The following is a 453,969-nucleotide window of genomic DNA, read 5'->3' on the forward strand; positions in this document are numbered from 1 at the left end:
ACGCCAGCGGGTCGTGAATCAGGGTGGTCATGCGAATCTCCGGTGTCAGGTTGAGTGCGTCAGAGCGCCCGACTAGAATATGACGAACCATTCACGTTTTACTATTCGCATTGGCAGACCCGTCATGACCGACCGCCGCAACGCCCCGATCGCCTCGCGCAGACTGCCTCGGCAAGCCCGCTCGACCCGGCTCGTCGACGACGTGCTCGAGGCCGCTATTCAGGTTCTGGCGACCGAAGGCGCGCAGCGCTTCACGATGGCGCGCGTCGCCGAGCGCGCCGGCGTGAGCGTCGGTTCGCTGTATCAGTACTTCCCGAACAAGGCGGCCGTGCTGTTCCGGCTGCAGCACGACGAGTGGCGGCAGACGTCCGCGATGCTGCGCGGGATGCTGGAAGATCCGGGCAAGACGCCGCCCGAGCGGCTGCGCGCCGCCGTCCACGCGTTCATCCGCTCGGAATGCGACGAGGCGCGGATGCGCATCGCGCTCGACGACGCCGCGCCGCTCTATCGCGATACACCCGAGGCACAGGAAGTGAAGGCGGCCGGCAACCGCATCTTCAGCGCATTCATGCGCGACGCGCTGCCCGACGTGGCGGATGCCACGCGCGCGCTCGCGTGCGAGCTGATCACGAGCACGCTCATGCATGCCGGCAAGGCGTTTTCGGAAACCGAACGCACGGCGGCGGAAATCGACGCGTATTCGGCCGCGATGGCCGACATGTTCTGCGCGTATCTCGCGCAGCTCGCACGCCGGTGATGCCGCGACGGCGACGGCGACGGCTACGGCGACGACGCACGGCTGCGCGGCGGCGTTCATGCGCCTGCGCCGCCTTGCTGAAAGAAATTCGTAATACCCGATGCGGCACCCGCTGCCGCCCGGCCCGCCGATCCTGCGTTCAAATAATCGCCTTAACGGATTCGAACTAGGCGTATACACGCGTTCCGCGACGACGAAGCCCGGTTGCACGCCGATATAAGCGCTGCGACATGCGCTGCATGCTCTTCCTCCAATGGGACGTGATGAGCCGTTCGCCTAACCTTCGCTACGGCAAAGCACACGTGACGGGGTCGACCGCACCACGCGTCGTACGACGCGACACTCGCGCGCCCTTCGACACGCGGACGACGACACGAATCGCGCGCGATGCGTCCCCACGACGCTGCCGATAATTTCAACCAGATACGAGACACCCTGACGACGGCCTGCCACGGGCCGTTTCAGCATGCTGATAAAGGAGCAAGCTCATGAGTGATACCCCGGTGCAGCCGACGGTCGGCGTCGGCGCGGAAGAAACGGACTTCGGCACCAAGGGAGTCATCGACCGGTACTTCGGCATTTCGTCGCGCGGCAGCACGCAGCGTCGCGAAATCGTCGCGGGCGTGACCACTTTCCTCGCGATGGTCTATTCGGTGTTCGTCGTGCCCGGCATGTTCGGCAAGGCCGGCTTCGACACGAGCGCGGTATTCGTCGCGGTCTGTCTCACCACCGCGTTCGGCTCGCTGCTGATGGGCCTGTGGGCGAAGCTGCCGATCGCGATCGGCTGCGCGATCTCGCTGACCGCGTTCACCGCGTTCGGCCTCGTGCTCGGCAAGGGTCTGCATCCGAGCGTCGCGCTCGGCGCCGTATTCCTGATGGGCCTCGTGTTCACGGGCATCTCGGTCACCGGCGTGCGTTCGTGGATCCTGCGCAATCTGCCCGCGGGCGTCGCGCACGGCACCGGGATCGGCATCGGCCTGTTCCTGCTGCTGATCGCGTCGAACGACGTCGGCCTGGTGATCAAGAATCCGGGCGCCGGCCTGCCGGTCTCGCTCGGCCAGATCACCGCGTTCCCCGTCATCATGTCGGTCGTCGGCCTCGCCGCGATCTTCGGGCTCGAGAAGCGTCGCGTGCCCGGCGGCATCCTGCTCGTCGTGGTCGCGATCTCGCTGATCGGCCTCGCGTTCGATCCGGCGGTGAAGTATCGCGGCATCTTCGCGCTGCCGTCGCTGAGCGCACCGGGCCACGCATCGCTGATCGGCGCGATGGACATCAAGGGCGCGCTGTCGATGGCCGTGCTGCCGAGCGTGCTCGCGCTCGTGATGACCGCCGTGTTCGACGCGACGGGCACGATCCGCGCGGTCGCGGGCCAGGCGGGCCAGCTCGATGAAAACGGCCGCATCATCAACGGCGGCCGCGCGCTGACCGCCGATTCGGTCAGCTCGATCTTCTCCGGCTTCCTCGGCGGCGCGCCGGCGGCGGCCTACATCGAATCGAGCGTCGGCGTGGCGGCCGGCGCGAAGACGGGCCTCGCGGCGGCGGTGGTCGGCGTGCTGTTCCTGGTCGTGATGTTCTTCTCGCCGCTCGCCGGCCTCGTGCCGTCGTACGCAACGGCCCCCGCGCTGATGTACGTCGGCCTGCTGATGCTCGGCAGCGTGAGCAAGCTGCACATGGACGACATGGTCGATGCGATGTCGGGCCTCGTGTGCGCGGTGTTCATCGTGCTGACCGCGAACATCGTGACCGGCATCATGCTCGGCTTCTCGACGCTCGTGATCGGCCGCATCGCCAGCGGCGAATTCCGCAAGCTCAACGTCGGCACCGTGCTCATCGCCGCCGTGCTCGTCACGTTCTATCTCGGCGGCTGGGCGATCTGACCGCGCATCATGCGCGACGTCGCCTGCAGAAGGGCGGCGCGCATCGGGACGACATCCGTCTCCTCCACCATCGTCGTCGATGGCTTCCCGGCCTGGAAACGCATGTTTCCGGGCCTTTTTTGCCGGTGCTGGCGGCGTTGCGGCGCGCACGCACGCGCGATGGCCAGGTGCGGCGCATCGCTGTTGCGCATGCAGTGCTACGATCGTGCTTTGTCCTCCGGAGCGCGCATGAATCCGTTCGGCATCGTCTCTGAATCAGACACGCGGACCGCGGCGCACAAGCCGCCGTTCATCCCGTCATTCGGCTTCGTCGAAGTTCATGAGTCGCAGCCGATCGATGCGCCGCCGTCGCGCATCATCGACGCCGTGGCCGCGCTCGACATGCGCGCCGATCCGGTCATCGACGCGCTGCTCACCATGCGTGAAGCACCGGCGGCCATCGCACGCGTGCTGGGCAATCGCGAAGCCGAAGGCGCGCGCGAACGCTTCGGCTTCCATACGTTCACGCTGCTGCATCGCGACGACACGTCGCTGTCGCTCGGCCTCATCGGACGCTTCTGGCGCCCGACGCCCGACGTGCGGACGATCGCCGACGCCGCGGCCTTCGTCCGGCACGACGATCCGCGCGACGCGAAACTGGTGCTGCGCTTCGAGGTCGTCGGACTGTCGTCGGGCACGCGGCTGCTGCGCACCGAAACCTTCGTGCACTGTCCCGACACGCGCACGCGGCTGCTGTTTCTGCCGTACTGGCTCGCGATCCGGCTCGCGAGCGGCTGGATCCGCCGCCGCACGCTCGCGGCCGTCGAACTGGCGCTTGCCTGACACGCCCGGCGCATTGCGATGCGGTACGTCGTAGCGCCGCGCACACCGTCATCTGCAATCCCGATCGGCCCTCCCTCGGTCGCGGCGAAAGAATGCCGTCCCGCGCCGCGCGGTTTTCGTTCCATCCGGCGTTCGCCGTCGCGGCGCGCTACCCTATCGATCTTCGCGCCGGCGCCCCGGCTCGCCGCCAGATCCGAACCGATCGATGACCCGCATCCGAACCCACCTGAACATCGCGCAGCTCCAGGCATTCGTCTCCGCCGCGCATCACAAGAGCCTGCGCGCCGCCGCGCGCGAGCTCGGCGTCACGCAACCGGCGATCACGCATACGATCCGCGAACTCGAGACGGCACTGAACGCCGAACTGCTCGCGCGCAGCGTGCGCGGCGTCGAGCTGACCGCGTGCGGCCATGCGCTGCTGCCGCGCGCCGAGCAACTGCTCGGCGACGTGCGCCGCACCGTCGAGGCCGTCGAGCAGGTGAAAGGGGAAATGTCGGGGCGCGTCGCGGTCGGCACGATGCCGTCGATCGCGCTGACCGCGCTGCCGCACGCGGTCACCGCCTTCCGCCAGTCGATGCCGAACGTCAGCCTGCATCTGGAGGAAGTGACGGTGCCCGACGCGCTCGCGCAACTGCGCAACGGCACGCTCGACATCGCTGCGATGCACCATGTGCCGGCCCTCGATCGCGATTTCACGCAGGTGCCGCTGCTGTCGACCGAGTTCACCGTCGTGATGCGCGAAGGCCACCCGCTGGCGCACGCGCGGCGGTTAGAGGAATTGCTCGATGCCGAGTGGATCGTCACGGTCGGTGCCGAGCAATTCCCGCACAGCGTGATGGTCGGCATGTTCGAGGCACGCGGGCTGCCGCTGCCGAAGCGCCTGCTGCGCTCGCCGATGTCGTTCGCGGTGACGCTCGGGCTCGTCGCGCGCTCCGACGTGATCGGCTGCTTCACGCGCCCGCTGGCCGCGATGGTGGCGCCGCTCGGGATTCGCACGGCCGGGCTCGACGAAAGCATGCCGCGCTTCGACCTGTCGATCATCGCGCGCCGCGACCTGCTGCCGACGCCGGCCGTCTCGCAATTCGTCACCTGCCTGCAGCGCGCGGTCAACGAAACGCTCGGCTGAATCGTTCCTTCGTCTGAAACGGTCGCGCGCCGCGCGCACGGCCGTCGGGTCCGGTATCGGGGCATGTCCTAGGCGCCCTCCCGGTATTTTGTCTTGATAATCTTGCGCACGTCGCGCGCCCGCATCGGGCAGCGAAACGGACAGTCCGACGCGAAGCCGCGCCGGGCCGAAGGCTTACGGCGCGGCACAACCGCGCACCCATCGAACAAAACGAGGAGTCACCGAGTGAAAAAGATTCTTGCGGCTGTGACCGTAGCCCTGCTCGCCGTATCGGCCGGCACTGCATACGCGAAGGACTGGACGACCGTGCGCTTCGGCGTCGACGCAAGCTACCCGCCTTTCGAATCGAAAGGCGCCGACGGCAAGGTGGTCGGGTTCGACGTCGATCTCGGCAACGAAATCTGCCGCCGCATGAACGCGAAGTGCGTGTGGATCGAAAACGACTTCGACGGGATGATCCCGGCGCTGAAGGCACGCAAGTTCGACGGCGTCCTGTCGTCGATGTCGATGACGCCGGCGCGTCAGGAACAGATCGCGTTCTCGTCGAAGCTGTTCAACACGCCGACGCGCCTCGTCGCGAAGAAGGGTGCCGGCCTGATGCCGACGGCCGAATCGCTGAAGGGCAAGTCGGTCGGCGTCGAGCAGGGCACGATCCAGGAAACCTACGCGAAGACGTACTGGGCGCCGAAGGGCGTGAACGTCGTGCCTTACCAGAACCAGGACCAGGTCTATGCCGACCTGATTTCCGGCCGTCTGGACGGCGCGCTGCAGGACGCGGTGCAGGCTGAAATCGGCTTCCTGAAGACGCCGCGCGGCGCGAACTTCGATTTCGCCGGCAAGGACATCGACGATCCGAAGACGCTCGGCAACGGCGCCGGCATCGGCCTGCGCAAGGAAGACACCGACCTGAAGGCGAAGATCGACAGCGCGATCGCCGGCATGCGCAAGGACGGCACGTACGACAAGATCGCGAAGAAGTACTTCGATTTCGACGTGTACGGCAAGTAACACCGCGCAACGGCGCGCTTCGCATCCGCGCAGACGGGCTCCGCAAGGAGCCCGTTTTTTTTGCGCCGCGCGCGCCGGACGCCTGCGCGACACGTCTGAACGCAGGGCCGCGGCAACGTTATTTTTTATGCAACAACTCGATGATTCGTAAAGGAAATCGGCTTGCCCGGCGCGTGGTTTGATAGGTTCGCGCAAGGCAACGTACAATCGATCTTCCACGCATACCGGATCACTCGCGGCTGCGCCGCCCTCCCCTCATCATGCAAACGCAGACCCATCCGCTGATTTCCCCCGCCGTCGGTACCGAACGTCAGATCACGAGCTTCCACTACGGCCCGCGCGGCGGGAAGAAGGTCTACATCCAGTCGTCGCTGCACGCGGACGAACTGCCCGGCATGCTGGTCGCCGCGCTGCTGCGCCGCAAGATCGCCGCGCTCGAGACGGCCGGCAAGCTGCGCGGCGAGATCGTCATCGTGCCCGTGCCGAACCCGATCGGCCTGTCGCAGCATGTGTTCGGCGATCACCTCGGCCGCTTCGAGCTCGGCTCGATGCAGAACTTCAACCGCAATTTCCACGATCTCGCCGCGCTCGTGCTGCCGCGCATCGAAGGCCGGCTGACGAACGACGCGCAACGCAACCTCGTGGCGGTACGCACCGCGATGCGCGAGGCGCTCGACGAGCAGAAGCCGCGCACCGAACTCGAATCGCAGCGCCTCGCGCTGCAGAAGCTGTCGTTCGACGCCGACATCGTGCTCGACCTGCATTGCGACAACGACGCTGTGATGCATCTGTATACGAACCCCGATCTGTGGGAAGACGTCGAGCCGCTGGCGCGCTATCTGGACTCGCAGGCGTCGCTGCTCGCGCTGAATTCGGTCGGCAATCCGTTCGACGAGATCCACAGCTTCTGCTGGTCGGATCTGCGCGGCCGTTTCGGCGAGCGCTTCCCGATCCCGAACGGCGCGATTTCCGTCACGGTCGAACTGCGCAGCGAGCGCGACGTGTCCTATGAACTCGCGGAAAAGGATTCCCAGGCGATCGTCGAATACCTGACCGAACGCGGCGTGATCGACGGCACGCCCGCGCCGCTGCCGCCGCTCGCGTATCCGGCCACGCCGCTCGCGGGCACCGATCCGCTCGTCGCGCCTGTGTCGGGCGTGATCGTGTTCCGCACGCCGGTCGGCGCGTGGATCGAGGCCGGCCAGGAAGTGGCCGACATCGTCGATCCGCTGACCGATCGCGTGATCACGCTGAAGAGCAGCGTGTCGGGTGTGCTGTACGCGCGTCAGGTCGTGCGCTTCGCGACTGCCGGCATGGAAGTCGCGCGCATCGCCGGCGCGACGCCGATCCGCACCGGATCGCTGCTGTCGGCGTGAGCGTCTGAACGCTCCTCGGCCGCCCGAGCGGCCGACCCGTGCGCCGTATCACGGCGCGCCAACGAAATCGCCCGCTTGCGCGGGCGATTTGCTTTTCGGTCGCGTGCAACGCCGCGCGACGCGGCCGGGCAACGGCCGACGTTCAGAACGCCGGCACGATCGCACCGCCGAATTTCTGGTCGATGAACTTGCGCACGTCGTCCGATTCATAGGCCGCGACGAGCTTCTTCACCCACGGCTTGTCCTTGTCCTGCGCGCGCACCGCGATCAGGTTCGCGTACGGGCCGCGCAGATCCTCGATCGCGATCGCATCCTTCACCGGCGTGAGCCCGGCCTTCACCGCATAGTCGGTGTTGATCGATGCGGCGTCGAGGTCGGGCAGCGCGCGCGGCAGTTGCGCGGCGTCGAGCTCGACGATCCGGATCTTCTTCGGATTCTCGGCGACGTCGAGCGGCGTCGCGTTCACGCCGTTGGTGCCCACGCCCGGCTTCAGCTTGATCACGCCGTATTTCTGCAGCAGCAGCAGCGCGCGATTGCCGTTCGACGGATCGTTCTGGATCCCGACCTTCGCGCCGGCCGGCAAGTCCTTCAGCGACTTGAGCTTCTTCGAATAGAAACCCATCGGCGCCGTGTAGGTCAGCCCGACGTTGACGATCCGGTAGCCGCGCTGCTTGATCTGGCTGTCGAGAAACGGCTGGTGCTGGAAACCGTTCGCATCGAGGTCGCCCGCGTCGAGTGCCGCGTTCGGCTGCACGTAGTCGTTGAATTCGATGACCTTGATCGCGAGGCCTTCGCGTGCGGCGACTTTCGTCACCTCGGTCCAGATCTGCGCGTCGGGGCCGCTCATCGTGCCGATCTTCAGCGTCTGGGAGTCGGCGTGCGCGCCGGGCGCGGCAAAGGCCAGCGCCGCGGCAAGCGCGCCGAGGCCGGTCAGGATCGAACGTCGCATGGTGTCCTCTTGTCCCGTGTGGTTGTCGAAGCGCGCATCGTGGCACGGGGCCGGAACGGCACCAACCAAGCTTATTTCATGTGCATATTCCCGATCTCGATCGAACCTCAGGCGGAATCGGTATAACTCCCCGCTGTTCAACCGGGCAAAATCCAGTGTCGCTTCGGCACCACAGATTCGTCATATGACAAAGCCTGTCACATTCATTACGTGGCCCGCCGATAAAGTTGCGACCGGTCCGTGAAAGCGCCCAGAGAGAGCGCCGGAACCGCAACTGGACACGCCATTTATTCGCTCGGAGAATCCTTTGAACAAGAAACTGTTGACCATCGCCATCCTCGCAGCAACGGCCGGCGCGGCACACGCACAAAGCAGCGTGACCCTGTATGGCGTCATCGATGCCGGTATCAGCTACGTGAACCACAGCAAGACCGCGAACGGCGGCAGCGGCAAGCTGTTCAAGTACGACGACGGCGTGGCCCAAGGCAGCCGTTGGGGCCTGCGCGGCACCGAAGACCTCGGTGGCGGCCTGAAGGCGATCTTCGTGCTCGAAAACGGCTTCAACAGCGGCAACGGCACGATCGGCCAGGGCGGCGCGATCTTCGGCCGTCAAGCCTACGTCGGCCTGAGCCAGTCGCAATACGGCACGGTCACGTTCGGCCGCCAGTACTCGTTCTCGACCGACATCCTCGGTTCGAACTACTCGACCGGCGGCAACACGGTCGCGGGTAACTACGCGTACCACGTGAACGACATCGACCAGCTCACGTCGAGCCGCATCAACAACTCGGTGAAGTTCCAGAGCGCGAACTACGCCGGCTTCACGTTCGGCGCGTTGTACGGCTTCTCGAACTCGACCGACTTCGCAGGCGCACCGGCGACGACGACGGGCACCACGACGACGGCCGGTTCGTCGCGCGCATACAGCTTCGGCCTGAACTACGCGAACGGCCCGTTCGCACTCGGCGCCGCATACACGGACATCCGCTTCCCGAGCCAGTCGACGCCGGCATTCTCGACGTCGATCGCGAACATCGCGCTGACGAACATCCGCGACCTGCGCACGTACGGCGTCGGCGGCCGCTACATCTTCGGCCCGGCAACGGCATGGCTGCTCTGGACGCGCACGCAGTTCACCCCGATCGCGGCTGGCGCATCGGGCACGTTCTACAACGCATATGAAGCAGGCGTGAAGTATGCGATCACCCCGGCGCTGTCGGCAGCAGCGGGCTACACGTACACGAACGCAACGCAAAGCGGCAACTCGGCGCACTGGAACCAGGGCGACCTGGGCCTCGACTACGCGCTGAGCAAGCGTACGGACGTGTACGGCCTGGTCGTCTACCAGAAGGCATCGGGCAACGGCGTGCAAGCGCAGATCGGCTCGAGCACGAGCTACTTCAGCACGTCGGGCAACGGTTCGTCGAACCAGCTGGCCGCTCGTGTCGGTATCCGCCACAAGTTCTAAAGCATCCGCTTAACTCGTCCGCGCATTTCGCGGATGACGGCGGCAAGAAGCGCCCCGCTCCCCGCGGGGCGCTTTTTTATGGGCTTTTAAGTTTCGCTTAATTCTGGGCTGAGAGGATGCTCTCACCCCCCCTGTTGGCCGCCTGAGCATCGGCGGCTTTTTTTTTGAGACCCACTACGGCACCGCCATCAACTGCCCACAAGACAGGATCGGAGCCCAAGATGATCGAAGATACCGTTTTCAGCCATCTGCACGCGATTCTGACGCGCCAGCATTCGCTGCCGGTCCAAAGCTGTCGCGTGTCGGTCGAAATGCAGCGCCCGTGGGGGCGCCCTTACCGGCTCGTCGAATGGACGATGCATCTCGACGCGCCCGCGCGGCGCCAGATCGTGCCGGCCGAATCGACCGACGAAGAGATCGCCGAGGTCGTCGCGTCGCATGTGCCGGGCCGCCTGTACGGCGACGGCCGGCTGCAGTTCTGACGCCCTTCGTTACCCGCCGCTGTCCGCAGCACCACCAGCCCGCACGCATCGTGCGGCACTCGGTCTCGTTTGACGCGGCAACGAAGTCTGCTACGCTGCGCGTTTTCGTCCACGCAACACACGATGGAAAACGCATTCAACGAACGCGGCGTGATGGTCACGCGCAACGGCCTGTCGGCCGCCGGGCAGCTCTTCCCGCTGCGTGACATCCGCAACGTCGACGTCGTCAAGATCCCGAAGAATCGCCTCGTGCCGTCGCTGATCTCGCTGATCGGCGTGGCCGCCGCCATTGCCGGCGGCATCGGCGCATCGAGCGCCGCGCTGGTCGTCGGCGTGATGCTCGCCGTCGTCGGCTATCTCGCGTGGACCACGCAGGACGTCACGTACCGCCTGATGGTCGAGATGCCCGACGGCAAGCGCGAAGCGCTGTCGAGCGTCGACGCCGAATTCGTCGAGCGCGTCGCGCAGGTCGTGCGCGATGCACGCACGGCCACGGCCGCCGGCTGATTTCCGCTGCGCGTGCCGACCACCTACTATTGAATGAGCGGCACGCCGCCGCATCGTTCGAGGAGGTCGGCATGAACGCCCAATCGCTGTCCGGCATGCTGCGCGCGCAGGAGCTGCTGCTCGTCTCCACGATCCGCACGCTGCCGCCCGACACACGCCGCGCACTCGTCGATCTCTACGCCGAACAGCTCGCGTTCGCCGAACAGGCCGGTTTCGAAGCCTACGGCGATCGCGCGACGCACGACGCGTTCATCGCGCATGCGCGCAACCTGCTGATTCGTATCGAGTCGCTGGCCTAGGGCCTGCTTGCCTCACCTTCGCCCCCGCGCGGTTCGCCCGATCCGCGCTGGCGGCGCACGTCCACATGCGCCGCTTTTCGTCCTTGTATCGCGAATAATTCTCATTTACACTGGCGAAATTATCAATTCCCTTTCAATTCGCCGTTCGCCGCCACCCGCGCGCGAACGGGCCAGCCAGGTGAACGCGTCACCCAGCCAGCCTTCGGGCTAGTCATCGTCAATGGGAGACCACCTGTGCATTGCTATCCACTGGCGCGGCGGCCGATCTGTGCCGCGCTGTTCGGTGCGTTCGGCCTGTCCGCCACGCCGGCTCATGCCGATTCACCGCCGCAAGGCGCCAACCCGCCACCTGCCGCCCTGACCGCCGCCGCATCTACGCGCGGCGATGCGGCGCTGCTCGACGCCGTCACCGTCACGGCCACCCGTACCGCTACCGCCGCGAGTCGCACGGCCGCGTCCGTGTCGGTGATCACCGACGACGATCTCGAAGAGCAGCAAGCCGCCAACATCAAGGACGCGCTGCGCTACGAGCCGGGCGTCACGGTGCGCCGCACCGCGTACCGCCCCGGCAGCGCCGCGCTCGGCGGCGGCCGCGACGGCGATTCGAGCATCAACATCCGCGGCCTCGAAGGCAATCGCGTGCTGCTGATGGAAGACGGCATCCGCCTGCCGAACGCGTTCTCGTTCGGGCCGCTCGAAGCCGGCCGCGGCGACTACACGGACCTCGACACGCTCAAGCGCATCGAGATCCTGCGCGGTCCGGCGTCGGCGCTGTACGGCAGCGACGGGCTGACCGGCGCGGTGAACTTCATCACGAAGGATCCGCGCGACCTGCTGTCGATCTACGGCAAACCCGCTTACTTCTCGTTCAGGCCGAGCTACGATTCGGCCGACCGCAGCATCGGCGCGACCGTATCGGCCGCGGGCGGCAACGACCGCGTTCAGGGGATGATCATCGCCGACGGCCGGCGCGGCCACGAGATCGACACGCGCGGCGCCGACAACTCGGCGAGCACGCTGCGCACGACGTCGAATCCGCAGGACGTCTATTCGGAGTCTCTGCTCGGCAAGCTCGTGCTGACGCCGACCGCGCGCGACACGATCCGGTTCACCGCCGAAACCGTGCAGCGCCGCGTGAGCACCGACGTGCTGTCCGCGATCAACCCGCCGGCCACGCTCGGCCTCACGACCCGCGACCGTCTCGAACGCAACCGCTTCAGCGTCGACTACGACTTTCGCGACGATGCATTTCGCTGGTTCCAGACCGCACACGTGCAGCTCTACTACCAGGATGCGAAGCAGGACCAGTACGCGTTCGAGACGCGCGGCCGGCAGCCTTCGCGTTCGCGCGACAACCAGTACCAGGAGCGCACGTTCGGCGGCGCCGCGTTCGCCGAAAGCGGCTTCGCGACGGGCCCGCTCGCGCACAAGCTGCTGTACGGCGTCGACGGCAGCCTGTCACGCGTGACGAACCTGCGCGACGGCACGGTGCCGGGCGTCGGCGAGGCGTTCCCGAACAAGGCGTTTCCCGATACCGACTACACGCTGTTCGGCGCGTTCGTGCAGGACCGGATCGGTTATGGCCGCCTGCTCGTCACGCCGGGGCTGCGCTTCGACACGTACCGGCTGAGCCCGACGCGCAACGATCCGCTGTTTACCGGCACCGCGGTGTCGACGAGCGCGAACGAAGTGTCGCCGCGCGTCGCGGTGCTCTACGAGATCACGCCGGCACTCGTTCCGTATGCGCAGTACGCACACGGCTTCCGCGCGCCCACGCCCGACCAGGTCAACAGCAGCTTCTCGAACCCCGTGTACGGCTACACGTCGATCGGCAATCCGAACCTCAAGCCCGAGACGAGCGACACGTTCGAAGCCGGCCTGCGCGGCAAGGCCGGCACCGGCTACGGCGTCGTGCGCTACAGCGCGGCCGCGTTCACGGGCCGCTACCGCAACTTCATCTCGCGCACGACGATCGCCGGCAGCGGCCGGCCGGCCGACCCGTTCGTGTTCCAGTACGTGAACTTTGCCGACGCGCGCATCCACGGCCTCGAAGGCCGCGCCGAATGGGCGATGCCGAACGGCTTCACGCTGAAGACGGCGATGGCGTTCACCCGTGGCTCGACGCAGAACGACGGCGCGGCGAGCCAGCCGCTGAACACGGTCAATCCGTTCTCGGCGGTGTTCGGCGTGCGCTACGAGCCCGGCGAACGCTGGTTCGTGCAGACGGACCTGCTGTTCCAGGCCGCGAAACGCGACAAGGACATCGACAAGTCCGACTGTTCGAACAAGACGTGCTTCTCGCCGCCTTCGTCGTTCGTCGTCGACCTGCGCGGCGGCTACCGCTTCAACAAGCACGTGAGCGCGACGATCGGCATCCGCAACCTGTTCGACCGCAAGTACTGGAACTGGTCGGACGTGCGCGGCATCGCGGCCGATTCGCAGGTGCTCGATGCCTATACGTCGTCCGGACGCACGGTCGCCGTCAGCATGAAAGTGGATTTCTGATACGCGCAGCCGCGCGTTTCCTGCCCAACTCTTACTCGAAGGAGTCCGACATGATGCATTCCGCCTTTCCCGGTCAGCCCGCCGCGCCGGCCCGCGCGCCCGCCGCGTTGCGCGACGCGTTCGTCAAGCTCAAGACCGAGCGCCAGCTGCGCAACCGCGATGTCGCGCAGGTGCTCGGTGTCAGCGAAGGCGAGGCGCTCGCCGCGTTCGTCGGCGAGCACGTGGTGCGGCTCGATGCGCGCTTTCCGGCGATGTTCGAGGAAATGCCGCGCCTCGGCCGCGTGATGGCGCTCACGCGCAACGACACGGCCGTCCACGAGAAGGACGGCGCATATGCGCAGATGAGCCACGACGGCCCGGTCGGCCTCGCGCTCGGCGACATCGACCTGCGCATCTTCTATCGCCACTGGGCGTCCGCGTTCGCGGTGCGCGACGAAACCGCGCATGGTCCGCTCGAGAGCCTGCAGTTCTTCGACGCGCAAGGTCATGCGATCCACAAGGTCTACCTGCGCGCGCACAGCGACCGCGCGGCGTACGGCGCGTTCGTCGAACGCTGGCGCGCGGCGTCGCAGGAGCCGGGGCTCGCCGTCGCGCCCGCCGTGCCGAAGGCGCCCGAACGCGCGGACACGGAGATCGACGTCGCGGGCTTTCGCGCCGCGTGGGACGCGATGACCGACACGCATCAGTTCTTCGGCATCACGCAGCGCTTCGGCGTGAGCCGCATGCAGGCGCTGCGCCTCGCCGATCCGCGATACGCGTACCCGGTCGAAGCGGCGCGCGCGCTGCGTCACGTGCTCGAACGGGCCGCCGCCAGCGGCCAGCCGATCATGGTATTCGTCGGCAATGCGGGGATGATCCAGATCCACACGGGCCCCGTCGCGAACGTGCGCGAGGTCGGCGCATGGATCAACGTGCTCGACCCGGGCTTCAATCTGCACGTGCGCGAGGACCTGATCGCCGCCGCGTGGGTCGTGAAGAAGCCGACGAGCGACGGCATCGTCACGTCGCTCGAGTTGTTCGACCGGCAGGGCGACCACGTCGCGCTGCTGTTCGGCGAACGCAAGCCGGGGCAGGCCGAACGCGACGACTGGCGCGCGCTCGTCGCGACGCTGCCGTCTGCGGTGTGCGGAGACATGCGGTGAGCGCGCGATCGTTCCAGCCGCGACGCCGCGCCGTGCTCGCCAGCGCGGTCGCCGGCGCGCTTGCGTGTGCGCTGCCCGGCCGGGCGCTTGCGCAGGCCACGCACAAGCGCGTCGTCGTGATCGGCGGCGCGCTCGCGGAAACCGTGTTCGCGCTCGGCGGCGCGGACGCGCGCGGTTACCGGCTCGTCGGCACCGACACGACCTGCACGTACCCGGACGCCGCGAAGCGCCTGCCGAAGATCGGCTACCAGCGCGCGCTGTCGGCCGAAGGGCTGCTGTCGCTGCGACCCGATCTCGTGCTCGCGTCGGCGGAGGCCGGCCCGCCCGCCGCGATCGCGCAGGTGAAAAGCGCGGGTGTCGCGGTGACGACGTTCAGCGAGCGGCACGACGTCGACTCGGTGCGCGCGAAGATCACGGGCGTGGCGCGTGCGCTCGACGTGCGCGACGCGGGCGACGCGCTGCTGCAGCGCTTCGATCGCGACTGGCAGGCCGCCCGCGACGCGGTCGCCGCGCGCGTGCCGGGCGGTGCGCAACCGCCGCGCGTGTTGTTCGTGCTGAACCATACCGGCAACCAGGCGCTCGTCGCCGGCCAGCGCACGGCCGCCGACGCGATGCTGCGCTACGCGGGCGCGCGCAACGCGATGCACGGCTTCGATCACTACAAGCCGCTGACGATCGAGGCGCTGGCCGTCGCCGCGCCCGACGTCGTGCTGATCTCCGATGAAGGACTTGCGGCAGTCGGCGGCCGCGACGCGCTGCTCGCCGCACCCGGCTTCGGCGCGACGCCGGCCGGCCGCGCGCGGCGTGTCGTGTCGCTCGATGCGCTGTTCCTGCTCGGCTTCGGCCCGCGCCTGCCGCTCGCCGTCACGACCCTGCACCGGCGCTTGTCGGATGCGCTCGCATGATTCCGGATCGTCCGATGCCTGCTCATGTGTCGCCTTGTCCCGCGCAGTCGCGCGTAGCGCATGCCGGCGCCGCGCGCGTCGGTGCGTCACGTCGCTTCGCGCCGTTCGCGCTGGCCGCCCTCGTGTGTGCGATGTCCGTCGTCGCGCTGTGCGCGGGCGCATATCGCATTCCGTTCGCTCAAGTCTGGGCCGCACTGAGCGGCGACCCGGCCGCGCAACAAGCACGCGCGGTGCTGCTCGACATCCGCGCGCCGCGCGTCGCGCTCGCACTGCTGGTCGGCGGCGGCTTCGGCGCGGCCGGCGCCGCGATGCAGGCGCTGTTCCGCAATCCGCTCGCCGATCCGGGGCTCGTCGGCGTGTCGAGCGGCGCGGCGCTCGGTGCGACGACGACGATCGTGCTCGGCCCCGCGCTGTTCGCCGCGCATGCAAGCGCGGCCGCACTGCCCGTCGCCGCGTTCGCGGGTGCGCTCGCGATCGCGACGCTCGTCTACCGGCTCGCCGCGTCGCGCGGCCGGCTCGCGCTTCCGCTGCTGCTGCTCGCGGGCATCGCGATCAACGCGCTGGCGGGGGCGGCCATCGGATTGCTCACGTTCGTCGCCGACGATGCGCAACTGCGCTCGCTGACCTTCTGGAGCCTCGGCAGCCTCGGCGGCGCGCAATGGCCCGCGCTGGCGGCCGTCGCGCCGTGCGTCGCGATCGGCTGCGTGCTGCTCGCGCGCGATCGTGACGCGCTCAACGCACTGCAGCTCGGCGAGACCGAAGCACTGCACCTCGGCGTGCCCGTACAGCGGCTCAAGCGGCGCGTGCTCGTCGCGGTCGCGCTCGCGGTCGGCGCGCTCGTATCGTGCGCGGGCATCATCGGTTTCATCGGTCTCGTCGCGCCGCACTGCGTGCGCCTCGCGTGCGGCCCCGACCAGCGCGTCGTGCTACCCGGCGCCGCATTGCTCGGCGCACTGCTGACGCTCGCCGCCGATCTCGCCGCGCGCACCGTCGCCGCGCCCGCCGAAATTCCGCTCGGCGTGCTCACCGCGCTGCTCGGCGCACCGTTCTTTCTCGCGCTGCTGTGGAAAAGCCGCGGCGCGCTCGGCGGCTGATCCTTCATTTGCTCATCATGCTGACCACCCATCATCTCGGCGTCGCCCGCCGGCACCGCACCGTTTTGCGCGACCTGACGCTGTCGATCGAACCCGGCCGCGTGACCGCGCTGCTCGGCCGCAACGGCGCAGGCAAGAGCACGCTGCTGAAAGCCCTGGCGGGCGAACTCACTGGCAGCGTCGCGCCGAACGGCGTGCGCGTGACCGGCGGCGTCACGCTGAACGGCGAATCGCTCGCACGCATCGACGCGGCGCGGCTCGCGTGCCTGCGCGCGGTGCTGCCGCAGTCCGCGCAGCCCGCGTTTCCATTCAGCGTCGACGAAATCGTGCTGCTCGGCCGCTATCCGCATGCACGACGCCGCGGCTCGCGGCACGCGATCGCACAACGCGATCGCGACATTGCATGGCAGGCGCTGGAGCGCGCGGGCGCCGAGACGCTCTTCGGCCGCGACGTGACGACGCTGTCCGGCGGCGAGCTCGCACGCGTGCAGTTCGCGCGCGTGCTCGCGCAGCTGTGGCCGGACGACGACTCATCGGAGCGAGGCTCGCGCTATCTGCTGCTCGATGAACCGACCGCCGCGCTCGACCTCGCGCATCAGCACCGGCTGCTCGATACCGTGCGTACCGTCGCGCGCGAATGGCAGCTCGGCGTGCTGGCGATCGTCCACGATCCGAATCTCGCGGCGCGGCACGCGGATACGATCGCGATGCTCGCGGACGGCACGATCGTCGCGCACGGTGCGCCGCGCGACGTGATGACGCCTGCCCATGTCGCGCAGTGCTACGGATTCTCGGTGAAGATGGTGGAAACGGGTGAAGGGTCGCCGCCGGTCATCGTGCCGGCGTAACACGCGCGTGCCGCCGCATCCGGCGGCAACGTCGCTCAACGCTCGATGTCCGCGACACCGAACGTGCGCATCTTCCATCCGAGCCGCACCGCAAGCATGCGCATCGTGAAGCCCGCCGCCAGCGCGATCACTGTCGCCAGCCCGGCATCGATGCCGAGATGCTGGCTCCCGACGTACAGCGTCCCCGTGAAGAACGCGACGCTCGCATACAGTTCCTCGCGCAGGATCAGCGGCATCTCGTTGCACAGCAGGTCGCGCAGCATCCCGCCGCATACGCCGGTGATCGCACCGGCCAGCACGACGATGATCGGCGCGGCATCCGTCGACGCGCCGATGTCGCAGCCGATGATCGTGAACGCCGCGAGACCGATCGCGTCGACGGTGACGAACAGCGTCTTCATCCGCGCGACGTGCCGCGCGGCCCACGACGCGACGGTGGCCGCGACGAGCGTGATCACGAGGTATTCGGGATGCGCGATCCAGCCGAGCGGATAGTGGCCGAGCAGCACGTCGCGCACCGTGCCGCCGCCGAGCGCCGTCACCGCGCCGACCAGCGCGAGCCCGAAGCGGTCCATCCCGCGCCGCATGCCCATCAGCGCGCCCGACATCGCCTCCGCGACGATCGCGATCAGATAAAGCGTATGCATCGCGCGCCTCAGTCGTCGGTACGGAACAGGTCGAGCACGCGCTCGCGCTCGGCCGCATCGACCGCTGCGGGCATCGGCCCGTCGGCGTTGCGCTGCTCGCGCGATGCATCCGGCGCGTCGGACGCCGGCGCGCCGCCGCACGCGAAGCGGCTGCGGATGTATGGCGGCACGTCGGCCGTGCACGCGCCGCGCGTGTATTCGGCGTACACGAAGTCGCCGTCGACGAGCGCGACGTCCTGCGGCGGCGTCGCATCGACTGGCGTGCGTCCGTCGACGGCCGTCTTCATGTAGTCGAGCCAGACCGGCAGCGCGAGCGTCGCGCCGGTCGCGCGTTCCATCGGGCGCGGCGTGTCGTAGCCGAGCCACGCGACCGCGACGATGCCCGACGAATAGCCCGCGAACCAGACATCCTTCGACCCGTTCGACGTACCCGTCTTGCCGGCCGCGTCGTCGCGGCGCAGCGCGAGCGCGCCGCGCGCGGTGCCGGCCCTCACGACGTCGCGCAGCATGCTGTCCATCACGAACGCATTGCGCGCCGACACGACGCGCGCGCCTTCGGGCATCGTCGCCTCGTACATCGCGCCGCCGTGACGCTGCTTCACCGACAGGATCAGGCGCGGCTCCATTCGCGTCCCGCCGTTCGCGAACACGCTGTATGCGCTCGCGAGCTCGAGCGGTGTCACCGCGCCCGCGCCGAGCGCGAGCGGCAACGACGCCGGATTGCGCAGCGCGTCGAAACCGAAACGCACCGCGTGCTGCTGCACGTAACGCGCGTCGGCGGCCTGCATCAGGCTGACCGCGACCAGGTTCTTCGAGCGCACGAGCCCGCGCCGCACCGGAATGAAGCCCTCGTAGCGGTTGCCGAAATTGCGCGGGCGCCACGGCCGCGCACCGGTTTCCTCATGGGTCAGCGTGCGCTGCGTATCGTCGACCAGCACACCCGGAAAGTAGCCCTTTTCGAGCGCCGCCGAATAGACGAACGGCTTGAAGCTCGAACCCGGCTGGCGATACGCCTGCAGCGCATGGTCGAATACGTTGCGATTGAAATCTGCGCCGCCCACGAGCGCGAGCATGTCGCCCGTCGCCGCATCCAGCGACACGAGCGCGCCCTCGAGCCCGCCGCGCGCATCGCGCTTCGCGCGCGGCTGCCGGTTCAGCGTGCGCTGGAGCGCGGCTTCGGCCGCGCGCTGGTCGCGCATCGAGATCGTCGTGGTCACGTCGAGCCCGAGCGTGTAGGCGTCGTCGTGAAAGCGCTCGACCATCATCCGGCGCGCACGCTCCGCGACATACGGCGCCGCGACGATGCCGGGCGGCGGTGTGGTCGCCAGCGCGATCGGCATGTCGACCGCCGCGCGATAAGCCGCGTCGTCGAGCTCGCCGAGCGCATGCATGCGGCCGAGCACGTAGTTGCGCCGCGCGGTCGCGCGTGCCGGATTGACGACCGGATTGAACGCGGACGGTGCCTTCGGCAGCCCCGCGAGCACGGCCGCCTCGCCCGCGCTCAGCGCGTCGAGCGGCTTGCCGAAATACACGTTCGCGGCCGCCGCGAAACCATACGCGCGCTCGCCGAGATAGATCTGGTTCATGTAAAGCTCGAGCAGCTTGTCCTTGCCGTACTCGCGCTCGAGCTTGATGGCCATCAGGATTTCGGCGAGCTTGCGGCTCAGCACCTTGTCGCGCGTCAGATAGAAGTTTCGCGCGACCTGCATCGTGATCGTGCTGCCGCCCTGCCCCGGCTGCCCCGTCACGACGTTCGCGAACGTCGCGCGGGCGAGGCCGCCGATATCGATCGCGCCATGCTGATAGAACTTCGCGTCCTCGGCGGCGAGCAGCGCATGCCGCATGAGCAGCGGAATCCGTTCGAGCGGCACGAATTCGCGACGCTCGACGCCGTACTCGGCCAGCAACTCGCCGTCGCGCGAGAAAATCCGCAGCGGCAGCGCGGGTCGATAGGCAGCGAGGTGTTCGACGGACGGCAGCTGCGTCCAGATGCGATGGATCGTCCATGCGCCGATGCCCGCGCACGCGAGCGTCAGGCCGAGCAGCGCGCCCGCGAGCATGCGCCACGCGCGGCGCGGCGATGCGGGAGGCGGCGCCGGTGGCGGCGGAGGGTTGGCGGTGTGGTCGGTCATGCAGGCTCCTTCTTCGATGCGGCGAACGCAGGCGCGCAACAGGCGCCCGTCGATCGCGGAAGGCGCGCATTGTCGGAGGGATGCCGGGATACCGGAACATTCTTTAGCCCAAGTTTGGCTGGCTAAATTTTATTTAGGAATGGCCGCGCGGGCGGCTGTGCAGGCGGTGCGGACGAACCGCGCGGCGCACGCGCACGTTCGCCTGTACCATCGTCTGCATGTTCGACACGTACCTGCGCCTGTGGGACCTCGTCCCCGACGGCGGCCCGATCCTGACCGCGAGCGGCGGCGTGCTGCCCGTCGTCTGGCACACACGGCCCGCGATGCTGAAGGTCGCGACCTGCGACGAAGAGCGCCGCGGCAATGCGCTGATGACCTGGTGGAACGGGAATGGCGCCGCGCGCGTGTGGCTGCACGACAGCGACGCGGTGCTGCTCGAACGCGCGCAACCGGCGCCGACGCTCACCGGCCTGTCCGCCGCGGGCCACGACGACGATACGATCCGCATCGCGTGCCGCGTGGTCGAGCGGCTGCATGCGCATCGCGCACCCGAGCCGCCCGAGGCCGTGCCGCTCGCCGACTGGTTCCATGCGCTGCTGTCGCACGACGCGGGCGACGACGTGCTGCGGCGTTCGGCCGCGACGGCACACCGGCTGCTGGCCGCGCCGCCTGTCGACGACGTCGTGCTGCACGGCGACATCCATCACGGCAACGTGCTGCACTTCGGCGATCGCGGCTGGCTCGCGATCGACCCGAAAGGTTTGCGTGGCGACCGCGCGTTCGATTACGCGAACCTGTTCTGCAATCCCGCGCACGACATCGCCGTCGATCCGGCGCGCTTCGCGCGGCGCGTCGCGCTCGTCACCGAAGCCGCGCAACTCGACCGGCGCCGGCTGCTGCAATGGATCCTCGCCTGGGCGGGCTTGTCGGCAGTGTGGTTGATGGAAGACGACCTGCCACCGGATACGCGTCTGCAGGTCGCGAGGCTGGCTGCCGCAGCGCTCGACGCGTAGCGTGCGGCGACGCCCGCCGCGTCGGCTGCATCGCATGCCGGCGCCGATAAAAAAACCCGCCGGCATGCACCAGCGGGTTTTCGTGTCCGACGTGCGCGACGCTCAGCGCGCCGGATTCAGCGTCAGGTTCATGTGACGGTTCACATCCTTGTACAGCAGATAACGGAAGCGGCCGGGGCCGCCCGAATAGCATGCCTGCGGGCAGAACGCACGCAGCCACATGAAGTCGCCCGCTTCCACCTCGACCCAGTCCTGGTTCAGGCGATACACGGCCTTGCCTTCGAGCACGTACAGGCCGTGCTCCATCACGTGCGTCTCGGCGAACGGAATCACGCCGCCCGGCTCGAACGTCACGATGTTCACGTGCATGTCGTGACGCATGTCGCTCATGTCGACGAAGCGCGTCGTCACCCATGCGCCGTTGGTGCCCGGCATCGGGATCGGCTCGACGTCCTGCTCGTTGGTCACGAACGCTTCCGGCAGCGCGATGCCGTCGACGGCCTGGTAATGCTTGCGGATCCAGTGGAAACGCACGGCGGCATCGCTGACGTTGTGCAGCGTCCAGTCCGCGCCCGGCGGAATGAATGCGTAACCGCCCGGCTTCAGCGTGTGCTGCTTGCCCTGCAACGTCAGTTCGGCCTCGCCTTCGACGACGAACAGCACGGCTTCGGCGTTCTTGTCCTGCTCGGGCTTGTCGCTACCGCCGCCCGGGTTCACTTCGACGATGTACTGCGAGAAGGTTTCGGCGAAACCCGACAGCGGACGCGCGATCACCCACAGGCGCGTGTTGCTCCAGAACGGCAGCCAGCTCGTGACGATGTCGCGCATCACGCCCTTCGGAATGACGGCGTATGCCTCGGTGAACATCGCGCGATCCGTCAGCAGATCGGTCTGCGGCGGGTGGCCGCCATGCGGCGCGTAATACGTTGTCTTAGACATAAAGCATCCAGGCAATGGGTTGGTCCGGCCCCGGGTCGCAACGCAGGCGCGGCACGCGCGTGGGGCACGCATGCCGCGGCGGGACATCGTTGCCGGGGTGGCTTGAAAGCGCGGGCGCCTTCGTCCGGTCGGCCAGGCTTCGCGACGGGCCCGTCCGCTTCGGCGGGCGAGGCGACCATGCTTGCGGGGTCTGGCGGCCGGGCCGCGGATGCTCGGCATCACGCGGCGGAGCACGGTTCGATTCCGTACACGGGCAGCGTTGACGATAGCGAAGTCGATCCCGATCGACCAATTAAATGTTGCGATGCCATCCATTCGATTTCGCACTACCCGCCGTTGCGCGCGGCGGCCCGTGCATGCGTGACGCGCGCGCGTCGATGCATCGGGGAAATCCTGAGCGCCGAACGGCGACGCGTCGATCGGCAATGGCGAAACGGGAATGGCCGAGCCCGCGCGGCTGCATGTCGATGCAACGGGCGATGAGATCTACGACGGGAAGCGATGAAGCGGGAGAGAGAGCCAACCCGTCGAGCGGGGCCGGGCGTGAACTGCGTAAAGCGATAAAGGTGCCGGTCTTGCCGGCGATGGCGGCCCGGCTAAGGCCGCCGGGCCGGCTGTCGGATCGGGAGCCGACGCGTCGGGCGCGCCGGTGCGCAAGTCGCGCACCGTGCCGCGCCCGCGGCGATCAGTCCCAGTCGCGGTGGTGGCGATGCTTGCGATGACGATAGCCGCGATCGCCGTCGTACGAGTTGCGCGACAGGTTGCCGCCGAGCGCTGCGCCAGCGCCGCCACCGACAGCCGCGCCCAGCAGGCCGCCCGTGCGGCCGCCCATCGCGTTGCCGGCCGCGGTACCCGCGCCGCCGCCGAGTGCGCCGCCGATGATCGCGCCGGTCCGCTCGCGGCGGTTCGACGTCACGGCGCCACCCGCGCCGCCGCCGATCGCGCCGCCGATCACGGAGCCCGTGCTGCCGCCGACCGCGCCACCGACCGCTGCGCCGGCAACCCCGCCGAGCGCGCCGCCGAGCGCGTTGTTCAAGTCACCACCGGCCAATGCCGGCACTGCGGTCGCGCCGGTCAGCACGGCGACGACGAGAGCGGGGGCGATTTTCTTCCACATTCCCGTATTCTTCCTTGTTCGCAATCTGGTTATCGAAGGTCCGCTCGATACGACGATCTGAATCGATCGACGTCGATGCCGGCATTGTGCCGAATCCCGGACCAATTCATTTCAATGAGCTTGCGGCGAAGAATAGCACCGCTCGAGCCTGCGTGCCGTCGACATTCTGGTAACAAGTTGTTTACCGAAAGAGAGACCGGAAAAGGTTGCCGAAAACTGGCGGGAAGGCCCGTCGGCCGGGGCTGTGGCCATGGTAGATCCCCGTTTTTCAGCATGGCGGAACCTGCCTTTCGCGCGGGTTCGGACACACGTGGCAACACATCGGATGCGCGCCGCGCGCCGGCGGGAATCGCCCGCGTCGCTCGAGCCGAACGAGGGTCAGTACACGCCCGGAAGCAGCCGCCAAGTGTGCGCGCAGTACGCGTCGTATTCGGCGCCGAACCGGGCGCGCAGCAGCGCTTCCTCGGAACGAATGCGGGCGACGAGCGGGATCATCATCGACGCGACGAGCAGCAGCCCGATGCCCGAGCGGAACGCCAGCGCCCAGCCGATCGCATTGACGAGCAGGCCGAGGTAGCTCGGGTTGCGGATCCTGCGGTAGATGCCGTCCGTCACCAGCGTGTGGCCGGGCTGGATCGCGACGAGCCCGCTGAAGCGCTTGCCGAGCACGAACACGGGCCAGAGGCGCAGCATGCCGCCCGCGACGTACAGCACGACGCCGCTCCAGCGCACGGTGTCGCCGCCGAAGGTCCACACGTCGAGCCGGTCGGTCAGTGCCGGCAAATAGGCGAGCAGGAACCCGGTGACCGCGAAGGCCGCGAGCACCCAGCGGTTGTCGCGGTTCTCGCGTTCGCCGGCGCTCAGGTTGCCTTCGGTGAACAGCGCGACGACGGCAAGCACGAGCGTCGCGACGGCGACGACGGTCAGTTGCGGATGCGAGAAGAAGGCGGCGAACCCGCCGATGCCGAGCACGGCGAGCCCGAGATAGACGAGCGTGGAGATGCTCGCAGCGATTGCGAACTTGCGCGTAACGGCCATGGCTGCCTCGCCGGAGTGGGCTTTCCTGCGAAGTATAGGAACCCGGGCGGGCGATGCGCACGCGCGCCGTCATGCGGCGCGCGAATCGTTGCGGAAAGAAGCGGCGGCGGAGCGTCGAACGACATGGCCGACCGACGTGCGGGCTGCGCCCGCGCCCGCCGCGCGGTCAGCGAATGCGGAAGTTGCCGCCGATCCCGACACTGACGGGCGGTGCGTAATACGCCGGCGCATAACCGTAGTAGACCGGCGCGGGTGCGTAGCCGTAAGGCGGCGCGACATAGCAGCCGGACAGGCCGCCGATCAGCGCTAACGTGATGAGAACTTTGTACATGGCTCGATTCCCGGCGAAGAAGACACGTCGCATCGTGCGAAAGCCGCGCCGTCGTCACCCATGGGACGGCCGGCACGAACAGGCAACGCCCTTTCCTTTCGCTCGATGCGGCAATGCGCGGAGTCTAGCGCCGCAGCCGCCGGGCCGAGTTTCGCGAGCCGTTACACGTGTTACGTGGTGTGACCGCTGAAACAGGTGCGCACGGCGGCGCCGCACGCGGCCGCTGGCGCCGCCCGAATCGCGAGCCGTGCATGCGTTACACGAAACGCGCGCGGATACGCTCGGCGAGCGATTCGAGCGTGGCCGCGTCGGCGACGTCGCGCGCGTGCATCCGCAGATCGACGCCTTCCCAGCGCGGAATCACGTGGAAATGCACGTGCGGGACCGTCTGGCCCGCCGCCGCGCCGTTGAACTGGCCGATGAACACGCCGTCCGGCTCGAGCGCCGCACGCACGGCCGCCGCGACGCGCTGCGTCATGCGGATGCCGGCCGCGGCGGCGTCGCCGGACAGCTCGAAAATCTGCGCGGCCGGCTCCTTCGGGATCACGAGCACGTGACCGTCGGCCTGCGGCATGAGATCCATGATCGCGAGCGTTGCGTCGTCTTCGGCGACCTTCACGCACGGCAGTTCGCCGCGCAGGATCCGGGCGAACGGGTTGTTGTTGTCGTAGGACATGGCGTTTTCCGATTGATCGATTGCGATGTGACTGGGAACGATGCCGGACGATTATCGGCCGACGGCGGCTCGGATTTCAACTTGTCGGCCCATGTCGCAATCGTTCGAACCTGCGCGATCGACACATGCGATTCGCACACGCCTTGCACCATGCCGCCTGATCGACGCCGCCCGGCGTCTCCCTCCCCCGCGATTGCCACCGCTTGCCCGAACCTGCGACACTGCCGGATCGTTGCCGGCCGGCACGCCACAGAGGATGTTCGCGCATGACGATCCCCTTCAAATCGCTGATCCTGCGCGGCGTCGCCGTCGCGCTCGTCGTCGCGGCCGGCTATACCGGTTACATGCTGTCGCGGCTCGCCCCGATCGCGACAGGCTATGCCGCGAAGGCGCTGTGCTCCGGCGTGTTCGTGTCGGGCCGGCCGGCCGCGTCGGTGATCGACGTCGACATCATGGCCGGCGTGCACCCGTTGCTGAAACTGGTGCGTCCGTCGATCGATCCCGAGCATCATCGCGCCGTCGCGACGTTCGCCGGGTTCGCGCAACGCGAGGCGGACTTCCGGCCCGGCCTTGGCTGCACGCTCGCGCTCGGGCCGTCGCCCGGCGTGCTGCCGGCCGCGCTCCCGCCCATCCCCGATCCGCCGCCCGCGCAGACACCGGTGCCGTCCGCACCGCCCGCCGGCATCGACGCACGCAAGCTGCAGGCTGCGCTCGACCGCGCGTTCGATGAACCCGATCCGGCGCGGCCGCGGCGCACCCGCGCGGTCGTCGTGATGTGGCGTGGCCGGATCGTCGCCGAACGCTACGCGCCCGGCTTCACCGCCGATACGCCGTTACCCGGCTGGTCGATGACGAAGACCGTGACGGCGGCGCTGGCCGGCATGCTCGTCGCGCAGCACAAGCTGTCGCCGAACGCGTCGGCGCTGCTGCCGGAATGGCGCGGCGGCGGCGACCCGCGCGCGGCGATCACGCTCGACGAGCTACTGCGGATGACGAGCGGCCTGCAATTCAACGAGGACTACGACGACCCGCTGTCCGACGTCGCCGTGATGCTGTTCACGCAGCCCGACACCGCGCGCTTCGCGTCGGCCAAGCCGCTCGCCGCGCAGCCCGGCACGCAGTGGGACTACTCGAGCGGCACGAGCGCGATCGTCGCGCGTGTGATGCGCGAGGCGATGGGCGGCAGCGACGCCGACTACCTCGCGTTTCCGCGCCGTGCGCTGTTCGCGCCGCTCGGGATGCGCAGCGCCGTGTTCGAGCCCGATGCGGCCGGCACGCTCGGCAGCGCGTCGTTCATGTATGCGAGCGCGCACGACTGGGCACGCTTCGGGGAGTTTCTGCTGCAGGACGGCGTGTGGGATGGGCAGCGGCTGCTGCCGGAAGGCTGGGTGCGCTACCTGACGCGCGCGACGCCGCTGTCGACGCGCGGAGAATTCGGCGCCCATCTGTGGGTCAAGGTGCCGGAGCCGTTCAACGATCGCGATCCGCACGCGCGCCCGCTGCCTGTCGACGCGTTTCATGCGGTCGGCCATGAAGGCCAGTTCGTGAGCGTCGTGCCGAGCCGCGAGCTGGTGGTCGTGCGGCTCGGATTGTCGCGGCCGGAATCCGCGTGGAATCACGAGGCGTTTCTCGCGCGCGTGCTCGAGGCCGTCCCGGCATCCGGCACGTGACGCACCCTGGGGAAGCCGCGTTGCGGCGGCCGTCGCGCCGCCACAACGCGTTGGACGGCCAATGCGTTACGGGTTCGCGCTACCTGCATACAGCTTGAACCCGTCGCGCGTCGCCAGGCGTTCGACGTAGCGCTTCACCGCCGGGAAATCCGGATGCTCGAACGGCGTGCCGAACCAGCGGTTCACCGACAGGCCGATCGGAATGTCGGCGAGCGTGAAATGGTCGCCGGCCACGAATGCGCCGGTCGCTTCGAGCTGCGCGCTCAGTATCTGCATGTGCTTCGTCCAGCCCGCGATCGACTGCGCGATCGCCGCCGGGTCCTGATGATCGGGCGACTTGCGCACGAGGCCGAGGAACGCGCCGACCCACGAACGGTTCAGGTCCGTGCCCTGCCAGTCGATCCACTGGTCGACCCGCGCGCGCGCCTGCGGCTCGGCCGGATAGAGCGCGTCGCCGCCATAGCGGTTCGCGAGATAGCGGATGATCGTGTTCGACTCCCAGAGCACGAAGTCGTCGTCCTTGATGACCGGCACGAGGCCGTTCGGATTCAGCGCCAGGTAGGTCGGATCGTTGGTCGTGCGAAAGCCCGCGCCCCAGTCTTCCTGTTCGAACGGCAGATTGAGCTCGGTGCACAGCCACAGCACCTTGCGGACGTTGATGGACGGGATCTTGCCGAGGACGTGCAGCATGCAGGCTCCTTGTGAGGTCGAATGCGAAGCGTTCGGAAGCCGCGATACGGGCCGAACGCGCTTCCGTCGAAGTTTATACACGAGCTCGCGGGAACCGACACGGTGTCAGGCAAAATCGCCGGTCGCGTCCGCCGCTGCTTCGTTTACATCGGCTTGACCACCATCAGGAAATACACGCTCAGCATCGCCAGGAACGCCGGATAGCCAAGCAGCTCCCAGCGCTTCGCATAACGCCAGTAGCGCGCGGGCAGCTCTGCATCGCCATTCGCATGCGCGAGCTTCGCCATCGCGGCCAGCTCGATCTGCAGCCACACCACCGGCAGCCAGCACGCGCCCGCGACCGCATACAGCACGATCGACGCGACGAGCCACGGCGTCGTCCACGGCCAGCCGGCCGTGTGCGCGAGCCACAGCCCGGACGCGGGCTGGAACAGCACGGCCGGTGTCGTGAACCACCAGTCCGCGCGCACCACGAGACGCGACACGGCGGCGATCGCCGGCACCGAGCGCGTGCGATTCGCGAAGAACAGGTAGAACGCGGTGCCGAAGCCCGTACCGACCATCAGCACCGAGGACAGGATATGCAGCGTCTTGATCACGAGATAGGTATTCATGCGTGTTCTTCTTCTGAAAAGAGGGTCAACAGGATCGCGAGGATCGGCACGTTCTTCAGCACGGGTCCGAACGGCTCGGCGAGCAGTGCGGGCATCGTGACCGCGATGACGGCCGAATACGCGACGATCAGCGCGCCTTGCGCGGCCCACAGACGGCGCGACGGCGCGGCAACGGTCGCCACGCCGAACGCGAAGTCCAGCGCGCATGCCCCGTACAGCGCGATCAGCGCGGGCAGCCCGGTCAGATGCGCGCGAGCCAGCATCGCGAGGCTGTCGTGCCGCGGATGGACGAACGCGCTGACGATGGCCGTCCAGATCCAGACGATCGCGAGCGCACCGAGCAGCAGCGGCCGCCGCCACATCGCGAGCGCGTCGCAGCGCAGCGCACGCGTGTCCGCATCCGCGCCGATGAAGTCCCTCAGCCCGCGCGGCGGCCGGCCAAGCACGGCCGTGAGCGCGGCGGGGTCGCCGGTATTGCCGCCTCGCAGCATCGTCCAGGTGTCGCGGGTCAGCATCGCGCCCGGTATCGTGCCGAGCAGCGCGGCCGCCGCGCCGACCAGCGGGCCCGGCAGCGCCACGCGCGTCGCCGGCGGGAAGCCGAGAGCGGCGCGATAGACGCTCAGCATCTCGCGATACTCGACTTCGTCGCCGCCGACCGCATCGATGACCGGCCGGCCCGCCGCCGGTGCATCGACGAGCCGCGCGACGAGTTCGGCGAGATCGTCGATGTGCACGGGGCGCAGCGGCTGATGGCCGCCCGCCGGCAATGCGTGCACGGGCAGGCTCGCGAGCATCCGGAAGAACCGCGCGGACGTGCCGGCGGTCCCGTACACGAGCGCCGGGCGCACGATCCGGTAATCGAGCGGCAGCGTCCGCAGGAAGGTGTCGGCTGCATGCTTGCTCGCGAAATACGGCGTGTCGCCGCGCTCGGCGCCGAGCGCCGAGATCTGGATCACGCGTCGCACGCGGGCACGGCAGCACGCGGTGAAGAGCGCGCACGGCGCCGCGCGGTGCACGGTGTCGAACGTCTCGTCGCGCCGGTCGGCGAGGATCCCGACCGCATTGATCACCACATCGACGCCGTCGAGCCGCGCGAGCCAGGCGTCGGGATCGACGTCCTTCGCGAAGTCGATCGCGACGTCGTGCGGGCCGATCGCACGCCGCGCGCCGCGCAGCACGCGGTGACCGGCGGCCTCGAGCCGCGCGCCCAGCGCCCGCCCGATGAAGCCGTTCGCGCCGCAAACGAGGATGTTCATGTCGCGCTCCGCGATGCGCGATGCCGGCGGGCCGACTGCATGATCTCGTTCATTGTTTCATCCTCTATATACAGTTATTTCTGTAAAGACAGAAATATCGACTTCAAAAAAAGCGGGCTGCTTGCCCGCGCGTCCGGTGCCGCCTACTTCGACGACTTGCGCCGGACCGTCTGACTGATCTTCGCGCCGATCCCGAGCGCCTTCATGAGCGTGTCGGGCTTGAGCCGCAGCATTTCGTCCGACCAGGTCGTAAGCGTCTCGACGAACTGCAGCGTGTCGCGAATGCGCTGCTCGGTTTCCCGGCTCTCGTCGGCGATCTCGGGGCTCGTCAGGCAATCGCGCAGCACCGTGAGCGTCGGTTCGATCTCGCGTTGCCGCCGCCCTTCGACGATCAGCTTGAACAGTTCCCAGATGTCGGTCGACGTCTCGAAGTGGTCGCGGCGATCGCCCAGCACGTGCACGACCTTCGCGAGCCGCCACGCCTGCAACTCCTTCAGGCTCGTGCTGACGTTGGAGCGCGCGACGTTGAGCGTCTCGGCGATTTCGTCGGCCGCGACCGGCCTGCCGGCCAGGTACAGCAGCGCATGAATCTGCGAGACGGTGCGGTTGACGCCCCACCGCGAGCCCATTTCGCCCCAGTGGAGAATGAATCGTTCGGCAATCGGTGTGAGTTTCATGTCGAGGAATTTAGTTTTTTCAGTTATTTCTGTCAAGAGAGAAATAACGGATAGCGACGCCGGGCACCGCGCCGACGACCCGCGCCCCGGCAGCCGAGACGGCCGCCTTTCCCGCCCTGCCGGCCGGCTTCCATTACAATGCGCGGGATTTTTCCGATTTCAGGCCGTCCGCGCCTTTCTGACTAGAGGTTTCCATGATCATCAAACCGCGCGTGCGTGGCTTCATCTGCGTGACGACTCATCCGGTCGGCTGCGAAGCCAACGTCAAGGAACAGATCGACTACGTGACTTCGCACGGCCCGATCGCCAACGGCCCGAAGAAGGTGCTCGTGATCGGCGCGTCGACCGGTTACGGTCTCGCCGCCCGGATCTCGGCCGCATTCGGCTCGGGCGCGGACACGCTCGGCGTGTTCTTCGAGCGCGCCGGCAGCGAAACGAAGCCGGGCACCGCCGGCTGGTACAACAGCGCCGCGTTCGAGAAATTCGCCGCGGAAAAGGGGCTCTATGCGCGCAGCATCAACGGCGACGCATTCTCCGACAAGGTCAAGCAGATCACGATCGACACCATCAAGCAGGATCTCGGCAAGGTCGACCTGGTCGTCTACAGCCTCGCGGCACCGCGCCGCACGCATCCGAAGACGGGCGAAACGATCAGCTCGACGCTGAAACCGGTCGGCAAGTCGGTCACGTTCCGCGGCCTCGACACCGACAAGGAAGTGATCCGCGAAGTCTCGCTCGAGCCGGCGACGCAGGAAGAGATCGACGGCACCGTCGCCGTGATGGGCGGCGAGGACTGGCAGATGTGGATCGACGCGCTCGCTGAAGCCGGCGTGCTGGCCGACGGCGCGAAGACCACCGCGTTCACGTACCTCGGCGAACAGATCACGCACGACATCTACTGGAACGGCTCGATCGGCGAAGCGAAGAAGGATCTCGACAAGAAGGTGCTGTCGATTCGCGACAAGCTGGCCGCGCACGGCGGCGATGCGCGCGTGTCGGTGCTGAAGGCCGTCGTCACGCAGGCGAGCTCGGCGATCCCGATGATGCCGCTCTACCTGTCGCTGCTGTTCAAGGTGATGAAGGAAAAGGGCACGCACGAAGGTTGCATCGAGCAGGTCTACGGGCTTCTGAAGGACAGCATGTACGGCCCGACGCCGCACATCGACGACGAAGGCCGCCTGCGCGCGGACTACAAGGAGCTCGATCCGCAAGTGCAGGCCAAGGTCGTCGCGATGTGGGACAAGGTGACGAACGAGAACCTGTACGAGATGACCGACTTCGCCGGCTACAAGACCGAGTTCCTGCGCCTGTTCGGCTTCGAGATCGCCGGCGTCGACTACGACGCGGACGTGAACCCGGACGTGAAGATCCCGGGCATCATCGACACCACGGTCTGACGACCGGGCCCGCCGCGCACCGCGCGTGGCGGCGGGCCGACTCTCCGAAGCGAAGCCCGCACGGCGTCGCGCCGTGCGGCCCATCCGCGGACAGCGCGGTTCGCCGTTGCCCGGGGAGCGCGTCGGCGGCGCCGTCCGCGTATCGGGCGAGCGCGTCCCGCGCTATTCCACCGCCCTTGCGGCATCCCACAGCAGTTGTCCGCCCAGCGCCGCATGCCATGCGCCGAACCGCGCGCGCCACGACTCGAACGGCTCCTTCAGCGGATGACGCGGATCGTCGCTGAGCGCATGCGCCATCCCCTCGATCAGCCAGCGCGGCTTGGTCACGACCGCGACGTTGCCGAGCACTTCGGCCTGGCGATGATGAATCAGCTCGTGCGCGAGAAAGTAGGTCTGCCAGCCGCGCGGCGCGACGATCACGCCGAAATTCCCGAGCGTCAGTGCCGCGCGTTCGCCGAGACCGAATTGGTCCGCACACGCGCGCGTCGAGCAGAACACGACGCGCGGTGCGTCACGAAACGGACCCACGGCCGCCGCCGCGCGCGCATAACCGTCGCGATAGAGCTGCTGCGCGGCGCCGAACTTCGCGGGATCGTCCGTGCAGATGTCCGCGCTGGGGCACGACACGCCCGGAAGCAGCGCGGGCGCGACGACGCGCAACGGCTTGACGAGCGCGTACGCGGCAATCGGCACAACGACGAGCAGGCCCGTGAGGGCGAAAGCGAGGTGAGAGCGTTTCATCGAGGCGGCGATTCCGTGGGCAGTGCGATGGCGTGTTCCCGCACGAATATATCCGAACGACGCCGTCGTGGACCGCTTTCCCTTTCGGTCCGGCGTGCGGCCCACGGCTGCGCTCGGCCGTGCGGCGCGCCCGTCCCGCGCCGTGACTGCATCGAGCGCGGTTACGCGAGCTGCTTGTGAAAATACGTCGTCGAGCACAATGCGCCGTCGGGCATCAGCGCGAAGTTCGGCACGACGCCGACGCGCTGCCAGCCGGCCCGCTCGTACAGGCGCTCGGCATCGCCGCCCGTCACGGTGTCGAGCACGAGCACGGTCTTGCCGGCATCGCGCGCGGCGTCATCGGCGGCCGCCATCAGCCGCGCCGCGATTCCCTGCCGGCGTGCATGACGCGACACGAGCATCTTCGCGATGTCCGCGCGATGCGGCTGGTTCTCCGGCTGCGCGGTCACGACCTGGACGGTGCCGACGATCCGGCCGGCGGCGTCCTCGGCCACCAGCAGGATGCGCTCGCCGCTCGCGACGCCGTCGGCGATGCGCGTCCAGAACGCAACGGCGGTCGCGCGTGCGATCGGCAACATGAAGCTCACGGACGCGCCCCCTTCGACGCAATCGATCAGCACGTCGGCCAGCGCGTCGATGCATGCATGCGCTTCGCTTGCATCGACGCGGCGCACGGTCACGGGTTCGGTCATACGCTCTCCGGTATATCGGGCGAGGCACGCGTTCGGTCGCGTGCGCCCGGATCGAATGGCATGCCGGCATGCGGTCGCTGCATGCGCAACGGCCGCCGGTGCCGGGCAACACGGCGCCCGGTTCGATCGGCGCGCGTTACCGCCCCATCATGCTACGCGATGAAAAATCCCGCTGCATCGCCTATGCTTAGCCGTATGGCTAACTTTCAACCCGGTATCAGCGACGTATTCCACGCACTCGCCGATCCGACCCGCTGCGCGATCGTCGGCGCGCTCGGCGACGGCGGACGGACCGTTTCGGAACTGGCCGCGCCGTTCGGCATGGCGCTGCCTTCGTTCATGAAGCATCTCGCGGTGCTCGAGCGCAGCGGCCTCGTCACGACCCGGAAAACCGGCCGCAAGCGCACCTGCGAGCTGGTCGGCAGCCGGCTGGCGGAAGCCGAGCAATGGCTCGCGGCGCAGCGCGCGCAGTGGGAAGCGCGTGCCGACCGTCTCGTGGAATTCATCGAAAGCCGTCACCAGGAGGAGCAAACGCATGTCAGCCAGCCACGTCGCCCCCGCAGAAGCCCATGACCTCGTGATCACGCGCACGCTGCGCGCGCCGCGCCAGGCGCTCTGGCGCGCGTGGACCGATCCGGAATTGCTGAAGGAATGGTGGTGCCCGAAACCGTGGACCACCGAAGTGCGCGCGTTCGACCTGCGCCCGGGCGGCGCCTTCCACACGTTCATGCGCGGCCCCGACGGCGGCACGAGCGACAACCCCGGCTGCTTCCTCGAAATCGTGCCGGAAGCGCGGATCGCCTTCACGTCGATGCTCACCGGCGGCTGGCGGCCGCAGGTGCCGTGGCTGGGCTTCACGGCCGTCATCACGATGACCGACGACCCGGCAGGCTGCCGCTATGAAGCGCGCGTGATGCATCCCGACGCCGCGACGCGCGAGCGCCACGAAGCGCTCGGCTTTTTTGAGGGCTGGAACATCTGCATCACGCAGCTCGACGAATTCGCGGCGGCATTGCGCTGAAAGCGGCCGCATGCGCTGGCCATTGCATGCGGCCGCGCGCGCGCCTAGGATTCCTGAAGGAAGCACGACGACACGCCGGCATCCGGCGTGCACCGTCGTGCGCGTTCCGCGGGAGGCAACATGCTGCACATGCACACGCATTCGACCCGGGTCAGCCGGCACCTGAACGCGCCGCGCGGGCGCGTCTACCGCGCGCTGCTCGATCCGCACGCCGTCGAACAATGGAAGGTGCCCGACGGCATGACGTGCCGCGTGCACGCATACGACGCGCGCGAAGGCGGCGCGCTGCGCGTATCGCTGAGCTACGACGAACCGTCGGACGGCACGGGCAAGACCACCGCGCACACCGACACCTATCACGGCCGCTTCGTGACGCTCGTGCCGGACGAGCGGATCGTCGAAATCGACGTGTTCGAAACCGACGATCCGATGCTGCGCGGCGCGATGACGGTCACGATCACGCTGTCCGACGAAGCAGGCGGCACGCGCGTCGACGCGGTACACGACGGTGTGCCGCCCGGCGTGCCGGCCGCCGACAACGAGGCCGGCTGGCAAATGGCGCTCGCGCGACTGGCGGCCTTGGTCGAGTCGGGCTAGGCGACGGGCGCGGTACGCGTCAGCCGAGCCGGTACGCGCGGGTGACGGTCCCGCGGAACAGCGCATCGCGCTCGCCCGGGCTCGCGTGCGCGGTCAGCCGCTTGAACGCGTTCCAGCCGTTCACGAACGAATACGAGCCCTTGTCGACCGGGAAATTGCTCTCGAACATGCAGCGCTCGGCGCCGAACGTCTCGATGCACGTCAGCATCCATGGCTTCCACGCGTCGGCGAGCTGTTCGGACGACGGCGGCCGCGCGCCCTTCTCGAAATCGAAGCCGTTGATCCGCATGCCGAGGCCGCCGACCTTCACGAACACGTTCGGCAGTTGCGCCAGTTCGCGCATCGACGCCCGCCACCGCTCGAAGACTTCCGGCCGCCGGTCCGCATAGCTCGCGATCCGCACGACGCCGCCGCAGTGATTGACGACGATCCGCGTGTCGGGATTCGCCTTCGCGAGATCGAACAGCTCGGGCAGTTGAGGAAAGAACAGCCACGCGTCGTAACACAACCCGAGCGGCGCGAGTTGCGCGACGCCCGCCCGGTATGCAGGATCGAGCAACAGCCCGCGCGGCACCGCCGACAACGGGTTGGCGAGCGACGGATCGGCATCCCAGGTCGTCAGGTGTCGAACGCCGCGAAAGCGCCCCTGACCGGCGTCGACGTGCGCTTCGAGTACGTCGCGCACGCGCTCGCCGAGCCGCAGGTCCGCATGCCCGACGATGCCTTTCGCGACGGCTGGAGCGCTCCGTTGCAGCGGCTCGGTCACCCCGGCGACGTAGGCCGTCTCGCCGACCGGCTTGAGTTCGGCCGGGCCCGCGTCACGATAGCGCGTCAGCGCCTGCATGTAGACGGATCCCTGGATGTTGTGGCCGGATCGCGCATCCTGCAGATAGTCGTCAAGCATGTAGATCCAGCCCGGCCGCTCGTAGAAGTGATGGTGCGCATCGACGATCGGCAGATCCGGGTCGAGCGCGGGTTCGAGCGCAGAGGCAAGCCAGTCGTTTCGTACCGGAAGATAGTTGCTCTGGGTCGTCATGGGAGAAGCTCCGTTTTCGGCCGGCGTGCGCGTAGCGGCCAATGCGGGAAGTGCGAGCGTTGCGGCGGCCGCGCCGAGCAACCGGCGACGTTTGATCGAAAGGGTCATGTCATTCGCTCCGGTCGAACGCGTACAGCGACAACGTCAGCAGCGTCGTGATCGCGAGGACGATCGCGAGGCCGAGCATCCCGGCCGTGAAGGTGCCGAAGCTGTCCTTCAGATAGCCGACGAGATAAGGGCCTGCGAAACCGCCCAGCGCGCCGATCGAATTGATCAGCGCGAGCCCTCCGGCCGCTGCCTGGCCGGACAGGAAGCGCGATGGCAGCGTGTAGAAGATCGTGCGGCCGGCGATCGTGCCGATCAACGCGAGCGTGATGCCGACGAGCGCGGGTCCGAGCGTCAGGAAATGGGTCGACACGCCGAGCGCCGCCGCGCCGATGAACAATCCAATCGCCAGGTTCGCGACAGGGCCGCCGCGCCGGTCCACCCGCTTCGCCCACCACAGCAACGCGACGGTCGCGAAAAAGTAAGGCACCGCGGACAGCCAGCCCGTCTGCATCGTCGACATTCCGTGCGCCTTCAGCATTTGCGGCAACCAGATGCCGATGCCGTACGAACCCATCGTGAAGCCGAACGAAATCAGTGCGAGCACGTACACGCGCACGTCGCGCAGTGCGACGCCGAAGCGCTTCTTGCGGCCGGCGGCGGCGCCGTCGCGCTCGAACGCGTGCTGCAGCGCGGCGCGCTCATCGTTCGACAGCCACGTCGCATGCTCCGGCGAATCCGACAACAGCCTCAGTACGAGGAAACCGAGCGCGCATGCCGGCAGCCCTTCGACGATGAACATCCATTTCCAGCCGGCGAGCCCGAGCGCCCCGTCGAGCTGCAGCAGCCACGTCGACAGCGGTCCGCCGATCAGCGACGACAGCGGTGTCGACACGGTGAACCACGCGAGCACACGCGTGCGATAACTCGCCGGAAACCACACCGCGAGGAAAAAGATCACGCCGGGAAAGAATCCGGCTTCGCCGATGCCGAGCAGCAGCCGGATCGCATAGAAACTGGTCGGTCCCGTCGCAAGCGCGGTCGCCGCGGCCATCAAACCCCACGTGATCATGATGCGCGCGAGCCAGCGCCGCGCGCCGAAGCGATACAGCGCGAGATTGCTCGGCACTTCGAACGCGCAATAGCCCGCGAACATGATTCCCGCGCCCCAGCCGAACTGCGTCGCGGTCAGCCCGAGATCACGGTTCATCGTCAGCGCCGCGAACCCGACGCTCGTTCGGTCGAGATAGTTGAAGAAGTACGCAAGCGCAAGCAGCGGAATGAAGCGCCATGCGGCCTTGCGCACCGCACGTTGCTCGATCGACGCGTCGGTCTCTCGATCGGCGGTCATCGCCGAGGAAGCGGATGTCATGGTTGTCTCCGTGGATGCGGCAGTCCGCACCCGCGCGATCGCGGGCGGGATGCCTTGGTCGTTCGATGGGTCCTGGCCGCGCTACGCGCTCGCCACTTCGTTGGGCGACGGCGTGTCGACCGGCGCGCCCGGCGGCTGGCCGTCCGCACCTTGTCCGTGCCGCCCGGCGACGACCCCGGCTTCGATCAGCGCCCGTGCTTCGTCCGGCGTGTAACCAAGCTCGCCGAGCAGCACGCACGTGTCCTGACCGAGCGCGGGCGGCGCCGCGCGCAGCCGCAAGCGCTCGCCCCCGAGCGTGAGCGGCAGCAGCGCGGTGTGCGTATCGACCGGCCGGCCGGCGCTGCTCGCGTCGGCCGGCAGCGTCACGGCTTCGAGGCCGCCCGTCGCGAGCAGATGAGGATCGTCGAACAGATCCTGCGGCTTCGTGATCGGCGCATACGGCAGGCCGATCGACTCGAAGATCGCGCCGATCTCCTCGGCCGAATGCACGGCGAGCCGCGCGCGCAGGTCGGGCAACAGCCACTCGCGCGCCTGCACGCGCAGGTTGTTGGTCGCGAGGCGCGCATCGTCCTTCAGTGCGGCAAAACCGAACGCGTCGCAGAACAGCGCCCACTGCGTGTCGGACACCACGGCGAGAAAAATCTGTTCGTTGTCCTTGACGGAGAACACGTCGTAGACGGCCCATGCCGAAATGCGGCTCGGCATCGGCGATGCGGGCTGCCCCGTCACGGCGAACTGCATCATGTGCTGCGCAACGAGCAACACGTTGTTCTCGAACAGCGCGCTCTGCACCTGCTGGCCGCGGCCGGTGCGTTCGCGCTGCGCGAGTGCGGCCATCGCGCCGATCGCGCCGAACATTCCGCCCATGATGTCGTTCACGCTCGAGCCCGCGCGCAAGGGCCTGCCTTCGGGGCCCGTCATGTAGGCGAGACCGCCCATCATCTGCACCACTTCATCGAGCGCGGTGCGATGTTCGTACGGCCCCGGCAGGAAACCCTTGTGCGACACGTACACCAAGCGCGGATTCAGCGAGGACAGCGCCTGGTAACCGAGACCGAGCCGATCCATGGTGCCGCTCTTGAAGTTCTCGTTGAAGACGTCCGCCGTCGCAACGAGCCGCCGCACGATCTCCAGACCGCGCGGATCCTTCACGTCGACCGCGAGACTCTTCTTGTTGCGGTTGAACATCCCGAAGAAGCCCGCGCCGGAACCGCGCAGCGCACGCGTGCTGTCGCCGGCGATCGGCTCGATCTTGATGACTTCCGCGCCGAGATCGGCGAGCAGCATGCCGCAGGTCGGGCCCATCACCATGTGCGTCATCTCGATCACGCGCACGCCTTCGTACGGCAACGGCGAAGCCGGTTGGCGATCGTTCATTGCGCGACTCCCGTCAGGCAGCCTTCCGGCTGGGCCGCGGTCGGCGCGCGGCCGTCCGCGTAGCGGAACCCCTTCGGCAGCCCCGCATCCGGCACATGGCCATACAGCGGCTCGGCAGGCAGCGTCGCGTGCAGGATCGCGCGCGCGGCGAGCAGGGCATCGGCGTCGACGCCCGTGTCGTATCCCATCGACTCCAGCAGGAACACGAGATCCTCGGTGACGATGTTGCCGGTCGCGCCCGGCGCATACGGGCAGCCGCCAAGACCGCCCTGGCTCGCGTCGATCGTCGTCACGCCCGCGTCGAGCGCCGCGACGACGTTGGCGAGCCCCTGCCCGCGCGTGTTGTGGAAGTGCGCGCCGCCGGCCTTGTCGCCGACCTCGCGCCGCAGGCGCATGAACAGTCGGCGCACCTGCGCCGGATTCGCGTAGCCGCTCGTATCGGACAGACCAATCTCGTCGACCCCGCATTCGGCCATCGCGGCCGCCATCGCGATCGTTTCGTCGTCGGAGACCGCGCCGGCGATCGTGCAACCGAACGCGACCGACACGCCGGCCTCGATCTGCACCGACGGAAACCGCGCATCGCGCAGCGCGACGATCGCGCGCACCTCGTCGATCATCTGCGCGGGCGTCTTGCGGATGTTCGCCAGCGAGTGCGCTTCGGTCACCGACACCGGCAGCGTCAACTTGTGGATCCCGGATTCGAACGCGCTTTCGGCGCCACGCAGGTTTGGCGCGAGCGCGGCGACATGCAGCCCGGGAATCGTCAATGCATGCGCGACGACCGCCCGCACGTCGGCCATCTGCGGCAACAGCCGCGCCGGCACGAATGACCCGACCTCGATCTCGCGCAGGCCGGCCGCGGCGAGCGCGGTGATCCAGCGCAACTTGTCGGCCGTCTGCATCACGGCCTTGATGCTCTGCAGGCCGTCTCGCGGCCCGACCTCGCTGACCAGCACCCTTGGATTCCCGGAAACGCTCATTCGACACCTCATAGTTCTATTCAAAAGAACATCGTTCTGTTTGACAGAACTTTAGTGACGCGCCGAATCGGCTGTAAGCGGGGTATACCCGCGAAATCGCGATTTTTTGGAACTTGAGTTCTATCAGACAGAACGATATAGTCGATCGACCGTCACTCAAAGGAACAACGAGCCGTGCCCCCGACCTCGACTCCCGCAGATCCCACCGACGAAATGCCCGACTCGTCAGCCGAAGCGTCCAGCAGCGGCGTCGCCGTCCTCGATCGCGCGTTTGCGATCCTCCGTGCTTTCGGGCAAACCGATGACCGGCTGACGCTCGCGGAACTGTCGCGCCGCACCGGGCTGTACAAGAGCACGATCCTGCGCCTGCTCGCCGCGCTGGAGCACGGCGGCTTCGTGCGCAAGCTCGACGACGGCCAGTACGCGGTCGGACACGAGCCGCTGCGGCTTGCCGCGCTGTATCAGCGCTCGTTCCGGGTCGGCCCGGTCGTCGAGCCGCTGCTCGAGACGCTGAGCCGCGAACTTGGCGAGACCGCATCGTTCTACGTGCGCCATGGCGACATGCGCTCGGTGCTCTTTCGCGTCGAACCTGCACGCACGGTGCGCGTGTCGATCCGCGTCGGCGAGGAGTTTCCGGTTCACCAGGGGGCATCCGGCAAGGTGCTGCTCGCGTTCACCGAGCCGCACGATGCGCGCTGGAACGACGTACGCGAGCAGTTGTGGGCCGCGTCGTACGGCGAGCGCGACCCGGAAACCGCGTCGGCGTCGGTGCCGGTGTTCGGCGCGGCCGGCGACTGCGTCGGTGCGCTGACGGTGTCGGGTCCGATATCGCGGCTTGCCGCCGCGCCGGCCATGGCGGCGGCGCTCGCGATGCTGCTGCCGCTCGCGCAGAAGGCGACGGTCGCGCTGGGTGGCGCGGGCGCGCGCTACGATGCGCAAGCCGTGCGCGACAGTCTCGCGCGATTCGCGATACCGGGCGCGCCCGCCCAGCCATAGCCGGCCACGCGCATCCGGCCGTGGGGCAGCGCAAAACGCGGCCTCATGCGACACTGCCCATCGACGCATGCACCGCGCCGTCCAACGGTGCGGCGCATGCAACTGTCGTCCGGACACGCAAGGAAACCCCACGATGAACACCGCGCGCACCGCCACCTGGTATTTCGATTTCGTTTCCCCGTTCGCGTATCTGCAGCAGGAACGGTTCGACCAATTGCCGCCTGTCGCCGCATACGAGCCGAAACCGATCGTGCTCGGCGCGCTGCTCACCCACTGGGGCCAGAAAGCGCCGGCCGAGATCGCCGCGAAGCGCATCTTCACCTATCGCCACGCGCAATACCGCGCGGACAAGCTCGGCATTCCATTCCGGATGCCGCCCGCGCATCCGTTCAATCCGATCCGGCCGCTGCGTCTCGCGATCGCGATGGGCAACTCGCCCGACGCGATCCGGCGGATCTTCCGGTACATCTGGCGCGACGGCCACGACGTATCGACGCCGGACGGCTTCGCCGCGCTGTGCGACGCGGTCGGCTTTCCGGAAGGCGTGACGGCCGTCGATGCCCAACCGGTGAAGGATGCGCTGCGCGCGAACACCGATCAGGCGATCGCGCACGGCATATTCGGCGTGCCGACCTTCGAGCTCGACGGCGATCTGTTCTGGGGCGACGACGCGACCGACATGTTCGTCGACTGCGCGACGTCGCGCGCGTGGCTCGACTCGCCCGAAGTGCGCCGCATCAGCGCGTTGCCCGAAGGCATCCGGCGCGGTTGACGGCACGCGACGACATGCACGAGCAGCGCCTGGCGCGGGCGCTGCCTGCACATGCGGAGCGGACAGGCCCGCACGGCGCGTGCACACATTTTCTTTTGATTTTCGTTCGTTGCTGCGCGGCCCGGCTCAGCACGCCAGATCAGCGCGAGACGCGACACGCGACGCCGATACGATCATCCGATGCAAGGTCCGTCGTGGCTCGCCGGATTATCCAGTTCAACCGATTATTTTCACGCGATGCGCGATGAATGCGCGCGCAACCGTCAGACGATATCGCCCGAGCGCGCCGCACGGCCGTTTCCAATCCGGCCCTATCGGAAAATCGCGTTTTCTCAGGGGAATCCCGGTATTTTTTTCCATTTTCTTCGAAATTACCGGTGACATACTTGGCCCCCATTGCGCTCCTGTGTAAGCGCGCTTCCTGATGCCTGCCGGTCGCGTCTCATGTGCTGCGTGTCCGTCAGGGTCGCAGAACATGAACAATTTCGACACCACGATCCAGGTCTTTCTCACCCACATCAGTTTCGGACCGCTGATGAATCACGCGATCCGCGTGATCGCCGGCCTCTATACGTTCAAGGGCTTCATCCTCATCCCCGTGCTGTGCTGGCTGTGGTTCCAGCCGGGACCGCGACGCGAACGGCAACGCGAGCTCGTCATCGCGACGGTCGCGAGCGGGCTCGTCGCGCTCGCGTTCGGCCGCCTGCTCGCGAAACTCCTGACGTTCCGCGTGCGACCGATCTACAACCCGGACCTCCACCTGCACTTCCCGTCCGAGGAGCTGCGCGCGGCCACGCTGCAGGCGTGGAGTTCGTTTCCGAGCGATCACGCGATGCTGTGGATGGCGATCGCGACGGGCATCTTCATCATCTCGCGCCGCGCCGGGGTGGCCGCGCTGCTGTATGCGGTCGTGTTCATCTGCGTGCCGCGCGCGTATCTCGGCTATCACTATCCGACCGACCTGATCGCCGGTGCCGCGATCGGCATCGCGATCGCGTGGCTGCTGACGCGCGATGCGATCCGTTCGCGCTTCGCGCCGCAGGTGCTGGAGGCGATCCGGCGCTTCCCCGCGCCGGCCTATACGCTCGCGTTCCTGCTGTGCTTCGAGCTGATCACGCAGTTCGACGAACTGCTGACGCTCGCGCAGTCGGTCAAGCACACGACGATGTAACGGGACGGCACCGCGATGCATCCACTGCTGTCGTCACGGCGCCCGGGCACGCGCTGCCGGCCGTGCGCGGCGACATCGCGCGCGGCGCGCGCCACCCGTCAGATTGCCGCCGCGTCGGCAACCGCGACCGCACGCATCAGTCGCGATCGGGCGCGCCCAGCGGGAAGAACGCACGATACGGCCGCGCCTCGTCGACCGCACGCGCGAACGACGGCCGCGCCAGCAGCCGCTTGCGATACGCGATCACGTTCGCGAACGACGGATCGATCCGGTGTGTCCAGTCCGCGTAGAACAGGAACGGCGCCGCGCCGCAGTCGGCGAGGCTGAAGCGGTCGCCGGCCGCCCATTCGCGATCGGCCATCGTTCGGTCCAGCCATGCGTACGACGTTTCGAGCATCGCGCGCGCATCGGCGACGCCGCGCGCATCGCGCTCGTGCACCGGCCGCAGCGCATCGAACACGACCTTCTGCTGCGGCGTCGCGACATAGTTGTCGAAGAAGCGATCCATCGTCCGCACTTCCAGCGCCGCGCGCCGGTCGTCGGGCACCAGCCGCACCGGGCCCGGATGGTAGAGATCGAGATACTCGACGATGATCGTCGCCTCGATCACCGTGCGGCCCGCGTCGACGAGCACCGGGAAGCGCTTCAGCGGCCACAGCGCGGCCAGCTCCTGCATCGGCTTCGGATCGTCGTGCGCAAGCACGCGATACGCGAACGGCGTGCCGTTCTCGTACAGCGCGGTCAGCACCTTCTGGCAATAGGAGGAAAAGGGATGGGCGTATAGCGTGGGCGTCATCGCGTAGTCTCTCGGGGTTTCGGCGCCGCGTCATGCTGCGCCACGTGATCGGATACCTTGACGACGAACGGCACCCGGCCAATTCGACATCGGTCCGAACATTTTTTCTGCGTCGTGCGTTACCGCGCCGCTACGACCGGCCATCCATCACGACGCGGCCCTCGCCGCGCCAGCGCAGCATCCCGCCGCCGAGGTTCGCGACGGCATCGAAACCCGCCTTCCGCAGGATCACGGTCGCCTGCGCGGAGCGGCCGCCCGCACGGCACACGGTCACGATCGGCCGGTCGCCAGCGAGCTCGCCGGTGCGCGCGGCCAGCTCGCCGAGCGGAATCGGCGTCGCGCCGGGCAGGTGGCCGAGCGGGCCGGTGAATTCGTCCGCCTCGCGCACGTCGACCACCTGTACTTCCGGCAGGTGATCCTCGAGCCACTGCGGATCGATTTCCCAGAACCCGGCGAACGTGTAGACGAGCGGTGCCCAGTCGGGCGCCGCCTGCACGTCGGGCGCGTTCGCGGCAACGCCGCACTGCAGGTTCGCGGGCACCGCGACGTCGATCTGGCGTGGATGCGCGAGCCCGAGGTTGCGCATGTAGCCCGCGAAATCGTCCTCGCTGAGATCGCCGCCCAGGCGCGGATTGAAGCGCCGCTCCTCGCCGACGCTCGTCACCGTCAATCCGCGATAGTCGTGCGCCGGGTACAGCAGGCAGGCGGCCGGCAGCGTGAAGAGCCGGCCGTGGACCGCGCGATACAGCGCGCGCGGGTCGCCCTGCTGGAAATCGGTGCGGCCGGTGCCGCGAATCAGCAGGCAGTCGCCGGTAAACGCCATCGATTCGTCGTCGAGCACGAGGCTGATGCAGCCGCTCGTGTGGCCCGGCGTCGCGCGCACGGTCAGGTAGCGCGTGCCGAACGTGCAGCGATCGCCGTCGTTCAGGTAACGGTCGGCACCCTGCGCGCCGCTCGCGGCCGAAATCGCGATCGCGCTGCCGGTGCGCTGCTTCAGCAGCCACGCGCCCGTCACGTGATCGGCGTGCACGTGCGTATCGATGGTCGCGACGAGCCGCAGCCCGAGTTCATCCAGAAGCGCCGCATCGCGGCGAACCTGCTCGAACACCGGGTCGATCAGCACCGCGTCGCGCGATGCGTGGTCGGCGAGCAGATACGTGTAGGTCGACGATTGCGGGTCGAAGAGTTGCCGGAAGATCATCGCGAAGTCGCTCCGTCGGCTGGGCGTGTCGGTCGAATGGTGAGTGCGGGCGTACGCCCCGCACCGCGTGTATCGCCGGCGCGCGGGGGCGCACGTTCATACAGCGTAGCGCAAAACGCGCGCATCGCCGGCATGGCCGTACGCGGCGGGACGCCATGTCGCGCCCCGAGCGCCGGATGCGCTGCCTTACACTACCGCCTGTTCTCGTCTTACGTTCACAGGAATTGCGTCGACATGTCGATGACGATCGATCCGAAGCAAGCCGCCGCGCTGCTGGCCGTCGCCGACACCGGCAGCTTCGAGCAGGCCGCCGTGCGCCTGCACGTGACCGCGTCCGCCGTCACGCAGCGGGTGCGCGCGCTGGAGGCGAGCCTCGGCACGCCGCTCGTGCTGCGCACGCGGCCGTGCCGGCCGACGGTGGCCGGACAGCGCGTGCTGCAGCATCTGCGCCGCGTCGCGTTGCTGCAGGCCGACCTGCAGAGCACGCTCGCGGCCGAACGCGAATCGCCGATCTCGGTCACGATCGCGCTGAACTCCGACAGCCTCGGCACCTGGTTCCTGCCCGCGCTGACCTCGGTGCTCGCGGGCGAGCGCATCCTGTTCGAGCTGATCGTCGAAGATCAGGATCATACGTTCGCGTTGCTCGAAAGCGGGATGGCCGTCGGTTGCGTAACGACCGAGCCGAAACCGATGCGCGGCTGCGTCGCGACGCCGCTCGGCACGATGCGCTACCGATTGCTCGCGGCCGCCGCGTTCGTGGTGCGCTGGTTTCCGCGCGGCCTGAACCGCACGAGCGCGCGCCATGCACCCGTCATCGCGTATTCGCGGCGCGACACGCTGCAGTCGACATTCCTCAAGGAGAAGTTCGGGTTGCCGGAAGGCGCGTACCCGTGCCACTACGTGCCCGGCACGCACGCGCATTTCGCGGCGGTGCGGCACGGGCTCGGCTACGCGATGGTGCCGGAGCCGCTGATCGGCGGTGCGCCGCTCGACGCGCAAGGGCTCGTCGATCTCGCGCCGATGCATCCGACCGACATCGCGCTGTACTGGCACGCATGGACCGTGCAATCGCCGACGATGGCGTCGCTGTCCGCGCGGGTAGTCGAAGCGGCGCGCCGGCTGCTCGCACCGCTGCCGTGACGGGCGGGCGCTGACGTCGTTGACGTCGCCAGCACGGCACACCGTGCGGTACGCGTAACGTCGAGCAACACCGCCGCGCCGCCTATACTTTTTTCATCGGCCCCGCGAACGCGCCGCGCGGCCGATCAAACCAGTCCGGCCGTTCCCTTTCCCGTGAGGAGAACATCATGTCCCGCCGCTATATCGATTGCCGCGAGTTTCCCAGCGCGATGCATTGCTCGGTCGCGATTTCCGCCGACTCCGACAACGAACTCCTGGAGGCCGCCGTGCAACATGCGGTCTCGGTGCACCAGCACACCGACAGCGCCGAACTTCGTACGCAATTGAAAGCACTCTTCCACGACGGCACGCCGCCCGCCGACATGCCTCGGCAAGCGTAGTCCGCCGGCACGCCCGACATCGACGGACGGGCTGCAGCACCGCCGCGCCGCCTCCCCGCTTCCGCTTCACGCCGTGCCGGCACCTCCGCCGGCCGGCGCATCCCGCCTTACGCGCGCCGTTGCGCGAAATACGCGCCGACCGCGTCGACGAAGGTATCGATATCCGCGCGCGACACGTCGCAATGCGTGACGAAGCGCGACGCATAGAGCATCTGCGTGAGGATTCCGCGCGCCTTGAGCCACGCCTCGAGCGGCGCGCAATCGGCTTCGGGGAATCGCGCGAAGACCATGTTCGTCGCGTGCGACAGCACCTTCACCGGCTCGATGCGTGCGAGGCCCGCGGCGAGATGCGCGGCGTTCGCGTGATCGTCGGCCAGCCGCTCGACGTTGTGGTCGAGTGCATACAGGCAGGCCGCCGCGAGAATGCCGGACTGGCGCATCCCGCCGCCCAGCACCTTGCGCCAGCGCTGCGCACGCTCGATCAGCGCGCGATTGCCGACCAGCACCGAACCGACCGGCGCGCCGAGCCCTTTCGAAAAGCAGATCGACACGGTATCGAACGGTGCGCACAGTTCCGCGATCGGACGGCCGGACGCCACGGCCGCATTGCATACGCGCGCGCCGTCGAGGTGCGTGGCCAGCCCGCGGCTACGCGCGAGCGCAACGGCTTCCTGCACATAGCCTTCGGGCAACACCTGACCGCCGATCGTGTTTTCGAGCGCGAGCAGGCGCGTGCGGGCGAAGTGATTGTCGATCGGCTTGATCGCCGCCGCGACTTTCGCGAGCGGCAGCGTGCCGTCGGGCGCGTTCTCGATCGGCTGCGGCTGGATGCTGCCGAGCACGGCCGCGCCGCCGCCTTCGTACTTGTAGGTGTGCGCGAGCTGCCCGACGATGTATTCGTCGCCGCGTTCGCAGTGGGCCATCAGCGCGGCCAGGTTGCTCTGCGTGCCGCTCGGGAAGAACAGGCCGGCTTCCTTGCCGGCCCGCTCGGCCGCGACCGCCTGCAGGCGCAGCACGGTCGGGTCGTCGCCCCAAACGTCGTCGCCGACTTCGGCGGCAGTCATCGCGGCCAGCATCGCCTGGCTCGGACGTGTCACGGTATCGCTGCGTAAATCGATCATCTTCGTGCCCTGAGTGAACGCGGACCGGAACCGATGCGCCCGGCCCTGCCGAAACGAGACTCAGAGTGTACGCAATTCGCGCGGCGCCTGCCGATGCACCGCGCCGCGCGATCCGGGTGCGAGCTGCGCGGTGCGATCCACTTCGCGCCGGTGCCGTTCCGATGATGCGACGCGCCATATTGCCGCACATGCGTCAGACCGCCGCGCCGCGGCCATCGCTGCGCGCGCCACGATCTTGATACGAATCAACGATTTATCCCGAAACCGCCCGCGCGGGGCTGGACATCTGCGACGAGTTGGCGCATTTCGCGGCGCAACATCGCGGCACATACTCCAGCCAACCCCGATGCCCATCGGCCGGGGTCCGCCGGCACCCGCCGGCGGGTATCGTCAGCTTCGGTCAACTGGTATGGACACCGCTCTTTCGGCCCTCGATCTGGCCCGCCTGCAATTCGCGTTCACCGTCTCCTTTCACATCGTCTTCCCGGCGCTGAGCATCGGCCTCGCCAGCTTCATCGCCGTGCTCGAATATCGCTGGCTGAAGACCGGCAAGCAGTACTACAAAACCCTCTGCCTGTTCTGGTCGAAGATCTTCGCGGTCGCGTTCGGCATGGGCGTCGTCTCCGGCGTGGTGATGAGCTATCAGTTCGGCACGAACTGGTCGGGCTTCTCGAGCTTCGCCGGCGCCGTCACCGGGCCGCTGCTGATGTACGAGGTGATGACCGCGTTCTTCCTCGAAGCCGGCTTCCTCGGCATCATGCTGTTCGGCTGGAATCGCGTCAGCCCGCGCGCGCACTTCGGCGCGACGCTGATGGTTGCGATCGGCACGCTGATCTCGACGTTCTGGATCCTCGCGTCGAACAGCTGGATGCAGACGCCGCAGGGTTTCGAAATCGTCGACGGCCGCGTCGTGCCGACCGACTGGTTCGCGATCATCTTCAACCCGTCGTTCCCGTACCGCCTGTTCCACATGGCGATCGCCGCCTTCATCGTCGCCGCGCTGGTCGTGGCCGCGACGGGTGCATGGCATCTGCTGAAGGGCCGTCGCGACAAGGGCGTGAAGAAGATGTTCTCGATGGCGCTGTGGCTGCTGCTGGTGCTCGCGCCGCTGCAGGCCGTGATCGGCGACCAGCACGGCATCAACACGCTGAGGCACCAGCCGGCGAAGATCGCGGCGATCGAAGGGCTGTGGGAGACCGAAAAGGGCGGCACGGCGCTCAACCTGTTCGGCATTCCGGACATGCAGGCCGAGACGACGCGCTACGCGGTGAAGGTGCCGCACCTCGGCAGCCTGATCCTCACGCACAGCTGGGACGGCGAGATCCGCGGGCTCAAGGACTTCCCGCCCGAGGACCGCCCGAATTCGACGGTCGTGTTCTGGAGCTTCCGGATCATGGTCGGCCTCGGCTTCGCGATGATCGGCCTCGCCGTGCTCGCGTGGCTGCTGCGCCGACGCGGCAGCCTGTACGAATCGAAGTGGTTCCAGCGCTTCGCGCTCGTGATGGGCCCGACCGGCTTCGTGTCGCTGCTCGCGGGCTGGGTGACGACCGAAGCGGGCCGCCAGCCGTGGGTCGTCTATGGCGTGATGCGCACCGCGCAGGCCGTGTCGCCGCTGTCGGTGCAGCAGGTCAGCCTGTCGATGATGACGTTCGTGATCGTGTACTTCCTCGTGTTCGGCACCGGCGTGTACTACATGCTGAAGCTGATGAAGGCCGGCCCCGCGCTCCCCGACGTCGAGCGCGACGCGCAACGCGGCGAGCCCGACACGCGCCCCGATCACACCGCGCGCCGCCCGATGTCGGCCGTCGACGAGTTGATCGAAACCGTCTGAGCCCACCTACTTTCGCAAACGAGAAAACCATGGACGTCACCGTAATCTGGGCCGCGATCATCGCATTGGGGCTCTTCATGTACGTCGTGCTCGACGGCTTCGACCTCGGCATCGGCATCGTCTTCCCGTTCTTCCCCGACGAGAAGGAGCGCGACCTGATGATGAACACCGTCGCGCCCGTGTGGGACGGCAACGAGACATGGCTCGTGCTCGGCGGCGCCGGGCTGTTCGCCGTGTTCCCGATCGTCTACTCGACGGTGCTGTCGGCGCTGTACCTGCCGCTGATCTTCATGCTGGTGTGCCTGATCTTCCGCGGCGTGTCGTTCGAGATACGCGCGAAGGCGCGTCGCACGAAGCAGCTGTGGGATCTCGCGTTCATCGGCGGCTCGGCCGGTGCGACGCTGTTCCAGGGCATCGCGCTCGGCGCGTTCCTGCAGGGCATCAACGTGAAGGATGGCGTGTTCGCGGGCGATGCATTCGACTGGCTCACGCCGTTCAGCCTGCTGACGGGCCTCGGCCTGATCGTCACGTACGCGCTGCTCGGCTGCTGCTGGCTCGTCGCGAAAACGGAAGGCGACCTGCAGCGGCGCCTCCATCGCGTCGTGTGGCCGCTGACGGTCGTGCTGCTCGGCTTCATCGCGGTCGTCAGCCTGTGGACGCCGCTGCAGGATCCTGCCATCGCGCAACGCTGGTTCGATTCGGGGCTGTTCTGGCGGCTGCTTCCGGTGCCGTTCCTGGTCGCAGGGTGCGCGGTGTGGATGCGTCGCGCGGTGCGCGAGCGGCACGACATGACGCCGTTCGTGCTCGCGCTGGCACTCGTGCTGCTCGGCTACGTCGGCCTGCTCGTCACGATGTTCCCTTATGCGATTCCGCAGACGATGACGATCTGGGAAGCCGCGGCACCGCGTTCGAGCCAGACCTTCACGCTGGTCGGCGCAGCGGTTATCCTCCCGATCATCATCGCCTACACGACGATGGGTTACTGGGTATTCCGAGGCAAGGTGCGCCATGAAGACCAGCATTACTACCACCACTGATTCCGCCGCGCGCGAGCCCGGCGCGCGGCGGCCGCGGATGCGCGGCTGGATGTGGTTCGTCGTCCTGTGGGCCGGCGGCGTGCTCGGCGCCGTCACGCTCGGTTATGCGTTCAAGATCTTCATGAATCTGACGCTGTTCGCGGTGAAGTGAAGTCTGGCGGCCGGGTGGCCGATCTTGCCGCGCCGCCCGCCGAGTACGTCATTGCGGCGGCCGCCGCACGACGCCGAGCTTCAGTCCAAGCATGCCGAATATGCGGTTCATCGTCTGGACCGTCCCGTCGCTACGGCCTTGCTCGATATCCTGAATCGTCTTAGTCGACACGCCGGCGAGCTTCGCCATCTCGGCGCTCGTGAGCCGCATCGTCTGCTTCAGATGACGCACTGATTCGCGCAGCGACCACTCGGGATGAGCAAGAACGTCCTCGATCGCTTGCCGACGCAACGCGAGCTGATCGGGAAGCGACATCGCGTTGTAGCGTTTGTCCATCGTGCCGCCTCCGCCTGGCGCAGCGCATCCAGTTCGCGGGCAAGCCGCTCGATGCCTGGTTTCAGGAAAGCGTGCACATCGGGTTCCAGCCCGAGATCGACGCCCTGATCCGCGATCTCCCGCAAGCTCGGCGCCATTGCCTGCAACCGCACTCGCAATGCGTCGCGATCGAGCGCGGCATGCGCGTCCCCCGCCTTCGCCTAGCTCGCCCGCACGCCTTGCGGCAGCAAATCAATCAGGAAAGCAGGCCAGTGGGGCGTCACCAACGGCTCGAGATCGACCGGGAAACCGCATGCCATCGCGTGCGCATCGCGGGCGAATTGATGCCGGACAACCCATTCGACGTCGTACCCCGTGTAGGCACGACTGCGCCAGCCCTCCTCAGACTCGCCGAAGAGCGTCACGACACCGACGTCGTGCCAAATACCGTCGGCATGCAGCTGGATTGTGCAGGAGGCGCTCATTTCGGCAGAAGTCTATATAAATCATGGAGTCGATTACAGGTGAGTTATATAAATTTCTGCCGAAATAGAAAGCGAGTCCTTCAACTCTCCATCCAGTGGCGGACTGAAACGCCGTCGCTTACCGCCGCTCGCGCAACGCCGCCTCGATCTTGCGATCGGTCTTGTACTGGCTCAGCGCATATACCGACCAGATCGCGGCAGGCAGCCAGCCGATGATCGTGAGCTGCAGGATCAGGCAGATGACACCGGCAATCGGGCGGCCGATCGTGAAGAACTGGAACCACGGCAGCAAGAGGGCAAGCAGCAGACGCATCGGATTTCCTTTTTCTTTTTGCATCGTTGAAGAACAGCGCACGCGGTCAATATGGCGCGTCTCCCGACCATTTCAAGCCGAGGTGCACGAAGCACGCAGCAGCCGCTGCGCGCTGAACGCCCGCGCCGCTCCCGCCTCCTTCACCCGCCGGTCGCAAAGAACGGCCCTCGCATCGCGCGGGGGCCGTATGGAAATTGCTGGAGAAGCGCCCGCGCCGCGCCAAGAACGCATGCCGATCCCCACCAGCATCGGCGTGTTCCCTGCGGGCGCGATACCGGCCTATGCCGAACCGGACAACCACCGCGCGACGCGCGCGACGAGCGGGTCTGCTTCGTCGAAATGCTCGACGCCCGCCACCTGAGGCGCGTTGCAGATCCCGAACACCGGCTTGCCCCATTGCAGCCCCAGCGCGATTTCCGACAGCGTGCCGAGGCCGCCGCCGACCGCGATCAGGCACAACGACGCGCGCGCGATCAGCGCGTTGCGCGTAATGCCGAGCCCGGTCGGCAGCGCGACGCTCAGATACGGATTCGCGTCCCGCGCATCGTCCTCGGGCAGCAGTCCGATCGCGCATCCGCCCGCACCGCGTGCGCCGCGCGCGGCAGCCTCCATCACGCCCTGCTTGCCGCCTCCGACGATTGCGATGCCCGTCGCCGCGATTCCGTGCGCGATCCGCTCGGCGACGGCAAGCTGCGCTTGCGTCGCGTCGCGTGGCCCGATCACGCCGACCGGCATCCGGTGCCGTTGCGCGCCGCACTGCCGCTGCGCGAGTTGCGCCAGCGCGTCGCGCGCGTCGTTCGACCATTCAATGACGTCGTTGCCGTGCAAGTCCTTCCCCCAGTGCAAGAACGCAGGTGCAAAGCGCCGTCAGCACGATCGACAGCACGGCGGCCTGCGAGAAATCGGTCTGTCCGTCGGACAGCTTCAGGTACATCAGCAGCGGCAGGATGTTGACCTGCGTGCCGGCCAGCGCGAGCGCCGTGCCGTACGTGCCGAGCGCGATCGCCCCCACGAGGCACCATGCGGACGCGATCGACGGCCAGAGCTCGCGCCACGCGACATCGACCCACGCGCGCCACGGCCGCGCGCCGAGCGTCAGCGCCGCCTCGAGCGGCCGCCGGTCGAGATTCGCGAGCGCCGGGTAAAGCATCAGCGCGACGCGCGGGATCAGGTAGTACGCATACGCGAACGCGAGCCCCGGCATCGAGTAGATCGCGCCGCCGACCACGGTCGGATCCGCGCCGAGCGATGCCAGCAGCATCGTCACGAAACCGGCGCGGCCGAACACGAGGATGAAGCCGTACGCGATCACGAGACCGGAAAAGGCGAGCGGCACGCCGAGCAGCACGAGCGACCAGCGGCGGCGCGCCGGCGACTGCCCGGCCAGCACGAACGCGACCGGCACGCCGACGGCGACGGACAACGTGCCGGCGCCGATCGCAAGCGCCAGCGAACGCACGATCGCGTCGGCGACGAGCGGATCGCCGAACACGGCGGCGAACGCGCGGCCGCCGCCTTCGAACGCGGCGCCGACGAGCGCGCCGAGCGGCAGCACGAAGCACAGCGCGAGCAGCACGGCCGCCGGCATCGCGCCGTAGCGGCGCAGGACGCCGCGCTGCATGGAGGAGCCCCGCATCGCGCGCCCCTTACTTGCCGAGCGTGGCCTGCGACCAGAGCTGGTCGACTTCGGCCTTGTGCGTCGCGGCCTTCGCGACATCGAGCGGGCGCACCTGCGGCGCGTTCGGCAGCTTCGCGGCGACGTCCTGCGCCACCGGCGTGCCGGGCACGGCCGGCCGCACGAAGCCCTGCGCGAACAGCGCCTGTCCGACGTCGCTCATCACGAGGTTGAGCCACAACTGCGCGGCGGCCGGATTCGGGCCGTTCTTCACGAGACTCATCGCGTACGGCGCCGACACGCTGCCGTCCTGCGGGATCACGACTTCGGCCGCGTCGCCCATGCCGTCCACGTACTTGGCCTTGAGCCCGTCGTTCTCGTAGCCGATCAGGATCGGAATCTCGCCCTTGACGAATTTCGCGTACGGCGTCGTCCCCTCGACGCGCAGCACGTTGCCCGCCTGCTTCAGCTTGCCGAAGAACTCCGCGCCCGGCTTCGGGTTGTCGATGCTGCCGCCATTCGCATAGGCGGCGGCGAACACGGCGACCTGCCCCTGCCCGGTCGAGCGCGGATCGAGATACACGACCGCATTGCGATATTCCGGCTTCAGCAGGTCGGACCAGCGCTGCGGCACGTTCTTCACGAGCTTCTTGTTCACGAGCAACGCGATGTTCAGCGAATGCACCGCGAACCAGCGGCCGTCGGCCGCGCGGAACACCGCGGGCAGCCTGTCGAAATTGACCGGCTTGAACGGCGCGACGACGTCCCGGGCCGTCGCATCGAGCGCCGATGCCGCGAAGTAATACGCGGTGTCGGCCTGCGGGCGGCGGCGCGACTTGTCGAGCGCGACGACGGTGGCCGCCGAGCCGATGTCGTTGTACGTGATCTCGACCTTCGGGTAACGCTTGCGGAATTCGGCGAACAGCGACTTCCAGTTCGCCCACTCCGGGCCCGTGTCGAACGACACGACGAGCCCTTCGTCGGCGGCCTTCTCGTACAGCGCGTCCTCGCCCGGATAGAGCGGCGCGGCATGGGCAAGCGCGGGCGCCAGGGTCGCGAACGCGCAGAGCGCCAGCAGGCGGCGGCGCGTCGCATGAAGAAAGTGACGGCGTGCGGACATCGGGATTCTCCGTTGAATGGATAGGGTCTGTTTACATATGGAACGTGCATGCGTTGCCACGAGAACGGCCGCTCGCGAGGCGCGCGACGCCGCGAATACTGACGTATTCGCAAGGAGCGCAACGCGGCGAGCGGCCGTTCTCGTGGCAACCCCAAATTTGAAATTCATTCCACGGGAATGCCCGAAATCGCCCGTACGGCGGCGTCGCTCGTCGCTTGTTTGGCGCGGCCAAACGGCGCTCCTCACTTCTTGCCCTACGAGCGATTTCGGGCATTCGCATGCACGTTCCATATGTAAACAGACCCTAGGTCACCCGCGCTCACGCGGCGGGCAGCACGAGCAGATGGCGCGGCTCGATCGACACCGAACGCGCGGGCAGTTCGCGCCCTTCGCCGAGCAGCGCGTCGGTCGCGCCGGCCGGCACGAAGTCGAAGCGCTGGGTCGCGCCGAAGTAGCGCACCTCGCCGACCCGGCCAGCGATGCGGTTCGCGACGTCCGCGGGCGGATCGGGCTGCAGGTGTTCCGGCCGGATCAGCACCTCGACCGAATCGCCCGGCCGGTGCGCGCCCGTATCCGCGTGCAGCGTCGCGAATCGCACGTCGACCGCGCCCTGCGCGAGCACACGGCCGCGCAGCAGTGTCGAATGGCCGACGAAGCGTGCGACCTGCGCGGTCGCCGGACGCTCGTACAGGTCGCGCGGGGTGCCGGCCTGGAGCATGCGTCCGCCGTCGACGATCGCCACGCGATCGGCCATGCTGAGCGCTTCGTCCTGATCGTGCGTGACGAGCAGCGTCGTCGCGCCGCATGCGCGCTGCAGCGCGCGGATCTCGTCGCGCAACTGGTGGCGGATGCCGGCATCGAGCGCCGCGAGCGGCTCGTCGAGCAGCAGCAGCTTCGGTTCGATCACGAGCGCGCGGGCCAGCGCGACGCGCTGCTGCTGCCCGCCGGACAGCAGCGCCGTGCTGCGCCCCGCCTGCGCCGCGAGGCCGACGCGTTCGAGCATCTCGAGCGCGCGGCGGCGGCGCGGCGCCGCGGCCATGCCGCGCATCTTCAGGCCATAGGCGACGTTGTCGACGACCGACAGGTTCGGAAACAGCGCGTAGTGCTGGAACACCATCCCGACCTCGCGCTGCCACACCGGCACGCCGGCCATGTCGCGGCCGCCGATCGCGATACGACCGCGATAGCCGTCGAGCAGGCCGGCGGCGAGGCGCAGCAGCGTCGATTTGCCGGAACCGCTGCGGCCCATCACGGCGAGCAGTTCGCCCTGCGCCGCGGACAGCGTGACCGCGTCGACGCCGTGACGGGCGCCCGGATACTGGAAGCTGACGTGTTCGAAATCGAGACTCATGACGGTTTCACTTCAGGCGTTGCACGGTGAAGACGGAGGCGAGCGTCGCGAGCACGGCGAGGACGAGCAGCACGACGGTCGCCGCGCAGGCCATCCCGGACGCGCCGTAGAACGCCTGCAGCAGCACGATCGGATAGTTGCGGTAACGGAAGCCCGCGATGAGATTCGAGATCTGGAATTCGCCGATCGACAGCGCGGCGACCATCACAAGCCCGGAGAACAGGCTGTGCCGCAGGTTCGGCAGCACGATCGTCAGAAACTGGCGCAGCGGCGTCGCGCCGAGCGTCGCCGCACATGCCTCGAGATGCGCGATGCCCAGGTGGCGCAGGTCGCTCGACAACGTCTGCAGCAGGTACGGCAGCGTCAGCACGGCGTGCGCGGCGATCATCAGCGGCAGCGTGCCGAGCCACGGCAGCACATCGCCGCTGAAGATCGCGATGTAGCCGAACCCGAGCGTGAGCGCCGGCACCGCGATCGGCATCAGCATCACGATGCGCGCGGCGAAGCCGCGGCCGGCCAGTGCGCGGTGATGCAGCGCATACGCGAGCGGCAGCGCCAGCACGGCATTGATCGCGCAGCAGGCGAGCGCGACCACGAGGCTCGTGCCGAATGCGCGGGTGAAGCTGCGATTCGCGGCCAGATCGACGAACCAGTGCGACGTGATGCCGGTCGGCAGCAGCGTGTTCGTCCACGACTGGCCGACCGAGCCGACCAGCAGCAGCACGATCGGCAGCGCGAGATACAGCCCGAACACCGCGACGAGCGCGTTCAGCAGCAGGCGTCCCGCCATCGCGCGCGGCCGTTTGTTACGACGAATCGGAATAGCTTCGGCAAGGGCCGAAGCGGATGGCGGATGCATGGCGAATCTCGCTGGCGAACACGGAACGGGTCATGCAACGCCCGCCGGGCCGGGCCGGCACGCGTTGTCATGACGGACGCAGTGTGCGGATCCGACATGGCATCGTCATGAAAAAAACGTACAACGCCCGCATCGATCTGTGCGCGCAAGGAATAGTTCGCCGTGAAGCACCTGTTTCCCAACGTTGCGGAGCTGCAAGCGTTCGCGAGTTCCGTGAAGTACCTGAACTTCTCGTATGCGGCGCGCGAGCTCGGCCTGACGCCGAGCGCGGTCAGCCGCCAGATCGCGAATCTCGAATCGATGTTCGGCGTGAAGTTGTTCGTGCGCGAGGGGCGCACGCTTGCACTCACGCGGGCCGGGCAGGTTTATCACGCACGCGTGATCGGCCCGCTGCGCGAAATCGGCAACGCATCGATCGAATTGCTGAGCGCGCGCGAGGACAGCGACCTGCTGACCATCGCCAGCGTGCCGACCTTCACGACGAAATGGCTGGTGCCGCGCCTCGCGCGCTTTCTGGCCGGCGCGCCGGAGGTCACGCTGAGTTTTCGCCGCCATCTCGCGCACGGCGACGTGTTTCCGTTCGGACTCGATGCGGCCATCCGCTATGGCGACGGCGCATGGGAAGGCGTCCGGTGCGATTACCTGGACGGCCGCACGTTCGTGCCGGTCTGTTCCGGCGAATTCGCGGCACGCCATGCGCTGCGCACGCCCGCCGACGCGGCTGCCGCGCCGCGGCTCGTACACGAGCAGGCGGAGATCGCGTGGTCCCTGTGGGCGCAGCGCCATCGCGTCGCCGGGATGAACGCGCTGGCAGGGCCGCGCTTCGAACAATATTCGGTGCTGATCCAGGCCGCGCAAGCCGGGCTCGGACTCGCGCTCGTGCCGCGCTTCCTGATCGTCGACACGCTCGCGAGCGGCGCGCTCGTCGAGCCGTTCGATGCGCCGGTCGACGTCGACGCGCAGGGGCACTACCTGTGCTGTGCGCCGGAGCGTCTCGAGACGAGCGCCGCGTTGCGGCGCTTCAGGGAATGGATGCTCGACGAATGCGCGCACCGCTGAGCGTGCCCGACATCGCCGGGCACGGCTGAGCGGCGAACGGCACGGCGGCGCCCGTGGGCGTCGCCATGCCGCCCGTTACGTCACGTCGCGTCAGCGATCGATGCCGAGCCCCGGCAGCACGTGCGTGTTCTCGGCCACGACCGCGTGCAGCAGCTTCGGATCGGCGCCGAGCAGGCCGAGGATCGTCGGCGCGACCTGCTTCGTGCCGACGAGATCGGTCACCGTGCGCGCGCGGTGCAGGCCCGGATACGACACGAGCAGGCCGAGGTGGCTGTCGTCCGGCGCGTTGCCGCCGTGTTCCTCGTCCTTCTTCGTGCTCGACGTGTAGATCACGCCCGGATTCGGCTGGACGACGATGTCCGGCGTGCGGCCGTTGGCCGGATCGCCGAACCGGTCGGCCAGCGCCGCGCCGTACAGGATGTACGCCTGCGGGCCGTCCGCGCAGATCCCCGGCGCGTTGCAGCCGAGGTTCGCCTTCAGCGTCTGCACCACCGCCGTGCGCTGGCTGCGGTCGCGCAGCCAGATCAGGCCGACGTCGTCGGTCTGCACGAAGCCCGTGCCGACCAGGCCCGAACCGTCGTTCAGGTTGCCCGTCGTCGTGTTGTTCTGGCCGAAGTTGCCGTTCGGATCGAGATAGTCGTTCGCTTCGAGCAGCTTCGTCAGCGTGTCGCCGTTCTTCACGAGCTTCGTGTGATCGGTCGGCGACTGGCCATGCTTCGCCGTGACGATCACCGCCGTCGACGTGTACAGGTTGCGCTGCTTCAGCTCGTTGACGATGCGGCCGATCGAGTTGTCGACGTACGTGATCGCGTTCGCAACCTGGCCGTTCGGCGTGAAGTTCGCATCGAGATAGCCGCCGCCTTTCGCGACCGGCGCCTTCTGCGCGACGCTGAGCGTCTGGAAATTGGCGCCGAACAGCGTCGGCACCGGCGCGTTCTTCGTGCCGGTCGAGTCGCGGCCGTCGATCTGGTTGACCAGCGCCTGCACGTGCAGATTGTCGAAGCGCGCGGTGTGCGAATAGACGTCGGTGTAGTTGGTGTTCGTCGCCGGGTCGATCGAGTTGATCTCGGTACGCATCAGGTCGTCCACGCCGGTGCCGGACGGGCCGTTCAGCCAGTCGTAACCCCACGCGTGCTTGTCGGCCCACGCGGTGTATGCGTTCGGCACGCCGGCCTTCACGGCCTCGAACACCGTATTGGTCTTCACGTAGTTGTGCGGATAGACCGGCACGCACTGCCCGTTGACCTTCGCATGCGGAATCGCCTGCGGATTGAACGCGCCGCCGCCGTCGAGGTGCACGAGCGCGCCGCCGTTCATTGCGTCGATGCCGGTCGTCTCGTCGAACACGACGTTCCAGCCCTGCTTGCCCGAGCACGTCGTGTCGCTCGGCGCGTACAGGTTGCGGTCGTACGACACGTCGTAGAACAGGCCGGCCGTCTTCGGCGAGCCGCCCGTCACGAGCGCGGCGAGCCCCGGGAACGAGTCCGACAGGCCCGGCGTATAGGCATTCGTATACGTGACGCCGTTTTGTGCGAGCACCGCGATGTTCGGGCACGTGTTCGCGCCGATGCAGCGCGCGAGATCCTGCTCGTGCAGGCCGTCGACGCTGATCAGCAACACGTGCTTAACGACGCGCCGGCCGTGGCCGGCGTCGTTGCCCTGCCCGTTGCCGTCCTGCTGCGCCGCGTAGGCGCTGGCGCCCGTGAATGCCAGCGCGCCCGCCATCATTGCCGCCAACTTCCGCTGCTTACCAAGGAAAGACATCATCACCCCACCTCATCGATTGACGTTGAACTGCGTGACCTGCCATCAGGCGCGCAAAATATGGCCGGATCGTGCGGCGCTCCGATGAAGCGGGGCTTTCTGTTTTCTATCAAACGTAACCAATCGCAAGTGACATGACGCGGTCGCACAACACGGTGGCGCGGCGCACTCGGCAACCAGCGCGCCGAATTCCGCACCGCGCCGGTGCATACCGCGCGCCACCGCCGGCGACACGATTTTTTTTCGCGCTTGGCGCATGACTATTGGCGTGTGATAAAGGGTTTTCCCTGACCCGGAGCACGAGTATGTCGACCCTGGAAGCTCTCCGGTTCGTGCTGGACGATGCACGCACCCCCGAAATCATTCGCCATCACGTCGTCGACGCGCTGCAGTACGCGCTGCGCAACTACGGCCAGGTGTTCACCGCGAAGGAAGTCGAGTGGCTGACGCAGTGGGACGACGCGCGTCTGCCGCTGGCCGCGAGGAAGGAACTGGACAAGCGCGAACCGGCGATCGCCGAACGCTGAAAGGAACGCGCCGCCGCGCCCGATTGCCGGTCGGGCGCGGCGGCGGATGATGACGTGACGCGGCTTACTGCAGGCCGAAGTCGACGCGCGTCGTCGCGCCCTTGTCCTCGATGCCCTTCGCATCGAGCTTCGGCGCCACGACGAACATGCGGCTCGAATCGATCTTGCCGTCGAGGTATTGGCGCACGGCCTGCGCGCGCTGCTGCGCGAGCGCGCGCAGCGCGTTGTCGTCGGCCGGCGCGTGATCGGCAAGCGCCTTCTTCATGTCCGCATCGGGCAGCGTCTTCTGCAGGCCGATCAGGTTGCGCGGCTTCTTGAAGTCGGCGGCCTTGTATGCACGCGTCAGGTACTTGGTGTACTCGGCCGGTTCGACCTTCACCGACATCGGATCGATGCTCTCGCCCTGGCCGACCACGTCCTTCAGCTTCTGCTGGCGCACCAGCCGCTCGACGTACGCGTCGCGCAGCCCCGGCGTGTCCTTCTCCGGATCGACGCGGCCGATCAGGTCCAGCCGGATCGACGGCTTCTCGGTCAGCATCTTCACGACGGTGTCGAGCTTCTTCTGCTGCGCGTCGGTGAGCGCGTACGAGCCCGGCGCGAACTCGACGTAGCCGAGATCCTCGCCGCCGCTGCCGCCGAACGCGTTCGCGAGCAGCGTGAACGGCGACGTGACCGCCTTCGCGATCAGGTTCAGCACCGCGCGCCAGATCAGCCCGCCGACGCTGAACTCCGGATTCGACAGCGAGCCCGACACCGGCAGGTTCACGTCGATCTCGCCGCGCGTGTTCTTCAGCAGCGAAATCGCGAGCTTCACGGGCAGCTTCGTCGCCGTGTCGTTGTCGACGTGATCGCCGAACGTGAGCTGGTCGATGAAGATGTGGTTGTTCGCCTGCAGCTGGTCGTTCGCGAGCTGGTAATGCAGGTCGACGTTGAGCTTGCCCTTCGTGATCGGGTAGCCGGCGTACTTCGCCGAATACGGCGTCAGGTTGGTCAGCTCGATGTCGTGCGCGGTCGCGGTGAGATCCAGCGCCGGCTTGTCGATCAGCGGGTTCACCGATCCCTTGATCGAGATCGGCCCGTTGCCCGCGAGATTCGCGGCGACGTCGACCGGCGCGGACGTCGTCGAGTCCGTGCCGAACGCGCCGACCGTGCCCTTGATCGCGACCAGGTTCGCCGTGTAATTCGGCTTGATGAAGTTGTCGGTGTAGGTCACGCGGCCGTTCTGCAGCACGAGCTGGCCGAAATGCATGCGCACCGGATTCTGCGGCTGCGGCGCGGCCTTCACGACGACCGTCGCCGATGCGGCGGCCGGCGCGGATGCCTGCTGCGCGGCCGCGGCCGACGCCGCCTGCGCGGCGGCCGGCGGCGTCACGCCCGGCGACAGCGGCACCGGTTCGGTCTTGCTCGCGTCGCGCGTCAGCGATTGCGCGGGGCCCGTCTCCTTCGCGACGACGTCCTTCAGGTTCAGCCGCCCCTGCGCATCGAGCAGCACGCGGCCGTAGAAGTTCGAGAAGGTTACGCGCGCGGCGTCGACGTCGGTGCCCTTCTCGTCGTAGTTCACCTTCAGGTTCGACAGCGCGAGCGAGCGCCAGCCCGCGAACGGGTCGGAGGTCGCCTTGTCGAGCATCCGCACGTCGACCAGCGCGACGTCGCCGCGATAGGTCGCGCGCGGCGTGTCCTTCACCTGCGCGAACGTCAGGTTGCCCTGCGCGTTGAGCAGCGCGCTTGCGATGGTCGCGTTCAGCGCGCTGCCGAAGTACGGCTCGAACGCGGCCGCATCGAGCCGGTTGCCGTCGATCTTCAGGCCGAGCTTCAGCGGCTGCGCGGTCACGTCGCCCGACACGCTCACCGAGCCCTTGCGGTTCAGCGTCGCCTTCAACTGCACCGGCAGCGGCTTCGTCATGTCGTCGCTGATCTTCTGCACCGACAGGTCGAGCGGCTTGATCGCGAGCTTCACCGGGCGCGGCGTCGACAGGTCCGTGAAGTTCGCGGACGATTCCTTCACGTTCAGCGCGTCGATCCGGTAGTGCCACGACGGCGCGGCCGCCGCGGCCTTGCGCGCGACCGTGCGCTTGGGCACCGCCGCCTGCGCGGGTTCGCCCAGCGCGGCCAGATCGATCTTGCCGTCCTTCAGGCGCTTCACGTCCAGCGCGAGCCCAGTCGCGTCGACGCTCGCGATTTCCGCGATGCGCGCGGCGACGTCGACCTTCGCGATCTTCGCGCTCGCGTCGGGCAGCACGATCGCCGGCGCCTTCGTGTCCGGCGTCGCGAGCTTGAGCGACTTCACGCTCACCGTGCTGTCGGCGACCTGCGCGTCGAGCGGCGTCTTGCCCCAGTCGGCCTTCGCGTTGACGCTCGCGCCGAGCGTGCCGTCGAGCACGCGCGCACGGGTCGCCTCGCCCAGATACGGCTGCAGCGCCGGCAGCGCGAGCGCGTCGACGGTCAGTTTCGTGTCGGCCTGCTTCGCCGCCAGGCTGAACGCGCCCTCGGCCTTCACGTCACCGCCGCGCGACAGCGACGTCGACAGCGTGTATTTCGCGGGCGTCTTGCCCTGCAGCGTGAAGCCGTCGAGTGTCGCGGCGAGCTTCGTCAGCGACATCGCGGTCGGCGTCGCGGGCACGCGGTCGTCGACGTTGATCGTGCCGCCGTCGATCGCGACATGACGGATCGTCAGATCGAGCGGCGGCGCTTCCTTCGCGGCGGCTTCGACCTTCGCGCCGCTCGCGGCGCTGGCAGCAGCGACCGTCGACGCGGCGGCGCCCGACGCGGCCGGCTTGCCCGCGTCGGCCTTCGGCGCGGCGGCCGGCGGGCCGGCGAGCTTCTCGACGTTCAGCACGCCCTGCTTGTCGCGCGCCAGATCGACGACCGGCTGGTCGAGCCGGATCTCGTCGAAATGCAGCACGTTGCGAAGCGGCTCGAGGCCGGCGGCCGCGACGTGCACGCCGCGCGCGGCGAACAGCGGCGCGGACGCGCGGTCGGTCACCTTCGCGTCGCCGAGATCCACGGTGCCCGACACACGCAGCGACGGCGTGTCGCCGCTCATCACGAAATTGAGCGTGAGATCGCTGCTCAGCAGGCCGCTCGTGACGATCACCGGCAGCTTCGCCGGCGCGTATGAAATCAGCTTCGGCACGTCGAGCCGGTCGAACTTCAGCGCGACTTCCGACTCACGCGACAGCGCGAACGGCTTCGTCCTGCCGTCGATCGCGATCGGGCTGCCGTCGAATCGCGCACGCAGTTTCGGCTGCACGAAGATGTCGGTCTTCGACGGCAGCGTCGCGATGAACGGAATGCCGAGCGTCCAGTTGTCGACCACGTGCTTTTCGTTCAGCAGGCGGTCGTCGAAGTCGATCCGGCCGTCGTTGACCTGGATGTTCGACACCGAGAAATGCGTCGGCTTGCTCTCGGGCTTGGACGGCGTCGAGAACTTCTCGATCAGGTCGGTGAAGTTGAAGCGTTGCGCGTCGTAGCGGATGACGTGAAAGCGCGGCGAGTCGACGCGCACTTCGTTGACGATCGGCGCACCGCGGAACAGCGACGACCACGACGGCCGCACGACGAGCTTGCCGATGTCGATGAAGTCGCCCTGGCCGCCGCGCTCGCCGACGTGCACGCCGTCGGCTTCGAGGTTCAGCGTGTAAGGGTTCAGCGCGATGCGCTGGATGGTGGACGGCCGGCCGAGCTGCTGGCTCAGCTGCTGTTCGGCAATGTGGCGGATCAGCGGCGGCGCCGCGAAGAATCCGAGCAGTCCGAATAAAACCAGGAAGATCAGCACGCCGAGCCCGATACGCCGGGTCCGGCGCGAGCGTGCAACGCCGCCGAGGGCATGGAGGGTGGATGGTACGGTTTCTTTGTCTGCGCTTGACATGCTTGGATGCCTCGGGAATGGATGCCGGGCCGCGCCGGAAGACCGGCACGGCCGCGCACGCTATCCCGAAAGTATAGGCTCAGGTGGTGACGGAACGACGTTTGGGCGAGCCCGCCGCGCCCGCGGATCGGACAGCGGTGGTGCCCGTCGGTTCATTTTCGGACGACGACGGGCGGCATCCATGAGCCGTCGCTCGCCTGCGGCTTCGGCGCGTAGAGTCGCAGCGCAAGCGCGAAATCGGTACGCGGCGCCGGCAGCCAGTTGGCCGCATGCGTGCCGCCCGGCGACGCCGACACGACCACGTCGATCGAGCCGTCGTGGTTGCGGCGCAGCCGGTCGCGGTCGCCGAGCGAGCGGCGCGCCGAGCCGACATCGGGCAATGCGCCGTTGGTCGCGTACGGCGTGAGCGTCCAGAACCCGCGCACCGGCGGCAGCGCGCCCGGCGCGAAGTGCAGCAGGTAGCGGTTCGCGCCGTTCAGCGGGTGACCGTCGCTGTCGACGCGCACGAGCGCGAGCGTCTCGTCGTCGCGCGTCGCGGTGCCGAACTGCGTGTACGCCGCGTACGCGCGCAGCGCGTAGTCCTGGCCGTACTTGCCCGCCGTGTCGCCGATCCAGCTCCAGCCGTTCGCGCTCAGCAGGTTCGACGGCGGCGTCGCGAGCCGCGCGCGCGCCTCGGCGACGCCGGCCGTCGCGGCGCTCAGGCGATCGCCCGTCCACAGCACCGGGTAGCCGGCCCGCACGCCGATGTCGGCGAGCAATTCGTTCGCGTGCGCGTCGTCGGCCGGTGCCGGGTTGTCCTGCAGCGCCTGCGCGAAGCGCGTGAAGAATGCCTTCGGGTCGAGCGCGGCCACCTGCTCGGCCGGCGTGCCGCCGCTCGCCGCTTCCGACGGCGCGCTGCCCGCATGGACCGCGACCGACGCGCCGCGTGTGCTGCCCGTATAGACGGACAGCGGCACCACGCGGATCGCCCGCTGCAGTTTCTTCACGTTCGTGAGGTCGCGGCCGCCGCTCGTCTGCAGCCGCACTTCGAGCCATGCGTTGGCCGACGGCACGTCGACACGCAATGCGCCCTTCGGCAATGTGCCCTGCCAGTCCTTCGCGGCGAAGGCAATCGTTTGCGATCGCGCGGCGCCGCGAGCGCCCCGCGCCGCGACGCTCGACGACGACCACAGCACGTTCGTCCACATGTCGAGCGCGCGGGCATCCCAGTAGCGGCCGCGGGTATCGGGCAGCGTCACGATCACCGGCTCGGCGCCGACGTCGAGCCAGCCGGTCGAGTCGAGCGTGTCGACCCCCGGCAGCGGCGGGTTGAGCGCGCCGACGGGCGGCAGCGCCTGCGCGTGACGCAACGTGTTGAGCGGCGCCTGGCCCGGCTGCGCGCCGTCGCCGCCCGTCGCGGCTTCCTTCGCGACGTCCATCAGCACGAGCGGATAGGCGTATACATAGGAGTCGGCCACTTCGGCACGCATCCAGCCGGTTTTCCGCTGGATCGCGTCCGGTTGCGACGCGCATCCCGTCAGCAGTGCCGCCAGAGCCAGCGACGCGCCTGCCGCGCGCCGCAGGAAAATTGATTCTCGCAGGTTTTCAATCATCGAGTACTGGCCGAATATCGTTCTTGTCAGTCAACGCCTTGTTCGACTCACGATCGGCGAAAGCAAGGCACCCCAGCGTGCCCGATTGCCGCTTCGCGGGGCGGGCGCTGATGTCAGGCCGGTATCATAGCGCCTAAGGGCATCCCCCAATATGCCGAATATCGGACGCGGCGGTAGCCGGGCCGCGGCCGGCCAGGACTTCCATCGATCCGGCCCCTGGCCCGAGCCGCTCGCCGCCTGCACGACGCGGCACGGCGGGCGAAAATGGGGCGGCCGTCGGCACGATCCGGTATTGCATCGCCCCTTGACCTTCCCACCATGGGAATGTTGATACTGGCTTCATTCGCGGCATGAACCGCGCTCCTGGGGAATCCGACATGACCGAACCACACGCGTGCACCGACATGCAAACGATCGAACTCGCCATCGAGGGCATGCATTGCGGCGGCTGCACGGGCCGCGTGCAGCGTGCGCTCGCCGCCGTGCCGGGTGTCGTCGAGGCCGCGGTCGACCTCGACGCGCATGCGGCGACGGTCACCGCGCAGGACACGGTCGAGCCGGCGCAGCTCGTCGCCGCGGTCGACGCCGCCGGCTATCGCGCGGCCGTGCGCGAAGCGGCGGTCGAAGCCGTTGCGGCCGAGCACGCCGTTGCGGCCGAGCACGCCGAGCACGCCGAGCACGCCGAGCATGCCGAGCATGCGAATGCGAGCCCCGCGCGAGCTGCGACGGCGCCGCCCGCGCCCGCCGCCAGCATCGAACTCGACATCGACGGCATGACCTGCGCGTCCTGCGTGTCGCGCGTCGAAAAGGCGCTGACGAAGGTGCCCGGCGTCACGCACGCGTCCGTCAACCTCGCCACCGAGCGCGCGACCATCGACGCGGCACCGGACGTTTCCGCGTCGCAGCTGGCCGACGCCGTGCGGCAAGCCGGCTACGATGCGACACCCGTCGCCGCGCCGCCGCCGGCCGCTTCCCACGATTTCGAATTCGACATCGGCGGCATGACCTGCGCATCGTGCGTCGGACGCGTCGAAAAGGCGCTGGCAGCCGTGTCCGGCGTCACGCATGCGTCGGTCAATCTCGCGACCGAACGCGCATCGGTACACGGCACCGGCGCGCTCGATGCCGCCACGCTGATCGCGGCGGTCACGACGGCCGGTTATCGGGCGTCGCTCGCCGCTGCGCCGGACACGGGCGCGTCGACCGACGCCGCGGCCCACGCCGGCGAACCCGCGCAAGCCCCCGACGCGCGCAAGCGCCGCGAAGCGATCCGCGAACGCAATCTCGTGATCGGCTCGGCCGTGCTGAGCGCGCCGCTCGTCTTGCCGATGCTCGTCGGACCGTTCGGCATCGACGCGATGCTGCCCGGCTGGCTGCAGCTCGTGCTCGCGTCGATCGTGCAGTTCGGCTTCGGCGCGCGCTTCTACCGCGCCGCCTGGCACGCGGTGAAGGCACGCACCGGCAACATGGACCTGCTCGTCGCGCTCGGCACGTCGGCCGCGTTCGGCCTGAGCCTGTGGATGATGCTGCGCGACCCCGCGCACGCCGGCCATCTGTATTTCGAAGCATCGGCCGTCATCATCACGCTGGTGCGCTTCGGCAAATGGCTCGAAGCGCGCGCGAAACGCCAGACGACCGAGGCGATCCGCGCGCTCAATGCGCTGCGCCCCGATCGCGCGCGCGTCGTCGAGCACGGCATCGAACGCGACGTGCCGCTGGCGCAGGTGCGTGTCGGCACGACCGTCAGCATCCGTCCCGGCGAGCGGGTGCCGGTCGACGGCCGGATCGTGTCCGGCCGCTCGCACGTCGACGAATCGCTGATCACCGGCGAAAGCCTGCCGGTGCCGAAGGACGACGGCGACCCGGTCACGGCCGGCTCGATCAACGGCGAGGGCGCGCTCGTCGTGGAAACCACCGCGATCGGTGCGGAGACGACGCTCGCGCGCATCATCCGCCTCGTCGAATCCGCGCAGGCGGAAAAGGCGCCGATCCAGCGGCTTGTCGATCGCGTCAGCGAAGTGTTCGTGCCGGCGATCCTCGGCATCGCCGTGCTGACGCTGGTCGGCTGGCTGATCGCCGGCGCCGGCACCGAAACGGCGATTCTCAACGCGGTCGCGGTGCTCGTCATCGCGTGCCCGTGCGCGCTCGGCCTCGCGACGCCCGCCGCGATCATGGCGGGCACCGGTGTCGCGGCCCGCCATGGCGTGCTGATCAAGGACGCCCAGGCGCTCGAACTCGCACAGCGCGCCACGGTGATCGCATTCGACAAGACCGGCACGCTGACCGAAGGCAAACCGTCCGTGACGGCATTCGACGCCGTCGGCATCCCGCGTGAGCAAGCGCTCGCTCTCGCGGCTGCGGTCCAGCGCCAAAGCGATCACCCGCTCGCGCGCGCCGTGGTCGCCGCGCACGATGCGGACGTCGTGGCGCGCGGTGGCGTCACGGCTTCGACCGAGGCCGTCGCGACCGATGCACGCGCGGTGGCCGGACGCGGTGTCGAGGCGCGCGTGGGCGGCCAGCTTCTGGCGCTCGGCAGCACCCGGTGGCGCGACGAACTCGGCATCGTCGTGCCGCCCGAACTCGACGCGCGCGCCGCGGAACTCGAACGGGCGGGCAACACGATTTCATGGTTGATGCGCGCCGACGCACCGCGCGCGCCGCTCGCGCTGATCGCGTTCGGCGACACCGTGAAGCCCGGCGCGCGCGACGCGGTCGCGGCATTGTCGGCGCGAGGCGTCGCGAGCGTGCTCGTCACGGGCGACAACCGCGGCAGCGCGGCGGCCGTCGCGGCGACGCTCGGGATCGGCGAAGTGCACGCGCAGGTGCTGCCCGATGACAAGGCGCGCGTGGTGGCCGAACTGAAACGCACGCACGGCGGAATCGTCGCCATGGTCGGCGACGGGATCAACGACGCGCCCGCGCTCGCCGCGGCCGACGTCGGCATCGCGATGGCGACCGGCACCGACGTCGCGATGCATACGGCCGGCATCACGCTGATGCGCGGCGATCCGGCGCTCGTCGCCGACGCGATCGACATCTCGAAGCGCACGTATCGGAAGATCCAGCAGAACCTGTTCTGGGCGTTCGTCTACAACTTGATCGGCGTGCCGCTCGCGGCGCTCGGCTGGCTGAATCCGGTGATCGCGGGGGCGGCGATGGCGTTCTCCAGCGTCAGCGTCGTCACGAACGCGTTGCTGTTGCGGAGATGGAAAGGCCGCGCACGGTGATCCGGCCGCGTCGTCCGACGGACGTCAGGCGCTTGCAGTATCGGGAATGGCTTGCCGACCGGGCGCAAGTCGAATGCGCTGCGTCCGCACGGATCATCGGAAGGAGGCAGGGGAAACGGCGACGCGCGTCACCCGCGCACGCACATGCGTGCGTCAGCCCGGGACGACCGGTTTGATCAGCGTCGTGGTGATCGGCACGAAGCCGCACGCCCGGTACAGCGCGCGGGCCGCCGTGTTGTGATTGAAGACCGACAGCCCGATCTCGGTGACGCCATGACGGCGCGCCTCGGCTTCCAGTGCATCGAGCGCGCGGGTGGCCCAGCCCTCGCGACGCCGGGTCGGGATGATGTCGAGGTCGTAGATGAACAACGTACGGTTCGGCCCTTCGGGCACGATCGCGTACCAGAGGTCGCCGACCGTGTCGCCGCTGGCGGCGTCGATCAGCTGGACGAGTGTCTGGCCGGCGGTGAGCAGGCCGTCGGGCAGCAACGTATCGAAACAGGCCCGGGCGCGGCTTGCTGCGTCATCGGCGGCGTTCTGCCCGGATGACACGAGATCGCGCGCGTAGCCGTCGATGGCGCGCGTGCGGTATGCGTGGAATTCACCGGCCGTCATCGGCCGCATCTGCAGCATGGCCCGGATGTCGCGAGGGAAGTCGGACTTCCAGTGTAGCGGGACGGTCGCACCGGCGCGCGATGCGGCGGCGGAAAGCGGGCAGGCAGGGGCGCCGAGCGCCGCGCCGAATCAGCGAATCAGCGAATCAGCGAATCAGCGAATCAGCGAATCAGCGAATCAGCGACGGTACAGGACGATCGGCACGAGGTTCGCACGACGCACGCGTTCGGCTTCGGCGTGACGCGCAGCGTACGAGTAGTCCGCGTCGAGCGGCAGGTGCGGGGAGACGAACAGGTCGTCGATCTTTTGCAGCAGGGCAAGAATGAAGCTCATGTGAGACTCCTGACAGATAGCGCTAGGGTTTTCCCTTAGATGGATGTCATTCTAAGGGTTTTCCCTGAACTCTGCCAGCTCACCGCATCCGTTTGCCGCAACCGCGCCGCCGCTGACCGACGATCAGGCGCGGCGCCCGTTGTCACACCAAGGTTTGCAGGTAGGGTCGGATGATTTAACGCGTGCGACGCGTGCGCTTCGCGGCCGCTGCCTCGCGGTTTGCATTGCGCTGCAGCCGGTCGACTTGCGACAGCATCGCCTCGTGGTGCTCCGCGAGCGTCATCAACGTTGCCTGTTGCGTCGACAGGTCGGCAGCCAGCCGGTCGATCCGCTGCTGCCGGGCGTCGACTTCCTGTTTCAGGTGCGCGATCTGCCGCGTTTGCAGCACCAGCGCGACGAGCCCCGCGAATACGACGATGGCCAGCGCCAGCAGCAGCCGGTTGACGCGCCGCATCTCGCGATCGGCCGCCTGCTTCATGCCGGCCGTTTCGGCCTGCAGCGCGGCGAGCCGATCCGACAGCGGGCGCAGTTGCGTGTCGGGATCGAAGGCCGACGCGCTCGACGCGGCCGGTTGCGCGCGATCCGCCGACGGCTTCGTCACGAACGACGCCGCCGAGGCAACAGGCTGCACGAGCGGCGAGGCCGGCGCTGCGGCTGGTCGCGCGTCGTCACGGGCAATCGCTGCAACGGCGGGCGCAGACTGTTCAATGGATGGCGCGGGAGGCTGCGCCGGGAGCGATTCCGGCACCGCGTCGACGGCTGCCGCTTCCGGCGCGCTGCGCGCCGCTGGTGCTGAGCGCGCGCCTGCGGCCACACGGCGCTTGCCGCCGGAACCTGAGGATGTGCGACGACCCTTCGTGGTGGTCTCGCCGGATGTCCGCACTGCTTCGTCGTACGTGACCGGCGCGGCGGCGCCTTCGGGCTGACCGGCCGGTTTCGCGAGTCCGCCGCCGATAACCGCATCGAGCGCACCTTCCGCCGCCCCGGCATTCGCCGTCGAACGATCGGCGTGCGCGCCGGCCGCGTCGCCGGTTTTTGCCACGCTACCCGCGCTCGCCCGGCCGCCATCGGCAGCCAGTGCACCGGCCGTAGTCATGGCAACACCGTCGGACGGCAGTGCCTCGCCGCGCGTCGTTGCGTCGACAGCGGACGCACGCACGACATCGGCATCGCTATCGGCCAGATCGCCATTTCCGGGCGTCGACGCAGACACCGCCGTTTTAGCGAAATCAAGCGCCGGCTCGACCGCATCGCCAACGGCACCCGGCGTGCCGAACCCGTCCAGCATCGCTTGCCGCCCGGCGTCGTCCTCGCTGTCCGCGACGGTGGCCGCCGTGCCGGCATCCATCGCCTCGTCATCGCGCGAAACCACCGGCCCACGCACGGCCGGCTCGAGCACCGGATCGCCGAACAGGTCGAGCGTGCGTTCGTCGCGTGGCGCATCGCCGCCCGTCGCATTGCCGGGCCGCGCGGTTGCCCTCGCGGCATTGTCTGCCGCGGCCGCGACGGCACGCGGACGCGGACGCGAACGGGCCGACGAGCGGTCGGCGCGGGAACGGGAGCGAGACAGGGAAACGGATTCGGTCATGGAGTCGGATGACGGGCCCGCGAACGCGGAACCGGATGTCGAACGGAATCAGTGACCGGCCATTGTCGCATGACCGATCGCCGATCCGGCCGATCGGATGCCGTCTATTCTTCGCCCGACAACCCGCCGCCCTCGTCGAATCGCGTCACGCACGGCAGCGCGCGCAGCTTGTCGCAGATCGCGCGGTATTCGAGATCCGACACGCGCGCGAGCGCGATGCGCACCTCATCGTGCTCGCCCGCGTCGTCGGCGCGCTGCACGATGAATTGCTTCACGCGCGCGCTGTCCGGGCCGAGGGCCGCGTGGAGCGAATCGAACGTCAGCGCGCCGCTCACCACCGTCAGCGCGAGCTGACGCCGCTGCCGCACCGTGAAGTAGCGCCGCTCGAGCGGCTTGATGCCGGCCAGGATGATCAGGATGATGATCGTCGCGGAGACGGACGCGACGTACAGGCCGCCGCCCACCGCGAGGCCGATCGCGGCGACCGACCACAGGCTCGCGGCCGTCGTCAGCCCGCGCACGATCTCGCCGCGCAGCAGGATCGAGCCGGCGCCGAGGAAACCGATGCCCGACACCACCTGTGCGGCGATCCGCGACGGATCGAGCACGATGTGGTCGCTGCTGCCCAGCACGTCGGCGAAACCGAACGCCGACACGATCATGATGAGCGTGGAGCCGACACAAACGAGCATGTGCGTGCGCAGGCCGGCTGCCCACGAAAGGCGCTCCCGCTCGAAGCCGATGACACTGCCGAGCGCCGCCGCGAGAACCAGCCGCATCACGAGTTCCAGGTTGCCAAGCATTCGATTTCCCTCCTGTTTTGGGGACGGCCGCGCGGAATGGTTTATCCTTGGCCCCGGCCGCGTCGCTCCGCGCCGACTCAATTCGATCCAAGCGCTCAACCCCGCCATGTCCGTTCCCGATTCCGCTTCCGCCCAGGCCGCCCGATTGCGCGACCATTTTGCGCACGTCATCCTGCCGATCTGGCAGGGTTCAGGGTTCGACCAGACACTGCGGCTGCCGTTCGAGGCCGTCGATCCGGCCACCCATGCACCGCTGCCCGTCACCCGTTATCGCGCAATGGCATGCGCGCGACAACTGTTCGTGTTCGCGCAGGCCGGCAACACCGCGCACGCGGCCACGCTGTTCGACTCGCTGTGCAGCCGCTTCCGCGACCCGCGCCACGGCGGCTGGTTCTACAGCGTCGACGCGCAAGGCGCACCGCTCGACACGACCAAGGATCTCTATACGCACGCGTTCGTCGTGTTCGCGTGCGCGGCATGGCATGCGGCGTCGGGCGATGCCGCGGCGCGCACGGTCGCCGAGGACACCGCCGCGCTGATCCACGACCGCTTCGCGCCGCAGCCGGGCGATGCGCTGCTCGACGCCGCGCGTCACGCCGACTTCTCGTCATCGGGCAGCGGCGCGCTGCAGAACCCGCTGATGCATCTGACCGAAGCATGGCTCGCGGCCGCCGATGCGTTCGGCGACGCCGCGTTCGACGATGCGCTCGTACGCACCGCGCAGGCCGTCGAGCGCACGTTCGTCGATACGGCGACCGGCTGCGTCGCCGAGCTGCCGCTCGGGGCGGCCGACAACCGTTTCGAGCCCGGCCATCAGTTCGAATGGTTCTATCTGGTCGATGCGGCCGGCGCGCGCCTCGCGCAAACCGGGCTCCCCGACGCCCTCGCGCGCGCGTTCGCGTTCGCCGAGCAGCACGGGATCGATCCGCTCACGGGCGCCGTGTGCGCGGCGGTCGATGCACAAGGCGCATGCATCGACGGCACGCAGCGAATCTGGGCGCAGACCGAATACCTGCGCGCGCTCGCCACGCACGGCGGCACGCCGGCCTCCGCGCCGCTCGCGCTGCAGATCGAGCGCTTCGCCGCGCGCTTCCTGCATCCGCGCGGCTGGTTCGAGTGCAAGGCGGCCGACGGACAGGTGTCGCGCGCTGACATGCCGTCGACGACGCCCTACCACCTCGCGACCGCTTACGCGGCGCTGCCCGCCGTCTCGTAACCCGCGTCAGCAAACGACGACGACGACGCGCGCTCGCCGCGAACATCGCGAGCCGCGCGCGCGTCGCCCAGCTCGAACACCGCCACCGCCTGCATCAGGTGCGCGGTCTGGTCATTCAGCGACGCGGCCGCCGCCGCGACCTGCTCGACCAGCGCCGCGTTCTGCTGCGTCAGCTGGTCCATCTGCGTGACGGCCTGGTTGACCTGCTCGATGCCGACGCTCTGCTCGACCGACGCGGCCGTAATTTCCGACATCGTCTGCACGACCCGCGTGATCGACGCCGATACCGTCCGCATCGCGTCGCCGGCCCGTTCGACGAGTTCCGAGCCGCCGTCGATCTGCGCGACCGACTCCTCGATCAGCGTCTTGATCTCCTTCGCCGATTGCGCGCTGCGCTGCGCGAGCGAGCGCACTTCGCCCGCGACCACCGCGAAGCCGCGACCCTGCTCGCCCGCCCGCGCGGCCTCGACCGCCGCGTTCAGCGCGAGAATGTTGGTCTGGAAGGCGATGCCGTCGATCACCGAGATGATCTCCGCGATGCGTCCTGAGCTTTGCGCGATGCCGCGCATCCGGTCGATCACGCTGTCGACCACGCCACCGCCCTGGCGCGTGGCGTCGAGCGCCGCGTCGGCCAATGCGCTGGCCGCGCGCGCGCTGTCGGTGTTCTGACGGACCGTGGCGGTCAATTGCTCCATGCTCGCGGCGGTTTCCTCGAGCGACGCGGCCTGCGTGCCCGTACGCGCGGACAGGTCCGCGTTGCCGCCGGCGATCTCGCCCGCGCCGAGGTGGATCGCGTCGGACGCGTGACGCACGGTGCGCACGGTATCCGCGATGCTCGCCTGCATCGCGGCCAGGCCGCGCAACATCCGGTCGATCTCGAACACGCCGCCCGCCCGCACGGTTTCGTCGAGTCGGCCCTGCGCGATGCGCTCGAAATGGCGGCCGGCTTCGTCCAGCGGCGCGACCACCGCGCGCCGCGCGCCGGCGTAGATCGCCGCGCTGGCCGCGAGCATCGCCGCCAGCAGCACGATGCCGACCCACTTGAACCATTGCATCCCGCTGTCGATCGTGGCGAGCGCATCGCGGCTCGACGCGGCGCCGTAGTCGGCGAAGCGGTGCAGTTCGGCGAGGTACGCGTCCTGGAAGCCCTGCGTCGGCTGGTCGAGGAACGCCTGGATATTGCCGGCGTCGAGGAACTGCACGAGTTCGCCCAGTGCGCCGCGCAGCGCGCGATAGCGCTCGACGAGCGCCGCCACGTGCGCGCGGTTCGTCGCGTCGACGGCCTGCGCGGCCGTCAGCGCGGCAAACGCCTTGTCCGCTTCGGCAAGCGAAGCGCTGGCATGGCGGATGATCTCGTCGGGCTTCGGGCCGCCGCGCACCATTCGCGTGCCGGCGCGCGACAGGTTCACGCGTGCGTCGAGCAGGTGCTCGGTCGCCTGGCTGGCCGCGTCGACCTGCGCGATCGCGACGTTCGACAGATCGTCGACGCCGCTGCGTGTCGATGCGAGCGCCCAGAAGCCGAGCGCCTCGATCGCGAACAGAAAGACGCAAAACACGGTCAACACGCCGAGCAGACCCGACGCGAGCTTGATTTTTCCGAACATGGGGAAGATTCCTGGAGAGGCGACGATGGAGCAATGCCCCGGCATTAGCGGCATTTCTTCGTCGGACTTTAGGAACGTGGACAGAGGCACGCGGGCGAGCACCCGTCATTCCCGCGCAATCGCCGGCAAACGAGGACAACGCACACGTTCGACGCAATAATCGCGTCGCATCGCACCGGCCTTTGCACGAAATGCGGACGAATTTCCTTGCTTATCCGCAGCCCCCTTCCTAGAGTTCAGCGCAAGCGGACACGCATTGCGAGGGAAGTCGATGACGGACATCACGGACCACGCGCGCGGCGCATTGCGCGCGCAACCGTTCAGCATGCTGCTGGGCACGGAGCTGATGCATATCGGCGACAACGAAGTGTCGCTGTGCCTGCCCGTGCGGGAGGAGTTGCGGCAGCAGCACGGTTTCGTGCATGGCGGCGTGATCGGCTACCTCGCGGACAACGCGCTGACCTTCGCCGGCGCGCTCGTACTCGGCCCGCGCGTGATCACCGCCGAATACAAGATCAACTACCTGAGGCCGGCCGTGAACGGCACGCTCGTTGCGCGCGCGAAGGTCGTTTACGCGGGCCGGCACCAGGCGACCTGCCAGTGTCATGTGTTCGTCATCGACGGCGATCACGAGCGGCTCGTCGCGATCGCGCAAGGCACGATCAATCGCGTCGGCGACGGCAAGATGCCGGATGCGCGGGAGGAGACGGCGTAACGGGCGCCGCCGGCCGGTTCGACGGGACAAGCCGCAAAGCGCAGGAGCCTCAGCGCGTGTCGCGCGAGCGTCTCATCGCGGCGAGATAGACGGCATCGCGCTCGCGACGCCCCACAGCGACCACCAGCACGACAACCTCCGACTCGCGCACTTCGTACACGAGGCGATAGCCGACACTGCGCAGCTTGATCTTGTATCGGTCCGGATGACCATGCAGTTTCGCCGAAGGAATGCGCGGATTTTCGAGACGCTCGGCGAGTCTCGCCTTGAACTGATCTCGAACGGTGCGATCAAGCTTCTTCCATTCCTTCAACGCAGGTTCGAGAAAGGCGAGCTCAAAGGTCATTCAGTTTGACCTTGACGACTTTCTCCTTCGCGCGTGAATCGGCAAGCGCGTTGTCTTCAATATCTTCGAGACGTTCGACCATCGCCTCCCATGTCTTCGCCGGGATGCAATAGAACGCGGGTTCGTTGTGGTTCAGGATCGCGACCGGAAAACCCTCGCCCGCCGCAACGGTTCCCATCGGGTTCCGCTTCAGCTCCGAAACGCTCGCCGTCACGCTGGCCAGAATGGTGTGGGGCATGTTCGCTCCTGGTTCGATCGAATTTTTATTGTATCTTATTTAGCACCAAATTTAGCTCCATTTTGAGTGCCCTATGAGCAATGCCGGGTTTGCTCCCGAACCGTGAAGTTCAAGGCGCTACTCGGCTCCCTCATCCGCCAGCGGCATAAAACGCGGCGCCACCCGCGCCCGCACGTTCCCGTTCTCGTCGGTTCGATAGATCCCGCGTGCAACGTTGTGCGGATGCTCGACTGCGTCGGCAACGCTCAGCACCGGCGCAAAGCACGCGTCGGTGCCTTCGAGCAGCGCGCGCCAGTGCGCGGACGGCTGCTGCGCGAACACCTCGGCAAAGCGTGCCTTCAGCGCCGGCCAGCGCGCGCGGTCGTACTGCGATGCCGGATCGACGTCGGTCAACCCGAGCCGCTCGACCAGCAGCGCGTAGAACGGCGGCTCCAGCGCACCGATCGTCACGCATTCGCCGTCCGCGCAGCGATACACGTCGTAGAACGGCGCTTCGTGGAAGAGGCTCGGCTGCGCGCCGTCGAGCTGGCCGTTCGCGCGCGCCCAAAGCGCGAGCGAGCCGAGCATCGATGCGATGTCGACGATCGCGCCGTCGACCACGCGCCCCGGGCCGCCGCGGCGCACGTCGAACAATGCGCAGACGATGCCGAACGCGAGCCCGAGTGCGCCCCCGGCATCGCCGACGACGGTCGGCGGCATGCCGGGCCGTCCGTCGCGCGGCGCGGACAGCGACAGCAGCCCCGTCAGCGCGACGTAGTTCAGGTCGTGCCCGGCCGCCGACGCCAGCGGGCCGTCCTGGCCCCAGCCCGTCATCCGTCCGTAGACGAGCTTCGAATTGTGGTGCGCGCAATCGTCCGGACCGAGACCGAGGCGCTCCATCACGCCCGGTCGCAGCCCCTCGATCAGCGCATCGGCCTGCGCGATCAGCGCGAGCGCCGCGTCGCGGCCGGCCGGCGTCTTCAGATCGAGTTCGACGATCGTCTTGCCTTCGCGCAGTAGATCGCCGTCGCGGCCTTGCAGCGCGTCCGGCGCGCTGGTGCGGCCCGCCGGACGCGCGATCAGCGTGACCCGCGCGCCCATCCCGGCGAGCATCCAGCCTGCGAGCGGGCCGGGGCCGAGGCCCTCGAATTCGACGATGTGGAGGCCGGAAAGCGGAACACCAAGCGACATACGATTCTCCTGTCGACCCGCGTTAGCGCTTCAGCGCTTACGCGGGTCCCATGCTTCGCGGTCGACCCGCGTTAGCGCTTCAGCGCTTACGCGGGTCCCATGCTTCGCGACCGACCCGCGTTGGCGCCTCAGCACTTACGCAGGTCCCATACTTCGCGATCGATTCGCGACGACTCGAGCCAGCGCGAATCCCGTTCATCATGACCGGAATGCGCTTCCGCACACCAGTACGGCCCCGCCTGCGACGCATTGCATGGCGAATTGCCTTCGTCACGCGTGCGCCAAACGAAAAATCCCTGCGCAGCGGGTCCGCTTCGCAGGGATCGGTCAAGTCCAGCACTGCAGGATTACACGCGCGAACCGACGCACGCTCAGAACGCATCCCCCGGCACCCGCACCCAGCCTTCCATCAGCACACGCGCGCTGCGGCTCATGATCGCCTTCGTGACGGTCCATTCGCCATTCTCGAGCCGCGCTTCCGCGCCGACGCGCAGCGTGCCCGACGGATGACCGAAGCGCACCGCGTTGCGTTCGCCGCCGCCCGCCGCGAGGTTGACGAGCGTGCCGGGGATCGCCGCGGCCGTGCCGATCGCGACCGCCGCCGTGCCCATCATCGCGTGATGCAGCTTGCCCATCGACATCGCCCGCACCAGCAGGTCGACGTCGCCCGCACTCACGCGCTTGCCGCTCGACGCGACATAGTCGGCCGGCTTCGCGACGAATGCGATCTTCGGCGTGTGCTGCCGCGTCGCGATCTCGTCGAGCGTATCGATCAGGCCCATGCGCAGCGCGCCATGTGCGCGGATCGTCTCGAACTTCTCGAGTGCCTTCGCATCGCCGTTGATCGCGTCCTGCAGCTCCGTGCCGGTATAGCCGATCGCTTCCGCCTCGACGAAGATGGTCGGAATCCCCGCGTTGATCATCGTCGCCTTCAGCGTGCCGATGCCCGGCACGGCAAGATCGTCGACGAGGTTGCCGGTCGGGAACATCGCGCCGCCCGAGCCTTCTTCCTCGGCGGCCGGGTCCATGAACTCGAGCTGCACTTCGGCAGCCGGAAACGTGACGCCGTCCAGCTCGAAATCGCCCGTCTCCTGCACCGCGCCGTTCGTGATCGGCACGTGCGCCACGATCGTCTTGCCGATGTTCGCCTGCCAGATACGCACGGTGGCGATGCCGTCGCGCGGCACACGCGACGCATCGACGAGACCGCCGCTGATCGCGAATGGGCCGACCGCCGCCGACAGGTTGCCGCAGTTGCCGGTCCAGTCGACGAATGCCTTGTCGATCGCGACCTGCCCGAACAGGTAGTCGACGTCGTGGCCGGGCCGCGTGCTCTTCGACACGATCACCGTCTTGCTCGTCGACGACGTCGCGCCGCCCATGCCGTCGATCTGCTTGCCGTACGGATCGGGGCTGCCGATCACGCGCAGCAGCAGCGCGTCGCGCGCGGCGCCCGGCGCCTGCGCGGCCTCCGGCAGGTCCTGCAGCCGGAAGAACACGCCCTTGCTGGTGCCGCCGCGGATATACGTCGCCGGAATCCTGATTTGAGGAATGTGAGCCATGTTTGCGTTGTCCCTGTGTGACCCGGTCAAGCGGCCTGCGACGATTCGAGGAAGTCCTGCGCGAAGCGCTGCAGCACGCCGCCCGCGTCGTAGATCGACACTTCCTCGGCCGTGTCGAGCCGGCACGTCACCGGCACCTCGACCCGCTCGCCGTTCCTGCGATGAATCACGAGCGTGAGATCGGCGCGCGGCGTACGCTCGCCGATCACGTCGAACGTCTCGGTGCCGTCGATGCCGAGCGTCGTGCGGTTCGTGCCCGGCTTGAACTCGAGCGGCAGCACGCCCATCCCGATCAGGTTCGTGCGGTGGATCCGCTCGAAGCCTTCCGCGACGATCGCCTCGACGCCCGCGAGCCGCACGCCCTTCGCCGCCCAGTCGCGCGACGATCCCTGGCCGTAGTCGGCGCCGGCGACAACGATCAGCGGTTGCTTGCGATTCATGTACGTCTCAATCGCTTCCCACATCCGCATGACCTTGCCTTCCGGCTCGACGCGCGCGAGCGAGCCCTTCTTCACCGCACCGTCGACGACCGCCATCTCGTTGACGAGCGTCGGGTTCGCGAACGTCGCGCGCTGCGCGGTCAGGTGGTCTCCCCGGTGCGTCGCGTACGAGTTGAAGTCTTCTTCCGGCAGGCCCATCTTCGCGAGGTACTCGCCGGCCGCGCTGTTCGGGAGGATCGCGTTCGACGGCGACAGGTGGTCGGTCGTGATGTTGTCCCCGAGCACCGCGAGCGGACGCATGCCCTTGAGCGTACGTTCGCCGGCCAGCGCACCTTCCCAGTACGGCGGACGGCGAATGTACGTGCTTTGCGGACGCCAGTCGTACAACGGTGCCGCCCGCTCGCCCGCATCGGCCGTGCGCGCGAACATCGGTTCGTACACCTTGCGGAACTGCTCGGGCTTCACGCTCGATGCGACGATCGCGTCGATTTCCTCGTCGGTCGGCCAGATGTCCTTCAGCGTGACGGGCTTGCCGTCCTGATCGTGGCCGAGCGCGTCCTTCTCGATGTCGAAGCGGATCGTGCCGGCGATCGCATACGCGACGACGAGCGGCGGCGACGCGAGGAACGCCTGCTTCGCATACGGATGGATCCGGCCGTCGAAATTGCGGTTGCCGGACAGCACGGCGGTCGCGTACAGGTCGCGATCGACGATCTCCTGCTGGATCTTCGGATCGAGCGCGCCCGACATCCCGTTGCAGGTCGTGCACGCGAACGCGACGATGCCGAAGCCGAGCTTTTCCAGCTCCGGCAACAGGTTCGCTTCTTCCAGATACAGCTCGACCGCCTTCGAGCCCGGCGCGAGCGAACTCTTCACCCACGGCTTGCGCGTGAGGCCCTTCGCGTTCGCATTGCGCGCGAGCAACGCAGCTGCGATCACGTTGCGCGGGTTGCTGGTGTTCGTGCAGCTCGTGATCGCGGCGATGATGACCGCGCCGTCGGGCATCTCGCCCGCCTTCTCTTCCCACTGGCCGGCGATGCCGCGCGCGGCGAGGTCGGACGTCGGCAGCCGCTTGTGCGGGTTCGACGGACCGGCCATGTTGCGCACGACGCTCGACAGGTCGAACGTCAGCGTGCGCTCGTACTGCGCACGATCCAGCGTATCGGCCCACAGGCCGGCCGCCTTCGCGTAGGTCTCGACGAGCTTCACCTGCTCGTCGCTGCGGCCGGTGAGGCGCAGGTAGTCGGTCGTCTGGCCGTCGATGAAGAACATCGCGGCCGTCGCGCCATATTCGGGCGCCATGTTCGAAATCGTCGCGCGGTCACCGAGCGTGAGGCTCGCCGCGCCTTCGCCACGGAATTCCAGATACGCGCCGACCACCTTTTCCTTGCGCAGGAATTCGGTGAGCGCGAGCACGATGTCGGTCGCGGTGATGCCGGGCTGGCGCTTGCCCGTCAGCTCGACGCCGACGATGTCGGGCAGGCGCATCCACGATGCGCGGCCGAGCATCACGTTCTCCGCTTCCAGCCCGCCCACGCCGATCGCGATCACGCCGAGCGCGTCGACGTGCGGCGTGTGGCTGTCGGTGCCGACGCAAGTGTCCGGATACGCGACGCCATCCTGCACCTGGATCACCGGCGACATCTTCTCCAGATTGATCTGGTGCATGATGCCGTTGCCCGGCGGGATCACGTCGACGTTCTCGAACGACTGCTTGGTCCATTCGATGAAGTGAAAGCGATCCTCGTTGCGGCGATCCTCGATCGCGCGGTTCTTCGCGAACGCGTCCGGATCGAAACCGCCGCACTCGACGGCGAGCGAGTGATCGACGATCAGTTGCACGGGTACGACGGGGTTCACCTTCGCCGGGTCGCCGCCGCGCTCGGCGATCGCGTCGCGCAGGCCCGCGAGATCGACGAGCGCCGTCTGGCCGAGAATGTCGTGGCACACCACGCGCGCCGGGAACCACGGGAAGTCGCGTTCGCGCTTGCGCTCGATGATCTGCGTCAGCGAATCGCCGAGGATCGCCGGATCGCAGCGGCGCACGAGGTTTTCGGCGAGCACGCGCGACGTGTACGGCAGCGTGTCGTACGCGCCGGGGGCGATCGCGTCGACCGCGGCACGCGCGTCGAAGAAGTCCAGCGACGTGCCGGGCAGGGGTTTGCGGTAGGCGGTATTCATGATGTGGGGCGGGAATCGGGGTAAGACGTTCCGCGCGCGCCGGCAACCCGCATCACGGGTGCCGGCGCGCGCAGCGGGCGATCAGCGCTTCTCGATCGGCACGAACTGCAGGTCTTCCGGACCGGTGTAGTTCGCGCTCGGGCGGATGATCTTGTTGTCGATGCGCTGCTCGATGATGTGCGCGCTCCAGCCGGACGTGCGCGAGATCACGAACAGCGGCGTGAACATCGCGGTCGGCACGCCCATCATGTGATACGACACGGCGCTGAACCAGTCGAGGTTCGGGAACATCTTCTTCGCGTCCCACATCACCGATTCGAGGCGCTCGGCGATGCTGTACAGCTTCAGGTCGCCCGCTTCCTTCGACAGCTTGTGCGCGACGCCCTTGATCACCTTGTTGCGCGGATCGGAAATCGTGTAGACCGGATGGCCGAAGCCGATCACGACTTCCTTGTTCTCGACGCGGCGGCGGATGTCGGCCTCGGCGTCGTCCGGCGAGCTGTAGCGGCTCTGGATTTCATACGCGACTTCGTTCGCGCCGCCGTGCTTCGGCCCGCGCAGCGCGCCGATCGCGCCGGTGATCGCCGAATAGATGTCCGAGCCCGTGCCCGCGATCACGCGACCGGTGAACGTCGATGCGTTGAACTCGTGCTCCGCGTACAGGATCAGCGACGTATGCATCGCGTCGACCCACGACTTCGACGGCGTCTTGCCGTGCAGCAGATGCAGGAAGTGGCCGCCGATCGAGTCGTCGTCGGTTTCCGTCTCGATGCGCTTGCCGTTGTGCGAGAAGTGATACCAGTACAGCAGCATCGAGCCGAGCGACGCCATCAGGCGGTCGGCGATGTCGCGCGCGCCCGGCAGGTTGTGATCGTCCTTCTCCGGCAGCACGGTGCCGAGCACCGACACGCCGGTACGCATCACGTCCATCGGGTGAGCCGATGCCGGGATCTGCTCGAGCGCGGCCTTCAGTGCGTTCGGCAGGCCGCGCAGCGCGCGCAGCTTGGTCTTGTACGCAGCCAGTTCGGTCAGGTTCGGCAGCGTGCCGTGCACGAGCAGGTGCGCGATTTCCTCGAATTCGCACGATTCCGCGACGTCGAGGATGTCGTACCCGCGATAGTGCAGGTCGTTGCCGGTCTTGCCGACCGTGCACAGCGCCGTGTTGCCGGCCGTCACGCCCGACAGCGCCACCGACTTCTTCGGCTTGAATGCGCCTGCGGCGGCCGGTGCTGCGTCTTTCGTCTCGCTCATGTTTCCGTTCTCCAATGGGTATCGGGGGTGTCATGTCGGCCGGGCGCGCCGCGGATGCGCGCGGCCCGGTTTCATGCAAAGCATTCCGGGAGCCGTGCCCCGGCGCGCGGGGCGCGTTACTTCTTGCCCTGCGCGAACAGTTCGTCGAGCTTCTGCTCGTATGCGTGATAGCCGAGGAAGTCGTACAGCTCGGCGCGCGTCTGCATGGTCGGCACCGCGGCCTTCTGCGTGCCGTCGCGGCGGAGCGTCTCGTAGAAATTCAGCGCGGCCTTGTTCATCGCGCGATACGCGCCGCAGCAGTACAGCGCGATGTCGACGTTCGCCTCGCGCAGCTCGTCGAGCGTGAACAGCGGCGTCGAGCCGAACTCGGTCAGGTTCGCGAGGATCGGCACCTTCACGGCGGCCTTGAAGCGGCGATAGTCGTCGAGCGTCTTCATCGCTTCGGGGAAGATCATGTCCGCGCCGGCTTCCACGTACGCGATCGCGCGCTCGATCGCCGCATCGATTCCTTCGGCGGCGGCCGCGTCGGTGCGGGCCATGATCACGAACTGGTCGTCGGTGCGCGCATCGACCGCGGCCTTCACGCGATCGACCATTTCGTCGGTCGGCACGACTTCCTTGCCCGGACGGTGCCCGCAGCGCTTCTGGCCGACCTGGTCCTCCAGGTGGACGGCCGCGACACCGGCCTTGATGAACGAGCGAACGGTGCGCGCGATGTTGAATGCGCCGCCCCAGCCGGTATCGATGTCGACGAGCAGCGGCAGGTCGGTCGCGTTGGTGATCCGGTTCGCGTCGATCAGCACGTCTTCCATCGTGCTGATGCCGAGATCGGGGATCCCGAGCGAATTCGCGGCGACGCCGCCGCCCGACAGGTAGACGGCCTTGAAGCCGACGGCCTGCGCCATCTTGGCCGCGTACGCGGTGATCGCGCCGACCACCTGCAGCGGCTGCTCGGCCGCGACTGCCGCGCGGAATTTCGCGCCGGCGCTCTGAAGATGCGTGTTGCTCATGAACGGCCTCCTGAAGGAATGCCCATCAACAGCAAGGACCGGGCCAGCTCGCGAATTGCCGCTAACCCACTGATTCTTAAGCAACCGGCGCGAGCAACCCATCATCCGACGATTTCATTTCGGCAATTTCATGTTTCAAAAATGAAATCGCACGCGCATAATCGATCGTCATGGACCTCTCTTCGACCAAGCCCGTCGGCCCGGCCGACCGAGCCGTTCGCCCGCGCATCTGGGCGATGGGCATCAGCCGCCTGCGCGACCTGTTTCGCGAGATCGCCGGCGAATTCGACGAACGCGCCGACGTGCGCATCGTCACGCGTGCATACGAAGACGCGCTGAGCGCGATCGCGGAAGCCGGCACCTCGCGGCCCGACGTGATCGTCGCGGCCGGCTCGAACGGCGGCTTCCTGAAAACGCGGGCGCAAGTGCCGGTCGTCGTCGTATCGCCGACCGGTTTCGACGTGATGCAGGCGCTAGCCCGGGCACGGCGCGACGCATCGCGCATCGCGCTCGTCAGCGCCGGCGAGACGCCGCCCGAAGTGCGCCGCTTCGTCGCCGCTTACGGCCTCGACGTGCAGTTTGCGTCATATCAGTCCGCGCAGGAAGCCGAAGCGTGCGTGCACGACCTGCACGATCGCGGCATCGAGACGATCGTCGGCCCCGGCCTCGTCACCGATCTCGCGGCGAGTGCGGGCATGGGCGCGGTGTTCCTTTATTCGCACGCGTCGGTGCGCAAGGCGGTCGAGACGGCGCTCGAGGTCGCGTACGCGACGCACGCCGAGGCGTTTCGCCGCCAGCGGCTCGACAACCTGTTGCAGCATCTGCGCGACGGCGTGGTGGCGCTCGATGCGCGCGGTCGCGTCGAAGCCATCAACGAGCGGCTCGCGTCGGCGCTCGGCGTCGAACCGGCGGCGGCCGTCGGCCGCGCGCTCGTCGATTTGCGGCCGGAATTGCGCACGCTGCGCGGCGAAGACGGCGACGCGCTCGCGACCGTGCGCGGCGTGCGCTACGTCGTGCATCGCGGGCCGCTGGTCGATCGCGGCGTGACGTCCGGCAGCGTGCTGACGTTCCAGGAGTCGCGTGCCGTCGAGCGGCTCGATCGCGCATTGCGTTCGCAGGCGAACACGCAGCAGTTCGCGGCGCGCTACACGCTCGACGATGTGGTCGGCGCGTCCGCGCCGATGGCGCGCGTGCGCGATCTCGTGCGCCGCTACGCGAAATCCGACGCGACCGTGCTCGTACTGGGCGAAAGCGGCACCGGCAAAGAGATGATCGCGCAGAGCCTGCACGCGCTGTCCTCGCGGCGCAACTATCCGTTCGTCGCGATCAACTGCGGCGCGTTTCCGGAGGCGCTGCTCGAGAGCGAGCTGTTCGGTTACGAGGAAGGCGCGTTCACCGGCGCGCGGCGCGGCGGCAAGACCGGGCTGTTCGAGGCCGCGCACCGCGGCACGCTGTTTCTGGACGAGATCGGTGAGATGCCGCCGTCGCTGCAAAGCCGGCTGCTGCGCGTGCTGCAGGAGCGCGAGGTGATCCGTCTCGGCTCGACCGAGCCGATCCGCATCGACGTGCGCGTGATCGCCGCGACGCACCGCCCGCTGCTCGCGGCCGTCGAGGACGGCACGTTCCGTGCGGACCTGTATTACCGGCTCAACATCCTGAACATTGGCCTGCCGCCGCTGCGCGAGCGCGCCGCCGACATTCCCGCGCTCGCCGCCACGCTGCTCGTTCAGGCTGCGCGGCGCGAACCGCGGCTGGCCGAACGCGTGCGCGAGATCGACGATGCAATGCGCGCGCTCGACGCGACGCGCGCGACGCTCGCGCGCTATCGATGGCCCGGCAACGTGCGGGAACTGCAGAACGTGGTCGAGCGGATCGCGGTGGAACTGGCCGAGGAAGTCGACGAGCGCGATCCGGGTGCCGCGTGCGCGGCGCTCACGCCCGATGCGCTGCAGGCGATCGCGCCCGAACTGTTCGCCGTGCCGCCCGACGCGCCCGACGCCGACGACGCGCAGACACTCCACGCGCGCCGCCGTCGCGCCGAAGCCGACGAGATCCGCGCGGTGCTCGATGCATGCGGCGGCGATCGCGATCGCGCGTGCGCGATGCTCGGCATCAGCAAGACGACGCTATGGCGGAAGCTGTCTGCGAAATAGGTGCGGGCGGGATGGCCAGGGTACGCATGACGCGCGCCGCCTTCAATCGGCCTTGTGATAGTGGCGGTAAGCCTTCGCGCGATTCCCGCACGACGACATCGAGCACCAGCGGCGGCTGCCGTTCTTGCTGTCGTCGATGAACAGCCATTGGCACGCATCGTTCGCGCAGCGCTTGACCTTCGCGAGTCGCGCGCTGCCCAGCAGGTCCATTGCCGACCATAGCACCGGGCTCAGCAGCGTGGAGAGCGTCGCGTCCGCACCGCGGATCCGCCACGCATAGCCGCCGTCGATCTGCGCGAGCGCGACGCGCGGCGCCGCTTCCGCCAGAAAACCGCCCAGCAGCGCGAGATCGTCCGCTTGCGGCTCGCGCCGCTCGGCTTGCGCATGAAAGAGCCGATACAGCGCCTCGCGCAACGCGAGCGCGAGCGCCAGCATCGCCGGCTCGCCCTCTTTCTTCTTCACGTGTGTACGACACGCGTCGGCCAGGCCGGCCGGCACGCCCGCGTGCTCGCGGCACCAGGTGAACAGGTCGTCCAGCGTGCCGAAGGTTTCGGTCGGCGTATCGGCGCCGCGCCAGTACAGCGTATTCGCGAAGTCGATGCTCAGCGTGTCGGACAGCGCCGGAATCAGGCAGTCCGCCGTGACGGAAGGTTGCGTTTTGCTCATGCCGCGATCGTATCTAACGACCATGCCGGTTGACAAGCGCGCGGACGCTTTCTAACATAACCGGCATGGTGGTTAAAAAGGTTTGCTGCACTGACGTCCCCCCTTCAGTTCAAGGAGCCACAGATGATCGATCACCTTTCGTTCGGCGTTGCCCAGATCGACCGCAGCCGCGCGTTCTACGACAACACGCTCGGCGCGCTCGGCTACAAGCGGCTGTACAGCGACGACGGATCCCTCGGCTACGGCACCAGCGAACCGGTGCTGTGGTTGCAGCACGCGGCGCGTCCGGTCGTCGCCGATCCCGATTCAGGATTGCACGTGTCGTTTCGCGCATCGTCGCCCGTGGAAGTCGATGCGTTCTATCGCGCCGCGCTCCAGCACGGCGGAAAGGACAATGGCGGGCCGGGCAAACGCGAGCACTACGGCCCCGGCTACTACGCCGCATTCGTCGTCGATCCCGACGGGTATCGGCTCGAAGCCCACTGCGAACTGGACAACGTCGTCTGATTCGGTTCGTACCGACACCGGTAAGCGACCAGGGCCCGATTCCGCGTGATGAGGAATCGGGCCCTGGTCTTTGGTACATGGCTACCGCAGGCAATTACGGCAACGACGCGGCGGATGGTCGGATGGCGCGGCCTGGTCCCGGTCGATTACGCGCGCGATCCGGCCCGTGCCGCGAATTGCCTACTGCGCGTTGCGCGTGCGCTGCAGTTGCTCGCCCAATCCTTCGATCCCGAGGCGCACCGTCTGCCCTGCCTTCAGGAACACAGGCGACGGCTTGATGCCCATCCCGACGCCCGGCGGCGTGCCGGTCGTGATCACGTCGCCCGGTTGCAGCGTCATGCAGGCCGACAGGTAAGCGATCAGTTGCGCGACGGTGAACACCATCGTGCGCGTGTTGCCGTTCTGGTAGCGGTGTCCGTCGATCTCGAGCCACAGGTCGAGGCACTGCGGATCGGGCACCTCGTCGCGCGTCACGAGCCACGGGCCGATCGGGCCGAACGTGTCGAAGCCCTTGCCCTTGTCCCACTGGCCGCCGCGCTCGATCTGCCACTCGCGCTCGGAGACATCGTTGACGACGCAATAGCCGGCGACGTAATCCAGCGCGCGCGCCTCGCCGACGTCCTTGCACGTCGCACCGATCACGACGCCGAGCTCGACTTCCCAATCCGTCTTCACCGAACCCTTCGGGATGTCGATACCGTCGTTCGGGCCGCAGATCGAACTCGTCCATTTGCCGAATACCACCGGCTCCTTCGGCACCGGCATGCCGGCCTCGGCCGCGTGATCGGCATAGTTCAGACCAATGCCGATGAACTTGCCGACGCGGCCGACGCACGCGCCGATGCGCGGCTCGCCGGGCACGAGCGGCAGCGTGGCCGGATCGATCGCGCGCACGCGCGCGAGCGCGGCGTCGGACAGCGCGTCGCCGGCCAGATCCGGCACGTGCGCGGACAGGTCGCGGATGCGGCCATCCGCATCGAGGATGCCGGGCTTTTCCTGGCCGGACGGGCCATAGCGAAGCAGTTTCATCGTGCTCAACCTCTGTTGTCGAATGTGACAGGATACCGGCCGACGCGACCGCTGACGGCCACGCGCCGGACTGAATGTCGATCGTCGATGACGCGCGTCGGCGCCGCATCCGGCAGGCCAAACGACACGCGAGGCTCGCGCAGGCGCAGCGATCGCGGCGCCGCACCGAAGTGCGACGCGCATCGAGCAGGCGGCCGCCGGTCTGCGCATCGGCGACGACGACGCAGCATCCGCGACATGTGGCGGCCTGTGGCGGCCGGCATCACGCGCGGCAGCGCCGTCGCTGGCCCGCCGCTCTTTGTACCACCGGCGGGCCGCCGTGAAATGGCGCGCGACGGATACCGACTATTGGTGCGCCTGCGGAGATTGCGCCGCAGCATCGGCGCTCGCCGCACATTCGGCTTTTACGCCGAATGCCGCCGTCATTCGATCCGAGGAATGGATTGCGAATATTTCTTGTGACCCTGTCATCGGGAACGCTACGTGATCCGTTCTTGCTGGGTAACGATCGGTAAAAAGACGCTGCATTGCACACTGAATGTTTGTTGTTAAGCTCGCGCGGATGGCAGTCGCATCCGCATGCGGCTTCACGGATTCCGCGTGCAAATCAGGCCAGCGTGCGTCGCCACCGATTGGCAACCCCGGACTTCCTACCCCATGATGCAAACGACCAATAACCTGCTCCCCGGCAGCGACGCACGGGAGTCGATGGGCACAGCCGACCGCTATCGCGCACCCGCGCTCGACAAGGGTCTCGACATTCTCGAACTCTTGTCTGAACAAAAGGAAGGACTCACCCGCACCGAAATCACGAAGGAACTCGGCCGCAACGCGAGCGAGATCTACCGGATGCTCGAACGTCTCGTCGCACGCCGCTACGTGATGCGCTCGAGCGGCGGCGACCGTTACACGCTCAGCCTCAAACTGTTCGCGCTTGCGCATCGGCATCCACCGATGAACCGGCTGATCGCCGAGGCGTTGCCGCTGATGCAGCGCTTCGCCGACGCGGCCGAACAGTCGTGCCATCTGACCGTCTACGACCGCGGCAACCTGCTCGTGATCGCGCAGGTCGACGGCCCCGGCCCATGGGGCGTATCGGTGCGGCTGGGCTCGCGCGTCGGGCTCGCCGATACGGCGTCGGGGCGCGTGATGCTGTCGTTCCAGGGTTCCGAGCAGCGTGCGCACATGCTGGCCGAGCATCGCAAGGTCAAGGGCGAAACGCCGATGAACGAGCAGGAACTCGCGCACGCGTGCCAGTCCATTCGGCAGTCCGGTTACATACGCCAGGACAGCCGACAGGCGTACGGCGTGACCGACCTGAGCGCGCCGATCCTCGGCCCGGCCGGCCATGCGATCGCGGTGCTGACCTGCCCGTACATGCGCCGGATCGATGCGCATATGGCGCCGTCGATCGAGGTGGTCGTCGCACGATTGCGAGATGCGGCAGGCCAGTTGTCGATGTGCCGCGCGCAAACGTGCTGAACATCGCCTGATCGTCGATCACGCTCGCCGCGCTCGACCTTCGGGTGCGGCAGTCGTTCGGCCACACGGCGAGCGGGTCGGGCAGGCGCGCGCGCCGATGCCTGCGGTGTGCGATCCGCACGCCGCGCTACGCTAGAATAGCGGCCCTCTCAAAAACTACGGCGGCCGGCTGTCGCGGCCGCCGTGTCCGATGGATGTCATGGCCAAACTTCTGAACGATCAAGAATTCCAGCGTTTCTCCGAACTTCAGCAGAAGCAGGCGAGCTTCACGATCACGCCCGAGGAAGCGGACGAGCTGCGCGACATCGTCGCGCGCGCGCAGAAGAAGCGCGACGACCGTGCCGAAGCGATGCGGGCGATCGAGAACTACATCGAGCAGTTCGACATCACGCCCGACGAACTCTTCTCGCCCGAGCAGATCGGCGAGGCCGCGCGCACTTACGGCCTCATCACGGCCACCAAGAAAGAGCGCACGCTGCCGCCGTCGATCACGTTCAACGGCAAGCCGTATCAATGGACCAAGACGCTTCCGGACGACGTGCGCGCCGCGCTGTTCGATGCATTTACGTCCGGCGAATCGGTCAAGCGCTTCATCGCGATGCCGAAGGACACCGCGCGTTGCGCGCTGACGATCGCCCGCCTCGAGCGCGAAACCGGCGGCGTCTATGCCGACGCGCACCTCGCGGAACTCGCGATTTCGCGTGACCAGGTGAACGACGCAGCGTCGAAACTCGCCGCGTAATCGCCATCGCGGGCACGGTTCATGCGTGCCCGCACCGGCGCGGACGCAGGCAAAAGCTGCGCCGCGCCAGCCGGAGCACTGCGGGCACGCACTCCCGAAAAGTCTCACCGAAGCCTCCCGCAAGCGCTCACCGCAGCATCCCGTAAAAGCTCACCTCAGTTCCCGAAAACCCTCACCGGGCGCTCCCGAACGTCCTCACCAACGCATCCCGCAAACGCTCACCGCCCCTTTCCCGGAAAGGCTCACCGGGGCTTCCCGCAAGGGCTCACCGGCAGCTCCCGCGAAGGCTCACCGGATGCTCCCGAATCGGCTCACCTTACCGCTCCCGGAAAGTCTCACCTTTGTTCCGTTTCGGATGGAGCAGGTGGGCAATGCGCGCGTTTGTGCGCCGGAACATGGCGCCGGGACCGGCGATATGCGGAGGTCAACGCGCATGCCATCGCCTGCTACGAACGCCGCAAGTCGAGGCGCTCACTCCTTCCAGCAGGTCGCGAAGCGAGCGTCGTACCGATCCGCATATCGAAAGGCAAAGAGTGGAACGATCTGCACTCCCAATTACACCCGATTCGCCCAATCGCGACCGTGCATCACCGACATCGCGCGTTCCGCGGCGACTGCGCACGATACCGTCGGAGGTTCGAGCACGCTCGTCGTCGCGATTACGGTTGCAGCTTCATCCTGAACCCCACCACACCAGGTTCCTCGGTCGTCGACACCTCGAAACCGCACGATTTCGCCAGCGAGATCATCGCGGTGTTCTCGCGCAGCGCCTCACCTACCATCCATGCGGTGCCACGCGATCGCGTGTAGTCGATGATGCGGGTCATCATCAGTCGCCCAAGCCCCTTGCCCTTCTGGTCGGGCCGCACGGCGATCGCGAACTCTGCCGTCTCGTTGTCGGGATCGGTAACCGCGCGGGCCACCGCGAGTGTGTGCGACCGGCCCGACACATCGGTAAGCGACACGATGAAGGCCATCTCGCGGTCGTAGTCGATCTGCGTCATCCGTGCGACTTGCGAATGATCGAAGCTGCGCACCGCACCGAAGAAACGCATCCGCAGATCGTCGGGCGTCATCGCGCCAAGCAGCTCGTTGTGCGCTTCCTCGTCTTCCGGACGGATCGGCCTGATCGTCACGGTCTCACCGCGCCACTCGAGCGTCTGCTCGAGATGGCGCGGATACGGCATGATCGCGAGCCGGCTGCGCCCGGCCGCCAGCGTGATGCGCGGCGCGACCACGTATGCACGGTCGGACAGCACGCGCAGCGTGACCGACATCGCGACGACCTCGCGTACGTCGCAAACGACTTGCGACAGCGCCGTCAGCGCGTCGAGCGCGGGTTCGACGGGCGCGCGGCGCGCATATGGCGAACGCTCCATCACCGCGCGGGCGAGCACCGTGTTCAGCGGTGGCAACCCGTATACGACGAACGGCGCCGATACGCCGTCGGCCGGCGGCACGGCATAACGAAACACCGGGCCGAAATTCGAATCGTCGTACATGTCGACCGTGACGTCGACGATTCTGGCGGCCGCCGGCGCATCGGCCGGCTCGCCATGCGCGCCGAAGTGGGACAGCCAGCGCAACGCCGCTTCGCCGGTCAGTTCATGCTCGCCGGCCTCCACCATCCGTCGGGCCTCGGCCTGCGCGGATGCAATGCACTCGGCCGGCTGCAGCGGCGTGCCCTCGGGCGTCTGCATCAGCAACTGCCGCCCGAGGTTGTAGTCGACGAGCCGCGCATATGCGCGCGCAAGCCGCTGCGGGGTGGTGTGCACGGGAATGCCGTTCGCGTGCAGTGCGTCGCGCGTCGCGGCGTCGACCGCACCGAAGAAACACGCGAGGATGCCGCGGTACGCGTACTGCCGTGACTCGATCAGCGTGCGCGCGACCGCCTCGGCCGGCGCACTATGGGACGTCGAATGCACGACGAACAGCGTGCCCGTTTGCGGAAACGGTGCGAGCGCCTTGATGGCGGCGCCGAAATGCTCGGGGCGCGCATTGTCGCCGAGCGTCAGCGGATTGCGTGGGCCCGCCAAATGCGGCAGCGCGGCCGCAACCGCCGACGTTGCCTCGGCCGGCCAGTCGGCCAGCACATCGCGCACCTCCGCGACCGCATCGACCGCGAGTTTCGCGACGCCTGCGTCGCTGGTCACGAGCGTCGCCGCGCCGCGCGCCGTGACGCGCCCGACACCGAGCGTCTCGATCTCGTCGAGCAGATCGTCGAGCGCATCGACCCGCACCATCCCCGCACGCTGGAACGCCGCCGTGTAAAGCGCATCGCCGGGATCGGCGCGCCCGGTGCGCAGCGCGAGCACCGGCTTGTTGCGCGCCGCCGCACGCGCGGCCGACATGAACTTGCGCGCCGCACATACGGTATCGAGCTCGAGCAGGATCGCGCGCGTGCCGGGATCGCTCGCGAGGTAGTCGAGCACGTCGCCCGCATCGACGTCGGCCTCGCTACCCAGCGCGACAACATGTGAGAAACCGAGGCCTCGTGCATCGGCCCAGCCGAGTACCGCATTCGTCAGCGCATTGGATTGCGACACCCATGCGACACCGCCCGCTCGCGCCGTATACGCCGGCGCGCCGAAATGCGCATGCCGCGCGGGCGACAGCACGCCGAGACTGCCCGGCCCGACGATACGGAGCACGAACGGCTTGGCCGCCTTGAGCGTGCGATCGAGTGCGGAGCGATCGGCGTCGGTGCGCGCCTCGCCGACGATCACCGCGACGCGCGTACCGATCTCGCCGAGCTTGCGTACGATGCCGGCCCACGTGGCCGGCGGCGTGCAGATCACCGCGACGGATGGCGGCGCGGGCAGCCGGTCGACATCCGACACGACAACGTGCCCGTTCAGCTCGCGATACTTCGGGTTGACGGGCCACACGGGCCCCTCGAACGCACCGTCGAGCACGCGCGCCCACACCATTGCACCAATACTTCCCGCGCGCGACGATGCACCGACGACCGCAACGGACCTGGGCTGGAACAGCGCATCGAGATGGCGAACGGTCACATCGGCTCCATACGGTAACGAAAGACGACCCGACCGACGCACGAGCCGGATGGCCGTGCGCCGGGCGACGCGAATTCCAAGCATAGGCGAACCCGATGCGGCTGCCTATATGCCGAACGGCCGACTGTGCGACGCGCGTCAATGCCCGCAACATGGGCCGGTCGCCGACGCCTTCGCACGATGCAACGGGCGAAAACGGCACGAGGCGGTCATCCGGTCGCCACTTCAAAGGTGAGGATTTACGGGAGGCATGGTGAGCATGTTCGGGAGTTGCGCGACTCGCAGCGCGAATACGCGAGAGGTGATCGCAATCGGCGGTATGCGGGCACCGTTCAGATCGAGAATGCCAACGCACGCATGCGGCGTAAATGCGGGTTTGTTTACGGGAATTCGCGGCGATATCCGGTCGAATCGCGGCAATTTCGCAATAGACGGCATGCATCAATCGTGCGGCATTGCCGGCCCATTCACGATTTCGACTCGCGCTCCGGCGGCCCAAAACAAAACGGTGCGACGACCGCATGGTCGTTCGCACCGTCAGTCAGCGCACGAAAGGTGAGGATTTTCGGGAGTCAGTCCTTGATCAGAAAACGCGCGCGGTTCTTGCCGAGCCACGCCGGCGCCCGTCCGCGGCCGCTCCACGTTTCGCCGGTCTTCGGATTCAGGTACTTCGGCGGCAACGGACGCTTCGGTTTCGAAGCACCGGCGGCACCGATCGGTCGAAAGCCGAGTTCTTCCGCGGTAATGTCGTATTCCTCGATTTTGGCCCGAATGGTAGCAATTGCCTCGGCAATCGCCTTTTCGCGTTCCTTGTCGATCTTTTGCTGAAGTCTTTCGAGTTGCGCTGTCAGTTGCCTGTAGGTCGCCATATGGATGGGACTCCGTGAGTGTTATTCATGAAAAATAGCCGACTCCAAGCGAATAGAAAAGCGCTTCACCCGATTACCTGTCCTTATCCGGTCATGTCGGGATCAATAACCGCTTTTCTTCTTGCATGCGAAGAGAAGATTTCGCACGGCATCATCGGTCGATTGCTGGAGAACGTCGAATTCCCCATTGCAAATGGCCCGGGCGTTGTCCGTGCAATTGCTCCAGTCGCTCCCGGTGCACTGCACCTGCGTAGTCGGGCGCCCGTCCGAAGTAAACAGTGGCGCCCCGCCGCCGCACCCGCCGAGCCCCGCAACCAGGGCCAACAATCCGGCCCGACGCCAATGCATTCGAGGCCACCGACAGACCGACGCAAGCATGTGTTTCATTGTTCTTTCCGTCAACCGATTTTTTAATGCCGCGAGTATGCCATGCACTGCCGTCCTCTGTTCAGTCAGGCGTCCGATCCGGCCGCCCGCGCGTCTTGTACGGCACGGCCCGGTGCGGATCGTCGGTGATGCGAACGAATACCTGCTCGACGTCGGGAAGTGCGCCGAGTTCGCGCGCCAGCGCCTGCCGATCGAATGCCGGATCGGCACACCCTTCGACATAGATGAAGCGCCGCTGCACGGTGATCCACAGGCTCGTGCCCTGCAAACGGTCGGAGCCCGCGAAATGCGCTTTCGCTGCGTCGGCGATCGGTGCGTCGTACATGTAGGAATTCGGCTTCGTGCAGCGATGAGCAAGCCAGCAGGTGGTCCCGCGCTCGACGCGGTAATGCGCGTCGTCTTCCATCTCGGCGCGCGTCATCCACGGGCCGAGCGGCAGCGGGCATTCGGCGAAACCGTGGGACAGCGCGACGAACGGATCGTTGTACCAGTTGCGCCGTACCTCGGGCGCGTCCGCGTCACCCGCGTGCGCGAGCGAGGGCGTCGCCGCCAGTATGGCCAGCCATCCGGCAATTGCGATTCGCTTCATGGTCGTCTCCCGTCGGGCACTTCAGTGCCGCTCGTCATGTCCGGACGCATCCACCGCTGCCGGCTACCGACCGATTCCGAGCGCCGTCAGTTTCTTGTACAGCGTCGCCCGGCCGATACCGATGCGCGCGGCCGCTTCCACTACCTTCCCGTCGCAGGCTGCAAGCGCGTCGATCAGGAACTGGCGCTCCCACGCGGCCAATGCATCGGCATACGAAACGACCGCCGCACCGGGTGCCCTCGCTGCATCGCCCGCATCCCGGCCGACCGGCGACGGAGCACCCCGCGTGCCTGCCGGCAAGCCATCCGGCACCGCACGCACCGGCCCAAGGAACGGCGCGAGCGCCCCCGCATCGATCACCGAGCGATCCGACAGCATCAGCGCACGCTCGAGCGTGTTGCGCAGCTCCCGTACATTGCCGGGCCACGGGTACGCACACAGCATCCGCAGCGCATCGTCGGTCAGCTCGCAGTGCGCGGCGCGACCGTGCTGCGCGGCCAGCTCCTCGAGCGTCGCGTAGACGAGCGCCGCGATGTCGGACGCGCGCTCGCGCAACGGCGGCGCATGGATCGTCAACACGTTGAGCCGGTAATAGAGATCCGCGCGAAAACGGCCGGCCTCGACCAGCGCGGGCAGGTCGGCCGAGGTCGCGGCGATGATCCGCACGTCGGCGCGCACGATCCGGTTCGAGCCGACCGGCTCGAACTCCTTGTCCTGCAATACGCGCAGCAGCTTGCCCTGCAGCGGCAGCGGCATGTCGCCGATCTCGTCGAGAAACAGCGTGCCGCGGTCGGCCAGCTCGAACTTGCCGACGCGCCCCTTGCGATCGGCTCCGGTATAGGCGCCCGGCGCCGCGCCGAAGAATTCGGTTTCGAGCAGCGTGTCGGGAATCGCGGCCACGTTGACGGTGACGAGCGGCTGGAGCGCGCGCGCCGATGCCGCGTGAATCGCATGCGCGAGCAGTTCCTTGCCGGTGCCCGTCTCGCCGAGCAGCAGCACCGGCGAATCGACCTGTGCGGCGCGCCGCGCCTGCCGCTTCGTTTCGAGGCTGGCGGCGCTCGTGCCGACGAAACTCGCGAACGTGTATTTCGCGCGGCGTGCCTGCGCGAGCGAACGCTGGGTCGCGATCAGTTGCTGCTGAAGCTGCGCGTAGCGGGAAAAGATCGGCGTGAGCGTCTTCAACTGGTCGAACAGCGCGAAGCCGATCGCGCCGACGGTCTCGCCCGCCTCGTTCTTCAACGGCAGGCGCGTGACGACGAGCGGCTCGCGGCCCGTCTCCATGATGTCGAGCAGGATCGGCTGGCCGGTCGACACGACCTCGCGCATCAGGCTGTTCGGAATCACCGCCTCGCAGTCGAGGCCGACCGCCTGCTGCGGATCGGCGAACCCGAAGCGCGCCGCATAACGCTCGTTCATCCACACGACCCGCGCGTCGCGGTCGACGACCACCGTGCCCGCACTCGAATCCTCGAAGGTCCGGAACAGCGACTCGGCGGCACGCCGCAGCACGTCGCCGTAGTTGACGGGCAGGCGGATCAGGTCGTTCATCATCGTGTCGTCGTCTCCGCGTATGCTTGGCTGGATGTCTCCAGAAAGAGACGCAGTATCTCACTTTGGAGACATCGTGGAAGGCCTTGTCCGGGAAAGCCCTGCCTGACTCGGGAGGCAGTCCTGGCAGCCGAATCGTCTCCGGTTCGAGACGATTTATGTAGAATCCTCAGACATTGGCCGGCGCGGGCCCGCCGAGCTGCGCCGGATCCACGTCCGGCGGCGCAATCCGGCCGATGGCACGAAACCTGCACGAACCCGGGCCGGTTCGCGGCGCGTCCCGCGATCGAACAACAACCAAAGCCATTCCAAGCTATTAGGAGACTCCCTTGTCTTTCGTGATCGTCCTCGCCGCGCTGGCGTTCCTGATGTTCGCCGCGTATCGCGGCTACAGCGTGATCCTGTTCGCGCCGATCGCCGCGCTCGGCGCCGTCCTGCTGATCGAGCCCGCCGCCGTCGCACCGGTCTTCTCCGGTATCTTCATGGAGAAGATGGTCGGCTTCGTCAAACTGTATTTCCCGGTCTTCATGCTCGGCGCCGTGTTCGGCAAGGTGATCGAACTGTCCGGGTTCTCCGAGTCGATCGTCCATGCTGCGATCCGCTACATCGGCCGCTCGCGTGCGAATGCGGTGATCGTCGCCGTATGCGCACTGCTCACCTATGGCGGCGTGTCGTTGTTCGTCGTGGTGTTCGCCGTGTATCCGTTCGCGGCCGAACTCTATCGCCAGAGCAACATTCCGAAGCGGCTGATGCCCGGTGCGATCGCGCTCGGCGCGTTCTCGTTCACGATGGATTCGCTGCCCGGCACGCCGCAGATCCAGAACATCATCCCGACCACGTTCTTCAAGACGACCGCGTGGGCCGCGCCCGCGCTCGGCACGATCGGCTCGCTGTTCATCATCGTCGTCGGCCTCTCGTATCTGGAATGGCGCCGCCGTTCGGCGATGGCGAAGGGCGAAGGCTACGGCACGTCGCTCGTCAACGAGCCGGAGCGCGTCGAAGCAGCGGCACTGCCGCATCCCGCGCTGGCGATCCTGCCGCTGATCCTCGTCGGCGTGTCGAACTTCACGTTCACGAAGCTCATCCCGCAGTGGTACGGCACTGCGTCGTACACGGTCGCGCCGGACGTGCTGCCGGGCGTACACGCGCCCGTCACGACGTCGATCAAGACCGTCGTCGCGATCTGGTCGGTCGAGGCCGCGTTGCTGCTCGGCATCGTGCTGGTCGTCCTGACCGCATTCAAGCGCGTCAGCGACCGCTTCGCGGCCGGTTCGAAGGCCGCCGTCGGCGGCGCGCTGCTCGCCGCGATGAACACGGCATCGGAATACGGTTTCGGCGGCGTGATCGCCGCGCTGCCGGGCTTCCTCGTCGTCAGCGACGCGCTGAAGAGCATTCCGAACCCGCTCGTGAACGCGGCCGTGTCGGTCAGCTCGCTCGCCGGTATCACCGGTTCGGCGTCGGGCGGCATGAGCATCGCGCTCGCCGCGATGTCGGACCTGTTCATCAAGGGCGCGCAGGCGGCCAACATTCCGATGGACGTGCTGCACCGGGTCGTCGCAATGGCCAGCGGCGGCATGGACACGCTGCCGCACAACGGCGCGGTCATCACGCTGCTGGCGGTCACGGGCCTCACGCACCGCGAGTCGTATCGCGACATCTTCGCGGTCACCATGATCAAGACGCTCGCGGTGTTTTTCGTGATCGCCGTGTACTACACGACGGGCCTCGTCTGAATCTCCGTATCGGGCGGCGTTTCGAACGCCGCCCGAGGGCCTGTTCCTGCGCGCCGCAGCCGGGCAATCGCCCCGGCATCGCCAATGCAGTCAGCGCAGCGCAATGCCGGTCGCGACGCGTCGTACCTTCCCGCCAGCTCGGCACGCAAGCCGGCGCGGATCGGCGGCGGTCGCATCCTCCGGTTCGTACCCTGCCGGTCGGCGCGCCTCGGCGCGACATCGCCGCGCAGCCCGGACGGCCCGATGCTCGCCATGCACCGCTGTCCGGCACCGTGCGCGCCCGTCATCCATTGTTACCGGCAGCAGAACACTGCGTTGGGCGCGATCGCATTTTTCCCAAAGGTGGCCACGCCTACACTGCTTTCAACCACCGCCGCTTCGTCGAACGAAAGCGGGCGGCCAGTTGGAAACATGGAGGTCACGATCATGAAGCGCCTGATTCACGCAGTTGCCGTTGCCCTGGCCGTATCCGCCCCGCTCGCTGCGCAAGCGCAGTCGAACCCGCCGCTCACGCGCGCGCAGGTCCACGCCGAAGTGAAAGCGCTCAAGCAGGCGGGCTTCCAGCCGAGCGACTGGTTCTACCCGGCCAGCATCGTCTCCGCCGAAGCGAAGATCGCCCAGCAGGAGCGCGCAGGCTATGGCAGCGACCGCAGCGCCTCGTCGGAGTCGAGCCACTGATCGCCATCAAGACGCGGCAGCTCCATCCGATCGCTGCGTCGCACGCCATCACGCCTTGACCGGCTCGATCAGTTTCGCGCATGCCGCTGCCTGCGGGTCGCCCGCAGGCAACTTCGCGCACACCCCGTCGAACTGCTTCACCACCGACCTGACCGACGCGTCGTGCGCGCCGCCGCCGCGCCAGCGATTCAGTTGCGTGACGACCTTGGTCAGCGCACGCAGGTTCGCCCCGTAAAACGCATCCTTGGTCTTGCCGGCCTGCGCGAGCACGCTCGCGGCAATCGCCTCGATTCGCGCCGAATCGTCCGGCGCCAGCGCGACCGCATTCGCGAAATAGGTCGCGCCCCAGCGCAGCTTCGTCGCCGGGCCGCTCGCCGCGTCGTACGCCTTCCGGTACCAGTCGAGCGCCGCGGCCTTGTCGCCGCGCGCCTTCGCATTCGCGGCCAATCCCGACATGAAGTAGTACGGCGTCGCCGAACGCGGCAACTCGGCCTTCAGCAAGACGTCGGATTCGTCGTACAGGCCGGCATCGGTCAGCGTGTCCGCCGCCTCGCTGACGAGCGCCTGCCGTTCGTACGCATTCGCGGCGCCCTGCACCGATGCCGCAATCTGCTTGCGCGCGGTATCGAGCAGCGCCGGCGCGGCGAGCGGCGCGCCGTCGTGCGCGTCGCCGCGCGCAAGCAGCACGCGGCCGTGCAGCGCCATCAGACGATCGATCGACGACAACGTCGTATCGGTCGACAGGCGCGCGAGCGCCGTGTCGTACGCATCGCGCAGCTTCGCGCGCTGCGCGGCGTCGCCGCCAAGGTAGGCGACCACTCGCGCGGGCGCCGCGACGAGCACGTCGGAATCGGCACGCGCGAGCGCGGGGTCGCGCAGCACCGCGCGCAGCGCATCGGCGAGCGCCGGCTTGTCGAGTGCGCCCGCCGGTACCGGATCATCCGATGCCGCCACCACCGCCGACTTCAGCGCGAACCGCGCGGCGTCCGCCTTCGCGCCGGCCGCGCGCGCACGTTGCGACAAGGTCTGCAACGTCACCGCGACGCGCTCCGCCGGCACCGGCAGCGCGCCATCGGTGTCCCAGGAATAGTCGGCGAGCAGATGCCATTCGGCCGGCGTCAGGGCCGCGCCGTCGTTCAGCGCCGTCGCAAGCGTCTGCCGCACCGGATGCGCGGCCGTCATCCCGAGCGACAGTGCCTGCATGTAGCGCTCGAGGTCAGCCTCGCCCGGCAGCCGCGTCACTTCGGTGCCGTCCGGGCGGAACAGGATCATCGTCGGATAGCCGTGCACCTTGAAGCGCTCGCCGAGCTTCTGCGCGCTTTCGGTATCGCCGTCGAGATACACGGGCACGAAGAACGACGAGCGGGTCTTGAATGCCTGCTGGCTGAAGATCGTCGACTTCACCTGGTTGCACGACGGGCACCACACGGCGCCCCAGTACAGCAACAGCGGCTTGCCGGTGCGCTTCGCGAGCGCGAACGCGGCGTCGACGTCGCCCTGTTGCCACGCGATGCCGGGCGGCAGATGCGCGCCGTCGCCCGACGGGCTGGATACGGCGGCGCCCTGCGGTGCGGCGGTGGCGAATGCCGCACCCGCGGCGGCGAACAGGCAGGCGGCAGTCACGTTACGGAGAACGGTTTTCATCGAGGCGGGTTCCGTTGAAAGAGACGGTTGCGGGAAGCGGCGTCGCACGACGGTCGGCCCATGCGCGCGACGCGGCAAAACCAAAAATACGATGAAGCGACGAAACAGCGAAGTGCATCGGCAGACGGCACCACGCATGCCGGAATCGGCCGCGCGCGTCATGCAGGCATCGGTGTAAAAGCCAAGACTGGCCGCTGCATGCGCACACCGCACAGCCAGCCGTGCCGACCACCACGACCGGCAAATCGCTCGACGATACGATTCGTACGGCCAATTGAAAACGAACGAATTCTCGAATGGATATGACGCACGCTCCATCGACAGCCCGCCGCCATGCCGCCCATTCCGCTGCACGCACGCATGCATGCATGCAGGACCGTCGACGATACGCGCCCATCCCGCGACCGAAGCGATGACATGACACCTCGCACGCTGCGTGATGATAGCGGCGGCACGGTACGCTTCACGGTGAAGCCGACCAACACCCAAGACGCACTGTCCGGCCACGGCACGCACGACGATCACGGGCACGGCAACGACCCGGACACGACATGGTTCGTCGCGGTGCGCGCCGTCGCGCAATCCGGGTTGCACCGGAAGCTCGACTGGACCGGCACGTGGTGCGACTGCGGCGTCACCGCCGCCAGCGACGCGAGCCTCTCGCGCCACGTGGCCGGCCGCGTCGAAACGATTCGCTACTCAGTCGACGACCCGGTAATCGGCGTCCCCAACCGCTTCCGACAGCACCTGCGCCCGCCCGGCCCGGGCACCGGCCGGAGCGTCGGGCGCGACGCGGTCGAATCCGGCTGAAACGCCCGCCCGGTGCGGCTCAAACATCAGAAGGATAGGTGGTGCAGCCCTCATTTCAAGCCCACGAAAATGCTCCGTGTTGCGGCCCGTTCGCGTTAAACTCCATCAGGCTGCATTCAACAACGACATCTTCGCCAATCTGGCACACACGACACGAGGATAGGTTCGATGCGCACTACCGGCTCATCCGGGGCAATGACCCTGCTCACCGAACACGACCCGGCCGACGGCCGCGAACTGCGCTCGCTCAGGCTCGAAGCGACCGGCGACGGCAAGAGCGTGCTGCTGATCGAGATCGACGAACGCAAGCCCGGCATTCACCGCGAGGTTCGCTACGAGATCACGCCGGCCGAGCTGATCGCGGCGATCCGCTCGCACGGCGCCGAGCTGCCCGGCGAAAACCACGGCGCGGCCTCGCTCGCCCGCAGCCCTTCCTGATGTCGAACGGTGAGCCGCGCGCAACGCACCGGCTCACCGATCTGTTCGCTTGTCCCTGCCGCCGTCAGGCGCTTTCCGTCATTCCCCTCCGCCCGGTTGAAAATGGCCGATAATCGGCCCATCTGCGTATCCTCCTCACGCGCTTCCTTTTCGGCCAGCCGTCATGCTCCGTGACCTCGTCGCCCAATACGGGCCGCTCCTCGTGTTCGCCAATGTACTGGCGGCGGCCATCGGCCTGCCCGTGCCGGCGATGCCGACGCTCGTGCTGTTCGGCGCGATGGCAGCGATGCACCCGGCGATGGTCGGCTCGCAGCTCCTGACGGTGCTGGCGCTGTCGGTCCTCGGCGCGCTGATCGGCGACACCGTGTGGTACGTCGCCGGCCGGCGCTACGGCGGCACGACGCTGAAGACGATCTGCCGGCTGTCGCTGTCGCGCGATACCTGCGTGAAGAAAACCGAACGCTTCTTCGGCCGCTACGGCGTGCGCGTGCTCGCGGTCGCCCGCTTCATTCCGGGGCTGTCGCTCGTGTCGGTGCCGATGGCCGGCGCGCTCGGCACGCGCTATCGCACATTCGCCGGCTACGACGCGCTCGGCGCCGCGCTGTGGACGACCGTCGGCCTCGTCGCGGGGCTCGTGTTCTATCGGCAGATCGACTGGCTGTTCGCCGGCGCGAGCCGGCTCGGCCGCGCGGTGCTGCTGGTGATCGTCGCACTGCTGGCCGTCTATGCGGCCGTGCGCTGGATGCGCCGCCGTGCGCTGATCCGCCAGCTCGCGAGCGCGCGGATCGGTGTCGACGAGCTCGACGTACTGCTGCGCGATGCGGCCGCGCCGGTGGTGCTCGATGTGCGCTCGCCCGAGCACCGCAAGCTCGACCCGTACACGATTCCCGGCGCGCAGTTCGCGGACGAGCGGCACATCGAGGACATCGTCGCGCGCTATCCGTTCTCGCAGAAGTTCGTCGTGTATTGCTCGTGCCCGAACGAGGTGACGGCCGCGCTGATGGCCAAGCGCCTGCTCGACGCGGGCTTCACCGATGCGTTGCCGCTGCGCGGCGGACTCGACGCGTGGCGCGACACGGGCCGCCAGCTCACGTCGCTGGTCGAAGACATCCCCGCCGCGAACGATCCGGTGGCGGGGTTGCACAAACCGGCCTGATCGAACCATCGGCAGGCCGGCCGCGCGAGACGGGAAATGCCGAAAAGGGGGCGCTGCCCCCTTTCGATCAGAACGCGTGCAGCGGCACGTTCACGACCAGGCGATATTCCTTGTTGGTCGCGTCCGAGTAGTGCGCGGAACCGTTGTGCCACATCGCGATGAACGTGACCTTCGTGTCCTTCAGCTTGCCGCTCTGGAACGTGTACGACGGGATGAAGCCGAACTCGTGGTGACGGCCCTGCACCGGCGCGCCGTTGCTCCAGTAGATGCTCGACTTGCTCGGATCGGCCGCCGCGCCCGCGCTCGCATCCGCGCCCCAGCCCGTCACGCCCCAGACCATCGCCTTGAAGCCCGGCAGGCCCGCTTCCTTGCCGTAGAACGTGTAACGCAGCTGCAGCGACTTTTCGTGCGGCGCGTTGTAGTCGACGTCCATCGAGTTGGTCAGGAAGATGCCGTTGGTTTCATTCAGGTAGTCGAAGAACTGGTCGCCGAGCACTTGCTGATAACCGAGCAGCAGCTCGTGCGGGCCGTGTTGCGCGGCCAGCGACAGGCTGTACGCGTTGTTGTTGATCTTGCCCTGCAGCGCGTCGCCCGTGTCGTGCGTCGAGTAAACGTTACCGAAGCCGGTCCATTTGATCGACTTCGTATCGCCGATGCTGTGCTTCACCGACGCGTAGTACTGGTGCCACACGTCGTCGGCCTGGTTCGCGTACAGCGCGACTTCGCCGTCCGGCGAATAGTCCCACGTGCCGCCGACGTAGGTCAGTCGGTTGACGCGCGTGCCGCCGTACTGCGTCGTGAGATTGGTGAGCGTCGTATGGCCGCGCGCATTGGTCTTCGTGAAGCTGCCGGCCTCGAGCATCACGTTCTTGAATTCGTTGCTGACGATCGTCGCGCCGAGGAACGTCGGCGGCAACGCGCGGTTGTCGTGCTGCTCCATGAACGGGTTGTCGACGGCCTGCAGACCGTACTTGACCACCGTGTTCGAGATGCGCGCCTTCACGTCGTAGATGCCCGGATAGGCCCAGGCGAGCTGGTTCGAGCCGCCGCCGCCCTTCGCGATGTGCACCATGCTGCCGGCGCCGGCGCCGCCGTCGAGCTTCAGCGCCGCATACAGCGATGCGTCGAAGCCGATGCCGATCAGGCCGGTCGTGTAGCCCGACTCGAAGTTCGCCATCGCGCCCTGGACCCACGCGTGACGATGCGGCCCGCCCTTGTTGTCGAGCGTGTCCGAATAGTTGCGGAACAGGAAGTTCAGGTGGCTGTCGGCAATGAAGCCGTTCGACTTCGACTGCGCCGACGGCTCGTCGGGCGGCGTAACGGCCTGGTTCGCTTCGGCGTTGATGATGGCGTTCGGGGTCGTTGCCTGCGCAACCGACGCGCTTGCGCCGGCGGACGGCGCGGCCTGCGCGACCGTCAGCGGTGCGGGGGCCGCGTCGTCGGCATGCGCGACGCCGCTCATCGATACGCCGGCAAGCGCCGGCAGGCCCCATGCAAGCAGCATCTTCGATGCCGTCCCGATCGTCTTTTGCTTTTTCATCGTCATTCTCGTCTTGTGTTGATGTCGTCCACGCCGGTTGCGATCCGCTTCCAGCCCCCCGGCGAGCCCGGTTAAGGACGCGCCTTTACCCGCGACGCGAAGATCATTCGCGCCGCACCCTACCCCTGTTGACCTGCCTGGTTATGTTTGCTGCGTCACTTCACGCCGCCACGCCCGCCCGGATACACGCGACGCGCGCCGCCGAACCGTCCCGCACTTCGGGCAGCGGCACGTCCTGCGCACACGCGTCGATCGCGACCGGACAGCGCGTGCGAAACGCGCAGCCGGACGGCGGGTTGAGCGGCGACGGCATCTCGCCCGCCAGCAGCATCGGACGGCGAGCACGCTCGCGCGCCGGCTCCGGCGTCGGCGCCGCATCGAGCAGCGCCTTCGTGTACGGATGCTGAGGCACGCCGTACACGTCATGCCGCGTGCCGAACTCCATCACGCGGCCGAGATACATCACGAGCACGCGCTGGCTGATGGCCTTCACCACCGCCAGGTCGTGCGCGACGAACAGATAGGACAACGACAGTTCGCGCTGCAGATCGCGCAGCAGGTTCACGATCTGCGCCTGGATCGACACATCGAGTGCCGATACGGGCTCGTCGCAGATGACGAGCTTCGGCTCGCCGATCAGCGCGCGCGCGATGCCGACACGCTGGCACTGTCCGCCCGAGAATTCGTGCGGGTAACGCAGCAGGTGATGTGCGTTCAGGCCGACGCGCTCGAGCATCGTGACCACGCGGCGCCGCACTTCGGCGCGGCCGAGGCCGGCGTGGTGCGTGACGAGCGGCTCCGCGACGATCTGCTCGATCGTCATGCGCGGATCGAGCGACGCGAGCGGATCCTGGAAGATCATCTGCACTTCGCGGCGCATCGCGGTGCCGCGCAGGTGATCGGGCGCGACGGCTTCGCCGCGCCAGCGCACCGTGCCTGCCGTCATCGGCACGAGGCCGATCAGCGCGCGCGCGAGCGTCGACTTCCCGCAGCCCGACTCGCCGACGAGCCCGACCGTCTCACCGCGCTTCACGTCGAACGACACGCCGTCGACCGCGCGCAGCGTGCCCTTCGGCGACCACGGATAGCCGCCGAGCGGCACGCGAAAATGCACCTTCAGATCCTCGACGGACAGCAGCGTATCGTTCGCCGCGCCGTCATTGCGGCGTTCATCGACGCTCATCGCAGACCTCCCGTCAGATCGGCCAGCGGCCGGTGGCACGCGCGCACCGCGCCCGCTGCGCCATAGGTTTCGAGTGCGGGGCGCGCGGCACCGCAGCGCTCCTGCGCATACGTGCAGCGTTTCGCGAACGCGCAGCCGGCCGGCGCGGTGCCGGGCATCGGCGGATTGCCGGGAATCGCGACGAGCGGCGCATCGTCGGCATCGGTCAGGCGCGGCAGCGCGTTGAGCAAGCCGATCGTGTACGGATGCGACGGCGCCGCGAAGATCGAATCGGCCGGCGCGTATTCGACCGTGCGTCCCGCGTACATGACCATCACGTCGTCCGCGAGGCCGGCGACCACGCCCATGTCGTGCGTGATCAGCACGATCGCGGTGCCGCGCTCGCGGTTCAGCTCGCGCAGCAGGTCGATGATCTGTGCCTGCACGGTCACGTCGAGCGCGGTGGTCGGCTCGTCGGCGATCAGGATTTCCGGCTCGGACAGCAGCGCCATTGCGATCATCACGCGCTGGCGCATGCCGCCGGAGAATTCGTGCGGATACATGCGGATGCGGCGCGCCGCATCCGGAATGCGTACCGACTCGAGCGCCTCGATCGCGCGCGTCGTCGCCTCCTTGCGCGACAGCTTGCGATGCAGCTGCAGCGTCTCGGTCATCTGCCGCTCGATCGTGAGGAACGGATTGAGCGACGTCATCGGATCCTGGAAGATCATCGCGATCCGGTCGCCGCGCACCGCGTTCAATGCGCGCGTATCCATCTCGAGCAGGTTGTCGCCGCGATAGCGGGCGGTACCCGTCGTCGTGCCGTTGCCGGCCAGCAGGCCGAGCAGCGCCATCACGGTCTGACTCTTGCCCGAGCCCGATTCGCCGACGATGCCGAGCGTCTTGCCGGCTTCGAGCGAGAACGACACGCCGCTCACGGCGTCGATCGGCGGCGCGTCCTTGCGCGAGAAACGCACGCCGAGGTTTTCCACTTCCAGCAATGCAGCCATTTCAGCGATCCTTCGGGTCGAGCGCGTCACGCAGGCCGTCGCCAACGAAGTTCACGCAATAGAGCGTCACGCACAGCATGACGGCCGGCGCCAGCAGCAGCCACGGCATCGATTCCAGTTTCTGCGCGCCGTCCTGGATCAGCACGCCCCAGCTCGTCATCGGTTCCTGCACGCCGAGGCCGAGGAACGACAGCACCGATTCGGTCAGCACGATGTTCGGCACCGACACGGTTGCGTACACAACGACCACGCCGAGCAGGTTCGGCACGACGTGACGAACGACGATCGACGTCGGCGACACGCCGATTGCGCGAGCCGCATCGACGAACTCGCGATTGCGCAGCGACAGCGTCTGGCCGCGCACGACACGCGCCATGTCGATCCACGAGAACGCGCTGATCGTCAGCACGACCAGCATGAACGAGCGGCCGAACAGGGTCATCATCAGGATCGCGATCAGCAGGTACGGGATCGCGTACATCATGTCGACGACGCGCATCATCGCGGAGTCGACACGGCCGCCCGCGAAGCCGGCGGTCGCGCCCCAGGCGACGCCGAACAGGCCGGACACCAGCGTGCCGAGCAGGCCGACCTCGATCGACACGCGGCCGCCGATCAGCGTGCGCACGAGCAGGTCGCGGCCGAGTTCGTCGGTGCCGAACCAGTGCTGGTTCGCGAGCGTCGGCGGCAGGCTGATCGAAGCCCAGTCGCTCGCCGCGGGATCGGCCGCGAGCAGCCACGGGCCGACGAAGCAGGCGAGCGTGATCAGCGCGAGCAGCACGAGGCTGAACACGGCTGCGCGGTTGTGAAGGAAACGCGCGAATGCGAGCGCGAGCGGCGAGCGCGAACGCGGCGGCGAGTCGGTCTGCACGGGCAGGCCGACGACGGGAGTAGTCGGAGTCATCGCAGTGCCTCGCTCAATAACGGATGCGCGGGTCGAGCCACGCGTATGCGAGGTCGACCAGCAGGTTGAACAGCACCGCACAGACGGTCGTCAGCACGACGAGGCCAAGCACCAGCGTGTAATCGCGGTTGATCGCGCCGTTCACGACGAGCTGCCCGAGCCCCGGCAGCGCGAACACCGATTCGGTGACGACGGCCGCCGTGATCGACGTGATGCACACCGTGCCGAACAGCGACACGACCGGCATCAGAGCGGGCTTGAGCGCATGGCGCAGCACGATCGTCGAGCCCGGCAGGCCCTTCGCCCGCGCGGTACGGATGTAGTTGCTCGACAGCGTCTCGATCATCGAGCCGCGCATCACGCGCGCGAGCAGCGACACGTTGATGAAGGTCAGCAGCACGATCGGCAGCAGCCGGTACTGCCAGCCGCCGTCGCCCCAGCCGCCGGCCGGCAGCCAGCCGTTGCCGGTCGAAGTCTTCAGCAGGATCGCGAAGATCCACACGAGCACCGGGCCGAGCACGAACGGAGGCACGACGTTGCCGAAGTTACCGATCAGCATCACGAAGCGATCGATCACGCTGTCGCGGCGCACGGCCGCGACGGTGCCGAGCAGCACGCCGAACACGATCGAGATCGGGATCGACACACCGCCCACGCCGAGACTCACGGGCAGCGCCTTCTTCACGAGATCGTTCACCGACCAGTCGACGTAACGGAACGACGGGCCGAGATCGCCTTGCAGCAGCGAACCGAGATACAGCAGGTACTGCTTCCACAGCGGCTCGTCGAGGTGGTATTTCGCGTTCAGGTTCGCGAGCGTCGCCGCGGACAGCTGCTTCTCCGTATCGAACGGACCGCCGGGCGTGAAGTGCAGCAGCAGGTAGCAGACGGTGATGACGGCAAGAATCGTCGGCACCGCCCACAACGTGCGTCTCAATGCGTAGGCCAGCATGATCGCTCCGCTCAGTGCTTGATCAGGTACATGTCCTGCGAAGCACGCATGTCGATCACGTTCTTCAGCGAGTAGCCGCCCACGTACGGCTTCACGAGACGGTCGGCCGAATACTGGAACAGCGGCACCATCGGCGTGTCGTTCATCGCCATGTCGTGCGCCTGCGTGAGCAGCGCGGCGCGCGCCTTGTCGTCGAGCTTCTGGTTGCCGTCGTCGACGAGCGTGTCGACCTGCTTGTTGCAGTAGCCGACGGTGTTCTGCGAGCTGCCGCAGCGGATCAGGTCGAAGAAGGTCATCGCGTCGTTGTAGTCGGCGAACCAGCCGTCGCGCGCGATCTGCACCTTGCCGTCATGCCGCTCCTTCATCAGCACCTTGAACTCGACGTTCTCGAGCTTCGTGTTGATGCCGAGCTTCGTGCGCCATTCCGATGCGGCGAACAGCGCGACCTTCTTGTGAAGATCGTTGGTGTTGTACGTGAGCGTGAACGACAGCGGCTTCGCATCCGAGTAGCCGGCCTGCTTCAGCAGATCCTTCGCGGTCGAGATGCGCTTGGCCATCGGCCACGACGCCCATTCCGGCGTGAACGGCTGCACGCCCTTCGTGCCGTTCGGCATCAGGCCGTACATCGGCTTCTCGCCGGCCTGCGTGAGCTTCGACGTCAGCACGTCGCGGTCGATCACCATCGACAGCGCCTGGCGCACGCGCTTGTCCTTGAGCGCCGCGTCGCTGTTGTTCAGGTAGTAGTAGTAGGTCGCGAGCTGCAGGCCCGGGCGCAGTTCGCCGCCGAACTGCTTGCTGACCTGCTGGAAGATGCCCGACGGGATCGAGTAGCTGTAGTCGATCTGGCCCGCCTGATACATGCGCATCGCCGTTTCGTCGCTTTCGATCGGCAGGTACGTGACCTTGTTGATCACGACCTTCGGCGCGTTCCAGTACTTCGCGTCCTTCGAGATCACGATGCGGTTGTTCGGCTGCCAGTCGACGAGCTGGTACGCGCCGTTGCTGACGATGTTGCCCGGGCGCGTCCATGCGTCGCCGAACTTCGCGACCACGTCCTTGTTCACCGGTGCGAGCGGAGCCATCGCGGTCAGCTCGGGGAAGAACGCGACCGGCACGTCGGTCGTCACTTCGAGCGTGTACGGATCGAGCGCGCGCACGCCGAGCGTCGTCGGCGCGGCCTTGCCGGCGATGATGTCCTTCGAGTTCTTGATGAATTCGACGAGGATCGTGTACTTCGAGCCCGTCTTCGGATCGGCGACGCGCTGCCACGAATACACGAAATCGGCGGCCGTCACCGGCTGGCCGTTGCTCCACTTCGCGTCATGGCGAAGCTTGAAGATCCACGTCTGCGGCGTCTTGCGTTCCCACGAGAGCGCAACGCCCGGCACGACCTGGCCGGCCGCATCGATGCGGGCGAGCCCTTCGAACAGGTCGAGGCCGATCGTGTTGCCGGTCCACGACTCGATGTGCGCCGGGTCGAGCGACTCGACTTCGGCGGGCACCTGGCGCGTCAGGTCCTGTTGAGGAGCGAGCGCGACGTTCGACGGAACGGTCACGGCGTGAGCGGCGGGCGTCGTCAGGGCGAGCGCGGCCAGCACGGCCGACATGGCATGCAAGGATTTCATCGTGGCGGTCTTGAGAAGGTTGTTCGGTGAGCGATGCGCGGCGAATGCCGCGGTTACGCGTGAGACGCTGACGGGTGCAGCGATTGAGGAGGCCCGTGATTCTCGTATTGCATCTTAGTATTCCTTACGTTTCTTTCGACAGGCATTCCGTCTTGGAAACGAAGGAATACCTGTGCGTTAGAACAGCCGCGGCGTACCGACCCAGACCACCACCGACTCGATCTTCGCGGTGTTGACCCAGCTGTGCGGGACCGTCGACTGATAGTGCGAACTGTCACCGGCCTGCAGGACGAACGTCTTGCCTTCCAGCGTCAGCGACACTTCCCCTTCAATCACATACAGGAACTCCTCTCCCGCATGTGTCGTCACCTCAGACCGCTTCTGCCCCGGCGGCATCCGCACGAGGATCGCCTCGAGCTGACGCCCTTCGGTCACGTTGGTCAGTCTCGCGAACAGGTTCGCCGAATCGGCGAATCCGAAGAAGCGCAACTGATCGCCTCTGCAGACCGAGCGTTCTTCGCTCGGCGTATCCACGAAGTACTGCACCGTCACGCCGAGCGCCTGTGCGATACCGGCCAGCGACGTCAGCGACGGCGACGCGAGCCCGCGTTCGACTTGAGACAGAAACGGCTTCGAAATCCCCGCGGCGGTAGCGGTGTCGTCGAGCGTGCGCTTGAGTCGTTGGCGCAACGCGCGGATCTTGCTGCCCAGTGCTGCGGCAGCGTCTGCCGACTGCGAGTTTTCAGTGGGGGGAACCATAGCAGGCCGAAAAGTGGTCGTCAAAAAATGTTTGATGGAAAGTAACTAAGTTAGATCGATTTGGCTTAGTCTTCGGGTTCGCACACGTCTTCGGTGTTGAGCCCGGTGCACTAAACAGGGCACGAAGCGAGCGAAACGACGCGCTATCTTGCCAGACTCGCCCGCTTCACAGGCAAGCTGCAAGCGGCTCTCCGGGAATTTGCGGAGAACGGGCGCAAAGCTTACAAGTAAATGATGAGACGAATATTCCTGAAAGCTGCTGCCATATCGGGAGTTTCCCTGAGTGGCGCGGACCTGACGCACCGGACCGGCAAACGTTACCATTCGCGCGCCGGTCGGGGCCTTGCACCGCCTTTGCCGGCGGCGTCAGACCCCGGCCCGGGCTAACCGCCCGACTGCTCCATCGCCGACGCAAAGCCTACCCGGCCACAGTGCTCCGGCGCCAGTTCGACCCAAAGGCGACGCGCGATCCGCGCCGTCCGTTTCAAACGAGATTGATGATGCACGCACCTGTTTCACAGACCCGATCGTTCACGACGGTCTTCCTCATCGAAATGTGGGAGCGCTTCGGCTACTACGGCATGGCCGCGCTCCTGGTCCTCTTCATGGTCGACCGGCTCGGTTTCACCGACAGCCATGCGAACCTGACCTGGGGCGCGTTCACCGCGCTCGTCTACGCGTCGCCGTCGATCGGCGGCTGGATCGGCGACAAGGTGCTCGGCGCCCGTCGCACGATGATCATCGGCGCGGCCGTGCTGTGCGCCGGCTACCTGATGCTGGCGGTGCCGAACGACGCGCTGGCCTACATGTATGCGTCGCTCGGCGTGATCGTCGTCGGCAACGGCCTGTTCAAGGCCAACGCGGCGAACCTCGTGCGCCGCATCTACGAAGGCGACGATGCGCGCATCGACAGCGCATTCACGATCTACTACATGGCGGTCAACATCGGCTCGACCGTGTCGATGCTCGCGACGCCGTGGATCAAGGATCACTGGGGCTGGCACACCGCATTCGCGGTCTGCTGCGCCGGCATGCTGCTCGCGATCCTGAACTTCATGCTGATGCACCGCACGCTCGCGCACATCGGCTCGCAGCCCGACGACGAACCGATCCGCTGGAAGCGCCTCGGCGGCGTGGCGGCAGGCGGCGCCGCGCTCGCGCTGGTCACGCTGTACGTGCTGCAACACAAGCAGCTCGCCGTCGCGAGCGTGTGGACGGCCGCATTCGCGATTCTCGCGATCTTCGCGTACATGATCGCGAAGTCGGAGCGCTCCGAGCGCGCGGGCCTGATCGCGGCGCTCGTGCTGATCGGCCAGGTGATCCTGTTCTTCATCTTCTACGTGCAGATGTCGACGTCGCTGACGCTGTTCGCGCTGCGCAACGTCGATCCGCGCTTCATGCTGTTCGGCACGACGCTGTTCACGTGGAGCGCCGCGCAGTTCCAGGCGCTGAACCCGATCTGGATCATGATGCTGAGCCCGGTGCTCGTGTGGATCTACAACGCGGTTTCGAAGAGCGGCCGTGACCTGCCGGTCGCGGCGAAGTATGCGCTCGGCTTCGGCGCGGTGGCTGCGGGCTACCTGGTGTTCACGATCAGCGGCCGCTACGCGGTGGACGGTCGCGTGTCGTCGTGGTTCATGGTGTGGGGCTACGGCCTCTACTCGCTCGGCGAATTGCTGGTGAGCGGTCTCGGCCTCGCAATGATCGCCCGCTACGTGCCGGCGCGCATGAGCGGCTTCATGATGGGCGCGTATTTCGTCGCGACGGGTGTGTCTCAGTATCTGGGCAGCGTCGTCGCGAACTTCGCGCAGATGCCGTCGCACGACCTGCCTGCCACCGAATCGCTGCCGCTCTACCTGTCGCTGTTCGAGAAGCTCGGCTGGCTCGCCGCGATCGGCATGCTGCTCGCGCTCCTGCTGCTGCCGATGATGAACCGACTGTCGCGCCAGCATCAGCGCTGCGCGGAAGAGCGCCGCGAGGAAGAAGCGGTTCAGGCGCAGGCGATGGCCTCGGCGCAGTAAGTACTATCCCTCGGCGTGCGGCGTGCACGCCACATTCTCCTGCCAGCGCGGCCAGCACGTCCTACACTGGTTGCAACGGCGCATCCGCTCCGTCGTGATGCGCACTGGCGGGAGAAGATCATGAAAAGCAAAACGACTCGGCTGTTGAGGATTCTGTCCGACATCCGGCACGCGCAGCGCTGCACCGCAGTGCGCGCCGCCCGGGCCGCGGCCGAAGCCGACGCGGTGCTCGCGGAGCAGGACGACCCGAAGTCCGACGAACGCGACGACGCCGAATCCGACGACGCAAACGCCGCCGCCCGCTCCCGCATCGGCTCACCTCACTGACCGCACCGACGCCGTGCGGCACCGCGCGTGCCGCTTCCGCGTTTCCGCATCGCTCTCGTGCTTCCGGGTTGTCCGTGTTGTCGCGGTGCCTCGTTGCCCGCGCTGTCGCGTCGCCCGCGCTATCGCGTTGCCCGCGCTATCGCGTTGCCCGTGCTGCCGCGTTGCCCGTGCTGGCGCGTTGCCCGTGCTGTCGCGTTACCCGCGTTTCGAGCTACCCGTTCTTCCGCGCCGCTCACGCGGCCGCGCCGCGCCAGCGCGCGAACCACGTTCCCGAACCCGCCACCGCCATCATCAGCGCGACCGCGCATGCGTCGGCCGCAAGGCCCACGCCGATATGCCGCAACTCGGCGCCGTTCGCGACCGGATGCAGCAGCGAATCGATGACGAGCGAGATCGCCGCGCCCGCGACGAAGCAGATCAGGCCGCGTTGTCCGACCGCGACGACGGGCTGCACGGCCTGCGCAATGCGCGCGATCCAGCCGCGGCGCACGCAATCCGCCATCAGCCACGCGATCGCCGCGAAGCTCACGATACGCGGCAGCGCGAGATCGCGCTTGAGCACGCCTTCCGGCACCGGCAGCCCCGAAAACAGCTTGTAGCTCGCGCAGCCGAGCACGATCGCGCACGCGACACCGGTCGCCGCGGCGCTCCAGCGTCCGAGCGCAACGTGCCGGTAGAACGGCTGGCAGCGTGCGAGCACGCCGGCAACGAACATCAGTTGCCACGCAAACGGGTTGAAGCTCCAGCGGAACGAGTCGGTGTCGAGCAGTTCGGGGCCGAGCCACCCGGCCGCGAGCCACGATGCCGCGCTGAACGCGACGAGTAGCCAAGGATGGCGGCGCGCAAACGGCACGATCACCGGCGACGCGAGCGCGAACAGCACGTACATCGGCAGCACCGACGCGAGATACGGCTGGCGCTGGAACGTGAGCAGTTCGGCCGCGCCCGTGAGCGGCGACGCAAGCATCACGCTGACGTCGTCGAGCGCGAGGTTCGGCGCGTCGATCCCGTAATGGTCGAGCACGGCGGACACGACGAGCATCAGCGTCGACGTCGCGAGAAACGCGCGATAGATCTGCATCGCGCGGCGTACGAACCGCCGCTGCGCGGCGCGCGCGCCATGCCGGTCGGCAATCGCGCCGTACGCGCTCGCGGTCGCGAAGCCGCCGAGGAACACGAATACCTCGGCCGCGTCGCACAGCGCGAACGAGTGGAGCGTCACGCGCGACAGCACGCTCGCGCCGATGTGATCGACGACGATCATCAGCAACACGATGCCGCGGAAGAAATCGACTTCGATCAGGCGGCCGCCGCGCGCCGGCGGGGCGGACATGGCGGGCGGCATGCTCATCGACATGGCCGCACCTGCGCGACGGCGGCGCGGCACGCACCGGTGGAGAATTCGGAAGGGAAAAGGCGAACGCGGTCAGCGGCGATGCGCGTATGCTCGCATCGCGCCAACCCGTCCTGCCTGGCACGGAGATGACCGATCATGGAAAAGCCGCATACGAAAAAGAAGACGGTCAGGTCAGTCTAGCGGCCGATCGGGGGATACCCTAAGTAACAAAGTGCAACGGAATCTTCTGTTCGATTACGCCGATAACAACGGCGATACAGAATTGGCAGGCTGGCCAGACCGGCGTCAGCGCGATGCCAGTTCGACGCCAGCATCGCGGGATTCGACGCAACGAACGCGCGACGCGCGGCACGTTCGTGCCGCCGTCACGCCGCTCGCGGCGACGCTCAGGCGCGCACGGGCAAGCGCCGCATCAGCATCGCGCTGTGCCACGCGGTCAACGCGACGGCGGCCCAGATCGGCCCGTACGTCGCGAGCTGCGCGACGCTCAGCGTTTCGCCGAGCAGCAGCAACGACACCGCGACGAGCAGCACCGGCTCGACGTAGCCGAGGATCCCGAACAGCGCCATCGGCAGCATCCGGCTCGCCTTCAGGTAGCTCGCGAGCGCGAGCGTGCTGAGCACGCCGAGCCCCGGCAGCAGCATGGCCCACAGCATCGGATGGCTGGCGACGGGCGTCGTGCTTGACGCCACCATCGCGAGCGCGACCGGGCACAGCAACGCGATCTCCAGCGCGAACGCGGCAAGCGAATCCGCGTTGATCCGGCGACGCAGCACGAAATACGGCGGATAGCCGAGCGCGACGACGAGCGTCGGCCACGCGAACGCGCGCGTCGCCCACACCTCGTGCGCGACCCCGAGCGCCGCGCACGCGACCGCCGCCCATTGCAGCGGATCGAGCCGTTCGTGATAGTAGAAGCGGCCGACGATCACCATCGTCAGCGGCAGCAGGAAATAGCCGAGCGACACCTCGAGCATGCGCCCGTGCAGCGGCGCCCACAGGAACAGCCACAGCTGCAGGCCGAGCAGTGCCGCACTCGCCGGCAGCGCGAGCAGCAGGCGCCAGTCGCGCACGCTGCGCCGAACGAGTTCGACGAGCGCCGGCCAGCGGCCGCGCAGCGCGATCAGCGCGAGCGCGCCAGGCGCGGTCCACAGAATCCGCCACGCGAAGATGTCGAGCCCGGTGAGCGGCGCGAGCAGCTTCGCGTAGGCGGACATCAGCGCGAACAGCGTCGACGCCATCACCGACAGCGCGATGCCGCGACCGGCCTCCGGATACCCCGTCATGTCGTTTTCGCCTTACTGCTGCTGGAAGCGCTCGAAGCGCTTTTCGATCTGGCGCTCCTCGAACGTCACCTCCGTCACGCGCGCGGACGGCGGCCCGTGACGCAGCCACGCGAGCATCCGGTCGATCTGCGCGCCGGGGCCCTGGATCATCGCCTCGACACTGCCGTCCTCGAGATTCGCGACCCAGCCGCGCAGCTTCAGCGCGTGCGCCTCGCGCACCGTCGCGTGACGGAAACCGACGCCCTGCACGACGCCGCGCACCCGCACGTAGTAGGTCTCGATCCGTTCGTCCAGTTCATTGCGGCTCATCGCGTCGCCCTCCCGTTGCATTCAAGCCCGGCATTGTAGTCGCGTCGGCCGCTTCTCACACGTGCTGGGCCAGGCCACCGCGCGCCGCGGCCCCGCCGGCTCGGCCGCCGTGCGGCGCTCGCGTCGCCGGGCGCGCCGAGCACGTACAATCTCGCCGACGCACAACCGCCGCGCCGCCCGCGCGCGGCCCTGAAGGAAACGCATGACTGATACCTCCCGCGATCTCGTTCTCGTCACCGGCGCGTCCGGTTTCGTCGGCTCGGCCGTCGCACGCATCGCGCAGCAGAAAGGCTACGCGGTGCGCGTGCTGGTGCGCCCGACCAGCCCGCGCACGAACGTCGCGGATCTCGACGCCGAGATCGTCACCGGCGACATGCGCGACGAAACGTCGATGCGCGCCGCGCTGCGCGGCGTGCGCTACCTGTTGCACGTGGCGGCCGATTACCGGCTGTGGGCGCCGGATCCGCAGGAGATCGAGCGCGCGAACCTCGAAGGCGCGGTCGCGACGATGCGCGCCGCGCGTGCCGAAGGCGTCGAGCGGATCGTCTACACGAGCAGCGTCGCGACGCTGAAGGTCACGAGCGCGGGCGACCCGTCCGACGAGAACCGGCCGCTGACAGCCGAGCAGGCGATCGGCGTGTACAAGCGCAGCAAGGTGCTGGCCGAGCGCGCGGTCGAGCGGATGATCGCCAACGAAGGGCTGCCGGCCGTGATCGTCAACCCGTCGACGCCGATCGGCCCGCGCGACGTGAAACCGACGCCGACCGGCCGCATCATCGTCGAAGCCGCGCTCGGCAAGATTCCGGCGTTCGTCGATACCGGCCTGAACCTCGTGCATGTGGACGACGTCGCGCACGGCCACTTCCTCGCGCTGGAGCGCGGCCGGATCGGCGAGCGCTACATCCTCGGCGGCGAGAACCTGCCGCTGCAGCAGATGCTGGCCGACATCGCACAGATGACCAACCGCAAGGCGCCGACGATCGCGCTGCCGCGCTGGCCGCTCTATCCGCTCGCGGTCGGTGCGGAGGCCGTCGCGAAGTTCACGAAGAAGGAGCCGTTCGTGACCGTCGACGGCTTGCGGATGTCGAAGAACAAGATGTATTTCACGTCCGCGAAGGCCGAGCGCGAGCTCGGCTACCGCGCGCGTCCGTACCGCGAAGGATTGCGCGATGCGCTCGACTGGTTCGGCTCGGCGGGCTACCTGAAGTAACACAAAGCGGCGTGCGTCACGCCGCTTTGCGCACTTTGTTACACGTCGCCGACGAACCGGCACCGGCGCAGCGGTTAAAATCGCGGGTCTTACGCAGAGAAGACACGCATGAACCTGAACGAACAGATCGATTCGCTCAACGCGGGCGTCGATCGGCTCCTCCACGATCACCACGCCGCGCAGCAGGCGGCACGCAGCGCGGAAGCGTTCGCGCGCGCCGCCGCGGCCGAAGCCCAGGCTGCCGCCGCCCGTCACGCCGCCGCCGAGTCGGAAGCCCAGGCCGCCGCGCAGCGCCACACGGCCGCAGCCGCCGATGCCGAAGCCGCGCAGCAGCGCCACATCGATGCAACCGCCGCGGCCGAAGCCGCCGCGCAACGCCACACCGAAGCGGCCGCACAGGCTGAAGCAGCGATCCAGCGGCACGCCGAGGCGACCGCGCTGACCGAAGCGCTCGCGCAACGTCACGCGGATGCCGAAGCCGCGTCGCAGCGTCATGCGGCCGCGATCGCCGAAGCCGAGGCTGCCGCGCAGCGTCATCACGCCGCCGCGACCGAAGCGGACGCAGCCGCGCAGCGCCATGCCGCCGCGACCGCCGAGGCGGAAGCCGCCGCGAAGCGTCACGCGCAAGCGATCGCCGAAGCGGAGGCCGCGACGCAGCGCCACGCAGCCGCGATCGCCGAAGCCGAGGCACTCGCGCAGCGGCACACGCAGGCGATCGCCGAAGCGGAAGCCGCCGCGCAGCGCCATGCCGACGCAGCGGCCGCAGCCGAAGCGATCACGCGACGTCACAACGAGGCGATCGCGCAAGCCGAAGCCGCGGCGCAACGCCACGCACTCGCAACCGCCGAAGCCGAGGCCGTCGCGCAACGCCATGCCGAAGCCATCGCGCAGGCCGAGGCGGCTGCGGCGCGTCACGCGAAGGCGATCGCCGACGCGGAAGCATTGGTCGAAGCCGTCGTGAAGGACGCCGCGACGAGCGCGGCAGGTTCGGCAACCGCGGCAACCGAGCCGGTCGTCGCGGACGGCGCCGCCGAAGCGGCGGCCGAACCCGTGGTTGAACCCGTGACGGATGTCGCCGCACCGGCGGCCGCTGAAGCCGCCCCGGCGCCGGCCGACGAGATCACCGACGTCGTTGCAACGACCGTCGCCGACACGGCGATCGAACTCGCGCCCGCAGCGACGGCTGACGCGCCGGCGGACAAGGCGACGCTGCACGTCGCCCGCCCGTCGCAGAACGAACTGACGCTGACCGTCAACGGCCAGTCGATCACGCTGCACCCGGAGCAGCTCGGCCAGCTGATCGAGGAACTGGCGCACGCGCGCGCGTCGATGCAGCCGGAACCGCCGCCGGGCATCCCGGCCGGCTGGCGCTTCGTGACGACGAAGAACCCGATGATGGCCGTGCAGAAGCAGGCGAACGGCGACCGCCTGCTGGTCGCGCGCCACACCGGCTACGGCTGGGTGCCGTTCACGTTCTCGCCGGACGTCGTGATCCAGATGTACATGATGCTGACGCAGCGGTAAGCGCGCGCGGCAACGCCGTAAAACGACAAAGCCCGATCGATTCGCACAATCGATCGGGCTTTTTGCTTTCCGCAACCCGGAGCAACGGCCGGCATCCGCCGGCCTCCCCGGGGCGTGCGTCAGCGCTCCACCGGCGCCTGCACGCGTGCCTTCCACTGGCCGCCCTTGCCGCGCCAGTAGCGCCACGCGGACGCGAACGTCGCGCCGACGTAGAACAGCGCGACCAGCGGCAGCGCCGGCGCCCACAGCGGCGAGCGGCGGTAGTAGCTCAGCATCGGCGCATACGCGGTGCACATCGACGCCCACGCGAGCCACGCCGGCCACGCGCGCGCGCCGTACGCCAGCGCGGCCACGGGCGGCACGAGGTAGATGATCGTCATCCCGAGGAGCGTGCCGGCGAGCAGCAGCGGCGAGTAATGAAGCTGCGTGAACGCGGTGCGCGCGATCATGTTCCAGATGTCGCGCCAGCTGTCGTACGGACGCAGCGACACGCTGCGATCGGCCAGGTCGAGCCGGATCGGATGCCGGCCGCTGCCGCGATGCTTGATCTGCGCGGCGAGGCTGCAGTCGTCGATCAGCGCGCCGCGAATCGATTCGATGCCGCCTGCCTCCTCGAGCGCGCTGCGCTTGACCAGCATGCAGCCGCCGGCGGCACCGGCCGTCCGGTTGCGCGGATTGTTGATCCACGAAAACGGATAGAGCTTCGCGAAGAAGAACACGAACGCCGGAATCAGCGCCTTTTCCCAGAACGAATCGCAGCGCAGCCGCACCATCAGCGACACCAGATCGCGCTGTTCGGCCTGCGCGCGCGTGACGAGCTGGGCGACCGCGTCCGGCGGATGGCCGATGTCGGCATCGGTCAGCAGCAGGTAGTCGGCCGGCAGCCCGAGCGTGCGCACCGCGGCGATGCCCTGCGACTGCGCCCACACCTTGCCCGACCAGCCGGCCGGCAGCGGTTTCGCCGACAGCACCGTCAGGCGGTCGGCGCGATTGATCGCGAGCGCGGCCGCGCGGGCCGCATCGGCGGTGCCGTCGTCGCTGTGGTCGTCGACGATGATCAGATGGAAGTCGCCCGGATAATCCTGCTCGAGCAGCGACGTGGCCGCGCGGGCGATTACGTCCGCCTCGTTGCGTGCCGGCACGACCGCGACGACGGCCGGCCAGCCGGCCTCGGCCGCGGCACCGCGTGCCTCGGGCGGCAGCGGCTGCGCGGGGCGCGCGCGCCAGAACCCACCGCGCGCGACGAGCAGCACGATCCAGATCAGCAGCGACAGGCCGGACACCAGGAAAGTGATCGCCAGCATCATCGGCCCGCCTCCTGCCGGATGCCGGCGCGAGCGGCACCGGATCGTCCGGTCTCAATAAGGGTCGGAGTTGAAAAGCCCATGACCGCACCGGCGGCAGGGCAATACGCGTAAGAATCGACGGTCATCGAATGGCCTTGAAATGAGCGCGACGCCGGGCAGCCGGACAGGCCGCCCGCGAAACCGCGCAGTTTACCGGGTTCCGCGCGCGCCAGCGCCGACGCGGCACTGCGGCGGATGCAACACGCCAATACGGCACCAGAGCAAGGACGGCGCGATAGGGTTAAAATGCGCGATTAATTCGGGGTTCCGGGGCCTGGCCTGGCCGGTTCGTTTCCTGCCTTCATAACATCAAGCCGGGGCGAGCGAGCCGTGCCAGCTCCTCGAACCCCGGCGTCTGTCGTCGGAGTTCGCTCACCTATGCGAGTCATCCTTGCCCAGCCCCGCGGCTTTTGTGCGGGGGTTGTCCGCGCGATCGAAATCGTCGATCGCGCGCTGCAACAGCACGGCGCGCCGGTCTATGTGCGTCACGAGATCGTGCACAACCGGCATGTCGTCGAAAATCTGCGTAATAAAGGGGCACGATTCGTTGAGGAGCTCGACGAGGTGCCGCATGGCGCCGTGGCGATCTTCAGCGCGCACGGTGTCGCCCAGACGGTCGAGCGTGACGCCGAAACGCGCGGGCTCGACGTGCTGGACGCCACCTGCCCGCTCGTCACGAAAGTGCACGTGCAGGGCCGCCAGTATGTCGCGGCGGGCCGCCGGCTGATCCTGATCGGCCATGCGGGCCATCCGGAAGTGGAAGGCACGATCGGCCAGATTCCGGCCGAGGTGATCCTCGTGCAGAGCGAGGCGGAAGTCGATACGCTGACGCTGCCGGTCGACACGCCGGTCGCGTACGTCACTCAGACGACGCTGTCGGTCGACGACACGCGCGGCATCATCGAAGCGCTGCAGCGCCGGTTCACCGACATCGTCGGCCCGGACACGCGCGACATCTGCTACGCGACGCAGAACCGCCAGGCCGCCGTGCGCGAGCTGAGCAGCCAGGTCGACGTGCTGCTGGTCGTCGGTGCGACGAACAGCTCGAACTCGAACCGCCTGCGCGAGATCGGCACCGAAAGCGGCGTGCCGAGCTATCTCGTCGCCGACGGCTCGGAAGTGAAGCCCGAATGGTTCGCGGGCGTGCAGACGGTCGGCCTGACCGCCGGCGCGTCGGCACCCGAGGAAATGGTTGAGGATGTAATCGGCGCGCTGCGCGCGCTGGGGCCCGTCGATGTCACGACGATGGCGGGCCGTGAGGAAAAAGTCGAATTCAAGTTGCCGGCGAAGCTTACGCAAGCTGTCGCCCGCGAAGTTTAAGGAGGACATCTCTTGTCTATTCCGCTGCTCCAGCAAGTCCGCGTCGGCGCATACATCATGCGCCAACACCTGTCCGGCAACAAACGCTATCCGCTCGCGCTGATGCTCGAGCCGCTGTTCCGCTGCAACCTCGCCTGTAACGGCTGCGGCAAGATCGACTATCCGGACCCGATCCTGAACCAGCGTCTTTCCGTCGAGGAATGCCTGGAAGCCGTCGACGAGTGCGGCGCGCCCATCGTGTCGATCGCCGGTGGAGAGCCGCTGCTCCACAAGGACATGCCGGAGATCGTCAAGGGCATCATGAAGCGCAAGAAGTTCGTGTACCTGTGCACGAACGCGCTCCTGATGGAAAAGAAGATGGACGACTACCAGCCGAATCCGTACTTCGTCTGGTCGGTCCACCTCGACGGCGACAAGGAGATGCACGACCATTCCGTGTCGCAGGAAGGCGTGTACGACAAGGCGGTCGCGGCCATCAAGGAAGCGAAGCGCCGCGGCTTCCGCGTGAACATCAACTGCACGCTGTTCAACGACGCGATCCCCGAGCGCGTCGCGAAGTTCTTCGATACGCTGGGGCCGATCGGCGTCGACGGCATCACCGTGTCGCCGGGCTACGCGTACGAGCGCGCACCGGATCAGCAGCACTTCCTGAACCGCGACAAGACGAAGAACCTGTTCCGCGAGATCCTGAAGCGCGGCGAAGGCGGCAAGCGCTGGTCGTTCAGCCAGTCGTCGCTGTTCCTCGACTTCCTGGCCGGCAACCAGACGTACAAGTGCACGCCGTGGGGCAACCCGGCGCGTACCGTGTTCGGCTGGCAGAAGCCGTGCTATCTGGTCGGCGAAGGTTACGTGAAGACCTTCAAGGAACTGATGGAAGACACGAACTGGGACAACTACGGCGTCGGCAACTACGAGAAGTGCGCGGACTGCATGGTCCACTGCGGCTTCGAAGCCACCGCCGTGATGGACACGATCGCGCATCCGCTGAAGGCGTTCGCGGTCAGCCGCAAGGGCATCAAGACCGAAGGCCCGTTCGCGCCGGACATCTCGATCGCGAAGCAGCGCCCGGCCGAGTACGTGTTCTCGCGCCACGTCGAGATCAAGCTCGAGGAAATCCAGCGCGCCGGCAAGGGCAAGCTGCAAAAGTCGTCGAAGCCGGCAACGGCAGCTTAAACGCGTACCGCCACGCAGAGGTTCGCGCCTTCGCGTCGGCCGGCATCGAAAAAGCGCCACGGAGTTCGCTCCGTGGCGCTTTTGTTTTGTCGGGCGTCGTCGCAAGTCCGCGTGCATTCGCGCACGCATGAGCACGCGAACGCCCGTACGCCTAGTGCCTCGATTCGGCCGCCGCGATCAGTTGCCATGCGGTCGGCCCGCGATCGAGCAGCGGGTCGGACGGCGGATCGAGATCGTGACGATGTTCGTCATCGGACGGCAGCGCCTGCGCCTTCGCGATGCCGATCTCGTCGCCGCATATGGTGCATCGATAGATGCCCGCAACCGTTGCCTCGCTGCCCGGCGGCAGGTTCTCGCGGAATGCGCGGCCGCTTCCGCACGTGAAGTAGCCACCGATCCTGTATAGCGCCATCGCCACCTCCTGACTGAAACGATGCGTTCGCACCGGACCGTGCGATCGTCGCGAACGCGAGGATGGATCATCATCGACCGGGCCCGATCGGCTCCTGTCGTGACATCGGTCGGCGAGCATCAGCCCCGGAACGGAACGCGCATGAAACGCGGCCAGCGAGCCGCCCGCGTTGCCGCCGCTCAATGCAGAACGGCCGAAGCCCGCATCCGTGCCGCCGCCTGCGCGACCAGCCCGGGCTGCTCGCTGGACGCGAACGCGCTCACGTGGCGCCACAGCTCGGCGAGCCGGTGTCGCGTGAGCGTCGCGACGCACGCGTCGTTCGCCGCGAGCACACGCTCGAGCGCCGCACACTCGTCGTCGTGCAGCGTCCATGCGCCGCTTTGAGCGGCGCGCGCCACGCTCGCGTCGAGCGCGCGCTCCGCGTCGACGCACAAGTCGATGCTCGCATCCGGGGAAACCGCGTCGTCGAGCGCGAGGAACACCAGGTAGACGCTCGTGCGCAACCGCATCAGCAACGTTTCGCTGCCGTGCTCGCCGCGCAGCGCGACGAGCGCCATGTGGCATTTCAGCGAAATGTCGCGCACATGCGCGGGCGGCAGCGGCAGCAGCCATTCGCGCGTCAACGGAACGTGGCGACGGCCTTTTCTGGCGGCCTTCATGATCGGCCCTCGCCCGGCGCGACGTCGTCCGCATCGAGTGCCGACCACGCGATACGGCACGCAACGGTGCCGCGGCTCACGTCGCGACGGCCGTTCGCGCGGCGCGGCGCGCCGCCGTTCATGTCGTCCCGCGAGCGCGTCGCGCGCGCCTCGCGTCGCCGGCGAACCACCGATGCGCGCAACACGTCGGGGAATCGATCAGCGCATGCCATGCTCGCCTCCCCCATCAAAACGTGTTCTCGCCCTTCAGGTAGTACGCCGTCTTCACGAAGAACGCCTTCACCGGATGGCCGCTGCGCGCGGCGCTTGCCGCGCGTGCTTCCATCGCGGCCTTCTCCTCTCGCGAGCGGTCGGGCACCGGGTACCTCACGCGCTCGAGCGCGCGCTGCATCGCGAGCGGATAGTTCTGATTGCCGGCTGTCGTCGCGCGATAGCCGACGCGCGTCATCTGCCTCAGTTGCACGTCGGTTTCGGCACGCGCCGCCGACCAGGACAACGGCGCCGCGTTCGACTGCCACTCGGTATCGACGGACTGCGCGAAGCTTGCGGCAGGCAGCACGGCAAGCGCGCCGGACAGGACAGCAAGGGAAACAACGGATCGCATCATGGCCTCCAGATGGTTGTTTCCGCATCGGTCGTCATCGCCGATGCGGTGCAATCATCGTATGTCGCGTGGCCATGCGCTTGAATAGCCGATTCCGCAATTGATTTTTTCTGCACCGGGGGCCGGCCCTGATTCAAGCGATTCGCCAATGCTGCCCGAGCGGAAATTCTTTATTTCATTCAATTACCTGATTGCATTTTGGCTGATGAATCGAAACACCACGCGAATCGCCTTTGCAGTTTTTGAAATGACGTATTGCCGATGCGAATTCGGCCCGGGCCGTAGCCGTCGCGGCTTTCGACACGATGCCGCACACGCCGGCACAAGTGCGAAATGACTCAACGAACACACTGGATTTCCTGACACACGACAAATCCACCGCGCCGATCTCCCGCTTTGCAACGAGACGTGTCCCGCCAGGACGCGAGATAATTGCGCATCGGCCGTCACGGCTCATGTCCTTCCCTGTTCTTCTTTCGAGTTCCGCCATGGCTGCCATCGACACCACCGCCATCGCCAGTTGGCACGCACACGTCTACTTCGACGCCGAGAGCCGCGACGCAGCCTGGGCGTTCCGCCTCGTCGTCGAAGAACGATTCGGCGCGATCATCGAGCTCGGCCGCTTTCACGAGCGTCTCGTCGGCCCGCATCCGGCCTGGTCCTATCAGATCGCGTTCGATGCCGCGCATTTCGACGCCATCGTGCCGTGGCTCGTGCTGAATCACGGCGCGCTCGACGTCTTCCTGCATCCGAATACCGGCGACGACATGCGCGACCATCGCGACAGCGCGGTGTGGATCGGCAAGTCGCATGAACTGAATCTCGGCGCACTCGCGGGCTGACGGGCGGCACGCCGTCGCGGACGGCATGCGCGACGTCCACGTTTCGGCCTGGGATGAAACGTCCGGCGGCACGGCATCGCTACAGTGGTTTCGTTATCCACGTATTCCGGAGCCCGCCATGACACGAGCCGACACCGATGCGCAACGCATTCATCAAGAGTGGCACGCCGCCGTCGTCGCGCGCGACCTCGACGCCCTGATGTCGCTGTACGCGGACGACGCGGTACTCGAAACACCGCTGATCGTCGACGCACTGCCCGACCACGGTTCCGGCGTGCTGCACGGCAAGGCCGCGATCGGCGCATTCTTCGCGGCGGGCCTGCGCAATCCGGAAAACAAGCTTGGACGCTGGTATCGAACCGGGCTGTTCTTCTCGAACGGCCGGCGGCTCATTTGGGAATATCCGCGCGAAACGCCGGAAGGCGATCAGGTCGATCTCGTCGAGGTGATGGATCTGCGCGACGGGCTGATCGCGCATCACCGCGTCTACTGGGGGTGGGTCGGGTTCATGGCGCTGCGCGATGCGACACGGGCAGCCGGGCATGCATGACGCGGAGCGTGCCGCTCACGCTCACGCCACATACATCGCGACGCTGACGAACTGGCACAGGCTGCCGGCCAGCACGAAAAGATGCCAGATACCGTGCCCGTGGCGGATGCGCTCGTCGTTGATGAAGAAGTAGATCCCCGCGCTGTAGATGACGCCGCCGGCCACGAGCCATGCGGCACCCACCGGCGGCAGCGCATGAATCAGCGGACGGATCGCTACGAGCGCGAGCCAGCCCATCAGCACGTACAGCACCATCGACACGATGCGCGTGCGCCGGCCGAGCGTGAGTTCCTGCGCGATCCCGAAGGCGGCGAGCCCCCAGCTGACGCCGAACAGTGACCAGCCCCAGGGGCCGCGCAGCGTGACGAGCGTAAACGGCGTGTAGCTTCCCGCAATCAGCAGATAAATGGCCGAATGATCGCACTTCTGCAGAATCGCCTTGAGGCGCGGGTTGCGCACGCTGTGATACGCCGTCGAGATCCCGTAGAGCAGGATCAGCATCGCACCGTACACGCTGAAGCTCACGATCTTGTACGGATCGCGATCAAGCGCGCCCATCGTCACCAGCGCGACCAGCCCTGCCACCGACAACACCGCGCCGACGAGATGGGAAATGCTGTTGAAACGCTCACCGACATGCACGACGGGCTCTCCTGCGCGGATTCTTGGTGGAAAAATGATGCCATACATGATACCGGCGCCCGGACTTTGCCGCGCTGAACGAAGTCAATCGCCGCAGCGACGGGCGCGTCGCGCACCGCATCGGCCGCCAAAGAAAAAAGCGCCGCGAATGCCTTCGCGGCGCTTTCCGGTCCTTCAACGAACCGCCTCACCGGCCATCGGTGCACGGCCGGCTCAGCAACACTTCCCCGCCCCCGACCCGTACCGCGCATTCTGACGCTCGCGGAAGAATTCCTCGTACGTCATCGGTTCGCGGTCCGGATGGGTTTCGCGCATGTGCGCGACGTAGGTGTCGTAGTCGGGCAGGCCGACCATCAGCCGCAACGCCTGCCCGAGGTAACGGCCCGCACTGCGCAGGTCGCTGCCGAGATCGGTGAACATCGCGGCCTCCCGTTATCGTCCGCTGCCGAGCGCCTGCGCGGCCGGCATCGCTTCGTACGGCGTCTCGCGCACGGTCGGCTTCGACTCGCGACGCGCGCGCAGCACGGCGAGCAGGCCGTACACCGCGATCGCCACGACGACGAAGATGAACAGGCCGGCCAGCGCCGCATCGATGTAGTCGTTGAAGATGATTCGCTTCATCTGCGCGATCGACTTCGCCGGCGCGAGCACCTTGCCTTCGTCCACCGCCGCCTGCAGCTTCGCCGCGTGCGCGAGGAAGCTGACCTTCGGGTTCGCGTCGAAGATCTTCTGCCAGCCGGCCGTCAGCGTGCAGATCAGCAGCCATGCGGTCGGCACGATCGTCACCCATGCGTAGCGCTCGCGCTTCATCTTGAACAGCACGACGGTGCCGAGCACCAGCGCGATCGCGGCGAGCATCTGGTTCGAGATGCCGAACAGCGGCCACAGCGTGTTGATGCCGCCGAGCGGATCGACCACGCCCTGATACAGGAAGTAGCCCCACGCCGCGACGCACAGCGCGGTGGCGACCAGGTTCGCGGGCAGCGACTCGGTGCGCTTGAGCGCCGGATGGAACGTGCCGAGCAGGTCCTGCAGCATGAAGCGGCCCGCGCGCGTGCCGGCGTCGACCGCCGTCAGGATGAACAGCGCCTCGAACAAAATCGCGAAGTGATACCAGAACGCCATCATCGCTTCGCCGCCGATCACTTGATGCAGGATGTGCGCCATGCCGACGGCCAGCGTCGGTGCGCCGCCCGCGCGCGCGATGATCGTCGTTTCGCCGACGGCCTTCGCGGTCTGCGTCAGCATGTCGGGCGTCAGTACGAAGCCCCATTGCGTGACCGTGTTCGCGACGGCTTCGGGCGTCGAGCCAAGCACGGCGGCCGGCGCGTTCATCGCGAAGTAGATTCCCGGCTCGATCACGCACGCGGCGACCAGCGCCATGATCGCGACGAACGATTCCATCAGCATCGCGCCGTAACCGATGAAGCGTGCGTTGGTTTCATTGTCGATCAGCTTGGGCGTCGTGCCCGACGAGATCAGCGCGTGGAAGCCCGACACCGCGCCGCATGCGATCGTGATGAACAGGAACGGGAACAGGTTGCCCGACCACACCGGGCCCGTGCCGTCGACGAACTTCGTCAGCGCGGGCATCTTCAGTTCCGGCGCGACGACCAGGATGCCGATCGCGAGGCCGAGGATCGTGCCGATCTTCAGGAACGTCGACAGGTAGTCGCGCGGCGCGAGCAGCAGCCACACCGGCAGCACCGATGCGACGAAGCCGTAGCCGATCAGGATCCATGTGAGCTGCGTGCCGCTGAACGTGAACCATGCGGCAAGCGTCGGCGAATCGTGCACGGTCTGGCCGAATGCGATCGACGCCATCAGCAGCACGAAGCCGATGATCGACACTTCGCCGATGCGGCCCGGACGTATGTAGCGCGTATAGACGCCCATGAACAGCGCGATCGGAATCGTCGCGGCGACGGTGAACGTGCCCCACGGCGAATTCGTTAGCGCCTTCACGACGATCAGCGCGAGCACCGCGAGGATGATCACCATGATCAGGAACGCGCCGAACAGCGCGATCACGCCGGGCACCGTGCCGAGCTCCATCTTGACGAGGTCGCCGAGCGAGCGTCCGTCGCGGCGCGTCGAGATAAACAGGACGATGAAGTCCTGCACCGCGCCGGCGAACACGACGCCGGCCAGGATCCACAGCATGCCGGGCGTATAGCCCATCTGCGCGGCAAGCACCGGCCCGACGAGCGGCCCGGCGCCGGCGATCGCGGCGAAGTGATGGCCGAACAGCACGTACTTGTTGGTCGGCACGTAGTCGAGGCCGTCGTTGTACTTGACCGCCGGCGTCATCCGCAGCCCGTCAAGCTGCATGACCTTGCTGGCGATGAAACGGCTGTAGAAGCGATATGCGATCAGATATACGCAGACCGCGGCGATCACGATCCATAGCGCGCTGACGCGTTCGCCGTGCGCGAGTGCGATCGTCCCGAACGCGAATGCGCCGAGTAGCGCGACCGCGATCCAGAGCAGGGTACTGGAAGCCCGATTCATGGCGTCTCCTGGTCTCCAATGTGTTTTTTGAGTGGATCCGGCGTGGCGCCGAACCCGCGTGACGTCGATGCGTCATGCCGCATCTTGCGGAAGACACGGCCGTGGGCCGTAGTATTCCGTGCGACGGGGGAGGCTTACAAGCGCACAACTACGTATGCGAGGCTACGTAGAATTACGTAGAAAGGGGGCAAGGCCGGGAAACGCGTCCGTGGCAAATCCATGCCCGGCCGGACACTTGCCGCGATTAACCGCGCCCGGCGCATGGTGCGCCGGGCCATATGGATCAGTGCTTGTCGTCGAGCTTCTTCGGCTTCGGCGGCGTCGGCACCTTCGCGTACTGGAACGCCGGCGTCGCCTTCAGCGCGTCCTTCGTCGCGCCCGGCAGATAGATATTGCCGTTGCGCACGTCGAGCGACGCGATCGGCACCGCGACGTCGTGTGCCGCGACACCCAGGAAGCCGCCGGCCGACACGATCGCGGCCGACACCGAGCCGTCAGGCGCGACGATCAGGTCGCGCACCGTGCCGACTTTCTGATTCTGGTCGTTGTACACGGCCTTGCCGAGTACGCTCTTCTTCACGCTCCAGCCCTCGAGCAGCGCCTGCGATTGCTCGACGGTGACGCTGAGCGGCTGGGCGCCCGCGATCTGCGCATGCGCGCTGATGCTCGAAACGAGAGCGGCGGCTGCGACGATTGTCTTGGTGAAAGCCATGCTGATTGAACTCCGGTTAGGTTGTTGTTGGTGCCGGGAGCGAAGCGGCGCGTGTGCAGCGGAGAATCGGTGAGCACCCCGCGCTTCGTCGATGCAGCAGCAGCCGGCCGCGCCGCCGCTGCGTGTGTGCGCAACGAGCCCGGACGGGACGCGTCGGACAGCGCAACACGGATGTCATGGTAGCGCCAGTCGAGAAGTGCTGCCTTCAGGCTGCATCGCGCGACGGCGTACGCCATTGAACGAAGATCAATGTCGGCGCAGATAATGCCGAGGGAGGTCCGGAATCAGACGGTGCTCAGTGTTTCTCCAGCAGCTTGCGGGACGAGAACAATTCGGCATCGCTACGGATGCCGAGCTTGCGATACGCCGATTGCTTTTGCGTGCTGATGGTCTTGCGACTGCGGGAAAACTTCAATGCGATATCGGATACCGACATGCCCGCGAGATAGCAGCGCAGCACCTCGTGCTCGCGCGGGCTCAGGCGCGGGTCGAAGGCAAATTCCGATTCGGCCGTCGTTGCGTCGCCGCCGGGCGCGGGTTTCGGCACCGCGAGGCTCTGCACGGACGTCGCACTTGCCGTCACCCTGTCGGCCAGTTCGGCACTGATGTACGACCGTCCCTTTGCAACCACTCGAATCGCATGCACCAGTTCGCGCAGATTTTCGCTTTTGCCGAAGAATCCGAGCGCGCCGGCGCGCATGGTCATGCTGACGGTCGCGGGCGTGTCGCTGCTCGAGGTCATCAGGATCCTGCACTCCGGAAAGCGCGTACTCAGCAGCTTGACGAGATTGAGGCCGTCGATTTCGTCGGGGCCGAGCGTATAGTCGAGCAGCACGACGTCCGCACGATTCGACTCGAGCCAGCTGATCAGGTCGCGCGATCTTGCAAAGCTCGCCGCAACTTCGATGCCGGTCTTCTCCGTCAGATAACTGGCGATCCCGTGCTGGACGACGGCATGGTCGTCCACGATCACGACGCGGATCGGCTGGAGCTCTGGTCTCATTGCTACCCCTTTTTTCTCTCTGGCGATACGGCTCTCAACGGTCGGCCTTTCTTGTTGTCGTGGCCAACCGGAACGGATGATCTGAATTAGCTTACCGGCTTTCTGGATAATTTTTAACCCCGCCAGCTAAACAGCCGATGGGCGCGCAGCAGTGGCACAATCCGGAGCGGCGTTCGTGATGGCTCAACATGGGGAATTCGCACGAGCGTGGTGTCATCGCGGGCCGATGATCTTGCTGAGAACCGTGCTCGGCTGGGGATGGACACGCAGCAGGTCACAATGCCAGCGATCGCCCGCGCGTCTGGCCGTACGCACCTTCGCTGACGTGCATTGGCGTCGGCTTGAATTTCGCGAAAGCGGAAAGCACGTCAGGGCCGTGCCTTCGTTTCTCGATGCGATGCGTCAAATCGGCAGCCGCGCTACTGATAAGTCGATGACGTATCGTCGACCTACTCACACAACGCGTTGATGCCGGGAAGATCGAGTGGGCGCCGACCGGACGGACGAGCACCGATATATCTCAGTTTCGCGACGGCATCCTTGTCGACAAACCAGGCCATGCCGTCTGGCCCGTGATGGATGTCAGCGATACCGGCGTCGGCATCCCCGATTATGATGCGTCGCATATTCGAGTCGTGACAGCGCGTCGGGCAATCGCCGTATGAGCTGCTGTGGACGAGGTCTGTCGACCTGCGTCGTTCAACACCCGGTCCGGCATACGTACGCGGAAACCATATTCGGCTACCTTTTCTCCTGATCCACGTCGTGCAGTTCGAGAAGGCGCGATTCGACATTCGACGCGACGTTGGCGATATCGCTCAGTCTGGCCAGATGCGACGCACCCGTGATGCGGTGCGCGGCACGCGCTGCTCCCGAGAAATCACGCGACAGCAAGCCGTTGACGAGCGCATCGAGATCCTTCGCCACCTCGCGATCATAGACCGCGCCGAGATCGACGGCCTTGGCAGCAGTTGGCGGCGGCGGCGCCACGTCTTTATACGTCGGACACCACATTGCGATCAGCTGCCGCAACGTTTCGAGCCGCAGCGGCTTGCCCAGCACGCCGTCCATACCGCTGTCGAGGCAGCGCTCGCGATGCGCGTCCCCGGACGCAGCGGAAATTGCGATGATGGGAACGTGTCGGGCTTCGCGTGCCGACTCGTCCTGACGGATCATCTTCGCGAGTGCATGGCCGTCGATGTCCGGCAGCTCGCCATCGAGCAATACGAGATCGACACGGCCTTGCGTCAGGCGCAGCATCGCGGCCTCGCCCGTACCGGCGACGATGCCGACGCAACCGAGCTCCTCGCATTGCTGCTGCAGCGCGAACTGGACGGCCTCGTGATCGTCGACGATGAGGATGCGCGGCAAGTCAGGATGTACGTCTTCAGGATGCGGGTCGACCAGCACGGGCGTCGATGTGGCAGGCTGCGCCGGCAACGGCTCGTCCACGATCGCGACAGGCAATCGAACCGTCATCGTCGTTTCGACGTGCGGCTCGCTTTGGACGGTGATCGTCCCATGCATCAACGCGACGAGTTCACGGCAGATCGCAAGGCCAAGCCCGCTGCCTTTGACTTCGTGTTGAAGCGAGCCGGGCACTTGCCAGTATGCGTCGAAGATGTGTGCGAGCCGTTCGGGCGCAATGCCGATGCCGGTATCGCGCACTTCGAGGATCAGCGTGCCACTTTGCCCGCGATGGCCGGGCACATGCTCCACACGCAACGTCACCGAGCCCGCGGATGTGAATTTGATTGCGTTGACGAGAAGATTCAGCACGATCTGGCGAACACGGACCGGATCGATTACAACACGCGTTGCCGCCGGACAATCAAAGTCGAGCACCAGCGCGAGCCTCTTCTCCTCGGCACGCCAGCGCACCATGTCGACCGTATGTCGAGCCCACGACTCGAGCTCGACCGCCTGGGTGGCAAGCCCGACGTTGCGCGATTCGAGACGAGAATATTCGAGGATATCGTCCAGCAGCGTCAGAAGTGTCTCGGATGCCGAGATCGCGGCATCCGCCCGATTCGCCTGTTGCCCGGTCAAGTGCGAGCGCTGCAGCAATTCCAGCGACGACAGGATCGTATGCATCGGCGTGCGGATTTCGTGACTGACGAACGCGAGAAACTTCGCCTTGTCGCGCTCGCTGCGGATCGCGGCCATGCGTGACTTCCACGACAGGCAGGCGAGCGCCGCCAACGCCAGCAGCGCGACGGCGATCGCCAGCACCTGCGGCGCCCGGTAATGCAGGATCGAACGGATCGTCGGCTTGCCGTAGTCCGCCATTTCGACCCAGTCGCGGGTGATCTCCGCCGTCTCGCTCACGGGAATGGCCGCGAGCGACTTGTCGATGATCGATGCAAGGATCGGGAGGTCGGCCCGCGTGAGCATCGCCAGCGATACGGGGCGGTCCGCAAGCATCCCCGACATGTATAACTGGCCGGGAAACTGCCGCTGCACGATCGGCAGAATCGTGACGTCGACGCCAAGCGCGGCATCGGCTTCGCCGTTGGCGACCGCCGCGAGCGCGAGCTCCTCGGTATCGAAGGTGAGCACGTCGAGCATCACGCCGCTGTTGCGGGTGAAATACTCGACTGCGCCGCGCCCCTTGATCGCGACACGCTTGCCCTCGAGCCGCTTCAGATTGAAGATCATCGCGGAGTTGTTGCGCGTGACGGCAGTCAGGCGCCCCACCAGATAGGGCGCGCTGACGAGCGCACCGGCGCCGACGCGGTCCGGCACCAGTTCGCGCCACACGCCCGGCAGCAGATCGACCTTACCCGAAGCAAGCGCATCGTACGCGTGGCCCCATTCCGTGCCAGGCACTGTCTCGAACGTCAGCCCCGTCATTTTCGAGATTGCGTTCAGGTACCCCGCGACGAGGCCGGCATGGTTGCCGTTGCGCATGTATTCGATCGGACGCCAGTTTGCCTCGACCGCGATATGAACCACAGGGTGCGCGCGCATCCACCGAAGCTCGTCGTCGGTGAAGGTTGGCTTCCAGCAGGCCGTCGCGCCGCTAGCGGGGAGCGACGACGCGAGGAGCCAAACAAATATTGCGCGCCAAAGCAGGCGCGGCGCGTTGCAGAACGCGACGGGACGTCCTTCCATGTACGGTACGGCGGCCGGAGCATGTGCATCGGTGACCGTGCATGCGTGCGCCGTCGGTGGCTGATTGCAGATGCATCGACTCTATCCGACGATACGGAAATCGCCCGTTCATCCGTTCCAATTTCAGACAGATGCTCTAGGAATTGTCCTAATTTTTCCAGCCGAGCAATTGGATTCGGACCTGCGAAATCGTGCGCCGGACGGTGACGCGCGGTGCGGGAGCTCGAGCACAGCCGCTCATTGACGCGCTAATAGATGTCCGGCAGCACGCGTTGTGACGTGTACACGACCTGATATAGCTCGGCGTCCCGCTCGACACCGAGCTTTTGCATGGCCGTGGATTTCTGCAAGCTGATGGTCTGCTTGGTGCGATTCAATCGCGCAGCGATTTCACCGACCGACATTCCCGATATATAAAGCCGCAAAACTTCGAGTTCGTTCCTGGTCAGATCCCGAGGTTTGCGCCCGTCGTTCGCCTCGTTCAGCAAGCGGCGCACGGTCGGCGAGCAATAGGTCTCGCCGCGATGGACGGCCCGGATGGCGGCAACCAGATGCCTCGTGTCGTCGCCCTTGCCGACAACTGCCTTGACGCCTGCGCCAATCAGTTTCTCCGTCAGATTCCTGCCGCTCAGCGCGGTGAACACGATGATCGGAAGATCCGGAAAGTGCGACCGCAGGTAAGTCAACATGGTGAAGCCGTCGTTGTACTTGCCGTCCGGCATATCGAAATCGGTCACCAGAACATCGCACGCATTCCGGGAAAGCAACTCGACGATCCCGGTGGAGTCGCTGGCCTCTCCGACGATGCGAAAGTCTCTCAGGTTCTGCAACGCCGCTCTTATGCCGGCAAGAATTGACGGATGATCGTCGGCAATGAGTATGTTGATACGTGTATCGGGAGGCATGGAGGCTCCCCTCCAAATCAGTTCACCAAGTCTGATCGAATCTGGAGGATATGAACGATGTCGAATACGGGAATCGTCCTAAGTTGTAGTGTTCATATCACATTCCCGCGAGGTACACCGCGGTGACGTTGAAGGAATCCGGTCGGCTGTTCGAGCAGATTCATTCACGCTCGCGATTGTCGACATGATGTCCTTGACCGCGTCGGCTAAACATAGGAACCGTCCTAAAAATTCCCGCGTCGAACCATTCGGGCACGACTGCCTCCATTTTTTTGAACTGGCAGGAGCGAAACAGTGTTCGCATTCCAAACCTCAGGCGCAAGCGCCGGTAGATCATGATATCCGGTCGGGATTAACTGCATGGGCACGGACTACCGCATCAGCGTATCGTCCGCCTTCGCCTTGGCAATTGCTGCCTCAACCGATAGTCGTATCTCGATCCGACGCTCGATCTACCGCGTCGTCACGATTCGCACGAGTGCGGCTGCGGCGGCAATACTCAAAAGCACCGCGCAAAACCTGACTTGTCAGATGGAAATATGACGTCCACGTCTGCATACTGGTTTTCGTCGCACCACAATTTATCGAGAACACTGGTCGATCGTCCTGCAGCTTTCCCAGCGGGAGCAATGCCGGAGATGCGTTTTTCTGTAACCGGACGCACCTCCAGGTGCAACACATTCATGTTCCGCACTCCGGCTCGCAAGCCGGAAATGGAGTGAAATCACTAACAATGTTGATGACATCCGTCATTCTTCGCATTGCGGCCGACATAGCGCTCGCATTCACGATCGCTCGTCTTTCTGCTGCAATCACACAAGACTCCGGAGCGCGGCTCTGCGGCCCTTTGGTCGCCGCTCCACCAGTTGATGCCGCCCAACACGCATTGCTCGGCCTGTCGCCGCACACCGCCCCGTTTCTCACATTTCACGTCGCGTACAGCGACGACCGAAGCCCCCTCGCCGTTTTCATCGCACCGCACATCTCCTCACGCTGCATACCGCCGTCTGACTCGTTGCGATTCCTGCCGACATGAAATCCGGGAAGAGGCGTTTTGCAGAAGCCGCGATTTCGACCATATCGCTTAACGACTCAGCGTTTTTGGGAATCGATGGATATCCATATGATTGATCTGTTAATCCGTGTCATCGTCGCCGACAACCACCCGGTTTCCATCAGAGGAATCAAGAATATTCTCCGCACCGCCCCGTCGATCAGGGTGGTGGCCACATGCAAGACCGCGACCCAGCTGGTCGACACGCTGAGCAAAACCAGGTGTGACGTCGTGGTGTGCGACATGCTGGCGCCATGTCACGACACACCGGGCGGCATCGAGCTCTTCAGGCACATCACCGCCAAATTTCCAACCGTCAAGATCGTCGCACTGACGCTCGGCGGGGGAAGCGTGCAACTGCACAAACTGGCGGCGCTGCGAGTCTCTTCGATATTGACGAAATCAGATCCGATCGAGCACGTCGTTCCCGCGATATATTCGAGCGTGCTTTGCAGCGGGGGAAGCTACAGGTCGCCCAGAGTCGCAGAGACGATTCAGAATGCCGACTCGTATTCGAGAAGGCTGACGCCGCGGGAGAGCGAGGTTGTCCGATTGTTTGCGAGCGGCTTGCCGGTGAAGGATATTGCAGTGCAGCTCGGGCGAAGCATCAAGACAATAAGCTCGCAAAAGCGCAGCGCCATGAAGAAAATGGGCGCCGCGAGCGATGCTGAATTGATACGGGCCGCCCTCGATGGCGTGGGAGGCGATTCGTCGCATGTCTTGTAGATTCATCCGGCGATGTGTTCGCCACGCACGTCGTCGGAACGGTCGGGCGTGCCGTCTGATCGGACGGCCTCTCTCCCCTCCACGAGTCGCGCCGGACCAACGCGCTGATCGAACGCCGGCGGCGACTCCACAACGAGTACCGCCCCATGGCGCACGTCGTTATCAACGTCCCGCCACGGTCCGTCGAACCTGGCTGGATTCCGAGCATCTCACGCCGGGAATACGCGTCAAGGATTCCGCAAGCGCTAGAGACTTGCCGACGAAGGCGTGAACGTGATCGTCAACTTGTTGCTGTACTTTCCGGGGCGCTTCCACGCCGACTGGAATTCAGGTGTCTCCAGCGTCAGCGGCGTAGGCGTGCAGACGACCGGAACCGCGATGCCGGGCAACGATACCGTCCGCCCCGCGCTGTTGTTCACACCTTGGAGCCGGACGGTCTCGTTGTTCGGCAGCGCGATTTTCTTGCCGGCATACGTGAGGCTCACGTTGTAGTCGACGCGGGACGCATACGCGCCGCTCTTGTCCGATTCGAGGAGCACGGAATAGCTGCCCTGGTCGCGCCGATCGATCGTGAGGCCGTCGCTCGCGGTGACGTCGAACCACGTGCTCTGCGAGTTGTAGCCGTCGTACAGGCACATGTCGACATTCGACGTGCCGCTCAGCCGGCTGCCGTTCGGCAGCGTGCGCAGCTTGAGGTCGACGACGGGCGTCGCATTCGTGAACTCGGGCAGATAGATCTGGATGTTGTTCTTGTCGGTAACGTTCAACTTGATCGCCGCCTTGAATACCGCGATTTTCGGATGCTTGCCGCCCCATTGCCTCAGGTTCAAGAGAAGGTTTCCCTTCCAGATTCCACCGGTTGGAATCTTCTTGAGTTCGTCGGTGGGAATCGTGACGTCGAGCGCCTTCCCGTCATTGGTGACCTTGCGACCGGACTCGCAGAAGCGGGGTCCGAAGATTGCCGTTTGGATGGGGAATGAGTGCTCACTACGGACTTCGGAAACAACATTGCCGTCGCAATCCAAGTGGCCAGTGAGCACGTATGCTCCATCAAGATTAAGTACGGCGGTGGCGCCGGTCTTTTCCTCCGTGAACTTCAACTTGATCGCGGTAGAGTTCCCCGACGTACTCCACACCGGGTCAGTCGGGCAAGCGCCGGTAGCCGAATCGGTGGTGGACGCGCATGTCCATGAATTTCGCCCCCATTTTGGTGCGTCGCTCGTATCGTAGCCCCCTGACGCCTTGTCGAAGATCTTTACCTCCGCCTGAGTCGTTCCTCGATCCATCGTGGCTTCCACGGTGTCGTTGCGATTGGCAGGTGCCTGAAGCGCCGCCGACGCATCGACTGAAATCGCCCCCAGCGCAGCGGCGAGCACGATGGCCCGCCAGTGAGATTTGTTCGCTCGTGTCATTTGAATCGCTGTGTCCTTGTGTTCCGGGCGTCGTGAGCACCTACTGCGCGACCGACATCTCGATCTCTCGATCATCAAACGGATCAAAGTAAGGCATGACGCACGCGGATCAGCCCGCCCGCGCCGATCCGGTCATGTCCCACCACTTACCGCGACGCGTCATCCGCGCCCGCCGTCCGCGCCCGCACCGACGACATCACATAGCGCTGCTGCAACAGCTTCTGCACGCGCGCCTGCTTGCGCAGCGCATCGGGCAACGCATTCGGCCCGGCCACTTCGCATCGCACCTTGCCGACCATCATCAGCACGTCCTGTCGACGCTTGACGTGCAACGGGCAACGCATCAGCGTCGGCCCGTCCACGACGAACAGTTCGTCTTCCTTGTGGTCGAGTTCGGCAATGAAACCGCCCTCGCCATCGAGCGGCGGCATCGAGCCGTTGAGAATCACGCTGTCCGACAGCGGCATGCCGCCCGCCGAGAACGCCTGGCCGACGTACGTGTACGTCACCTTCGCCTTGACGTCGCGCAGCGCGAGTTGCCCCGGGACCATGAACAGCGTGCGCTTGCCGAGACCTTCGGTCACGCTCGTGGCGCCCGCGGCCGATTGCGCGCCGGCGTCGTTCACTTCCGTCGTCACCGGCGTGAAGGCGGAGACCGGCAACAGCGCGCGCTGCCCGAAGCCGACCTTGATCTTGCGGCTGCTGTCGCTGCCTACCTCGGCCGCCATCCCGTGCGCATCGTCGCGGCTGCCAACCTTGACTGCAAAACCCGCGAGCGGATCCGATTGCGACGCCGATGCACCGAGAAACACACCCTGCCGGGCGACCGCGAACGACGACGAGTAGCTCGCCGTCACCGACGGATTGTTGCCGCCGCTTTCGCGGCTGTAGCTGTTCGCGACCGACGCGGCAACGTCGCCATAGCGGCCGTTCCAGCGGCCCTGGACCGTCCCCGTCAGGCTGTCGGTGCCATAGCCGGACACGCCAAGTGCGACCTCGCGATACGTGTCGCCCTGCCAGTTCCAGTTGCGGTCGAGCGTGTAGTTCGTCGTCGTGTTGCTGCGATCCGTGCGCACGTCGACGCCCGCCGCCGTATAGGCGGACGCGCGGCCCGGCTGCGTCGCGTGCTGTGCCATCGACAGCGTCACGCCGACATAGCCGCCATACTCGTTGTTCGCGCCTGCGCTGCGGTTCGCGTATGCGCCCACCCGCAGGTTCGCGTTGATCTTGCGCCACGTCACCGATCGCGACAGCGCCAACTGAAGCGCGCGCGACACACGGTCGTCCTGCGCGGAAACAGGCCGCGACCACGGGCGTTCCGACCCGTCGATCATCCATTCCTGAGGGCGGCCCACGCTCTTGTTGTACGTGTAACCGAGCATCGCCGACCAGCTTCCGATCGGGAACGAGACGGTCGCATTCAGTGTGTCGTAGCAGCCCACGTCGCGATACGACACCGACGGTCCGTTGCACGACGGGCCGCGCATCTGGTAGCGATACACGCTCCACGACACGCCGTCGGCGAACGAAATCTGCTGCGTATTGCCGCGTGCGCCGTCGTTCCCGACGAACACCGCGCCACCGGCGGAGAGGACGCCCAACGGAAATGCATGACGCCACTCGAGCGCCGTTTCGTTGTAGATCTGCCCGCCGACGGTCGCGACGCCGCTCGTCAACGTCACGTCGCCCGGCAGCGGAATGCGCACGCCTGCGGCGGCGGCCACGCCGTTCGGCGCGTCGCGGTCGGCCGCACGTCCTGCCTGCGCGAACCATTGCCGCGTGCGCGAGTTGATGCCACCGCCCGTCTTCGTAAACGGCGTCGTTTGCGTGCGCACCTGCACGCCGTTCTCGAAGATGCGCAGCGTGAGCGGATACGTGCCTTCCGGAAAGCGCGAGGTATCGAGCGCATTGACGCCGGCCTTCATGTAGACCGTGCCGAGCAGTTCGTTGCCGCGATAGGCGTCGATACGCGAATCGCGCGGCAGCAGCAGCGTGACCGGCGTGCCTTGCTCCGCGACTTCCGGATTCGTATACGCGAGCGTCGTGCCGACGCGCACGCCGTCGAGTGTGCCGACCGGCAACATCGTGAAACCGAAGTTGCCGCCAAGCGTGCTCGCGAGGTTGCGGTTGTCCATCCGCCCGGCTTGCGCATAGTGTTGCGAGCCGATGTCGTGGCGGTAGTAAATGTCCTGCAGATCGACGCGACTGTCCGAATTCGCCGCGTAGCTCGAATGGGTGAAGGCCCAGTTGCCGCCGATGAAGCTGTTCGGCGTAAGGCCGAGCGCGCCCGTGCCCGACACGGACAAACTCTTGTAGCCGCGCCCGCCGGAGAGGTTGATCGTCTGCTGATGGATCAGCGCGTTCTCCGTCATCGGCGACGGCTCGCGGAAACGGCGGTCGCGCTCTTCGGTGGTCAGCCAGGCGCGTGAGAGAAACAGCTCGATGCTGCCGTTGCTGTCGTCATAAATCACGGCCGCGCTGTCGGTCTCGACATACCCGCAACCGTTCACGCCGGTCTGCCCGCCGCACGCGAGATTGCCGTTGCGCGCCATCGGCTTCGACAGCGCATCGCCGATCTCCGACACGCTCTTCGTCGGATCGAGACGCTTGCCGAGTGCTTGCAGCAAACGATCTGTCTCCTCGAAGCGAATCGTTCCCGGTGTCACGAACACGCGAAACAAACCGAGCGATTCGCCCAGAAAATTCACGTCGATGCGCTCCTCGCTTCCTGTCACGATATCTTCGAAGCCAGCCGGCACGGCCGAAGCGGCGTATGCGGACGACACGAAGTCACCCACACACAGCGCGCTGAGGCATGCAACGACGGTCTTCTTGAGATCGAATGGGATCATGAATAGCGAGCAGGCGTAGGAAATGATGAAAAAGGAAGAGAAAAAGAAACGGGCGCGCCCGTCAGGCGCGCCCGCCGGCGAATCGGAGGTCTTAGCCGCCCGATGCCGCGCTTTGCGTGACGATCACGCTGACGAGGCCCTGGTAGTTACCGGAAGCCGTGACCGGCTCGACGGTCTTCTGACCGATCGACAACGGCAGCACGTTCGAGCCTTGTGCCAGTTCACCCGGGAACAGCTCGGCAGTCTTCAGCGTCGCTGCCGTGGTGGTCAGCTCGGTTTCGCCCAGCTTGACCGACAGCGGGATCTCGTCAGCGCCCGGGTTCGTCTGGTTCTTCATCGACGGAGCAGCCGCGAGGCGGATCTGCAGGTCCTTTGCCTTGTCGTTCGTGAAGATCTTCGTGTTGACCACGGCCGGCTGAAGACCGGAGCCCGGCAGATACTGCATCTGCATGGTCGTCGGCAGCGCCGAACCGTCCGCCGACAGCATCTCGAGCGTCGTGTCGATGTTCGCGGTCACGGTGATGTCCTTCTGCACGGCGTGAGCCGACATCGACATGAGCGCAGCGGCAGCGATCGGAACGAATTTCAGCATGGGTTAATCTCCCTGGTTGGTTGAAACAATGGTTCGACCCGGTTGGGTCTCGGTATTCGCGCCCAAAGCGCTCGTCGTGTTGCCGGAATGCGCGGGCACGACCTTCTGCTGTACGCCCGGCTTTCCCTCAACCCGATACTTGATCCGCACGTAAGGTGCGGGGTGCAGCCCGTCCAGCTTGAATTGCTGGTCGGGGTAGACGCTGCGTTCGAACTTCGTCCACTCGCACGACGATTCGTCGCGCTCGGACCGGCATGCGCCGGCTTCGAGCAAGCCGAGCCGGACGTTGCCGGTGTTGAGCAGCGAGCCGTGCGACAGCTTGAAGTTGGCCACCGCCGTTTTCGGCAACACGCGAATGAGCGGCGCCCAAACGAGGCTGAAGTTCACCTCGCCGGACACGTTGCCCGTCGCGTCGGATTCGTCGTCGGACGGCGCCGCAACGGGCTGCAGATAGACGCGATACAGCACCTCCTTCTGCGGCACGCCCAACGGAATCACGCGAACGAGCCGCGTTCCGCCAGCCGGCAATGCGAACTTCGCTGGAGAGATCACGATCGCGTCATCGCCGGAACTCATGCTGCTCACCTCGCGCTCGTGAGGTGTCGCCGGATCGATCACGCGTTTCGCAATTGCCTTCACGTACTGCGTCGTCTCGGATTTCGAGTAGACGCGCAATTGCGCTGCGGACCCGCCGCCGGCTCCGATGGATGCGGCCATCGGATAGACGGTCATGTTCGCGCTGGCGACGGACGAAGCAAGCGATATCGCGATTGCGGCGAGCCACACTCCTCTTTGACGGATTTTTCTCATCGTGACCATTCGGATAACTTAATAACTACAAATTGATCTCACATTTGGACAACCTGCCAGACGTGGTTCAAGACATTTCAGAAAACTGCGAACAGATGCGCCGTTTCTCGTGCAGCCCGCGCCGTTTCAGACGCCTCGGCTCCCGCAACGCATCGCATGACTAGAATTTTGCTGAACCAAGCGGGGCCTGAATATAAGAATTGTCCTAAAGATGGCTAGATCTACGCCGATTGCACGCGATAACAACGACAAAATCCGAAATACGCGCAGACGACTCGCAAGCTGTGCGCATGGCGCGGCAAGCACGATCAGCAGACATCCCGGACTGCGGCAAATCGTCGAGTCATACGACACGACTGCCGGCAAACGAGGAGCGATGCACACGGGCAGGACGCCCGCGCGCACGGCGAGAGACTGGCCGAACGCAAGCGCGCGTTCGGCATACAGGGGGGTTTGATCGTTCGCGCGACCGATCGCCGTCGGCGCATCGAACGGGACGGCGGCGGGCGTGGCTCGCCGCCGTTACATCACGCGTTACGCGAATACACCCGGCGATGCCTGACCGCCTCGGCGAGCACGTCGAGCACCGGCTCCGTCTGCGTCCAGCTCAGGCACGCATCGGTGATCGACACGCCATACTTCAACGGCACGCCCGGCTTCAGATCCTGCCGCCCCGCCTCGAGATGGCTCTCCACCATCACGCCGACGATCCGGTGCTCGCCCTGCCCCAGCTGCCGCGCGAGATCTTGCGCGACGTCGATCTGCCGCTCGTGCGACTTGTTCGAGTTCGCGTGCGAGCAATCGACCATCACCTGCTCGCGCAGGCCTGCCTTGCGCAGCACCGCGCAGCTCGCCTCGACGTGCTCGGCATCGTAGTTCGGCCCGCTCTTGCCGCCGCGCAGGATCACGTGCGCGTCGTCGTTGCCGCGCGTCTCGAAGATCGCGGCCATGCCCATCTTCGTCATCCCCATGAACGCATGGCTCGCGCGCGCGGCGACGATCGCGTCCGACGCGACTTGCACGCCGCCGTCGGTGCCGTTCTTGAAGCCGATCGGGCAGCTCAGCCCCGATGCGAGCTGGCGATGGCTCTGGCTCTCGGTCGTGCGCGCACCGATCGCGCCCCACGCGATCAGGTCCGCGATGTACTGCGGGCTCAGCAGGTCGAGGAATTCGGTCGACGCCGGCAGGCCGAGCGCGTTGATGTCGAGCAGCAACTGCCGCGCCGCGCGCAAGCCTTCGTTGATGCGGAAGCTGCCGTCCAGGCGCGGATCGTTGATGTAGCCCTTCCAGCCGACCGTCGTGCGCGGCTTCTCGAAGTACACGCGCATCGTGATCAGCAGGTCGTCCTTTAACGCATCGGCGGCGGCCTTCAGGCGGCGTGCGTAGTCGAGCGCCTGATCGTGGTCGTGGATCGAGCACGGGCCGACGACGAGCAGCAGCCGGTCGTCGCGGCCGTGCAGGATGTCGCCGATCGCTCGGCGCGTATCCTCGACGAGCGTCTGCGTGGCCGCGGGCACCGGCAGCTCGTCCTGCAGCAGCGCCGGCGAAATCAGCGGACGCACGGCGCCGATGCGCACGTCGTCGATGCGCGTGGTGTCCTGCGTCGCGTCGGCAACGCCTACCTCGCGATCGTGGGAAGGATTGTCGAGGTTCTGCATGGTGATTCTCCGGGAGACGTCTGGAATGATGTGCAGGCTCGATTATGGCACTCGCGCGAGGCGGCAGCGACGCACGGCGGGGGAATGCGATCGACGTCAAGACGACAGACGAAAACGGGCGATCCGCGATGGATCGCCCGGCGATTCGCGTCGATGCGAATGGCGCCTAATGCAGCGTTTCAGGGGCGAGCGAATTGCTCGGCAGCAGAGCCGTCAGCGCGCAATTGCTCGGCGCGGCTTTCCCGGCGAAGCGGTCGTAGAGCCATGGCAGCATTCCGGCGACCCACGGCGCGATCGCGCCCGCATGTTCGAGCGGATATTCGGTGTACACGACCGGCACGCCGCTCGCGCAGAACTTCTGCGCCAACGCACAGACATCGTATGCAAGCATCACGCCGTCGCCGACCTGGCTGCTGAAAGTGCCGTCGAGCACGCCGGCCGTGCCCTGGCCGATGAACATCGGAATCGTCGGCGACGCAGCCAGCCCGGCGTTCACCTTGTTCGCGTACGTCACATATGCCGGAATGCTGTTGATGTCGCTCGCGTACTGCGGCTTGAACAGCGTCGCCCAGCGCAGCCCTGTGTATTTGGGCAGGATATAGGCAAGCGACTGGTTCTGGATGTCGTTGAACACGGCGACGCCCTTGTCGCTCAGATACGGCGTCAGATCGAAGCCGAAGCCGCGCGACAGCCCGGCGAGCGCGGCCGCCGCAACGCCGCCCCAGACGATGCTGCCGTCGACGTAGCGCAGGTTGTGCGCGGGATCGACCAGCACGCCGCCTTCCGCGGCGCCGACGAGCTGCCTGTTGACGTCAGGCGCGTAGGTGGGCGCGAGTTGTGCGGCCCAGTTCGTCGCGATCGCGCCGCCGGAGTAGCCGATCATGGCGACCTTGCTGGAAGGCGCGAGGCCCGTCGACGGCGTGTTGAGCGCCGCGCGGATCGAATCGAGCGTCGTCATCCCGTATTCGGGGCCGGCCGCGAAGTCCGCCTTCTGGCCCTCCGTGTCGGGCACGATCACGTTGTAGCCGAGCAGCAGCAGCGTCGACAGCGGAATCGATTCCGCGCTGTAAAGCAAGGTGCCGACGTTGATGACCTTCGTGACGTCGCGGTCTCCGGCGATCACCTGCGACGGCTCGTCGTAAGGGTTCAGCGAATCGTAGGCCGACTGGTACGAGATTGCCTGGCCGTTGCTGGCCGGGCTCCGAATCACCGACGTCACGTTGACGACCGGTTGGTTCTGCGCATTGCTGGTGCGATACAGCAATTGCTGAGCGGTCAGCGCGGTCGGAATGCCGGCCAGGTGATAGGTGACGGTTCGCGATTTGAGCACCGTGCCGGGTGGAATCGATTTCAACGGCGTGGCGTCGGTGTACGCGTAGAACGGATCGGTGACGGTCGCGGCGTCGGCATGGGCGGACGACGCGGTGACGGCCAGCACGGCGGCCGCGATCGCCATCAAACGTTTCGAGGACATTGGATTTTCCCCCTGGGGATAACCTGCATTTCATCGAGGAAGTTCGCTGTGGCGCGACTTGTCTGGATTGCGGCGTCAAGGCGGGGGCCGGGCCATCGGCTGTCTCCTTTGAGTGAATCGTCCTGTCTGTTTTCGATATGTAATTTAGTAGGACTACAAACCGGATGAATTGAATCACAGTGCGAGCGGAGGCGATGCGGATTTCGCGTTGTTTGAAGGTAAACGCCTAAACCGCGTCGCGGCGATCGCGCGCCGCGAGGCGTTCCGGCCGCATGGCATGCCCGACCGTCGCGCGTCGCCGATGTACCGTGCGATCATGATGGTCCGCCACCGATCGAGCATCGCGTTCCGCGATCCACGACTCACACGCACACATGAAAAGGACCCTTGCCGCGTTGCTGCTGTGCATTGCATTGCCTGCGTCTGCCGAAGTCAGCACCGAGGTGCTGTGCTTCAGGACGACCGGCGACAAACCCGTGCGCTTCGAGTTGCGCACGTATTACGACGACGTGGCGAAGTGGCAAGGTGGCGTCGTCCGCTATGCGAAATCGAAGACGGCGATTCCGCTGCTGGTCAAACACGTGGATCAGGAAGAACTGGCCGAAGGCCGCCCGTACCAGTTCACGACGACGTGGTGGGAGATGGTCGACGGCAAGATCAACGGCGAATACGAAATGGTGAGCCAGGGTGCGATCGTCTATTCGATGACGTACACCAATGCGCGCACCGGCAAGAAGACCGATTTCGCGTGGGCGCAGGACGTCGATGCGTCCGGGAAGGCGGGGTGCCGCTGGTAGCGCGGATTCGAGCAGGCTCGGCAATGGCGTGCCACCCCGTGCGCCCTCGTCCGCGCCGGTGTCGAGTCGGCCCGGGCGGCCAATCAGCCCGCTTCGCCCGGCGTATCGACGTCGATCCCCAGCTCGCTCGCCATGCGCTGAACCAGCGCGTTCAGCCGCGCGACTTCATCCGCAAGCCGTTTCTGCTCGGCCTTCAGCGCCTCGAACTCCGACGGCGGGACAGAATCCGCGCCGCCGCCGGCATCCGGGCCGGCGAATTCGGCGGCGCTCACTTCGCCGCACATCAGGTGCATCCAGCGATTCTCGCGTGCACCGGGCGCACGCGGCAGCCGGACGACGAGCGGCTGCGCCCGCGCCGCGAGTTCGTCGAGGAATGCCTCGACCGACGAGATGTCCGCGAAGCCGTGCAGGCGTGCGCTGTTCAGGCGCAGTTCGGCGGCCGTCTGCGGGCCGCGCAGCAGCAGGATCGTCAGCAGCGCGATCGCCTGGCTCGGAATTCCGAGCACGCGGTTCATGTTGTGCTCGAAACGCGGCACGCGGCTGCTGCTCCCTTCCATCACGAGGCTCAGGTGCTTGAGCCCGTCGAGCGCGGTCGTGACTTCGTCCTCGCTGACGTTCATCACCGGCGAGCGCGCGGTTTTCTGGTTGCAGCCCGAGGTCAGCGCATTCAGCGACAGCGGATAGGTGTCCGGCACCGTGTGCTGCTTCTCGACGAGCACCCCGAGAATGCGGGCCTCGAGGGGCGTGAGTTCGCGCAGGGCGCGTGGCGTGGGCATGTCCGGCGTGGTGTTCATGGATGCGTCGCAGCGTGCGGCAAGTGAGAGGAAACGGTCGCGGCCCGTTCGGCATCGCGAACGGGCGAGCCATATGATAGCTCGCGACGCGGGGCCCTGCGCCACTCGCCGTCATCGCGTGCGCACTTGCCGCAGGCCGCTTTCGTCCAATGTATCGGACGCGCGGCTGCACATGCGTTCGACGTCGCGCATGCGAATTCACGCACCGCGCCCGCGCGCGGCGGCGCCGCGCGTTTGCGCGTCGCGCGGGCCGGCGCTACGATACGCTTTCACCTGGAGATGCGGCACCGCTCGCGGCGGACCTCGCATGCCATGCGAGCACCGCGCATCGCCCGTCCCGCACGCCGTGCTGCCGCCCGCCGATGCGCGCCACACGTCGACACGGTTCATCCGCTCACTCGTTCACCGCCATGACTGCATCCACTTCAGCGCCGCACGTGCGCGCCATCGTCACCGGACACACGCGCGGCCTCGGCGCGTCGCTCGCCGAACAACTTCTGCAGGAAGGCATCGCCGTGCTGGGCGTGTCGCGCAGCCGCCATCCGTCGCTCGCCGCACAGGCCGGCAATCGCTTCGCCGAAACCGAACTCGACCTGTCGGACACATCGGCCGTCGCGGCGTGGGCGGCCGGCGACACGCTGCGGCGCTTCGTCGACGGCGCATCGATCGTGCTGCTCTTCAACAACGCGGGCATCGTCGATCCGATCGGCCCGCTCGACGCGCAGGACCCGGCGCTCGTCGCGCGCGCGGTCGGCCTGAACGTCGCGGCGCCGCTGATGCTGTCGGTCGCGCTCGCGCAGGCGGCCTCGGCGCCGACCGAATGCCGGATCCTGCACGTGTCGAGCGGCGCCGCGCGCAACGCATACGCGGGCTGGAGCGTGTACTGCGCGACCAAGGCAGCGCTCGATCATCACGCGCGTGCCGTCGCGCTCGACGCGAGCCGCGCGTTGCGGATCTGCAGCGTCGCGCCGGGTGTCGTCGATACGGGCATGCAGGCGACGATTCGCGCGACCAGCGAAGCCAACTTCCCGATGCGCGAGAAATTCGACCAGTTGAAGGCGAGCGGCGCGCTGTCGACACCCGAAGCAGCCGCGCGGCAATTGATCGGCTATGCGCTGAGCGATGCATTCGGGTCCGTGCCGACGGCCGACGTTCGCGAACTGTCCGCGACCTGATCCGGGATAGAATTTCGCGGTCGCCCTTCCCCGAGGATCCACCGATGGTCACGAAGACCACCGCACCGTTCCAGCAGATCAAGACGCTCGTTCGCCAGAACGTCGATGCGGGCGATTGGCGCCCGGGGGATCGGATTCCGTCCGAGCTCGATCTCGCCGCGCAATTCGGCGTCGCGCGCATGACGGTCAACCGCGCGCTGCGCGAGCTGACCGAGGAAGGCGTGCTGAAGCGCATCGCGGGCGTCGGCACTTTCGTCGCGGAAGCAAAGCCGCAGTCGAACCTGCTGATGATCGCGCACATCCGCGACGAGATCCGCGCGCGCGGCCACGAGTATCGCTGCCGTGTGCTGAGCCAGTCGCGCGAGCCCGCGTCGTTCGACGTCGCGGCCGCGTTCGGGCTGACGGTCAATACGCCGGTCTTTCACGTGGTGTGCGTGCATGAGGAAAACGGCCGCCCGATCCAGCTCGAGGATCGCTACGTGAATCCGGCCGCGGCACCCGAATTCATCGACCAGGATTTCGAAGTCGAGCCGCCATCCGAATACCTGTTCAACAACGTGTCGCACTACGAACTGGAAATCGAGCACGTGGTCGACGCGTCGCTGCCGACCGGCGAACAGGCGCGCCTGCTCGACATGCGTGCCGACGAGCCGTGCCTCACGCTCACGCGCCGCACCTGGACGAACGGGCTGCCGGTCACCTTCGTGCACTTCCTGCATCCGGGCAACCGCTATCGGCTCGGCTCGCGCTTCAAGCCCGGCGCCGGGCGGCACCAGACCTGACGCTTTACCGACGCTCGACAACGATCGCACGCGGCGGCCGCTTCATCGCGAAACGGCCGCCGCGCGCGTGATCGGGCGCGGCGTCGTCGATCCTCGCCGTTCAGATCGCTCCGACCTGTCCCGCGCCGCGCGACCACACGACCGGAAACAGCGGATGCTCGAGCGGTGCGCCGTCCGGCAATTCGTCGGCGAGCCCCGGGAAATCGGGCGACGTCTTCCAGCGGCGCGGCGCGTGACGGATATCGTCGCCGACGAAGCGGATCGAGAACGCGCGCCGGCGGTTCTGCGTCCCGCCCGACGCGTGCAGCGTCAGCATCCGGAAGCACACCATGTCGCCCGGCTCGAGCGCCCAGTGGCGGATCGGGAACGCCGAACGGTCGGCTTCGATGTCGGGCAGGTCGGCGAGGCTGCCTTCGGGGAACCACTTCGCCTCCTTGTCCATGAACGTGCGCGGCATCAGCCACGGCCCCCGGTGCGAACCCGCGACGAATTCCAGCGTCGATTCGAGCGGCACCGGATCGACGGGAATCCACATGCTGACGTTGTCGTCGCCTTCGATGTTGTAGTAAGGCTGATCCTGATGCCACGGCGTGCGCTGCCGCGTGCCGGGCTCCTTCACGAGCAGGTGATCGTGATGCAGCCGCACCGTCCGCGTGCCCATCAGCGCGGCGGCTACCGACGGCGCGGGCGAGCGCACGATGAAGTCGCGGTACGCGTCGTTGTGCTGCCAGTTGCAGAAGTCCTCGAAGAACCAGCCCGGGTCGTCGGGCCGGCTCGCGACCTTTGCGCGCTCGCTGGGCTGCGCGAGGTTCGCGTCGATGCCGGCGCGCAGCGCGGCCACTTCGTCGGGCGAGAAGATGCCCTTGATGCATACCGCGCCTTCTTCGCGGAACGCGGCGATCAGTTCGGGCGTCACGGCTGTCGCGACGCGGTCCTGGATACTCGTCATGGCTTGCCTGTCGATTGAATGAGTCACGGGGTCACGGTGCGGTGCTCAACTGCTGCTTCGCGCCGTAGATGTCGAAGTCGAAATATTTCGCGGCGATCTTCTGATACGTGCCGTTCGCGCGGATTGCGGCAATCGCGTCGTTGAGCCGCTTTTTCATCTCGGCGTCGCCCTTGCGCACGCCCATCGCGACGCCGTAGCCGGTGATCCGCACGTCGGTCACGTCGGGGCCCGCGAATGCGTAACCCTTGCCGCGCGGCGTCTTCAGGAACGAATAGCCGGCCTGCGTCTTGTCCTGGAAGGTCGCGTCGAGACGACCGTTCACCAGATCCTGATACACCTGGTCCTGGTTCTGGTACGACACGATCGTCACGCCCTTGGTCGCCCATTCGGCCTTCGCGTACGTCTCCTGCGTCGTGCCCTGGTCGATCCCGACACGCTTGCCGGCGAGCGATGCGGCGGTCGGCAGCAGCTTCGAGCCGGCCGGCGCGACGAGTGCGCCCGGCGACGCGTACAGCTTGTTCGAGAAGTCGATTTGCTTGAGGCGCTCGTCGGTGGCCGTCATCGCGGACATGATCACGTCGAACTTGCGCGCGCGCAGCGCCGGAATCATCCCGTCGAAGCTCTGCTCGACCCATACGCATTTCGCGCGCAACTGCTCGCAGATTGCGTTGCGCAGGTCGATGTCGAAGCCGGCGAGCGAGCCGTCGGGCTGCTTCGCCTCGAACGGCGGATAGGTGGGATCGATGCCCCAGCGGATCGTCGCCGTGTCCTGCGCGAACGAGACGAGCGGCGCGAACGCCATCATGGAAGCGACGAGCTTTGCGGTTCGATTCATGACCTGTCCTTTGTGATCTCTACGTGGCGGGCAAGCGCCGGACGTCCGGTGGGGAGCGTTGCGCCGGCATGCCCGGCGCGGTGCGCGAACGACGGGGACTTCGATGAAACTGCGATGCAGTCTAGACCGCTCAATTTTTGAGCGCAAGAGGGGCAATGACGGGGAGCGGATTAGGCAGAGTCGGGCGACGAGATGGCGACAAAGAAACGCACTGTTGATGAAAAATTGACAATTTATACGTTATTTTTCGCACATATCGAGTGACTTTGCGGCGTAAGACTCGTCTCCAACCGCACAAGTTTTCGTCGATATTCGCATGGTTGAAAAGTCCACGCAGTAGGCTCGTCACAACCTTTTCCCGACGTTCTTTCGCATGGACAGGCGACGCATCCTATACCGCGACAGTGCCCAGAGTGACAATGCTCATCACCGAGATGTAAGATATAGCTTACATTTGTGCGTATCGAACGTGCGCCCGGAGGTCAACATGCAACTCTATGAAATCGGTCAGGCCGTTGCAAAACGGAGAGCGGAACTTGATCTCACACAGGCTCAGCTTGCAAAGCTCGCCGGATTGTCTCGCCTGACGGTGAATCAGCTCGAAACCGGCAAGGTCAAGGATCTTGGAATCAACAAGCTGATTCCGTTACTCAGCGTGCTTGGCATCGAACTCCTGGCGCAGCCACGTCCCGCTCAAAGCGGTCTCTACAAGGCCGTAGTGAGTTCGAACGTCAGCTACAAGGGTGAATTGACCGAGAGACTGCTGGCCGACGCTTTGACCTCGGGACGGATTCCGGCCGGGTACGAATCGCAGATATCCGTCATCCTCGACGAGGTGCCGTTGCCAGTAGTGGTGAAGGCTGCCGAGGAAGCGGCCGAACGCTCCGGCACGCCGCTGCGCGCCATCTGGAAAAACCTGGCCGCATGGTCGAAAGATCTTCATCTGTACCGGGAGGTATGGGCATGATCGCGCCAGCCGAGTTGCCCGATGGCCCGTGGCAGGATCTTTTCCGCCAGGCGCTGACGCTTATCGACGAGATACGGAAGTACGGCACGTCCCGTCCGTTCTGGACATTCGGCGGCGGCACCGTCCTCATGCTGCGTCACGGACATCGTGTCAGCAAGGACATCGACATCTTCGTACCCGACCCGCAGTATCTCGGGTACGTGAACCCTCGCATCAGCGACGCCGCATCCGAGATCACGACCGAGTACGAGGAACATGCAGGTTTCGTGAAACTGGTGTTGCCCGGCGGCGAAATCGACTTCGTGGTCTCTCGAAACCTGATGTCCCCCGGTTACGACGAATGGACGCTGATGGACCACGTCGTCAAGGTCGAGACTTCAGCGGAAATCGTAGCCAAGAAAATGTGGCACCGCGGAGATCGCCCCACCGCGCGAGACCTGTTCGACCTCTGCCTGGTCATCGAGCGGGAACCGGAGAGCTTGCTGGAGGCAAGCGCATTTCTCGTTCGCCATCGCGACACTTTCCTGAGTCTGCTCAACGAGCGTCGTGCGTTCGTGCAGTCGCGCTTCGACGATATCCGGACACTCGGCTATACGCCGTCGTTCGACTACTGCGTGAAGCTGGCCGACGCGTTCCTCCGGCAGCTTCCCGATGTCAGCCCGTCGAAATCGCCTCCCCGCTGAGCCGCCGACCTCCCGCCGCCAGAATCCGCTCGATCTGCGCATACCGGCGGCCGCGCGCATGCAGCAGCGGCATCTCGCCGTTCGAATCGGCCAGCTTCGCGTTCGCCGCTGCATCCTTCGCGTTGACGGCCGCGCCAGCGCCGATCGGAACGCGCGCCGCCTACACGTGATTGCCGTGCGTCGCGAGCAGCAGCGCCGTGCGGCCCTGCCGGTCGCGCGAATCGATGCGCACGCGACGCCCCGGGAGCGCGCGGACCTCGCCCGCATCGCCGCGATCGGCCGCACCGCGTCCGGCGAAACCGCGATTGCCCACCGCCGCACGCCATGTTAAAAGTCGTCGCGCATATTTGAAAACGAAATGTCCGAAGCCGGAAAAGTGCGGAAATGAATAGACCTTTGTTCGACCTCGACTTGCTGCGCGCACTCGTGATGGTCGCCGACTGCGGCAGCTTCACGACCGCGTCCGCGCGCCTGCACTCGACGCAGTCGACGGTCAGCCAGAAGGTTCGGCGGCTGGAGGAAATCGCCGGGCATCGCCTGCTCGACCGCGGCACGCGCGACGTGCGGCCGACGGACGCCGGCGTGACGGTGCTCAGCTATGCGCGGCGCATGATCGCGCTGAACGACGAGATGCTGGAGGCGCTGTCGGGCACGACCGTCGCGCTGACGATCCGGCTCGGCGTACCCGACGATTTCGCGGCGGGCCGCACGACCCACGCGCTTGCCGCGTTCAAGCGCGATCATCCGCAGGTGAAGCTCGAGGTGACGTGCGGGCTGAGCCGCGACATCTGCGCGGCCTACGATCGCGGCGAGCTCGACCTGGCGCTGATCAAGCAGCGGCGCGACAGTCGCGAGGCGGTGGTGCGCTGGCCGGAGAAACTGCGCTGGATCGACAGCGCGCAACATCCGACGATCGAGCTGGACCCCGTGCCGCTCGTCGTGTTTCCGCCGCGCGGGCTCTATCGCGACGACATGATCAAGGCGATCGAGGAACGCGGCCGCCGCTGGCGGATCAGCTTCACGACGTCGAGCCTGAGCGGCATCCAGGCGGCCGTCGCGGACGGGCTCGGCATCAGCGTGCTGCCCGCGCGCGCGGTGACCGACGACCACGTGATGCTGACCGAGGAACACGGCGGCTTCGCGCCGATCGAGAACATGGACATCGCGATCCTGCATCGGCCGACGGCCGATCCGATGGTCAGCGAACTGACGAAGGCGCTCGCGGCGATGCTGGAGCACGAGGACGAGTGAGCACGGCGGCGCGGGCCGGCATCGACCGGGCCAACGCGCCCTCGCGATGCAGCGCTCGGCTCAGACGAGCGCGCCGTTGCGCGCGACGATCTTCCCCGACGACACGACGAGCCGCCGCGTCGGCCGCGCGACGACGGCCTCGGCGAACGTCAGCGCATCGACGAGCACGACGTCCGCACGCTTGCCCGCCTCCAGACCGTAGTCGGCGAAGCCGCACCCGCGTGCCGCGCCATGCGTCACGCACTCGAGCGCGACTTCGAGCGCATCGTCGCGGCGAAAATTGTTGCGCATGCCGATCAGCATCGCGCGTTCGAGCATGTCGGGCGAACCGTACGGCGTCCACGTGTCGCGCACGCCGTCGTTGCCGCCGATGACGGTCACGCCGGCCGCGCGGCATGCGTCGAGCGGCGGCACCGGCACGTCGGCCGGCGCGGTCGTGACGATCGCGACGCCGAGTTCGGCCATCCGCGCGAGCAGCGCGTCGCGTTCGCGCTCGGCAATGTCGCCGAGGCAAAAGCCATGGCTGATCGTGACCTTGCCCTGCATGCCGAGCGCGGCGGTGCGCTGCAGGATCAGATCGAGCGAGTACGCGCCCATCGACCCGCGCTCGTGCAGGTGCAGGTCGAGCCCGCGGCCGTGACGCTCGGCGATGCCGAACAGCACGTCCACCGCCTCGACCGGATCGCCTTCGATCGCGCACGGGTCGAGCCCGCCGAGCAGGTCGGCGCCCGCAGCCAGCGCATCGGACAGCAGCGCGGCGGTGCCGGGCCGCTTCAGCACGCCCGACTGCGGAAACGCGACGATCTGGAACTCCACCTGGCCGCGCAGCGTCTCGCGCGTCGCGAGCACGCCGTGCAGATGCCGCAGGCCGGCCTCGGTGTCGACGTCCACGTGCGTGCGGATGCGTGTCGTGCCGGCCGCGAGGAACGCGCGCGACAGCGCGAGCGACGCGGCGCCCGCATCATGGCCGCTCGTCGCGCGGTAGTGGCGCTCGTTCTCGATGCGGTCGACGAGGCGCGGCCCCACCGCATTGCGGTACCACGGCATCCCCCAGTGCGTCTTGTCGAGATGCGTGTGGCCTTCGACGAGGCCGGGCAGCGCGAGCGCGTGCGCACCGTCCTCGATTGCGCAGCCGGCGGGCGCGTCGAGCGACGGGCCGACGCGCGCGATGCGCTCGCCTTCGATCAGGATGTCGAGCGCTTCGTCGGCATGCGTGCGGACGTTGCGGATCAGCAGGTTCGTCATGTCGGTTCCGGTGTGGTCGGTCGGTACAGGCGCGTCACGATGCATGCAACGCGACGGCGCCCAGGTCGTCATCGCGCGAAGCGCAGTGCCGGCGCGAACGGTGCATCGGTATCGCTCTCGCCGCGGCGAAACACCCAGCGTTCGGCCGGCACGCCGGCGACGGCGGCCGCCGCATTCGGTGCGGGCACCGCGACGAAGCTCGCGTCGCAGCCGACCGCGATGCCGTAGTCGGTCTTGCCGATCGCGCGCGCGCCGGCATGCGTCGCCATGTCGAGCGCGATGCCGAGCGCTTCGTCGGTGTAGAAACCCGAGCGGTAGCCGACCATCATCGCGCGTTGCAGCATGTCACCGTTGCCGTACGGCCACCACGCATCGCGAGTGTTGTCGTTGCCGGCGAACACGTGCACGCCCGCATCGCGCAACTGCCGCACGGGCGGGAATGCGCAGTCGCCCGGCGCGTTGGTCAGGATCGACACGCCGGCGTCGGCGAGCGCGGCGGCCGCACGCGCGACGTCGCGATGATCGACTTGACCGAGTGCATATGCGTGGCTCACGTTCACGCGGCCGCCGAGGCCTGCGGCGCGCGTGCGGGCCGCGATCCGCAGCAGTTGCGCGATGCCGGTTTCGCCCGGTTCGTGCAGATGGATGTCGATTTTCGCGCCGCGCTTCTCGGCGATGCCGAACACGATGTCGAGCTGGCCGTCCGCGTCGCCGTCGAGCGTCGTCGGATCGATCCCGCCGACCACGTCCGCGCCTTCGCGCACGGCCGCATCGAGGATCGCGGCGGTGCCGGGGCACGTCACCACGCCGGCCTGCGGAAATGCGACCAGTTCGATGTCGACGATTCCGCGCCATTGTTCGCGCGCGGCCATTACGGCCTGGAGGTTCGACAGGCCCGTCGTCGCGTCGACGTCGACGTGGCTGCGCATCGCAATCGTGCCGAACGCGGCGGCCTGCGCGATCAGTGCATTCGCGCGCTCGACGATCGGCGGCGCGGCCGCGAGCTGGCGCTTCTCGATCGCGAGCCGCTCGCGCAGCGAGCCGGCCGGTTCGTGCGGCACCCAGCGCTCGCCGACGAAGCTCTTGTCCAGGTGAATGTGGCCGTCGACGAAGCCGGGCAATACGACGCGCCCGCCGAGGTCGATCGTTTCCATGCCGGGCGCGGCGGTGCAATCGGCCCCGATCGCGACGAAGCGGCCATCATGGACGACGAGGTTGACGGGGCGGCCGTCGGCATCGACGGCGTTGGTGAAGAAGCGATCGGTCATGGCTCGAAACGTGAGTGGGCCGTCGTTATGCAACGCCGACGTGAATGAGAGGGGGAGCGGCAGTCGGCGCGACACTGTGCGTGCCGTCGGCTCGGAATGCAGCCACGATATCGGACCATGCGGCGAGTGGCCAATTAAATGTCGCGATGCCGCGCATTCGATTTCGCAATATGCGGCGCGAGCAGCCGGCCGTGCACGGGTGACGGCGGGGTCCGAACGCAGCGACGACGGCACGCGTCGCGCCGATAGCTGTCCGTCCAACAAGCGGCCGCGAAACGACGCGTCGACCAGCCGCGTGTGCTGCGATTTACGCGGCAACAGACTTTACACGTTGTTACCCGGCCGCAACGGACGCGCATTCGGCCATTCCTTATACTCACGCCGAGTTCGCCATCCTCACGGAATCCGCCGGCGAACACGTTGCCGATGCAGGAATCATCATGATGCGCATGCCTTCCACGAAGACCGTTCTGTTCGCCTCGCTCGTCGCCGTGGCGGCGCTTCCGCTGACCGCCTGCGTCGCGCCCGGCTACTACGGCGCGCAGCCGGGTTATCCGCAGCAGCAATACGCGACGCCCGGCTATGCGCAGCCCGCGTACTCGCAGCCGGGCTACGTGCAGCAGCAGCAACCGTACTACGACCAGTACGGCAACTCGTCGCAATACGGATCGCAGCCATATGGCCAGTACGGCAATCAGCAGCAATACGGCAACGGCTACGGCACGCAGTACGGCACGGTCGCCAACATCCAGCCGGTCAATGGCTCGGTCGGGCCGTCGGGCGTTGCCGGCACCGTCGTCGGCGCGCTGATCGGCGGCGTGCTCGGCAACCAGGTCGGTCGCGGTCACGGCCGCGATGCGGCCACCGTGATCGGCGCGCTCGGCGGTGCGGTGGCAGGCAACCAGATCGGCCAGCAAATGGGCGCCGCGCAAGGCCCGAGCAGCTATCGCATCGACGTGCAGGTCAGCGACGGATCGATGCGCTCGTTCGACGTACAGTCGCCGGGCAACCTGCGGCCGGGCGACCGCGTGCAGATCAACGGCAATCAGCTGTCGCGGTATTGATGCCGCGCGGGCGTGCGGCGTTTGCGTAACGGCAAGCGCGGCACGTTCCGCAACGCGCGACGCAATCGCATCGCGCGCATTTCGTTCGACTTCCCCGTCGCTTCGACGCGCGTCGTCGCGCCGCCCGCATGCTTTGATCGATGCACGCGTGCGATACATCGCCGCTTCTCGGACACATCGTCCGGACATTTCGTCATTGCCGATCGCGTCCTCTGCCATACGACGGATTGCCACCGTTCGCGCGGCCATCGGCGTTCAATCCGCAGACAAATTCATGAATTTGGGAACACGCCGGGCACCCGGAGTTGATCGCGCGCATCCGTCTTCCCTTGCTGCGTAAGCGTCGTGCCCGGCGACGAAGCCAGCCGCCACACCAGGCCGCAAATGCGCTGCCTGAATCTCATGCCCAATTTTAGGAATTGTCTTATACCCGCGACGGGCTCGCTCGCGCATACTGCGATCTGCTGTTTTCGAGTACGGCGCGATGCGCCGCCAGGTTGCGTTGCAGCCAGCAATATCCCCCACTTGCCGAACCCTTGCCGAACCCTTGCCGAAGGCGCCGCGCGCGCAGCCGGCGGTTGCGCGTGACGGGCACATGCCCGCGTCCTTTGACCGTGTGACCGGCATTCGAGCAATGCCGGCCATATGTCGCTCCGTCCGGGGGGCCGTCGAATCAAGCCTCACGCTCTCGGTCGCTTTCCACGGCAAGGCCACTCGATTCGCGATCGCCGTATCTCGACCCGGCGCCGCTCGCAGCCGTGCCGGTGCAATCGCCGGCGCGAAGCCGGATGGCGACGTACGCGTCGGCACGGCGTCGTGCCACGCAAGGCTTGCAAAACGCACGATTTGGTCGGCGATGCGCCAGCGCCGAGAAACCTGATGCAGCGCGCCTGATTTCGCGGGCGCCACCGTGCATCTTCACGACAACACTCATGGCTCGAGCGGAGTTCGCGACGAGACGGCCACTCAATCAACAGACCGGGAATGGAATGATATGCATACCTTAATGAGTAACCTGATGCGATCACGCACGATGAAAGGCATGACCGCCTCGCTGCTCCCGGTCTTGCTGGTTGCATGCGGCGGCGGCGGCGATGGCGGCAATCCGGGCAATTCGACGGTCGAGACGCACGATCCCGCGATTCACGAGCCGGCCCCGCCTGAAGGCGGTTCGAGCGAGCATGCCGACGACAGCACCTGGCATGAACAGTGTCACGCCGACGACACGTCGATGGTGGCGGCGGAAGGGCCAGCCTTGAACATGTCCACGAATCAGTTGATCGTGAAGTTGCGCCCGCATGTGTCGGCCAGTGATTCCGGATACGGTCGCGGATCGCGCAACGCGTCGGTCGACGTCGACGCGCTCACGCGTGTCGTCGATCGGATCAATGCACGCGCCAACGCAAGCGCGAACGCGTCGCGCGGGCTCCCGGTGCGAATCGCAGTCAAGCGGGTGATGTCGGGCGGAAGCGCGGTCCTGTCCACCACGGGCGCTGATCCATCCGTGGCCGCCCTTGCCGACGAGCTCATGCGTGAACCGGAAGTCGAATACGCCGAACCGGATGTCCGCGTGCACGCCAGTGCGCAACCGCTCGATCCTCATTTCCGCGACATGTGGCATCTCCACGACAGCGATGTTGCCATCCGCATGCCCGGCGCGTGGGACGTGACACAAGGCAACCGGGAAATCGTCACCGCGGTGCTCGACTCCGGCATCACGCCTCATCCGGAGCTTGCAGCGAACGTGCTGCCCGGATACAGCTTCGTCAGCAACGCGCTCGCAGCCAATGGCGTGCCGCGCGGGCCGCGCGCCGACGATCCGGGCGACTGGCTCAGCGAGGAAGAAACGTCGGCCGGCGGAGCATTCCACGGACTGCCCGCACAACCCAGCAGCTGGCACGGGACACGCGTCGCGGGCATTATCGGCGCCACCGCGAACAACGGAATCGGCATCGCCGGGGTCAACTGGTACGGCGCGGTGCTGCCGGTTCGTGTGCTCGGCAAGGGTGGCGGATCGACGAGCGACGTCGTCGACGGCATGCGCTGGTCCGCCGGCATCCCCGTCGCCGGCGCGCCCGCGAATCCGCATCCCGCGCGGGTCGTGAATCTGAGCCTCGGGTCGATCGGCGCGTGCAGCCGTACGTTTCAGGAGGCAGTCGACGAACTCAATGCGAAGGGCGTAACCGTCGTGGCCGCCGCCGGCAACGGCGGCAACAATACGATCGACATGCCCGCGAACTGCCGTGGCGTGATCTCGGTCGGAGCGAGCGACACTACCGGCCGGCGCGCATTCGACAGCAATACGCATCCGCGTGTGACGCTCAGCGCGCCGGGCACGGGAATCCTTTCGCTTGCCAACGACGGCACGCGTGCGCCGGGCGCCGCCGATTACGGCATCACGAGCGGCACCAGTTTCGCGGCGCCGCAAGTGTCCGGCGTGGTGTCGCTGATGCTTGCGGTCAATCCGCGTTTGTCGCCGCGCGAAATCGCGGACATTCTGAAGCGCACGGCCCGATTCCCCGCAGTGACGCAGACAACGCGCTCGTGCCGCGTGATCCCTCCCGGGCGAGGCATCCTCGACGCGCGGGCCGCGATCAACGCGGCAGCGGGCACGCGAAGCGGCAGCCGCTCATGAGCCGATCGAACCACGGGCTCGATCGCACCGTCGTCGCGCGCCGCCTCCGGTGCGCGCGACGCCGTACACCCGATCGCGCTGCCGCAGGATTCCGATTAGCATAGGCGCGACACCTCGCGCGCCCGATCCCGGCGCGCGTCGCCTCGCACTGCGCTGCTCCGGAACTCTCCCGATGACGATCACGACCCGCCTGCTCGACGCGGCCGATGCCGCCCGTTTCCAGACCGTTCGCCTGCGCGCGGTCGACACCGCGCCCACTTCGTTCCTGCCGACACTCGCCGAGGAAGCCGCCGTACCGATCGACGAGTTCGCGACGCGCATCACGCCGACACACGAACGGGCCGTATTCGGCGCGTTCGACGGCGATACGCTCGTCGGCATCACGGGCGTGCGCCGCGACGCGCGCGCGAAGATCGCGCACAAGGCAACGATCTGGGGCGTGTTCGTCGATCCCGCGTATCGCGGGCGCGGCATCGCGCAATCGCTGCTCGACAACGCGACCGCGCATGCCGCGCAGGCATGGCAGTGCAAGCAATTGATGCTCTGCGTGAACGCGGTCAATGGCGCGGCGGAACGGCTGTATGCGTCACAAGGGTTCGTGCGCTTCGGCACGGAGCCACGGTCGCTATTGGTCGACGGGCAGTTTTACGACGAGCACTACATGGTGAAGACGTTGGTGTAGCGTGCGGCCGCCACGTACGGGAAGCCGCGCTTACGTAAGTGAGCACTGACCCAGCAGCGCAATGCGCTTGGAAGCGCCCCGCCATCCGCAGCCACGCCGCCGGCCAGCGCCCTACGCGGGCGCCGAACGACGCGATCGGGATGTGAGCACACACCAACTTTCCATACAACACGACCCTGTCGACCGGCCAGCGCCGGTTTATGCGCAAAAACTCCAATAGCAGCCACTCGGCCGCTGACACCGGCCGGTCGACTCCTCATCTGCCGGCAGTCGCGCCCACACCGCCCGGCGCCCTGTCCTCTCCCGCCGAAGCGACCGGTTCGAACATGAGCATCAGGTCGCCCCGATAGCTTCCGTTGACCTCGGCCGCACCGTGCGCGGCCGGCGCAGTGGCGCTGACCGTCAGGCTGCGCGTTTCGTCGTAGCCGTTGATACCCGGCTTGGCCAGTGTGAGCGTGCGAGCGCCGTCGCCCACGAGTTCCGCGCGACCTGTGTCGTTTGCCAGCATGACTTTCGTATCGGTCATGTCGTAGCGGCCGTTCGACAACGTCAGCGGCTGCAGCAGCGCGACGTGGATATCGGGGTTCGTCGTGTAAATGCGGACCGGCAGCGTCGCGCCGAACGCCTGCCGGGCGCCGCCCGTCGGCTTCAGTTCGACCACACCATATCCGGCTGCCGTGTCCGGCTTCGACACGAACAGGCTGTCGTCGATGCGCGCCGTCAGCCGGATCGTCTTGACGACCGCTTGCGGCGACGTCGGGCCTGCGTGGACGATGCCGGTGAATGCGATGCATCCGGCCGCCGCGATGATGCATTTGCCGATCTTCATTTTATATTCCGTATTCAGGCCGTCTTTTTTAAAATCCGAACACCGTTCATTACCCGCTCGGTTCGAACTCGGCATTCCGTCCATTCCATTCGTCCGCGACATTTCGTTATCTCGGAATTCGAATGCAATATCCCCGTGGAATACGCTGTTCGCCATCGCGTGCGAGATCGATAATGCGTTCGCCTTGCTTGCTCCCGGTTGAGTTCGCCATTCGCAAGGCAGAATTCACTGCATCCGAAGATGCCGTCATACGGCGACATGCTCGAACGATAGGCCGTGAAAAGCCGGAAAAAAATACAGGGAAACCTTCATGCGGATTTGCGGTTTTTATTCACCTGTGCCATCGCTCGATCAAATAGAGGCAAGCAATGCATGACACGGATAATCCGCTGTCACGCACGGCAAGTGGCGCGGCATTCCCTCGCGTCTGCCAGCTCCTGCACGCGCCTCGGTAATTTCGCCTCTATTCAGCCACCCGCGCTCCGCGCTATCGTCTTCGTCATCTTCACAACCGAGGAGCCGCACTTGTCTTCCCGCCACGGAGTCGACCTCATCCGCGCCCGCGCACTGTTCGATCGCGAGCGCCGTGCATTCACCGAAGCCATGCCGATCTCCCGCGCGTTGTCCGCGGAAGCGTCGGAGCATTTGCTGTTCGGCGTGCCGTTGCACTGGATGCAGGACTGGTCGACGCCGTTCTCGCTGGTCGTGAAGGAAGCGCGCGGTGCGACGTTCACCGACGTCGACGGCCATCGTTACGCGGACTTCTGCCTCGGCGACACCGGCGCGATGTTCGGCCATGCACCCGAGCCGGTCGCCCGCGCACTTGCGGAGCAGGCGACGCGCGGCTATACGACGATGCTGCCGAGCGAGGATGCCGCATGGGTGGCGCGCGAACTCGCGCGGCGCTTCAAGCTGCCCGTCTGGCAATTCGCGCTGAGCGCGAGCGACGCGAACCGCTTCGTGCTGCGCTGGGCGCGCGCGGCCACCGGCCGCAATACGATCGTCGTGTTCAACGGCTGCTATCACGGCACGGTCGACGACGTATTCGTCGATCTCGTCGACGGCCGCCCGGTGCAGCGCGACAGCCTGCTCGGACAGTCCTACGACCTGCTCGCGAACACACGCGTCGTCGAGTTCAACGATCTCGACGCGCTCGAAGCAGCGCTGAAGGATGGCGACGTCGCATGCGTGCTCGCCGAGCCGGCGATGACGAACATCGGGATGGTGCTGCCCGATCCGGGCTTCTGGGAAGCGGCACGCGAGCTGACGCGCCGCTACGGCACGCTGCTCGTGATCGACGAAACGCACACGATCAGCAGCGGCCCGGGCGGCTACGCGGCCGCGCACGGTCTCGAACCGGACGCGCTGGTGGTCGGCAAGCCGATCGCGGGCGGCGTGCCGTGCGCGGTGTACGGCTTCAGCGCCGAATTCGCGGCGCGCGCGAAGCAGGCAAAGCTGAATGCGCCGCCCGGCCATTCCGGGATCGGCACGACGCTCACCGCGAACATGCTGGCGATGCGCGCGGTGCGGGCGACGCTCGCCGACGTGGCGACCGATGCCGCGTATGCGCACATGTTCGAACTGGCCGCGCGGCTTGCGACCGGGCTCGAACGGGCGATCGCGAAACGCGGGCTGCCATGGTGCGTGACGCGCATCGGTGCGCGCACCGAGTTCCAGTTCACGCCCGTGCCGCCGCGCAACGGCACGATCGCGGGCGAACAGCTCGACAGCGAGCTCGAACACATCGTGCATCTGTACCTGCTGAATCGCGGCGTGCTGATCACGCCGTTCCACAACATGATGCTCGTGTGTCCGCAGACGACGACCGACGACGTCGATATGCTCGTCGCGCAGTTCGACGCATGCCTGGGCGAGCTCGTCGAATGATTGAATGCCGGCGGCGGAGAAACCCGCGGATCGATTGACGCTCCCTCCGCCCGAAGCGGAGGACGCCCGCCGTCGGCGATGCACGTTCGCATCGGCACGTGTTCGATGGGGCATTGACATCACGATCGTGCACGACACGCGGGATGACGCGGAAAGTCCTGGCGATCCTCCGTCGCACGCGCCCCGCCGGCGCGCCGGGCAAGCGGGCGGCGCAAGCGTGAAGCCGCGCGCAGGCCGCGCTGCTCCGCCGGCCTGACGCCCGTTACACCGCCTTCAGCGCGCGCCGCGCCACTTCCGCGAAATAGCGCGCACCCACCGGCAGGATCTCGTCGTTGAAATCGTACGTCGCGTTGTGCAGCGGCACGCCGCCGCGCGCGGCCGCATCACCGTTGCCGATGAACACGAAGTTGCCCGGAACGGCCTGCAGGAACGCGCCGAAGTCTTCGGAGATCATCATCGGCTGCACGTCGGCGTTCACCGCGTCGGCGCCCGCGACCTGCGCGGCGGCCTGCACGGCCGTGTCGACCCATTCCGGAGAATTCACCGTCGGCGCGAACTCGTGCGTGTACTCGAACGTGCAGGTCGCGCCGTGCGCGCGGCAAATGCCTTCGCTGATCTCGCGCATCCGCGTTTCCAGCAGCGTCTGCACGTCGCGCGAATAGCTGCGCGTGTCGCCCTTGATCGTCACCGTCGACGGCAGCACGTTGCGCAGCCCGTCGGTGATGAATTCCGCGCATGAGATCACGGCCTGCTCGCCCGGATCGAGATTGCGCGACACGATCGTCTGGAGCGCGAGCACGATCTGCGAACCGATCACGATCGGATCGATGCCCATGTGCGGGCGTGCCGCATGCGTGCCTCGTCCATCGATTCGGATCACGAAGTTGTCCTCGCTCGCCATGATGCCGCCCGCGCGCGTCGCGAACGTGCCGGCGCGCATGCCCGGCATGTTGTGCGCGCCGAAGATCGCGTCGACCGGGAAGCGCTCGAACAGGCCGTCGGCCATCATCGCCTTCGCGCCACGGCCATGCTCCTCGGCCGGCTGGAAGATAAAGCGCACCGTGCCGTCGAAGTCCTTGCGCTCGGCCAGCAGTTGCGCCGCGCCGAGCACCATCGACATGTGGCCGTCGTGCCCGCACGCGTGCATCTTGCCCGGCGTGCGCGACGCATGTTCGCGGCCCGGCGCGTGTTCGGCGATGTTCAGCGCATCCATGTCCGCGCGGATGCCGATCGCGCGCGTGCCGGTGCCGGCCGTCAGGTTCGCGACGAGCCCGGTGCCGCCGATTCCGCGATGCACGTCGAGCCCGAGCGTCGTCAGAATCCGCGCCACGTAGTCCGATGTGTTCACTTCCTCGAAACCCGTCTCCGGGTGCTGGTGCAGATGCCGGCGCCAGGTTTTCAGTTGTCGCTGCAGCGTGCTTTCTTCCGTTGCGTCCATCGTGCTTGCCTCGTCGGTCGTCATGTCGTTTGGTTCGCTCAGGCCATCGCCGCTGCCCGGTTCAGCCAGTCGCGCTGGCGTGCGAGCACCGCGTCGGCCGTGTCGCCGACGCACTGCCGGTAGACCGACGGCGCGGTCGCGCCTTCCGTGTTGATCGCGAGCACGCGCGCGTTCGCGTCGAGCCCGATCTGCCGCGCCAGCGCCGGGTCGCGCATCAGCACGGTCAGCCCCGCGATGCCCGCCGCGCCCGACTCGCCGGACACGAACGGCACGTCGCGTTCGCTGCCGGCGGCAAGCCCGCGCATCGCCTGCACCGCGTCGTCGTCGTCGATCAGCATGAAGTGGTCGATGCACGGCTCGAGGAAGTCCCACGCGAGCGGCGACGCCTCGCCGCACGCGAGCCCGGCCATCACCGAATCGACGCTGCCGGTCGCCTTCGTCGCGCGCCCGGCGAGCGCGCTCTGGTACAGGCAATCGGCCTGACGCGGCTCGACGACGATGAAATGCGGCCGCCGTGCGCCTGCGTGCTCCCACAGATAACTCGCGACACCGGCCGCGAGGCCGCCCACGCCGCCTTGCAGGAACACGTGCGTAAACGGCCGGCCGTCTTCGCCGGCGGGCTGCTGCGCGAGCGCCTCGGCCGCGATCACGCCGTAGCCCTGCATCACGTCGCGCGGTATCGCCTCGTAGCCGTCGTATGACGTATCCGACACGACGTGCCGGCCATTCGCGTCCGCGAGCCGCGCGGCGTGCACGACGGATTCGTCGTAGTTGCCGGCGATCCGCACGATCCGCGCGCCGTGCGCGGCGATCGCATGCTCGCGCTCCGCGTCGACGCGCGCATGCAGCACGATCACGCAGCGGCAGCCGATCGCGCGCGCGGCGGCGGCCAGCGCACGGCCGTGATTGCCGTCTGTCGCGCTGATCACCGTGAGCCCGGCCAGCGACGCCGCGTAGCGCCCGGTGACGAGCCCGCACGGATCGAGCGCCTCGTTGCGCCGCAGCCGCTTCACGAGCCGCATCAGCGCGATCGGCGCGCCGAGCGCCTTGAAGCTGCCGAGCGGCGAACGGCATGCTTCGTCCTTCACGCCGACGCTCGCGACGCCGAGCCGCGCGGCCAGGTCGGGCAATATGCGCAACGGCGTGCGCGCCGCGCCGACGAGCGGCCAGTGCGACAGCCACGCGCCGCTCTCGTCGGCCGCGGCGATGTTCATGATGCGGCGCAGCGCGTCGGGATAATCGGCGCGCTGCGCGCGGGGATTGGCGATGAGCATGGCGGAAAGGGCTCCGGAAAAAGGGCGGCGCAGGCGGCCCGTCGGTGGATGCGGTACGCGCGCATACGGGTTGCGCTCGCCGTCGGTCCGAAAATAATATTGCGCAAGCCGGTCAACAAAATCGCCAAATCAGCGAGCCGGACGCAAAAATTTCTCATTTTTCGAGGCTACCGCGCCATCATGTCCATTCCACTCGATACGTTCGATCGCAAGCTGCTGATGGAAGTCCAGCGTGACGCGCACACGCCTCAGAACGAGCTCGGCGCCCGCGTGAACCTGTCGACCGCCGCCGTGAACCGTCGCTTGCGGCGGCTCGCGGAAAGCGGCGTGATCGAGCGCTATACGGCCGTCGTCGCGCCGGAGAAGGTCGATCATCCGCTGACGATCGTCGTGAACGTCGAAGTCGAGAGCGAGCAGATCGACCAGCTCGACGCGATGAAGCGCACCTTCGAGCGCTGCCCGCAGATCCAGCAGTGCTACTACGTGACCGGGGAATGGGATTTCGTGCTGATCCTGGCCGTGCGCAACATGGATCAGTACAACGCGCTCACGCGCGAGCTGTTCTTCGCGAACAACAACGTGAAGCGCTTCAAGACGCTGGTGAGCATGAGCCGCGTGAAGGTCGGGCTCGAGGTGCCGGTCGAGGCCGGCGAATGAAGGGTGACGGGTGACGACCGACGTCAGCGCCGGTCGGCCGCCAGCGCGCCGAAAAACGTCGCGACCTTGGCCTTGCTCGTCGTCTGCAACCGCGACATGAGCCCGTGGTCGACTTGCCGCAGCCCGTACGTCTCGCCGATGTCGCGCTGCATCCGGCACCAGAGGTGGGTCGCGATCTCCGCATCGACCATCGCGCGGTGCGCGCGGCCCGCCTTCGGCAGCCGCAGCATGTCGGCGAGGCTCGACAGCCGGTGACTTTGCGCGTGCGGATAGATGCGCCGCGCGACGAGCATCGTGCACGCGAACGCATGGTCGGCCGCCATGCCGAGCATGCCGAGCTCGGCTTGCCAGAACCGCTTGTCGAAGCCGGCGTTGTGCGCGACGACGGGGTGGCTTCCGACGAATGCCGCCGCTTCCTTCATGACCTTCGACACCGGCGGCGCCGACGCGATCATCTCGTTCGTGATTCCGGTGAGCGCGACGACGTCGGACGGAATGCGGCGCCCCGCGTTCATCAGGCTCTGGTAGCGATCGACGATCTCGCCGTCGCGCAGCAGGATCACGGCGATCTCGGTCGCCCTGTCTCCCATGTTCGGGGAAAGCCCGGTTGTTTCGAAGTCGAGTACCGCTACGGTTTGCATGGTCGAATCAGGGGAAGGATGCCTGGCGAGCCACGTCGATCAAGACGCGTCGCGCCGACGCAAAAGCGCAATAGTATCCCCGGATGCGGTGTCCGACGGCAAACGCCGTCGTCGTGCGGCACTTTCGCTGCAAGACGACGGCGAACGTACCGATGCATCCGCGCATCGATACGTTCACATGCCGGCTACATCAGCGACAACTGAAGCTCGCTGCCGAATTCACGTCGCCCGAGCCGTTGTAGCGGGCAACCTGCGGATACGGACACAGCGGACGCGTGCGTCCCGCTCCCCACGACGCCGGCACGTCGGCGTTCGGCACCGCGTTCGTCGTGTCGCGCGCCGTGGCGACGATCGCCGTGGGCGCCTGCCCCTGCTCGACCCACGCGACGAGCGGCGTCAGCATGTCGAACTGGTCGGCCGCCGGCCCGCCCGAGCAATGGTTCATGCCCGGCACCGGATAGAAGCGCGCGAAGCTCGACGCGTCGCCGCCGTTCGCCTGCGCGAGCTGCCTGTACCAGTCGCTCGTGTCGTTGTACGAGAACACCGGATCGCCGGTGCCGTGATAGACCAGCAGCTTCGCGCCGCGCGACTTCAGCGCGGACAGGTTCGTCTCGTCGGGCGGCGTCATGAACGACCACGCGGACTGCGTGTACACGCCGTTCGTCGCGAAGATCGCGGGCGCGTCGTTGTCCATGTCGAAGCCGAGCGCGAAGCCGGCGAGGTTCGCGAGCGTCGCGGCGGTTTTCGGCGGCGTCATGAACGTGAACGCCATCGCGGCCGGATCGAGCGTGATCGAGTTCGACTGCTTCCACGCCGCCCAGCCGCCGGCCGCGACGCCCGGATCGTACGGAAAGCTCGCATAGAGCGCCGTGCCCGCGCTGTTGCGTGCGCCCGCGAACACGTTCTCGAGCGCACTCTTCTGCGCGGTCGTCAGGCAGGCGCCGGTGCGCGTGCCGTTCGCGCAGGTCGGGATGTCGGCCTCGACGCTGAAATGCGCCTGGCAGGCGGCGACGTCCTGCACCATCCCGTCGGTCACGCCGTCGAGCGCATCGCACTTGTCGAGAATCGCCGCACCGACGAACTTGCGTTCCGCATCGGTGAACCCGCTGCGAATGTCAGGCAGCCCGTTCGAGCCCGTCGCCGACGCGATCTTCGCGAACTGCTGCGCGCCGTACATCTCGCCGATCGCCGCCTTGGGCAGATGCAAGCCCGGGTCGCCCGCAATGATCCCGTCGTAGTCGCCCGCGTTGCGCACCGCCGTGACCATCGCGTGACGGCCGCCGTTCGAGCAGCCGCCGAAATAGCTGCGGTCGGGCGCCTTCCCGTATGCGAGCCGGATCACCTGCTTGGCCATCGGCGTGAGCGCGTCGACGGCGCCGTAGCCGTAGTCGAGCCGCGCCTGCGGATCGAGGCCGAACAGCGGGTTCTGCGCGGCGCTGTGTCCGGAATCCGAACTGATCACCGCGAAGCCCTGATTCAGCGCGTCGGTCAGCGGGCCGCCGCCGCCAATCTCGCCGGTCGCGGTCAGGACGTTGCCGTCGAGCCCGCCGTTCGCCTGGTAGAAGAAGCGGCCGTTCCACGCTTTCGGCAGACGCATTTCGAAGCCGATCGCGTAGGTCTGGCCGTCCACCGCGCTCACGCGCTCGTTCATCTTCCCGGCGATCACGCAGTGTTCGGCGATCGGCTTGCCGGCCACCGTCAGCGCGCCGGCGGCCGCGGTGGTCACCGACGTGAACGACGTGTTCGCGTACGACAGCTTCGCCGCGAGCGCGTCGCAGGTTTGCGTCATCGCGGCCGGCGTCGCGGCGCTCAGGTGCGTCGGCGTGGCGCTGACGGAATCGTCGCCACCGCAGCCGGCGAGCATGGCTGCCGCCGACAGCGGTGCGATGCAGAAGAATGCAGATTTCCTGTTCAAGATGTCTCCCCGTCGTCAGGCTGCCGGATCAGAACATGTGCCGCACGCCGACCATCGCGCCGAGCTGCCCCATCCCGGCGCCGGGCGTCGTGCCGGGCCCGCCGCCGCTGACCGCGTAGCGTGCATGCGCGCTATTCCACAGATACGAAGATTGCGCATAGACGGCCGTGCGCTTGGTCAGCAGATAGGTCGCGCGCAGCGTGGCCATCGTCGCCCGCGTGTCGTGCGCGCTGTTGACGATCCGGTAACCCTCGCCGTCGACGATGAAATCGGGCTTCACCGCATACGACGCACCGAGGAAGAACAGGTCCGAATGCGCGCCCGGCGCGGCCGGCGAGCCGGTCGACACGCGCCGCCCGATCCAGCCCGCGCCGATCCGCGCACCGGCGCCCTGCGCATACGCGCTCACGTGCGTGCGCGCGTCCTTGCCGCCGCTGCTGGTGAAGGGCACCGGCGCGATGCCGTCGAAGAAGTTCGCGGCCGCGCCGGTGCCGCCGCGCTGCTCCTCGTACGATGCCGCCGCACCGAAATACGCGCTGTCGTACTTGAGCATCACCGACCAGTTGCGGCACTGGACGGCATCGCCCGGCACCTGCCCCGCGCACGTGCCCTGGCCCGGCGAGTTGCCGGTGCCCGCGCCGTCGCGGCCGAACGAATACGCGGCGCCGAGCGTCACGCCGCGATACGTGCCGACGTAGGTCACCGCGTTGTCGGCGCGGCCGTTCGGCACGTATGCGTCGAACGAGCCGAGCCCGTAGATGTCCGGGCCAATGATGTCCGCGCCCTGCAGCGCGAGGTAGGTCATCGTGTACTGGCGGCCGAACGCGAGCGTGCCGAAGCCGCTCTTCAATCCGACGAATGCCTGCCGCCCGAACAGCCGGCCGCCCTGGCCGAGATCGCCGCCGCGCACGTTGAAACCGCTTTCGAGCGTGAATACCGCCTGATAGCCGCCGCCGAGATCTTCCGTGCCGCGCAGGCCCCAGCGCGACGGCAGCTCGCCGGTCACGCCCGGCATGCGCACGACGTGGTCGCCGGCCGCGTTCGCGTGCGACACGAACTCGACGCCCGTATCGATGATGCCGTACAGCGTCACGCTCGACTGCGCGTGCGCACCCGGCGCGGCAAGCGCGCAGCACGCGCCGGCGGCCAGCAGGCCGTTCCTTGTCTTCGTCTTCATTTCGTTGCGTCTCCAGACCGTGATGAGTTGCGCGCTCTGACGGCGCGCATTGAAAAAACGAAGCGTTTCAGTCGCCGGTTTGCGGGCGGCGAATCAGCACGAAGGCAGCGAAGGCCGCGACGAGCGTGACGGGAATGCTCGCGCCGATCACGACCGGCGCACTGCGGCCCGCGGCCAGCAGCGTCGCGGCCGCGAGCGGCCCGACGACGGAGCCGAGCCGGCCGACGGCCACCGCCGCGCCGACGCCGGTGCCGCGCATCGCGGTCGGGTAGTAGATCGCCGCGAGCGCATACAGCACCGACTGACCGCCGACCACGAACATCCCGGCGGCAAATGCGGCCGCCGCGAGCGACGCGAAGCCGGGTGCCGCCGCGAGTGCGGCGAGCGACAGCACGATCCCGGCATACATGCCGCCGACCACGCGCGACGCGCGCATCCGGTCGAGCGCCGCGCCGATGCCGAGCGCACCGAGGCCCGCGCCGACGTTGAACGCGATCTGCACGAGGCCGACATGCGCGCGATCGAGCCCGCGCGAGGCCATCAGCGACGGCAGCCAGTTCAGCAGGAAGTAGAGGACGATCAGCGTGCAGAAGTAGCTGACCCACAGCGCGACGGTCGACGTCGTGCGGCCGTCGCCGAACAGCGTGCGCGCGACGCTCGTGCGCGCGGCCGGTGTGCCGGCGACATCGAGGTACGCGCGCGATTCCGGCAGGAACCACGCGAGCAGCGGCACGAGCAGCAGCGGGCCCAGGCCGCCGACGTAGAAGATGTGCCGCCATTCGGTGTCGCCGGCGAGCAGCACGCCGATCACCGACGCGATCACGCCGCCGAACGGGATACCGCAATACATCGTGGCCACCGCGCTGCTGCGCGAGCGCGGCTCGACCGCTTCGGACGACAGCGCGATCAGGTTCGGCATCGCGCCGCCAAGGCCGATGCCGGTCAGCACGCGCACGACGACGAGCATCGCGAAGGTCGACACCTGCGCGGTGGCGAGCGACAGCAGCCCGAACAGCACGGCCGACGCGATCAGCACGCGCTTGCGACCGATCCGGTCGGCGAGCCGCCCGCCGATCATCGCGCCCGGCAGCAGCCCGAAGGTGCCCGCGCTGAACGCGATGCCCATCTGCGACACGGAAAGCCCGAATTCGCGTGCCATGCGCGGCGCGGCGACGCCGACCGACTGCAGGTCGAGCCCTTCGAGAAGGGCGATCGCGAAACACAGCGCGAGCGTGGTCGCGACCGTGGGTTTTGCGGCAACGTAAGTGTTCATCGTGTCTCCATTCCCATGTCTCGTATGTCTTGTAGTCGTCGGCCTTGCAAAGGCCGCCGCGCGCCGCCGCCGGCCAGTGGCGGATCGGCGCGCAAGGTGTCGTCCGAACGGTCGCCTTTATCAGGCAACCTGATTCTCTGGCCGCAAGCATGCCTGCCGGTGTCGTGGCCGGCCGGTCGTTGTTCCTGCTCGCGTCCCCGGCAGCCGCCTACGCGTAAATCACGTCGGGATCGCGCCGTGCCGGGTCGTACAGTGCATCGATGGTCGCCGCGCGATGCTTCTGCACGGCGGCCTGGTTCAGCGAGCCCTTGTCGGTCACTTCGCCGAGATCGAGCGACGGCGGTGTGTCGATCAGACGGATGCGCGCGACGAACGTCGATCCGCCGCTTGCTTGCCGGTTCAGCACGGCAAGCCACGACGCGAACGCCGCGCGCACGGCCGGCGCGCGCAGCACGTCGGTCACCGACGCATCGGCGGGCAGCCCCGCCAATGCGCGGCACGCGTCGACACGCGGAAACACCAGCAGCCCGATATCGTCGCGATTGATCCCGGTGACGACCACGTCCTGCACGTACGGCGCGCCGCTCGACACCGCGTGCGCGCGCAACGGCCCGACGCTGACGAACGTGCCGCTGCTCAGCTTGAAGTCCTCGGTCAGACGCCCATCGAACAGCAGCCCGAGTTCCGGCCGCGCCGGATCGGCGAAGACGCCCGCGTCGCCGCTGCGGTAATAACCTTCGTCGTCGAACACGTCGTGCGGATCGACGTCCGCGTGCCAGTAACCGCGCATCACGTTCGGCCCCTTGAAGCGCAGTTCGTGCTTGCCGCCGCACGGCACGAGCTTCGCATCGCAGCCCGGCGCCGGCAGGCCGATGTAGCCGGCGCGCATCAGCGGCCCGGTCGTGAACAGGCACGACGGCGACGCCTCCGTCATCCCGAGGCCGGCCATGATCCGGATGCGCTCGCCGCAATGCGCTTCGGTCACGCGGTCGAGCCGATCCCACGCGGCCTGCGACAGCCCCGCGCCGCCGAAGAAATACAGCTTCACGCGCGAGAAGAACGTGTCGCGCAGCACGGCATCGCGCTCGAGTGCGGCCGTCAGTTCTTCCCAGCCCTTCGGCACGTTGAAGTAGATCGTCGGCGCGATCTCGCGCAGGTTGCGCACGGTTTCGTCGAAGCGGCCCGGCACCGGGCGGCCGTCGTCGATGTACAGCGTGCCGCCGTTGTACAGCGCGATGCCGAGGTTGTGACTGCCGCCGAACGTGTGATTCCACGGCAGCCAGTCGACCAGCACCGGCGGTTCGCGCGTCAGCTCGGGCATCGTCTGGCGCAGCATCTGCTGGTTGCTGCACAGCATGCGATGCGTGGTCGGCACGGCCTTCGGCAGTTTCGTCGAGCCCGACGTGAAAAGGATCTTCGCGAGATGGTCGGGGCCGATCGCTTCGTGGATCGCGTCGATCGTGCGCGGAACGGTCGCGAGCAGGCGCGACAACGGCACGACGCGGCCGGCTGCGCCGCCGTCGGCTTGCGCATCCGCATCGTTCGCGACGATCAACGCCGCATCGGCCGACAGCGCCGCGTCGAGCGCTCGCGCGAACGGCGCGCGCTCGGCGACGAACACCGCGCCCGGCCGCAGCACGCCGAGCGTGTGACGCAGCTTGCCGTAATCGGTCGACACCAGCGAATACGCGGGCGAGATCGGCGCATACGGCACGCCGGCCAGCATCGCCGCGAACATCAGCTGCAGATGCTCGAGATCGTTGCCGGACAGCACCGCGAGCGGCCGCTCGGCCGACAGCCCGAGATCGACGAGGCCCTGGCCGAGCGCGCGCGCGCGTTCGAGCATCCGCGCATACGTGATCTCGATCCAGCGGCCGTCGGCGCCGCGTCGCGCGGCGAGCACGCGGTCGGGATGCGCGTGCGCGCCGCGCACGAGGCAGTCGGTCAGGCGCGTCGGGTAATCGCCGAGCGGTTCGCGCGAGCGCAGGTACCACGTGCCGTTTTCCGCGCGGCGAATCTCGGCCGAGCCGACCGCGACGGCTGCCGCGCGATAGCGCACGCCATCCGTGCCATCCGTGCCGTTCACCGGGCCGCTCGCGGGCGTCGCAACATTCATCGTCGGCTCGCTCATATCGGATAGTGACGCGGTGTGGTCTGCACGGTGATCCAGCGCAGCTCGGTGAATTCGGCGATCGACGCGCGGCTGCCGAAGCGGCCGTAGCCGCTCGCCTTCGTGCCGCCGAACGGCATCTGCGCCTCGTCGTGCACGGTCGGTCCGTTGACGTGGCAGATCCCCGATTCGATCCGGCGCGCGAGCGCCATCGCGCGAGCGATATCGCGGCTGAACACGCTCGCCGACAGCCCGAACTCGCTGTCGTTCGCGAGCGCGACCGCTTCGTCGTCGTTGTCCGCACGCAGGATCGCGACCACCGGCGCGAACGATTCCTCGCGATAAAGCCGCATGTCGCGCGTGACGCCGTCGACGATCGCGGGCTGCATCGTCGCGCCCTCGATCCGGCAGCCGAGCGGCAGGCGCGCGCCGTGCGAACGCGCGTCCTCGACCAGCGACGCGGCACGCGCGGCCGCGGCCGCATCGACCATCGTGCCGAGCGCATGGCCCGCCAGCGGATCGCCGGCGACCAGCGTGCGCGCCTTGTCGGTCAGCCGTTCGACAAGCGCATCGGCGATCGGCCGCGCGGCGATCACGCGCTCGGTCGACATGCAGATCTGCCCTTGATTGAAGAACGCGCCGAACGCGATCGCATCGACGGCCGCATCGAGATCGGCGTCGTCGAGCACGAGCACCGGCGCCTTGCCGCCGAGTTCGAGCAGCACCGGCTTCAGGTGCGCGGCCGCGTGGCGCGCGATGATGCGCCCGACGTGCGTGGAGCCGGTGAAGTTGATCCGCTTCACGTGCGGATGCGCGATCAGGCGCTCGACGAGTTCCGGCGCATCGGCCGCCGCGTGCGTGATCACGTTGACGACGCCCGCGCCGAGCCCGGCTTCGTCCAGCACCGCGCCGATCAGCGCGTGCACGCCCGGGCATGCTTCGGATGCCTTCAGCACGACCGTGTTGCCGCACGCGAGCGGCATCGCCAGCGCGCGCGTGCCGAGGATCACCGGCGCGTTCCACGGTGCGATGCCGAGCACGACGCCGCACGGCACACGCATCGCGAGCGCGAGATTGCCGGGCACGTCGGACGGGATCACGTCGCCGTCGATCTGCGTCGTCATCGACGCGGCTTCGCGCAGCATGTTCGCCGCGAGCGTCACGTTGAAGCCGAGCCAACCGGGCGTCGCGCCCGTCTCGGCGACGCCGGCCGCGATGAACGCGTCGATGCGCGCGTCCATCAGATCGGCCGCCTTCAGCAACCGGCGGCGCCGTTCGGTCGGCGCGAGCGCCGCCCACGCGGGGAACGCGCGCTGCGCGGCTTCGACCGCCGCGTCGGCGTCGGCCGGGCCGGCCGCCGGCGCGCGCGACGCGAGCGCGCCCGTCGCGGGGTTGAATCGGTCGAAGGTTCGGCCGTCGCGGGCGGTGCACCACTCGCCGGCAATCAGCATCCGTCTGTCGGTCATGTCGTCTCCTGCCTTGCCTGTCTCTGTCGATTGCGTCGGCGCCTGTATCGGCGCTCGTGCTTGTATCAGCGCTTGTATGCCTGCAGGCCAGGCTTGATCGTCTTGTCGTCGAGGAACTGCTTCAGCCCCTGCTCGCGGCCACGCTCCGGATCGCGCAGTTGCGCCTGGTCGAGCTTCGCATACAGGTAATCCTCGCACTGCTCCCACGTGAGCTCGCGCGAACGCTTGAAGCCGTGCTTCGCCGCGCGCAGCACGACCGGGTTCTTGTCCATCAGCCGCGCGGCGAGCGCGATCGTCGCGTCGCGCAGGCCGGCCAGCGGCACGCTGCTGTTCACGAGGCCCATTTCGGCGGCCTCCACGCCGGTGAACGTGTCGCCGGTCATGATGTAGTGCAGCGCGCGGCGATGCCCGACCGTGTCGGCCATCGCCTTGCTGACGAGGTTGCCCGGCGGGATGCCCCAGTTGATTTCCGACAGCCCGAACACCGCTTCGTCCGCCGCGATCGCGAGGTCGCACGCGACGAGCGGCGAGAATCCGCCGCCGAAGCACCAGCCGTTCACCATCGCGATGGTCGGCTTGTTGTACATCCGCAGGCGGCGCCATTGCCATTCCGATGCGTCGCGCCGCACCTTTTCCTGCAGCGCGTCGGAGCCGCCGTCGATTTCGCGGAAATATTCCTTCAGGTCCATGCCGGCCGTCCACGCCGCGCCCGCGCCGGTCAGCACCAGCACCTTCGCTTCGTCGTCGAACTCGACCGCGTCGAGGACCTCGAGCATCTCGCGGTTCAGCGTCGGGCTCATTGCGTTGCGCTTCTCGGGGCGGTTCAGCGTGACCCACGCGATGCCGGCCTCCACCTTCACTTCAACGGTCTGCCAGCGGTTGTCGTACTTGCTCATGTTCGTTCCTGTCGTTCGTTCCTGTGCCAATCAGTGCATTTCGGTGCGCAGCATGCGTGCTGCGAACGACTTCATTTAATATCAGGCTACCTGATATTGCAAGCGACATGAGCGCCGGTGTAAACCCGGAGCGCAACGCGGCGGCAACGACGCAATCGGGGAACGGTCAGGCGACCGGCGGGCGGCGACCGGGCGGGAAAGCGAACGCGGGCCGCACGGGCCCGCGCCGCGACGTTTCGGGAAGGGATCAGCCGCGCAGGTTGCGCGAGAACAGTTCGAGCGCGCGCTGCACGTGCGCGGCGTCGTCGGCGGAGATGTCGCCGAGCATTCGCGCCTCGAGCGGGCGCAGCACGGCTTCGCATTCGCGCAGCATCGCCGCGCCTTCGTCGGTCAGCCTCAGCAGGATGATGCGGCCGTGCGACGGGTCGGCTTCGCGCGTGACGAAGCCGCGGGCGGCCATCACGCTCATCACCTCGTTCGCCGATTGCGGCGTGATCCACGAGCGCTCGGCCAATTGCGCGTTCGACGACGCGCCGCGCGCCTCGAGCACCGACAACGCCGTGTATTGCGCGAGCGTGATGCCGAGCGGTGCCAGCGCGTCGGTCATATGCCGGCGCAGCAGCCGGTCGAGACCGCCGATCACGTAGGTCAGGCGCTGCTGCACGCGCGCCTTCGGCTTGTCGCCCGTCGCACGGGCGGCGTTTTTCACGGCGTTTTTCGGATTCGCGGGCTTGGTCGGTGCGGAACTCATGATGCGGGCGAGATGGAATTGCGGGCCATCTTACCAGCACGTCGGGGAGCGAACGGCGTGTTCAGGCAGGCGGGAACGTTCGCCGTGCGCGCATGCATGCGCGGCCGAGCCCCCGGCTCGCCGCGTCGCACGCATCCCATGAACGGCCTCCGATGCGCGGTCAGCCGCGCGGCGCCCCCGAGAAGCGCGCGGTCGGCAATCCGGCGTGGCGCGTTCGCGCGACGAATACGCCGCCGGCATGCGCATCGCTCGCGAGCGCGGCGTCGCTCAACCCGGCGCGCGCGCTCGTCACGTACAACCGCCCTTCGCCGTCGAGCGTCACGCAGCTCGGCTGTGCGGTCGGCACGGTCACGCGATCGGTCTCGACGCCGTCCGGCCCGTAGCGCACCACACGCCCACCGCCCCACTGCGCGTTCCACAGCCCGCCGTCGCGATCCATCGTCGAGCCGTCAGGGTCGCCGTTTGCATCGGACAGCCGCGCGAACGGCCGCACGTTGGCCACGTCGCCGCCCGTGCGGTAATCGCAGACGAGAATCTCGCGCACCATCGAATCGCAGAAGGTCATCGTCGTGCCGTCCGGCGAGAACGCGATGCTGTTGGCGATCGCCGCCGCCGGCAATGCAAGCCGTTCGAGCGTGAGGTCCGGATTGAGCCGGTAGAAGCCGCCGATTGCGCGCGGCGGATCGCCGCCTTCGTCCTTCATCCCGAACACGAACGCGCCGAACGGATCGCAGCGGCCGTCGTTCAGCCGCGTCGGCAGGTCGGGTTCGACGTCGACGATCCGCGTGAATTCGCCGCTGCGCAGATCGAAGAATGCGAGATGCGTCGCGAGCCCGACGAGCAGCACATTCGGTTCGTGCGTCAGCGCGAAGCACGCGAGCCGTTCCGGCGTCGGCCATTGCGCGAGGTCCGAGCCGTCCGCGCGGCAACGCCACAGCCGCGCACCTTCGATGTCCGTCCAGTACAGCGCGTGCGTCGCGTCGCACCACGTCGCGCCTTCGCCGAGCGTATTGCGGCTGTCGACGAGCAGCGCCGCCGCGCCCGGTTGAATCTGTTGCATGCCGTCTCCCGATATCTGTCTTCGCGGGCGGCCGCGCGTTCGTCAGGGTCAGATCTTCATCGCGCGCCGCTGGTTGCGACGATACTGGTCGAACAGCACCGCGAGCAACAGAATTCCGCCGCGTATCAGATATTGGTAAAAGGTCGGCACGTTCAGCAGGCTCATCGCGTCCTGCACGGAGCCCATGATCAGCACGCCGACCAGCACGCCGGAAATCGTCGCGACGCCGCCCGTCAGCGACACGCCGCCGAGCACGCATGCGGAAATCACGCCGAGCTCGAGGCCGACGGACGTCTTCGGATCGCCGAGGCTCATCCGCGATGCGAGCATCACGCCGGCGAAGCCGGTCACGAGGCCCTGCAGCACGAACACCGCGATCTTGATGCGCATCACCGGCAGCCCCGCGAGCAGCGCGGCCTCGCCGTTGCCGCCGACGGCCAGCACGTTCTTGCCGAACACCGTCTTGCGCAACAGGAAGCCGAACACGACGAAGCCGACGATGTTGCTCCAGATCGGATACGAAATGCCGAGGAACGACCCGCCGCCGAGATCGAAGAAGCGCTCCTCGGAGATCATCACCGCGTCGCCGTTCGACGTGATGAACGCGAGCCCGCGCACGACTTCCATCATCGCAAGTGTGACGATCAGCGAGTTGATTCGCCAGCGCGCGATCAGCACGCCGTTGACGAGCCCGACCGCGCCGCCCGCGAGCACGCCGGCCGCGATGCCGAGCACGACGCTGTGCGTCGCGGTGATCAGCGTCGACGCGACGACGCCCGAGAACGCGACGATCGACGCGACCGACAGGTCGACTTCGCCGAGCGCGAGCACGAACATCATCGTCACCGCGATCGAGCCGATCAGCGTGACCGACAGCAGCAGGCCCTGGATGTTGCGCGGCGTGAGGAAGTCCGGCACGGTCAGCGACAGCGTCGCGAACAGCACGAGAAACACCATCACGATGCCGGAGCGGTTGATCAGTTGCCACATGCCGCCACGCGCGCGCGCGGGCGCGGCTGCGCCCGCTGCATCCGGGGACGGGGAAGTACGTTGGGGTTGCATTGCCTGGCTCATATCGGTTGCTTTCCGTTTGACTGCGTGCCGCTAGCGCGGCAGCGCGAGCTTGATCAGCGCGTCGGGCGTCGCCTGCGCCTTCGCGACCTCGCCCGCGATCCGCCCTTCCTTCATCACGATGATGCGATCCGACACGCCGATCACCTCGGCCAGGTCGCTCGACACGATGATCACCGTGCGGCCCGCTTCCGCGAGCTCGTAGAACAGGTTGTAGATTTCCGCGCGCGCGCCGACGTCGATGCCGCGCGTCGGCTCGTCCATCAGGAACACGTCGATGCGCTCGGCCAGCCAGCGCGCGAGCACGACCTTCTGCTGGTTGCCGCCCGACAGCGCGCCGATCGGCGTCTCGCCGTCGCGGGTCTTGATCGCCAGCCGCTCGATGTAGCGTTGCGCGAGCTCGCGTTCGCGCCGCGCGTCGAGCAGCACGCGCGCCGGGCTGAAATGGCGGCGCGCGCTGATGTTCAGGTTGTCGGCAACCGACGCGATCGCGACGATGCCTTCCTGCTTGCGGTCCTCCGGGCACAGCGCGATGCCGGCACGCACCGCGTCGCGCGGGCTCGCGAAGGCCACGCGCTTGCCGCCCAGCTCGACGTGCCCGCTGCTCGGGCGCGCCGCGCCGTACAGCAGCTTCATCAGCTCCGAACGCCCCGCGCCGACCAATCCGAAGAAGCCGACGATCTCGCCGCGCCGCGCGGCGAACGACACCGGCTCCGACAAGCCCGGCCCCAGCAGCGCCTTCGCCTCGATCAGCACGTCGCCGGCCGCGCGCGGCCGGTAGCCGTAGACGTCCTCGATGGAGCGGCCGACCATGCAGCCGATCAGCCGGTCGCGATCGAGATCGGCGACCGATTCGAACGTCTCGATGCGGCGGCCGTCGCGGAATACCGTCACGCGGTCGCACAGCGCATCGACTTCCTCCATCCGGTGCGTGACGTAGATGATCGCGCGGCCTTCCGCGCGCAACGAACGGATGATGCGGAACAGCTGCGTCGTCTCGCGCGCGGACAGCGAACTCGTCGGTTCGTCGAACGCGATCACGCGCGCATCGCGCATCAGCGCCTTGCCGATCTCGATCATCTGGCGCTGGCCGATCGACAGATACTTCACCGGAATGTCCGGATCGATGTGCTCGCCCAGACGCTCCAGCGCATCGAGCGCGCGCGCCGCGAGCGCGCGCTCGTCCACCACGCCGAGCCGGCTCGGCAGCTGGCCGAGCATCAGGTTCTCCGCGACCGTCAGCTCGGGCACCAGATGCAGCTCCTGGTAGATGATCGCGATACCGGCCTCGAGCGCGGCGCGCGTCGACGCGAAGCGCTGCACCGTGCCGTTCAGCGTCAGCGTGCCGGCCTGCGGCTGGTTCACGCCGGACAGCACCTTCAGCAACGTCGACTTGCCCGCGCCGTTCTCGCCCATCAACCCGTGCACTTCGCCCGCGCGCACCGACAGCGACACGCCGTCGAGCGCGCGCACGCCCGGGAACGTCACGGTGATGCCGTCGAGCGCGAGCAGCGCGCCGCCGGGCGGCGGCGCATCGGCGCCGGGCAGGGCCGCACCGTCGTTGCCGGACACGGCCGTCATCGTCTGCATCGTCATCGCGTCGTCGCCCCGCACGCTCAGATGCCGAGCTCGGCGCGCACGGCCTGCCAGTTCGCGCGCGTCATCAGCTTGCCGCTCGTCTGCGTGTCGGCGGGCGGCGTCTTGCCGTTGCGGATCCAGTCGACGAGGTTCTGCGTGCTCTCCTTGCCGTGGTTCGTCGAGCTGACGGCGATCGTCCCGTAGAAGCCGGTCGGCTCCTTCTTCTGGAATTCGGCGAACGCCTCGCCCGCGCCGTTGATGCCGACGCCGATCACGTCGGCCGCCGGAATGTGCAGCTGCTCCGTCGCGCGCACCGCGCCGAGCACGGTTTCCTCGTTCAGCGCATACACCACCCACTTCTTCACGTTCGGATGGCGCGCGAGCACGGGCGCGGCCGCGCTGAAGCCGCCTTCGTCGTCGGTCGTCTTCTGCGGCGCGTCGAAGATGTTCTCCTTGCGGAAGCCGTTCGCGAGCAGCGCCTGCGTCGCGCCGTCGGTGCGCAGCTTCGCGGTCGGCAGCTCGTAGTTCGTGATGCGCAGCGCGCCGACTTCCTCCGGCTTCCAGCCGCGCCGCTTCATCTCGTCGGCGATCGCCTGGCCGACCTGGTTGCCGATCTTGGTCGCCGACATCCCGAGGTGCGGCACGTTCGCGAGCGGCTTGCCGGTCGAGTCGACGAGCTGATCGTCGACCGTCACGAACTTCATGTTGTAGCGCTTCGCGCGCGCGGCGATCGCCGGGCCAAGACGCACGTCGGGTGCGCAGATCACGAAGCCCTGCGCGCCTTGCGAGCCGAGGTTGTCGATCGCGGCCAGCACCTTCTCGCCGTCCGGCGTGCCGATCTTCACGACCGAGAAGTTCTCCTTCTGGCCCAGCGCCGACGCCGCGTTCTGCTCGTTGATGAACCACGCCTGCTCGGGCATCTTCACCAGGAAGCCGATCTTCAGCGGCGCGTCGGCGTGCGCGGCGCCCTGCATCCCGAGCGGCGCGATGCAAAGCGCGGCCAGCAGCGCGCGCAGGGTGTGTCGGCGAATCGTGCGGTTCATGCGGTGTCTCCTTGTATTGGCTTGGGTCTTCAACTACCGTCGTGCGCGGACGCGCTCGCGATCGAGCGCGACCGCATGGTGTCAGCGGCCGAACGCGTCGGTCCCGACGCGCCGCCCGAACAGGAACGCATCGGCGACGAGCCGCAACGGCCGCACGTCGACGTCGCTTTCGCCGCGCGCGATCAGCGCGCGGAACTGCGCATACAGCGCCGGATACTCGCGCTGCGGCCCGATCTCGACCGGCTCGCCGGCGATCGACAATTGCGCGCCGCCGCGGCTGATCGCGAGCACGCCGTCCGACGTGTCGACCGCGATCTCCCACTGCTCGACGGGGCCGTGCCGCCAGTCGAATTCCGCGCGCACGGGCACGCCGTTCGTATCGGCGCAATCGAGTTCGGCCGCGATCGGCATCTGTGCGTCGCTCGGCACGTACAGCGTCGCCTCGCGCAGCACGAGCTCGCGCGGCAGGATCCGCGTGACGATCGACAGCGCGTTGATGCCCGGATCGAACACGCCGAGGCCGCCCGGCTCCCAGATCCACTGCTGGCCGGGATGCCAGCGCCGCACGTCTTCCTTCCAGCGCACCTGCACCGCGCGAATCGTGCGTGTCGCAAGCCATGCGCGCGCCGGCTCCACCGCGCTCGCGCAGCGCGAATGCCAGGTCGCGAACAGCGTGAGGCCGCGTTCGCGCGCGAGCGCGTCGAGCGCGGCCACTTCGCCGAGCGTCGCGCCCGGCGGCTTCTCGAGCATCACGTGCTTGCCGGCTTCGAGCGCGGCGCGCGCCTGCGCGTAGCGCACCTGCGGCGGCGCGCACAGCGACACCGCGTCGAGGTCGCGCTCGGCGGCCAGCAGCGCGCCCAGATCCTGATAGTTGCGCACGCCGTTGACTTCCGCGTGACGGCTCGCGCACGCGGTCAACACGAATCCCGGTTCGGCGGCGATCGCCGGCAGGTGCTGGTCACGCGCGATCTTGCCGATTCCGATCACGCCCAGCGAAATCACGTCGCTCATCTGCGTTCCTCCTTCGCCACTTGCTCAGCGCGCCCAGCGCAACACGAGCGGATCGAGCCGGCGCGCGATCGCGAGCAACTCCGTGCGCGTGTCCGGATGCAGTTCCGGCATCGGATGCCGCGGCCGCTCGCACGCGATCACGCCGCCTTCGCGCATCAGCGCCTTCGCGGTGAGGATCCCGGACTGGCGGTTCTCGTGATTGATCAGCGGCAGCCATGCCTGGTAGCGCGCGAACGCATCGTCGTGCCGCCCTTCGCGGAAGGCTTCGAGAATCGGCCGGATGCCGTCCGGAAACCCGCCGCCCGTCATCGCGCCGGTCGCGCCGGCGTGCAGGTCGGCGAGCAGCGTAATCGCCTCCTCGCCGTCCCACGGCCCCTCGATCGCATCGCCGCCGAGCCGGATCAGCTCGCGCAGCTTGTTCGCGGCGCCGGGCGTCTCGATCTTGAAGTACGCAACCTGCTCGATCTCGCGCGCCATCCGCGCAAGGAACGGCGCCGACAGCGCGGTGCCGCTCGCCGGTGCGTCCTGGATCATGATCGGAATGTCGATCGCGTCCGACACACGCGCGAAGAAGTCGAAGATTTGCGCTTCGGGCACGCGGAACGTCGCGCCGTGATACGGCGGCATCGCCATCACCATCGCCGCGCCGAGCTGCTGCGCGCGCAGGCTGCGCGCCGCGCACACCTGCGTGCTGTAGTGCGACGTCGTGACGATCACCGGCACGCGGCCGGCCACGTGTTCGAGGATCGTGCGCGTGAGCACGTCGCGTTCGTCGTCGGTGATCGCAAATTGCTCGGAGAAGTTCGCGAGGATGCACAGCCCGTCCGAGCCGGCGTCGATCATGAAGTCGACCGCGCGCTTCTGGCTCGCGAGGTCCAGCTCGCCGGTGTCGGAAAACGTCGTCGGGACGACGGGGAAGATGCCGCGATAGCGCGGCGTGCTGCTCGATGTCATGGTCGGGTCCTGCGTCGGCCTCGAGGCGAGGCCATCAAGCGTTCACGATTTCACTCACCAGTTCGCGTTGCGCGAGCCGATGCCCGCGCCCCGCCTGCCGCTCAATGCGAATGACTCGGCACGTCGGCGCCGCGCATGCCGACCAGGAAGTCGAGGTCGCACCCCTCGTCGGCCTGCAGCACGTGATCGATGTAGAGCCGCGCGTAGCCGCCCTTGCCGAGCTGTCCGGCCACGCCGGGCGCCGCGGTGGGATCGACGTCCGACAGGCGGCGCTGCAGTTCGTCATCCGTAATGTCCAGGTGCAGCGTGCCGGCCTCGCAGTCGAGTTCGATCCAGTCGCCGTTGCGCACCGCGGCCAGCGGCCCGCCCGCGGCGGCTTCCGGCGCGACGTGCAGCACGACCGTGCCGTAGGCCGTGCCGCTCATCCGCGCATCCGAGATCCGCACCATGTCCTTCACGCCCTGGCGCAGCAGCTTCGGCGGCAGGCCCATGTTGCCGACCTCCGCCATCCCCGGATACCCGCGCGGCCCGCAATTCTTCAGCACGAGCACCGAACTTGCGTCGACGTCGAGCGCTTCGTCGTTGATCGTCGCCTTGTAGTGGTCGAAATTCTCGAACACCACCGCGCGGCCGCGATGCTTCAGAAGCTCGGGGCTCGCCGCCGACGGCTTCAGTACCGCACCGCGCGGCGCGAGATTGCCGCGCAGGATGCGGATGCCGCCGTCCGCGATCAGCGGCCGGTCGAGCGGGCGGATCACTTCGTCGTCGTAGTTCGGCGCTTCGCGCACGTTGTCCCACAGCGACTTGCCGTTGACCGTCAGTGCATCCGGATGCGGCAGCAGCCCGCCTTCGCCGAGCCGGCGCAGCACCGCCGGCAGCCCGCCCGCGTAATAGAACTCCTCCATCAGGAAGCGCCCGGACGGCATCAGGTCGACGATCGTCGGCGTGTCGCGGCCGATGCGCATCCAGTCCTCCAGCTCGAGCGGCACGCCGATGCGGCCCGCGATCGCCTTCAGGTGGATCACCGCATTGGTCGAGCCGCCGATCGCCGCATTCGCGCGGATCGCATTCTCGAACGCGGCGCGCGTCAGGATCTTCGACAGCACGAGCCCTTCGAGCGCCATCTCGACGATGCGGATGCCGGACATGTGCGCGAGCACGTAGCGACGCGAATCGACGGCCGGGATCGCCGCGTTGTGCGGCAGCGCGACGCCGAGCGCCTCGGCCATGCAGGCCATCGTCGACGCGGTGCCCATCGTGTTGCAGGTGCCGGCCGAACGCGACATGCCGGCTTCCGCCGACAGGAAGTGGTGCAGGTCGATCTCGCCCGCCTTCAGCGATTCATGCAACTGCCACACGGCCGTGCCCGAGCCGATGTTCTTGCCCTCGAGCTTGCCGTTCAGCATCGGGCCGCCCGACACGACGATCGCCGGCACGTCGCAGCTCGCCGCGCCCATCAGCAGCGCCGGGGTCGTCTTGTCGCAGCCGGCGAGCAGCACGACCGCGTCGATCGGGTTGCCGCGAATCGCTTCCTCGACGTCCATCGACGCCAGGTTGCGCGTGAGCATCGCCGACGGCCGCAGGTTCGATTCACCGTTCGAGAACACCGGGAACTCGACCGGGAAGCCGCCCGCTTCGAAGATCCCGCGCTTCACGTGCTCCGCGAGCTTGCGGAAGTGCGCGTTGCACGGCGTCAGTTCGGACCAGGTGTTGCAGATGCCGATGATCGGCCGGCCGTCGAACTCGTGATCGGGAATCCCCTGGTTCTTCATCCAGCTCCGGTACATGAAGCCGTTCTTGTCGTTCGTGCCGAACCATTCGGTGGAGCGCAGCCTGGGTTTTGTTGCCGACATCGTCAGTCCTGTGGTGACGGGATACCGGCGCAGTCTAGGCAGAATTTTGATAACTCGCTAATGACGTTTTAGGCGATTACGATATCGATTCCGATATCGATATAAACCCGTACGATGCAAGAAGCCAGCCCGTGGGGAAACCGCAGCCGCCTGAAGACCCGCCAGCTCCTGCTGGTCGTCGCGCTCGCGGACGAAGGCAGCATTCACCGCGCGGCGGCCGCGCTGAACATGACGCAGCCGGCCGCGTCGAAGCTGTTGCGCGAGCTCGAGGAATCGATCGGCGCGGTGCTGTTCGAGCGGCTGCCGCGCGGGATGCGCCCGACGCTGTACGGCGACGCGCTGATCCGTCACGCGCGCGCGGCGCTCGGCAGCCTCGACCAGGCGCGCGAGGAACTCGCCGCGCTGAAGGCCGGCCACCTCGGGCACGTGGCGGTGGGCGCGATCACGTCACCGGGGCTGCGGCTCGTGCCGCCGGCCGTCGCCGCAGTGAAGGGGACGCATGCGAACGTGCGCGTGTCGGTGTCGATCGACACGAGCAACGCGCTGCTCGAACACCTCGCGCAGGACAAGCTCGACATCGTGCTCGGCCGGCTGTCCGCCGAACACGACAAGTTGCACCTGCGTTACGAGCCGCTGACCGGCGAGCCGGTGGCCGCGGTCGTGCGGCCCGGCCATCCGCTGCTCGCACAGGCGCCGCTGTCGCTCGCCGACGTGCAGCGCGCCGCGTGGGTCATGCCGCCGGCCGGCAGCGTGCTGCGCCATCGCTTCGAGCTCGTGTTCCAGCGCGCGAGCCTCGCGCCGCCCGCGAATGTGGTTGAAACGGCCGCGCTGCTGTTCATCACGCAGCTGATCGAGCAGAGCGACATGATCGCGGTGCTCGCGGAGGACGTCGCGCTGTACTACGCGCGACACGGGATCGTGTCGGTGCTGCCGCTGGAGATGGACTGCCGGATGGACGATTTCGGGATCATCACGCGCACCGACCGGCTGCATTCGCCGGCTGTCGAGGTGATGGCGGACGCGATTCGGGCGGCGGCGCGGGAGGTGTATGGGGTCGTGTTGTGAAGGGGGGCGGCGGGTGCGGTGATGCCGCGGCGGAGCCCTGCTCGCTCGTCGATCGGAACAGTTCCGTCGTGCGGTGCGCAGGGCTCGTGCCTAACATTCACGCCATCAAAACTGTGCCGTAACCTGGAAACCAACCGTGACGCGTGCCGTCGGGAATCCGGACGGCTTGTAGATCGGCGTGCCGGCGAACAGGTCGTAGCCGTAGGCGCCGAAGCGGGTTGCTATGCTGCCCTTGACACCGATCACCGCACCCGCCAGTTGCGTCCCGGCCAATGCCACCGGCTGCGGCCCCCATACGCGACCGTAGTCGATGCCGGCGTAGACTGCTTGCCCGGTCTGCCCAATCGGCGCTTGCAGTTCGTTGCGCCAGTAAAAGCCGCGCGCCGCCGCGAGCATCGTCTCGCCGTCGAAACCGCGCACGGCGTAGCGGCTGCCGATCGTCAGGTCATCGATGTAGTACAGCGTGTTGCCCGTGTACTGGCCATGGAATGTCGTCACGTAGCGCAACGGTTGCTGAGCGATTACGAACGGAATCGAGAGGTTCGCATCGAGCACCGCCATCTTGAATCGATAGGTCGGCCCGCCATCCGCCGACAACGTATCTTCCTGAGCCCCCAATCCACCAACACCTTGCCTATATGCAAGCGAGCCATCGAACTGCGCGCCACCGAAGTAATGACGATCGGTCAAGCCGAGCTCGATCATCGTGTTATTGCGGCGCTGCTGCGAAATCTCGGTGTCTTCGATAAAGCTTTGTCCGAAACGACGCGACAGGCGAGCGTACGCACCGAACACATCATTCTGGCCACGGGCAAGCACTCTCGCCAGCTTGAAATCGACCGTCTTCGAATTGCCGCTCGCCACGAATGTTTGGTTGACGCCCGCGATTTGCTGGTAGTACGTGTTCGTGTATGCAGAAAGGGTCGCTGTCCAGTATCCCCAGGGAATCGAATAAAAACCGTTCCAGCCGTGCGAGCCGAGGCGCTTGTCGCCGAATTCAAGGTCTTGGCTCACGCCGATGTTGAAAATGTCGTTCAGCCCGAGCGGATTGTCGATGCCAAGCGACAGGTTGCCTTGCAGCTTGCCGGTCGCGCGGGTACCCGAGTTGTCGATCGATGCTACAACCGTCCAGGGCTTGCCGCGCTTCACGTCGAGCACGACGTCGCTTTCGCCTGGTACGTCGGCCGGCACGATCTGCATCGACACGTCCTGGCTCGTCACGCGCTTCATTTGCTCGAGACCTTGTTCGAGGTCGCGCAGGTTCAGGAGTTCGCCGTCGCGGGTCGGGAAGGCTGTTTTCCAGGTACCGCGGAGCTTTTCGTCGGCGAAGCGCACATGGCGAATCACGCCGGGGATCAACGAAAACTTGAGGGTGCCGGTCGATAGATCCTGTTCAGGCAGCAGCACGCGCGTCGTCACGTAGCCTAGCGCCAGGATGACTTGCGATAGACCTTTGACCAGCACATCGATACCTTCCTTGCCGACGCACTGGCCGGCATAGTGCTCCAACCATTCGCGGGCGAAGGAAAATCGATCCATCGGCAGGGCGGACGCGCCCTGAACCTTCGCTACATCGGGCAATGAACTCGGCACATCGAGTGCAAAGCGGTCGATACGAAAACACGGCGTTACGATGGGAAGCGCCGGATACGCTTCAATGCGCGGCACTTCGGAGCGTACGGAAGGTGCGCGCACGGTCACGTCGCGCTGCTGTGCTTCACGTTGTTGCTGCGCCTGCCGGTCTTGTTCCGCGTTCGCGCGTGCAGCGGCGGCTTGGTCGACAGGCGTGGGGGTCTGCTGCGCCTGCGCCCCGAGCGCTACCAAGACTGTGATCGGCAAAGCCGCCAGCCGCTTCGAAATTTTCATTATTTTATATTTTCCTGATTCTGCCCGTGCTGCGACAAATCGATTATTGAATGGAATGTCGAATTACTTGGGCCGCCACGAATTAACAAGCGCTCGCGCCTCCCGGAGCTGATCGAACGACATAGTCGCAGCCAGATCGTTCGCGACTTTATCGTTTTCGACATTTTTCCAGGCAGACAGCTTCAACCATTTATACGCCTGAACACTGGATTTCGTAACACCCCGACCGGTCAAATACATCATTCCCAATTCCGATTGGGCATCTGCATATCCGTGCTCGGCAGAAGGAACTAACCATCTCAAGGTCGCACCATATTCGACATTACTTGGCCCCCTCGCCATCCCATCAATCGTCGCCATAGTCCATTGCGCGGATGCGCTACCCAACTCCGCCGCTTTCCTGCAAGCGGCGAGCGTTGTATCGTTTTCCCGGGTTGAGTCACGCGGACCAACCAGCAAACCATCACGATCTACGCGGATAGCGCAAAACACCGCCAAGGCTTCCGCGCAACTCGCCCTGTCACAAAACAGTATTCCGCTCGGCTGGTCAGTGTCTGCATGCGCGGCGACAGCTTGGTCAGCTAACGTGATGGCCGGCTCCGCCCGCACGCCGAGTGAGGTCAAGGCTATAATCACCAAACCGATCAGCCATTTCGAAATTTTCATTACTCGTCCCATTCCATCTTTGACACAACTTACATCCGGCATTTCTAAGCTTTATAAAAAATGGACAACACCATGAGAGCCGATGACCCCAACTTGCGCCCGACGTCATCACTTGGTTCATTGCGATACCTTCTATTGGAATTCAGGTTCGCCCAAACAACCGAGCGAACAAGCCACGCTTCTCGACATTGGCTGACGGAGGCGGTTGCCGCACGCCCCCTAGATCCGGCATTTCCTCACGGCGGAGCCGCGCAAGCGGAGCCTCCAGCACCGGATCTGTATAGAACGGAATCGCGGCCTGGAGGCGTGCGTAAGTCGGTTGCATCAGCGGATGAGCGATGAGAGGCTTCTCAAGCCCTCGAATCTCGCGCAGTCGCTGCCAGGCCAATATCACCGCCGGGAAACGTGTCAGAAGATGGCTGTTGCTGAATTCGTACCATTGCTTGCCTCTAGTTCGATGCGTGTAGAAGTCACACAACCACTGGATATGCTCTTGCATCGGCGAGAGATCGGCTCCGCGCCAGTGAACGAACAGTTCGTTTAGTACCGGCTGGTTCAGAGAATGAGGCGTGTCTTCGTCAGGATCGCTCCAGGCATCGAACGGAATATCCCAGTGGTCAAAGCAGATCCGCAGCAACCAGTGATAAAGCGGGTAATGCCCCGTGTCAAAGTACCGCAGACTACCGAGCACGGAACTGGACGCCGCACCCAACGTACCCGCACCACGGCTCTGACTGCTGGCGGCCGCGCCGGCGCATCCGACAATCGCGTGCAGCGCAGCACGCGCCTCCTCGCTGCCGAGGCTGTCGGCAATCTGCTTCACCTGATCTTCTATTGAAGTAGTGATCCCGAAAATACCAACATAGCCTTAAAACCACCCTCTACGGCAAGGCACTCCACCGCCATTTACCCCACCTATTATCCTATTCATTCCCATCAAAAGGATTTTCCTCTATATATCTCTTAATATCAATTTCTGAAATTCCAGGCGCACCCGCGCTTAACCACTTATCAAACTCCTCAGGATATGATCTATACACTCGCCCACCCGACGATTGAACCGATACATCGTCCCCAAATTCCGCCAAAAAACGCAGGTGATGTACCACCATAATCCAAATTCGCTTGAGTTCAGGATCTTGTGGAGCGCCGTCAGACGCCTCCGAAAGATAACGCGACTCGCCCTCAACGAAATCCAACATATCCTTCGCCCTTCCAGCACGCAGCATTAACCTTATAATTTCAACCTTCCCCATGATCGTCTACCGAAAGAATTTAACGTTATACCCATTGACCTCAACACCTTTAAATCCGAAAGAGTTCATCGACTTTCCTAGTGGAGTAGCCCAAACTGCTTGAATCGGCGAAAGCCCAGAAGATGTCGCGGAATTGTAAGCATCACGGTTTGCATTGCCTAGCTGAGCAGACACAGTTTTCACTTTGTCGGCCCCGACGGCTTCTATCGCCTTGGAAATCATATCTGTTCCCACACCTCGCCCAGACACCGTAGTCCCGTACCAGTCTATGTGAAAATTCCCATCTGGAGAGTAACGACCAATCAGATCGCTTTGCGCAAACTTGCTGTCAACAACAGAACCATTTTTATCAAACTTCTGTCTGGAGGATAGCTCGACGTCTACATACCCGCCATCCTTGGCTTCAACTTTCGTGTCGAAATTCAGTCCTTCCTTATTCGATGACGATGGTCCATTCGAATGAAGGATATAGTCAACGAGCTCCTTCGCCTGATCCGGAATGATTTCCGTGATCCAGTCACTGATCTTCTTGGCATCAGGCAACGGTGAAATCAAGGAACCCGGTTTGATACTCGGATCGAGCTCCGTGGCTGGATCAACAATCACGCCGTCACCCTTGCCCGCCGTCTCGCCCTTGTACCCCGGTAGCTTGAACCCGGCAAGCCAACCGGGAGCCGGCGCCATCGGCGAGACCTGATTGTTCTCGACCTCAATCTTCCCCGCCCCAGCCGCGGTCGCCACATCCTGCCCCGACACCGCTGCAACACCGGCAACCAGGCTGGTCACCAGATTGTCGCGCGCTTCGCGCTCCGATGCCGACAGATTCGTCGACGGCGCCAGCAGACTACCGAGCACGGAACTGGACGCCGCACCCAACGCACCCGCACCACAGCTCTGACTGCTGGCGGCCGCGCCGGCGCATCCGACAATCGCGTGCAGCGCCGCACGCGCCTCCTCGCTGCCGACGCTGTCGGCAATCTGCTTCACCTGATTCGCGCCGAGTTGCTGCAGATAAGCCACTGTCGCACTCTGCGCGAATTGGCCGAGCCCGCCCGTCACATTGCCGCCCGCCGCGACCGACAGCGCCGTAAGCACCTGCCGATAGGCTCCGCTCGGTCCCCAGTTGGCGTTCAGTTCATCGGCGCGCTGCTGGGCCGCCGCGCGTTGTTCCGGCGTCAGAGTCGGGTCCTTCGCCGCGGCCTTCGCGGCGTCGGCTTCCGCCGCGCGAATGGCGACGAATGTCCCCGCCTGATTGATGAACTGACTCGTGATGTCGAAGCCGGCCTGAATCTTGTCTTTGTCGAAAATAGGCGCGAGTGCACCACCCGTGTTCGACGTATCGCGATTGATGCTCGCGACCGACTCCGCTGCCGTCTGCCCGGTCAGTTGTTGGTGCTTCGCGCCGTCGGTGATCGTGACGACGCCCCCGCTAATACCGCTCTTCGTCGTCGAATTCGCATCGCCTGACGCACTGAGCGCTACCGGCGGCGCGACCTGCAGCCCGCCATCTCCCTTCGGTAGCGACGTTCCCGGCACCGGATTAACGTTATCCGCCGTGCCTCTCTGATCCTTGCCGATGGTGCCGCCATAGCCACCCGACAGTCCGACCGACGATGCGTCGTACGACGCATGGTTCTCGATGTCGCTATGGGTCAGCGTCGCGGTGCTCAGCTTGTTCAGATTGTCCTGAACCGCCTTGTCGCTGCTCGCGATCACGCCGCCCTTGAGATCGGTATTACCCTTCACGTCGACCTGGAAGCCGCCATCGCCCGCCTTGATTCCCGATTGTTCGATCACGCTGGCGTAATCGCTGTTCATCTTCGTCTGGCCGACGCTGCCCGCCACGCTCGACTTCCCGGCACAAAGCGGCGGCACACACACGCTCACTGAAACGCCCGCGTTTTGCTGCTTCGAATCGTAGTGATCCTTGTCCTGCAGGCTCTCGATGTTCAGGTCACCGCCTACGTCGGCAATCACCTGTTTGCCGGACGCGACCGCGCCCTTCAGAGTCGTATCGCCGCCAGACTGAATCGCAAGTTGGTTGCCCGCGGTCACATGCGTATTTGTCCACGTCGATGAATCGCCATCCGCGTGGCCGCGATTGCCGGCAACGCCCGCGGTGAACGCTATCCCGGTCTTGTCGCCGACGGTGATCGACACGCCCACCGACGCACTCGATCCGCTGTTCGTACTGTGCTGGCTACTGGTATTTTCTGCCGCCTTCAGGTTCACATTGCCCTCGGCGGCCAGCTTCGCGTTGTTACCTGCAGAAACGGTGCTGCCGATCACGTCAAAATTGCTGTCCTTGCCGGCACCAGCGGCAGCGATCGTCACGTTGTGCCCCGCCGATACCGTGCTACCCACAGCGGTGCTCGACTGCGCCTGCATCTGGCTGTCACTCTTGCTCGCGCCGAGCGATACGTTGATCCCGACGCTCGTGGCCGCCTTAGTCGGGTCGCCGCCCATCTGCTTGAGCGAGTCATAGGTGTTCTTCGCTGCAAGGCCCGTCGTGGCGGCAGCCAGCGCGATCAGGCGAGGATCCCCGCCGACGCTTTGCGCTGCGTTCGCCATCTGCCGTCCCGTCTGCACCGCCGCCAGCACCGGATTCGTCACCCCCACCGTCAGGCCCGACTGGCGGAACTGCTGCTGCTCGGCGAAATTGGTCGTATCGGTCGCCGCATCGATCTTCACTGTCTTGCCGGAAAGATCGACGTCATTGCCGGCATGCAGGACGCTGCCGGTCGCATGAAGATCGTTGCCCGCGCTCACGCTCAGATTGCCGTTCAGCGCGCCGATCGCACTGCCGTTGTTCGTGACCGATGAAGACTGCTGCTTGTCCGAATTCGAACGAGAGCCGACCGACACCGAGAGGCCCCCATTCGACATCAGGCCGGTTTCCTTCTTGTCGTAATAGGTCGACGATTGAATCGTGTCCTGCGAGGTCTTGATGTTCACGTCCCGTGCGGCCGACAGTGACACATCGTTTGTCCCGACGATGTTGCTGCCCGTCACGTTGATGTTGCGACCGCTCCTGACCGTTACGCCATCTGCGGAAATCGTGCTGCTCTGGTTGTACGTGGCCGTCTGATCGATTCCGCTCGCAATCTTCGCGCCGCTCACCACATTGCTACGGCTGTGCGTCTCGTGCGAGTTCAACTCGTGCGTCTCGGTTGCCGCGCCGACATTCACGTCACCGGCCGCGAGCAGGTTCGCGTTGCCTTTGTCTACACTGACCGCACTGCCGGAGAGCGTAATGTCTTTGCCCGACACGATGTTGACCGTATCACCGCCCTTGAGCGTAGTTCCTGTGAGTGCCTGATCCGACGTATGCAGCGTTTCCGCATAGCTGCCGTGGCTGTCGCTGCCCGAGCTGTTGCTGTTCACCGTCGATGTCGCGCTCGCCGCGCCGAGCGTCACGTTACCCTTGGCGGCGATCGTGCCGCCTTGACCGAGGTCGATCTGCGCGCCCTTGGCTGTCAGGTCACCACCGACGCCGATGCTCGACTGCCCACCCACCGTCACCGAACTACCCGTGACCTTGTTGATGTCGGTATTCGACACGCCGTTCGCCCGCTGCACGATCTTGTGCTCGCCGGTCTGCACCGCACCGAGATCCCAGTTTCCGCCGACGTTCATCCCGAGGTTGCCGCCAACCGACAGGTTGCCCGTGTTCTGCTGGAAGTTACCGCCCGTCGTAATGGATGCATCGCCCGCGACATCCAGCTTCGCGGTCGGTCCGAGCGTCGTCACCACGCTCGTCGCACCATCGCGACTCACGCGCGTATTCGTCTTCGTCGCGGTATCGAGAACGAGGTCCTTGCCCGCATCCAGTAGCAGACTGCCGGCCTTCACGTTCGCCGACGTCAGGTCGATGTTGTTCTCGGTCTTCAGCGACATCAGCCCACCGCTTTGCAGCGCGCCGAACGCGTTGTCGATGTGCTTGCCCTGGATGGCCAGCGTGTTGTCCGCCTTGATCGTCCCGCTGTTCGTGAACGACTGCGCGTTCTGGAAGTCGATGTTCGTCGCGCTGATCAACGGCCCGTCGATATTCTGCTGGCTGGCCTTCGCGAGATACACGACCGGCACGAGTACCGACTGACCGTCGACCACCCGCGTTTCCATCATGATCACGTTGCTGGCCAGCTTCGATACCTGGTCGGCCGACAAACTCGCGCCGATCGGCAGATCGAGCGACTTCGACAGATCCGCCCCTGCCGTCATCAGCGATTGATACATCGACTGCAAGTCCGCGTAAGGCCCCAGCACGGCCTTGCCGGTCAGCGACGTGATTTCGTTGCGCACGAGCTGCTGCTCGTAGAAGCCGTCGCCGAGGCGCTTCGGGACGTGCGTGAGGTCGACGCCAAGCTGACCGAAGAAGTAATCGCTCGAGATGAAATTCTTCCGGTTCGTGAATGCCGGGTTCGTTTCGATCACGTAGTTCGCGTTGGGTGCGGCAGTCGGCCGGTACAGCCCGCCCTGCGGAATCGTGAGGTTGTCGAGCACGTTCAGTGCGGTCGCACTTGCGATGACCGGATCGACCGGCGCCTGCGGACCGCCATGCACCGACGACGCCCCCGACTTCACTCCGCTCGCGTTACCGCTCAAGTTGCTCGGTGTGAGACCGGGCACCGACTGCCCCGGCAGCAAGCCGAGCGACGGAATCGATGCGTTGCCCGCCGTGTTATTGACGCTGACACCCGTGCCGGAAATCGTGCCGTTCGAGCTCAGTGTCGAGCTGTAGCCAGGCAGCTTGTAGTCCTTGATCGAGGCGGGCGCCGCCTGCGTGTAGCCACCCGGGCGCCCGGTCACGAAAGGCGCATTGCCGAACGGCAACTGCCAGTTGTATTCGCTGTTGTCGTAGTTGTTGTAGTGATACTGCCCCGAGTAGGAAACCGTCACACCCGGCAGGTTCTGACCAGACGCCGCCCAGCCGTCGGCATCATAGCGGGCCGGCATCTTGATGTCGCCGACCGCCGCGATGTTGCTCCAGTAGTTTTGCAGCGTGCCGACCGACGACGCGTCGATCTTGCCGCCCGACACGATTTGCGCGGCCGGGCTGAGGTCCGTCACGGTCGTCGCCGTCGCGCTGTCCGCATAGTAGGTCGTGTACTGGTACGTGCTGTTCCACTGGCCGCCATGAGGCGGCTCGGTATAGACGCCGCCGATGCTGTCCGGATCCTTCACGCCAACCTGGCCCGTACGGCCGCTGATCGGGATACCGAACTGGCCGAGCAACGATGGATCGATCGAGCCGGTCGAGGTCTTCATCACGCGCCGCGCGCTCGTCACCTTGTCCGCGTGCAGTTCCATGTCTGCGCCGGACTGGATCAGCGCCGACGCGTTGTTGACCAGCGCCGCATTCGTGTAATTGCCGCTCGCGTCCTTGCCGCCCGCCAGGACCACCTTGCCCATGCCGAAGATGGCGGTTGTCGCCATCGAGTCGGTCGCGGTCGTGTCGTCGCGGTTCTCGATATCGTGCGCGAGGATTTCGAGCGTGCCGTTGCTGTCCGACCCGCCAATCACCGCGGTCGGACCGAGGTTCGAGATCGTGCCCGTTGCGTTGAGCGACGCGCTGGCGCCGACGAGCGCGCCCGTGTTGATCAAATTGCCCGATTGCGTGCGCAGCAAGCCGCCGGCCGTCAGGGCGCCCACGTTGACGATGTTGCCCGCATTGACGCTCAGATTGTTGACCGACTGCAGGTTCGCGTTGTTCGTGAAGGTGCCGGGCAACGTGAAGCCGAGGTCGTGGCCTACATTGAACTGCGTGTCGGCCGTCGCCATATAGTCGCCTTGAAGGCTCACGTTGGCGTCGTGCGTCGAGCTGTAGGTGCCGCCGCCTTGCAGCGTGGCCGCCGCGATCGACAGGTCGTGCGTCGAGCTGATCTGGCCGTTGGTGTTCGTGATCGCGCCGGTCGTCGTGACATTCACGTCGCCGTTCGAATTCGTGACGTTGCCGATCGTGCCGCCGCTGTTGTCCAAGGTGCCGCCTTGAACATGCAGCGACGCGCCGCTGAGTTGACCGCCCTGCGTATTGATGATCGACGCCGCGCCGACCGTCACGTCGCCGTTGCCGGTGATGGCACCCATGCCCGCGACGCCGCCGGCGTGGCTGTTGGCAATCTGGCTGCCGCCTTGCACCGTCATCTTGCCCGCGCCCAGGTCGACAATGGCGCCGTCCGCGTTGTCGATCGACGCCGCTTGAATGTCGAGCGTGCTGGTGTCGCCCGCAACGGATTGCCCCGCCTGGATGTGGCCGCTTCGGTTCGACAGCGCGCCGCCATTCTTCAACGACAGCGACGCATCCGATCGCAGCAAGCCCTGCGCGTTGTTGACGTCGCCGGCGATCGTCGCATCGATGCCGCGTTGGGCGGCGAGGATGCCGCTCGCGTTGTTCCAGGCAGCCGCGTTGACGATGGCTTGTCCCTTCGTCACGATGGTGCCCGACGCGTTGTTCAGCGCGCTCGCGCCGTTGCCCGGTTCGATCGTCAGCGTGCCGGTGCCGGCGTGCGTGATGGTGCCGCCCGCGTTGTTCAACTCGGCCGGCTCGAGCGTCAGGTCCGTGGCGTTGGTCTGCAGCGTACCGCCGTTCGAGTTGTCGAGCGTGCCGCTGACATTGATACCCATCGACGACGCGCCGTATTGCGTAATCGTGCCGCCATGATTGACGAGGTTGGTAGCCGCGAGCGCCAGCTGATTGGCCTCGATCTTGCCGCCACTGTTGTCGAGCGTCGAATCGGCGGTGACCGACAGGTTCGGTGCAACGATCGATCCGCCCTGGTTCGTCGTTGAACCGGTGCGGATGGTCGCGTTCGTGCTCGCGCCGATCTGGCCGCCGTCGTTCGTCAGCGTGCCGGTGGAGACGCTCACGTCCGTGTTCGACAACAGCTTGCCGCTCGCGTTGTTCAACGTGCCGGCGACGGTTGCCGTCAGTCCGTTCTGCGCGATGATCGATCCCGCCGTGTTGTTCAGTGCGCCGGTTTGCGCGACGACGCGCCCGTTGCTCGCGATCGAACCGCCTGCGTTCGATACGGAGCCCGCCCCGCCGCCGAGCGTCAGTGTGCCGTGGCCGGCATGCGTGATCGTGCCGCCGTCATTGATGAGGGCGGACGGGGTGAGCGTCAGATCGGTGCTGTTGGTTTGCAGCGTACCGCCGTTCGAGTTGTCGAGCGTGCGCGACACATTGACAGCCATCTGGCCAGCACCGGTCTGCGTAATCGATCCGCCGTGGTTCACGAGGTCGGTCGCATTCAACGACACCTGTTCCGCCTGCACGGTGCCGGCGCTGTTGTCGAGCGTCGCCGCGCCAATCGTGGTCGTATTGCCGACGATCGATCCGCCGTTGTTCAACAGGTGCGCGCCGGCATCCACCGCGACGTTCTGCGCAGCCTGCAGCGTGCCGCCGCCGTTGTCGACCGACTGGCCCGAAACGCGGAGATTCGTGTTGGAAGTCATCGCGCCGCGGTTGACAACGTTTGCGCCGCGGACCGAAACATCGCCGTTGCCGCCGATGACACCGCCTTGCGCGCCGTTCGCCGTCGTGCCTGCGACGTTGGTCAGTTGGCCGCTGGCGGTCACCGACAAGCCGTCGCCATTCAACGACGTAATTCGTCCTGCCGTGTTGTCCAGCGACGCACCGGCCACCGTCATGCCGGCCGCGCTCTGGATGGTGCCCTGGTCGTTCTCGATGGCGCCACCGTGTATGTCCGCCGTGCTTTCGGAGATCAGTTCGCCGGACTGGTTGGCGATCGGGCCGGCCACGTTGACCGACAACGGGCCGTCCGCCGAGACCTTGCCGCTCTGGTTCGACAGGCTACCGCCGGTCAACATCACGGTGCCGCCACTCGACAGACTGCCGCGATCGTTGATCACCGTGCCGGAAGCATTCGCCTGAATTGCGCGTTGCGCGCTCGTCGTCGCGTTCGACAGGTTCACGTCGCCGGCCGTCGCGTTCAGTGAGAGCGTGCCGTTCGCCGCGGTCTGGCTGCCTGCGAGGTTCAGGGCGGCGCCGCTCAACGACGCGTTGCCGCCGGCAGCGTTCTGGCCGGTTGCGCTCAGTTGGCCCGAGGCTGTCAAATTCAGATCGCCACCATGGCCGACGGAGCCGTCGCTGTTTACGCCTGCGCCGAGCGTGCCGGTCGATTTGATGCTGCCGGCATTCATCGCCGCATTCTGCAGTGCCGCGAGCGTTCCGGTGTTCGTGAGATCGGCATTCGTGCTCGCCGACAGAGATTGCTGCGCGTATGTCGTGCCGTCGTTCTGGATGCCGCCTGCGGCCGACAATGCGAGATTGCCGCTCGCGGTCGTCTTGCCCGTGAGGACGAGCCGGCCGTTAGACTGAAGCGTCAAATCGCCCGCCTGCGCCGCGATCGTACCGGCATTGGCTACCCCGACGCCGTTCTCGTTCGACGCAAGGAAGATCCGATCGCTGTACATGCCACCCAGCTGGCTTACATCGATAGCGATCGACGGAGCGGGACCGTCGCCTGCGATCGGCGTCGCGGCAAGCGTGTCGCGGTTGACCTGAGCCGCGCCGGCAATCACGTTCAGGTTCTTCGCGTACACCGCGGCATTCACCTGCACCGCACGCGCGATCAGATCGACCTGGTCAATATTGGCTGCATTCAGGCCTGCGCCTGCGACAGTCACCAGACCGCGATTGACGTTGTAGCCGGCAAGCGACCCATCGGCGCCATAGAACGGCACGCCGGTTGTGAGGGTCGCCCGACTGGTATTGAGGAAGCCGCCGCCGTCGACGAAAATCCCGGACGGGTTAGCGATGACGAGCTCTGCCCGGGCGCCCGCGATCTCGACCGTGCCGCGGATCTGGGACGGGTTCGGGCTATTGACCTGGTTGACGATGATCCGCGCGGCCTGTCCGGCGCCGTAATTCGGATTGCCGTTGATCCAGCCCGCCTGCTGCGTCTGAACCATCGTGGCCGAGTTGTTCAGGATCGCGCCATTCTTCTGAACGTCGAACTGGTTGTAGGTGTTGACCGATACGCCTGCGCCGGAAGGCTTGGCCACGTTGACCTGAGGCAATCCATTTGGCGTCTGGATGACCTGTGTGCTGGTACCGGGCGTCGGAACGATCTGCGCACCGGACAGGGCGGGTAGCATGCCGAGTGCAACGATGCCCGCCATCACAACGCGAGCGCCGAACGCCGACGACCGCCGCTGCGCGCGCGCCTCGCCCGTTGCCGATTTTCCCTCAGCCGTCGCGGTCTCTTCGACGGCCACCACCATACCCCGGAGCCTGGAGAACACCAGACGATACGTATTCTTGTTCATTCTCGCTGGCGCGGCCTGCGCCCAATCGTTCGTTATCGAATGCGAGATTACCGAATCACCAGGAAATCACTGTCAACAATTGCTGATCCGTTGAATACGCACGACAAAATCTGAATTTCGGATACGTCTGATTGACGTGCATCAGGAGATATTCCATTTCGCTCTCGGACCATACGAGCGCAACTGAACCCGATTTACTCCGCGTGCCTTCGCGTCTTCTCCAAGGCCCGCATCACACCGCAGCAACTTCGATCACCGGCTCGCACCGGACCGGGAAATTCACCGAATTCGCCACATAGCACTTCGCATGCGCGTCATGATGCAGCCGCTCGGCCAGCGCGCGGTCATCGCCCGCGCGAATCGTCACGCGCGGATGCAGCACGATTTCGGTGAAGCGCCCCGGCTCGGGATTGTCGAGCATCGTCCCCTCTGCGTCGTCGGCATACGCGAGCACGCGCACGCCCGCATCCGCACACAGATGCAGGTACCAGAGCTTGTGGCACGCCGATACCGAAGCCAGCAGCAGGTCTTCCGGATTCCACCGCGCCGCGTCGCCGCGAAACGCCGCATCGGACGAGCCGGGAATGTCCGGCTTCGAACCCGCCCGGATCACATGATCGCGGCCGTATTCGCGATACCCCGACGTGCCGGTGCCCCGGTTGCCGGTCCACTCCACTGTCACGCGGTACTTGTGTTCACCATGCGCCATCTCGCTCTCCTTCGATATCGGAACGTGAGGCCGTCATTGTGGCACCGGAATGTCGTTTGGTATACCATTATTCCAAAATGAGGAACGTGAAGGCATGGAAGCCAGACTCGATTCCACGGCGGACGCCGTGGCCGCATCGTTGCGGGAGATGATCATCAACGGCGAGCTGCAGGCAGGCGAGCGGCTCGTCGAGCGCGATCTCGCCGAGCGCTTCGGGATCAGCCGGATTCCGATGCGCGAGGCGATCCAGCGGCTGGAGCGCGAAGGACTACTGGACATCTTCCGCAATCGCGGCGCGGTCGTGCGGATGCTGAGCGCGTCCGACGTGCAGGAAATCTACGACATGCGCGCGCTGCTCGAAGGCGATGCGATCTACCGCAGCGTGAAGCGGCTCGACGACGAGACGCTCGCCCGCGCCGAACTCGTGCATCGGCTGCTCGGCGAATCGAACGTGTCGCGCCGGCAAGGCGAACTGAATCGCGAATTCCACGCACTGTTGTACTCGTGTTGCGGCAACGAGCGTCAATTGAAGGCGATCGCGGAGTTGCGCAGCCAGGTCGAGCGCTACGAGCGCCTGCAGGCCACGTTGCTGGCCGATACGCCGTCGTTCCAGGTCGAGCACGAAGCCATCCTGCAAGCGTGCCGCGAGCGCAATGCACGTGGCGCCCGCGCGATGACGGTCGCGCATCTCGATTCGGCCCGGCGCATCGTGATGCGGCTCGTCGAAGGCGAATGATGCAGACGGACGACGCGGCCCGCCTCGTCATGTCACCCATCGGCCGGCGATCCATCCTCCGTTTGCAGCTTCCGGGCCCCGCCCGAGCGCTTGCGAGACGCGCGGCACGCATCGCGACCGCACGCGACGTCTACGCCGTCGTTCGCCGCGCCGGCGCCACCCCCGTGGTACCGCGCACCACCAGCCGCGGCACCGACGCCGTCCGCACGCGCGACGCATCGTCGATGTGCCCGCCCGCCTCGCGCAACGCATTGAGCAATTCGACCGCGAGCCCAGCGGCCTCGCCGGTCGGAATCGCGACGGTCGTCAGCGTCGGGCGCGTATCGCTCGCCAGATGAATATCGGTGATGCCGACGATCGACAGATCGTCGGGCACGCGCCTGCCGCGATCGGCTGCTGCGTGCAGCGCGCCGATCGCGGGCAGGTCATTCGTCGCGACGAGCGCGGTCAGCGCCGGATGCGCGTCGAGCAGCCGGCCGGCCGCGCGCACGCCGCCTTCGATCGAATCGGGTTCGGCCGCGACGATCGACGCGTCGAGCCCGGCTTCGCGCATTGCGTCGACGAAGCCGTCGTAGCGCGCCGCCTGCACGCCGCTCGCCGAGCCGCCGACGATCACGCCGATCGTCCGGTGCCCGAGTTCGAGCAGATGGCGCGTCGCAATCCGCCCTGCTTCGCGGAAATCCACCGCCACGCACGGCAACCCTTCGGGCGGCGCATCGGGCCGCTCCCACAGGCACAGCACGACCGGCACGCCGCGCCGCGCAACGTCGACCAGATCCGGCAGGTGCAGGTTCGCGTTGGTCACGAGAATGCCTTCGGAGATCGTGCCGGCGATCTGGTCGAGATATGCGCGCCCCTGCAACGGATCTTCATTCGTATTGCAGACGATCAGGAACTGCCCGTTGCGGCGCACCGCGCGCTCGACCGCGAGCGCGAACTCCGGGTAGAACGGATTCGCGATGCTCGACACCATCAGCGCGACCGTCGGCGCGCGCCCTTCCGCCAGCGCCCGAGCAGCCAGATGCGGCCGATAGCCGAGCGCCTGCACCGCTTCGAGCACCCGCGCGCGCGTGGCTTCGCCAACCCGGCCACGATTGCGCAGCACGTTCGACACCGTCGCCGCCGTCACGCCGGCGCGGCGGGCCACTTCATCGAGTGTCGCCATTCGTTGCTCACTATATGAGACGTTGATCCAATATTTGCTTCGCTTCGCGAAGCGGCGCACTATCGCCGCACACCCTGCCGCCCGACCAACGGGCGCGACTCGGCCGCGATCGGTCTCGGCGTTTTTTTGATCGCGATGATTAAGCGCTTAAGCACCGTCGAAAGCGCATTAGAACATGGAGCGGAGACAATGGCGAGCATCTCGATGCGACGCGTGCAGAAAGCCTATGGCGAGCACGCGCCGGTCATTCGCGACGTCGATCTGGAGATCGGCGCGCACGAGTTCTGCGTGTTCCTCGGTCCGTCGGGCTGCGGCAAGTCGACGCTGCTGCGGATGATCGCGGGCCTCGAGGACCTGACCGACGGCGAACTGTCGATCGACGGCCGTCGCGTCGACGACGTGCCGGCCGCCGAGCGCGGCGTCGCGATGGTGTTCCAGAGCTACGCGCTGTTTCCGCACATGACGGTCTACGAGAACATGGCGTTCGGGCTGAAACTCGCGCGCGTGCCGAAGGCCGAGATCGACCGGAAGGTGCGCGATGCCGCGCGGATCCTGCAGCTCGACACGCTGCTCGAGCGCAAGCCGAAGGCGCTGTCTGGCGGCCAGCGGCAGCGCGTCGCGATCGGCCGCGCGATCGTGCGCGAGCCCGGCGTGTTCCTGTTCGACGAGCCGTTGTCGAACCTCGACGCAGCCTTGCGCGGCCAGACGCGCATCGAGATCGCGAAGCTGCACCGGCAGTTCGAACGGGCGAGCGTCGTCTACGTGACGCACGACCAGACCGAGGCGATGACGCTCGCCGACAAGATCGTGCTGCTGCACGCCGGCGCGGACACCGCGCGGCACGGCAGCATCGCGCAAGTCGGCGCGCCGCTCGATCTCTATCACCATCCGGCGAGCCGTTTCGTCGCCGGCTTCATCGGCTCGCCCCGGATGAACTTCCTGGCGGCCGTCGTCGCCGCTTGCGACGCGCAGCGCACGACCGTCACCGTCTTGCCGTCCGGCGAAACCTTCACGCTGCCGCGCGACGGCTCGACGCTCGCGCCGGGCGCGGCGGTAACGCTCGGCATCCGTCCCGAACACCTGACCCTCGGCGCCGCGCCCGACGCGACCACGCTCGCGCGCGACGTCGTGCTCGTCGAACGCCTCGGCGAGCAGACCTACGTGCACCTCGACCAGCCCGGCGGCACGCCGCTGATCGCGAAGGTCCCCGGCGATGCGCCGCTGCGTCGCGGCGAACGCGTGCACGCGCATGCGCCGGCCGCGGCCTGTCACCTCTTCACCGAAGACGGCCGCGCGGTGCCCGCGTGCGCCGACGTTCCCGTCCACCACTACGCATAAGGACCGGCATGCGCCTCGGAGTCTGTTACTACCCGGAACACTGGCCGGAATCGATGTGGGCCGACGACGCCCGCCGGATGAAGGCACTCGGCATCGCGCAGGTGCGGATCGCCGAATTCGCATGGAGCCGCATCGAGCCGTCGCCGGGCGAATACGACTGGGGCTGGCTCGACCGCGCGGTCGACGTGCTCGGCGCGGCCGGCCTCGAGATCGTGATGTGCACGCCCACCGCCACGCCGCCGAAGTGGCTCGTCGACCGTCACCCCGACATCCTCGCGATCGGTGCGGACGGCCGGCCGCGCGCGTTCGGTTCGCGCCGCCACTACGACTTCTCGTCGCCGACCTATCTCGAGGCGTCGCGCCGCATCTGCACGGCGGTGGCCGAACGCTACGGCCGCCACCCGGCCGTGCGCTACTGGCAGACCGACAACGAGCTCGGCTGCCATCAGACGGTCGTCAGTTACTCGCCCGCCGCGCTCGTGCGCTTTCGCGACTGGCTGAGAGCGCGCTACGGCACGATCGACGCGCTCAACCGCGCGTGGGGCACCGTGTTCTGGAGCATGGAGTACCGCAATTTCGATGAAGTGGACGCGCCGGTCGGCACCGTGACCGAAGCGCATCCGTCGCACCGCCTCGACTATCGGCGCTTCGCGTCGGACGAGCTCGCGCGCTATCACCGGATGCAGGTCGACGTGATCCGCGCGCATTCGCCGGGCCGCCCCGTCGCGCACAACTTCATGCAGCTCTTCACCGAGTTCGATCATTACGAAGTCGCGCGCGACCTCGACGTTGCGACGTGGGACAGCTATCCGCTCGGCGCGCTCGAGGAGCAATGGTTCGCGCCCGACGTGAAGGCGCGCTGGCTGCACACCGGCCATCCGGATTTCGCGTCGTTCAATCACGACCTCTATCGCGGCATGTCGAAGCTGCCGTTCTGGGTGATGGAGCAGCAGCCGGGGCCCGTGAACTGGGCGCATTGGAACCCCGCGCCGCTGCCGGGCATGGTGCGTCTGTGGAGCTGGGAAGCGTTCGCGCACGGCGCCGGCTGCGTGTCGTACTTCCGCTGGCGGCAGGCGCCGTTCGCGCAGGAGCAGATGCATGCGGGCCTCCACACGCCCGATGATCGGCTCGACGAGGGCGGCCGCGAAGCGCAGCGCGTCGCCCGCGAGATCGCGGCCGTGCTCGACGCCGGCGCCGATGCCGACGCAAACGGCGCGGTGCGCGCGCCCGTCGCGCTCGTGTTCGACTACGAAGCGAAATGGCTGCTCGAAGTGCAACCGCAAGGCGCCGATTTCCACTACCCGCGCTTCGCGTTCGAATACTACTCGGCGCTGCGTTCGCTCGGGCTCGACGTCGATATCGTTTCCGCGCACGCGCCGCTCGACGGCTACCGGCTCGTCGTCGTGCCGCCGCTGCCGATCGTGCCGGACGATTTCGCGGCGCGGCTCGCCGCGTCGGGCGCGCATGCGGTGTTCGGCCCGCGCACCGGCTCGAAGACCGTCGACCTGCAGATTCCGCCGGCGCTGCCGCCCGGCCCGCTCGCGTCGATCCTGCCCGTGCGCGTGTGGCGTGTCGAATCGCTGCGGCCGAACGTGACCGAGCGCATCGACGGCACGTTGCACGACGGCGCGCCGCTCGCCGGCGACGCGCGTCACTGGCGCGATCTCGTCGAGCTGAACGGCGACGGCGCGCACAGCGTCGTGCGCGCGCGCTTCGCCGACGGTCATCCGGCCTGGGTGTCGCATGGCACGCTGCACTACTGGGCCTCGCTCTTCGACGATGCCACCACCGCGCGCCTGTTTGCCGACGTCGCGGCCGCAGCCGGCCTGACACCGTCGCCGCTCGGCGACGGCGTGCGCGTGAGCCGGCGCGGCGGCCTGACCTACGTCTTCAACTACGGCAGCACGCCGCACACGATCGATGCGGTGCCGCCGTCCGCGTTCGTGATCGGCGCCGCGCAGGTCGAACCGCAAGGCGTCGCCGTGTACCGGAGCCGTTCGTAGCAACCGCCCCCGGCGCGGCGACGCGCCGGTCAAGCACAACGACACACAGGAATGGAGACACACATGACACATCGCCCCCTTCGCGTCGCCGCCCGGCTTGCGACCGCCGCCGCCATCGCGTTCGCTTCGTTCGGCGCCGCGGCGCCCGCCGGCGCGGGCACGCTCACGATCAACATCGCGTTCAAGGGCGCCAGCCAGCGCGCGGTCTGGCAGTCGACGCTCGAAGCGTTCCACAAGGCGCATCCCGACATCGACGTGAAACCGACCTTCGTCGACGAGGAAGCGTACAAGGTGCAGCTTCCCGCGTGGCTCACGACCGTCGCGCCCGACGTCGTGAACTGGCATGCGGGCGAGCGCATGGCGTACTACGCGAAGCGCGGGTTGTTCGAGGACCTGAGCGGCGACTGGAAGAAGAACGGCTGGGACGCGATGTACGCGTCGACGCGCGACGCATCGTCGTACAACGGCAAGCAGTACGCGGCGCCGACCGTCTATTACTCGTGGGGGCTGTTCTACCGCAAGGACCTGTTCCGCAAGGTCGGCATCGCCGACGAGCCGAAGACCTGGGAGCAGTTCCTCGATGCATGCAAGAAGCTGAAGGCGGCCGGCATCACGCCGGTCGCGGTCGGCGGCCGCGATGCGTGGACGCTCGCCGGCTGGTTCGATTATCTCGACCTGCGCCTGAACGGCAACGCGTTCCACCAGCAGCTGATGGCCGGCGACGTGCCGTACACCGATCCGCGCGTGAAGAAGGTCTACACGACGTGGAAATCGCTGATCGATTCCGGCTACTTCATCGACAATGCGCTGTCCTACGATCTCGACGGCGCGCAGCCGTTCCTGTTCCAGGGCAAGGCCGCGATGATGCTGATGGGCACCTTCATCGCGGCGGGCTTTCCGCCGAACGTGAAGCAGGAAATGGGCTACTACCGCTTCCCGATCATCGACCCGAAGGTGCCGACCGCCGAGGACGGCCCGGTCGAATCGCTGCACATCCCGACCAAGGCGAAGAACAAGGCCGACGCGCACACGTTCCTCGCGTTCGTCGAAACGCCCGAGATGGGCGCGAAGCTGGCGGAAGGGCTCGGCTCGCTGTCGGCCAACAGCAAGTCGCCGGAGCCGGCCGATCCGATCTCGCGGATCGGCTTCCGGATCCTCGCCGATACACGCGGCGGCGTCGCTCAGTTCTACGACCGCGACATGACGAAGGAAATGGCCGACGAAGGGATGAAGGGAATGCAGCAATTCCTCGCGAATCCCGCGCAGCTCGACACCGTGCTCGCGCAACTCGAGCAGACCCGCAAGCGGATCTACAAGAAGTAACCGCACGACCCCGGCGGCGGCCCCGTGCCGCCGCGTCCGCCCAGGAGGCTTGCCGTGTCCAGTCCGATCACGTCCAGACCCGTCGAATCATCTGCCGCCGCCGCACCGGCCGGCAGGTCGCCCGCCGCGCTGCGCGCGCGCCGCCCGTCGCCGGCCGTGCGGCGGCAACGGCGCGCCGCGTGGCTCTTTCTCGCGCCCGCGTGCGCCATGGTTGCCGTCTATGTGATCTGGCCGATCCTGTCGACGCTGTGGCTCAGCCTTTGCAACTGGGACGGGATGACCGAGCGCACGTTCGTCGGTCTCGCCAACTACGCCGAACTGCTGCACGCGCCGACGTTCTACACCGCGCTACGCAACAACGTGATCTGGCTCGCGCTGTTCATGCTCGCGCCGCCGCTCGGTCTCGCGCTCGCGCTGTACCTGAACCAGGCGGTGGCCGGCATCCGGCTCGTGAAGTCGCTGTTCTTCGCGCCGTTCGTGTTGTCGGGCGTGGTCGTCGGCCTGATCTTTTCGTGGTTCTACGATCCGACCTTCGGGCTGCTCGCCCTGATCGCCGGCCACGGCATCCCGGTGCTCGGCGATGCGCGCTACGCGACGTTCGGCATCGTGTTCGCCGCGCTGTGGCCGCAAACCGCGTACTGCATGATCCTGTACCTCACCGGCCTCACGTCGGTGAACCCGGAACAGATCGAAGCGGCGCGGATGGAAGGCGCGCGCGGCTTCGCGCTGCTGTGGCACGTCGTGCTGCCGCAGTTGCGGCCCACCACGTTCATGGCGATCGTCGTCACGGTGATCGGCGCGTTGCGCAGCTTCGACCTGATCTCCGTGATGACGGGCGGCGGCCCGTTCGAGAGCTCCACCGTGCTCGCGTATTACATGTACGACCAGGCGATCAAGTATTACCGGCTCGGCTATTCCGCGGCGATCGCGGTCGTGCTGTTCGCGATCATGCTCGTCTACATCGTGTTCCAGTTGCGCCGCATGCTGCGCAACGAGCAGTGACCTGACCTTCCGGGGATGCCTTCATCATGTTTCCGACACCCGTTGCCCACTGGAAGCCGGTCTCGCGCCGGCTGTACAAGCTGTCGCTGCCCGTCGCGCTGGTGATCTGGCTGCTGCCGATGATCGCCGTGTTCGTCACGTCGGTGCGCTCGACCGAGGAACTGGTCGAAGGCCACTACTGGGGCTGGCCGCGACACTTCTCGATGATCGAGAACTATCGCGACGCGCTGACCACGTCGCCGATGCTGCATTACTTCTGGAACAGCGTGCAGATCACGGTGCCGTCGGTGCTCGGGTCGATCGCGCTGGCCGCGATGGCCGGGTTCGCGCTCGCGACTTACCGGTTTCGCGGGAATGCCGCGTTGTTTGGCACGTTCGTCGCGGGCAACTTCGTGCCCGTGCAGGTGCTGATGATTCCCGTGCGGGATCTGTCGCTGAGGCTTGGGGTATTCAATACGGTCGAGGCGTTGATTCTCTTTCACGTCGCGTTTCAGACGGGGTTCTGTACGCTGTTTCTGCGCAATTTCATCAAGCAGTTGCCGTTCGAGCTGATCGAGGCGGCGCGGATCGAGGGCGCGGGAGAGTGGACGGTGTTCTGGCGAATCGTGTTGCCGCTGATCCGGCCGGCGTTGGCCGCGCTCGCGATTCTCGTGTTCACGTTCGTGTGGAACGATTACTTCTGGGCGCTGTGTCTCACGCAAGGTGACGAGGCTGCGCCGATCACTGCGGGTGTGGCGGCGCTGAAAGGGCAATGGACGACGTCGTGGAACCTCGTCTCGGCCGGGTCGATTCTTGCTGCGTTGCCGTCGGTCGCGATGTTCTTCGCGATGCAGAAGCATTTCGTGGCCGGGCTCACGTTCGGGGCGACGAAAGGTTGAAGGCGCGCTGATCGGCGATCGTCGATCGCGAATTCGGATCTCCCCCTCTTCATCGAGAGGATTGCCCGCTTCGGCGGGCTTTTTTTCGTGCCGCGCAGCGTGCCGTGACGCGCGGCGCCCGTTCCCGGCACGCCTGGCGAAAGATGCCGAAACGGATCTGTTACGCGTCGCCCGGCCGTTTCCTGCAACCTCGCCTCCACGGCCCCGATGTTCCTCTCGTGCGGGACCAGCGTCACCGACAACGCGTGGTGGCCCGCGATCGAGGCCGGCGCGGAAGCGATCGTGCCGACGGCGAGCGGCTGCGGCGGGTTCGTGAAGGAAATCGGCGACCTGTTGCGCTCCGACCCCGTCTATGCAGACAAGGCGCGACGCGTCAGCGCGCTTGCGCGCGACCTCGCGGAAATGATCGCGGCCGAGCGGCTCGACGCGCTGGCCGATGCAACGCAACGCCGCATCGCGGGTCACGGCCCGTGCACATTGCAGCACGCGCACCGGCTCGACGGCTCGACGGCGCGGCGGCGCGGCGGCGTGGCGGCGCGGCGGCGCGCATGCTGACGCCGCCCGGCTTCGATCTGACGAATATCGCCGACGGCCATCCGTGCCGCCGCTCGGCCGGCACCAGTTCGCTAACGCAGCCCGAACTCGCCGCCAGACTGCACGATGACAAGCTCGACACACTCGAAGCCGCACGGCCGGACCTGATTGTCACGGCCCGCTTCGGCTGCCAGACTCATCGGAACGGCGCGGGCCGCACGTGCGTGCGTCACTGGATCGAGCTCGCCGACAACCGGCTCGTCAACTGACCGCTGATTCCGGAGGAAAGCCATGAAAACGAAGCCCGAACTCGAACTCGCCGACGTCGAACGCATGCTCGCCGCCGCGCGCATGGAAGCCGAGCGTCACGGCTGGGCCGTGTCGATCGCCGTCGTAGACGACGGCGGACACCTGCTCGCATTCGCACGCCTCGACGGCGCGTCGGCGGCCAGCGCTTGCATCGCGCAGGACAAGGCGCGCGCGGCGGCGCTCGGCCGTCGCGAGACGAAGGCGTATGAGGATATGATCAACGGTGGCCGCACGGCGTTTCTGAGCGTGCCGCTGACGGGGTTGCTCGAAGGCGGCGTGCCGGTGACGGTGGATGGCCGCATTGCGGGCGCGATCGGCGTGTCTGGCGTAAAGTCCGAACAGGATGCGCAGATCGCCCGCGCCGGCACACAAAGCGTCGTGGCATAGCCAGCCAACGCGCGCGCGTTTTTCATTCCCCGGGAGGAATCACGATGATCGACCAAGCAGGACTGCAAGTCGCGCCAGCGCTGAGCCAGTTCATTGAAAACGAAGCACTGCCGGGCACCGGCATCGACAAGGCCGCATTCTGGAGCGGCTTCTCGGCCCTGGTGCACGACCTTGCGCCGCGCAACCGCGAACTGCTCGCGGAACGCGACCGCCTGCAGCAGGAACTCGACGCGTGGCATCGCGCGCACCCGGGCCCGGTACGCGACCATGCCGCGTATCGCGCGTTCCTCGAACGAATCGGCTACCTCGTGCCGGTCCCGTCGAACGTCGCGGCAGCCACCGCGAACGTCGACAGCGAGATCGCGACGCAGGCCGGCCCGCAGCTCGTCGTGCCGCTCTCGAACGCGCGTTATGCGCTGAACGCCGCGAACGCACGGTGGGGCAGCCTGTACGACGCGCTGTACGGCACCGACGCGCTGCCGGAGGACGGCGGCGCAGAACGCACGACGGCCTACAACCCGACGCGCGGCCAGCGCGTGATCGACTACGCGCGCGACGTACTCGACAACGCGGCGCCGCTCGCGAGCGGCTCGCACCGCGACGCACTGCGCTATCGCGTGGAAGACGGCCAGCTCGCCGTCGAAACCGGCAAGGGCGTCGTGCATCTCGCGGAGCCGGCGCAATTCGTCGGCTATCAGGGCGCGGCAGGCGCACCGTCCGCGATTCTGCTGAAGCACAACGGCCTGCACCTCGAGATCCAGATCGACGCATCGACGCCAATCGGCCGCGCCGATCTCGCGAACGTGAAGGACGTCGTGCTCGAAGCCGCGGTCAGCACGATCATCGACTGCGAGGATTCGGTCGCGGCGGTCGACGCCGACGACAAGGTCCAACTCTATCGCAACTGGCTCGGCCTGATGCAGGGCACGCTGGTCGAGGAAGTCGCGAAGGGCGGCAAGACCTTCACGCGCCGCCTGAACGCCGATCGCGAATACACGACGCCGGCCGGCGGCACGCTGACGCTGCACGGCCGCTCGCTGCTGTTCGTGCGCAACGTCGGGCACCTGATGACCAACGGCGCGGTGCTCGACCGCGACGGCAACGAGATCCCCGAAGGGATTCTCGACGGCGTCGTCACGGTGCTGTGCTCGCTGCACGACCTGAAGGCGAAGCGCAACTCGCGCACGGGCTCGATCTACATCGTGAAGCCGAAGATGCACGGCCCGGCCGAAGTCGCGTTCGCCGACACGCTGTTCGCGCGCATCGAGGATCTGTACAACCTGCCGCGCAACACGCTGAAGATGGGCATCATGGACGAGGAGCGCCGCACCAGCGTGAACCTCGCCGCGTGTATCGCCGCGGCCGCCGCGCGCGTCGCGTTCATCAACACCGGCTTCCTCGACCGCACCGGCGACGAGATGCACACCGCGATGGAAGCGGGCCCGATGATCCGCAAGGGCGACATGAAGACGTCGGCGTGGATCCAGGCGTACGAGCGCAACAACGTGCTCGCCGGGCTGTCGGCCGGCCTGCGCGGCCGCGCGCAGATCGGCAAGGGCATGTGGGCGATGCCGGACCTGATGCACGCGATGCTCGAGCAGAAGATCGCGCATCCGCGCGCCGGCGCGAACACCGCATGGGTGCCGTCGCCGACCGCCGCGACGCTGCACGCGCTGCATTACCACCTCGTCGACGTGCAGGCCGTCCAGCAGGAACTCGAGAAGACGCCGTATGCGAGCGAACGCGACGCGCTGCTCGAAGGCCTGCTGACCGTGCCGGTCGTCGAACGCGCCGAGTGGAGCGAGGCCGAGATCCTGAGCGAAGTCGAGAACAACGCGCAGGGCATCCTCGGCTACGTCGTGCGCTGGGTCGAGCAGGGCGTCGGTTGCTCGAAGGTACCGGACATCCACGACGTCGGCCTGATGGAAGACCGCGCGACGCTGCGCATCTCGAGTCAGCACATCGCGAACTGGCTGCGCCACGGCGTGATCACCGAGGCGTTCGTGCTCGACGTGTTCAAGCGGATGGCGCGCGTCGTCGATCAGCAGAATGCGGGCGATCCGAACTATCGCCCGATGGCGCCGGGGTACGACCAGTCGACGGCATTCAAGGCCGCATGCGCGCTCGCGCTGCAGGGCACGTCGCAGCCGAGCGGTTATACCGAGCCGCTGCTGCATCGGTTCCGGCTCGCATACAAGGCGCAGCAGCGCGGCGCCTGAACCCCGGGCATGCGGGCTTTCCCGCATGCGGTTTCGCGAAACGGGCGGCCATCATGGCCGCCCGTTTTTCTTTCGGCAATTTACGCGGACGCTGAAATCGATAATCGGCCGCTCTCGCGTGACTTCAAGTTTCCGCTTCTTCGGCCGTTAAAACAGTAAAGCCGGCGACCGTGAATTCGCGCCCCTTTCGCCCCCGGCGCAAAGCCTTGCACGGCAACGCTCCGCGCGCGATTGGCAAGTAGCGGCCACGACAATAAATTGATCCGGATCAACGGCCCGCGACATTCTCCGCGCAGACAAATACGCGCGTTATACTCGGATCAATCCGCGCCGCCGAATTCGTCGGATCGTCGAATCGCGGCCAATCGTCCGGTGAATGGCGTGATTCCTGCGGTTTATCCGGCCGCAATCATCGATGATCGGCTCCGGTTCCTCCGGTGGATCGGACGGGATGCGCATTGGAGACCGCATACCCGATCGCCGCCGACAAATCATACGAACAATCGCATCGGCCCGCCGCCCGGCGGCGATGCACATCGATCCACGGACCATGGCAGAAACCGACTACGCAATGCCCAGCGAATCCGGCCTCACGGGCCGTATCGCCGCGCAATTTCGCCGGTTTCTGCTGCCGCACCTGATCTTCTATTCAGGGCTGCTGATCGCGCTGCTCCTGTTGCTGCTGTGCGCGATCGTGCTGTACGAAGGCCGCATCGACGCACGCGATCGCGCGCGCACCACCCAGCAGAACATCGCGCTGATGGCGTCGTGGGACATCGAGCGCAACATCGAGATCTATTCGCTGTCGCTGCAGGCGGTCGTCGACGGCTCGAACGATCCCGCTGTCGCCGCGCTGCCGATGTCGCTGCGCCGCCAGGTGCTGTTCGACCGCGCGACGACGGCCAAATACCTCGGCGGCATCTACGTGCTCGATGCGAACGGCGATATCGCGGTCGACGGCGTGAGCGACGTGCCGCGCAAGGCCAACTTCGGCAACGAACCGTATTTCACGGTGCATCGCGACAACCCGAACGTCGGCCTGTACGTCAGCGATCCGTATCGTTCGCGGCTGCGCGGCGGCTCGCCGAGCATCGCGCTCAGCCGGCGGATCACGCGCCCCGACGGATCGTTCGGCGGCGTTGCCGTGATGTCGATCCGCCTCGAATATTTCCAGAACCTGTTCTCGCGCCTGGCGCTCGGCGATCGCGGCTCCGTCGCGCTGATCAACACCGACGGCCGGATGGTCGCGCGCAAGCCGTACGATCCGGCGATCGTCGGCCGCGACATCAGCAAGGCCAGCACGTTCCGGCACTTCATGACCGCGAACGAAGGCAGCTTCGCCGACACCGCGTCGATCGACGGCGTGCGGCGCCTGTACGTGTTCCGGCATCTCGACAACCTGCCGCTGATCATCATGGTCGCGCGCTCGGAAGCCGACACCTATGCCGCGTGGTACGACCGCGCGATTCCGATCGGCTCGGCGATGGTCATGCTCGCGCTCGGCTTCGTCGGCTTGTCGCTGCTGCTCGACGTGCAGCTGCGCAAGCGTCACCGCGCGGAAGCGGAACTGCAGGCGCTCGCGCGCACCGACGGCCTCACCGGCCTCGACAACCGCCGCATGCTCGACGTCACGCTCGAGCGCGAATGGCGCCGCGCGGCACGCTCGCAGCACGCGCTGTCGCTGCTGTTCGTCGACGTCGATCACTTCAAGCGCTACAACGACACGCAAGGCCACCAGGCCGGCGACGACGCGCTCGCGGCGGTCGGCCGCTGCATCGCCGGCTGCCTGCGGCGCCCGGCCGACTATGCGGCCCGCTACGGCGGCGAGGAGTTCGTCGTCGTGCTGCCCGACGTCGACACGCCCGGCGCCGTCGCGATCGCCGAAGCGATCCGCACCGGCATCCTCGATCTCGGCATCCGGCACGCCACGGGTTCGTCCGACCGCCTGACCGCAAGCGTCGGCGTGGCGACCTGCTATCCGGAACGCGGCGACAGCATCCAGGCCGCGCTGAAGCTCGCCGACGACGCGCTGTACCGCGCGAAGGAGCGCGGGCGCAACCGCGTCGTCGTGCAGACGGCCGCGTGCGTCGAGCGCACGCCGCGGCGCGCCTGAGCCACGACGGGGCGGCGGCAGGCCGCCGCGCCGCCTGCGGGCGAAATCGCCGACAATGTCGGCTCGCCGCGCCGCCGCGCCACACGGGCGCCGGCCCGCCCGCGCCCGCTTCACACCACCATGAGACTCAAGGCAAAGATTTTCCTTCTGGCCATCGTGCCGTTCCTGCTCGCGATCACCGGCATCGGCTTCGGCGTGCGGCAGCAAGCGACGTCGCTCGCGCGCACGCAGCATGCGACGATCCAGGCCGCCTACCTGTCGAGCAAGGAAGTCGAGCTCAAGCATTACGTCGAACTCGCGACGAGCGCGATCATGCCGCTGTACGACGCGAGCGGCCGCAACGCGCGCGACGACGCGTTGCTGCGCACGCAGGCGCTCGCGATGCTGCAGAAGATGGATTTCGGCCCCGACGGCTACTTCTTCGTGTACGACCTGCACGGCAATGCGCTGATGCATCCGCGCGAGCCCGAGCGCGTCGGCCACAACTACTGGTCGATGCGCGACCCGCAGGGTGCGCTGACGATCCAGCAACTGATCGGCGCCGCGTCGCACGGCGGCGGCTACGTGCGCTACACGTGGCAACGGCCGTCGACCGGCAAGGCCGCGCCGAAGCTCGGCTACGTCGTCGCGCTCGAACGCTGGGGCTGGATGGTCGGCACCGGCATCTATCTGGACGACGTCGACACCGCGCTGCAACGCATCGACGCGCGCGCGTCCGCGAACATCGAGCGGACGATGAGCTGGCTCACCGCGATCGCGCTGACCGGCGCGGCGGTGATCGCCGTCTGCGCGCTGGTGCTGAACGTCAGCGAGTCGCGCAGCGCCGACGCGAAGCTCAAGCAGCTCGCGCAGCGTGTCGTCGAATCGCAGGAGCAGGAGCGCGAGCGGCTGTCGCGCGAACTGCATGACGGGATCAGCCAGATGATGGTGTCCGCGAAGCTGATGCTCGAATCCGCGCTCGCGCGCTTCGAGCGCGGCGCGGCGCGGATGCCGGAAGCCGAGCAGGCGCTTGCGTCGGGCATCGGACGGCTCGGCGACACGCTGCGCGAAGTGCGTCGCATCTCGCATGCGCTGCGCCCGGCGATGCTCGACGATCTCGGCCTCGCGGCCGCGCTCGAACAGCTCGTGCGCGAGCTCGGCGCCGAAAGCGGCATCGACATCGGCTATACGCAGGTGGCGCACAGCGGCGCGCGGCCGTTGCCCGCGCCCGTCAACACGGCGCTGTTCCGGATCGCGCAGGAAGCACTCAGCAACATCGTGCATCATGCGCAGGCGTCGCGGGCGGCCGTCACGCTCGACGTCGGCGCGCATTCGGCCACGCTGACCATCGCCGACAACGGCTGCGGTTTCGATGCCGAGCGGTCACAGACCGATGCGCGCCGCGGCATCGGCCTGCGCAACATGCGCGAGCGCCTCGACGCGCTCGGCGGCACATTGACGATCACGTCGCAGGTCGGCCACACCGTCGTGGCCGCGCGCGTGCCGCTGCGCGTCGCCTGAGCACGCGCCCATCACCGGAGACATTTGCCCATGAGCGCCCCCGACATCACCCGGCCCGCCGCCCGACTGCTGCTCGTCGACGATCACCCGCTGGTGCGCGACGGCCTGCGGATGCGGCTCGAGGCGGCCGACCTGTCCGTGGTCGGCGAAGCCGGCAACGCGGACGAGGCGCTCGCGCTCGCCGCGTCGCTCGAACCCGATCTCGCGCTGATGGATGTCGGCATGAACGGGATGAACGGCATCACGCTGGCCGGCGTCTTCCACGAGCGCTTTCCCGGGATTCGCGTGCTGATGCTGTCGATGCACGACAACGTCGAATACGTGACGCAGGCGGTGCGCGCCGGCGCGAGCGGCTATCTGCTGAAGGACTCGCCCGCAAGCGAGATCGTGCGCGCGATCGGCGCGGTGCTCGCCGGGCAGACGTTCTTCAGCGAAGGGCTCGCCGCGCGGATGATCCAGGCGAGCGCGGCCGCGTCGCCGCTCGACCGCCTGACGCCGCGCGAACGCGACATTCTCGATGCATTGGCGCAAGGGCTGTCGAGCAAGCAGATCGCGCAGCAGACGGGGCTGTCGGTGCGCACGGTGGAAACGCACCGGCTCAATCTGAAGCGCAAGCTCGAGATCGAAGGGCAGGCGGAGCTGATCAAGTTCGCGGTCGAGCATCGGCGGCGGTAGCGCCTCCGACACCGGCGTTGCGCCGTTCCGAACCTGTCGCCGCCGGCCCGCGCCCGCAACGAAAAGGGCGCCCGAAGGCGCCCTTGATGCATGCCGACCGGCCGAGCAGCCGGCCGGCTGACGGCGATCAGTTCGTCCGCGAGTTGTGCTTCTGCAGATACGCGATCAGGCCGTCGATGCCGCCCGATGCAAGCTGGCTCTTGAACTGGCCCTGGTAGACCTGGATCAGCCACGCGCCCGACATGTCGATGTCGTAGATTTTCCAGTCGTTGCCGACCTTGCCGAGGCGATAGCCGACCGACTGGCTGTCGCCCGGCGTCGTGACCGTCGACTGCACCAGCGCATCGGCACCCGACGCGCCGCCGGCCTTGAACGAGAACTTCGCGTCCTGGCCGCCGAGCTGCGCGAGCGACGCGGCATAGGTGCGCGTCATCAGCAGCTTGAATTGCTTGTACAGCTCCTGTTGCTGTTGCGGGCTCGCCTGCTTCCAGGCATCGCCGACCGCGATGCGGGTCGTGCGCTCGAAGTTCGTCGCGGGCAGGAAGCGCTGTTCGACGACTTGCGTGACTTTCGCCATGTCGCCGCCACGCGCGGCCGGATCGGCCTTCATCGCGTTGACGGTGCCTTCGACCGCATTGCGGACGATGTCGACGGGTGCGCTCTGCGCAAAAGCGGAAACCGACACGGCGGCGGCGGCGACGAAAGCAAACAGATGACGTTTCATACGGATATCGCACTCGATGAGAAAAAACGGCCGGCGGATTGCATCGATGGCATCGGCCGGTGGGTCGAAGTATAGCGGCCCGGCGGCCGGCCTGCCGCGCGGTGACCGACTGTTACCTTTGAACCCCTTTTGTCACAGGCCCCGCCGTGGCGCCATTCCGGCCGGTTATGTAAGTATCCCCATACAAATCGGCGGGCACCGCGCGCCGATTCCTGCGCTGCGGAGCAAATATCCTTCCCGCCCCTTTACGCTTCAACGTCGCGACCCACGCCACGCTGCGCCGGTATACTCGTTGCTTTGTCCTTGCCAGCCCCTTCCCACCGCCACATGGTGACATCTCTCATCGTCCGACTCGTTGCATGGTCGGTACGCCGCCCCGTCTGGGTCGTCGTGCTGTCGCTCGTCGTCGCCGCCTTCAGCGGCGTCTACGTCGCGCAGCACTTCAAGATCAATACGGACATCAGCAAGCTCGTCGACGCGGAACCGCAGTGGGCCGCGCTCAGCCGGGCCGTCGACAAGGCCTTCCCGCAACGCAACGGCACGATCCTCGCGGTGGTCGAGGCCCCGGCACCCGAATTTGCGACCGCCGCCGCGCATGCGCTCACCGACGCCCTGCGCAAGCAGGCCGACGCCGGCCGCATCGGCCAGGTCGCCGAACCCGGCGGCGGCCCGTTCTTCGAGCACAACGGGCTGCTGTTCCTGTCGCCGCAGGAAGTGTCGGACACGACGACGCAGCTCGCGAGCGCGCGGCCGCTCGTCAACGAGCTCGCGAAGAACCCGAGCCTGACCGGGCTCGCGACCACGCTGTCCACCACGCTCGGCCAGCCGCTGCTGACCGGCCAGGTGAAGCTGCCCGCGATGGCGAAGCTGCTCGCGCGCAGCGCCGCGACGGTCGACGACGTGCTGGCCGGCAAGCCCGCCGCGTTCTCGTGGCGCGGGCTGGTCGACAGCGATGCCGCCCGCCAGCCGGCCCGCGCGTTCGTCACGGTGCAGCCGGTCGTCAACTATGGCGCGCTGAAGGCCGGTGCCGCAACGACCGAAGTGATCCGCGACACGGCGAAGGCGCTCGGCCTCGAGCAACGCTACGGCGCGGTCGTGCGCATGACCGGCGAACAACCGCTCGCCGACGACGAATTCGCATCGGTGGAAGACGGCGCCGCGCTCAACGGCGCGCTCACGCTCCTCGCCGTGCTCGTGATCCTGTGGCTCGCGCTGCGCTCGAAGCGGATGATCGGCTCGGTGCTCGTCACGCTGTTCGTCGGCCTCGTCGTGACCGCGGCGCTCGGCCTCGCGATGGTCGGTTCGCTGAACATGATCTCGGTCGCGTTCATGGTGCTGTTCGTCGGCCTCGGCGTCGACTTCTCGATCCAGTACGGCGTGAAATACCGGGAGGAACGCTTCCGCGATCCGCGCATCGATCACGCGCTGATCGGCGCCGCGCACTCGATGGGCATGCCGCTCGCACTGGCCACCACGGCGGTTGCGGCGAGCTTCTTCTCGTTCATCCCGACGGCCTATCGCGGCGTGTCCGAGCTCGGCCTGATCGCGGGCGTCGGGATGTTCGTCGCGCTGCTGACCACGCTCACGCTGCTGCCCGCGTTGCTGCGCCTGTTCGCGCCGCCGGGCGAATCGAAGACGCCGGGCTTTCCGTGGCTCGCGCCGGTCGACGACTTCCTCGATCGCCATCGCAAGCCGATCCTGATCGGCACGCTCGCGGTCGTGATCGGCGCGCTGCCGCTGCTCGCATTCCTGCACTTCGACTTCAATCCGCTGCACCTGAAGGATCCGAACAGCGAATCGATGGCGACGCTGCTCGCATTGAAGGATTCGCCCGAAGCGGCCGTCAACGACGTCACGCTGCTCGCGCCGTCGCTCGCCGAGGCCGACGCCGCCGCGAAGCGCCTCGACGCGCTGCCGGAAGTCGGCCGCACGACGACGCTGTCGACCTTCGTGCCGGCCGACCAGCCGGCCAAGCGCGCGGCGATCGCCGCGGCCGCGAACGAGCTGCTGCCCGCGCTCACGCAGCCGGCCGCGCCGGCCGCGACCGACGCGCAGCGCGTCGCCGCGCTCAAGCGCGTGTCGGACCTGCTGAGCTACGCGGCGGAAGACCACCCGGGGCCCGGTGCGGCCGCCGCGCAACATCTGTCCGCATCGATCGCGAAGCTCGCCGCCGCCGACAGCGCGACGCGCGATCGCGCCGAGCGCGCATTCTCCGACACGCTGCGCATCGCGCTCGATCAGCTCGCGACGCTGCTGCAGCCGCAGGACGTCACGCGCGAATCGCTGCCGCCGCAGCTCGTGCGCGACTGGATCGCGCCGGACGGCCACGCGCTCGTGCAGATTTCGCCGAAGGTGCCCAAGGGCGTCGACCCGAACGACGACACGATGCTGCGCCGCTTCGCGAAGGCCGTGAAGGCCGCCGAACCAAGCGCGATCGGCGGCCCGATCTCGATCCTGCATTCGGCCGACACGATCATCAACGCGTTCCTGCACGCTGCGCTGTGGTCGATCCTCTCGATCACGATCCTGCTGTGGATCACGCTGCGCCGCTTCGGCGACGTGCTGCGCACGCTGGTGCCGCTGCTCGTGTCGGGGCTCGTCACGCTCGAGATGTGCGTCGTGCTCGGCATGTCGCTGAACTTCGCGAACATCATCGCGCTGCCGCTGATGCTCGGTGTCGGCGTCGCGTTCAAGGTGTACTTCGTGATGGCGTGGCGCGCGGGCCAGACGGGCCTGCTGCACTCGAGCCTCACGCACGCGGTGCTGTTCAGCGCTGCGACGACGGCAACCGCCTTCGGCAGCCTGTGGCTGTCGCATCATCCGGGCACGTCGAGCATGGGCAAGCTGCTTGCGCTGGCGTTGACCTGCACCCTGATCGGCGCCGTGGTGTTTCAGCCCGTCCTGATGGGCAAACCGCGCGTCAAACGCGCCAAAGAACCAATTCCAAGGAACCAATGAACAAGGTGCGAATCATTGCGGCGACCGTCGCTGCCAGCGCGGTGCTGAGCGGCTGCGCGACGGGCCCGAACCGCAATCCCAACGACCCGCTCGAGCCGATGAACCGGGCGATGTACAAGTTCAACGACACGGTCGACACGAACATCGCCGTGCCGATCGCGAAGGGCTACCAGAAGATCACGCCGACGCCGATGCGCACCGCGATCAGCAACTTCTTCTCGAACCTCGGCGATCTCGGCAACATGGCCAACAACCTGTTGCAGCTGCGCATCACCGATGCGACGCAGGATCTGATGCGCGTGGCGATGAACTCCGTGTTCGGCGTCGCCGGCCTGATCGACATCGCGACACCGGCCGGGCTGCCGAAGCATCATCAGGATTTCGGGCTGACGATGGCGCGCTGGGGCGTGCCGTCCGGCCCGTACCTCGTGCTGCCCGTGTTCGGGCCGAGCACGATCCGCGACGGCGTCGGCCGCGCGGTGGACGTCCGCTTCAACCTGCTCAACTACATCGAGCCGGCCGCCCGCAATCCGATGTACATCGCGCAGTTCATCAGCGCGCGTTCGGACCTGCTCGGCGCGACGGATCTGCTGAAGCAGGCGGCGCTCGATCCATATTCGTTCGTCCGCGATGCGTATCTGCAGCAGCGCAAGTCGCTGACGTATCGCGGCCAGTCGGCTTCGGCCGCGCCGCCGAACTACATCGAGCCGGGCGGATCGGGCGCGGTGCCGGCGGGCACGCCGACCGTGCCGGGTCTGCCGAACTACGAGGATCCGGGCGACGCGGGCGGCGCATCGGGCACGGCGCCGAACAATGCGCCGGCGGCGCCGGGGCTGCCGCAGTACGACGATCCGGGTGCCGACGGTGCGACGCCTGCGAGTGCGCCTGCAGCGGCGCCGGCCGCTGCGTCGGCCGGAGCGACGACAGCGCCCGCAGCAAACGGCGCACCGATCGCGCCGGCAATGCCGACGGTGCCCGCGAGCGGGCCGGCCGCGCAGTAACGCGACATCCACCCGCAAGCCGAAGAGCGCTGCATGATGCAGCGCTCTTTTTTTGCGCGTCCGCGGAACGAAAAAGAGGAGGGGAGAAGAGCAGCGGGAAAGCGGCGAGCGCCGCTCAGGCGATCCGCATCGCGCCCGCACGCTCGAATGCGTGCCGCGCCTGGATCAGCGTCGTGCGTGCCGCGCGCGCGTCGCCTGCGACCTGCAGCAGCGGGCCGAGCTGCGACGGCTGCTTCAGCAGCTCGCGCAGGATCGGCAGGATCGCGGTGCTGCCGTCGTCGCGCAAGCCGGCCGTCGCCGCGCGCGGCAGCGTGCGCCACGCAGGGTCGACGATCGCGCGGCACACCGCGAACGGCACGCCGCGCGACGCCGCGAAGGCCGCGGCGATATGCGACTCCATGTCGACGGCGAGCGCGCCCTTCGTGCGATGCAGCGACGTCTTTTCCTGCTCGCTGACCACCGGTGCGCCGACCGCGGCCATCGTGCCGCGCGTCACGCGTGCCCACACCGGCGTGTCGTGCAGCGCGGCGACGAGCCGCGCGCTCCAGCCCGGATCGGTCTTCACTAGGCCGAACGGCCCGTCGATCGCGTCCGCGATCACGAGCGCGCCGGGCGCGAGATCGGGCGAGAGCCCGCCCGCCGTACCGAAACTCACGATGCCCGCGCAACCGCGCGCGGTCGCATCCGCCAGCGCGCGTTCGAGCCGGTCGGCCCGCGCCGCGAACACGGCCTCGACGCCGTGACCGCGCGCGATGCGTGCCTCGAAAGCCATCCCCGTAACGGCGATGACGGGCAACGTGCCGTTGTGCTGCACCGTCGTCACGCGTTACATCCCGACCGTCACGCGCGTCGCGTTGGCGCGCTTCAGGTTGCGATAGCGCGCGAGCGCCCACAGCGGGAAGAACTTGCGATAACCGTGATAGCGCAGGTAGAACACGCGCGGGAAGCCGGTCGCCGTGAAGCGCGTCTCGTCCCACAGGCCTTCTTCGTTCTGCTGGGCGATCAGGTATTCGACGCCGCGTGCGACGGCCGGATTGTTCACCTCGCCGGCCGCCATCAGGCCGAGCAGCGCCCAGGCCGTCTGCGACGCGGTGCTCGGCGCCTGCTCGAAACCGCGATAGTTGAGCTTGTAGCTGTCGCCGTCCTCGCCCCAGCCGCCGTCCTTGTTCTGGATCGACAGCAGCCACTGCGCGCCGCGCTTCACACGCGGATCGTCCGGCGTCAGGCCGGCCGCGTTCAGCGAGCAGAGGGCCGTCCACGTGCCGTACACGTAGTTCATCCCCCAGCGGCCGTACCAGCTGCCGTCCGGCTCCTGCTCCTTGAGCATGTAGTCGAGCGCGCGACGGGCCGGCTCGCTGTTCAGCGCACTCTCGCCGAGTTGCGACAGCATCGACAGGCAGCGGCCCGAGACGTCCGCGGTCGGCGGATCGAGCAGCGCGCCGTGATCCGAGAACGGAATGTTGTTCAGGTAGTACTGCGTGTTTTCCGGTTCGAACGCGCCCCAGCCGCCGTCGCTGCTCTGCATGCCCACGACCCATTCGCGCGCGCGCGCCATCGATTCGCGATACGTATCCGTCTGCTTGAGCTTTTGCGCACGGTCCATCGCCATCACGACCACGGCCGTGTCGTCGACGTCCGGATAGTGCGCGTTTGCATACTGGAACGCCCAGCCGCCCGGCCGCACGTTCGGGCGGCGCGAGATCCAGTCGCCGCGCACGTCGAGGATCTGCAGCGGGCGCAACCAGTCGAGCCCGCGCAGCGCGGCTTCCTCGGCACGCGCGTCACCGGTTTCGAGCAGCGCGTGCGCGACCAGCGACGTGTCCCACACCGGCGACAGGCACGGCTGGCAATACGCTTCGTCCTCGTGCACGACGAGCAGCTTCTCGATCGACTTGCGCGCGATCGCGCGATTCGGATGATCTTCCGCGTAGCCGAGCGCGTCGTACATCATCACCGCGTTGGCCATCGCCGGATAGATCGCGCCAAGGCCGTCCTCGCCGTTCAGGCGCTCGTCGACGAACGACACGGCCTGACGGATCGCGCGTTCGCGCGTGTAGCTCGGGAACAGGCCGTCGACCGCGCGCAGCGCGTGGTCGACCACGCGGAAGAACGCGAACCAGCCGGGGCTCTGGTGGCCCTGGCGCGGCAGCAGGCCGGCGTTGACGGGCGGGTCGATGAACAGTTCGTCGATGCGCACGCCGCGCGGGTTCTTCGCGATCGGGCGCTTCGCGTTCAGCACGAGGAGCGGCACGATCACGGTGCGCGCCCAGTACGACACCTTCGACAGGTGGAACGGGAACCACTGCGGCAGCAGCATGATCTCGACCGGCATCATCGGCACCGCGCGCCACGGAATCGCTCCGTACAGCGCGAGCTGGATCCGCGTGAATACGTTCGACATCTCGGCGCCGCCCATCGCGTGGATCGCGCGCCGCGCACGCTGCATGTGCTCGGCATTCTCGTCGTCGCCGATCACCTTCAGCGCGAAATACGCCTTCACGCTCGCGCTGATGTTCGGCGCGCCGTCGGTAAACAGCGGCCAGCCGCCGTCGGCCTGCTGGATGCGACGCAGATAGCGGCCGATCTTCTCTTCGAGCTCGAGGTTCGGCGTCTCGCCGAGATAGTGGACGAGCAGCACGTATTCGGCGGGAATCGTCGAATCGGCTTCGAGTTCGTAGACCCAGTGTCCGTCCGCGTTCTGCGCGGCCAGCAGCGCGTCGGTCGCGCTGGCGACGGCCGCGTCGAGCCCGGCCGGCACGGTGCCGGCGGTCAGGGTAGCCATATCGGTGAGATCGTTCATCGGTCCCTCTCTTATTGTGTCTGGAGCACGTCCGCGGCCAGCTGGCCGGAACGGATCGCGCCCTCGATCGTGGCGGGCAAGCCGGTGGCAATCCAGTCGCCCGCCAGCACGAGATTGGTCCAGCGCGTACGCACGGCCGGACGTTTCATTTCCTGCGACGGCACCGCCGCAAACCCCGCGCGCGGCTCGACGACGAGCTGCCACGCGGGAAGGGTTTCCGGGTTCGCGCCGGTCACGCGCGCGACGTCTTCCCAGATGCGCCGCGCGAGCACATCGCGGGGCATGTCGAGCCAGCGGCCCGCGTCGCGGATCGTTGCCGCGAGCGAACCGCCGCCGGTGCGGACCGCATCGACGACGCCGTTGACGACGGTCGTCTGCAGCGGGCTGCCGGCCGGTGTGTCGACCGCGAAATACGCGGTCACGATCGCGCTGAACGTGTCGGGCGCGGCGAGATCCGGGACGAGCGGTTGCGCAACCTCCGGCGGCACGGCCAGCACGACCGCGTCGCCCGGCGCGAGATCGACGCGCTCGCCGCCGATCGCGACCGCGTCGATCGCGTTGCCGTGCGCGCCGAATTCGAACGCATCGAGCCGCGAGTTCAGGCGGATCTGCGCGCCGCCGTGCTGCAGCATCCGCAGCGCCGGTTCGACGAATGCGCTGCCGAGCCCATGGCGCGCGACGAGCGGGCGCCACCCGGGGCTGCCCGCGGCGAACGCGCTGCCCAGCACGGTGCGCACGAGCTCGGCGCTCGCGTGGCGCGGTTCGACGTTCAGCACCCCGAGGCAATGCGGTCGCAGCCAACGATCCCACAGCACGCCGTCGCATCGCATCGTCTGTGCGAGCGAGCGGCCGGTGCGCGCGAACGCGAGCGGCGCCAGCGCGAGATAGTCGAGCGGCGTGGTACCCGGCGCACGCGACGCGGCATCGAACGGCCACGACGGCCAGCGCCCGTTGCCGAAGCGCAGCGTCCAGCGCTGCTGCGACGCGACGTCGACCATCGGATATTCAGGCAGCGCGGGCCCCGCGAGCTGGTCGGCCGCGCCGATCGCACGCAGATAGCGCTGCGTTGCGGACTGCCCGGCGAACACCTGATGCAGCCCGCTGTCGAGCGTCGTGTTCAGCGTCCCGTCGAACCACGAGCGGCAGCGGCCGCCCGCATGCGCATGCGCGTCGTGCAGCACGATGCGCCGCCCGCGGCGTTGCAGCTCGACGGCAGCCGACAGGCCCGCGAGTCCTGCACCGATCACGTGGACGGTTCTGGGCATCGGCTCAGAACAGCGCGTAGCGCGCGGCGATCATCAGCATGCGCGCCTTCGGCTTGCGCAGCGGCGCACGCGGGGCGGCGAAGCCGCGCGCGATCGCGGCGTCCAGAATGCAGCGGTATGCGCCCGACATGATGCGCGGCGCCTTCACCTGCGCACGCGTGCACGTGTCCATCACCGCGTCCGCCGCGCGGAAGTGCTCGAGCGCGCGTTCGACGAGCGTCGCGCACACGCGCGGCAGCGCCGGGTCGCGCACGATCGTCGCCGGATCGGTGATCGCGATGCCTTCGCGCGCGAGCAGCTCGCGCGGCAGGTAGCAGCGATTGATCGCCGCGTCGTCGTCGATGTCGCGCAGGATGTTGGTCAGTTGCAGCGCGCGGCCGAGGTGGTGCGACAGCGCGATGCCCTCCGCCTCCGGGATCCCGAAAATCCTCACCGACAGCCGGCCGGCCGCGCTCGCCACGCGATCGCAAAACAGGTCGAGCGTCGGTTCGTCCGGCGCGCAGATGTCCTCGGCGGCGTCCATCGCCATGCCGTCGATCATCGCGTGGAAGTCCTCGCGCTTCAGGTCGAATGCGCGGATCTCGCGCTCGAGGGCGACCAGATGGCGCGGCGGCTGGCCGGCGAAGCACGCGTCGATGTCGGCGCGCCAGCGATCGAGGCCCGCGTTGCGCTCGGCGCGCGGCAGGTCGCTGTCCGCGATGTCGTCGACTGCGCGGCAAAACGCATAGACCTGGAACATCGCGTCGCGCTGCACCGCCGGCAGGATGCGCATCGCCAGATAGAAAGAACTGCCCGATGTGACGGCAGCGGCGTCGGTTTCTTGTTCGTCCACGACGAGATTGGAAACGGCCAAGACGAGCTCCACGGAGACACCCACGCGGGGCGATTGAAGAAGCCATGCCCGGCTGGGTTGGTCAGGGCGTCAAATGCGTGCGAGATATGCGAACGATCGACGCAGACAGGCACAAATTACCGGCCGGAAGCCGGAATTGGGCGAAAGTATAGCAATCTTTGAAGTTCGATGGCGGACACGCGCCGTGCCAGGCGGGCCGCCCCGAGGCTGGCGGGCCGGCGTGGACGGCCGCGGCGGGGTCGGCGTCGCGCCGCCCGTCAGCCGTAGACGATGTCGCGCTGCAGATCGAGCGCGATGAGTCCCATTTCGCGGGTCAGCTGGAGCATCGAACGGCGCTCCAGGCGCGAACCCATGAAGCTCGTCACGCGCCCGTCGGGCTCCGCCGTGAACTGGAACGACGGGCCGCCGGTGCCGAACCACGCGCCCGGCACGTCGGGCGACTCGTGCCAGTCGATCTGCTCGAACACGCGCGCGATTCCCGCGCGCACCATGTCGCTCGCGCCGATCGGCGGCGCGGTCTCGCCGAGGTCGTCGAGCGAATAGGGGCCGGGCTTGTCCGGCCGCCGGTAGAAGAGATAGTCGACGTTCATGGGACGCAGTCGGTAGCAAAGCGCCAACTTAGCGCGCTTCGGCACAAATTCAAATCAGATCGAGACGAAATGTGGCCTGAACGAGACAAAAGGGCCGCATCGCGACAACCGGCATGCGCCTGCGCACGGTCGGGCCGCGCGTGCATGCTTGGACGCGCGCAGCTTCGTCTAAGATGAACATCCTTCTCGAAAAAAACACGGACACCATGGAGACGAACGTAACCGCCGCCGCCCCCTCCGACCATCCCGTTTTCGTGCTGGTGCACGGCGCGTGGCACGGTGCGTGGTGCTATGCGCACGTCGCGGCCGCGCTGGCCGCGCGCGGCTACCTGTCGATCGCGCGCGACCTGCCCGCACACGGCATCAATGCCCGCTTTCCCGCGTCCTATCTCGAACGGCCGCTCGACGCGGACGCCTTCGGCGCCGAGCCGTCGCCGGTCGCGAATACGACGCTCGACGATTACGCGACGCAGGTGATGCAGGCCGTCGACGACGCCTATGCGCTCGGCCGCGGCAAGGTGGTGCTCGTCGGTCACAGCATGGGCGGCCTCGCGATCACGGCCGCGGCGGAGCGCGCGCCGGAGAAGATCGCGAAGATCGTTTATCTCGCGGCGTTCATGCCCGCGTCCGGCGTGCCGGGCCTCGACTACGTGCGTGCGCCCGAGAACAAGGGTGAAATGCTGGGTCCGCTGATGCTCGCGAGCCCGCGTGTCGCGGGCGCGCTGCGCATCGATCCGCGCAGTGGCGATCCCGCGTATCGCGCGCTCGCGAAGCGCGCGCTGTACGACGACGCGCCGCAGGCCGACTTCGAGGCAGTGGCGAACCTGATGACCTGCGACGTGCCCGCCGCGCCGTTCGCGACGGCGATCCCGACGACCGCCGCGCGCTGGGGCGCGATCGATCGCCACTACATCAAGTGCCTCGCGGATCGCGTGATCCTGCCCGCGCTGCAGCAGCGCTTCATCGACGAAGCCGACGCGTTCGTGCCCGGCAACCCGACGCACGTGCATCAGCTCGACAGCAGCCATTCGCCGTTCGTGTCGCAACCGGCCGTGCTGGCGGGCGTGCTCGCGGATATCGCGAAGAGCTGAACGGCGCGCACCGCACGCATCGCGCGGCGAGGGGCGACGAGCGAGCGGTGCTGCGTCAGTTATCCGTAGGCGACCGACCGATCGCGCCCGAGCCGCTTCGCGCGATAAAGCGCGGTGTCGGCCTCGTTGACGAGCGCGTCGAACGCCGCAGCGCCCGCCGTCGCGCAGGCGCCGCCGACGCTCGCCGTCACCGGCACGCTGACGCCTTCCGCATCGACCGGCGTGCTGCTGATCGCATCGCGCACCTTGTCGGCCACTCGCATCGCCTCATCGAGATTCGTGCACGGCAGCAGCAGCGCGAACTCCTCGCCGCCGAAGCGGCCGAACGTATCCTGCGCGCGCACGATCGACGCGACGCGGCGCGCCGTCTCGCGCAATACCGCATCGCCGACCGCATGCCCGAACCGGTCGTTGATCGTCTTGAAGTGATCGAGGTCGAACAGCAGCATCGACAGGTCGCCGCCGTAGCGCTGCCAGCGCGCGAACTCGTCGCTGAGCCGCGCTTCGAAGAAGCGCCGGTTCGCGATGCCGGTCAGGCCATCGCGGTTCGCATGCTCGCGCAGCTTCGCGACCGCCTCCTCGCGCTCGCGCTGCATCACGCTCACGTGGGTGACGTCCGAGATCGTCACGCACACGGCCTCGACTTCGCGGCCGCGCGTGAGCGGCATGAACGTGCAGTCCTGCTGCATGTAATCGACGCCGCCGGTGATCGGGCGGTCGTGCTCGAAGCGAAACAGGTAAGGCCGTTGCTCCCATGAGCTGAACGCGAAACTGCCGAGCTGAAACACGCTCTCGAGCTTGCGTTCGAGCCACGCGCGCGGCAGTTCCGGAAAGCGGTCGAACAGGTTGCGGCCGATCACGTCGGCAGCGGGAATACCGCTGTGGTCCTGCATGAAGCGATTCCACATCAGCACGTTCATCGCGCGATCGAGCACGAACAGGCCGAAGCCCACCCGTTCGATCACGAGGTCGCTGAGCGACGGGGCGGCGGTGGTCGTCGCGTTCATAGCGCGGACAGCAACGCGTCGAGCGCGTCGCCCATCAGCCGGATCGAATCCTCGGCCATCAGCATCACGAAATGTGCGCGGAATGCATGATCCTCGAGGCCGAAGTTCACTTCGAGCAGCAGCGCGACGCTCCACGCGAGCGCATTCGGCTGGAACACGTCTTCGAACGACACGTTCGCACCGAGCAGCCCCGGCGGAAAAAACACGGGCTTGCGGCCGAGTTCGTCGAGGATCGACGAGACGCACGCGCTCATCAGCACGTTCGAGACATCGAACACGAGTTCGTCCTGCGTGGCCATGCCGGCGTACACGCCGTCGCCGAACGTGCGGTCCATCAACGACATGAGCCGCGCGACGCCCGCGCTGCGGCACAGCACGATCGCCTCGCCCTTGATGTCGGAACGGAATCCCTGGCGCACGGCCGTCACGTTCTCGTGAATGCCGGTCATCTCGCGCAGCGCATCGCCCGCATCGGCGGCCTTCACGACGCGCACGCGCGGTACCGACAGCTCGATGAAATGCCCGAGCAGCAGCGCGAGCCGTGCGGCGGCGCGGCCCATCGCGAGGTTGGCGATCTCCTGCAACGCGTCGCGTTGCTCCGCCGTGAACACCGATTCAGGCATACAACCCATACTCCTTGAGAATGGGCAGCAACGCCTCCGACGTCACGGGCTTGGCAACGAATGCGATCGCGCCCAGTTCGCGCACGCGTGCTTGCGCCTGCGGCTGAATATCGGCGGATACCACGATCACGAACGTGTTCAGATCTTCGTGGCGCAGTGTCTCGAGCACCTGATAGCCGTTCATGTCGGGCATCGTCAGGTCCAGAAACATCACGGAAGCTTTGCCGTCACGATAGAGCGCCAGCGCCTCGCGACCATTCGCCGCATACGCGACGTCGACGTCCCAGTCTCCCGGCAGTGCCTTTGTCAGAAGTTTGCGAGCGAGCAAGGAGTCGTCGGCGATCACGATCGGCAAAGGCATGGCGGCGAAGCGGTATACGGAATGGTCTCTCTCGCGTTAACGACCGCGCGGCGCCCTTCTTGAGGCGCCATGCAATCAAGCGCGGGCACCACCGTGCGGCCGCATGCGGGCGTCGCGGCGCGAGGCACGCGACACACCGCGCCGCGAACGCCGGCGGGCGCATATATCTGTCATAGGGAAAGCAAGGCGCGATTCTCTGAGTAAACCGAAGGTAGTGCAACTCGCCATTTTCACCATTTCGAACAAAATCGATTCGATCTCCCCGCATTCCGAAAACAGCCCAGACCATTTTCGAGATAAGCACGCAAAATTTTTCCTTGTGTACGTTTGCGCTGCCGGATTCATAGCGTTTTCAAACTTTCATTTGCCCCTGTCGGAATCATCAGGTTGTCCGTCCATGCGCCGGCACGGCGAGCAGGCGCAACTCGTTTATGATTGAACATCTCTGCCTGGCCCGCCTCCCTCGATGACGTCCGAACGTCCTGCCGACACCAGCCCGCCCGCCTCACCACCCGCCGACGACTGGCAGGACGACGGCAACTATGCGTCCGGCGCTCCCGAGCACGATTTCGCGGTCAGGCGCGTGACGTTGATCGTGTTGCTGGTCGCGGCGATCGTGCTGCCGTGCATCTATGTGTCGGTCATGGCGTACAACGATCTGCAGGCGCGCGAGGCCGCTGCGAGCGACGTGACGATGCGCACCGTGCGCGTCGCCGAGGAGCATGCGCTCAAGGTGTTCGACCTGAGCGAGACGCTCGATGCGCGCATCGTCGACCTCGTGCAGGACATGGACGACGCCACCGTGCGCCGCCAGGAATCCGACATCCACGAAGCGCTGAACACGATCGGCGGCGGCTATCCGCAGGTGGCCGCGGTGTCGATCTTCGGCGCGAGCGGGATGCTGCTCGCGAACAGCCTTTACTATCCGGCGCCGTATGCGTCGATCGCGTATCGCGACGACTTCGCCGGCATCCGCGACGGCAAGGTGATCGAACACATCTCGAAGCTGATGATGGGCCCACTCAAGCTCGAGAACATCCCCGTGTTCAACACGGGCGTCGCGCGACGCCACAGCGACGGTTCATTCGCCGGGATGGTATCGATCGCACTGAAGTCGTCGTATTTCAATGCGTTCTACCGCGACCTGCTCGGCGGCGCGGCCACGCCGATGACGATGGCGCTCGCGCGCTCCGACGGCGCGGTGATCGCGTCGTATCCGCCGCCGCCGTCGCTCGCGCACACCGATCTCACGGCCACGTTCGGCAACGCGCGCAACGATCCGCGCGCGGGCGTCGTGCGCGTGCGCCACGACGGCGCCAGCGAGATCGTCGCGTATCGCCAGGTCGGCAGCTATCCCGTATACGTGACCTGCGCGTACCGCACCTCCGCGATCTGGCATGAATGGTACGAACACCTGAGCGTGCTGTTCATCTCGATGTTCGCGCCGTCCGTCGCGCTGTGGTCGGTGATCTGGCTGTCGCTGAAGCGGCTGAAGGCGGAAGAGGAGGCCTGGGATCGCTGGCAGGCGGAAGCGTCGATGCGGCGCTCGATCGAATCGGCCTACCGGCAGTCGCGCAAGATGCAGGCACTCGGCAATCTCGTCGGCAGCGTCGCGCACGACTTCAACAACCTGCTGATGATCATCTCGAGCAACGTGCAGATCGCGCGGCGACGCGGCGTCCAGCATCTCGACAAGGAACTCGGCGCGATCGAGCGCGCACTGAAGAACGGCCAATCGCTCACGCGGCAGTTGCTCGGCGTCGCGCGCAAGCAGCCGCTGCACAACGAGACGATCGACGTCGGCCAGTGGCTCGGCACGTGCCGCGAACTGTTGAAGACGTCGCTCGGTTCGAAGTCGTCGCTGGTCGTCGCGATCGAGCCCGGCGTGTGGCCGATCCGGGTCGATGTCGCGGAGCTCGAGCTCGCGGTGATCAATCTCGCCGTCAATGCGCGCGATGCGATGACCGTCGGCGGCCGCTTCACGGTCGGCGCGCGCAACGTCACGCTGCGCCGCGAGGACGGTTTTCCGCTGATCGGCGACTTCGTGCAGATCTCGCTCGACGACACGGGCTCGGGCATGGCGCCCGAGGTGCTCGCGCGCGCGTTCGAGCCGCTGTTCACGACGAAGGCGCAGGGGATGGGAACCGGCCTCGGGCTGCCGCAGGTGTTCGCGTTCTGCGAGCGCTCCGGCGGCCTCGCGACGATCGACAGCGCGGTCGGCGCCGGAACGTCGGTGCGCCTTTATCTGCCGCGCGCTCGCGCCGAGGACATCGTCGCCCGCTCGCAGCCCGTCTCGCACGACGCCGCCGCGCACACCGGCCTGCATGTGCTGCTGGTCGAAGACAACAGCGAAGTCGCGGCCGGCACCGAAGCGCTGCTGACGCTGCTCGGGCACCGCGTCACCTACGCACCCACCGCCGACGAAGCGTTGCGCCTGATCGAGGGCGCGGCCGCGAACGACGCATTCGATCTGGTGATCTCGGATATCCACATGCCGGGCCGCCTGAACGGCATCGATCTGGCCGAAGCGATCGACAAGCGGCCAGGGAAGCTCCCCGTGATCCTGGTCACGGGATATGCGGAGGAACTCGACCGCACGCGTACCGTCAACGTGCGGGTGTTGTCGAAGCCGTTCGACATCGCGCTGCTCGACGAGATTCTGCTCGGCATCCGCGAAGCGCGCGATGCTCGGCACGCCGGCACCTGACCCGCGGCGTGCGGGCCGGTGCCGGGTGCGTGAAGGCAATGGCGATCAGGCCGCCTTCAGCATGCGCACCCAATCGACGTAGCGATCGACGAAGCCCTGCAGGAACTTTCGGGTGTCGTCGCTGACGATTCGCCCCTCGTCGTCGATGCGCGCCGGGTCATGCTTGATGAACATTTCCGGCTGCCCGAGCGTCTTCACGTCGAGATACGCGAGCACGTTGCGCAGATGCTGCTGCGCGAGCGCGGTGCCGACCGCGCCCGGCGACGTGCCGAGCACGGCGCCCGGCTTTCCGGACCACGAGTTGTGACCCCACGGGCGCGAGCCCCAGTCGAGCGCGTTCTTCAGCACGCCGGGGATCGAGCGGTTGTATTCGGGCGTGACGAACAGCAGCGCATCGGCGGCTTCGATCGACTGCTTGAAGCGCCGCGCGACTTCCGGAAAATCCGCGTCGTAGTCCTGGCTGTACAGCGGCAGCTCGCCGATCTCGACGAATTCGAACGAGAAATCGGCCGGAGCGAGGGAAATCGCGGCGTGCGCGAGCGCGCGGTTCCAGGAACCGCGACGCAGGCTGCCGACGACGACTGCAACACGATAGGACATGGCGTTCTCCTTCCGGTGAGTGACGAATCGGATCGATTGATTCCGGCCAGGCGACAAAGGTCTGTTTATAGGCAAGCCAGCCCGCGAGCCGTCCCACGGGGCCGACCGGCCGACTTTCCACAAGGTTTTCCACAGAAATTGTGGATAACTTGGCCGTTTTGATCGGATGTTACAGACTGCTCGGGCCGCGCGTTTCACGGCGCGTGGCGCGGGGCTTCGGCAAGCATAGCGCAGCGCGCCGGCCGGCTTCGTGAATTCCAGACGGAACATCCGTTGCAGCGCGGCGTCTCGCCCAGTAAGCTGCTCGCACCGCGATGCGCCCGCCCGGCGCGCCCACGATCGCCTCCGTTTCGTAAGGCTTCCGACCCGCCATGCCGTCCGCATACGACGACCCCGCCTATCTCGCGCAACTACGCCGCGACCTGTTGCGCTTCGCACGTCTTCAGCTGCGCGATGCCGATGCGGCCGAGGATGCGGTGCAGGAAGCGCTGACCGCTGCGTGGACGCACGCGGGCGAGTTCGCCGGGCGATCGGCCCACAAGACCTGGGTGTTCGGCATCCTGCGCAACAAGCTGATCGACATTCTGCGCGCGCGGCAGCGGACGGTGAGTCTGTCCGCACTCGATGCAGAGCTCGATGGCGAGTCCGTGCTCGATCGCGAGCTGTTCAAGGAAAACGGGCACTGGGCCGCGCACACGAAGCCGCGACCCTGGGCGCGGCCCGAAACGCTGTTGCAACAACAGCAGTTCTGGACGCTGTTCCAGGCCTGCCTCGACCACCTGCCGGAACACATCGGGCGCGTGTTCATGATGCGCGAATTCCTCGACGTCGAGATTGCCGACATCTGCAGCGAACTGACGTTGACGACGAATCACTGCAGCGTGCTGCTGTATCGGGCGCGCACGCGCCTGCGCACCTGCCTCAGCGAAAAAGGACTGACGACCGAAGATGCTGCCGGGGAAATGTAAAGACGTGACGCGATTGCTGTCGGATGCGCTCGACCGCGCGTTGACGCTTCATGAGCGCGTGCAGGTGCACGTGCATCTGCCGACATGCAGCGGATGCCGCGCATATCGCGGGCAGATCGCGCTGCTGCGGACGGCGGCGCATGTGGCGGCGGGGCGGGGGTTAGGCGATGAAGCGGGTGGTGAGGGGGGCGAGGCGTCGGGTGGTGGGACGAAGGGTTAAGCTGACGACGGCGGGCTGGGCGTGCGCGTTGTGGTGAACGGTGGGTGCCGGTTGACGTCGTGACGTCGTGAGGTCGATGCTGGCGGGGGCTCGCTGGGCTCGCTGGGCTCGCTGGGCTCGCTGGGCTCGCTGGGCTCGCTGGGCTCGCTGGGCGCGACGGTCGAGTACGGGCGGTGCGCTGCGTGGCGTCGGAGGAGGTAGGTTGCGGTTGCGAATTTGTCAGTCGATCCCGGCGCGCTCGCGCCGGGATCGATGCGATAAGAAAAATACGCCGAATTGAAATTATTCGAACAGCGCTCGCACCAACTCAGGCGGGCGGCCGATCGCGGCCTTGCCTCGATACACGACGATCGGACGCTGCAGCAAAATCGGATGCGCAGCAATCGCTGCGTAGGCCTCCGCGTCCGTCAGATCCGCACGGGCCAGATTCAGCGTCTTGTACGGCTCCTCGCCGTCGCGAATCATGTCGCCCACCGGGCGCTCGAGTTGACGATGCAGTGCTTCCAGTTCCTCGACGGTCGGAGGCGTCTTCAGGTACTCGACGACGTTTACCGGCGTGCCGGTCGTGTTCAGCGTCTCGACCAGTGCGAGCGTCTCTCGGGACTTCGAGCAGCGGGGATTGTGGTAGATCGTGATCATCGTTCGGCCTGAATGGGAAAGGCCCGTATTGTAGCCAGTCTGGCTACGGGTGTTTTGGCGGGTGTGAGCACACGGATGGAAGGGGAGTTGGAGTCGCGGTGTGGCGAGCGGGCAGGCTCTGTTGCGCCGATGAGCGCGTAACCGGTCCGATGCGTTTATGCGCATAAAGTGCGTTGCATGGACACTTGCGGCACCTTCTTCGTTGCGGATGGCTGAGGGCATAAGACTCATTGTGATGTCGTGTTACCAGCGCCTACGCACCGCCGCCGAATGTATCCGTCAGTGGGTTTATGCGCATAAAGTCGTCGCGTACCGCAGTGAGATGGATCGCCGATATCGCGGTCGGGCCCAGCTTCGGTACCTCGAACACATAGCTGCGCAATATGCGACGGTGTCCGGGGCATCGTCTTTCTTCACTCGTCGGCGGGGGACCCCTGACAACTACCGAGTCCTCGATGGATTTATGCGCATAAACACGGGGCGGGACCGGCAGTGCGCTTCGTCGCCGGACCTAGAAGGTATCGCATCGCAGCGGTCTGGGCCGCACGGTATCCGTCATCGGAGAGCATGTTCGATTGACGGCTCCGACGCGTCGATGCGCTCGTCACTGCCGAAGTTTATGCGCACAAACTCGCCACCATCAAAGCAGCCGCCTTCAACGATCGAACGTGGTCCGATGCATTGCGCCGCTCAGCGCGCCGAAGGCGACAGCGAAATTGCGTGTCGTCACGACGATTCCGCTCATCGTCCAATGCAGCAATCTCGCGTGCCTGCGCCAGCCATCCGGCATCGACCGTTCGTTTATGCGCATAAACCCATAGCCCGAACGGCTAACGCGTAGTTGTCGAACGACAATTTCATTGAAATATAAATATCGTCCTGTAGAATTCCAACGACCAAAAACAGGAGTGAAAATTGGCCGCGGAAATCATTGCAGTCACTCAACAAAAAGGTGGCGTCGGCAAAAGCACGATTGCCATGCACCTCGGCGCTGCATTCCATGAGAAAGGAAAGCGCGTCCTCGTCATCGACGCAGACGGTCAAAACACACTGGTTCACTGGTCGAGCGCTTCGGGTGACAGCGACACCGGCATCCCGTTCCCGGTCGTCAACCTCGCCGAAGCCGGCGGCCAGATCCATCGCGAAATCAAGAAGTTCATCAACGACTACGACATCATCGTCGTCGACTGCCCGCCGTCGATCACCGAGAAGGTCTCCGGCGTCGTGCTGCTGGCCGCATCGATCGCCGTGATCCCGACTTCGTCATCGCCAGCCGATTACTGGTCGAGCGTCGGGCTGGTCAAACTGATCCAGCAGGCTCAGGTGATGAACGAAGACCTGCGCGCCGTCTTCCTGCTGAACAAAACCGAAGAGAAGCGCATGCTGACCCGCGAGCTCAAGCGCGCGCTCGAGGAACTCGGCTTCCCGTTGCTGAAGACGCAAATCCCGACCCGGGAAGCATATAAGCAGGCAATGGCGCTCGGTCAGACCGTGCTGCAGATGAACGATCGTGGCGCCAAGCTGGCCGCCGCGGAGATCCGCGCATGCGCCGACGAAATCGTCGCCATGCTGCCCTGACTTTATGCGCATAAAGGAGTCACATGAAACCCTCCCAATTTGCAAAAGGATTCCAAGCGCGCCCGGATATCACGACGAGCGAGAAGCGCACGGCGCTTGATCGGCTGAATGCCATCGACGGCATCGTCAAATCCGAGACGGCCACACCGGCCCCGACGAAGTCCGCCAAGAAGGACATCGCGCCGCCACCGGTTCCGGACACCTTGCTCGACCCGGCGACCGACGAATCGCCGCAATATCGCGCGTGGCGCCTCGAGAACCGCTATGCGCCCGGCCAAGTGATCGAACTGCCGCTGAAGGCGATCAAGCATAGCCCGTTCAACCCGCGGCACTTCTATCTAAAGTCGTCGATTGCCGAACTCGCAGTCAACCTCGCGAAGCAAGGGCAACAGCAGGCGATCCACGTAATTCCAGACTACGACAATCCAGGTTCGTATTTCGTCAGCGATGGCGGCCGCCGCGTGCGTGCGTTGAAGGAAGCAAACAAGGAGTCGGTGAAGGCAATCGTGATCGACGTGCCGATCGGAATCCAGAGCTACAAGCTCGGCTACGACCTGAACGTGCAACGCGATTCGCAGACGGTGTTCGACAACGCCGTCGTATGGCGCCGCTTCCTCGACGAAAAACATTTCCAGAGCCAGAAGGAACTGTCCGAGCACCTCGGCCTCGACGAGTCGACGGTCGCGGTTGCGCTGTCGATCGGCAAGCTGCCGGAGAGCGTGATGCAGGAGATGGTCGCGCGCCCGGATCGCTTCGGGTCGAACATGGCGTACCAGGTCGGCCGTTATCACAATGCACGCGGTACCGAGGCGACACTGCGGCTGATTAACAAGATCGTGTCCGACGATCTCAGCACGCGCCAGGTGTCGGACATCGTCAAGGGGCGCGTCGCGGCGCAGGAAACGCCCAAGCCGGCGGGCCGTCAGCGCTATGCGCAGCGTCTCGAGATCAAGCTCGGCGGCAAGTCGGTCGGCGACCTGAAGTCGTATGGCGAAGACCGCATCGAACTGCGCCTGCGCGGTCTCCCGAAGGACAAACGTGACGCGATCCTCGAGCAGCTCGAGCGGATGCTGTTGTCGGAGTGATGGACACGGCCGACAGCGCCTGGCGAGGAGCCGGCGCTGCCGGCCAGGCCGGCGCCCGGCGATGGCGCGCCAGAGGGGCCTGAACGGGTCTCAGGCGGCCCGTGACTGATTCAGGGTGAACGACAGCAGGTCGCCGTCGGTCGGCTCGCCCCAGGTCTTCTGGGCAAGCCAGTCGAAAAACGCCGTCTCGGCCAGCTTGGAATCGAGACCGCGCTTGCGCCAGTCGTCGCGCAGGTGCGAGCCCATCGTCGGCAACACCTCCGACTCGAACGACTCGCGCGCCACTTCGCGCTCCGCGTCGCCCTGCTCCTCGTACAGCACCTTCGCTTCCTTGCGGCGGAACGCAGCGAATTCGCTCAACAGACGCGCCTTCAGGTCGTCGGGCTGCGCCGCTACGGCCTTCGTGGCGGGCGTGCCGGAAGGCAGCGCGTCGACGGACTCGACCGGCGGCGCATAACCCTTCTTCAGCGCGTCCTTGAACAACGCGGGCGCACTGCGCACCGGCGGCAGCGTCGTGCTGCGCATCCGCTGCTCGGTCATCTGCAGTGCGGCGCGAATCCGGTTTTCCTCGCTGTCCGCGTAGAGCGTCTGCGCTTCCTTGAGCGGAATCCCGAGCTTCACCATCCGGTCGACCAGCGTGCTGTCGAACACGTTCGGATGCTCGTCGAGCGCGAGCATCGGCTGCTTGCGCTCGGTCACGCGGAACTGGATCTCCGCGACCCGCCGCCCTTCGCGATGCTCGATCAGCTCGACGAAGATGTTCGTGACCGCATTGACCTCGGCGATCGCCGGACGCAGGTAATCGCGCTTGAAATACTTGTACTCGCGCTTCGCCTCGTCGCCGGCCTCCGTATCGGGCGTGCCCGACAGGATCGGCCGCCACCATTCCCACGGCTCGCGCATCGTCAGATGGCTCGGGTTCGTCAGATAGCGCACGCAGATTTCGTAGAGCGCGAGGCCAGCGCTGCTGCGCAGCTGGCTCTGGAACTGCAGGCTCAGACGCGCGTACTGGACCGGGTCGAGCAGCTTCTTCTTGATCTTCGGTGCAAATGAAAATTCGACCCACACGCGGCGGGTGGCCGGATCCTCGAGAATTTCGGCATCGGCGATCAGCGTCGAGATCCCCCACTTGCGGCCCGGCTTCTGGCTCGACGTTCCCGTGCTCCATTCGACCTGGACCGACACCATGCGGCGCAGGTGTTCCTTCACCAAAGCGGTGTCGTTCGAATCGAAGGCGGAGTTGGCGACGATGTCCGACAGCAGCGCGCGATAGGTATCGCCCGAGTCGTCGGCCTGCTGCGCGACGGCGAGCAGGACGTTGAACAGCTTGCGGGTGAGGAGCGTGATCTTGCCGCTCTTCGGCTGAATTGCGATTGCCTCGACGGCCTTTCGCAATTCGGCTGAACTGGCACTCACCACATCCACATCGGTTTTCTTGGCGCGCTTCGTGGCCATGCGTCAGGTCGGAGGAGAAGTTTCACGGAAGGATAGCGCCTGTGGTGATGTGCGTCCAGAACGACATGCTCACCATAGCCGGTGAAGGGCGCATGCAAAACGGCACTCACCCCAACTTTCTCCCGAAAACCCTCACCGGTCCGGATTTAAAGCCTTTTGGACTCGTCCAGACGTGTCGCGGGATGCGCGGATTCACAGATTTTCACCTGTGCCCGATACGTGCGTAACGTGCTCCCGTATCGGCTCACCTTTCCATTTGTCGTAATTTTACGACTGCACGGCTCCGGTCTTCATCACAGGGGGGCCACTGGCTGCCGTGGCATCGCTCGGCGGGGACCCGTAACGCCCTGTATGCATGTACAGGCGCGGCCGACGAGACGGTCGCGGCGGCATCCGGTACCGAAAACCGGCATCGAAGCGCGGCTTCGCAGCGGCGCTCGATACCGTTCCACATGCCCGGGCGCGCATTGTACAGCGCACAGAAACCAGCGGGTCCCGAAAATCCTCACCTTATCAGTTCGACATTCTGTGACCTGGATACCGATACATCCCCGACACACGCGGGACCCGCCGCCAGCGCCTCCCGAAAAACCTCACCTTAATGATAAAAGCGGCGTTCGAACGGACGCGAAAGCTGCTCCCGAAAACTCTCACCGTAACCGCCGCGGTATCAAAAATGTCAATGCCATCCGATACTTATGCGCGTCCTGTGTGCGGCTGTGCAGGGCGATCGTCCCCCCGAAAAGCCTCACCTTTACGGCACTCCAGTGTAGGCGGCAGCCGGACGCCGACTCCCGAAAATTCTCACCTTTGCCAAAAACTGGCACAGCGAAAATCGGATTTCCGCCAGTCCCGGCGGGCCTTTCGGCCAATTCCCCGCGCTTCGGATCCCGGAAAGTCTCACCTGTGACGAATTTTTCAGCAAATACCTCTCCTGAAAAACCTCACCTTGAAGGCGGCCGACGACCTGTGATCGATGCCCCGAAAAAGCTCACCTTATCGGGATCCGGGCAGGAAAACCCGGATTTCGCTCCCGAAAAGCCTCACCTTTCGGCCTCCACCGGCACCACAGCGCACTTTTGCTGTGCAAAACGAGGGCCGTTTCCCGGAAATCCTCACAGCAAATCCCTGTGGAGTCCCGTGAAACCTCACCTTTGTCGAAAACTGCCCAAAAGATGGGCAAAATGAGGGCACGAAGAAGGTCCCGCAAATTCTCACCTATGTCTGCACAGGCAGAAAACTGTGAAAGCAGACACAGCATGGGTTCCATGGCTGTGCGGCCCCGAAAAATCTCACCTTTGAGGAATCTCGTGTTTCACTGTGATCCCGAATCCGCTCACGACCTTTCCCGCATCGGCTCACGCAGGCCCCCGAACCCCATCACTTCAGCTCCCGCAGAAGGTCACCTTGGTTCCCGTAAAACTTCACCTTGTCGGCTCGAAAGCCTTGCTACATAAGGCTGAGCCGTGGCGTTAACGTTTTTAACTAAGGGTTCAAGGGTGTTTACTTCTAATACTCTCAAGACCTCGGCCTTCGAGTTTTCCACAGAGAAGCCGAACCCTGAACACCAAATGGCTACGATGACGCTCCGCGTGTGAAACAAGTGCACTTTTTCGGGGCTCGCTCGAAATCGCTTTCGAGACAAAGACTTGCGGTGCTTTCTTCGCTTTGTTTCACGGAATTGAAGGACTGGCTCAGCAGGATTGACTCCCAGGCCAGCTTTCTGCACAGACCGACGTAAATTCGCCACGCCTCCCGAGATTTAGTATCAAAAAATACGTATTTCGTTATGATTGCAACATGTCAATGTCTGTGAGTCCTGCCATGACGCTGGATGAAATGCGTGAAGTCATTCGAGAAGAACTGGAATCGCTCCGCGCGAGCGGCGCGCGACGCCAAGAGTTGTCGCTGCATGCGTGCAAACGGTTGTTTTTCGATCTCGGTATCCGACCGTCGGCTGCGAACGTTCGCGACCTGACCCAGACCGGCAGCGCCAGCGACATCCCGAAGGACATCGACCATTTCTGGGAACGCATCCGTTCCGCCTCGAAAATTCGGCTCGATGGTGCGGCGATCCCGAAAGCGGTCGAGGAAAAGGCAGGTGCGTTGCTCGGCGCACTCTACGAAGAGGCGTTGAAAGCGGCCAGGGAAAGCCTCGATATCGATCGCGAACAGGTTCGCGCCGGCTTGGCCGATGCGGAACAGCGGCTGCGCGACGCCATGGTTCGCCAGGAAACCCTTGAGAGTGCACTGACGCGCAGTGAAACGCGAAACGAGCAACTGCAGGCGCGTGTGACCGAACTCGAGGTGCAGCTCGCGTCGCAATCGACGCACGGTTCGGCGAACGAGGCGACGCTGCTCACCACTATCGCGCGGCTTGAAAAGGAATTGGCCGCCATGGCTGGCCGAGTCGACACCGAGCAGACGCAGAACGCGACGCTGCGCGACCGCATCGACACGCTCCAAGCCGAATTGCAGCAGCGCACCGAACACTATGCGCAGCAGATCAAGGATGCGGTAGCCGAAGCCGAACGCCGCGTGAAACCGATGCTGGTCGAGCTGGACTCGCTACGCAGCATGGCGTCGACCTACCAGAGCGGTCTGCGCGACGTGCAGCGCAAGGAATTCGATTTTCTTCAACAGCTGAGTTCGGCCAAGGCCCGGGCGGACCGACTCGAGGAACAGCTCCGCACCCAAAGCGACGAACTGGACCGTGCCACACGCGAGGTGAATACGCTGCGTGCCAGCCGCGGGATGAATCCGGAGATTTCGGCGCTGATTCGGCGCTTGGCCGATGCAGGCCAGCTCGATGCAGAGGCGTTTTCCGTGATCGGGACATCACTGGACCATGAGACTCCGGTGCCGACCCAGTGCCCGCATTGCGACGGCGAACCGGAGTTGTCGCATGGCGACGACGGCTTCGAAGTGTCGTGCCCCGAATGCGAACATGCTTCAGGGCCTTGGCCTTCCCGATTCGAAGCGGTCGCGCGCTTTGCGCGCGATTGACGTGTCGCTCGGCACAGAGATCTCACAGGTGAGGAGATACGGGATGCGGGAGGTGAGGTTTTTCGGGAGCTGTGAAACGGTGAGGCGCCGCCACGCAAGGCTGCTCACGGATCATGTCGCGTGAGCAGCCGGTTCGGCATCAGTGAGTTTCGTCCTGCTCGGACGCGTCACCATTCGCGAGATCATCGCGCCAGTTTTTCCATGCGCGGTGAAGGCGGTTCGACGAGATCGGCCGCATGAAGCCGAGCCATTTGCCGACCCGCTCGGGCGGCACGTCATGCTCGAACAGTTCGGCTGCGTAAGTGTTGCGCAGCGTTTGCGGGCTCGCGCGCGCGGTGCGTGACGACGTGAGGCCTGCGGATTCGACGATCGCATCGATCGCGCGCAGCATCGTCGCCTTGTGCATCGGCCGCCCGGCATGCGAGGCAGGGAACACGAGCTCGCCCGGAATCTCCTGGCGCTTGCGCTCGACGAGCCATGCTTCGAGCAACGCGATCGCGAACGAGGCCAGATGGGTTTCGCGCGCGAAATCGGGATGCGTCGACGGGATCTGCAGCGACGTTCCGCTCGTATTGATGCAACTAATCGTGAGCACGCGTGCTTCGCCGGTCTTCACGCCGGCACCGAGAAATGCGGCGACGAGCGCGCGGTCGCGCCGCTCCTTCCAGTATGCGGAGCCGGATACGCCAATCGGCGAAAACAGGTAGGCCAACAACTTCGCGCGTTCCGCCGGTGTCAGGAAACCGGTCGGTTCATTGTCGCGTGCCTGACGCCAGTTCGCTTCGCCATCCTGAGCAATGAAGCGCGCCGGGTTGGTGGATGCGAGCTCGGTCCGCCGGATGTGGTCGAGAACGCGTTCGATCAGCCGGAGATAGCGCAATCGCTGGGTCTTCCGGATGGGAAGCTCGCCGACGAAATTTGCGATCGTAGCGGTATCGACCGTCGCGAGGTTTTTCTGATGTGCGCGCAACCATGTGAGGAAGGCGCCCCATTGTGCGCGATAGACGTCGGCCGACGAACGGCGGTAGTCCTGCATGGCGAGCCAGGCGTCGAACGCGGTTTCGGGCGAGACGATCCAGTCGGACGCGCCGCGGTCGAACAGATCCTTTTCTTCCGGGCGTATGGGCGTGTCGGAGGATGTTGGAAGGGACATGTGATTTATTCCGTTAGTTGCGTATATGGTAGCCCTATTCGCAACGTCGCGGGCAGCAGGATGCGGGAGCCGGCCGCCGTGTCGATCGGCCGGGGCCTGTCGTCAGTCGCCCCATGCCTTGGACGGACGATGAATGCGCTCGCGTGAAGGCGCTTCCTGCGATTTGGCCGCGGCTTCATACGCAAGGACCGCGAACGAGAAGACAGCGGGCAACGCGTTCGATTGTCCGAAGTCGATGGGTTCATCCGTTTCGGGAAAGGTCATGTCCGACGGTCGTTCGAACAGCTGGCGCATGCCGGCTTCGTGCCGACTGGCAAAGCCGAGATCGGCGAGCGCTTCGGCTTCGATGGCGTGCAGCAGGCGCCACGACAGCGGGACGCGCTGTTGGATGTAGCGCCCGGCTATATGGCGGACAATCAGTTCCAGGTCGTGCGCGGCAGCCTTGAAGCTGAGCGCGGCCAAGTCTTGTTCTTCTGTCATCGCAGGCTCCTGTCGACCGGAGCGGGCGCCTCGGTGCCCCGACCCCGGCCAATGCATGGCGGAATGTCCGTATACTGTACAAACATACAGTATTTTCCGCAACTGGCCTTTCGGCCAGCTAGCCGCATCGTCAGCGATGTATCACGATCAGTAATGCGCGCGCTTCGGCCTTGCCGGGGTTGCGGATCGCGTGCGGCGTGTCGGCCGGGTAGCGTGCGGTATCGCCCGCCTTCAGGCGCCGGCTGGCCGCTGCGGCTTCGATTTCCATCGCGCCCTGCAGCACGGTGAGGTGTTCGCGCGTGCCGGGTTCGTGCGCGTTCGACACGAGCGCGCCACCGCCCGGCAGCGTCAGCTCGTACCACTCGAACTTGCCGGCCAGCTCGATCGGGCCCCAGACGCGCAACTGATAGCGGCCGTCGTGGCCGGCGAGCGTCGGGATGTCGTGCGGGCCGTCCACGCGGATCGCCTCCGGCGCTTTCGGTTGCGAGAACAGCTCGTCGAGCGTGATGCCGAGCGCATTCGTGAGCCGCCATGCGACCGCGATCGTCGGATTGGCCTTGTCGCGCTCGATCTCGGAGAGCATCGACTTCGATACGCCGGCTGCGCGCGACAGGTCGTCGAGGGTCAGCCTGCGCTCGTTGCGCAGGCGCTGGATTTGCTCGCCGACGCGCGGAGGGGTCACGCCCGGCTGCTGCGGTGCGGCGCCGGCAGGCGTGCGCCGCGACGCGGAGGAACTTGCCATTTGATTTCCGTTCGCTTAGAGTTGTTCGGTATTTCGAATTTGAGTTCGGAATATCGGATAAATGCGGTCAACCGAACGACCGACTATAACAGTAGCAGGCCGTTGGGCTGCCGCCACGAGCGGCGCGCGGCGGATTGCGAATTCCTGTCAGGAGCTTTGCGATGCGTGATGCCTTTCTCGCCCAGGTGCGCGGGACGCTCGACCAGATCCGCGCGGACGGTTTTTACAAGACCGAGCGCGAGATCGCGAGTCCCCAGGCGGCGGCCGTGCGGCTGGCCAGCGGTGCCGGCGTGCTCAATTTCTGCGCGAACAACTATCTCGGCCTGGCGAACGACCCGCGCCTGATCGCCGCGGCGCAGGCCGGCCTCGACCAGGACGGCTTCGGCATGGCGTCGGTGCGCTTCATCTGCGGTACGCAAACCGTGCACAAGCAGCTCGAAAGTGCGCTGGCGTCGTTTCTCGGCACGGAAGACAGCATCCTCTATTCGAGCTGCTTCGATGCGAATGGCGGCCTGTTCGAGACGCTGCTCGACGAGAACGACGCGGTGATCAGCGACGAGCTGAACCACGCGAGCATCATCGACGGCATCCGACTTTGCAAGGCGAAGCGTTTCCGCTACAAGAACAACGATCTGTCCGATCTCGAGGCGAAGCTGAAGGAAGCCGACGCAGCGGGCGCGCGCCACAAGCTGATCGCGACCGACGGCGTGTTTTCGATGGACGGCATCATCGCCGACCTGAAAGGCATCTGTGACCTCGCCGATCGTTACGGCGCGCTCGTGATGGTCGACGATTCGCACGCGGTCGGCTTCATCGGCGCGAATGGCCGCGGTACGCCCGAGCACTGTGGCGTCGACGGCCGCGTCGATATCATCACCGGCACGCTCGGCAAGGCGCTGGGCGGTGCATCGGGCGGCTATGTCGCGGCTCGCCGCGAGATCGTCGAACTGTTGCGCCAGCGTTCGCGCCCGTACCTGTTCTCGAACACGCTGACGCCGAGCATTGCGGCGGCGTCGCTGAAGGTGCTGGAACTGCTCGGCAGCGACGAAGGCGCGAAGCTGCGCGAACGCGTGCGCGAGAACGGCGCGCATTTCCGCGAGCAGATGACTGCCGCGGGTTTCACGCTCGTGCCGGGCGCGCATCCGATCATCCCGGTGATGCTCGGTGACGCCCAGCTTGCAACCAACATGGCGGACAAGTTGCTCGAAGAAGGTGTCTACGTGATCGGCTTCTCGTTCCCGGTCGTGCCGCGCGGTCGCGCACGCATCCGCACACAGATGAGCGCCGCGCATACGCCCGAACAGATCGATCAGACGGTCGATGCATTCGTGCGTGTCGGCAAGTCGCTCGGCATCGTCTGACGGAGGCTGCGAACATGAAAGCACTGGCAAAGCTCGAGCGCGGCCCCGGCCTTACGCTCACGCGCGTGAAGCGCCCCGAAGTCGGACACAACGACGTGCTGATCAAGATTCGCCGCACGGCGATCTGCGGCACCGACATCCATATCTGGAAGTGGGACGACTGGGCGCAGAAGACGATTCCCGTACCGATGCACGTCGGCCACGAATACGTCGGCGAGATCGTCGAGATGGGGCAGGAAGTGCGCGGCTTCGCGATCGGCGATCGCGTGTCCGGCGAAGGCCACATCACGTGTGGCTTCTGTCGCAACTGTCGCGCCGGCCGCCGGCATTTGTGCCGCAACACGATCGGCGTCGGCGTGAATCGCGAGGGCGCGTTCGCCGAGTACCTGGCGATTCCCGCGTTCAACGCGTTCAAGATTCCGCCGGAGATCTCCGACGATCTCGCGTCGATCTTCGATCCGTTCGGCAATGCGACGCACACGGCGCTGTCGTTCAATCTCGTCGGCGAGGACGTGCTGATCACCGGCGCGGGCCCGATCGGCATCATGGCCGTCGCGATCGCGAAGCACGTCGGCGCGCGCAACGTCGTGATCACCGACATCAACGATTACCGGCTCGAACTCGCGCGCAAGATGGGCGCGACGCGCGCGGTCAACGTCGCACGCGAGTCGTTGCGCGACGTGATGGCCGACCTGCACATGACGGAAGGCTTCGACGTCGGCCTCGAGATGTCGGGCGTGCCGAGCGCGTTCACCAGCATGCTCGAGGCGATGAATCACGGTGGCAAGGTCGCGCTGCTCGGCATTCCGCCCGCGCAGACGGCAATCGACTGGAATCAGGTGATCTTCAAGGGACTCGAGATCAAGGGCATCTACGGTCGCGAGATGTTCGAGACCTGGTACAAGATGGTCGCGATGCTGCAAAGCGGCCTCGATCTGTCGCCGATCATCACGCATCGTTTTGCGGCCGACGATTACGAAAAAGGCTTTGCTGCGATGCTGTCCGGCGAAAGCGGCAAGGTGATCCTCGACTGGACGGTTTGAGTGCGGGCGGGGCGGCCGGCGCGTTTGCCGACTGCTCCGCTCGTGTCGGCATGAGCGTTCGACGACGCACGACCGGAGTCGGCAAATGCTTGAGGTGAGATTATTCGGGAGCTGTGTTCGCGCGCCGAATGATGGCTCGATCGTGCTTTCGTGTGGCGCGCAATCGAGAAATTCAACGACGGCACGTCGCGGCTCCTTGACGACATGACGACGATCGCGCTCCGGTTCCGCAGCATGCATCGGTGATCGGCAAATGCCCCCGCGCGTCACCGGCCAGTATCGCTCTCGCGTCCGCACTTTAGCGTCGCTCGGCGCGTGTCTTTCTTCCTGCCCCTCCCGTTCATTCGCCGCGGCCTGAACAGCCAGACCCTGGCGTCGCGCTTGCGCTCGCCCTGGCCGTGCCTTCGTACGACAGCACGTCGTCACACAACGCTGGCACGGCACCTCATCGATCCGTGAGCCAATCAACAACGATCGAACTCACCCGTCAGCCTGCCCGACTGCATCGATCGGTGCGCTGCCCGCCATTTGATTCGCTCACCGGTCAGCCGTCGCGCTTCGCGACCGCGAACACCACCAGCTTCGCCAGCGCGCATGCGCAGCGCCGCCTGAAATGCGCTGCTGGCCATCGGCGCCATGCAGCATTCGGCCCTTCCGCCGACATGGCCTTTTCACGTGTGTGTTGACGATGGAGAACGATCGTTCTACCGTAAACCCATGAACGCACATGATGACTTTTCCGGCGAACCGGCCGTTCGAGAGCGGCTTCTCGACGCGGCCGAAGCGCTGATCTACTCGGGCGGTATCCACGCGACGGGTGTCGATGCGATCGTGAAGCGAGCGGGCGCCGCACGAAAGAGCTTTTATTCGCATTTCGAATCGAAGGAAGCGCTGGTTGTCGCCGCCCTCGAGCGTCGCGACGAGCGCTGGATGCGCTGGTTCGTCGACGCCACGCTGGCGCGCGGCAAGTCGCCACGTGCCCACTTGCTCGGCATGTTCGACGTGCTGCGCGACTGGTTCTTGCAACCGGAATTTCACGGCTGCGCGTTCCTGAACGCGTCGGGCGAGATTGCCGATGCCGACGATCCGGTACGCGTCGTCGCGCGCATGCACAAGGCGCGCCTGCTTGCGTTCGTACGCGAGCGGTGCGATGCGTATGCCGACGATGCCGGCATCGAGCGTCGCCGGCTGGCCCGGGTCGCGCGCCAATGGCTGGTGCTGATCGACGGCGCGATCGGCGTCGCGCTCGTCAGCGGCGATGCGACTGCGGCGCGCGATGCGCGTGCAACCGCCGAACTCGTGCTGGATATGGTGTCTCGCGCGTCGAAGTAACGCATCTCAAACGGCTGCGTTCGTGCGCGGCCCCAACCTTGAACAGGAGCATCCCATGTCCGCTTCCCCGGAAGTTCGTCCGCCCGTCCCGCCCTTCACGCTCGACACGGCGCGCCAGAAAGTGCGTGCCGCGGAGGACGCGTGGAACACACGCGACCCGCAGCGCGTCTCGCTTGCCTATACGCCGCAGAGCCGCTGGCGCAATCGCGCGGAGTTCGTGACGGGCCGCGACGAGATCGTCGGATTGCTGCAGCGGAAATGGACGCGCGAGCTCGACTATCGGCTGATCAAGGAGCTGTGGGCGTTCGGCGGGAATCGCATCGCGGTGCGATTCGCATACGAATGGCATGACGACGCGGGCAACTGGTTCCGCTCATACGGAAACGAAAACTGGGAGTTCGACGAGAACGGCTTGATGGCATATCGCCACGCGAGCATCAACGACCTGCCGATTCGCGAAGCGGACCGCCTGTACCATTGGCCGCTCGGTCGCCGTCCGGACGATCATCCCGGCCTGTCCGATCTCGGTCTCTGACGCATCGCGATGACGGCGCGTGGACGCGCCCGATTGTGCATCGAGCGCGACGCCCGTGCTCAATGGTGAGGAAATACGGGAGTCGCGCGTTAAGGTGAGTGTTTTCGGGAGAGGGCACGTTTCGTGCCGGACGGTGTGATCTTTCGCGCGCTGCATCTCACCGATCAATCGTCGCAGGAAACGATGGAAACGGCGCGGGTTGCACTGACCCAAGCGCCGCACGCATGGGCGTGCACGCGCTTTCATTGCTCGCATGCGGATCGAATGCGACATCGACGCCGCGCGTGCTGCGTCCATGCACGGTGGTGAGAATCAATCGGTGTGTAGCGATGTGCGATGCAGCTCACCGCTCGACTTCGATGTGATTCAGATCACGGAGAATGGGTCGACACGCATCAGTGCGCGCTGCCCAATCGCATTGTTCACCGCTCACCGCCCGACATCGACATCGACGCGCACGCCTGCACGCGCGCGCGCCGTAATCGGCGAAGGTCTAACCACACTCAATCGCGCCGCGCCACCTTGAGCACGACGCCTATCGACCGCTTCGCTCCGCGCCTCGTCGGATCGTTCTATCAGCCGGCGATCCGCGACGCGATCGCCTCACCCACTTCCTGCGTCCCCGCCTGACCGCCGAGATCGCGCGTGCGCGGCCCGGTGCGCAGCACATCCTCGATCGCCGCGACGATCGCGTCGTGCGCTTCGCGTTCGCGACCCGCGCCGTTGCCGAGGAAGTCGAGCATCATTGCCGCCGACCAGATCATCGCGATCGGGTTCGCGATGTACTGGCCCGCGATGTCCGGCGCGGAGCCGTGCACCGGTTCGAACAGCGACGGAAACTTGCGATCGGGGTTCAGGTTCGCCGACGGCGCGATGCCGATCGTGCCCGTGCAGGCCGGCCCGAGATCGGACAGGATGTCGCCGAACAGGTTCGACGCGACGACGACGTCGAAGCGGTCCGGCTGCAGCACGAAGCGCGCGCACAGGATGTCGATGTGCTGCTTGTCGACGGCGATTTCGGGATAGCGCTCGCCCATCTCGGCCGCGCGCGCGTCCCACCACGGCATGCTGATCGCGATGCCGTTGCTCTTCGTCGCGACGGTCAGGCGCCTCGCGCGGCGCTGCGCGAGCTCGAACGCGAACTTCAGCACGCGCTCCGTGCCGTGACGCGTGAAGATCGACTGCTGCATCACCACTTCACGCTCGGTGCCTTCGAACATCGTGCCGCCGACCGACGAATATTCGCCTTCGGTGTTCTCGCGCACGATCATGAAGTCGATGTCGCCCGCCTTGCGGCCGGCGAGCGGCGACGGCACGCCGTCGAACAGGCGCGCGGGCCGCAGATTGATGTACTGGTCGAATTCGCGGCGGAATTTCAGCAGCGAACCCCACAACGAAACGTGGTCGGGCACCGTCTCGGGCCAGCCGACCGCACCGAACAGGATCGCGTCCATGCCCGACAGCCGGGCCTTCCAGTCGTCCGGCATCATCTTGCCGTGCCGGGCGTAGTAGTCGCAGCTTGCCCAGTCGATCTGCTCGAACTGGAAACGGATGCCGAAGCGCGCCGTCACCGCGTCGAGCGCGCGCAGGCCTTCGGGCATCACTTCACGTCCGATGCCGTCACCGGGGATGACGGCAATCTTGTACGTCTTGTCGCTCATGCAAGTCTCCTTGGCTGGTCGGGCCGCCGGCAGCGTGCGCAGCGGAACACGTCGCCATTTTATTTATTTCCATTCAGATTAAAATCGTGCGAGACGTTAATCGACTTTCCACGAATCGTGAATAAATCGCCGAATCTCGACGACCTGCGCGTCTTCAGCCTGGTCGTCCGGCTGACGAGCTTCAGCATGGCCGCCGAGCAACTCGCGGTGTCGCCGGCCTATGTGAGCAAGCGCATCGCGCTGCTCGAGGCGCAGCTCGGCACGCGGCTGCTGCATCGCTCGACGCGCCGCGTGACGGTCACGGAAGCCGGCGAGCGCGTGTTCGCGCGTGCCGAGAAGATTCTCGACGACGTCGACCATCTCGTCGAGGACGTGTCGACCACGCGCACGGTGCCGCGCGGCACGCTGCGCATCTCGACCAGCTTCGGCTTCGGCCGTCATGTCGTTGCGCCGGCGTTGCTCGATTTCTCCGCGCGCTACCCGCAGCTCAACGTGCGGCTCGATCTGTTCGACCGGCTCGTCGACGTCGCGGGCGAGGGCTACGATCTCGACGTGCGAATCGGCGACGAGATTGCCGATCACCTGATCGCACGCCGCCTTGCCGCGAACTATCGCGTGCTGTGCGCGTCACCGGACTATCTCGCCCGGCGCGGTACGCCGCGCACGCTCGCGGATCTCGCATCGCACGACTGTCTCGCAATCAAGGAGCGTGACCATCCGTTCGGCGTCTGGCGGCTGAACCTGCGCGGCGAAACCGCCACGGTCAAGGTTGGCGGCGCACTGTCGACCAACCACGGCGAGGTGGCCGTGCAATGGGCGCTGGCCGGGCGCGGGATCGTGCTGCGCTCCATCTGGGAAGCGGGGCCGCTGATCGAACGCGGCGCGCTGCGTCGCGTGCTGCCGGACGCGATTCAGCCGGCGAACATCTGGGCGGTGTATCCGGAACGCGTCGCGGCTTCGGCGAAAGTGCGCGTGTGCGTTGATTTTCTCGCGGAGGCGCTCGCCGGATTGAATGCCGCGGCCGGTGACGACGCGGGCTGAATTCGGCCAAAGGTGAGCTTTTACGGGGGCCATGCGAGCAGCGATGGCGGACGTGATGTCCGTGATGGCTCGCAACGGCGCCGTGAGCCGTGCGCGTGCGGCAGGCACGGGCGGCCGCGATGCGCCGCGCCGGCCGATGATGACGCGCGCCGCCGGCCTACGCTGCTGTCGCGATGCTCGTTGCACCGAGCATCAGGTCGAGATTCTGCACCGCCGCGCCGGATGCCCCTTTGCCGAGATTGTCGAACACGGCGGACAACAGCACCTGACCATGATCCGCATTCACGAACACGCCGAGCCGCAGGTCGTTCGTACCGTTCAGCGCTTGCGGATCGAGGTGCGTGATCGTGCGCGTATCCGCGAGCGGCATGACGTCGACGTGGCGGGCGCCGGCGTAATGGTGCGCGAGACATGCATGCAGCAACTCACCGGTCACGCCGGCACGGAGAAGACGCAGCTCGATCGGCACGGTGAGCACGATGCCCTGCCGGTACGCGGCATAAGCCGGCACGAACAGCGGACGGTGTGCGAGCCCGGCGTGCAGCTGGATTTCCGCGACGTGCTTGTGCGCGAGCGCGAGGCCGTAGACCTGAAGCGGTTTCGTGCGTGCAGCCCCGTTCGATTCGAATTCGTCGACGGCGGCTCGCCCGCCGCCCGAATAGCCGGACACGGCATGGATGCTCACCGGGTAGTCGCTCGGCAGCAGGCCGGCTTGTTGCAGCGGCCGGAGCAGCCCGATCGCGCCTGTCGGATAGCAGCCCGGATTGGTGACGCGCCTGGCGTGCGCGATCGTCCGCGCATGTCCGTCGATCATCTCCGGAAAACCGTAGACCCATTCCGGATCGGTGCGATGGGCCGAGCTCGCGTCGATCACGCGTACCGCCGGATTGCGGATGAAGCCGACCGCTTCGCGTGCGGCGGCGTCGGGCAGGCACAGAATCGCGATATCGGCAGCGTTGATCGCTTCGGCGCGGCGCGCCGGGTTCTTGCGCTCGGCATCCGGCAGCGTGACGACACGCAGGTCCGTGCGATCCCGCAGGCGTTCGTGGATCTGCAGTCCGGTCGTACCTTGGTCGCCGTCGATGTAGACAGTGGAGAGGCTCATGATGGTCGCGTTCCTCGTTTCGGACGTCGGGAAAGCCGTATCGTCCATCGAACGCCTAGAATAGGAAAAGTTGAATTTCCTGATGGCGAGATTCAGATTTCCTGAACGAGAGGTGGGCATGCGCGAGATCAGTCTGGATCGACTGCGTACGCTGGTCGCGATCGCCGACCAGGGATCCTTCGTGGGCGCCGCGCAATTGCTTCATCTCGCGCCGCCAACCGTCAGCCTTCATGTCGCCGAACTCGAAAGTCGCATCGGTGCGCCGTTGCTGTCGCGCACGCGCGGCAACGTGCAGCCGTCGACCATCGGTGCCGTGCTGGTGGAACGGGCGCGCCGTCTGCTGGCCGAGGTCGAGTCGACCCTCGACGACGTGGAGCGACAAGTGCAGGGGCTGACCGGGCGGGTGCGGCTCGGGGCGTCGACCGGGGCGATCGCTCATCTGTTGCCGCAGGCGGTGGCGCGCTTGCGCGAGCAGCATCCGGACATCGATGTCCAGATCGCGGTGCTCACGTCGCAGGACACGCTGGCGCGCATTGCGCAGGGCTCGCTCGACGTCGGCCTGGTGGCGCTGCCGCAGCCGGCGGTTGCGGGATTGTCGATCCGCGCGTGGCGGCGCGATCCGGTGCTGGCTTTTCTGCCCGCGGACTGGCGGCTTCCGGCACGTGTGACGCCGGCCTATCTGGCTGCGCGTCCGCTGATTCTCAACGATGCGACCACCCGCCTGTCGCGGCTCACGACGGAATGGTTCGCGCTCGGCGGCCACCGCCCCGAGCCGCGCATCGAGCTCAATTACAACGATGCGATCAAGAGTCTGGTCGCCGCGGGCTACGGCGCGACGCTGTTGCCGCACGAGGCCGGTGCCCCGTTGCCCGACGCACGCATCGAGATGCGGCCGCTGCGTCCGGCGTTGTGGCGCGAACTGGGGATCGCCCATCGGGCCGGCCCGATCGAGCGGTCGACGCAGCACGTGCTCGATGCGTTATGGGCGCTCGGCGCGCGCTAGAACGCAGAGGATGACATTCCGGTTCGCCGGGGCGACACGCATTGCGCGCGATCGTGCCGGCACCGGTGTGCGGGTGAAGGCCATTACAGCCGGTGGTCCTTTGCGAGCATCAGCACACGCGCCCAGCGCTGCGCATCGCGCTTGTCCATCATCGGCAGCTTCCATTCGCCGTGTATGGCGTCGCGCACACGCACGACCAGATGCCAGCGGCCGCCGAACGGCGCGGCTTCGCAGCCGTCGAGCTGCGACAACGTATAGCGGCCGTCCGCGCCGTCGTGCGACAGCCAGAGCAGCCCCTGCGTCGCGGACACGCGCACCTCGCCCCACGCGCGATGCACGATGTGGGTCCAGCCTTGTTCCTTCGTGTTCGGCGCGATGTCGCGACGGCGTTTGATCCACCATGCAATGAGCGCGATCAGGATTGCGGCGGCGAGCACGGCGGCCGCGATCGCGACCGGCTGGCCGAACTGCGCGGCAATGACGTGAAACAGGTGAACCGCGCCCCATCCAAGGGCGACGAGCGCGAATAGCGCAATGAAAATCGGCATGTTGAATCTGAAAAAAGGACGGACCGGCGCAGGCGACGCGCCGGTCCGTTGCGCGCGGCATTACCGGCGGCGGTGAATGTCGTGCGTGACGAAGCCCGCGTCGTTGGTGGGCAGCGCGAGGCCGTCCTTGACCGCGAGCGTCTTGCGGATGTCGTCGAGACCCGCGCTCCAATGGTCGCGCATCGTCGACAGACCGAACTGATAGTCCTTGTAATGGTGTTCGTATGCCTTCTGCTGATAGATCAGGTGCTGGATGTTGTACTTCTTCCCGCTCGACATCGCTTCAGCCTCGACGCACCACGGGTCGTTCTTGCGCTGCTCTTCCGGCACCTGCTCGAGCACGTGGCGCAGCACGTTGCGGTAGCGCTGTTCGCGCTGCAGCGTGTCGGTGACGAAACGCGTGCGGCTCGAATACTGCACGTCCTTCGTGCGTTCCGCGACGTCCGCCATCGTGCGCGGCAGCGGCCCGCGCGCGCTCCACAGGTCGACCTGGAACGCGAGCGTGTCGCGACGCGGCCTTGCGCGCAGCACTTCCATCAGCGGCGTGTTCGACACGACGCCGCCGTCCCAGTAATACTCGCCGTCGATCTCGACTGGCGGGAACGCGGGCGGCAGCGCGCCGGACGCCATGAAGTGCTCGGGCGCGAGCCGAATGCGCGAGTTGTCGAAGTACACGAAGTTGCCGGTGCCGACGTTGACCGCGCCGACCGACACGCGCGTTTCGCCCGAGTTGATCCGGTCGAAATCGCACAGCCTGAGCAGCGTCGCGCGCAGCTGCGACGTGTCGTACCAGCTGATCTTTTCCGGATGATCGGACACGCCCGGCAGCGGCGGCGGGAAGCGCGGCACGAAGAATCCCTGCTGGCCCTGCATCATCGCGCTCGCGGCCTGCGACGCGGTGAAGAACGTGCGGATCTGGTCGATGCTGTTGAACAGCGCGAACTCGAACGCGGCCGGAATCGCGGGAAAGAACGCCGGCTGGCAGATCGTTTCCCAGAATTCGCGCAGCCGCTCGACGCGATGCTCGGGCGCGTTGCCGGCGATCAGCGCGGTGTTGAGCGCGCCGATCGAGATGCCGGCGATCCAGTCGAGCGGAATGCCCGCTTCGTGCAGCCCTTCGAACACGCCGGCCTGATACGCGCCGAGCGCGCCGCCGCCCTGCAGGACGAGCGCGATCGTTTCGTACGGCAGCGTCCGCGCAGCGGCCGGTGCGCCGGCTTCGTGATGCAGGTCCGCCGCATCGACGGCCTGCTTTTCTGTACGCGCGTGCGGTTTCATCAGTTGCTCCGAGAAATCCCGCCATGGTTGGCGGAGACCGATGGCGTGCCGTCGGGGAATGGCACGCCATCGTGAGTCGTGAGAATGGACGTGGTGCGAAAAAATCGCCTCCCGTGAGGAAGGCGAGGACGTGACCGTTACTGCATGAACCAGCCGTGGCTGACGATGAACGACTGGCCCGTGAGCGCGGCGCTCGGGAACGCCGACAGGAACAGCACCGTCTGCGCGACGTCCTGCACCGTCGTGAATACGCCGTCGACCGTGTTGCCGAGCATCACCTTCTTCACCACTTCCTCTTCGCTGATCCCGAGCTCCTTCGCTTGCTCCGGAATCTGCTTGTCGACCAGCGGCGTGCGCACGAAGCCCGGACACACGACGTGCGAGCGCACGTTGTGCTTCGCGCCTTCCTTCGCCAGCACGCGCGCGAGGCCGAGCAGCCCGTGCTTGGCCGTCACGTACGCCGACTTCAGCGGCGACGCTTCGTGCGAGTGCACCGAACCCATGTAGATCACGACGCCGCCGCGATCGTCCTTGTACATGTGCTTGAGCGCGGCCTTGGTCGTCAGGAACGCGCCGTCGACGTGGATCGCCTGCATCTTCTTCCAGTCGGAGAACGAATAGTTCTCGATCGGATTGACGATCTGGATGCCCGCATTCGATACGAGGATGTCGACCGAGCCGAACGTTTCGGCCACCTTGTCGATACCGCTGTTGACCGCTTCCTCGCTGGTCACGTCCATCGCGACGCCGATCGCCTTGCCGCCTGCCTTGTTGATCTCGTCGGCAACCGCGTTTGCGCCGTCCTGGTTCAGGTCGGCGATCGCGACGGCGGCACCCGCCTTCGCGAGCTCCAGTGCGATTTCCTTGCCGATGCCGCTCGCGGCGCCCGTGACGACTGCGGTCTTGCCATTCAGGTTGCTCATTTCGAATTCCCGTAGTGAAAGGATTGACAGGGAGATAGGGCTGCGGACGTGTTACTGAGCCAGGTAATCGTAGACGACTTCCCCGAGGCCGAGTGTCAAATCCGCGACGAGATGGCGCGCTTCGACGATCTCGAGCACCGGCAGGTCGGCCACCGGCGCGAGCGCGTGCGGTGCCAGTTCGAGCGACGCGGGGCCAGTCCACGCACCCTTCATCTTGATGTCCTGCATGTAGTAGCGCACCAGTTCGCACACGCGTGCGGTGCCGTCGACGTGCGGGATGATCTTCAGCAGGAAGTTCGGGCCGGCGAGGCGCTTGGTCTGCTCGTCGATGTCGAGTTCCTTGTGCTTGTAGCCCATCGTGCCCGTCGCGACGCGCACCTTGCCGTAGTCGAGCGTGCCCAGGATGTGATCGGTGTTCACATGCAGCGTGGGCGACGCGAGCTTCTTCGGGAAACCCCACAGCTCGCGGCCGCCGGCGATCGGCGGGTGATCGTCGAGATACATCGCGAGCGTGTAGCCGCCGGCCTGGCCGTTGTACTCGACCGGGATCACCTGGCCGCTCTCCGTATAGTCGCCGAAGCCGGTCGAGTCGGCCATGCGGATGAATTCGTAATGGACGAGCGGCTCGGTGACCTGCAGCGGCTCGGGGACGATTTCACGCAGACGGTCCGGATCGGTGCGATACGTGATGATCAGAAACTCACGATCGACGAAACGGTACGGGCCCATCGGAAAGGCTGGGCTGGTCAACGGCATCGCAAACGCTTTCGATCGGACATCGCTGGGTTTCATGCGGACTCCTTGTTGTTGATCGCTTCGTGGATGAGTGCTCGTAAGCTCGTAATCCTATGCCTGTGCGTTGCCGTTGTGCGATGCCGCATTTGGAATTAATTGTTGCCGATTTCGAATTATTTGCAACGCAAATATTGAGGCGAACGGTGCAGACCGTGCCGAGCGAGCGCGGCGGCCCGATACTCGCACGTGTCGATGACGCCGCGATGTGAAAAAGGTGAGCCTTTACAGGATGACCGGTGAGCTTTTACGGGAGACGGTCGCGCGGAAATGTGTCAATTGTGTGAACTTGTGTTGCAGTGCAGGCTCTAAGTGCGTTCGCGCGCGACTCCCGGGACCGGAACCGGATTACCGGCCGGCCCCGACGCATTAAGCATTGCTTAAGCGAGTGAGCACTAGCATCGTTCCACCCGATCGGCACGCCGGTCCAAACGTTACGCCCCCACGCAACCGCATTCATGCAGAACCTCAATCTCATCCTGTTTTCCGCCGTCAATGCCGGCGCCGTGCCGCACCCCGGCGTGGCGCGCGCCGCCATCTTCGCCGCCGACTGGCTCGTCTATGCGTTGCCCGCGATGCTGCTGCTGACCTGGATCTTCGGCGAACGTCCGACGCGCCGCCAGGCGATCGAAGCCGGCGTCGGCACGTGCGTGGCGCTGGCGCTCGCACAGGTGATCGGGCATTTCTGGTTTTCGCCGCGGCCGTTCATGGCCGGCGTCGGCACGCAACTGATTCCGCATGCGCCGGACAGCTCGTTTCCGAGCGATCACATGACGTTCGCGTGGAGTCTCGCGGTCGGGATGATGCTCGCCGGCAGCACGCGGCTGACCGGCTTCGTGATGGCCGCGATGGCGGCGGCGATTGCCTGGGGCCGCGTCTATGCGGGCGTGCACTGGCCGTTCGACATGGCCGGCGGCGTGCTGGTCGGCACCGCCGGCGCGTTGGCCGCGCACCTGTACGGGCAACGCTTGGTCGAGCTGCTCGAACGGATCGGCGACGCGGTGCACGCGGTGATGATGGGGCGCGAACGCGCGCCCTGAGCGGGAATACCAAGCGGAGTATTGCGGCCGGACGCCGTCAACCGGGCGTCTTGGCCGCTTCAGCCGAAGCGGACGGGCCGCCGCCCGCTTCGTGCAATTCGGGCGTCTCGCCCGGATGCCGTGCGGCGTCGCGTTCTAGTGCGCTTTCCTTCAGGATTGCGCACATCGCAACGAACAGCGCCAGCACGACGGCCGCGAGGCCGCAATAGCCGGCGATCTTCAGGTTGCGAAGGAAAGGCGAAGCGTGGTTTTCTTTTGTCATGACCGGGCGCTCCTGGGCAGGCTGCGGCGGCTGTCGCCCGACAGCGGCGTCGCAGACATACATATATACCAGCCGCCCCGCCGATGCCAAGCCCGCCGATGCGCGGGCGCCCGTTCGCGTCAGTCTTCCAGCGTTTCGTGCACGGCCGTCGCGCCGCGCTTCCAGTATGCCGCCGCGCGGATGCGCGACTTGTCGACACCGCGTTCGGCGGTGAGATGCTGCCGCACCGCACGCATCGACTTCGCTTCGCCCGCCGCCCACACGTAACCGTCGCCGGAGGACGGCAGCGGCAATTCGCGTACCGCATCGAGCAGCACGTCGCCGTCGGCCGCATCGGCTTCGGCGCGAAAGCGCCAGATTTCATGCACGTCGGCACGCGTGTCGAACGCGATTTGCGCGGTGCGATCCGCGACTTCCAGCACGACGGCCGCACGCGCGCCGGCCGGCAATTGTTCGAGACGCCGCGCGATCGCGGGCAGCGCCGTATCGTCGCCGATCAGCAGATGCCAGTCGAAATCGATCGGGACCACGAACGAACCGCGCGGGCCGCCGATGCCGAGCCATTGACCGACGCGAGCTTGCGCCGCCCACTGCGACGCGGGACCCGGATGGTTCAGCACGAATTCCAGATCGAGTTCGCAGGCGGCGCGATCGAAGCGGCGCGGCGTGAAATCGCGCGCGACCGGCTTCGGCTGGCCTTCGGGAAACTCGGGGCCATTCGCGCCGAGCGTCGGCATCGCGGGACGCTCGGCGCCGGGCGGCGGGAAGAATACCTTCACGTGATCGTCGAACGACGACGATTCGAAGTCCGCGAGGTCGGGGCCGCCGAGTGTGACGCGCAGCAGGTGCGGCGTTACCGCGTGCACGCGCACGACCTGCAGCAGGCGGAATTTGAGGGTGTGCCGCACACGGGTGACGGCGCGTTCGGAGGTGTTCTGCATCGATCGGTTCTCCTTGGGGTGGGCGAGGCGGCGCGGATCACGCGCCGGTACCGCCTTCGATTTCAGCCGTCGCGCGGCGCATGATCGCCGCGATGCGCCGCTGTTCGTCGGCATCGGCGGCGCTCTTGTGGAGCAGCGCCCGCTTCAGGGCAAGGCGGGCTTCGACGAACTCGGGCAACCAGCCGGGCTGTGTTTCGTCCTGTGCTTCACCGCCCGCCGATTCGCCGGCGAACGCGCGGCGCATGAATTCCATCTTGCGTGCGAGGTGCGTGAGGCGCGCGAACAACGTATCGACGCGCTCGCGCTGCGCATCGAGATGCGCGCGCCCGGCGTCGGTCAGCGCATAGCGCTTGCGGTTGCCTTCCGCCTGCGACGCGACGAAGCCGACTTCCTCGAGATACGTCAGTGCCGGGTACACCATGCCGGGGCTCGGGCTGTAGAAACCGTTTGAACGCATGTCGAGCGCCTTGATCAGCTCGTAACCGTGGCTCGGCTGCTCGGCGACCAGCGCGAGCAGCAGCAACTGGAGGTCGTCGGAGCTGAACTGGCGGCCGCGCGGCATGCCATCGTCGCCGAAGTCGCCGAAGCCGCCGCGTCCGCCACGGCCACCAAACGGGCCGCCGCCGAATGGATCGTGGCCGCGCCGATGGCGGCCGATCGCTTGCCACACTCTGGCGTACCAGTCAGGGCCGGCATGCGCACCATGACCGTCGCATCGGGCATGGCCGCGGGAGGGGTTGTGTCGCATGATCGTGTCCTATATGTCGAAAAACATATCTAAAGATATATATCGAAAGATAGGGTGTCAAGGAGGATTATTGAGGGGCGGATGACGGTGGGTGTGGGTGTAGGTTGGCAAAAAAGATGACCTTTTTTGCAGTATTTGATCAGAGCTATTGTTTTTTTTATTCAATAGTTGTCGGCGTGCTTCCCAGCGTTTTTGTCTGGTCGGGCTGACCAGTCAGGCTTAAAGTAAGAGCCAAAATGCCGCAGGGGGCTTGCGCGGCGACTTCGGGGGAATAAGAAGATGAGGCTCCGCCAAGCAGGACTATGTTCTTTTTTTGCGCTGGCTCCACGATCCGCAGCATGGTGTCAACGAGGCGGCGAAGCGCTTTGCCAATATGGTGTTGGCCGATTTCGACGAGATCGCAGCCACTGTCCGGCAACGGAATGCGCGATCGGCAGCTTTGGCAGGTTTGGCTCGCCTGCACCTTGCGGCGAGCTACCGGCCGAAATCAAGGTATGCGCTGGTAATCTATCTGCCGCGGATGGAATGATGCTGATGGCAGGGGTACACGGCGCGGCGTATCACGACGGGATTGAATGGCGGCTGATCTTCAACCGCTTCGAGATGGATGAACGGGCCACTCGATAATGACGGTTCCTACGGTTGCAAGATCTCCTGTTATACGACCATTGCTGATGCGGCATGCACAGGATGCCGCGTTCTACTGGGCTCAGAGCGATAGCAGTTTATGTTCGCCGACAGTGTCGATCAAGAAATTGGCATCGTTTCATAGTCTGCTTGAGGCGAACCTCGATGGACTGCGTGTGGCGGGCGACGCCGGAATGCTGATGGCGCGCAGAGAGCTTGATCGCTGGAAATCCCAAGGCGACGCGTTCGTATATCGATGAAAGTTTCGAGAGATTTCGGAATCGTTGTCCGGCGGGCTGCGCTAGCAGCCAAGAATGTCGACATATCGTCGGTCATGGTCGAATTCAATTTTCGGGAATATTTTGACGAATCCGATAGTTTCTTGTCGCTTGGCCCGTTCTTCGGCGGCGATGCGGCCGATGAGTGCACGAAGTCATTGGAACGACTTGGGCTGACATACATCGATGACTTTTTTGTCTTTGAGCAGTTTGTGCCCGCCTGGTGTTCGTTCGAAGTATTTTGATGTGAGTGGCGATATCGAGTTGCCGAGGTTGAATCCGCAGCCAAAAGCGGTTGCTCGACGCTGCAGCCTAGATCGACGACATCGACCAAGGTGAGCGAAATTCAAATGAAGAGCGGATGCGCTAGCGCTGAGTCCGCCACAGGCGACCGGCTGCAATACAACAGGAAGCTCTATGCCGACATTCTCGTGGGAACCGTTGGATTTCCTTGAAGCACTTGAAGTCCCTCCAGTCGAGGAAGAGTATGGGATCTCCTATCGGTATCTCGTTTCGAGAGCCTCCGTTTTCTTGAGTCTAACTATATGGCCGCTCAATTGCGACGTTGAGATCTTGCTTGGCAATGCGGGGGCAGAGCCGCTTGTTCGGCTCAACTTGTTGGATTGTCCAGGTGCACGTGTCATGCAAGACGACGGTCGGACATATATCGAATTCTGTGCCGCCAAAGTATTCGAAGGGCGATTCGACCAGACACATACGCCGCCTTACGGATTTCGATTGCAAATCGAGCCGTTTATTCAGATCTCGACGTTTTCGTATCCCGTCTAATAAAACTTTGACGTTGGCGACAAGGTCCGTCGCGGTCAATTACCTAGGGTGGTACGATTGTCCGCCACCGAACGACCGCTTTGGGGACATCCTACTGACCGCTTCGGGTCGTTCAGAGTCGTTCGCGGCGCGCCAGAATGGCCATTCGCTGTCTCGTACAACTCCTAACGTCGGGCTGAACGCGCAAGCAGGATAGGGAACCTTATCACTATGGAGCGACCGTTGGGGCACACTGAGGTTTTGTACAGCGCGTGAGAACGTGATCCAGCGTGTGGCCCCAGGCCCACAGAAAGACCAGTTGAACGGCGGCACCCGCGCCGGAAACGTTCGTTGATCGCAGCTACGTCGCTGTCGTTCAGCGCCAAGTAGCGTTCGACGTCGAACTCGGACAGTCGCGCGGGTAAGCGATCTTGCCCCAGATACCGAAATTCCAGGCTTGGCATCTGCTGCCTCCCGCCACGGTCGCAATTGAAAACTGCGGGCAGGTAGCGTGCCGCCGACCCCAGCCGTGCCTGTTGCGATAGTCAGACTCGACCGCAATCCCTTGCTACAGAAGGCTGTGCGGCGAAACCGCCAGAATTTGCACGAAGCGGACGATTATCCCGACAGGGGCGCGTGGCGGTTTTGCGTCACGGCCGGTCGGCAGCCCGCGACGTGCGATCGATGTGTGTACGGAAATTTGTCCAGACGGCGGTTTGCATTCGGGCCGCAGGACGCTGACGAATGCGTCGATGGCGAACATGTCAGCGCCCGCGCGGCAAGCCGGCGGTCCGAAAAGTCTGACTATGGCGCAGCCGGCGGGGGGCGATCCGCCCGACTACGACGAGCCGCTTACTACCGGCCGGCGCCCGCGTTCTGAACGTTCATGGCTGCCACGCGCGCCTGGGCGGCTTGCAAGTTTTCCGGGTACTGCGTATTTCTGGCCATGGATGGTTTGTAGCCGGCCTTTTGGATTTGCACGAGTTCCTTCCGGACCTCCGCACGGGTCATAGTCGACGGTTGGGATTGCGCGAACGATACGACCGGGACGACGAGCATCGCGCCAATGGCAAAAGCTTTAAGCAAGGATTCCATAATGATTAACCTCGGACACTGAGTATGCGCGGCGCTGTGATTCTTCTTGTCAGCTACCGGTAAGAGCAGTGTAGCCGATGCAACGCTTCAGTTCTGGTAAAACATTATTGCTTAAAACCGTAATTTCGGATTTGTAAGCGTCATTTCGAAAAAATCGAATTGGCTATTCGAAATATTCGATTGATTCAATAAAAAACGACTCGGTGCGAAGCGTGTGCTGAAACCCGCGTGCAGTTGCGTACTCGCCGTCACGGCTGCGCGATGAATCGTTCGAGCAGATCCGGGTGGTCGAACTTGTCTCGCCACCATTGCAGCGCGCGGCCGGCTTCGTCGGCGCGCCAGGCGAGGTAACACTCGGCCGTTTCGCGCATTCCGGTCACACGACGCGTGACGAGCCGGCCTTCCTCGATCGCGCGGGCGGCGACGCTTGCCGGTAGCGTGCCAACGGCAAGCCCTTCGCATTGCGCCGCCAGCTTGGCCTCGAGGGTTGGTACCGCGAGATACGGTTGCGACGGCTGGAACGCCGACGAACGCAGGAGCGATTCGCGCGAGGGGCCGCTGAGCACCGCGCAACGATACCGAATAACGGTTTCCAGCGTGATCGGATCCGGCATCGCCGCGAGCGGGTGATGCGGCGCGACCGCGAAGACATAACGCAGCGTGCCGATCGGGTGCGCGACGATGTCCGTCAGCGCGGGCGGCTCACCCGTTGCGCCGACCACGAGGTCCGCGCGCCGCGACACGAGTGCATCCCAGGTGCCGCCAAGCACGTCGGTCGACAAGCGCAGACGCGTGTCCATCTGGAGCGTGTCGAATTCGCGTACAAATGGCCAGAAGCGTGCCAGCGGAACAATTTCGTCGACGCACAAGCACAGCTCGGTTTCCCAACCATCCTGGATCCGCTGCGCTTTCCGCTCGAGCTGCTCGGCCGCGACGAGTAACCGGCGGCCTTCCTCGATTACGACTCGCCCCGCGCGGGTCAGTTTTGCGCGGCGGCCGCTACGATCGAACAGGGTGACTCCCAGGTCGCTTTCGATTTTCTGCACGAGATAGCTGAGCGTCGACGGGACGCGATGCAGCACCGCAGCCGCCTCTGAAAAGGTACTGGTCCGGTCGATCGCATCCAGTGCCTCGAAGGCTTCGAATGATAGCTTCATTGTTGTTTTCCTCGATGCAATGACGGGCGAATGCCCGACAGGTTTTCGTACTCATGGTGTTTCGCGCGTAATTCGGTTCGATCGCCCCTGCACGGCATGTGGCACGCCGTCCGGCCGATCGGATGTCTGCTCTCGTTTGCCTCATCGATCAAGAAAATTCAGGAGTCTTAATAAAAATCGTCTTGCCGACGTGTAACTTGTGGAGACGTGAATCGACGAAGCCACGATCGATATCGGTCGAACCGGCGCCGGTACGTAGAACCTTGTCATTCGATCATCGACGAAAAAAAATCACATGAAAAAGTCCAGACTGGCGCCGCTTGCGCTCGCAGTCCTGACGGGAGTCGTGCTGCTGGGCGCACCGGGCGCGAACGCTCAGGATGCGGGCGGAACATCGGCCGCCCCCGACGCCCCGCCGTCGAAGCAGGAACTGAAAGCGCAACGCAAGGCAGCCCGGCAGAAGCGGAACCAGGACTGAGCGCGCTCGAGAAGAATGTCTACCGCGTGAGCAAGGACGATCAATATCCTCAGAGCCTCCAAAGGGCGGAGCATAAGGCGGCAGCCCAGAAAAGCACCACCGACTCGCCGGCTCCCGGGCAATAACGATCCGGCGCGGCGACCCGCGCCGCTGCGCCGGCGCGGGCCGAATCACTGCGCCCCGCCGCCCGCCCGGGTACGCGCCGGGTGCGTTCATCGGCAGCGCCCGGTTATCTGGGCTCGATTTGTGCAAACGGTTGCGTGCCCGATGATACCCGTGTCAACCGTGAATTTCGCGTGATTCAGGGTTAACGCTCTATCCATCTGCGTTGCTCGGCGAGTAACATTCCATGAACTTATGCAAACGGTTGCATGGAGAAAATCATGACGGAACAGACGGTTGCAAGTGCGATTACCGACAATCCCGCGTCCGTTACCGCGATCGTCAAGGCGGCGATGGCGGGAACCCGGGACGCCCGGCTGAAGGAGATCGTCGATGCGCTGGTCGATCACGGACACGCGTTCCTGAAGCAGGTGAAGCTGACCGACGAGGAGTTCGAGCGCGGTCTCGCGTTCATCCGTGCCGCCGGGCATGCGTGCAACGAGCGGCACAACGAGGTGGTGCTTCTGGCCGACGTGCTTGGCTTTTCGACGCTCGTGGCGTTGCTTAACAATTCCGATTCGTCCGAGCGCACGCCGGGCGCGTTGCTCGGGCCGTTCTATCGCGGCGGCTCGCCGGTCTACGAGCAGGGTCAGTCGATCGCAAGCCCGGGATCGCCCGGCTCGCCGCTGTTCATGCGCGGCCGGGTGTTCGACGTGTCGGGCCGGCCGGTGGCGAACGCGATCGTCGACGTCTGGCAGGCATCGCCCGTCGGGCTCTACGAGAACCAGGACCCGAGCCAGCCCGAGCGCAACCTGCGCGGCCGCTTTCGTACCGATGATCAGGGGTGGTTCAACTTTCGCACCGTGCGTCCGGCCGGCTATCCGGTGCCCGTCGATGGCCCCGTCGGCGCGCTGCTCGCGGCGCAGAACCGTCATCCGTACCGGCCCGCGCACATCCATTTCGTGATCGTCGCGGAAGGCCATGCGACGTTGGTGTCGCAGGTGTTCGCCGACGATTCCGAGCATCTCGACTCGGACGTCGTCTTCGGCGTGAATCGTCGGCTCGTCGGCAATTTCGAGCGCCATGACCCGCGGACGGGGCCGCACGCCGAAACGGACGAGGCGTACTACACGCTCGATTTCGAATTCGTCATGGCCGACGGTACGCCGACGTATCCGACGCCGCCGATCGACTGAACAGGAGAGGGTAGTGTCACGCAATCTGAAGGATAAAGTCGCCGTCGTTCTCGGCGGCACGGGCGGGATCGGCGTCGCGACCGCGGCGCGTTTCGCCGAAGCGGGCGCGCGCGTGGTCGTGGTCGGGCGAAGCGACCTCGACGTGGCGCAGCGCCTCGCCGACTCGCTGCCCGGCGACGGGCATGCTGCCGCGGTCGCGACGATCACCGAGAGCGCGACGCTCGCCGCGCTTGCCGACGAGGTGCGCACGCGTTACGGGCGCGCGGACATCCTGGTGAACGCGGCCGGCTTCACGAAGCCGGTTCGTCATGCGGATCTCGACGCGCTGACGGACGATCTGATCGACGAGATCATGCAAGTCAACTGGCGCGGCCAGTTCGCGGCGATCCGCGCATTTCGCGCGCTGCTCGACGAATCTGGCGACGGGCTCGTCGTCAACGTATCGTCGATCGCAGGCACGACCGGCAACGGCAGCAACGTCGCCTATTGCGCGGCCAAGGCGGGCATCGACGTGATGGCGCTGTCGCTCGGCCGCGCGCTCGCGCCGCGCATTCGGGTGGTGAACGTATCGCCCGGCGTCGTGGATACGCAGTTCGTTCCCGGGCGCGGCGACGATTTCAACGAAAAGGCCGCCGCGACGACGCCGCTGCGCCGGATCGGCGCGCCGGACGACGTCGCGACCGCCATCGTCGCCTGCGCGACGACGCTGACGTTCACGACCGGCACGACGATCGTCGTCGACGGCGGCCGCCGGCTGAACTGATTGCCTGGAGACCTTCCGATGCATGCTCGCAAGACCATCATTACCTGCGCCGTCACGGGCAACATCACGCGCCCCGACCAGCATCCGGGCCTGCCGGTCACGCCCGAGCAGATCGCGAATGCTTCGCTCGAAGCCGCGCAGGCCGGTGCCGCCGTCGTGCATATCCATGTCCGCGATCCGGCCACGGGCAGACCCTCGATGGACGTCGATCTCTATCGCGACGTCATGGCCCGGATCCGCGCGGTCGATCGCGAGTTGATCATCAACCTGACGACCGGCCCGGGCGGGCGCTTCATTCCGAGCGACGACGATCCGAAGATGGCCGCGCCCGGCACCACGCTTCTGCCGCCGGACAAGCGCGTGGAACACATACTCGCGCTCAGGCCCGACATCTGCAGCCTCGACCTGAACACGATGAATTCGGGTAGCGAGGTCGTGATCAACACGCCGAAGAACGTCACGCGGATGGCCGAGGCGATCCGCCGGGCCGGCGTGAAACCGGAGCTCGAGATCTTCGACTCCGGCGACATTCATCTGGCGCGGGACCTCATCGCGAGCGGCGTGCTCGACGGTCCCGGGCTCTGGGCCTTCGTCAGCGGCGTCAAGTATGGCTTCGCGGCATCGCCCGAAACGCTGCTCTATGTGCGCGGGCTATTGCCGCCGGGCGCGATCTGGTCCGCGTTCGGGATCGGGCGTTTCGAGTTTCCGATCGTCGCGCAGGCGTGGCTCGCGGGCGGGCACGTGCGCGTCGGCCTCGAGGACAACATCTACATCGAGAAAGGCGTGCTCGCCGAAAGCAACGCGGCGCTCGTCGCGCGGGCGCGCGAGATCGTCGCGCTACTCGGCGGCGAGATCGCGACGAGCCGCGATGCGCGCGAATGCCTCGGCCTCGCGTCCTGAGCGCAGCGCGACGCGTGGACGCGCGACGAGCCGACGGCCACCGCGCCACGCGTCAGAATCGACATTTTCCGGGAAACCATCGAGCATGAAATGCATTCGCGTCCAGCAGAAAAGCACTGATATCAGCGCGCTCGCACTGAGCATCGACACGCAACCTGTCCCGCCGATCAATACGACCGACTGCTTGGTCGAGATCGAGAGCGCGGGCGTCAACCCGAGCGACGTGAAGGCCGTGCTCGGTTTCATGCCGCACGCGGTGTGGCCGCGCACGCCGGGGCGGGACTACGCGGGGCGCGTGATCGACGGCCCTCCGGCGCTGATCGGCAAGGAAGTCTGGGGCAGCAGCGGTGAGCTCGGTATCCGTCGCGACGGCACCCACGCCAGCCATCTCGTCGTGCCGGCGCACAGTGTTCGCGAGAAACCGGCAAACCTAACGATGGACGAGGCCGGCTCGATCGGCGTTCCGTTCGTCACCGCGTTCGAGGGCCTGCATCGTGCCGGCGGCGTGCGGCGCGGCGACGTCGTGCTCGTCCTGGGTGCCAACGGCAAAGTCGGGCAGGCGGCCGTCCAGCTGGCGACCATGGCGGGAGCGGAGGTGATCGGGGTCGTTCGCGACGATACGTCGTATGTCGGGCACGCAAACGGCGATGTCACGATGATCAATGCATCCGCGGAGCCGTTCGACGAGCTCGTGCTCGAGATGACGGCCGGCCGCGGCGCGAACCTCGTCTACAACACGGTCGGGAGTCCGTACTTCGAGCGTGCGAATCGCGCGATGGCCGTGCGCGGCACGCAGATCCTGATCTCGACGATCGAGCGCGCGGTGCCGTTCGACATCTTCGCGTTCTATCGCGGGCAGCACACCTATGTCGGCATCGATACGCTCGCGCTTGATACGCGATACTGCGCCGACATCCTTGACGCGTTGCTGCCGTCGTTCGAGCAGGGCTCGTTGAGGCCGTTCCCGATCGATGCCGGTTCCGTGTTCGATCTTGTGGATGCGGCACACGCGTATCGGGCCGTATTCGGCGGCACCGCGAACCGGGTGCTGCTCAAGCCATGAACGTCACACGCTTTTGCGACGCGCCCGACTATTTCCCGCCGAACCACTTCGGGATGAAATGCGTCCGCCTGCAAGGACGCGAGGCGGGCCCGGCCGAATCGCTGTGGCTGGGCGTGTCGACGATCGAGCCGGGCGGGCACACGACGATGGACGCGTCTGATGTCGAAAAGCATTACGTCGTGCTGGAAGGCCGGGTGTGCGTAGACGCGGACGGCGTCGAAGTCGAATTGCAGGCATTCGATTCGTGCCGTCTCGCGCCGGGCGAGCGGCGTGGGCTGCACAACCGGTCGGACAGACACGCCAGGATCCTGCTCGCGATGCCGTTCGCGCGTCCTGCGCGCGACTAGCCGCGGACGCAGACCGTGCGGTACAACGCGGCCCGCGGCAGTGCGCCGTGAGCGCAATCGGCCGCGCCGATCGAGAAGATCGGACGATCCGGCAAACCGCCGGCCGTTCCGGTCAGTTTTCTGGACGCCCGCAACCTTATATTTGTCTAACCGGATTCGCACTCGCACGCCGGGACGGCTGCGAGTGTTTCGCCAGCCGGCCGAACGGCGCGGCACGTCAGCTCGCGCGCGCCCGGCCGCCCGCCGCCCGAACTGATCGTGCGCAGGTCGACCCGCGCACGATCAGTTCGGGCGGCAGCGTGATCCGCAGCGGCGCCTTGCCCGGCGTCGCGATCATGCCGAGCAGCAGGCGCGCGGCCTGCCGGCCCATCTCGCGGTGCTGGATGCGCAGGGTGGTCAGCGACGGACTCAGCATGTCGAGCAGCGGCATGTCGTTGTGGCCGATCAGCGAGATGTCCTTCGGGCACGCGATCCGCCGCTCGGCAAACACGTCGTAGCAGCCGAGCGCGATCAAGTCGTTCGCCGCGATAATGGCCGTCACCCTGCGATGCGTATCGAGCAACTGCGCGCAGGCGAGGCGCCCGGCTTCGCGCGTGAACTCGGCCGCTTCTACGACGACGTTGGCCGCGAGATCGTGCTGCTGGGTGGCGATCTGGAATCCCTGCAACCGCGACAGGCCGGTCGCGAGCCGCTCCGGTCCGGACAGGTGCGCGATGAGCGTATGCCCGAGCCCGACCAAGTGCTCGACCGCGAGCCGCATCGACAGGAAATCGTCGTTGACGACTTCGGGCACGTGACCGCCGTCCTCGCCGCGATTGACGAGCACGAGCGGTACGCCGTCGAGGATGCAGCGGCGCACGAGCGGATCGTGTCGCGCGGCGGTAGCGAGGATCAGGCCGTCCACCTGGCGTTCGAGCATCTGCTCGAGCATCCGTTCCTGGTTCTTCGGCTTGCCGACGATGTTCGCGATCAGCACGCCGTAACCTTCGGCCGCGAGTTCTTCCTCGATGCCGCAGACCATCGGCGGAAACACCGGATTCGAGATGTCGGGCAGGCAGACGCCGATCACCTTCGATTGCCCGCCACGCAGCGCGGCGGCCAGCCGGTTCTGCCGATAGCCGAGCGACTTGGCTGCGGCAAGCACGCGACGCACGACCTCGTCGCCGATCAGGTGACGCGTGGCCGGATTGAGCACGCGCGACACCGTCGACGCATTGACGGATGCCGCAGCGGCGACTTCGCGAATCGTGACGCGGCCGGTGCCGCGCGCTTCGGAGGATTGGCTCATGGAACCCGCTGAAGAATAGGCATCCGATTGTATCGATGCAATGGGTTGCGATCAATGTTGCAGGTGAAACCCTAATATTTTCAGTGCTAAACCTCATTGACAGCCCATTTTCATCGGATAGGATATGCATACGTTTGCATAAAAGCAAATCATACATCCGATGCAATCGGTCGAGCTGTGGCCGGAGTCGACGATGCCATCGACAAGCGGACACGCCGAAACCCGGAAAAATCGCGGTCGATTCAACGATGCCATGGATCGCGGCGATGCGTTGCCCAGGTTTTTTGTCTCAATTTATGCAAACGGTTGCATTGCTGTCACCCGGAATGTCATGCCGTCAAGCGGCGTGGCCCATATGAACGACGGACAGGAGCCAATGGATGGAGACGAACCTTGAAAACGAACGCCAGCCGGCGCGCAAGCGGGCCGCGATGTGCATCGTCGTCGCGACGATCGGCATCTTCCACGGCGCGAGCGCGCTTGCGGCAAGCGAGACAATCGCCGCCTTCTACAAGAACCAGGTCGATCCGCATTTCGCGCTCGTTCGCGCCGGTGTCAACGCCGAGGCGAAACAGCTCGGCGTGTCGGTCACGAACTATGCGCCGACCCGGCCGAACGATCTCGGCGAGCAGTTGAGCGAGCTGGAAGATGTCGGCGTGAGGAAACCGAGCGCGGTGCTGTTCATGGGCGTGAACCCGCACGGTGTCGTGCCCGCGATCCAGAAGATCAACGCGATCGGCATTCCGGTCGTCAACTACAACGATCGCGTGGCGGGCGGCAAATTTTCGTCGGTCGTCGTCGCGGATGACTACAACCTCGGTCTCGACGTCGCGCGCTACCTGTTCAAGAACCTCGGCGGCAAGGGCAATGTCGTGATCCTCGAAGGCGTGAAGGGTTCGACGACGAGCGACGAACGCGAACGCGGGTTCAGGAAAGCCCTTCAGGAATTCCCGGACGTTCACCTGCTGGCGGCGCAGCCGGCCAACTATCAGCGGCTGCAGGCGCTTCAGGTGATGGAGAACCTGATCCAGTCGAATCCGAAGATCGATGGTGTGCTGGCGGCCGCCGACGTGATGGCGATGGGCGCGATCGAGGCCCTCGAAGCCGCGGGCCAGAAGCAGGTGAAGGTCGTCGGCATCGGCGGCGTGCCCGAGTCGGTCAAGGCTATCAAGGAAGGGCGGTTGCTGGCGACGGCCGAATTCAACGGCTTCAAGATGGGCTGCATCGCGACGATGGCCGCGGTCCGCACGCTGCGCAAGGAACCCGTGCCCGATACGGTGCTGATCAAGGGCATCGTGATCGACAAGACGAACACTGCGCCGTTCGAGCTGCCGGGCGATCAGCGTCAATGCCCGGCCTGGAGCGACGTGGCCAGCAAGTGACGCGCGCGGCCGAGCGGGCCGTAGCGCAGGACGGCGCCCCGGCTGTCGCACGACGCGCGGCCGTGCGCCGAACTGCACCGTGGAGATGAGCATGGAAACTTCTACCGGGCGCGCTCCGCGTCTCGAATTACGCAAGATCTGCAAGCATTTTCCCGGCGTGGCGGCGCTGACCGACGTCGACCTGACGCTGTACCCGGGCGAGCTGCACATGCTGCTTGGCGAGAACGGCGCCGGGAAGTCGTCGCTGATGAAGGTGTTGTTCGGCGCCTACCGCGCCGATAGCGGCGAGATCCGTTACGACGGCACGCCGGTCGCGATCGAATCGCCGGCCGATGCGAAGCGCCTGGGCATCGCAGTGATTTTCCAGGAATTCTCGCTCGTGCCGCATCTGTCGATCGCGCAGAACATCTATCTCGGCCGCGAGCCGCGCAACCGTCTCGGCCTCGTCGATCACCGGCGCATGCACGCGGACGCGGCGGCCGTGCTGGCGCAACTGGGGCTCGCGTACGACACGCGCACCCACGCGGCGGACCTGGGCGTCGCGCAGCAGCAGATGGTCGAGATCGCGAAAGCGCTGTCGCACGATGCGCGCGTGCTGGTGATGGACGAGCCGACCGCCGCGATCTCGGACCGGGAAGCCGACGCACTGTTCGCGGTCGTGCATCGGTTGCGCGCCTCCGGCGTGGCGATCGTCTACATCTCGCACCGTATGAAGGAAGTGTTCGATCTCGGCGATCGCGTGACCGTCTTGCGCGACGGCCGCCTCGTGACATCGATGCCGGCCGGCGATGCGACCCCTGAGCAGTTGATCGCCCTGATGGTCGGGCGCAAGGTCGGCGCGGTCTACGAGCGCCGTTATTTCGGCGCATGCGGAGAGATGGCACTCGACGTGCGCGGCCTGACGACGTCGACGGGCGTGAACGGCGTCGACCTGCAGGTGCGCTGCGGCGAGATCGTCGGATTGTCGGGGCTCGTCGGCGCCGGGCGGACCGAGGTCGCGCGCGCGGTGATCGGCGCCGACCCGATTCAGGGCGGGCGCATCGAAATCTTCGGCAAGGCGGTATCGGGCGGCCCGCACGAGGTCGTCAGGCGCGGCGTCGGCCTGATTCCGGAAAACCGCAAGCACGAAGGCGTCGCGCTGCGCCGCTCGGTGCACGAGAACCTGCTCGTGTCGAGTCTGTGGCGACTGTTCCCGAACGGCTGGTATCGCCCGACCCGCGCGAGGCGCGTGACGCGCGACCTGATCGAGCGGCTGCGGATCGCACCGGGCGATCCGGCGAAACGGGCGCGCAACCTGAGCGGCGGCAACCAGCAGAAGATCGTGATCGGCAAATGGCTCAGCGCCGACTGTCGGCTGTACATCTTCGACGAGCCGACGCGCGGCATCGATATCGGTGCGAAGACGGAGATCTTCAACCTGATCGAACGGCTCGTCGAGCAGGGCGCGGCCGTGCTGCTGATCAGCTCGGAGCTGTCGGAGATCGTGCATGTTTGCGACCGCGCGTACGTGATGCGCAGCGGCGCGATCTCGGGCGAACTGCCGCGCGAACAATTGAGCGAGCTACGCATTCTGGGTCTGGCGATGCATGGAGGCGACGATGTCGATTGAAACGAAACGAAACGGCAGGGATCCGGCGGCGTGGCGCAAACGGCCGCTGCCTTCGATCGTCTGGGCCAGCGTCGCGCTGGTCGCGGCGGCGGCATTCGGTGTACCGGGATTCGCGTCGCGCGCGAACCTGGTCGACATCGGCCTCCAGGTCTCGATCCTCGTGATGATCGCGATGCCGATGACACTGGTGATCCTGAGCGAGGGGCTCGACCTGTCGGTCGGTGCGTTGCTGAGCCTGTGCGGCGTCGTATTCGCGCAGCTGCTCGGAACCGGCGCGGGTGTCGGTGCCGCGCTCGGCGCGGCCGCGGCGGTCGGGATCGCGATCGGCTTCCTGAACGGGATGCTCGTCGCGCGACTCGCGCTGCCGCCGTTCGTCGTGACGCTCGGCACGCTGGGTGTCGCGCACGGCGTAGCGCTCGTGCTGACCGACGGCAATGCGGTCGTCGTCGCGAATCCCGCGGTCGGCGCGCTGTACGGGTCGTCGGTACTCGGTGTGCCGTTCCCGATCGCATGCGCGGTCGCGGCCTACGGGGTCACGCATCTGCTGCTCTACCACACGCGGTTCGGTGCCTATGTGTTCGCGATCGGCGGCAACCGCGACGCGCTCACGCTGGCCGGTGTCCGTGCGCGCGTCCATCACGTCGCGATCTACGCGATGAGCGGGCTGTTTGCGGGTCTCGCCGCACTCCTGCTCGTCGGGCGCATGAACGCCGCGGAGCCGAATGCCGCGATCGGCATGGAATTCGATGCGATCGCGGCCGTCGTGCTCGGCGGCACGTCGTTCGAGCGCGGTGCAGGGTGGTTGCCCGGCACGGCGATCGGTGTGTTGACGATCGCCGTGCTGCGCAACGCACTCAACCTGGTCGGCGTCGAATCGTCGCTGCAGGTCGTGACGATCGGCTTGCTGGTTCTCGCGGTCGTTGTCGTCGATAGCGTCCGTCAATCCCGTGTCGCAGGAGCGCAAGCATGAATCTCCAGAATCCCTCTCCGTCGGCGGCGGTGCGCGTCGGGCGCATCGAACGCCGAGGCCACCTGTCCGACGACGCGAACGCGCTGATCTGTCGCGCGGTATTCGTCGGCGCGATTGCAATCGCGCTTGCGTTCGCATCGGACGGCTTCACGACGTCCGGCAACCTGCTGAACGTGCTGCGGCAGGCGAGTCTGATGTTCCTGCTGGCGTCCGGCCTCACGATCGTGATCCTGTCGGGCGGGTTTGACCTGTCGATCGCCGCGAATCTCACACTGTCCGCCTGTCTGGCAGCGGGTGCGATGAAGGCAGGCGTGTCCCCGTGGCTCGCCGTCGCGATATCGATGTCGTGCGGCGCATCGATCGGACTGCTGAACGGCCTGGCGGTCACATTCCTGAGGCTGCCGCCGTTCCTGGCGACCTACGGGATGCTCTGGGTCGTGCAGGGCCTTGCCTTTCACTACATGGGCGGCAACGAGATCTTCGGCTTTCCGGCCGGCTTTCGCGCGCTCGGTACCGGGTTCTGGTGGGGCGTACCGATTCCCGTCTACATGATGCTGCTCGTGCTCGTCGTCGGATCGATCATCACCGCGCGACTGAATTTCGGCCGCGAGATCTACGCCATCGGCGCCAGTCCGGAAGTCGCGCGGCTGTCCGGGATTCCGGTGCGCCGCCGCCGGATCGCGGTCTATACGATCAGCGGCTTGATGGCCGGCATCGCCGCCGTGGTCTATCTCGCGCGTGTGAATGCGGCCGATTCGGCGATGGGCGAGCCGATCCTGCTCCCTGCGATCGCGGCCATTCTGATCGGTGGCGCATCTCTGTTCGGCGGGACCGGCACCTTGTTCGGTACGCTGCTCGGTTGTCTGACGCTCGCGCTCGTCATCGACGGGATGAATCTGCTGAACCTCAATGCCAACTGGCACCCGCTCGTCGTCGGCGTGGTGCTGCTGGTTGCGGTGCTTGCCGACGCGCTCGGCCGCCGGCATGCCGAGCGGATCGGTTGACGGCCGCGACGCCAGGTTTTCCCGGCGAAAACAAAGAGACGATTTGACAAGCGGTGAGACTCTTCGGCGACGGTCGCCAGCCGAAGTGTCTTTAACATGAATGCCAGGTGATCGACATCTTGCGATCCGGTCCGGTCGGGCCGTCCGACCGGATCGCACGACCTTTCACTTCCGCAGTGTCCATCGTAATGATTAGTTATACATATCAAAAAAAGACATTCCGTGAACCGGCATCCGGTATCGAAAGACTGAAATGGAGGGGTAGACAGTGGTGGAGATGAAAAAGACAGCGATCGCCGCACTGATCGGCGCGGCGTTGAGCGGATCGGCCTTCGCACAGAGCAGCATCTCGCTCTCCGGGAAGCTCGACAACGGCCTGACGTTCGTGACGAACGAAGGTGGGCATCACAACTACAAGATGGACAGCGGCGTGCTGTTCCCGAACGTGTGGATCATGTCAGGTGCGGAAGACCTGGGCGGTGGCAACCGTGCAATCTTCAAGCTGTCTTCACTGTTCAACATGAACAACGGGCAACTGAACCAGGCCAACACGTTGTTCGGGCAACAGGCGTATGTCGGCGTACAGACACCCTACGGCTCGGTCACGCTGGGCAAGCAATTCGACTTCACGGCCGAATTCCTCGCGCCGCTCAACGTCAGTTCGGCCGGCAGCGGCTATGCGATTCACCTCGGCGATTTCGACCGCACGAACAACGATCGGCTGACGAATTCGATCAAGTACATGAGCCCGACGTGGGGCGGATTCCAGTTCGGCGCGATGTACGGGTTCAGCAATACCCCCGGCAGCTTCCACGACGGCAGCGGCTGGAGCGCGGGCCTGCAGTACACGAACGGCCCGCTGACGCTCGCGACCATGTACACGTTCGTCGCCACGCCGACGATCGATCCGTACGCGCAGATCGGCGTGCATTCGTTCTTCGGCCTGCCGGTCGCGACGGGCGCGGGCGACAGCGTCACCGACACCGCGCCGAATTTCCAGATCCGTTCGCTCGGTACGCTGGGTTTCGGCGGCTCCTATGCGATCGGGGACGTCACGCTGTACGCGAACTACACCAACACGGTGCTGAAGTTCCAGGACGCGAAGTCGGTCATGAACGTCTACGAGGGCGGCGCGACGTGGCAGGTGACGCCGGCGTTCCAGCTCGTCGGCGGCTATCAGCACACCAGTTTCGAAGCGCACGCGTGGAACCAGGTCACGGCCGCTGCGCTGTATTTCCTGTCGAAGCGCACGACGGTCTACCTGTCCTCCGATTACCTGAAGGCGTCCGGCGGAGTCGACGCCGTGATCGGCGCGAGTTTCGCGCCGGCACCGACAGGTCATCAGGCGGACGTCCGGGTCGGCCTCGCGCACACGTTCTGACCGTATCGCGCGACGCTCGGCCGGCACGGTGCCGGTCGCCCGCGAATGCATCGCTTCCCGGCTCGCGCCGGGTCTATCCATGAGTACCACGAGGAGACAAAGATGAAACGTACCTGTATCGCACTCGCGATGATGAGCCTGACCGCTGCCGCCGCGATCGCGTGGGGCGCCGATGCCGGCGGCCCGAAGCTGATCACGACCATCCCGGTCACGAGCGAGAAATCGTTCGGCTTCGATATCAGCGCCGTGTCGGACGGCAACTACTACCTCGCCGACGGCGCGAACGGGACGCTCGACGTATTCGATGCGACCACGATGAAGCTGCGCGACCGGATCAAGGCCGATTTCGCAGGTATCGGCCCGACGCACGAAAAGTCGGGGCCGTCGGGCGTATTGCCGATTCCGGGCACGTCGCAGGTGTACGTGGGCGACGTGAACGCGGTCAAGGTGATCGACGTCGCGTCGAAGCAACTCGTCAAGCGCATCGAGGTCAGCTCGTCCGGCATTCGCGCCGACGAAGGTTGCCTCGATCCGAAGCACCATGTCGCGATGTTCTCGAGCGGTGCCGAGCAGCCGCCTTTCGTGACCTTCATCAATACCGAGACGCAGTCGGTGATCGCAAAGATGCCTCTCGCCGACTCGACCGGCCTCGAGGCGTGCGAGTTCGACCCGAGGAACGACAACTTCGTGCTGAACAACGATGGAACGAAGGCCAACCCGAAGGGCGAGGTCGATCTGATTCCGGCGAAGTCGGTGCTGGAGGGCAAGCCGATTGTGCAGACCGTATTGAGGCTGAAGGGATGCGAAGGCCCGACAGGCATCGCGCTCGGGCCGGGCAACGACGCGCTGATCGGTTGCGATCCCGACGAAGGCGGCAAGCAGACGACGGTGATCATCGACCGCACTAACGGGACGCCGCTTGCGCAACTGCCCTTCGGCGGCGCCGACGAAGTGGTCTACGACCCGGTGTCGAATCGCTATTTCCTCGCCGGCGGCCATCACTCGGCGGACAACGTCTCGCGGGTGGGCGCGAAGGACGCGAAGTTCGACTCCGCGCTCGGGATCGTCGACGCGAGCACCCGCAGCCTCGTCGCGATCGTGCCGACCGGCAAGTTCTCGCATTCGGTCGCGGTCGATGGTGCGTCGCATCACGTGTTCGTCCCGTACGGTGCCGGCTCTTCCGAGCAGTTCCCGGGAACCGGTGTGGCGGTGTTTGCGACGGAGTAACGGCTCCAGTGTGATGATTTGCCGCGGGAGACGGGCTCCCGCGGACTTTTTTTACACCGCGAGCGACTGCTGCGCGCAACCGGATATCGGACCCGACGGTCGATCGCGAGGCCCGATGGTCGACCGAAACGGCCTGGTCGGATGTGCGCGGGGACTTGGGCGTACCGGATGGCATGGAGTCAGGAGATGGAAGTGAAATTCAGCAGGTTACGGGTTCGGCGATGGCTGACGCGGGCAGGCGTGGGAGCCGGCTGCGTGGCCGCCATGCACGCCGCGTGGGCGCAAGAGGTGCGCAGTGACGCCGCGACCCCGACCTATGCGCTGAGCTACGCGCAGACGCAGGCGCTGCTGTCGCTCGCGATTGCCGAGGCCGATGCACGGCACCTGGCGATGGGTTTCGCGGTCGTGGATCCCGGCGGCCATCTGCTCGCCGCCGTGCGGATGGATGGTGCGTCGTTTTCGAGCATCGACTTCGCGCGCGGCAAGGCGTTCGCGTCCGTCGCGCTCGGCGGCCAGTCAGGCGTCACGCTCGAACATCGCTACCGGGACGATCCGTCCGAGTACAGCAACATGTCCGGCGCCGGCTATTACGCGCCGTTCCTGCCCGGCCGCGGCACGTTCCCCGTCTTCATGAACGGTCATCTGCTCGGTGCGATCGGCGCCGCCGGCGCGCCGTCCGAGATCGACGATCAGGTGGTGCTGAAGGCGATTGCGGGGCTCGGCGCCCAATCCGCGCGTTGAACGCGCATTGTCCTTGAAACCCAGTCTGGAAGACGTATGAGACACAACATGGAAATCGAACACGCGGCCGGCACGCCGGCGAGCGGCACGGAAACGAGCGGCGCGATGACGATGGACGGCACCGCGCAATGCCGGCGCACGATGCTGAAGCTCGGCTTCGGCGCGATCGCGGCAGGCCTGGCCGGCGTGGCACGCGCGCAAACGGCGGCCCCCGGCGCGCGGGCGGCCACGCCGCACGTCCTGCCGGGCGGCAAGACGGTGAAGCTCGTGCCGTCGTGGAAGACGGTGCAGGTCGGTCAGATGACGCCGGACGCCGAGGCGGCGGCTTCGATCCGGTCGGGCGACACGGTCTGGTACGACGGCACGTGGACCAACTGGGGCAATGAAGCGAAGTACGGGATGGGATTCAAGGAGCGCGAGCCCATCCGCAAGAAATATCCGAACGGTGCATTCTCGTTGATCGGGCCCGTCGAGATTGACGGCGCCGAGCCGGGCGACCTCGTCGAATGCCGGATGCTGAAGATGCGGCCGATCGATTGGGGCTGGAATTCGGCGCCGCCGGGCGTCGGCGCGTTGCCCGGCGATTTCGGCCCGTATCTGCGGTACCTGAAGTTCGATGACGCGCGCACCTACGCATCGTACGTACCGGGCGTGCGGATTCCGCTGAAGCCGTTCCAGGCCTATCTCGGCACCCAGCCGCCCGGCGACCGGGTGACCAGTGCGAACTTCGCAGGCAGCTACGGCGGCAATCTCGACTGCGCCGTGCTCGGCGTCGGGACCTCGGTGTTTCTGCCCGTGCAGGTCGCCGGCGCGCGTGTGTGGACGGGCGGTTCCATGGGCGCATCGGGCGAGGGCAACATCGATCAGACGTCGATCGAATCCGCGTTCGAGGAGATGCGCATCCAGTTCCTGCTCCACAAGCGATCGGCGCTCAACGGCCCGCTGGCCGAGACCCCGGAACACTGGATCGCCTTCGGTTTCGCCGACAGCCTCGATGACGCGCTCGTGTCGTGCATTCGCCAGACGATCGGCTGGATGTCGTCGGCCACGGGAATCCCGGCGGTCGATTGCTACGGGATCCTGAGCGTGGCCGGCAGCTTCCGGATCACGCAGTACGCGCACCAGACCGGCACGGTCTACAAGACGGAGCCACCGAAAGGCGTGCACTGCATGGTGCCGAAGAACATCTTCTCCGCCGGCATGCTGCGGCGCCTGTCCGATTACGTGCGCGCATAAGCGCACGTTCCTTACCGCTTTGGAACGAGCGGCCGCGCGGGCCGCGGCCGTGCTTCACGGCGAGCCGGCCCGCGCGCCGCAGGAGGTTGCGTAGTGAAATCGCATGACCAACACACCACGGCCGACGCCGGCAGCCAGGACATCGGCGGAATGCGCCGGGCTGTCGCACTGCTCGTTTGCTTTCTCGTCGTCGTTCTCGACGGCTTCAACACGACGTCGATTTCGTTCGTCGTGCCGACGCTGGCGCGCGACTGGCATCTCGCGCCGGCCGCGTTCACGCCGGTCTTCGTCGCGACGAATGTCGGCGCGGCGATCGGCTTCATTGTCACCGGATCGCTCGCCCATCGCTTCGGGCATCGCGCCGTCGGGATGGCCAGCGTCGTGCTGTTCGGCGGCTGCACGCTGCTGACGGCGGTCGCGGGCAGCGTGGCGCTGCTGTCGGTGATGCGCGTCCTGGCGGCGATCGGGCTGGGCGCGGCGTTGCCGATCGCGATCACGGCGTCGGCTTCGATCATCGGCGCGAAGCACAAGGTCGCCGCGTCGGTGCTCGTGACGACCGGGATGTCGGTCGGTGCCGTGACCGGGGGCGTGATCGGCGGGCCGCTGATGCACGGCTTCGGTTGGCAGTCGGTATTCCTGATCGGCGGCGCATTGCCGTTCGTGGTCGCGCCGGCGTTCTTCAGGATCCTGCCGGCGGCCACCGTCGAGGAGAAGGGCGCGACGCATCCGGAGCGGCCGGTGGCGAATCCGGTCCGCGCGCTGTTCGCCGACGGCCGTGCCGGCTATACAGGCGTGCTGTGGCTGTTCTCGTTCCTGATCTTCATGGACGTCTATGCGCTGTTGTTCTGGCTGCCGACCCTGCTGCTCTCGTTCGGCTTTTCGCTCGATCGGGCACCGGCCGGCATGGCTGCGTTCAGTGTCGGCGGGTTGAGCGGCAACCTGCTGATGACGGCTGCGGTGACGGCGATGACGGTTGCGGGCAGGTTGCGCGTGAAGTCGGCGCTGGCGGTGGGGATCGTCTGCGTGATCGCCGGCATCGGCGCGTTGAGCCAGGCCGCGTTGCCGCCGTCGACCGTGCTGCTGTCGATCGGCGTGATCGGCGCAGGGCTCGTCAACGGAATCATGGGCCAGACGGCGCTCGCGGTGGCGTTTTATCCGCCGGCCATCCGTGCCACCGGCGTTGGCTGGGGGCATGCGATCGGGCGGATCGGTTCGTTCATCGGCCCCGCGATCGGCGGCGCACTGCTCGCGACCGGCTGGGAGCCGCGCAACATCGTGCTCGTGGCCGTGGTGCCGGCGATCGCGGCAATTGCCGCGCTCGGCGCGCTGGCGATCATCGGCCGCCGCACGCCCGAACGCGAAGCGCCCGCGGCCGGCGCGTCGACCGTGCACTGAGTCGCTTTCGACACATCTTCCTCGCAACCAGCGGAATCACGCTCAACCATGAAAATTATTGCTTATTCGGACGCGGGCACTCAAGCGCTCGGCGTCGTCACCAGCGATACTCAGTTCATCCCGGTCGCGGAGATCGCGCCGGACTTGCCGGCGGATCTCATCGAGATCCTCGAGATGGACGACGGGCTCGACCGTCTGCGCGCATCGGCCGCCGGCCGGACCGGCACCCGGTTGCTCGCGTCCGTGACGCTGAAGCCGTTCCTCGGCCGGCCCAACGCGATGTGGGCGCTTGCGCTGAACTTCAAGAGCCACATCGCCGAGACCGGTCTGCAAACGAATCCCGACTATCCGCACCTGTTCCTGCGCACGGCCGCGTCGTATGTCGGCGCGGGCGAGCCGATCGTCGCGCCGCGGGAATCGGTTGCGCGCGCATTCGATTACGAGGGCGAGCTCGGCGTGATCATCGGCAAGCAGGGGCGCTACATTCCCGTCGAGCGCGCGCTGGAATACGTCGCCGGCTACACGTGCCTGAACGAGGGCTCGGTGCGCGAATACCAGGTGCACAACCGGCAGTTCGGCCTCGGGAAATGCTTCGAGGCGTCGGGGGCTTACGGTCCGTGGCTAATGACCGCGGATGAATTCGGCAACCCAGCGAAGCATACCGTGCTCACGCGAATCAACGGCGTCGTGCGGCAGCGCGCGCCCCTCGACGACATGCTCGTCGACGTCGCGCGCACGGTCAGCTATCTGAGTCGCGGCTACCGGTTGCGCCCCGGCGACCTGATCGCGATGGGGACGCCGGGCGCGCTGAAGCCCGAACCGGACGATGTGGAAGGCAACGACCTGACGCGCCAGTACGGACCGTTCCCGACGCCGGGCCTCGTGCACATGCGTCCGGGCGACTGGGTCGAGATCGAGATCGACGGACTGGGCGTGCTGGCCAATCCGGTGATTGCCGATCCGACCGACCTGCTGGCCTGACCGGTATCGCATGTGCGCAATCGCGCGCATGCGGCAGACCGGCCGCGCCGGTCAGTCGAATCGCTCGAGATCGAGCGTGACGGAATGCCGGCGAAAATCGCTCGGCGGCACGCCCATGTGCTGCGCAAAGAAGCGGGTGAAGTGGCTGTGTTCCTCGAAGCCGAGTTCGTCCGCGATATCGGCGAGTGGCCGGTCGCTCTCCGCGAGCAGCCGGATGGCGTGCGACATTCGCACCCAGTCGATGAAGTGCTGCGGCGAGATGCCCATGCAGCGCCGGAACTGCTCGAAAAAGCGCGACCTCGACAGCCCGACTTCCGAGGCGACGTGCGTGACCGTCATGTTCGCGGACGGTGCGCGCTTGATGAAGTCGAGCGCTTTCCGGATTCTGAAGTCGACCGGGCGCGTAGACGGTGCGATGCGCGTGGTCAGCTCCGGATCGGCAAAATCGCGCCCGAGCGCCGTGACGAGATCCTCGAGAATCGGCAGGCAGCCCGCATCCTGCGCAACCAGATGATTCGTGATGGCGGCCGCCAGACGATCGACGTGATGCTGTACGTCCGGGGTCACGACGACCAGCTTGCGCGGGAAGATATCGGCCGGGCCGCCGTCCGCCAGGCCAAGCCGTTTGCGCAGCCAGGGCGTTTCGATCACGAGCGACAGGATTAGCGACGGCGTGTCCTTGTTTGCGCACTTTGCGTGTTCGACCCATGGATTCAGGCAGATCGCGGCGTCGGCGCTGAGCGTGCATGCCTCGGCGCCGATCCGGAACTCGCAGTCGCTCCCGCCGAGTTTGAACAGGAACTGGTACTGCGAATGCGCATGCGCGACCAGCGGCCGGCTGATGAAGTTTACCGTGGCACGGCCAAACTCGCCTTGCAGAATCCAGACCGGCTTTTCCGATTCCATTGCTGCCTGCACCATTTCAACCATCTCCGGTATCGCCGCGGCTGGCGCGACGTCGCAGGATTCGCCCGTTCCGCTTCGATGTAAACGGTGGCACCGTCGCGATCAAGCGGCGTCGCCTGAACGCCCGCACAAGCCATCTACTAAATCAAATGCACGGCGGCCCGTCAATCCGGAGAAGATCGCAGAGGTGGCGAGCGCAACGCATCGCAATGCCTCACCTTAAAAAAATGGACGATCCGGTAAGCCGTCGCTTCAAACGACCATCGCCGGCGCCGCACGAAAGATAGAGTGTGGAGCGAGCGGGCCGCACGGCGCTGCCCCGACTGGTCCGAGTTGACGAGAGGCTGAGGATGAAAGCTTGGTTTGAGCGCGAAGGTATCCGTTTCGCATATGAAGAGTCCGGCCCGAAGGACGCGCCGGTGGTCGTTTTCAGTCACGGGTTCCTGATGGACGGCGACATGTTTCGCCCGAACGTCGACGCACTGGACGACACGTTCCGGTGTGTCGTCTGGGATCAGCGCGGCTTCGGTGCGACGGGGCCGATCGACCGCGCGTTCAGCTACTGGGATTCGGCCCGCGACCTGATCGCGCTGCTTGATCACCTTGAAATCGCGACGGCTTCGCTGGTCGGGATGTCGCAAGGCGGCTTCGTGTCGATGCGTGCAGCGCTGCTCGAACCCGCCCGGTTCCGCGCGCTCGCACTGATCGCGACGCGCAGCGATCTCGACGATGCGCCGGTGATCGCATCGTTCGAGGAACTCAAGGCGGAGTGGGCACGAAATGGTGCGGCGAACGTTGCCCGGCACCTCGCCGGGTTCCTGCTTGGCGCCGATTATCCCGCATCGGCGTGGATCGAGAAGTGGCTGAAGATCCCTCGCGACCACTTCGAATACCCGGTCGATGCGCTGACGTCGCGCGACGACATCACACCGCGGCTCGCGGAGATCACACATGCGTCGATCGTCGTCCATGGTATAGCCGATGCAGCCATTCCGCTGCGTTGCGGCGACGCGCTTGCGAAAGCGTTGCCGAACTCCAAGGGCATGGTAGGTGTGGCCGGGGCCGGGCACACGCCGAATCTGACTCACGCTCGCGACGTCAATCCGAAGCTGCGGGATTTCCTGCTTCGCTACGGTCGCTGATCGCGTCGATGCGCGCGCTCTGACGGAAGGTCTCCGTTCATGAGTTCATCGGATTTTTGATTTAAATAAAGGAACCCGAAGCAAATACGGGATTTTGCAAATAAGGAAAGAACATGCTTTTTGTCGTCTACTGCCTCGATCATCAAGGTATGGCGGAGCGTCGTCAGACCCACTTTGCCGCGCACAAGGCGCGGTTGCTCGCTTCGCCGTTGAAGGCCCGAATTGCCGGGCCGCTCATCGATCCGGACGGCTCGGTGGGCGGGAGTCTGTTCCTCTATGACGCAGACGACATCGAAGCCGTGCGGCGACTCGTGCTAGACGATCCGTTCAACACGGAAGGCATCTGGAAGACGGTCGAGATCCGATTTTTCCTGAACCGGGCAGATGAGCACTGAGGCACCTTTGCACGATTCGTCGGCCCCGGGGGGCGCGTTCGTGAGCGGAGACCAGGAAAGGCGGCGAGCGGGAGCGTAGCTTCACCCGTTGGCGTGCGTCGGGTGTGGATTCGCACGGGCAGTCCGCGGATGCCTCGATCGACGGGATGACGCGTGTGCCATCCGGCCGCCCGCAGTGCGGGCGCCGTAAGCAGCCCGCCCACCGATCCGCCGATGACGACCGCCAGCGGACTGGAAACGTCGCGCATGATGATTTTCTCCGGATGAACCGGCGCACGGCAATTCAGCCTTCCCAGTGCTTCAGGAAGTCGAGCAGCAGCGCGTTCACGCGCTCCGGCTGTTCCTCCTGAGGCAGATGCCCGCACTGCGCAATCGGTTCGGCACGCAGGTTCGTCGCCATGCCTTCCCACACAGATTTCATGTCGAACATCTTGCCGACCGCATAGAAATCCTCGCCCCAGATGGCCATGGTCGGGCACGCGATCCTGACGTCCGCGTCGACGAGATCCTGCTTCACGTCCTCCGCGTTTGCTCGATAGTCGGCCAGTGCGCCGCGCACCGCGCCTGGGCGTCGATAGGCCCGCACGTACGTGTCGAACGCGTCGCCGGAGATCGCGTGCGGGTTGTAGCACCAGTCGGAGAAGAAGTGGCTCAGCCACTCGGCTTCCTTGCCGGCGATCAACGCCTCGGGCAGATCCGGCACCTGGTGAAACAGGAAGAACCAGTACGCGCGCGCCGTTTGCGCGGTCATGTTCTGCGCGACGATGCGCGTTGGCACATTGTCCATCACGACGAGACGGTCGACGCGTTCGGGGAAGTCTTTCGAGAACCGCGTCGCGACGCGTGCACCACGATCGTGTCCGACGAGCGCGACGCGGCCGATGCCGAGCGTGTCGAGCAGCCCGGCGATGTCGCGCGCCATGTTGCGCTTGTCGTAGCCGGCGGCCGGCTTGTCAGTCTCTCCGTAGCCGCGCAGATCGGGCGCGATCACGCGGTAGCGCTGCGCCAGCGCGGGGATCTGGAAGCGCCACGCGAAGCTGGTTTCCGGGAAACCGTGCAGCAGCACGACGACGGACCCGCTGCCGGCATCGATGTAGTGCTGGCGGATGCCGTTCGCGGTGACGGTGTGATGGGTGATCGAACGCATGGCGGTGGTCATATGAGGATCCCTATTCGGTTCAGCCTGCGCGGCAGGCGCAAAGGCCTTTCGAGGATAGGCGACGCTCGCGGCGTGCCGGATAAATTGTTCTGAATTCGTCTGCATACACCGTCAGCCGGCCTGCCGTGCTTCATAACATTTAAGTTGTGGCCGCGCGGTCGGCATCCTTTAATTCGTCGCGTGAATGGCGAGTCGTGAATCGTGCCGCATACGGCTTCCCGCCGCGTGACCGCGATTTGCCCAAGCGGCGAAGGAGCCTGAACGTGAAGATGCCAGATGTCGATTCGACCGTCGTCGCGCAGCGCGCGGCGATTGCCCGCGACCTGCGTGCGATTGTCGGCGCCGAGTGGGTGCTCGACAGCGAAGCGGAGCGGCGCCCGTACGAGTGCGACGGGCTGACCGCCTACAGCGCGTTGCCGCTGCTGGTCGTGCTGCCGGAAACGACCGAACAGGTGAGTCGCGTGCTCGCCTATTGCCATGCGGCGCGGATGAAGGTCGTGCCGCGCGGCTCGGGGACATCGCTGTCTGGCGGCGCGTTGCCGCTCGAGGACGCCGTGCTGCTCGGCACCGCGAGGATGAACCGGATCCTGGAAGTCGACGCGGCGAACCGCATCGCGCGCGTGCAGCCGGGCGTGCAGAACGTGCGCGTAACCGAGGCCGTGCGCTCGCTCGGGCTCTGCTACATGCCGGACCCGTCGAGCCAGGCGATCTCGACGATCGGCGGCAACGTCGCCGAGAACTCGGGCGGCGTGCATTGCCTGAAATACGGCGTCACGTCGAATCACGTCACCGGCATGGAAATCGTGCTGATGACGGGCGAGGTGATCACGCTGGGCGGCGCGTTCGTCGGCGGTGCTGACGGCGAGTTTGACCTGTGCGGTGCGCTGATCGGCTCTGAGGGGCTCCTCGCGGTTGTGACCGCGATCGTCGTGCGCCTGACGCCGGAGCCGCCGCTCGCGCGCGTTCTCTCGCTCGGCTTCGCCGACGTCGAGCGGGCGAGCCGCTGCGTCGGCGCGATCATTGGTCATGGCATCGTGCCGGCCGGGCTCGAATTCGTCGACCGCAAGGTCATCGGCGCGGTCGCGTCGCTGCTCGGCGAACTGCCGCCGCCGGGCGTCGAGGCGCTGCTGCTGTGCGAACTGGACGGCATCGAAAGCGAAGTCAACGCACTGGTGACCGAGGTCGAGCGCATCGCGCGCGAAGCCGGCGTGGTGGACCTGCGGATCAGCCGGACCGAGGCCGAGCGCGAGCAGCTGTGGCGCGCGCGCAAGCTAGCGTTCGGCGCGATGGGCAAGGTGGCGCGCGACATCTACGTGACGGATGGCACGATTCCGCGCCGGCAGCTCGCCGAAATCCTGGACCGCATCGACCGCCTGTCGAAACAGCACGGGCTCGACTATGCGAACTGCTTTCATGCGGGCGACGGCAACCTGCATCCGATGGTGCTGTTCGACTCCGCGAAACCCGGCGATCTCGAGAAGGCCGAAGCGTTCGGCGCCGATATCCTGCGCGCGTGCGTCGATCTCGGCGGCGTGCTGAGCGGCGAACACGGGATCGGCGTCGAGAAGCGCGACCTGATGCCGTACCAGTTCGAGCCGAACGATCTCGAGCTGCAGCAGCGGCTCAAATGCGCGTTCGATCCCGGCGAACTGCTCAACCCGGGCAAAGTGTTTCCGACGCCGTGCCGGTGTGTCGAACTAGGCCGTCTGCGGATCCGCGACGGCAACCTGCGGTTCGCCAATGTCCCGCGCTTCTAGGAGGCCATCATGCACGTGACCGACGATCGCACGACTCAACCGCGCGTCAGCCCGCGTGACGCGGCGGAGCTCGTCGACGCCGTCGCCGACGCGAACCGCCACGGCCGCACGTTCGAGCTGGTCGGCGGCGGCACCAAGCGTGGGTTCGGCGAGCCGGTGCACGCGCACACGCTGCTCGATCTGTCAGGCCTGTCCGGCATTGACTTCTACGAACCCGAGGAACTTGTGATCAAGGTGCGTGCGGGCACGCCGATCGAGGTGGTGCGCGCAGCGCTGGCCGAGCATCGGCAGCAGCTCGCGTTCGAACCGCCGGACTACGGCGCGCTGTTCGGCGGCGCACCGGCGCGCGGCACGATCGGCGGGATCGTCGCGTGCAACCTGGCCGGGCCGCGACGTGTGCTGTCGGGCGCGGTGCGCGACGCGGTGCTAGGCGTGGAAGGCGTGAGCGGCCGCGGCGAGACGTTCAAGGCCGGCGGCCGCACCGTGAAGAACGTGACTGGCTACGACGTGCCGCGCCTGCTGACGGGGTCGTTCGGCACGCTGGCCGCACTGACGGCCGTCACGCTGAAGCTGCAGCCCGCATGGCCGGACGAATGCACGCTGCTGGTAGACGGGCTCGACGACGGCGCGGCGACCGGCCTGCTCGCCGACGCGTTGCGCCTGCCGTTCGAGGTCAGCGGCGCCGCGCATGTCGGCGGCGTACGGCGCGATCCGTCGGCCGCGCCGACGACGGCGCTGCGGCTGGAAGGCCCCGCCGCATCGGTCGCGGCGCGCGCGGCGGAACTCGCGCAGCGGGTCGGCCGTTCGCTGGCGATCCGCACGATCGGCGGCGACGCGAGCCGCGCGTTTTGGCGCGCGTTGCGCGACCTGCAGGCGTTCGCGGACGATCGCGACGCATGCATCTGGCGCCTGATGCTGCCCGGCACGCAGGCCGCGCGCGTGGTCGCGGCGGTGGGCGGCGACGCGATCTACGACTGGGGCGGCAGCGTCGTCTTCGCGCGTACCGACGCGGCCGCCGTCGCGGCACAGGCGGCCGCGCTGCGGCAGGCCGTCGCGGCGGCCGGCGGGCACGCGTGCCTGCTGCGCGCGCCGGCGGCACTGCGGCGCACGGTCGGCGCGTTTCATCCGCGTCAGGCTAACCTGCGCGCGCTCGGCGAACGCGTGCGCACGATGTTCGACCCGAACCGCGTATTCAACCCGGGTCGGCTCGCCCCCCTCGACACCGGAGCAGCGTGAAATGAGAACCCGCATTGGCGACGCGGCACTGGCCGACCCTGGCATCGCATTGTCGAACGACATCATCCGCGCCTGCGTGCATTGCGGCACGTGCCTGTCGCATTGCCCGACCTATCAGGTCCGTCACGACGAGAACGACAGCCCGCGCGGGCGCATCGTGCTGATGCGCAACATGTACGAATCGGGCGGCGCGCCGGACCCGAAGACGGTCGCGCACCTCGATCGCTGCCTGACGTGTCTCGCATGCGAGGCGATCTGCCCGTCGGATGTCCAGTATTCGAAGCTGATCGCGCACGGCCGCGAATACGTCGAGACCCATTACCGCCGGCCGCCGCTGCAACGCACGATCCGTCGCGCGCTCATCACACTGATTCCGAGCCGGCGGCTGTTTCGCGTCGCGCTGGTCGCCGGCCGGCTGTTCCGGCCGCTGCGGTCGGCCTTCGGCGGCACGCTGCGCGCGATGCTGGAGATGGCGCCTGCGACACCGTTGCCCGCTCAGAGCCCGGTCGATCGCGCGCAGGTGTTTCCCGCGCAGGGGCTGCGGCGCGCCCGAGTCAGCTTGCTGAACGGCTGCGTGCAGACGGTGCTCGATCCGGCGATCAACGAAGCGACGATCCGGCTGTTGCAGCGCCACGGCGTCGAGGTCGTGATCGCGCGCGGGGCCGGGTGCTGCGGCGCACCCGCCGAGCACATGGGGCGCGAGGCGCAGGCGCTGCCGCTGGTGAAGTCGAACATCGACGCGTGGCTGCGCGAGGCCGACGGGCCGGCGGGGCTCGACGCAATCATCGTCAATACGTCCGGATGCGGGACGTCGCTGAAAGCCTACGGTCACGCGCTGCGGCTCGATCCCGCGTGGCGGGACAAGGCGGCGCGCGTGAGCGCGCTCGCGAAGGACATCACCGAATTCATCGCGCAGCTAGGCCTGCAGACGCCGGTCATCCGGCAGGGGCTGCGAGTCGTCTATCACGCCGCGTGCTCGATGCAGCACGGCCAGCGGATCGTGCATCAGCCGCTCGACCTGCTGCGCGACGCGGGATTTGAAGTTGTCCAGCCGGCGGACAACTTTATGTGTTGCGGCTCGGCAGGTGTCTATAACTTGCTGCAGCCGGAGATCGCAGGCGAACTGAAACAGCGCAAGGTCGCGGCGATCCGCGCGACTGTCTCGGACATCGCGGCGGCCGGCAACATCGGCTGTATGACGCAGCTGGCCGGTGCGGTCGGCATTCCCTTCGTGCACACCGTGCAACTGCTCGACTGGGCGACCGGCGGCCCGGTACCCGACGCGCTGCGCGACAGCGACGCGGTGCGCCTCAAGCGCGCCGTGGCTTGATGCGGGCAGGCAGGTAGGTAGGTGGGTAGGTAGGTGTGCGCACCGCCGCTACCGGCGGAGGCCTGCGCGACGAGGAAATTCACGAGTAATCAAACGCCGTCCCAGGCGTCGAACAAGGAGCGTGCCATGCGATTTGCTGCATATGAACAGGACGGACGTCGCGGCTTGGCCGTGGAGCACAACGGGCATTGGTCCGGGCTGAGCGCCGCGGACACCACCTATCCTGGCGACCTGGATGCGCTCGTCGCGCAGGGCGCCGATCTTGCCGACGTGGGCGCGCGGCTCGCGCGGGGAGTGGCGGTCGATCTCGATGCGGTGCGCCTGCTACCGCCGTTTGGGCGGCCACACAAGATCATCTGCGTAGGCTTGAACTACGTCGATCACTCGACCGAGACCGGCTTTGAAAAGCAGACCTATCCGACCGTGTTTGCCCGGTTCGCGTCGAGCCTGATCGGCCACGGCGACCCGATCGCGCTGCCCGCGCAATCGTCGCAGCTCGACTACGAGGGCGAGCTGGTGGCGGTGATCGGCAAGGGTGGGCGCGACATCGCGCGCGAGCATGCCCTCGATCACGTTGTCGGCTATTCGCTGTTCAACGACGCGACGCTGCGCGATTACCAGTTCCGTACGCCGCAGTGGACGATGGGCAAAAACTTCGACGGGACAGGGGCCTTCGGGCCGTGGTTCGTCACGGCCGACGAACTGCCGCGCGGCTGCAGGGGGCTGGGGATCCAGACGCGCCTGAACGGCACGGTGGTGCAAGAGGCGTCGACGTCGGACATGATTTTCGACGTCGAGACGCTGGTGGTGCTGCTGAGCGAAGTGATGACGCTGCAGGCCGGCGACGTAATCGTCACCGGCACGCCGGCCGGGATCGGGATGGCACGCGAACCACAGCTCTGGATGAAGGCCGGCGACGTGTGCGAAGTCGAGATTGAGCGGCTCGGCGTGTTGCGCAATCCGGTCGCGCCGGCGGCGGTGCAGCGCGCCGCATGACGAACGCGTGCGGTCCGCCGTCGGCTCACGTGCGCCGGCGGCGCCGGGCGGTCGCGTCCGACCCGTGCTGCTTCGGCGCGGCGGGCGTGCCGTGCAGGAACGCGTCGATCAGCCGTTCTATTTCGGCGTCGAGATCGTCGGGCACCGGCAGTCCGTAGACGTAGTGCAAAGTAATTCCGTCACTTCAGACCAGTTCGATTTCTGCATTGCGCTGGGCCTTGGTCGCCGGAGTGGCGAGGTCGTATTCGCTCAGTTTTCCCAATCGGAATTCCACGTATAGATCTCGTAGACGACGCAATCGATCAGTGCTTCCTTGCTCGGGAAGTGCCGACGCGCGTTGGGATGTCGAACGTCAGCGGCGCGCAGCCGACCGTGGGGCTTTGCAACGCATTGATCGACGCGCAGCGCGCGCTCGACCTGATCGCCTGAATCCGGGCTGGTGCCGTTGCAGCCCGGCCCGGCCTTCAGAAGGATTCATGTGCGGCACAGGATTATTGCGAACCTTACCGGTAAGCTCTGCGTTACGCGCGCCTCGCCGGCCGGATCAGCGAGCCGGCGCGCAACGTCGATACGCAACTGGGGGAACCGACATGAAGAACCTGACTTGGCACGAGCGTGCGGTGCGCCCGTGCCGCATGCTGCTCGTCGCGTGGTGCGTCGGTATACTCGCATCGGTTGCGTTCGCCGGCGAGCCGGGCGGCGGCAACCAGGCCCCCGGCTTCTATCGACAGAAGCTCGGCGACCTGCAAATCGTCGCGCTGTCCGACGGCACGCATGCGTTTCCGATCGACACAGTCTTCCGGGATATCTCGAAGGAAGCAATCCGGCGCGATCTCGATCGCGAGTTTCTCGAGCCGCCGGTGCAGGGGTCGATCAACGCGTTCCTGGTCGATACTGGCACGAAGCGTATTCTCGTCGATACCGGCGCCGGCGTGCTGTACGGCGATTGCTGCGGCAAGCTGCTCGCGAACCTGCGTGCGGCCGGCTATGCGCCGGAGCAGATCGACGAGGTGCTGCTCACGCACCTGCACAAGGATCATGTCGGCGGTATCGTGACGAACGGCAAGATGACCTTCCCGAACGCGACCGTGCGCGTGAACGAGATCGAGGCGAACTACTGGCTCAACTTGGACAACAAGGCACAGGCGCCGGCGTTCCTCTCGTCGTTCTTCGATGCGGCCGCCGCGTCGGTCGCGCCGTACATCGCGGCCGGGCGCTTCACGACGTTTCGCGGCGCGGCGATGCTCGCGCCCGGCATCCGTGCGGTGCCGATGCCCGGCCATACACCGGGCCATACGGCCTACCTGATCGAGAGCGGCAACGCCGGGTTGCTTGCCTGGGGTGACATCGTGCACGTCGCGGCGATCCAGTTGCCGGACCCGGACGCGACCGTCCAGTACGACAGCGATGCCGACGCGGCGCGCCGCAGCCGGCGCGAGACGTTCAAGCGTGTCGCGGACAAGCGTTACCTCGTCGGCGCTGCACACATCGCGTTCCCGGGGCTCGGGCATTTGCGCAGGGACGCGGACCGGTACGACTGGGTGCCGGTCAATTACGACGCGACGCCGCTCAAGTGAACGACGGGCAAGGTGCGCCGTGACGCGCGAGTAGCGGCGGCGCGCGGCCGCGTCAGTGTCAGCGCGTAAGTTCGCGCCGCCAGGCGCCGGGCGGACGGCCGACGATTCGCGCGAACACGCGGTTCAGGTGGCTCTGGTCGGCGAAGCCGCACTCGGCCGCGATTTCCGCGAGCGACATGTAGGTCGTCTCGATCAGTTGCCGGGCGCGGATCACGCGCTGTTCGAGCAGCCATTGATGCGGCGTGCGTCCCGTCGTTCGCGTGAACGCACGAATGAAATAGCCGCGCGACAGATCGCATTCGTTCGCGACCTCCTTGATCGACACGCCGAGATCGACCCTCTCCATCAGGAGCTCTTTCGCGCGCGCCGCCTTCGCTGGCGACAGCAGGCCCTTGTGCCGCAGGTCGCGCGCGTCCGGGTTGCCGTATCGGCGCGCGACATGCGTGCTGATCGCGAGCCCCATCTGCTCGACGAACAGCGCGTTCAGCGCGCCCGACTCGTCGAGGCTGTCGGCCACGGCGTGCGCGAGATGGCCCAGCGCCGCGTCCTGTACGTCGGGCGCGCAGGTCAGGCCGCCGATTCCGCTGCCGTCGTGCTCACGGCCCAGGCCGTCGAGATACGCGTGTGACAGCTCGACCAGCAAGAAGTCAAACTTGCCGTACAGGTCGGCACGGAAATTCCGAGAGAAGTCGCGAATGTAGACCGAGTCGTGCTGGAACTGCCATTCGGAACGGGATTGGCCGGTGCCGCCGTAGATCGTGCGCCGGTGCCCTCCGTTGAGCGACACACCGATCAGGAAGCCACGATTGTTGCCCTCCATCTCGATGTGCTCGAAGTGCTCGTCGCGCATGCATTTGCGATGGAGCGTGAGCCCGCCGACCGAGCGTTCGGCGTCCTTGGATAGCATGCTCGAAAGGCAACCGAGCGTGTCTTTCGGCGGCGTCGCGGCGGGCGCGGCGAGAGGATTCGTCATGATGGAGCGTCCTTCGATGAGAGCAGCGCACGAACACCTTTACGCCAAGCTTATACGGTGTACTCAACCGGCCCAACTTAATTTGAATAGACGGCTACTTCCTGACGGAATGCTTTCGATTAACCAATCCGCACCGCGCGCGCCTCGAGGGGACACGCGAATGCGCCGCCGTGGTCACCATCTGGTCACTATTGCCAGGTTGACGACCGCGTGGCGTACACTTGCCGGCGCGCCGGTTCGAAGGCGGCCAGCGCATTTTCCTTCAAGATTTCTGTTCATACGGCGTTCACACTCGCTCCACATTTTGAGACGTTGCGGCCAGCCGGAAGCGCTGGCCTGGTACGCATTCCCGCCCCGGTGAACGGCCATGTTCACATGGCGGTCATCGTAGGGAACCTGGAGGCGGCCATGATCCAGATGGGGACGTTGTCAGTGGATTTCGAGCAGCGGGACATTCGCCACCAAGGCGAGTCGCTGCGTATCGGCGCACGCGCGCTTGATGTACTGGAAGTACTGTATCGCGCCAACGGCTCCGTAGTGTCGAAGGACGACATTATGGAGGCCGTGTGGCCGGGCCTGATCGTCGAGGAAAACCGCCTGCAGGTTCATGTCGCGACGCTGCGCAAGGCGCTGGGCGCGGACCGCGACCTGATCAAGACGGTGCCGGGCCGCGGTTACCTGCTGATCGCGAATCTGGCCGTGGCGCACGGGGCGGCGTTGCCGGCCGAGCCCATCGCGGTGGGCCGCGCGGTTCCGCTCATTGGACGTCAGGCGGATATCGTTCAGATCGTAGACATGATCGAACGCGGGGCGGTCGTCACGCTCGTCGGGGCGGGCGGCATCGGCAAGACCAGCCTGGCCGGCCGCGTCGCGCACGAATTTCGCAGCCAGTCCGGCGATCGCGTCCTGTTCGTGGCGCTGGCGAGTGCCGCGACGCGCGACGACGTGTTGCTCGCGATTGCGGCGGAACTGGGACTCGAGACGGACGACTTGCCGGGCATCGACCGGATCGGCGATGTGCTCGCCGCGTCGCCAAGCTTGCTCGTGCTCGACAACGCGGAACACGTCGTCGATCTGGTTGCCGACTTCGTCGATACGCTGACGTCGCGCGCCGCATCGTTGCGTGTGCTCGTGACGAGTCGCGAACCGCTTCATATCTCGGTCGAAGCCGTGTTTCGCGTGAGTTCACTAGCGGTGCCGGACAGCGGTGCGTCGGTCGACGAGATCGAACGCTATTCGGCCGTCGAGCTGTTCCTGGCGCGGATCCGTGCCGCCACGCCCGACTGCGCGGTCGATCCGGCCGGCATGCGGCTGATCGGCGACATCTGCAGGCGTCTCGACGGGTTGCCGCTTGCCATCGAGCTGGCTGCCGTGCGCGTCGCGACGCTCGGGCTCGAGATCGTCGCGTCGCGTCTCGACGACAGGCTGAACCTGCTGACGGGCGGTCTGCGCTCGGCGCTGCCGCGCCACCAGACGTTGCGGGCGACGTTCGACTGGAGCTATGTGCTGCTGGATGGGGCCGCGCGGTCGCTGTTTCGTCGGATGGCGTGCTTCATCGGCACGTTTACGTTCGATGCCGCCCGCGAGGTTGCGATGGAGCCCGGGATGTCGGCCGCCGAGATGATGGCGGTGCTCGGCGAACTGGTCGCGAAGTCGCTGGTGACTGTCGAGTTCGACGGCACGCAGGCACGCTACCGGTTGACGGAATCGACGCGTGCGTATGCGCTCGAAAAGCTGCACAACGAGGGCGAATTCGACGCCATCGCAGAGCGTCATGCGTGCTACGAGCGCGAGCAGGGGGAGGCGCGCATGCAGGCTCAGGCCGCGGATCTCGCGAGCGCGCCGGCGCCTGCGCCGCGCGAACCCGTCGCGGCCTGGCCGGGGGGGCTGGAAGCGGACGCGTTGCTGGAACCGGCGCTGATGCGCGAGTCCGCGCAACCGGCGCGGCGGGCGCTCGACGCGATCGAGGCCGGGGGGCCGCATCCGTCGACGCGGCGCGCGAGATGCGCTTGCGCGCGGCCTATGCGGGGGCGGTGCTGCATACCGACGGCGACACGCATACGGCCGCCGCGATGTGGGACCGGACGCTCGCGCTCGCGGGCCGGATCGGCGACGAGGCGTTCGACGCGTGTGCGCTGGTCGGGCTGTGGAACACGATGCTGACACGCTCCGACATCCACGAATCGCTGCGTTACGCGACGCGCTTCGAACGCGCGGCCGAGCGGCGTGGCGACCGGTCGCAGCGGCTCCTGGGGACCGCGATGGTCGCGACCTCGCTGCATTACTTCGGTGAGCATGCGCAGGCGCGCGAGCGGCTGATGGCTGCGACGGACGAGCTGGCCGAGGCCGGCGAACCGTCGTGCGCGGAGGCGGCGCTGGGGATCGACGTCGCGACGCTCGGCCGGACGATGCTGACACGGCTCGTGTGGATGCAGGGCGATCCGGAACATGCGATGCGGCTGGCGGCGCAGGCGGTTGAATGCGCGCGGCGCGCCGGGGCGGGCCTGGCATTGTGCGTCGTGCTCGGTGCCGCGGCCGTGCCGATTGCATTGCGCTATGGCGATCACGACGTGATTTCCGACTATCTCGGCACGCTGCGATCGACCGCGGAGGCGCACGGGTTCAACATCTGGCTCAATCATGCGGAATGTCTGGCCGGACAGTTCGACATGCAGACCGGGCACCCCGGTGCCGGTCTCGCGCGGCTCGCGCCCGCACTGCAGCGCATCGAAACGAGCGGATTCCGGCGCCTGCTCGCGCCGCTGGTCGTTGCGTACGCGGAAGGGCTGACGCGGACCGGCCGCGCGGCCGAGGCATGCGCGAAACTCGACGCGACGCTCGCGCGCTGCCGCGCGCACGGCGAGCATCTATTCGTGCCGGAGCTGCTGCGCGTCCGGGGGCTCGCGATGCTCGAACAGGGCCGCACCGCCGATGCGAACCTCGCGATCGCCTGCGAAGCCGACGGGCACCGTCATCTGCTGATGGGAATCCATACCGCCAACGCGCAAGGGGCAGCCATGTGGGCGCTGCGCGGCATGCTCGATCTCGCCGATCACCTGATCGAGCGTGGGCGTACCGCGCAGGCTTCGGCGCTGGTGGCCAATCTGCCAGGGCATTTCGATCCGCAATCGCGCGCGTGTGATGTCCGCCGATTGGCGCGCGTGCAGAACTTCATTCGCCCGGAGACGACGCCGTCGACGGCCCGTACGCGCATGCGGGACGAGGCGGCGGATGCGATGCAGCAGGCGGCATAACGGCATGCCCGGTTCGCGCAGGACGACACCGCGCCATCGCTCCTCGGCCCGTCGGTCCAATCGTTCAATGTTCAAGGGGAGTGGATGGTCCGTGTATCGTCGAACCGGAGGTAAGCCGCGTGAGGCCGCGTGCCGTTTCGCAGGGCAAGCGGAGGGCCTGACGGTGCTTAAGGCGACGGCCTCCGCCCCAGCGACGGACCTGATCATATGCAACGGCAAGATCGCGACGCAGGACGACCGGCAGTCGTTCGTGACCGCGCTCGCCGTGAAGGACGGCCGGATCCTCGCGGTCGGCAGCGGGCACGACGTGATGCGGCATGCGTATGCCGGCACGCAGGGCATCGACCTGAACGGCCGCACCGTGATTCCCCGGCTGAACGACTCGCACCTGCACATGATCCGCGGCGGCCTGAGCTTCAATCTGGAACTGCGCTGGCACGGCGTGTCGACGCTGGCCGACGCGCTCGGCATGCTGCGTCGCCAAGTGCTGCGCACGCCGGCGCCGCACTGGGTGCGCGTGGCCCGTGGCTGGACCGAATCCCAGTTCGCCGAAAAGCGCGGGTCCACCGTCGCCTATCTCAACGTGTTCGCGATCGGTGCGCCGCCGAAATGCTTGCGCGTGTTCGTGACGATTCGCGGGAGGTCGGGGTCGCGGCTCCAGCCGTTGGTGTCCGCCGGGTGCTCGTACGCGACGCCGGCTTCGTCGGGCATTCGATCGACGTATCGGTACGTCGCGTCCGGATCCACATCGTGCACGGTGTTGTACTTCGCGTCCGGTGGGACGCGCACGCCTACGCGGCTCAACCGCATCACGGCGCCGACCGCGCCGAGGATATAGTCGGGGAAGCGCGCGCAGTTCGCGACCGAGTCGCCTTTACGGACGGCGCGACGATTCAGCGTCGACGGTGCGTCGGCACGCTGACCGCGTGGCGGCAATGACGGCCGTGCTGTTTGCGCAACGCCATCCGGCGCAACTCCGCCACGCCGCCACCCTGGCCGCGCAGCGGCGACGGCGAGCGTTCGCAAACCCGTCACGTCGTGTCCGACGCCGTCGACGGTCAGCGCGGCCGCGAGACCGGTGATTGATCCGTCTGCAATGGTTATCTTCATCTGGGTGACTCCGGGGAAGGTACGGTCCCCGGCCGGCGATCAGGCGACCCAGCTTGCGCTGGCCGGCAACTTCCAGGTGGCGGTGCCCCTGGTGATAGCGGGTGCGTTCATCGCTTGCTGCGCAGGCCGGCGCGTATGCCGTGAGTACCCGTCGCCGCAGCGTCGAACCTGGCGGCGCATACGGCAGCAGCATCGCGGCGAGCTCAAAATTCCTGAAAAATGTTGAAGGGCGCGCCGGCGCAACGGCCCGGCGCGCCGCGGCGCTTACGCTTTCAGGAACGCGAGCAGTTCGGCATTGATCTGGTCGGCGTTGACGACGCACATCCCATGCGAGCCGCCCGGAATTACCTTCAGCTGAGCCGCCCGGAATCACCTTCAGCTGCGCGTGCTTCACGATCTTCGCGGACAAGCGCGCGGAATCGTCGATCGGCACGATCTGGTCGTCGTCGCCGTGCAGGATCAGCGTCGGGACGTCGATCTTCTTCAGGTCCTCGGTGTAGTCGACCTCGGAGAATTCCTTGACGCACAGATACTGGCCGTACACGCCGCCCATCATGCCCTGCGCCCAGAACGCGTCGATCGTGCCTTGCGACGTCTTCGCGTTCGGGCGGTTGAAGCCGAAGAACGGCACGGCGAGATCCTTGTAGAACTGCGAACGGTTCTCGGCGACATTCTTGCGGATGCCGTCGAATACCTCCATCGGCAGGCCGCCCGGATTGGACGCCGACTTCACCATCTGCGGCGGCACGGCGCCGATCAGCACGGCTTTCGCCACGCGCTTCGTGCCGTGGCGGCCGATGTAGTGCGCGACTTCGCCGCCGCCGGTGGAATGGCCGACGAGCATGGCTTCATGCAGGTCCAGTGCATTCATCAGCGCCGCGAGATCGTCCGCATACGTGTCCATGTCGTTGTCTATAACCAAAGTGTTCGTCCAAAGTATTTCGATGTAGGCATCGATATTGAGTTTCCGGGGGCGGCTATCGGCCAATACCGGCCATTCGCCTGCACGTCGGAGATCGGCGACAATGCTTCGGCCGTGAGCGATTTCTTAGAATCAAGGAGCAGTCGTCAATATGAAAATCGGTGAGCTGAGGTCGCTTGGCCACAATATCGCCGATTCACTGGCCAGCGGCATCGGCTTGATGATCGGTATCTACGACGTCGATGTATTTTCAGAGGCAGCAGCGGGTCCCGAAGGTTTTATTGTTGTGAACTTCCTTGATGGAACGGCGTTTGGCAGTCGAGTCTCGGCGAAGCTACAACACGCAATCTATCTTTACCGTGACGCGCTTCCGGCACTTTGTGACAAACACCGCGTTGCATTCTCTGACATCAAAATGTTGAACGCTCGATATGGAACGGATCAGGTATACGGTCGACACTTTGCCGTCACCGTCGAAACCACAGCGGGTCGAAAGGCAACTGATCAGTACGTTGGGATTCCAGGTAGAAAGTTGCGCCGAACTGGATCATGATGTTTGGTTTTGGCCACCGAGGAAGCGGCCGCTCTGGCGAAGCATGAGTGGGCCGTATGGGTCTCCACCGTCGCCGTTCCACCTCGTCTGGCAGTGGCCGGCCAGTTTGAGACATTCAACGCGGCGGGGTAGATTGTCGACGATTCCACGTTTTCGTTAACAGAATGGGGAAGGCTCATGCGACAAGAAATCACCCTCAATGTTCGGTACGATATTCCGGAACAAGAATGGGAGAAGGTTGGTGCCGTATACAGGTCGATGGACGGTTGGATAGAGGATAAGGATGGGCCGGCTTGGTACGGGCGGGAGGGCGACGCTAGATTCATATGGGCCTCAGTCGAGCCCAGTGGTATCCAGTTCTGCGGCGAACTCGAAACGTCAGTATGGATTGGGTGGCTCACCGTTTTGTGCGCCAGGTTAAGTCTTGCCCTCGGTCGCGAGGTGCACGACGCCGAAATGTAGATCAGCCGTTCATTTGCTACGGTTTGGATGGGCACTTCTCGGAAAGCGGAATGACCCGTATGGATGAACCAAAAGACGTTGCAGAGCTGTGCGCCGAACTGGATGACTCCCCGACTGACGAAACTCGGCTACCACTTTTGATTGAACTGCTCAATTTGGACGGACACGAGCGTCATGAAGACATCGTGTTTGATCTCGGGCTTCTCGGAAATCCTGCTGCTATCCCAGCAATCGCCAGAGCTGTTACGGCTTGCTTTCCGTACATGGATAGATGGGGAAATCGCCACGAGTTCCAGCGCAAGTGCGCGTATGCGCTCGCTCGAATTGGAACGCCCGAATCCCGCGCAGTCCTTGAGTACTTGGCCCGTCACGAAGATATTTACCTGCGCAAGTGCGGTGAAGAAGGACTGAGCCACTGGCCACTTCCTTTTATCAAGCGCTGAACGTCCGGTATCGAAGAGATTGAAGGACCGTTCCGGGTCGGTAACGGCCCGTCCAGAAAAGTGCCTGAGTAGGTTCCTGCGTAGCTTTGTGTGCCGGGCCTTGTCAGATAAGCCGCAGGTACTGCTGCATCATTGGAGTGACGGCGGCAGGTGCTGCGGTGGGATGCGTGCTCATGTGACCGAGAAAAGTTGCTTTGGCCGCCCGAGTTTACCAGTGGGTCGGACGGGACCGCTCGAAGTTCACCATCCGGCTGGTTGTCGCCGGCGATGGCGAGAGACCGCTACCGGCCGAGGCTGTGTAAAACGCACGCAGAACGCCGTGAACGAGAAAACTACCCCTTCGGTTCATGCAGCCTCGATCCAAATCGGCTCGGCGGGATGGTGCTCTTGAATTACGGAAACTGCGCGCGCCATTTCCTGGGAGTCTCCCGCGCGAGCATGGCCCGCAAAATTCGTGACGAGTGCTCCCGTAGAGCGAAGCGCCGCAATTTCTTCCTCAGTTAGCACGCCCGCGGCCACCCACCGTTGATGGTCGTTGTTATCGCGCCATAGGCATTTCGAATGCGGCAACCCCGATCTTCGAGCATGCAAAAAACACCATCTCCGTCTCCATTGTGTCGTGACTGGCCGAGTGTTGAACGCATACCGTTCACTGCAGCTCTGCCTGCGGTCCGCAATCCAATGCAGAGCGATCATTGGTGAAGGATAGTCGAGCTCCCGTTCTAGGTCGCTAACGGCCCGTCCACAAAAGTGCGGGCTCGGGTTTCAGCGTAGCTTTGTGAGGCAGCCCGCGGTCATCTAGCCCGGAGATCGCTTTTGAGCAGCCCGTACAGTGCGCTATCCGACACCTGATCGCCAACAATCCAGCGGTCACGCAACAACCCTTCCCGGACGAATCCGAGCCGTTCGAGAAGACGCGCCGAGGCTACATTGCGCGGGTCGATATCGGCCTCAATTCGGCGCAAGTTTAGCGTGCCAAACGCGTGCTCGATCAGCGCGAAGGCGGCCTCGCTCATAAAGCCACCTCCCCAATGATCACGTTGCAGACTGAAGCCTATTTCCGCACGTCGGCATCGCTCGTCCGCATGAAACAGAGCGCAGTCCCCGAGGACTGCGCCTGTGGTCCGCAATTCGAGCGCGCAGATGAGATGCTCCCCGTTAGCGGATGTCCTCAGTTTACGCGTGACGCGATCCCTAGCCTGATCCAAGGAAGTCATCGGCGGAAACGGCAAATAGCGCGTCGCGTCCGCGTCTGACCAGATTGCGAACAGCGCTTGCGCGTCTTCAATACGAAGCGGTCGCAGAATGAGCCGAGGGGTAGTCAGGGTGACGGGTTCAAACAAAGGCATGACGGCAAGCAGGCGCAGAATATAGTGGGCCATTAAAACATCTGAGCCTCGTACCAACAACTACATGCATCGAACCGCATGGCGGTGCAGCGGGCGTGCCCGCTTTGGGGATTTGAATCTGTCTCTTCTGGGTCGAAGAGAGACGCCGCGTCAGGTAGCGGTCGGCCACAAGCAGCCGGTACAACTCCGATGGTTGAGGACTGCCTCCAAACGGGGAGAGTGGATGTGCAGAGCGGCGGTTGGTTCGGTGGTAACGGCTTCAAGGAGCCCGTTGCTACAGTCACGCGCCTCCACCTTCAATCGGGGCTTTCAATTGCCTCGTTGGCGAGGCGGAAGACTCGAGGCGATTTGACCCCTTCAGAAAAACGAGCTTGAGACATAAGGGAATTCCCCAGATGGGACGTGGAAGCACGCCGCAAGGCTGGACTGGCGCTAGTGCGCCGCGCGATCGCCGTCGACGGAGGATCGGGCTGAAGTCGAGGCATCGTCGGAACTCATTGTTTTATCATGAAAAATTCTGCTCGCTGGGGTGCTTGCGCGTGGCCGAATTCAAACTTAAGTGGATGAAGTTCCAAGTTGGCTGAATCTCGACAGTCTCGATCCACGAGCGCCACGGGTCCCGATTTGCATGTAAATATTTGATTTTTATGGTTTTATAAAGTTTTCTTTGGTCGAAGGCCAACTTTTCTGCGAATTTTGTAGGAAAAGGCCGCCTTTTCTGCCACTTTTTCCGAGCGAAATTCTCAGAAAAAGGTGCTCAAGCTATTGATTCATAAGGACCGCAGAGGCCACCTTTTCTGGGAACCTACAGTGGGTGAACGACGGCGATTGTAGGGTCTCAATGAATGTGAGCTTCATATTGATTACTGGAATCGGTAGCTTTTTCTATCCAGCCATCTTCAATCGTTCGAGCACAAGGCCCCTCAAATGTCGTTAATGCAGCCGAGACTTTTCTGTCGTCGCTCAGACACCGCATGGGTGGCCAAGTACGACGTCCGATGCGATTAGGGTAAGCGTTAGGCGCGGAGCATCTGAGGCCAACTACCGAACAGAGGTCTGTGCTGGCGAGATACTCGCGATACTCAGTGCCCGACCAGAAAACCTAAATGCTTGGCATGGAACGTTTATTCCGGTGCATATCGCTGACCGTATCCGGTCCTTAATCGTATAGGTCGGCTTCGTCGAGAAGCAGTGGCGATGGCTCGACGGAGATCTCGATGCCGACCGACGTGCGCTTGTGACACGCATCGGCAGCGAGTCGGGTATGCGTTTGGCTCCATACGCTTCAGGGCTGGCACCGATGTCGCGCGGCTCTGGGCGCGTGCCGACGAACCAGGCAGAACCAAGTACTGATATGAGAGTACCTGTATTGGTGGCGTGGATGTGCCGCTGGTCAAATGGTCCCCCGCGTTTAGCCTTTTCTCCGAAGTCGTGCGCGGACCCTTACATCGAGTTGAGCACGTGGCCTGTCGTCTCTAGCCTTCCCTTTAGCTTTTCGGAACATCATCGACAAAGTCACTTTTGGCCGTCGTCGCTTCATGCGACGCGAGAGACCGTCTTCGCGGCATTCCCCTGTGACGAACTGCCCGTATGCAATCTGACGAAAACGCTGTTACCTCAGGGGATTTGACCCGTCTTCGAGGTTGCGCAATCCCTCGTGTCCCCAACCAATACCGGGTCGCAGGACATAACTTTCTTCGGTGACATTCTGCGGGTCTACCGTGCGCAAATCCCAGCCGTATTCGATGAACCAGCGTGACGGATTGCGGAAATAGAAAGAGACGGAGCGATCGTTGGGATGGCGGCCAATGCCGGTGGCGGCGATTTCCTGCGCGCGGCACAGATCGTAGGTTGTTCCGACGTCATCCAGAGAATTGGTCTCGAAAAAGACGTGCTGGATTTTGCGGGGCGCCGGCGGATAGAAGATCAGCGCCAGTGAATGGTGCCGCGCATTGCAGTGGAGGAACGCGGCTAATGGCGTCCCTTCCGGGTTGACTACCCAGTCCGAAATGCCGAAGCCTAGCGTCTTGACGTAGAAATCGACGACCTTCCTGAGATCCGCAGTGACATACAGGACGACGTGCCCCAATCCCAGTTCGCCCGTCTTGAAGCCGGTGAGCGGCCGCGTCGGTACGAAGCGTGGATTGAACACCACTTCGTTGCCGACGGTCAGTTCCATACGCACGCCCGTATGCGGGCAGGTGAAATAAACCAGATCCAGCACTCGACGTTCGACCAGATCGGATGCGGTACCTCGCTGCACCTCGATGCCCGATCGGTCGAGACGGGAGGCCATGGCGTCGAGCGCTTCGTGGTTGGCCACTTCCCAGCCAATGTAGGCGATGTCATTGGATTCACCCGGATGGATGCTCAGACGGTGATGCCGTTCGTCGGCACGCAGATACAGCAGCTTGTCGGAACTGTCTCGGCTGACTTCGAGGCCGAGAACCTGGGGCGCGTAGTCTTTCCACGCATCGAGGTCGGACGCATGCGTGCCGACGTAGGCGAGTTTGGTGACCTTCATTTCGTATACTCCCGAATGAAAAATGTGTCCGGGTTCAGCCGGCTGTGCCAGTACGCACGCGCCGGACGAAACCGGCGATGGCCGCACCGATTTCGCCGGGACTGTCTTCCTGCAGGATCTTGCGCCCTCTGACGGTGACTTCCTGCTGGTTCTGCCAATTCCGGACTTCATCCCGGATGCGACCGGTCATGATTGCGCCCGGGTCGCCGCTGATCAGAAGCTTGGGAACGGCACTGCTGGCCACCCATGGAATGTAGGACTCCATTGCGTGGCGAACGTCGGTGACGTCGCCGTCAAGCGGCAGGCTTCTTGGCCAGGACAAGGTCGGGCGCCGCCCTTCTCCGGGTTCTCGATAGGGCTTGCGGTACTCTGCCATCTCGCGAGGATCCAACTGACGCAGGATGGCGGGCTGCAGGCGCTGTTCGATGAAGATGTTCTGCTGCAAAACCAGGTCTTCGCCGGCGGGCGAACGTAATGCCTGGAAGAACGGATGTGCGGGCTCGGGGATGTCGGACCAGTTCATTGGCAGGGCAACCGCTTCCATGTGGACGATGCCTTTCACGCGGTCGCGATGACGATTGGCCCAGTCGAAGCCGAGCGTGGCGCCCCAGTCGTCGAGTACCAGAATCAGGTTGTTTCCGAGATCGAGCGCATCCCACAGTGCAAAGAGATAATCGCGATGTTGCGCGTAGCTATAGCTGCCAGGGCCGGAGTCCACAAGCTTGTCCGATGCGCCCATGCCGATAAGGTCGCAGGCCACGAGTCGTCCCATGTCCTGGAGGTGCGGCATGACGTTGCGCCACACGTAGGAAGAGGTCGGCTGACCATGCTGGAAGACGATGGTGTCGCCTTGGCCCTCGTCGACGTACGCCATGCGGAGGCCATGGATTTCGCGATACTTCAGATCGCCATACCTTTCAGTGTTAGACATTGAGTTACTCCACAATTGAGCGGTCATCGGACCGGGCCAGCGTGATGGCGCGCTCCGGACAGGCTGTCACGCAGGCACCGCAAGCGCGGCATGCATCCGCGTTCGGGGTGAAGGCGGTCTTACGGCCATGTGCCCAGAGCTTGAGTCTCACCAGAAGGGGCATGCTTGCGAACTCCACGTCAGGCAGACGGCCGACTTCGAACACGTCATACGGACATACGGCGACGCAATCGCCTTTTCCCTCACAGCGCCGGGCATCGACGACAGGCTTGAATACACCGGGGGCGGCCTTGCCGCACGGCGGGATTGCCACTTTTTCGGTACCTTGCGAAGGACGGCGACGTCCCCCGCGTGGGCGTGTCGGGAGTGGGGATTCGGAGGAAGTCATGGAATCAATTCCGGGACAGCGGATCCATGTGCCCCATGCCGCCCGTCTGGTAGCGTTTCATCGCGTCGGAGATCTGCTCGGGATCGTTCATGATGAACGGCCCGCTCGCCAGCACTGGGTCGTGGATCTCGGTGCCGACGAGAAAGAGCATGCGTGCTGTTTGCTCGGCTGTCACCCGGATTGAACCGGAGCCGCGCACCGTAACGGCCTGCCCCGGCGCCAGACTGAGTGTCTTTGTGTCGCCCGCGATGCGCGCGGTGCCCGACTGCACGTAGAGCAGGCCATACTGTTCTGGCTGGAGGTCAAGCGTAAGCTCGTGGCGCACTTCGGCATCCAGCAGCGTGAATGGCTCAGCGGGCGTAAGCGGTGAGGCGATGTTGCGGTAGTTTCCTACGACCACGCGCACGCGATCTCCCTCTTCGCTGTGCCATTCGGGCACGTCCATGCCATCAAGCGATAGCACCTGAGGCGGAATCAGTTTGTTCCGGGCGCTCAGGTTGACGAAGAACTGGGCGCCGTGCAGTTCCCGGTCGGGCTGCGCCGGTACTTCGTGGTGCATGACGCCGCGACCTGCCTGGGTCCACACGATTCCGCCGGGTCCGACGCGGATGTCATTGCCAAGCGAATCGCCACTGCGCAGATCGCCGAGGGAGTCTTCGAAAACGTACGTTACCGCTGAGAAACCGGCATGCGGGTGCGGCGGGAACGGACGGCCGCTCACGCGAAAGTCGTCAAGTACCGCGATAGGGGAAACGATTTCGCCCAGCTCGTGCAGGTCGATGCTCTTCACGGAAAAGCTTGGCCCTCCACGCGGTTTGATCTTGATCGGGGGGGATAGTTGAATTGCCATGTTTCGTTCTCTCGAGGGACGTTGTCGCCACGGGGATTAGCGGGAAGCAATGGGGGATTTTTTTGTTCGCCCCCACCAGACCAGGGCTGCGAGAGCCAGCAGCACCAGGTTCACGGGCAGCATGAAAAACTCGCCGTGAGTGATGTGGTAGCCCATCGCCAGGACCTGAAGGACGACGAAACCGATCGCGGCCAGCGGAGTGAGTCCGGGCTTGATGCGGGACAGGGCCGGCAAAATCAGCCCAATTACGCCTGCCAGTTCAGCGATACCGAGGAAACGCAGCAGTGCGTACGGCAGTACTGCGGCATGGCTCATGCCCATACTGACCAGCTGTGCGGGCGCCATAAAAGTGTTCATGACGCCCGACATGGCATAAAGCGCCGCCAAGAGGATCTGGATCGCCCAGAGCGTCATGTGCCAGCCGCGGCCAGCTTGAGTTGCGGAAAATGAAGGGCCTTGAGTGTTCGACATAGCATTGCTTTTGCGGAAAGTTAAAGAACAAAGTTCGGATTGATCGCGCTACCGGGGCTATCTGAAATGGCCAACGGCGGGGCTCCGAAACGGAAACTGGCTGCTGTCATGACACCGCCAAGCTGTTCGCGGTAGATGCATTCGCCAATGTCATCGCCCGCTGCGCCGGCCGCCACCATGAGAGGCAGGAGGTGCTCCTCGCGCGGGTGGGCGAGCCGTGCATACGGCGCGTCTTTCCAGTGCAGCAGGCGGTCGCGTCGATCGGCGGGTGGCGCGTGCACAAGGGTGTCCTGCAGCCACGCGTCGAAGTCCCCGGACGGCTTGATGGCGCGTACGTCACGTAGCGACAGATTCTGGAAGCTCTGTCCGCTTCCAATGATCGCCACCCCTTCGTCACGCAACGGTGCGAGCAGTACGCCAACGTCGAAATGCAGCTGCGGGTCAAAACCGCGATCGAGCGACAGCTGGACAATCGGTTTGTCCGCAAGCGGCCGCATCACCTTCATGATGGAGAAGGTGCCATGGTCGTAACCGCGGTCGGGGTCGAGCCGGCAGTTCGTGATGCCACCGGCCTGGAGCAGACGATGCACGCGTTCGGCGAGCAAAGGTGAACCCGGCGCCTTGTAGCGGACGCGGTACGTCTCTGCCGGGAAACCGGCGTAGTCGTAAATCATCGCCGGTTGGGCACCGGACGAAACAGCGAAGCCGCCAGTCTCCCAGTGTGCCGAGACCATCAGGATCGCACGGGCATGGGCCAATTCCCCGCCGGTTGCGATCAGGGCTTGCTCCAGTGTCGCGAACTGGTCGCGGAAAGCGCCCGCCATGAACGGCCACGGGCCGGCGCCATGACTCAGGAACCAGGTAGGCAGACGTGAGGCAGACATGGTGGTGCTCCCTCAGGCCGCGAGCGCCGCGGTTTCCTTCTTTGCTGCGGCGATTGCCTCGGTGCGAGCCTCCGGCCCCATGGCGACGCCTTCAGCGCGAATGAAGGTGATGTCGGTGATGCCCAGGAACCCGAAGAGCGCCTTGAGATAGGTTTCCTGATGATCGAGGAATGCGGCGGGCGTGCCTTCGCTGAAGACGCCACCACGTGACGAAGCGATGATCAGCTTCTTGCCCCCGCACAGCCCGACCGGCCCCTGTTCCCCGTAGCGGAAGGTCTTGCCGGCAACAGCCAGTCGGTCGATCCAGGCCTTCAGTTGCGAGGGGATACCGAAGTTGTACATGGGCGCGCCGATGACGATGATGTCGGCAGCAAGGAATTCTTCAAGCGCGGTCTGGCCTGCGACGACGTCGGCCGTCAGGGCCTCGTCGACCGGCGCGCCTTGTGCCGCTGCAAGGTGGGCAGCCGTCAAATGCCCGATGGGCGTGGTGGCGAGGTCAATGTGGGTGAGTTCGAGGTCGGGGTGGCGTGCCCGCAAGGCAGCGACGGCTTCGGCCGACAGATCGCGGCTCACGGAGCCTCGACCGAGGATGCTGGAATCAACGTGTAGCAGTTTCATGGGAGTCTCTCCGGGATGGCTGACGATGCGTCTGCCGATAACCCGCACGATAGGTATTGACTTGGAATCTGCCTAGCCTATATTTTTCGATTGAACCTATCGTTTTGGTGGATACATGCTCGATGCGGTCACCTTGGACCAAATACGCACGTTCATTGCAGCGGCGGAGACCGGCAGCTTTTCGGCAGCCGGCCGCAGGCTTGGACGAGCGCAGTCGGTCGTAAGCCAGACGCTGGCGAATCTGGAGGGACAGCTGGGTGTCCAGCTTTTCGACCGGACGAGCCGAAGCCCGACGCTGACCGTGATTGGGCGCGAGCTGCTCGTCGATGCGCGTGTCGTGGCCGGTGACATGGATCGCCTCAAGGCACGTGCGAAGGGCTTGGCAGGCGGACTGGAGCCTGAGCTCAGTGTGGTAGTGCACGTTTTTCTTCCCACCGGCGTGTTGACGCAGGCGGTAAGCGCCTTTCATCAGCAGTTCCCTCGCACGCCGCTGCGGATCTCGGTGGAAGGCATGGGCGCCGTGATCGAGCCGGTTCTGGAAGGGCTCAGTTCCTTCGGCGTTCGCGCTCCGCTGCTCACCAATCATCCGGATCTGACGAGCGAGCACCTGATGACGGTGCCCTATCTAATGGTGGCCGCGCCCCAGCATCCGCTGGCACATTACGGGCGACCCATTCCCGCGCGCGAACTTGCGCAGCATGTGCAACTTGTGCTGAGCGACCGCTCCCGCCTGACGGGGAAAACCGACCTGGGTGTGCTGTCTCCGGAAACCTGGCGGCTGTCTGACCTTGGCGCCAAGCACGCCTTCCTGAAGGCTGGCCTGGGGTGGGGCGGCATGCCTTATCACGCGGTCGAAGCTGATATTGCCGACGGCAGCCTGGTCCCTCTGGAGTTCGAAGAAACGCGCGCTAACGCCGCAATCTCTCTATCGGCGATCTATCGAACCGATACCCCCCCTGGCCCTGCAGGACGCTGGCTTCTCGATCAACTCAAGGCAGTCGCGAGCCGCGCGAACGGAGTCCAGGCGTCCTGACCGGTCATTGCCTGCGGACACGGCGATATCAAGGTCCAGGTGCTGCGGCGCACCCTCCCAGGAAAAAAACGACGCTGTTCTGGACATGCGTGTCGATCTGCGCACGAAGCACCTTCAGGTTCTCGCCAACGAGCGCTCGCATCAGCAAGGGGCCGACAACCAGGTCGAGAAAGAATTTCACCGTGACTTCGATCCGTTCGGGACCGAAGGCAGGGAAGCGCCGGATATCGGCGGCGGTGGCGGCTTCGCGCAGCGCGGCCAGCGCTGCCGACGCACCGCGCTCGCGTGCATTGCGGCCGAAATGGGCAAGCTCCGGGACGCGTCGTGCCTCTGCTGCAGAGAGCCGCATGAAGTTGATCACTTCGTCCGCGAGCAGTTGCCCGAGCATGTCCCGCCCGATGCTGACGAGCCGAGCCTCGAGGGTAGTGCCGGTAGTCGCGTAGTTGCCGAAGTGCGCGGTGACCCGGGCGGCGTTGCGCATGCCGACTGCCGCGAAGAGCGCTTCCTTGGTCGCAAATCGCGCATAGATGGTGGGCTTGCCGGCGCGAGCGAGCCGGGCGATTTCGTCGATGCTCGCACCGTTGAGACCACGCTCAATGAATACCTGGTACGCGGCGTCCAGGATGCGTTCGTCTACTGCCCCGGCCAGCTCGTTCGGCGGCCGTCCCGTCCGTACGGCAGGAGGCTTGGCGCTTTTCTTTTTTGCTGACGTGTCTTTCAGTGGCGGCATTTTCCTGGCAGGGGTGACCTCGGAGTCGATACCCCGATCATTTACCACGCGTCAGCGGATGTGTAAAGAAACGAAACCGTTTCGTGCCAAATCGGGTTGACAGACCTCCAGTTCGTCCGCTACGTTAATAGAACGATACGGTTTCGTTTCATTTGTGGTGACATCGTCAAGGAGAATCTGAATGAATACCGACATTACCATTCGCCCGAAATTGCAGCACTTCGGGCTTGTCACCGGCAACCTCGACGCGATGACCGGGTGGTACCAGCAGGTGCTTGGTATGACGGTCAATTATCGCTTTGGCAACGAGGGGGATGCTCCGGGCGGCCCGCAGGGCGGCCCCCCTTTTCGGGCGGCGTTTGTCAGCAACGACGAGGTGCATCACCGCATCGTGTTCTTTGAAGTACCAGGATTCGTTCCCGATGCCGGCCCACGGGCCGGGATGCAGCATGTTGCCTTCGAATATCGCACCTTCGACGATCTGCTTGGCACTTACGTGCGCCTCAAAAGTCTGGGGATTCTGCCGTCATTCGCTGCCGAGGAGGGGTTTCAGACCGTGTTCAACTATGCGGACCCGGACGGCAATGCGGTCGAACTCAATGTCAACAATTACGGCAATGACTGGACAGCGACCGAGCATATGCGCAACCCACCCAAGGGGCATGCTCAACGGATCCTGATCGATCCAGAAAAACTCGTCGCCGCGCGCCTTGCGGGCGTAACGCCCGAGCAAATCCACGAGCGGATCTTTGCCGGGGAGTTCGCACAGGCACGACAGCATCACGGCCCCCGTCACACCGGGACGGGTAGAGCGTGAGTTTCAGAAGTATGGCTATTGTTGAGGCAACGCAAGGAACCTTGACTTGGCATGCACGCGATACCATCGGTTTTTCAGATGGAACTCATCTAGAAATATCGGCTACTCACGCGTCGGCGGTTCGCATAACGTTCGGGCAACAAGGTTTCCCAGTCAATCAGTTCGGTTCCCTGCATCTTACGGGGTGGTGCGTCAGCACACGCCTCGCCTGGTGCCGCTCCGAGGACTAACGGGCGGGTTAATGACGCTAAGGCGTGAAAGACCAGACAACGGCGAATCATCATCCTGCAGCAGGACGACACGCCCACGATGATTCCGTGTCCGGGCGCGAACGCCTGTTGGACGCTGCGATCGACCTGTTTGCGACGGGGGGCATCGCCAACACGACAGTCGCCCAGATTGCTGCAGCGGACAAGGTGACTTCGGCAATGGTGCATTACTGGTTCGAAACCAGGGAAAAGCTCTACGACGCCATCGTTGACGAACGGCTGGTGCCGCACCCGGCGGCGCTTCCCTCGAGTGACGTTATGTATCGGAGCAAATCGTCCGTACGCTGCGCCGATACAAGCTGTTCAGCGGTTTTGTAATCGAAGATTGCCAGCGGTTCGTATGCCTTCGCAAAACCGAGTTATTTTTCCGTTCTTCGCCCGCGACTATCGACGGTTGGCGCCCGTGGTTGCGCATTGCATTCCGGCGGCTCAGCGAAGGGGCGTCCCGGAGCCCCGTTTTGGGAGGCTGCGCCGTGCGTGATGGTGTTCGACGCATATCCGACTCGGTTCAAGCGTCTTCGCGAAACTTGCGGTCGAGATCCGTGACACCGGAATGGACGAAACCATCGACGTGTTCGCGTTTGCACAGCGCATTGCGGCTGCGGCTGCGGATGTCGCGATCGGTGATGAATGTCCTCGCGATATGCAAGAGGTGCGTGACACTTTCCGCGAGGTATCCGCAGCGGTGTGTCTCAACCGAATCGTGTCAACGCGGACCCGCGCTTTTACGAATTTGTCCGCTGCGCTTCCACATCGACACATCCTCCCCGGCACGAAAACACGCGAGTGGATAGTGTATTGAGCAGCACTTCCGTCATATCGTCATCTACCGACTTGTAATCATTCGTATGCGCGAGCCGGCTGCCGCTACACAGGATCAGCAAGCCGAACAACGTGGCATCCGTTGTCGCGGGCAACGTTGTGCCAACGCACTCGCGTGCGTGGCGCATGCAACGGCCGAAGGCGTCGAGTAGTTCCACCCACAGCGCATCGAGGACCGCGCGAATCTCGTCGTCGCGGATGGACAGGACCATCGCCTCCACCCATATCGGAAAGCAATCGCGACTGCTCAGTAAGTTCGCACAATACGCGAGCACACGCGATGCCGATTCCTCGGGCGCGCCATTGGCAACGACAGCTTCAAGTCCGGCGAGCATTCGGTCGTGATCCTGGCGAAGCAATTCGATCAGCAGATCGCGTTTGCTGACGAAGTTCGCGTAGAACGCGCCGCGTGTGTAGCCAGCGGCCCGCGCGATATTGTCGAGACTCGCAGCGGCAATGCCTTTCTCGATGAATACTGTCCGGCTGGCCGCGATGAGGCGACTACGTGTGTCGGATTTGCGTTGTTCGCGTGTGATGCGGCCGTGTTTCATGATGCATTTTCCGTCGGAATGGCAGGTCGTCGACATACAGTGAATGAGCCGGCCGATGGCGCAGGTACTGCTGCTGCGCGCATCGCCGGATTTGATGCGTCAGGCCCTTTTCATGTCTGCTAGAACGTATAGGCGACGTTCAAGAAGACGCTAAGTGGATTGAGTCGGAGCGTGGATTTCGAAACGATCGGCGTTCCGGTTGCGGTCTGCCCGTATACCGTCAGGTTTGTCTTGACCGGGATGTAGTTCAGAGCGACACCGACACCCCAATGCTTCGCGACCTTGTAATTCGCACCGATTTCGAATACCGGATTCCACGATGCGCTAAGCGTTGCGTGCGCCGATCCGCCGGGGCCGTAGCTGTCGGTAATGAACTGGCTGTTGGTCGCCCGGACCTGGGTGAACCATGTGTAGTTCACGCCTAGTCCGATGAACGGCCGGAATTTCGATTCCGCTGAAAACAGGTGATATCGAAGATCGACGGCAGGCGGCATGGGCCTCGTAGAACCGAGGTTGCCGTATTTATGGAGCGTCCCGTCTCCCACCAGGTCGACTTTGAGTGGCAGTCCAAACAGCATCGCGACACCGATGTTGTCGGTGATGTAGTACTCCGTGGTAATGCCCATCGTATCGGTCGAGGTCGCGTGTGCCCCGGTGCCGGCCAGTTGATGATTGACCATGACGCCACCAACGCTTTCCACGGTCAACGGCGTCGCATTGCCCTGAGGTGCGACATGAAGCCATCCGACCGACATCGTCATGCTTCCCGCCGTTTGGGCGCTTGCGTTGTCGATAGCCGATGCCGAGCAGATGCAAGCCAACATGCCGACCGAGCGGATTGTTTTGCTGAACGTCATATGTCTCATCCTGTCTGTATGGGAGGGTTTTGTTATTGGAATGCGGTTGCTAATAACTGCGTGACGATATTTACTCTGGATACCTGATTATTTAGTGTAGAACTATGCGATCGATGCGAAGTTGCCGGGCGCAGAGACTTCGTGCTGCGTGCACACTCATCGCGCCGATATCAACGGAGATCTCGGCGGCGCGCGTGTCAATTCATTTATCTACTTCGCAGATTCCATGTGAAATCCGATAAATCGATTTGAATACTCTGCGGGTCGATTGAACTTCAGTCGCTCTCGCCGCTTGCCGCACGGTCATTCGACGTACCCGTCGTTCGCTCGCTCGTTTGCCGTGCGGCCGAGATCGAATACGCAAACGGGAAGCGTCCCAGCACGGCGCGCGCTGCAGGTTCAAATCGTGGATCGGAAAGCTCCACCGAGATCAGCATCGCGCTCGACTGATCGGTGGCAACCTCGACAGATGCACCCGCAACGCCAGCTTCGTCCAACGCCGATCGGAGTGCGTCACCCGTTTCGCGGCGCTTGAGTTCCGGTTTGAAGATCTTGCCGACGCCGGTGAGCGGAATTGCTTCGACGATTCGGACGTGTTTGGGTAGCGCGGCCCGCTCGGTAATCTGCTCGCGCATGAATGTGGACAAGTCCTGCTCGGTGGCCGTCGCGCCCGGTTTGAGCTGAACGTACGCGACCGGCACTTCGCCGACATGCGCGTCGGGGCGCCCGATTCCCACGGCGATCTGGACGGCCGGATGTCGATGCAGCGGTTCCTCGATGGCCGCCGGGTCGATATTGTGGCCGCCGCGAATGATCAGGTCCTTCCTGCGGCCAGTCAGCCAGAAGTAGCCGTGGGCGTCGCATCGAGCGAGGTCGCCGGTGTTGAGCCAGCGCTCGCCGTCGCCGAGATCGAGCCACAGGCCGGCGTTCTGGTCGGGATTCGTGTAACCGGCAAACACGTTCGGCCCCGAAATGACGAGCAGCCCGACTTCGTCAACCGCGCATTCGCGCAGGAAACGTCCGGCATCGTCGACGACGACCGTCCTCATTGCCTGAAAGGGAATCCGTAACCCGATCGATCCGAGCTTGCGCTCGCCGGTGGGCGGATTGACGCTGCTCACGCACGTTCCCTCGGTCAGGCCGTAGCCTTCGAGAATCTTGATGCCCGTCCTTTCCTGGAACGCACGAAAGACCTCGACGGGCATCGGCGCCGCACCGCACAGGCCGTATTCGAGCGAGTCGATGGCGTGGTCGCCGACGGGCACGTCGAGCAGCGACGCGTACAGTGTCGGGACGCCGCTGAAGAAGTTGATGCGATGATGTTCGACGATTTCCCAGAAGCGTTTGACGACGCCGTCGCCCCGGTAGCCTTGCGGGGTGCCGAGCACGACATGAGCGCCTCTGGAAAATGGCAGAAGGCCGGTCACCATCGCCGCATTCACGTGGAAGAGCGGCAATCCGCAAAACGTGGTCTTGCCGGGGCCGATGCTGTCGCCGAGGAATTGGCCGGCGCTCCACGCGTTCGCCACTTCGTTGCCGTGACTACGCATCGCGATTTTCGGCAATCCTGTCGTTCCTCCGGTGCAGAAGAAGGACGACGGGTCACCGGACCGAAAGTGCCGTGCGTTGTCGAGCGCTTCCCCGGATTCGCGCGCGATTGCCGTGGCGAAGTCGTGGATCCGCACGCGAGCAGGTACCGCACGCCGCAGATTGCCATCTTCATGCAGCGTTGCACACGTGTCGCGTTGGCGCGTGCGTGACGCCGCCGGGCCGCCGGCGCGATAGGCCAGATCGACCAGCACGAGATGCTCGAGCGACTCGACCTCGTGAAGAATGGCGGCGACTTTTTGCCAGAGATCGGTGCCGGGGAATGGCGCGAGCGTCACGAGCACGCTGGCGCCCGCGGCATTGAGCAGATCGCCTATCGCCCGGCTTTCGAGCAGCGGATTGATCGCGCAGACGATGCCGGCGGCCTCGCCGCCCCAGATCACGAAATGCGTTTCGGGCAGGTTGGGAAGGACATAGGCGATTACGGAGTCCGCGTTCACGCCGAGGCGGACGAACATGTTGGCCGTGCGCGTAATGTCGTGCACCAGCTCTCGATAGGTCCAGCGCTCGGCGTCGCGATGCGCGTCGGCAGTCGGAAAGAACGAGAGCGCGGGGGCGGAAGGATCGATTGCCGCGCCGGCGCGGATCAATTCGTACGTGCTGGCCGGCAAGTCGTGCGGCAGGCCCCGTGCTTCGATGGCCAGTACGTCGTCCAGGGTCGCGATGCCGCTCATGCCGCTTCTCCCACGATCATGTTGCGTTGTACGCCGAGATCGATCGTTCCGTCGCGGCTTGCGATCCGCGCTTCGACGATGTCTCCGGCCTTCAGGTATTGCGTCCGCGCGGCCTGCACCTTCATGAACATCTGCCACTTCACGGCCTCGGGAAACAGTGCGACGACGCGCTGCTTGAGCGGTGAAGGAATGCTGAGCGCACAGCCGGCCGGTGTGCCGGTCGCGAGCAGATCGCCTGCGTGCAGGTCGTGCACGCCGGACAGCTCGGTCAAGGTTTCCGCCGGGCCGAAGACCAGGTTGGCCGTCGAATCCTGCTGGCGGACCTCGCCGTTGACGGTCAGCGTCAGATCGAGCGCCTTCAGCTTCGGGAAGTCCCGCCGCTCGAACAGGCACAGATAAGGGCCGACCGGGCCGAAGGTCCGATAGCTCTTGCCCTTGTAGAACTGCATCTGCGGAATCTGCACGTCGCGCGCGGAGTAATCGTTCACGGTCACGATGCCGGCGATATAGTCGTGCAGGTTCGCGTCCGTGATGTGCTGATGGGAGGTGATGTCGCGCCTGAGGATGAGTCCGAGTTCGATCTCGTAGTCGAGAAATCGAACGTGCCGTGGCTTGACGACGGGTGAATCGGCCGCGACGATGCAGCTCGTCGCCTTCGTGAAGATCATGTTGAACTTCTTCGCATCCGGATCCATGCCCGATTCGATCATGTGCCGGCGATAGTTCGCGCCCTGGCAAACGAATTGCTGGTTGGCCGTGACCGGAGGCAGCCATTCGACGTCGCGCTCGGGAATGGTCGGGCCGTCGAGCGCGACGAGGCGCTCCACCGGATTCGCCGCGAGAAAGCTCGCCGTTGTCTCGAAGTAGCCGGGGATCGGCGTGACGGCGCCGTTGGCGACCACGCCCCATCGGGCGCGGCCTTGATGCCGGAAATGCAGGACGTGCAGTGACATGAGTGCGTCTCTCGTGTTTCGGAAAGCGGTTGTAGATCAGGCGAAAATCCTGGCCAGCGTGACCAGCTTGCTCAGCGTCAGATCGGGACTGCGGCGCAGGTTGCGCAACAGCGCCGCCAGGCTCGATGGCGTCATGCGCGGCTTCGTGAAGCTGCGCGGCATCGACGGCCCCCACTGCGCCATCGCTTCCCGGCTGACCGCATGCACGCCTGTCGGCTCGTCGGCGGTAAACAGATCGCCGTCGCAGTAGTGTTCGTGCTTGTCACCCCACGGGTCCTGCCAGTAGTCGAAGATCTGGCTGCCGAGAATGTGGCGCCCGATGCCCCACGCATGCGTCCAACCGTTGTCGCGCAGCATGCGCTGCCCCATGCCGACCGCATCGGCATCGATCAGTTCGTACGCGCTATGGCTGTAGGTCGGCACGAACCCCTGGGCGAGCGCGAGCGTATGGTGATCGGCCGGCTGGTCGCCAAGATCGAGCCGCATGAACGCAACGGCAGGCGAGCCATCCGGCAGCACCTGGACGTCGCTGGGGATGAACCCGAAATGCCGCGTGTACCATGCGCACGTCTCCTGGTAGTCGGCCAGCTCGAGCACGACGTGACCGAGCCGGACGATCTCAGGCGCGCTTGCCGGTGGCCGCTGGGTCTCGTTGATCCGCACGGGTGTGTCGACCGAATTGAACGGCAGCGGTGCGCGGTGCGGCAACGCGCTGGCCGGCATTTGGTCCGCGATCGCATCGACGCGGAAACCGGAAGGATCGACGAGCCGCACGCGGTAGCCGCCGCCAGGCCAATCCGATACCTCGACGTCCGATGCGCCGGGGACCCGAGCGAGCGCATCCAGATCGGCGCGGCTCGCGACCCGCAATCCCAAGCCCACGAACCGGGCTTTCGGTGCGCGACGAACCACGTAGCAAAAGTGTGCGGCTTCCGTTCCGCGCAACAGCAGTACCGATTCGTCTCGCTGAACCGTCCGAAGGCCGAAGTCGTTGAGGAACCGCTCGGCCTCGCCGAGATCGGGGCGATCGAAGATCAGGTAAGCCAGTGCCGATGCCTTCGTCGTCGGGTGCGGGTGGCGGGCCGGCTGTGCAGTGGTCAGTTTCATGGCGGATAACAGTCAGGCGGATCAGAGGGCAAGCGCGACGGAGGGCGTCGTCGCATCACGGGATATTCCGAGCAACGTCAGGCTTTCGTGCACGATACGGTCTGCATCTGCAACCGGTCCGTCGTGGACGATGGTTTTGTCGGGACGCACGACCGCGATCCAGCCGAGAGGCGCGAACCGGGGAAGGAAGGTGCCGTCGAGGTCTTCCCAGTGGTCGCGCCCGGAAAGATGCAGTCGCTGCCCGCGATGCGCGATCTGGACAATGGCGCCGCCCGTCTGCGCCAACGCCGTCGCTGTGCCGGGATCGAGCGATGCGCGAGGATCGCAGCCGAATCCAACCAGCGCATAACCGTCGCCCAGCACGTCGTCGCTCAGGCGGGCGGCGCCGTCGGCACTTCTCAGCCAGCCCTGCGGGATGGTCGCGCCGCGAACCAGCTTCGTGCGCGTGCAGCCTTTGACGAAAAGTCCGGACCGGAACGCGTTCTTCGGCTTGATGCGCAGTTCCTCGAATTGCGTACGCAGGCCGGGCACCAGCCGCGACAGCCGCATCAGGCCATGCGTCGCGAATGCGATTGCGCCGTTGCGTGGCATGACGAGGCGACCCATGAATTTCGCGAGATTGATCATCGATTTCGCGTGAGGGCGGCGCTCTTCGTCGTAGGTGTCGAGAATCCGCGGATCGGCCCTGCCCAGGATGACCCAGGCGAGCTTCCAGCTCAGGTTGGCCGCGTCGCGCAAGCCGGCGACGAGCCCCTGGCCGACGAACGGCGGCGTAATGTGCGCCGCGTCGCCGGCCAGGAAGACGCGCCCCTTGCTGAACGCGTCGACGGTTCTCGCGTGGAAACGGTAGACCGCCTTGCGCTCGATGGTGATGTCGTCGACGTTGCCCCATGGCGCGAGCAACTCGCGGATGCGCGCATCGGACTCCATTTCGTCGCGGCTTTCGTCGGGATGGAGCATGAATTCCCAGCGCTCTCGCCCACCCGGCGCGACCATGTGCGGTGTCGGCCGGCGATGATCGCAGATGAACTCGACATGATCGATCGGGCGCGGAACATGGTGGGCGTCGACGATCAACCAGTCCTCGGCATATGTCTTGCCCTTGAATTCCTGACCGATCAGCTGGCGCACGAGCGAGCTCGCGCCATCCGCGCCGACGATGTAACGGGCGCGCACGACGTGCGTGCGCCCGTGCCCGGCATCGAGCGACGCGAGCACGTGATCGGGCTCCGTAGTGAAGCCGGTGAGCGTCGTGCCGAGTGCGACATGGGCGCACGCGTATGTGCGCAAGCGGTTGCGCAGGCAGCGTTCCAGGTCGGGCTGGTAAAACGTCACGAGCCTCGGATGGCCATCCAGGCTGCCGAGCGTATTCACGCGGCCGAACTCGCCGAGCAGCGGCGATCGCATCCGGACATACGGAATCGCGACCGTCTCGAAATCCTGCTCGCCGATGCCGGCCGACTGCAGGATCCGCAATGCTTCGTTGTCCAGCGCGATTGCCCGGGGCGCCATGAACATCTCGGCGGCCTTGTCGATGACCATGACGTTCACACCGTGACGCGCCAGCATGTTGGCCATTGCGGCGCCAACCGGTCCGAATCCCACGATCAGTACGTCGACCGCCGAAGGCAGTGCGCGCTCCGCCGATGCCGGCGGATTCCCGCGAATGGACGCACTGGCGCCCGTATGAACATATGTCTCCACCATTTCTCCATTCGTCTTTCGATTGGATGTGCAGGCCGTGTTCGGCTGCTTGATGACATTAAAGTCATAGATGATGACTTTGTCAACGTAGACATTTGAATCTATACTTGGGCACGAACAAGGACCGGAAACGTCATGCCGAACACACCGAATCGCCGCACATCCAGACGCTCCAAGCCGGAGGCATCCGGCCCCACGGCCGCAGCCGCAGCCGCGGCCGAGGTCGCGGAGGAGCGCGAGCCGCGCGGCGCGCGCCGCAAGCGGGAAACCCGTGCCCGGCTGCTCGATGCCGCACTCAGGTTGATGGCGGAAAAGGGCATGGAGGGCGTCGCCATCAACGAAATCACGGAAGCCGCCGACGTCGGCTTCGGGTCGTTCTACAACCATTTCGAATCGAAGGAAGCGATCTATGCAACGCTCGTGGACTCGGTGTTCGAGGAGTTCGCGGACTGGCTCGATCGGCTGACCAGCAGCCTGACCGATCCGGCGGAAATCATTTCCGTCTCGGTGAGGCATACACTGATGCGCGCGCGGCGCGAGCCTGTCTGGGGGCATTTCCTGATACGCGAAGGATTTTCCGCACGCGTGCTGACGCTCGGCCTCGGGCAGCGGCTGCTGCGCGACATCGAACGCGGCATTGCGGCGAAACGATTCGTCGTCGCCGACCCCTTCATCGGCTTCCTGTCCGTCGGCGGCACGGTATTGACCGCGATTTCCGCCGAACTCAACTTCGTCGCGCCGGGCGCGCCGGCGACCGGCGTGCTCAAGGCACTCGGCTTCAGCGGCGAGAACTTTCCGGAGCGCACGGCGACGACGTTGCTGCAAACGCTCGGGCTCAAGCGCGCCGAGGCCGAGAAGATCGCGAGCCGCCCGTTGCCGGTCGTCGAAACCGCGGATACGGCGCAGTAACGCGCCGGGGGCGCGGGCATCGATCCGCGTCATCCGCGCATCGCGCGAAATCCCGTCGGTCAGCCCGGCTGATCCACGCCGGCGCGAGCGGGTCAGCCGGCGCCGGCCGAGGCCGGGCAACGCGCGGCCGATGCGGACGGCGTCGCCGATTCGCTTGTCGCGAACGCCGCGAGTGAGCCGGGCTTTGCGGCGACGGCGCGAATGCCGGCGGCAATTTCCACGGCGATTGCTTCCAGTGCCAGGCGGTGGCCAGCGACGAGCGCATCGTTGCCGTTGGCCACGTTTTCGCGGATCGCGCTGCGACAGGTGAGCGTCTGCTGACCGCGCGTCGCTTGGACACTCCAAACCGCATCGATCAGGACGTGCGATCCCGGCCACGACTCGAAACGTTGAACGTCGACCGCGACGCGATACACGGGAAAATTGTCGTCGTGCGGGACGCGATGCACGTCCACGGCGTTCAGCCGGCGCGTGATCAGGGCCGACAGCGCGGTGCGAATCTCGTCGTCGACTGGCGACGCCCAACGATCTTCCTCGAGTATATCGACACGGGCCGGGCTGGTCTGCACGACCAGCCGGCTGCCGGCGACCGGAGCCGGTACGCGCACGGCCAGCACGTCGACCTGCCGCACCGCGTTCGATATGCCGGGAGCGGCGTCCGTGCGGTAGCCGCCCGCGAGCGTGTAGAACCGCGTCGGCGGCGACGCGCACGCGGCGAGCACGCTCAGCCCGACACAGGCCGCCGAGCGAACGACAACGCGCAAGGTACGGAACGGAAGCGACGTCATTGCTTGTCTCCTTTCTTGCCGAATATCAGCGATTCAGGGTGGCGCTCCAGATAATCCGCGAGCGTATTGAGCGACTGGAGCGTTCGCGTGAGTTCCTGCATCGCGCCGTGGATGTCCGTCTGCATGGGCGAGTCCTGACGAAGCGTCGACTCGGCGGCGTTGAAGGTGCGCTGCGCCGACGACAGCGTGTCGCGCGCCTGCGGCACGACTTCGGTATCGAGATGACCGAACAGGCGATTCGCGTTTTCCAGTGCGCCGTTCAGGTTCGCGCCGATGCGATCGAACGGGACCTGATCGAGCTTCTTCGCGATATCGGCAATCTGCACCTGCAATTCGTCGAGCGTATTCGGCACGGTCGGCAGTTCGATCGGCGTGTGGTGTACGTCGACGGTTGCGCGAGGCGCCGTCGGGAACATGTCGAGCGCGACATAAAGCTGGCCGGTCAGCAGATTGCCGGTTCGCAACTGGCCGCGCAGCCCCTGCGTGACGAGATGCTCGAGCAGTTCGTGGCCGCCCGGCGTATTGGGCGCGGGGATCGACGCGTTGCTGCGTTTCGTGAGTCGCGACGGATAAAGCGCCATCGTCACTCTCATGCTGAAGTTCCGGGCGTTCTCGTGATACTCGATCCCGATATCCGTTACCTGGCCCAGCGCAATGCCGCGCACGTCGACCGGCGCTCCGACCGACAAGCCCCGCAGCGACTGGTTGAAGCGCATGACGACCATCAGCGGAGCGCCGTCGGCTTCGCGCATGGCGTCGGCTTCGTCGGGCGCGAGCCGGAAGACGGCGTTGTCCGGGGCCAGCGGGCCGCTGTCCTGGCCGGTCGGCGACTGAAACGCGAGGCCGCCGACGATGACCGTGGCCAGCGATTGCGTGTTGAGCTTCAGGCCGCTGGAGTCGAGCCGCAGATCGACGCCGCTCGCATGCCACCATCGCGTGTTGGTCCCGACGTACTTGTCATAGGGGGCATTCACGAACACGCGGACTTTCACGCCGGCGCCGTCCTCGTCGAGCGAAAAGCCGACGACTTGCCCCACCTGCAGATGACGGTAGAAAACGGGCGAGCCGATATCGATCGAGCCCAGCGACGCGCCTCGCAACTCGTATTGATGCCCTTGCTGATCGGAGGTGACGGCGGGCGGATTCTCGAGACCGACGAATTCGGTCTGCCGGTCGTTCGAGTGCCCCGCGTCAACGCCGATATAGGCGCCGGAGAGCAGCGTCCCCAGCCCCGATACGCCGGTGGCGCCCACGCGCGGGCGAACGACCCAGAAGCGCGTATTTCGGGTTGCGAATTTGTCGGCCTCCTTGGCCAACTGAAGCGTGACGAGCACGCGTTTGAAATCGTTCGTCAGCTTGATGGCCTGTACCGAGCCTATCTCGACGTCCTTGTACCTGACCTTCGTCTTGCCGGCTTCGAGCCCTTCGGCATTGGCGAACGTGACCGTGACAGTCGGGCCTTTTTCGGCGACGGACTTGACGACGAGCGCCAGTCCGATGAGCGCACAAACGAGAGGGACGAGCCAGACGAGGGAAGGTATCCAGCGGCGGCGCGGCTTGATTTCGGGTTGAGGTAGATCGAAGGGATGCATCGCTCGGAAGCTTCTGGTGTGAAGGATGACGGGCGCGCAGCCCGCTCAGGAAAGGTGTTCGGACGAGACGGATGCTTTGCATCGCGAATCGTCCCAGATGAGCCGCGGATCGAACTGCATCGCCGCAAGCATCGTGAGGACCACCACTGCACAAAACGCAAGCGCGCCAGCGCCGGCGCGGATGTCGGCGAAGGATCCGAAATGCACGAGCGCGACCGTCAGTGCGACGACGTAGATGTCGAGCATCGACCAGCGTCCGATCAGCTCGACGATCCGATACAGCCTCGACCGTTCAAGCGGACGCCAGCCGGAGCCGCGATGCGCGGCGATCGTCTGCAACGCGAGAATGCCGAGCTTGAGCATCGGCACCATCACGCTGGCGACGAATACGACAACGGCGAGCGGCCGGTCGCCGGAGGTCCAGAAGTACGCGACGCCGCCGAGGATGGTGTCGTCTTCCGGCCGGCCCAGTGAGGTCGCGTGCATGATCGGCAGCAGGTTCGCCGGGATGTACAGCAGGGCGGCGGAGATCAGGAGCGCGGCGGTGCGCTTGATGCTATCCGGCCGGCGCTGGTGCAGCCGCGAGCCGCATCGCGAACAGCGCTGGTCCGCCGCTCGCGGCAGTCGCGGCGCTAGGCGTCCGCATGTATGGCACGCGATCAATCCCGCGCGATTCGCGGTGATGCCGGCCGGCGCGTCGTGCGGCACGGAATCCGGCGTCACGCGCGCCGCGCCGTGCCCGGTGCGCGGTTTCGCATGAACCACGCCGGAAATGCGGCGCGTCGTGATCTCGTTGTGCGCTTCCCAGAGGGCAACGGCATCGAACGATGTCACGGCGACCAGCATCAGCGTCAACGCCGCGAACGCGAACAGCGCCGTTCCGGGGATGACATGGGCGAGGCTCGCCATTTTCACGATCGTCACGAATACGCCGAGCATGAATACCTCGATCATTCCCCACGGCCGCAATTGCTGCACGAACCGGAGTACCGGGCCGAAGCGACGCGGCGCGCGACCGAGGCGCAGCGGAATCAGCAGGTAGAGCAGCGCAACGAGCTCCATCAGAGGAAACAGCGTCGTCGAGCAAAATACGATCGCGGCGACGCTGTACAGGTGGTTCGCCCACAAACCGGCGACGGCGTCGAACAGCGTGGCGTGCGACGTCATGCCGTTCGCGTCGAGCGCCATGATCGGGAAGCTTTGGGCGATCAGGAAAGTGACCAGCGCCGCGACGGTCATCGCGCAGGTGCGATCGAGCGTCGGCCGGCTTTGAGGTACGCCCGCGAGGCGCGCGCCGCAGCGCGAACAGCGTGCGACAAGCCCGTGAAGGCGCGGCGGCCGGCGAAACAGCAGGTCGCATTCGTGGCAGGCAATCAGGTTCTCGTATTCCATCCGGCAAACTGAAAGGCGTTTCGATATCGATGATTCGGCGCCGGCAGGCCGCCGGTCGGTCGCGCATCGTGCATGACGAACCGCCGGGCCGGCAGCGGCCCGCGCGACGTGCGCGAGCCCTGCCGTGCCGGCCCGGCGATGCTGGCGGTCACTTCCGCGCGACCGTCTGCTGCGCGTCGGCGGGCAATTCGCCCATCGCCTGGAACAGCGCGGCGGTATCGGTCATCCGGCGGCTGGCCGCCCGCACGGCATCGAGCTGCGCATTCAGGTATTGCTGCTCGCTCGCCTGCTCCGTCGATACCGGAAGCGCGCCCATTCGGCGGCGCGACGCGGTTTCGTCGAATGCGGCATGCGCCGCTTGCGCAGCGACATCGGTGGACGCGAGCGCCTGCGCGTCGTTGTCCAGGGCGGCGAGCGTGTTCGCGACGTTCTCGAACGCGGCCAGGACGACCGATTTGTAGTGAAGAACGGCGGCGTCGTACCGGTCGAGCGTTGCGCGGCGATGGGCGAGCAACGCGCCACCATGGAAGATCGGCTGGGAAAGACCCGCTCCGATCGCCCACATTCCGCCGGCGCCCGACAGCAACGCGGGCCAGCTGAAGCCGGCGCGTCCCATCGATGCGGTCAGCGACAGGCTCGGGAACAGTTGCGCCGTCGCCTCGCCGACGTCGGCCGACGCCGCCTTCACGGCGGCGCTGGCGGCGCGGATGTCGGGGCGCGCGCTCAGCAGGTCCGACGGCACGGCGACGGGCACGTGTTCGGGCAGCGACAGGCTGTCGAAGTCGGGTATCGGCGGCGCGGCGTCCGGCGTGCGACCGATCAGGATCGCGAGCGCATGGACCGCCGTGGCGCGCTGCTGGCGCAACTGCGGCAACTGCGCGGCGAGCGACGCGGCGTTCTGTACCGACGCGAGCGACTCCACGTGCGAGACGGCGCCGAGCGCGTAGCGCTGCTGGCTGTCGCGCGCGGCGGCATTGGCGGTGGCGACGAGCCGCTCGCTCAATGCGATCTGCCGATCGAGCGCCGCCGCGTTGATCGCCGTGCCGACGATATTGGCCGCGAGCGCGCGTCGAGCGGCCTCCAGCTCGCAGCCCTGCACGTCCACGCGTGCGCGGCTTGCCGAATTGGCGTAGCGCGTCGTGCCGAACAGATCGAACGTGTAGTTCGCCTGAAGCTGTCCGACGAACACGTTGTAGCGCAGCGTTTGTGCGCCGGTGCTCGAGATGTCGGGTGTGCGCGTACGCGCGGCCTGTGCGTTCGCGTCGATCGACGGCAGCGTCGATGCGCCGATCTGCGCGCGCAGTTCCTGTTGCGCGGCGGCGAGCGTTTTTTCGGCGGCCGCGAGCGTCGGGTTGTTGCGCAGCCCTTCGTCGACCAGCGCATCGAGCGCATCGGAACGGTAGAGCCGCCACCATTGCGGAACCGGTGCCGCGCCGACGTCGAACTGCTGTGCGACGCCGGCCGCCTCGACGGTCTTCAGCGGCTGCGCCGTGGTGCCGTAGTGGGCGGGGGACGGCATCTCCGGCGGCGTGCCGCCGGGCGCGAGCGAACAGCCGGAGAGGGCGAATGCCGTGGTCGCGGCCGACACGAGTGTCATACGGGCAAGTTTCATGAGCATTTCTCCGAGTGGGCGAGGTCGGTCGCGGTCGAACCACGTTCGTCGAGCCGGACCCTGAAGCACGTCGCGTAGAGGGCCGGCAGGAAGAAGACGGTCAGTACGGTGGCGATCGTGATGCCGCCCATCAGCGCGGTCGCCATCGGACCGAAGAAGCCCGAGCGCAACAGCGGAATCAACGCGAGCACGGCGGCGGCGGCCGTCAGCATGATTGGCCGGAATCGCCTTACGGTCGCGCCGACGATCGCATCGACACGCCGATGGCCCGCTGCGATGTCCTGATCGATCTGGTCGACGAGAATCACGGAGTTGCGCATGATGATGCCGAACATCGCAATCACGCCGAGCAACGCAACGAAGCCGAAGGGCTTGCCGAACAGAAGCAGCGCGGCCACGACGCCGATCAACCCGAGGGGAGCGGTCAACACGACGATGAAGGTCCGCGAGAAGCTCTTGAGCTGGATCATCAGCAGCGTCAGCACGGCGATGATCATGAGCGGCATCTGCGCGTTGATCGACGTCTGGCCCTTCATGCTTTCCTCGATCGAGCCGCCGGTTTCGATGCGATAGCCGGCCGGCAGCTTGGCGCGTTGCACGGCGAGCGCTTGCTCGATGTCGCGGGTGACGCCGATGCTCGGCGCGTTGCCGCGCACGTCGGCCTGCACCGTGATCGTCGGCTGGCGGTCGCGTTCCCAGATCACGCCGTACTCGAGCGTGTTGCGCACGTGGCCGAGCGATCCGAGCGGCACGGGCCCGTTCGGTGTCGGCATGGCGAGGCCCGCGAGCTTTGCCGGATCGATCCGCTCGCTCTTTGGCGCACGCAGATCGACGTTGATCAGCTTGTCGCGCTCACGATATTGCGTGACCGTGTAGCCGGAAAGCGTCATGGCCAGGAAGTTCGACACGTCTTCCGACGACACGCCGAGCGCGCGCGCCTTCATCTGGTCGATCTCGAACGAAACCGATCGCTCCGCCGGCTCGTCCCAGTCGAATTGCACGTTCTTCGTGCGGCTGTCGGCGCGCACCTTCTCCGCGACCTGACCGGCGATTTCGCGGACGGTGGCGATGTCGTCGCCGCTCACGCGGAACTTGATCGGGAAGCCGACGGGCGGCCCGTTCTCGAGCCGCGCCACGCGCGTGCGCACGGCGGGGAATGTTTTCTCGAGCTTGACGTCGAGCCACTGCATCAGCTTTTCGCGATCCTCGATGTTCCTCGCTGTAATGACGAATTGCGCGAAGTTGGGCTGCTGAAGCTGCTGGTCGAGCGGCAGATAGAAGCGCGGTGCGCCGGTGCCGACGAAGTCGACGAAATGATCGATCTCGGGGCGACCGGCGAGCGTCTGCTCCAGGCGCTTCGCTTCGCGCAGCGTCGCATCGAACGACGCGCCTTCCGGCAGCCGGAGATCGACGAGCAGTTCGGGCCGTTCCGAGTTCGGGAAGAATTGCTGCGGCACGCGCGTGAAGGCCGCCATCGCGATCGCGAACAGCACGGCCGTGACGCCGAGGACGAGCCAGCGGCGTTCCACGCAGCGCATGATCCAGCCGGACAGGCGGCGATAGAAGCCGGTATCGTAGACATCGTGCTCGTGGTGGCTTGCATCGCCATCGTGCTGCTTGTGCTCGCGCAGCATGTGATAGCCGAGCAGCGGAACGAGCACGACGGCTGCGAACCAAGAAACGATCAGCGAAATCGCCGACACTTCGAAGATCGAGCGCGTGTATTCGCCCGTGCTCGATTTCGCGAGCGCGATTGGCAGGAAGCCCGACACCGTGACGAGCGTGCCGGTCAGCATCGGAAATGCCGTGCTCGAATACGCGAATGCCGCCGCTCGCATGCGGCTCCAGCCCTGCTCGAGCTTCACGGCCATCATCTCGACGGCGATGATCGCATCGTCGACGAGCAGCCCCAGCGCGAGCACGAGCGTGCCGAGCGAAACCTTGTCGAGCCCGATGCCGAACAGGTGCATGCACAGCGCCGTCACGGCCAGCACGATCGGAATCGTGATCACGACGATCATGCCGGTCCGCAGGCCAAGCGACACGAGGCTCACGACCAGCACGATCGCCACCGCTTCGCCGACGGACCTCACGAATTCGTCGACCGAATGTTTGACCGCATGCGGCATGCTCGAGACGGGCGCCAGCTTGAGACCGGCGGGCAGCGTCGCCTGCAGCTCGGCCGCTTTCGCGTCGAGTGCCTTGCCGAGGTCGATCACGTCTCCGCCTTTTTGCATCGTCACGCCGATGCCCAGGACTGCCTGTCCATTCGCACGCATCTGGGTGACGGGCGGATCGTCGTAGCCGCGCGTGACCTTCGCGATATCGCCGAGACGGAACGTGCGCCGGTTGACCGTGATCAGCATGTCGGAGAGCGCCTGCACGTCCTTGAATGCGCCGCTCGGGCGCACGAACACGCGATCATTCGCGGTCGTGATGGTGCCGACCGGCGCGACGGCGTTTTGCGCGTCGATGGCTTGCGCGAGCTGCTGCGGCGTAATCGAGAGCCGGGTCAGCTCGGCGTTCGATATCTCGACGAAGATGTGTTGATCCGGATCGCCGAAGTAATCGACCTTGGCGACGCCGGGAATCCGGAGCAGCGCGGTGCGCAACCGGTCGGCGTAGTCGTGCAGTTGCGCGGGCGAATAGCCGTCGCCTTCGAGCGCGAAGATGTTCGTATAGACGTCGCCGAATTCGTCGTTGAAAAACGGCCCGACCACGCCTTTGGGCAGCGTCGCGCGGATGTCGCCGACTTTCTTGCGCACCTGGTACCAGGTCTCGGGCACTTCCTTGACGGGCGCCGAATCCTTCATCGCGAAGAAGATCATCGACTCGCCGGGCCGCGAGTAGCTCTTGATGTTGTCGACGTACGGCGCTGCCTGAAGCTGGCGGCCGATCCGGTCGGTGATCTGCTCCTTCACCTCGCGCGCCGTCGCGCCCGGCCAATAGGTCTGGATCACCATGGTCCGGAACGTGAACGGCGGGTCTTCCGACTGCGCAAGGTGCGTATAGCCGATGACGCCGAAGAGCGTCGCCAGCCCGATCAGGAAGATCACGAGCTGCTGATGGGTCAGCGCCCATGCGGAGAGATTGAAGCGGCTGCCATCGGCCGGCTTGTCGAGCGCGCGGTCGTGCGCGGGTTCGCGGTCGGGTGCGTTCATGACGAGAAATCCTCCGGATGAAGCGGCGCGACAACCTGCACGCGCTGATTCGCGCTGACGGCGTGAACGCCTTGCACGACGACGCGCTCGTTGTCGTGCAGTCCGGCGGTGACGGAAATCGAGTTTTCGTTGTAGCGGCCGATGGTCACGGGCCGCAGTTCCAGCGTGTCGCTGCCGTTGCGTACGACCCAGACGGCCGGCGCCTCGCCGCGATGAAAGAGCGCGGTTGCAGGCAGCTCGAATGCGCGCTGCGCGGCGCCGTCGTCGACGGCGTCGAACGCGATGTTGGCGGTCATGCCCGCGCGCACGTCCGCGCCCGGTGCGATCAATGTGAGCTTCACGCGCCACGTGCGGCTTTGCGGGTCGGCAGCGGCGGCGATCTCGCGCACGCGTGCGTTGAAGGTCTGGCCGGGCAGCGCGCTCAGGACGACCCGGGCGCCGCGTCCGACCGCCAACGCCTGGAGGTCGCGCTCCGACGCGTCGCAGACGACGTCGAGATCGCCGCTCCAGTCAAGATGAAAGACCGCCTGACCGGCCTGGACGTTCTGCCCGGTATCGGCGTCTTCCGACGTGATGACGCCGTCGTGATCCGCGACGAGCGACGCGTACCGGAGCTGGTCGCCGGCGAGCGCCATTTGCGCGAGCGCGGAATCGCGCCGCGCGACCGCCGATGCGTAAGCGTCCTGGGTTTGTTCCAGCTGCGCCGGCGCGATGAGGTTCGCCTGGGACTGCGCGCGATCGCGATCGAGCTGTTGTTTGGCGTAGACGACGCGATGTTCGGCCTCGTCGAGCTGTGCGCGGGCATTGGCGACGTTGCTGCGCAGGTCGGTTGGATCGAGCAGCGCAATGACCTGACCGGCCTTGACGGTGTCGCCGATTCGCACGCGCCGTTCGACAATCTTTCCGCCTACCCGGAACGAAAGGGGCGTGGAATACCGCGCCTGCACCTGGCCGGGCAGCGAATTGCCGGACGGCGCGCCTTCGGGATGGACCGCCAGCGCGACGACGGGTTTGGGTTCGACGACAACGGGCTCGCGCGAATGGCAGGCCGAGAGCAGGATCGCACAGCAGGCGGCGACGACGGGCGCCCGATTCATCGGGCGCGCGATGCGTGACAGAAATGGGCGCGCAGGCGAGCGCGCGTTGAGGCCGGGAAGTTTCACGATTTTTCCAGGGCAAGTGATGGTCGAGTTGAGAAACGGTGCGACGCGGATGGCACATCCGGCGCCCGCGCACGATTCACCTTTGTCGCGGGTGAAACAGCAGCCCGCGGTATCCGATAAGTAAGCAGTCCGACGTTTTCGGGATGTGGACGGCAACTGACGGGGCTTCCGGTTGTCAGCGCATGCCGTGCCCTCCCCACAGCAGCAGGGCTTGCGAGGTCGTGGCGTTCCGGCATGCCGGGGCCGTGACAGGGCCCGCGGCTGCTGACGCCTGCGATGACAGGCGGCTTCCGTCGCGGGCGACAGTGATTCGGTCCGCCATCCGGGCGCCCCGGCGCCTCGCGGCGAAGCGCCCGTCCATCCGCTTCGACTCGGATGGGCGAATGGATTTCGGAATCTGGATTTGTCTGCTGTTACGCACGGTTGTGCCCCTGTTTTCAGGCTGTTCGGCCCAGGCTCGCTTTCGAAGTCGAGATTAAACTCATAACTGATAAAGTTGTCAAGTATGAGCGGTCGATCTAGAATTGAGCCATGCAGAGCTCACTTACCGATATGCAAGACACGTCCAAGCGCCGTGTGGCCCGCAATCCGAAACCCGCCGTCGCATCCGCGCGCACTGGCGAGCCGCGTCAACCGCGCGGCGCGCGTCGCAAGCGGGAGACGCGCACGCGCATGCTCGAGGCGGCGCTCAGGCTGATGGCCGAGAAAGGCCCGGATGGCGTTGCGATCAACGAAATCACGGAAGCGGCAGATGTCGGCTTCGGGTCGTTCTACAACCACTTCGAGTCGAAGGAGGGGATCGTCGTCGCATTGATCGAATGGGTTTTCGACGATTTCGCGGATACGCTCGACCGCCTTGCCGGCGGGTTGTCCGACCCGGCCGAGGTGATCGCCGTATCCGTGCGCCACACGCTGATGCGCGCGCGACGCGAGCGCGTGTGGGGTCAGTTCCTGATCCGGGAGGGCTGCTCGAGACGGGCATTCGAGCGCGGGCTGGGCCAACGCTTCCTGCGCGACAGCGGGCGCGGCATCGCGGCGAAGCGATTCGTCGTCGCCGATCCGTTCATGAGCATCCAGTCCGTCATCGGGACGGTGCTGGCAGCAATTGCAGCCGAATTGCACTTTGCCGCGTCGATCCTGCCGAGCACGCGGCGACAGAAAGCGCTGGGTATCGAAGATGAAGGATTTCCCGAGCGCGCGGCGGCGCTCGTGTTGCAGGCGCTGGGACTGAAACGCGCGGAGGCGGAGAAAATCGCGACGCGCCCTCTACCGGTGGCCGAGCCGGGAATCACGGCTGATCTGCCGGCGGCGCGCTGATCGGCGCCGGAACCGTTGCCGTCGAGCCGCCGGCGCCGTGCCGACATGCGTGATGGCATGCCGCTGCCACGCGCGCGATGCGCCGGCAGCACGAACCGCAAACCGCGGCGGTTCGGACCGCCGGGCGGTTGTCCGCTTCGTCAGACCGCGCTGGCCGCGTCGAGCTTGCGGATATCTTCGTCGTCGAGCCGCACGCGAATCGCTTCGCCGAGCAATGCAAGCTGCACGAGCGATGTCGCGCTTGCAATCGGCGCGGTGATCGTCGGCCGCGCGATCTGCCATGCGAGCGCGATCGCGGCCGGTTGCGTGCCGTGCTTCGCCGACACATCGTCGAGTGCCGCGAGAATGCGCAGGCCGCGCGCATCGAGATAACGGGCGACGCGATCGCCGCGCACGCTCTTCTTCAGGTCGGCCTCGCTGCGGTACTTGCCCGACAGGAAGCCGCTCGCGAGCGCGTAATAGTTGACGACGCCCAGCTTCAACTCGCGCACGACCGGTTCGAGATCGCGCTCGTACTCGGCGCGGTCGATCAGGTTGTACTCCGGCTGGATCACCTGATACGCGGGCAGGCCATGGCGCTTGCTGATCTCGGCGGCTTCGCGCAGGCGTGCGCCGCTGTAGTTCGACGCGCCGATGATGCGGACCTTGCCCGCGTCGATCAGCGTCTGGTAGGCGGCGAGCGTCTCTTCGAGCGGGGCCGTGTCGGCGAGATCGCGGTGCGAGAAGTACAGGTCGATGTAGTCGGTCTGCAGGCGGCGCAGCGAATCGTCGGCGGCCTTCAGGATGTTGTCCTTGGTCAGGCCGGCGCGCGTCGAGAGCAGCCCGACCTTGGTCGCGATCACGACCTGATCGCGCTTGCCCGAACGCTTGAGCCACTTGCCGATGATCGTTTCCGATTCGCCGCCGCTGTTGCCGGGGGCCCAGGCCGAATAGACGTCGGCCGTGTCGATGAAGTTGATGCCGGTGTCGGCGAGCGCGTCGAGCAACGCAAACGATGCGTTCTCGTCGACGGTCCAGCCGAAGACGTTGCCGCCGAAGGCGAGCGGGGAAACCTGGATGTCGGATGTGCCGAGGGTGCGTAGTGCCATGTTGCTCTCCGGAATCTGAGGGATGACGGGATGGGGCGACAGGATTGGCCAGGATGAATGCGACGGGCAGGCGAATGGAGGAAGCGCTTTCGCCGTTGTCGCGGATGCCGGAACATTTTCGCCCATCGAGCGATTTCGTGCAGCGCGCGCATGGCCGTGGCAGCGGACGAATGGCAGCGTGTGGCGGAGGTGCCGTCCGCGATGTGTCGATCCGTGCGGCTGCGTTCGATCTGGAGCTGAATTTTCGGCGGCCGGGCAGAGACAGGCGGAGATCGGCGTATCGCATCCGTTCGCCGAAGCGGAACGAAAACGGGCGGCAAGATTGCCGCCCGCGATCGATCGGCGCCCCGATCCGTTATCGCAACTGCACGGCCGCCAGAAACAGCACCATGCTGCCGATCGCGCCGTCCAGCACGCGCCACGCGACGGCCTTGCGGAACCACGGCGCCAGCAGACGCGCGCCGTATCCGAGCCCGAGGAACCACACGACGCTGACCGACATCGCGCCGATCGCGAACGCAAGCCGCGAGCCTTCGGGTTCACGTGCGCCGGCCGTGCCGATCAGCAGGAACGTATCGAGATACACGTGCGGGTTGAGCCACGTGAACGCGAGCGTCATCAGCACGATCGCGACCGCGCCCTGCGGCGGCGGCGCGACGGCGTCGCCGCGGACGTCGAGCGTTTCGTGTCCCGGCTTGAACGCGCGGCGCAGCGCGTTGATGCCGAACCACGCGAGATACGCGAGGCCGACGTACAGCACGACGTGGACGAAGGTCGGATAGCGTTCGACGAGGACCGATGCGCCGCCGACGCCCGCACCGATCAGGATCATGTCGGACAGCGCGCACAGCAGCACGATCTTGCCGACGTGCGAGCGCATGATGCCTTGCCGGAGCACGAACGCGTTCTGCGCGCCGATGGTGACGATGAGCGACCCGCACAAGGCGGCGCCGTGGGAAAAAGCGATCCAGTTCATGATGGGAAGTGGTGGAGCAGTAGACGGGTGAATCGGTTGGCGCTAGTCTGCGGTCAGCTGGGACATAAGAGAAGCTAATTCACCTAATGCCGATTAAGGAAATCTAATGCTCGACTACGCATTGCTCGACGCGCTCGCGGCGGTGATCCGGCACGGTTCGTTCGAACGGGCGGCCAAGGAGCTGAACGTCACGCCGTCGGCGGTATCGCAGCGGGTGAAACTGCTGGAGGAGCGCGTCGGCAGCGTGCTCGTCAAGCGCGGGCAACCGTGCGTCGCGACGACCTCGGGTGCGCTGCTGTGCCGGCATACGGAACGCGTGCAGTTGCTCGAAGCCGAACTGGGCAGCCGGATGCCGGCATTGCCCGGTCAGATCGCGAGCGCATGGCCGATGTTGCGCGTTGCCGTCAACGACGACAGCGTCGCCACCTGGTTCATCGACGCGGTCGGGCCGTTCTGCACCGAGCGCGAGACCTTGCTCGATCTCGTGATCGACGACCAGGACTACACGGCCGCACGCATTCGCGACGGCAGCGTGCAGGGGGCGGTGACCGCGCAGGCCGAGCCGATCCAGGGATGCCGGTCGACGCGGCTGGGGCGGATCCGCTATCGCGCGGTGTGCTCGCCGGCGTTCTACGACCGCTATTTCGGCGCGGGCATCACACGCGACGCGCTGCGCCGTGCGCCGTGCGTGATGTTCAATCCGAAGGATGGTTTGCAGGCGCGCTTCATCCGGCGCGTGACTCGCGCGGATCTCGATCCGCCGCAACACTGGATCCCGCACGTCGCGGGTTACCTGCGTGCGTGCGAAACGGGGCTGGGATGGGGGATGTGCCCGGACCGGATGGTCGACCGCCAACTGGCGGCGGGCGAACTGATCGACATGTCGCGCGGGCGGACCGTCGATATCGACCTGTACTGGCAGAGCTGGCGCCTGTCGATCGGCTGGCTCGACGACTTCAGCGCGGCGTTGAAGGCGCGCGCCGCGCTGTTTCTCGACTGATCGAAGCGGGCGCGGCGGAGGGGGGCGGGCGGCGGCGCGCAGGTGGCGCGCCGCGCGGGGTCAGACGTGGTGCAGGCCGTCGAAGTCGACGATCTGTACGAGGCGGCCGTGCATTTCGATCAGGCCGCGCTTCTGGAACTTCGACAGTGTGCGGCTGACCGTTTCGAGCGTCATGCCGAGATAGCTGCCGATGTCTTCGCGCGTCATCCGCAGGTTGAATTCCGACGGCGAGTAACCGCGCTTCAGGTAGCGCGACGACACGTCGAGCAGGAACGCGGCGACGCGCTCTTCCGCATTCAATGAGCCGAGCAGCATGGTTTGCGACGTTTCGCGCACGATCTGCTCGCTCATCAGCTTGTGCATGCGCAGCTGCATCGTGCCGGCTTCCGAGCACAGCGACTTGAGCGCGCTGTACGGGATCACGCAGACCGAGCTGTCTTCCAGCGCAACGGCAGTGCGCGGGTGCGTGTCGTCGCAGATGCCGTCGAGGCCGAGTGCTTCGCCGGCCAGGTGCAGGCCGGTGACCTGCTCGCGGCCGTCGTGGCGCGTGGCGACGGTTTTCAGCGAACCCGAGCGCACGGCGTACAGGTTGTCGAAAGTGTCGCCTTCGCGGAACAGCGCTTCGCCGCGCTTGACCGGGCGCGCCGCGCAGATGACCGATTCGAGGCGGCTGAGCGCTTCGGGCGCGAGGCCCTGCGGCATGCACAGGTGCCGCATTGCGCACGACGAGCAGTGCGGGGCCTGGCGGGGAGACCAGTTGCCTGCATGGGACGAGGCGGCGGGGCGTGTGGCGACGGGCGTCAACATGATTGTTTACTCCGGCATTGAATCGACCGAATCATTGTCCCACCGCAAGTTGCCGCTGGCGGGTGACAAAACGTCGCGACCGTGCGCACATGTCGCGGGCATCGCGGTGGCATGCACTTACGCACGCATGCCGCTGCGCGGGCGCGCGGCGGCGCGCACGCCGATGCCGGCACCGCTCAGCCCGCCTGATCGTCCGTATGCGCGGCGGCCGGGATCAGCAGCACGGGCAGCGTCGCATGCCGCACGCACTGTTCGGCGATACTGCCGAGCACGAGGCGACGGAACCCGCGGCGACCATGCGTGCCGAGCACGAGGAGGTCGGCGCCGAACGCTTTCGCACCGTCGAGGATCAGCGTCGACACGTCGTTGAGCGACGACGCCTCGCTCGTCAGCGTTTCGCCCTTCACGCCCGCCGCCTGCATCAGCGTCTTGAACTCCTCCGCGAGCGCATTGCCCTGCGCGATCAGCTGATCGCGCAGCACGGACGGATCGTAGCCCGGCACGTTGTAGTAGATCGCGGCGTTTTCGACGACGTAGAACGGTTGCAGTTCCGCGCCGTGCTCCTTTGCGAGCGCGAGCGCGGCATCGAACGCGTGGCGGGCGGTGTCGCTGCCGTCGATGGCAACCAGAATGCGCTTGTACATAGTGTCTCCAGATGGCGGGTTGAACGGAAGTCGGCCGAACGGCCGGGCAGGCCGTGCGTCGTTGCGAGGCAGGGTAAACGAACGGCACGGACTTTGCAGCGACGTGCCGTTCGTCGCGAGCGAGCATTGAATCTCATCCGTATCGCGACGGCGTGACTTCGATCAACGTCGCTGCATCGACGTCGCGAAACCCGGGTGCCGAACCAGAACCCGTCATCGACAGCGATTGCGGCGCCCATTCGGCGGACCGGCGCGCGAACGCGCATGCCGATCCGCCGCCATCGGCCGTCGGCCGTCGGGCACGCTTCGCCGGCCAATCGAACGATCGATTCAAACGCCGCGCGCGTCACCGCGGCACCGGCGTGATTTCGATCACGCGTTCCGGCCGGCGTCCATGACCGGGCCAGTACGCGCTGCCGTACATCCGGTGAACCGGGCCATACGGCGCGTCGCTCGCATGAGACGGCACGTCGAATCCCTTCTCGACCATCATGTAGCCGGCCCGCAGCGCCAGCGCCGGATGATTGCCGCCGGGCCGGCTGTCGAAGCCGGCGAAGCCGTCGCCGGCCTCGGGCATCGCGTTGACGAGCGATGCGTTGCTGCGCGTGATCTGATCAGGGGAGAATGCGCCGCCGCTCGCGAGACGCGCGGCCTCGCGATTCTTGCCGTCGGTGTCGACGGTGCTGTCGTGCGTGTCGTCGTTGTCGAGTTCGATGCTGCGCGGATGCGCGGCGTGCGCGTGGGCTGACGTTTTCATCGCGACTCTCCTCGCGGCGAAGCGCTCCGGATCCAAGCAAATCCCGTTCCGGGCACGACGGGAAAACGGCGCGCGATCGATCGCCGCGGTCGCGTTGCGCGCGCTGATTTGTCATGATTTATTTCAGCTAGAACACCCGTTTTCTACAGAGTATGATTCTTTTCCTGCGAAGCGGCGACAGGGGATGCGGTCTTGCCGCCTCCGCTCGCACCGGGGCGTCGCAGCACCCTCAAGACGGGTAGTGAACAACAAATCAAGGGACTAGAGGTGGCGGACTCATGCAAGCGACTACTGCCTTCACGCACCGCGGCTATCTGTTGAATTGCGCGCCCGCGCGCGCCAGCGACGGTTCGTTCAAACCCTACGTCGTGATCTCCCGATCGAGCGACGGGGAACTCGTCGCGAACCGCTTTTTTCCGACCGAGCTCCAGTTCAACGACGAAGGCGACGCGATCGCGCACGCGCGCGACTGGGCCGTGCGCTGGATCGACGCGAGCAGCATCACGATCTGACGCCGTCGCGCGGTGGCGGCATCGGCCGTCCGGCCGATCCTCCGTCGTGCCGCTGCCGGACGAAAACGCGGTAATCTTGCGGAACCCGTCACTTTATTTGCGGCCGTGCGATCGAACGCGGCCGCCCGCATTGGCATATGTCGACATCACCCGCCCGTCAGTGGGGCCTCGAAGAAATCGTTGCCGGCTTGCGCGAATCGCGCGAGGAACTTCATCGCACGCGTCATCCGCGCGGCATTCGCGAGCTGCCGTCGCGCGACGCGATCTGCAAGATCGTCACCGGCCTGCGCGCGTCGATGTTCCCGACGCATTACGGCGCGCCGGACCTGACCGACGAAAGCGTCGACTACTACGTCGGCCACACGCTCGAAAGCACGCTGCGGATCCTGTCCGAACAGATTCGCCGCGCGCTGCCGTTCCTGCCCGAGCATGCGGATACGCCGTTCGCCGAGCTCGACGAACGCGCGTTCGAGATCGCGCGCGAGTTCGGCCGGCAGTTGCCGGCGGTTCGCGCGCTGCTGGTCAGCGACATCCAGGCCGCATACGCGGGCGATCCGGCCGCGCAGCACATCACCGAGATCCTGCTGTGCTACCCCGGCGTGCTCGCGATGATGCACCATCGGCTCGCGCATGCATTGCACCGGCTCGGCGTGCCGCTGCTCGCGCGTTTCATCAATGAAATCGCGCACTCGGCCACCGGCATCGACATTCACCCGGGCGCGCAGATCGGCCCGAGCTTCTTCATCGACCACGGCACCGGTGTCGTGATCGGCGAAACCGCGATCATCGGCGAGCGCGTGCGCGTGTACCAGGCCGTCACGCTCGGTGCGAAGAGCTTCCCGTCCGATGGCGACGGCGCGCTGGTCAAGGGCAATGCGCGGCACCCGATCGTCGAGGACGACGTGGTCATCTACGCGGGCGCGACGATCCTCGGCCGCGTGACGATCGGGCGCGGTTCGGTGATCGGCGGGAACGTGTGGCTCACGCACAGCGTGCCGCCCGGCACGAGCGTCGCGCAAGGCAAGATCCGCGAAGGCGGCAGCGCCGAGAAGCCATAACGGGGAGCGCGAACGGCGCATCCGTCGTTCGCGCAGCGCGGGTGAAAGCATGCGTCGATGCCCGCGCATCCATGTGCGACGGCGCACACGGATGCCGTGCAACATGCGTTGGTCAGTGCTTGCCGGCTGGCGAACGATGCTTGTACAGCACGTCCTGGTCGACCCGGATCAGGTTCTGCCCCGCGTCGACGACGAAATCCACGCCGTTGTACGCGCTGCCGGTCAGCAACAGGATCGCGCCTGCGACGTCGTCGGGCCCGGCGATGCGCGCGAGCGGCGTCGATGCGCGGCTCGCGTGTTCGAAGTCGGCCTGCGTCTGGTCGTCGCTCGGCAGCATCAGCCCGGGGAACACCGCGTTCACGCGCAGCACCGGCGACGACGACAGCGCGAGCATCTGCGTGAGGTTGCCGAGCGCGGCCTTCGCGACCGTGTAGCTGAAATGATCGCGGTGGAAGTTTTCCTTGATCTTCTGGTCGACCACGTTGACGACGACACCCTGCGTGCCAGCCGCGCGCGCCCGTTCGTAGAATGCGCGCGTGAGCAGGATCGGCGCGCGGCAGTTGACGGCCCATGCCTGGTCGAACGCCGCGAGATCGAAGCTCGGGAAATGGTCCTGCCAGAACACCGACGCGTTGTTGACCAGCACGTCGAGGCGGCCAAAGCGCGCATACACCTGGTCGACCAGCGCGGTGATCTGCCCGGCATCCGACAGGTCGGCCTGCAACGCGACCGAATCGTGCCCGCGTTCGGCGATCGCGCGGGCCGCCGCCTGCGCGGCATCGGCGGAGCGGTCGTAATGGACGGCGGTGCGATATCCGTGCGCGGCGAAATACTCGGCGAACGCGCGCCCGGCCCGGCGCGCGGCGCCGGTCACGAGCACGACCGGCGCGTTAGCCGCTTGCTTCGTGGACTGCATTACGTATTCGTCAGGTTGACTGAAGAAGGATTCGCGACGATCGACAGGAATTCGCGTCGCGTCGACGGATCGGTGCGGAACGTGCCGAGCATGCGCGACGTGACCATCTCGACGCCCGGCTTGTGCACGCCGCGCGTCGAGATGCACTGATGCGCGGCTTCGAGAATCACGCCGACGCCCTTCGGCTGCAGCACGTCGAACAGCGTGTCGGCGATCTGCACCGTCATCTTTTCCTGGATCTGCAGGCGCTTCGCGAACGCGTCGACGAGGCGTGCGAGCTTCGAGATGCCGACGACGCGATGATTCGGCAGATACGCGACGTGCGCGCGACCGATGATCGGCACCATGTGATGCTCGCAATAGCTCTCGAAGCGGATGTCCTTCAGCACGATCATTTCGTCGTAGCCGTCGACTTCGCTGAACGTGCGCGCGAGGATGTCGCGCGGCTCCAGCGCATAGCCGGCGAAGAACTCTTCATATGCGCGCACGACGCGCGCGGGCGTGTCGAGCAGCCCTTCGCGGGCCGGATCGTCGCCGGCCCAGCGCAGCAGCACGCGAACGGCCTCCTCGGCTTCTTCCCGGCTCGGCCGGGATGCGGCCGGCTCGGGCCGCGCGGATTTTTTACCCATCTGGTCGCTCCATCGAATGCGGCCGCCAGCGGCGGCGCGGATATTCGGGCATTGTTTCATGCTTTCGCGCGTCGTGCGTGCGGCCTGCCGCACACCGCGCGTCACTTCGGCCATTCGTCCTGCTCGTCGTTGAACAGCGACGCGACGACGCCGCGCAGCCACGCGGTGCGCGGGTCGTTGTGGAACTTGCGATGCCAGTGCTGCTTCAGGTCGAAGCGCGGCAGCGGCAACGGCGGCTCGACCGGCACGATGAACGCATGCTCGGCCGCATACGCATAGCCGATCGCGTGCGGCACGGTCGCGATCAGGTCGGTGCGGCTCAGGATGAACGGCAGGCTCATGAAGTGCGGCGTCTCGAGCACCGCACGGCGCTGCATGCGTTGCTTCGCGAGGTATTTCTCGAGCACTTCCTGGCTGCGGCCCTCGGCGCGCACCACCGCATGTCCGCACGCGAGGAACTGCTCGGCCGTGAACGGACGTGCCTGTTCGAGCGGATGGCCGCGCCGCATCAGGCAGACGAAGCGGTGCGTGAACAGACGCTGCTGGAAGAAGTTGTTGCCGTCGAGATCGGGGAAGTAGCCGACCGCGAGATCGATCGACCCGGCTTCGAGGCCGCGGCCGACTTCATCGTGCGAGAGCGAGACCGAGCGCAGGTTCGCATGCGGCGCGTGCGTCGCGAATGCCTGCAGCAGCTTCGGCAGGAACACGATCTCGCCGACGTCCGACAGCGCGATCGAAAACGTGTGCGTGCTCGCCGCCGGATCGAAGTCGTGCGGCGCGACGAGGCCGCGCTCGATCTGCGCGAGCGCGTCGCGCGCGGCCGGCAGCAGCGCGAGCGCGCGCGGCGTCGGCTCCATTCCGCGCGACGTGCGCACGAACAACGGATCGCCGAAATACTCGCGCAGGCGGCCGAGCGCGGTGCTCACGCGCGGCTGGCTCACGCCGAGCAGGTCGCCGGCGCGGCTGACGTTGCGCGTGTCGTCGAGCGCGACGAGGTAGGGAATCAGGTTCAGGTCGAGCGCTTCCATGGCCGGGCCAGTATCTCCAAAACGTATACAACATATCTCCTGAATCGCGTTGCCGCATAGTCGGGAAAGCGCTCAAATGTGTTCCATTACTCGAACCAATGTTCAGGAGACGAACAATGCGCACCCAGGTCGCCATCATCGGCGCCGGTCCGTCCGGCCTTTTGCTTTCCCATCTGCTGCGCCTGCAAGGCGTCGATTCCATCCTCGTCGAAGCGCGTTCGCGCGAATACTGCGAGAACCGCATCCGCGCCGGCGTGCTCGAGCAGGGCACCGTCGACACGCTGAACGAAGCGGGCCTCGGCGAGCGGATGCGTCGCGAAGGGCTCGAACATCACGGCATCGAGCTGCTGTTCTCCGGCCAGCGCCACCGCATCGACCTGAGCGCGCTCACCGGCGGGCGCGCGATCACCGTCTATAGCCAGCATGAAGTCGTGCGCGACCTGATCGCGGCCGGCGTCGAGCACGGTCACGCGATGCACTTCGAAGTGAGCGATGTCGCGCTGCACGATATCGAAAGCGAGCACCCGTTCGTCACGTTCAAGCACGCGGACGGCCGCGCCGATCGCATCGATTGCGACTACATCGCCGGCTGCGACGGCTTCCACGGCATCGCGCGGCAGACGATTCCCGCCGAGCGCCTGAACACGTTCGAGCGCGTCTACCCGTTCGCATGGCTTGGCATCCTCGCCGATGCGGCGCCGTCGCTGGACGAGCTCGTCTACGCGCATCACGACAACGGCTTCGCGCTGTTCTCGATGCGCTCGCCGACGGTCACGCGCCTCTACCTGCAGTGCAAGCCCGACGAAGACTTGGCCGAATGGTCCGACGCGCGGATCTGGGACGAACTGCACACGCGCTTCTCGAACGACACGGGCTGGACGCCGACCGAGGGCCGGATCACGCAGAAGAGCGTGACGCCGATGCGCAGCTTCGTGTCGGAGACGATGCAGCACGGCCGGCTGTTCCTCGCGGGCGACGCCGCGCACATCGTGCCGCCGACCGGCGCGAAGGGCATGAACCTCGCGGTGGCCGACGTCCGCGCGCTGTCACGCGCGCTCGGCGCGCGCTATCGCCACGGCGACGCGACGCCGCTCGAGCGCTACTCGGCGACCTGTCTCGAACGCGTGTGGCGCGCCGAGCATTTCTCGTACTTCATGACGAACATGCTGCATTCGTCGCCGGAGGACTCGCCGTTCGTCAATCGCCTGAAGTTTGCCGAGCTCAAGTACGTGACCCGCTCGCGGGCCGCCGCGCAGTCGCTCGCCGAAAACTACGTCGGGCTGCCGTTCGACGACCAGACGCCCCCCGAAGGATCCCGCCTTGACAACGCGCTGTGCGCGACTCTATGATCGGCCATCGTTCGCTAATCGAATCAAGGTTCGAATAGCGAACGATGGCCGAAGGTCGACGACGGCCTTCGACGCGGCACGCGACACGCGCGTGCCCCCTCGACAGGCCGCGCATCGTGCCGCGGGTTCGTATCAGGAAGAGACATGGTCAACAAGATTTTCGAATCGCTTCAATCGGCGGTCGCGGACGTCCACGACGGCGCGACCATCATGATCGGCGGTTTCGGCACGGCGGGCATGCCGTCCGAGCTGATCGACGCGCTGATCGAGCAGGGCGCGCGCGGCCTGACGATCGTCAACAACAACGCGGGCAACGGCGAGACGGGTCTTGCGGCGCTGCTCAAGGCGAAGCGGGTGCGCAAGATCATCTGCTCGTTCCCGCGCCAGAGCGACTCGCAGGTGTTCGACGCGCTGTACCGCGCGGGCGAGATCGAACTGGAGCTCGTCCCGCAGGGCAACCTCGCGGAGCGGATCCGCGCGGCGGGCGCCGGCATCGGCGGCTTCTTCACGCCGACCGGCTTCGGCACGAAGCTCGCGGAAGGCAAGGAGACGCGCGTGATCGACGGCAAGTCGTACGTGTTCGAGACGCCGATCCACGCCGATTTCGCGCTGGTGAAGGCGTACAAGGGCGATCGCTGGGGCAATCTCGTGTATCGGAAGACCGCGCGCAACTTCGGGCCGATCATGGCCAGCGCCGCGAAGGTCGCGATCGTGCAGGTGTCGGAAGTCGTGCCGCTCGGCGGGCTGAACCCGGAACACATCGTGACGCCGGGCATTTTCGTGCAGCGCGTCGTCGAGGTGCCGCAGGCCGCGCATGCGGCCGAGCTGGCCGCCGAACGTGCATCGCAAGCCGCCTGAACGCCCGAACTTTGTCCGAGACCGGAGACCCGAAATGAAACGACTGACCCGCGATGAGATGGCCAAGCGCGTCGCGCAAGACATCCCCGAAGGCGCGTACGTGAACCTCGGCATCGGCGTGCCGACGCTGGTGGCGAACCACCTCGACCCGAGCAAGGAAATCTTCCTGCACAGCGAGAACGGCCTGCTCGGCATGGGCCCGGCGCCCGCGCCCGGCGAGGAAGACGACGAGCTGATCAACGCCGGCAAGCAGCACGTGACGCTGCTCACCGGCGGCGCGTATTTCCATCACTCGGATTCGTTCGCGATGATGCGCGGCGGCCACCTCGACTACTGCGTGCTCGGCGCGTTCCAGGTGTCGGCGAACGGCGACCTCGCGAACTGGCATACGGGCGCGCCCGACGCGATTCCGGCCGTCGGCGGCGCGATGGACCTCGCGATCGGCGCGAAGCAGGTATTCGTGATGATGGAGCACCTGACGAAGCAGGGCGAGAGCAAGATCGTCGCGCAGTGCTCGTATCCGGTCACCGGCGTGCAGTGCGTGAGCCGCATCTACACCGATCTCGCGGTGCTCGACGTGACGGCGGACGGCCTCGCGGTGAGCGAGATCTTCACCGACCTGTCGTTCGACGAACTACAGAAGCTGACCGGCGTGCCGCTGATCGACGCGACGCGCAAGGCAGCGGCCTGAACGGCAAGCGGGCCGGCGGGCGCGATGGAGCGCACGCCGGCGCGCTTGGGTAGACAATAGGCGCACGCCGTTTCCCCAATCTGATGCCATGCTCGAAGACAGCGCCCGCCTGACCTCCCTCATCTGCGGCACCGAGCCGCTCAACCGGATCTGGTCGCCGCGCGCGACGATCCAGCGGATGCTCGACGTCGAAGCCGCGCTCGCGCGTGCGCTCGCCGCGCGGCAGGTGATTCCCGCCGCCGCGGTCGCGCCGATCGAACGCGCGTGCGACGCCGCCCGCCTCGACGCCGATGCGCTCGCGCGCGGCGCGGCGCTCGGCGGCAATCTCGCGATTCCGCTCGTCAAGCAGCTCACCGCCCAGGTGAAGGCCGACGATCCCGAGGCCGCGAAGTTCGTGCACTGGGGCGCGACGAGCCAGGACATCATCGATACCGCGACCGTGCTGCAGCTGCGCGACACGCTCGACGTGCTCGAGCCGCTGCTCGATGAAGCGTGCACGTCGCTCGCGGCGCTCGCGCGCACGCATCGCGCGACGCCGATGATCGGCCGCACGTGGCTGCAGCAGGCGCTGCCGATCACCCTCGGCCTGAAATTCGCGCAGTGGCTCGATGCGCTGCTGCGCCATCGCGCGCGCTTCGCCGAGTTGCGCGAGCGCGCGCTGGTGCTGCAGTTTGGCGGCGCCGCCGGCACGCTGGCGAGCCTGCGCGAGCAGGCGGCCGGCGTGAGCGCGGCGCTCGCGGCCGACCTGAAGCTCGCGTTGCCGGCCGTGCCGTGGCATACGCAGCGCGACCGCATCGCGGAAGCCGCGTCGTGCTTCGGCATGCTGACGGGCACGCTCGGCAAGATCGCGCGCGACGTGTCGCTGCAGATGCAGACCGAAGTCGGCGAGCTCGGCGAACCGGCGGCCGCCGGCAAGGGCGGCTCGTCGACGATGCCGCACAAGCGCAACCCCGTCGGCTGCGCGGCTGTGCTGACCGCCGCGGTGCGCGCGCCGAACCTCGTCGCGACCGTGTTGGCCGGGATGGTCCAGGAGCATGAGCGCGCGCTCGGCGGCTGGCAGGCCGAATGGGATGCGCTGCCCGACGTCGCGCGCCTGACGGGCGGCGCGCTCGCGCAGATCGCGCAGATCGTCGCGGGCCTCGACGTGAACACCGAGCGCCTCGCCGCGAACCTCGACCTGACGCACGGGCTGATCCTCGGGGAAGCCGTGATGCTCGCGCTCGGCGACCGGATCGGACGCCTCGATGCGCATCATGTCGTCGAGCAGGCGTCGAAGGAAGCCGTGCGCACCGGCGCGACGCTGTTCGACGTGCTCGCCGCCGATGCGACCGTCTCCGCCCACCTGTCGCGCGACGCGCTCGCGCGGCTGCTCGATCCCGCACATTATGTCGGCGAGGCGCAGGCCTACGTCGACGCCGTGCTCGCGCTGCACGCGGGCACGACACAACCAGGAGAACACTGATGCCTTTCGCCACTGTCAACGGCGTGAAACTGCATTACAGGATCGACCGTGCCGCGCGCGACGATGCGCCGTGGCTCGTCTTCTCGAACTCGCTCGGCGCCGACCTGCAGATGTGGGCGCCGCAGATTCGCCCGCTCGCGCAGCATTTCAACATTCTGCGCTACGACACGCGCGGCCACGGCCATTCCGAAGCGCCGGCCGGCTCGTACACGATCGACCAGCTCGCGGGCGACGTGATCGGCCTGCTCGATCACGTCGGCATCGATCGCGCGTATTTCTGCGGGATTTCGATGGGCGGCCTGACCGGTGCCGCGCTTGCCGCGCGCTACCCGTCGCGCATCGTGCGCGCCGTGCTGTCGAACACCGCCGCGAAGATCGGCTCGCCGGAAGTATGGGCGCCGCGTGCGCAGAAGGCGCGTGCGGAAGGGATGGCCGCGCTGGCCGACGCCGTGCTGCCGCGCTGGTTCACCGACGCATTCGTCGATCGCGAGCCGCGTTTGTTCGATGCGATCCGCGACACCTTCGTGCATACCGACAAGGACGGTTACGCGGCGAACTGCGACGCGCTGAACGCGGCCGACCTGCGCGAGGAAGTGAAGGGCATCGCGCTGCCGGTGCTCGTCGTGACCGGTGAGAAGGACATGTCGACGCCGCCCGACCAGGGCCGTGCGCTGGCCGCCGCGATTCCCGGCGCGCGTCACGTCGAATTCGACGCCGCGCACATTTCGAACATCGAGTGCACCGACGGTTTCAACCGCGCGCTGCTCGACTTCCTGACCGCATGAGGCACCGACGATGGACGACCAGCAACGTTACGAAGCGGGGATGAAGGTGCGTCGCGCGGTGCTCGGCGACGCGCACGTCGACCGTTCGATCCAGAACCGCACCGAAGTGACCGACGAATTCCAGAACCTGATCACGCGCTATGCATGGGGCGAGATCTGGACGCGCGACGGCCTGCCGCGCCACACGCGCAGCCTGCTGACCATCGCGATGATGGTCGCGCTGAACCGCGGCGAGGAACTCGCGCTGCATCTGCGCGCTGCGCGCAACAACGGCGTGACGCGCGACGAGATCAAGGAAGTGCTGCTGCAGACCGCGATCTATTGCGGCGTGCCGGCTGCGAACTCCGCATTCCATCTCGCGGACAAGATCTTCAAGGAACAGGACGCGGCCGCCTAGGTGCGGCTGAACAACACGGCCGGCTCGCGCCGGACGTGATCCGATCGCGACGCCTGCCGCTGCCGGCGGGTGTCGGGAACGCATGACGCGCCGGCGGCGAATCGGCGCGCAAACAAGGAAAAGGCGCGGCCATCGGGCCGCGTTGTTTACATAGGAGACTCGCGATGAATCGCGCACCCGTGGTCGATGTCCAGACCTTCATCAACGAGCAGCCGTTCGGCGGCTTCCAGTGGCTCGTATTCCTGATGTGTTTCGTAATCGTGCTGCTCGACGGCTTCGATACGGCCGCGATCGGCTTCATCGCGCCGTCGCTGCTCGGCGAATGGAACCTCACCAAACCCGATCTCGCACCCGTGCTGAGCGCCGCGCTGTTCGGCCTTGCGTGCGGCGCGCTCGTGTCGGGCCCGCTGTCCGATCGCCTCGGGCGCCGTTCGCTGCTGCTCGGCTCGGTGTTCCTGTTCGGTATCGCATGTTTCGTTTCCGCATTCTCGACGACCATCGGGCATCTGACGGTGCTGCGCTTCGTCACCGGCGTCGGCCTCGGCGCGGCGATGCCGAACGCGGTCACGATGATGGGCGAGTTCTGCCCGGACAAGCGCCGCGCGACCGTAATCAACCTGATGTTCTGCGGCTTCCCGCTGGGTGCGGCGTTCGGCGGCTTTCTGGCCGCGTGGATGATCCCGCATTTCGGCTGGCGCAGCGTGCTGATGCTCGGCGGTGTGACGCCGCTGCTGCTCGGCGTGCTGTTGCTGCTGAAGATGCCGGAATCGGTGCGTTTCATGGTCGCGCAAGGCCAGAGCGTCGACCGGATCCGCGCGACGCTGTCGCGGATCTCGCGCGATGCGCTGAACGCCGGCTCGTTCGCGATGACCGAATCCGCGCCGCACACGGGCAGCAAGGGGATCGGCGTCGTGCTGTCGCGCTCGTACGTCGTCGGCTCCGTGATGCTGTGGCTCGCGTACTTCATGGGTCTCGTGATCTTCTACGCGTCGATCAACTGGATGCCGATCCTGCTGAAGGACGCGGGCCTCACGCCGAAGAGCGCGACGCTGATTTCCGCGCTGTTTCCGCTCGGCGGCGTCGGCGCGGTGCTGTGCGGCGTGCTGATGGACCGCTTCAACGCGAACCGCGTGATCGCCGTGTGCTATGCGCTGACCGCGATCAGCGTGTATGCGATCGGCCAGGCGGCCGGGAACGTCGGGTTGCTCGTGCTGATCGTGTTCATCGCGGGCGTGCTGATGAACACCGCGCAATCGTCGATGCCGGCGCTTGCCGCCGCGTTCTATCCGACCGAAGGGCGCGGCACGGGCGTGGCGTGGATGCTCGGTGTCGGCCGCTTCGGCGGGATCGCCGGGTCGTTCCTCGTTGCCGAACTGACGCGCCGGCACTTCTCGTTCGCGGGCGTGTTCGCGACGATCGCCGTCGCGGGCCTGCTTGCGTGCGTTGCGTTGCTGATCAAGCAGATGGCGCGGCCGCACGGCGTTGCGCAACCGGGCGGCAAGATCGAGTCGCTCGGGCATTGAGCGGATCGGGCCGGGGCGATGCGCCGGCCTTCTGCGTGTTGCGAACGGTCGTGAGCCGGGCGATACGCAACAACAGACCGGGCCGCGTCAGCGGCCCGTTCACTTTACGACCATCGCGCCGCTACTCCTCCGCGTCGTGTTCCTTGACGAAGTTGCGCAGATACGCGCGCAGCGCCGCCTCCTGAGCGCGGTGATCGGCAAGGTTCGCGGCGCCGAGCGCCTCCTCGTCGCCGAACAGCGTGGGCGGCGCGCAGTACGTGCCCACTTCGACGTTTTCCCGCAGCACGCGGATGTCGTGCGTGAGCGGGCGGTACTCGGCTATCCAGTGCATGCCCTCGATGTGCTCGCCGGCTTTCAGCATTGGCTTCATCGGCAATCTCCAAGCAGAGCAGCGGCGCGGCCGGCGAAGCGGCTGCACGCGCCCGTACCAAAAGGGTACGCCTGCATGGCGCGAAGCTCAACGGGTGCGCTTGTGAGCGCTTACTGCGGGAGCAGATGCACGACGAGCGGGTACAGCGACAGGATCAGCAGCACGGCCATCGTCACGTTGAAGATGCGCAGCGCGCGGCGGTTCGACAGGAAGCGGCGCAGGCCCTGGCCGCACGCGGCCCACAGGCTGATGCACGGAAAGCCGATCAGGATGAAGACGACGGCCATCCACGCGGCATTCATCCCGTAGTCGGCGGACAGACGGATGGTCGTGGCGGCGGTCAGCACCATCATCCATGCCTTCGGGTTGACCCACTGGAACGCGGCGGCTTCGAGGAACGTCATCGGCCGCGGCTTGGCGCCTTGCGCCTTCACTTCACCCGACGTGCCGATGCGCCATGCGAGGTACAGCAGATACGCGACGCTCGCGACTTCGAGGATCGTATACAGGACCGGCACGCGCCGGAACGCCTCGCCGAGACCGAAGCCGACGCACAGCATCAGGACCGCGACGCCGATGCTGATGCCGAACAGATGCGGCATCGTGCGGCGAAAACCGAAATTGACGCCGGAAGCGAGCAGCATCGTGTTGTTCGGGCCGGGCGTGATCGACGTGACGAGCGCGAACAGCATGCCGGCGGGCAATGCGCTGAGGGTGAGGAAGTCCATCGCGGATTCTCCATTCATGTTTGAGACTGGGATGGAGCCAGTGTAGCGACGGTTTTCTGTACAGTACCGGTACAGTTTGCTGGGTGGGTGCCGGTACGGGAGGGGCAGATCGGGGCGCAATCGTGAACAAGACCTGTTGTCTCTCAGAAAAGATGTCCGCAATTTCAATATGTTGTCTTTGAATAATTGGCTGCGTTCCACGTACGAGGAATGTGACCCATATCGGCCGGCAGAAAATGATCGGAGAATATTTGGCAATGCTGATTTATGACGCAATCTTTGATCGGTGGTGTCAGATCAGACTTGTCGCATCAGATGCGCTCATTGCCATTCCATGCGTGGCGCTCGTTCACACAAAGGTATCGTCGATCACGACCGTCAAGCAGTGTCCGGCAGCGATCCGTCACCTGTTCGACTGAATCCTCACCGGCCAGGTTGTGCCGTACAATCCGGTCGCGCTAGTGGCCCGAGCCACACCACAAAGCAGGGCAAGATGCCGGTGCTCGACACGACCGAACCGGGGCAACTGCTCGACAGTATCGATGTGAGGACGCCGATCGGGCATCGCGACCGCCATCGGCACTCGGCGGGGTAAGGTCATCAGTGCGCCTGCAGCACTAGGGAACCAAGGCTTCAAGACTGGGACTCGGAATGCGTTCTGATCCGGCTTGCAAGATAATTGACCATGTGCTGCGCGGCCGGCTGTAACGTATCGAAGTTTTTAAAGCACACAACGAATCGGCGCTGTGCCCAAGCATCGGTGAGCGGAATAACTTTAATTCCAAGTACATGTCTATAGGTCTCAGCGACCTCCACCGGCACGACGCTGATTCCTAGCCCCGCTGCAACAACACGGAACGCTGCATCGAAGCTCGACACGATCACACGGTAAGACACGGTTTTGCCGGCCTTGGCAGCGGCACGCTGCAGCATCGTGTGGACCGCTGTCGATGGCAGCAAGCCGACGTGCTCATACTCAAGCGTCTCAACAAAGCGCAACGACACCTCGTCCGCAAGCGGATGATCCCGATGGACTGCGAGCGCGAGCCGGTCGTGACGGTACGGTCGATGTTGAAGCCCTTGCAGGTCGACGTTATCCCAGCATACGCCGACACTCGCCGCGCCCTGGCGTAGTTGCCGCACGAGATCGGACGACAGCCGTTCTTCGACGTCGACCCTGATGTTCCGATAGTCGGGCTCACGCATGAACGAAGCGATGTCGTCGAGCAGTGCCTCCGCAATCGCCGAGGCCGATGCACAGATGCTCACCCGGCCCTCTAGGCCTCCCGCGAACGCGGCGACGTCACTGGCGATGCGCTCCATTGTGAAGAGCACATTGCGCGCGTGTTCGAGTAGTGCAATGCCCGCGGCGGTCGGCTCCACGCCACGCCGGGATCGCGAAAGCACTGGCACGCCCAAGTCGCTTTCCAGCTGCGCGATGCGCTTGCTGATCGCAGACGGCTCGATGTGTGCCTCTGCTGCGGCGCGAGCGATGTTGCGGTGATCGCATACCGCGACGAGCAGTCGCAGCGTCTTTACGTCGATATCGCGCATAGCCGGCTCCGTACGTTGACGTTCCGAATCGGAAGCACTGAGCTTCCAAAATACCGCTTTAAGGTTCGGATGGAATGGCTAAAGTTATCACATCGCCGATGGCTTAATGGTCGGCAAAAATAAACGGAGACAGAACCATGTCGTCATTCCCCGCAAACGTCGTCATCCGCGAAGTCGGTCTCCGCGACGGCTTGCAGAGCATCTCGAGCATTCTTCCTACCGAACGAAAGCTTGAGTGGATCCGCGATGCATACGCCGCCGGCCAGCGCGAAATCGAGGTGGGCTCTTACGTTCCTGCGCGACTTTTGCCTCAGCTCGCAGATACTGCCGAGCTTGTCGCCTACGCGAAGACACTCCCGGGCCTGGCAGTTTCGGTGCTCGTGCCAAACGTTAAAGGAGCCGAGCGCGCCATCGAAACGCGCGCCGACCTGCTGCTTGTGCCGCTCTCAGCCAGCCACGAGCACAGCCTCGCTAACCTGCGCAAGACACCAGATGAAGTCGTTGCGGAAGTGGCTCGCATCCGTGCGGCGCGCGATGCCGCCGGCTCAAGGACACTGATCGAAGGGGGCATCGGCACAGCGTTCGGCTGCGCCATTCAGGGCCGCGTCGAACAGAGCGAGGTGCTGCGCTGCATGCAAGCATTGCTCGATGCGGGCGCGGATCGCGTCAGCATCGCGGATACAGTCGGTTATGCCGGTCCCACGGCAGTGCGCAAACTCTTCGAGGAAGCAAGGAAGATCGCGGGCGGCCGCTTCTGGTGCGGGCATTTTCACGACACGCGAGGCCTCGCGCTCGCCAACGTCTTTGCGGCACTCGAGACCGGCGTCGCGCGCTTCGATGCGACGCTTGCCGGCATTGGGGGCTGTCCGCATGCGCCGGGCGCGAGCGGCAACGCGTCAAGCGAAGACCTCGCATTCATGCTTGCCGACATGGGCATCAAGACCGGTATCGACATCCCCGCCTTGCTAACGCTACGCGCGAAAGTGGCGCAATGGCTCGAAGGCGAAGACCTTCACGGTGCGTTGTGGCGTGCCGGATTACCCAAAACCTTTGCCGCTTCCGCTGCGCTCAGTGCCTGAGGTCATTATGAGTACCAATGCAAAACTCCCTCTCGACGGCATTCGCGTCATCGAATTCACGCACATGGTGATGGGGCCGACGTGCGGCATGATTCTCGCCGACTTGGGCGCCGAAGTCATCAAGGTGGAGCCACCCGGGGGCGACAAGACTCGTAAGCTGCCCGGCCTTGGCATCGGATTTTTCCGCTCGTTCAACCGCAACAAGAAAAGCGTCGTGCTTGACATCAACACGGCCGAGGGCAGGGAAACCGCTATCGAACTGATCGGCACCTGCGATGCGATGCTCGAAAACTTCCGTCCGGGACTGATGGCGAAACTCGGGCTCGATTACGACACGCTCTCAAAGCGGTATCCCGGCCTCATCTACGTGTCGCACAAGGGTTTTCTGCCCGGTCCGTACGAAAAACGCCTCGCGCTCGACGAGGTCGTACAGATGATGGGCGGCCTTTCATACATGACCGGACCGGCTGGCAGGCCGCTGCGCGCGGGCACGTCCGTCAATGACATCATGGGCGGCATGTTCGGCGCGATCGGCGTCCTCGCCGCGTTGCGCGAACGTGAAAAAACCGGGCGCGGCCAGGAAGTACAAAGTGCGCTCTTCGAGAACTGCGTATTCCTCTCCGGTCAACACATGCAGCAATACGCGATGACCGGGGAAGCGCCGCCGCCGATGCCCTCGCGCGTATCGGCGTGGAGTGTCTACGATGTCTTCACGCTCGCCGGTGGTGAGCAGCTTTTCATTGGCGCTGTCAGCGACAAGCAGTTCATCACGCTGTGCGACCTGATCGGTCGCCCGGACCTCCCGGCCGAGCCGCGCTTCGCGACGAACGCGCTGCGCGTCGCGATCCGACCAGAGCTGCTGGAAGTGCTCGGCGCAATTCTGAAGGAGCATCGCGTCGAGGAGCTTTCGCCAAAACTGGAAGCGGCCGGCATTCCGTACGCGCCGATTGTGCGTCCTGAGCAACTGCTCAATGACCCGCATCTGAAGGCAAGCGGTGGCCTGGTCCCGATGGAGACCGACGACGGCAGCGTGACCGAAGTCGTACTTTTGCCGCTGACGATGGGCGGGCGGCGTCCCGGGGTGCGACAGGCGCTGGCGCGCGTCGGCGAACATACGCAGGAAGTGCTTTCGCGCCTGAAGAGCCGGGTAGTCGCATGACGTCCCGCCGGGAACGAATTGAATCACGGAGCAAATGAAATGGCAGATCTCTTTGAGAACCCGATGGGCCTGATGGGATTCGAATTCGTGGAATTTGCGTCGCCGACCCCCAATACGCTGGAGCCGATCTTCGAAAAGCTCGGCTTCACGCTCGTCGCGCACCATCGCTCGAAGGATGTCGTGCTGTACCGGCAGGGCAGCATCAACTTTATTGTGAATCGGGAGCCGAAGAGCCCCGCCGCATACTTTGCGGCGGAGCATGGACCGTCCGCGTGTGGCCTCGCGTTTCGCGTGAAAGATGCGCATGCGGCGTATGCACGCGCCATCGAACTGGGCGCGCAACCGCTTGAGATGCCAACCGGTCCGATGGAATTGCGCTTGCCGGCGATTAAAGGCATTGGCGGGGCGCCTCTCTATCTGATCGATCGATTCGAAGACGGTAAGTCGATCTATGACATCGATTTCAAGTTTGTCGAAGGAGTGGATCGGCATCCCGAGGGCTTTGGGTTGAAGCTCATTGATCACTTGACGCACAACGTCTATCGCGGACGCATGGCGTTCTGGGCCGGGTTTTACGAGAAGCTATTCAACTTCCGCGAGATTCGATACTTCGATATCTCAGGCGAATACACCGGCCTCACCTCCAAAGCGATGACCGCGCCCGACGGCAAGATCCGCATTCCGCTGAACGAGGAATCCTCGAAGGGCGCGGGGCAGATCGAAGAGTTCCTGATGAAGTTCAACGGCGAAGGAATCCAGCACGTTGCCTTGCTCTCGGACGACCTGCCAGCAACCATCGACAAACTGGTGATGGCCGGAGTGCCGCTGATGACTGCGCCAAGCGACACCTACTACGAGATGCTTGAAGAACGCCTGCCGGGGCATGGGCAGCCGGTTTCGGAGTTGCGCACACGCGGCATTCTGCTCGATGGAAATACGAGCGGTGGCGATCCGCGGCTGTTGCTGCAGATTTTCTCCGATACGCTGCTCGGCCCTGTGTTCTTCGAATTTATTCAGCGCAAGGGCGATGACGGTTTCGGCGAAGGAAATTTCAAGGCGTTGTTTCAATCGATCGAGCGCGATCAAATCCGGAGAGGTGTTGTCGGCCAGCACTAATTCGCGCCAACCGATCATTGCTTTTTCTTAACGGCAGGGGCGCAAACATAAGCACGCCGCCGTAGGTGAAATCAGGAGACATGACATGCAGCAAACCATCACCGCAGGCAACTCCCCGCTCGTGGGATCGAACGTGCGGGTCGGCATCAGTCCAGGTGCTGAAATTTCCGCACGCATGGACCGTTTGCCGATTACGCGGCATCTCTGGATGCTCGTGTTTCTCATCTCGCTCGGCGGTTTTTTCGAAGTGTATGACCTGATCTTTACCGGCTACATTGCCCCGGGCATGGCGAAAAGCGGTCTACTGCAAACTACGACGCATTCGTTCTTCGGCCTGAACGGCATTGCCGGGTTCATCGCAGCGACGTTTGCCGGTCTGTTTATTGGAACCTTCGGCCTCGGCTGGATGCCTGACCGGTATGGGCGCCGCACAGTCTTCACGGTCTCGCTGCTGTGGTACTCGATCGGCTCCGCGATCATGGCTTTCCAGACGACGCCAGAAGGCGTCCTTCTGTGGCGCTTCATCACGGGCATCGGCGTGGGCATCGAGATCGTCACGATCGACACCTATGTCACCGAACTCGTCCCGCAACATATGCGCGGCCGCGCAATGGCATTCAATCAGACGGTCATGTTCGCTGCAGCGCCGGTCGCTGCAATCCTCTCGTACTGGCTGGTGCCCACGACCCTTTTCGGCATCGACGGGTGGCGGCTGGTGGTGCTTGCCGGATCGGTCGGCGCAGTGCTCGTGTGGATCATTCGCCGGCGCGTTCCGGAGAGCCCGCGCTGGCTAGCGACGCACGGCCACGTCGAGAAAGGCGAGCGAGTCGTATCGAAAATCGAAGAGATCGTCATGCGCGAAAGCGGAAAGCCGCTGCCGCCCCCGCTGCCAGTGATCGAGCAGCCGGTGCATCGCCGGGCATCGTTTGCCGAACTGCTGCAGCCTCCGTATCGCTCGCGCTTCATCATGCTCATCGTCTTCAACTTCTGCCAGGCAATCGGCTATTACGGTTTTAACAACTGGGTACCGACACTTCTGATAGGCCAGGGAATTACCGTTACGAAGAGCTTGCTGTATTCGTTCATCATTGCATTTGCAATGCCGGCTGGACCAATGCTCGCAATGCTCTATGCGGACAAAATCCAGCGCAAATCGCTGATTGTGGGCGGAGCACTCGCAGTAGTCGTTTGCGGACTCGCGTTCGGGAAAATGAACGAAGTCGTCCCGCTCATCGTTCTGGGCGTGTTGATCAGTCTCGCCGGACAGACGATCTCTGTGGCCTTCCACGCGTACCAGGCGGAGCTTTTTCCAACAGCGATCCGTTGCCGAGCGAGCGGAATCGTGTATTCGATCAGCCGTGTTGGCGCGATGTTCTCGGGGTTCATTATCGCCTTTCTGTTACGAAACTTCGGGGTCGTCGGAGTGTTCACCGGCATCACCGGTTGCATGCTGGTGGTTGCGTTGGCAATCGGCCTATTCGGACCACGGACCAATGGCGTTCGACTCGAAGAGCTGAATAGGTGACTCGAAAAAGGCGCCTTCCGCAGGTTTTCGTCTCATGGTTTGAACCTGGTTAATATTGGAGACAGTCGTGTCACAGTCACGTTCGCAGCCGTCTGGCCCCTCGAGGACCGTGCGCTTCAATGGCCGTATTTTGTTCCTGTCGCAGAGAGCGGATGTAGTCGAGCGACAATTGAGCGGCGAGGACGTCATGCTCCAGGATGCGGTGCCGCTTCGCACCGACATTTCCACCGACGAGATCACGCCCGCCTACATTTGTTATTACTACGACGAAAACCTTGGCGAGTATCCGTACCTCGGCCTGGACTGCGCGGGGCGTCGTCCAGTCAAGCAAGGTAGCGTGAAGGCGGGCGGTTTTGCGGTCACAGTAGCAGGCCGCCGCTATGGGAAGGGGTCGTCGAGAGAGGCCAGCCCATTCGCTGAGTGGTGCGCGGGTATTCGACTGGTGATCGCGGAGAGCTTCGAGCGAATTTATCGGCAGAACTGCCACAACCTGGGCATCTTCACATCAACCGACTTCGGCTTGATCGACCGTATCCGTCGAGGCGAGGCAATTCCGATTGAGGAATTCACGCGTGGAGAAGATGCGCTCACCAGCGAGTTGATTCGAAGAGGGGGCCTTTTCCGGCTGACGGAAGCAAGGCGCGGCGGCTGGAAGCCTATGTCACCGCCCGCAGACCCTCACCCTATGACATACGCCGAAAAAATCATCGCTAGAGCAAGCGGCTGTGTAAGCGTCACCCCCGGTCAGAGCGTCTTCGCGAAAACCGACTGGCGCTACGCGCATGAATATGTGTCGCCGATGGCGATCAGTTTTCTGCACCGGGAATACGGTAACAAGATCGATCTTCATGACCCGAAGGGCATCGTTTGCTTTTCCGATCATTTGACGTTCATTCACCGCAGTATGCCCGCCGAACGTCGTGCGCTCGGGTTGCTCGACGTGGCGCAGTCAATGGGACGGGTACAGCAGCAATTTTGCGAGGAGTACGGGCTGCGTCACCATGGACTACTGAGCGATCGGGAAGGCTCCGAAGGTATCAGCCATTCGATCATGGCGGAGCGTTATGTGGAACCCGCGCAACTCGCCGTTGGCACGGACTCTCATACCCCGCATTGTGGGGCGCTAGGCGCACTCGCATTCGGGATTGGGGCCACCGAAATGGCTAACGCATGGCTGACCGGCGACGTGCGGGTGAAGGTGCCCGCTACATGTCGCGTAAACCTCAATGGGCGACTGCCGTCTGGAGTGGAAGCGAAGGACATCGTGCTGCATTTGCTGCGGCTTCCCTATGTGCGTGAGGGTAGAGCGATTGGACAGCTCTTCGAATACGGCGGTGAAGCCCTCGCATCTTTGTCCACTGATGAACGAGCGACGCTGACCAATATGGTCGCAGAGATTGGCGGCTTTAGCGGAATCATTGTTCCCGACGAGGAAACGCAGCGGTTCCTCCGTGAGCGCCGAGGTATCGAGTTCGATATCGAGTCATGGATGCGCAGCGACGATGATGCAGATGTGGCACATTCGATCGACATCGACTGCTCGCAACTCGAGCCCATGGTGGCGCGCCCTGGGGATCCCGGTCAAGGCATCGGCCTATCCGAGCTTACCGACTCGGTGCCGGTTGACATCGCGTATATCGGATCCTGTACGGGCGGCAAACGCGAAGACTTGTTGCGCTGCTATGAGGTGCTGGAATGGGCGTTGGAGCACGACCTAAAGGCGGCCGAGAGGACTCGCTTTTTTGTGCAGTTTGGTAGTCAAGACGTGCGAGACTACTGTGCGCGTGAAGGTATGCTGGAAGTCTTCGCGCGCGCAGGAGTTGAGCTCATTGAGCCCGGATGCGGTGCATGTGTTAACGCCGGACCAGGAGTATCAGAAAGTCCTGACCAGGTAACGGTCAGCGCAATTAACCGTAACTTTCCCGGTCGCTCCGGCCCTGGCAAGGTGTGGCTTGCCAGTCCATCCACTGTCGCGGCGAGCGCTGTGGCTGGCCGCCTTGTAAGTTTCGCAGACTTGCGAGCATCGACTAACGGACCGTAAAGGGCAGTGAAGTGCGACGGTCTAGTCGCCTTTTGCGGATGAACGGCCGGAAGGAGCCCGGTTGTTCAACTTCTTTCTCGTCGTAATCGGCAATCTCCAAGCTGGAGCAGGAGATCCCGAGGTGAGAATCATCACGAATCCCTTGGACCAGCTTGCGTTGCAACCGACTGTATCGGTTCAGTTCGCCGGTGTGCTCTCGGCAAAGGCGCTCATCTACCGATTCACCCACCAGGACAGCGGCCAAGAATAGGAAATGCAAGGACCGTTGACAGTCATCAACCGCGGGGTGGCGTGACCATGTGGGAGACTTTCCCAAAGACGACTTTTCTGAGAATTCCCGCACCCAAGGACATCTTTTCTGAGACGAGCAGCATCGAGTCGTCTCAGAAAAGATGTCCAAGTCATTGATTTGTATAGGGTGCCAAGGACAGCTTTTCTGAGAGTCCACAAGACCCGTCGGTACTCGGAAAAGATGTTCGCGGTCTCAATAAGTTGTCTTGGCACGGATGACCGCATTCCATAAGACCACGTTTCAACTATGGCGCGACCGGGCGATAAGCGGTTCGCTCCGCCGCCTTCAATCAGGTGGAGTCATGCCGTTTCCACGAGAGATACGGCCATGCAGCTCACATCCCGGCCCGATTCGACGTTTCGAGAAGCGTTATGAATCTCCTGCGGTCGCTGCACGTCGGCCACATTTTTCTGGTCCGCAAAACGATGGTTTATCCGTTGCTTGACGCGGTCGACAAGAGGCCGGAAATTCCTGGAGTCGTTGCCGCGCACGAAGCCGGCAGTGCTTTCATGGCCGATGGCTACGCAAGAGCAAGTCGCAAATCAGGTGTGAGTCTCGCCATATCCGAACCCGGAACGATGCATGGACTGCCATAAGACATGCAGTGCGGACGACCTTCGGACGTTCGCGTGTAGCCCACTTCGCGGCGCGCCGCATGTACGCCCGACGAACATCGCACCTGCGTCACGGCCACTTCCCGCAGTGCCACTCAATGACGAATCAACGGATAAACCACCAGCCCAACCAGCGCGGCAACCGTGACGATAACCGGCTCCTGCAGCTTCTTGAAACGCCACAGCAGCACGACGGTCACGACGGCGAGTAGCGCGGTCGGAATGTCGACGATCGAGCGTTTCGCGATCACGAGGGCGGAGCCCGTGATCGCCCCGACGGCTGCGGCCGTGATTCCGTCCACGAACGCCTTGACGCCCGGAAGGTGCCCGTACTTCTTCACGTATGGCGCGGGAATGACCGTGAACAGATAGCACGGCAGGAACGTGCCGAGCGCCGCGACGCATGCGCCGGGAAAGCCGGCCACGAGATAGCCGATGAAGCCGACGGTGATCACGACGGGGCCGGGCGTGATCATCGCGACCGCGACCGCGTCGACGAACTGCTTGTCGTTGAGCCAGTGATGTTCGGTGACGACGCCGCCGTAGAGGAACGGCACGATCGCGAGCCCGGAGCCGAACACGAACGTGCCAGCCTTCGCGAAGAACGCGCCGATCTGGACGAGCTGCGGCAGGTCGATGCCGCTCGCTATTGCGCCGAGCGTCGGCAGGTTGGCGGCCGCAGCCGCATTCAGGCCGCCCCTGTGCAGCCATTTCGGTGGGGCACGCCACAGCCAGCCGACCAGGCCCGCGACGAGGAACAGCCATGCGATTTCCGATTCCGTGATGAACGTCACGGCGGCGAGTGTCACGAAGATCGCCCAGAGCAGCTTGTCGCGGCCGACGGTCTTCGTCGTGAGCTTGTAGGCGCTCATCGCGATGATGCCGACCACCGCGGCGCCGACGCCGTAGAAGACGGCTTGCATCCACGACAGTCCGCCGAAATGCGCGTACGCGAATCCGAGCGCGAGCACCATCACGAACGACGGCAGCACGAACGCGAAGCCGACGAGTGTCGCACCGAGAATGCGGTAGTGAACGAAGCCCAGATAAATCGCGAGCTGGGCGGCCATCGGCCCCGGTGCGAGCTGGGCGAGCGTGAGCCCTTCCTTGTAGTCGGCTTCCGTGATCCAGCCGCGGCGCTCGACGAGGTCGCGACGCATGTAGCCGGCGAGCGCGACCGGTCCGCCGAAGCCGAACGTGCCGAGGCGCAACATGTAGGCGACCAGTTCGCCGAGCGAGTAGGTCGGTTCGGTCGCGGCGACGGCAGTGGTCATGATCGGGCTCCGGTCTCGTGCTTTCCGCACGACGAGAAATGCGCGTGGAGGGCGTCGAGCACGGCGCTCATCTGCTCGAGCAATTGATCGTCGTTGTCGGTGCGCTGGCGCGTGCCGGCCATCACGGCCTCGAAGCCGGTCGCCTCCGGCGCCGCGGGGCCGCCCACGTCGAGCGCGTGCACGATCGCGGCGAGCCGCACGAGCGCAGGATCGTCGTCGAGTCCGAAGCTGGCGAGCAGCACCTCGAACGTTACGCGTTCGCCGACATGCGTGAACGTCGCGCCGTCGAAATCGAAGCCCAGTGCGTCAGCCGGACAATCGTCCGGCGATGCGAGCCAGATGAAGCGGGCGCGTGCATCGATGAAGCGGCGAATCAGCCACGCGCTGGCGACACGATCGACCCACATGCGCCGGCGCGTCGCCCAGGTGCGTCCCTGATACTCGCCCATCACGAGCCGCCGGACAGACCGATCCGCGGCATGCGGTTCGCCCGGCGACAGCACGGTATCGACCAACGCGACGAAATCCTGGAGCCCGACTTCGGCGCGCGTCGCCGCGTCATCCGGGAAGTAGTCGATTGCGCGGATGCCGTCGAAATCCTTGCGCACGCGTCGCAACAAGCGCGTCAGTTCCGTGGCGGACTGCCCGGCGAGCGTCTTGCGGGCGCTCGCGAGTGTCTGAAGGAAGGCGGTGTAGTCGTCTCCTCGATCGAAAAGCGTCCGGAATTCCCGCTCCTGCGACGCATCGAGGCTCGGCGCGCGCAACAGATGCGCGCTGCCGCCGCTTTCGGCAATTGCATCCGCGAGCTCGCGCAACGTCCGTTCATGCTCGTCCGAGTGCGGCAGCAGGTAGACGCCGTCGCGCAACACCGCGCAGCCCCTGGCTTTGAGCGCGCGCCAGAAGCGCATGCGCGCCGTCGCGTTCTGCGTGGGAAGGGTCAGTACGAGGAACGACCATGTCGTGAGCGTATTCATGTAGAGAATCCTACTCAATAGTTACAAACTCTACAAGAAAGTGCTGACGGCGCCTGCAATGGCGGGATCCCGCAGTTCGGGAGGTGAATGCCGGTTCATGCGGTCTTCCCGAAAAATACCCCTCCCCCCTATACGGAAAGGCAATTTGAGATATAGTCCCCCCCGGTATATGAAGGGACCATCATGAGCCACACCATCAAGGACAAGCAGAAGCTGCTGAACCGTGTCCGTCGTATCAAGGGACAGGTCGAAGCGATCGAACGCGCGCTGGAGGACGAGCGCGGTTGCAACGAAATCCTCCGTCTCATCACGAGCGGCCGGGGGGCGATGAACGGCCTGCTCGCGGTCGTGCTCGAGGATCACATCCGCAGCCATCTGGTCGATGCCGAGGGGCACGACGACGAAGGCAGCGCGACCGAGCAGCTGATCGAAGTCGTTCACAGCTACTTCAAGTAAACGGAGGCGGAATGAGCAATTTCAGCGATGACGCCTTCGGCGCCGGGCACGACCACATCTTTCTCGGCGCGGCGCACGAGCAGAACGAGCGCAGGACCTGGATGGTCATCGCGCTGTGCTCGGCGATGATGGTCGCCGAGATCGTCGGCGGGACGCTTTTCGGCTCGCTGGCGCTGATCGCGGACGGCCTGCACATGTCGACACATGCGGGCGCGATGCTGATCGCCGCGCTTGCCTATACCTACGCGCGCAAGCATGCGAACGACCCGCGTTTCGTGTTCGGCACGGGCAAGCTCGGCGACCTCGCGGGTTTCACGAGCGCGATCGTGCTCGCGATGATCGCGTTGCTGATCGGCTACGAGGCGATCGCGCGCTTGCTCGCGCCGGTCCCGATCCATTTCGGCGAGGCGATTCCGATCGCGGTGGCCGGCTTGCTCGTCAACATCGCGAGCGTCTGGCTGTTGAGCGGCGACCATCATGGCCATCATCACGGCCACGGACATCACCACGGTCACGGGGATCACGACGATCACGCACACGACCACGCCGAGCAAGCGCAGCAGATCTTCGATCAGCAGGGCGTATTCGCCGTGTCGGTGTTCGAGGAAGGCGTCCCGCCGGTTTTCCGCGTGGCGCCCGCGACGCAGGAGACGAAGGGCGTCGATGCGAGCGCCGTGTCGGTGACGACGATCCGCCCGGACGGCACGCGCCAGGTGTTCGCAATGCAAAACCGCGACGGTTACCTGGAGTCGACCGAAGCCATCCCCGAGCCGCACGAGTTCAAGGCGATCGTCTGCCTGAACGGCCGTGAACACGAACTGGCGTTCGAGGAGCACGATCATCGCGCATCCGCGGCGGCGGCGCGCGATCACAACATCCGCTCCGCTTACATCCACGTGATCGCCGATGCGGCGGTCTCCGTCCTGACGATCGTCGGGCTGCTGCTCGCGCGCGCGTTCGGCTGGGTGTGGATGGATCCGCTGGCCGGCATCGTCGGCGCGCTGGTGATCGCGAACTGGTCGTACGGCCTGATGCGCGACACGGGCGCCATCCTGCTCGACATGAGTTCGGATCGCCGTCTGACGGACAACGTGCGCGCTGCGATCGAAGCCATTGGCGACCGCGTCCGCGACCTGCATGTGTGGCGGCTCGGGCCGGGGCACATGAGTGCGGTGGTGTCGGTGACGACGAACGATCCGGCGCGGGACGCACGCTTCTATCACGGCGTGCTGCAGCGATTCGGGAACCTGTCGCACGTCACCGTCGAAGTCGTGCCCGCGACGCGAGGGCGATGAGCATGGCGGTCAAGTCTCCTTGTGTCGACGTGTGTTCGTTCGACGGCCGTACCGGCTACTGCGTGGCATGCCTGCGAACGCGCGACGAAGCGCGCGGCTGGAAGAAGATGACGGATCACCGGCGTCATCAGATCGTGAACGACCGCGCACGGCGGCATGCGAAACTGACGCGGGAAACCACCGACTGAACCGATCATGAGCGCGCCGTCACCGATTGCCGGAAAGCCTGCGATTCCACGGACCGTGTGGGCGCTGGGACTCGTGAGCCTCTTCATGGACCTGTCGTCCGAGCTGATCCATGCGCTGTTGCCGATCTATCTGGTGTCGACGATGGGCATGAGCGTCGCCGCGCTCGGCGTCCTCGAGGGGGCGGCCGAAGCGACGGCGATGATCGTCAAGGTGTTCTCCGGCGCGATCAGCGACTGGCTCGGGCGCCGCAAGGGGCTGCTGCTGCTCGGCTATGGGCTCGCGGCATTGACCAAGCCGTTGTTTCCGCTGGCGTCGACGCCGGCCGTCGTCGTGACGGCCCGTCTGCTGGACCGTGTCGGCAAGGGGATTCGCGGCGCGCCGCGCGACGCGCTGGTGGCCGACGTCGCGCCGCCCGAAATCCGCGGCGCGTGCTACGGCCTGCGTCAGTCGATGGATACGGTGGGCGCGATTCTCGGCCCGATGCTCGCGATCGTGCTGATGCTGTGGTTCGGCGATCACATTCGCACCGTGCTGTGGTTTGCCGTCGTGCCGGCCTTCGTCGCGATCGCATTGATCGTCTTCGGTGTGCGGGAGCCCGAGCAGTCGAAACCCGGCCGGCATTTTCGCTCGCCGCTGCGCTGGAGCGCCCTGCGCGAGTTTTCCCGTAGCTACTGGTTCGTCGTCGCGGCCGGCGCGACATTTACGCTTGCGCGTTTCAGCGAGGCGTTCCTGGTGTTGCGTGCGCAGCAGACCGGGCTCGACGCGGCGTGGATTCCGGCCGTGATGGTCGCGATGAGCGTCACCTATTCGCTGTCGGCGTGGCCGGTCGGCATCCTGTCGGACCGGCTCGATCGCCGCGTGCTGCTCGCGGCCGGCATGGTTTTGCTGATCGCGGCCGATCTGCTGCTCGGCATCGGCACGTCGACGATCTCGATGTTTGCCGGCGTGGCGGTGTGGGGGCTGCACATGGGCTTCACGCAGGGCATCCTCGCCGCGATGGTGTCGGAAACGGCGCCGGCCGCGCTGCGCGGCACCGCGTTCGGTGTGTTCAACCTGGTGAGCGGCATCTGCATGCTGCTTGCGAGCAGCATCGCCGGCGCGCTGTGGATGCGTTTCGGCGCGTCCGCCACGTTTCTCGCGGGCGCGGCGCTGGTCGTGGTGCCGCTGTGCCTGTGCCGGTTCATGCCGCGACCCGGGACGCCGCGCGCGTGACGCGGCGCATGCCGGTTCAGCCGACGTCCTTCGCACGGGCGTCGCGCTGACGACCGGGCACGACCGTATCCGGATCCCGCATGCGTCGCGGCCCATCGGCCACCCGTCCGGTCCGCCGGGAAAAGCCCGCTCACCCGCCTTCTCCGCATCGTGCGCGCCGCGCCACTTTCGGATTTGAAAGCGTGCCCGGCGTTTGCGATAGAATGCGCCCCCTGTTCGCCGTGGCCATGCCCACGGAAGGGCACCGGCACCCGAAACGGTGCGCCGCGTGGCGGAACATCGACGCCGTTGCAATGCCGGCGATCGACCTGCCGTTGGAAACACAAGTTCTGTAATCTGGATTGCTAATGAAGAAGCACAACATCACCAGGTACATCGTCATCGCGATGGTGCTTGGCATTGCCGTGGGCTACGCCTGTCATGGCGCGTTTCCCGATCCGAAAATGGCCAAGGAAGTCGCGGGCTACGTGTCGTTGCTGTCCGACGTGTTCCTGCGGCTGATCAAGATGATCATCGCGCCGCTGGTGTTCGCGACGCTGACGGTCGGCATCGCGCAGATGGGCGACAGCGGCTCGGTCGGCCGGGTGGGCGTGAAGGCGTTCGGCTGGTTCTTCATCGCGTCGTTCACGTCGCTGGTGCTCGGCCTCGTGACCGCGACGATCCTGCGGCCGGGCAGCCACCTGAGCCTGCCGTTGCCGGCCGCCGACGCGGCGCTGAACCTGAAGACGGGCGCATTCACGCTGAAGGACTTCGTCGTCCACCTCGTGCCGAAATCGATCGCCGAGGCGATGGCGAACAACGAGATCCTGCAGATCGTCGTGTTCTCGATCTTCTTCGGCACCGCGCTGTCGGCGCTCGGCGACGCAGGCAAGCGCCTGACCGGCGTGATCGACGATCTCGCGCAGGTCATGCTCAAGGTGACGGGCGCGGTGATGGGATTCGCGCCGGTTGCCGTGTTCGCCGCGCTGGCGTCGACGATCACGACGGAAGGGCTCGGCATCCTGCTCACGTTCGCGAAGTTCATGGCGAGCTTCTACCTGGCGCTCGCGCTGCTGTGGGGCGTGCTGACGCTCGCCGGCGTCGCGTTCCTGGGCAAGCGTGCGTTCACGCTGATTCGCCTGATTCGCGAGCCGTTCCTGCTGTCGTTCGCGACGGCGAGTTCCGAAGCCGCGTACCCGAAACTGCTCGACGCGCTCGACCGGTTCGGCGTCAATCGCAAGATTTCGAGCTTCGTGCTGCCGATCGGCTACTCGTTCAATCTCGACGGCTCGATGATGTACTGCACGTTCGCGGTGCTGTTCATCTCGCAGGTGTACGGGATCGACCTGCCGCTCGGCACGCAGATCACGATGCTGCTGATGCTGATGGTCACGTCGAAGGGAATGGCGGGCGTGCCGCGTGCGTCGCTCGTCGTGATCGCGGCGACGCTCAACCAGTTCCATCTGCCGGAAGCCGGGCTGTTGCTGATCATGGGCGTCGACATGTTCCTCGACATGGGCCGCTCGGCCACCAACGCCGTCGGCAACTCGATCGCGGCGGCCGTGGTCGCGAAGTGGGAAGGCCAACTGGGCGATTCGCGCGGCGACGCGGATTCGGATGGCGGTGCCGAGATCAAGCAAGTACAAGTGCGGGAGACGGCGACGTCCGCATGATTCTCCGGCTGTAAATGATGTGTGCCGGCCCGGATTTCATATGAATTCGGGCCGGCGCGATATCTGCCAGCGGTCGTTCCTCGGGTCGTTCTTGCCCGCATCCGGCGATTTTTCCGTTTCGCCGAAAATCCCTCCGCCATTCTCGATACGTCGCATTCCAGGTCGCGGCGATATTCCCGCCATCGAAAGCCGTGCTATTTCCGATTGCTCGCGCGCGAGCGCGTAAGTGGTCGTTCACTCTTGCGCAGTCACGCGCCCTGCGTGCCCGAGCAGTTCGCAATTTCTTTCCATTTATATGACGTTATTCTCGGCGTTGCCGATTATCGAATGCACGCGCGATGTAATACCGACTGCACCAGCGGATCGCGCGGAAGTATTTACGCATTGCCGATTTTCAAATCCCCCGGTTGCCCGTCATGTGAATGACTCCACCATTCAGGAGAGCATCAGCCATGGTCGCCAGAAAACCGATTCAGGCCGTGCTGCTTGCCGGCGCGATCGCCGTGATCGCGCCGGCCGGAAACGCCGCTAATACCACCGACTGGATCGCGAATACGTACGGCACGCTCGCCGCGCACGTCGGCAACGTCGCGCGCTCGATGTGGGTCGCGCCCGAAGGCGTGATCTACACCGCGTCGATGTGGGACGAGGACGAGGGCGGCGTCGCGATCTACCAGAACGGCAAGAGCGCCGGCTCGATCGGCACGCATTCCGAGTTCCAGGGCAGCGCGATCACGGGCAATGCGACGTCGCTGTTCGTCGCGCTGCAACCCGGCAACGGATACGGCAGCGGCGCGGTCGGGCGCTACAACCGCGCCACGCGGTTTCGCGACAAGCTCATTCAGGTCACCGCGGCGACCAACCAGCCGCGCGTCGACGTCGTCACCGGGCTCGCGACGGCCGGCTCGCTGCTCTATGCGAGCGATTTCTACGGCAATCGCGTGCGCGTGTTCACGACCGACGGCGTGTGGCAGCGCGACATCGGCGTGTCGGCGCCCGGCGCGCTCGCGCTCGACGGTGCGGGGAACATCTGGGTCGCGCAGAAGCGCTCGGGCTCGGTCGTCGAATTCAGTCCGGCCGGCGCGCTGCTGAACACGATCCGCCTCCCCGCCGGCGCGCAGCCTTCCGCGCTCTATTTCGATGCGGCGGCGGGGCAGCTGATGATCGGCGACGAAGGCCCCGACATGAACATCAAGCGCTATTCCGTTTCGGGCAGGCCCGCGCTGGCCGGCACGTTCGGCGTGCCGGGCGGCTATCTCGACACGACGACGGGCATCAAGGGGCAGGTCGGCGCGAGGCGCTTCACGCGCATCGTCGGCATCGGCAAGGACACGGCCGGCAACCTGTATGTGCTCAACAACCCGTGGGGCGGCAGCTGGGATCTCGGCCGCAACGGCGCGACCGACATTCACGCGTACAGCGGCGCCGGCAGCCTGCGATGGACGTTGCAGTCGCTCAACTTCGAAGGCATCGCCGCACCCGATCCGGTCAGCGACGGCGCGTTGTTCTACAGCGGCACGCACGTCTACGGCGGCACCGCGGGCGGCACGTTCGTCGCGAACACCGTCGATCCGTTCACGTATCCGTCGGACCCGCGCATCGACATGAGCGACACCCAGCGCGACGAGCACTTCGGGCTCCTGACGTCCGTTGGCGCGAACCGGATCCTCGTTGCGGCGGGGCAGAATCCGCCGGTCTACTACTTCTTCCACTTCAACGCGGCCAACGGCTATGTCGCGATTCCCGACGGATCGATCCCCGGGCCCGCGTTCAACACGACCCGGCGCGTGTCGGCCGGCTTCAGCCTCGACGGCAAGGGCGGCGTCTGGGCCGGCCTCGACAAGACCGGCGCCATTTATCACTATCCGCTGACCGGTTTCGACGCGAGCGGCAAGCCGTCGTGGGGGCCGGGCGTGCCGACGCCGGTGCCGGCCAGCATTCAGCCGCTCACGCGCATCGTCTATCTCGCCGACAGCGACACGATGGTGCTCGCGCAGGGTGTGGTCGGCAGTACCGACTGGACGTCGATCGGCACGCGCATCGAGGTGTATCACGGCTGGAGCGCCGGCAACACGACGAAGCCGAACCCGGTGATCACGCTGCCGCACGGCGGCGCGAAGTCGATCGATGCGGCGGGCAACCACTTGTTCGTCGGCTACTGGTTCAGCAGCAGCGGGCCGTTGTGGCCGAACATCGACGCGTTCAATCTCGACACCGGCAATCTCGACACGACGCTCGTCAACGCGAGCCCCGCGACCGTGGATACCAGCAGCGCGATCGATGCGATGTACAGCGTGCGCGCGTACCGGCGCTCGAACGGCGAATACGTCGTGACGAAGAACAACGTGAAGGGGAACAGCATCACCGTCTATCGATGGACGCCGTGATCGCGCAGGCGCGCAACATTGCAGCTCAGGCACGCCAGATCATGCTGGTGCTCGTTTCGGATACCGACGTGACAATGAAACCGAGGCGTTCATATAGCCGCCGTGCTGGATTGCCGTGCAGCACGCCGAGCGATACGGGGACCGCCTCGCGTTCGGCTTCGGTCAGCAACTGGCGCAGCACGGTTTCGCCGATGCCTTGCCCTTGGTGCGACGGAAGAATCTGAATCTGGTGAACGTGCCATTCGTCGGGGGCGCGCGTTACCTTCAGCAGGCCGATCGCGTCGGCGCCATCGCAAAGAATTACCGCATCGTCGAAATTCGTCGCGATGCGCTGATGGTGCGTTGCGTCGTCGGTCGGCGCGCCGACGCGTTGGAGATGCTCGGTCATCGTGAGCCGGCGCAGCATTAGCAGGAACGGCACGTCGGAACTGGACGCCGGGCGCAGGCGGATGTCGGGCATGGCAGGCGCACGTTCGCGTGTAGATTCGGAGAAGCGCATGATGCGCGAATGCGGGATATCGGTCAAAGCTGGCGCAACTGGCGTTGCCGGGCGGGCATTCGTCTCCGGCTCTTTGTAAAGAAGCCACGACGGCATGATCGAACGGCGCGCCTGGCCGGCAGGCGCGCGCCGTCACGTTCAAATCCGTCCCATCAACACCAGTATCACGACGATGACGACGATCAGCCCGACGGAGCCCGATGGCCAGTAGCCCCAGCTTCGGCTGTGCGGCCATGCCGGAAATGCGCCGATGAGCAGCAGAATCAGAACGATGATAAGGATCGTACCGAGCATCGCATCCCTCCTGAACGTGGTGACATGACGTGGCTCCTGCCGCAATTCGCGTGCCGCGACGGCCAGCCGGTCGAAAGCCGGCACAAGCGCGCTGTATGAATACGTGCAATTCACACGATGAATGCCTGCCGATTCAGAAAATAAATTTCAAAAATGCATCCCCGGCCGCTATGCTGGGCCTTCGATTTCCCTCGGGCGGGCATGCAATGGCAGAACTGTTTCTGGTGCGGCATGGGCAGGCGTCGTTCGGCACGGACGACTACGACCGGCTGTCCGCGGCCGGCGACCAGCAGGGCGTCTGGCTCGGCGAATACTTCGCGCGGCAGGGCCTGACGTTCGACCGCGTGATCTGCGGCACGATGAACCGGCATGCGCAGACGGTCGATGCGATCCTGCGCGGCATGGGCGGCGAAGGCGCGCGGGTCGACCGTCATCCCGGCCTGAACGAATACGACTTCCACGGGCTGTTCGCGGCTGCGGCGAGCGACTATCCGGAGATCGCGCGGCTCGCGGCCGGCTCGATGAAGGAACACTTTCGCGCGCTGCGGCAGGTGCTCCACCTGTGGGCCGACGACAAGCTGGGCGACACCGCGCCCGAAACCTGGTCGCATTTCCAGCAGCGCGTCGCCGCCGCCCGCGCCGCGATCCGCGGGGGCGGCGGCCAGCGCGTGCTCGCGGTGAGCTCGGGCGGCCCGATCGCGGTGACCGTGCAGCAGGTGCTCGCCGCACCGTCGTCGAGCGCGATCGCGCTGAACCTGCAGATCCGCAACAGCAGTCTTTCGCAGTTTTTCTTCAACGCCGAAGCGTTCCACCTCGCGTCGTTCAACGGCATCCCGCATCTCGAGGATCCGGAACGCCACACGTGGCGCACCTACGGCTGACCCAACGAACGATCGCGACGATGACGAATCCTTCCCAGCCCCTCGACGTAGCTCGCCTCACGCGCTATCTGGAAGCGCATGTGCCGGGTTTCGAAGGCCCGCTCGACATGGAGAAGTTTGCCGGCGGCCAGTCGAATCCGACCTTCCTGCTGCACGCGAAGAGCGGCCGCTACGTGTTGCGCCGCCAGCCGCCCGGCGAACTGCTGAAATCCGCGCACGCGGTCGATCGCGAATTCCGCGTGCTGAGCGCGCTGTCGGGCACCGCGGTGCCGGTCGCGCACCCGTATCACCTGTGCGAAGACCGCGACGTGATCGGCAGCCTCTTCTACGTGATGAGTTTCGAGGACGGGCGAATCTTCTGGGATCCGGCACTGCCGGAGCTGCCGAAGGCCGATCGCGCACTCTGCTACGACGCGCTGCTGCGCACGATGGCCGCACTGCACGACGTGGACGTCGACGCAGTCGGCCTCGCCGACTACGGCCGCCCCGGCAACTACTTCGAGCGTCAGATCGGCGTGTGGACGAAGCAGTATCGCGCGGCGGAAACGGAACGCCTCGACGCGATGGAGACGCTGATCGACTGGCTGCCGAAGGCGTGCCCGGAGGACACGGGCCGAGCCGCGCTCGTGCACGGCGATTTCCGCATCGACAACCTGATGTTCGCGCGCGACGACTATCGCGTGCAGGCCGTGCTCGACTGGGAACTGTCGACGCTCGGCAACCCGCTCGCCGATCTCGCGTATTTCTGCATGTGCCTGCGGTTGCCGTCGGGCGGCCAGGTGCGCGGGCTCGCCGGCCAGGATCGCGAGGTACTTGGCATTCCGGATGAAGCGGCGATCGTCGCGCGCTATTGCGCACTGCGCGGGATCGAGCCGATCCGCGACTGGCATTTCTATCTCGCGTTCAGTTTCTTCCGGCTCGCGGCGATTGCGCAGGGCGTGAAGGCGCGCGCGCTGCAGGGCAACGCGTCGAGCGAGCAGGCGCTGCGCGTCGGCGCGATGGCTGGCCGGCTGGCCGAGATGGCCGTCGACGTGATCGGCGCGCATCGCTGACGTCACCGACATCGCCGCGCGGCGGCACGACAACACAAGACATCAATGGAGGAGCACAGCAACATGGCAACGAATCTGTTCGACCTGACGGGCAAGATCGCGCTGGTGACGGGCGCGAGCCGCGGCATCGGCGAGGAAATCGCGAAGCTGCTCGCGCAGCAGGGCGCGCACGTGATCGTGTCGAGCCGCAAGCTCGACGACTGCCAGGCGGTCGCGGACGCGATCGTCGCGGCGGGCGGCCGCGCCGAAGCGCTGGCATGCCACGTCGGGCGGATGGAGGACATCGCCGCGACGTTCGAGACGATCCGCGGCAAGCATGGCCGGCTCGACATTCTCGTGAACAACGCGGCCGCGAATCCGTATTTCGGGCACATCCTCGATACCGATCTCGCCGCGTATGAAAAGACCGTCGACGTGAACATCCGCGGTTACTTCTTCATGTCGGTCGAGGCCGGCAAGATGATGAAGGCGCAGGGCGGCGGCGCGATCGTCAACACGGCGTCGGTGAACGCGCTGCAGCCGGGCGACCGCCAGGGCATTTACTCGATCACGAAGGCCGCGGTCGTCAACATGACGAAGGCGTTCGCGAAGGAATGCGGGCCGTTCGGCATCCGCGTGAACGCGCTGCTGCCGGGCCTCACGAAGACGAAGTTCGCGGGCGCGCTGTTCGCCGATCAGGACATCTACGAAACCTGGATGGCGAAGATTCCGCTGCGCCGCCACGCGGAGCCGCGCGAGATGGCCGGCACCGTGCTGTATCTCGTGTCGGACGCGGCGAACTACACGAACGGCGAATGCATCGTCGTCGACGGCGGCCTGACGATCTGAGCGCGCGATGAAACTCGACAGCTACGCCGGGCAGGCCGTGATGATCACCGGCGCCGCAAGCGGCTTCGGCGCGCTGCTCGCGAGCGAGCTGGCCGCGATGGGCGCGCGGCTCGCGCTCGGCGACCTGAACGAGGCGGCGCTCGAACGCGTCGCCGCGCCGCTGCGCACGGCCGGCGCCGACGTGATCGCGCAGCGCTGCGACGTGCGCATCGAAGCGGACGTCGCGGCGCTGGTGCAGGCGGCGGTCGAGCGCTTCGGGCGGCTCGACGTCGGCATCAACAATGCGGGCATCGCGCCGCCGCTGAAGGCGCTGATCGATACCGAGGAAACCGATCTCGACCTGAGCTTCGCGGTCAACGCGAAAGGCGTGTTCTTCGGAATGAAGCATCAGATTCGCCAGATGCTCGCGCAGCGTGAGGGCGTGATCCTGAACGTCGCGTCGATGGCCGGGCTCGGCGGCGCGCCGAAGCTCGCCGCCTACGCGGCGTCGAAACACGCGGTGGTCGGGCTCACGAAGACGGCCGCGCTCGAATACGCGCGGCACGGCATTCGCGTGAACGCGGTGTGCCCGTTCTACAGCACGACGCCGATGGTCACCGACAGCGACATCGGCGATCGCCAGGATTTTCTTGCGCAGGGATCGCCGATGAAACGGCTCGGCCGCCCCGAGGAAATCGTCGCGACGATGCTGACGCTATGCGCGAAGGAAAACACCTATCTGACCGGGCAGGCCGTCGCCGTCGACGGCGGCGTCTCGGCCTTCTGAACGGAACGAACGGAAAACCGGAATCTCGAGGAGTCGATCATGGACTTTGGCTACACCCCGAAAGTGGAAGAACTGCGCGAACGCGTGCGTGCATTCATGGACGCGCATATCGTGCCGCGCATTCGTCAGTGGAACGAGGAAGTGCATGCGGGGCAGTATCCCGTGTCGTTCATGGAGGCGCTGAAGGAGCGCGCGAAGGCCGAAGGGCTGTGGAACCTGTTCCTGCCGCACCTGAAGGCCGACGAGCCGGGCACGGCCCTGACCAACCTCGAATACGCGCCGCTCGCCGAGATCATGGGGCGCGTGAGCTGGGCGTCGGAGGTGTTCAACTGCAACGCGCCGGATACCGGCAACATGGAGTTGCTGCACATGTTCGCGACGCCCGAGCAGCGCGAACAGTGGCTGCTGCCGCTGTTGCGCGGCGAGATCCGTTCGGCGTTCGCGATGACGGAGCCTGACGTCGCGTCGTCGGACGCGACCAACATCACGACGCGCATCGAGCGCGCGGGCGACGAATACGTGATCAACGGCCGCAAATGGTTCATCACGAACGCCGCGCATCCGAATTGCCGGATCTTCATCGTGATGGGCAAGACCGATCCGCAGGCGGAATCGCACCAGCAGCAGAGCATGATCCTCGTGCCGCGCGACACGCCGGGCGTGACGGTCGTGCGCAACATCACGGTGGTCAATCATCACGCGCCCGAAGGGCACTGCGAGATCACGTTCGACAACGTGCGCGTGCCGGCGCGCAACCTGCTCGGCGAAGAAGGCAGTGGCTTCGCGCTTGCGCAGGCGCGCCTCGGGCCGGGCCGCATTCATCACTGCATGCGTTCGATCGGCGCGGCCGAGCTCGCACTGGAACTGATGATCGACCGCGCGCAGTCGCGCGAAGCGTTCGGCAAGCCGCTGAACCGGCACGGCACGATCGGCGAATGGATCGCGCGCTCGCGCATCGAGATCGACCAGGCGCGCCTGCTCGTGCTGAAGGCCGCATGGATGATCGACAAGGTCGGCGCGAAGGCGGCGCGCAAGGAAATCTCGATGATCAAGGCGCTCGTGCCGACGGTGTACACGGACGTGTGCGACCGCGCGATGCAGGTGTTCGGCGCGATGGGTCTGAGCCCCGACACGCCGCTCGCCGACCTGTGGACCTGGGGCCGCGCGCTGCGCTTCGCCGACGGCCCGGACGAGGTGCACCTGCAGGCGATCGCGCGCATGGAGATCAAGGACGCCGTGCGCGGCTCGACCGAGCCGTACCTGACGCGGCCGCCGCGCGGCTGAGCGGTGCTCCGCGCGCGAACGCGACGTGGGCGAACCGCAGACGCACGCCGTATTAAGATGCCGGCAAGGAGATCCGGCGATGCGTCTTTCGAAGATTGATCTGAACCTGTTCGTCGTATTCGAGGCGATCTACAACAAGCGCAACCTGACGCGGGCGGCCGAGGTGCTGAACCTCACGCAGCCGGCCGTCAGCAATGCGCTGGCGCGGCTGCGCAAGACGCTCAACGACCCGCTGTTCGTCAGCACGCCGGCCGGGATGATGCCGACGCCGATGGCCGAGAACATCGTCGGCCGCGTGCGCGAGGCGCTGCAACTGCTCGATTCGAGCGCGCACGAAGGCGATGTGTTCGATCCCGCTTCGTCCGAGCGCGTGTTTCGGCTCAGCATGAGCGACCTGACCGAGGCGCTGCTGCTGCCCGCGCTCGGCGAACTGCTGCAGACGCATGCGCCCGGCATGCACGTGCGCAGCTACACGATGGACCGCCGCGAAGTGGCGACCGCGCTCGCGAACGGCTCCGTCGACATCGCGATCGACGCGCCGCTGATCGGCGATCCGCACCTGCACCAGGCGCTGCTCGTGCGAGACCGCTACGCGTGCATGATCCGCGACGACCACCCGTTCAAGGGCGACACGCTGACCATGGACGACTACCTGTCGATGGGCCACATCCATGTGTCGAGCCGCCGCAAGGGCAGCGGGCACGTCGATGCGGAGCTGACGCGGCTCGGGCTGCGCCGCAACATCCAGATGCGCGTGCAGCACTACATGGTCGCGCCGCTGATCGCGATGCGCGGCGATCTTGCGCTGACGGCGCCGCTGCGGCTGCTGCAGCGCTACCCGGCGCGGATTCTCGAACTGCCGTTCGAGATGCCGGCGCTCGAATACTTCTGCTACTGGCATCGCAGCGCCGATCAGGATCAGGGCAGTCGCTGGCTGCGTGAGCAGTTGATGACGCTGATGGGCGGGATGGGTTAGGCGCCGCGACGCGATGAGACAAGCGCACAGGGCGCCGCGCGCCGCGCGTCGGCCGGCGCGTGCTTCGCTCAATACGAATCGTCGTCGAAGCGGGTCGATGCCGGCCACCGCTTCATGTCCTTCAGCCAACCCTTGACGTTGTCCGGATCCTCGAACTCGCGCAGCGCGACGGTCAGATCCTGGTTGGCGCGCTGCGTGCCTGCTATGTCGCGCGCGAGCATGCGCAGGACCGTATCGGGCGCGACCTTGGTGGACGACGCGATGCCGTAGGTCCGCCGGAAATCGTTCTCCACGTGCCGGATCTCCTGATCGAGCTCACGCAGTTGTTCCTCGAGGATGCCGTTGTAGCGCGTGAGCCGCGCTTCGCTGAGTCCGTCGATCGTGCGTCTGTCGATCTGTTCGATCTCCAGCTGCAGTTCCAGCAACTGCAGCAGGTTGCCCTTCTCGTACGCGCGGTTGACCTGCTGCATCAGTGCCGTCTTGCGCTGCTGTTCGCCGGGATCGGTTTCTCGATCGGGATGCAGCGCGCTCGCGAGCTTGCGATAGATCTCGCGGATCGACTTGTTCGATTCGGCTTGCTCGGCCTCGATCCTGGCCTGCGCGGCCGACTGCTTCGGCGATTTCCTGCGCTTCGCGCGCTGCGCCTCGCGCGCCGCGTAAGCGGCCATGTCGCGCTCGAACTGCGCGTCGAGTTCGGCTTGCATCCGCTCGGCGAGTTCGTCAGGCGACAACGAGTCGAGATCCGCCGGCGCGTCCGGTTCGTGCTGCTTCGCGGCGGGTTCGGCCGCTGCGCCGCCGACGTGCGCGGATTCGGCGTGCCGGTTGTAGATGACCTTCAACGCCGCGTCGTCGCTGACGTGCAGCACGTCGCGCGCCATATCGGCGATGAGGTCGGACAGCGTGCGCTGTTCGGCCTTGCTCAAGCCTTTTCGCAGGAACGTGTCGTCGAGCAGATGAATCAGCCTGATCCGCAGCGCCGTCGCTTCCTGTTCGAGCGGCAACAGCCCGTCGACGAATTTCTTCTGGAACGCGGGCATGACGGCTTCCCACGCGCGCAGCCGTTCGCGCCGCTTTTCGATGTGCTCGACGAGCGTATTGAACGTCTTCTGGGCTTTCGACAGGCTGGCTGCCTCGTGACCGGGCGCGATGGCGACCGCGGCACCGCGACGTGCGGTCATGATGAATGTCCTCCGGCCGCGGCGGGAGGCGCGGCAGGCCGGTATTTTACGTGGTCGGCGGCGAGACGGTCGGCACCGGAAGCCGTGCACGTCACGCGGCAAGCTCAGAACAATTGCCCCTGCCCCGAAATCACGCCTTCGAAATCGTCGCGCAGGAACGGCAGGATCGCATCGGCGACGGGCTGCAACTGACGGCTCACGTAAAACGCGTAGTCGATCGGCGAGCGCATCGTCTCGAGCGGCTCGGGGCCGGCCGTCGTCATCACGTAGCTGATCCAGCCGCCGCGCTGGTACTGCAGCGGCCGGCCGCGCGCGTGGTTGAATTCGTCCGCGATTCGCGCAGCGCGCACGTGCGGCGGCACGTTGCGCTGGTATTCGCTCAACGGCCGGCGCACGCGCTTGCGATAGACGAGCTGCGCGTCGTATTCGCCGGCGAGCGTGCGGCGCACGTAGTCGCGAATGAAGTCCCGATACGGTTCGCGCTTGAACACGCGCCGGTAGAGTTCGCGCTGGAAGGCCTGCGCGAGCGGCGTCCAGTCGGTGCGCACCGTTTCGAGGCCCTTGAACACGAGGTCCTCGCCGCCGTTCGCCGCGCGCGCGAGGCCCGCATAGCGCTTCTTGCTGCCTTCCTCCGCGCCGCGCACGGTCGGCATCAGGAAGCGCCGGTAATGCCGCTCGTACTGCAGCTCGAGCGCGCTTTCCAGCCCGAAGCGATCGCGCAGATGCGCGTGCCACCAGCGGTTCACGTGGTCGACGAGCGCGCGGCCCTTGGCGGCGGCTGCATCGTCGTCGTGCTCGCGCCCGAGCCAGACGAAGGTCGAATCGGTATCGCCATAGATGACTTCGTAGCCCTGCGCCTCGATCAGCTCGCGCGTGCGATGCATGATCTCGTGGCCGCGCATCGTGATCGACGACGCGAGGCGCGGGTCGAAGAAGCGGCAGCCGGTCGAGCCGAGCACGCCGTAGAACGAGTTCATGATGATCTTCAGCGCCTGCGACAGCGGCGCGTTGCGCTGGCGTTTCGCTTCGTCGCGGCCTTCCGACACGCGCCGCACGATGTCGGGCAGGCAATGCGCGGTACGCGAGAAACGCGCGCCGAGGAAGCCGGGCACCGACGTGTCGTCGCCCGGATGCGCGAGCCCCTCGATCAACCCGACCGGATCGATCAGGAACGTGCGGATGATCGACGGATAAAGGCTCTTGTAGTCGAACACGAGCACCGAATCGTACAGGCCGGGCCGCGAATCCATCACGAAGCCGCCGGGGCTGTTCTGGCCCGTCACGTCACCGAGGTTCGGCGCGACGTAGCCGAGCCGGTGCATGCGCGGCAGGTACAGGTGCGTGAACGCGGCAACCGAGCCGCCGGTGCGATCGGCCGCGAGGCCCGTGACGGTCGCGCGTTCGAGCGCGAACGACAGCAGGTCGGCCTTCTCGAAGATGCGCGTGACGAGTTCGCAGTCCTTCAGGTTGTAGTGCGCGAGCGCCGGCTTGTCGTGATCGAAGCGACGCTGGATCTCGTCCATTCGCTGATACGGATTGTCGATCGACTTGCCTTCGCCGAGCAGCGACTGCGACACGTATTCGAGGCTGAATGACGGAAACGTCCACGTCGCCGATTTCAGCATGTCGATGCCGTCGAGAATCAGGCGGCCGGCCGCGCCCGCGAAGAAATGGTCGGGTTGCTGCCCGTGCGCGCGCCATTCGAGCACGCTGCCGCCGCGGCCGAGCTTCAGCGGCACGCCGTATTGTTCCGCGTGCGCGTGCAGGATGCGCAGGTCGAACTGCACGAGATTCCAGCCGATCACCGCATCGGGATCGTGTTCGGCGAACCAGTCGTTGATGCGCGCGAGGATCTCGGCCCGGCTGTCGCAGTAGTCGAGGCGGAAGTCGACGGCCGGCGCGTCGCCGTTCGGCGGGCCGAGCATGTAGACCTGTCGCTGTCCGCAGCCTTCGAGCGCGATCGAATAGAGTTCGCCGTGAACGCTCGTTTCGATGTCGAGCGACACGCAGCGCAGCGTCGGCCGATAGCCGGTCGCGGGCTTCAGTTCGGCGTCGGTCAGCGTGCCGTCGCGGCCGGCCGTGCCGCGAAACAGCACGGGCGCGGTAATGAAGCGCTCCATCGCGTAGCGGTCGGGCGGCTGCACGTCGGCTTCGTAGACGTCGACGCCGGCCGCGGCGAGGCGTTTCTGGAGTCCGGACAGATGGCGGTAGCGGCGGCAGTAGAGGCCGGCAACCGCGCGCTGGCGGAAGTCGCGCAATGCGAGCGGGCGAAGTTGCGCATCGCGTTCGCCGGCGAGCGCGCGTTCGGCGAGCGCCTGCTGCTCGACCGGCACGAACGCGACGGCTTCCTGCGGGCGCAGCCGCACGCGGCGCGGACCGCGTTCGGTCGCCAGCCAGAACTCGATCTCGATGCCGGATGCGGTGTCCCGCCAGTGGCGGGTGAGGATGAAACCCTGCTCGAACTCCGTCAAAACGCTTGCCCGTCGTGGATGCCCAGGCGGCGGATTTTAGCGCCTCTCGCGCGGTTTCCGCCGAAGGCGGAATCGATGGCACCAGATGGCAGGAGGACACCGCGCGATCCCGCACGCGGCGCATCGGCGGCGTGACGCAGCCGGCGTCGCGCGCAGAGCGGATGACGCGTGTGTGTCGCGTATTCGTCTGCCGAACGTTCGGCGCCGATGCGGCATTCACGCCGGCATCGGCGCGAAATTCCACTTCAGGTGTTCCGCTCGCCGTGGCCGCTGATACAGATAGCCCTGCGCATACTGAATCCCGACCGCATGCAGCGCGCGGTGCTGCTCTTCGGTCTCCACGCCCTCGGCAATGATCTTCAGCCCGTAGTGGTGGGCGACCGCCGCGATCCCTTCGATCAGTTTCGCGTTGCCCGTCGTGAGCTGCGAGATGAACTGTCGATCGATCTTCACGTAGTCGAACGGAAAGCGCGACAGCATGTCGAGGTTGCTGTGATGCGTGCCGAAGTCGTCGATCGCGAACTTCGCGCCTTTCGCGCGCAATGTGGCGAACATCCCGGTGGTGCGCGGATTCTTCTCGAGCAGGATGCGCTCGGTGACTTCGAGCACCAGCGTGCAGCCCGGCGGAAGCCGGCCGATCGTGTCCTCGATGACGGACACGAAGCGCGCGCGTTCAAGATCCTTCGGCGCGACGTTGACCGCGATGCGCAGCGGCACCGACGGCGCGAGTGCGGTCAGATCCGATACGGCTGTCCGCAGCACGAACTCGGTCAGCTTCGGCAGGACCGCGCTTGACTCGACCTGCGGCACGAACACGGCCGGGCTGATGGCTCCCCATTTCGGATGGTGCCAGCGCAGCAACGCCTCGACGCCGACGGTCGTGCGCGTTTCGATGTCGATGATCGGCTGGTAGACGACGTGCAATTCGTTGCGCTTCAGCGCATTGCGAACGGCCTTCAGCAACAGCCGGCGCGGCGCCATCGCGATCAGGTACGCGGCCGCGACGAGGCCGTTGACCAGCAGCGCGATCGTCAGGCAGATGAGCCGGTAGCGCCGATGCACCTGCCAGACGTAGGGTTCGGCCGAGGTGACGGAGACCGTGAACGGCCACGCTTTCGACGCGATCTTGCTGCCCGTTGCCGGTGGCGCGCCGCGTGGCGCCACGAACGCGCCGTACTGATCGATGCTTCCCGCGCCGTCGATCGACAGCGTGGCCGTCTCCGCGCCGAAGCGGGTTCCGTGCGCGAGCATGTCGGCCACATAGTCGCCTTCGACCAGATACAGGACGCCCGAGCCGGGCGCGGTTGCGCGAAACGCCGCCAGCACCGGAACCTGATGCTGAAACGGCGTTTGCCGAAGCAGCGTGATGGCCGTCATCCCCGGCGCCGGCGCGTGAATGTATGCATCGAGCGGGACGTCGATCGCGCCCAGCGCCGACGAGCAGGTGACACGACCGCCGTTCGCGAGCGCGACAGCCCGAAGATAGCGAAGGTGAGTGCCTACTTCGGCGAGTGTCCGGAAGATCGTCGTGCAGGGCTGCCCGACCAGCGCATTCAATTCGTCCGGGTGCCGCGAGCGAATCCCGTCGAGGATGCGGTCGACCGATATCACGATGTCGTTCGCGACGTCGCTTTCGTGCCGCGCAATCGCGTCGCGCGCCAGGCGCCCGGCTACGACGAGCGCCAGCACGAACACGAGGATGCACACGATCAGCGCAACCGGGAAGACGATGCGCGGCCACGCGCCGCTGCGCTGGAACGCGGGTTTCGGGCGCGGTGCGGGCGCGGACGGTCCTCGGGTCGTACTTGTTGTTTTGCGCATGTGAATGCAGGTCGAACCGGTCGGTGAATTCGTACGAGGCATTCGCCGTGCCTGGCCGGGGCACCGCGGCTCGCGCCGATATCGGGACGCAAATCGATTCTACGCTTGCGAAACCGGGGAAGCGGCATCGCGGCGCGCGCGGATGGAATTCTTCATAACATACATTGCCCATGCATGTATATCGGTGTCGCAACCCAAAAAAAACCCGGCCGCATCGATGTGCGGCCGGGACTTAAGACACCGTCTCTTGGCACGAGGATGGTGCGCGGCAAGTATAAGGTGTGTCACACGGGATTACGAAATAATGCTGTTCAAAAAATCGCGAAATATCGAGATTGATGCTCGACGGGAAATATTTGCGTCGCGCGTCACTTCCGGCCGTCGAGCTTCAGAAGTCGTTGCGCATCTTGTGGAGCAGGTCGCGGGGCGATTGATGCGTGTCCACGGCGGTGAGGACGTCGGTCAGGAACCACGGCAGGTTCAGCTGCGTATCGGAATCGCCGACGCAGATCCGGATCGGCGGGGCCTTCGACGCCGCGCGGGAGCCGGGCGCCGTGCCGGTGGACGCGGACGACGGCACGCAGTTTCGCGCTGGCTGCGCGACCGGCGCGGCGGCGTTGTCCGCGGCCGGGCCGGCGACCGCCGGCACGCTGACGGCAGCAAGCAGGACCAGCAGGGCAAAAGGAGCGGCGCGTTTCATGTGATTCTCCGGCGATGCACGTTCGACATCGTCTGCGGCCCCGAGTTCGGCACGCCTCCGAGGCCCCGCATGCGCGACGACACGGGCATCTCCGGCGCGGTCGAACGCGGCGCATGAGTGGTCTCGCACACCGGATCGATCGCTCAAACGTCAAGAATCGTTTGGATCGCCCCTCACACCCTTGCGATGGCGAATGCGCTCATTTATCGTGCCGCCACGACGGCGCCGATCACGGCGCGTCAAGCCAGTTCGCAAGGAGCATTCGTCATTACCGCATTGAATCGTCGCACGCATATTCGTGCCTTTCTCGTCGCATCGGTCGCGTATCTCAACCTGTCGCAGGCCGCGTCGGCGGCGTATACGGAATCGTGGATGAGCGATCACGACGTCAAGGGGTACGCACAACAGGTCAAGCATTCGCCCGTGGCGGCGCATGCCGCAGCGCCCGTGAAGCCTGGGCGGCAACCCGCCTCTTCGACGTCGAATGCGCGGGCCGGGGCGCAGGCCGATGCGAAACCCGTGTCGAAGCCGCACGCGGCGGCCGGGAAGACCGGCAAGGTCGAGCACGCGGCCGGTGTCGATCCGAGGACACCCGTCGTCGCAAAGCCGAAGGTCGCGCGGACAGCGCACCCAAGCGCGACCATCAAGCATTGACGTTGCACGCGGGCCGGCGCGCATCGATCCGTCGCCCGCGCGCCATGACAACCGAAACATTCGATCACCACGGAGAACCATCATGTCGCTGATGGACCGCCTGCTGTCACGCGGCGTGCAGAACGGCACGTCGAGAAGGCGTGTGATCGTGCGTGTGTGGCTCGACGAGCACGGGCGAGTCCGCGATCTGAAGGTCAGGCGCAGTTGCGGCGACGCCGCGCTCGACGAGAAGGCGCTTCACGCGATTGCGGTGATGCGCTTCCCCGGCGGTCACCTCGGCTCCGGCGGGAAATCGGCGAAGCGCTGGCACGATCTCGATTACCCGGTCGACAGACGGTGCGTCACGAATACCCGTAGCAGCGCTTCAATCCCGCGTAATCGTAGAAGTGGCTCCCCGCGGCGATCTTCGCACCGTCGCACGATGCCTGGAAGTCCGTCTCGCGCTCGTTGTACAGCATCTTCACGATGATCCGCGAGCCGTTCCGGTACACGTCCCACTGCATGTTCGCGGCCATCGGCGACACCTGATCGCCGCGCCACGGGTTGTTCGCATACGTGTAGGTCTGCGCCTGCGGCGTCGGCACGAACACGTTCTTCAGGTTCATGATCGACGCGAACGGAATCACGATTTCCGCATGCGTGAAGCGCAGCTTCGCGGCACGCGTGAGGTCGCCGCGCGCGATCGCGTCGACCTCGCTGAAGAAGTCGTCCTGCAGCACCTTCGCCATCCGGTACGTGACCGGATTCGCTTCCTGGATGCCGGGGCCTTTCTGGTAATAGTCCTCCGCATCTTGCAGATAGGCGAGCGTTTGCGCCTGCTCCGCGCCGATGTATTTCTCCATCGTGACGCCGCCCGTCTCGGCCGTCATCGCGGGCGCGACCTGCAGCAGGTTGTACAGCACGTTCACCGCATCGACGGCCGACGCGATCTTCGTCTTGCCGTCGCCCTTCAGCGTATTGGTGAACTTGCCGTCCGGCGACGTGAACGCGAAGGTCCCCGTGTTCGCGAACGTATAGCCGTCCGTGCCGAGCTTCGCGATGAACGCTTGCGACACCAGCGCGGCCAGCACCGTTTGCGCGACATCCGCGACTTGCGGCGCGGCCTTGATCGTCTTCAGCTTGTCCGCGACTGCCGTATCGTTCGAATAGGCCTGGTAAGCCTGGCTGGCCTGGTAGGTCGCGTAATACGGATCGGCTGTATCGGTGACGAGATCGGTGGCCGGCTTCAGCGCATGGAAATACAGCAGGAAGCGGTTGGTGCCGGCGGGCTGCGCGACCGGCGCGCTCGCCGGATAGCCGGACGGCGCGGCCGGCAGCGTGATCGCGGCGGCGAGTGCCGGCTGCGCGGCGACGAGCGCGGTCGAGAAGTAGGTCGAACTGTCGACCGCGCGGTCCTGCCCCGAGTTGACGACGACGATCTGCCGGCCACCCGACGCGAACAGTGCCGGCAACCGTTGCGCGAGCCGCGCGGCGAGTTGCTGATGTTCGCGGATGCCGGTTTGCGTGAGATTGCCGTAGCCGGGCGTCGAAATTCCCTGCACGCCGTAGCCGAGCAGCGCGTTGGCCTTCATCATCGTGTACGTGTCGGCCTTCAGCTGCGCGCCGAGCGCGGTCAGTGCGCCGTCGGCTTCGGCCTTCGCCAGCATCGCGTAGATCGCACCGTCGTATTTGAAGCCCGACAGTCCGCGCGAGCCGTGCCGCGCGACGAGTTCCGTATACACCGGCGTATAGCCGGCGGGCGGCGCTTCGTAGGTCGCCGCGTCCTGCTGCGGGCGATAGGGCGTCTTCGTCTGGTAGTAGGTCGCGGGCGTCGGTGCCGGCGCGGGTGCCGGTTGCGTGCTGCCGTTGTCTGCCGACGCGGCAGGCACGGTCGACGTTTCTTCCCCGCCGCATGCGGCGAGCAGCAGGCAGGCGAAGGCGACGGCGGTAGCGGTGCGGATAGGGCGTGTCATCGTGGCTTGAAACGGATGGAACGAGGCGGCAAGCGCGTCGTTCCGTGTCCGGGCGGGATCGGTCGAGTCCGCAAGTGTTGCAAGCGACTTTGACAGCAGAATGTCAGGATTTGGTCGGGCAATCGTCGGCGTGATGCCGGATCGCGACCGGCCGGCGCGAGCCGGCCCGCATGCAGGTGCTCAGGTCAGTGCAGGCCTGCCGATGCGATCGATCGCATCGTGTCGGTGATGCGCACGCAACGCGACAGCCCGAACGTCTCGGCTTCGCGGCGTTCCGGTTCGCTGCTCGCGACAGCCACCGCGCGCTCGGGCGGCACGCCCAGCGCCTGAAGCGCGACGTCGAACGGATGCTGATTTCCTACGGAGTCCTGCTGATGTGCGTCGGTCACGACGACCGAGAAGCGGTCGAGGTTCGCGCGGCCGAACTGGCCTTCGAACATGTCGCTGAGCCGGGCGGCAGGCAGCGTCGTGACGAGACCCAGTCGATATCCTTGCTCCGACGCGCTGTCGAGCCACTGGATGATCGCATCGCGCTGGTTGCGCGATTCGTGCGAATCCGGTGTCGCTTCGATCTGCGCGAATGCGGCGTCGAGACGGGTGACGATGGCTTCGATGACCACGGTGATTCCTCTCCTGAGACGTGACGATCCGTTCGCGGACGGGAATGCCGAACACCTTAGCGTCGATCCGGAATATGCGACCAATTAATATTTATATTCGACTCATACGATTCGACTAATGAATGATGCCGCGAGCCAATGCTGGCGCGGGAGGCGCGTGACACCGTGTTTTCCGGACGATTTGCATCGTATCGACGCGGTTCGATGTGATGCACCAAACGCGCGCACGATCTCGATGCACCGGCTGTGTGCAGATGAAAAAAACGGCGTATCGGGCGAGATGCGCCCGATACGCCGTCTCTTGCGACGCCGCGTGGCGATCGTCGATCAGTGCAGCTTGATCGAAGGCTGGTTGCGGCTTTGCAGCCAATGGCTCAGCGACTGGAACAGCGCGCGCTTCAGTCCGTACACGCTGAACAGATGCTTGCGGTACAGGAACTTGTACAGTCCGATCGCGGCGAGCCCGTCGACGATCAGCGAGCGCGAACGCACGCCGAGATCGGCCTGGTACACGGCGCCCGCCTGACCGAGCGACACGACGGTACCCGCGTCGCGGAACGTGAAGCCCGGCACCGGCTTGCCGGCGAGACGCCGCGCGAGCGCATCGGCGAGATACACGGCCTGCTGATGCGCGACCTGTGCGCGCGGCGGCAGGAAACCGCTCGCATCGGCCGACGGGCATGCGGCACAGTCGCCGAACGCATACACGTGCGGATCGTCGGGCGTCTGCAGCGTATCGGTCACGACCACCTGGTTCGACCGGTTGAGCGCGATGTCGCCGAGTTCGCGCAGGATCGCGGGGCCCGCGACGCCGGCCGCCCAGATCGTGATGTCGCTCGCGAGCCGCTCGCCGGTCGCGGTCGTGACCGCGTCCGCGCCCACTTCCGCGACGCGCGTATCCGTCAGCACGTCGACGTTCAGCGTGCGCAGTTGCGCGTGCATCCTGGCCGACAGCCTTTCGTCGAGCGCCGGCAGAATGCGCGGGCCGCCTTCGATCAGCCGGATGTGCACGTCGCGCGCGGACACCAGCGCCTTGAAGCGATAGGTCGTCAGTTGCTGGATCGCATGGCGCAGCGCCGCGGCCAGTTCGACACCCGTCGCGCCCGCGCCGATCACGTTGATGCAGATCGGTGCCGCGCGGTGCGCCGGCTGCTGCTCGGCCAGATGGTTGGCCTTCGTGCAGGCGGCCAGGAACTTGCGGCGGAAATCCTCGGCCTGGTCGAGATTTTCGAGCGGCAGCGCGTGCCGTGCGGCGCCCGGCACGTTGAAGAAGTTCGTCACGCTGCCGACGGCCAGCACGAGATCGTCGTAGCCGAGCTCGCGTTGCGGCAGGATCTCCGTGCCGTCCGCGTCATGCACCGGCGCGATCGTCGCCGTGCGTGCCGCGCGGTCGACCCGCTGCAGCGCGCCCTGAACGAAGCGAAAGCCGTGGCGCTTCGCCTGCGCCGCGTATTCGATCGTGTGCGAGGCCGGATCGCGATGGCCGGACGCGGCTTCGTGCAGCAGCGGCTTCCAGAAGTGCGTCGGGTAGCGGTCGACGAGCACGACGTCGGCTTGGCCGCGGCGGCCGACCGTGTCGCCGAGGCGCGTGGCGAGCTGCAGGCCGCCGGCGCCGCCGCCGACGATCACAATGCGCGGCACGCGCGGTGCGCGGTCCGTTGCAAGGGTAGGCGTGATGTGGTCCATGTTGTGGCTCCCGCTGATGACGATTCGGATGACATTGCTCAAGGACCGACGATATAGTTTTGAACCTACGCGAACAATTTAATGTTTATAAGCGACTCATATGTATTCACTTATAGGAAAGACCGCGACGTTCCGGCAGCTGAAGGCGCTCGACATGATCGCGCGGTTGGGCAGCGTGTCGCGCGCGGCCGAGGAGCTGAACCTGACGCAGCCGGCCGTGTCGCTGCAGGTTCGCCTGCTCGAGGAGGCGGTCGGTGCCGCGCTGCTGCAGCGGGTCGGGCGCGGCGTGCAGCTGACCGCCGCCGGTGAGATCGTGGCGCGCTATGCGCGCGAGATCCTGCATCTGTGGAGCGAGGCCGGCGACGAGGTCGCCGCACTGACGGGCGATCTCGGCGGCACGCTGCGGATCGGCGCGATCACGACGGCCGAGTATCTGATTCCGCCGCTGCTGGTGAAATTCACCGCGACGCGACCGCACGTGAAGACCTATTTCAAGGTCGGCAATCGCGACGACATCATTCGCATGCTCGCCACGCATGAAATCGATCTCGCGGTGATGGGCAGCGCGCCGAAGGAGCTGCGCACGCACGCGGTGGAGTTCGCGAAGCACCCGATGGTGTTCGTCGCGGCGCCGGGCCATCCGCTGATGCAGCGCAAGCGCGTCGCGCTCAAGGATCTCGAATCCGCGCACCTGCTCGTGCGCGAACGCGGCGCGGGCACGCGTTCGACCGTCGAGAGCCTGTTCAAGACGGCCGGCTACCGCTTTCATGTGGGATCCGAACTGTCGAGCAACGAGGCGATCAAGCAGATGGCCGAAGCCGGGCTCGGCGTCGCGTTCCTGTCGTTGCACGCGTGTGCGCTCGAATTGCGCACGGGGCTGCTCGGGCAACTGCCGTTTCCGGGCAATCCGATCGTGCGCGAGTGGTACGTGATCACGCTCGCCGACCGGCGAATCTCGCAGGTCACGGGACTGTTTCGGGACTTCCTGATCAAGCAGGGCGCGCCGGTGATCGACGGCGCGACGGTGGCGCCGCACGAGCGGCGGCGAAAGTAGGCGCATGCAGGCACACGCGCGGCACACACGCGACATGTGCGTGCCGCGCGTTGCGTCGGTCAAACGATCCCGAAGTCGTCGTTGCTGTCGGGAATCGACGCAAGCAGCCGTTCGAGCCGGTACCAGCCGATCACCCGCAGGCATCGCGCGGCGAAGGCGGACCGCGCGTTGCGGGGCGCGGCGCTGGCCGCACGACGGGCGGCGCGGGACGGCGAAGCGGGGATGAACGCCGCGCGTGGTGGGCAGCAATGGGGCATGACGGTCTCCGTAGGTGTCGGATGAGGCATCGTAAGCGCCGTGGCGGCCGTCGGCGCGCAGGCAAGGATGGCGCGGAGCAGGAATGGATGATCTTTTTCTGCCGGGCGGGGAATGGCAATGCGCGCCCGGCAGGCGGCCGGAAAAAGCGTCACAATGCGCGTTCGACCCACGATCTGGTGGAGAAGGACCATGAGCGATCCGATTCAGGCCGCGCCGGCCGACAACGGCGTGCCGGTCAGCCTGCGTTCCAGCCGCGGGCTCGGCTGGCGCGGCTTCGGCGCGGCGCTGCTGGAGATTCGCGCGGGCACATACCGGATTCCGGCCGCGGATCATCACCGCATCGGCGTGCATATCGGCTCGCCCGTGCGAGCGGATTGCGTGTGCGACGGCGAACGCGTGTCGCGCATCCAGGCGCACGGCGACATCGACGTGATTCCCGCCGGCCTGCCGGGCCAATGGACCGACAGCGCCGACTGCCGGATCCTGCATGTCATGCTCAGCGATACGTTCGTGCGGCGCACGGTCGAGCAACTCGAGCTGAAGCCGTCGCAGGCGCAGATCCGCCGGCGGCTGCAGGTGCGCGATCCGCGCCTGCAGCACATCGCATGGGCGATGGCCGCCGAACTCGAAGCGCAAGACGCATCGGACCCGCTCTACGCGGAGAGCCTGTGCACGGCGCTCGTCACGCGACTGGTCGACGGCCAACCCGTGTTCCGCGAGCGCCGGCGCACGCTCGCGCCGAAGGCGGCGGCGCGCGTGGTGGACTACGTCGAGGCCAACCTCGAACGGCGCATGACGCTTGCCGAGCTCGCGGCGCTCGTGTCGATCAGCGTGCCGCATTTCAAGGTGCTGTTTCGCGAGACGCTCGGGATGCCGGTGCATCAGTACGTGGTGCGCCGCCGGGTCGAGCGCGCGAAGACGTTGCTGCTCGAAGGCCGGCTCAGCATCAGCCAGATCGCGCTCGAAGCCGGGTTTGCCCATCAGAGCCATATGGCGAACTGGATGAATCGCGTGCTGGGCGCGACGCCCACGGAGGTCGCGCGTTCCGGCGCGCGGGGCGGCTTGCGGCTCGCCTACGACGGCGAGGACAATGCGAAGGCACCCGGCCGATAGCCGCTGACGAACCGGTGGGCCGCGCGATCCGAGCGCGGCCCCGCATCGGGTCATCCTTTCCTGTTCACATCATCCACGCCTGCGCGCCTTCCCGTTCGCGCAGGCCGACAATCGCCGCACCTTCATCCTCCAGGAGCGGATCGTGTTCGTTATTTTCGGAGCATCAGGCAACGTCGGCTCGTCGACCGTGACGACCCTGCGCCACGCGGGCCATCCCGTGCGCGCGGTGCTGCGCGACACCCGCCATCGCGAACGTTTCGCGCAACTCGGCTGCGAAGTGGCGATCGCCGACTTGACGGACGCACGTGCGATCGCAGCGGCGATCGACGGCGCGCAAGCCGTGCAGATACTGTGTCCGGTGCCCGTCGCCGACAGCGACCCGGCCGCGACGATGGCGCGCACGCTCGACATCGTGACCGACGCACTCGTCGCGAATCCGCCGCCGGCACTGCTTGCGTTATCGGACTACGGCGCCGAGCTTGACGGCAACACGGGCATCACGCGGCTCTTTCATCGTCTGGAAGAAAAGTTGAAGACGGTCCCGACCACGCTCACGCTGCTGCGCTCGGCCGAACACCTGCAGAACTGGACGCGCGTGCTGCCGGTCGCGCTTGCAACCGGCGTGCTGCCGAGTTTTCATCATCCGGTCGACAAGGTGTTTCCGACGGTGTGGGCGCCCGACGTGGGCGTCGCGGCGGCACGGCTGCTGGTCGAATCCGCCGAAAGCGCCAACGGGCCGCGCATCGTCAGCATCGAGGGGCCGCGGCGCATGAGCGTGCGGGACATCGCGCAGATGCTTGGCGCCGCCGCGAGCCGCGAGATCGTCGCGCGCGAACTGCCGCGCGACGCATGGACCACGACGCTGCTGCGCGCGGGCCTCAGCGAGCGTCATGCGCAACTGATCGTCGATCTGTACGACGTGCACAACGCGGGGCAGATCGACGTCGAGGCCGGCGTGTCGGAGCGGGTGCATGGGACGACGACACCGGAAGAAGCGCTCGCCGCGCTGGTACGCAGGCACGCGCGGTGAGTGGCGCGACGGCGGAAATTATCCCGTGTGCTATGCCGGGCGCCGCACCCTGCTCAACACCGCATACGCGGCCGACCCGATCACGATTCCCCAGAACGCGGACCCGAGCCCGAGCCACGTCATTCCCGACGCGGTTGCGAGGAACGTGATCACCGACGCTTCGCGATGGTCCTCGTCCTCGAAGATCCCGTGCACGTTCGCGCCGATCGCGCCGATCAGCGCGAGTCCGGCGAGAATCGCGACGAACGCCTTCGGCAGTGCGAAGAACAGCGTGACGATGGTTCCCGCGAAGAGCCCGCCGATCAGGTAGACGACACCGTTCGCGATGCCCGCGATGTAGCGCCGGTCCGGATCCTCGTGCGAATCCTTGCCGGTGCACAGCGCGGCGGTGATCGCGGCGACGACGATCGTGATCCCGCCGAAGCACGCGACGACGAGCGACATCACGCTGGTCGCGGTGATGATCGGGCGCGCCGGCGTGTGATAGCCCGATACGCGCAGGATCGTCATGCCCGGCAGGAACTGGCCGGTGAGACTCACGACGACGAGCGGCAGCGCGAGGCTCAGTGTCGTGCCGAGCGTCCATTCGGGCGCGATGAAGATCGGCCGCGCGATGCTCGGCGACACGTTGCCGAGATGCGCCATCCCGAGCAGCGTCGCGATGGCCGCCCCCGTCAGCAGCACGAGCACGATGCTGTAGCGCGGCAGCAGGCGCTTGAAGATCACGTACGCGGCGATCATCCCGAATCCGAGCACCGGCTGCGCGGTCGCGGCGGAGAACGCGTGCATGCCGAACGGCAGCAGGATGCCGGCCATCATCCCGCACGCGATGCCGCGCGGAATGTGGCGCACGAGCCGGTCGAAATAGCGGGTGATGCCGATCAAGAGGATGATCAGCGCGGCCGTGATGTACGCGCCGACGGCCTGGTTCAGCGTCAGCTGCGGAAAGAGGCCGACGAGCAGCGCGGTGCCGGGCGCCGACCAAGCGGTCACGATCGGCACCTTCAGTTTCCAGCTCGCGAACAGCCCGGATACGCCCGCGCCGATCGAGATCGCCCACACCCACGACGCCACCATGTCGCTCGATACATGCGCGGCCTGCGATGCCTGGAAGAAGATCGCGAGCGGGCCCGCATAGGAAATCAGCACCGCGAGAAAGCCCGCGGTGATCGCGGAGACGGACCAGTCGTTGCCGATCGAGCGGATCGCGCCGGGCGAGGTGTTCGGTTGCATCGTCGTAGGGGAGTGCGGCGCGTGGCCGGTAGGCTGAGCCGGGGCGAATGATTGTTGGAGGCCCCGGACGATCCGTCATTCTGCGCATTGCCGCCGGAATTGGCAATTTGCCGATCGAGATTGGCGTTGTCGGCTTTTCGTAAGGAATGTGCGTCGGTGCTGCCGTGCGGCCTTGCGCGCGCGTCGCCGCCGGCGGCGGCTTCATGGCGAAGCGCGGCTTGCTTGGAACGTCACGTACTGATCTGAAGATACCCGTCGACTGCGGCAATCTTCGCACCACCGCCCGTCGACAGCGACGCCGTGCCGCCGTCGAACGGATGCACGGGCGCGTCGGTCGGCGTCCATGCGTGGCGCGCCAGCAGTTCGCGATACCCGCCGCGGATCACGAAGCCGCCGCATTTGGCCGCATAGGCGTCACGCCGCATCCGGTACGCGCGCGGCAGGTCGTACCACGGCAGCCTCGGCAGGTCGTGATGCACGAGGTGATAGTTGTTGTTCAGGTACAGCAGCCGCATCGCGAAGCCGGCCTCGTTGATCGCGATGCGCGCCTTCGGATGCCGGGCGGCGCGGTGTTCGAACAGCGAGCGGATCATCGCGAGCGACAGCGCGGGCCACGTGACCGCCAGCAGGTAGTACCACCACGGCACGCCGATCGCCCGCTGCAGCCAGGCGAGTAGCGCGACCACGCACAGGCCGTGCGTTATCCACATCCGCAGATAGCGGAAGTCGGCGCGTCGGAACGCGGCGAATGTGTCGGCGAACATCGCGGCAACGCTCGTCGGCGGCCCGAACACCAGACGTCCGATGAAGGTGGTGCGCGCAACGGTTAGCGCGCGACGCCAGCGCGGCAACCGCGCCCACTGCGCGCGCGACACGTAGTTCGTTTCCGGGTCGACGCCCGGCACGGTCAGGTCCTCGTCGCGGTGATGGTCGAGGTGCGTGTCGCGATACAGCGTGTACGGATACCAGATCGTCAACGGCGGATAGCCGAGCAATCGGTTCACGAACGCGGAGCGCGTCGGATGGCCGTGCAGCAGCTCATGCTGCAGCGACATGTGCCACGCGCCGAGGAGGATCAGCGGCGGCGTCGCGGCTGCCAGCGACAGATGCCCGGCGCGCACGAGCAGCAGCACGGCGAGCCAGCCGCCGTAGATCGCGACGACCAGCAGCCACGTCGGCCACTCGGTGCGTGCGGTGAAGCGGGCGTCGAGTGCGGCGATCGCGCGCGCGTGGTCGACGTCGAAGTATTCGGCCATGTTGGTGGGACAGGATGAAGCGGGTGATACGGGTGCGACACGCGTCACGGATAGCGGACGATCGCGCCGGCGCGGGCCGCGATGCAGGTGGCCGACGTGGTCCACGGCTCGCCGTCGGACCGCTACCGACAGCGGCTCGCGACGGTGTCGCGACACCGGAACGCTAACCGGCTCGCGTAGTCAGGCCAACCAAGCAATTCGCATTTGCTTATCGCTGCGCGACGGATAAGCATTGTGACTGCCCGCGCCGCGTGCCGGACCCGTGCGAAACGCGAGAGAACGGGCTTTCTCCAATGCGCCGTCGATGCGTAGAATGCGCGCATGAGCTCATGGATCGCCGGACTGCCGATGTACAACGTGACGCCGCGCCACGCCGCCCTGTGGCGCGCGTTGCTGCGTGATGCGCTCGATGCGTTCGCGCATGCAGGCGGGCCGGCCGGCGTCGCGCTGCTCGACGAGCCGTTCGGCGATCTGCACGCGCTGTGGCGCCGCGACGACTTGCTGTTGTCGCAAACATGCGGTTATCCATACCGGATGCTCGGATTGCGCGATACCGTGCAACCGATCGCGACACCGGCATTCGATGCGCCGGGCTGTGATGGCGCGCGCTACAGCAGCGTGCTGGTGGTGTCGGCGCGCGTGCATTCGGGCGGTGCGACGACGCTGGCTGCCTGTCGCGGATTGCGTGCCGCATACAACGGCGCGGATTCACACAGCGGGATGAACGCATTCCGGCACGCGGTTGCGCCGCACGCGCATGACGGGCGCTTCTTCGGTTCGGTCGTGTCGTTCGGCTCGCATCTGAACGTGCTGCGCGCGCTGGCCGCGGGCGTTGCCGATTGCGCGGCGATCGACTGCGTGACGTTCGCGTACGTACGTGATGCGCTGCCGGAATTGTTGAACGACATCCGGATCATCGGCATGACGGCATCGGCGCCGGGCTTGCCGTTGATTGCATCGAAGGCGCTGGAAGGACGGCTCGTGGCGGCGCTGCAGGATGCGCTCGATCACGCGGTTACGGTCGATGCCCAACGGGCGAGCGCATTGCGGCTCAAGCGGTTCGAGCGCCTGCCGCCGGATGCCTACGACGCGATTGCCGATTTCGCGACGGACGCGGCTGCGCACGGGTATCCGGAGCTGGCGTGATGCGGCGGTGCGGCTGCGATGCCAGTCGCACCGCTTCAGGTCATTCCTCGTCCATCAACCGAACCTTGACCCGCTTGCCCTTGATCTTCCCCGCATTGAGCTTGCGCAGCGCGTCGCGCGCGACGCCGCGCTCGATCGCCACGTAGGTCGAGAACTCGGTCACGTTGATCTTGCCGATCTGCTTGCCGTCGAAGCCCGCGTCGCCGGTCAGCGCGCCGAGTACGTCGCCCGGGCGGATCTTGTCCTTGCGCCCGCCGAGGATCTGCAGCGTTTCCATCGGCGGCAGCAGCGGGTCGTTGCTGGCCGGCTTCAGTTCCGCGAGCGGATGCCATTCGACCTCGCGCTTCTGCGCCTGCTCGATCGCGCCGACGCGTCGCATCTCGTCCATGCTGGCGAGGCTCAGCGCCCAGCCCTCCTGATCGGCACGGCCGGTGCGGCCGATGCGGTGCACGTGCACTTCGGGATCGGGCGTCACGTCGACGTTGATTACCGCCTCGAGCTGGGCGATATCGAGCCCGCGTGCGGCGACATCGGTCGCGACCAGCACCGAGCAGCTGCGGTTCGCGAACTGGATCAGCACCTGGTCGCGTTCGCGCTGTTCGAGCTCGCCGTGCAGCGCGAGCGCATGGAAGCCCTGTGCGTGCAGCACGTCGAGCAGGTCGCGGCATTGCTGCTTGGTGTTGCAGAACGCGATTGTGCTCACCGGCCGATAATGGTTCAGCAACTGGCCCACTGCGTGCAGCCGCTCGGTTTCCGTCACTTCGTAGAAGCGCTGGCGGATCTTGCTGTCGTCGTGGCGCTCCTCGAGCTTCACTTCTTTCGGATTACGCAGGAACTGCTGGCTCAGCTTCGCGATGCCGTCCGGGTAGGTCGCCGAGAACAGCAGCGTCTGGCGCGTCGTCGGGCACATCCGCGCGACCTTCGCGATGTCGTCGAAGAAGCCCATGTCGAGCATCCGGTCGGCCTCGTCGAGCACCAGCGTGTTCAGCGCATCGAGCGTCAGGTTGCCGCGATCGAGGTGATCCATGATGCGGCCCGGCGTACCCACGACGATGTGCGCGCCATGCTCGAGGCTCTGCGCCTGCGGCCGCATCGGCGTGCCGCCGCACAGCGTCAGCACCTTTACGTTTTCCTCGGCGCGCGCGAGGCGGCGCACTTCCTGCGCGACCTGGTCGGCGAGCTCGCGCGTCGGGCACAGGATCATCGCCTGCACGTCGAAGCGGCGCGCGTCGAGGCGCGCGAGCAGCGCGAGCGAGAACGCGGCGGTCTTGCCGCTGCCCGTCTTCGCCTGCGCAATGAGGTCCTGGCCGGCCAGTGCGATCGGCAGGCTCGCGGCCTGGATCGGCGTCATGTCGACATAGCCGAGCTGCGCGAGGTTCGCGAGCATGGCGGGCGTCAGCGGCAGCGCGCTGAACGGCGTGGCGGTCGGTTGGGTCATGTCAGGAGAGATCTCCGAGGTAAGGGCGGCCTTCCATCTGTTCGTAGAGGACGTTGCCTTCATCGTCCTCGAAGCGTTCGAGATAGTTGCGCGCGCCGCACAGCGGGCAGCGGAACAACAGCCCCTGGCCTTCGTCCTTGATGACGACGTCGGACGTCTCCCACTGCGTGCCGCAGCTCTGGTTTCGGCAGGTAAACACGGTCTTTCTCCAGCTGAATTCGGTTGGTGGCGCGCCCGGCGGGCGCGGCAACGGCGTGCGGCGCTCGCGCGGCTCGGGCGCGGGCCGCACCGGCGGTCGCGTGACCGCGTCGATGCGGGTGGTGGATCGGGTGGCGACGGCGTCGCGCGTGCCCGCAATTCTAGCGGATGCGGGGAGCCGGCAGTGGGCGATACGGCACGCACCGGCCGGCTTCGGACGAGCGTCCTTGCGGGGCTGCGGAGCCGCCACCGGCGAGCGCGCGCGGCACCGCCCGCCTTCGCCATGAAAAACGGCCGCCCCGAAGGGCGGCCGTGCGATGCGACGAAACGGGGCCGGACGCGTTACAGCGCCATGTCGGCCGATGCCTTCGCGGGGCGCGCCGGGGTTGCGCCCGTCGCCTGCGACGGCGCGGTCAGGTCGATCTTCGGCGGCGGCGAGAGCTGCAGCACGTCGCTCGTGTAGGTCCATTCCTCGACGACCTTCGCCGGGCTGTCGTTCAGCTTCGTGCCGTAGCTTGGCACGATCTGGCGGATCTTCTGCTGCCATTCGGGCGTCGCGACCTTGTCCTTGAACACCTTCTGCATCAGGTTCAGCATGATCGGCGCGGCCGTCGACGCGCCCGGCGATGCGCCGAGCAGCCCCGCGATGCTGCCGTCCTGCGAGCTGACGATCTCGGTGCCGAGCTTCAGTACGCCGCCCTTCTTCGGATCGCGCTTGATGATCTGCACGCGCTGGCCGGCCTGCCACAGGCGCCAGTCTTCCTTCTTCGCGTCGGGGAAATACTCCTTGAGTGCGTTGAAGCGGTCGTCGTCGGACAGCATCAGCTGGCCCGCGAGGTACTGGACGAGCGGAAACTCGTCGATGCCGACCCGCATCATCGGTGCGACGTTGTGCACGTTGGTGCTCTTCGCGAGGTCGAAGTACGAGCCGTTCTTCAGGAACTTGGTGGAGAACGTCGCGAACGGCCCGAACAGGATGATCTTCTTGCCGTCGATGATGCGCGTATCGAGGTGCGGCACCGACATCGGCGGCGAGCCCACCGACGCCTTGCCGTATGCCTTCGCGAGGTGGCGCTTCACGACTTCGGGGTTGTCGGTCACGAGGAACGAACCGCCGACCGGGAACGCGCCGTAGTCCTTCGCCTCCGGAATGCCCGAGGCCTGCAGCAGGTGCAGCGCACCGCCGCCCGCGCCGATGAACACGAATTTCGCGTCGACGGCCTGTGGCGGTTCATCCGAATGCAGCTTCACCCACGACACGTGCCACGTGCCGTCGGCGTTGCGCGAGATCTCGCGCACTTCGCTCGACAGCGACAGCGTAAAATTCGGCTGCGTCTTCAGGTAGCCGACGAACTGGCGCGTGATCTCGCCGAAGTTCACGTCGGTGCCGATCGGTGTCCACGTTGCCGCGACCTTCTGGTTGCGGTCGCGGCCTTCCATCATCAGCGGCACCCACTGCTTGATCTGGTCGTAGTCTTCCGAATACTGCATCCCGCGGAACAGCGGGCTCGCCTGCAGCGCGTCGTAGCGCTTCTTCAGGAAGCGGACGTTGTCGTCGCCCCACACGAAGCTCATGTGCGGCGTCGAGTTGATGAACGAGCGCGGGTTCTTCAGTACGCCCTGCCGGACTTGCCACGCCCAGAACTGGCGCGAGATCTGGAACGACTCGTTGATCTCGATCGCCTTCGAGATGTCGATCTTGCCGTCCGCCTTCTCCGGCGTGTAGTTCAGTTCGGCGAGCGCCGAGTGGCCGGTGCCCGCGTTGTTCCAGCCGTTCGAGCTTTCCAGCGCGACGCCGTCGAGGCGTTCGACCATCGTCATCGACCAGTCGGGCTGAAGCTCGTGCAGCCACACGCCGAGCGTCGAGCTCATGATGCCGCCGCCCACCAGCAGGACGTCGACCTTCTTCGTATCGGCGGCATTCGCGGACGTCGCCGCGACGCACAGCGCGAGCGCCGACAGTATTACCCGTAACGTTTTGATCACAGCAGATCCCTTTTTCAACTTGGATGCATCGGTTTGCCATGCCGCCCGGCCGACGCGGATTCGCGTTCGACCCGCGCGTCCGGAGATCCGGAGCACGAATCCGGAATTCCGGATCGGCCGCGTTCACCGTTGCATTTGCGCACACGAAGCCGTTGCGAAGGACACCTTCGGATCGGCTTCATGCGGTCATGCAAGTTCACGCTTCACGGTCGTGCAACGAGCGTGCGGGCCCGTGCTGCAAGCCTCGCCGGACACGGCTTCAGGCTGCGCCGAAAGAGGCCGCGCGCAATGCATTCGACGGGGGCGGGATGGCAAGGGGCGCGTAATATAACCGAACTCGATTCCGGTGTCGCACACGCGGAATATCCTTGTTTTCGTGGGGTTTTTTAAGTGTCCGGGTTTCCGGAAAGGCGGGGCGCGGAACGGGAAGAATGGCGGGGACGGACCGGGCGCGATTCGCGCGATAGCGTTACTTCATCCGGATCGCGGCGTTGCACCGCGATCCGGTTGCCGTCACGGCATCAGTTCGACGCGCCGCCGCGGCAGAACTGCGCGTATCCCTGCGCCGAATTCGCGAAGCCGTGCGCCTTCGCGAGTTCCCACGGACGCTCGCATTGCTGCGTTCGTTCGCACCATGCGTAGCCCGCCGAGCCGATGCAGCCATGCGCATCGCGATCGCCGCCGACGAGCGGCGGCGCGGCTTGTCCGGCTTGCGCGGTCTGCGAGGTCTGGGTGTTCTGACCGGCGACATCGGGCGGAAGCGGGGAAGCGGGCTCGGTCGCGCACGCGCTCAATGCAAGCGCACAGGCGATCATCGCGGCAATCGACGCGGAACAAGTGAAAGGCTTCATACGGTAGCGCTCCATGGGATGAGGTTCGACGGCGGATGCCCGCAAACGGGCGATTGAACGATTCGATCACGCATCCGGCACCGGCACGCGCGACGAGAACTTGACCTCGCGCAGCGCGAGGCTCGACTGGATCGACGACACACCGGCCTGCTTCCTCAGCACGCGTTCGACGAATTCCGCATACGTGTCGAGATCGGCGGCGACCACCTGCAGGATGTAATCTGCCGCGCCGGTGATCTTGTGGCACGACGTCACTTCGTCGTGACGCCGCATCACGTCCTCGAAGTGGTCCGGATCCTGATCGGAATGCATGTTGAACGTGACCTGCACGAACGCGAACACGTTCATGCCGAGCGCGCGGCGGTCGAGGTTCGCCTGGTAGCCGGTGATCACGCCCTCGTCCTCAAGTCGCTTGCGCCGCCGCCAGCACGGCGTGACGCTCAGCGACAGCCGTTCGCCGAGCGTCGCGTTGGACAGCGCGCCGTCTTCCTGCAGCAGGCGGAGCATCGCGCGGTCGACGCCGTCCAGTTCCACCGAAGCGCGATTTTTGCTCATTCCCGGGTCTCCGTAGGCTGTTTTCTCAAAATTGTATGAAACGGAGCGGTGAAAAGCAAAGCAAGTGCCGTCGAGCGTCAATAGACTGTTGTCACCCCTTTCAAGCGCTTACGGCGACGGTCAACCATGCTCACGGTCTACAGCAGCGATCACCATCTGCATCGCGGCGTCGAACTGAAGGACGGCGCGATCACCGAATCGTTCGAGAACCCGCTTCGCGCCGAGACGGTGCTCGCGCAGGTGCGCGCGGCCGGCCTCGGCAGCGTGGTCCCGCCGCGCGCGTTCGACCGCGCGTGCTATGCCGGCGCGCACAGCGCGCGCTATGTCGATTTCCTCGCGGGCGCATGGGACGAGTGGACCGCGAGCGGGCGCACCTGCCAGGCGCTGCCGCTCGTATGGCCGGTGCGCGCGATGCCGTCGGCCGCGACGCTGCCCGACTTCATCGACGGCAAGCTGGGATTCTTCGCGATGGATGCGGGCGCACCGATCAACGCCGGTACGTGGGAGGCAGTGAGCGCGAGCGCGAACTCGGCGCTCACTGGCGCCGACCTGCTGTCGAGCGGGGGCGCGCGCGCGGCGTTCGCGCTGTGCCGCCCGCCCGGCCATCATGCGGGCCGCGAGTACATGGGAGGCTACTGCTACTTGAACAACGCGGCGATCGCCGCGCAGCACGGCATGGCGCGCGGTGCCGCGCGCGTCGCGGTGCTCGACGTCGATTTCCACCACGGCAACGGCACGCAGGACATCTTCTACGAGCGGCCCGACGTGCTGTTCGCGTCGCTGCACGGCGAGCCGGCCGTGTCGTATCCGTACTTCTCCGGCTACGCCGACGAGCGCGGCGCAGGTGCGGGCGAAGGTTTCAACCTGAACCTGCCGCTGCCGAAGGGCACGCAGTGGGACACCTACGCGGCGGCGCTCGGCCACGCCACTGCCGCGATCGCGACGCATGCGCCCGACCTGCTCGTCGTGTCGCTCGGCGTCGACACGTTCGAGCACGATCCGATCAGCCATTTCAGGCTGCGCTCGCCCGACTACGTGCGGATCGGCGAGGTGCTCGCGCGCCTGAACCTGCCGACGCTGTTCGTGATGGAAGGCGGCTACATGGTCGACGAAATCGGAATCAACGCGGTGAACGTGCTGCTCGGATTCGAAGGGCGCGCGTGATCGCATCGCTTCGGCTGCAATCGACAATCGTTCGGACCGCGAATAATCAGCGTCGATGCTGATCGCCACGCCGTCCGGCGCGGCGACCATCGACTGGAGAGAGCGACTCAACCCAACGGCCAGTTCAGGATCGCGATGCCGTCGTTGTAGTCACCGTCCGTGCCGTCCTCCGAGCCGACCAGCCCGAAGTAGGTTTTCTTGAAGATGTCGACCTGGCGCGAGCCGATCTTCGACGGCTTGCCGTTCGCCGTCACGACCACGCGCACCTTCCCCTTGCCCGAGTTCACGATCTGCGTGTTCAGGTTCGCGTCCTGCGTGCCGGCGCCCTGGAATGTCGCCGCGGGCTTCGGGTTGTCGTCGACATAGACTTCGATCGTCTGCTGCGCGGCCGAGTTGACCAGCGCCGTCACGCCGAACGCGATGTTCGGCGGCAGGTTGAAGATGCCGTCGCGCTCGCCGCCGCCGGTCGTCGCGGGTTCCGGCTGCGCGGGTTGCGGCGTCGCCTTCGAGAAGTAATTGACCACCGCGCCCACGCCGAACTTCGCCGCCGCGCCGGGCAGCACACCGGGCGCGCCGGCCCACGTCACCGTGCATGCGATCACCTGGCCCGCTGCGTCGGCCTTCACCTTGTTCTGCCAGCTGCCGACGTCGAAGCTGTACGGAATGGTCGCGATGTCGACGAACACGTCGTATTGCGGCAGTTTTTCCACGAGCTGCGCGGTCATGAACTGACGCATGCGGTCGAGCACCGCCTGATCGCCGTTCGCCTGTACGGCGGTTGCGTCGTTGCCCGCGAGCTGCAGAAGCGCATACAGGTCGTCGTGGGTAAAGGGTTGTGTCATGTCGTCCTCGTCTTGATGGATGGTCTTGCGTGACGCGGCCGGCGATCGGATTTCGCCGTGTCGCGCGTGATGCAGCATGCGTTCGTCAGCCGATCGGCCATTGCAGCACGACGATGCCGTCGTTGTAGTCGCTGTCGTGACCGTCTTCCGACACGACGATTCCGAAGTTGACGGTATACGGCGAGCCGTCCGATTTCTTGCCGGTGATCGGCGCGAGGCGGGCATCGGTGGCCGATGCCTTGCCGTTCACCGTCACTTCGAAACGGAGCTTGCCGTTGCCGGAATTCAGCGTGGCTTCGCGCGGGCCGTCGCGCGTGGTCAGCTTGTGATAGGCGGCGGGCTCCTTGCTGTCGCCGATGAACAGCTTGATGTGCTGCTGCTCGGCGGCATTCGCGAAGAAAATCGCGCGGAAGTCGGTGTTTGGCGGAATCGAAAACTCGCCGGCGCGATTCGAGGACGTTTGAGAGTCGGCCATGCTTGCCTCCTGAAGGTCGGTGGATAAGGCACTGTTGTGCGTCGCGCAAACGTTTGCCGTTTGAAACGCGACGTGCCCAGCATGGCGAAAAATAAATAAAAAATATTCGGCCGGGAATGGAAATTGTTCAGAAAATCGGAGATCGAAACAGTTCGATTTAGTGATTAACGTTTGATTGAATATGATTAAAAATATCCGCGAAACGATGTCGCTGCGCGTCACGTCTTTTTGAATAATGAATGGATGGGCGGGGCCGCGGCTTCGGCGCGTGCCGGCGCAGGCCGATTTGCGCCATTCGATATCGCAACGCGTTCGCCTGATACACCTGACAGGCGATCAATTTCGAGATTAGCTGTATCGTGCACGGAGCGCGCGCGCTCCATTACGTGCTCCATTATTCGGCGGCTTTCATTCAATCGGCCCGTTGGCGGGCCTTCACGAGGACAGTGCGATGACGAAACCCGATATTCTGAAAGGCGAGATCAAGGGGCAGGCTCAGGAGGCAGACCGCCACAACCTGGCCAGGCCGGCGGTGAATGGCGCGTTGTGGGCGCGCGGGCTGACGACGCAGCGCGTGGCCGACCTGTTCAGGACGCTGCCTGCCTGCCGGGGCACTGGATGCAGCTGCAAAACGAAGTCAACGCGGGGAACCGCTATTTCTACGGTGTCCAGAACGGCCACCAGACGACCGACGAAGGAAAGGAACTGATCCGCTGGATCGCCGACGCGGTGGTCAGCGCCGCGCAGAAGGCGGGCTTCGATTTTCCGTTGCAGCAGCTTCGCTTCACCGCCGACACCGGGTGGCTGAAGCTTCAGCGCGTGTCGGGGCGCGTGATGGTGCTGTCGAGGCCGTAAGCGTGGCGAATGGTTGGCGACGTGCCGGCCTATCGTGGAACGAGGCATGCGCGGTGCCACGACCGGCCCCGGCCATCGACGATCGACCACGCCTTCCCGCAGGCTTCCGGCGGCATCACTGACCGAAGCGCTGCGCCACGGCGTCCTTCAATCGCGCGGCGGTGATCTCGCCCATGTGCGATTCGACGAGTGTGCCCTTCGCATCGAAGAACAGCGTCGTCGGCAGCCCGCGCGACCCGTACGCGTGCATCGCACGCAACGGCGGATCGAGCAGCACGTTGTCGAAACGCAGCCCCTGCTGTTCGAGGAACGCGCGCACGGCTTGCGCGTTTTCGCCCTGGTTGAGCATCAGCACCGTGATGCCGGGATGCTCGCGCTGCGCCTGTTCGAGGATCGGCATCTCGCGCCGGCAAGGCGCGCACCACGTTGCCCACAGGTTCACGATGAGCGGCTTGCCGGCAAAGCGTTGCGGCGGCACCGGCGTCGAATCGAGCGCTTCGAGTTGCATCGTGGCGAATGGCGGCGCGGCGTGCTGCAGCGTGGCCAGCGTGCCTTGCGCGATGCCCCATGCGGCGAGACCGGCGACGATGCCGGCTGCCACCGGGCGGCGCAGCGCGGGCAGGCCGCGCAGCCGCCACACGGCGAACGTCAACGCGGCGGCAACGCCGATGCGCCAGTCGAAGCCGCCGTCGCCGAGCGCGACGATGGACCGTGGCGCCGCTGCATATTCGCGCCACCATTGCGCGACATAGCCGATGCGCGCGGCGACCAGCCCGAGCAGCAGCGCGTCGAGGATCAGGCTCGATGCGCTCTTGTGCTGGCCGTCCGGCGGGCGGCGCTGGATGAAACGGGCGACGAGCCACGCCAGCAGCGCGGCGGCGGCTACCGCGACGACGCGGATCGAGAAGGGACCGATGCTCAACATGGGAAGAAAAAGGTGCGGGGATCGTGGATCGACCGGTGAACACGGCAACGTTGCCGGTCATGTCGCGATTCGACCCTGAGCGACGTGCGCGGTTCCCGCTCAGACCGAGCAATGTGCGCCGTAAGTTGTGCGCGCGAATTGCTCGCCGAGCACCGGCATTCAGGACGACGTTGTTTTCGTCGATGCTTGCCGAAGCGTCAGGTCGACCGGCGATCGCGCGGCCTGGGCAACTACTGCCTGCTTCCGCCGGCGCCGGGCGACGCGCTCCCGAGCCGATACGCGGTGAAGAATTCGTACCACGGCGAACCCTGAGCGACCGGCACGCCGAGCGCTGACGTCCGCTGCTTCAATGTCGCGAACACGTCGTTGATCCGCGCGGCTTGCGCGGCATCGCTGAACGGACGCGGCTTCGCCCTGCCCGCCGCGAATGCGCCATAGGCAATCGCGAGCAGGCGCGCGCTGTCGTCGATCGAAAAGATCGACCCGCTGATCGCTTCGACGAGGCGCGGCCGGTCCTCCTCGCGCGACGCCGCGATGCACTGGAACACGATCGCCGACACTTCGTGCAGGTCGTTCACGCGCAGCAAAGCCGGCAGGCGTGCGGCGATCCGGTCGACCGGTTCCTCATGCAGCGCGGTGCCGAAGTCGAGCACGGCGGCCATCGGGTTATCGTCCTGCTGTACGCGATCGAGCGCCGATGCCGGCGCGCCCGCGGCAGCATGTGCGAAGTCGCCGGGCGAGGCGCGCAGCACGTTGGCCACCTGCTGCCGCCACTCCGGAAAGATCATCCGCACGTTGCCGAACTGTTCGCCGCCTTGCGCGGCCGGATTCCAGCGGTAGACGATCGTGCCGCCGTGAATGAACGGCGAATACAGATGCTCGGGCGTTTGCGGCAACGGCCGCCGGTTGATCGGCAGCCATGCGAGCGTTAGCCAGTCGTAGCGCCCGGCGGCGGGCACCGACGGGCTCGAACTCGCGACCACCTGCCAGGTGCCACGGTTCGCATAACGCCGGCGCGCGTCGGGCACCGCGACGGTTTGCTGTTTCGCGGTATCGAAGTAGGTCGTGCCGGTCACGTTTTCGCCGCTGTCGGGGGCCGGTGTGACGGTGGCGATGACCCACGATGCGCCGTCGGTCGAACGATAGTCCGACGGCTGCAGCGTGGCGACGTCGTGCACCATGCGCGTTTCGGCGGCGACGGGGCTCGGCGGAAGATGGGCGGGACCGGCGACGATACTCGGCATGGACGTTCCTCGGAATCGGGTGCGTATCGGCGGACGCGGACCGAACGTGAACGTCGGCAGCGTCGCATGTCGTTTCTCGTAACTGTAGAACGCCGAGGTCGGAAACGGAAATTGGCGGGGCGGGCGGCTTTGCTTCGCGCCACCCGCTCACGCGCCCGGCCGCTTCGGCTTACCATGCGCATCCTGGGGCAACACGCCGCACACCGACCGGGAGCACACATGACCGACACGAAAGCCATCACGGAACACTGGGCGCACGTCGCCGACCAGTGGATCGAGTGGGCCGGCAGGCCGGGCCACGATGCATTCTGGAAGTATCGCGAAGGGCTGGCGGCTTACCTCGGTCACGGCAGCGGCCACGTACTGGAAATCGGTTGCGGCGAGGGCCGCGTGAGCCGCGAACTGAAGGCGCTCGGCTACGACGTGACCGCGAGCGACGCGGTGCCCGCGATGCTCGACGCCGCCCGTCGCGCGAATTCCGCACACCGTTACGCACTCGCCGACGCCGCCGTGTTGCCGTTCGATCCGGCCAGCTTCGACATGGTGATGGCGTACAACGTGCTGATGGATCTCGACGACATGGCGGCCGCGTTGCGCGAGGCGCGCCGCGTGCTGAAACCGGGCGGGCTGCTGTTCGTGTCGCTCGTGCATCCGTTTCGCGATCGCGGCCGTTTCGCGGGGCCGCAGCCCGACGCGCCGTTCGTGCTCGAAGGCACGTATTTCGGCAGCGCGCATTTCGAAGGCGTGGAAACGCGCGACGGGCTGTCGATGCATTTCGCGGGCTGGTCGTTGCCGCTGCAGGCTTACATGGATGCGCTGGAGGCCGCCGGCTTCGCGATCGTGTCGCTGCGCGAGCCGCTGCCTGACCGCGCCGACACGGACACGCTGAAGCAGTGGTCGCGCGTGCCGCTGTTCCTGTGGATCAAGGCGCGGCCGCTGGCGTGACGCGGCCGGGACGGCGCCGCCCCGTGCGGCACGATCAGCGCGGCAAGACCTTCCGGTAGATCACGAATCCGGTTTTTTCCGCGACGGTGTCGTAGAGCCGCATCGCCGTGTGATTCGTCTCGTGCGTCTGCCAGTACACGCGTTCGGCGCGTTGCGCGTGCGCGGCGTCGTACACGGCTTCGATCAACGCGCGGCCGACGCCCTTGCCGCGCTCGCTCTCGAGCGTGAAAAGATCCTGCAGATAGCAGGTCGGCCCGATCAGCGTCGTGCTCCGGTGATACAGGAAATGCACGAGCCCGACGAGCCGGCCGTTGCGTTCCGCGACACGCGCATGCACGGGCTCGTCGTCGTCGAGGAAGCGCGACCACGTGAGCTGCGTGATTTCGCGCGGCAGCGCGGTGTCGCCGAAGCGGCCGTAGAAGCGGTTGTAGCCGTCCCACAGCGGCAGCCAGTCGTCGAAATCGTCGTGCCGCACGGGGCGCACGGTCAGGCGGGTGTCGGTAGCGTTCATGGTCGCGAACCTTTCGAGGATGGATGAAACGAAGCGTTGCCGGCGCGGCCGGAAACGAAAGCAGACATCCACGATAAAAACTTCGTGGCACCATGTGTAGACCCATGACATTTACACATTCTGGAGCCACGATGGATTACGCGGTGCTGCTGTCGACCTTCGAGCGCGAGGCGGGGCCGCACGCGGTCACGCGGATGTCGCAGCAGCAGCGGCTCTACGCATGTCTGCGCGACGCGATCCTGAGCGGCCGCATCGCGGAAGGCGCACGGCTCGCCGCGTCGCGCACGCTGGCCGACGAACTCGGCATCGCGCGCAACTCGGTGCTGTACGCGTACGAACGGCTCGCGTCGGAAGGATTCGTGACCGGCACGCGGCAAGGCACGGTGGTCGCCCGGATGGGCTTGCGCGGGTCGCGGACCGCCGCCGCGGCGCCCGCCGGCGATGCGGCGATGTTGTCGCGGCGCGTCGCACAGGCCGAGCGCGCGACGAGCGGCCTCGACGAATCGCTGCCGTTCATGCCGGGCGTGCCGGCCGTCGACGCATTCCCGCTCGCGCAATGGCGGCGCTGCGTCGAACGCGCGTGGCGTACGGCCGGGCCGGCGCAGCTCGGCTATCAGTCCGCGGAAGGCGACGCGGCGTTGCGCGATGCGATCGCCGGTTATCTGCGCGCGTCGCGCGGCGTGCGTTGCGACGCCGCGCAGGTGATCGTCACCGACGGCACGCAGGGTGCGCTCGACCTGTGCGCCCGCGCGCTGGCGGACGCGGGCGACGTTGCATGGATCGAGAATCCCGGCTACCACGGTGCGCGCAACGCGTTTCTCGCGGCCGACCTGCGTGTCGAGCCGATCGGCGTCGATGCGCAGGGGCTGGCGCCGCATTCGGACGACTGGCGAGATCGCCCGCCGAAGCTCGTCTACATCACGCCGTCGCACCAGTATCCGCTCGGCGCGGTGATGAGCCTCGAGCGGCGGCTCGCGCTCGTTGCACAGGCGCGCGCGGCCGGTGCGTGGATCATCGAGGACGACTACGACAGCGAGTTTCGCCACCACGGCACGCCGCACGCGGCCGTGCAGGGGCTCGCGGACGATGCACCGGTGATCTACCTCGGCACGTTCAGCAAGGTGATGTTTCCCGCGTTGCGGATCGGCTTCATGGTCGTGCCGCCCGTGCTCGCGCAGCCGTTGCGCGACGCGGCGGGCGCGCTGATGTTGCAGGGCCGCGCGGTCGAGCAGCACGCGCTCGCGGATTTCATCGAGGCCGGGCATTTCACGCGGCATCTGCGGCGCATGCGCCGCGTGTACGCCGAGCGGCGCGACGCGCTGCACGACGCGCTGGCCCGGCGATTGGGCACGCGGCTGACGGTGTCGGGCGGCGCGGGCGGCATGCATCTGTCGGCGCGGCTCGACGTGCCGGTCGCGGACAGGGCGCTGAGCCGCGTCGCGCAGGCGCACGGGCTGATCCTGCGGCCGCTGTCGTCTTTCTGCCTGCCGGGCACCGCGCACGGCTACAACGGGCTCGTGCTCGGCTACGGCAGCGTGCCGGCCGAGCGAATGGATGCGCTCGCGCGGCGGATCGGCGAGATGATCGACCGCGCGCTGGCCGCACAGCGAGACTGACGGACGACGGCCGCACCGATCCGCCGTTGCGGAACACGCCCGTCGTCGGGTTCGTTTAGCCGCGCATCGGCGGATTGAGCCGCGCGAATGCGTGCTGGCGGCGATACGGGAAGTACGGATACGGCGCTTCGACCGCACTCGCCGCATCGAGCTTCGCGACCTGCGCGGCGGTCAGCGACCAGCCGACCGCGCCGAGATTCTGGCGCAACTGTTCCTCGTTGCGCGCGCCGACGATCACCGACGACACGGTCGGGCGTTGCAGCAGCCAGTTCAGCGCGATCTGCGGCACCGTCTTGCCGGTTTCCTCGGCGATTGCGTCGAGCGCGTCGACCACGTCGTACAGTCGTTCGTCGTCGACCGGCGGCCCGAAGCCGGCCGTGTCGTGCAGGCGGCTGCGTTCGGGCAACGGCGTGTCGCGGCGGATCTTGCCCGTGAGCCGGCCCCAGCCGAGCGGGCTCCATACCAGCGCACCGAGGCCTTGGTCGGCGCCCAGCGGCATCAGGTCCCACTCGTAGTCGCGGCCGACGAGCGAGTAGTAGACCTGGTTCGCGACGTAGCGCGACCAGCCGTGCCGGTCGGCCGCTGAGAGCGACTTCATGATCTGCCAGCCCGCGAAATTCGACACGCCGATATAGCGCACCTTGCCTGCGCGAACCAGGTCGTCCAGCGTCGACAACACTTCCTCGACCGGCGTGGCCGCGTCGAACGCGTGAAGCTGCAGCAGGTCGATGTAGTCGGTATCGAGGCGGCGCAGCGCGTCGTCGACCGCGCGGATCAGCCGCGGGCGCGACGTGCCGGCTTCGTTCGCGCCTTCGCCGGTCGGCAGGCCCGTCTTGGTCGAGATGAGCACCTGATCGCGCCGTCCGTGGATCGCGGCGCCGAGCACGCGCTCGGATGCGCCGTCCGAATACACGTCGGCGGTGTCGAACAGGTTGACGCCGGCATCGAGGCAGATATCGACCAGGCGGCGCGCTTCGTCGACGCCGGTGTTGCCCCATGCGCCGAACAACGGGCCGGTGCCGCCGAACGTGCCTGCGCCGAAGCTCAGTACGGGAACCTTGAGGCCGGAGCGGCCGAGCGTGCGGTATTCCATGTCGTGTGCCCTCTCGTCGTCGAGGCCGGCCCGTGAGCGCGCCGGCAAGTAGCGCCCACTCTAGCGCTTGCGGCCGATCCGGATAATTGGGCAGACTTCGAAAATATCTTTCGGAGGAGGCGAAGAATGCTGCTCGACAATCTGGCGCTGTTCTTGCGCATCGTGGAGAAGGGCGGGCTCGCCGCGGCCGGGCGCGAGGTCGGCCTGTCGCCGGCCACCGTCTCCGAGCGGCTGGCGGCGCTCGAGAGTTACTACGGCGCGACGCTGCTCACGCGCACGACCCGCGCGATCAGCCTGACCGACGAAGGTCGCACGGTCGTCGCGGGTGCACGGCGCCTGCTCGCCGAAGCCGACGAACTCGAAAGCCGCGTGAGGCTCGGCGCGCAGACGCTGTCGGGGCCCGTGCGGCTGAGCGCGCCGGCCGATCTCGGACAGGCGCGCGTCGTGCCGGTGGTCGACGCGTTCCTGGACGAGCATCCCGGCGTCACTGTCGATCTGCATCTCGGCGACGGCTACGTCGATCTCGTCGGGCAGGGGCTCGATTTCGCGATCCGGCGCGGCATGCTGGCCGACAGCGCGTTGCGCAGCCTGTCGCTCGGCCGTTCGCGCCGCGTGGTGTGCGCCGCGCCCGCGTATCTCGCCGCGCACGGTACGCCGCGGCACCCGGACGAACTCGCCGCGCACGACTGCATCGTGATGCGCTTCGGCCAGGAACTGTATGCGGAGTGGCCGTTCCGCATCGACGACGAGCTGAAACGCGTGATGGTGCGCGGCCGGCGCGTGGCCAACGACGGCGCGCTCGTGCGCGCGTGGTGCGTCGCGGGGCGCGGTGTCGCGCTGAAATCGCGACTCGACGTCGAGCACGATCTGGCGTCCGGCGCGCTCGTCGAAATCCTCCGCGACTTCTCGCCGGGCGAAGTCGACCTGCAGATCGTCTATCCAGGCGGGGCGGTGCAGCCGCGGCGCGTGCGTGCGCTGATCGAAAGATTGGCGCAGGCGCTGACAGCCGCGTGATCGCAACCGAAGCGCCGCGCTGCCGCGCTCGCGGGTCAGCCGCCGACACGATGGCGTCGAATGCGGCGCAACAGCACCGGGGCCGCTTCCGTCACGTTCCCGCATGCCGGAGAGCGCAACCGTCTCCGGCGAAACCGGTTGTACACGTTTCGTCATTTAGCTAATATTCAAAACGTCAAACGAGCCCGAACCCATGGACGACGTCACCCGCATCAGCGCACTGGCCAACGAAAGCCGTCTGGCCGTGATGCGCTGGCTGAAGCAGCCGCGCAAGCATTTCCCGCCGCAGCCGCATGGCGACTTCGACGAACTCGGCGTGTGCTGCACGTACATTACCGAGAAGCTCGGCATCGCGCCGGCGACGACCACGCGCCACATGCGCATCCTCGCGGATGCGGGGCTCGTGCGGGCGACGCGCGTCGGCAAGTTCACGTACTACAAGCGGATCGACGATGCGCTGCAGCAGCTCGGTCGCGATCTCCTGCAACTCTGATCTTCACAGAGGCAAACGACATGGATGAACTCGCCCTGCTGGCCGACGCCGACCGGCGCGCGCACGCATATCTCGCAGCGACCGGCGAACGGCGCGCGTACCCCGATGCGGCCGCGCTCGCCGGCCTTGCGGCCTTCGACGAACCGCTGCCCGATACGGGCTACCCGGCCGACGACGTGCTGCGCTTGCTCGACGAGCGCGGCACGCCCGCGACCGTCGCATCGAACGGCCCGAACTACTTCGGCTTCGTGATCGGCGCGACGCTGCCGGCCGCGGCGGCGGCCGAGCGGCTGATGCTCGCGTGGGACCAGTGCGCATCGTCGTTCGCGAATTCGCCGGTGGCCGCGACGATCGAGCGACAGGCGGCGCGCTGGGTCGTCGACGTGCTCGGGCTGCCCGAAGACAGCGCGGTCGGATTCGGCACGAGCGCGACGGCCTGCACGCTGGTCGCGCTGGTCGCCGCGCGGCGTGCGCTGCTCGCGCGCAAGGGCTGGGACGTCGACGAGGACGGGCTGATCGGCGCGCCCGAGGTGAAGGTCGTGCTCTCCGAGCTCGCGCACGTCACGGTGAAGAAGGCGCTGCGGGTGCTCGGCTTCGGGATGAAGCGCCTGATCGTCGCGCCGGTCGACGCGCACGGCCGCATCGATCCCGCGCAATTGCCGCCGCTCGACGAGATGACGATCCTCTGCGTGCAGGCCGGCGAGGTGAACACCGGCGAGTTCGATCCGTTCGCGACGCTGATTCCGCTCGCGAAGGCCGCCGGCGCGTGGGTGCACGTGGACGGCGCGTTCGGGCTGTGGGCGCGCGCGTCGTCGAAGCGCGCGCTCACCGACGGCATCGACGGCGCGGACAGCTGGACCACCGACGGCCACAAGTGGCTCAACACGCCGTACGACGGCGCGATGGTGATCTGCCGCGACGCAGCCGCGCTCGCGAGCGCGATGAACAGCGATGCCGTCTACCTGAGCGGCGCACGCGATGCGCAAAAGAATCTCAACCTCGAGTTTTCGCGGCGGGCGCGCGGCATTCCGGTGTGGGCCGCGCTGCGCGCGCTCGGCCGCGCCGGCGTGGCGACGCTGGTCGAGCGGCATTGCGCGCAGGCGCAGCGCGTCGCCGACGGCCTGCGCGCGGCCGGCTACGACGTGCTGAACCGTGTCGTGCTGAACCAGGTGCTCGTGCGCGCCGGCACCGACGACGAGACGATCGCGATCCTTCAGGCCGCGCAGGATTCGGGCGACACATGGTTCGGGCAGACCGTGTGGCAGGGGCGGCCGGCGTTCCGGATCAGTGTGTCGTCGTGGCGCACGGAGGACGAACACATCGATCGCCTCGTCGCGTTGCTGACGAAGCTGCGCGGCGTGCACGTGGGCTGAGCGACGTCGCCAGGCAGCGGCGGGCGGCGATCGTGCCGGTGACCGCGTTCGCTTGAAAATGTCGGACAATGACGCGGCATGCACGCCGCGCCCGCCCGGGCGGCGCGTTCAACCGCTGCATTGACGCCGACGAGATCCCCATGTCCACGACATCTCCCCGTGAACTGCTGAAAGCCGCCGACATCGCGAAGATGGAACCGGCCCGCGAGGTGCATTCGCTCAATCCCAACGCCGTTCGCCTCAAACGACAGTTGAGCGACCTGACCGGTCTTACGCAGATCGGCTGCCACCTGCTCACGTTGATGCCCGGTCACGAATCGGCCGAGTATCACCGCCATCTTTACGAAGAAGAATGCGTGTACGTGCTGTCCGGCACGGGCACCGTCACGATCGGCGAACGCGCCTGCGAGGTCGGCCCGGGCGATTTCCTCGGTTTCGCGCGCGGCGGCGACGCGCACACGCTGCAAAATACCGGCGACGCGCCGCTGCAAATGCTCGTGTTCGGGCAGCGCCTCGAGCACGACGTGTGCGAATACCCGCGCATCGGCAAGCGCCTGTACGTGGCCGGCAAACTCGAGGAATTCGTCGATCTGCCGAAACAGGGATGATCCGGGGCGGATGGTTTTGAAGCCGCACGAAACTCGCGATGTCCGCATTTTTGGCAGGCAATCGAAACGGCCGGGGCGGCAACGGAAACCGCAACGGTAACGGAGCATCGAAGACGAAATGAAGGCCGGCGGCCGACGCTGTCAAATGCAATGCTCATGGAGCAGGAATCGGCGGTGACGAACGGCCGTGCCGGGCGCCACCTGCCATCACGCCCGAAACACGGCGTGTCGGATGCGGCCGCGATTCGGTGAATGGTGCGCTCGCGTCGACACGGCAATGACCGCATGTTCGGTCGACGCCGTGTCAGCGTTCCGGCTCGTTTGCCGGCGGGCCGTTATCCAGTTCGAACGCCCTGCGATCCTTGCCGCGGATCCAGTGAGGCTCTCTTCCCCGGCCGCTCCACGTCGCTCCGCTGACCGGATCGAAGTAGCGCGGGTGGGCCTTGCGCTTGCGCACGTCCGGAAACAGTTCGTCCAGGGTGAATTGAAATTCCGCGACCGCCATCAGAATTTCCGCCAACACTTTCTTTCGACAGGGAACGTTGTTCTCATTGATCTGTTCCTCTGGCGCGGTTCTTCTCCCTGGGCAATCTGAAGGCTCTGTCATCTTGGTCTCGTGTGGTTTCTATAAGGTCCCCTATGTAGTTTTGTTGTAATGAATTTTCATGAACCGGCGAACGTCGCGGTGCTGTATGAAATTGTATCGATGGCGTCTTGGGAGTTGGTTCTTGAAACGAACTTTTTTTACATGCTTTGCAGTTGGCGTTTTATTTAATGGATTTATTTTCCAATCCTGAATGTCCAGGATTTTCACGATATCGGTGCATCGGAGAATTGGACGAGGGCCACATGCGGGGTTCGACTGGCGACCGGCTACAGGTTGCGAGTGCGGATTGTGGCGACAACGGATGTCCGCAACGCGTCGGTCGGTGCCGGAGGCCCTGCTCACGCGAGCGGCAGACGCGACGCAAGCGATTGCAGTCGGCGTGACGCTGGTGCACTGCGAGCTGGTCTCATGCGGTCCGTCGTTGGGCGGAGCGGTTTCCGACGGCCGGGAAGTGGTGATCTCGCTGCCATCTCCTTCATGCAATAACGCCCCGAGCGCCAGTCGCAACTGCGACGCCCGGGGCATTTCGACTTACCACTGATAGGACACGCCTCCGCCATAAGTGCTGCCATTGCCGCTGATCCCGACGCCGAGCTTCGCCTTCAGGTTGTCGCTGAAGCGGACGGACACGCCGATCGCCGAAGCCGAGTACCCTTGGTAGCTGCCACCGCCGATCCCTACCGCGATTGTTTTGCCCGGGTCGACTTCCGGAATCATCGTCAACGCGGTTGCCGCGGCGACGCCTGAGTACGCACGACGGGCCACCTCGTTGACGGTGGATTGGACGCCCCACAGTTGATTCATGTTCGCGGCGTCCGTGCCGTTGATGCCAGGCGCCACGTTCGTCAGCCGCCGTTCGTTGCCCGGGGATCCGAACGAAACGGTGTTCGGCGCCGAGGCTACCGAACCCGCGCCGATCGCAACGGAGTTCGGAGCGCTTGCCATGCTGCCCTGGCCCACCGCGGTCGTATTGACTCCGGAAGCCGTCGATCCTTGCCCCAGTGCCGTTGAATTGTCGCCCGTTGCAGCTGCAGCCTGGCCGTCGGCCTTCGAGTTTTTCCCCGAAGCGATTGCCCCTTGACCCTCGGCGGTCGAGTTCTGTCCCGAGGCCGTTGCCCCTTGGCCCACTGCGGTCGAATTCGTGCCCGACGCGGTCGCATTCTGGCCGACCGCCGTCGAATTCGCGGCTGCCGACGATCCTGAACCGATTGTGGTGCTGCCATCCGTCGTCTGCGTTTTGATCGAGATCAACGGCGCGACCGCGGTCGAAAGAGACGCCAGGTTGGCGTTGGTCGTGGAAAGCCCGGTCGACAGCGAAGCGACGTTGCTGTTTGTCGAGCTGAGGCCGGTCGAGGTCGACGTGGACAGTGACGAGACGGCGCTGTTGGTCGAGCTCAGACCCGTCGACAGCGACGAGACATTGCTATTGGTGGAGCTCAGACCGGTGGACAGCGACGAGACATTGCTGTTGGTGGAACTCAGACCGGTAGACAGCGACGAGACGTTGTTCGTAATGGAGCTCAGCCCAGTGGACAGCGACGAGACGTTGTTGGTAATGGAGCTCAGTCCGGTGGACAGCGACGAGACATTGCTGTTGGTGGAGCTCAGACCCGTCGACAGCGAATTGATGCTGGTCGAGGTCGACGTGGACAACGAGCTGATCGAGCTGGTGGCCGACGACAGGCCGGTCGAAAGGGAGTTGATCCCCGTCGACGTGGAAGTCGACAGCGAAGCCACGGTGCTGTCGGTCGAGCTCAGGCCGGTCGACAGCGAGTTGATGCCGGTCGAGGTCGAGGTGGACAGCGAGCTGATCGAGCTGTTGGTCGAGCTGAGGCCGGTCGACAGCGAGTTGATACCCGTCGAAGTCGAGGTGGACAACGAACTGATCGAGCTGGTGGCCGACGAGAGACCCGTCGACGTGGAGGTCGACAGCGAAGCCACGGTGCTATCGGTCGAGCTGAGGCCCGTCGACAACGAGTTGATACCCGTCGAGGTCGACGTCGAGAGCGACGAAATCGAGCTGGTGGCCGACGACAGACCGGTCGACGTGGAAGTCGACAGCGATGCCACGGTGCTGTTGGTCGAGCTCAGACCCGTCGACAACGAGTTGATGCCGGTCGAAGTCGAGGTGGACAGCGAGCTGATCGAACTCGTTGCCGACGACAGACCGGTCGACGTGGAAGTCGACAGCGAAGACACGGTGCTGTCGGTAGAACTGAGGCCCGTTGACAGCGAGCTGATGCCGGTCGAAGTCGATGTGGACAGTGAACTGATCGAGCTGGTCGCCGACGAGAGGCCGGTCGACAGCGAGTTGATACCTGTCGAGGTCGACGTGGACAGCGAGCTGATCGAGCTGGTGGCCGACGAGAGACCGGTCGACGTGGAGGTGGACAGCGAAGCCACGGTGCTGTCGGTCGAGCTGAGGCCCGTCGACAACGAGTTGATGCCCGTCGAGGTCGAGGTGGACAGCGAGCTGATCGAACTCGTTGCCGAGGAGAGACCGGTCGACGTGGAGGTGGACAGCGAAGCCACGGTGCTGTCGGTCGAGCTGAGGCCCGTCGACAGCGAATTGATGCCGGTCGAGGTCGACGTGGAGAGCGACGAAATCGAGCTGGTGGCCGACGACAGGCCGGTCGACGTGGAAGTCGACAACGAAGCCACGGTGCTGTCGGTCGAGCTGAGGCCCGTGGACAGCGAGTTAATGCCGGTCGAGGTTGACGTCGAGAGCGAGCTGATCGAGCTCGTTGCCGAGGACAGACCGGTTGACGTGGAAGTCGACAACGAGCCGATCGAGCTGTTAGCCGACGAGAGGCCGGTCGACGTGGAAGTCGACAGCGAAGCCACCGTGCTATCGGTCGAGCTCAGACCGGTCGACAGCGAGCTGATCGAGCTCGTTGCCGACGAGAGGCCCGTCGACGTGGAGGTCGAGAGCGACGCCACGGTGCTGTTGGCCGAGCTGAGGCCGGTCGACAGCGAGTTGATGCCCGTCGAAGTCGACGTGGACAGGGAGCTGATCGAACTCGTTGCCGACGACAGACCGGTCGACGTCGAAGTCGAGAGCGAAGCCACGGTGCTGTTGGTCGAGCTCAGGCCCGTCGACAGGGAGTTGATGCCCGTCGAGGTCGAGGTGGACAGCGAGCTGATCGAACTCGTTGCCGAGGACAGACCAGTCGACGTGGAGGTCGAGAGCGAAGCCACGGTGCTGTCGGTCGAGCTGAGGCCGGTCGACAACGAGCTGATGCCGGTCGAAGTCGACGTGGACAGCGAGCTGATCGAGCTGGTAGCCGACGAGAGGCCGGTCGACGTCGAAGTCGACAGCGAAGCCACCGAGCTGTTGGTCGAGCTGAGGCCGGTCGACAGCGAGTTAATACCTGTCGAAGTCGACGTGGACAGCGAGCTGATCGAGCTGGTCGCCGACGAGAGGCCGGTCGACGTGGAGGTCGACAGCGAGGCCACGGTGCTGTTCGTCGAGCTGAGGCCGGTGGACAACGAGTTGATGCCCGTCGAAGTCGACGTGGACAGCGAGCTGATCGAGCTCGTTGCGGACGAGAGGCCCGTCGACGTGGAGGTCGACAGCGAAGCGACGGTGCTGTTGGTCGAGCTGAGGCCCGTGGACAGCGAATTGATCCCCGTCGAAGTCGAGGTGGACAACGAGTTGATCGAGCTGTTCGCCGACGAGAGGCCGGTCGACGTCGAAGTCGACAGCGAAGCCACCGTGCTATCGGTCGAGCTCAGGCCCGTCGACAGCGAGTTGATGCTCGTCGAGGTCGAGGTGGACAGCGAGCTGATCGAGCTGGTCGCCGACGACAGACCCGTCGACGTCGAGGTCGACAGCGAAGCCACGGTGCTGTTGGTCGAGCTGAGGCCGGTGGACAACGAGTTGATGCCCGTCGAAGTCGAGGTGGACAACGAGCTGATCGAGCTGGTTGCCGACGAGAGACCGGTCGACGTCGAAGTCGAGAGCGAAGCCACCGTGCTGTTGGTCGAGCTGAGGCCGGTCGACAACGAGTTGATCCCCGTCGAAGTCGACGTAGACAGCGAGCTAATCGAGCTCGTTGCCGACGAAAGGCCAGTCGACGTGGAGGTCGACAGCGAATTGATACCTGTCGAAGTCGAGGTGGACAACGAGCTGATCGAGCTGTTAGCCGACGACAGGCCGGTCGACGTCGAAGTCGACAGCGAAGCGACGGTGCTGTTGGTCGAGCTGAGGCCCGTCGACAACGAGTTGATGCCCGTCGAAGTCGAAGTGGACAACGAGCTGATGGAGCTAGTAGCCGACGAGAGGCCGGTCGACGTGGAAGTCGACAGCGAAGCGACCGTGCTGTTGGTCGAGCTGAGGCCCGTCGACAACGAGTTGATGCCGGTCGAAGTCGAAGTGGACAGCGAGCTGATCGAGCTGGTCGCCGACGACAGACCGGTCGACGTGGAAATCGACAGCGAAGCGACGGTGCTATCGGTCGAACTGAGGCCGGTCGACAACGAGTTGATGCCCGTCGAAGTCGAAGTGGACAGCGAGCCGATCGAACTGGTCGCCGACGACAGACCCGTCGACGTGGAGGTCGACAGCGAAGCCACGATGCTGTTGGTCGAGCTGAGGCCGGTGGACAACGAGTTGATGCCCGTCGAAGTCGACGTCGACAGCGACGAAATCGAGCTGGTCGCCGACGACAGACCGGTCGACGTGGAAGTCGACAGCGAAACCACCGAACTGTTGGTCGAGCTCAGCCCCGTCGACAACGAGTTGATCCCCGTCGAGGTCGACGTCGACAGGCTTGCAATGTTCGACGTAGTGGCGCTCGCAACTGCGTACAGTTGGCTGCCATTGATTGCGTCGGTGCTGCTTGGGCTCACGAGGCCCGCCGCGACATTCTGGATACGACGCTCGAGGTTCGGTTGGCCGACGCTGACAAGGCCGCCTGCTGGCGTCCCGGCCGCGTAGTTTCCGAATAACTGTCCGCCGATCGTTGTGCTGGTGACAGCGGTGTTACCACCGGTCGTCGTCGACAGCGCACTGGCCGTCACGGAACTGGAGCCGAGCGCGACTGAATTCGCCACGTTCGCGACCGAACCATTGCCGAGCGCGACGGCATTGGTTCCGCTCGCAGCCGCTCCGCCGGCCGATCCAAATCCGCCTGTTGCTCCTCCGAGTGCCAGAGATCCGGATCCGGTCGCCGATGCACTTTGCCCCATTGCAATAGCGCCATTTTGGTTCGATACCGCTTGCCGACCGAGCGCAATGGATGTGACCGCAGTTGCCGAGGCGGAATTGCCCATTGCGATGGCTCCGTCTCCGGATGCGATAGTCGCAAAACCGGCCCTCATGCCAATCGCAATCGAGTTTGCTCCTGTCGCACTTGCTCCGGCGCCAAGAGCTGTCGCACCATTGATCGCTCCATTGGATGCTGCTGCAACTGAGCCGAGACCGATTGCCGTATTGTCGCCACGGGGACCTGCCGATGCCGATTGACCGATGGCGATGCCGTTGTTTCCGGCGGCTGTGGCGTTTCCCCCAAGTGCCATGCTGTTGTTTCCGGCGGCTGAGGCGTTTACCCCAAGCGCGATGCCGTTGTTTCCGGCGGCTGAGGCATTTACCCCAAGTGCGATAGAGGAATTCGCGCCTGCACTCGCCCCATTTCCCATCTGAATCCGCCCAGCGTTTACGCGGAAAAGCGAAGCGTTGTTGGCGTCGCCCGTGCTGTCCCCGATAATGATATTGGTGAGCCCGTTGCTGTCGGTATATCCGTAAAAATAGTTTAGGACCGGCGTTCCATTTCCGAATCCACTTAACAAAATGCCCTCGGGGGTACCCCCGGAAAGTTGGTTATCGTTGTTGGACAGGAGTTGGTAAGTAGATACGTACGTATTCTTGTCGAAAGTAGCGGTTTGAACCAATCCGGACAGCACCGCCGGAACTTGCTGGGCAAACACGCTCGGGGAAAATGCGGAAAGAAGCAGCAGCGGGACAATGCCCAGTTTGCCGACCCAAACCGCGTGGTGAAATTCGCTGCTCAGCCGCGGTGCTTCCTTGATCGAAGCGGTCTTGCCTCGCTGCTTTGCGCCTTCCGACACGACCACCCATCCGGATGAGACGTGCGACCATATGATCTTGTAAATCTTGTTCATGTTAACGATGCAGTGGATATTAATTGTAAAAAATCGACAAATGAATTTCGTCGACGCAAAAAAGCCATCAACTTCGGCATATGTCGAAGTTGATGGTTAATCTCGCAATGGTTGTATTGACGGTCTCTGCGCTATGAGGGCACTTCTGGTGGTGCCTTCAAGTATTTTTAATTAGTTTGAAGATCGGTAATTCTTCACTTCATTTGCAGCGAATCGCTTTCCAGTTCGAACATCCGGCGATCCTTGCCACGAATCCAGTGTGGCTCTTTCCCTCTGCCGCTCCAGATTGCGCCAGTCTTGGGATCGAAATAACGCGGTCGAACCTTGCGTTTTTCGGTGCGCGGGAACACTTCGTCCGGGACGAACTTGAACTCTTCAATAGCGATCAGAATTTCCGACAATACTTTGTTGCGACAGAGAAATCGCTCTTCGTTGATCTGCGCCTCGAGCGAGGCCTTTCTGTTCAAGTAATTGTAGAATTCAGTCATTTTGACCTCACTCGGCAATTTAACGTAACGAACATCGTTGCGCTTCCGATGGGGCGGGCTTGGCAATTTTGTTTCGATGTCCGTGGTATATCTTGTCTCAGCTATTAATCCGTCGCTTTCCGGCTGTACTGCATGACGAAAGTATAGCGACGGTCTCGCGTGTTTTTTGGGCTTATGTTTTTGATATTTCCATTGTTGACCATTCCCCGTGTGATTAATTTATTAAATTAGCTTGGGCGCGGAATCTGCCCGCCCGGCGCGGCGGTCGCGAGCAGGGTGAGCAGGCGCACGCCGATTCGATTGGCGGGCTCCCGCGAAGCGCCGCGGTAGCGCTCGCATGGTTTCTGGCGCCGTATTCGTGCTTCCAGACGCGGAACGAGCCAGTACAGGTTTATTGAAGCAGCCGGAGCATCGCGCCGAACAGTCCGAGCTGGGCGAGCGGCAATCGGCCATGCGTGCGACCGCCGCAGGCCGGACCCGCCGGCCGGGCCGGCGGCGCCAATGCGGGTGATGAAGGTGCGTCTGCCGAAGTCTGGATGCATGACCTGAACGAAATCCTGTTTTCCTGATGCGCGATCACCGACGGGGCGATTTCCCGGGAACGGCGCCCGATCGAGCTTGAGACGAGATTAACGACGAGGCGACATCAGCTAAATTGCTGCCAGATGACAATCCGTTCATCTTCGTTGTCTGGAAAATTGCCGTCTTTGGCGCTATCTTTTCGAGGTGCAGCGCCCGCGCCGCATAAATTCCGGTCAACCAAACCCGGGCACGCTCGAGACCATGCGCATCCTGATTGTCGAAGACGAAGAAAAAATGCGGTCGTACTTGCACAAGGGCCTGACCGAGGCGAGCTACGGCGTCGCCACCGCGAGCAACGGCGAGGACGGGCTGTTTCTGGCATTGAGCGAGGATTTCGATCTGGTGATCCTCGACGTGATGTTGCCCGTCGTCGACGGCTTCGAAGTGTTGCGTCGATTGCGGAAACAGAAACACACACCGGTGCTGCTGCTCACCGCGCGCGACAAGATCACCGACAAGGTGGAGGGACTCGAACTCGGCGCGGACGATTACCTGCCGAAGCCTTTCGACTACGCCGAATTGCTCGCGCGCATTCGCTCGTTATTGCGCCGGACGCGCCACGACAATCGCACCATGCTGAGGATCTCGAATCTCGAGATCGACATCGTCAAGCGACGTGTGACGCGTGGCGGCGCACGCATTGAATTGACCGCACAGGAATTCGCGCTGCTGCAGTTGCTGGCCGAGCGCGAGGGCGAGACCCTGACGCGCGCGTTCATCACGTCGCAGGTCTGGGACATGAATTTCGACAGCGACACGAACGTCGTTGACGTCGCGATCCGGCGGTTGCGCCTGAAGATCGACGATCAGGATCCGAAGCTGCTGCACACGGTGCGTGGCATGGGGTACGTGCTGGAAGATCGATCTTCATGACGCGCCCGCAGTCTTATTCGCTGCTCGGCCGGTTGACCATGGCGTTCGCGCTGGCTGGCGTCGTCGTGCTGTTCCTGCTCGGCACGTTTCTGTACCAGGCGCTGTCCACGGAACTCCGACAACGCGATGACGGCGAGATTTCCGACAAGCTGCAGCAGATCGGACAGATCTTGCACGAGTCCCGGACGCTCGATGGCGTCCGGCAGGCCGGGCCGCTGTTTCACGAAGCGTTGCAGTCGCATTCGGGCTTGTTCGTCGCGGTGTTCGACGCAAACGGCGAGTCGGTCATCCAGCATTCGGCGTCGGTGGGCGTGGCGCTGGATGCGGGCATCGCCAGCGAGCATGAACCGAACCGGGCATACGCGTGTGCGCCGCCCGGCATCGGTCCGGCCGAATGCATGCACGGCCCGGTGCTGCTCGCGGACGGCAATGCCGTGACAGTCGCGATCGTGCGAAGCGCGGGCGACCGGACCGCACTCATGCATGCCTATCTGATCCATGTCGTGGTTGCGGCCGCGGCCGGTGCGCTGTTGATCGCCGCGCTCGGTTACGCGATCATGCGCAGCGGGCTGCATCCGGTGCGTGAAATCGGGCGGCACGCGGCGCGCATCGAGGCGAGCCGACTCGACGAGCGGCTGAACATGGACCACGCCCCGCTGGAACTCGTCGAGATTACCCGATCGATCAACCGAATGCTGGATCGTCTGCAGCTCGCATTCGATCAATTGTCGCGCTTCTCGTCGGATGTCGCGCATGACATGCGCACGCCGCTCGCGAACATCATCAGCGCATCGCAAGTGATCCTGTCACGCGAACGGGAACGCGCCGAATACGAAACGCTGATCGAATCCAATGTGGAGGAATGCAAACGGCTTCAGAGAATGCTCGACAACATGCTGTTTCTCGCACGCTCCGATCACGCGACGCAGCATGTCACGCTCGAGCGTTTCGATGTCGGCGAGGCGCTCGCGAAGATCGTCATGTACTACAACGAGGTCGCGAGCGACCGGAATGTCCGGATCGTTATCGATGGCGCCGCTACCGTCGTCGCCGATGAAATGCTGTTCCAGCGTGCGGTCGCGAACCTGCTGTCGAATGCGGTCGAGCACGCGCGGCCCGGCACGATCGTTCGTACCGCCATTGCCGGGCACGGAGGATCGACGTCGATCGGTGTCCGAAACGAAGGAGACGATATACCGGCCGAACATGCGGCCCGCCTGTTCGAGCGCTTTTATCGAGCCGATCCGTCGCGCCGCGGCTCGTCGAAGAATGCCGGTCTCGGGCTGGCCATCGTCAAGTCGATCATGGAACTCCATCGCGGCACGGTCGGTGTCGTCAGCGCTGACGGAGAGACCGTTTTCACGCTCACATTTCCGACGCCGGATTCGCACGATTAAGTGCGCGTGTTTTCGACTGTCAAATTTGGTTGTTGCAGCCACGCGGAGGCGCTTTTTGCTCTAATGTCGATGCTCGGTTCGATGGTTGGCAAGATCTTTCATATCGGAGGAGCGGTGGGTAATCACGACATCAAGGGCAAGGTCATCCTGATCGCAGGCGGCGCAAAGAATCTCGGCGGGCTGATCGCGCGAGACCTGGCAAGCCACGGCGCCAAGGCGATAGCGATTCACTACAACAGCGCGAGTTCGAAGGCGGAGGCCGATGCGACGGTCGCGGCAATCGAGGCGGCGGGGTGCGAAGCCGCCACCTTCCAGGCGGATCTGACGAGTGCGGCTGCGGTGGAGGCGCTGTTCCTGGACACGATCGCGACGTTCGGGCGCCCGGACGTCGCGATCAATACGGTCGGCAAGGTGCTGAAAAAGCCGTTCACGGAGATCACCGAGGCCGAGTACGACGAAATGGCGGCGGTGAACGCGAAGTCCGCGTTCTTCTTCCTGCGCGAGGCGGGCAGGCACGTCAACGACAATGGCAAGATCGTCACGCTGGTGACGTCGCTGCTCGGCGCGTTCACGCCGTTCTACGCGGCCTACGCGGGAACCAAGGCGCCGGTCGAGCACTTTACGCGGGCGGCGGCGAAGGAGTTCGGCGCGCGCGGAATCTCCGTAACGGCGGTCGGCCCTGGCCCGATGGATACACCGTTCTTCTATCCGGCCGAAGGCGCCGATGCGGTCGCGTATCACAAGACCGCCGCCGCGCTGTCGCCGTTCAGCAAGACGGGCCTGACCGACATCGAGGATGTCGTGCCGTTCATCCGCCATCTCGTGACCGACGGCTGGTGGATCACCGGCCAGACGATTCTGATCAACGGTGGCTATACGACGAAGTAGCGCACGCGCAGGAAGCGATTCATATCCATTTCTCACTGCGGGCGACGACGGTGGCGTGGCCAAAGCGAAATTGCCACGCCACTGCGGGATCAGCATCACCGCTACGGGACGCGTTTTGTCGAAATCGCAGCAGGCCAAATGTTTCGCAGAACAGAGCGATCACGAAACATCGATCAGAAATGGGACGCCACGCATTGAGCGAAGATTCCGCTGCCTGCGGCTCGAGAGAAGGAAGGTCCTGCCGATGGGAGCGTCTCTGTTTTTCTTGACCGGTTCTAGCGGCATAACGCCGTATTCATCGAACGTCAATCTGCGCGCCATATGCAGTACAGCTTGCATTCTTCGCCGAGCGTATCGGCCCACGTGAGGATTGCAGCCTCCACGTCGTCCGTGGCCGGCTGCGGCGTGAGCGGGCACATCGTCCACGAACGATGACGCCGGTACGAGTCGATCGCGTACGGTAGCCAGGTCCGATCCGAGCGTGCCTCGATCGTATAGGCGATGGTGGGCGTCACGACTCGCCAGATCGAGACGATTTCTGCCGAGGCGGTACGAGGCGGCGCGGCGCTCATGTTACGGGCGGCCGCGGTGATCCGGATCTGATGAGACAGCCGCGTCCGTCGCTGCTCGCCGTGGGATGAGTCTGACGACCGTCGCTGCGGCCGCGTAGGGAGCGAATCACTCAAAGTCCAGGATATATGTCACGGAAGTATTGAAGGTTCCCGCAATGACCGGAAGCGACGTAGCAACATATCCGCCCCAGTAGACGAGAGTGGCGGAGCCGTCCACGATGTTGACCTGCTGCGAGTTTTGCGCACCGCGGGCGGCTGCGAGATTGATCTTCGAGAAATCGCTGTTCAAGAGCGATAACTCGATATTCTGGGCCGTTCCTGTGTTGATGAGTTGTCCCGTGTTCTGATTGATGGTCGGACCAGGTTCGAAATAAACCGATACGCGTCCCGATGGCGGCGTGCAATCGGTCAACGTGATCGTATATCGCCGCTTGGTGGCGATTTCACCGACATTGCGAAATGCTGAAAGCGGAAGCGTCCCGACTTTGACCGTGAACGACCCTTGGTTACCTTCCTCGCCATTGATCTTGCAAGTCGCTCCTTCAACCATTCCTTGAAAGTTTGCCACTCCATCTTCCGCGCGAACGGCGGGCAGCAAGTGGAAAGCGGTCGGAATGGCGACCGTGAGCGCGACGACAAACAGCAAGCGACGCATCGAACTCCCCTCCATGTGGCATCGAATGACTCTGCGGCAGCGACGGATGTTCATGATCATTGATAGGACAGCATATAGGTTAGGATTCCGTTCGCGGTTCCCGGAACGACCCTGGCGTCGGTCTGAACGTAGCGTGCGCGCAATTTGACGTCGACGCGCCCGATATCCGATTGGCGTCCAAGGGTTGCGACGAGCTGCTGATTGATCGCACCGGACTCCGGGCCGAATGCGATCGGGTACGAGACCCCGGTTGCGCTGTCGGGCAGGATCTGGATCCCGATCCCGCGCGCGGTTGAATCGCGGGTGAGCGGCAGGACATTGCCGGTGTTGCCGGGATTCGTGTTGTCGGTAAACGTCATGTAGACATTGCGCGTGACGCCGGTGCAATCGATCGGAATCGAGAAATTCACCGGATCGCTTGTCGAGCCGGGGCCGGTGAATTTCCGCTGCGGCACGCTGCCCAACGGCACGCGAATCGACGATGACATGACTTTGCACGACGCGTATTGAACAACGACGTCGCCGGAAAGATTGAATCGCCTGAATACGACCCCGCCGGCAACAACCTCTCCAATTTCAGCGCTGAAAACTTTCCCGGGCTGAATTTCGCCGGTTTTGATGATTTCCAGCGTGAATGTTCCGCCGTAGGCGATCCATTGGAACGGCCCCCAGAAATTTGCCGGATCGGACGTCAGCGTGGCGCCGTTATCCAGATCCTCGTAATACGTTTGCCCCCGGGAATTTCCGTTTGCCCATGCCGGGCCGTCGACGACCGTTTTTATTCTGATTCCGATTCCGGGGGCATTTGTCTGATAGATATAGTTGCCGAGGCTCGTGAGATTTCCGTTGTGGGTGACGGCCATCGCTACTTGCGGTGTATTGCATTGAACGACGTTCGACCATCTCGTCGGAAGAAATACCGTGATCGTGTCGAGAACGGTGCCGACCGCGGCGTTGCGATCCGGGTTGATCGTTTTCCCCGGGAAATTTATTACATTCGTACTAAATCCGGGCAGGCCGAAGCAGAATGCGGCGTTTGCGATGGATGGCGACCACAGTATCGCTACCAGCGGTATCAAACAAAAATAATTGATCAGACGCTTCATTGCTAACCTCGCCATCCGTGTTCATGAGATGAATTTCGGTCTCTGGTGTGTTGTTCGTGACTGGACGCACACGTTGTGCAACGTGCTACTTGCTGGAAGCGTCGGGTGAGCCGTCGATATGCGCCGACTCGGTTACGTGTTCCGTCCTGGGTGCTTTCGCCGTGCAAATCGAATCGAGCGTCGTGTAGACCAACTGCTTGCGGTCTCGCGGCGGCAGGCTGTAGGAAAACTCGCATGTCTCGTCCGGCGCGTTGCCCCACTTTACGGTGAGCCGACCGCTGTCGGTCGCACCTTGCAGGAAGAACTTTCCGCCTTGCCCGATGATTCCGATGTCGCTGCCTTTTTCGTCCTGCACCGCCGCGCCGAACGGCGGCGACTTTCCATTCGGCAGGTGGACGGTCACCAACGCCGTGCGGCCGGTTGTCGTCTTGAAGTGAAGCATGACGACCGAGTTCGCTCTCGGCGCGATTTGTTGAGCGGTCGTGTCCAGCTGCACATCCAGCGGCAAGCCGCGTGGATCGAGCGAAACGGTATTCAGGCTGTACGGCGTGAGGAAAGGCACGATTGCGTATCCGAGCCCGTCGACCGTGACGCCGGGCGCGTTCTCGACACGTGCGCCGGCGGCGTCCGGCGCGTCGATCACGCCGACGGTGTCGCCCATGCTCGGCGCAAGCGTCACACCGCCCGGGTGCGCTACCACGGCACCGGACAGAGTCGCCGTTGTCCGGCTATACCCGCTGCCGTGGCTGACGCTACCGCTGATTGTCGTGTACGGGCTCGCATATTGCGCATGCGCGTCAGCGCTCGATCCCGGGCGGGCGCGCGTCGCGCTCAGGCCGTAGTTGAACTCGTTGTAGTCGCCCGCGCTGCCGTTGTACATGGCCTGCAGCGTCGAGCCCGCGTCATCGTCGCGCGTGAAGGTCGTGGTCAGCGTCGACGTATGCCCGTTACCGCCGAGTGGCACGGAAATGCTCGCGAAAATCTGGTTGCTCATGGCCGACGTCGTGCCCACGCGTTGCCGCGATACCGACACGGAGTAGCCGATGCTGCGGAACGAATTGCTATAGCCGGCGTTGTAGAACGTGTCGTTGCCGCCACGCCCCCAATAGTCGACGCGGTTGCCCGACATGAAGACGGTCCCCCAGCGTTGTCCGAACGATTGCGACAGCGATACCTGCAAGCGCGAACGAGGCCGGCCGGTCCACTGTATGTCGTTGCCGCGTTCGATTGCCTGCCGCGCCAGCATCGCGTCGCGAAACGTCCAGAATCCGCTGGACGAGTATCGGGAAGCGGATGCGTTCACGAGCGTTTGAGTGACCGGCATGGATTTGCTGAAACTCACGCGGAAACTTTGTCCGCTGCTGTTGTTTGCAGGGCCAATCTCGGCGTGTGCATGGGTGACGTCGAAGGCGACGGCGCCGAAATCCGTGTTGACGGCCACGCCCACGAGCGCCGAGTAATAATTCTGCGCGAGAATCGCGCCCGTATAGCCCGTCAGCAGATTGGTGAACCCGCGCTGGACGGTCGACTGCACCACCTTCACCTTCGATGTGATTTGCTGGTCGCGCAACTCGCCCGCGGAGGCCGTGACGCGATAGATTCCCGGACGCAGCAGCTGCACGACCGACGCGTACGGCACGGCGAAACTTCGCTGGCTACCGTCCGCCTCGGTGATTGTCACCAGCAGATTGCCGCCGTATCCCGTCGCATAGAGATCCTTGATCTCGAACGCGCCGGGCGACACGATCGTTTCGTAAAGCTTGATGCCGTTCTGCGTGACCGTCACACGGGCATTGGAGTTCGCGACGCCGCGAATGACCGGCGCATAGCCGCGCATCGATTCCGGCAGCATCTGATCGTCGGTGGCGAGTTGAATGCCGCGCACACCGAAACTGTCGAAGAACTGGCCGTCGGTATACGTGTCGCCGATCTTTACCTGGCTCCTCAGCGACGGCACGTCGTGCTGCAGGTACGTGACGATGCTTTGATACTCGCGCGTTCGCCCCGTCGACCACGACATCGAGCCGTTGTGCCTGAAATGCCAGCTGCCGACGTTGACTCCCGCGTTCAGTCCGAGGTAGCCCTGAGAGTCGGTCGCCTCGCCTCCTGTCGAACGCGAGCCCGTGAAGTTGTAGGCCAGTGTCGCCGACGGCACGCCGGCATCCCACAGCTCCGGGCTCACGTAGCCTTGCGGGTTCTGCTTCACCGCGACTTGCGGCACGGTGAGATCCAGCCTCAGGTCGGACGGGTCGAAATCGACGCTGGCGTCGCCCACCATCGATCTCAGGTCCAGGCACTCGTCGACGTTTGCGGACGCGAGTCGCGCACGATTCTCCGGTGACAGCACGTCGAAGTTCAGGCCGATGCGCTCGGCGAGCTTGCGGTCGAAGCACAGCGCGGCATTCAAGCCGTTGCGGGGCCCGAACTTCACGGCCTGACGGCCCACCCAGTTCCCGTTCACGATCACGTCGACCAGATATTGACCGGGAACCACCGGATTGCCTTTCTCGAACCGGCTCACGTCGATGGAGCGTCCGTCCGGCCCCAGCAGGAACTGACTGTCGAACTGGACGTCCTTGGTCGTCGTGTCGCCGTTCGCACGAACCGGCTGCATCACGCTGGCTGCGCATAGCGTGAGCAACACCAACGGTCTCATGACGATGCGTTTGCTTCCGGATTCGAGCGAATACGAATACATGATGATGGGAGAACCTGGGTGACCCGCGAACATGATCGGGAGAGCGGCTTGAAGCTCCGCATGCGTGGTCGCTCGAGCAGCGAGCGACGGATGGCACGGCGCGTGTCGCTACTTGCTCTTCGGGAATGTCGCGTTGACCTCCGCGCCGTAGTCGTTGATATAGCGATACTTGACTTCGAACGGCCCGGCGGCCGGCGTGACGGCGGACTTCTTCAGGAGGAACGTCATGCTCGCCCCTGGGTCGACCATGCCGCCCACGCTGTCCGAATACGACTTGCCGTCGATTCCGGCGTCGATGTTTACGATCGTCACGTGATAGGCGGAGGGATTGTCCACCCGCACTTTCATTTCGCCGCCTTCCGGCACGGGCGTCCATTTCAGCTGAGTGGCGGCTGCGTCGGGGTTATCCGGCAGCGCCTTCGGCCGGAAAAATATCTTGATGCGGTAGCGGAATGCCAATTGCATCAGGTTTTCGTTTTCCGTCGACACCTGCGCCTTGGGCGGAACTTCGAGCACGTTCAGCCAGAAGACGGATTCCTTGTCCTGAGGCAGCGGCTCCCCGGTATAAATGAGGCGCAGCGTCTGACCTTTCCTTGGCTCCATGCGGAACAGCGGCGGCATCAGCGTGAACGGCAGCTGGACGGCCCCGGGTTGCGCCTTGGGATCGCCTTTGTCGAGCCAGGTCTGCACCAGTGCGGGCGATGATCCTTCGTTGCTGAGCTTGATGGAGACCTCGCGATCGCCGGCGGGGTAGATCACCCGTGTGCCCATGATCACGACACTGGCGTACGCCGTCGAAACGCACGTCAGCAACACCGCGACGGCGGAACGCGCTACTGTCTTCCATGGGAACATGTCTGGGAATCCGATTCTGATGATTAGGAATGCGAAGGCCCCCTGGCAAGGGGGCGGGCGTCATGTCGACGTGTCTCGATCAGCTGAAGTTCAGCGTGTACATGACCTGGGTTTGCACCGGGCCGGGCGTTGCCGCTCCGCCCGTTGCCACGTACTGGGCGTAGAACTTCAGCGTAGCCGTCCCGTCCGCGCCGATCGCCACGACGTCGGCACCCTGCGTGGAAGGATCGTTACCCAGCGTGATCGGCTGGAACCCGCTGTTCAGCAAGCCCACTTCGACATTGGTGGCAAACGCCTTGCCGTTGGTGGCCGTGCCGGTCGAGTTCTTGAGCCGACCGGTGTTGAAGTCGACCTGGGGGCCGGGTTCGAAGTAGACCGTCACGTTGCCGGATGCGGGCGTGCAGTTGGTCAGCGCAATGGTCCACGGCGTACGCTCGGCGAAATCGCCATCCTTCTTGAGCGCCGACGCCGGCACCGATTTGAGCGTGACGGTGAAGTCGCTTTTGCCGGTGTTGTTGCCATTGATCGTGCAGGTTTGCGAGACGACTTCGCCGTTGAAATCGATCGTACCGTCCGCCGCATGCGAAATGCCCGGCAACGCGATGGCCAATGCCACCGCACCTGCCGATAACGGCCCAAGGATTTTCTTGCTCATCTGGAACTCCTTCGCTGGTTGAGGCACTGCGCCTCTGATTAGTATGCCGAGCCTGCCCACGCCAATAGCGATTTCGAATATGCCGGATAAGTGGAGTTGTCTCGTTGAGGACGAGGCGATTTTGGCGACCACGCACGCGGCCAGGAAATCCTCGGTGCCGATTCCCTGTTTTGTGGATTCAATGGTCCTGCTCGGTCGCTATTGGCGTGAGCAGGCTCGGATCTCGCACGGTCACGTCAGCTGTTCAATTTGCTTCGTCCAAAGCAGATTGTTTTTTTGTGGGGAGGCCGATCGGTGACAACGCACCAGCATTCTATCCAGTCTGATTTTGGTGAATACCGCTCGTGACAAAGCTTGACAGAGTTATTCCTGATTTATCGATTAACTGTCGAAAATGGTTATTTAAAAAATATTAATCACGGCGCTTCCCGTATTCCGCAGACCACGCGAATCGACGTCAGACCGAGTGATGGGCTTTGCGATACCCGATGCTCGTACCGGGAAGCGATTGGCAAATCGGATCGCTCGCAAGCGCGGCGCGATGGCCGCCGCGACCCGCACCCGGTTGCGGCCATCGCGCTTATGATGCGGGAACGTCACTGCTGGATTTCCGCTCATGGATACGCTGCATCTACCGACAATTTCGCCCGACGCCGAAACGGATGCCGACGCACTGCCATCGCGCATATCGAAGCCGGTTGCGCTCGTCACGGGCTCGACGTCCGGTATCGGCGCGTCAATCGCGCGGCGTCTGACGGCGGACGGCTACACGGTGATCCTGCATTCGCGCAGCTCGGCGGAGGTCGGCCGCGCGATGGCGCGCGAACTCGGCGCGGCCTACGTGCAGGCCGATCTCGCCGACGACGGCGAGCGCGTGCGGCTGATCCGCGAGGCGGTCGCCGTGCACGGGCGGCTCGACGTGCTGGTGAACAATGCGGGCGTGAGCCGCGTGATTCCGCATGACGATCTCGCGGCGGCCACGCCCGACGTGTGGCGCGAGATGCACGAGATCAACGTGATCGCGCCGTTCCGGCTCGTCGCCGAGGCGCAGCCAGCATTGCTCGAAGCAGCATCGCGCGGGCGCGCCGGTTGCGTGATCAATGTCAGCTCGCATGCCGGCGTGCGGCCGAAGGGTGCGTCGATTCCGTACGCGGCCGCGAAAGCCGCGCTGAATCACACGACGCGGCTGCTCGCGCGCACGCTCGCGCCGGCAATTCGCGTCAACGCGGTCGCGCCGGGGCTCGTCGATACGCCGCTGACCGCCGACTGGACCGATGCGCAGACCCTGTGGCGCGAGCGCGCGCCGATGCGCCGTGCTGCGACGCCGGACGACATTGCGCAGACGGTCTCGATGCTGGTGGCATCCGATTACGTGACGGGCGAGATCGTGATGCTCGACGGAGGCTTGAATCTGACGTGATGGCGGTATGACGTGAGTGCCGGCGCGGACGCGGGCGGATGTGGGGAGATGCGGCTACGGATGCGCGTGCCGGAGGCGCCGCCCGGCCCGGCCGAACCGTGTCGCCGGGGCGCAGCCGTTCGCCCCGACCCGGCGCGCACGTGCCGGCGCATCGCCCGGCTCGAGCGTTGCGCCAGCCTCGATCTCGTCGCTCAGCCGATGCGCGCGCGCAGCCGCGCAAGCGCGTGGTCGTGCGTGCGTTCGAACTTCAGCGGCGTGACCGCGATATAGCCTTCGCCCAGCGCGACCGTTTCCGAATCGGCATCGTCGTCGCGCGGCGCGCGCGCCAGCTTCAGCCAGTGATAGTCGATCTCGCGCGGATCGCGCCCCGACACGATTTCGACGCCCTGCAGCGTGCCGGCGCCCTGGTTCGTCGCCTTCAGGCCGCGCACGTCGTCGGCCGGCCGCGCCGGGAAGTTCACGTTGAGACATGCATCGCTGTCCCAGCCGGCCGCGATCAGCCGGCGAATCACGTCCGGCGCATGCGTGCGCGCCGTATGCCACGGCACCGCGTTGCGATCGCTGAAGGCCTGACTCAGCGCGATCGCCGGCACGCCGACCAGCATGCTCGTCATCGCGGCGCCGACCGTGCCGGAGAACACCGTTTCGGTGCCGAGGTTCGCGCCGCGATTGACGCCGGACAGCACGACGTCGGGCCGTGCGTCCTTCATCAGGTGACTAACCGCGATCGCGACGCAATCGCCCGGCGTGCCGCGCACGGCGAAGCGGCGCTCGCCCTTGCGATGCACGCGCAGCGGTTCGTGCAGGCTCAGCGAATGCGACGTGCCGCTCTGGTCTTCGGCGGGCGCGACGATCCACACTTCGCGCGCCAGTTGCGTGGCGACCTGTTCGAGCACTTCAAGGCCGGGGGCGTCGAATCCGTCGTCGTTGGTGAGCAGGACGCGGTCGAACAGCGGGCGGATTTCTGACATCGGGACGATCCTCGCAGATAGGCAATGGGGGAAAGGACATCGCGGTTACCCGAAAGGCTAGCATCCGGTCGCGACGCGCGTCGCGTCGTGCAGCGCCGCCCTTGCGCGCGAATGCGAAAACGGGCGCATGAGGCGCCCGTTATCCCCGGCTCGACGTGCTGGCCGTATCGCGGGCCGGAACCGCGCGGCCCGCTTGGCCGCTCACCCGAGCAGGTACCGCAGCACGCCGGCCGACACGACGCCCACGATGACGGTCGGCAGGATCGACAGGCGGGTCGCCGCGATCAGCGTGGCGGCGAGCGCGAGCAGATCGGCCGGGCGCGTCGACACGAAGGCCGGTGCGATCACCGAGATCAGCACGCAGCCGGGCACGTTCTCCATCACCGATGCCATCCGCGGGCTCAGCGTGCGGTTGCGCAGCAGCACGTAGCCGAGCACGCGCGACAGGTAGGTCGTCGATGCCATCAGCACGATGGTCGCGACCGTCGCGAAATCAGGCAGCATCGCGCGGCTCCCACAGCAGCGCGGCGATCAGGCCCGCGCACGCGCCGGCCGGGACGTACCACGCGCCGGGCACGGCCAGGTGCGTGGCGGCCGCGACGACGAGGCTCACGAACCACGGACGGCTCGCGCGCATGCCTTTCCACATCCCGCGCAGCAGCACCAGAAACACGGCCGTGAACGCCATGTCGAAGCCGTATTGCTCGACGTTGCCGATCGTCGGGCCGACCGCCGCGCCGAGCGTCGTCATCGAGATCCACGTCAGGTACAGCCCCGCGCATATGCCCGCGTAATAGGGGACGCTGATGTGCGTGGCCGCGCGCGAGCGCGCGTCGGCGAGCGACATCGCCCAGCTTTCGTCGCACATGAAGAACAGCGCGGCGAACGCGCGGCGGCGCGGCAGGCGCCGGATGTAGGGCGCGAACGCCGCGCCCATCAGGATATGGCGCGAGTTCACGAGGAACGACATCGCGACGATCAGCGCAATGTGCGGCGGCGACGTCCACAGGTGGATTGCCGCGAATTCCGAGCCGCCGCCGAAGTTCAGGCCCGTCATCATCGGCACCTCGAACAGGCTCAGCCCTTTTTGCGCGGCCTGCGCGCCGAGCACCAGCGCGAACGGCACGAAGCCCAGCATGACGGGCAGCGCCGCGCGCAATCCGCGGCCCATCTCGGCGACATAGGCGGGCTTGTCGCGAAGCCCGGACGACGTTGAAACGCTACTGCTCATTACTCCTCCTTCGGGGGAGGAGGATTGTCTGCTTTTTTGACTCGAATCGGGTTGCGTTGCCGATCGAAATTCATAAGAATTTGGCATTGAGCGCGGGATTCGCGATTTTTTTGGAATTTGATGCCAATGAAGCTTGACGCTATCGACCGACGGATCCTGAGCGCGCTGCAACGCGACGGCCGCATGCAGAACGTGGAACTCGCGCACGAGGTCGGGCTGTCGCCGTCGCCGTGCCTGCGGCGCGTGCGGTTGCTCGAGGAGGCGGGCGTGATCGAGAAATACGTGGCCGTGCTGAACCCGGCGAAGGTCGGCAAGGGTCTGACGATCTTCACGCGCGTGTGGCTGAAGGGGCAGGACGCCGAATCCGTGAACCGCTTCGCCGAGGCCGTCCAGCAGATGCCGGAAGTGGTCGAATGCCATCTGATGGCCGGCGACTGCGATTTCCTGTTGCGCGTGGTGGCCGCCGACATCGACGACTACCGGCGCTTCCAGATGGAATACCTGACGCGCATCCCGGGCGTGCTTAGCGTGAAGACCGACATTCCGATGCAGAAGATCAAGCTCACGTCGGCGCTGCCGACGTAACGCGGCGCGGGTGTGTGACGCCGATTCGGCGAATCGTCACCGGCCGGTGACATTTGACCGATACACTGGGAGGACGAGCCGCTTGCCGCGCACCGGCTGAGTCACGGTGCGATTTCGATGCGCAAGCAACTAACGGTCAATCGCGAAGGGATCCGTGACGGCGCGCGCTGCGCGCGATGCGATCCGTTGCGCGGTGCGTCATTCTTGTCGAGCCATTCATGCAGCCATTCAACAATCCGTGGAATTCGCTGGAAATCGTCAAGCTCGTGCTCGGCGTGCTGACGCCGTTGTCGGTCGCGTGTCTCGGCTGGCTCGTCGCGCGCCGGCTGAAGCGGCTCGAGCTCGTGCAGTGGACCAACCAGCGGTTGATCGAAAAGCGGCTCACGCTGTACGACACGGTCGCGCCGCAGCTCAATGCGCTGCTGTGCTTCTACACGTGGATCGGCTACTGGAAGGACATCTCGCCGGACGACGTGATCCGCGCGAAGCGCGAACTCGACCGCACGTTCCACATCTACCGCTACCTGTTCGACGACGACGTGTACGACGCGTATCACACGTTCATCCACGCGTTGTTCGAGATGCATACGGGGCCGGGGCGCGACGCGCGGATTCGTTCGCTGATCCAGTCGCCGGACGGCGACCGCAGCGTGCACGGCACGTACGAGTGGAAGGCCGCGTGGTCGGAGCGGTTTTCGACCGCCAACGTCACCGACAAGGCCGATGTGGTGCGGCACTACACGCGGCTGATGGAGCGGTTACGCGTGGCGCTCGGCGCGAATCGCTGACGAGTACGCACGCGCGCCGGCAGTGGATTCGTTACCGGGCGATGCGCAATGATTGCGTCATGCATGCAGTCGATGCGCGATGCGCGCGGCGGCTGACGGGTTTGCGGCGCTGTTCACTCGCGTGAAGCTCGCCTGCTGATCGACATGGGTTTCGATCGCGCGTCGCGCCGGCCGCGCACACGACGGGTGACCGGGAACGACGCGTCACGCGAGCGAGATCACGAGTTTCTTGCCGCAAGCTGCCGCGTACTTGCGCAGCGTGTCGATGGACGGTGAATGCTGGCCCGTTGCGAGCGCGCGCTCGAGCCGCGTCACCGCCGGTGCTTGCGTGCCCATGCGCTCGGCTACATCGGCTTGCGACAGGCCGGCGTCTCGCCGGGCAGCCAGCATCATGTCGAGCAGTGCGAGTTCTTCGCGGTTGAGCCGCTCGTATTCGGCGTGCACCTCGGGGTTGGACAAGGCACGCTCGCGTAGCGCCTTATACGTTGCCATCTTGAACCTCCTTGAGTCGTTGCCGTGCGATTTGCAATTCCTTGCGCGGCGTCTTTTGCGTCTTCTTCACGAAACAATGCAGCATGACGATACGCCGCTCGACGATCGCGCAGTAGAACACCCGGGCGATGCCTTCGGCGCCCTTCAGTCGCATTTCGTACAGCCCGTTTCCCATCGACCAAGTGTGCGGCTCGCCGAGATTCGGGCCGTACTGTTCCATGCGATCGGCCAGTGCAAAAAAACGAGCACACAGCGTTGTCGGCAACGCGATGACGGCTGTTTCCACGCGTGCATTGAAGAAATGAATGTCGTATGCGTTAGCCGGCATAGTAACAAATATGTTATATAGATGCAAATGCGGAGCCCGACCGCGACAGCGGACGCGGGCGGACGTTCGGTTCGTCGAAGCGTCGTTACGTCCGTCGTGGATTTCGATCGGGAAGGAGACGTTCGACGGGCATCGGGCGAGCCGAATCGGGCAACGTGTGCGATGCGGTGTCGGCGCGGGGAGCGCACGTCGGAAGCGCCGGCGTGCAGAGGTGGAACACGGAAGTCTCCCGATGCCGAAGAAGCGTGAAAGGGAGGTCAGTTTGGGTGCGTGCGTGATGCGGGTCAATCGACCGGACGGCCGATGATTCGATGCGGCGCTGCGGCCGACGCCAACGGATTCGCGCCGTTTCGCCGCGACAACGAACGCATGCGGTGCGATCCCGCGTGAACGAACCGGCGCGCGTGCCGACGCTGCGCCCCGCGCCGATCACTGCTTTCTGCAAGCCACCTGATAATCGATCACGGTGTTCGCCGATGGCACGTCCGGCTCGCCGCCGGCCGTGGTCACACCGAGCACGCCGGCCGCGTTCCGATACCGCAGCGCGCAATATCCCATGCCGGTGCCCGAGCACGCTTCGGCTTCGATGATCCCGTGTTTCGCAAGCGTGGCCGCGCCGTCCATCGGGTCCGGCTTCTCGTGCGGGCGCAGCGGCTGCCAGCCACGCGCGATCAGGATCTTGCGCGCCGCGTCGAGCGGTTTGCCGTACACGTTGGGCACGACGGCACGGCCGTGGCAGAACGTGCGCTCGGCGGCGACGGCGGTCAGCCGCAAGCCGCCCTGTTCGTCGCGCAGCTCGCCGACGGGTGCCGACGGGCCATCGCCGCCCCAGACCAGCAGCGCGCCGCTTTCCAGTGGTTCCACCGAGCCCAGCTGCCAGCCGGCCGAGCGTGCCGTATAGCCGAGCGCGACGAGCGTCGTGCCGTCGAAGACGCCGACATTCGCATTGCGCGCATAACAGATCGCGCTCGTCCCTGGCTTGAAACCGCTCGCGAACGTGACAACCGTGTAGCGGCCGAGCGGCGCTTCCGACGTGACGATCCAGCCGAGCTTCGCGACGTCGCGGCCGGCCGCGCTTGCGGTCTTCGCACGATATTGCGCACAGAACGCGTCGAGCGTGCCGTTCTCCGGCGAGCGCGGCAACGCGCCGAGCGGAACCAGCGACGCGCCGGCGATATCGGAAGCCGTGCGCAGCGAGTCGGCGAACGCCGCGCCGCCAAGCACGACGCCCGCGACGGCGGCGATCGATGCGGCGACGCGGGAAAACCGCAGGGCCGTCATGCGATGCATGGGAATGGATGCGGGGAAGGAGCGGGCATCGACCGTTTGCGCGCGTGCCCGTTGCCGCGCATTCAGGCCTTCGCGATCACGTCGATCCGCAGCGCGTCGCCGCCGTCGACGATCGCCAGCAGGCGATCGACGTTCGGGTGTGCGCCCGGGCGGTTACGCGCGTCGGCGGTGTGCTCGGCGAACACGGCCAGACCGTGCTCGGCGGCCTTCGCGTCCAGTGTGCCGAATGCCTGCTTCAGGTAGTTGTACACCGCGAGCGAGCCCTGCTTGCCCGGCTGGTTCTCGATGCTGGCGACCACGTCGCCGTTCGCGGCGACGAGATCGATGCGCGCGATTCCGTCGATGGCCGGCAATTGCGCGAGGTTGTCCTTGAATACGTGGGTCGGTTGAATCACTGAAACACTCCGTCGGTTCGGTCATGGGTCGATCGGCCCGTATCTTATCCGATCGACATGCCCGCTTCGCGCGCGCGATCGATGTCGGGGCTGCGATAGGCGCGCTCCTGAATCTCGGCGAGGCGTGACGCATGCACCTGATGCGGCGCGAGGCCATAGAACTTCTGAAAGCTCATGATCAGCGGCGACCACTTGTCCGGATCGATATGGTCCGCACGGCCGTCCATCAGCAGGTCCGGATGGACGTGAACGCGCTGGATCCGCACCTCGAACACGCGGATGTGGCCGCGCAGGTCCGGTGCATCGTCGCCCATGCCGTGCGTGGCGGCGAGCACCGCTTCCAGATGCACCGGACATTCGAGCGCACGCGGCGGCGCGATGGTCTGCGACGCCGTTTCGGTGAGCCCCGCGGTGCCGAACTTGTCCGGTTCGTACACGTAGCCGCGTGCCTGCTTCGACGCGGGCACCGGATGCGTGCCCGTCGTGCGCGCGATGCGATCGACCGAATGCGCCTGCGCGGCCGACGGCAGGTTCAACACGCATTCGCCGATGCGCATCAGGTTGTGCGTGGTCTGCGAGCTGGCGGCGAGCCCGAGCATGCAGCGCCAGCCGAGCCAGAACGCGGACGACATCGGCGCGAGATTGGCCGTGCCGTCCGGATTCAGCGTGCTGATCAGCACGACGGGCGTGCCGAAATAGAGGATGTTGGGTTCGGTGACGCGATGCGGAGCGTTCATGGTCGGTCCTTCGTTGACGGGATCGGTTCCCATGCTGATCGCATCGTGTCCGTGCGGCGCTCCGATTCTTGTCATGTCATTCGAGTGACGCGGCGCGCACGGCCGCGTGCACGGTCCGCCCGCCGCCGGCATCGCGCGTGCTTTTCCGCTAGAGTAGGAAATCGAAGGCAGCACGTGCCGCCACGCCGGCACGCGGCGGCCATGTTCCACCGTTCCACCATTGCACACGAGGGCCCGATGGACATCGAGCAACGCTACACCGCCAACGCGCCGACGCGCGCGGAAGTCGACGCACTGGCCGGTGCGACCGTCATCGAATTCGGCGCGAACTGGTGCGGAATATGCGCGGGCGCGCAGCCCGCGATCGCCGCGTCGTTCTCCGCGCATCCGGGCGTGCGGCACCTGAAGATCGAGGATGGCCCGGGCCGGCCGCTCGGCCGTTCGTTCGGCGTGAAGCTGTGGCCGACGCTGGTATTCCTGCGCGACGGGGTCGAAGTCGCGCGCGTCGTGCGCCCGACCGATGCCGCGCAGATCGATGCCGACGGCTTCGCCGCGCTCGCCTGAGGTCGTCATGCAACAGGCCATCACGCATATCGGCGTCGAAGCGCGCGGCAGCGGCCTCGTCGAGTTCACGCCGCAAGTGCGCGCGTTCGTCGACCAGCAGGCGATCCGCACCGGGCTGCTGACCGTGTTCTGCCGTCATACGTCCGCGTCGCTGCTGATCCAGGAGAACGCGGATCCTTCCGTGCAGCGCGATCTCGAACGGTACTTCGCGACGCTCGCACCCGAGGACGACACGCGCTACGAGCACGACACCGAAGGGCCCGACGACATGCCGGCGCATCTGCGCACGGCGCTGACGCAAGTGCAGCTGTCGATCCCGGTCGAGCATGGACGCATGGTGCTCGGCACCTGGCAGGGCATCTATCTGTTCGAACATCGCCGCGCCGCGCATCGGCGCGACATCGTGCTGCATTTGATCGGCGAATAAGCGCGAACGCGCGACGGGCGGGCACAACGCCTGCCCGTCGTGCATCGCGGCCACGCTCAGGCGAGCAGCTTCTCGACGAGCGCGCCGAGTTCGCGCAGGTGAACGGGCTTCGGCAGGAATTCGTCGAACACGCGCTGGTTCTCGCGCAGCGCTGCCGATTCGTATGCGCTGACACCGAGAATCGACGGAAACCTTCCGTCGTCGTCGGGTTGCGCGACCGTCCGGATGCGGCGCGCGACTTCGAAGCCGCTCAGGTCCGGCAGTTCGAGATCGAGCACGACGAGGTCGTAATGGGTGTCGCGGAAACGGGCGACGCCCTCCTGCCCGGTGCCGCACAGATCGGCATCGAGGCCGAGCGCCGACAGCATCGCGCCGAGCGTTTCGCGTGCGTTGTCGTTGTCGTCCACCACGAGCGCACGGCGATTGCGATGCTCGGCGGCGGCCGGCCACGCGGGCGTGTCGCCGGTCGTTTCGGCGGCATCCGGCACCTCGGCCGGCAGCGTCACGACGAACTCGCTGCCTTCGCCGACGACGCTTCGCACGTCCACGTGGCCGCGCAGCGTCGTCACGATCTCGCGCACGACCGCGAGGCCCATCCCGATTCCGTCCACATGCAGGCCGACTGCATCGTTCGCGCGGTAGAACGGCTCGAAGATCTTCGGCAGATGTTGCTTTGCGATACCGGCGCCCGTATCCCGCACGGCGAGTTTCAGTTGCCGGCCGGCCGGTGCGTCGACGAGCATGACCGATACGTCGATCGATCCGTCGACGGTGTATTTCACCGAATTCTCGATCAGGTTCGACAGCACCTGACGCAACAGCTTGCGATCGGAGCGGATCGCGAGGTCGCGCGGCTCGACGCGCTGCGCGACGACGATCCGCTTGGCCGCGATCTTCTCGCGCAGCGGATCGAGCACCTCGGCGAGCAGCGACGCCATGCCGACCGTTTCGGTTTCGGCGAGGCGCTTGGTCGAGCGCAGCTTGATGTAATCGGTCAGATCCTTGACCAGCGCTTCGAGCGACGACGCGGAATTCTGCAGCCGCCGGATCGTCTTCAGGTTCGCGTCGGACTGCGGCCGCGCGAGCAGGATCTCGATCGAACCGCAGATCGCCTGCAGCGGCGTGCGCAGTTCATGACTGACCATTCCGAGGAACGCATTCTTCGCCTCGATCATCTCGAATGCGCGATCGGATGCCTTGCGCTCCGCGTCGAGCGCCGCGTTCTGCCGCTCGAGCAGGTCGTCGCGCGTGCGCATCGTATAGAACAGCAGCAGGAACAGCGCGCACAGGATCACGCCGAGAATGATGCCGAGCGCCAGGATCGCGCGCTGTTTTTCCTTCAGCTGATGGAACGTGAAGTCGCGTTGCGCCATCTCGATCGCGCGGAAATAGTTCGCGAGGCCGTTGACCTTCGGCCAGTACGCGCCGACGTCGTCGAGCACGTGCGGGGCATTCTGCGGCGCGTCGCGCAGCAGCGGCACGTCGTGCTTCAGGCGTGCCATGAATGCGCCGAGCACCGCGATTTCGGCGCGCGCGCGCGGGATGCGCAGCCAGTATTCGGACACCTCCGACGGCCGCTGCAGGAACCCGAACGATACCGACAGGCTGTCGAGCTGCATCTGCACGTGATCGAAGTCGTCGTCCACGTGCGTCGAATAGAGGATCAACTGGCGCTCGAAGCGCGTGTAGGCGTTGCGGTATTGCGCGGCCGTCCAGAACACGCCTTCGCGCGGCCCTTCGAGCACGCCCTCGTTGACCGACGTCGCGAGCAGGTCCCACAGCAGGAATGCCCATGCGGCGAATCCCAGGATCCACAACGATCCCAGGATGAGAATGATCTTTCTGTTCTTCCACCGCCCGCGCATCATGTCGCGCGCTTACTTCACGGTCAGGCCGATGATCTGCCATGCGAACTTGGCTTCGCCGAGCGGCGTCTTCAGCTCGTCGGGATACTGGTCGCGCGGATACATGATCCACAGCGGGCCGTAGTTGTCGTTGCCGAGCACCTTGCCGTTCATCGTGCGCGCGAGGATCACGCCGTACTTGTCGGCATCCGACACGGGGATGGTGAACGTGTATTCGTCGATGCAGCGGAACTCGATCTGCGTGCCGTGCGCGTCGACGGCCTTCAGCACGTCGGACAGGCGCGGGCCGGTGAAGGTCGACTTCGGCGTCCAGCTCGTCGACGTGACGATCGTGTGCTGCGGCAGCGCCATCAGCGCCTGCTCGGTAAAGACGAACGTCGTCTTGCCGGGCTGGTTGCTGCGGCCGATCTTGCCGTCGACGGTGAACGTGAACGACGCGGCCCAGCTCGCGGCGGCCATGCCGAGCAGGCCGGCCATGACCAGGCTCTTGATCCAGATGGTCGAAATTCGCATGTGCTTCCCCTTGGTCGTGTTCGTGTGGTGGTCTCAGCTCGCGGCGGCGGCATTGGCGGCCGGCAGCGCGATCTTCAGTTCGCGCGCGACTTCGGCGAACAGAATCGGCAGGCGCACCGGCTTTTCCTCGCAGCGCGCGTTGTAGTGCGACACGATGTGCGCGATCTCATCCTCGCTCGCTTCGCCGGTGGAGATCTTGCCGGTCAGCAGGAAGATCGGCGCGCCGCCGTTCTCGCTCGAGCGGATGCCGCGCACGAGCTCGGCGGCGGTCTGGTCGCCGAGCATCCAGTCGAGGATGTAGCCGTCGAAATCCTCGACTTCCAGCGCCTTGCGGAACGACGCGCCGTCATGGTATGGAATCGCGTTCACGCCTTTTTCGATGAAGTATTCGCACACGGTTTCGGCGACGTCCCGAGAATCGTCGACCACCGCGATCCGCGCCGCGTATACGGTCGGCTGGCTCGAGCGCAGTTCGATGACGTCGACCGGATAGAGGCGGCCTTCGCGCGCGTCGCGGCGTTCGGTGACGATCCATTCGCCCTGCCACTGCAGCGCGACGAAGTCCGTTTCGATCTGGCTGCTGGCCTTCGCCGAGATCGCCGCGCGGCAGCGGAAGCGGCGTGATTCGATCACGAGCGTCGCGTCGATCATCTCGGCGGCGGCCGGCTGCGTGCCCTTGTCGTCGAGCAGGATCGCGGGCGGCACGCCGAAGTGCGTCGCGATGTCCTGCAACTGCGACAGGTTCCACGGGATCAGGCCTTTCATCTTGCGCGTGACGACCGAGAAACTGAGACCGAGCACGTTCGCGATGGTCGTGTTGTGACTGCGCGGCGGAATACCGTTGCGCGTCAGCAGATCGCGCACCTTCGTTGCGGTAATAAGATCGGCATTGGCCTGCTCGCTATTGGGCATCTCGACGGGGTCTCCTGGTTTTAGCGACGAAGAGCATATTCAAAAGTGACGCGATGCGCAAACTTGGAAATCGCGAATCACCTTGACATGCCATTTTTCTCCATTATTATTGCTCACCACGTCACTATTGTTTGCTGCGTCAGGTTTGGAGGCGGGTGTCGACAGCGCTCGGCCCGGCGAAAAGCGGCAGCCAGCACGTGACGGAACGATTCAAAGAGAGAGCCTGAGAGAGCCTTGGACTGCGTGTCGGCGTGGGTGAATTGTATTCGCCTCGCCGCGCGCAAGCCGGGTACGCGCTCGCGGGGCGGGATAGCGCGAAGCAGTGCGGCGCAAATAAAACGTGGGGAAAGTAAAAATGATTCGCCGTTTACTGGCGCCGGGGCTGCTGTTGTTGCTGGCCGCGTGCGCGCAGGATCCGTCCGTCACCGGCAACACGGTACGGATCTGCGATGAAACCGGGTGTTCCGATCGCCCTAAAGATCAGGTCTCCTATCAAAAAAGGGAAGATGCCGACGATCGCGAGGATCCGCGCATCGTTGCGCTGAAGCAAACCGCGAAGACCCAGCCGAAGGCCGCCTACGACCTCGGCCTGCGGTATTTCCGCGGCGACGGCGTGCGGCAGGACAGCTACCAGGCACTCAAGTGGATGCGCGACGCCGCCGAGCGCGGCGACCTGAACGCGCAGAAGGCGCTCGGCAGTTTCTACCTGTTCGGCCTCGAGGAGATGGGCTCCGATCCGCGCGAGGCGGACAAGTGGCTGTCGATCGCCGCGAGCCGCGGCGACAAGGAATCGAAAAAGCTGCTGGAGCTCGCCCGCAAGGCGAAGAAAGAAGACGAAGAAGACTGGAAATGGCGCACGCAATGGCGTGACGTCTATTACGGCTACTGGTACTCGGGCTACCCGTACTACGGCGTCTGGCAACAGACGTACTGGTACTACTGACCGGACCGAAAGCAACGGGGGCAGCCGCGGGGAGACCACCATCGCGCGCCACGCCGGGGGGCTTATCGAAGTTCGCACGAACACATAAGCCGAACAACGACTCTATCGATCGACAACGACATGAAGACCATCCTTTCCCAACGTCTCACTCAAGGTGCGCTGGTTGCAGCGCTTTGCGCGTCCGTTGCCGGCTGCGGCGGCATGGTGACGCCCGGCGGCCAGAACGCCGGCGTCACGGGCGCAGCGGCGGGCGGCACGAGCGCCGGCGCGGATTCGCAACTGCAGCGCTGCACGTCGCCGCTCGGCACGATCGCGGTCGACGACGGCCGCAACGCCGACTGGTGGGGCCCGTTCGGCAGCGCGACCAAGGTGACGAGCATCGACCCGCTGCTGCGCCTGGCCGTGCAGCAATCGAACTGCTTCGTGATCACGTCGATCGGCAACCAGAAGAGCGACGCGCGCCTGTCGCGCATCACGCAGCTGCAGCGCAACTCGGGCGAATACCGTGCGGGTTCCAAGCAGCAGAAGGGCCAGCGCGTCGCGGCCGATTACTACATGGAGCCGCAGATCGTGATCAACGATTCGCCGATCGGCGGTATCGGCAGCATGATCGGCGGGCTGATCGGCAACAGCGCGGTCGCGGCGGTGGCAGGCCATCTGCAGACGAAGGCCTCGGTCGTGACGCTGACGCTGTTCGACGTGCGCTCGGCCGTGCAGATCGCGGCAGCGGAAGGCAGCTCGACGGCGACCAACTACGGCGCGGCGCTGGGCGGCCTGGGCGGCGGTGTGGGCGGCGGTCTCGCCGGCTTCTCGACGACGCCGGAAGGCAAGGCGACCGTCGTCGCGTTCATCGACGCGTGGAACAAGATGGTTGTCGCGCTGCGCAGCTACAAGGCGCAAGATGTCAAGGGCGGCCTCGGCCGCGGCGGTCAGTTGCAGGTCAACTGACGTCCCGGGCCGGCGCTGCATGCCGCCGGCCGGTTTGCGATTCACGGCCGGGTGCGCGTGGGACGTCGTGCGCGCGTATGGTCTCGTTGCCGTGACGCTCGCGGCAAGCGCGCCCGGTTGCGCTGCGCTCACGTGAGCACAGCGCCCGGCCGGCGCGAAGCGGCCGTCCAGTGGAAATCGGCAAGAGGCGTCACACCGGCCGAGGCGGCGCCCGCTTCACGCCTGCCTCGCCGGCGTCTGCCGCACGGGCGAGTTCAACCTTCCCGAAAAATCCCGCTGTACGCGCTCAACGCCGGCACCCCGCCCAGGTGCGCATACAGCACCTTCGACCCCGGCTCGAATTCGCCGCGCCGCACCTTGTCGATCATTCCGTGCATCGATTTTCCTTCGTAGACGGGATCCGTCAGTACACCTTCCAGTCGCGCGCACAGACGAATCGCCTCCAGCGTGCCATCGTTCGGCAGTCCGTATTCCGGCCCGGCATAGCGCGTGTCGAGCACCACGTCCTTCTCGTCGATATCGCGTCCCAGCCCGACCAGCTCGGCCGTGTGCCGGGCGATGCGCGTGATCTGTTCATGCGTGCGCTCCGGCGTTGCCGACGCGTCGATGCCGATCACGCGGTCCGCGCGTCCGTCGGCCGCGAAGCCGACGACCATTCCCGCCTGCGTGCTGCCCGTGACCGAGCAGACCACGATGTAGTCGAACTTGAAGCCGAGTTGCGCTTCCTGCTCGCGCACTTCTTCCGCGAACCCGACGAACCCGACCCCGCCGAGCGGATGCTCGGAACACCCGGCAGGAATCGGATACGGCTTGCCGCCTGCCTGCCGCACGCTCTCCATTGCTTCTTCCCAACTGCGGCGAATGCCGATGTCGAAGCCGTCCGCGACGAGCCGCACGTCGGCGCCCATCATCCGTGACAGCTGGATGTTCCCGACGCGGTCGTACACCGGATCCTCGTAGTTGACCCAGTGCTCCTGCACGAGCACGCACTTCATCCCGAGATGCGCGGCGACGGCCGCGACCTGGCGGGTCTGGTTCGACTGCACGCCGCCAATCGATACGAGCGTGTCGGCACCTTGCGCAAGCGCGTCGGGGACGAGGTATTCGAGCTTGCGCGTCTTGTTGCCGCCGAACGCGAGGCCGCTGTTGCAGTCCTCGCGCTTCGCATACAGCTCGACCTTGCCGCCGAGGTGCGCGCTCAGACGCTTGAGCGGCTGGATCGGGGTCGGGCCGAACGTGAGCGGATAACGGGGGAAACGTTGCATGTTCATCGGCAAGCTCCGAAAGGCGATGGGGGATTCGAAACGGTCGGGTGCGGCAGTCGTGCCGCGTCCCGCTGGAAAAATGATAGGCACGACCGCGCGAAATGAGCTTGCGAAATAAATAACGAAGACCTACGTTATCGATGATATCCCGATCAAATCGATAATTTCGGTTCGCAAAAGGCGCAGGTGACGCAATGAAATTAGATCGCGACAAGGCAGTGCCTGCCGACGCAGCGCCGGTGCTGGACCGCATCGATCGCGCGATCCTGCGGCAGTTGCAGCAGGACGCGTCGATCTCGAACGTGCGCCTCGCCGCGAAGGTGAAGCTCAGCGCGCCGGCGTGCCTGCGGCGCGTCGAACGGTTGAAGGAGACTGGACTGATTCGCGGCATCGTCGCGCTGCTCGACCCGAGGCCGCTCGGTGCCGGGATGCTGGTCGTGATCGGCTTCGTGCTCGATCGTTCGACGCCGGAGGCGTTCGCCGAATTCGAGAAGGCCGCGCGGAAGGTGTCCGGGTGTGTCGAATGTCACGTGGTGACCGGCGAGTTCGACTACTTCATGCTGGTCCGCACGCGCGACAACGAGAGCTTCAACCGCTTGCATGCGGAACAGCTGCTGTACCTGCCCGGCGTGCGGCAGGTGCGCTCGTTCATGGTGCTCAAGGAGATTCTGTCGACGCATGCGCTGCCGGTGTAGCGCATCGCAACGTCGCCGGGCGCGCCGGCTGCGTTGACGGCGTGCGGGGCGACTGAAGAAGCGCGCGCCACTCCGCATGGCCGCGCGTCGTGAAGAAAGCGATCGAATGCCGCGCCCGGCGGCAGCCACGGTGCCGCGCCCGTCCGCCGCCGCCGCGTCGCCGCGCGTGACGCTTGCGTCGTCACGACGCGGCGCGGCGGGATCGCGTATGCTCGTTCCGTCAGCGGCAACGGCGGCTGCCGTGGCCGGATCAATCGTGTGACGACCGATCAACGAGCGAGGGCATGATGGCTAGACAGACGATGGCGGAATACCTGGCGAAGACGCTGGCGGCAGCGGGCATCGAGCGCATCTGGGGCGTGACGGGCGACAGTCTGAACGGGCTGTCGTTCAGCCTGAGCCAGATCGGCTCGATCCGCTGGATGCATACGCGGCACGAGGAGAGCGCGGCGTTCGCCGCCGGCGCGGATGCCGCATCGACCGGGCGGCTCGCGGTCTGCGCGGGCAGCTGCGGCCCCGGCAACCTGCACCTGATCAACGGCCTTTACGACTGTCACCGCAATCACCAGCCGGTGCTCGCGATCGCCGCGCACATTCCATCGACCGAGATCGGCCTCGGCTACTTCCAGGAAACCCACCCGCAGGAACTGTTTCGCGAGTGCAGTCACTTCGCGGAACTCGTGACGAACGCATCGCAGTTTCCGCGCGTGCTTGCGCGCGCGATGCGCACCGCGATCGAGGAACGCGGCGTCGCGGTGATCGTGCTGCCGGGCGACATCGCGCTCGGCGACGGCCCGGAGGAAGCACCCGCGTGGAGCGAATCGGCGCCGCCGTCGATCCTGCCGGCCGACGCCGATCTCGACCGGCTCGCGGCGCTGCTCAACGGCTCCGACGCGGTCACGCTGCTGTGCGGCAGCGGCACGCAGGGCGCGCACGACGAGGTGGTCGCGCTGGCCGACACGCTCGGCGCGCCGGTCGTGCATGCGCTGCGCGGCAAGCAGTTCGTCGAATGGGACAACCCGTTCGACGTCGGTATGACGGGTTTGATCGGCTTCAGCTCGGGCTATCACGCGATGGAATCGTGCGACACGCTGCTGATGCTCGGCACGGACTTCCCGTACCGGCCGTTCTATCCGGCGCATGCGAAGATCGTGCAGATCGACTGGAAAGGCTCGCAGCTCGGCCATCGCGCGCCGCTCGCGCTCGGGCTTGTCGGCACCGTGAAGGAAACGATCGCGGCGCTGTTGCCGCGCCTCACGCGCAAGACCCAGCGGCGCTTCCTCGAGAACGCGCTGAAGCACTATGCGGCCGCGCGCAAGGGTCTCGACGATCTCGCGGTGGCCGAGCCGCCGGGGCGTGCGATTCATCCGCAATATCTGACGAAGATCGTCGACGAAGTCGCGGCCGATGACGCGATCTTCACGGCCGACGTCGGCACGCCGACGCTGTGGGCCGCGCGCTACCTGACGATGAACGGCAAGCGCCAGCTGCACGGCTCGTTCAACCATGGTTCGATGGCGAATGCGATGCCGCAGGCGCTCGGCGCGCAGGGTGCGCATCCGGGGCGGCAGGTCGTGTCGCTGTCGGGCGACGGCGGGCTGTCGATGCTGCTCGGCGATCTGCTGAGCGCGCGCCAGCTCAACCTGCCGATCAAGATCGTCGTCTACAACAACAGCCTGCTCGGCTTCGTGTCGATGGAGCTGAAGGCGGCCGGCTACCTCGACACGAACGTCGATCTGAGCCCGACCGACTTCGCGGCGATCGCGAAGGGCGCGGGGATCTTCAGCGTGCGCGTCGAGCATTCGGAGAATGTCGAGCACGCGCTGCGCACTGCGTTCGCGCACGACGGGCCGGCGCTCGTCGACGTCGTCACGTCGAAGTACGAGCTGGCGATGCCGCCGAAGATCGAGATCGCGCATGCGAAGGGCTTCAGCCTGTTCATGCTGCGCGCGATCCTGAGCGGGCGCGGCGACGAGATCGTCGAGCTGGCGCGCACCAACCTGCGGTGACGCGTCCGGGCCGCGCGAACCGTCAGTGGTCCGACGCATCGCCCGGGCAGCCGTCCGTTCGCGCGCGGCTTCGACGAACAGCCGCGGTGCGGCGGGCGGATGCACGAGCCGCATCGGCCGCGCAATCAGGGACAATCTTCACGTCGCCTTAAGTTTGCATTTCCTAGAATCGATTGACCGCCGCGCGCGCGCGGCCGACCGATTGTTCAGGAGGATGCACGTGAAAGAGTCCCGTGTCGTCGTGGCCCTGTTACAGGCGATCATTGGCACGCCGAAGTTGAAGGTGCAACCGCGCAAGGTGGGCCGATGACCTGGCCGAATGCATTGCGTGTCTCGGCACTGTTCGTGCGCGAGTGGGTCGGCCGCCCGGCCGCCGTGGGCGCGTTGTGCCCGAGTTCGCGGCATCTGGCGCGCGAGATGGCCGGCGCGGTGCCGGATGGCGACGGGCTCGTCGTCGAACTCGGCGGCGGCACCGGCGCGATCACCGCCGCGTTGCTCGAGCGCGGCGTGGCGCCCGGGCGCCTCGTCGTGGTCGAGCGGTCGCCGGCGTTCGTGCAGCACCTGCGGCGCCGCTTTCCCGGTATCGCGATCGTGTCGGGCGACGCGCGACAGCTCGAACGGCTGCTGCCGCCCGACGCGGCGATCGATGCGATCGTGTCCTGCCTGCCGCTGCGCACGCTGCCGCGCGAGGACGTGACGGCGATCGTCGGGCAGTGCGAGCGCGTGCTGTCGGTCGACGGCGTGATGATCCAGTTCACCTACGATTTGCGCGCGCCCGCGCGTCACCCGCTGCGCGATCCGGCATTTGTTGCCGATGCCAGCCGGATCGTGTGGGCAAATATTCCGCCTGCACGCATCGTCACGATGCGCCGGGCCGCCATCGGACAGGTGGCGTGATGCCCGCATCGTGCCGCGCTTTCTTTCATCGGCCCTGCGGATGCGGGCGGTCGCTACACGCGCACGACCGGCGATGAATCATGTTGCGCCGCATCGTCGTGGCGCGAAACAAAAAATCCGCCGGCAGGCTCGAGCCTGCGGGCGGGCAAAGACACCACGGCAGATCCGCGCGGGTGTCGCGTGAAGACGGCGGAACCGCGTCAGAACTTGTGGCGCAGCGCGAGCCGCACGGCCACCTGGTTCGACGTGGAGGACGGCGCGTCGGTGCCGGGGATGAACGCCTGGTCGAGAATCGATCCGGTCTTGTCGCCGGCGATGTGCTGGTACGCGGCCTGCACGTACACGTCGGTCCGCTTCGACAGGTTGTAATCGGCCATCAGCCCGACCGAGTGGATCTTCGGCTTCGCGTCGCCGGTCGACGCATCGTATTTCTCGAGCGACAGCACGTACTGCGCACCGACCATGAACGCCGGCGTGATCTGGTACGCGCCGTTCACTTCGAAATTCTGGTACTTGATCGCGCTGACCGTCGCACCCGGCGCGATGATCGCCCCCGGCGTGCCGAGGTAGCCGTTGCCGGTCGGGTTCTTGTAGTTCGAGTTCGTGTACGCGAAGCCGACCGTCGCCGGCCCGAACGTGTAGTTGATGCCCGCGCCGAACACGCGCATGCGCTCGGCGATGTAGCTGGCGTCGTTCGCGGTGATCGCACCGGCCGAGCCGTCGCCGGGGTGGTTCGCCTGCAGGTACGCGGCGCCGATCAGCAGCCCGTTGTTCTGGTATTGCGCGCCGAAGCTGTATGCGCGATTGTCCGAGAAGCCGGTGCTGTTGCTGAAGCTGTATGCGCCGCCGAACTGGAAGCCGCCGAAGTTCGGGCTCGCGTACTTCACCGTGTTGTCGAGGCGGAACGAGTTGTCGGTGTTGTCGTTGTCGAACGGGTGCGCGAGCAGATAGCCGCCCCAGTTGCCGTTGGCGGTGGTCGGCGCGAGATAGTCGACGACGGAGTCGTACTGGCGACCGAAGGTCAGCGTGCCGTACTGCGCCTGGCTCAGGCCGACATACGCCTGGCGGCCGAACATGCGGCCGCCCTGGTTGAGCCGGCCGCTGTTGACGTCGAAGCCGTTCTCGAGCTGGAAGATCGCCTTCAGGCCGCCGCCGAGATCCTCGTTGCCCTTCAGGCCCCAGCGGCTGCCCTGCGCATAGCCGCTTGCCATCTCGTAGACGTGGCCGGTGCCGACGTTGTTCGTGTAGTTGAGGCCTTCGTCGATCACGCCGTAGAGCGTGACGCTGCTTTGCGCGAAGGCGGGCGACGCGAAGGCTGCGGTGACGGCGAGCGCGGTCAGTTTCCTGTTCATTGAGATCTCCGGGTATCCAGCTTGTATCGGTTGTCGTGAGCGCGTCCGGTGAGGCGCGTCCCGTCATCCTGGGCGAAGCGGCGCGGCGCGCGCGACGGCGGTCCGCGCGAGCGCGGCGGCGTGCAGGCGGGCGGCGTCCGGTCCGGTCTCCTCCGATGACTCCGCGCATTGTTCCGAAGCCGAAACGGAACCGGAAGCGAGTAATTTCGATGGATGGAATCGGGTTCGCCGATGGGGCGACGACCGGCTTCGTCTTGCCGGAACGAGGCGTTGCCGCCGCGCGCCGACGCCGGTCGGGCAACGGCCGGGCGCGGCAGGCGCGAGGTGTCCGGGCGGGCGCGGCAGCGGCCTCGGAGAACCGGCCGGGAGGCCCGTCCGGCGGCCCTGACGCGGCAGCCGGCGATCGATTGGCGCGGCCGATTGCAATGATCGGAATTACTCGTTTCCCTAAACATATCGGCGGCTCGACCATGCAGGCTGACCGGACGTGGACGGATACGCGATTCGCCGGTCGCCGCGCATGCCGCGACGCACAAACAACAGATTCGATTTGGAGACGACCCACCATGCAGATTCGACGACTGAGCACGGCGCTTCTTGCCGCCGCGACGATCCTGTCCGCGCCCGCGGCCCACGCGGCCGGCGGCGCGTGCGCCGACGGCAAGACGGTCCATTTCGCGGGCATCACGTGGGAAAGCGGATCGTTCGCGACCGAGGTGCTGCGGCAGATCATGGAGAAGGGCTACGGCTGCAAGACCGACGTCGTGCCGGGCAGCACGGCCGCGACGGAAACGGCGCTCGCGCGCAACGATCTGCAGATCTGGGCCGAGCAGTGGACGGGCCGCAGCGAGATCACCGCGAAGGCCGTCGCATCGGGCGCCGTGAAGCTGATCGGCGACACGCTGCCGGGCGGCACGACGGAAGGCTGGTTCGTGCCCGAATACGTGGTGAAGGGCGACCCGGCGCGCAACATCAAGCCGGTCGCGCCCGGGCTCGCGTCGGTCGACGATCTGCCGAAGTTCAAGCAGGTGTTTGCCGACGAGGAGGAGCCGGACAAGGGCCGCTTCCTGAACTGCCCGACGGGTTGGGATTGCGAGCGCGTGAACACGCGTCTGCTGAAGGTGCTGAAGCTCGACCAGTCGTACACGAATTTCCATCCGGGCACGGGCGCGGCGCTCGATGCGGCGATCGCGTCCGCATACCAGCGCGGTGCGCCGATCGTGTTCTATTACTGGGGCCCCGCCGCGCTGATGGCGAAATACAAGTTCGCGGCGCTGAAGATGCCGGCCTATAACGAAGCATGCTGGAAGACGCTGCGCGACGAGAGCAGCACGCACCAGTGCGCGTCGTCGTACATGGTGTCGCGGCTGACCGTCGGCGTGTCGAAGCCGTTCGCCGACGCGAACCCCGATCTCGTCGGCGTATTCGGCAAGGTGCGCTTCCCGATGGATTTCCTGAACCAGACGATCCTCGAGATGACCACGAAGAAGATCGACGGCGCGGCGATGGCCACGCAGTTCCTGAAGACGCGCCCGGACATGTGGAAGCAGTGGGTGCCGGCCGACGTCGCGCAGAAGATCGCCGGCAGCCTGAAGGGCGCGTAACCAGCGCGCGTCGGCGGGCCCGCGCCCGCCGGCGCCGTCACGCGCCTTCGCGGCGCGACGGAGAATCATCATGAACGGCTTCTTCCTGCACCTGTCGATCGCCGACTGGGTCAACGGCGCGCTCGAGACGTTCGTCGCGCAATACGGCGACAGCTTCCATCACTTCAGCGCGCTGCTGTTGCGCTACCTGCTCGTGCCGCTCGAAGGCGCGCTGCGCGTGGCACCGCCGTGGCTCGTGCTGCTCGTGGTCGGCGCGATCGCGTGGAACGCGACGCGCCGCATCGGCCTCGGCGCGCTCTTCATGCTGCTGCTCTACGCGATCGGCTGCTTCGGCCTGTGGGACAAGCTGATGCAGACGCTCGCGCTGATGCTCGTCGCGACGGTGCTGTCGGTCGCGATCGGCGTGCCGATCGGCATTCTCGCGTCGCGCAGCCCGTGGCTGCGCCGGCTGCTGCTGCCCGTGCTCGACGTGATGCAGACACTGCCGAGCTTCGTCTACCTGATTCCGGTGCTCATGCTGTTCGGTCTCGGCAAGGTGCCGGCCATCCTGGCGACGATCATCTATGCATTGCCGCCGCTGATCCGGCTCACCGACCTCGGCATCCGCCAGGTCGACCCGGACGTGACCGAGGCCGCGCGCGCGTTCGGCACGACACGCTGGCAGCTGCTCGTGAACGTGCAGTTGCCGCTTGCGCGGCCGAGCATCATGGCCGGCATCAACCAGACCACGATGATGGCGCTGTCGATGGTCGTGATCGCATCGATGATCGGCTCGCGCGGCCTCGGCGAGGACGTGCTTGCCGGCATCCAGACGCTCGACGTCGGCAAGGGCACGCAGGCCGGCATCGCGATCGTGATCCTCGCGATCGTGATCGACCGCATCAGCCAGGGCTTCGGCCAGGAACGGCGCGCGCGCCGGCGGCTTGCGCAGCAGCGTCGCCAGAAAGGCGCGTCGCGCGTGCCTTACCGGCTGCCGCGCAAGGCGGCGCCGTCGGGCACCGATTCGAACCAGCCGGCGCAATCGTCGCGCGCATAGCCACGGAGGCACACATGGCGACCATCGAAGTCAAACACGTGTACAAGCTGTTCGGGCCGGAGGCGGCGCATCCGCGCGTGCTCGACCTGTTGCGCGCGGGCCGGCGCAAGGCCGACGTGCTGTCGGAAACGGGCTGCAACGTCGGACTCAACGACGTGAGCCTCGACATCGCGTCGGGTGAGATCTTCGTGATCATGGGGCTGTCGGGCTCGGGGAAATCGACGCTCGTGCGGCATTTCAACCGGCTGATCGAGCCGACGGCCGGCGAAATCGTGATCGACGGCAACGACGTGATCAAGCTCGATCCGCACGGGCTGCGCGAGCTGCGCCGCTACAAGGTCAGCATGGTGTTCCAGAACTTCGGACTGCTGCCGCACCAGACCGTGCTCGATAATGCCGCGTATGCGCTGCGCACGCGCGGCGAGAGCCGGCACGACGCGGCGCAAGCCGCGCGCAACTGGCTCGCGAAGGTCGGGCTCGACGGATACGCCGAGCATTACCCGGATGAACTGTCGGGCGGGATGCGGCAGCGGGTCGGCCTCGCGCGCGCGCTGGCGGCCGATACCGACGTGCTGCTGATGGACGAGGCATTTTCCGCGCTCGATCCGCTGATCCGCACCGAGATGCAGGATCAACTGCTCGAGCTGCAGGCGACGCTGTCGAAGACGATCGTCTTCATCACGCACGATCTCGACGAGGCATTGCGCATCGGCGACCGGATCGCGATCCTGCGCGACGGCACGCTCGTGCAGGTCGGTACACCCGACGACATCCTGTCGCGTCCGGCGGACGATTATGTACGGCGGTTCGTCGAGAAGCGCACGAGTGTGAGCTGAGCCGGAGTCGAACGTGCATGCAGAACGGCGTATCGCGACGAGCGGTGCGCCGTTTTTTGTTGGGATCCCGTGCCGGCGCGATGCCTACTTCGTGCCGAGCACGCAAGCGAGCGGATGCGACGGCACGCCGTTGCGATGCACGGCGACCGAGCCGAAACCGGCATCGGTCATCAGACGCGCCAGCTTCTCGGGCCGGAATGCGTCGTAGGGCGCCCGTTCGAGGTCGCGAACGGTGATCGCGACGATACCGCCTGGCCTGACGACGCGGTGCAATTCGCGCAGGCCGCGCGTTGGCGCGGGCCAGAAGTAGATGCAGTTGATCGAGAACGCCTTGTCGAACGCTTCGTCGTCGAACGGAAGTGCATCGACGGAACCGAGCGCCAGCCGTACGCGGCCCTGTTCGATGGCCGTGCGGTTCAGGTGTTTCGCGGCGGCGAGCATCGTCAGAGAGTGATCGACGCCGGCGAGGCTCGCCGACGTTGTTGCGCCCACGGCGAGCCGGATCGCGTCGCCGGGGCCGAACCCGACTTCGAGTGCATGGTCGCCGTCGTCGATGGCCAGCAGCGACAGCGTCCACGTGTTGTCCGGCCGGTTGTGCCGGCGCATGATGCGGCCGACGATCCGGCCGATCACGCCGCGCGGCAAGCCGGCTTGCCCGAGATGAGTCGTCATGGTGTTTGCCCTCCGGTTCGACGGCGAGCAAGCGGTGTGCCGCCGCCGGGACGTTCGGGCAACACGTGCAAGGCTGCTGGCCGCGCGGCCACGCAGCGTGACCGTTGCGTCAGGGCGCGATCGCTTCCCTTTCGTGCATCCGCGCGTCGGCCGCTTCGCCGTGCAACGCCGCATCCGCCAGGATCAGATCCGCGCCTTTCTCCGCGACCATCATCGTCGGCGCGTTGATGTTGCCCGACGTGATGTTCGGGAACACCGACGCATCGACGATCCGCAGCGCCTGCAGCCCGTGCACGCGCAGCGCCGCATCGACCACCGACGTCGCCGCGTCCGGGCCCATCGCGCACGAGCCGCACAGGTGATAGATCGAACCCGACTGTTCGCGGAAATACTGGAGCATCGCCTCGTCCGAATCGACCTGCGGCCCCGGCGAGATTTCCTCGACGGTCATCGACCTCAGCGCCGGTGCGCGCATCAGCGCCCGGATCACCTTGCTGCCCTGAACGGCTTCGTCGAGATCCTTCTGCGTGGTGAGCGCGTTGATGTGGATCTTCGCGGCATCTTCCGCGCGATTCGACGCGATCTCGATCGTGCCGCGGCTCGTCGGCCGGCACGGATTGAACGCGATCAGGAATCCGGAATAAGGTTCGGGCTTGATGCTCGCGCGATCGCTCTTCGGAATCCGGTACGACAGCGGGTTGAAGTACAGCTGGATATTCGGCTCGTGCGCATCGGCCGCGCCGCGGAAGAAGCCGCCCGCCTGATTGACGCTCATCGCGAGCGGGCCGCGCCTGGCCAGCAGGTAGCGCAAGCCGATCTTCATCTTGCCGACGAGCGTGCCCATCTCGTCGTTCAGCGTCGGCCGGTTTGCCTTGAAGTAGAAGCTCACGCACAGGTGATCCTGCAGATTGCGGCCGACGGCCGGCAGCGCATGCACGAGCGGCACGCGCTGGCGCGCGAGCAGCGCCGGATCGCCGACGCCCGACAGTTGCAGCAGCTTCGGCGTATCGACCGCGCCGGCGGCAAGGATCACCTCGCGCGTGGCGGCGAGCGTTTCGTCGCCGTGTTCGCCCGCAACGACGACGCCCGTCGCGCGTGTGCCGTCGAACGTCACGCGCCGCACGAGCACGCCCGAGCGCAGCGTGAGGTTCGAGCGGCTCAGCGCGGGACGCAGGTATGCGAAGCTGCTGGAACAGCGTTCGCCGTTCTTCGTGTTCAGGTCGTAGATGCCAGCGCCCTCGAACTGCGCGCCGTTGAAGTCGTCGGTGCGCGGCAGGTTCAGCTGCGCGCAGCCCTTGAGGAACTCGTGGACGATCGGATGCACGTCGGCCTTCATCGACGTGACGTGGATCGGTCCGGTCGAGCCGTGATGCTGCGGATCGGTCGCACCGGCCGCGTGCGTCTCGAGCTTGCGGAAATACGGCAGCACGTCGTCGTACGCCCAGCCTGGATTGCCGGCGTTCGCCCAGTCGTCGTAGTCGCTGCGCTGGCCGCGCACGTAGACCATCGCGTTGATCGAACCCGACCCACCGACGACCTTGCCGCGCGGGCAGTACAGCTTGCGACCGGCGAGCTGCGCCTCGGGCTCGCTGTAGTACATCCAGTTGTAGCGGCGGCTGTAGTACGTCTTCGTGAAGCCGACCGGCACCTTGAACCAGAACGACGCGTCGCGTTCGCCCGCTTCGAGCAGCAGCACCGAGTAGCGGCCCGATTCGCTCAGGCGGTTC

The 453,969-nt window shown here is 65.9% G+C and carries 406 protein-coding genes and 10 pseudogenes (2 of these 416 running past the window's edge); 187 read left to right on the forward strand and 229 right to left on the reverse strand.

Annotated elements, in window-relative coordinates; genetic code table 11:
• Positions 1 to 31: the start of an O-methyltransferase gene (locus HW466_RS05090; RefSeq protein WP_060346211.1), read on the reverse strand. Its footprint begins 635 nt before the window's first position; the window shows 31 of its 666 coding nt (coding positions 1-31); its start codon is at positions 29 to 31; its stop codon lies off the left edge, out of view.
• A gap of 93 nt (positions 32 to 124) precedes the next feature.
• Here HW466_RS05090 and HW466_RS05095 point away from each other — a divergent pair, with 93 nt between their 5' ends.
• Positions 125 to 757 (forward strand): TetR/AcrR family transcriptional regulator, encoded by a 633-nt coding sequence (locus tag HW466_RS05095; protein ID WP_239005893.1) that lies wholly within the window; start codon positions 125 to 127, stop codon positions 755 to 757.
• A gap of 488 nt (positions 758 to 1,245) precedes the next feature.
• Positions 1,246 to 2,634 (forward strand): NCS2 family permease, encoded by a 1,389-nt coding sequence (locus HW466_RS05100; protein WP_059448994.1) that lies wholly within the window; start codon positions 1,246 to 1,248, stop codon positions 2,632 to 2,634.
• Here HW466_RS05100 and HW466_RS05105 read toward each other — a convergent pair.
• On the reverse strand, positions 2,610 to 2,825 hold the full coding sequence (locus tag HW466_RS05105) for a hypothetical protein (RefSeq protein WP_059868723.1): 216 nt from the start codon (positions 2,823 to 2,825) through the stop codon (positions 2,610 to 2,612). The two genes, HW466_RS05100 and HW466_RS05105, sit on opposite strands and share 25 nt — an antisense overlap.
• A 37-nt stretch (positions 2,826 to 2,862) precedes the next feature.
• Here HW466_RS05105 and HW466_RS05110 point away from each other — a divergent pair, with 37 nt between their 5' ends.
• From HW466_RS05110 to HW466_RS05125, 4 genes are all read left to right on the forward strand, one after another.
• Positions 2,863 to 3,456 carry a hypothetical protein gene (locus HW466_RS05110; RefSeq protein ID WP_059449098.1) on the forward strand — a complete coding sequence of 198 codons (594 nt, stop codon included), beginning with the start codon at positions 2,863 to 2,865 and terminating at the stop codon, positions 3,454 to 3,456.
• 205 nt (positions 3,457 to 3,661) lie between these two features.
• Complete coding sequence (locus tag HW466_RS05115; RefSeq protein WP_170296658.1) at positions 3,662 to 4,582, forward strand: LysR family transcriptional regulator; 921 nt, start codon at positions 3,662 to 3,664, stop codon at positions 4,580 to 4,582.
• A 225-nt stretch (positions 4,583 to 4,807) separates the two neighbouring features.
• Positions 4,808 to 5,590, forward strand: a complete 783-nt coding sequence (locus HW466_RS05120; RefSeq protein WP_059448992.1) for an ABC transporter substrate-binding protein — start codon at positions 4,808 to 4,810, stop codon at positions 5,588 to 5,590.
• Between the two features lie 260 nt (positions 5,591 to 5,850).
• Entirely contained in the window at positions 5,851 to 6,966 is a 1,116-nt protein-coding gene (locus tag HW466_RS05125) for a succinylglutamate desuccinylase/aspartoacylase family protein (protein ID WP_059448991.1), read from the forward strand.
• Between the two features lie 142 nt (positions 6,967 to 7,108).
• Here HW466_RS05125 and HW466_RS05130 read toward each other — a convergent pair whose 3' ends face one another.
• A complete protein-coding gene (locus HW466_RS05130) occupies positions 7,109 to 7,915 on the reverse strand; it encodes a MetQ/NlpA family ABC transporter substrate-binding protein (RefSeq protein ID WP_059448990.1) in 807 nt (268 codons plus the stop codon).
• Positions 7,916 to 8,222: 307 nt separating this feature from the next.
• Between HW466_RS05130 and HW466_RS05135 the strand changes: the two genes are divergently transcribed.
• From HW466_RS05135 to HW466_RS05175, 9 genes are all read left to right on the forward strand, one after another.
• Entirely contained in the window at positions 8,223 to 9,383 is a 1,161-nt protein-coding gene (locus HW466_RS05135; RefSeq protein ID WP_059448989.1) for a porin, read from the forward strand.
• Positions 9,384 to 9,604: 221 nt separating this feature from the next.
• A complete protein-coding gene (locus HW466_RS05140; RefSeq protein ID WP_059448988.1) occupies positions 9,605 to 9,865 on the forward strand; it encodes a DUF2866 domain-containing protein in 261 nt (86 codons plus the stop codon).
• A 123-nt stretch (positions 9,866 to 9,988) separates the two neighbouring features.
• Complete coding sequence (locus HW466_RS05145) at positions 9,989 to 10,372, forward strand: DUF6232 family protein (RefSeq protein ID WP_059868722.1); 384 nt, start codon at positions 9,989 to 9,991, stop codon at positions 10,370 to 10,372.
• 71 nt (positions 10,373 to 10,443) lie between these two features.
• Positions 10,444 to 10,671 carry a hypothetical protein gene (locus tag HW466_RS05150; RefSeq protein ID WP_059449097.1) on the forward strand — a complete coding sequence of 76 codons (228 nt, stop codon included), beginning with the start codon at positions 10,444 to 10,446 and terminating at the stop codon, positions 10,669 to 10,671.
• 234 nt (positions 10,672 to 10,905) lie between these two features.
• Positions 10,906 to 13,176: a TonB-dependent hemoglobin/transferrin/lactoferrin family receptor gene (locus HW466_RS05155; RefSeq protein ID WP_151004496.1), complete on the forward strand. Its 2,271-nt coding sequence runs from the start codon at positions 10,906 to 10,908 to the stop codon at positions 13,174 to 13,176.
• 50 nt (positions 13,177 to 13,226) lie between these two features.
• Positions 13,227 to 14,318, forward strand: a complete 1,092-nt coding sequence (locus HW466_RS05160) for a hemin-degrading factor (RefSeq protein WP_151004498.1) — start codon at positions 13,227 to 13,229, stop codon at positions 14,316 to 14,318.
• A complete protein-coding gene (locus HW466_RS05165; RefSeq protein ID WP_174905701.1) occupies positions 14,315 to 15,223 on the forward strand; it encodes a heme/hemin ABC transporter substrate-binding protein in 909 nt (302 codons plus the stop codon). Before HW466_RS05160 ends, HW466_RS05165 begins: the two co-directional genes overlap by 4 nt.
• A 14-nt stretch (positions 15,224 to 15,237) precedes the next feature.
• Positions 15,238 to 16,317 (forward strand): FecCD family ABC transporter permease, encoded by a 1,080-nt coding sequence (locus HW466_RS05170; RefSeq protein ID WP_174905702.1) that lies wholly within the window; start codon positions 15,238 to 15,240, stop codon positions 16,315 to 16,317.
• A gap of 17 nt (positions 16,318 to 16,334) precedes the next feature.
• Complete coding sequence (locus HW466_RS05175) at positions 16,335 to 17,165, forward strand: heme ABC transporter ATP-binding protein (protein WP_151006957.1); 831 nt, start codon at positions 16,335 to 16,337, stop codon at positions 17,163 to 17,165.
• Positions 17,166 to 17,200: 35 nt separating this feature from the next.
• On the opposite strand, the gene HW466_RS05180 is transcribed toward HW466_RS05175, so the two are convergent.
• Both HW466_RS05180 and HW466_RS05185 read right to left on the reverse strand, forming a co-directional pair.
• Positions 17,201 to 17,812 carry a trimeric intracellular cation channel family protein gene (locus tag HW466_RS05180; RefSeq protein ID WP_059772774.1) on the reverse strand — a complete coding sequence of 204 codons (612 nt, stop codon included), beginning with the start codon at positions 17,810 to 17,812 and terminating at the stop codon, positions 17,201 to 17,203.
• 8 nt (positions 17,813 to 17,820) lie between these two features.
• Positions 17,821 to 19,944, reverse strand: coding sequence for a penicillin-binding protein 1A (locus HW466_RS05185; protein WP_174905703.1), 2,124 nt, complete (start codon positions 19,942 to 19,944; stop codon positions 17,821 to 17,823).
• Positions 19,945 to 20,162: 218 nt separating this feature from the next.
• Here HW466_RS05185 and HW466_RS05190 point away from each other — a divergent pair, with 218 nt between their 5' ends.
• Positions 20,163 to 20,957: an aminoglycoside phosphotransferase family protein gene (locus tag HW466_RS05190; RefSeq protein WP_151006434.1), complete on the forward strand. Its 795-nt coding sequence runs from the start codon at positions 20,163 to 20,165 to the stop codon at positions 20,955 to 20,957.
• Between the two features lie 102 nt (positions 20,958 to 21,059).
• Here the strand turns inward: HW466_RS05190 and HW466_RS05195 are convergent, their stop codons facing one another.
• The 5 genes from HW466_RS05195 to HW466_RS05215 all read right to left on the reverse strand — a co-directional run bounded on the left by HW466_RS05195 (position 21,060) and on the right by HW466_RS05215 (position 25,058).
• Positions 21,060 to 21,896, reverse strand: a complete 837-nt coding sequence (locus HW466_RS05195) for a bifunctional allantoicase/(S)-ureidoglycine aminohydrolase (protein ID WP_059448983.1) — start codon at positions 21,894 to 21,896, stop codon at positions 21,060 to 21,062.
• 685 nt (positions 21,897 to 22,581) lie between these two features.
• Positions 22,582 to 23,013 (reverse strand): hypothetical protein, encoded by a 432-nt coding sequence (locus HW466_RS05200; protein WP_059448982.1) that lies wholly within the window; start codon positions 23,011 to 23,013, stop codon positions 22,582 to 22,584.
• Between the two features lie 378 nt (positions 23,014 to 23,391).
• A complete protein-coding gene (locus HW466_RS05205; protein ID WP_151006650.1) occupies positions 23,392 to 24,051 on the reverse strand; it encodes a methyltransferase family protein in 660 nt (219 codons plus the stop codon).
• A gap of 166 nt (positions 24,052 to 24,217) precedes the next feature.
• The gene (locus HW466_RS05210) at positions 24,218 to 24,382 is read right to left on the reverse strand and encodes a hypothetical protein (protein ID WP_167357969.1); all 165 of its coding nucleotides are present in this window, start codon (positions 24,380 to 24,382) and stop codon (positions 24,218 to 24,220) included.
• 256 nt (positions 24,383 to 24,638) lie between these two features.
• Complete coding sequence (locus HW466_RS05215) at positions 24,639 to 25,058, reverse strand: HIT family protein (protein WP_059448980.1); 420 nt, start codon at positions 25,056 to 25,058, stop codon at positions 24,639 to 24,641.
• Positions 25,059 to 25,324: 266 nt separating this feature from the next.
• Here HW466_RS05215 and HW466_RS05220 point away from each other — a divergent pair, with 266 nt between their 5' ends.
• Positions 25,325 to 26,728: a serine hydrolase domain-containing protein gene (locus HW466_RS05220; RefSeq protein ID WP_174905519.1), complete on the forward strand. Its 1,404-nt coding sequence runs from the start codon at positions 25,325 to 25,327 to the stop codon at positions 26,726 to 26,728.
• A gap of 66 nt (positions 26,729 to 26,794) precedes the next feature.
• Here the strand turns inward: HW466_RS05220 and HW466_RS05225 are convergent, their stop codons facing one another.
• From HW466_RS05225 to HW466_RS05240, 4 genes are all read right to left on the reverse strand, one after another.
• Positions 26,795 to 27,418 carry a glutathione S-transferase family protein gene (locus tag HW466_RS05225; RefSeq protein ID WP_151006666.1) on the reverse strand — a complete coding sequence of 208 codons (624 nt, stop codon included), beginning with the start codon at positions 27,416 to 27,418 and terminating at the stop codon, positions 26,795 to 26,797.
• Positions 27,419 to 27,561: 143 nt separating this feature from the next.
• Positions 27,562 to 28,032, reverse strand: coding sequence for a DUF2269 family protein (locus HW466_RS05230; RefSeq protein ID WP_059448977.1), 471 nt, complete (start codon positions 28,030 to 28,032; stop codon positions 27,562 to 27,564).
• A complete protein-coding gene (locus tag HW466_RS05235) occupies positions 28,029 to 29,288 on the reverse strand; it encodes an SDR family oxidoreductase (RefSeq protein ID WP_174905520.1) in 1,260 nt (419 codons plus the stop codon). Before HW466_RS05235 ends, HW466_RS05230 begins: the two co-directional genes overlap by 4 nt.
• Positions 29,289 to 29,431: 143 nt before the next feature.
• Entirely contained in the window at positions 29,432 to 29,965 is a 534-nt protein-coding gene (locus tag HW466_RS05240; protein WP_059448975.1) for a GbsR/MarR family transcriptional regulator, read from the reverse strand.
• Positions 29,966 to 30,159: 194 nt separating this feature from the next.
• Between HW466_RS05240 and fabV the strand changes: the two genes are divergently transcribed.
• Positions 30,160 to 31,362: an enoyl-ACP reductase FabV gene (gene fabV / locus HW466_RS05245; protein WP_059501513.1), complete on the forward strand. Its 1,203-nt coding sequence runs from the start codon at positions 30,160 to 30,162 to the stop codon at positions 31,360 to 31,362.
• Between the two features lie 162 nt (positions 31,363 to 31,524).
• Here the strand turns inward: fabV and HW466_RS05250 are convergent, their stop codons facing one another.
• The gene (locus tag HW466_RS05250; protein WP_151005610.1) at positions 31,525 to 32,103 is read right to left on the reverse strand and encodes a hypothetical protein; all 579 of its coding nucleotides are present in this window, start codon (positions 32,101 to 32,103) and stop codon (positions 31,525 to 31,527) included.
• 161 nt (positions 32,104 to 32,264) lie between these two features.
• A complete protein-coding gene (locus HW466_RS05255; RefSeq protein WP_059448972.1) occupies positions 32,265 to 32,795 on the reverse strand; it encodes a GNAT family N-acetyltransferase in 531 nt (176 codons plus the stop codon).
• Positions 32,796 to 32,990: 195 nt separating this feature from the next.
• Between HW466_RS05255 and HW466_RS05260 the strand changes: the two genes are divergently transcribed.
• The 3 genes from HW466_RS05260 to HW466_RS05270 all read left to right on the forward strand — a co-directional run bounded on the left by HW466_RS05260 (position 32,991) and on the right by HW466_RS05270 (position 34,413).
• On the forward strand, positions 32,991 to 33,368 hold the full coding sequence (locus HW466_RS05260; protein ID WP_151005615.1) for an ArsR/SmtB family transcription factor: 378 nt from the start codon (positions 32,991 to 32,993) through the stop codon (positions 33,366 to 33,368).
• The gene (locus HW466_RS05265) at positions 33,331 to 33,816 is read left to right on the forward strand and encodes an SRPBCC family protein (protein WP_059794753.1); all 486 of its coding nucleotides are present in this window, start codon (positions 33,331 to 33,333) and stop codon (positions 33,814 to 33,816) included. The genes HW466_RS05260 and HW466_RS05265 overlap by 38 nt, the downstream gene beginning before the upstream one ends.
• A 120-nt stretch (positions 33,817 to 33,936) precedes the next feature.
• Complete coding sequence (locus tag HW466_RS05270; RefSeq protein WP_059448969.1) at positions 33,937 to 34,413, forward strand: SRPBCC family protein; 477 nt, start codon at positions 33,937 to 33,939, stop codon at positions 34,411 to 34,413.
• 19 nt (positions 34,414 to 34,432) lie between these two features.
• Here HW466_RS05270 and HW466_RS05275 read toward each other — a convergent pair whose 3' ends face one another.
• From HW466_RS05275 to HW466_RS05290, 4 genes are all read right to left on the reverse strand, one after another.
• Positions 34,433 to 35,557 carry an amidohydrolase family protein gene (locus HW466_RS05275; RefSeq protein WP_151005613.1) on the reverse strand — a complete coding sequence of 375 codons (1,125 nt, stop codon included), beginning with the start codon at positions 35,555 to 35,557 and terminating at the stop codon, positions 34,433 to 34,435.
• Position 35,558: 1 nt separating this feature from the next.
• Positions 35,559 to 36,866 (reverse strand): MFS transporter, encoded by a 1,308-nt coding sequence (locus HW466_RS05280; protein ID WP_069229036.1) that lies wholly within the window; start codon positions 36,864 to 36,866, stop codon positions 35,559 to 35,561.
• 81 nt (positions 36,867 to 36,947) lie between these two features.
• Positions 36,948 to 38,243, reverse strand: a complete 1,296-nt coding sequence (locus tag HW466_RS05285; RefSeq protein ID WP_174905521.1) for a CaiB/BaiF CoA transferase family protein — start codon at positions 38,241 to 38,243, stop codon at positions 36,948 to 36,950.
• Positions 38,240 to 39,226, reverse strand: coding sequence for a hydroxymethylglutaryl-CoA lyase (locus tag HW466_RS05290; protein ID WP_151006628.1), 987 nt, complete (start codon positions 39,224 to 39,226; stop codon positions 38,240 to 38,242). The genes HW466_RS05285 and HW466_RS05290 overlap by 4 nt, the downstream gene beginning before the upstream one ends.
• Positions 39,227 to 39,439: 213 nt before the next feature.
• Here HW466_RS05290 and HW466_RS05295 point away from each other — a divergent pair, with 213 nt between their 5' ends.
• The 3 genes from HW466_RS05295 (at position 39,440) to HW466_RS05305 (ending at position 42,165) form a co-directional block, all read left to right on the forward strand.
• Complete coding sequence (locus HW466_RS05295) at positions 39,440 to 40,222, forward strand: IclR family transcriptional regulator (protein WP_059772738.1); 783 nt, start codon at positions 39,440 to 39,442, stop codon at positions 40,220 to 40,222.
• A gap of 133 nt (positions 40,223 to 40,355) precedes the next feature.
• A complete protein-coding gene (locus HW466_RS05300) occupies positions 40,356 to 40,994 on the forward strand; it encodes a 2-hydroxychromene-2-carboxylate isomerase (RefSeq protein WP_151006296.1) in 639 nt (212 codons plus the stop codon).
• A 475-nt stretch (positions 40,995 to 41,469) separates the two neighbouring features.
• Entirely contained in the window at positions 41,470 to 42,165 is a 696-nt protein-coding gene (locus HW466_RS05305; protein WP_151006295.1) for a phosphatase PAP2 family protein, read from the forward strand.
• 136 nt (positions 42,166 to 42,301) lie between these two features.
• On the opposite strand, the gene HW466_RS05310 is transcribed toward HW466_RS05305, so the two are convergent.
• Entirely contained in the window at positions 42,302 to 42,961 is a 660-nt protein-coding gene (locus tag HW466_RS05310) for a glutathione S-transferase family protein (protein ID WP_059772735.1), read from the reverse strand.
• Positions 42,962 to 43,091: 130 nt separating this feature from the next.
• Positions 43,092 to 44,162: an MBL fold metallo-hydrolase gene (locus tag HW466_RS05315; RefSeq protein ID WP_059868708.1), complete on the reverse strand. Its 1,071-nt coding sequence runs from the start codon at positions 44,160 to 44,162 to the stop codon at positions 43,092 to 43,094.
• 234 nt (positions 44,163 to 44,396) lie between these two features.
• Between HW466_RS05315 and HW466_RS05320 the strand changes: the two genes are divergently transcribed.
• Both HW466_RS05320 and HW466_RS05325 read left to right on the forward strand, forming a co-directional pair.
• Positions 44,397 to 45,302: an HTH-type transcriptional regulator ArgP gene (locus tag HW466_RS05320; RefSeq protein ID WP_059448965.1), complete on the forward strand. Its 906-nt coding sequence runs from the start codon at positions 44,397 to 44,399 to the stop codon at positions 45,300 to 45,302.
• A gap of 167 nt (positions 45,303 to 45,469) precedes the next feature.
• On the forward strand, positions 45,470 to 45,682 hold the full coding sequence (locus tag HW466_RS05325; protein WP_059501497.1) for a DUF1059 domain-containing protein: 213 nt from the start codon (positions 45,470 to 45,472) through the stop codon (positions 45,680 to 45,682).
• A 107-nt stretch (positions 45,683 to 45,789) separates the two neighbouring features.
• On the opposite strand, the gene ltaE is transcribed toward HW466_RS05325, so the two are convergent.
• Complete coding sequence (gene ltaE, locus HW466_RS05330) at positions 45,790 to 46,803, reverse strand: low-specificity L-threonine aldolase (RefSeq protein WP_059868707.1); 1,014 nt, start codon at positions 46,801 to 46,803, stop codon at positions 45,790 to 45,792.
• A 409-nt stretch (positions 46,804 to 47,212) separates the two neighbouring features.
• Here ltaE and HW466_RS05335 point away from each other — a divergent pair, with 409 nt between their 5' ends.
• From HW466_RS05335 to HW466_RS05345, 3 genes are read left to right on the forward strand one after another with little or no spacing between them, the layout of a single operon-like run.
• Positions 47,213 to 48,634 carry a cytochrome ubiquinol oxidase subunit I gene (locus tag HW466_RS05335; protein WP_059868706.1) on the forward strand — a complete coding sequence of 474 codons (1,422 nt, stop codon included), beginning with the start codon at positions 47,213 to 47,215 and terminating at the stop codon, positions 48,632 to 48,634.
• A gap of 29 nt (positions 48,635 to 48,663) precedes the next feature.
• Positions 48,664 to 49,671: a cytochrome d ubiquinol oxidase subunit II gene (gene cydB, locus HW466_RS05340; RefSeq protein WP_060108592.1), complete on the forward strand. Its 1,008-nt coding sequence runs from the start codon at positions 48,664 to 48,666 to the stop codon at positions 49,669 to 49,671.
• A complete protein-coding gene (locus HW466_RS05345) occupies positions 49,643 to 49,822 on the forward strand; it encodes a hypothetical protein (RefSeq protein WP_151005736.1) in 180 nt (59 codons plus the stop codon). Before cydB ends, HW466_RS05345 begins: the two co-directional genes overlap by 29 nt.
• A gap of 48 nt (positions 49,823 to 49,870) precedes the next feature.
• Here HW466_RS05345 and HW466_RS05350 read toward each other — a convergent pair whose 3' ends face one another.
• The 8 genes from HW466_RS05350 to HW466_RS05385 all read right to left on the reverse strand — a co-directional run bounded on the left by HW466_RS05350 (position 49,871) and on the right by HW466_RS05385 (position 55,880).
• Positions 49,871 to 50,158 carry a helix-turn-helix domain-containing protein gene (locus HW466_RS05350; RefSeq protein WP_059543406.1) on the reverse strand — a complete coding sequence of 96 codons (288 nt, stop codon included), beginning with the start codon at positions 50,156 to 50,158 and terminating at the stop codon, positions 49,871 to 49,873.
• Positions 50,159 to 50,358: 200 nt separating this feature from the next.
• Positions 50,359 to 50,622, reverse strand: a complete 264-nt coding sequence (locus tag HW466_RS05355; RefSeq protein WP_239005894.1) for a hypothetical protein — start codon at positions 50,620 to 50,622, stop codon at positions 50,359 to 50,361.
• Between the two features lie 118 nt (positions 50,623 to 50,740).
• Entirely contained in the window at positions 50,741 to 50,935 is a 195-nt protein-coding gene (locus HW466_RS05360; RefSeq protein WP_044848494.1) for a YqaE/Pmp3 family membrane protein, read from the reverse strand.
• Positions 50,936 to 51,214: 279 nt separating this feature from the next.
• Positions 51,215 to 51,763: an SLOG cluster 4 domain-containing protein gene (locus HW466_RS05365; RefSeq protein ID WP_059868704.1), complete on the reverse strand. Its 549-nt coding sequence runs from the start codon at positions 51,761 to 51,763 to the stop codon at positions 51,215 to 51,217.
• Positions 51,741 to 52,571, reverse strand: coding sequence for an ABC transporter permease (locus HW466_RS05370; RefSeq protein ID WP_059501484.1), 831 nt, complete (start codon positions 52,569 to 52,571; stop codon positions 51,741 to 51,743). The genes HW466_RS05365 and HW466_RS05370 overlap by 23 nt, the downstream gene beginning before the upstream one ends.
• 10 nt (positions 52,572 to 52,581) lie before the next feature.
• Positions 52,582 to 53,670, reverse strand: a complete 1,089-nt coding sequence (locus HW466_RS05375) for an extracellular solute-binding protein (RefSeq protein WP_059543414.1) — start codon at positions 53,668 to 53,670, stop codon at positions 52,582 to 52,584.
• A 319-nt stretch (positions 53,671 to 53,989) separates the two neighbouring features.
• A complete protein-coding gene (locus HW466_RS05380; RefSeq protein ID WP_059798498.1) occupies positions 53,990 to 55,021 on the reverse strand; it encodes an ABC transporter ATP-binding protein in 1,032 nt (343 codons plus the stop codon).
• A 7-nt stretch (positions 55,022 to 55,028) separates the two neighbouring features.
• A complete protein-coding gene (locus HW466_RS05385; protein WP_059772718.1) occupies positions 55,029 to 55,880 on the reverse strand; it encodes an ABC transporter permease in 852 nt (283 codons plus the stop codon).
• 162 nt (positions 55,881 to 56,042) lie between these two features.
• Here HW466_RS05385 and HW466_RS05390 point away from each other — a divergent pair, with 162 nt between their 5' ends.
• Positions 56,043 to 56,939 (forward strand): LysR substrate-binding domain-containing protein, encoded by an 897-nt coding sequence (locus HW466_RS05390; protein ID WP_059448954.1) that lies wholly within the window; start codon positions 56,043 to 56,045, stop codon positions 56,937 to 56,939.
• Positions 56,940 to 57,029: 90 nt separating this feature from the next.
• On the opposite strand, the gene HW466_RS05395 is transcribed toward HW466_RS05390, so the two are convergent.
• A complete protein-coding gene (locus HW466_RS05395; protein ID WP_059543421.1) occupies positions 57,030 to 58,706 on the reverse strand; it encodes an alkaline phosphatase family protein in 1,677 nt (558 codons plus the stop codon).
• Between the two features lie 302 nt (positions 58,707 to 59,008).
• Here HW466_RS05395 and HW466_RS05400 point away from each other — a divergent pair, with 302 nt between their 5' ends.
• Entirely contained in the window at positions 59,009 to 59,230 is a 222-nt protein-coding gene (locus HW466_RS05400; protein WP_059448952.1) for a hypothetical protein, read from the forward strand.
• A gap of 64 nt (positions 59,231 to 59,294) precedes the next feature.
• Here HW466_RS05400 and HW466_RS05405 read toward each other — a convergent pair whose 3' ends face one another.
• Positions 59,295 to 63,098: a DUF748 domain-containing protein gene (locus HW466_RS05405; protein ID WP_174905522.1), complete on the reverse strand. Its 3,804-nt coding sequence runs from the start codon at positions 63,096 to 63,098 to the stop codon at positions 59,295 to 59,297.
• A gap of 152 nt (positions 63,099 to 63,250) precedes the next feature.
• Positions 63,251 to 64,690, reverse strand: a complete 1,440-nt coding sequence (locus HW466_RS05410) for a DUF1254 domain-containing protein (protein WP_059543424.1) — start codon at positions 64,688 to 64,690, stop codon at positions 63,251 to 63,253.
• A 377-nt stretch (positions 64,691 to 65,067) separates the two neighbouring features.
• Here HW466_RS05410 and HW466_RS05415 point away from each other — a divergent pair, with 377 nt between their 5' ends.
• Positions 65,068 to 67,917, forward strand: a complete 2,850-nt coding sequence (locus HW466_RS05415; protein WP_174905523.1) for a heavy metal translocating P-type ATPase — start codon at positions 65,068 to 65,070, stop codon at positions 67,915 to 67,917.
• A gap of 153 nt (positions 67,918 to 68,070) precedes the next feature.
• On the opposite strand, the gene HW466_RS05420 is transcribed toward HW466_RS05415, so the two are convergent.
• From HW466_RS05420 to HW466_RS32190, 3 genes are all read right to left on the reverse strand, one after another.
• Positions 68,071 to 68,550 carry a GNAT family N-acetyltransferase gene (locus HW466_RS05420; RefSeq protein WP_059448949.1) on the reverse strand — a complete coding sequence of 160 codons (480 nt, stop codon included), beginning with the start codon at positions 68,548 to 68,550 and terminating at the stop codon, positions 68,071 to 68,073.
• 159 nt (positions 68,551 to 68,709) lie between these two features.
• Positions 68,710 to 68,865, reverse strand: a complete 156-nt coding sequence (locus HW466_RS05425) for a hypothetical protein (protein ID WP_167357970.1) — start codon at positions 68,863 to 68,865, stop codon at positions 68,710 to 68,712.
• A 175-nt stretch (positions 68,866 to 69,040) separates the two neighbouring features.
• Entirely contained in the window at positions 69,041 to 69,466 is a 426-nt protein-coding gene (locus HW466_RS32190; RefSeq protein WP_330732062.1) for a hypothetical protein, read from the reverse strand.
• Between the two features lie 408 nt (positions 69,467 to 69,874).
• Between HW466_RS32190 and HW466_RS32195 the strand changes: the two genes are divergently transcribed.
• Complete coding sequence (locus HW466_RS32195) at positions 69,875 to 70,465, forward strand: hypothetical protein (RefSeq protein ID WP_338144949.1); 591 nt, start codon at positions 69,875 to 69,877, stop codon at positions 70,463 to 70,465.
• Between the two features lie 92 nt (positions 70,466 to 70,557).
• Here the strand turns inward: HW466_RS32195 and HW466_RS05435 are convergent, their stop codons facing one another.
• Positions 70,558 to 71,256, reverse strand: coding sequence for an MgtC/SapB family protein (locus HW466_RS05435; RefSeq protein WP_060135844.1), 699 nt, complete (start codon positions 71,254 to 71,256; stop codon positions 70,558 to 70,560).
• Between the two features lie 106 nt (positions 71,257 to 71,362).
• Between HW466_RS05435 and HW466_RS05440 the strand changes: the two genes are divergently transcribed.
• Complete coding sequence (locus HW466_RS05440; RefSeq protein WP_060298237.1) at positions 71,363 to 72,472, forward strand: AGE family epimerase/isomerase; 1,110 nt, start codon at positions 71,363 to 71,365, stop codon at positions 72,470 to 72,472.
• Here the strand turns inward: HW466_RS05440 and HW466_RS05445 are convergent.
• Positions 72,445 to 74,076: a methyl-accepting chemotaxis protein gene (locus tag HW466_RS05445; RefSeq protein WP_060347139.1), complete on the reverse strand. Its 1,632-nt coding sequence runs from the start codon at positions 74,074 to 74,076 to the stop codon at positions 72,445 to 72,447. The genes HW466_RS05440 and HW466_RS05445 overlap by 28 nt on opposite strands.
• A 271-nt stretch (positions 74,077 to 74,347) precedes the next feature.
• Here HW466_RS05445 and HW466_RS05450 point away from each other — a divergent pair, with 271 nt between their 5' ends.
• Positions 74,348 to 74,791 carry a PaaI family thioesterase gene (locus tag HW466_RS05450; RefSeq protein ID WP_044845017.1) on the forward strand — a complete coding sequence of 148 codons (444 nt, stop codon included), beginning with the start codon at positions 74,348 to 74,350 and terminating at the stop codon, positions 74,789 to 74,791.
• A gap of 49 nt (positions 74,792 to 74,840) precedes the next feature.
• Here HW466_RS05450 and HW466_RS05455 read toward each other — a convergent pair whose 3' ends face one another.
• From HW466_RS05455 to prpB, 7 genes are all read right to left on the reverse strand, one after another.
• Complete coding sequence (locus tag HW466_RS05455) at positions 74,841 to 75,137, reverse strand: type II toxin-antitoxin system RelE family toxin (RefSeq protein ID WP_059501462.1); 297 nt, start codon at positions 75,135 to 75,137, stop codon at positions 74,841 to 74,843.
• Positions 75,127 to 75,375, reverse strand: coding sequence for a type II toxin-antitoxin system Phd/YefM family antitoxin (locus tag HW466_RS05460; protein WP_048023838.1), 249 nt, complete (start codon positions 75,373 to 75,375; stop codon positions 75,127 to 75,129). The genes HW466_RS05455 and HW466_RS05460 overlap by 11 nt, the downstream gene beginning before the upstream one ends.
• 117 nt (positions 75,376 to 75,492) lie before the next feature.
• Complete coding sequence (locus HW466_RS05465; protein ID WP_174905524.1) at positions 75,493 to 76,545, reverse strand: CaiB/BaiF CoA transferase family protein; 1,053 nt, start codon at positions 76,543 to 76,545, stop codon at positions 75,493 to 75,495.
• A gap of 371 nt (positions 76,546 to 76,916) precedes the next feature.
• Positions 76,917 to 78,107, reverse strand: a complete 1,191-nt coding sequence (gene prpF / locus HW466_RS05470) for a 2-methylaconitate cis-trans isomerase PrpF (RefSeq protein WP_059501459.1) — start codon at positions 78,105 to 78,107, stop codon at positions 76,917 to 76,919.
• 26 nt (positions 78,108 to 78,133) lie between these two features.
• Entirely contained in the window at positions 78,134 to 80,728 is a 2,595-nt protein-coding gene (acnD, locus tag HW466_RS05475) for a Fe/S-dependent 2-methylisocitrate dehydratase AcnD (RefSeq protein WP_151005623.1), read from the reverse strand.
• 81 nt (positions 80,729 to 80,809) lie between these two features.
• Positions 80,810 to 81,979: a bifunctional 2-methylcitrate synthase/citrate synthase gene (gene prpC / locus HW466_RS05480; RefSeq protein WP_059543436.1), complete on the reverse strand. Its 1,170-nt coding sequence runs from the start codon at positions 81,977 to 81,979 to the stop codon at positions 80,810 to 80,812.
• 116 nt (positions 81,980 to 82,095) lie between these two features.
• Entirely contained in the window at positions 82,096 to 82,989 is an 894-nt protein-coding gene (gene prpB / locus HW466_RS05485) for a methylisocitrate lyase (protein WP_044845010.1), read from the reverse strand.
• Between the two features lie 170 nt (positions 82,990 to 83,159).
• On the opposite strand from prpB, the gene prpR reads away from it, so the two are divergent.
• Entirely contained in the window at positions 83,160 to 85,142 is a 1,983-nt protein-coding gene (prpR, locus tag HW466_RS05490) for a propionate catabolism operon regulatory protein PrpR (protein WP_174905525.1), read from the forward strand.
• Between the two features lie 42 nt (positions 85,143 to 85,184).
• On the opposite strand, the gene HW466_RS05495 is transcribed toward prpR, so the two are convergent.
• Positions 85,185 to 85,832, reverse strand: a complete 648-nt coding sequence (locus tag HW466_RS05495) for a CGNR zinc finger domain-containing protein (protein WP_151006542.1) — start codon at positions 85,830 to 85,832, stop codon at positions 85,185 to 85,187.
• Positions 85,833 to 85,931: 99 nt separating this feature from the next.
• On the opposite strand from HW466_RS05495, the gene HW466_RS05500 reads away from it, so the two are divergent.
• The gene (locus tag HW466_RS05500; protein ID WP_059448938.1) at positions 85,932 to 86,315 is read left to right on the forward strand and encodes a VOC family protein; all 384 of its coding nucleotides are present in this window, start codon (positions 85,932 to 85,934) and stop codon (positions 86,313 to 86,315) included.
• Positions 86,316 to 86,495: 180 nt separating this feature from the next.
• Here HW466_RS05500 and HW466_RS05505 read toward each other — a convergent pair whose 3' ends face one another.
• On the reverse strand, positions 86,496 to 87,344 hold the full coding sequence (locus HW466_RS05505; RefSeq protein ID WP_174905526.1) for an ureidoglycolate lyase: 849 nt from the start codon (positions 87,342 to 87,344) through the stop codon (positions 86,496 to 86,498).
• 660 nt (positions 87,345 to 88,004) lie between these two features.
• Between HW466_RS05505 and HW466_RS05510 the strand changes: the two genes are divergently transcribed.
• On the forward strand, positions 88,005 to 88,826 hold the full coding sequence (locus HW466_RS05510) for an IclR family transcriptional regulator (protein ID WP_059501700.1): 822 nt from the start codon (positions 88,005 to 88,007) through the stop codon (positions 88,824 to 88,826).
• 190 nt (positions 88,827 to 89,016) lie between these two features.
• Entirely contained in the window at positions 89,017 to 89,568 is a 552-nt protein-coding gene (locus tag HW466_RS05515) for a hypothetical protein (protein WP_059448936.1), read from the forward strand.
• A 659-nt stretch (positions 89,569 to 90,227) separates the two neighbouring features.
• On the opposite strand, the gene HW466_RS05520 is transcribed toward HW466_RS05515, so the two are convergent.
• The 5 genes from HW466_RS05520 to HW466_RS05535 form a co-directional block, all read right to left on the reverse strand.
• Positions 90,228 to 92,585 carry a bifunctional acetate--CoA ligase family protein/GNAT family N-acetyltransferase gene (locus HW466_RS05520; RefSeq protein ID WP_151004874.1) on the reverse strand — a complete coding sequence of 786 codons (2,358 nt, stop codon included), beginning with the start codon at positions 92,583 to 92,585 and terminating at the stop codon, positions 90,228 to 90,230.
• A 572-nt stretch (positions 92,586 to 93,157) separates the two neighbouring features.
• On the reverse strand, positions 93,158 to 93,454 hold the full coding sequence (locus HW466_RS05525; RefSeq protein WP_059448934.1) for an H-NS histone family protein: 297 nt from the start codon (positions 93,452 to 93,454) through the stop codon (positions 93,158 to 93,160).
• A 102-nt stretch (positions 93,455 to 93,556) separates the two neighbouring features.
• Entirely contained in the window at positions 93,557 to 93,841 is a 285-nt protein-coding gene (locus tag HW466_RS31810; RefSeq protein ID WP_230938246.1) for a hypothetical protein, read from the reverse strand.
• Positions 93,842 to 93,902: 61 nt separating this feature from the next.
• The gene (locus HW466_RS05530) at positions 93,903 to 94,430 is read right to left on the reverse strand and encodes a BON domain-containing protein (protein WP_059501441.1); all 528 of its coding nucleotides are present in this window, start codon (positions 94,428 to 94,430) and stop codon (positions 93,903 to 93,905) included.
• A gap of 63 nt (positions 94,431 to 94,493) precedes the next feature.
• The gene (locus HW466_RS05535; protein WP_151004872.1) at positions 94,494 to 95,981 is read right to left on the reverse strand and encodes a sigma-54 interaction domain-containing protein; all 1,488 of its coding nucleotides are present in this window, start codon (positions 95,979 to 95,981) and stop codon (positions 94,494 to 94,496) included.
• Positions 95,982 to 96,307: 326 nt separating this feature from the next.
• Here HW466_RS05535 and HW466_RS05540 point away from each other — a divergent pair, with 326 nt between their 5' ends.
• Together HW466_RS05540 and HW466_RS05545 are read left to right on the forward strand one after the other, a co-directional pair.
• Entirely contained in the window at positions 96,308 to 97,711 is a 1,404-nt protein-coding gene (locus HW466_RS05540; RefSeq protein WP_060347147.1) for a GntP family permease, read from the forward strand.
• Between the two features lie 426 nt (positions 97,712 to 98,137).
• Positions 98,138 to 98,389: a DUF4148 domain-containing protein gene (locus HW466_RS05545; protein ID WP_059543515.1), complete on the forward strand. Its 252-nt coding sequence runs from the start codon at positions 98,138 to 98,140 to the stop codon at positions 98,387 to 98,389.
• Positions 98,390 to 98,437: 48 nt separating this feature from the next.
• Here the strand turns inward: HW466_RS05545 and HW466_RS05550 are convergent, their stop codons facing one another.
• Positions 98,438 to 100,033, reverse strand: coding sequence for a thioredoxin family protein (locus HW466_RS05550; protein WP_174905527.1), 1,596 nt, complete (start codon positions 100,031 to 100,033; stop codon positions 98,438 to 98,440).
• Between the two features lie 417 nt (positions 100,034 to 100,450).
• Between HW466_RS05550 and HW466_RS05555 the strand changes: the two genes are divergently transcribed.
• From HW466_RS05555 to HW466_RS05565, 3 genes are all read left to right on the forward strand, one after another.
• Entirely contained in the window at positions 100,451 to 100,843 is a 393-nt protein-coding gene (locus tag HW466_RS05555) for a DUF756 domain-containing protein (RefSeq protein WP_170296657.1), read from the forward strand.
• Positions 100,844 to 101,011: 168 nt separating this feature from the next.
• Entirely contained in the window at positions 101,012 to 101,281 is a 270-nt protein-coding gene (locus HW466_RS05560) for a hypothetical protein (RefSeq protein WP_059448929.1), read from the forward strand.
• Positions 101,282 to 101,444: 163 nt separating this feature from the next.
• Positions 101,445 to 102,437, forward strand: coding sequence for a DedA family protein/thiosulfate sulfurtransferase GlpE (locus HW466_RS05565; RefSeq protein ID WP_059501432.1), 993 nt, complete (start codon positions 101,445 to 101,447; stop codon positions 102,435 to 102,437).
• A 67-nt stretch (positions 102,438 to 102,504) separates the two neighbouring features.
• Here the strand turns inward: HW466_RS05565 and HW466_RS05570 are convergent, their stop codons facing one another.
• The 7 genes from HW466_RS05570 to HW466_RS05600 form a co-directional block, all read right to left on the reverse strand.
• On the reverse strand, positions 102,505 to 103,977 hold the full coding sequence (locus tag HW466_RS05570) for an OprD family porin (protein WP_059501695.1): 1,473 nt from the start codon (positions 103,975 to 103,977) through the stop codon (positions 102,505 to 102,507).
• A gap of 160 nt (positions 103,978 to 104,137) precedes the next feature.
• Complete coding sequence (locus HW466_RS05575) at positions 104,138 to 105,160, reverse strand: ABC transporter ATP-binding protein (RefSeq protein ID WP_059501430.1); 1,023 nt, start codon at positions 105,158 to 105,160, stop codon at positions 104,138 to 104,140.
• Positions 105,157 to 106,149, reverse strand: coding sequence for an ABC transporter ATP-binding protein (locus HW466_RS05580; RefSeq protein ID WP_059448925.1), 993 nt, complete (start codon positions 106,147 to 106,149; stop codon positions 105,157 to 105,159). Before HW466_RS05580 ends, HW466_RS05575 begins: the two co-directional genes overlap by 4 nt.
• A gap of 1 nt (position 106,150) precedes the next feature.
• Entirely contained in the window at positions 106,151 to 107,053 is a 903-nt protein-coding gene (locus tag HW466_RS05585; protein WP_059448924.1) for an ABC transporter permease, read from the reverse strand.
• A 13-nt stretch (positions 107,054 to 107,066) separates the two neighbouring features.
• Positions 107,067 to 108,005: an ABC transporter permease subunit gene (locus tag HW466_RS05590; RefSeq protein ID WP_059501427.1), complete on the reverse strand. Its 939-nt coding sequence runs from the start codon at positions 108,003 to 108,005 to the stop codon at positions 107,067 to 107,069.
• 11 nt (positions 108,006 to 108,016) lie between these two features.
• Complete coding sequence (locus HW466_RS05595) at positions 108,017 to 109,630, reverse strand: peptide ABC transporter substrate-binding protein (RefSeq protein ID WP_059543450.1); 1,614 nt, start codon at positions 109,628 to 109,630, stop codon at positions 108,017 to 108,019.
• A 177-nt stretch (positions 109,631 to 109,807) separates the two neighbouring features.
• Positions 109,808 to 110,389, reverse strand: a complete 582-nt coding sequence (locus HW466_RS05600) for a cupin domain-containing protein (RefSeq protein WP_059448921.1) — start codon at positions 110,387 to 110,389, stop codon at positions 109,808 to 109,810.
• Positions 110,390 to 110,886: 497 nt separating this feature from the next.
• Between HW466_RS05600 and HW466_RS05605 the strand changes: the two genes are divergently transcribed.
• Together HW466_RS05605 and HW466_RS05610 are read left to right on the forward strand one after the other, a co-directional pair.
• Complete coding sequence (locus HW466_RS05605) at positions 110,887 to 112,410, forward strand: peptide MFS transporter (RefSeq protein WP_059501423.1); 1,524 nt, start codon at positions 110,887 to 110,889, stop codon at positions 112,408 to 112,410.
• Positions 112,411 to 112,530: 120 nt separating this feature from the next.
• Complete coding sequence (locus HW466_RS05610; protein ID WP_059794842.1) at positions 112,531 to 112,737, forward strand: hypothetical protein; 207 nt, start codon at positions 112,531 to 112,533, stop codon at positions 112,735 to 112,737.
• 232 nt (positions 112,738 to 112,969) lie between these two features.
• Here HW466_RS05610 and HW466_RS05615 read toward each other — a convergent pair whose 3' ends face one another.
• The 3 genes from HW466_RS05615 to HW466_RS05625 all read right to left on the reverse strand — a co-directional run bounded on the left by HW466_RS05615 (position 112,970) and on the right by HW466_RS05625 (position 115,689).
• Positions 112,970 to 114,094, reverse strand: a complete 1,125-nt coding sequence (locus HW466_RS05615; RefSeq protein WP_059543453.1) for an OpgC domain-containing protein — start codon at positions 114,092 to 114,094, stop codon at positions 112,970 to 112,972.
• 386 nt (positions 114,095 to 114,480) lie between these two features.
• Positions 114,481 to 115,380, reverse strand: coding sequence for an EamA family transporter RarD (rarD, locus tag HW466_RS05620; protein WP_060347150.1), 900 nt, complete (start codon positions 115,378 to 115,380; stop codon positions 114,481 to 114,483).
• Positions 115,381 to 115,392: 12 nt separating this feature from the next.
• Positions 115,393 to 115,689, reverse strand: a complete 297-nt coding sequence (locus HW466_RS05625; protein WP_040140867.1) for an acylphosphatase — start codon at positions 115,687 to 115,689, stop codon at positions 115,393 to 115,395.
• A 202-nt stretch (positions 115,690 to 115,891) separates the two neighbouring features.
• Between HW466_RS05625 and hpnA the strand changes: the two genes are divergently transcribed.
• On the forward strand, positions 115,892 to 116,899 hold the full coding sequence (hpnA, locus tag HW466_RS05630; RefSeq protein ID WP_151007155.1) for a hopanoid-associated sugar epimerase: 1,008 nt from the start codon (positions 115,892 to 115,894) through the stop codon (positions 116,897 to 116,899).
• A gap of 108 nt (positions 116,900 to 117,007) precedes the next feature.
• The gene (locus HW466_RS05635) at positions 117,008 to 118,423 is read left to right on the forward strand and encodes a phage tail protein (protein WP_174905528.1); all 1,416 of its coding nucleotides are present in this window, start codon (positions 117,008 to 117,010) and stop codon (positions 118,421 to 118,423) included.
• A gap of 119 nt (positions 118,424 to 118,542) precedes the next feature.
• Here the strand turns inward: HW466_RS05635 and HW466_RS05640 are convergent, their stop codons facing one another.
• On the reverse strand, positions 118,543 to 119,730 hold the full coding sequence (locus HW466_RS05640; protein WP_174905529.1) for a glycosyltransferase: 1,188 nt from the start codon (positions 119,728 to 119,730) through the stop codon (positions 118,543 to 118,545).
• A 417-nt stretch (positions 119,731 to 120,147) separates the two neighbouring features.
• Here HW466_RS05640 and ispH point away from each other — a divergent pair, with 417 nt between their 5' ends.
• The gene (ispH, locus tag HW466_RS05645) at positions 120,148 to 121,089 is read left to right on the forward strand and encodes a 4-hydroxy-3-methylbut-2-enyl diphosphate reductase (protein WP_059467316.1); all 942 of its coding nucleotides are present in this window, start codon (positions 120,148 to 120,150) and stop codon (positions 121,087 to 121,089) included.
• Positions 121,090 to 121,101: 12 nt separating this feature from the next.
• The gene (gene hpnH / locus HW466_RS05650; RefSeq protein WP_059448912.1) at positions 121,102 to 122,262 is read left to right on the forward strand and encodes an adenosyl-hopene transferase HpnH; all 1,161 of its coding nucleotides are present in this window, start codon (positions 121,102 to 121,104) and stop codon (positions 122,260 to 122,262) included.
• 151 nt (positions 122,263 to 122,413) lie between these two features.
• On the opposite strand, the gene HW466_RS05655 is transcribed toward hpnH, so the two are convergent.
• From HW466_RS05655 to HW466_RS05675, 5 genes are all read right to left on the reverse strand, one after another.
• Complete coding sequence (locus HW466_RS05655; RefSeq protein ID WP_059448911.1) at positions 122,414 to 122,674, reverse strand: hypothetical protein; 261 nt, start codon at positions 122,672 to 122,674, stop codon at positions 122,414 to 122,416.
• Positions 122,675 to 122,853: 179 nt separating this feature from the next.
• Positions 122,854 to 123,333: a hypothetical protein gene (locus HW466_RS05660; RefSeq protein WP_151003051.1), complete on the reverse strand. Its 480-nt coding sequence runs from the start codon at positions 123,331 to 123,333 to the stop codon at positions 122,854 to 122,856.
• Positions 123,330 to 123,545: a hypothetical protein gene (locus HW466_RS05665; protein ID WP_059543465.1), complete on the reverse strand. Its 216-nt coding sequence runs from the start codon at positions 123,543 to 123,545 to the stop codon at positions 123,330 to 123,332. Before HW466_RS05665 ends, HW466_RS05660 begins: the two co-directional genes overlap by 4 nt.
• A 14-nt stretch (positions 123,546 to 123,559) precedes the next feature.
• Positions 123,560 to 123,937 (reverse strand): hypothetical protein, encoded by a 378-nt coding sequence (locus HW466_RS05670; RefSeq protein ID WP_151003049.1) that lies wholly within the window; start codon positions 123,935 to 123,937, stop codon positions 123,560 to 123,562.
• A gap of 175 nt (positions 123,938 to 124,112) precedes the next feature.
• Positions 124,113 to 124,427, reverse strand: coding sequence for a hypothetical protein (locus HW466_RS05675; RefSeq protein WP_151003047.1), 315 nt, complete (start codon positions 124,425 to 124,427; stop codon positions 124,113 to 124,115).
• Between HW466_RS05675 and HW466_RS05680 the strand changes: the two genes are divergently transcribed.
• Positions 124,426 to 124,779, forward strand: coding sequence for a DOPA 4,5-dioxygenase family protein (locus HW466_RS05680; RefSeq protein ID WP_059448908.1), 354 nt, complete (start codon positions 124,426 to 124,428; stop codon positions 124,777 to 124,779). The two genes, HW466_RS05675 and HW466_RS05680, sit on opposite strands and share 2 nt — an antisense overlap.
• A gap of 118 nt (positions 124,780 to 124,897) precedes the next feature.
• Positions 124,898 to 125,329: a nuclear transport factor 2 family protein gene (locus tag HW466_RS05685; protein WP_151003045.1), complete on the forward strand. Its 432-nt coding sequence runs from the start codon at positions 124,898 to 124,900 to the stop codon at positions 125,327 to 125,329.
• A gap of 21 nt (positions 125,330 to 125,350) precedes the next feature.
• On the opposite strand, the gene trhA is transcribed toward HW466_RS05685, so the two are convergent.
• The 7 genes from trhA to HW466_RS05720 all read right to left on the reverse strand — a co-directional run bounded on the left by trhA (position 125,351) and on the right by HW466_RS05720 (position 134,216).
• Positions 125,351 to 125,971: a PAQR family membrane homeostasis protein TrhA gene (gene trhA, locus HW466_RS05690; RefSeq protein ID WP_059448906.1), complete on the reverse strand. Its 621-nt coding sequence runs from the start codon at positions 125,969 to 125,971 to the stop codon at positions 125,351 to 125,353.
• A 213-nt stretch (positions 125,972 to 126,184) separates the two neighbouring features.
• Positions 126,185 to 126,391, reverse strand: coding sequence for a YbdD/YjiX family protein (locus tag HW466_RS05695; protein WP_027781714.1), 207 nt, complete (start codon positions 126,389 to 126,391; stop codon positions 126,185 to 126,187).
• Positions 126,392 to 126,403: 12 nt separating this feature from the next.
• Positions 126,404 to 128,482, reverse strand: coding sequence for a carbon starvation CstA family protein (locus HW466_RS05700; protein ID WP_059448905.1), 2,079 nt, complete (start codon positions 128,480 to 128,482; stop codon positions 126,404 to 126,406).
• A 283-nt stretch (positions 128,483 to 128,765) separates the two neighbouring features.
• The gene (locus tag HW466_RS05705; protein WP_151003043.1) at positions 128,766 to 129,194 is read right to left on the reverse strand and encodes a PRC-barrel domain-containing protein; all 429 of its coding nucleotides are present in this window, start codon (positions 129,192 to 129,194) and stop codon (positions 128,766 to 128,768) included.
• A gap of 295 nt (positions 129,195 to 129,489) precedes the next feature.
• Positions 129,490 to 130,197, reverse strand: coding sequence for a response regulator (locus tag HW466_RS05710; protein ID WP_151003041.1), 708 nt, complete (start codon positions 130,195 to 130,197; stop codon positions 129,490 to 129,492).
• Positions 130,198 to 130,938: 741 nt separating this feature from the next.
• Complete coding sequence (locus HW466_RS05715) at positions 130,939 to 133,167, reverse strand: ATP-binding protein (protein WP_275405499.1); 2,229 nt, start codon at positions 133,165 to 133,167, stop codon at positions 130,939 to 130,941.
• A 392-nt stretch (positions 133,168 to 133,559) separates the two neighbouring features.
• A complete protein-coding gene (locus HW466_RS05720; RefSeq protein ID WP_059772659.1) occupies positions 133,560 to 134,216 on the reverse strand; it encodes a response regulator in 657 nt (218 codons plus the stop codon).
• Between the two features lie 360 nt (positions 134,217 to 134,576).
• Between HW466_RS05720 and HW466_RS05725 the strand changes: the two genes are divergently transcribed.
• Complete coding sequence (locus HW466_RS05725; protein ID WP_151003039.1) at positions 134,577 to 134,759, forward strand: hypothetical protein; 183 nt, start codon at positions 134,577 to 134,579, stop codon at positions 134,757 to 134,759.
• Between the two features lie 580 nt (positions 134,760 to 135,339).
• Positions 135,340 to 135,996 carry a LuxR C-terminal-related transcriptional regulator gene (locus tag HW466_RS05730; RefSeq protein WP_170296601.1) on the forward strand — a complete coding sequence of 219 codons (657 nt, stop codon included), beginning with the start codon at positions 135,340 to 135,342 and terminating at the stop codon, positions 135,994 to 135,996.
• Between the two features lie 245 nt (positions 135,997 to 136,241).
• Here the strand turns inward: HW466_RS05730 and HW466_RS05735 are convergent, their stop codons facing one another.
• The 6 genes from HW466_RS05735 to HW466_RS05760 all read right to left on the reverse strand — a co-directional run bounded on the left by HW466_RS05735 (position 136,242) and on the right by HW466_RS05760 (position 144,794).
• Complete coding sequence (locus tag HW466_RS05735) at positions 136,242 to 137,408, reverse strand: CfaE/CblD family pilus tip adhesin (protein ID WP_151003035.1); 1,167 nt, start codon at positions 137,406 to 137,408, stop codon at positions 136,242 to 136,244.
• 146 nt (positions 137,409 to 137,554) lie between these two features.
• Positions 137,555 to 140,260 carry a TcfC E-set like domain-containing protein gene (locus HW466_RS05740; RefSeq protein ID WP_151003033.1) on the reverse strand — a complete coding sequence of 902 codons (2,706 nt, stop codon included), beginning with the start codon at positions 140,258 to 140,260 and terminating at the stop codon, positions 137,555 to 137,557.
• A 91-nt stretch (positions 140,261 to 140,351) separates the two neighbouring features.
• Entirely contained in the window at positions 140,352 to 140,852 is a 501-nt protein-coding gene (gene cblA / locus HW466_RS05745; protein WP_060347157.1) for a cable pilus major pilin CblA, read from the reverse strand.
• Positions 140,853 to 140,855: 3 nt separating this feature from the next.
• Positions 140,856 to 141,662, reverse strand: coding sequence for a fimbrial protein (locus HW466_RS05750; RefSeq protein WP_275405500.1), 807 nt, complete (start codon positions 141,660 to 141,662; stop codon positions 140,856 to 140,858).
• Between the two features lie 527 nt (positions 141,663 to 142,189).
• A complete protein-coding gene (locus HW466_RS05755; RefSeq protein WP_059448900.1) occupies positions 142,190 to 143,320 on the reverse strand; it encodes a 3-deoxy-7-phosphoheptulonate synthase in 1,131 nt (376 codons plus the stop codon).
• Positions 143,321 to 143,486: 166 nt separating this feature from the next.
• Entirely contained in the window at positions 143,487 to 144,794 is a 1,308-nt protein-coding gene (locus tag HW466_RS05760; RefSeq protein ID WP_151003029.1) for a lipase family protein, read from the reverse strand.
• 374 nt (positions 144,795 to 145,168) lie between these two features.
• Here HW466_RS05760 and HW466_RS05765 point away from each other — a divergent pair, with 374 nt between their 5' ends.
• Complete coding sequence (locus HW466_RS05765; RefSeq protein ID WP_151003027.1) at positions 145,169 to 145,591, forward strand: hypothetical protein; 423 nt, start codon at positions 145,169 to 145,171, stop codon at positions 145,589 to 145,591.
• An 83-nt stretch (positions 145,592 to 145,674) separates the two neighbouring features.
• Here HW466_RS05765 and HW466_RS05770 read toward each other — a convergent pair whose 3' ends face one another.
• Complete coding sequence (locus tag HW466_RS05770) at positions 145,675 to 146,385, reverse strand: YceH family protein (protein WP_059501375.1); 711 nt, start codon at positions 146,383 to 146,385, stop codon at positions 145,675 to 145,677.
• Positions 146,386 to 146,795: 410 nt separating this feature from the next.
• Between HW466_RS05770 and HW466_RS05775 the strand changes: the two genes are divergently transcribed.
• Both HW466_RS05775 and hutC read left to right on the forward strand, forming a co-directional pair.
• Complete coding sequence (locus tag HW466_RS05775) at positions 146,796 to 147,560, forward strand: SDR family oxidoreductase (protein WP_151003025.1); 765 nt, start codon at positions 146,796 to 146,798, stop codon at positions 147,558 to 147,560.
• 44 nt (positions 147,561 to 147,604) lie between these two features.
• Entirely contained in the window at positions 147,605 to 148,342 is a 738-nt protein-coding gene (gene hutC, locus HW466_RS05780; RefSeq protein WP_059448894.1) for a histidine utilization repressor, read from the forward strand.
• A gap of 100 nt (positions 148,343 to 148,442) precedes the next feature.
• Here hutC and HW466_RS05785 read toward each other — a convergent pair whose 3' ends face one another.
• Together HW466_RS05785 and HW466_RS05790 are read right to left on the reverse strand one after the other, a co-directional pair.
• Positions 148,443 to 149,291 carry a phytanoyl-CoA dioxygenase family protein gene (locus tag HW466_RS05785; protein ID WP_059807197.1) on the reverse strand — a complete coding sequence of 283 codons (849 nt, stop codon included), beginning with the start codon at positions 149,289 to 149,291 and terminating at the stop codon, positions 148,443 to 148,445.
• A gap of 31 nt (positions 149,292 to 149,322) precedes the next feature.
• Positions 149,323 to 150,126 carry an ABC transporter substrate-binding protein gene (locus HW466_RS05790; RefSeq protein ID WP_151003023.1) on the reverse strand — a complete coding sequence of 268 codons (804 nt, stop codon included), beginning with the start codon at positions 150,124 to 150,126 and terminating at the stop codon, positions 149,323 to 149,325.
• A gap of 487 nt (positions 150,127 to 150,613) precedes the next feature.
• Here HW466_RS05790 and HW466_RS05795 point away from each other — a divergent pair, with 487 nt between their 5' ends.
• From HW466_RS05795 to HW466_RS05810, 4 genes are read left to right on the forward strand one after another with little or no spacing between them, the layout of a single operon-like run.
• Positions 150,614 to 151,093: a helix-turn-helix domain-containing protein gene (locus HW466_RS05795; protein ID WP_059448891.1), complete on the forward strand. Its 480-nt coding sequence runs from the start codon at positions 150,614 to 150,616 to the stop codon at positions 151,091 to 151,093.
• A complete protein-coding gene (locus HW466_RS05800; protein WP_059807229.1) occupies positions 151,090 to 151,776 on the forward strand; it encodes a nucleotidyl transferase AbiEii/AbiGii toxin family protein in 687 nt (228 codons plus the stop codon). The genes HW466_RS05795 and HW466_RS05800 overlap by 4 nt, the downstream gene beginning before the upstream one ends.
• On the forward strand, positions 151,745 to 152,107 hold the full coding sequence (locus tag HW466_RS05805; RefSeq protein ID WP_174905530.1) for a hypothetical protein: 363 nt from the start codon (positions 151,745 to 151,747) through the stop codon (positions 152,105 to 152,107). Before HW466_RS05800 ends, HW466_RS05805 begins: the two co-directional genes overlap by 32 nt.
• Positions 152,108 to 152,160: 53 nt before the next feature.
• Positions 152,161 to 153,027: a LysR family transcriptional regulator gene (locus HW466_RS05810; protein WP_151003021.1), complete on the forward strand. Its 867-nt coding sequence runs from the start codon at positions 152,161 to 152,163 to the stop codon at positions 153,025 to 153,027.
• A 60-nt stretch (positions 153,028 to 153,087) separates the two neighbouring features.
• On the opposite strand, the gene HW466_RS05815 is transcribed toward HW466_RS05810, so the two are convergent.
• Positions 153,088 to 154,272: an amidohydrolase family protein gene (locus HW466_RS05815; RefSeq protein WP_151003020.1), complete on the reverse strand. Its 1,185-nt coding sequence runs from the start codon at positions 154,270 to 154,272 to the stop codon at positions 153,088 to 153,090.
• Between the two features lie 68 nt (positions 154,273 to 154,340).
• Positions 154,341 to 155,540 (reverse strand): amidohydrolase family protein, encoded by a 1,200-nt coding sequence (locus HW466_RS05820; protein WP_151003018.1) that lies wholly within the window; start codon positions 155,538 to 155,540, stop codon positions 154,341 to 154,343.
• 440 nt (positions 155,541 to 155,980) lie between these two features.
• On the opposite strand from HW466_RS05820, the gene HW466_RS05825 reads away from it, so the two are divergent.
• From HW466_RS05825 to HW466_RS05835, 3 genes are all read left to right on the forward strand, one after another.
• Positions 155,981 to 156,604, forward strand: coding sequence for an outer membrane lipoprotein (locus tag HW466_RS05825; RefSeq protein WP_059501360.1), 624 nt, complete (start codon positions 155,981 to 155,983; stop codon positions 156,602 to 156,604).
• 910 nt (positions 156,605 to 157,514) lie between these two features.
• Complete coding sequence (locus tag HW466_RS05830) at positions 157,515 to 159,239, forward strand: S8 family peptidase (protein WP_244138216.1); 1,725 nt, start codon at positions 157,515 to 157,517, stop codon at positions 159,237 to 159,239.
• 172 nt (positions 159,240 to 159,411) lie between these two features.
• Complete coding sequence (locus HW466_RS05835; RefSeq protein ID WP_151003016.1) at positions 159,412 to 159,921, forward strand: GNAT family N-acetyltransferase; 510 nt, start codon at positions 159,412 to 159,414, stop codon at positions 159,919 to 159,921.
• Positions 159,922 to 160,177: 256 nt separating this feature from the next.
• Here HW466_RS05835 and HW466_RS05840 read toward each other — a convergent pair whose 3' ends face one another.
• Positions 160,178 to 160,906, reverse strand: a complete 729-nt coding sequence (locus HW466_RS05840) for a fimbrial assembly protein (RefSeq protein WP_239005898.1) — start codon at positions 160,904 to 160,906, stop codon at positions 160,178 to 160,180.
• A 369-nt stretch (positions 160,907 to 161,275) separates the two neighbouring features.
• Here HW466_RS05840 and HW466_RS05845 point away from each other — a divergent pair, with 369 nt between their 5' ends.
• Positions 161,276 to 162,637, forward strand: a complete 1,362-nt coding sequence (locus HW466_RS05845; RefSeq protein ID WP_060347167.1) for an aspartate aminotransferase family protein — start codon at positions 161,276 to 161,278, stop codon at positions 162,635 to 162,637.
• Between the two features lie 262 nt (positions 162,638 to 162,899).
• On the opposite strand, the gene HW466_RS05850 is transcribed toward HW466_RS05845, so the two are convergent.
• Both HW466_RS05850 and HW466_RS05855 read right to left on the reverse strand, forming a co-directional pair.
• Positions 162,900 to 164,099, reverse strand: a complete 1,200-nt coding sequence (locus HW466_RS05850) for a M20 aminoacylase family protein (protein ID WP_239005899.1) — start codon at positions 164,097 to 164,099, stop codon at positions 162,900 to 162,902.
• A 14-nt stretch (positions 164,100 to 164,113) separates the two neighbouring features.
• Positions 164,114 to 165,349 carry a diaminopropionate ammonia-lyase gene (locus HW466_RS05855; protein ID WP_174905531.1) on the reverse strand — a complete coding sequence of 412 codons (1,236 nt, stop codon included), beginning with the start codon at positions 165,347 to 165,349 and terminating at the stop codon, positions 164,114 to 164,116.
• 180 nt (positions 165,350 to 165,529) lie between these two features.
• Here HW466_RS05855 and HW466_RS05860 point away from each other — a divergent pair, with 180 nt between their 5' ends.
• Positions 165,530 to 166,006, forward strand: a complete 477-nt coding sequence (locus HW466_RS05860; protein WP_059543483.1) for an Lrp/AsnC family transcriptional regulator — start codon at positions 165,530 to 165,532, stop codon at positions 166,004 to 166,006.
• A 23-nt stretch (positions 166,007 to 166,029) separates the two neighbouring features.
• Here the strand turns inward: HW466_RS05860 and HW466_RS05865 are convergent, their stop codons facing one another.
• The 15 genes from HW466_RS05865 to HW466_RS05935 all read right to left on the reverse strand — a co-directional run bounded on the left by HW466_RS05865 (position 166,030) and on the right by HW466_RS05935 (position 184,805).
• Complete coding sequence (locus HW466_RS05865; RefSeq protein WP_059501346.1) at positions 166,030 to 166,647, reverse strand: 3'-5' exonuclease; 618 nt, start codon at positions 166,645 to 166,647, stop codon at positions 166,030 to 166,032.
• A 190-nt stretch (positions 166,648 to 166,837) separates the two neighbouring features.
• Positions 166,838 to 168,562, reverse strand: a complete 1,725-nt coding sequence (locus tag HW466_RS05870; RefSeq protein ID WP_151006389.1) for a tannase/feruloyl esterase family alpha/beta hydrolase — start codon at positions 168,560 to 168,562, stop codon at positions 166,838 to 166,840.
• 28 nt (positions 168,563 to 168,590) lie between these two features.
• Entirely contained in the window at positions 168,591 to 169,739 is a 1,149-nt protein-coding gene (locus HW466_RS05875; RefSeq protein ID WP_059798458.1) for a porin, read from the reverse strand.
• Positions 169,740 to 169,806: 67 nt separating this feature from the next.
• Positions 169,807 to 171,012, reverse strand: coding sequence for a 3-(3-hydroxy-phenyl)propionate transporter MhpT (gene mhpT / locus HW466_RS05880; protein WP_174905533.1), 1,206 nt, complete (start codon positions 171,010 to 171,012; stop codon positions 169,807 to 169,809).
• 208 nt (positions 171,013 to 171,220) lie between these two features.
• Positions 171,221 to 173,128 (reverse strand): feruloyl-CoA synthase, encoded by a 1,908-nt coding sequence (locus HW466_RS05885; protein ID WP_239005900.1) that lies wholly within the window; start codon positions 173,126 to 173,128, stop codon positions 171,221 to 171,223.
• Positions 173,129 to 173,139: 11 nt separating this feature from the next.
• A complete protein-coding gene (locus HW466_RS05890) occupies positions 173,140 to 174,588 on the reverse strand; it encodes an aldehyde dehydrogenase (protein WP_174905535.1) in 1,449 nt (482 codons plus the stop codon).
• 65 nt (positions 174,589 to 174,653) lie between these two features.
• Complete coding sequence (locus HW466_RS05895) at positions 174,654 to 175,484, reverse strand: p-hydroxycinnamoyl CoA hydratase/lyase (RefSeq protein ID WP_059448873.1); 831 nt, start codon at positions 175,482 to 175,484, stop codon at positions 174,654 to 174,656.
• Between the two features lie 247 nt (positions 175,485 to 175,731).
• Entirely contained in the window at positions 175,732 to 176,235 is a 504-nt protein-coding gene (locus HW466_RS05900; RefSeq protein ID WP_059501335.1) for a MarR family winged helix-turn-helix transcriptional regulator, read from the reverse strand.
• A 160-nt stretch (positions 176,236 to 176,395) separates the two neighbouring features.
• Positions 176,396 to 177,295, reverse strand: coding sequence for an SMP-30/gluconolactonase/LRE family protein (locus HW466_RS05905; protein ID WP_151006484.1), 900 nt, complete (start codon positions 177,293 to 177,295; stop codon positions 176,396 to 176,398).
• 48 nt (positions 177,296 to 177,343) lie between these two features.
• A complete protein-coding gene (gene araH, locus HW466_RS05910) occupies positions 177,344 to 178,369 on the reverse strand; it encodes an L-arabinose ABC transporter permease AraH (RefSeq protein WP_059467358.1) in 1,026 nt (341 codons plus the stop codon).
• A gap of 30 nt (positions 178,370 to 178,399) precedes the next feature.
• Positions 178,400 to 179,962 (reverse strand): L-arabinose ABC transporter ATP-binding protein AraG, encoded by a 1,563-nt coding sequence (gene araG, locus HW466_RS05915; protein ID WP_059449089.1) that lies wholly within the window; start codon positions 179,960 to 179,962, stop codon positions 178,400 to 178,402.
• 20 nt (positions 179,963 to 179,982) lie between these two features.
• On the reverse strand, positions 179,983 to 180,987 hold the full coding sequence (locus HW466_RS05920) for an arabinose ABC transporter substrate-binding protein (RefSeq protein WP_059501332.1): 1,005 nt from the start codon (positions 180,985 to 180,987) through the stop codon (positions 179,983 to 179,985).
• Positions 180,988 to 181,068: 81 nt separating this feature from the next.
• Positions 181,069 to 181,998 (reverse strand): Gfo/Idh/MocA family protein, encoded by a 930-nt coding sequence (locus tag HW466_RS05925; protein WP_059501330.1) that lies wholly within the window; start codon positions 181,996 to 181,998, stop codon positions 181,069 to 181,071.
• Positions 181,999 to 182,022: 24 nt separating this feature from the next.
• Positions 182,023 to 182,952: a dihydrodipicolinate synthase family protein gene (locus HW466_RS05930; protein WP_151006493.1), complete on the reverse strand. Its 930-nt coding sequence runs from the start codon at positions 182,950 to 182,952 to the stop codon at positions 182,023 to 182,025.
• Between the two features lie 101 nt (positions 182,953 to 183,053).
• A complete protein-coding gene (locus HW466_RS05935; RefSeq protein WP_059448866.1) occupies positions 183,054 to 184,805 on the reverse strand; it encodes an IlvD/Edd family dehydratase in 1,752 nt (583 codons plus the stop codon).
• A 114-nt stretch (positions 184,806 to 184,919) separates the two neighbouring features.
• Between HW466_RS05935 and HW466_RS05940 the strand changes: the two genes are divergently transcribed.
• On the forward strand, positions 184,920 to 185,870 hold the full coding sequence (locus tag HW466_RS05940) for a LysR substrate-binding domain-containing protein (RefSeq protein ID WP_059448865.1): 951 nt from the start codon (positions 184,920 to 184,922) through the stop codon (positions 185,868 to 185,870).
• Between the two features lie 105 nt (positions 185,871 to 185,975).
• Here HW466_RS05940 and HW466_RS05945 read toward each other — a convergent pair whose 3' ends face one another.
• The 6 genes from HW466_RS05945 to HW466_RS05970 form a co-directional block, all read right to left on the reverse strand.
• On the reverse strand, positions 185,976 to 187,736 hold the full coding sequence (locus tag HW466_RS05945; RefSeq protein WP_170296659.1) for a ShlB/FhaC/HecB family hemolysin secretion/activation protein: 1,761 nt from the start codon (positions 187,734 to 187,736) through the stop codon (positions 185,976 to 185,978).
• Positions 187,737 to 187,799: 63 nt separating this feature from the next.
• The gene (locus HW466_RS05950; protein WP_170296660.1) at positions 187,800 to 188,402 is read right to left on the reverse strand and encodes a tetratricopeptide repeat protein; all 603 of its coding nucleotides are present in this window, start codon (positions 188,400 to 188,402) and stop codon (positions 187,800 to 187,802) included.
• Between the two features lie 142 nt (positions 188,403 to 188,544).
• On the reverse strand, positions 188,545 to 189,225 hold the full coding sequence (locus tag HW466_RS05955; RefSeq protein WP_060347174.1) for a hypothetical protein: 681 nt from the start codon (positions 189,223 to 189,225) through the stop codon (positions 188,545 to 188,547).
• A gap of 100 nt (positions 189,226 to 189,325) precedes the next feature.
• On the reverse strand, positions 189,326 to 189,658 hold the full coding sequence (locus HW466_RS05960; RefSeq protein WP_151004505.1) for a hypothetical protein: 333 nt from the start codon (positions 189,656 to 189,658) through the stop codon (positions 189,326 to 189,328).
• A 6-nt stretch (positions 189,659 to 189,664) separates the two neighbouring features.
• On the reverse strand, positions 189,665 to 198,946 hold the full coding sequence (locus tag HW466_RS05965; RefSeq protein ID WP_239005901.1) for a hemagglutinin repeat-containing protein: 9,282 nt from the start codon (positions 198,944 to 198,946) through the stop codon (positions 189,665 to 189,667).
• Between the two features lie 232 nt (positions 198,947 to 199,178).
• A complete protein-coding gene (locus HW466_RS05970; RefSeq protein ID WP_059448864.1) occupies positions 199,179 to 199,655 on the reverse strand; it encodes an OsmC family protein in 477 nt (158 codons plus the stop codon).
• Between the two features lie 94 nt (positions 199,656 to 199,749).
• On the opposite strand from HW466_RS05970, the gene HW466_RS05975 reads away from it, so the two are divergent.
• Positions 199,750 to 200,391: a GntR family transcriptional regulator gene (locus HW466_RS05975; RefSeq protein ID WP_059772602.1), complete on the forward strand. Its 642-nt coding sequence runs from the start codon at positions 199,750 to 199,752 to the stop codon at positions 200,389 to 200,391.
• A 130-nt stretch (positions 200,392 to 200,521) separates the two neighbouring features.
• Here HW466_RS05975 and HW466_RS05980 read toward each other — a convergent pair whose 3' ends face one another.
• Positions 200,522 to 201,556: a LacI family DNA-binding transcriptional regulator gene (locus HW466_RS05980; protein ID WP_174905536.1), complete on the reverse strand. Its 1,035-nt coding sequence runs from the start codon at positions 201,554 to 201,556 to the stop codon at positions 200,522 to 200,524.
• A 189-nt stretch (positions 201,557 to 201,745) separates the two neighbouring features.
• Here HW466_RS05980 and HW466_RS05985 point away from each other — a divergent pair, with 189 nt between their 5' ends.
• The 11 genes and pseudogenes from HW466_RS05985 (at position 201,746) to HW466_RS06035 (ending at position 215,837) form a co-directional block, all read left to right on the forward strand.
• Positions 201,746 to 202,894 carry an ABC transporter ATP-binding protein gene (locus HW466_RS05985; RefSeq protein WP_151006593.1) on the forward strand — a complete coding sequence of 383 codons (1,149 nt, stop codon included), beginning with the start codon at positions 201,746 to 201,748 and terminating at the stop codon, positions 202,892 to 202,894.
• Between the two features lie 8 nt (positions 202,895 to 202,902).
• A complete protein-coding gene (locus HW466_RS05990; protein WP_174905537.1) occupies positions 202,903 to 204,897 on the forward strand; it encodes a beta-galactosidase in 1,995 nt (664 codons plus the stop codon).
• 63 nt (positions 204,898 to 204,960) lie between these two features.
• Positions 204,961 to 206,220 (forward strand): ABC transporter substrate-binding protein, encoded by a 1,260-nt coding sequence (locus tag HW466_RS05995; RefSeq protein WP_059543496.1) that lies wholly within the window; start codon positions 204,961 to 204,963, stop codon positions 206,218 to 206,220.
• A 54-nt stretch (positions 206,221 to 206,274) separates the two neighbouring features.
• A complete protein-coding gene (locus HW466_RS06000; RefSeq protein ID WP_060118646.1) occupies positions 206,275 to 207,222 on the forward strand; it encodes a carbohydrate ABC transporter permease in 948 nt (315 codons plus the stop codon).
• A 26-nt stretch (positions 207,223 to 207,248) separates the two neighbouring features.
• On the forward strand, positions 207,249 to 208,100 hold the full coding sequence (locus HW466_RS06005; protein ID WP_039318652.1) for a carbohydrate ABC transporter permease: 852 nt from the start codon (positions 207,249 to 207,251) through the stop codon (positions 208,098 to 208,100).
• A 240-nt stretch (positions 208,101 to 208,340) separates the two neighbouring features.
• Positions 208,341 to 208,903: pseudogene (locus HW466_RS06010) on the forward strand (heterodisulfide reductase-related iron-sulfur binding cluster); the annotation flags it as partial.
• Positions 208,904 to 208,925: 22 nt separating this feature from the next.
• Positions 208,926 to 209,330, forward strand: a complete 405-nt coding sequence (locus tag HW466_RS06015; RefSeq protein WP_059448857.1) for a GlcG/HbpS family heme-binding protein — start codon at positions 208,926 to 208,928, stop codon at positions 209,328 to 209,330.
• 44 nt (positions 209,331 to 209,374) lie between these two features.
• Entirely contained in the window at positions 209,375 to 211,549 is a 2,175-nt protein-coding gene (locus HW466_RS06020) for a malate synthase G (protein ID WP_059772590.1), read from the forward strand.
• Positions 211,550 to 212,099: 550 nt separating this feature from the next.
• Positions 212,100 to 213,662 (forward strand): sensor domain-containing diguanylate cyclase, encoded by a 1,563-nt coding sequence (locus tag HW466_RS06025; RefSeq protein WP_151006234.1) that lies wholly within the window; start codon positions 212,100 to 212,102, stop codon positions 213,660 to 213,662.
• Positions 213,663 to 213,782: 120 nt separating this feature from the next.
• A complete protein-coding gene (locus tag HW466_RS06030) occupies positions 213,783 to 215,162 on the forward strand; it encodes a cache domain-containing protein (protein WP_147956701.1) in 1,380 nt (459 codons plus the stop codon).
• A 30-nt stretch (positions 215,163 to 215,192) separates the two neighbouring features.
• Positions 215,193 to 215,837, forward strand: a complete 645-nt coding sequence (locus HW466_RS06035) for a response regulator (RefSeq protein ID WP_059501306.1) — start codon at positions 215,193 to 215,195, stop codon at positions 215,835 to 215,837.
• Between the two features lie 127 nt (positions 215,838 to 215,964).
• Here HW466_RS06035 and HW466_RS06040 read toward each other — a convergent pair whose 3' ends face one another.
• Entirely contained in the window at positions 215,965 to 216,561 is a 597-nt protein-coding gene (locus tag HW466_RS06040; protein ID WP_059448852.1) for an MlaC/ttg2D family ABC transporter substrate-binding protein, read from the reverse strand.
• A gap of 327 nt (positions 216,562 to 216,888) precedes the next feature.
• On the opposite strand from HW466_RS06040, the pseudogene hpnN reads away from it, so the two are divergent.
• A pseudogene (hpnN, locus tag HW466_RS06045) lies at positions 216,889 to 219,520 on the forward strand (hopanoid transporter HpnN); the annotation flags it as partial.
• A complete protein-coding gene (locus tag HW466_RS06050; protein WP_174905539.1) occupies positions 219,516 to 220,520 on the forward strand; it encodes an MlaA family lipoprotein in 1,005 nt (334 codons plus the stop codon). The pseudogene hpnN and the gene HW466_RS06050, both read left to right, overlap by 5 nt.
• 115 nt (positions 220,521 to 220,635) lie before the next feature.
• Here the strand turns inward: HW466_RS06050 and HW466_RS06055 are convergent, their stop codons facing one another.
• From HW466_RS06055 to HW466_RS06075, 5 genes are all read right to left on the reverse strand, one after another.
• Entirely contained in the window at positions 220,636 to 221,292 is a 657-nt protein-coding gene (locus HW466_RS06055) for a phosphorylase (RefSeq protein ID WP_060118678.1), read from the reverse strand.
• Positions 221,293 to 221,346: 54 nt separating this feature from the next.
• Complete coding sequence (gene shc, locus HW466_RS06060; protein WP_059772572.1) at positions 221,347 to 223,320, reverse strand: squalene--hopene cyclase; 1,974 nt, start codon at positions 223,318 to 223,320, stop codon at positions 221,347 to 221,349.
• A gap of 11 nt (positions 223,321 to 223,331) precedes the next feature.
• Positions 223,332 to 224,585, reverse strand: coding sequence for a hydroxysqualene dehydroxylase HpnE (gene hpnE / locus HW466_RS06065; protein WP_151006298.1), 1,254 nt, complete (start codon positions 224,583 to 224,585; stop codon positions 223,332 to 223,334).
• A 4-nt stretch (positions 224,586 to 224,589) separates the two neighbouring features.
• The gene (hpnD, locus tag HW466_RS06070; protein ID WP_059543521.1) at positions 224,590 to 225,438 is read right to left on the reverse strand and encodes a presqualene diphosphate synthase HpnD; all 849 of its coding nucleotides are present in this window, start codon (positions 225,436 to 225,438) and stop codon (positions 224,590 to 224,592) included.
• A 257-nt stretch (positions 225,439 to 225,695) separates the two neighbouring features.
• Complete coding sequence (locus HW466_RS06075) at positions 225,696 to 226,028, reverse strand: hypothetical protein (protein ID WP_059448849.1); 333 nt, start codon at positions 226,026 to 226,028, stop codon at positions 225,696 to 225,698.
• 206 nt (positions 226,029 to 226,234) lie between these two features.
• Between HW466_RS06075 and HW466_RS06080 the strand changes: the two genes are divergently transcribed.
• A complete protein-coding gene (locus HW466_RS06080) occupies positions 226,235 to 227,119 on the forward strand; it encodes an alpha/beta fold hydrolase (protein WP_059501679.1) in 885 nt (294 codons plus the stop codon).
• A 59-nt stretch (positions 227,120 to 227,178) separates the two neighbouring features.
• Here the strand turns inward: HW466_RS06080 and HW466_RS06085 are convergent, their stop codons facing one another.
• The 3 genes from HW466_RS06085 to HW466_RS06095 are packed head-to-tail and all read right to left on the reverse strand — an operon-like array spanning position 227,179 to position 229,110.
• A complete protein-coding gene (locus HW466_RS06085) occupies positions 227,179 to 228,126 on the reverse strand; it encodes a GGDEF domain-containing protein (RefSeq protein WP_151003130.1) in 948 nt (315 codons plus the stop codon).
• Positions 228,123 to 228,749: a chemotaxis protein CheC gene (locus tag HW466_RS06090; protein WP_059448847.1), complete on the reverse strand. Its 627-nt coding sequence runs from the start codon at positions 228,747 to 228,749 to the stop codon at positions 228,123 to 228,125. The genes HW466_RS06085 and HW466_RS06090 overlap by 4 nt, the downstream gene beginning before the upstream one ends.
• The gene (locus HW466_RS06095) at positions 228,742 to 229,110 is read right to left on the reverse strand and encodes a response regulator (RefSeq protein ID WP_040138947.1); all 369 of its coding nucleotides are present in this window, start codon (positions 229,108 to 229,110) and stop codon (positions 228,742 to 228,744) included. The genes HW466_RS06090 and HW466_RS06095 overlap by 8 nt, the downstream gene beginning before the upstream one ends.
• 466 nt (positions 229,111 to 229,576) lie before the next feature.
• Here HW466_RS06095 and HW466_RS06100 point away from each other — a divergent pair, with 466 nt between their 5' ends.
• Positions 229,577 to 231,817, forward strand: a complete 2,241-nt coding sequence (locus tag HW466_RS06100; RefSeq protein ID WP_059448846.1) for a hybrid sensor histidine kinase/response regulator — start codon at positions 229,577 to 229,579, stop codon at positions 231,815 to 231,817.
• Between the two features lie 45 nt (positions 231,818 to 231,862).
• Here the strand turns inward: HW466_RS06100 and HW466_RS06105 are convergent, their stop codons facing one another.
• Positions 231,863 to 232,417 (reverse strand): NADPH-dependent FMN reductase, encoded by a 555-nt coding sequence (locus HW466_RS06105; RefSeq protein ID WP_059448845.1) that lies wholly within the window; start codon positions 232,415 to 232,417, stop codon positions 231,863 to 231,865.
• A 371-nt stretch (positions 232,418 to 232,788) separates the two neighbouring features.
• On the opposite strand from HW466_RS06105, the gene HW466_RS06110 reads away from it, so the two are divergent.
• Together HW466_RS06110 and HW466_RS06115 are read left to right on the forward strand one after the other, a co-directional pair.
• Positions 232,789 to 233,385: an RNA polymerase factor sigma-70 gene (locus HW466_RS06110; RefSeq protein WP_059501294.1), complete on the forward strand. Its 597-nt coding sequence runs from the start codon at positions 232,789 to 232,791 to the stop codon at positions 233,383 to 233,385.
• On the forward strand, positions 233,366 to 233,605 hold the full coding sequence (locus HW466_RS06115) for a zf-HC2 domain-containing protein (RefSeq protein ID WP_081081138.1): 240 nt from the start codon (positions 233,366 to 233,368) through the stop codon (positions 233,603 to 233,605). The genes HW466_RS06110 and HW466_RS06115 overlap by 20 nt, the downstream gene beginning before the upstream one ends.
• 282 nt (positions 233,606 to 233,887) lie before the next feature.
• Here HW466_RS06115 and arsC read toward each other — a convergent pair whose 3' ends face one another.
• Positions 233,888 to 234,244 carry an arsenate reductase (glutaredoxin) gene (gene arsC, locus HW466_RS06120; protein ID WP_151003126.1) on the reverse strand — a complete coding sequence of 119 codons (357 nt, stop codon included), beginning with the start codon at positions 234,242 to 234,244 and terminating at the stop codon, positions 233,888 to 233,890.
• A gap of 915 nt (positions 234,245 to 235,159) precedes the next feature.
• Between arsC and parA the strand changes: the two genes are divergently transcribed.
• A complete protein-coding gene (gene parA, locus HW466_RS06125) occupies positions 235,160 to 235,822 on the forward strand; it encodes a ParA family partition ATPase (protein ID WP_059448842.1) in 663 nt (220 codons plus the stop codon).
• Between the two features lie 23 nt (positions 235,823 to 235,845).
• Positions 235,846 to 236,907: a ParB/RepB/Spo0J family partition protein gene (locus HW466_RS06130; RefSeq protein ID WP_059501287.1), complete on the forward strand. Its 1,062-nt coding sequence runs from the start codon at positions 235,846 to 235,848 to the stop codon at positions 236,905 to 236,907.
• 90 nt (positions 236,908 to 236,997) lie between these two features.
• Here HW466_RS06130 and HW466_RS06135 read toward each other — a convergent pair whose 3' ends face one another.
• Positions 236,998 to 238,362, reverse strand: a complete 1,365-nt coding sequence (locus HW466_RS06135) for a replication initiation protein (RefSeq protein WP_059448840.1) — start codon at positions 238,360 to 238,362, stop codon at positions 236,998 to 237,000.
• A gap of 1,824 nt (positions 238,363 to 240,186) precedes the next feature.
• Here HW466_RS06135 and HW466_RS06140 point away from each other — a divergent pair.
• A complete protein-coding gene (locus tag HW466_RS06140) occupies positions 240,187 to 241,368 on the forward strand; it encodes a DNA-binding protein (protein ID WP_059501286.1) in 1,182 nt (393 codons plus the stop codon).
• Between the two features lie 139 nt (positions 241,369 to 241,507).
• Here the strand turns inward: HW466_RS06140 and HW466_RS06145 are convergent, their stop codons facing one another.
• The 3 genes from HW466_RS06145 to HW466_RS06155 form a co-directional block, all read right to left on the reverse strand.
• Positions 241,508 to 242,521, reverse strand: a complete 1,014-nt coding sequence (locus HW466_RS06145; RefSeq protein WP_059543506.1) for a tyrosine-type recombinase/integrase — start codon at positions 242,519 to 242,521, stop codon at positions 241,508 to 241,510.
• A gap of 102 nt (positions 242,522 to 242,623) precedes the next feature.
• Positions 242,624 to 243,001, reverse strand: coding sequence for a DUF2471 family protein (locus HW466_RS06150; RefSeq protein WP_059772564.1), 378 nt, complete (start codon positions 242,999 to 243,001; stop codon positions 242,624 to 242,626).
• A 130-nt stretch (positions 243,002 to 243,131) separates the two neighbouring features.
• Complete coding sequence (locus HW466_RS06155; protein WP_059448836.1) at positions 243,132 to 243,743, reverse strand: helix-turn-helix domain-containing protein; 612 nt, start codon at positions 243,741 to 243,743, stop codon at positions 243,132 to 243,134.
• Between the two features lie 161 nt (positions 243,744 to 243,904).
• Between HW466_RS06155 and HW466_RS06160 the strand changes: the two genes are divergently transcribed.
• From HW466_RS06160 to HW466_RS06175, 4 genes are all read left to right on the forward strand, one after another.
• Positions 243,905 to 245,104, forward strand: coding sequence for a glycine C-acetyltransferase (locus tag HW466_RS06160; RefSeq protein WP_151003124.1), 1,200 nt, complete (start codon positions 243,905 to 243,907; stop codon positions 245,102 to 245,104).
• Between the two features lie 14 nt (positions 245,105 to 245,118).
• A complete protein-coding gene (tdh, locus tag HW466_RS06165; protein ID WP_059501276.1) occupies positions 245,119 to 246,147 on the forward strand; it encodes an L-threonine 3-dehydrogenase in 1,029 nt (342 codons plus the stop codon).
• Between the two features lie 717 nt (positions 246,148 to 246,864).
• Positions 246,865 to 247,479, forward strand: coding sequence for a TetR/AcrR family transcriptional regulator (locus HW466_RS06170; RefSeq protein WP_151003122.1), 615 nt, complete (start codon positions 246,865 to 246,867; stop codon positions 247,477 to 247,479).
• 55 nt (positions 247,480 to 247,534) lie between these two features.
• Complete coding sequence (locus HW466_RS06175; protein ID WP_059772561.1) at positions 247,535 to 248,014, forward strand: nuclear transport factor 2 family protein; 480 nt, start codon at positions 247,535 to 247,537, stop codon at positions 248,012 to 248,014.
• Between the two features lie 575 nt (positions 248,015 to 248,589).
• On the opposite strand, the gene HW466_RS06180 is transcribed toward HW466_RS06175, so the two are convergent.
• Complete coding sequence (locus HW466_RS06180; protein WP_151003120.1) at positions 248,590 to 249,675, reverse strand: tartrate dehydrogenase; 1,086 nt, start codon at positions 249,673 to 249,675, stop codon at positions 248,590 to 248,592.
• A gap of 117 nt (positions 249,676 to 249,792) precedes the next feature.
• Between HW466_RS06180 and HW466_RS06185 the strand changes: the two genes are divergently transcribed.
• Complete coding sequence (locus tag HW466_RS06185) at positions 249,793 to 250,716, forward strand: LysR substrate-binding domain-containing protein (RefSeq protein WP_059501267.1); 924 nt, start codon at positions 249,793 to 249,795, stop codon at positions 250,714 to 250,716.
• 157 nt (positions 250,717 to 250,873) lie between these two features.
• Here the strand turns inward: HW466_RS06185 and argC are convergent, their stop codons facing one another.
• Entirely contained in the window at positions 250,874 to 251,821 is a 948-nt protein-coding gene (gene argC / locus HW466_RS06190; protein ID WP_060118681.1) for an N-acetyl-gamma-glutamyl-phosphate reductase, read from the reverse strand.
• A 118-nt stretch (positions 251,822 to 251,939) separates the two neighbouring features.
• Here argC and HW466_RS06195 point away from each other — a divergent pair, with 118 nt between their 5' ends.
• Positions 251,940 to 252,824 (forward strand): LysR family transcriptional regulator, encoded by an 885-nt coding sequence (locus tag HW466_RS06195; protein WP_059501265.1) that lies wholly within the window; start codon positions 251,940 to 251,942, stop codon positions 252,822 to 252,824.
• Between the two features lie 83 nt (positions 252,825 to 252,907).
• On the opposite strand, the gene HW466_RS06200 is transcribed toward HW466_RS06195, so the two are convergent.
• The 4 genes from HW466_RS06200 to HW466_RS06215 all read right to left on the reverse strand — a co-directional run bounded on the left by HW466_RS06200 (position 252,908) and on the right by HW466_RS06215 (position 256,365).
• Positions 252,908 to 253,372, reverse strand: coding sequence for a hypothetical protein (locus tag HW466_RS06200; RefSeq protein WP_151003118.1), 465 nt, complete (start codon positions 253,370 to 253,372; stop codon positions 252,908 to 252,910).
• A 60-nt stretch (positions 253,373 to 253,432) separates the two neighbouring features.
• Positions 253,433 to 254,650, reverse strand: a complete 1,218-nt coding sequence (locus HW466_RS06205; protein ID WP_059501262.1) for a patatin-like phospholipase family protein — start codon at positions 254,648 to 254,650, stop codon at positions 253,433 to 253,435.
• 137 nt (positions 254,651 to 254,787) lie between these two features.
• Positions 254,788 to 255,573 carry a 3-hydroxybutyrate dehydrogenase gene (locus HW466_RS06210; protein ID WP_063550917.1) on the reverse strand — a complete coding sequence of 262 codons (786 nt, stop codon included), beginning with the start codon at positions 255,571 to 255,573 and terminating at the stop codon, positions 254,788 to 254,790.
• A 51-nt stretch (positions 255,574 to 255,624) separates the two neighbouring features.
• A complete protein-coding gene (locus HW466_RS06215; RefSeq protein ID WP_006485181.1) occupies positions 255,625 to 256,365 on the reverse strand; it encodes an acetoacetate decarboxylase in 741 nt (246 codons plus the stop codon).
• A gap of 458 nt (positions 256,366 to 256,823) precedes the next feature.
• On the opposite strand from HW466_RS06215, the gene HW466_RS06220 reads away from it, so the two are divergent.
• The gene (locus HW466_RS06220) at positions 256,824 to 257,405 is read left to right on the forward strand and encodes an undecaprenyl-diphosphatase (RefSeq protein WP_059768493.1); all 582 of its coding nucleotides are present in this window, start codon (positions 256,824 to 256,826) and stop codon (positions 257,403 to 257,405) included.
• A 37-nt stretch (positions 257,406 to 257,442) separates the two neighbouring features.
• Here the strand turns inward: HW466_RS06220 and HW466_RS06225 are convergent, their stop codons facing one another.
• The 3 genes from HW466_RS06225 to HW466_RS06235 all read right to left on the reverse strand — a co-directional run bounded on the left by HW466_RS06225 (position 257,443) and on the right by HW466_RS06235 (position 259,356).
• Positions 257,443 to 257,667, reverse strand: a complete 225-nt coding sequence (locus HW466_RS06225) for a hypothetical protein (RefSeq protein WP_059508133.1) — start codon at positions 257,665 to 257,667, stop codon at positions 257,443 to 257,445.
• A 119-nt stretch (positions 257,668 to 257,786) separates the two neighbouring features.
• Positions 257,787 to 258,608 carry a siderophore-interacting protein gene (locus HW466_RS06230; protein WP_151003116.1) on the reverse strand — a complete coding sequence of 274 codons (822 nt, stop codon included), beginning with the start codon at positions 258,606 to 258,608 and terminating at the stop codon, positions 257,787 to 257,789.
• A gap of 37 nt (positions 258,609 to 258,645) precedes the next feature.
• Positions 258,646 to 259,356: a PadR family transcriptional regulator gene (locus HW466_RS06235; protein WP_151003114.1), complete on the reverse strand. Its 711-nt coding sequence runs from the start codon at positions 259,354 to 259,356 to the stop codon at positions 258,646 to 258,648.
• A gap of 313 nt (positions 259,357 to 259,669) precedes the next feature.
• On the opposite strand from HW466_RS06235, the gene HW466_RS06240 reads away from it, so the two are divergent.
• A complete protein-coding gene (locus HW466_RS06240) occupies positions 259,670 to 259,885 on the forward strand; it encodes a hypothetical protein (protein ID WP_151003112.1) in 216 nt (71 codons plus the stop codon).
• 354 nt (positions 259,886 to 260,239) lie between these two features.
• On the forward strand, positions 260,240 to 260,506 hold the full coding sequence (locus HW466_RS06245; RefSeq protein WP_151003108.1) for a hypothetical protein: 267 nt from the start codon (positions 260,240 to 260,242) through the stop codon (positions 260,504 to 260,506).
• A 794-nt stretch (positions 260,507 to 261,300) separates the two neighbouring features.
• Here the strand turns inward: HW466_RS06245 and HW466_RS32240 are convergent.
• The 3 genes and pseudogenes from HW466_RS32240 to HW466_RS06255 form a co-directional block, all read right to left on the reverse strand.
• Positions 261,301 to 261,493 (reverse strand): annotated as a pseudogene (locus tag HW466_RS32240) (hypothetical protein); the annotation flags it as partial.
• A gap of 391 nt (positions 261,494 to 261,884) precedes the next feature.
• Complete coding sequence (locus HW466_RS06250; protein WP_151003106.1) at positions 261,885 to 262,124, reverse strand: DUF4148 domain-containing protein; 240 nt, start codon at positions 262,122 to 262,124, stop codon at positions 261,885 to 261,887.
• A 248-nt stretch (positions 262,125 to 262,372) separates the two neighbouring features.
• Positions 262,373 to 263,281: a LysR family transcriptional regulator gene (locus HW466_RS06255; RefSeq protein WP_151003104.1), complete on the reverse strand. Its 909-nt coding sequence runs from the start codon at positions 263,279 to 263,281 to the stop codon at positions 262,373 to 262,375.
• Between the two features lie 295 nt (positions 263,282 to 263,576).
• Between HW466_RS06255 and HW466_RS06260 the strand changes: the two genes are divergently transcribed.
• From HW466_RS06260 to HW466_RS06285, 6 genes are all read left to right on the forward strand, one after another.
• On the forward strand, positions 263,577 to 263,759 hold the full coding sequence (locus HW466_RS06260; protein WP_151003102.1) for a hypothetical protein: 183 nt from the start codon (positions 263,577 to 263,579) through the stop codon (positions 263,757 to 263,759).
• Between the two features lie 383 nt (positions 263,760 to 264,142).
• Complete coding sequence (locus tag HW466_RS06265; RefSeq protein ID WP_174906035.1) at positions 264,143 to 265,057, forward strand: dioxygenase family protein; 915 nt, start codon at positions 264,143 to 264,145, stop codon at positions 265,055 to 265,057.
• Between the two features lie 13 nt (positions 265,058 to 265,070).
• Complete coding sequence (locus HW466_RS06270; RefSeq protein WP_244138217.1) at positions 265,071 to 265,820, forward strand: SDR family NAD(P)-dependent oxidoreductase; 750 nt, start codon at positions 265,071 to 265,073, stop codon at positions 265,818 to 265,820.
• An 18-nt stretch (positions 265,821 to 265,838) separates the two neighbouring features.
• Positions 265,839 to 266,720: a beta-keto acid cleavage family enzyme gene (locus HW466_RS06275; RefSeq protein WP_151003990.1), complete on the forward strand. Its 882-nt coding sequence runs from the start codon at positions 265,839 to 265,841 to the stop codon at positions 266,718 to 266,720.
• An 85-nt stretch (positions 266,721 to 266,805) separates the two neighbouring features.
• The gene (locus HW466_RS06280; protein WP_151003991.1) at positions 266,806 to 267,783 is read left to right on the forward strand and encodes a quinone oxidoreductase family protein; all 978 of its coding nucleotides are present in this window, start codon (positions 266,806 to 266,808) and stop codon (positions 267,781 to 267,783) included.
• Positions 267,780 to 268,130, forward strand: coding sequence for a cupin domain-containing protein (locus tag HW466_RS06285; protein WP_151003993.1), 351 nt, complete (start codon positions 267,780 to 267,782; stop codon positions 268,128 to 268,130). The genes HW466_RS06280 and HW466_RS06285 overlap by 4 nt, the downstream gene beginning before the upstream one ends.
• Before the next feature lie 217 nt (positions 268,131 to 268,347).
• Here HW466_RS06285 and HW466_RS06290 read toward each other — a convergent pair whose 3' ends face one another.
• Positions 268,348 to 269,418 (reverse strand): LacI family DNA-binding transcriptional regulator, encoded by a 1,071-nt coding sequence (locus tag HW466_RS06290; RefSeq protein WP_151004001.1) that lies wholly within the window; start codon positions 269,416 to 269,418, stop codon positions 268,348 to 268,350.
• Between the two features lie 380 nt (positions 269,419 to 269,798).
• On the opposite strand from HW466_RS06290, the gene HW466_RS06295 reads away from it, so the two are divergent.
• From HW466_RS06295 to HW466_RS06340, 10 genes are all read left to right on the forward strand, one after another.
• On the forward strand, positions 269,799 to 270,800 hold the full coding sequence (locus HW466_RS06295; protein WP_239005902.1) for a sugar ABC transporter substrate-binding protein: 1,002 nt from the start codon (positions 269,799 to 269,801) through the stop codon (positions 270,798 to 270,800).
• A gap of 91 nt (positions 270,801 to 270,891) precedes the next feature.
• The gene (locus HW466_RS06300) at positions 270,892 to 272,409 is read left to right on the forward strand and encodes a sugar ABC transporter ATP-binding protein (RefSeq protein ID WP_203385180.1); all 1,518 of its coding nucleotides are present in this window, start codon (positions 270,892 to 270,894) and stop codon (positions 272,407 to 272,409) included.
• The gene (locus tag HW466_RS06305) at positions 272,399 to 273,379 is read left to right on the forward strand and encodes an ABC transporter permease (protein WP_151004005.1); all 981 of its coding nucleotides are present in this window, start codon (positions 272,399 to 272,401) and stop codon (positions 273,377 to 273,379) included. The genes HW466_RS06300 and HW466_RS06305 overlap by 11 nt, the downstream gene beginning before the upstream one ends.
• Complete coding sequence (locus tag HW466_RS06310) at positions 273,376 to 274,383, forward strand: ABC transporter permease (protein WP_151004006.1); 1,008 nt, start codon at positions 273,376 to 273,378, stop codon at positions 274,381 to 274,383. Before HW466_RS06305 ends, HW466_RS06310 begins: the two co-directional genes overlap by 4 nt.
• Positions 274,384 to 274,660: 277 nt before the next feature.
• Complete coding sequence (locus HW466_RS06315) at positions 274,661 to 275,764, forward strand: porin (protein WP_151004007.1); 1,104 nt, start codon at positions 274,661 to 274,663, stop codon at positions 275,762 to 275,764.
• A 102-nt stretch (positions 275,765 to 275,866) separates the two neighbouring features.
• Positions 275,867 to 276,991, forward strand: coding sequence for a YncE family protein (locus HW466_RS06320; RefSeq protein WP_151004008.1), 1,125 nt, complete (start codon positions 275,867 to 275,869; stop codon positions 276,989 to 276,991).
• A gap of 264 nt (positions 276,992 to 277,255) precedes the next feature.
• Entirely contained in the window at positions 277,256 to 277,732 is a 477-nt protein-coding gene (locus tag HW466_RS06325) for a GlcG/HbpS family heme-binding protein (RefSeq protein WP_239005919.1), read from the forward strand.
• A 48-nt stretch (positions 277,733 to 277,780) separates the two neighbouring features.
• Positions 277,781 to 278,968: an acetamidase/formamidase family protein gene (locus tag HW466_RS06330; protein ID WP_239005903.1), complete on the forward strand. Its 1,188-nt coding sequence runs from the start codon at positions 277,781 to 277,783 to the stop codon at positions 278,966 to 278,968.
• A gap of 93 nt (positions 278,969 to 279,061) precedes the next feature.
• A complete protein-coding gene (locus HW466_RS06335; RefSeq protein WP_151004013.1) occupies positions 279,062 to 280,363 on the forward strand; it encodes an MFS transporter in 1,302 nt (433 codons plus the stop codon).
• 48 nt (positions 280,364 to 280,411) lie between these two features.
• Positions 280,412 to 281,344: a fumarylacetoacetate hydrolase family protein gene (locus HW466_RS06340; protein ID WP_151004015.1), complete on the forward strand. Its 933-nt coding sequence runs from the start codon at positions 280,412 to 280,414 to the stop codon at positions 281,342 to 281,344.
• Between the two features lie 51 nt (positions 281,345 to 281,395).
• Here HW466_RS06340 and HW466_RS06345 read toward each other — a convergent pair whose 3' ends face one another.
• Positions 281,396 to 282,265 (reverse strand): helix-turn-helix domain-containing protein, encoded by an 870-nt coding sequence (locus HW466_RS06345; RefSeq protein ID WP_170296644.1) that lies wholly within the window; start codon positions 282,263 to 282,265, stop codon positions 281,396 to 281,398.
• A gap of 335 nt (positions 282,266 to 282,600) precedes the next feature.
• On the opposite strand from HW466_RS06345, the gene HW466_RS06350 reads away from it, so the two are divergent.
• Positions 282,601 to 283,392 (forward strand): alpha/beta fold hydrolase, encoded by a 792-nt coding sequence (locus HW466_RS06350; RefSeq protein ID WP_151004018.1) that lies wholly within the window; start codon positions 282,601 to 282,603, stop codon positions 283,390 to 283,392.
• Positions 283,393 to 283,505: 113 nt separating this feature from the next.
• Positions 283,506 to 283,787, forward strand: coding sequence for a YciI family protein (locus HW466_RS06355; protein ID WP_151004020.1), 282 nt, complete (start codon positions 283,506 to 283,508; stop codon positions 283,785 to 283,787).
• A gap of 283 nt (positions 283,788 to 284,070) precedes the next feature.
• Here the strand turns inward: HW466_RS06355 and HW466_RS06360 are convergent, their stop codons facing one another.
• Entirely contained in the window at positions 284,071 to 284,946 is an 876-nt protein-coding gene (locus HW466_RS06360) for an alpha/beta fold hydrolase (protein WP_151004022.1), read from the reverse strand.
• A 269-nt stretch (positions 284,947 to 285,215) separates the two neighbouring features.
• Between HW466_RS06360 and HW466_RS06365 the strand changes: the two genes are divergently transcribed.
• The 4 genes from HW466_RS06365 (at position 285,216) to HW466_RS06380 (ending at position 290,265) form a co-directional block, all read left to right on the forward strand.
• The gene (locus HW466_RS06365; RefSeq protein WP_151004028.1) at positions 285,216 to 286,703 is read left to right on the forward strand and encodes an FAD-linked oxidase C-terminal domain-containing protein; all 1,488 of its coding nucleotides are present in this window, start codon (positions 285,216 to 285,218) and stop codon (positions 286,701 to 286,703) included.
• Between the two features lie 9 nt (positions 286,704 to 286,712).
• Entirely contained in the window at positions 286,713 to 287,939 is a 1,227-nt protein-coding gene (gene glcE, locus HW466_RS06370) for a glycolate oxidase subunit GlcE (protein WP_176316071.1), read from the forward strand.
• Between the two features lies 1 nt (position 287,940).
• On the forward strand, positions 287,941 to 289,269 hold the full coding sequence (gene glcF, locus HW466_RS06375) for a glycolate oxidase subunit GlcF (RefSeq protein ID WP_151006795.1): 1,329 nt from the start codon (positions 287,941 to 287,943) through the stop codon (positions 289,267 to 289,269).
• Positions 289,270 to 289,395: 126 nt separating this feature from the next.
• Complete coding sequence (locus tag HW466_RS06380; protein WP_151006796.1) at positions 289,396 to 290,265, forward strand: fumarylacetoacetate hydrolase family protein; 870 nt, start codon at positions 289,396 to 289,398, stop codon at positions 290,263 to 290,265.
• Between the two features lie 25 nt (positions 290,266 to 290,290).
• Here HW466_RS06380 and HW466_RS06385 read toward each other — a convergent pair whose 3' ends face one another.
• Entirely contained in the window at positions 290,291 to 290,434 is a 144-nt protein-coding gene (locus HW466_RS06385; RefSeq protein ID WP_174905745.1) for a hypothetical protein, read from the reverse strand.
• A 421-nt stretch (positions 290,435 to 290,855) separates the two neighbouring features.
• On the opposite strand from HW466_RS06385, the gene HW466_RS06390 reads away from it, so the two are divergent.
• Positions 290,856 to 291,842 (forward strand): MBL fold metallo-hydrolase, encoded by a 987-nt coding sequence (locus HW466_RS06390; RefSeq protein ID WP_239005904.1) that lies wholly within the window; start codon positions 290,856 to 290,858, stop codon positions 291,840 to 291,842.
• Between the two features lie 58 nt (positions 291,843 to 291,900).
• Here HW466_RS06390 and HW466_RS06395 read toward each other — a convergent pair whose 3' ends face one another.
• Positions 291,901 to 292,815, reverse strand: coding sequence for a helix-turn-helix domain-containing protein (locus HW466_RS06395; RefSeq protein WP_151006308.1), 915 nt, complete (start codon positions 292,813 to 292,815; stop codon positions 291,901 to 291,903).
• A 408-nt stretch (positions 292,816 to 293,223) separates the two neighbouring features.
• On the opposite strand from HW466_RS06395, the pseudogene HW466_RS06400 reads away from it, so the two are divergent.
• Positions 293,224 to 296,069, forward strand: a pseudogene (locus HW466_RS06400) (ATP-binding protein).
• 163 nt (positions 296,070 to 296,232) lie between these two features.
• A pseudogene (locus HW466_RS06405) lies at positions 296,233 to 296,673 on the forward strand (amidohydrolase family protein); the annotation flags it as partial.
• Positions 296,674 to 297,443: 770 nt separating this feature from the next.
• On the opposite strand, the pseudogene HW466_RS06410 reads toward HW466_RS06405, so the two are convergent.
• Positions 297,444 to 298,089: pseudogene (locus tag HW466_RS06410) on the reverse strand (alpha/beta fold hydrolase); the annotation flags it as partial.
• Between the two features lie 163 nt (positions 298,090 to 298,252).
• Between HW466_RS06410 and HW466_RS06415 the strand changes: the two are divergent.
• Positions 298,253 to 298,654 carry a hypothetical protein gene (locus HW466_RS06415; protein WP_151003839.1) on the forward strand — a complete coding sequence of 134 codons (402 nt, stop codon included), beginning with the start codon at positions 298,253 to 298,255 and terminating at the stop codon, positions 298,652 to 298,654.
• 512 nt (positions 298,655 to 299,166) lie between these two features.
• Positions 299,167 to 299,559, forward strand: a complete 393-nt coding sequence (locus HW466_RS06420; RefSeq protein ID WP_151003835.1) for a hypothetical protein — start codon at positions 299,167 to 299,169, stop codon at positions 299,557 to 299,559.
• 794 nt (positions 299,560 to 300,353) lie between these two features.
• Here the strand turns inward: HW466_RS06420 and HW466_RS06425 are convergent.
• The 8 genes from HW466_RS06425 to HW466_RS06460 form a co-directional block, all read right to left on the reverse strand.
• Positions 300,354 to 300,908: a GNAT family N-acetyltransferase gene (locus HW466_RS06425; protein ID WP_151003843.1), complete on the reverse strand. Its 555-nt coding sequence runs from the start codon at positions 300,906 to 300,908 to the stop codon at positions 300,354 to 300,356.
• 1,612 nt (positions 300,909 to 302,520) lie between these two features.
• Positions 302,521 to 303,432, reverse strand: a complete 912-nt coding sequence (locus HW466_RS06430; protein WP_151003833.1) for a VOC family protein — start codon at positions 303,430 to 303,432, stop codon at positions 302,521 to 302,523.
• Positions 303,433 to 303,466: 34 nt separating this feature from the next.
• A complete protein-coding gene (locus HW466_RS06435) occupies positions 303,467 to 304,363 on the reverse strand; it encodes a haloalkane dehalogenase (protein ID WP_151003831.1) in 897 nt (298 codons plus the stop codon).
• 4 nt (positions 304,364 to 304,367) lie between these two features.
• Positions 304,368 to 304,676 carry a 4Fe-4S binding protein gene (locus HW466_RS06440; protein WP_244138222.1) on the reverse strand — a complete coding sequence of 103 codons (309 nt, stop codon included), beginning with the start codon at positions 304,674 to 304,676 and terminating at the stop codon, positions 304,368 to 304,370.
• Between the two features lie 79 nt (positions 304,677 to 304,755).
• Positions 304,756 to 305,601 carry a pirin family protein gene (locus tag HW466_RS06445; protein ID WP_081065611.1) on the reverse strand — a complete coding sequence of 282 codons (846 nt, stop codon included), beginning with the start codon at positions 305,599 to 305,601 and terminating at the stop codon, positions 304,756 to 304,758.
• Between the two features lie 36 nt (positions 305,602 to 305,637).
• Positions 305,638 to 306,072, reverse strand: a complete 435-nt coding sequence (locus HW466_RS06450; protein WP_170296633.1) for a DoxX family protein — start codon at positions 306,070 to 306,072, stop codon at positions 305,638 to 305,640.
• Between the two features lie 20 nt (positions 306,073 to 306,092).
• Positions 306,093 to 306,956, reverse strand: coding sequence for a DODA-type extradiol aromatic ring-opening family dioxygenase (locus HW466_RS06455; protein ID WP_081062071.1), 864 nt, complete (start codon positions 306,954 to 306,956; stop codon positions 306,093 to 306,095).
• A 12-nt stretch (positions 306,957 to 306,968) separates the two neighbouring features.
• A complete protein-coding gene (locus HW466_RS06460; protein WP_151003827.1) occupies positions 306,969 to 307,574 on the reverse strand; it encodes an FMN-dependent NADH-azoreductase in 606 nt (201 codons plus the stop codon).
• A gap of 115 nt (positions 307,575 to 307,689) precedes the next feature.
• Between HW466_RS06460 and HW466_RS06465 the strand changes: the two genes are divergently transcribed.
• On the forward strand, positions 307,690 to 308,607 hold the full coding sequence (locus HW466_RS06465) for a LysR family transcriptional regulator (RefSeq protein WP_059945110.1): 918 nt from the start codon (positions 307,690 to 307,692) through the stop codon (positions 308,605 to 308,607).
• Between the two features lie 28 nt (positions 308,608 to 308,635).
• Here HW466_RS06465 and HW466_RS06470 read toward each other — a convergent pair whose 3' ends face one another.
• Complete coding sequence (locus HW466_RS06470; protein WP_151003825.1) at positions 308,636 to 309,337, reverse strand: TetR/AcrR family transcriptional regulator; 702 nt, start codon at positions 309,335 to 309,337, stop codon at positions 308,636 to 308,638.
• Between the two features lie 181 nt (positions 309,338 to 309,518).
• Here HW466_RS06470 and HW466_RS06475 point away from each other — a divergent pair, with 181 nt between their 5' ends.
• Together HW466_RS06475 and HW466_RS31825 are read left to right on the forward strand one after the other, a co-directional pair.
• Entirely contained in the window at positions 309,519 to 310,154 is a 636-nt protein-coding gene (locus tag HW466_RS06475) for a VOC family protein (RefSeq protein ID WP_059945112.1), read from the forward strand.
• Between the two features lie 317 nt (positions 310,155 to 310,471).
• Positions 310,472 to 310,645: pseudogene (locus HW466_RS31825) on the forward strand (TetR/AcrR family transcriptional regulator); the annotation flags it as partial.
• A gap of 503 nt (positions 310,646 to 311,148) precedes the next feature.
• Here HW466_RS31825 and HW466_RS06485 read toward each other — a convergent pair.
• From HW466_RS06485 to HW466_RS06510, 6 genes are all read right to left on the reverse strand, one after another.
• Positions 311,149 to 311,796: a TetR/AcrR family transcriptional regulator gene (locus HW466_RS06485; protein WP_170296632.1), complete on the reverse strand. Its 648-nt coding sequence runs from the start codon at positions 311,794 to 311,796 to the stop codon at positions 311,149 to 311,151.
• A gap of 119 nt (positions 311,797 to 311,915) precedes the next feature.
• Positions 311,916 to 312,653: an OmpW/AlkL family protein gene (locus tag HW466_RS06490; protein WP_151003822.1), complete on the reverse strand. Its 738-nt coding sequence runs from the start codon at positions 312,651 to 312,653 to the stop codon at positions 311,916 to 311,918.
• 275 nt (positions 312,654 to 312,928) lie between these two features.
• A complete protein-coding gene (locus HW466_RS06495) occupies positions 312,929 to 314,935 on the reverse strand; it encodes an acyl-CoA synthetase (protein WP_151003820.1) in 2,007 nt (668 codons plus the stop codon).
• Positions 314,932 to 315,888 (reverse strand): fumarylacetoacetate hydrolase family protein, encoded by a 957-nt coding sequence (locus tag HW466_RS06500; protein WP_151003819.1) that lies wholly within the window; start codon positions 315,886 to 315,888, stop codon positions 314,932 to 314,934. The genes HW466_RS06495 and HW466_RS06500 overlap by 4 nt, the downstream gene beginning before the upstream one ends.
• A gap of 36 nt (positions 315,889 to 315,924) precedes the next feature.
• Entirely contained in the window at positions 315,925 to 316,995 is a 1,071-nt protein-coding gene (locus tag HW466_RS06505) for a VOC family protein (protein WP_060348894.1), read from the reverse strand.
• Positions 316,996 to 317,016: 21 nt separating this feature from the next.
• Positions 317,017 to 318,702 (reverse strand): bifunctional 3-(3-hydroxy-phenyl)propionate/3-hydroxycinnamic acid hydroxylase, encoded by a 1,686-nt coding sequence (locus HW466_RS06510; RefSeq protein WP_151003817.1) that lies wholly within the window; start codon positions 318,700 to 318,702, stop codon positions 317,017 to 317,019.
• Between the two features lie 132 nt (positions 318,703 to 318,834).
• On the opposite strand from HW466_RS06510, the gene HW466_RS06515 reads away from it, so the two are divergent.
• Positions 318,835 to 319,608 carry a TetR/AcrR family transcriptional regulator gene (locus HW466_RS06515; RefSeq protein WP_151003815.1) on the forward strand — a complete coding sequence of 258 codons (774 nt, stop codon included), beginning with the start codon at positions 318,835 to 318,837 and terminating at the stop codon, positions 319,606 to 319,608.
• A 92-nt stretch (positions 319,609 to 319,700) separates the two neighbouring features.
• Here HW466_RS06515 and HW466_RS06520 read toward each other — a convergent pair whose 3' ends face one another.
• The 6 genes from HW466_RS06520 to HW466_RS06545 form a co-directional block, all read right to left on the reverse strand.
• Positions 319,701 to 320,396: a PqiC family protein gene (locus HW466_RS06520; protein ID WP_151006416.1), complete on the reverse strand. Its 696-nt coding sequence runs from the start codon at positions 320,394 to 320,396 to the stop codon at positions 319,701 to 319,703.
• The gene (locus HW466_RS06525; protein ID WP_151006417.1) at positions 320,393 to 321,988 is read right to left on the reverse strand and encodes a PqiB family protein; all 1,596 of its coding nucleotides are present in this window, start codon (positions 321,986 to 321,988) and stop codon (positions 320,393 to 320,395) included. The genes HW466_RS06520 and HW466_RS06525 overlap by 4 nt, the downstream gene beginning before the upstream one ends.
• Positions 321,989 to 322,033: 45 nt before the next feature.
• The gene (locus HW466_RS06530; protein WP_151006418.1) at positions 322,034 to 323,380 is read right to left on the reverse strand and encodes a paraquat-inducible protein A; all 1,347 of its coding nucleotides are present in this window, start codon (positions 323,378 to 323,380) and stop codon (positions 322,034 to 322,036) included.
• Positions 323,381 to 323,528: 148 nt separating this feature from the next.
• Positions 323,529 to 324,992: an efflux transporter outer membrane subunit gene (locus HW466_RS06535; RefSeq protein ID WP_060360476.1), complete on the reverse strand. Its 1,464-nt coding sequence runs from the start codon at positions 324,990 to 324,992 to the stop codon at positions 323,529 to 323,531.
• Positions 324,989 to 328,153, reverse strand: coding sequence for an efflux RND transporter permease subunit (locus HW466_RS06540; protein ID WP_151004472.1), 3,165 nt, complete (start codon positions 328,151 to 328,153; stop codon positions 324,989 to 324,991). The genes HW466_RS06535 and HW466_RS06540 overlap by 4 nt, the downstream gene beginning before the upstream one ends.
• Positions 328,150 to 329,250 (reverse strand): efflux RND transporter periplasmic adaptor subunit, encoded by a 1,101-nt coding sequence (locus HW466_RS06545; protein ID WP_081053805.1) that lies wholly within the window; start codon positions 329,248 to 329,250, stop codon positions 328,150 to 328,152. Before HW466_RS06545 ends, HW466_RS06540 begins: the two co-directional genes overlap by 4 nt.
• Positions 329,251 to 329,868: 618 nt before the next feature.
• On the opposite strand from HW466_RS06545, the gene HW466_RS06550 reads away from it, so the two are divergent.
• Entirely contained in the window at positions 329,869 to 330,633 is a 765-nt protein-coding gene (locus HW466_RS06550; protein ID WP_059542349.1) for a TetR/AcrR family transcriptional regulator, read from the forward strand.
• Between the two features lie 140 nt (positions 330,634 to 330,773).
• On the opposite strand, the gene HW466_RS06555 is transcribed toward HW466_RS06550, so the two are convergent.
• Positions 330,774 to 331,721 (reverse strand): aldo/keto reductase, encoded by a 948-nt coding sequence (locus tag HW466_RS06555; protein ID WP_151004470.1) that lies wholly within the window; start codon positions 331,719 to 331,721, stop codon positions 330,774 to 330,776.
• Positions 331,722 to 332,076: 355 nt separating this feature from the next.
• Entirely contained in the window at positions 332,077 to 332,697 is a 621-nt protein-coding gene (locus tag HW466_RS06560; protein ID WP_059536325.1) for a LysE/ArgO family amino acid transporter, read from the reverse strand.
• Positions 332,698 to 332,803: 106 nt separating this feature from the next.
• On the opposite strand from HW466_RS06560, the gene HW466_RS06565 reads away from it, so the two are divergent.
• Positions 332,804 to 333,697, forward strand: a complete 894-nt coding sequence (locus HW466_RS06565) for a LysR family transcriptional regulator ArgP (RefSeq protein ID WP_059447452.1) — start codon at positions 332,804 to 332,806, stop codon at positions 333,695 to 333,697.
• A gap of 60 nt (positions 333,698 to 333,757) precedes the next feature.
• Here the strand turns inward: HW466_RS06565 and fnr are convergent, their stop codons facing one another.
• The 3 genes from fnr to HW466_RS06580 form a co-directional block, all read right to left on the reverse strand.
• Complete coding sequence (gene fnr, locus HW466_RS06570; protein WP_151004468.1) at positions 333,758 to 334,504, reverse strand: fumarate/nitrate reduction transcriptional regulator Fnr; 747 nt, start codon at positions 334,502 to 334,504, stop codon at positions 333,758 to 333,760.
• A 176-nt stretch (positions 334,505 to 334,680) separates the two neighbouring features.
• Positions 334,681 to 335,148, reverse strand: coding sequence for a universal stress protein (locus HW466_RS06575; protein WP_151004466.1), 468 nt, complete (start codon positions 335,146 to 335,148; stop codon positions 334,681 to 334,683).
• Between the two features lie 346 nt (positions 335,149 to 335,494).
• The gene (locus tag HW466_RS06580) at positions 335,495 to 335,905 is read right to left on the reverse strand and encodes a DUF3005 domain-containing protein (protein ID WP_060348905.1); all 411 of its coding nucleotides are present in this window, start codon (positions 335,903 to 335,905) and stop codon (positions 335,495 to 335,497) included.
• A 278-nt stretch (positions 335,906 to 336,183) separates the two neighbouring features.
• On the opposite strand from HW466_RS06580, the gene HW466_RS06585 reads away from it, so the two are divergent.
• Both HW466_RS06585 and epsC read left to right on the forward strand, forming a co-directional pair.
• Positions 336,184 to 336,417 (forward strand): hypothetical protein, encoded by a 234-nt coding sequence (locus HW466_RS06585; RefSeq protein WP_011659947.1) that lies wholly within the window; start codon positions 336,184 to 336,186, stop codon positions 336,415 to 336,417.
• A gap of 137 nt (positions 336,418 to 336,554) precedes the next feature.
• Positions 336,555 to 337,475 carry a serine O-acetyltransferase EpsC gene (gene epsC / locus HW466_RS06590; protein WP_059447457.1) on the forward strand — a complete coding sequence of 307 codons (921 nt, stop codon included), beginning with the start codon at positions 336,555 to 336,557 and terminating at the stop codon, positions 337,473 to 337,475.
• 112 nt (positions 337,476 to 337,587) lie between these two features.
• On the opposite strand, the gene HW466_RS06595 is transcribed toward epsC, so the two are convergent.
• The 3 genes from HW466_RS06595 to HW466_RS06605 form a co-directional block, all read right to left on the reverse strand.
• Positions 337,588 to 338,391, reverse strand: coding sequence for an SDR family oxidoreductase (locus tag HW466_RS06595; RefSeq protein ID WP_059447458.1), 804 nt, complete (start codon positions 338,389 to 338,391; stop codon positions 337,588 to 337,590).
• Positions 338,391 to 339,020 (reverse strand): GTP cyclohydrolase I FolE, encoded by a 630-nt coding sequence (gene folE / locus HW466_RS06600; protein WP_059447632.1) that lies wholly within the window; start codon positions 339,018 to 339,020, stop codon positions 338,391 to 338,393. Before folE ends, HW466_RS06595 begins: the two co-directional genes overlap by 1 nt.
• Before the next feature lie 101 nt (positions 339,021 to 339,121).
• Positions 339,122 to 340,048: a LysR family transcriptional regulator gene (locus HW466_RS06605; protein WP_059507987.1), complete on the reverse strand. Its 927-nt coding sequence runs from the start codon at positions 340,046 to 340,048 to the stop codon at positions 339,122 to 339,124.
• A 116-nt stretch (positions 340,049 to 340,164) separates the two neighbouring features.
• On the opposite strand from HW466_RS06605, the gene pobA reads away from it, so the two are divergent.
• The 7 genes from pobA to HW466_RS06640 all read left to right on the forward strand — a co-directional run bounded on the left by pobA (position 340,165) and on the right by HW466_RS06640 (position 347,113).
• Positions 340,165 to 341,397 carry a 4-hydroxybenzoate 3-monooxygenase gene (pobA, locus tag HW466_RS06610; RefSeq protein ID WP_059447460.1) on the forward strand — a complete coding sequence of 411 codons (1,233 nt, stop codon included), beginning with the start codon at positions 340,165 to 340,167 and terminating at the stop codon, positions 341,395 to 341,397.
• A 144-nt stretch (positions 341,398 to 341,541) separates the two neighbouring features.
• On the forward strand, positions 341,542 to 342,255 hold the full coding sequence (locus HW466_RS06615) for a 3-oxoacid CoA-transferase subunit A (RefSeq protein ID WP_014900666.1): 714 nt from the start codon (positions 341,542 to 341,544) through the stop codon (positions 342,253 to 342,255).
• 34 nt (positions 342,256 to 342,289) lie between these two features.
• Complete coding sequence (locus tag HW466_RS06620; protein WP_012365076.1) at positions 342,290 to 342,946, forward strand: CoA transferase subunit B; 657 nt, start codon at positions 342,290 to 342,292, stop codon at positions 342,944 to 342,946.
• Between the two features lie 88 nt (positions 342,947 to 343,034).
• Positions 343,035 to 344,408: a 3-carboxy-cis,cis-muconate cycloisomerase gene (locus HW466_RS06625; protein WP_174905746.1), complete on the forward strand. Its 1,374-nt coding sequence runs from the start codon at positions 343,035 to 343,037 to the stop codon at positions 344,406 to 344,408.
• Positions 344,408 to 345,193 (forward strand): 3-oxoadipate enol-lactonase, encoded by a 786-nt coding sequence (gene pcaD / locus HW466_RS06630; protein ID WP_059507990.1) that lies wholly within the window; start codon positions 344,408 to 344,410, stop codon positions 345,191 to 345,193. Before HW466_RS06625 ends, pcaD begins: the two co-directional genes overlap by 1 nt.
• A gap of 10 nt (positions 345,194 to 345,203) precedes the next feature.
• A complete protein-coding gene (gene pcaC / locus HW466_RS06635) occupies positions 345,204 to 345,590 on the forward strand; it encodes a 4-carboxymuconolactone decarboxylase (protein WP_059447463.1) in 387 nt (128 codons plus the stop codon).
• Positions 345,591 to 345,754: 164 nt separating this feature from the next.
• Positions 345,755 to 347,113 (forward strand): MFS transporter, encoded by a 1,359-nt coding sequence (locus HW466_RS06640; RefSeq protein ID WP_059507991.1) that lies wholly within the window; start codon positions 345,755 to 345,757, stop codon positions 347,111 to 347,113.
• 121 nt (positions 347,114 to 347,234) lie between these two features.
• Here the strand turns inward: HW466_RS06640 and HW466_RS06645 are convergent, their stop codons facing one another.
• The 3 genes from HW466_RS06645 to HW466_RS06655 form a co-directional block, all read right to left on the reverse strand.
• Positions 347,235 to 347,483, reverse strand: a complete 249-nt coding sequence (locus tag HW466_RS06645) for a hypothetical protein (protein WP_059507992.1) — start codon at positions 347,481 to 347,483, stop codon at positions 347,235 to 347,237.
• Positions 347,484 to 347,593: 110 nt separating this feature from the next.
• Positions 347,594 to 348,211, reverse strand: coding sequence for a LysE family translocator (locus tag HW466_RS06650; RefSeq protein ID WP_059536307.1), 618 nt, complete (start codon positions 348,209 to 348,211; stop codon positions 347,594 to 347,596).
• A gap of 633 nt (positions 348,212 to 348,844) precedes the next feature.
• Positions 348,845 to 349,765 carry a LysR family transcriptional regulator gene (locus HW466_RS06655; RefSeq protein WP_151003747.1) on the reverse strand — a complete coding sequence of 307 codons (921 nt, stop codon included), beginning with the start codon at positions 349,763 to 349,765 and terminating at the stop codon, positions 348,845 to 348,847.
• A gap of 137 nt (positions 349,766 to 349,902) precedes the next feature.
• Here HW466_RS06655 and HW466_RS06660 point away from each other — a divergent pair, with 137 nt between their 5' ends.
• The 6 genes from HW466_RS06660 to HW466_RS06685 all read left to right on the forward strand — a co-directional run bounded on the left by HW466_RS06660 (position 349,903) and on the right by HW466_RS06685 (position 357,573).
• Positions 349,903 to 350,844: a hydroxymethylglutaryl-CoA lyase gene (locus tag HW466_RS06660; protein WP_151003745.1), complete on the forward strand. Its 942-nt coding sequence runs from the start codon at positions 349,903 to 349,905 to the stop codon at positions 350,842 to 350,844.
• Positions 350,845 to 350,851: 7 nt separating this feature from the next.
• Positions 350,852 to 352,003, forward strand: a complete 1,152-nt coding sequence (locus tag HW466_RS06665) for a CaiB/BaiF CoA transferase family protein (RefSeq protein WP_151003743.1) — start codon at positions 350,852 to 350,854, stop codon at positions 352,001 to 352,003.
• A gap of 39 nt (positions 352,004 to 352,042) precedes the next feature.
• Positions 352,043 to 353,119, forward strand: coding sequence for a 4-hydroxyphenylpyruvate dioxygenase (gene hppD / locus HW466_RS06670; RefSeq protein WP_151003741.1), 1,077 nt, complete (start codon positions 352,043 to 352,045; stop codon positions 353,117 to 353,119).
• A gap of 85 nt (positions 353,120 to 353,204) precedes the next feature.
• The gene (locus tag HW466_RS06675) at positions 353,205 to 354,644 is read left to right on the forward strand and encodes an MFS transporter (RefSeq protein ID WP_151003739.1); all 1,440 of its coding nucleotides are present in this window, start codon (positions 353,205 to 353,207) and stop codon (positions 354,642 to 354,644) included.
• Positions 354,645 to 354,753: 109 nt separating this feature from the next.
• Positions 354,754 to 356,685 carry an aconitase family protein gene (locus HW466_RS06680; RefSeq protein WP_244138218.1) on the forward strand — a complete coding sequence of 644 codons (1,932 nt, stop codon included), beginning with the start codon at positions 354,754 to 354,756 and terminating at the stop codon, positions 356,683 to 356,685.
• A 585-nt stretch (positions 356,686 to 357,270) separates the two neighbouring features.
• On the forward strand, positions 357,271 to 357,573 hold the full coding sequence (locus HW466_RS06685) for a thiamine pyrophosphate-binding protein (protein WP_279610338.1): 303 nt from the start codon (positions 357,271 to 357,273) through the stop codon (positions 357,571 to 357,573).
• Positions 357,574 to 357,686: 113 nt separating this feature from the next.
• Here HW466_RS06685 and HW466_RS06690 read toward each other — a convergent pair whose 3' ends face one another.
• Together HW466_RS06690 and HW466_RS06695 are read right to left on the reverse strand one after the other, a co-directional pair.
• The gene (locus tag HW466_RS06690) at positions 357,687 to 358,865 is read right to left on the reverse strand and encodes a chromate transporter (protein ID WP_151003733.1); all 1,179 of its coding nucleotides are present in this window, start codon (positions 358,863 to 358,865) and stop codon (positions 357,687 to 357,689) included.
• Complete coding sequence (locus tag HW466_RS06695) at positions 358,862 to 359,839, reverse strand: chromate resistance protein ChrB domain-containing protein (RefSeq protein ID WP_170296627.1); 978 nt, start codon at positions 359,837 to 359,839, stop codon at positions 358,862 to 358,864. The genes HW466_RS06690 and HW466_RS06695 overlap by 4 nt, the downstream gene beginning before the upstream one ends.
• Before the next feature lie 183 nt (positions 359,840 to 360,022).
• Here HW466_RS06695 and HW466_RS06700 point away from each other — a divergent pair, with 183 nt between their 5' ends.
• The 6 genes from HW466_RS06700 (at position 360,023) to HW466_RS06725 (ending at position 367,030) form a co-directional block, all read left to right on the forward strand.
• Entirely contained in the window at positions 360,023 to 360,295 is a 273-nt protein-coding gene (locus HW466_RS06700; RefSeq protein ID WP_059447469.1) for a metal/formaldehyde-sensitive transcriptional repressor, read from the forward strand.
• An 11-nt stretch (positions 360,296 to 360,306) separates the two neighbouring features.
• Positions 360,307 to 361,590 (forward strand): CDF family Co(II)/Ni(II) efflux transporter DmeF, encoded by a 1,284-nt coding sequence (gene dmeF, locus HW466_RS06705; RefSeq protein ID WP_151003729.1) that lies wholly within the window; start codon positions 360,307 to 360,309, stop codon positions 361,588 to 361,590.
• Between the two features lie 2 nt (positions 361,591 to 361,592).
• Positions 361,593 to 361,778: a DUF1289 domain-containing protein gene (locus HW466_RS06710; protein WP_059508013.1), complete on the forward strand. Its 186-nt coding sequence runs from the start codon at positions 361,593 to 361,595 to the stop codon at positions 361,776 to 361,778.
• A 7-nt stretch (positions 361,779 to 361,785) separates the two neighbouring features.
• Positions 361,786 to 362,991 (forward strand): MFS transporter, encoded by a 1,206-nt coding sequence (locus HW466_RS06715; RefSeq protein WP_151003727.1) that lies wholly within the window; start codon positions 361,786 to 361,788, stop codon positions 362,989 to 362,991.
• A 347-nt stretch (positions 362,992 to 363,338) separates the two neighbouring features.
• Positions 363,339 to 364,643: a dicarboxylate/amino acid:cation symporter gene (locus tag HW466_RS06720; RefSeq protein ID WP_151003725.1), complete on the forward strand. Its 1,305-nt coding sequence runs from the start codon at positions 363,339 to 363,341 to the stop codon at positions 364,641 to 364,643.
• A 452-nt stretch (positions 364,644 to 365,095) separates the two neighbouring features.
• Positions 365,096 to 367,030, forward strand: a complete 1,935-nt coding sequence (locus HW466_RS06725) for an SMP-30/gluconolactonase/LRE family protein (RefSeq protein ID WP_151003723.1) — start codon at positions 365,096 to 365,098, stop codon at positions 367,028 to 367,030.
• A 25-nt stretch (positions 367,031 to 367,055) separates the two neighbouring features.
• Here the strand turns inward: HW466_RS06725 and HW466_RS06730 are convergent, their stop codons facing one another.
• Positions 367,056 to 367,490: a GNAT family N-acetyltransferase gene (locus tag HW466_RS06730; RefSeq protein WP_059809899.1), complete on the reverse strand. Its 435-nt coding sequence runs from the start codon at positions 367,488 to 367,490 to the stop codon at positions 367,056 to 367,058.
• A 177-nt stretch (positions 367,491 to 367,667) separates the two neighbouring features.
• A complete protein-coding gene (locus HW466_RS06735; RefSeq protein ID WP_069226475.1) occupies positions 367,668 to 367,823 on the reverse strand; it encodes a DUF3309 family protein in 156 nt (51 codons plus the stop codon).
• 206 nt (positions 367,824 to 368,029) lie between these two features.
• Here HW466_RS06735 and HW466_RS06740 point away from each other — a divergent pair, with 206 nt between their 5' ends.
• From HW466_RS06740 to HW466_RS06765, 6 genes are all read left to right on the forward strand, one after another.
• On the forward strand, positions 368,030 to 368,704 hold the full coding sequence (locus tag HW466_RS06740; protein ID WP_151003722.1) for a histidine phosphatase family protein: 675 nt from the start codon (positions 368,030 to 368,032) through the stop codon (positions 368,702 to 368,704).
• Between the two features lie 20 nt (positions 368,705 to 368,724).
• Positions 368,725 to 369,756 (forward strand): phosphotransferase, encoded by a 1,032-nt coding sequence (locus HW466_RS06745; RefSeq protein WP_059447477.1) that lies wholly within the window; start codon positions 368,725 to 368,727, stop codon positions 369,754 to 369,756.
• 63 nt (positions 369,757 to 369,819) lie between these two features.
• Entirely contained in the window at positions 369,820 to 370,584 is a 765-nt protein-coding gene (locus HW466_RS06750; protein ID WP_060023738.1) for an SDR family oxidoreductase, read from the forward strand.
• Between the two features lie 7 nt (positions 370,585 to 370,591).
• Positions 370,592 to 371,350, forward strand: a complete 759-nt coding sequence (locus HW466_RS06755; protein WP_174905747.1) for an SDR family NAD(P)-dependent oxidoreductase — start codon at positions 370,592 to 370,594, stop codon at positions 371,348 to 371,350.
• Positions 371,351 to 371,389: 39 nt separating this feature from the next.
• Positions 371,390 to 372,634, forward strand: coding sequence for an acyl-CoA dehydrogenase family protein (locus HW466_RS06760; protein WP_151005335.1), 1,245 nt, complete (start codon positions 371,390 to 371,392; stop codon positions 372,632 to 372,634).
• Between the two features lie 79 nt (positions 372,635 to 372,713).
• Complete coding sequence (locus tag HW466_RS06765) at positions 372,714 to 373,610, forward strand: LysR family transcriptional regulator (protein ID WP_059508022.1); 897 nt, start codon at positions 372,714 to 372,716, stop codon at positions 373,608 to 373,610.
• A gap of 68 nt (positions 373,611 to 373,678) precedes the next feature.
• Here HW466_RS06765 and HW466_RS06770 read toward each other — a convergent pair whose 3' ends face one another.
• From HW466_RS06770 to HW466_RS06785, 4 genes are all read right to left on the reverse strand, one after another.
• The gene (locus HW466_RS06770) at positions 373,679 to 374,788 is read right to left on the reverse strand and encodes a J domain-containing protein (protein WP_060348930.1); all 1,110 of its coding nucleotides are present in this window, start codon (positions 374,786 to 374,788) and stop codon (positions 373,679 to 373,681) included.
• 104 nt (positions 374,789 to 374,892) lie between these two features.
• The gene (locus HW466_RS06775; RefSeq protein WP_060348931.1) at positions 374,893 to 377,259 is read right to left on the reverse strand and encodes a DNA polymerase II; all 2,367 of its coding nucleotides are present in this window, start codon (positions 377,257 to 377,259) and stop codon (positions 374,893 to 374,895) included.
• Positions 377,260 to 377,475: 216 nt separating this feature from the next.
• On the reverse strand, positions 377,476 to 379,122 hold the full coding sequence (locus HW466_RS06780; RefSeq protein WP_151005337.1) for an EAL domain-containing protein: 1,647 nt from the start codon (positions 379,120 to 379,122) through the stop codon (positions 377,476 to 377,478).
• A gap of 346 nt (positions 379,123 to 379,468) precedes the next feature.
• Positions 379,469 to 379,780 carry a hypothetical protein gene (locus HW466_RS06785; RefSeq protein WP_059508025.1) on the reverse strand — a complete coding sequence of 104 codons (312 nt, stop codon included), beginning with the start codon at positions 379,778 to 379,780 and terminating at the stop codon, positions 379,469 to 379,471.
• Between the two features lie 117 nt (positions 379,781 to 379,897).
• Here HW466_RS06785 and HW466_RS06790 point away from each other — a divergent pair, with 117 nt between their 5' ends.
• Together HW466_RS06790 and HW466_RS32245 are read left to right on the forward strand one after the other, a co-directional pair.
• Complete coding sequence (locus HW466_RS06790) at positions 379,898 to 380,434, forward strand: transcriptional regulator (protein WP_244138219.1); 537 nt, start codon at positions 379,898 to 379,900, stop codon at positions 380,432 to 380,434.
• Positions 380,435 to 380,525: 91 nt separating this feature from the next.
• Positions 380,526 to 380,684 (forward strand): annotated as a pseudogene (locus HW466_RS32245) (energy transducer TonB family protein); the annotation flags it as partial.
• Between the two features lie 91 nt (positions 380,685 to 380,775).
• Here HW466_RS32245 and HW466_RS06795 read toward each other — a convergent pair.
• From HW466_RS06795 to HW466_RS06805, 3 genes are all read right to left on the reverse strand, one after another.
• The gene (locus HW466_RS06795; protein WP_174905748.1) at positions 380,776 to 382,386 is read right to left on the reverse strand and encodes a histidine-type phosphatase; all 1,611 of its coding nucleotides are present in this window, start codon (positions 382,384 to 382,386) and stop codon (positions 380,776 to 380,778) included.
• A gap of 185 nt (positions 382,387 to 382,571) precedes the next feature.
• A complete protein-coding gene (locus HW466_RS06800; protein WP_059447488.1) occupies positions 382,572 to 383,006 on the reverse strand; it encodes an HAD family hydrolase in 435 nt (144 codons plus the stop codon).
• Between the two features lie 327 nt (positions 383,007 to 383,333).
• Complete coding sequence (locus HW466_RS06805; RefSeq protein ID WP_059508027.1) at positions 383,334 to 384,692, reverse strand: NAD(P)/FAD-dependent oxidoreductase; 1,359 nt, start codon at positions 384,690 to 384,692, stop codon at positions 383,334 to 383,336.
• A 100-nt stretch (positions 384,693 to 384,792) separates the two neighbouring features.
• Here HW466_RS06805 and HW466_RS06810 point away from each other — a divergent pair, with 100 nt between their 5' ends.
• Entirely contained in the window at positions 384,793 to 385,746 is a 954-nt protein-coding gene (locus tag HW466_RS06810) for a LysR family transcriptional regulator (RefSeq protein ID WP_059508028.1), read from the forward strand.
• Positions 385,747 to 385,805: 59 nt separating this feature from the next.
• Here HW466_RS06810 and HW466_RS31835 read toward each other — a convergent pair whose 3' ends face one another.
• The gene (locus HW466_RS31835) at positions 385,806 to 386,195 is read right to left on the reverse strand and encodes a hypothetical protein (RefSeq protein ID WP_230938161.1); all 390 of its coding nucleotides are present in this window, start codon (positions 386,193 to 386,195) and stop codon (positions 385,806 to 385,808) included.
• Between HW466_RS31835 and HW466_RS06820 the strand changes: the two genes are divergently transcribed.
• On the forward strand, positions 386,194 to 387,117 hold the full coding sequence (locus HW466_RS06820; protein ID WP_059800534.1) for an AraC family transcriptional regulator: 924 nt from the start codon (positions 386,194 to 386,196) through the stop codon (positions 387,115 to 387,117). The two genes, HW466_RS31835 and HW466_RS06820, sit on opposite strands and share 2 nt — an antisense overlap.
• Positions 387,118 to 387,259: 142 nt before the next feature.
• A complete protein-coding gene (locus HW466_RS06825; RefSeq protein WP_151004895.1) occupies positions 387,260 to 388,147 on the forward strand; it encodes an NmrA family NAD(P)-binding protein in 888 nt (295 codons plus the stop codon).
• A 30-nt stretch (positions 388,148 to 388,177) separates the two neighbouring features.
• Here the strand turns inward: HW466_RS06825 and HW466_RS06830 are convergent, their stop codons facing one another.
• A complete protein-coding gene (locus HW466_RS06830) occupies positions 388,178 to 389,380 on the reverse strand; it encodes a benzoate/H(+) symporter BenE family transporter (protein ID WP_151004897.1) in 1,203 nt (400 codons plus the stop codon).
• A 230-nt stretch (positions 389,381 to 389,610) separates the two neighbouring features.
• Positions 389,611 to 390,636, reverse strand: coding sequence for a fatty acid desaturase (locus HW466_RS06835; RefSeq protein ID WP_059508033.1), 1,026 nt, complete (start codon positions 390,634 to 390,636; stop codon positions 389,611 to 389,613).
• 321 nt (positions 390,637 to 390,957) lie between these two features.
• Here HW466_RS06835 and HW466_RS06840 point away from each other — a divergent pair, with 321 nt between their 5' ends.
• The gene (locus HW466_RS06840) at positions 390,958 to 391,782 is read left to right on the forward strand and encodes a phosphate/phosphite/phosphonate ABC transporter substrate-binding protein (protein ID WP_059447516.1); all 825 of its coding nucleotides are present in this window, start codon (positions 390,958 to 390,960) and stop codon (positions 391,780 to 391,782) included.
• A 40-nt stretch (positions 391,783 to 391,822) separates the two neighbouring features.
• Here the strand turns inward: HW466_RS06840 and dbpA are convergent, their stop codons facing one another.
• The 5 genes from dbpA to HW466_RS06865 all read right to left on the reverse strand — a co-directional run bounded on the left by dbpA (position 391,823) and on the right by HW466_RS06865 (position 396,810).
• The gene (gene dbpA / locus HW466_RS06845) at positions 391,823 to 393,220 is read right to left on the reverse strand and encodes an ATP-dependent RNA helicase DbpA (RefSeq protein ID WP_151004899.1); all 1,398 of its coding nucleotides are present in this window, start codon (positions 393,218 to 393,220) and stop codon (positions 391,823 to 391,825) included.
• Position 393,221: 1 nt separating this feature from the next.
• Complete coding sequence (locus HW466_RS06850; protein ID WP_059447636.1) at positions 393,222 to 393,419, reverse strand: hypothetical protein; 198 nt, start codon at positions 393,417 to 393,419, stop codon at positions 393,222 to 393,224.
• 341 nt (positions 393,420 to 393,760) lie between these two features.
• Positions 393,761 to 395,422, reverse strand: a complete 1,662-nt coding sequence (gene mqo, locus HW466_RS06855) for a malate dehydrogenase (quinone) (protein WP_174905749.1) — start codon at positions 395,420 to 395,422, stop codon at positions 393,761 to 393,763.
• A gap of 503 nt (positions 395,423 to 395,925) precedes the next feature.
• Positions 395,926 to 396,255, reverse strand: a complete 330-nt coding sequence (locus HW466_RS06860; RefSeq protein WP_151005779.1) for a hypothetical protein — start codon at positions 396,253 to 396,255, stop codon at positions 395,926 to 395,928.
• Between the two features lie 66 nt (positions 396,256 to 396,321).
• On the reverse strand, positions 396,322 to 396,810 hold the full coding sequence (locus HW466_RS06865; RefSeq protein WP_060298717.1) for an Lrp/AsnC family transcriptional regulator: 489 nt from the start codon (positions 396,808 to 396,810) through the stop codon (positions 396,322 to 396,324).
• Between the two features lie 126 nt (positions 396,811 to 396,936).
• On the opposite strand from HW466_RS06865, the gene HW466_RS06870 reads away from it, so the two are divergent.
• On the forward strand, positions 396,937 to 397,974 hold the full coding sequence (locus tag HW466_RS06870; protein ID WP_151005781.1) for a histone deacetylase family protein: 1,038 nt from the start codon (positions 396,937 to 396,939) through the stop codon (positions 397,972 to 397,974).
• 107 nt (positions 397,975 to 398,081) lie between these two features.
• Here the strand turns inward: HW466_RS06870 and HW466_RS06875 are convergent, their stop codons facing one another.
• Positions 398,082 to 398,816 carry a fucose-binding lectin II gene (locus HW466_RS06875; RefSeq protein ID WP_059447637.1) on the reverse strand — a complete coding sequence of 245 codons (735 nt, stop codon included), beginning with the start codon at positions 398,814 to 398,816 and terminating at the stop codon, positions 398,082 to 398,084.
• An 85-nt stretch (positions 398,817 to 398,901) separates the two neighbouring features.
• Complete coding sequence (locus tag HW466_RS32200) at positions 398,902 to 399,291, reverse strand: fucose-binding lectin II (protein ID WP_059508058.1); 390 nt, start codon at positions 399,289 to 399,291, stop codon at positions 398,902 to 398,904.
• A gap of 618 nt (positions 399,292 to 399,909) precedes the next feature.
• Here HW466_RS32200 and HW466_RS31845 point away from each other — a divergent pair.
• Positions 399,910 to 400,146 carry a hypothetical protein gene (locus HW466_RS31845; protein WP_239005906.1) on the forward strand — a complete coding sequence of 79 codons (237 nt, stop codon included), beginning with the start codon at positions 399,910 to 399,912 and terminating at the stop codon, positions 400,144 to 400,146.
• A 115-nt stretch (positions 400,147 to 400,261) separates the two neighbouring features.
• On the opposite strand, the gene HW466_RS06890 is transcribed toward HW466_RS31845, so the two are convergent.
• Both HW466_RS06890 and HW466_RS06895 read right to left on the reverse strand, forming a co-directional pair.
• Entirely contained in the window at positions 400,262 to 401,071 is an 810-nt protein-coding gene (locus tag HW466_RS06890; RefSeq protein ID WP_174905750.1) for a TlpA disulfide reductase family protein, read from the reverse strand.
• A gap of 230 nt (positions 401,072 to 401,301) precedes the next feature.
• Entirely contained in the window at positions 401,302 to 402,315 is a 1,014-nt protein-coding gene (locus HW466_RS06895; protein WP_151006479.1) for a hypothetical protein, read from the reverse strand.
• Between the two features lie 219 nt (positions 402,316 to 402,534).
• Here HW466_RS06895 and HW466_RS06900 point away from each other — a divergent pair, with 219 nt between their 5' ends.
• Positions 402,535 to 403,260 (forward strand): class I SAM-dependent methyltransferase, encoded by a 726-nt coding sequence (locus HW466_RS06900; RefSeq protein WP_151006480.1) that lies wholly within the window; start codon positions 402,535 to 402,537, stop codon positions 403,258 to 403,260.
• Between the two features lie 34 nt (positions 403,261 to 403,294).
• Here the strand turns inward: HW466_RS06900 and HW466_RS06905 are convergent, their stop codons facing one another.
• Positions 403,295 to 403,771 carry a GNAT family N-acetyltransferase gene (locus HW466_RS06905; protein WP_059800494.1) on the reverse strand — a complete coding sequence of 159 codons (477 nt, stop codon included), beginning with the start codon at positions 403,769 to 403,771 and terminating at the stop codon, positions 403,295 to 403,297.
• Between the two features lie 131 nt (positions 403,772 to 403,902).
• Between HW466_RS06905 and pdxR the strand changes: the two genes are divergently transcribed.
• Positions 403,903 to 405,387: a MocR-like pyridoxine biosynthesis transcription factor PdxR gene (pdxR, locus tag HW466_RS06910; protein WP_174905751.1), complete on the forward strand. Its 1,485-nt coding sequence runs from the start codon at positions 403,903 to 403,905 to the stop codon at positions 405,385 to 405,387.
• A 55-nt stretch (positions 405,388 to 405,442) separates the two neighbouring features.
• Here pdxR and HW466_RS06915 read toward each other — a convergent pair whose 3' ends face one another.
• A complete protein-coding gene (locus HW466_RS06915) occupies positions 405,443 to 406,480 on the reverse strand; it encodes an aldo/keto reductase (RefSeq protein ID WP_151006265.1) in 1,038 nt (345 codons plus the stop codon).
• A gap of 126 nt (positions 406,481 to 406,606) precedes the next feature.
• Here HW466_RS06915 and HW466_RS06920 point away from each other — a divergent pair, with 126 nt between their 5' ends.
• The 4 genes from HW466_RS06920 (at position 406,607) to HW466_RS06935 (ending at position 409,968) form a co-directional block, all read left to right on the forward strand.
• Positions 406,607 to 407,494, forward strand: a complete 888-nt coding sequence (locus HW466_RS06920; protein ID WP_059508065.1) for a LysR family transcriptional regulator — start codon at positions 406,607 to 406,609, stop codon at positions 407,492 to 407,494.
• A gap of 193 nt (positions 407,495 to 407,687) precedes the next feature.
• A complete protein-coding gene (locus HW466_RS06925) occupies positions 407,688 to 407,987 on the forward strand; it encodes an ArsR/SmtB family transcription factor (protein ID WP_059791233.1) in 300 nt (99 codons plus the stop codon).
• A 20-nt stretch (positions 407,988 to 408,007) separates the two neighbouring features.
• The gene (locus HW466_RS06930) at positions 408,008 to 409,360 is read left to right on the forward strand and encodes a pyridoxal phosphate-dependent decarboxylase family protein (protein WP_059768541.1); all 1,353 of its coding nucleotides are present in this window, start codon (positions 408,008 to 408,010) and stop codon (positions 409,358 to 409,360) included.
• Positions 409,361 to 409,500: 140 nt separating this feature from the next.
• A complete protein-coding gene (locus HW466_RS06935) occupies positions 409,501 to 409,968 on the forward strand; it encodes a cupin domain-containing protein (RefSeq protein WP_059508143.1) in 468 nt (155 codons plus the stop codon).
• A 304-nt stretch (positions 409,969 to 410,272) separates the two neighbouring features.
• On the opposite strand, the gene HW466_RS06940 is transcribed toward HW466_RS06935, so the two are convergent.
• From HW466_RS06940 to HW466_RS06950, 5 genes and pseudogenes are all read right to left on the reverse strand, one after another.
• Positions 410,273 to 410,575 carry an H-NS histone family protein gene (locus HW466_RS06940; protein WP_081053811.1) on the reverse strand — a complete coding sequence of 101 codons (303 nt, stop codon included), beginning with the start codon at positions 410,573 to 410,575 and terminating at the stop codon, positions 410,273 to 410,275.
• A 531-nt stretch (positions 410,576 to 411,106) separates the two neighbouring features.
• Complete coding sequence (locus HW466_RS32395; RefSeq protein WP_481968796.1) at positions 411,107 to 411,646, reverse strand: YadA family autotransporter adhesin; 540 nt, start codon at positions 411,644 to 411,646, stop codon at positions 411,107 to 411,109.
• Positions 411,626 to 416,215: pseudogene (locus HW466_RS06945) on the reverse strand (beta strand repeat-containing protein); the annotation flags it as partial. The pseudogene HW466_RS06945 and the gene HW466_RS32395, both read right to left, overlap by 21 nt.
• 396 nt (positions 416,216 to 416,611) lie before the next feature.
• A pseudogene (locus tag HW466_RS32255) lies at positions 416,612 to 416,698 on the reverse strand (ESPR domain-containing protein); the annotation flags it as partial.
• Positions 416,699 to 416,892: 194 nt separating this feature from the next.
• Positions 416,893 to 417,186: an H-NS histone family protein gene (locus HW466_RS06950; RefSeq protein WP_060296751.1), complete on the reverse strand. Its 294-nt coding sequence runs from the start codon at positions 417,184 to 417,186 to the stop codon at positions 416,893 to 416,895.
• 783 nt (positions 417,187 to 417,969) lie between these two features.
• On the opposite strand from HW466_RS06950, the gene HW466_RS06955 reads away from it, so the two are divergent.
• From HW466_RS06955 to HW466_RS06965, 3 genes are all read left to right on the forward strand, one after another.
• Positions 417,970 to 418,641 carry a heavy metal response regulator transcription factor gene (locus HW466_RS06955; RefSeq protein ID WP_059508069.1) on the forward strand — a complete coding sequence of 224 codons (672 nt, stop codon included), beginning with the start codon at positions 417,970 to 417,972 and terminating at the stop codon, positions 418,639 to 418,641.
• On the forward strand, positions 418,638 to 420,038 hold the full coding sequence (locus tag HW466_RS06960) for a heavy metal sensor histidine kinase (protein WP_151004094.1): 1,401 nt from the start codon (positions 418,638 to 418,640) through the stop codon (positions 420,036 to 420,038). The genes HW466_RS06955 and HW466_RS06960 overlap by 4 nt, the downstream gene beginning before the upstream one ends.
• Positions 420,039 to 420,152: 114 nt before the next feature.
• Complete coding sequence (locus HW466_RS06965) at positions 420,153 to 420,926, forward strand: SDR family oxidoreductase (RefSeq protein WP_059810002.1); 774 nt, start codon at positions 420,153 to 420,155, stop codon at positions 420,924 to 420,926.
• A 305-nt stretch (positions 420,927 to 421,231) separates the two neighbouring features.
• On the opposite strand, the gene HW466_RS06970 is transcribed toward HW466_RS06965, so the two are convergent.
• The 6 genes from HW466_RS06970 to HW466_RS06995 form a co-directional block, all read right to left on the reverse strand.
• On the reverse strand, positions 421,232 to 421,441 hold the full coding sequence (locus HW466_RS06970) for a hypothetical protein (protein ID WP_151004092.1): 210 nt from the start codon (positions 421,439 to 421,441) through the stop codon (positions 421,232 to 421,234).
• Between the two features lie 163 nt (positions 421,442 to 421,604).
• Entirely contained in the window at positions 421,605 to 422,153 is a 549-nt protein-coding gene (locus HW466_RS06975; RefSeq protein WP_170296647.1) for a fimbrial protein, read from the reverse strand.
• Between the two features lie 56 nt (positions 422,154 to 422,209).
• Positions 422,210 to 423,259: a fimbrial protein gene (locus HW466_RS06980; RefSeq protein WP_170296646.1), complete on the reverse strand. Its 1,050-nt coding sequence runs from the start codon at positions 423,257 to 423,259 to the stop codon at positions 422,210 to 422,212.
• 85 nt (positions 423,260 to 423,344) lie between these two features.
• Complete coding sequence (locus HW466_RS06985; RefSeq protein WP_170296645.1) at positions 423,345 to 425,915, reverse strand: fimbria/pilus outer membrane usher protein; 2,571 nt, start codon at positions 425,913 to 425,915, stop codon at positions 423,345 to 423,347.
• Positions 425,916 to 426,065: 150 nt separating this feature from the next.
• Complete coding sequence (locus tag HW466_RS06990) at positions 426,066 to 426,812, reverse strand: fimbrial biogenesis chaperone (protein ID WP_155640108.1); 747 nt, start codon at positions 426,810 to 426,812, stop codon at positions 426,066 to 426,068.
• 79 nt (positions 426,813 to 426,891) lie between these two features.
• Positions 426,892 to 427,467 carry a fimbrial protein gene (locus HW466_RS06995; RefSeq protein ID WP_059508075.1) on the reverse strand — a complete coding sequence of 192 codons (576 nt, stop codon included), beginning with the start codon at positions 427,465 to 427,467 and terminating at the stop codon, positions 426,892 to 426,894.
• A gap of 616 nt (positions 427,468 to 428,083) precedes the next feature.
• Here HW466_RS06995 and HW466_RS07000 point away from each other — a divergent pair.
• A complete protein-coding gene (locus HW466_RS07000) occupies positions 428,084 to 428,887 on the forward strand; it encodes an SDR family NAD(P)-dependent oxidoreductase (RefSeq protein WP_059770890.1) in 804 nt (267 codons plus the stop codon).
• A 191-nt stretch (positions 428,888 to 429,078) separates the two neighbouring features.
• Here the strand turns inward: HW466_RS07000 and surE are convergent, their stop codons facing one another.
• The 3 genes from surE to HW466_RS07015 all read right to left on the reverse strand — a co-directional run bounded on the left by surE (position 429,079) and on the right by HW466_RS07015 (position 431,089).
• Complete coding sequence (gene surE, locus HW466_RS07005) at positions 429,079 to 429,858, reverse strand: 5'/3'-nucleotidase SurE (protein ID WP_059770893.1); 780 nt, start codon at positions 429,856 to 429,858, stop codon at positions 429,079 to 429,081.
• 201 nt (positions 429,859 to 430,059) lie between these two features.
• Complete coding sequence (locus tag HW466_RS07010) at positions 430,060 to 430,362, reverse strand: AzlD family protein (RefSeq protein WP_081060106.1); 303 nt, start codon at positions 430,360 to 430,362, stop codon at positions 430,060 to 430,062.
• Positions 430,352 to 431,089, reverse strand: a complete 738-nt coding sequence (locus HW466_RS07015; RefSeq protein ID WP_059508078.1) for an AzlC family ABC transporter permease — start codon at positions 431,087 to 431,089, stop codon at positions 430,352 to 430,354. The genes HW466_RS07010 and HW466_RS07015 overlap by 11 nt, the downstream gene beginning before the upstream one ends.
• Before the next feature lie 126 nt (positions 431,090 to 431,215).
• Here HW466_RS07015 and HW466_RS07020 point away from each other — a divergent pair, with 126 nt between their 5' ends.
• Together HW466_RS07020 and HW466_RS07025 are read left to right on the forward strand one after the other, a co-directional pair.
• Positions 431,216 to 431,674, forward strand: coding sequence for an Lrp/AsnC family transcriptional regulator (locus tag HW466_RS07020; RefSeq protein ID WP_059447568.1), 459 nt, complete (start codon positions 431,216 to 431,218; stop codon positions 431,672 to 431,674).
• A gap of 218 nt (positions 431,675 to 431,892) precedes the next feature.
• Positions 431,893 to 432,462, forward strand: a complete 570-nt coding sequence (locus tag HW466_RS07025; protein ID WP_059685249.1) for a hypothetical protein — start codon at positions 431,893 to 431,895, stop codon at positions 432,460 to 432,462.
• 204 nt (positions 432,463 to 432,666) lie between these two features.
• On the opposite strand, the gene HW466_RS07030 is transcribed toward HW466_RS07025, so the two are convergent.
• From HW466_RS07030 to HW466_RS07050, 5 genes are all read right to left on the reverse strand, one after another.
• Positions 432,667 to 432,954, reverse strand: a complete 288-nt coding sequence (locus tag HW466_RS07030; RefSeq protein ID WP_059508080.1) for a helix-turn-helix domain-containing protein — start codon at positions 432,952 to 432,954, stop codon at positions 432,667 to 432,669.
• Entirely contained in the window at positions 432,941 to 433,240 is a 300-nt protein-coding gene (locus tag HW466_RS07035; protein WP_330988370.1) for a type II toxin-antitoxin system RelE/ParE family toxin, read from the reverse strand. The genes HW466_RS07030 and HW466_RS07035 overlap by 14 nt, the downstream gene beginning before the upstream one ends.
• A 471-nt stretch (positions 433,241 to 433,711) precedes the next feature.
• Positions 433,712 to 434,572, reverse strand: a complete 861-nt coding sequence (locus HW466_RS07040) for a protein kinase family protein (RefSeq protein ID WP_151004553.1) — start codon at positions 434,570 to 434,572, stop codon at positions 433,712 to 433,714.
• 62 nt (positions 434,573 to 434,634) lie between these two features.
• Positions 434,635 to 434,967 (reverse strand): DUF2322 family protein, encoded by a 333-nt coding sequence (locus tag HW466_RS07045; RefSeq protein WP_059447572.1) that lies wholly within the window; start codon positions 434,965 to 434,967, stop codon positions 434,635 to 434,637.
• Positions 434,968 to 435,011: 44 nt separating this feature from the next.
• Positions 435,012 to 435,704, reverse strand: a complete 693-nt coding sequence (locus HW466_RS07050; RefSeq protein ID WP_151004555.1) for a flavin reductase family protein — start codon at positions 435,702 to 435,704, stop codon at positions 435,012 to 435,014.
• 237 nt (positions 435,705 to 435,941) lie between these two features.
• Here HW466_RS07050 and HW466_RS07055 point away from each other — a divergent pair, with 237 nt between their 5' ends.
• Complete coding sequence (locus HW466_RS07055) at positions 435,942 to 436,268, forward strand: thioredoxin family protein (protein ID WP_059447574.1); 327 nt, start codon at positions 435,942 to 435,944, stop codon at positions 436,266 to 436,268.
• Positions 436,269 to 436,275: 7 nt separating this feature from the next.
• Positions 436,276 to 436,695, forward strand: a complete 420-nt coding sequence (locus tag HW466_RS07060) for a secondary thiamine-phosphate synthase enzyme YjbQ (RefSeq protein WP_059447640.1) — start codon at positions 436,276 to 436,278, stop codon at positions 436,693 to 436,695.
• A gap of 56 nt (positions 436,696 to 436,751) precedes the next feature.
• Here the strand turns inward: HW466_RS07060 and atsR are convergent, their stop codons facing one another.
• Genes atsR through HW466_RS07075 form a run of 3 tightly spaced genes read right to left on the reverse strand, consistent with a single transcriptional unit; the run spans position 436,752 to position 439,985 of the window.
• Positions 436,752 to 438,563, reverse strand: a complete 1,812-nt coding sequence (gene atsR / locus HW466_RS07065; protein ID WP_151004557.1) for a hybrid sensor histidine kinase/response regulator AtsR — start codon at positions 438,561 to 438,563, stop codon at positions 436,752 to 436,754.
• Positions 438,564 to 438,572: 9 nt separating this feature from the next.
• Entirely contained in the window at positions 438,573 to 439,073 is a 501-nt protein-coding gene (locus HW466_RS07070) for a putative pterin-binding protein (RefSeq protein WP_059447576.1), read from the reverse strand.
• A 33-nt stretch (positions 439,074 to 439,106) separates the two neighbouring features.
• Complete coding sequence (locus HW466_RS07075; RefSeq protein ID WP_059546607.1) at positions 439,107 to 439,985, reverse strand: response regulator; 879 nt, start codon at positions 439,983 to 439,985, stop codon at positions 439,107 to 439,109.
• A gap of 355 nt (positions 439,986 to 440,340) precedes the next feature.
• Between HW466_RS07075 and HW466_RS07080 the strand changes: the two genes are divergently transcribed.
• A complete protein-coding gene (locus HW466_RS07080) occupies positions 440,341 to 440,928 on the forward strand; it encodes a tetratricopeptide repeat protein (RefSeq protein WP_059447578.1) in 588 nt (195 codons plus the stop codon).
• 120 nt (positions 440,929 to 441,048) lie between these two features.
• On the forward strand, positions 441,049 to 441,876 hold the full coding sequence (locus tag HW466_RS07085) for a hypothetical protein (protein WP_059447579.1): 828 nt from the start codon (positions 441,049 to 441,051) through the stop codon (positions 441,874 to 441,876).
• A gap of 254 nt (positions 441,877 to 442,130) precedes the next feature.
• Here HW466_RS07085 and HW466_RS07090 read toward each other — a convergent pair whose 3' ends face one another.
• The gene (locus HW466_RS07090; RefSeq protein ID WP_151004559.1) at positions 442,131 to 443,147 is read right to left on the reverse strand and encodes a 1-aminocyclopropane-1-carboxylate deaminase; all 1,017 of its coding nucleotides are present in this window, start codon (positions 443,145 to 443,147) and stop codon (positions 442,131 to 442,133) included.
• 188 nt (positions 443,148 to 443,335) lie between these two features.
• Here HW466_RS07090 and HW466_RS07095 point away from each other — a divergent pair, with 188 nt between their 5' ends.
• The 3 genes from HW466_RS07095 to HW466_RS07105 all read left to right on the forward strand — a co-directional run bounded on the left by HW466_RS07095 (position 443,336) and on the right by HW466_RS07105 (position 446,742).
• Positions 443,336 to 443,836, forward strand: coding sequence for an Lrp/AsnC family transcriptional regulator (locus HW466_RS07095; RefSeq protein WP_059546603.1), 501 nt, complete (start codon positions 443,336 to 443,338; stop codon positions 443,834 to 443,836).
• Positions 443,837 to 444,123: 287 nt separating this feature from the next.
• The gene (gene poxB / locus HW466_RS07100) at positions 444,124 to 445,845 is read left to right on the forward strand and encodes a ubiquinone-dependent pyruvate dehydrogenase (protein WP_059546601.1); all 1,722 of its coding nucleotides are present in this window, start codon (positions 444,124 to 444,126) and stop codon (positions 445,843 to 445,845) included.
• A 306-nt stretch (positions 445,846 to 446,151) separates the two neighbouring features.
• A complete protein-coding gene (locus tag HW466_RS07105) occupies positions 446,152 to 446,742 on the forward strand; it encodes a class I SAM-dependent methyltransferase (protein ID WP_059508088.1) in 591 nt (196 codons plus the stop codon).
• A gap of 200 nt (positions 446,743 to 446,942) precedes the next feature.
• Here HW466_RS07105 and HW466_RS07110 read toward each other — a convergent pair whose 3' ends face one another.
• Positions 446,943 to 448,094: a porin gene (locus tag HW466_RS07110; protein ID WP_059770914.1), complete on the reverse strand. Its 1,152-nt coding sequence runs from the start codon at positions 448,092 to 448,094 to the stop codon at positions 446,943 to 446,945.
• Positions 448,095 to 448,660: 566 nt separating this feature from the next.
• Here HW466_RS07110 and HW466_RS07115 point away from each other — a divergent pair.
• From HW466_RS07115 to HW466_RS07125, 3 genes are all read left to right on the forward strand, one after another.
• Complete coding sequence (locus HW466_RS07115; RefSeq protein ID WP_059508090.1) at positions 448,661 to 449,698, forward strand: ABC transporter substrate-binding protein; 1,038 nt, start codon at positions 448,661 to 448,663, stop codon at positions 449,696 to 449,698.
• 70 nt (positions 449,699 to 449,768) lie between these two features.
• On the forward strand, positions 449,769 to 450,734 hold the full coding sequence (locus HW466_RS07120) for an ABC transporter permease (RefSeq protein ID WP_060347663.1): 966 nt from the start codon (positions 449,769 to 449,771) through the stop codon (positions 450,732 to 450,734).
• Between the two features lie 14 nt (positions 450,735 to 450,748).
• Complete coding sequence (locus HW466_RS07125; protein WP_059508092.1) at positions 450,749 to 451,570, forward strand: quaternary amine ABC transporter ATP-binding protein; 822 nt, start codon at positions 450,749 to 450,751, stop codon at positions 451,568 to 451,570.
• An 84-nt stretch (positions 451,571 to 451,654) separates the two neighbouring features.
• Here the strand turns inward: HW466_RS07125 and HW466_RS07130 are convergent, their stop codons facing one another.
• Entirely contained in the window at positions 451,655 to 452,242 is a 588-nt protein-coding gene (locus HW466_RS07130; protein WP_170296686.1) for a class I SAM-dependent methyltransferase, read from the reverse strand.
• A gap of 109 nt (positions 452,243 to 452,351) precedes the next feature.
• Positions 452,352 to 453,969 carry the 3' portion of a GMC family oxidoreductase gene (locus HW466_RS07135; RefSeq protein WP_151005214.1) on the reverse strand. It continues 53 nt past the right edge of the window, so the window shows 1,618 of its 1,671 coding nt (coding positions 54-1,671); its start codon lies off the right edge, out of view — the gene reads right to left on this strand; it ends in the stop codon at positions 452,352 to 452,354.

The organism is Burkholderia territorii (assembly GCF_902833055.1).
Lineage (GTDB): Bacteria > Pseudomonadota > Gammaproteobacteria > Burkholderiales > Burkholderiaceae > Burkholderia > Burkholderia territorii.

What these genes read in the sequence shown, in the direction of transcription:
- HW466_RS05095 (WP_239005893.1), top strand. Translation starts at nt 125, where the DNA reads ATGACCGACCGCCGCAACGCCCCGATCGCCTCGCGCAGACTGCCTCGG.
- HW466_RS05100 (WP_059448994.1), top strand. Translation starts at nt 1,246, where the DNA reads ATGAGTGATACCCCGGTGCAGCCGACGGTCGGCGTCGGCGCGGAAGAA.
- HW466_RS05105 (WP_059868723.1), bottom strand. Translation starts at nt 2,825, where the DNA reads ATGCGCAACAGCGATGCGCCGCACCTGGCCATCGCGCGTGCGTGCGCG.
- HW466_RS05110 (WP_059449098.1), top strand. Translation starts at nt 2,863, where the DNA reads ATGAATCCGTTCGGCATCGTCTCTGAATCAGACACGCGGACCGCGGCG.
- HW466_RS05115 (WP_170296658.1), top strand. Translation starts at nt 3,662, where the DNA reads ATGACCCGCATCCGAACCCACCTGAACATCGCGCAGCTCCAGGCATTC.
- HW466_RS05125 (WP_059448991.1), top strand. Translation starts at nt 5,851, where the DNA reads ATGCAAACGCAGACCCATCCGCTGATTTCCCCCGCCGTCGGTACCGAA.
- HW466_RS05130 (WP_059448990.1), bottom strand. Translation starts at nt 7,915, where the DNA reads ATGCGACGTTCGATCCTGACCGGCCTCGGCGCGCTTGCCGCGGCGCTG.
- HW466_RS05140 (WP_059448988.1), top strand. Translation starts at nt 9,605, where the DNA reads ATGATCGAAGATACCGTTTTCAGCCATCTGCACGCGATTCTGACGCGC.
- HW466_RS05145 (WP_059868722.1), top strand. Translation starts at nt 9,989, where the DNA reads ATGGAAAACGCATTCAACGAACGCGGCGTGATGGTCACGCGCAACGGC.
- HW466_RS05150 (WP_059449097.1), top strand. Translation starts at nt 10,444, where the DNA reads ATGAACGCCCAATCGCTGTCCGGCATGCTGCGCGCGCAGGAGCTGCTG.
- HW466_RS05160 (WP_151004498.1), top strand. Translation starts at nt 13,227, where the DNA reads ATGATGCATTCCGCCTTTCCCGGTCAGCCCGCCGCGCCGGCCCGCGCG.
- HW466_RS05170 (WP_174905702.1), top strand. Translation starts at nt 15,238, where the DNA reads ATGCCTGCTCATGTGTCGCCTTGTCCCGCGCAGTCGCGCGTAGCGCAT.
- HW466_RS05175 (WP_151006957.1), top strand. Translation starts at nt 16,335, where the DNA reads ATGCTGACCACCCATCATCTCGGCGTCGCCCGCCGGCACCGCACCGTT.
- HW466_RS05180 (WP_059772774.1), bottom strand. Translation starts at nt 17,812, where the DNA reads ATGCATACGCTTTATCTGATCGCGATCGTCGCGGAGGCGATGTCGGGC.
- HW466_RS05185 (WP_174905703.1), bottom strand. Translation starts at nt 19,944, where the DNA reads ATGACCGACCACACCGCCAACCCTCCGCCGCCACCGGCGCCGCCTCCC.
- HW466_RS05190 (WP_151006434.1), top strand. Translation starts at nt 20,163, where the DNA reads ATGTTCGACACGTACCTGCGCCTGTGGGACCTCGTCCCCGACGGCGGC.
- HW466_RS05195 (WP_059448983.1), bottom strand. Translation starts at nt 21,896, where the DNA reads ATGTCTAAGACAACGTATTACGCGCCGCATGGCGGCCACCCGCCGCAG.
- HW466_RS05200 (WP_059448982.1), bottom strand. Translation starts at nt 23,013, where the DNA reads ATGTGGAAGAAAATCGCCCCCGCTCTCGTCGTCGCCGTGCTGACCGGC.
- HW466_RS05205 (WP_151006650.1), bottom strand. Translation starts at nt 24,051, where the DNA reads ATGGCCGTTACGCGCAAGTTCGCAATCGCTGCGAGCATCTCCACGCTC.
- HW466_RS05210 (WP_167357969.1), bottom strand. Translation starts at nt 24,382, where the DNA reads ATGTACAAAGTTCTCATCACGTTAGCGCTGATCGGCGGCCTGTCCGGC.
- HW466_RS05215 (WP_059448980.1), bottom strand. Translation starts at nt 25,058, where the DNA reads ATGTCCTACGACAACAACAACCCGTTCGCCCGGATCCTGCGCGGCGAA.
- HW466_RS05220 (WP_174905519.1), top strand. Translation starts at nt 25,325, where the DNA reads ATGACGATCCCCTTCAAATCGCTGATCCTGCGCGGCGTCGCCGTCGCG.
- HW466_RS05225 (WP_151006666.1), bottom strand. Translation starts at nt 27,418, where the DNA reads ATGCTGCACGTCCTCGGCAAGATCCCGTCCATCAACGTCCGCAAGGTG.
- HW466_RS05230 (WP_059448977.1), bottom strand. Translation starts at nt 28,032, where the DNA reads ATGAATACCTATCTCGTGATCAAGACGCTGCATATCCTGTCCTCGGTG.
- HW466_RS05235 (WP_174905520.1), bottom strand. Translation starts at nt 29,288, where the DNA reads ATGAACATCCTCGTTTGCGGCGCGAACGGCTTCATCGGGCGGGCGCTG.
- HW466_RS05240 (WP_059448975.1), bottom strand. Translation starts at nt 29,965, where the DNA reads ATGAAACTCACACCGATTGCCGAACGATTCATTCTCCACTGGGGCGAA.
- fabV (WP_059501513.1), top strand. Translation starts at nt 30,160, where the DNA reads ATGATCATCAAACCGCGCGTGCGTGGCTTCATCTGCGTGACGACTCAT.
- HW466_RS05250 (WP_151005610.1), bottom strand. Translation starts at nt 32,103, where the DNA reads ATGAAACGCTCTCACCTCGCTTTCGCCCTCACGGGCCTGCTCGTCGTT.
- HW466_RS05255 (WP_059448972.1), bottom strand. Translation starts at nt 32,795, where the DNA reads ATGACCGAACCCGTGACCGTGCGCCGCGTCGATGCAAGCGAAGCGCAT.
- HW466_RS05260 (WP_151005615.1), top strand. Translation starts at nt 32,991, where the DNA reads ATGGCTAACTTTCAACCCGGTATCAGCGACGTATTCCACGCACTCGCC.
- HW466_RS05265 (WP_059794753.1), top strand. Translation starts at nt 33,331, where the DNA reads ATGTCAGCCAGCCACGTCGCCCCCGCAGAAGCCCATGACCTCGTGATC.
- HW466_RS05270 (WP_059448969.1), top strand. Translation starts at nt 33,937, where the DNA reads ATGCTGCACATGCACACGCATTCGACCCGGGTCAGCCGGCACCTGAAC.
- HW466_RS05275 (WP_151005613.1), bottom strand. Translation starts at nt 35,557, where the DNA reads ATGACCCTTTCGATCAAACGTCGCCGGTTGCTCGGCGCGGCCGCCGCA.
- HW466_RS05280 (WP_069229036.1), bottom strand. Translation starts at nt 36,866, where the DNA reads ATGACATCCGCTTCCTCGGCGATGACCGCCGATCGAGAGACCGACGCG.
- HW466_RS05285 (WP_174905521.1), bottom strand. Translation starts at nt 38,243, where the DNA reads ATGAACGATCGCCAACCGGCTTCGCCGTTGCCGTACGAAGGCGTGCGC.
- HW466_RS05290 (WP_151006628.1), bottom strand. Translation starts at nt 39,226, where the DNA reads ATGAGCGTTTCCGGGAATCCAAGGGTGCTGGTCAGCGAGGTCGGGCCG.
- HW466_RS05295 (WP_059772738.1), top strand. Translation starts at nt 39,440, where the DNA reads ATGCCCGACTCGTCAGCCGAAGCGTCCAGCAGCGGCGTCGCCGTCCTC.
- HW466_RS05300 (WP_151006296.1), top strand. Translation starts at nt 40,356, where the DNA reads ATGAACACCGCGCGCACCGCCACCTGGTATTTCGATTTCGTTTCCCCG.
- HW466_RS05305 (WP_151006295.1), top strand. Translation starts at nt 41,470, where the DNA reads ATGAACAATTTCGACACCACGATCCAGGTCTTTCTCACCCACATCAGT.
- HW466_RS05310 (WP_059772735.1), bottom strand. Translation starts at nt 42,961, where the DNA reads ATGACGCCCACGCTATACGCCCATCCCTTTTCCTCCTATTGCCAGAAG.
- HW466_RS05315 (WP_059868708.1), bottom strand. Translation starts at nt 44,162, where the DNA reads ATGATCTTCCGGCAACTCTTCGACCCGCAATCGTCGACCTACACGTAT.
- HW466_RS05320 (WP_059448965.1), top strand. Translation starts at nt 44,397, where the DNA reads ATGTCGATGACGATCGATCCGAAGCAAGCCGCCGCGCTGCTGGCCGTC.
- HW466_RS05325 (WP_059501497.1), top strand. Translation starts at nt 45,470, where the DNA reads ATGTCCCGCCGCTATATCGATTGCCGCGAGTTTCCCAGCGCGATGCAT.
- ltaE (WP_059868707.1), bottom strand. Translation starts at nt 46,803, where the DNA reads ATGATCGATTTACGCAGCGATACCGTGACACGTCCGAGCCAGGCGATG.
- HW466_RS05335 (WP_059868706.1), top strand. Translation starts at nt 47,213, where the DNA reads ATGGACACCGCTCTTTCGGCCCTCGATCTGGCCCGCCTGCAATTCGCG.
- cydB (WP_060108592.1), top strand. Translation starts at nt 48,664, where the DNA reads ATGGACGTCACCGTAATCTGGGCCGCGATCATCGCATTGGGGCTCTTC.
- HW466_RS05345 (WP_151005736.1), top strand. Translation starts at nt 49,643, where the DNA reads ATGAAGACCAGCATTACTACCACCACTGATTCCGCCGCGCGCGAGCCC.
- HW466_RS05350 (WP_059543406.1), bottom strand. Translation starts at nt 50,158, where the DNA reads ATGGACAAACGCTACAACGCGATGTCGCTTCCCGATCAGCTCGCGTTG.
- HW466_RS05355 (WP_239005894.1), bottom strand. Translation starts at nt 50,622, where the DNA reads ATGAGCGCCTCCTGCACAATCCAGCTGCATGCCGACGGTATTTGGCAC.
- HW466_RS05360 (WP_044848494.1), bottom strand. Translation starts at nt 50,935, where the DNA reads ATGCGTCTGCTGCTTGCCCTCTTGCTGCCGTGGTTCCAGTTCTTCACG.
- HW466_RS05370 (WP_059501484.1), bottom strand. Translation starts at nt 52,571, where the DNA reads ATGCGGGGCTCCTCCATGCAGCGCGGCGTCCTGCGCCGCTACGGCGCG.
- HW466_RS05375 (WP_059543414.1), bottom strand. Translation starts at nt 53,670, where the DNA reads ATGTCCGCACGCCGTCACTTTCTTCATGCGACGCGCCGCCGCCTGCTG.
- HW466_RS05380 (WP_059798498.1), bottom strand. Translation starts at nt 55,021, where the DNA reads ATGAGTCTCGATTTCGAACACGTCAGCTTCCAGTATCCGGGCGCCCGT.
- HW466_RS05385 (WP_059772718.1), bottom strand. Translation starts at nt 55,880, where the DNA reads ATGCATCCGCCATCCGCTTCGGCCCTTGCCGAAGCTATTCCGATTCGT.
- HW466_RS05395 (WP_059543421.1), bottom strand. Translation starts at nt 58,706, where the DNA reads ATGATGTCTTTCCTTGGTAAGCAGCGGAAGTTGGCGGCAATGATGGCG.
- HW466_RS05400 (WP_059448952.1), top strand. Translation starts at nt 59,009, where the DNA reads ATGTCGACCCTGGAAGCTCTCCGGTTCGTGCTGGACGATGCACGCACC.
- HW466_RS05405 (WP_174905522.1), bottom strand. Translation starts at nt 63,098, where the DNA reads ATGTCAAGCGCAGACAAAGAAACCGTACCATCCACCCTCCATGCCCTC.
- HW466_RS05410 (WP_059543424.1), bottom strand. Translation starts at nt 64,690, where the DNA reads ATGATTGAAAACCTGCGAGAATCAATTTTCCTGCGGCGCGCGGCAGGC.
- HW466_RS05415 (WP_174905523.1), top strand. Translation starts at nt 65,068, where the DNA reads ATGACCGAACCACACGCGTGCACCGACATGCAAACGATCGAACTCGCC.
- HW466_RS05420 (WP_059448949.1), bottom strand. Translation starts at nt 68,550, where the DNA reads ATGCTGCAGATGCGGCCGATGACGGCCGGTGAATTCCACGCATACCGC.
- HW466_RS05425 (WP_167357970.1), bottom strand. Translation starts at nt 68,865, where the DNA reads ATGAGCTTCATTCTTGCCCTGCTGCAAAAGATCGACGACCTGTTCGTC.
- HW466_RS05435 (WP_060135844.1), bottom strand. Translation starts at nt 71,256, where the DNA reads ATGCTTGGCAACCTGGAACTCGTGATGCGGCTGGTTCTCGCGGCGGCG.
- HW466_RS05440 (WP_060298237.1), top strand. Translation starts at nt 71,363, where the DNA reads ATGTCCGTTCCCGATTCCGCTTCCGCCCAGGCCGCCCGATTGCGCGAC.
- HW466_RS05445 (WP_060347139.1), bottom strand. Translation starts at nt 74,076, where the DNA reads ATGTTCGGAAAAATCAAGCTCGCGTCGGGTCTGCTCGGCGTGTTGACC.
- HW466_RS05450 (WP_044845017.1), top strand. Translation starts at nt 74,348, where the DNA reads ATGACGGACATCACGGACCACGCGCGCGGCGCATTGCGCGCGCAACCG.
- HW466_RS05455 (WP_059501462.1), bottom strand. Translation starts at nt 75,137, where the DNA reads ATGACCTTTGAGCTCGCCTTTCTCGAACCTGCGTTGAAGGAATGGAAG.
- HW466_RS05460 (WP_048023838.1), bottom strand. Translation starts at nt 75,375, where the DNA reads ATGCCCCACACCATTCTGGCCAGCGTGACGGCGAGCGTTTCGGAGCTG.
- HW466_RS05465 (WP_174905524.1), bottom strand. Translation starts at nt 76,545, where the DNA reads ATGTCGCTTGGTGTTCCGCTTTCCGGCCTCCACATCGTCGAATTCGAG.
- prpF (WP_059501459.1), bottom strand. Translation starts at nt 78,107, where the DNA reads ATGGCTCACATTCCTCAAATCAGGATTCCGGCGACGTATATCCGCGGC.
- acnD (WP_151005623.1), bottom strand. Translation starts at nt 80,728, where the DNA reads ATGAATACCGCCTACCGCAAACCCCTGCCCGGCACGTCGCTGGACTTC.
- prpC (WP_059543436.1), bottom strand. Translation starts at nt 81,979, where the DNA reads ATGAGCGAGACGAAAGACGCAGCACCGGCCGCCGCAGGCGCATTCAAG.
- prpB (WP_044845010.1), bottom strand. Translation starts at nt 82,989, where the DNA reads ATGAGCAACACGCATCTTCAGAGCGCCGGCGCGAAATTCCGCGCGGCA.
- prpR (WP_174905525.1), top strand. Translation starts at nt 83,160, where the DNA reads ATGGACCTCTCTTCGACCAAGCCCGTCGGCCCGGCCGACCGAGCCGTT.
- HW466_RS05495 (WP_151006542.1), bottom strand. Translation starts at nt 85,832, where the DNA reads ATGGTCGTTAGATACGATCGCGGCATGAGCAAAACGCAACCTTCCGTC.
- HW466_RS05500 (WP_059448938.1), top strand. Translation starts at nt 85,932, where the DNA reads ATGATCGATCACCTTTCGTTCGGCGTTGCCCAGATCGACCGCAGCCGC.
- HW466_RS05505 (WP_174905526.1), bottom strand. Translation starts at nt 87,344, where the DNA reads ATGAAACTGCTTCGCTATGGCCCGTCCGGCCAGGAAAAGCCCGGCATC.
- HW466_RS05510 (WP_059501700.1), top strand. Translation starts at nt 88,005, where the DNA reads ATGCAAACGACCAATAACCTGCTCCCCGGCAGCGACGCACGGGAGTCG.
- HW466_RS05515 (WP_059448936.1), top strand. Translation starts at nt 89,017, where the DNA reads ATGGATGTCATGGCCAAACTTCTGAACGATCAAGAATTCCAGCGTTTC.
- HW466_RS05525 (WP_059448934.1), bottom strand. Translation starts at nt 93,454, where the DNA reads ATGGCGACCTACAGGCAACTGACAGCGCAACTCGAAAGACTTCAGCAA.
- HW466_RS31810 (WP_230938246.1), bottom strand. Translation starts at nt 93,841, where the DNA reads ATGAAACACATGCTTGCGTCGGTCTGTCGGTGGCCTCGAATGCATTGG.
- HW466_RS05530 (WP_059501441.1), bottom strand. Translation starts at nt 94,430, where the DNA reads ATGAAGCGAATCGCAATTGCCGGATGGCTGGCCATACTGGCGGCGACG.
- HW466_RS05535 (WP_151004872.1), bottom strand. Translation starts at nt 95,981, where the DNA reads ATGATGAACGACCTGATCCGCCTGCCCGTCAACTACGGCGACGTGCTG.
- HW466_RS05545 (WP_059543515.1), top strand. Translation starts at nt 98,138, where the DNA reads ATGAAGCGCCTGATTCACGCAGTTGCCGTTGCCCTGGCCGTATCCGCC.
- HW466_RS05550 (WP_174905527.1), bottom strand. Translation starts at nt 100,033, where the DNA reads ATGAAAACCGTTCTCCGTAACGTGACTGCCGCCTGCCTGTTCGCCGCC.
- HW466_RS05555 (WP_170296657.1), top strand. Translation starts at nt 100,451, where the DNA reads ATGACACCTCGCACGCTGCGTGATGATAGCGGCGGCACGGTACGCTTC.
- HW466_RS05560 (WP_059448929.1), top strand. Translation starts at nt 101,012, where the DNA reads ATGCGCACTACCGGCTCATCCGGGGCAATGACCCTGCTCACCGAACAC.
- HW466_RS05565 (WP_059501432.1), top strand. Translation starts at nt 101,445, where the DNA reads ATGCTCCGTGACCTCGTCGCCCAATACGGGCCGCTCCTCGTGTTCGCC.
- HW466_RS05570 (WP_059501695.1), bottom strand. Translation starts at nt 103,977, where the DNA reads ATGAAAAAGCAAAAGACGATCGGGACGGCATCGAAGATGCTGCTTGCA.
- HW466_RS05575 (WP_059501430.1), bottom strand. Translation starts at nt 105,160, where the DNA reads ATGAGCGTCGATGAACGCCGCAATGACGGCGCGGCGAACGATACGCTG.
- HW466_RS05580 (WP_059448925.1), bottom strand. Translation starts at nt 106,149, where the DNA reads ATGGCTGCATTGCTGGAAGTGGAAAACCTCGGCGTGCGTTTCTCGCGC.
- HW466_RS05585 (WP_059448924.1), bottom strand. Translation starts at nt 107,053, where the DNA reads ATGACTCCGACTACTCCCGTCGTCGGCCTGCCCGTGCAGACCGACTCG.
- HW466_RS05590 (WP_059501427.1), bottom strand. Translation starts at nt 108,005, where the DNA reads ATGCTGGCCTACGCATTGAGACGCACGTTGTGGGCGGTGCCGACGATT.
- HW466_RS05595 (WP_059543450.1), bottom strand. Translation starts at nt 109,630, where the DNA reads ATGAAATCCTTGCATGCCATGTCGGCCGTGCTGGCCGCGCTCGCCCTG.
- HW466_RS05600 (WP_059448921.1), bottom strand. Translation starts at nt 110,389, where the DNA reads ATGGTTCCCCCCACTGAAAACTCGCAGTCGGCAGACGCTGCCGCAGCA.
- HW466_RS05605 (WP_059501423.1), top strand. Translation starts at nt 110,887, where the DNA reads ATGATGCACGCACCTGTTTCACAGACCCGATCGTTCACGACGGTCTTC.
- HW466_RS05610 (WP_059794842.1), top strand. Translation starts at nt 112,531, where the DNA reads ATGAAAAGCAAAACGACTCGGCTGTTGAGGATTCTGTCCGACATCCGG.
- HW466_RS05615 (WP_059543453.1), bottom strand. Translation starts at nt 114,094, where the DNA reads ATGTCGATGAGCATGCCGCCCGCCATGTCCGCCCCGCCGGCGCGCGGC.
- rarD (WP_060347150.1), bottom strand. Translation starts at nt 115,380, where the DNA reads ATGACGGGGTATCCGGAGGCCGGTCGCGGCATCGCGCTGTCGGTGATG.
- HW466_RS05625 (WP_040140867.1), bottom strand. Translation starts at nt 115,689, where the DNA reads ATGAGCCGCAATGAACTGGACGAACGGATCGAGACCTACTACGTGCGG.
- hpnA (WP_151007155.1), top strand. Translation starts at nt 115,892, where the DNA reads ATGACTGATACCTCCCGCGATCTCGTTCTCGTCACCGGCGCGTCCGGT.
- HW466_RS05635 (WP_174905528.1), top strand. Translation starts at nt 117,008, where the DNA reads ATGAACCTGAACGAACAGATCGATTCGCTCAACGCGGGCGTCGATCGG.
- HW466_RS05640 (WP_174905529.1), bottom strand. Translation starts at nt 119,730, where the DNA reads ATGATGCTGGCGATCACTTTCCTGGTGTCCGGCCTGTCGCTGCTGATC.
- ispH (WP_059467316.1), top strand. Translation starts at nt 120,148, where the DNA reads ATGCGAGTCATCCTTGCCCAGCCCCGCGGCTTTTGTGCGGGGGTTGTC.
- HW466_RS05655 (WP_059448911.1), bottom strand. Translation starts at nt 122,674, where the DNA reads ATGGCGCTATACAGGATCGGTGGCTACTTCACGTGCGGAAGCGGCCGC.
- HW466_RS05660 (WP_151003051.1), bottom strand. Translation starts at nt 123,333, where the DNA reads ATGAAGGCCGCCAGAAAAGGCCGTCGCCACGTTCCGTTGACGCGCGAA.
- HW466_RS05665 (WP_059543465.1), bottom strand. Translation starts at nt 123,545, where the DNA reads ATGGCATGCGCTGATCGATTCCCCGACGTGTTGCGCGCATCGGTGGTT.
- HW466_RS05670 (WP_151003049.1), bottom strand. Translation starts at nt 123,937, where the DNA reads ATGCGATCCGTTGTTTCCCTTGCTGTCCTGTCCGGCGCGCTTGCCGTG.
- HW466_RS05680 (WP_059448908.1), top strand. Translation starts at nt 124,426, where the DNA reads ATGGCTGCCATCGACACCACCGCCATCGCCAGTTGGCACGCACACGTC.
- HW466_RS05675 (WP_151003047.1), bottom strand. Translation starts at nt 124,427, where the DNA reads ATGGCGGAACTCGAAAGAAGAACAGGGAAGGACATGAGCCGTGACGGC.
- HW466_RS05685 (WP_151003045.1), top strand. Translation starts at nt 124,898, where the DNA reads ATGACACGAGCCGACACCGATGCGCAACGCATTCATCAAGAGTGGCAC.
- HW466_RS05695 (WP_027781714.1), bottom strand. Translation starts at nt 126,391, where the DNA reads ATGTTCACCGATCTCGGCAGCGACCTGCGCAGTGCGGGCCGTTACCTC.
- HW466_RS05700 (WP_059448905.1), bottom strand. Translation starts at nt 128,482, where the DNA reads ATGAATCGGGCTTCCAGTACCCTGCTCTGGATCGCGGTCGCGCTACTC.
- HW466_RS05705 (WP_151003043.1), bottom strand. Translation starts at nt 129,194, where the DNA reads ATGGCTTTCACCAAGACAATCGTCGCAGCCGCCGCTCTCGTTTCGAGC.
- HW466_RS05710 (WP_151003041.1), bottom strand. Translation starts at nt 130,197, where the DNA reads ATGAGACCAGAGCTCCAGCCGATCCGCGTCGTGATCGTGGACGACCAT.
- HW466_RS05715 (WP_275405499.1), bottom strand. Translation starts at nt 133,167, where the DNA reads ATGCGCGCGCACCCTGTGGTTCATATCGCGGTCGAGGCAAACTGGCGT.
- HW466_RS05720 (WP_059772659.1), bottom strand. Translation starts at nt 134,216, where the DNA reads ATGCCTCCCGATACACGTATCAACATACTCATTGCCGACGATCATCCG.
- HW466_RS05725 (WP_151003039.1), top strand. Translation starts at nt 134,577, where the DNA reads ATGGGCACGGACTACCGCATCAGCGTATCGTCCGCCTTCGCCTTGGCA.
- HW466_RS05730 (WP_170296601.1), top strand. Translation starts at nt 135,340, where the DNA reads ATGATTGATCTGTTAATCCGTGTCATCGTCGCCGACAACCACCCGGTT.
- HW466_RS05735 (WP_151003035.1), bottom strand. Translation starts at nt 137,408, where the DNA reads ATGACACGAGCGAACAAATCTCACTGGCGGGCCATCGTGCTCGCCGCT.
- HW466_RS05740 (WP_151003033.1), bottom strand. Translation starts at nt 140,260, where the DNA reads ATGATCCCATTCGATCTCAAGAAGACCGTCGTTGCATGCCTCAGCGCG.
- cblA (WP_060347157.1), bottom strand. Translation starts at nt 140,852, where the DNA reads ATGCTGAAATTCGTTCCGATCGCTGCCGCTGCGCTCATGTCGATGTCG.
- HW466_RS05750 (WP_275405500.1), bottom strand. Translation starts at nt 141,662, where the DNA reads ATGAGAAAAATCCGTCAAAGAGGAGTGTGGCTCGCCGCAATCGCGATA.
- HW466_RS05755 (WP_059448900.1), bottom strand. Translation starts at nt 143,320, where the DNA reads ATGCAGAACCTCGACAATCCTTCCCACGATCGCGAGGTAGGCGTTGCC.
- HW466_RS05760 (WP_151003029.1), bottom strand. Translation starts at nt 144,794, where the DNA reads ATGTCCTCGAAACGTTTGATGGCGATCGCGGCCGCCGTGCTGGCCGTC.
- HW466_RS05765 (WP_151003027.1), top strand. Translation starts at nt 145,169, where the DNA reads ATGAAAAGGACCCTTGCCGCGTTGCTGCTGTGCATTGCATTGCCTGCG.
- HW466_RS05770 (WP_059501375.1), bottom strand. Translation starts at nt 146,385, where the DNA reads ATGAACACCACGCCGGACATGCCCACGCCACGCGCCCTGCGCGAACTC.
- HW466_RS05775 (WP_151003025.1), top strand. Translation starts at nt 146,796, where the DNA reads ATGACTGCATCCACTTCAGCGCCGCACGTGCGCGCCATCGTCACCGGA.
- hutC (WP_059448894.1), top strand. Translation starts at nt 147,605, where the DNA reads ATGGTCACGAAGACCACCGCACCGTTCCAGCAGATCAAGACGCTCGTT.
- HW466_RS05785 (WP_059807197.1), bottom strand. Translation starts at nt 149,291, where the DNA reads ATGACGAGTATCCAGGACCGCGTCGCGACAGCCGTGACGCCCGAACTG.
- HW466_RS05790 (WP_151003023.1), bottom strand. Translation starts at nt 150,126, where the DNA reads ATGAATCGAACCGCAAAGCTCGTCGCTTCCATGATGGCGTTCGCGCCG.
- HW466_RS05795 (WP_059448891.1), top strand. Translation starts at nt 150,614, where the DNA reads ATGCAACTCTATGAAATCGGTCAGGCCGTTGCAAAACGGAGAGCGGAA.
- HW466_RS05800 (WP_059807229.1), top strand. Translation starts at nt 151,090, where the DNA reads ATGATCGCGCCAGCCGAGTTGCCCGATGGCCCGTGGCAGGATCTTTTC.
- HW466_RS05805 (WP_174905530.1), top strand. Translation starts at nt 151,745, where the DNA reads ATGTCAGCCCGTCGAAATCGCCTCCCCGCTGAGCCGCCGACCTCCCGC.
- HW466_RS05810 (WP_151003021.1), top strand. Translation starts at nt 152,161, where the DNA reads ATGAATAGACCTTTGTTCGACCTCGACTTGCTGCGCGCACTCGTGATG.
- HW466_RS05815 (WP_151003020.1), bottom strand. Translation starts at nt 154,272, where the DNA reads ATGACGAACCTGCTGATCCGCAACGTCCGCACGCATGCCGACGAAGCG.
- HW466_RS05820 (WP_151003018.1), bottom strand. Translation starts at nt 155,540, where the DNA reads ATGACCGATCGCTTCTTCACCAACGCCGTCGATGCCGACGGCCGCCCC.
- HW466_RS05825 (WP_059501360.1), top strand. Translation starts at nt 155,981, where the DNA reads ATGATGCGCATGCCTTCCACGAAGACCGTTCTGTTCGCCTCGCTCGTC.
- HW466_RS05835 (WP_151003016.1), top strand. Translation starts at nt 159,412, where the DNA reads ATGACGATCACGACCCGCCTGCTCGACGCGGCCGATGCCGCCCGTTTC.
- HW466_RS05840 (WP_239005898.1), bottom strand. Translation starts at nt 160,906, where the DNA reads ATGGCGAACAGCGTATTCCACGGGGATATTGCATTCGAATTCCGAGAT.
- HW466_RS05850 (WP_239005899.1), bottom strand. Translation starts at nt 164,099, where the DNA reads ATGACGACCGACGAGGCAAGCACGATGGACGCAACGGAAGAAAGCACG.
- HW466_RS05855 (WP_174905531.1), bottom strand. Translation starts at nt 165,349, where the DNA reads ATGCTCATCGCCAATCCCCGCGCGCAGCGCGCCGATTATCCCGACGCG.
- HW466_RS05860 (WP_059543483.1), top strand. Translation starts at nt 165,530, where the DNA reads ATGTCCATTCCACTCGATACGTTCGATCGCAAGCTGCTGATGGAAGTC.
- HW466_RS05865 (WP_059501346.1), bottom strand. Translation starts at nt 166,647, where the DNA reads ATGCAAACCGTAGCGGTACTCGACTTCGAAACAACCGGGCTTTCCCCG.
- HW466_RS05875 (WP_059798458.1), bottom strand. Translation starts at nt 169,739, where the DNA reads ATGAAGACGAAGACAAGGAACGGCCTGCTGGCCGCCGGCGCGTGCTGC.
- mhpT (WP_174905533.1), bottom strand. Translation starts at nt 171,012, where the DNA reads ATGAACACTTACGTTGCCGCAAAACCCACGGTCGCGACCACGCTCGCG.
- HW466_RS05885 (WP_239005900.1), bottom strand. Translation starts at nt 173,128, where the DNA reads ATGAATGTTGCGACGCCCGCGAGCGGCCCGGTGAACGGCACGGATGGC.
- HW466_RS05890 (WP_174905535.1), bottom strand. Translation starts at nt 174,588, where the DNA reads ATGACCGACAGACGGATGCTGATTGCCGGCGAGTGGTGCACCGCCCGC.
- HW466_RS05895 (WP_059448873.1), bottom strand. Translation starts at nt 175,484, where the DNA reads ATGAGCAAGTACGACAACCGCTGGCAGACCGTTGAAGTGAAGGTGGAG.
- HW466_RS05900 (WP_059501335.1), bottom strand. Translation starts at nt 176,235, where the DNA reads ATGAGTTCCGCACCGACCAAGCCCGCGAATCCGAAAAACGCCGTGAAA.
- HW466_RS05905 (WP_151006484.1), bottom strand. Translation starts at nt 177,295, where the DNA reads ATGCAACAGATTCAACCGGGCGCGGCGGCGCTGCTCGTCGACAGCCGC.
- araH (WP_059467358.1), bottom strand. Translation starts at nt 178,369, where the DNA reads ATGAGCCAGGCAATGCAACCCCAACGTACTTCCCCGTCCCCGGATGCA.
- araG (WP_059449089.1), bottom strand. Translation starts at nt 179,962, where the DNA reads ATGACGATGCAGACGATGACGGCCGTGTCCGGCAACGACGGTGCGGCC.
- HW466_RS05920 (WP_059501332.1), bottom strand. Translation starts at nt 180,987, where the DNA reads ATGAACCGCACGATTCGCCGACACACCCTGCGCGCGCTGCTGGCCGCG.
- HW466_RS05925 (WP_059501330.1), bottom strand. Translation starts at nt 181,998, where the DNA reads ATGAGCGACGTGATTTCGCTGGGCGTGATCGGAATCGGCAAGATCGCG.
- HW466_RS05930 (WP_151006493.1), bottom strand. Translation starts at nt 182,952, where the DNA reads ATGACATCGAGCAGCACGCCGCGCTATCGCGGCATCTTCCCCGTCGTC.
- HW466_RS05935 (WP_059448866.1), bottom strand. Translation starts at nt 184,805, where the DNA reads ATGTCGGCAACAAAACCCAGGCTGCGCTCCACCGAATGGTTCGGCACG.
- HW466_RS05940 (WP_059448865.1), top strand. Translation starts at nt 184,920, where the DNA reads ATGCAAGAAGCCAGCCCGTGGGGAAACCGCAGCCGCCTGAAGACCCGC.
- HW466_RS05945 (WP_170296659.1), bottom strand. Translation starts at nt 187,736, where the DNA reads ATGAAAATTTCGAAGCGGCTGGCGGCTTTGCCGATCACAGTCTTGGTA.
- HW466_RS05950 (WP_170296660.1), bottom strand. Translation starts at nt 188,402, where the DNA reads ATGAAAATTTCGAAATGGCTGATCGGTTTGGTGATTATAGCCTTGACC.
- HW466_RS05960 (WP_151004505.1), bottom strand. Translation starts at nt 189,658, where the DNA reads ATGGGGAAGGTTGAAATTATAAGGTTAATGCTGCGTGCTGGAAGGGCG.
- HW466_RS05965 (WP_239005901.1), bottom strand. Translation starts at nt 198,946, where the DNA reads ATGAACAAGAATACGTATCGTCTGGTGTTCTCCAGGCTCCGGGGTATG.
- HW466_RS05970 (WP_059448864.1), bottom strand. Translation starts at nt 199,655, where the DNA reads ATGGCGCATGGTGAACACAAGTACCGCGTGACAGTGGAGTGGACCGGC.
- HW466_RS05975 (WP_059772602.1), top strand. Translation starts at nt 199,750, where the DNA reads ATGGAAGCCAGACTCGATTCCACGGCGGACGCCGTGGCCGCATCGTTG.
- HW466_RS05980 (WP_174905536.1), bottom strand. Translation starts at nt 201,556, where the DNA reads ATGGCGACACTCGATGAAGTGGCCCGCCGCGCCGGCGTGACGGCGGCG.
- HW466_RS05985 (WP_151006593.1), top strand. Translation starts at nt 201,746, where the DNA reads ATGGCGAGCATCTCGATGCGACGCGTGCAGAAAGCCTATGGCGAGCAC.
- HW466_RS05990 (WP_174905537.1), top strand. Translation starts at nt 202,903, where the DNA reads ATGCGCCTCGGAGTCTGTTACTACCCGGAACACTGGCCGGAATCGATG.
- HW466_RS05995 (WP_059543496.1), top strand. Translation starts at nt 204,961, where the DNA reads ATGACACATCGCCCCCTTCGCGTCGCCGCCCGGCTTGCGACCGCCGCC.
- HW466_RS06005 (WP_039318652.1), top strand. Translation starts at nt 207,249, where the DNA reads ATGTTTCCGACACCCGTTGCCCACTGGAAGCCGGTCTCGCGCCGGCTG.
- HW466_RS06015 (WP_059448857.1), top strand. Translation starts at nt 208,926, where the DNA reads ATGAAAACGAAGCCCGAACTCGAACTCGCCGACGTCGAACGCATGCTC.
- HW466_RS06020 (WP_059772590.1), top strand. Translation starts at nt 209,375, where the DNA reads ATGATCGACCAAGCAGGACTGCAAGTCGCGCCAGCGCTGAGCCAGTTC.
- HW466_RS06025 (WP_151006234.1), top strand. Translation starts at nt 212,100, where the DNA reads ATGGCAGAAACCGACTACGCAATGCCCAGCGAATCCGGCCTCACGGGC.
- HW466_RS06030 (WP_147956701.1), top strand. Translation starts at nt 213,783, where the DNA reads ATGAGACTCAAGGCAAAGATTTTCCTTCTGGCCATCGTGCCGTTCCTG.
- HW466_RS06035 (WP_059501306.1), top strand. Translation starts at nt 215,193, where the DNA reads ATGAGCGCCCCCGACATCACCCGGCCCGCCGCCCGACTGCTGCTCGTC.
- HW466_RS06040 (WP_059448852.1), bottom strand. Translation starts at nt 216,561, where the DNA reads ATGAAACGTCATCTGTTTGCTTTCGTCGCCGCCGCCGCCGTGTCGGTT.
- HW466_RS06050 (WP_174905539.1), top strand. Translation starts at nt 219,516, where the DNA reads ATGAACAAGGTGCGAATCATTGCGGCGACCGTCGCTGCCAGCGCGGTG.
- HW466_RS06055 (WP_060118678.1), bottom strand. Translation starts at nt 221,292, where the DNA reads ATGGCTTTCGAGGCACGCATCGCGCGCGGTCACGGCGTCGAGGCCGTG.
- shc (WP_059772572.1), bottom strand. Translation starts at nt 223,320, where the DNA reads ATGAACGATCTCACCGATATGGCTACCCTGACCGCCGGCACCGTGCCG.
- hpnE (WP_151006298.1), bottom strand. Translation starts at nt 224,585, where the DNA reads ATGCCCAGAACCGTCCACGTGATCGGTGCAGGACTCGCGGGCCTGTCG.
- HW466_RS06075 (WP_059448849.1), bottom strand. Translation starts at nt 226,028, where the DNA reads ATGAACGTCGACTATCTCTTCTACCGGCGGCCGGACAAGCCCGGCCCC.
- HW466_RS06080 (WP_059501679.1), top strand. Translation starts at nt 226,235, where the DNA reads ATGGAGACGAACGTAACCGCCGCCGCCCCCTCCGACCATCCCGTTTTC.
- HW466_RS06085 (WP_151003130.1), bottom strand. Translation starts at nt 228,126, where the DNA reads ATGAACGCGACGACCACCGCCGCCCCGTCGCTCAGCGACCTCGTGATC.
- HW466_RS06090 (WP_059448847.1), bottom strand. Translation starts at nt 228,749, where the DNA reads ATGCCTGAATCGGTGTTCACGGCGGAGCAACGCGACGCGTTGCAGGAG.
- HW466_RS06095 (WP_040138947.1), bottom strand. Translation starts at nt 229,110, where the DNA reads ATGCCTTTGCCGATCGTGATCGCCGACGACTCCTTGCTCGCTCGCAAA.
- HW466_RS06100 (WP_059448846.1), top strand. Translation starts at nt 229,577, where the DNA reads ATGACGTCCGAACGTCCTGCCGACACCAGCCCGCCCGCCTCACCACCC.
- HW466_RS06105 (WP_059448845.1), bottom strand. Translation starts at nt 232,417, where the DNA reads ATGTCCTATCGTGTTGCAGTCGTCGTCGGCAGCCTGCGTCGCGGTTCC.
- HW466_RS06110 (WP_059501294.1), top strand. Translation starts at nt 232,789, where the DNA reads ATGCCGTCCGCATACGACGACCCCGCCTATCTCGCGCAACTACGCCGC.
- HW466_RS06115 (WP_081081138.1), top strand. Translation starts at nt 233,366, where the DNA reads ATGCTGCCGGGGAAATGTAAAGACGTGACGCGATTGCTGTCGGATGCG.
- arsC (WP_151003126.1), bottom strand. Translation starts at nt 234,244, where the DNA reads ATGATCACGATCTACCACAATCCCCGCTGCTCGAAGTCCCGAGAGACG.
- HW466_RS06130 (WP_059501287.1), top strand. Translation starts at nt 235,846, where the DNA reads ATGAAACCCTCCCAATTTGCAAAAGGATTCCAAGCGCGCCCGGATATC.
- HW466_RS06135 (WP_059448840.1), bottom strand. Translation starts at nt 238,362, where the DNA reads ATGGCCACGAAGCGCGCCAAGAAAACCGATGTGGATGTGGTGAGTGCC.
- HW466_RS06140 (WP_059501286.1), top strand. Translation starts at nt 240,187, where the DNA reads ATGACGCTGGATGAAATGCGTGAAGTCATTCGAGAAGAACTGGAATCG.
- HW466_RS06145 (WP_059543506.1), bottom strand. Translation starts at nt 242,521, where the DNA reads ATGTCCCTTCCAACATCCTCCGACACGCCCATACGCCCGGAAGAAAAG.
- HW466_RS06150 (WP_059772564.1), bottom strand. Translation starts at nt 243,001, where the DNA reads ATGACAGAAGAACAAGACTTGGCCGCGCTCAGCTTCAAGGCTGCCGCG.
- HW466_RS06155 (WP_059448836.1), bottom strand. Translation starts at nt 243,743, where the DNA reads ATGGCAAGTTCCTCCGCGTCGCGGCGCACGCCTGCCGGCGCCGCACCG.
- HW466_RS06160 (WP_151003124.1), top strand. Translation starts at nt 243,905, where the DNA reads ATGCGTGATGCCTTTCTCGCCCAGGTGCGCGGGACGCTCGACCAGATC.
- tdh (WP_059501276.1), top strand. Translation starts at nt 245,119, where the DNA reads ATGAAAGCACTGGCAAAGCTCGAGCGCGGCCCCGGCCTTACGCTCACG.
- HW466_RS06170 (WP_151003122.1), top strand. Translation starts at nt 246,865, where the DNA reads ATGAACGCACATGATGACTTTTCCGGCGAACCGGCCGTTCGAGAGCGG.
- HW466_RS06175 (WP_059772561.1), top strand. Translation starts at nt 247,535, where the DNA reads ATGTCCGCTTCCCCGGAAGTTCGTCCGCCCGTCCCGCCCTTCACGCTC.
- HW466_RS06180 (WP_151003120.1), bottom strand. Translation starts at nt 249,675, where the DNA reads ATGAGCGACAAGACGTACAAGATTGCCGTCATCCCCGGTGACGGCATC.
- argC (WP_060118681.1), bottom strand. Translation starts at nt 251,821, where the DNA reads ATGAGCCTCTCCACTGTCTACATCGACGGCGACCAAGGTACGACCGGA.
- HW466_RS06195 (WP_059501265.1), top strand. Translation starts at nt 251,940, where the DNA reads ATGCGCGAGATCAGTCTGGATCGACTGCGTACGCTGGTCGCGATCGCC.
- HW466_RS06200 (WP_151003118.1), bottom strand. Translation starts at nt 253,372, where the DNA reads ATGCCGATTTTCATTGCGCTATTCGCGCTCGTCGCCCTTGGATGGGGC.
- HW466_RS06205 (WP_059501262.1), bottom strand. Translation starts at nt 254,650, where the DNA reads ATGAAACCGCACGCGCGTACAGAAAAGCAGGCCGTCGATGCGGCGGAC.
- HW466_RS06210 (WP_063550917.1), bottom strand. Translation starts at nt 255,573, where the DNA reads ATGAGCAACCTGAATGGCAAGACCGCAGTCGTCACGGGCGCCGCGAGC.
- HW466_RS06215 (WP_006485181.1), bottom strand. Translation starts at nt 256,365, where the DNA reads ATGAAACCCAGCGATGTCCGATCGAAAGCGTTTGCGATGCCGTTGACC.
- HW466_RS06220 (WP_059768493.1), top strand. Translation starts at nt 256,824, where the DNA reads ATGCAGAACCTCAATCTCATCCTGTTTTCCGCCGTCAATGCCGGCGCC.
- HW466_RS06225 (WP_059508133.1), bottom strand. Translation starts at nt 257,667, where the DNA reads ATGACAAAAGAAAACCACGCTTCGCCTTTCCTTCGCAACCTGAAGATC.
- HW466_RS06230 (WP_151003116.1), bottom strand. Translation starts at nt 258,608, where the DNA reads ATGCAGAACACCTCCGAACGCGCCGTCACCCGTGTGCGGCACACCCTC.
- HW466_RS06235 (WP_151003114.1), bottom strand. Translation starts at nt 259,356, where the DNA reads ATGCGACACAACCCCTCCCGCGGCCATGCCCGATGCGACGGTCATGGT.
- HW466_RS06245 (WP_151003108.1), top strand. Translation starts at nt 260,240, where the DNA reads ATGAAAGTTTCGAGAGATTTCGGAATCGTTGTCCGGCGGGCTGCGCTA.
- HW466_RS06250 (WP_151003106.1), bottom strand. Translation starts at nt 262,124, where the DNA reads ATGGAATCCTTGCTTAAAGCTTTTGCCATTGGCGCGATGCTCGTCGTC.
- HW466_RS06255 (WP_151003104.1), bottom strand. Translation starts at nt 263,281, where the DNA reads ATGAAGCTATCATTCGAAGCCTTCGAGGCACTGGATGCGATCGACCGG.
- HW466_RS06260 (WP_151003102.1), top strand. Translation starts at nt 263,577, where the DNA reads ATGAAAAAGTCCAGACTGGCGCCGCTTGCGCTCGCAGTCCTGACGGGA.
- HW466_RS06265 (WP_174906035.1), top strand. Translation starts at nt 264,143, where the DNA reads ATGACGGAACAGACGGTTGCAAGTGCGATTACCGACAATCCCGCGTCC.
- HW466_RS06275 (WP_151003990.1), top strand. Translation starts at nt 265,839, where the DNA reads ATGCATGCTCGCAAGACCATCATTACCTGCGCCGTCACGGGCAACATC.
- HW466_RS06280 (WP_151003991.1), top strand. Translation starts at nt 266,806, where the DNA reads ATGAAATGCATTCGCGTCCAGCAGAAAAGCACTGATATCAGCGCGCTC.
- HW466_RS06285 (WP_151003993.1), top strand. Translation starts at nt 267,780, where the DNA reads ATGAACGTCACACGCTTTTGCGACGCGCCCGACTATTTCCCGCCGAAC.
- HW466_RS06290 (WP_151004001.1), bottom strand. Translation starts at nt 269,418, where the DNA reads ATGAGCCAATCCTCCGAAGCGCGCGGCACCGGCCGCGTCACGATTCGC.
- HW466_RS06295 (WP_239005902.1), top strand. Translation starts at nt 269,799, where the DNA reads ATGGAGACGAACCTTGAAAACGAACGCCAGCCGGCGCGCAAGCGGGCC.
- HW466_RS06300 (WP_203385180.1), top strand. Translation starts at nt 270,892, where the DNA reads ATGGAAACTTCTACCGGGCGCGCTCCGCGTCTCGAATTACGCAAGATC.
- HW466_RS06305 (WP_151004005.1), top strand. Translation starts at nt 272,399, where the DNA reads ATGTCGATTGAAACGAAACGAAACGGCAGGGATCCGGCGGCGTGGCGC.
- HW466_RS06310 (WP_151004006.1), top strand. Translation starts at nt 273,376, where the DNA reads ATGAATCTCCAGAATCCCTCTCCGTCGGCGGCGGTGCGCGTCGGGCGC.
- HW466_RS06315 (WP_151004007.1), top strand. Translation starts at nt 274,661, where the DNA reads ATGAAAAAGACAGCGATCGCCGCACTGATCGGCGCGGCGTTGAGCGGA.
- HW466_RS06320 (WP_151004008.1), top strand. Translation starts at nt 275,867, where the DNA reads ATGAAACGTACCTGTATCGCACTCGCGATGATGAGCCTGACCGCTGCC.
- HW466_RS06325 (WP_239005919.1), top strand. Translation starts at nt 277,256, where the DNA reads ATGCACGCCGCGTGGGCGCAAGAGGTGCGCAGTGACGCCGCGACCCCG.
- HW466_RS06330 (WP_239005903.1), top strand. Translation starts at nt 277,781, where the DNA reads ATGGAAATCGAACACGCGGCCGGCACGCCGGCGAGCGGCACGGAAACG.
- HW466_RS06340 (WP_151004015.1), top strand. Translation starts at nt 280,412, where the DNA reads ATGAAAATTATTGCTTATTCGGACGCGGGCACTCAAGCGCTCGGCGTC.
- HW466_RS06345 (WP_170296644.1), bottom strand. Translation starts at nt 282,265, where the DNA reads ATGGTGCAGGCAGCAATGGAATCGGAAAAGCCGGTCTGGATTCTGCAA.
- HW466_RS06350 (WP_151004018.1), top strand. Translation starts at nt 282,601, where the DNA reads ATGAAAGCTTGGTTTGAGCGCGAAGGTATCCGTTTCGCATATGAAGAG.
- HW466_RS06355 (WP_151004020.1), top strand. Translation starts at nt 283,506, where the DNA reads ATGCTTTTTGTCGTCTACTGCCTCGATCATCAAGGTATGGCGGAGCGT.
- HW466_RS06360 (WP_151004022.1), bottom strand. Translation starts at nt 284,946, where the DNA reads ATGACCACCGCCATGCGTTCGATCACCCATCACACCGTCACCGCGAAC.
- HW466_RS06365 (WP_151004028.1), top strand. Translation starts at nt 285,216, where the DNA reads ATGCCAGATGTCGATTCGACCGTCGTCGCGCAGCGCGCGGCGATTGCC.
- glcE (WP_176316071.1), top strand. Translation starts at nt 286,713, where the DNA reads ATGCACGTGACCGACGATCGCACGACTCAACCGCGCGTCAGCCCGCGT.
- glcF (WP_151006795.1), top strand. Translation starts at nt 287,941, where the DNA reads ATGAGAACCCGCATTGGCGACGCGGCACTGGCCGACCCTGGCATCGCA.
- HW466_RS06380 (WP_151006796.1), top strand. Translation starts at nt 289,396, where the DNA reads ATGCGATTTGCTGCATATGAACAGGACGGACGTCGCGGCTTGGCCGTG.
- HW466_RS06390 (WP_239005904.1), top strand. Translation starts at nt 290,856, where the DNA reads ATGAAGAACCTGACTTGGCACGAGCGTGCGGTGCGCCCGTGCCGCATG.
- HW466_RS06395 (WP_151006308.1), bottom strand. Translation starts at nt 292,815, where the DNA reads ATGACGAATCCTCTCGCCGCGCCCGCCGCGACGCCGCCGAAAGACACG.
- HW466_RS06415 (WP_151003839.1), top strand. Translation starts at nt 298,253, where the DNA reads ATGAAAATCGGTGAGCTGAGGTCGCTTGGCCACAATATCGCCGATTCA.
- HW466_RS06420 (WP_151003835.1), top strand. Translation starts at nt 299,167, where the DNA reads ATGACCCGTATGGATGAACCAAAAGACGTTGCAGAGCTGTGCGCCGAA.
- HW466_RS06425 (WP_151003843.1), bottom strand. Translation starts at nt 300,908, where the DNA reads ATGCCTTTGTTTGAACCCGTCACCCTGACTACCCCTCGGCTCATTCTG.
- HW466_RS06430 (WP_151003833.1), bottom strand. Translation starts at nt 303,432, where the DNA reads ATGAAGGTCACCAAACTCGCCTACGTCGGCACGCATGCGTCCGACCTC.
- HW466_RS06435 (WP_151003831.1), bottom strand. Translation starts at nt 304,363, where the DNA reads ATGTCTAACACTGAAAGGTATGGCGATCTGAAGTATCGCGAAATCCAT.
- HW466_RS06445 (WP_081065611.1), bottom strand. Translation starts at nt 305,601, where the DNA reads ATGGCAATTCAACTATCCCCCCCGATCAAGATCAAACCGCGTGGAGGG.
- HW466_RS06450 (WP_170296633.1), bottom strand. Translation starts at nt 306,072, where the DNA reads ATGTCGAACACTCAAGGCCCTTCATTTTCCGCAACTCAAGCTGGCCGC.
- HW466_RS06455 (WP_081062071.1), bottom strand. Translation starts at nt 306,956, where the DNA reads ATGTCTGCCTCACGTCTGCCTACCTGGTTCCTGAGTCATGGCGCCGGC.
- HW466_RS06460 (WP_151003827.1), bottom strand. Translation starts at nt 307,574, where the DNA reads ATGAAACTGCTACACGTTGATTCCAGCATCCTCGGTCGAGGCTCCGTG.
- HW466_RS06465 (WP_059945110.1), top strand. Translation starts at nt 307,690, where the DNA reads ATGCTCGATGCGGTCACCTTGGACCAAATACGCACGTTCATTGCAGCG.
- HW466_RS06470 (WP_151003825.1), bottom strand. Translation starts at nt 309,337, where the DNA reads ATGCCGCCACTGAAAGACACGTCAGCAAAAAAGAAAAGCGCCAAGCCT.
- HW466_RS06475 (WP_059945112.1), top strand. Translation starts at nt 309,519, where the DNA reads ATGAATACCGACATTACCATTCGCCCGAAATTGCAGCACTTCGGGCTT.
- HW466_RS06485 (WP_170296632.1), bottom strand. Translation starts at nt 311,796, where the DNA reads ATGAAACACGGCCGCATCACACGCGAACAACGCAAATCCGACACACGT.
- HW466_RS06490 (WP_151003822.1), bottom strand. Translation starts at nt 312,653, where the DNA reads ATGACGTTCAGCAAAACAATCCGCTCGGTCGGCATGTTGGCTTGCATC.
- HW466_RS06495 (WP_151003820.1), bottom strand. Translation starts at nt 314,935, where the DNA reads ATGAGCGGCATCGCGACCCTGGACGACGTACTGGCCATCGAAGCACGG.
- HW466_RS06500 (WP_151003819.1), bottom strand. Translation starts at nt 315,888, where the DNA reads ATGTCACTGCACGTCCTGCATTTCCGGCATCAAGGCCGCGCCCGATGG.
- HW466_RS06505 (WP_060348894.1), bottom strand. Translation starts at nt 316,995, where the DNA reads ATGAAACTGACCACTGCACAGCCGGCCCGCCACCCGCACCCGACGACG.
- HW466_RS06510 (WP_151003817.1), bottom strand. Translation starts at nt 318,702, where the DNA reads ATGGTGGAGACATATGTTCATACGGGCGCCAGTGCGTCCATTCGCGGG.
- HW466_RS06515 (WP_151003815.1), top strand. Translation starts at nt 318,835, where the DNA reads ATGCCGAACACACCGAATCGCCGCACATCCAGACGCTCCAAGCCGGAG.
- HW466_RS06520 (WP_151006416.1), bottom strand. Translation starts at nt 320,396, where the DNA reads ATGACGTCGCTTCCGTTCCGTACCTTGCGCGTTGTCGTTCGCTCGGCG.
- HW466_RS06525 (WP_151006417.1), bottom strand. Translation starts at nt 321,988, where the DNA reads ATGCATCCCTTCGATCTACCTCAACCCGAAATCAAGCCGCGCCGCCGC.
- HW466_RS06530 (WP_151006418.1), bottom strand. Translation starts at nt 323,380, where the DNA reads ATGGAATACGAGAACCTGATTGCCTGCCACGAATGCGACCTGCTGTTT.
- HW466_RS06535 (WP_060360476.1), bottom strand. Translation starts at nt 324,992, where the DNA reads ATGAAACTTGCCCGTATGACACTCGTGTCGGCCGCGACCACGGCATTC.
- HW466_RS06540 (WP_151004472.1), bottom strand. Translation starts at nt 328,153, where the DNA reads ATGAACGCACCCGACCGCGAACCCGCGCACGACCGCGCGCTCGACAAG.
- HW466_RS06545 (WP_081053805.1), bottom strand. Translation starts at nt 329,250, where the DNA reads ATGAATCGGGCGCCCGTCGTCGCCGCCTGCTGTGCGATCCTGCTCTCG.
- HW466_RS06550 (WP_059542349.1), top strand. Translation starts at nt 329,869, where the DNA reads ATGCAAGACACGTCCAAGCGCCGTGTGGCCCGCAATCCGAAACCCGCC.
- HW466_RS06555 (WP_151004470.1), bottom strand. Translation starts at nt 331,721, where the DNA reads ATGGCACTACGCACCCTCGGCACATCCGACATCCAGGTTTCCCCGCTC.
- HW466_RS06560 (WP_059536325.1), bottom strand. Translation starts at nt 332,697, where the DNA reads ATGAACTGGATCGCTTTTTCCCACGGCGCCGCCTTGTGCGGGTCGCTC.
- HW466_RS06565 (WP_059447452.1), top strand. Translation starts at nt 332,804, where the DNA reads ATGCTCGACTACGCATTGCTCGACGCGCTCGCGGCGGTGATCCGGCAC.
- fnr (WP_151004468.1), bottom strand. Translation starts at nt 334,504, where the DNA reads ATGTTGACGCCCGTCGCCACACGCCCCGCCGCCTCGTCCCATGCAGGC.
- HW466_RS06575 (WP_151004466.1), bottom strand. Translation starts at nt 335,148, where the DNA reads ATGTACAAGCGCATTCTGGTTGCCATCGACGGCAGCGACACCGCCCGC.
- HW466_RS06580 (WP_060348905.1), bottom strand. Translation starts at nt 335,905, where the DNA reads ATGAAAACGTCAGCCCACGCGCACGCCGCGCATCCGCGCAGCATCGAA.
- HW466_RS06585 (WP_011659947.1), top strand. Translation starts at nt 336,184, where the DNA reads ATGCAAGCGACTACTGCCTTCACGCACCGCGGCTATCTGTTGAATTGC.
- epsC (WP_059447457.1), top strand. Translation starts at nt 336,555, where the DNA reads ATGTCGACATCACCCGCCCGTCAGTGGGGCCTCGAAGAAATCGTTGCC.
- HW466_RS06595 (WP_059447458.1), bottom strand. Translation starts at nt 338,391, where the DNA reads ATGCAGTCCACGAAGCAAGCGGCTAACGCGCCGGTCGTGCTCGTGACC.
- folE (WP_059447632.1), bottom strand. Translation starts at nt 339,020, where the DNA reads ATGGGTAAAAAATCCGCGCGGCCCGAGCCGGCCGCATCCCGGCCGAGC.
- HW466_RS06605 (WP_059507987.1), bottom strand. Translation starts at nt 340,048, where the DNA reads ATGGAAGCGCTCGACCTGAACCTGATTCCCTACCTCGTCGCGCTCGAC.
- pobA (WP_059447460.1), top strand. Translation starts at nt 340,165, where the DNA reads ATGCGCACCCAGGTCGCCATCATCGGCGCCGGTCCGTCCGGCCTTTTG.
- HW466_RS06615 (WP_014900666.1), top strand. Translation starts at nt 341,542, where the DNA reads ATGGTCAACAAGATTTTCGAATCGCTTCAATCGGCGGTCGCGGACGTC.
- HW466_RS06620 (WP_012365076.1), top strand. Translation starts at nt 342,290, where the DNA reads ATGAAACGACTGACCCGCGATGAGATGGCCAAGCGCGTCGCGCAAGAC.
- HW466_RS06625 (WP_174905746.1), top strand. Translation starts at nt 343,035, where the DNA reads ATGCTCGAAGACAGCGCCCGCCTGACCTCCCTCATCTGCGGCACCGAG.
- pcaD (WP_059507990.1), top strand. Translation starts at nt 344,408, where the DNA reads ATGCCTTTCGCCACTGTCAACGGCGTGAAACTGCATTACAGGATCGAC.
- pcaC (WP_059447463.1), top strand. Translation starts at nt 345,204, where the DNA reads ATGGACGACCAGCAACGTTACGAAGCGGGGATGAAGGTGCGTCGCGCG.
- HW466_RS06640 (WP_059507991.1), top strand. Translation starts at nt 345,755, where the DNA reads ATGAATCGCGCACCCGTGGTCGATGTCCAGACCTTCATCAACGAGCAG.
- HW466_RS06645 (WP_059507992.1), bottom strand. Translation starts at nt 347,483, where the DNA reads ATGAAGCCAATGCTGAAAGCCGGCGAGCACATCGAGGGCATGCACTGG.
- HW466_RS06650 (WP_059536307.1), bottom strand. Translation starts at nt 348,211, where the DNA reads ATGGACTTCCTCACCCTCAGCGCATTGCCCGCCGGCATGCTGTTCGCG.
- HW466_RS06655 (WP_151003747.1), bottom strand. Translation starts at nt 349,765, where the DNA reads ATGCGCGATATCGACGTAAAGACGCTGCGACTGCTCGTCGCGGTATGC.
- HW466_RS06660 (WP_151003745.1), top strand. Translation starts at nt 349,903, where the DNA reads ATGTCGTCATTCCCCGCAAACGTCGTCATCCGCGAAGTCGGTCTCCGC.
- HW466_RS06665 (WP_151003743.1), top strand. Translation starts at nt 350,852, where the DNA reads ATGAGTACCAATGCAAAACTCCCTCTCGACGGCATTCGCGTCATCGAA.
- hppD (WP_151003741.1), top strand. Translation starts at nt 352,043, where the DNA reads ATGGCAGATCTCTTTGAGAACCCGATGGGCCTGATGGGATTCGAATTC.
- HW466_RS06675 (WP_151003739.1), top strand. Translation starts at nt 353,205, where the DNA reads ATGCAGCAAACCATCACCGCAGGCAACTCCCCGCTCGTGGGATCGAAC.
- HW466_RS06690 (WP_151003733.1), bottom strand. Translation starts at nt 358,865, where the DNA reads ATGACCACTGCCGTCGCCGCGACCGAACCGACCTACTCGCTCGGCGAA.
- HW466_RS06695 (WP_170296627.1), bottom strand. Translation starts at nt 359,839, where the DNA reads ATGAATACGCTCACGACATGGTCGTTCCTCGTACTGACCCTTCCCACG.
- HW466_RS06700 (WP_059447469.1), top strand. Translation starts at nt 360,023, where the DNA reads ATGAGCCACACCATCAAGGACAAGCAGAAGCTGCTGAACCGTGTCCGT.
- dmeF (WP_151003729.1), top strand. Translation starts at nt 360,307, where the DNA reads ATGAGCAATTTCAGCGATGACGCCTTCGGCGCCGGGCACGACCACATC.
- HW466_RS06710 (WP_059508013.1), top strand. Translation starts at nt 361,593, where the DNA reads ATGGCGGTCAAGTCTCCTTGTGTCGACGTGTGTTCGTTCGACGGCCGT.
- HW466_RS06715 (WP_151003727.1), top strand. Translation starts at nt 361,786, where the DNA reads ATGAGCGCGCCGTCACCGATTGCCGGAAAGCCTGCGATTCCACGGACC.
- HW466_RS06720 (WP_151003725.1), top strand. Translation starts at nt 363,339, where the DNA reads ATGAAGAAGCACAACATCACCAGGTACATCGTCATCGCGATGGTGCTT.
- HW466_RS06725 (WP_151003723.1), top strand. Translation starts at nt 365,096, where the DNA reads ATGGTCGCCAGAAAACCGATTCAGGCCGTGCTGCTTGCCGGCGCGATC.
- HW466_RS06730 (WP_059809899.1), bottom strand. Translation starts at nt 367,490, where the DNA reads ATGCCCGACATCCGCCTGCGCCCGGCGTCCAGTTCCGACGTGCCGTTC.
- HW466_RS06735 (WP_069226475.1), bottom strand. Translation starts at nt 367,823, where the DNA reads ATGCTCGGTACGATCCTTATCATCGTTCTGATTCTGCTGCTCATCGGC.
- HW466_RS06740 (WP_151003722.1), top strand. Translation starts at nt 368,030, where the DNA reads ATGGCAGAACTGTTTCTGGTGCGGCATGGGCAGGCGTCGTTCGGCACG.
- HW466_RS06745 (WP_059447477.1), top strand. Translation starts at nt 368,725, where the DNA reads ATGACGAATCCTTCCCAGCCCCTCGACGTAGCTCGCCTCACGCGCTAT.
- HW466_RS06750 (WP_060023738.1), top strand. Translation starts at nt 369,820, where the DNA reads ATGGCAACGAATCTGTTCGACCTGACGGGCAAGATCGCGCTGGTGACG.
- HW466_RS06755 (WP_174905747.1), top strand. Translation starts at nt 370,592, where the DNA reads ATGAAACTCGACAGCTACGCCGGGCAGGCCGTGATGATCACCGGCGCC.
- HW466_RS06760 (WP_151005335.1), top strand. Translation starts at nt 371,390, where the DNA reads ATGGACTTTGGCTACACCCCGAAAGTGGAAGAACTGCGCGAACGCGTG.
- HW466_RS06765 (WP_059508022.1), top strand. Translation starts at nt 372,714, where the DNA reads ATGCGTCTTTCGAAGATTGATCTGAACCTGTTCGTCGTATTCGAGGCG.
- HW466_RS06770 (WP_060348930.1), bottom strand. Translation starts at nt 374,788, where the DNA reads ATGACCGCACGTCGCGGTGCCGCGGTCGCCATCGCGCCCGGTCACGAG.
- HW466_RS06780 (WP_151005337.1), bottom strand. Translation starts at nt 379,122, where the DNA reads ATGCCTCGTACGAATTCACCGACCGGTTCGACCTGCATTCACATGCGC.
- HW466_RS06785 (WP_059508025.1), bottom strand. Translation starts at nt 379,780, where the DNA reads ATGAAACGCGCCGCTCCTTTTGCCCTGCTGGTCCTGCTTGCTGCCGTC.
- HW466_RS06795 (WP_174905748.1), bottom strand. Translation starts at nt 382,386, where the DNA reads ATGACACGCCCTATCCGCACCGCTACCGCCGTCGCCTTCGCCTGCCTG.
- HW466_RS06805 (WP_059508027.1), bottom strand. Translation starts at nt 384,692, where the DNA reads ATGGACCACATCACGCCTACCCTTGCAACGGACCGCGCACCGCGCGTG.
- HW466_RS06810 (WP_059508028.1), top strand. Translation starts at nt 384,793, where the DNA reads ATGTATTCACTTATAGGAAAGACCGCGACGTTCCGGCAGCTGAAGGCG.
- HW466_RS06820 (WP_059800534.1), top strand. Translation starts at nt 386,194, where the DNA reads ATGAGCGATCCGATTCAGGCCGCGCCGGCCGACAACGGCGTGCCGGTC.
- HW466_RS31835 (WP_230938161.1), bottom strand. Translation starts at nt 386,195, where the DNA reads ATGGTCCTTCTCCACCAGATCGTGGGTCGAACGCGCATTGTGACGCTT.
- HW466_RS06830 (WP_151004897.1), bottom strand. Translation starts at nt 389,380, where the DNA reads ATGCAACCGAACACCTCGCCCGGCGCGATCCGCTCGATCGGCAACGAC.
- HW466_RS06835 (WP_059508033.1), bottom strand. Translation starts at nt 390,636, where the DNA reads ATGGCCGAATACTTCGACGTCGACCACGCGCGCGCGATCGCCGCACTC.
- HW466_RS06840 (WP_059447516.1), top strand. Translation starts at nt 390,958, where the DNA reads ATGAGCTCATGGATCGCCGGACTGCCGATGTACAACGTGACGCCGCGC.
- dbpA (WP_151004899.1), bottom strand. Translation starts at nt 393,220, where the DNA reads ATGACCCAACCGACCGCCACGCCGTTCAGCGCGCTGCCGCTGACGCCC.
- HW466_RS06860 (WP_151005779.1), bottom strand. Translation starts at nt 396,255, where the DNA reads ATGAAGCCTTTCACTTGTTCCGCGTCGATTGCCGCGATGATCGCCTGT.
- HW466_RS06865 (WP_060298717.1), bottom strand. Translation starts at nt 396,810, where the DNA reads ATGAGCAAAAATCGCGCTTCGGTGGAACTGGACGGCGTCGACCGCGCG.
- HW466_RS06870 (WP_151005781.1), top strand. Translation starts at nt 396,937, where the DNA reads ATGCTCACGGTCTACAGCAGCGATCACCATCTGCATCGCGGCGTCGAA.
- HW466_RS06875 (WP_059447637.1), bottom strand. Translation starts at nt 398,816, where the DNA reads ATGACACAACCCTTTACCCACGACGACCTGTATGCGCTTCTGCAGCTC.
- HW466_RS32200 (WP_059508058.1), bottom strand. Translation starts at nt 399,291, where the DNA reads ATGGCCGACTCTCAAACGTCCTCGAATCGCGCCGGCGAGTTTTCGATT.
- HW466_RS31845 (WP_239005906.1), top strand. Translation starts at nt 399,910, where the DNA reads ATGCAGCTGCAAAACGAAGTCAACGCGGGGAACCGCTATTTCTACGGT.
- HW466_RS06890 (WP_174905750.1), bottom strand. Translation starts at nt 401,071, where the DNA reads ATGTTGAGCATCGGTCCCTTCTCGATCCGCGTCGTCGCGGTAGCCGCC.
- HW466_RS06895 (WP_151006479.1), bottom strand. Translation starts at nt 402,315, where the DNA reads ATGCCGAGTATCGTCGCCGGTCCCGCCCATCTTCCGCCGAGCCCCGTC.
- HW466_RS06900 (WP_151006480.1), top strand. Translation starts at nt 402,535, where the DNA reads ATGACCGACACGAAAGCCATCACGGAACACTGGGCGCACGTCGCCGAC.
- HW466_RS06905 (WP_059800494.1), bottom strand. Translation starts at nt 403,771, where the DNA reads ATGAACGCTACCGACACCCGCCTGACCGTGCGCCCCGTGCGGCACGAC.
- pdxR (WP_174905751.1), top strand. Translation starts at nt 403,903, where the DNA reads ATGGATTACGCGGTGCTGCTGTCGACCTTCGAGCGCGAGGCGGGGCCG.
- HW466_RS06915 (WP_151006265.1), bottom strand. Translation starts at nt 406,480, where the DNA reads ATGGAATACCGCACGCTCGGCCGCTCCGGCCTCAAGGTTCCCGTACTG.
- HW466_RS06920 (WP_059508065.1), top strand. Translation starts at nt 406,607, where the DNA reads ATGCTGCTCGACAATCTGGCGCTGTTCTTGCGCATCGTGGAGAAGGGC.
- HW466_RS06925 (WP_059791233.1), top strand. Translation starts at nt 407,688, where the DNA reads ATGGACGACGTCACCCGCATCAGCGCACTGGCCAACGAAAGCCGTCTG.
- HW466_RS06930 (WP_059768541.1), top strand. Translation starts at nt 408,008, where the DNA reads ATGGATGAACTCGCCCTGCTGGCCGACGCCGACCGGCGCGCGCACGCA.
- HW466_RS06935 (WP_059508143.1), top strand. Translation starts at nt 409,501, where the DNA reads ATGTCCACGACATCTCCCCGTGAACTGCTGAAAGCCGCCGACATCGCG.
- HW466_RS06940 (WP_081053811.1), bottom strand. Translation starts at nt 410,575, where the DNA reads ATGACAGAGCCTTCAGATTGCCCAGGGAGAAGAACCGCGCCAGAGGAA.
- HW466_RS06950 (WP_060296751.1), bottom strand. Translation starts at nt 417,186, where the DNA reads ATGACTGAATTCTACAATTACTTGAACAGAAAGGCCTCGCTCGAGGCG.
- HW466_RS06955 (WP_059508069.1), top strand. Translation starts at nt 417,970, where the DNA reads ATGCGCATCCTGATTGTCGAAGACGAAGAAAAAATGCGGTCGTACTTG.
- HW466_RS06960 (WP_151004094.1), top strand. Translation starts at nt 418,638, where the DNA reads ATGACGCGCCCGCAGTCTTATTCGCTGCTCGGCCGGTTGACCATGGCG.
- HW466_RS06975 (WP_170296647.1), bottom strand. Translation starts at nt 422,153, where the DNA reads ATGCGTCGCTTGCTGTTTGTCGTCGCGCTCACGGTCGCCATTCCGACC.
- HW466_RS06980 (WP_170296646.1), bottom strand. Translation starts at nt 423,259, where the DNA reads ATGAAGCGTCTGATCAATTATTTTTGTTTGATACCGCTGGTAGCGATA.
- HW466_RS06985 (WP_170296645.1), bottom strand. Translation starts at nt 425,915, where the DNA reads ATGAGACCGTTGGTGTTGCTCACGCTATGCGCAGCCAGCGTGATGCAG.
- HW466_RS06990 (WP_155640108.1), bottom strand. Translation starts at nt 426,812, where the DNA reads ATGTTCCCATGGAAGACAGTAGCGCGTTCCGCCGTCGCGGTGTTGCTG.
- HW466_RS06995 (WP_059508075.1), bottom strand. Translation starts at nt 427,467, where the DNA reads ATGAGCAAGAAAATCCTTGGGCCGTTATCGGCAGGTGCGGTGGCATTG.
- HW466_RS07000 (WP_059770890.1), top strand. Translation starts at nt 428,084, where the DNA reads ATGGATACGCTGCATCTACCGACAATTTCGCCCGACGCCGAAACGGAT.
- surE (WP_059770893.1), bottom strand. Translation starts at nt 429,858, where the DNA reads ATGTCAGAAATCCGCCCGCTGTTCGACCGCGTCCTGCTCACCAACGAC.
- HW466_RS07010 (WP_081060106.1), bottom strand. Translation starts at nt 430,362, where the DNA reads ATGCTGCCTGATTTCGCGACGGTCGCGACCATCGTGCTGATGGCATCG.
- HW466_RS07015 (WP_059508078.1), bottom strand. Translation starts at nt 431,089, where the DNA reads ATGAGCAGTAGCGTTTCAACGTCGTCCGGGCTTCGCGACAAGCCCGCC.
- HW466_RS07020 (WP_059447568.1), top strand. Translation starts at nt 431,216, where the DNA reads ATGAAGCTTGACGCTATCGACCGACGGATCCTGAGCGCGCTGCAACGC.
- HW466_RS07025 (WP_059685249.1), top strand. Translation starts at nt 431,893, where the DNA reads ATGCAGCCATTCAACAATCCGTGGAATTCGCTGGAAATCGTCAAGCTC.
- HW466_RS07030 (WP_059508080.1), bottom strand. Translation starts at nt 432,954, where the DNA reads ATGGCAACGTATAAGGCGCTACGCGAGCGTGCCTTGTCCAACCCCGAG.
- HW466_RS07040 (WP_151004553.1), bottom strand. Translation starts at nt 434,572, where the DNA reads ATGCATCGCATGACGGCCCTGCGGTTTTCCCGCGTCGCCGCATCGATC.
- HW466_RS07050 (WP_151004555.1), bottom strand. Translation starts at nt 435,704, where the DNA reads ATGAACGCTCCGCATCGCGTCACCGAACCCAACATCCTCTATTTCGGC.
- HW466_RS07055 (WP_059447574.1), top strand. Translation starts at nt 435,942, where the DNA reads ATGGACATCGAGCAACGCTACACCGCCAACGCGCCGACGCGCGCGGAA.
- HW466_RS07060 (WP_059447640.1), top strand. Translation starts at nt 436,276, where the DNA reads ATGCAACAGGCCATCACGCATATCGGCGTCGAAGCGCGCGGCAGCGGC.
- atsR (WP_151004557.1), bottom strand. Translation starts at nt 438,563, where the DNA reads ATGATGCGCGGGCGGTGGAAGAACAGAAAGATCATTCTCATCCTGGGA.
- HW466_RS07070 (WP_059447576.1), bottom strand. Translation starts at nt 439,073, where the DNA reads ATGCGAATTTCGACCATCTGGATCAAGAGCCTGGTCATGGCCGGCCTG.
- HW466_RS07075 (WP_059546607.1), bottom strand. Translation starts at nt 439,985, where the DNA reads ATGCCCAATAGCGAGCAGGCCAATGCCGATCTTATTACCGCAACGAAG.
- HW466_RS07080 (WP_059447578.1), top strand. Translation starts at nt 440,341, where the DNA reads ATGATTCGCCGTTTACTGGCGCCGGGGCTGCTGTTGTTGCTGGCCGCG.
- HW466_RS07085 (WP_059447579.1), top strand. Translation starts at nt 441,049, where the DNA reads ATGAAGACCATCCTTTCCCAACGTCTCACTCAAGGTGCGCTGGTTGCA.
- HW466_RS07090 (WP_151004559.1), bottom strand. Translation starts at nt 443,147, where the DNA reads ATGAACATGCAACGTTTCCCCCGTTATCCGCTCACGTTCGGCCCGACC.
- HW466_RS07095 (WP_059546603.1), top strand. Translation starts at nt 443,336, where the DNA reads ATGAAATTAGATCGCGACAAGGCAGTGCCTGCCGACGCAGCGCCGGTG.
- poxB (WP_059546601.1), top strand. Translation starts at nt 444,124, where the DNA reads ATGGCTAGACAGACGATGGCGGAATACCTGGCGAAGACGCTGGCGGCA.
- HW466_RS07105 (WP_059508088.1), top strand. Translation starts at nt 446,152, where the DNA reads ATGACCTGGCCGAATGCATTGCGTGTCTCGGCACTGTTCGTGCGCGAG.
- HW466_RS07110 (WP_059770914.1), bottom strand. Translation starts at nt 448,094, where the DNA reads ATGAACAGGAAACTGACCGCGCTCGCCGTCACCGCAGCCTTCGCGTCG.
- HW466_RS07115 (WP_059508090.1), top strand. Translation starts at nt 448,661, where the DNA reads ATGCAGATTCGACGACTGAGCACGGCGCTTCTTGCCGCCGCGACGATC.
- HW466_RS07120 (WP_060347663.1), top strand. Translation starts at nt 449,769, where the DNA reads ATGAACGGCTTCTTCCTGCACCTGTCGATCGCCGACTGGGTCAACGGC.
- HW466_RS07125 (WP_059508092.1), top strand. Translation starts at nt 450,749, where the DNA reads ATGGCGACCATCGAAGTCAAACACGTGTACAAGCTGTTCGGGCCGGAG.
- HW466_RS07130 (WP_170296686.1), bottom strand. Translation starts at nt 452,242, where the DNA reads ATGACGACTCATCTCGGGCAAGCCGGCTTGCCGCGCGGCGTGATCGGC.